Below are 461,373 nucleotides of genomic sequence, written 5' to 3'. Positions count from 1 at the left end.
CGAAAAGTACCGGCAAAATGGATTTCAAAGTCATGCTGGGGCTGGACGCATTAATCCTGCTGCGTGATAAAAACTTCCTCGTCTTTTTCTTCTGTTCGTTCCTGTTTGCTATGTCACTCGCGTTTTATTACATCTTCGCCAACGGCTACCTCACGGAAGTCGGGATGAAAAACGCTACCGGCTGGATGACGCTGGGCCAGTTCTCTGAAATCTTCTTTATGCTGGCGCTGCCGTTCTTCACGAAACGCTTTGGCATCAAAAAGGTATTACTGCTTGGTCTTATTACCGCGGCGATCCGTTACGGATTTTTCGTTTACGGCGGCGCGGAAGAATATTTCACTTACGCACTGCTGTTTCTCGGCATTCTGCTGCACGGGGTCAGTTACGACTTCTACTACGTGACGGCCTATATCTATGTCGATAAAAAAGCGCCAGTACACATGCGGACTGCCGCCCAGGGGTTGATCACTCTCTGTTGTCAGGGATTCGGCAGCCTGCTTGGGTACCGTCTGGGCGGGGTGATGATGGAAAAAATGTTTGCCTATAAAGAACCGGTAAATGGTCTCACTTTCAACTGGGCAGGTATGTGGGGATTTGGCGCGATTATGATCGCCGTCATTGCCGTACTGTTTATGATTTTCTTTCGCGAATCAGACAAAGAAATCACCGCAATTAAGGTGGACGATCGCGATACTGCGTTGACACAAGGGGAAGTAAAATGAAAGCAGAACGTATTCTCGGTGCTCTTTATGGGCAGGCGTTAGGGGATGCGATGGGTATGCCGTCGGAACTATGGCCAAGAAGCCGTGTTAAAGCACACTTTGGGTGGATCGACCGCTTTTTGCCTGGCCCTGCGGAAAATAACGCTGCCTGTTATTTTAACCAGGCAGAATTCACTGATGACACATCAATGGCATTGTGCCTGGCTGACGCCCTGCTTGAATGCAACGGGGAAATCGTACCAGACGTGATTGGACGCAATATTCTGGCCTGGGCCCAACGCTTTGATGCCTTCAATAAAAACGTACTCGGCCCCACGTCTAAGATTGCGCTAAACGCTATTCGCGATGGTAAGCCGGTCGCCGATCTTGAAAATAACGGCGTAACCAACGGCGCAGCGATGCGCGTTTCTCCGCTGGGTTGTCTGCTGCCAACACGCGATCTCGATGCTTTTATCGATGATGTGGCGCTGGCATCCAGCCCGACGCATAAATCAGACCTGGCGGTGGCCGGTGCAGTGGTGATCGCATGGGCGGTTTCGCGTGCGATCGACGGAGCGAAATGGGCGGATATTGTCGAGGCTCTCCCAGCCATTGCCCTGCATGCACAACAAAAACGGATCACTACCTTTAGTGCATCGCTCTGCGCACGTCTGGAGCTGGCGCTTAAAATCGTCCGCAACGCAGACGGTGCAGAATCGGCCAGCGAGCAGTTGTATCAGGTCGTTGGAGCCGGTACCAGTACCATTGAATCCGTCCCCTGCGCAATCGCCATGGTTGAACTGGCGGGGACCGACCCCAACCGCTGCGCCATTCTGTGCGCTAACCTCGGCGGCGATACGGACACTATCGGCGCAATGGCGACAGCTATTTGCGGCGCGTTGCACGGCCCTGACGCTATTGATTCGATGTTGAAACTGGAGCTGGATACCGTTAATCAACTGGACTTTACACGCTACGCCACGGAATTGACGCGCCTGCGCGAACAACGGGAGGCATTATGAGCATCACGCGTCTGCGAGATCTTCTTCCGCAATTACACACTCAGCGGCCGGTAACGGTGGTGGGCGCGGCGGTAATTGATGTGATTGCCGATGCGTATGCCCTTCCCTGGCGCGGTTGTGACATTGAGCTGAAACAACAGGGCGTTAACGTTGGCGGCTGTGCGCTGAATATTGCTGTAGCGCTCAAGCGTTTAGGTATCAACGCCAGTAATGCTCTACCGCTAGGCCAGGGCGTGTGGGCCGATATTATCCGCAACCGGATGGCAAAAGAGGGATTACACAGTCTGATCGATAATGCTGAAGGCGATAATGGCTGGTGTCTGGCACTGGTGGAGCCGGATGGTGAACGCACCTTTATGTCCTTCAGCGGCGTAGAAAATCAGTGGAATGCTGACTGGCTGGCACAATTGAACATTCCGCGCCAGAGCCTGGTTTACCTGTCAGGCTACCAGCTGGCCTCACCGTGCGGCGAGCTGCTTGTGCAATGGCTGGAGGGTCTGGAAGAGGTGACGCCGTTTATCGATTTTGGTCCACGGATCAGCGATATTTCTGATGCCCTGATGGCACGAATTATGGCCTGTCATCCGCTGGTGTCACTGAATCGCCAGGAGGCAGAAATCGCCGCCGGGCGGTTCAGGTTAAGCCCCGATGTTGAAGGTTTCGGCGCCGAATGGGTGAAAAAATTTACCACACCGGTTGTGGTCCGCCACGATAAAGAGGGTGCATGGTATTTCAGCGAGCAAACGTCCGGTTGCGTTGCCGCATTCCCCACGACGGTCGTGGATACTATTGGCGCGGGTGACAGCCACGCAGGAGGAATGCTGGCTGGACTGGCCTCGGGCTGGTCGCTGGCCGATGCCGTACTCCTTGGCAACGCAGTGGGATCGTGGGTGGTCGGTCATCGCGGCGGCGATTGTGCCCCCTCACGTGACGCGTTACTCCTCGCACACAAAGACGTATAGATCGCTTCGACAATAGCTAATACTGTACTCAATGGGCCGTTGCTGCTGGTCGAGCGCTACCTGCTTGATCACCAGTACCGGCACTCTGCTGTCCATCTGAATATGCGACTGAAATTCCGCATCTGGCATCCGCGCGCTGACGCGTGAGCGCGCACGCTGCGGGAAAATATGCTGGCTGCGGAAATAGTCATAAAGAGAAACACCGATGGAATCCACATCATGAATAAGATGCGCGGGAACCCACGATTCTTCAATTGAAACGGCATCTTCATCCACGTAGCGAATACGTTTGAGCAGGAAAACTTCACTTCCGACGGCAATTGCCAGTTGCTGCGCCACCTCTTCCGGGCATGCCACCACACGTTTGTTAACCCACAGCGTATCCGGCTTTTTACCGCGTAAAACCACCTGCTGCGAAAAACCGCGTGCTTCTTTTAGCGAATACTCGAAGATATTATTAATCTGCGTCCCGTAACCACGGGCGCGGGTTACCACACCTTCTTCTTCCAGCGCCTGCATCGCTTTGCGCACCGTAATTCGTGAAACACCAGTCAACTGGCTGAGATCGCGTTCACCAGGCAGAATATTGCCATGTTCCAGGATCCCGCTGCGCACAGCGTCCTTAACCGTTTGAGCGAATTTCATATATAGCGGCGTGTTATCTGCCGCTGAAATACGTTCATTCAGTTGCGCGATAAGCTGGGTATGCGCTTGTTCCATTTATCTTTTTCCTGGCTGCCAGTACTGCAGTCAGTATATACAAAAAATCATTCAAGATGCATCGTGGTGGCGAATGTGAAATCGACCGGGAGCAATATTGAAAGATAATCTGTGTTACCACCACGCATGGAAATGATGCACCGGACCAATCCCCTCCCCCACCTCAAGCGTATCCGCCTGAGCCAGTGCTGCAGAGAGCCACAACTTAGCCTCCTGTACCGTGTCGGCCCAACTGGAATGACGCGGACGCAGTGCCGCCAGCGCCGCCGATAGCGTACAACCAGTACCGTGGGTATTTTTGGTCATCACCCTTGGGGCGGTAAAACGCTGTTCACCATCGCGGGTAAAAAGCCAGTCCGGGCTTTGTTCGTCATCCAGATGACCACCTTTCATTAATACTGCATCACAGCCTAACGCACGAAGTGCACGCCCTTGTTCGAGCATTTCCAGTTCCGTTCGTGCGTGCGATGCCCCTAGTAACGCCGCAGCTTCTGGCAAATTCGGCGTGATAATCGACACCTGCGGCAACAACCGGGTACGTAGTGTTTCAACCGCAGAAGACGAAAGTAATGGATCGCCGCTTTTCGCCAGCATGACCGTGTCCAGCACCACGTTCTGCACCTGATGACGGCGCAGGCGTTCAGCGACCGCCTCAACAATGTCCGTTTCAGCCAGCATGCCAATTTTGGTGGTATCGATACGCACATCATTGAATACGGAGTCCAGCTGCGCGGCGACAAAATCAGGTTCGATCCGATAAACCGACTGCACCCCGCGCGTATTTTGCGCCACTAACGCCGTAATTACAGAGCAACCATATGCCCCGAGCGCTGAGAAGGTCTTCAAGTCAGCCTGAATACCTGCGCCGCCGCTAGGGTCGGTTCCGGCTATCGTTAATGCGTTAATGCGTTTCATGCTTGCTCCTGCATTTCCAGGTTATAGAGGGCATCGAGAAATGCCGGGATAAAACTTCCCGGTCCGGTTGCTTGTTCAGAGGCTATTTTTCCAGCCTGCTTCATCCAGCTACAGGCGGAAGCCACGTTATCAAGCCGATCACCATGCAGTGCGCAACTGGCTGCTACCACCGCCGACAGAGCACATCCAGTACCAACCACACGCGTCATCAGCGGATCACCTCCGCTCACGCTGACGGTGCGCTGGCCATCGGTGACGTAATCCACTTCCCCGGTGACCACAACAATAGTTCCAGCCTGGCGCGCCAGCGCCTGTGCCGCCGGAAGTGCTGCGACTGCCGTATCGGTGGTATCCACCCCTCGCCCACCGCTGTTCATCCCCGCGAGGGCAAGTATTTCCGAGGCATTACCGCGAATTGCGGCAGGCCGAAGCGTCAGTAAATCCAGACAAAAATAACGACGATAGTCCAGAACACCCACGGCAACGGGATCGAGAGTCCAGGGGGTTTTAGCAAGATGCGCCCGCTCGGCTGCAGCACGCATTGCTGTGGCGCGACGTTGAGTGAGAGTACCTACATTAATCAGTAACGCACTGGCGATAGTTGCAAACTGGCTCGCTTCTTCCGGTTCAATCACCATTGCAGGCGACGCACCTAAAGCCAGTAATGTATTGGCAGTAAAACTCTGTACGACCTCATTGGTCATACAATGTGTGAGCGGGGAAAGTGTTCTAAATTGGTGAAGGGTATGAGCCGCGAGCGTGCGGCTGTGCAGGTCAGGCTGCATGGTTCAGCTCCTGCCCGCGCGAAGAAGGGACACGAGCAGTGTCAGACTTCCCTACGCTGGCATTATCCAGATCAGGTGGTACGGGTATTTCTCAGCCCATCAGCGATGGGGCACCCCGAGTCATGAAAATTGAATCTCTATACTTTTTGCCAGCTTAGGGGAAGTTGCTTGCTGAAGCAAGCCCGCCCTTCCGGTTATCGCTTCTTCACGCTGTACCCCAGCTTGTACCTCAGTTTGTACCCCACCACAGAAACAAAAAAAGGAGCCGTTAAGCTCCTTTGTGACATAACCCAAGATCTCATGGATTCCGAGATTCAGTTTTGCGTTCTGTTTTTCTACGTCGTTCAAAGGTGCGGATTACACCCCAGATAAACAGGAACAGCACATACCAGTAAAGCGCGGTGATCATACGCGAGTGTCCTGGTTCCAGTAGGTTGCTACCGTCCTCAGAGACACCGCCATTTCTTCCGCAGCCTTTTTCTGAGTTAGTCCTTGCGCCTTGTATTCCAGAACCTTCAAACGCGTTTCATGCTGCTTTCCAGCTTTCTTGATTCCAAGGCATTCGATGGTTGAGCCAGGGAAGTAATGGTTTTTGAGGTATTCCGCTGCCGCCATGTCGGGAACGACAAACACGAGAGGGTGATCGGTATCAGTGTTGCGAATGGATGTTCGGCTAAGAAACTGGTAGCACCGTTCAAAATACATTGCCTGCCGCTTCTTCTCCATCACCGTTTCAAAATCCCAACCGATACGTTCGCAATAGTCTGCCCATCGCTTACGGTCTTTATCGCCCAGATTTGCACATCCGAGGAACACGGCACAATGAATGCTCTGATAGCTGTTTATCCCGTAGCTGGACATTGAAACGTCAACACCACCCATGCGATCACCAAGTTCAGTGAGTCCAATGGTCTTAAAATCGCAGATAGCTTTGTCGTTGTTGGTTGCAAAGATAAAATCCTTTCCGACGATTTGGCGTATTTCCCTCAAGTGGTTGTTAAAGATATTAGCGAGTTCTGACTGCCCCGCTCTTTTGATATCTTCTGAGAGGACAGCAACGATTTTGATAGGCACGTTTTTATGTTTGCGTCTCTCGGGATCAGGCTGAAGGTGTTCACCCGCTTCCTGAACCGCCATCTGAGCGACGTTCTCTGCCATCCAGACAAACCCACTGCGATTCACGCCAGCGCCGAGCACAGTGAAGCTCTTCGCCCATGTTGCGGCCTTCAGTATCGGATTATAGGTGTAGGCAAAGAAGCTGTATGACGAATCACATTCGGTGTGCATCACACCACAACCGTCGAGCGCCACGTAAAGAACCTTCTTCAAGTTATCACTGTTAGCGTGCTTCTCGTGGTAATACTTGTACAGATTGTCGTAGTGCTCTTCGCGCAGGTACAGAAGCCCGTTTCGTTCTTCCAGCCATTCCAGGAATGGGAAGTTTTCTGCCGTCCTGTCAGCATGACGGATCGTTGCTTCTGCTCCAAACCAGCCATCAGGGATCTCGTCAATCACCACATTGTGTTCTGCCAGTAGAGAACGCATCTCAAGATTGAACGTAGCGAGGTGGCAGTAGTTGGTGAAACATTCATGGGTTGTTATCACAACATTTATCTGGAAGCTATCAGCCAAAGTACTTTTCAGGTTGAGAGTCGCCCCTTCAACGAAAATGTGATGGTTTGAGATTCTAAAATGATTCAGATCTTGCTTGAACTGATCGGCTAAAGCGTGGGTTGGTACTACGATTAAGAACTTTTCTGGGACAGCTTCGTTCTTGAAGCTCAGGATGTACTCTTTCAGACGGTGGCTTTTTCCTGAGCCGCAAATCGCATTAACGAAGTTTACTACTGGTTTCTTTTCGGTCATTCGGTTCCTCTCGGTTTAGGACTGCTGTTATTAATTCACTCACCAGCGCAGCGGCTGACTTGTCTTCACGGTTGGCACGTTCAACAAGCGCCTTGTGGGTTTCATCGGTGAATCGGATGTTCATTCGGTTGTTCCTCGTTACGTAAACTCTCTTGAAGCTGCTCAATGCGGTAGCTGATCAAGGCCACCCTGAACATCTTGCGTCGTTCGTCGGAGAGATTTTTGTTGTGGGAGTATTGCTGGCAAATCTTGGGAAGGAGCTTTCCGCTACGCAGAGCTTCGAGCACATCAGTTTTCGTTTGGTACATGTACCTCCTTATTATAACGATTGTTAACTACCTACTATTTATTGTACATCAAATCGGTTGCAAAGTCAACTATTTTATGATCATTTTCAACACGTTAATAAAACAAGCACGATTTGAGATTGCATTTAACATAAATAAATGTTAGTTTTGCCAACCTTTATTTGAACGCTTCTTTTTAAAAAAACAAGCAAATAAAAAATGAACGTTAACAACTCAACTATGAGGATTTATTGACTACAAAACATACAGGAGGATTAATATGACAGATAACCAGGGACTTTCCCCAACCGAAGTTGAAGCACTCTTCACAGAGACATTTACCACCCACTCCAGCACTACCCCAACGCAAGTAACGAACACCATCGAACAGATGTTTGATAGTCTCGTGCCGTATTTCACCGAAGTAACGCATCCACAGAAACGCAGCAGACACCCCAAGGTGCTGACTTTCACCACCGATCATAAACAGATGTGGGCATACCTCAGAAGCCAACAGAGCGAGATAGCCGGATGTGTGATGTTCGACCTAAGTTGTGCGGCCCGTGACCTCGGTATGACGCAAAAACGAGTGATTACCGTCATTGGCGATCTGGAAAATGCGGGCTGGATAATCTGTCGGGACATTGGCAACCCCGGCACTGGAACCTATCAGATCACCATCCAGGACATTGAAACCATCGTTTCATTATGTAGCTCCATTACTTACGCCCAGCCGACTACCCTAACGATGGATGCGTTAAGAGGCGCTCGCCTGCTCCATTAAGTCGCTAACGCGGCGGCAGCTCCGATAATGTTAGCAATGAGATTTCCGGCTTATTATGCAAGTAAGCCGATCTTATGGCTATGCCATTTGCACAAGTAACCTGATACAGAGGGTGCAGAAAAGTCTAAAGTCTCTTTAGAGTTATTTGCATCTTCGGTAAAAGTGAAGGCTTACAATGGAACACTATCGGTGTGGAGTGGTTGCATAAACTCATTTTTTTAAGCGTATCTTGCACAGTTAACGCATGGGCGAGTTGTACGAGCACATAAAATGGAATCAATAACTGTTTATTATTTAAACAGTAGTTAGCGGTTTTGTTGGTTTTAATGTTCATTATGTGAGCAATGCGAGCATAGCAGATTACTTTTACAGGAGAATCACTCCTTAAAATCGCTTCTGGTGCAAAGGTTGCTCTCCTGTAATTGATATCTTTCATGCTCCGCATTACATGCTACTCATGCAGCATACTTTTCATGGTCGCAGTGCTCACCATGAAACAACTCTCCATAGAGCCGGAAAAGTTGACTAAATTACAAGCGATAATCAACTAATAAATGATGATTATTAATAGGTTTAATCTATGCTAATTCTACTCATATTAACCAGTCTATAACACTCTTACAGCGCTTTAACCTAGTGATGAAAATCCCTCCACCCCTTATTCTATAAGGGTTTCAGCACAATCGAAGAAAAAAACATGATTCTTTTGCTAAGCAACTCCACCTAACTTGGAAATTTAAACAAACCTATATTTTAAGCCCCCTTCACTCTGAATCTACAGTATCAAACGTCTTCGCATACGGGCATTTTCCTTTGGTAACGTAGGTGAACAGATAGATGCTGTTTTCGTAGGTGCAAAGCGTCTTACCATTCTCGGTCGTATCCTGCTGGGGATCGGTCATTGTGATCTGTCCTGCTGCTGCCATCTGTGAAACCAGTAACCCAAATATCACTATCAGTGCTCTTCTCACTGCATTTCTCCTGTGCATGCTCTTTCGTCTATCAAGACTCATCCATAGCGAAGAACTGTGCAAGACATTATAGTTTCAACATTGATCAATTTTATCGATCGATAAATGATAAACCGATCGTTTTTATCAATTGATGGTTTTATACTGATTCCCGATGAATGTCTAACACCAATCGAAAAAAGGAACGCTATGAAGGGGATAACTCTTGCTGCACTCTTACTGCTGCCTCTGTCAACTTATGCAAGCTCCTATCAATGTGAAGCTCTTCAGCAAGGGCAACTGGGTAGCAATGGGAAGACAGTCACAGCACAATCCAGCATTGAAATTGATGGTTCTCAGATGCACTTCAGTTTAAATAACGCAAGCTGGGATCTCTCGTACATCGGGGAGAAGCAAATTGCCAAGCTCTATAGCACCGACAACGGCAGTGTCGCCGTGTCTTTCATTGACGGCAACCCGCTCATTTTTGTTCTGCATCTGGTTAATGATGACGGTAGAAAAGGCACTTACAACCTCAGCGAATGCTCTGAGCTATAAGGGGCGGTAATGAAAAAACTATTCGCAGCCGCCATATTTTTGTCAGTGATACCGAACGCTTATGCATTGAGTCATGGAGATACCGCCACCCTAAAAGAAGGAACATTTAACTGTAAGAAGCTGACCGACTTTTACGAGATGATCAGTTACATCCAGGACAAAGACCAACAGGGTATGATGGGCCTCATCACTTCCGGTAAATGCCGTCTCCTAAAAGAATCGATGACAGTTGAGATTCAGAACGTAGACGATAAGGGGTTTGTTTTCTTCATTACCCCAGGTGGTCATGGTGGATGGTCAGCCACACAGTTCTTCAAAGAATAATCATCTCATGCAACGACTGGCGTGTGTGATCACGCCATTTTCATCTTCGCTCGTCAAAACGAATTCAACTCCTCGTTTCAAGTCTCAAAACCATCTCCTTATAAGACCACACCAACACAACAACAGAATGCGGCTTCATCTTGTCTCAAAAGATTGATTCCAATTTTTAAGACTGCTATTGTTTTAATACTACCTTTTAAGACTAAGAGAACGACATGACCACAGTGATCGGATATGTACGAGTGTCCACCAGCGAGCAAACCGTTGAAAACCAGAAACAACAAATCAATGATGCTGGGTACTGTGTTACTCGTTGGTTCAGTGATGAAGCTGTGAGCGGAGCAGTTAAAGCCGCAGAACGTCCAGGATTCGGTGAGCTACTCGATTACGTTCGTGAAGGTGACACGCTGATCGTGATTGCTATAGACCGCCTTGGTCGTAACACGATTGATGTACTGTCCATAGTTGAAATGTTGCAGATGAAGGGCGTGAAAGTTGTCAGCTTGCGAGAGGGATTCGACCTGTCAACGCCAGTTGGTAAAGCGATGCTAACTATGATGGCAGGACTTGCCAGCCTGGAGAAAGACCTGATAGCAGAGCGTAGAACAGCAGGTATCAAACGTGCTCAATCGGAAGGCAAGCATTGCGGCAGACCTAACAAGGCAACCACAGAACAGGTGGATGAATTATTAGCGCAAGGATTGTCACCAGCAGCAGTGCAGGATCAGTTAGGTATTAGCAAAGCTTCCTTTTACCGACTAAAAACACCCTGATATTTGAGACTCTTGCCAGTGCGGAATAGGGGACACCAAAAATCCGGGCTTAACACCGCCTCCATCCGCGCCACTGAGTGCTGGTCGCTACCTGATCATATCCGGTAAAATTGAGGGTACATAAAGCTGAGTGACAGGCAGCTATGAGCGAAGAACAGACATTCCATAACTTAATCAACCAACCTGACGAGTATTCCATTCGTCACGGGTGATTTCCCAGAGTTCGGAATCCAGTAGACCACTGGCATACTCTTTCTTTTCAGTCCTTATGAGCCGCATACCACTGCTGTCTGAAATACGTTTTGAACGACTATTAAGAGGCGCTTTAGGTGCTCGCAACACCGTACTTCTCGTCTGCGCTCCGAGACTTCGTTATCAGTTTACCATCAGGGCGTCGACAAACGAAAAATCGTCTGGTTAGGCGTCATGGAATATTGCTCGGCAGATCCCCGCTTTACGCTCAAGAGGCTTGCGGAGCTGGCTTCTGCCGATTCATAATAGGAATGTTATGGTAAAACAGATTTGTGTGCTGTATTTTTTCGATGGTTGTACCTCTTGAACAAAGTACAAGGAAATGACTATGCATATTCAGCATGAGGTTTTTATTGATGCAATACACACGAAAAAGAAACTGAGAATCCGATTCTACTCCGAGGAAGATGACCGTTATATCGAACGAGTATGTGCTCCAATGGATTATGCTGTTGGGAAACGAATACATGATGGGATCCCTCGCTACTGGGTTTGGGATTTTGATAGTGACAAAGCCAGGCACACTCTGCCATTGAGAGCCGAACGTATCGAATGGATGAACGATGTTGGGGAAGTTTTTGACCCTGCTTCTTTTGTTTCCTGGCGTCCAAACTGGGTAATTGCCAGAAACTGGGGCCAGTACAGTTAAAAGCTTCAGATGAAAATAGAGCCACGTTCTGGCGGGTTTTTTAACCCCACAGTGAAATGCTATGTTCAATTCAATCCCTTAGATCATCGTTACGAATGATATCGATATCTCCTGAAATTGGGGGGGATTACTAGGTGGCTAAGGTAACTTGTTAATGGAGTAGGAATGGCAAACTATGTATCAGGGAATATCATTTCTCAATCGTATGTTCATGTTAATCCTGAGTGGTTAAAAAAAGCGACCCCTCAAGATAAGAAACTAAGAATCAATGAGATTGAGAAGCAAATAACTGCCTTTGCGAAGAGCCGAATACCTTTTTTTATTGGAAGTGAGGTAGAGATAACAGTTGAGTTCTCTGAAGGCTCAATCATCGCGAAAATCACCGCTTACGGTAAAATCATCCCACTACTGGGGGGGCTAGTTATCGGATACCCACACTTTAGTGAGGGTGTTAGAACCATGGTGAAAGATGCACATGATCTAGGTTCGTATATTAACTCCGAGCTGTTATTTCAAACAGGCGCAAAACATAAATCTGAGCGCAAGTCAGTTGAGGCTCGCTTAGGAGTTTTTGGTATTATTGATCGCGTTAACGCGCAGATTAATGATCTAAGCTTGATCTCTCTGAGAAAGAATAATTCGCCATCAATCACATATAAAAAATTGTTACAGTTGCATGGGGATATCCTCTCATCCCTTGATAAGATTTCTGAAAATGCCCTAGATGACTCAGATGAAAAATTAGCCAAGGATATGTGGATTGAAGGCGTATCCGGTATATCTGTGGGACGATCGCATTTCAAATTTAATCTTACAGGTGATGATGATGTGTACAAAATGTTGGTTGCCGAAAAGCAGAGCATTCTTGATGACCTGAAAAAAAGGCAATAGTGCCTAATGCCTCCGTGGTGAGTAAATAAAAATCACGGGGAGCCGAGCTAGCTTCGTCTTGACCTGCTCCCCATAGACATAAAACCGACTGCTTTATCGATTTCTTTTAATGCACTGGTAACCTTTAATCATCCTGTCAGAGTTGCCGTTATGGGCTGGGTTGTAGCAGTGACCCGGCTCAGAAGTGTTTGTTCTCATAGGTTTCTTTCACTCCGGTGAGTTTCTCCGCACAGGCCCGTAGGATGGTAAGGGCGTGCCGGATTAGCTGCTCACTGCGTTCCGGTTCAAACCAATTACCATTGAATTTTCCGCCGTGAAAGAAATTGTTTCTTACTCAACAGACCAGCAGTAAAATCAGTTCAGCCCGGTGCCGGAAACTCGGTAGTTTTTCTAACCACATGCTCCCCTTTTCATCGTAAATCTGTTTTTTAGGGGGATGCTCTTCAAAGTAATGAATCGCTTCGTTAAGTTTAGGGGTAGACGGGTTTTCGATAACGTCACGCTCCTGAACGGAATATCCATTCCAGTCAGCTTTTAAATAGCCTCCATTGATTAAAATCCCACATGCCTTGAAGCAATATTCATATCGTGAAAACTCGATAAAAAACTCACAGGCCAGTTATTGTAACATCAAAAACTCCCATACCCTGTAGGAAGTTAACTTAACTTAAAACAACTATGTTAATCACCGCTGCTAAACATTATAGAACTTATCATGTAACTTTTAGGAATGGTAATTTACAAGCCCAAAGCGTGGAGCAATGAGGATTGTTCAGCTCCTATATAGCTTGTTGAAAGGTCTGCTCCTAGCACAAAAAGGTCCTTCTGTTCGGTTCGTTCCAGTACTTGGACGACACGCGAGAATCGTAACTTTTTGCTGGAGTTTATCAAGTAGCTTTGGGCAGTATGAAAATCAGTTATAGCTGGTCACCTCACTTCAAATGGGATACACGATGGGATACATTGTGGGCTACAACCCGCATTCCACCGCTTCCGGTGCCTAATGAAATGGGATACAAAGCTGGCTTATCGGTCAGCTTTGTGCTTAAAAACAACTCTCTGAACAGAGTTCACAAATTTGTGAGATTCAATCGTAAATAGTCAAAAACTACTGCTCAATGCGATGCGATAGCATATAATCTTTAATTAGGAATTCATCATATTTAGCGGGTAATAGAGCAACTTCCCCCCATCCAAGCTGAGGAGTCATATATCCCATCCCAACCTCATCAACCTGGCTGTAAAAAAGGACTATCCGACCAAGGTTTTTTTCATTGAAAAATCCTCTTCCATCAGCAGTATCGTTAGTTATTCTTATTCTGAAATCTTTAAATGATGCTCCTTGTTTGATCTTCAGCCAGACATTACTGTGACCTGAAAACCTTTGAATCTTCCAAAACTCACCAAAGTAGAATGATGACTCTGTGCAACCCTCTTCTATATCGTTGATTTCTTTTAACGAGTCACACAACCTATAACGCTTAGCTCTACTGTCCTCACCAACAAGGTAGATCTCTCGATAATAATTGTGATCAAAATTAACGCACAGGGACTGCACACTTGTTACCTGACTGGGAACCTTGAAAGATTCGCCATTATGGCGTGAAATGGGCAATGAAACCTCTTTCCCATTTTTTCTCTCGAAATGCGAATCAATAGGTATTTCGTCATTTTCAGAATCTATTCTGGGGTTATTGTCTGGACGGGATTCAAGAAAACCGCTTATGACGATAAGCTCCTCGTCTTCAACTGCTTTTTTTGCATCTTCCTGAGATGAATATTGTTTGTACTGAATGGGCCCACATCTTAAGCTACAGAAAGGCGCATTATCATCTTTAAGATGTTTATAATAAGCAGGAACTTCGTTCGTAGTCATCCCCTTATCGGGATCAGCAGGTACTCGGGTTATATGTTCATAGCAAGATGGGCAGAAAAGATATCCTTTCATATATAGCGAGTAAGCCAAAGGCTCAACGGTATTTCTTTTGAGAGCAAGGAGCGTATGCTCACCTTTAATCCAATCGGAATCATAATATGCGTAAGCGATTCTTCGAATTGCCATCCCATCTCCTTGATAAATATCACATTAATAGTTACTTATTCCAATATGACGATGAGATACCGTCAAGATAGCCTTGGGCATAGGCAGCATGGGGACTCTTGTGCCGAACATTCCCTGCTTGGCTTTCTGGAAGGGAATCTAAATCAATATGAAGGGTTTCATCTCTTCTTGTTCCCGCTTGGTATCCTCTTTCATAAGCACAACCACAGCACTTATGTCTTCCAATTCCCCCTTGATCATCAGGCAGTTGTTCAAAGAAATCCCAGTAACGATGTTCATCTTCACACTTAGCCATAACCCCTCTTTCCTTCAGCAAAGTAAGTATTAAAACTATATGAATACCATCACTACACTTTTCAAGACAAATCCTAAAGACTTTTTGATCGCCATCACAAATAGATGAAAATTAATCCGTATTACGTCCAACACAGTCCGTCAATAACGTAACAAACTGAATTTAGTGGGAATGTGTGCAGATAGCGCTGTGTGATCCCTGCTCCGCTTTTCTCGTGACCGACCACTTGTTGCAAGTGCGCTAAGTTATCAACCCAGCCAGATAAACAGGTTGAAATCATGGTATGCCGGAAACTATGCACCAAACGGCGCTGCCCGTAGTCATCCTGATACGGAATTCCAAGCTGATCACGAACATCAGCTAAAACTTTGCCGATCTTCGTCATGTTCGTACCTGCCACTTCTGAAAAAATCCGCTCTTTCCACTGGCGATCAACGTAATCCATGAAACCCCATTCGATTAACTTAGGATGGATGACTACCTGTCTCGTAGCGTTCTCAGTTTTCCCCTGCCCTCCTTCAGCAATCAGAAAATAGTAACGCTGGCTATCTTCGTCAAATTTAATCTGTGACTTCTCCAGCTTTCCTATCTCGCCTCTTCTCGCTCCCGTGTATGCCAATAACAACGTGATCCATTTTTGCCAGTTATCGGGCTGCTTAAGCGCCCACCCTACAAACTTTTTCATCTCAGCTGTACTGTATGCGCCAAATCTTGCTTTCGATGGTGCAGCCACTACACCATCAGTTGGCGACTTCAGCAAAACGTCTTTACTTTCAGTAAGAAAAGTTTTGAACAGTGATTTGTAGAGCTTTAGATGTTTATGGATGGCTTCAACCCCGACCAGTTCATCAGCCGGGACATCGTCACATTCGATCAATTGCTGAATGGTCATTGAGCGATAAGGCTGTACAACTCGCTTAGGGAGGTTCTCAACAACTTCCATCACCTGTTTAATGTCTTGCTTGGTGATAGCCGCGACATTAGTTTCTCCGCCCAAGACAGTTAGCAACACTTCCATGTAGCGCTTATTTGCCATTGAGATCGATTTCGTCCAGTTTCGCCCCTTTTCGTCTTTGTACATCGCCCACGCATCCGAGAGGGTTAGCACTTTTTCCGGTTCGGCTGGCGGTTGAGATTCCACGATTTCAACAGGAGGAGCTATCTGCTGGTGGGGCAAAAGTGGATTTCTCACAGCCTTGCGTTCTGACGCAATCAGATTAGACAAAAATGATTCGAACACGAGGAGCGGCGTAGAAAATGATTTAACAAAAGGAATGTGTGGCGTAACGCCAATCATCAAAGCAGATGCTTCACGATAGCTGTCAGTGAGGAGGGATTTCTTATACATCCTGCCATTTGAAAGCCGGATTTGAAGGTAGTAGTTGCCGTTTCGCTGAAACGTGTATGGAAGAGTTTTGTACCCCATGAATACACCCTTTTTGTACCTCAAGTACATTACGCACCGACAAAAAGAGAGTCAATCTCATGATAAGTAGGCCGAATTTCGGCCCCCTACGCTGGCATTATCCAGATCAGGTGGTACGGGTATTTCTCAGCCTTCACAAGGAAGGGCACCCCGAGTCGTTGTCACATGAAATTTTGTAACACTGGCAGCGTAGAGGAAGTCGTTTGCTGATGCAAGTCCTTGCCAGATATCCCATCTTTATATCTGATACAAGCCAACAGCAGAAACATCAACACCTAATAATCACTTATTGTTAGCATTCCTGTTTCTGTGAAAATCGAGACGCGCCAGAAAAATTTCTTTTTGTTCATCGGTCATATTCCCGGCGACTTCCTCGGGACTCAATTGAGTCCCGTTTGATTCCATCATAACCAGGCTACGCGCGATGAAATCCAGCCCGGTAAAAGTTTTGGCACTGTCGAATTTTTCAGCGGTGAGCGTTTTTGACATTTTGGCAGTTTCCTTACATTTTATGATGCGTCTTAGTCTGATAGTACATCGTCAGGCTTAGAAAAATGCTCAGTGGCTCTCAGTTCTGTTCTACCGAACTCACTTTGATACTTAGTAAAGAAGCGAAATACCTAAATTTATCGCCCTGAACGTCAAAAATAACATTCGCAACGTCTCACATCTCCATTCATTCATTTGAGATTAAAAACAACTCGCTTTTAAGTTTCCCACTGGTTCTGTCGTTTTACTTCCAGAGATAAATTGGAAATTTAAATCATGATGACACCACTTCGTCCAGCCAGGGCCATTGCTCAGCGTTTATTTGTTGGCTCACTGCGCTCGGCCTTTTCATCAGAAAATGCAAATGGCAATAAAACCGTACAAACTGACAGTGCCATCGTCACATCAGTTGTTGAGATAGCGGAATCTTCGCTACAACCGCCTCAACCGGAAACGATAAAAAGAGAGGTATTGCTGGCAGCGACAAAATATCTTCTGGATGAGGATATTCAGCCTGAACCTGAACCTGAACCTGAACAGCATTATTCAGCATCTCCATCGCTGATAAAATCCACTCGTTTGCAATTAGCACCGCCGCCAACAGCTCCAACATTACCAAACCGGTCCCCTGCTCCTTCAGATAAAATATCGCCACAACCCGCAACGCCAGACCGCAGCCAACCCGCTGGCACTGAAAAACCTGGCATAGAGGGGGGCAAGCGGGAACAAACTGCGGCCCCCATTGTGTTAACGGGTAAAATCAGTACGTTGAGGTTACCAGATGAAACTCTTGCCGCTTCTCGCCGCTCGCCCGAACTCGTCACCACACAAGCACCGATGACTCGTATAGCCACTGACAGTTTGTCGGTGACAACAGAAAGTACTCAGAAGCTCCCCCCGAATGAGGAAAACCAGCAACCCATTCAATTTCCGGCACTATTTTCCAGAATAAAGGTTCACTCCACTCAGGAGGCATCCCCTTCAGCCAATCCTGAAAAAGCAGGAACGGCGGAATTTCCAGAGATAAAAGAACAAACGGTGCTGGTCAAAGAACGACGCGAAAGTACGCCATCTCAGCGCCCTAAAGAGTGGCTCGATATATTGGATAAGATGCAACAGGAAGAGACAAAAATGTACGAATCTCGCAATAGTGCCAAAAAAACGCGCAAAGAAGAGAACGCTCATAACGGTGAAATGCCCAAAGGCGAGTATTACCCTTATCCACCAGCAACGCAGCAGGAAAACACACTATCCCCTTCCAGTATGTTGCATCTTCCCATTATAGCCGGGTTCACTTTTTTAGTCGTGACGGTACTGTTTCTTATTCTGAATTAACATAAACCCCTGGTTATGCTTTCTCTGAGAATAAAATCGGCGTTACTTTCACTGAGAAATGAGGCCACAATTGTAGCCTCTTAAGTATATTAGTGGGTTGCCGGGATCTTCACAAACCAGCAAGCATGGCAAACAGTGTGGCACCAGTAAGAATGCAATTCTCATTAACAATAAAGGGATTAGAATGCAGCGGGTTGCTAATTCCTTTGCTGTGATCGCCACTGCCAAGAAAGAAAAAGGCACCTGGCTTTTCTTCCAGGAAAAACGAGAAATCCTCAGATCCCACCATTGGCGGATGCCCGGTCAGGACATTTTCACTCCCAAGGAACTGACGGGCAATATCTATCAATTTCTGGGCCTCTGCTGGATGATTACTGATAGCCGGGTAACCCTTCATTTCAAGTTCTGCTGTATACCCTCTCCGACGAGTCTCCTGAATTTCTTCCATAAAATGCCGAATCATTGTTTTTTGGACATCTTTATCAAATGAACGAATAGAACCCTGCAACTCTGCCGTTCGGGCTAAAATATTGGGCGCTTCACCAGCTTTAAGCATACATGTGGAAATCAGTGCGGCTTTGTTGGGATCAACGTGATCAGTAATAATTGCTCTGAACTCATTCAGCAGACGGACGGCTTCCGACAACGCATCCAATCCCAGATGCGGGGCAGAAGCATGAGCACTCTTGCCTTCAATCATCAACCTGAACTGATCGCCGTTAGAGGACATGATGCCCGGACTAATGGCTATCTGACCGCAATCTATCTGCGGGTCATTATGCAAACCGTAAACCTGATCAACTCCGTCCAGGCAACCTTTCTCGATCATTCCTTTTGCCCCTCCACGGAACATTTCTTCCGAAGGTTGGAACAAAAAGCGTATGTTAGCCTTAAGGTTCATCCGCTGATCGCTCATGATCTTCGCGGCAGTCAGTGCGATAGCCATATGCAGATCATGTCCGCACAGATGCGCAGCCCCAGGATACTGAGAGATAACCACCTCACCGGGTTTTTCTGTTGCCGGTAAAGCATCCATATCAGCGCGGAATGCAATCACTGGAAAAGCCGTATCGACATATAGGTCGGCATAAAAACCCGTATGAAAACAATCAGTAACTGTATACCCCATATCTTTGAGCTGATGAATACAAAAACTCCGGGTTTCACATTCCTCTCGGCCCAGTTCCGGGTACTGGTGAAAATGTCGACGCATGCTGATGCCGTAATCAAGGTAGGTTTGATATTCCATAATTTACTCGCTTGTTAATCAGATAATGCCCTGGATGTTCAGGATGAACTGGGCCACAAAAGCAGCACCGAAGAAGGCGGTGGTAAAGACCAGTAATGAAATGATGACAATGCGCCAGCTGAGAGATTTCAGTTTGTCGAGACTGTTTCCAACAGACAGTCCTGCGAACGCCAACAAGGGTGTAGTCGTGGCCAGAAAATCAATCCTGTTGGTGTAACGCATGAATATTTCACTCACCGGTGAGTATGGAATGCTGAGTAAGAGTGCAATCAGTGTGGCCCATGCAAATGCAGGAAGCGGCAGTCTCGGCAGCCAGGCTTTGATTTGCAGTGATACCAGAATAATGGCCAACATCATCAACGCACCGGGGATTGCAGCCAGTGGGGACATCCCTTTTCCAACCCACTGAGCGACCAGAACCAGGGCAATGCACGGAATAATGATGCGGGTACTCGCAAGGTGTTCTTTAAGTGTCATGGTTATTTCTCCGCTGGGATCTGGGTATTTTTATGAGGTAACACGCGATACATCAGGTTACTCAGGGGAAGAGCTAGAAAGATCAGTGCATACATACCCGTGAATGCGGCCAGCATGTTACTTGTTGCAGCGAATGCCAGAATTTGCGAGGACATTGCAGGTACGGCGGCGGCAAGTGAGGCGGAAGCTGCGGCCATCATACTTCCGGAGCCCAGTCCACAAGCGACAGCCAGAGATAAGGGGTTCAGTCCAATTTGCAGCCCTAATGGACTAATGATCCCGAAATAGACTGTTCCGATAACCGAGCCGACGAGGTAAGTACCAAGAACACCAGTGCCTTCCGGACTCTCGATACCATATTTTTCGCCAATAACGCCCAGTGAAGGTTCACGAGAAATACTTGAGCAAGCACCAATAGATTCCCGGCGCATCCCTAGCATCAGGGCAACTGGCATGGCGATTAACACTGAACCAAGGTTGCCAATTTCCTGGAGGATAAGAGCAGGCCCGCATTAATCACCGCCCTAATGTTTGGTCCCACCAGAGTGCCATATTTAACGCCCAGGGGAAGCAATGCCAGCATCACCACATTGCCGGTGATGCTTATTTCTTTACGAGAAATAAATCTCCCGAGTGGTTTTATATAGTTGCCCAACAAATCAGGGGTTATTATAACGCCAAGGATAACGGCGTAGAGCATCGGTAAAAAATTAATAGTTGTTTTACCGATGTGTATTGAAGTCACTCCAATCCATTCAGATACAACCACGATAATTAACACTGCCATTATTATTTTAACCAATGAACGTTCATTTTCACTTTTATCGTATGAACTCATGATCAGACTCCATGATAGAGAACTAAGGGGTACGGGTTTATCATGAAGTCAAATAATCCAGAGCATAAGACTGTGAAAAACTATAGTGATAAAAAAAAGTTATCACTGTTTCCGTTATTTTGATTTAAGTCAAAAATGAAGAAAAAATAGATATTATTTTACGAGTAAAATCAATACTATAAAGCAAATCGTTATCTGTATCACAAAATAAAAAAAGCCATTTTTGCTTAGTCTGCGCATTTGTTTTATGGGAATATAAGTATAATTACTTTGTATGAGATCTTATTTATGCATGCCCTGCCAAAGACACAATATTTTATCGTGTTTCAGGAAGTCGTTCGCTGTGGGAGTATCCGGGCTGCAGCAAGATCGCTGGGACTCACACAGCCCTCGGTCACTAAAACCATTCATGATATTGAAGACTATTTTGGTACAGAGCTAATAATCCGAAATAACACCGGCATTGAATTAAGTGATGCTGGCAAAATATTACTTCCGCATGCCAGAACGGTTCTTAAAGATTTATCGCTGGCCGTCAATGATATGCGCAGGATCCTCGATGAACCGGTTATGGAACTCGCTTTTGGATTTTCATCTCTGATCGGTTTTACCGCAATGCCGGATATTATTACGCAGTTTACCCGGCGCTATCCGATTGCTCAGATATCAATGAAGGAAGCCCAACTCTCATCCCTGCTACCGGATTTGCGGGAAGGCAGACTTGATTTCGCTATTGGAACAGTGACACCAGATATGCCAGTTCAGAATTTGTATGTCTGGCCACTCTTTAGTGCAGAGTTTGCATTCATTTCCCGGCAAGATCACCCTCTTGCAGCATGTGAAACATTGAACGCTCTGCGACAAGCTCGCTGGGTATTGCCCCAGACAGATATGGGATACTACCAGGCGTTGTCCGAGTTGTTAGAGCATAACGTCGTCAACACTGACCGGGTAATACATACTGACTCAGTGATCACTATTTTTAATCTGGTGATGCATGCTGGGTATATCACGGTACTGGCGCGAGCAATGTCATCCCCTTTCGAAGGATTTCAGTTGCGGGAGCTACCTGTCAGGGAAATTCTTCCTCAGGCCCGTTACGCCCTGGTTTGTCCCCGGAATAAAAGAATGAGTCCAGGTGTTGAGGCACTGGTTTCCGTTATCCGAAATTATGACTGGTCGCGGTTTGCTGGACTCAATGTTACGGAGAATTCTCCCTCATCCTGATTAGCCCGATTCAACGCCTTGCCGACCTACATCATGAGTGGCGTATCTCTACGTTTTTATTTACACTTTTTACGAAATTCTGGGAGTCATAACAAAATAGTGCTTGTCAGAAGCCCTGTACGATGAGAATGATACACGACTGATTTTGACGACCCGAATAAGTAGAGAGGATGGGTATGAAGAACAAAACGTTGTTGGGTGCATTATTACTCACGACCAGCGTTGTTTGGGCCGCGCCAGCCGCAACAGCTGCCCCCAAGGGGATTGATAAGTATGAGCTAAGTGGTTTTATTGCCGACTTTACCCATTTCAAGCCAGGAGACACAGTCCCTCAGCTGTACCGTACTGATGAGTACGCCATTAAGCAGTGGAATCAGCGCAACCTGCCAGCACCAGCCGCAGGCACACACTGGACCTATATGGGTGGCGCATATGTACTGATTAATGATGCCGACGGGAAGATCATTAAAGCCTATGACGGCGAGATTTTTTATCACCGGTGATAAAATACATACACGTACTTTCGGAATGAAAGTACGTGAGTTCACCAGACTGTCATAATAATATTAATTAATCATAGGATACAGCAAATATCACTTTGCTCTGCATTTCACCTGGTTGCAATGGTTCCTCTGCGACTCGCACGTACTTTGCGATAATCGGAAACGTGTACTGATTACTGACTGCTGCCATTTTAACAATCCTGTTCATTAATATATCTCCGCGTCTTAATGGCGTAGTCGCAGTGCCATTATATATCTGGAAGCCAACGCCTTTTGCACCATTAATGAAGGTATTTTTCAATATTGTACCACTCTCGTTCCAGTCACCACGTGAAACGATAAAACTTACCGGATTAGTAGTAACGTTGTACACACTATCGCAGTTCAATACCAGATTTGCAGTACCTGATTTGGTATTAGTCGTGCCTACTATGTCATTTAATGTGGTCTCTGGCATTTGGATTTTGTATGTAGATTCTGAAAACCGGCAGGTTGTAGGTTTGTGTGTCACAGTAAAATTAATATTCTGAGTAAAGGCTGAAGAGTTTGACAATCGTCCTGTAATCCAACAATAGAGATAACTTAACCAGTTGGATGTACAGGTGTTTTCTGAGGTAATGCTCACAGCGGGATCGCTCAGATTAAATGCATTGCCAGATACCGTCTGCTTTGCAGTTCCTGAATTTACATAAGATGCCGTCACTGTAAAAACTTTATCATTCAGTATTTCTCCGGCACTAACCGTTCTATTTCCTATGCTTACAGGAAAACCATCTCCGGTTAAGTTAATCTTAATTAAAACTCTATTACCACTACTACCCTGAAAAGCAACAATATAGTCCTGCAATGGCGTGGCGTAATATAAATTATCACTATTGGCATTGCATTTTATATTACCAGTAGCGTTGATATTTAGTTTCACTACCGCAACTCCTGTGGTCATATCCAGATTAACTACTGGCGTTGCCGAGTTTGAATTATCAAAAGTACACTTCGCCTGTAACCCAAAGGATGACAACAGCAAAAATATTAGACATATATACTCTTTCATATTTATCATCCTTACTGGCAAATATAGACTTTGCTCTCATCAATCATCTTCTCAAAGATAATTGTGCAGAATTGTCCCTGTTGTTTATTAACCGCAACACGTACAGAAGCAGGAATGTCGTCGGTGCGAATAAATAACCGACTGCCCTGGCCGACCAAACCAACGTTATTGCCGGTATTATCCTCCACTTCATAGCCAAACGATAATGGAGAACCGTCCGTCCGTTGAGCACGGAAGTTCCAGGATTTACGCCGGTCAGTTTCAAACTCCGCCATCACAACCGCGCCACGATAAGGCACTGTGCCTTTGTGATTTCCCAGTAATGTCACATCGCTGTTGCTGTCGGAAAGATCCAGCATCAGCATATTTTCGCGGTATGGAGTCAGACTGTCATAAACAGCATAGCCTTTGCTGTCCGTCGTTAAATAACGCTGTCCCTGCACCGCCGCACCCTGCAGGCCAGGGGCTTTTATAATGGCGAAAGTATCTGAAAGTCGGGGAGTTAGGGCGACACCATCAGACCACGCCACAATCCCTCCCTGAATATTGCCGCTGACCTGTTGATATTGATTCGATTGACTGTAACTGCCGCCGAGCGTCGCCACTGGCATGCGCCATACTAAACTGCCGCTCGCCGCGGTCTCACTTCCCTGCTGCTGATGACTGAAATTAGCACCGTAGCTGAATTGATCACGGTTACCCGCCACCCCACTTAAACTGGTGTTATTCGACTGATAGCCGTCATCATCGAACGTCGTTGAATTGGAAACAAACAGATCGCGCCGCCGAGTGGCAATCCCATCGCCCCAGGAGAATGGAATAGAGATATACAGGTTAAAACGTTTATCCTGACGGTTTTCTTCATCATACGTCTGGCTGGCAGATAAGGTATAACTGATACGTTGCCAAGTGTTCGAGTAGCTCAACTGATAATCTTTACCGGTTCCGCTACGGCCCCAGTAATCGCGCCACAGGCCGCTAACGGCCAGAAATCCCCAGCTATCAGGTAATGCCTGGTTGATGTTGAGGGAAAAGCTATTCTTACGACCAAAGTCATATTGGTAGTAGTCTGCAATGTCATACGCATCATTTTCGTCTCGATCATAACTATTTTTGTTATTCGCCCACACATGATCGTTGAAAGTACGGTAATCCCGCGAAGAGTAGCGATAGGCCGCCAGCGCAAACTGAGTTCCGGTCTGCGCGACATATTTGTTCCACGCGACCTGATAACTCTGCCCGTCAAAAACGCCGTTATCCTGTTCACTGTGTGAGCGAGTTCCATCTACCGAGATCGCACCAATCGGCGTATTCCATCCAGTACCGAGCACAAATGAATAGTAGTTCTCCGACAACATTGAACCACCATATGCAGTTAGCAGATTATTCAATCCATACTGATAACTACCCTGGATAAAATCAGACTGATTGCTCGCACCTTCAATATTGCTACGTCCGGCAGCGAAATCATATTTCGCTACCCCAGCCTGCAACATATTGGGTACCGATGAATAAGGCACCAGATAATGTCTTATCGAACCATCGGCCTCTTTCACACTAACATCCAGATCCGCGCCACCACCGGCAAGCTGCAAATCATCAATAGCGAAAGGCCCCGGAGAGACCTCTTTCTGATAAATAACAAAACCGTTTTGTTCAATAGACACCAGCGCGTTGCTCTGCGCTATGCCACGTACCACCGGTGTAAAGCGCTGTTTCGAGTTTGGCAACATTTGCATATCACGCCAGATACGTACGCCGCGAAACCGTACAGCGTCAAAAATATCCGAACTGGTATACATGTCTCCAGCGCGCAACGTGCTAAGGATCGACGGAATACCACGTTCCACATATAAGGTATTACTTTTCCACTCACCTCTGCCCTCGTTGCCTTTCGTATAGTTAGCATTCGAATGCAGCTGCCAGTCCAGTACGTTCAATCCGCTGTTCAGACTCACATAACTGCTTTTATCATCGCCACCATGTTTATAATTACTGTAATACTGGCTGGCATAATAAGAAGTGTAAAATGCGTTAATCCCTCGTTCCCAGGTTTCGGGAGGCATATAACCCGACTCATATTCATTCACATATGCCTGAGGCACGTTCAAATTCAGTACAAATTGCCCGATATCATACCCAATGCTACCACCCTGTACTGCCGCACGTAGCGGTACGCAATCTTCATTTTTATCAGCTTTAATACCTTCAGTACGAATACCAATTTGCTGCAACTGCTCCCATGATAAGCATGTCATCTCCGGGTCAGCTTTAATATTGATATCGTAATGCCCGCGCCACTGCTTATTTAGATAGACATCCATTTCATACATGCCGGGCATCGGCTTATCGCCATCAATCTGATAGTGAGAAATTTTCTCACCATTTAAACCACCGATCATAAAATGAGTATCAAACGATTCCTCTTCAGCCCATACGGCTGGATTCGTTAGCACTGACAAAATGGCCAGTGTAATAGAATTTATCTTTGACATAGCCAGTCCTTGAGCTATTTATCGACTTTTATATTTTCACTCAAGTAATTGCCGTGATCATCAATAAGAGTAACTTTGTAATGATTAACAATAGTGGTGGTATTCAGCGTTTTATCCGACCATGGCGCCAGCATCAACGTTTCTGTATTGATTTTTTTATTTCCCATTAACTCTGGAATAGTTATCCAGTTAGCCGAATCATTTTTTATATTTAAACCACCACCGATATACCTGATCTTCAGATGGGCAAAACTATCTTTAGTTACACCAGCAACACTTTGTGGACGGTAAATAAATTTAATACGATTTTGCATAGCAAATTTAATTATATTCTTATTTTCGGAGCCTGATGAATTAGGAGGAATATCTAATACATTAAGGAAAAATAAGCTTTCTCGATCTTTCGGTAGAGTATTTGCCAGTTGTTTAATTTTCAGTTGCTGACCGGAACCGCCACTGACACGAACTACCGGCGGAGTCATCACAAACGGCACCTGAATTTTCTCTGGTGGCAGACTGGTATCACCATCGTCAATCCACGACTGGACAAGTGCGCTGCGATTACCTTCATTCATTAACTGTACAATAATCTCTTTTTTTTGCGCCGGATAAATAACACGGGTGCCGTAAATATAGATGCCCCCCCACGCTGGCAATACTGTGCCAAGCAACAATAAGACTAATATTTTTTTCATTATAATTATCCTTGCTACAGAAATAACCGGCGGCCATAGCCGCCGACAAAAAGGATATTAATCAATTAATCAGTAACAACGGTCATTGTCAGTGAAGAAGCAACATCACCAGCAGTAACAGCATTGCCAGCTTTCGCATAACGAGCTTTAAAGTTCAGAATATATTTGTTATCACTTGTCTTGGTTAAATTAATACCCGTGCCAGGGTTAACCTGTTGAATAAAATCATTACCATAGTAAACTGCAAAACCAGCACCATTACTCGATGCCGTATTCCGTGTAATGTACTTATTTGCGCTGTCGAATTGAGAACTGGAGAAAGTAATTCTTGGCGCTTCAGTACCCGTACATTCAACTGTCAGAGGTGTTGTTGTCTGATTAGAATATCCATCATAAACTCCCCCCGGAGTCAGAGCATTCAACCGGTCAGCACCAATCTGGTTCATGTCGATTGTCGCAGTAGTATCTCCCACAAATTTACATGTCGTTCCTGTTACCTTACCGGTAATAACCAACTCGCCCTGGTCAGAATCAACAGCAAAAGCCCCAGCGCTCATAAATACAGCAGTCAGCACAGCAGCAGAAATAACTGAACGTTTCATAGTATCTTCCTTAATGAATTAATTTCTATTTGTAAGAACTGTTAACTCCGGGAATTAAATTCTCATAGGAAGATCGTTAACGCAATGTAAACGCATTGTTTTATTGATTTAAAACAAATGAAATCCAGCAATATAATTGCAACAAATAAATTTCATTTAACAATATATTAAGAATTAATAAATCGATGCAATTAACTGTTCGTGATTATCCATTAAGCAAATAAAGAATACACACATCATTCATTGAAATAATATATGCTGAATAAAATAGATATTAGTCATAACGATTTAGCACAATCTGTCGCGTTGCATCACCCTGGACGGCAACGACTTCGGTCATCACGCCTCTGGCTGGCGCTGAAACCACATCGGATGTACTGGAAAGGTGGGTGGTATTACCACATCGCTGTTGGAGTTGATTTTCCACAACATCGGTACTGCAGGTGGGAGCGGTGACCGTTCCGCTAATGGTTAATGTCGCAGTATCAGAAGCAAAGGCAGGTGAGCCTATTCCATAACCCAGAACTATTATCCCCATCAGCAAACGGTTTTTCATTTTTAACGTTATTCCTGTAGTTAACGTAAAACGGCATAAACACAGTTTGTTCAGTGTCCTGTGAGCGAAAGTATCCGCCCCGACCAATAGAAATTGTAGATTAAGGGAATAGATTTGATCAATTTAAATGATGGGTTACAGATTTATTTTTGGATAAAATTGAGGTTTATTAACTCAGGGTAAACAATAAAGCGCGACTATTTATTTAAAATATTCACCGCATCAATAACTCATTAATGCGGTGAATATGTGCAGCGTAAATTACACGGCGCGGAAAGCAATCTCACCCGGGATCACTTCTCCCTGCCAGTAAAGCTGTGCTGCCACACGTCCCGCCAGGTCGCGGTAAATCGCCGTGAATTCGCTGTCAGGGCGGCTGATAACCGTCGGCGTGCCACGATCGAGATCTTCGCGCAGGGTAATATGCAGCGGCATTTGTCCCAGTAGTTGGGTATGGTACTGTTCTGCCAGTTTCTGCGCACCACCAGTGCCAAAAATCGGCTCGTGGTGGCCACAGTTACTGCAGATATGCATACTCATGTTCTCAACAATGCCTAATACCGGCACTTCCACTTTTTCAAACATGACGATGCCTTTTTTAGCATCGATTAGCGCGATATCCTGCGGCGTAGTCACAACAACTGCCCCTGTCACCGGAATGTTCTGCGCCAGCGTCAACTGAATGTCACCAGTACCCGGCGGCATATCCAGTACCAGATAATCAAGATCCGGCCATAAGGTCTCCTGCAGCATCTGCAGCAACGCCTTGCTGGCCATTGGGCCTCGCCACACCATCGCGTTGTCGTCCGTTACCAGATAACCAATGGAGTTGGTTGCCAGGCCATGAGACATAATCGGCGCCATATGGGTGCCATCTGGCGAGGTCGGACGCTGATTTTCTGCACCGAGCATGGTCGGAATAGAGGGACCATAAATATCGGCATCAAGAATACCGACTTTCGCCCCTTCTGCCGCGAGCGCCAGTGCAAGGTTAACGGCAGTAGATGATTTACCTACCCCACCTTTACCTGAACTAACGGCGATGATGTTCTTCACACCATTAATACCCGGCTGGTTTTTCACGCGCTTCAGCGTCGCAATGTTATGCGACAGCTTCCAGTCAATCGCTTTCGCACCAGTGATACGCAGTAAATCGGCACTGCACTGCTCTTTTAATACCTCAAACGCACTGTGCCAGACGAATGGCATGACCAGCTCTACGTGCAACGTGTCATCCATCCAGGCGACATGATGCAACGCTTTAAGCGTCGTCAGATTATGCTTCAGGGTTGAATGCTGAAAATTCGCCAGCGTCCCGGCGACCATGGCGCGCAGGGTTTCTGGTGATTTGGCCTGGGATTGTGGGTTCATCCCGACTCCTTTTTGTTGTTCTGAAAATACGATTGTCATCGGGTAGTTTACTCCAACCGTCGCAATTATTCATTTGTGGATAAATGTCCTTATCGCTTGGCGCAGTAATTACCATTTTGGTACTATCAAAGCCCTTTTCACTACAAAAGAAGTAATTGCCCACTATGACTCAAGTCGCGAAGAAAATTCTGGTAACGTGCGCGCTGCCGTACGCCAACGGCTCTATCCACCTCGGCCATATGCTGGAGCACATCCAGGCTGATGTCTGGGTCCGTTACCAGCGAATGCGCGGCCACCAGGTTAACTTCATCTGCGCGGACGACGCACACGGTACGCCAATCATGCTGAAAGCACAGCAACTTGGTATCACACCTGAGCAGATGATCGGTGAAATGAGTCAGGAGCATCAGACTGATTTTGCAGGTTTTGACATCAGCTACGACAACTACCACTCAACGCATAGCGAAGAGAACCGCGAGTTGTCCGAGCTGATTTACACACGCCTGAAGGAAAACGGTTTTATTAAGAACCGTACCATCTCCCAGCTTTACGATCCGGAAAAAGGTATGTTCCTGCCGGACCGTTTTGTAAAAGGCACCTGCCCGAAATGTAAGGCTGCGGATCAGTACGGCGATAACTGTGAAGTATGTGGCGCGACCTACAGCCCAACCGAACTTATCGAACCGAAATCCGTCGTTTCCGGCGCGACGCCGGTAATGCGTGACTCCGAACACTTCTTCTTCGACCTGCCGTCGTTCAGCGAAATGCTGCAGGCATGGACGCGCAGCGGCGCGCTGCAGGAACAAGTGGCAAATAAAATGCAGGAATGGTTTGAATCCGGCCTGCAGCAGTGGGATATCTCCCGCGACTCGCCGTACTTTGGTTTTGAAATACCGAACGCTCCAGGCAAATATTTCTACGTCTGGCTGGACGCGCCGATTGGCTACATGGGCTCCTTCAAGAACCTGTGCGACAAGCGCGGCGATACCACCAGCTTTGACGAATACTGGAAGAAAGATTCCGACGCCGAGCTGTATCATTTCATCGGTAAAGATATCGTCTATTTCCACAGCCTGTTCTGGCCTGCCATGCTGGAAGGCAGCAACTTCCGTAAGCCGACCAACCTGTTCGTACACGGTTATGTCACGGTAAACGGTGCGAAGATGTCCAAGTCTCGTGGTACGTTCATTAAGGCCAGCACCTGGCTGAAGCATTTTGATGCCGACAGCCTGCGCTACTACTACACAGCGAAGCTCTCTTCGCGTATTGATGACATCGACCTGAACCTGGAAGACTTTGTTCAGCGTGTTAATGCCGATATCGTCAATAAAGTGGTGAACCTGGCTTCTCGTAACGCAGGTTTTATCAGTAAGCGTTTTGATGGCGTACTGGCGGCAGAACTGGCCGATCCGGCTCTGTACAAAACCTTTACCGACGCCGCAGCAGTTATTGGTGAAGCATGGGACAGCCGTGAATTTGGTAAAGCCATTCGTGAAATCATGGCGCTGGCAGACGTAGCAAACCGCTACGTCGACGAACAGGCTCCGTGGGTTGTCGCGAAACAGGAAGGCCGTGACGCCGACCTGCAGGCGATTTGCTCTATGGGGATCAACCTGTTCCGTGTACTGATGACGTACCTGAAACCGGTTCTGCCAACGCTGAGCGAGCGTGTCGAAGCGTTCCTGAACACAGAGCTGAGCTGGGATGCCATTCAGCAGCCTCTGCTCGGCCACAAGGTCAACACCTTTAAGGCGCTCTACAACCGCATCGACATGAAACAAGTTGAAGCGCTGGTTGAGGCGTCCAAAGAAGAGGTGAAAGCCGCAGTTGCACCGGTTACCGGTCCGCTGGCGGATGACCCGATTCAGGAAACCATCACCTTTGACGATTTTGCCAAAGTTGACCTGCGCGTAGCGCTGATTGAAAACGCTGAGTTCGTTGAAGGTTCCGACAAGCTGCTGCGCCTGTCGCTGGACCTGGGCGGTGAAAAACGTAATGTCTTCTCTGGTATTCGTTCTGCTTATCCGGAGCCACAGGTGCTGATTGGTCGTCTGACCGTGATGGTTGCTAACCTGGCGCCGCGTAAAATGCGCTTCGGTATTTCGGAAGGGATGGTAATGGCCGCAGGCCCTGGCGGGAAAGATATCTTCCTGTTAAGTCCTGACGAAGGTGCAAAACCTGGTCAGCAGGTGAAATAATCCGCATAAAAAAACGCTGCTTCGGCAGCGTTTTTTATATCGCGGTTCAGTACAGATAAATACGCGCTACGCTTTCTTTGCGTGTTCGCGAATCACCAAACCACGCAGGAAATAACGCAGGAACTGATCCCCACACTCACGATAGTTTTTGTGGTCCGGCGCGCGCATCATCGCGGTGATCTCCGGCATCGACACGCGAAACTTCTGCTGGGTCATAATGGCCAGAATGTCATCGGTTTTCAGTGAAAAGGCGATACGCAGTTTTTTCAACACCGTGTTGTTATTAACGCGGCGCTCAAGTGCCAGTTCAGGCGCAGAATCATCTTTACCGCGCTTATGGTAGATAAGGCCATTTAAAAAACCGGAGAGGATGATATCAGGGCAGCGAACAAAACCCTCTTCATCTTCTTTCGTCATCCAGGTGTCGAAACCTGCGGAGGTGGATTCCATGTCGGCGAGCGCAAGAATACGCACCATGTCATTATTATTCGCTTTCAGGGTGTAGCGCAGGCTACGAAGAATGTCGTTACTTAGCATAGAGTCTTCAACTGTCGGTGATGCAATGGCGCGCAGTGTATCAGTTTTACAGTCCAATCGCCTCTTTTAGACTTTTAAGATAACGACGACTTACCGGGACCGTCAGTCCGTTGCGTAAAATCAATTCTGCCTGGCCGTTATCTTCCAGGCGGATCTCCTGTAATTGCGCCATGTTAACCAGGTATTGTCGATGGCAGCGCAACAGCGGAGTACGGCTTTCCAGTGTTCTCAATGTAAGTTCAGTAAAGCCTTCTTTACCATCGCTGCTGGTGACATAGACACCGCTCATACGACTGCTGATAAACGCCACATCATCCATTTGCAGCAGATAGATACGGCTATGGCCAGTACACGGAATAAACTTAAGCATCTGCTGGTTTTCCGGCAGCAGCGACACATCCTGCTTGGTACGTTCCTGACGTAAACGGATCAGCGTTTTCTCCAGCCGCGTTTCCTCTATCGGCTTGAGCAAATAATCAAAGGCGTGTTCTTCAAAAGCTTTAACCGCATATTCATCGAAAGCGGTCAGAAAAACGATATACGGACGATGCTCCGGATCAAGCATACCGACCATTTCCAGGCCACTAATCCGCGGCATCTGAATATCGAGGAACAATACATCCGGGCGCAATTTATGTACTGCACCGATGGCCTCAACCGCGTTCGAACACTCCCCCACAATCTCAATGTCACTTTGCTCCTGCAACAGGATCCGCAGATTCTCCCGCGCTAACGGTTCATCATCCACAATCAACACCTTGATCATGCCAGTTCCTCCAGAGGAAGTCGTAAAGTGATTCGGGTAAAATGGTCGGGTTCGCAGGCTACGCTGATGCCAAAATCATCACCAAACCGCTCCCGCAGTCGTTTATCTACCAGATTCATACCCAGTCCGCTGGCTTCTGTTGTGGGCTGATACAATCCGGCATTATCTTCGATATCCAGCATCAGATACTGCCCTTCTCGTCGGGCAGTAATCGACACCTCACCGGTATCAAGTAGCTGTGAAGTACCGTGCTTAATGGCATTCTCCACTATCGGCTGCAAAGTAAAAGCCGGTAATTGCTGGTGAGAAAGCTCTTCCGGAACCGTTAGGGTCACCTGCAAGCGTGACTGGAATCGCGCCTTTTCAATTTGTAGATAAGCATTAACGTGCTCAATTTCATCGGCCAACGTCACAATCTCTGATGGCCGTTTTAAGTTTTTGCGAAAGAAGGTCGAGAGATACTGCACCAGTTGGCTGGCCTGTTCGCTGTCGCGTCGAATCACGGCTTTAATGGTATTGAGCGCATTAAACAGAAAATGTGGATTTACCTGAGCATGCAAGAGCTTAATTTCTGACTGCGTGAGCATCGCTTTTTGACGCTCGTACTGGCCGGCCAGAATCTGCGCCGACAGCAGTTGGGCGATCCCTTCTCCCAGCGTGCGGTTAATTGAGCTAAAAAGACGATTTTTGGCTTCATACAGTTTAATGGTCCCCATCACCCGCTGATTTTCACCACGTAGCGGGATCACCAGCGTAGAGCCTAATTTGCATTGCGGATGCAGCGAGCAGCGGTACGGCACTTCGTTACCATCGGCATAAACCACCTCTCCGGTATCAATCGCCCGTTGCGTATACGAGGATGAAATGGGCCGGCCTGGCAGGTGATGATCGTCGCCAATGCCGGTAAACGCCAGGAGCTTTTCGCGATCGGTAATCGCCACTGCGCCGATATCCAGCTCTTCGTACAACACCTGGGCGACCTTCATGCTGTTAACCTCGTTGAACCCCTGACGCAAAATACCTTCCGTCGAGGCAGCAACTTTTAACGCAGTGGCAGAAAACGCTGAAGTGTATTTTTCAAACATGGCTCGTTTGTCGAGCAAAATACGCATAAACAACGCCGCACCCACAGTATTGGTGACCATCATCGGTGCGGCAATGTTACTGACAAGGTGCAACGCATTTTCAAAAGGACGCGCAATCAATAAAATGATCAGCATCTGTACCAGTTCAGCAACAAAGGTAATCGCACCTGCCGTCAGCGGGCTAAATACTTTATCAGTGCGACCGCGGCGGGTAAGCACACTGTGTACCAGCCCTCCGAGCAGGCCTTCCACGATGGTCGAAATCATACAGCTGAGGGCCGTCATTCCGCCCATCGAGTAACGATGAAGGCCACCGGTCAGCCCAACTAAACCTCCGACAACCGGGCCACCCAATAAGCCGCCCATCACCGCACCGATAGCTCGGGTATTCGCAATCGAGTCTTCAATATGCAGACCAAAGTAGGTGCCCATAATGCAGAAGATGGAGAAGGTAACATAACAGAGGAGTTTGTGAGGCAGCCGGATGGTGACCTGCATCAGCGGGATAAACAGGCGTGTTTTGCTCATCAGCCACGCGATAACGAGAAACACACACATCTGCTGAAGCAGCAGCAACACCAGATTAAACTCGTACATACCCGCCAACCACACTTCACTTAAAAGGGCGTAACATACATGGGCTACGCTTAACTTTCTTTGAACTGTTGCAAAAAAAAAAGAATTTGTGAGAACGATCACTCAAAAGCGCCCGTCCGGACACAATATCACCCACATTGTGATCAAAAAACAATCAAAACTACCTGGTTCGCAAAAGAGCGTCTAAAGTAAAACTGGGACCTCGCGAGCATGAGTGAGACAACGATGGCGCTTTACACAATAGGTGAAGTGGCTTTGCTTTGTGATATCAATCCTGTCACTTTACGCGCATGGCAGAGACGTTATGGATTACTAAAACCGCAACGGACAGACGGCGGTCATCGCCTGTTTAACGATGCTGACATCGACCGGATCCGCGAAATCAAACGCTGGATAAATAATGGGGTACAGGTCAGCAAAGTAAAAATGTTGCTCAGTAATGAAAATATTGATGTGCATAACGGCTGGCGTGAACAACAAGAAACCTTATTGAGCTATTTGCAAAGTAATAATTTGCATAGCCTCAGAGTATGGATAAAGGAGCGTGGCCAGGATTATCCCGCGCAGACGCTTAACACACATTTATTCATTCCTCTGCGGCGGCGTCTGCAATGTCAGCAGCCTGTACTCCAGGCGTTACTGGGTATCCTTGATGGCGTCCTCATCAACTACATTGCTATTTGCCTTGCGTCGGCGCGTAAAAAACAGGGGAAAGATGCACTGGTCGTCGGCTGGAATATTCACGATACCACCCGATTATGGCTGGAGGGTTGGGTTGCCAGTCAGCAGGGATGGCGGGTTGATGTGCTGGCACATTCGCTAAACCAGCTACGACCGGAACTGTTTGAAGGTCGGACTTTACTCATCTGGTGTGGAGAAAGTCAAACCCCCGCTCAGCAACAGCAACTGGATAAATGGCGGGCGCTGGGCCACGATATTTATCCACTTGGCATTTAATATTCTATTAACAAACGTGTACAATCCTTTAATCAACATAAGGAGTGCATAATGAGCGCAGCTAAAATCGGTGTAATAACCCTCTTCCTGCTGATGGCCATCGGCGGTATCGGCGGTGTAATGCTGGCAGGCTATACCTTTATTTTACGTGCCGGGTAAGGTAGTGCGATAAGCGCTCAAACCCGCGATCGACAATGACTGCGGCCAACGCGACCAACAGCGCTCCCTGAATTACATAAGCAGTATTGAATCCGCTTAGTCCGATGATAATCGGCGTTCCCAGCGTGTTTGCCCCAACGGTCGAAGCAATTGTCGCGGTGCCAATGTTAATAATCACCGACGTGCGAATTCCCGCCAGAATGACCGGAGCCGCCAGCGGAAGCTCCACTTTACGCAGTCTCTGCCCATCGCTCATCCCCATTCCGCGGGCGATATCCATCACGCTGCCAGAAATTCCCCCCAACCCCGCCAGCGTTGCCTGTAAAACTGGGAGCACACCATACAAGGTCAGCGCAATAATGGCAGGTTCCGGACCAAAACCCATTACGGGTACGGCGATCGCCAGTACAGCTACCGGTGGAAAAGTTTGCCCCACGGCGGCGATTGTTTCCACCAGGGGGCGAAACTCAGTCCCCCACGAACGGGTTACCGCTATCCCCGCACCTGTACCGATGATCACGGCAACCAGGCTTGAGCTCCCCACCAGCGCAAAATGGGCCAGCGCCAGCGCTATAAAACTTTCCTGCTGATAAACAGGACGAGGTAACTGTGGAAACAGCGCGCCAAACAGTGCCTGGCTGTGCGGTAAGCCTGCCAGCAGGAGCAGAAAAAGCGCAATCAGCCAGAGCAGCGGGTCAGACAGACGTTTCACGGTACGGTATCTCCGTAAGCAAATCGTGAAAATGAAGCGTACCGCAGGCAACGCCCTGTGAATTAACCACCGGTAAGACTTCACAACCGCGAGCCACGAAAATGGAGAGCGCATCACGTAACGTCATCTCATCGACCAGTGGTTCCCCGCACAGTTGCGTATCATGTCGCATAAAATCGCCCACAGTTCGCAGCGACAGGAGCCGCACGCCAAGTTCGCTGCGACCAAAAAATGTTTGAACGAAATCATTAGCCGGAGCGGTCAACATCGACAGCGGTGTTCCTTGCTGCACGACCTCACCCGCATCCATCAATACCAGATGTTCCGCCAGCCTCAACGCCTCGTCGATATCGTGAGTCACCAGCACAATAGTGCGACCAAGCAAGCGATGAATACGGGTCATCTCTTGCTGCAAGGCACCGCGCGTCACCGGATCCAGCGCGCCAAAAGGCTCATCCATCAAAAGAACCTGAGGATCCGCCGCCAGAGCACGTGCCACCCCCACCCGCTGCTGCTGCCCACCGGAAAGCTGATGCGGATATCGGTGACGCAACTCTGCTTCCAGTCCCAGTAAAGCCATCAGTTCTTCTGTTCGTTCATCAATACGCGAACGCGACCATTTTTGCAGTTGTGGTACGGTGGCAATATTCTGCGCGACAGTCCAGTGTGGAAACAATCCGATAGATTGAATGGCGTACCCCATACGCCGTCTTAACTCCAGCACCGGCAGACTGCGGATCTCCTCCCCGGCAAAGCGGATCTGACCGCTGTCATGTTCCACCAGTCGATTTATCATTTTCAACGTGGTGGATTTCCCCGAACCTGACGTGCCAATTAATACTGAAAAGCTGCCTTCGCGAAAATGCAGGTTAAGATCGTTGACCGCCGTTTGTTGACCATAGGTTTTACTGACATGGCTAAATTCAATCATCGTTTGTCACCTTCAGCAGAGCTAAGCCTAAATCAAACAACGCATCAATCAACACCGCCAGCACAACTACCGGAATCACGCCCAACAGCACCAAATCTACAGCGCTACTGAGTAGTCCCTGAAAAACCAGCGCGCCAAATCCCCCCGCGCCAATCAGTGCGGCAATGACGGCCATCCCCACCGTCTGCACCATCACCACGCGCAAACTGCGCAAGAAAACGGGCAGCGCCAGCGGGAGCTGTACCGCGCTAAAACGTTGACGCGAACTCATCCCCATTGCCCTGGCGCTTTCCAGTACATCACGAGGAACCTGGTTCAGTCCTGCCACGACGCCGCGCACCAGCGGTAATAATGCGTACAACACCAGAGCAATGAGTGCCGGTGTCAGACCGGTTCCCGCAATCCCAAGCCTGCCTAGCCAGGGAAAATGATTAACCAGACCGGCGAGCGGTGCGAGCAGCAGGCCGAACAACGCCACAGAAGGAATGGTTTGAATGATGTTCAGTACGGCAAATACCGGCCCCTGCCGCGATGCAGATAAAGCGCACCAAATCCCCAGCGGCACGCCAATCAACAGCGCAGGAACAACGGTTCCAACCAGGATAGTCAGATGCTGCGCCAGTGCATCATCGAAGACGTCCTGGCGATTGGTATACTCTTTGAGCAGAGAAAGATCGTTGAATGTGCCGAAGAACAGCAGCGCCAGCGGTACGACAGCAATTTGTGTATGCAGAATCCAACGCCAGAGTGGCTGAGATGTGATACGGCGAATGGCGTCACTGCATGCCAGCAGCATTAAACCCAGTCCAAGCCAGAACCCACTACCGAGGCTGGTTCTGGCCAGCGGGCTTCCCGTCTGAGCAAGCAAGGTTGCTATTTTCCCGGCGGTCATCAGTGCTGCAATCACCAGCAGTTGCATGACGACAAGCGTGAATACGCTGCCGGACTTACCGGGTTGCAAGCACAAAAAAAGCAGCAGTAAAAATAGAACCACCAGCCCCCACGCACTTGCGGGCCAGATATCCCAGAGCTGGCGACCTTCGCCGGAGACGAGGCGATTAGGGGCATAGCTGATGAAAGGAAGCGCTGCGGCAGCCATCATAAGAAGAACCAGCAGCAACAGCACCCGGTTGACTGATATCTTTGACACCACACTCACCTGCTGCAAAATCCGTTACTTCACCCATCCTTTTTGCTTCAGGTAGTCTGCTGCAACTTTTTTCGCATCCAGCCCTTCAACGGCGATACTGGCATTAAGTTGTTGCAGCGTTTTTTCATCCAGGCTGGCGAATACCGGTCGCAGCCATTCCTCTATTTGCGGATAAGTCTTCAATACCGATTCACGCACGACCGGCGCAGGAGCATAAATTGGCTGAACACCTTGCGGATCACTTAAAGTTTGTAATCCCAGCGCGGCAACGGGACCATCGGTTCCATAAGCCATTGCTGCATTAACGCCCGATGTCTGCTGCGCAGCGGCTTTAATTGTCACCGCCGTATCTCCCCCAGCCAGCGATAAAAGCTGGTTCTGATTAAGCTTGAAGTCATACGCTTTTTCAAAGGCGGGAAGTGCGTCAGTCCGTTCAATAAATTCCGCGGAGGCAGCCAGTTTGAATGTTCCGCCCTCTTTCAGGTAGCGCCCCAGATCGGCCAGTGAAACGAGTTTGTTCTTTTCAGCAACGTCCTGACGTACCGCGATGGTCCAGGTATTGTTAGCAGGCGCTGGTGTTAACCAGACCAGTTTATTCTGTTCTGCATCCAGCTTTTTGACCTTTTCAAATCCAGCCTGAGCATTTTTCCAGGCCGGATCATTTTCATCTTTAAAGAAGAAGGCACCATTTCCGGTATATTCCGGGTAAATATCCAGCTCACCAGACGTTATTGCCCCACGCACCACTGGTGTGGTACCCAGTTGCACTTTATTGACAGTTTTCACGCCGTGGCTTTCAAGTACCTGCAAAATAATATTGCCGAGCAGCGCCCCTTCGGTATCAATTTTTGAACCGACCGTTACGGGTGACGCGGCCTGCAAGGGTAAGCTCACCGCAGCTAACAACACCAGCGATCCCGCCCATACCTTTGAGATTGTCATGCTGCTCTCCTCATCCTTTTATTGCCCTTTTCAGAGACTTGAGGAAAAAGCATAGACGAAAAATCTGGCGTTAACCTGCCAGCTAAGAGGTCACGAAGGAAATTATTCGCACTAACCCGGTGATTAATCCCCCCTGACGCAATATCTGCGCCCATAAAAAAGGCCGGTTTCCCGGCCCTTTATTCATCTCTAATCCTTACAGTAGCTCAAACTCACCCTGTTTCACCCGGGCGGAATCAACGCCGATGAAGAAGTTAAATTTGCCCGGTTCAGCATCATATTTCATGCGCTGGTTCCAGTATTTCAGTGCCTCAATATCAATCGGGAAACTGACGGTCTGAGTTTCGCCAGGTTTAAGGTTCACTTTCTCAAACCCTTTCAGTTGTTTTACCGGACGGCTCATTGACGCGGTAACATCCTGTAAATACATCTGGATCACCGTCGCACCTTCGCGCTTACCTGTGTTGGTCACCTGCACGCTGGCCGTTACTGTTCCGTCACGTTTCATCGTCGGCGAAGAGAGCTTCACATCAGAAACCGTAAACGTGGTGTAGCTCAAACCATAGCCAAATGGATACAACGGGCCATTCGCTTCATCAAAATAGCGCGAGGTATATTTATTTGGCTTATCAGCGTTATATGGACGCCCGGTATTCAGGTGGCTGTAATAGACCGGGATCTGCCCGACAGAACGCGGGAAGGACATCGGCAATTTTCCAGACGGGTTGTAATCGCCAAACAGCACGTCAGCTATGGCGTTACCGCCTTCCGTTCCGGCAAACCAGGTTTCCAGAATCGCATCGGCCTGCTGATCTTCCTTCACCAGCGCCAATGGACGACCGTTCATCAGCACCAGTACCAGCGGTTTACCGGTTGCTTTCAGCGCGGTAATCAGATCGCGCTGACTCTGCGGGATAGTGATATCGGTACGACTGGATGCCTCATGCGCCATACCCTGCGCCTCGCCGACCACTGCGACAACCACATCGGACTGCTTCGCCACATTGACTGCTTCATCAATCATCGCCTGCGGCGAGCGCGGGTCAATTTTCACCGCCTCTTCATACAGATTGAGGAAGTCGACAATACCTTTATCGTTGGTGATATTCGCCCCTTTGGCATACACCACTTTGCCCTTCTCACCCAGTGCATTTTTAATACCTGTCAGCACCGTCACGGACTGATCGGCAACACCGGCAGCGGACCAGCTTCCCATCACGTCACGTTTGCTGTCCGCCAGCGGCCCGATAACAGCAACGGTACCTGATTTTTTCAGCGGCAACGTTTCCAGACGATTTTTCAGCAGCACCAGGCTTTCACGCGCCACGTCACGCGCTTCTTTACGGTGTAAACGACTTTCGGCGTTTGTGTCCTGCGGGTCTGACTCTTTTGCCCCCAGATGGCTGTAAGGATCGTTAAACAACCCCATATCGTATTTCACATTCAGCACGTGACGCGCAGCATCATCCAGTTCTGCCATAGTGACTTTGCCTGATTTAATCAGGCCTGGCAGATACTTACTGTAATACTCATCGCTCATGCTCATGTTAATGCCGGACTTGATCGCCACGCGCACAGCATCTTCAGGATCGGACGCGGTGCCGTGCTTTATCAGCTCTTTAATTGCACCGTGGTCGGAAACGGTGATGCCTTTAAAGCCCCAATCGTCACGCAGTACGTCTTTTAGCAGCCAGGCATCGGAAGTCGCAGGCGTGCCGTTAAGTGAATTAAGTCCCACCATCACTGCACCGCTCCCGGCGTCAAGTCCGGCTTTGTACGGCGGCATATAGTCGTTAAACAAACGCTGCGGACTCATATCCACGGTGTTGTATTCTTTGCCGCCCTCTACTGCACCATAGGCGGCAAAGTGCTTGACGCTGGTCATCACGGAATAGCGATCGGCCGGGCTTTTACCCTGCATCGCTTCCACCATGGTTTTCCCCATCGTGGCGGTTAAATAGGTATCTTCCCCAAAACCTTCAGAAGCGCGTCCCCAACGTGGATCGCGCGAAACATCGACCATCGGCGCCCAGGTCATATTCAGGCCATCGTCTGCGGCTTCATAGGCGGAAATACGCCCCACCGTTCTGACGGCATCCAGATTAAAAGACGATGCCAGGCCGAGGCTTATCGGGAATACGGTACGTTGGCCATGCAATACGTCATAGGCGAAAAAGAGAGGGATTTTCAGGCGACTGAGTTCCATCACCTGATCCTGCATTTTGCGGATATCCTGGCGCGTAACGGTGTTAAAAATCGCCCCTACCTGCCCGTCTTTGATCATCTCGCGGATGGCTTCTTTCGGGTTATCAGGCCCGACGCTTATTAAACGTAATTGCCCGATCTTCTCATCCACGGTCATCTGTTTGAGCAAATCGGTAACAAAGGCATCCCGCGCGTCAGGCGTCAGTGGATGGTTACCAAACAGGGAGCTCGCCAGCGCTGGCTGCAACGCCAGGCTCACCGCGACACCTACAGAACATAGCCATTTCATGTTGATTCTCTCTTTATTTTTTCCCGATGAGGCAGCGAAAATATAACAAAAACCGCAGTTTGCCGTAAGCCTAAACGTGAGAGGCAAAGAAAGCTAAGGTTATTCTCTGAATTTTCAAAACCGTGGTGAATGAACACAGCCAACCCAGAGACAAGCTGAATGAGAAAGCGTATTGTCATACAAAGCGCTATGCTTGTTCCTGATATTGAGTCCCACCACAAGGAGTGGAGAATGTCTTCCATTACAACAACTGAAAATAAAGCTTTTCTGAATGAACTAACCCGCCTGGTGGGTCATTCTCACCTGCTCACCGAACCTGCTAAAACCGCCCGCTATCGCAAGGGCTTTCGCTCCGGTCAGGGCGACGCATTAGCCGTTGTCTTTCCGGGTACGTTATTAGAACTGTGGCGTGTCCTGAACGCCTGCGTCAACGCCGACAAAATTATTCTGATGCAGGCCGCCAATACCGGTCTGACAGAAGGCTCTACGCCGAGTGGTAATGACTACGATCGCGACATTGTCATTATCAGTACCCTGCGCCTCGACAAGCTACACGTCATTGGCAAAGGCGAGCAGGTGCTGGCCTATCCGGGCACCACGCTTTACTCGCTGGAAAAAGCGCTTAAGCCTTTTGGTCGTGAACCGCATTCGGTTATCGGTTCTTCGTGCATTGGCGCATCTGTTATTGGCGGCATCTGCAACAATTCCGGCGGCTCGCTGGTGCAACGTGGTCCGGCATACACTGAAATGTCGCTGTTTGCACGCATTGATGAGCAGGGAAAATTACAGCTGGTAAACCATCTGGGTATCGAACTGGGCCAGACACCGGAACAGATCCTCAGCAACCTTGATGATGAACGCATCAAAGATAACGATGTACGTCATGATGGCCGTCATGCACACGATCATGATTACGTCACTCGCGTCAGAGATATTGAGGCCGATACCCCGGCACGTTATAACGCAGATCCGGATCGTCTGTTTGAATCATCCGGCTGTGCGGGAAAACTGGCGGTATTCGCCGTGCGTCTGGATACGTTCGAGGCCGAGAAAAATCAGCAGGTCTTTTATATCGGCACCAATCAGCCAGAAGTGCTGACAGAAATCCGCCGCCATATTCTGGCAAAGTTTGAGCATCTGCCGGTCGCGGGTGAATATATGCACCGCGATATTTACGACATCGCAGAGAAGTACGGCAAAGATACGTTCCTGATGATCGACAAGCTCGGCACCGATAAAATGCCGTTCTTCTTTACTCTGAAGGGCCGTACCGATGCGATGCTGGAAAAAGTGAAAATTTTCCGCCCGCACTTCACCGACCGGGCGATGCAGAAGTTTGGCCATTTATTCCCCAGCCATTTACCGGCAAGAATGAAAAGCTGGCGCGATAAGTACGAACACCACCTGTTGCTTAAAATGGCAGGTGGCGGTGTAGCAGAAGCGCAAAACTGGTTGACCGAGTTTTTCAAAACCGCCGAAGGTGACTTCTTTGCCTGTACACCGGAAGAAGGCAGCAAAGCCTTTCTGCATCGCTTCGCGGCGGCTGGCGCGGCAATCCGCTACCAGGCCGTTCATGCGGATGAGGTGGAAGATATTCTGGCGCTGGATATTGCATTGCGCCGTAATGACACCGAATGGTACGAACATCTGCCAGCAGAAATTGACAGTAAGCTGGTACACAAACTCTATTATGGTCACTTTATGTGCTACGTCTTCCACCAGGATTACATTGTGAAGAAAGGCGTGGATGCTCATGCGTTGAAAGAGCAAATGCTTGAATTACTGCATGCGCGCGGGGCGCAGTACCCGGCAGAGCATAATGTGGGACATTTGTACAAAGCACCGGAAACACTGGCTCGTTTTTACCGCGAAAACGACCCTACCAACAGCATGAATCCGGGTATCGGTAAGACAAGTAAGCAGAAGTTCTGGAAAGAAAACGTTTCGGACGAAACAAAACTTTCTGATTGATTTTTCTGTAAAAAGGCCTGACAGCGTTATGCTATCAGGCCTCTTTTTATTACCATCCCACGCTATTTAATCGTTCTGCGCAGTTTGCTCGCCCGTTGCCGAACCAGTTGCCGCCATCTGTGCGGCTTTCTGTTTTTTATAGCTCAGCGCCGCCGCCGGAACCGGCATCACTTTACCGGTCTCGATCCAGGTACGTAAGCGGCTGGCATCGGCAAAGTGGGTATATTTACCGAAGGCATCCATCACCACCAGCGCAACCGGTTTGTTATTAATAACCGTACGCATCACCAGACAGTGGCCTGCCGCATTGGTAAAACCTGTTTTGGTTAACTGAATATTCCAGTTATCGCGATAAACCAGATGGTTAGTGTTGCGGAACGGCAACGTATAAGCCGGATTAGCAAAGGTCGCCATGTCTTCACGCGTCGTACTTAGCTGACCAATCAGCGGATATTGTTTGCTGGCAATCAGTAGTTTAGTTAAGTCACGGGCGGTCGAAACGTTGTGAATGGATAACCCTGTAGGCTCCACAAAACGTGTCTGGGTCATACCCAGCGCTTTTGCTTTAGCGTTCATCGCTTTGATAAATGCGTTATACCCGCCAGGGTAATGATGCGCCAGGCTTGCCGCCGCACGGTTTTCTGATGACATCAGCGCCAGCAGCAGCATATTTTTACGGCTGATTTCACTGTTCAAGCGCACGCGGGAATAGATGCCTTTCATTTCCGGCGTCTGGCTGATATCAACTTTTAGCTTTTCATCCAGCGGCAGTCGTGCATCAAGCACCACCATCGCCGTCATTAATTTGGTAATCGACGCAATCGGACGCACAAGATCCGGGTGGTTCGAATAGATCACTTTGTTGGTATTCAGATCGACAATCATCGCACTACCAGACGCAATCTCAGGTTGAGAGGCGCTCGCGGTAGTCGCCGTTTTCGCCACGGCTTGAGGTGCAAAAGGAACGGCCAGCACCAGGGCAAGACTTAATAATGAAACTCGGAATTTCAGCATGATGAGATTTCTGATAATGGTTCACGCACGTCACAACGCACACCGCCAGAAGTAAGGGTTACCTCTGGCTAGCTCAGGCATCATAACGACCCGACAGCGTCACCGCTACTGGATAATCATCTCGAAATGCTGCGTTGCTGGCTTTTACAGCAGCAACGCAGCGTAGACAGGTTTGAACGTCAGAATAACCGATAGCCGTAACCCCACAGGACCACCGTAATCGCCAGCAGAACTTCCAGCACCAGCACACCAATCGCCAGTGTCGAACTGGAAAAACTTAGTCCTTCCTCTTTGCTGATATTCAGGAATGTTGGAATGCCGAGATACAGTAAATATCCGGTGTAAAACAGCGCGATAGTCCCAATTAAGGCACACAGCCAGACCAATGGATAAAGCGCTACAAGCCCGCTTAAAAACAGCGGCGTGGCAACATATCCGGCAAAGACCATACAGTGCGCCAGCGATGGACGCTGCGGATAATTGCGCGCCATCCACCAGATCACCCGCCCCATAACGGCCACGCCCGCCAGCATCACACCGTAGAACAGAATTGCCATCGCAAATCCGGTAAACAGGGATAGTTGCAGTATGTTTCCGTCGCCAAAATTCCAGCCGATCTGTGTCGTACCAATAAAGGCACAAATAACCGGGATTGCCGCCATCAGCAGTACATGGTGAGTATAGTGATGCGAAACACTTTCGTTTTCGCTGTTGATCACGTGCATTTCACGATCGGGATGGGAAAACAGCCCCCAGACATGGTTCATACCGCCCCCTTCTTGTCAGCTCCGGACCTCAACACTTCAAGTATAATTCACCTTTTGATTATTTTATGTACACAACAAAAATACCGATGCGCTACGCTGAGGCTTTTCCGGCATCAACAATTTATAGGGTGTATGCTAAGAGTTGTGGAGGTCATACAGACGTATGGATATAAACAGTCTTATTGCGCAGTACGGCTATGCGGCGCTAACTATTGGCAGCCTGGCCGAAGGTGAAACAATTACCCTGTTAGGTGGCGTTGCAGCGCATCAGGGATTACTCAAATTTCCACTGGTTGTCATCTCCGTCGCGCTGGGTGGGATGATAGGCGATCAGTTACTTTATTTACTTGGACGGCGTTATGGCGGCAAAATTTTACGTCGTTTCTCGCGTCATCAGGCAAAAATTCATTACGCACAGAAAATGATCCAACGACGTCCCTACCTCTTTGTGGTCGGGACACGTTTTATGTACGGATTCCGCGTCATTGGTCCCCTGCTGATTGGCGCCAGCCACCTGCCACCAAAAATCTTTTTACCGTTGAATATTCTGGGAGCGCTCGTCTGGGCACTGCTGTTCACTTCGCTCGGTTACGTGGGTGGTGAAGTGATTGCCCCGTGGCTGCACAGCCTCGACCAGCATATTAAACACGGAATATGGCTGGTTCTGGTTGTCGGCCTGGTGGTGGCTGCCCGTTGGTGGATGAAGCAGCGAAATAAACAAAAAACGCAATGAAACTGGCCCGACAACAAATATCTGCCGGGCCGGAAAGTCAGGAGGCGTGGTATCCGCCACCCAGGGCGCTGGTTAACTGAATAGAAGCATCCAGCCACTGACCTTGTAAAATCAGAGCGTTACACTGCTCACGTAATGCCGGAATTTTTGCCTCGCTGACGCGGGACCCCGCAATGATACCGGCATTAAACCGTGCCTGGGCGAGTCCCACTATACGCTGCGCGTCATGTTCAATCTTTTGCTGTTGCTGATTCTTCTGCGCCAATGTTTCCACCTGCGTTGCCGCACGTGCCACATCATTCACCGCGTCCACTACGGCTTTGTTGTAACTGGCAACCGTCAGATTGCTTTGCGCGGTGGTCATATCGAGATTTGCATTCAGTCTGCCACTATCAAAGACAGGCAACGTCAGCCCGGCAGACACCCCCATTTGTTGCGCGGAATGACGGAACAGATCGCTCAGATGTAACGCGTCCTGCTGTAAAAATGCCATCAGGTTAACGTCGGGATAAAACGCAGCTTTCGCCGCATCAATACTGCTCATCGACGATTCAATATACCAGTGTGCAGCCTGTAAATCAGGGCGGCGAGCCAGTAGTGAGTAACCTAACCGGGACGGCAACTGGCTTTCCACCACCGGCATAGTCGCGGCATTAAGCTTCAGGGAGGTGGATTGTGTATTGGTCAGGGCGAGCAGTCGCGCCTCGATCACCTTCATTTTTCCACTGACATCGTTCAGTTGCTGCTCTGTTTTGCTGGAATCGATATCGGTTTCTACCCCCTCCACCGAAGAGGTAATACCGTTTTGATACAGTTGGCGATCCGCTGTGATGACATTCTGCTGCTCATTTTTAATCTGCATTAGCACGGTTTTCAGCGCCGCCTGTGTCTGCCACTCCCAGTACAGACGAGACACACTGCTTGCCAGCAGTTGTCGGGTTTGCTCACGCTCGGCCTCACGCGCTTTAACCTCACCAATGCGCGCCGCGACTTCTGCCCGGTTTTTGCCCCATAGATCCAGGTCCCAGCCTGCGGTTAAACCAAATGTTCCATTGGTGTACCACGGCCCCGTAGTACCAGCCGCGGGATCGGTAATGGCAAACGGTCCCATCACACCTTCGGCAGACATTTTCTGACGCTCAACGCCTGCGGAAAAATCAATCTGCGGTCCATCCTGCGCTTCTATGGCCTGAGCCTGCGCTTCCGCCAGCTGAATACGCTGCTCCGCCACTTGCATATCAGGAGAGTTCTGTAACGTACTGTCAATCAACGCATTAAGCTGTGGATCGTGATACGCCTTCCACCACTGGCTATCTGGCCAACCGTTTTTCAATGCCGCTGGTAATGTGGAATCAACGTTTGCAGAGGGGGTCTGCTGTGACAGTAGCTGGCGGTTATCGTGCATAGGGGCGCAGCCCGCCATCAGAATAAAAAGCGGCAAACATGCCGTAGCGACAAGAACAGAATTACGATTCATGGAGGTACGCAGATAAGAAAAGAGGTGCAGAGATTACGACTTGTCGCACTCGCTTTTTTAGTTACGCGTGGCAATACATCTTTGGAAATTAAAATATATAATCAGAAAAATATATACCAGTTAAATATTATGGATAATATTATTCTAATAATTTATGAATGGAGCCGATATGTCACAAAATATCTATGATGATCCTGAGTTCTTTGCCGGATATGCCACACTGGATCGTTCAGTAAAGGGGCTCGACGGTGCACCAGAATGGCCAACAATACAAACGCTGCTTCCTCCGCTACAGGGTAAAAATATTCTTGATTTAGGCTGCGGATATGGCTGGTTTTGCCGCTACGCGAGAAATAACCACGCTGCAAGCGTTGTGGGTCTGGATATTTCAGAGAAGATGTTAGCCAAGGCGCGCAGTATGACCCATGGCGATGGGATCGTGTACCAGCGCGAAGATCTTGAAACACTCACGCTCTCGCCGGGTTCATTTGATCTGGTCTATAGCTCACTCGCCCTGCACTATTTGCAGAATATTGAACGATTACTGACAACGATTTATCAGTCACTAACACCGGGCGGAATGCTGGTATTTTCTGCCGAGCACCCTATTTATACCGCACCACTGACCCAGGGCTGGATCAAAGATAAAACCGGTCAACAATCCTGGCCGGTTAATCACTATCAGCAGGAAGGCGAACGCATCAGCAACTGGTTCGCCGAAGGCGTCAAAAAACAACACCGTAAACTGGCCACGTGGATTAATGCGCTGATTGCCGCCGGGTTTCAGATCATAAGCCTTAATGAATGGGGTCCGTCTGCTGAACAGATTGCCGCTAACCCGGCGCTGGATGAAGAGAAAGAGCGTCCAATGATATTTCTTCTCAGCGCACGTAAGCCGGAGTAATGAAACCGCCAGGCAGAATTGCTGATGCTTTCCTATACTCAACCTGAACTTACCAAAAATAAGGAAAGTTAATGAAAATTCTGCTGTGGGTTATTTTAATTATTTTTCTGATTGGGCTGTTGGTGGTGACGGGTGTGTTTAAGATGATTTTCTGATGTCGATTCCGGATCCAACACGCCTGATAAGCGAATTGCCATCAGGCAATATCTCAACTCTGATGCCGGATGGTGGCATAACCGCCATATCCGGCTTACTAAACAGAGGTATCAGCGCTCAGTTAACACTCAATGGCCTGAATCGCACGCGCGATATCCGGTGAATTATTTAATGCGCGAATTTCCTGAAACAGCGTTGTCGCCTCTGAATACTCTTTACGTAAATATCCCAGCCACTGTTTGATACGCGCCACGTGGTATAGACCGGTATCGCCCTGTTTTTCCAGCCGGGTATATTTTTTCAGCAACGTCACCACATCAGGCCACGGCATACGCGGTTCGTTGTATTTCACCACACGACTAAGATTAGGGATGTTGAGTGCACCACGTCCTATCATCACGGCGTCACATCCGGTAATAGCCATGCAATCCTGGGCACTCTGCCAGTCCCAGATTTCTCCATTAGCGATAACCGGGATAGTGAGACGTTTGCGAATTTCACCAATAGCCTGCCAGTTAATGTGCTCAGCCTTGTAGCCCTGCTCTTTGGTTCGGCCATGAACCGCCAGCTCGCTGGCACCTGCCTGCTGAACGGCATCGGCAATTTCAAACTGTCTGTCGCTGCTGTCCCAGCCGAGGCGTACTTTTACCGTCACCGGCAAATGGTCCGGAACGGCCTCGCGCATCGCTTTTGCCCCCCGGTAGATAAGCTCCGGATCCTTTAATAACGTTGCGCCGCCGCCACTGCCGTTAACCAGTTTCGACGGGCAGCCACAATTCAGATCGACACCAAACGAGCCCAGTTCAACCGCGCGGGCCGCATTCTCCGCCAGCCACTGCGGATACTGCCCCAGCAGTTGTATGCGCACCCGTGTGCCGGATGTCGTACGGCTGGCGTTGAGCAACTCAGGACAAATGCGATGGAACACTTTTACCGGCAGGAGTTGATCCACCACCCGGACAAATTCGGTGATACAGAGATCATAGTCATTGACTTCAGTCAGCAGCTCGCGAACCAGTGAGTCGAGCACACCTTCCATCGGCGCCAGTAAAACACGCATATTGTTACCCGCAAAAAAGAGAGGCGCTATGGTAACTTCTCTGAGATAGGGTTTAAAGCACAGAGAAGCGGTTACTTACCGCTATTCTGTATTCAGCGCAGAGTTTAGCCGATGTTCCCGTTATCTATTTCCACTATGCTTAGAATTCATGATGTGATCGGTAGCACGTTTTAAAGTTTAATTGTATGATGAATCAGTCTCGTCAAGGGTTTCTACTATGAGCAAGTCACTGAATATTATCTGGCAATATATACGCGCTTTCGTACTGATTTATGCCTGCCTCTATGCAGGTATTTTTCTTGCTTCCCTGCTCCCCATAACTATTCCGGGCAGCATTATCGGCATGCTAATCCTGTTTGTCCTGCTGGCGCTGCAAATCTTGCCTGCGAAATGGGTTAATCCAGGTTGCTATGTCCTGATTCGCTATATGGCCCTTCTGTTTGTCCCAATTGGTGTAGGGATCATGCAGTACTTTGACTTGCTCCGTGCGCAATTTGGTCCGGTGGTGGTGTCCTGCACCATTAGTACACTGGTCGTTTTCCTGGTAGTGAGCTGGAGCTCGCATCTTGTGCACGGTGAACGAAAAATCGTTGGGCAGAAAGGATCTAAAGAATGATGTCGTATATCTGGTGGTCGTTACCCCTCACGCTGGCGGTATTTTTTGCCGCTCGTAAGCTGGCTATGCGGATCAAAATGCCGCTGCTGAATCCACTGCTCGTCGCCATGGTGGTCATTATTCCCTTTCTGATCCTGACCGGTATTCCCTACGATCACTATTTTAAAGGCAGCGAGGTTCTCAACGATTTACTGCAGCCTGCGGTGGTCGCGCTGGCCTATCCGCTGTATGAGCAATTGCACCAAATCCGCGCCCGCTGGAAGTCCATTATTGCTATCTGTTTCGCAGGCAGCGTAGTGGCGATGGTTACCGGCACATCTATTGCTTTGCTACTGGGGGCTTCACCGGAAATTGCCGCGTCTATCATGCCTAAATCAGTGACAACACCTATCGCCATGGCGGTAGGTGGAAGTATCGGCGGCATCCCGGCAATCAGCGCTGTCTGTGTTATTTTTGTCGGCATCCTCGGTGCCGTATTTGGCCATACTCTGCTGAATGCAATGCGGATTCGCACCAAGGCTGCACGTGGGCTGGCAATGGGTACTGCCTCGCACGCCCTGGGCACCGCACGCTGTGCTGAGCTTGACTACCAGGAAGGCGCATTTAGTTCTCTGGCGCTGGTCATTTGCGGGATAATCACTTCACTGGTGGCTCCGTTCCTGTTCCCGGTTATTCTGGCACTGTTCGGCTAATCCTGATTTTTAGGTCATTTATTTGCGATGCGTTGCACATTTTTAATTTAAGTTTCATAAGTTGCATACATAATGAGATATGAATCACATATAAAGGCGTAACAGGCCCGTAAACTACGATTCCATTACATTGTTATGAGGCATCGCCATGCATCCACGTTTTCAAACTTCTTTTGCCCAACTCGCGGATAACTTGCAATCAGCCCTGGCTCCCCTTCTGGCGGATGTTCATTTCCCCGCCATGTTAACTGCTGAGCAGGTCTCTGTGCTTAAACGCGAATCGGGACTGGACGAAGACGCGCTGGCATTCGCTCTGCTGCCGCTGGCTGCTGCCTGCGCTCGTACCGATCTCTCCCATTTTAACGTTGGCGCAATTGCGCGTGGTATCAGTGGTACCTGGTATTTCGGTGGGAATATGGAGTTCCTTGGCGCGACGATGCAGCAAACTGTTCATGCCGAGCAAAGCGCCATCAGTCACGCCTGGTTACGCGGTGAAAAGGGACTCGCCGCCATCACCGTAAACTACACCCCTTGCGGTCACTGCCGTCAGTTTATGAATGAACTGAACAGCGGGCTGGATTTACGCATTCACCTGCCAGGACGTGAGCCGCACGCCCTGCGCGACTATCTGCCGGATGCTTTCGGCCCGAAAGATTTAGACATCAAAACCTTGTTGATGGATGAGCAGGATCACGGCTTCGCGCTGGAAGGCGATACGCTGACCCAGGCGGCGATTACCGCCGCTAATCATTGTCATATGCCATACAGTCACTCCCCGAGCGGTGTTGCGCTGGAGTGCAAAGATGGTCAAATCTTCAGTGGCAGCTATGCTGAAAACGCCGCCTTCAACCCAACTCTGCCTCCGCTGCAGGGCGCATTAAACCTGTTGAACCTCAACGGCTATGATTACCCGGACATTCAACGCGCGGTGCTGGCAGAAAAAGCCGATGCGCCATTAATCCAGTGGGATGCCACTTCCGCTACCCTGAAAGCATTGGGATGCAATAACATCAGTCGCGTACTGCTGGGTTAATTTCCTGATGGCTCGACGCTTATCACGGCTGGATTGTTGAAAATCCCCTCAATCAGGTTGCTGTTTCTTGCGCTACGCCGTCGGGTACAGTAGCCTGATTGAAATTCCATCCAATTATCGAGTTTTCCGCATGTTAAAGCGCGTGTTTTACAGCTTGTTAGTCCTGATCGGCTTGCTGCTGTTAACTGTGCTTGGTCTCGACAGATGGATGAGCTGGAAGACAGCACCTTACATCTACGACGAATTGCAGGATTTACCCTATCGCCAGGTCGGCGTGGTATTAGGCACAGCGAAATACTACCGTACCGGCGTCATTAACCAGTATTACCGCTACCGCATTCAGGGCGCATTAAACGCTTATAACAGCGGTAAGGTGAATTACCTGCTACTCAGTGGCGATAACGCACAGCAAAGCTATAACGAACCGATGACGATGCGTAAAGATCTGATTGCCGCAGGCGTCGATCCTGCCGACATCGTGCTCGATTATGCCGGATTCCGCACGCTCGACTCCATTGTGCGGACCCGCAAAGTGTTTGATACCAATGATTTCATCATCATTACCCAGCGATTCCACTGTGAACGCGCCTTGTTTATTGCACTTCATATGGGCATTCAAGCCCAGTGCTACGCGGTGCCTTCACCTAAAGATATGCTGACCGTACGGGTACGTGAATTCGGCGCCCGTTTTGGGGCGCTGGCCGATCTCTATCTCTTTAAGCGCGAGCCTCGTTTTTTAGGCCCGCTGGTGCCGATCCCGACAATGCATCAGGTACCGGATGATGCTCAGGGTTATCCGGCGGTAACGCCAGAACAGTTACTTGAATTACAAAAGAAACAAGGAAAATAAGCATGGATGTGCAAACACTCTTCGTCGTTTTGGCCTTTCTTCTCATCCCTGTGTTTTGCTTTCGTGAAGCATGGAAAGGCTGGCGCTCTGGGGCCGTTGATAAAATAAAGAAGAACGCACGTGAACCGGTATATGCCTACCGCAATGAAGATCCACTGCAATTTTGGTGTTACGTTCTTGTTTATGCCGGGTGCGGATGCTTATCTTTTGGGATGGTTATTTATTTAGTCTTTTATCGATAAGGACATTTATGTAATATTAGTGTTTGAGAATAACTAATATTATGAGAACAATTGTTATTTCAACATAAGGGATAAATGCTGTCCACCAGCATTTCCCTGACACTGTCCTCTATTTGTGAATCCTTTCACAGAATACTCTTCCTGCAGTGCTAGCCTTGAGAATAGCCTTAGAAATTATTTTTTCTAATTTTATATTTTGTTATTAACGGTTCGCCTTAATTTACTCAAGCATTAAGGAAGAAAATATGCCACAACAAAATTATCTGGATGAGCTGACGCCTGCTTTTACGCCATTATTAGCAATAAAAGAGGCCTCCCGCTGTTTATTATGTCACGATGCCCCCTGTAGCCAGGATTGTCCGGCGCAAACCGATCCCGGGAAATTTATTCGCTCTATTTATTTTCGCAATTTTAAAGGCGCAGCCGAAACGATCCGTGAAAATAATGCGCTCGGAGCCGTATGCGCCCGGGTATGTCCAACCGAAAAATTATGTCAACGCGGGTGTACGCGTTCAGGAATTGATAAACCTATCGATATCGCACGTCTGCAACGTTTTATTACCGATTTTGAACAGCAGACGGCAATGAAAATTTATCAACCCGGAACGAAAACGCTGGGCAAGATTGCCATTATCGGCGCAGGCCCGGCAGGGTTGCAGGCCAGTGTAACCTTGAGCAATCTGGGTTACGACGTGACAATTTACGAAAAACAGCCTCAGCCAGGCGGCTGGCTACGCTATGGCATTCCTGAGTTTCGGCTGCCGCAATCTGTTCTGGATGTCGAGATTGCTCGTATCGTTGAAATGGGCGTCACCATTAAATGCCATTGTGAAGTCGGCAACGCCCTCTCCGTTGAGCAACTTAAAGCGGAAAATCGCGCTGTACTGCTTACCGTAGGCATGTCCTACGGCTCGACCCTGCCATTGTTTAACAATGCAAATAATGTCGAGATTGCCGTCGATTTCCTGCAACGTGCCCGCCAGTCCGGCGGCGATATTGGCGTACCGCAAAGTGCGTTGATCATCGGTGGCGGCGATGTGGCAATGGATGTCGCCAGTACGTTAAAACTCCTTGGCTGTCCGTCAGTCACCTGTGTCGCACGTGAAGAACTCGCTGAACTCCCCGCCAGCGACAAAGAGTTCACCAGTACGCAAGCGTTAGACGTATCGATCATTGACGGCTTCACACCCGTAGAGGTTACCGGGAATAGAGTCACCTTTAAGCATGTTCGTCAGCCAGGAGAACTCACGTTTGAAGCCGAAAAGATTATTCTCGCCGTTGGCCAACACGCTCAACTTGATGGTTTCGCGGCATTAAAGCCAGAGCGTAATCTTATCGATACGCAAAATTATCAAACCGCCGATCCGGTTCTGTTTGCCGCGGGCGATATCGTTAAAGGCGATAAAACCGTCGTCTATGCCGTGAAAACCGGGAAAGAAGCCGCTCAGGCTATTCATCACTATTTAGAGGGAGCTTGCTCATGTTAACAAAAGATCTTTCTATTACTTTTTGCGGCGTAAAATTTCCCAACCCGTTTTGCCTCTCTTCTTCTCCGGTGGGTAACTGTTATGAGATGTGCGCCAAAGCCTACGATACCGGCTGGGGCGGAATTGTTTTTAAAACAATTGGTTTCTTTATCGCCAATGAAGTCTCCCCACGCTTTGACCATCTGACCAAAGAAGATACTGGCTTCATTGGCTTCAAAAATATGGAGCAAATTGCTGAACACCCACTGGAAGAGAATCTGGCCGCCATTCGTAGGCTGAAGCAAAATTACCCGGATAAAGTGCTAATCGCATCGATCATGGGGGAAAATGAGCAGCAATGGCAGGAGCTGGCACACCTGGTCGAAGAAGCGGGTGCGGATATGATCGAGTGCAACTTCTCGTGTCCGCAGATGACATCTCATGCGATGGGCAGCGATGTGGGACAAAGCCCGGAGCTGGTCGAGAAATATTGTCGGGCAGTTAAACGCGGTTCTTCACTGCCAATTTTAGCCAAAATGACACCCAATATTGGCGATATGTGTGAAGTGGCTCTGGCGGCTAAACGCGGAGGTGCCGACGGTATTGCCACCATCAATACCGTAAAATCTATCACCAATATCGACCTGAACCGGAAAATCGGCATGCCAGTAGTCAACGGCAAATCCAGTATTTCCGGCTACTCCGGCAAGGCAGTAAAACCCATCGCCCTACGTTTTATACAACAACTGCGTACCCACCCTGAACTACAAGATTTTCCGATTAGCGGCATTGGTGGCATTGAAACCTGGGAAGATGCTGCTGAATTCTTGCTCCTGGGTGCCGCTACGCTGCAGGTCACTACCGGGATCATGCAGTATGGCTATCGGATTGTGGAGGATATGACCAGCGGGCTGTCGCACTATCTTGCCGATCAGGGCTTTGATTCGCTGGAGGATATGGTTGGCCTTGCCAATACCAATATCATTCCCGCCGAGGATCTTGACCGCAGTTATATTGTCTACCCACATATCAACCTCGATAAATGCGTTGGCTGCGGGCGCTGCTACATCTCCTGCTATGACGGTGGACATCAGGCGATGGAATGGAATGAAGAAACCCGTACACCACACTGCAACACCGAAAAATGCGTGGGTTGTCTGCTGTGCGGTCACGTCTGCCCGGTAGCCTGTATCGATTTAGGGGAGGTAAAATTTAAAGCCGGTGAGAAAGAACATGCGCTAACGCTGTAACACGAAGAACAGAAAAGCCCGGGGCAGATTTCTCTGCACCGGGCTTTTGCATAGTTACGTTACTTCTTACGTGCGTATTTCAGTGAGTCCAGCGCCACCGCGAAGATGATAATGCCGCCCTTAATAATGTACTGCCAGTAAGGGTTCACGCCGATATAGGTCAGACCGTAGTTGATAACGGTGAAGATAATAACACCGGTCACAACACCAAATACGGTACCGACACCACCACTGAACGACACGCCGCCGACCACGCACGCCGCAATCGCATCCAGCTCATACATAAAGCCGAGGTTGTTGGTCGCAGAGCCGATACGTCCGGCTTCCAGTAAGCCACCGAAAGCATAGAACACGCCAGACAGCGCATAGATAATCAGCAGGTTCAGCGCGACGTTAACGCCAGATACTTTCGCCGCTTCGGGGTTACCGCCGATAGCGAAAATGTTTTTACCAAAGCGGGTCTTGTTCCAGAGTACCCAAACAAAGGCCACTGCAATCAATGCGTAGAAAGTGATATAGGAGAGTCGGAAACTACCCAGCGCAATAAAGCCCTGCGCAAAGGTGGAGAATCCGCTGTCAAAGCCAGAAATTGGCGAGGCCCCGACAAAGTCGTAATACAGTGAGTTGATACCGTAAACGATGATCATCGTACCGAGAGTGGTAATAAACGGGGTCACATTCAGGTACGCAATGATGATACCGTTCACCAGACCAATAATGGCACCGATAACACAGACAATCAGCACCACCACGATGATCGGCATGGTGGCCATTTCCGGGAACACCTTATTGGCATTCTCCATCGACTGCAGCAAGGTAGCCGCGACCACCGCAGCCAGACCAACCTGACGACCTGCAGACAGGTCTGTCCCCTGGGTGACAATCAGTCCGGCAACGCCCAGTGCGATAATAATACGCACCGAGGATTGCGTCAGAATATTACTCAAGTTCAGCAAACTTAAGAAAGTAGGGTCCTGGAAAATAATAATCGCCAGCAAAACTAAAAGAACAACGTAAATTCCGCCTTCTTTCAGGTAAGTAAGAAAACTTTTCTTATTTAACGCACTCATGAGGAGCCCCTAATCTTAAAGGTGCAAAGACGCAAGACGGAGAATTTCGTTTTGCGTTGTCGTTTTAGTTTCAACAATTCCAGCCACAAGACCATTGCTCATAACCAGAATACGATCGGTAATACCTAACAGCTCCGGCATTTCGGAGGAAATAATGATAATCCCCTTCCCTTTTTTCGCCAGCTCCGCAATTAACTGATAAATTTCAAATTTTGCACCAACATCGATCCCACGTGTTGGCTCATCCAGCATCAGTATTTCTGGCTGTGTTAACAACCAACGGCCAATAACAACCTTTTGCTGGTTGCCACCGGACAGTGAACCAATTTGTGTACGGTGACCTGGTGTTTTCACCCTCATGGAGTCAATTACCCATTGGGTATCGCTTTTCATACGGGTATTATCCAACAGGCCAACTTTATTTTTATAGTTTTGGATATTGGATATTAACGAGTTAAAACCGATATCCAAATAAGCATAAATGCCCGTTGAGCGACGTTCTTCCGTCACCAGCGCAAAACCATGGTTAATGGCTTCATTCGCGCTGTGGTTATTAATTTTTTTACCGTGTAGCGTAATCGTACCTGATGATTTCTCACGAATACCAAAAAGTGTTTCAACAATATCTGTGCGTTTTGCACCAACCAGACCGGCAATGCCAAGGATCTCCCCTTTATGCAGGTCAAAAGAGATATCACGAATCGACGGCTGACGCAGAGATGTCAGGTTACGCACTTCCAGAATCACTTCGCCAGGCTTGTTCTCTTTATCCGGGAAACGTTGGTTCAGCGAACGTCCCACCATCATGGCGATGATCTTATCCATATCCAGCCCTTCCAGTGGCTGGGTCGCAATCCACTGACCATCACGTAGCACGGTAATTTCATCGCACAACTGGAAGATTTCTTCCATTTTGTGAGAAATATAAACGATACCGCATCCACGATCTTTCAGTTTACGAATAATCGTGAACAGATGATTAACCTCTTTCTCCGTCAAAGACGAGGTAGGTTCATCCATGATGACGATTTTGGCATCGTACGAAAACGCTTTAGCAATTTCTATCATCTGCATTTGCGAAACTGACAATGTACCGACGCGCGCACGCGGATCGATATCAATATCCAGTTCATCAAATATCGCTTTGGTATCCCGGTACATTTTATCCTGGTCGACAAACATGCCTTTGGTGGGATAACGCCCTAGCCACATGTTGTCCATTACGGAACGTTGTAATACCAGGTTCAATTCCTGGTGTACCATCGAGATACCATTTTCAAGCGCTTCTTTAGCAGAATGAAAATCGATTTCTTTACCCTGAAATAAAATACTACCGGAATCTTTTTGATAGATTCCAAAAAGACATTTTAATAATGTTGACTTTCCAGCTCCATTCTCCCCCATTAAGGCGTGAATAGAATGTGGGCGGACTTTTAAATTGACATTATCAAGAGCCTTAACGCCGGGAAAGGACTTGTTGATGCCGCTCATTTCCAACAAGTATTCGCCTGACGACTGAGTATTAGTGCTGACCATAATTATACCTTGTTGGCCTTGCTGAGTGCGTAATTGAGGGCGCAACAGAATTGCGCCCACAGACATATACACTAAAAAATTCGAGTTGCAGGAAGGCGGTGAGTGAGTGAATCCCCAGCCACATAGATAACTATGTAACTGGGGTGAACGAGCACAGCCAACGCACAGGCAACTTGAAGTATGGTGTGTATAGACTTATTTATTGGTGAACTCAGCCAGATTGTCTTTATCGACACCTACATACGGAACGCGAACAATTTTGTTCTCAATTTTCCAGGTTGTGCCGTCTGCCGCACCTTTGCCTTCAGCCAGGTTTTTCGCCAGATCGAAGGTTGCTTTCGCCTGGTTATTGGCGTCGTTCAGCACGGTACCGGCCATTGCACCAGATTTCACCAGAGCCAGAGCTTCAGGCAACGCATCCACGCCAAATACCGGAACGCTGGTTTTGTTGTGTGCTTTCAGCGCTTCAACTGCACCCATTGCCATTGCGTCATTATTCGCAATCACAACTTCAATTTTGTTGGCGTTTGGACCGGACATCCACGCATCCATTTTATCTTTCGCCTGAGCGGTATCCCACATGGCGGTATCTAACTGCAGCTGCTCAGTTTTAATGCCTTTGTCGTTCAGCTCTTTAATCACGTAGGTAGTACGTGCTTCAGCATCCGGATGTCCCGGCTCGCCTTTCAGCAGAACAAACTGAATTTTACCGTCTTTGTTCAGATCCCAGTTCGGGTTTGCTGCCCAGTGTTTAGCAATCAAATCACCCTGGATGATGCCAGATTCTTTAGAGTCGGTACCGACATAGAAGGCCTTGTCATAGCTGTCCAGCGCTTTACGTGAAGGTTCTTTGTTGAAGAACACAATCGGTACGTTCTGGCCACGAGCTTTCTCAATTACCGTGCCTGCTGCAGCCGGGTCAACCAGGTTGATAGCCAGTGCTTTAACGCCTTTTGCCAGCAATACATCAATCTGATCGTTTTGCTTGGATTGATCGTTCTGGGAGTCGTTCATCAGCAACTGGACATCTGGCGCCGCTTTGGCATCTTTCTCAATAGCTTTACGCACCACAGACATAAAGTTATCGTCATACTTATAAATCGTCACACCAATGCGGGTATCAGCAGCGTGCGCAGCCGCGCCGAATAACATGCTTGCCATTACAGCAGACAGGGTCAACACCTTCTTATTCATGGTATCTCCGGTTTTATTATGCAGGGTAGTACTTGAGATAAATGCTCGGCAGGGCAGAACGTTACTAAACTGTTACTGAACGCCGAAGCTCACTTTTAAAAATATTTCTTCCGTGTCTGGCAACGCTCCAAAAACAGGCTTTAATTTTTGTTTAAGACGCCTATACCTCGATGAAAGTGATTATTCACCGTTACATAGTAGTTACAGCGCAACAAACAGTGTCATCATAGCTATGGCATTGTTAAGATACTGTGAATTTACTCACATATTGAAAACGGTTACATCGAGTGACATTATTAGTTAGTGATCGGTGCCGCATTCTGCCGCAACGCCACAGAATGACGACGCACCAGCGTTGGCATAAAGCAATGGGTCGCCGCAGGATCCAACGTACCCGCAGCGCCTTGTAGTGCGAGCTCTGTCGCCATTTTTGCCATTGATGCAATAGGATAGCGCACGGTCGTCAGCTGCGGATCGGTGTAACGCGCAATAGGGATATCATCGAAACCAATGATAGACAGATGTAACGGAATGGCGATACCGTTGTCTTTTAGCGCAGTAAGCGCCCCGGCGGCCATATTGTCGTTGTAAGCGAAGACCGCCGTCAGTTGCAAATTACGTCCCAGCAGTTCCACCATCGCTGATTCTCCGCCCTGCATATCGGGCGAACCGGTGCCAACCCAGCTTTCTGCCGGAGTAATTCCGTTTTCTTTCAACGCGCTTAGCCACCCTTCTCTACGCATCGCGTCATCTTCAATACGATGACTTGACGCCAGATACCCTATGCGTTGGTGCCCGTTATTGAGCAGCATGCGGGTCGCCATTTTGGCCCCGCTGATATTGTCCAGGCAGACACAACGGTGGGCGTAGCCCGGCACAATACGGTTGATCAATACCATTCCGGGGATCTGATCCATAAACTCCCCCAGTTCCTGGTCACTCAACGCTTTTGAGTGAACAATCAGCGCGTTACAACGCTGACGGATCAGGACTTCGATGACATGACGTTCTTTTTCTGCTTCATGATAACTGTTACCAATCAGCACATACTTCTGATGCTGCTGGGCAACCATATCTACGGCTTTCACCAGCGCACCAAAGAACGCATCTGAAACATCCATCACCACTACACCAATAGTGTCACTCACCTGCGTGGCCAGCGCTTGCGCATTAGCATTGGGCCGATAGCCTAGCTGAGTCACTGCCTTCATTACCGCTTCGCGAGTATCTGGACTCACCAACGCGCTGTTATTCAGTACGCGGGAAACGGTCGCCACAGAAACGCCAGACTGACGTGCCACATCACGTATGGTGATCATATTCACTACCCTGTTTGAGATTGCGGTTGCCCACAGACACCCTGGATTGTGTATTTTGTCAGCACGATGAATAGCACTGCGTGAGTCATGTCACAGGAATGAAAACGCTTACATCCGTTTTGTTAATGAATGTGATCCAGATCGTTATCTGGATGTTCCCGGCAATGACGCCCCTGAGGCACGCAGGGTTAGTTGACGCCACAGCCACTCCACCGGACCTTGCCGATAAAAACGTAGCCAAATGACGGAGAAAAGAAGGTTTATAGTCCAAACAGGGATAACGAAATACAGCAGTTCCAGCCGGTCAAACTTCATAAACAGACCAAACTGATAGAACAGTGTGGTGCAGATGAGCGTTTGCAGAAGATAATTGGTCAATGCCATGCGTCCTACGCAGGCAATGGCAATAACAAATTTAAAGCGGTTAAGTTGCGGCCAGAAACCAAACATCAATGCGGCGTAACCGATAGTCTGAAACGGTGCGCTCAGTTCTCGCGGGGCTTGTAACAGAAAAGCACACCAGCGATATGCCCACTCCAGATGCCATTGGGCGACGATAGCCGGTAGGTTAATCGCCATTCCGATGATGACCAACAACGCGCCGGTACGACGATAATGCGACAAACTGTATTGTCCTTTCAGCCAGCCGCTGCGCATCAATGCCGCGCCGAGCAGCATCATTCCCGCAAGCTGCCAGCCGTACTGCGCCCCCAGTGCCAGCAGGCTGTTCGACAGCATATCCACGCGGTTACTGACCGCTTCCATACCGCCGTTAATCTTCCAGAACTTTTCATACAGCAGTGCAGAGGCATCCGGCGTCCAGGCCCGGCTGGTTTCGCCCCCGGAAATAACGCCAAGCAGCAGCAATACGCCGATACCTACGAGGTAGAGCAGCACACCGGTATTAAACAGGCTTTTGACCGAAGGAGCGTCGCGGATCAGCCGCCAGCAGATAAGACCAATTAAGCCGTATGCCAGCAGGATATCGCCATCCCATAATAATAAGCCGTGAATAAAACCCAGCAAAACTAGCAGAGTGAGTCGCGACTGGATCCAGCGTTTGCCGCGCGGCAACAGCATTTGCAGGCCTGCGCCGAACAACAGCGCAAAAAGAGTAAGGAACTTCACCTGCGCGAAGAGATCAAGCACCGCCCAGGTCCAGGCATCCGACAGGGTAATGTTGCCATACCAGGCAGGGTTCAGGTATGCCGCCTTCGGCAAACCAAAGGCGCTAATATTGAGAAGCAGGATACCAAGGATGGCAACGCCACGAATAAAATCCAGCGTGACATTACGCTCCATGGTTCCCTGCCCTAATCAGTTGTGGTGACGCACGGCGCGCAGGAATTCCTGACGCGTATTCTGGCTGGACTTAAACAGCCCGCCAAGCGAGGTGGTAGTGGTCGCACTGGTCGCATCACGGATACCGCGCGCTTTCACGCAGTAATGCACCGCATCAATTGAAACCGCCACATTATTAGTACCGAGCAGCGTTTGCAGCGCGGTCAAAATTTGCTGAGTCAGACGTTCTTGTACCTGTGGACGCTGCGCAAAGAATTGCACAATGCGATTAATCTTCGACAGGCCAATCACAGACTCTTTCGGGATGTACGCCACCGTCGCTTTGCCATCAATTGTGACAAAGTGATGCTCACAGGTGCTGGTCAGCGTGATATCACGAACCGTGACCATCTCATCAACCTTCATTTTATTTTCAATGACGGTAATTTTCGGGAAGTTCGCGTAATCGAGACCGGAGAAAATCTCATCAACATACATTTTAGCGATGCGATGTGGGGTTTCCATCAGACTGTCATCGCTCAAATCAAGATTGAGCAATTGCATAATCTCGGTCATATGGCCGGAGATAAGACGTTTGCGCGTTTCGTTATCCATCTCATGCACGGGCGGGCGCAACGGGGTTTCGAGACCACGTGCGACCAGCGCTTCATGAACCAGGGCCGCTTCTTTACTGAGTGATGACATTTCTTCTTCTCCTGCAGGTGTGGCGCCTCTGCCCTGCGTGGGGCAAAGTTTTTAGGCTGTGTCACAGCCAGAACATTGTGCGTGAGGCGGCGCACATAATCCAGTATTCACCGCGATAATTATTGAAATTGGCGCAGCCTGTTAATGCACAGATCCTACTTGCCGTTCAACCCGGTGAGTATGAGTGTTAATGTAAAGTTATATAGATGATGAAGTATGTTTGCCCAATGCGGAAGTGAAAGTTACTCACAGTGCAATGAATAATCTGTATTATGATGGGTTCGCAAACACATTCAGATTCGACACAACAAGGAGCCACGCATGGAAATGCTTGAAGAGCACCGCTGTTTTGAAGGCTGGCAGCAACGCTGGCGTCACGACTCCGCTACGTTAAATTGCACCATGACTTTCAGCATTTTTCTCCCTCCGCCGCGCGATAACACCCCGCCTCCGGTACTGTATTGGTTGTCGGGTCTGACCTGCAATGATGAGAATTTTACTACCAAAGCAGGCGCGCAGCGTATTGCAGCTGAGTTGGGGATTGTTCTGGTGATGCCAGATACCAGCCCGCGCGGTGAACTGGTGGCCAATGATGACGGGTACGATTTAGGTCAAGGTGCCGGATTTTATCTCAATGCCACACAGCAGCCATGGGCTTCGCATTTCCGCATGTATGACTACTTGCGCGATGAGCTTCCGGCACTGGTTCAGTCACAGTTTAACGTCGGCGATCGCTGCGCCATCAGCGGACACTCCATGGGCGGTCACGGTGCACTGATTATGGCGCTGAAAAACCCCGGTAAATACACCAGTGTTTCCGCGTTTGCGCCAATCGTAAACCCATGCCGTGTTCCGTGGGGAGAAAAGGCATTTAGTGCCTATCTGGGCGATGATAAGACGACCTGGGCCGCATGGGATAGCTGCGCGTTAATGTTAGCCAGTAAGCCAGAAGATGCCATTCCAACACTCATCGATCAGGGTGACAGCGATCAGTTCCTTGCCGATCAACTTCAACCTGCGGTGCTGGCAGAAACGGCTCGTCAGACGGCGTGGCCGATGACGTTACGCATTCAGCCCGGATACGATCATAGCTATTATTTTATTGCGTCGTTCATTGAAGATCATCTGCGCTTCCACGCACAATATCTGTTGAAGTAACGCACTGAGGGCGTCCGCCCTCTTTGTTTCTCCATCATTTCCTCATTTTTTCTCCATTTTTATTTTGCCGCTATCTCATTGACTGAAAAAGCTTTTCCTTGCCAATCATATCAAACACAAATGATTCCAATTATCATTTGTGTTTACAAACATTCACACTTTTGTACAATCTCCTAGCTTCTTTACTTAAAAGAGTCCTTAAAAGACAAATACATATAATTGTCATGGCCTTTGTCATGACGAGTTGATCGTTACCCTAAGAATTCGAGTTGTAGGACAAAATGCAATTGCATTTTGAACAGTGCTGGCCCCGAAGGGGTGAGGCTCTCTTGCCGGATCATGCGGCAGGGGAGTAAATCCCAGGAACGCACATAAGTACGTTCCTGGGGTGAACGAGCTTAGTCAGCACACCTGCAACTTGAAGTATTACGGGTAAATTCATTTAAATGGAATGATACAAATGACTATACCTCACGTTAAGGCTGTTGCTGCCGCAGTATGCGTCGCCAGTCTCCCATCACTCGTCTATGCTGCTGACCAGGATACCGTCGTTGTTACAGCCACCGGGTTTGAGCAAAAAATCCAGGACGCCCCCGCCTCTATTTCTGTGATCACCAAGCAGCAGATAGAGGATAAAGCTTACCGTGATGTCACCGATGCGCTAAAAGATGTACCTGGCGTCGTCGTAACAGGTGGGGGTAGCAGCAGCGATATCAGCATTCGCGGGATGGCTTCGCAATACACGCTTTTCCTGGTAAACGGTAAACGTATCAGCACGCGTGGTACACGTCCCAACAGCGATAACTCTGGCATTGAGCAAGGCTGGCTCCCGCCGCTGGAATCCATCGAACGTATCGAAGTGATCCGTGGCCCTATGTCTTCGCTCTACGGCTCTGATGCAATGGGCGGCGTCATCAACGTAATTACCAAAAAAGTCTCGAATACCAAAGCCTGGACCGGCTCCTTGCATGGCGATGCCACTTTCCAGGAAGACCGGGATTCTGGCGATATTTACCAGACTAACGCCTATGCTTCCGGGCCGCTGATTGACGGGTTACTCGGCGCAAAAGTCACCGGTTTATTCTCTCACCGTGCAGAAGATGAAATCGTCAATGGTTACAATGAGCAGCGTATGCGTAGCGGGGGATTAACCCTGAACTTTACGCCGGATGATAAAAACGATATTGACTTCGATTACGCACGTGAACTGCAGGATCGCGACAGCACGCCAGGCAAGTCAATGGCCGCAGAGAGCTGCCGCAACGGCACCTGTAAGCCAAACAGCAAAAGCGAAAGCAAGTATGTGCACACCACCTATTCATTAACCCACAGCGGTTACTATGACGACTTCAATACCACCAGCTATGTTCAGCAGGAAGAGAGCGAGAATCCCGGTCGCCAGATGAAGTCCTACAACACCATCTTCAATAACCAGAACCAGATCTTCCTCGGGGCACATACCCTGACGGCGGGTGGACAGTACCGTTATGAAAAACTGCGCGATAACGGTAACCAGTTGCAAGCGGCAGATGGTCTGAACAAGCTAACTCGCTGGAGCTGGGCGCTGTTTGCCGAAGATGAATGGGCCGTTACCGATACCTTTACGCTGACCGGTGGTCTGCGTATGGACAAAGATGAAAACTACGGTGATAACTGGACGCCGCGTGGCTATGGCGTATGGCATCTTAGCGATCAATGGACCTTAAAAGGCGGTGTTTCAGCAGGCTATCGTGCACCAGACCTGCGTCAGTCATCTGCCAGTTGGGGACAGGTCACCGGCGGTGGTCGCCTGAACGGTATCATTGTAGGTAACCCGGATCTGAAACCGGAGAAAAGCCTGAGTGAAGAAATCGGGTTGCTGTGGGACAACGGTAACGACCTCAACGCAGGCGTCACTCTGTTCAACACTGACTTCAAAAACAAAATTACCGAAGTTCGCCGCTGTAACAGCAGTTCCGATCCTGCCTGCACCATCGGCACAACCAGTTACGATTTTGTCAGCGATCGGGTTAACGTTGATAAAGCCAACATGCGCGGCGTAGAGTCCACCTTCGGCTGGAAGATTACCTCTGACCTCAACTGGACAGCTAACTACACCTACACCGAGTCTGAGCAGAAAAGCGGTCAGTTCTCTGGTCAGCCGCTGAATAAAATGCCAAAACATATGTTTAACACTACGCTGGACTGGCAGGCTACGCAGGATATCGGCTTCTGGAGCCGTCTGAACTTGCGCGGTAAAACATCCGAGTACCTGAGCCGTACCTCAATGGCACAAGGAACCCCTTCCTATACTCAGGTTGACGTCGGCTTGCGTTACTACGCCAACAAAGATCTGTTGCTGACTGCTGGCGTGTATAACGTTCTGGATAAGCAAATCAATTACGATACCTACGACACCGTTCTCGATGGTCGTCGCTATACCGTTGGCCTGACTTACAACTTCTAAGTACAGTGCAATAAAAAACCCCGGCACGAATAATGCCGGGGTTTTTGTTATTTTGTCTGCCGGATGACGGCATAAATGCTTGATCCGGACAGGTCTGTCTAACAGGTTATTTCTTCACTCGCCCCGGGAAGTGCATTTCGCTGTAGCGAACAAAATGGGTTCCTTTTGTCAGCTTGTAGCCAAACCAGATAATCAGGAACAGCGGGATACCGATATAGGTTGCCATCACACCGCCCCAGTCAATGGTATCTTTCAGGAATGCTTCGTAGTTTTGTCCCAGCGTAATAATCAGGCACAACACGAAAGCAAAGATCGGACCCAGCGGGAAGAAACCTGAACGATACGGCAGATCCTTCACATCATGCCCCTGCAGCACATAGCCACGACGGAAACGATAGTGGCTAATGGCAATCCCCAGCCAGGCGATAAAGCCCGTCATCCCGGAGGTATTCAGCAGCCACAGGTACACGGTCTGGTTGCCAAACATTGAAGTCAGGAAGCACAACCCTGCCACCACCGTGGTCGCATATAACGCATTACGCGGTACACCGCCACGAGACAGCTTAGCGAAAATACGCGGCGCTTTACCATCACATGCCAGGGTATAAAGCATACGCGTTGACGCATACATCCCGGAGTTACCCGCCGACAATACCGCTGTCAGGATAACGGCGTTCATCACCGCCGCCGCAGAAAGCAGGCCGGCGTGCTGGAATACCAGCGTGAACGGACTGACGCTGATGTCTTTAACATCATTGCGCAGCAGGCTTGGGTCAGTGTATGGAATAATCAGGCTGATGATCAAAATAGCGAACACATAGAACAACAGGATTCGCCAGAACACCTGACGCACAGCGCGAGGAATGTTCTTCTCAGGATCTTCAGATTCGCCTGCAGCGATACCAATCAACTCGGTGCCCTGGAAAGAGAAACCGACGATCATCGCCACGCCAATCATCGCCGCAAAACCACCGGCAAAAGGAGCCTCACCTGTCGTCCAGTTGCTCCAGCCCACCGGTTGAGCGCCTTTAAAGATACCGACGATCATCATCACACCAACCACAATGAAGATAATAACGGTGGTAACTTTGATCAGCGAGAACCAGTACTCCGCTTCACCAAAACCCCTGACCGAGATGTAGTTCAGCAGGAAGATGACGCACAGGAACAACGCACTCCAGATCCAGCCGGGCGTATCCGGGAACCACCAGCTCATCACCAGTTGTGCAGCCACAAGGTCAACGGCAATGGTTACCGCCCAGTTGTACCAGTAGTTCCAGCCCAGCGCGAAGCCAAAGCCTTCTTCTACATAGTTCTGACCGTAGGTGGAGAACGAACCGGAAACCGGCATATACGCGGCTAATTCACCAAGACTGGTCATCAGGAAGTACACCATCAGACCAATCAGAATATAGGAAAACAGCGCGCCGCCAGGACCCGCCGCAGAAATGGTTGCACCAGATGCAACGAAAAGACCCGTACCGATGGAGCCACCAATGGCAATCATCGTCAGGTGACGCGCTTTCAGTTCACGACGTAGCGTGGGCGCTTCTGTGGTTTTAGTTTCGGAAACCATGTGAAAATGCTATCCATCCAAAAAATGAGGCGCGATTGTAGCAGACGAAACGGCATTCTTCCGGCACAAATGCGCTGTTATAAGAGACCTTCATGACTGGCCGCGGATTATAAGTAAAGCAGAGATTTGAAAGCGTGCAGACCAGATAAACATAGCGCCATCAGGTAAGAGCGTGTCGGCACTACCTGCTTCCGACACACCTGCGTCTTACCCGGCCTGTTCCACCTGATCGCTATAACGTAAAAAACGCAGCAGCGCATTGGAGAGGTGTTTTTGACGATGATGGACACGCCAGAGGGTGCGAACTAACCGCGGTAGTGGCACGGGAACTTCGCTCAGCGTTCCGGCCCGCAACTGTTCCTCAATGACACGACGCGACAGACAGCTAATCCCTAATCCATGACGCACAGCATGTTTAATCGCTTCTGAATTACCCAGCTCCATGGCCATTTGAAACCTCGGCAAATGCGACAACAGCAGGTAATCAACAAGCTCACGCGTACCGGAACCACGCTCGCGGAGGATCCAGGGCGACGCTGCCAGTTGTTCCAGCGTAACGGGCCCCTTCGTTAATGGCGAAGACGGCGCAGCAAAGACCACCAGCTCATCTTCCAGCCACGGTTCAGAGATAATTTCCGTGCTGTGGCAAGGGCCTTCGATAAGCCCAATGTCTACCCGAAAATCCAGTACCGCGTTGATAACATCCTGACTGTTGCCCACGCTCAGCTCCAGTGGCAAATCAGGAAAATCCTGCCGGTAACGGGCGATCATGGCAGGAAGAATGTAATTACCAATGGTGCTGCTGGCATATACGCGAATAGCGCCATTATCTTCACGAAAAAGCTGTTCAATTTCAGTTGTTTGCTCAAGCAGCGCCAGCGCGCGAGGATAGAGTAATCGCCCGTGCTCATTAACGACCAGGCGCTTACCCACGCGGTCAAATAGCTGGACACCAAGTTGCCCCTCTAAATCGGTAAGCGCGGCGCTAACCGCCGACTGCGACAATGACAACATCACAGATGCCTGAGTCGTCGAGCCGCTTTTCAGTACCTCAGCAAACACTTCAAGTTGTCGTAGGGTGATATGCATAGTCGTTTTCCACCAGGTAGCCGTGCTTACCACTTATAAAGATTAATTATAAATATATAATCAATTTTATTTTTAAGCCACTTCACCTTACTATTTTGTCAAAGATTTCATTCCAATTCACAGGAGGGGTCATGACAGAACTCGCCCTACAGAATCATCGACGTACAGTGTGGCATTTTATTCCGGGGCTTGCCCTGAGTGCAGTTATCACCGGGGCCGCTTTGTGGGGTGGTTCCATTCCCGCCGTAGCGGGTGCCGGGTTCAGCGCCCTCACCTTAGCCATTTTATTGGGGATGGTTCTCGGTAATACCGTCTATCCACACATCTGGAAAAGCTGTGACGGTGGCGTACTGTTTGCCAAACAACATTTATTACGCCTGGGGATAATCCTCTACGGCTTTCGCCTTACATTCGCGCAGATTGCTGACGTTGGCGTCAGCGGTATCGTGATCGATGTGTTGACGCTGACCAGTACCTTTATGCTTGCCTGTTTCCTTGGGCAGAAAGTGTTTGGCCTGGATCGGCACACCAGCTGGCTCATTGGTGCCGGGAGCAGCATTTGCGGTGCAGCCGCGGTGCTGGCAACAGAACCGGTAGTCAAAGCAGAAGCCAGTAAAGTGACGGTCGCTGTCGCAACTGTGGTTATCTTCGGTACGATTGCAATCTTCCTGTACCCGGCAATGTATCCACTGCTGGCGCACTGGTTTAGCCCGGAAACCTATGGGATTTACATTGGCTCTACCATGCATGAAGTAGCACAGGTTGTCGCCGCCGGACATGCAATTACTCCGGATGCAGAAAACGCGGCAGTGATTGCAAAAATGTTGCGCGTTATGATGCTGGCTCCATTCCTCATCATCCTGGCTGCCCGTGTGAAACAGCTGTCTCCGGCGACCGGAGGGGAAAAAAGTAAAATCACTATTCCGTGGTTTGCCATCCTGTTTATTGTGGTTGCGATTTTCAACTCGTTCCACCTGCTACCGAAGTCCGTAGTGGACATGCTGGTTACGCTGGATACAGTTCTGCTGGCGATGGCGATGGCCGCACTTGGGCTTACCACTCACGTCAGTGCACTGAAGAAAGCAGGTGCTAAACCCTTACTGATGGCGCTTGTTCTGTTTGTATGGCTGATTGTGGGCGGCGGTGCGATTAACGTTGCCATCCACGCGCTGATGGCATGATCGATCACGACTAACCCTTGTTAACCCGCTATACTCTCCCCTTTTGAGTATGGCGGGTTTAACTTATGAAATATATTGGAGCGCACGTAAGCGCCGCTGGCGGTCTGGCTAACGCCGCTATTCGAGCCGCGGAAATCGAAGCGACCGCATTCGCCCTGTTCACCAAAAATCAGCGCCAGTGGCGCGCCGCGCCGTTGACGACCGAAGTCATAGATGACTTTAAGTCAGCCTGCGAGAAGTACCATTTTTCTCCGGCACAAATCCTGCCTCACGACAGCTACCTGATTAACCTCGGACACCCGGTGAGCGACGCGCTGGAAAAATCACGCGATGCCTTTATTGATGAAATGCAGCGCTGTGAGCAGCTTGGCTTATCTCTGCTTAACTTTCACCCTGGTAGCCATTTGATGCAGATCCCGGAAGATGAGTGCCTGGCGCGGATCGCGGAGTCGATCAATATTGCCCTCGCTCAGACTCAGGGCGTGACGGCAGTCATTGAAAATACCGCCGGACAGGGCAGTAATCTTGGGTTTAAGTTTGAGCATCTGGCGGCCATTATTGATGGCGTAGAAGATAAAACCCGTGTCGGTGTCTGCATCGATACCTGCCACGCCTTCGCTGCCGGATACGATCTACGCACTACTGCCGAGTGCGAAAAGACCTTTGCGGAATTTGAACGCATCGTCGGCTTTAATTATTTACGCGGGATGCATCTCAACGATGCCAAGAGCACATTTGGCAGCCGTGTTGACCGCCACCACAGCTTAGGTGAAGGCAACATCGGTCACGATGCCTTCCGCTGGATCATGCAGGACAAGCGTTTTGACGGTATTCCACTGGTACTTGAGACCATCAACCCTGATATCTGGGCAGAAGAGATAGCCTGGCTGAAAGCCCAGCAAACAGAAAAAGCAGTCGCGTAACATCGTTCCCGCGCGCCAGACAAACTGGCGCGCCTCAGAAGTGAAAATCAAAGCTCTGGCATATGGTTACGCAAGATGCCCCAGAAATTTTCAGCTGTTTTATTCAACCGGGTATCCATCCTGTAAATATAGGCCTGAATTGGCACCATTAGCTCCGGTACCGCCAGTGAAACCAACCGTTTTGTGCGCAGTTCGTTAACAATCGACCATGCGGGCAACCAGGCGATACCATGTCCATCAAGCGCCATATTTTTCAGCAACTCACTCATCGAAGACATAAATAACGTGCGTCCCGTAATACCGCCCACTTCCGCCAGATGGCGGTTAACCAACCGCCCCATATAAGATGTACTGGTGTAGTTCAATATCGGCACCTGCGGCTGCCAGATATCAAACAACGGTTTACCCTGCTCATCAGCAGCACAAACAGGGTACAGCTCTGATTCAAAAACTTTCAGACCACAAAAAGGTGACTGCATCAGGTCTTCATCGCGAAATGAGATAATAAAATCACTTTTCCCTTCTCGCAGGGTGTTAACCGCCTGCACAACATCAATGGCCTCAACGTGATAAACAAATTCTTCGCCGTAGGCTGCCATCGAGTGAACTAATCTGGGTAGCATGGTAAGCGACAGCGAATGTGCCGCCGCAACTTTAATATTCGGCACTCCTAGCAAGTTATGACCGCTTAGCTCATCCAGATTACATTCCAGCTGTTGTAATAAGCTTCGTGTCTGCGAGTGAAACAACTTCCCCTCTTCCGTGAGTTGCAACGGCGAAGTGGTGCGATCAAATAACATGACTCCTACTGCCGACTCGAGCGCTTTGATCCGTCGGCTAAATGCTGGTTGAGATATATTACGTTGCTCAGCAGCCTGGGAAAAATGACGACAGGCTTCCAGTGTCAAAAAATCATATAACCATTTTGTCTCGATGTTTTTCATATCGGTCACACAGGTATTTAAATATGTCCATGAGCATATAACATCATGCCTGAGAATTTCAGGACATATCATTGACTCTCAGCAATTAGTGATTCGTTTTTTGCATGACACCTTCGTTTTTGACATTAACCTCCTGATGGTTTCTCCCATATGTTCGCGCTCGATTCTGACCAGAACCCATACTCTTTGCCGGGCGCTGGCATTCTGCCCCTGACTCAACACTCACAATCATGCGGTTTTTGCATTACAGCAAACATTATTGCATTTCTCATCGCCGTCATCAGCTGTTAAACATTAGCGAAAGAAAAAATACAGATTATTTATTAACGGTTAAATGAGGTATAAATCGTGAAAGGTTTAATTGGCGTACTTGGCGGAATGGGTCCTGCTGCAACCGTCGATCTTTTTAATAAATTTGTCACTTATACAGCAGCACAGTGCGATCAGGAACATATTCCATTAATTATTTCATCTATTCCTGATATTCCCGACCGGACCGATGCTCTGATGCATCATGGTCGCTCCCCTCTTCCCGCTATGCGTGATTATCTGCATAAACTGGAAGATGCCGGGGCGGAGTGTATTGTGATTCCCTGTAATACCGCCCATTTTTGGTTCAACGAATTAAAAGATTCCTGCCATATAGACCTGCTAAGCATTGTTGATACAACGATGAATGAGGTTGAAAAATGCAGAAAAACCCGTATTGGGCTGCTGGCAACCAACGCCACACTCTACATGGGACTTTATCAAAAAGGTATAGAATCTCTTGGCTTAAGCTGCATCAGTCCTGATACGTCCAGTCAGGAAAAAGTGATGGAAAGTATTTATTGCTTAAAAGCAGGTGATCTTAAGCACGCGCAAAAAATGATGCTTGAACAAGCCGAAATACTTTTCTCACGCGGTGCTGAAGTTATCGTTCTGGGCTGTACGGAAGTTCCTGTGATCCTTGCCGAAGCGGTTAAAAAGTCACCGGATAAATATATTGATTCAACCGGATCATTAGTTCGTGCAGGTATTAAGTGGTACGAAAAAAGAGTAGGAAAGCACCATCTCCTGGCGCAATAAAAAACAAACCTAACTAAATAAACATATTAACTAAACACTCACCTTTAACGACAAATTATTGTCTGGCGGAGATCATTATGATTTGGCTAGAAATTATCGTGGTATTAGGATCAATATTTTTTGGTATTCGTCTCGGCGGGATTGGCATTGGTTTATGCGGTGGACTGGGACTGGCAATTCTGACGCTGGGATTTGGTCTTTCCATCGGTTCCCCGCCCGTAGATGTTATTCTTATTATTATGACGGTTGTTGTAGCAGCATCTGCACTACAGGCCGCAGGAGGTATGGATTATCTGGTACGCATCGCCGGCAATTTTATGCGACGAAATCCAAAATATATTAATATTATTGCGCCAATTATTACCTGGTCGATGACCATTATGGCGGGAACCGGGTTTATCGTCTTTTCTACCTTGCCGGTAATTGCAGAAGTGGCAAAAGAATCCGGCATACGTCCCTCTCGCACGCTAGCTGGCTCCGTAGTCGCCTCCCAAATTGCGATATCTGGCTCGCCGATTAGCGCCGCCATGGCCGCGATGCTGACGATCATGGAAGGTAATGGCGTCAGCTTTATTCAGGTCATGGCGGTTTGTCTTCCGGCCTCATTCGTTGCCGCGATGGTTGCCGCATTAATCGCTTCACGCCAGGGATGCGAGCTGGAAGATGACGAAGTATATCTGGAGCGTCTGCAAAAAGGTCTGGTCCGTAAATATGAAGGGCAGCACAGCACTACACCGGGAGCCAGGCTTTCTGTCGGCCTGTTTATGCTGGCAACAGTCGTCATCGTTATTCTTGCCGCATGTCCTCAGCTACGCCCCGGCTTCGACATCGGTAGCCCAATGAATACGCGGGATATCATTATTATCTGCATGCTGTCCGCCGCTTGCCTGATGGTAGTGTTGTGTAAAACATCCACAGATTCCATTGTGCTGACATCCACTTTTCGCGCGGGCATGAGCTCACTGGCAGTAATTCTCGGGATCGTAACGCTGGGCACAACATTTATTGATGCGCATCTGGCGGAGATTAAAAGTATCGCGGGCGATATTCTGCAGGCCTATCCGATGCTGTTGGCACTGGTACTCTTTGGTACCTGCGCGCTCCTCTATTCACAAGGAGCAACCACGCCACTGATTATCCCTCTTGCCGTCGCCCTCGGTGTACCAACCTGGGCCATACTGGCTTCGTACGTCGCGGTAACCGGGGTGTTTGTTCTGCCAACTTATCCCACGTCGCTGGCAGCAATGGAATTCGACACCACAGGGACAACGCGGGTTGGCAAGTATGTCTTAAACCATCCGTTTATGTTGCCAGGGTTAGGCGGCATTATTGCTGGTGTTGCCTTCGGCTTTATCATTGCCCCCATGATTGCCTAAATCGCATAGCAAAAGGATTCGTTATGCCTCGCCCCATAGAATTTCAATGGATAACGCTTTAAGCATAAAAAAGGGCAGAGAAATCTCTGCCCTTTGATGAGAGGAGGGTTATGCCGCTTTAGCGACAGCGTCCTCTTCCGGACGTTTCAGGAACGCATAGGCCAGACCCGCAACCAGCGTACCTGCGATAATTGCCAGCAGATATCCAAGAACCGGTGTAATTGCGCCAGGGATCAGCAGTACGAACAGACCACCGTGCGGAGCCATCAGCTTAGCACCCACCGCCATGGAGATGGCACCGGTCAACGCACCACCGACGATACAGCACGGCAGAACACGCATCGGGTCACGGGCTGCGAACGGAATCGCCCCTTCGGTAATGAAGCACAGACCCAGAACCAGAGCGGCTTTCCCCCCTTCCTGTTGTGCTTTGTCGAATTTACGACGCGCAACAAGGGTAGACAGACCCAGTGCCAGCGGTGGCACCATACCCGCAGCCATGATTGCAGCCATTGGCGCATACGTTTGTGTACTCAGCAGACCCACACCGAAAGCATATGCGGCTTTGTTTACCGGTCCCCCCATGTCAGTACACATCATACCGCCAAGAATTGCACCGAGTAGTACCGCATTCGCCGTCCCCATGGTTTGCAGCCAGTGAGTCAGACCTTCCAGGATGCCAGCAACCGGTTTGCCAATGAGGTAAATCATCGCCAGACCCACCACCAGGCTCGAGAGCAGTGGAATGATCAGGATCGGTTTCAGCGCTTCCATACTTTGCGGCAGTTTCAGCTTAGTGCTGATTAACTTCGCCAGGTAACCCGCAAGGAAACCGGCAATGATCCCGCCGATAAAACCGGAACCGGTGCTTACCGCCAACATACCGCCGATAAGACCCGGCGTCAGGCCAGGACGGTCGGCGATAGAGAACGCAATGTAACCCGCCAGAACCGGAACCATCAGCGCAAAGGCTGAGCCACCGCCAATCTGCATCAACGCCGCTGCCAGCGTGTTAGGCTCTTTAAATGCTTCAATACCAAACGCGAAAGACAGCGCAATACACAAGCCACCCGCAACCACCATTGGCAGCATGTAAGAAACGCCCGTCAGCAGGTGACGGTATGCGCCAGCACTCTCTTTCTTACCCTGTGTCGCTGTAGACTGTCCTTTCCCCGCAGGCTGGTAGAGGGTCGCTTCGTCGACGGCTTTATCCAGCTCTTGCTTCGTTTTCTTCAGTGCCAGACCGGTCGAGGTACGGTACATCGGTTTTCCGGCAAATTTCGCCAGATCCACTTCAATATCAGCAGCCACGATCACCAGATCAGCTTCGGCAACTTCTTCCGGGGTTATGGCATTACCCGCCCCAACAGAGCCACGGGTTTCAACCTTCACCCACCAGCCGCGTTTTTTGGCCTCGGTTTCAATGGCTTCAGCAGCCATAAAAGTATGCGCTACGCCCGTTGGGCAGGCCGTTACCGCAACCACACGTTTCGGACCACTGCTTGCCACAGGTGCGGCAGCAGCTGGCGCGCTGTAGGGTTTTGCATGACTTTTCGCTTCGCTAAGGAATAACTCAGGATGAGCAACCGCACGACCAATATCACCCAACCAGACATTTTTTCCGTTCAGCGAAGTGTCATTCGGGAGTTTGTCGCCCAGAACAATCGCCAGCTCAGCATCATTAGGATTATCAATAATATCCAGATGCGCTTTATGCGCCGCCGCTCCAAGCAGGGTTTTCGCCATGTAAGCACGAGCCTGGCCGAGATTAGCGTCAATAATCAGCAGCGTTTTCATTATGCCTCTCCTGCTGTCAGTTAAACGGTTTTAAGTCGACACGCGTCATCATTGCGGCCAACTGAGGACGATCGGTAATACCCACATTACTTTGACTTACGGCCAGTGCAGCCACAGCGGTCGCCAGACGTAAGGTGTGTTCACTGGACTCACGCATCAGCAGGCCGTAAATCAGGCCGCCGACCATTGAGTCTCCCGCACCTACGGTGCTGACCACCTCAACGGATGGCGGTTTCGCAATCCATTCGCCTGAAGCGTTAACCCACAGCGCACCTTCCGCACCGAGTGAAATCACCACATGAGCGATACCCTGCTCGCGCAGTGCATGTGCAGCATCAATAACATCTTTCATTTCCGGCAGTTTACGGCCAGCCCAGATCTCCAGCTCGCGGCGGTTAGGTTTTACCAGCCACGGCGCCGCTTTCAGACCCGCGACCAGTGCTTCACGGCTACTATCAAAGATAATGCATGGACACTGGCTGCGCAGGCGCGTCATCCAGTCGGTGAATGCTTCCGGACTAACACCGGTTGGCAAGCTGCCGCTGACACACACCATGTCGAACTGCCCCAACCAGCTCAAGGAGTCATTCACAAAGCGTTCCCAGTCGGCTGGGGTGACTTCAAAACCAGAGAAATTGAAGTCTGAAACTTCGCCGTCTTTTTCAGTCAGTTTGACGTTAATACGGGTACGCCCCTGCACCACCTGAAAACGGTTAGCAATACCCAATTCGCTGAACAGTTGCTGAAAGCCATCCTGGTTGTCTTTACCCAGGAAACCGCCAACCGTAACGTCGATACCCAGATCTTTCAGAACTTTCGCGACGTTGATGCCTTTTCCAGCCGCGTGCAGACCGGTCGTTTTAACCAGGTTTACTTCACCGCGTTCAATTTCCGGGCAAAAACCGACAAGGTCGTAAGCCGGGTTCAGGGTGATAGTTGCAACACGTCTGCTCATTACGCGCCCTCCCCAAGACCTGCCGCGATAGCATCGCCAATCGCTTTCAGCGCCTGTTCAGCATCATCACCCTGTGCGGTAAAGCGCAGGTGATGTCCTTTCTTCACGCCTAAGGCCACGACTTTCATCAGACTACGTCCATTTGCCGGCTTTCCGGTTCCATCAAGATTTGTCACGGTAATTTCACTGTTAAATTGTTTAATCGTATTCACCAGCATGGTGCCCGGACGGGCGTGTAAACCATGCTCATTGCGCACCACAAACTCAGCGCTCAATACATCGTCAGTTAATGCGTCATCGCTGGTCAGCAGCGCCAGCACGGTAGCTGCGTCAGCTTTCAGTAAACGGTCAGCTTTATTGTTCAACAACAGATCGCCAAGGCGCTTCAGCACCGCAACGGGCTGCTCATCATTCATAGCAACGGTAATCAACGCCGCCGCCGTTTCACCTTGAACCTCAAATGCGTTGGCCGCACGACTGACCGCGATAGCGCTGCGCACATTGCCTTCAGCACAGTCATTCAGCCAAATCCCTTGACCGAGATTCATCGGTTGTTCGTTAATCGCTCTGGTGACGAATGTCGCATCGACCGCTCCAGCTTCTTTCAGCCGTGCAGCATTCAGCGCCTGCAGCGTCATCAGAGAGTTGGCGGCAACGTCCAGCGTCAGCATGTCATTATCAAGCTTCAGCTGTTCACTTTGCTTTTCGCCCATCAGTAAGGCGCGCAGTTCTTCTGCTGTAGTGGCTGATTTCAGTTGCTCAGCCACCGAATCATCACTCAGCACGTGCGTCAGTTGGCGCAGTAAACCGAGGTGTTCATCCGAGCTGGCTGCAATACCGATAGCCACATACGCGACCTGGTCTTCACCCCAGGTCACACCTTGCGGGAACTGAAATACCTGCACACCGGTTTTCAGCACGCGGTCGCGCGTATCCGTTGTACCGTGAGGTATAGCAATACCGTTGCCAAGGAAAGTGGATGTCTGTTGTTCGCGTGCCAGCATGCCATCGACGTAGCCCTCCGCGACGTTGCCCGCTTGTACTAACGCGGCTGCAACCTGACGAATGGCCTCTTCTTTGTTTCCGGCCTGCTCGCCCGGGTGTATATCCTGAACAGATAACTGGAACATGGTTCTCCTCTCCTGCCGAATTGAAACGATTCAGCTAACATGAGAAAAAAGGCGCCACCCGACTCCATCATTTAAAATCTGATAGCGCTGAAACGTTTCAAGAAGTTTTGATCTTTCTGCTTCAGCACGCAAGTAAAGTTGTAGATTTGCTTGCTGAATTTAGATGTAACGCACATTTTTTCTTCTATGTGTGAAAATTGCTGACGCAGAAATCAGGGTTACCCTATCAGGTTCAGCATCGTCAGCATGCTGTTTTCTCAGACTGAAATGCGATTTTGATTTTTCATGCTGATTTTGATTTAGCTCCTTGTTTGTTTTCTGACAAGCAGCGTAAACTCCGCCTCTCTTCACACCACTGATATCGAAACATGCATAACACCCCCGTAGCCGCCACACCAAAGGCGTTTGATTTAACGTCTTCGGCGTTTTTGCTTGTCGCTTTTCTGACGGGTATTGCTGGCGCATTGCAGACTCCTACACTCAGCCTTTTTCTGACCGATGAAGTCCATGCCCGCCCAGGGATGGTGGGTTTCTTTTTTACCGGCAGTGCCGTCATCGGCATCCTGGTAAGTCAGTTTCTGGCCGGGCGCTCTGATAAAAAAGGCGATCGCAAGAACCTGATTGTTTTTTGCTGTGTGCTGGGGATGCTGGCCTGCGTGTTGTTTGCCTGGAACCGTAACTATTTTATTTTGCTGTTTGTCGGTGTTTTTCTCAGTAGCTTTGGCTCTACCGCTAACCCACAAATGTTTGCCCTCGCCCGCGAGCATGCCGACCGCACAGGCCGGGAAGCCGTGATGTTCAGCTCAATTTTACGCGCACAGGTTTCACTGGCATGGGTGATCGGTCCCCCTCTGGCCTACGCACTGGCGATGGGGTTCAGCTTTACGGTGATGTATCTCAGCGCTGCGGTCGCATTTATTATCTGCGGCGTCATGGTCTGGCTGTTCTTACCGTCCATGAACAAAAACGTCCCACTGGCAACCGGCGTAGTCGAGGCTCCAAGGCGTAATCGTCGTGATACGCTTCTGCTTTTTGCAATCTGCACATTAATGTGGGGCACCAACAGCCTCTATATTATTAATATGCCGCTGTTCATCATCAACGAACTGCACCTGCCGGAAAAACTCGCAGGCATCATGATGGGTACCGCCGCCGGGCTGGAAATACCGACAATGCTGATCGCCGGATACTTTGCTAAACGGCTGGGCAAACGCCTGTTAATGAGGATTGCTGTAGTCGCCGGTTTTTTATTTTATGCCGGTATGCTGCTGGCACACTCACCGGTTATTTTGCTCGGTTTGCAACTATTGAACGCGATTTACATCGGCATTCTCGGCGGAATTGGGATGCTCTATTTTCAGGATTTAATGCCGGGACAGGCTGGTTCAGCTACCACCCTGTATACGAACACCATCCGCGTGGGGTGGATTATTGCAGGTTCGCTGGCGGGCATTGCCGCTGAAATCTGGAATTATCATGCCGTGTTCTGGTTCGCGCTGGTGATGATTATCGCCACCGTTTTTTGCCTCGCGCGCATCAAAGACGTTTAAGAGCCTGATGGGACTGGCTCTAGGGTGCGGTCAGCGCTTCAAGTTCAATAAGATACAGCATTGCCTGGTGCGTTGTTTGCCCGCACATTTCCGCGCAGGGCTGCAAACCTGCACACACTTTTGGGCGCAACTCAGAACCAAAGAGTTTACAGCGCAGTGATTCATCAAGCTGAACGCACGGTGTATTGGCAGGCTTGCCATCAGGCATGCCAGGGATAGGGCTGGAGATAGAAGGCGCAGTGCAACATGCACCACAATCCGGACGGCATTCCATACAGTATTCTCTTTAACGTAAACCATCGGATGGTGCAGGTAGTGAACAGTATACACACAATCACTCAATAAGCATCGGGGCAGCAAGTGAATGAGTCCCGGAAGCGTACACGTAACACGCCCCTGGAGTTATAAGCGCAGCCAACAAAGAGGCAACGTCAAGGATGATGTGTGTATCCCCTTTTTTGCACCAGCAAAAGTGACAATTCCGCTTGCCTGAATGGCCCGGCGCGAGTAGTTTGACGCGATATTTTAGACACTCCCCACTACAGGATTTTTTCGATGCCAAGAGCGAACGAAATTAAAAAAGGTATGGTACTGAACTACAACGGCAAACTGCTGATTGTAAAAGATATTGATATTCAATCACCAACCGCACGCGGTGCAGCTACGCTGTACAAAATGCGTTTTTCTGATGTCCGTACAGGTCTGAAAGTTGAAGAGCGCTTCAAAGGCGACGATATCGTAGATACCGTTACGCTGAGCCGCCGTGGCGTTGATTTTTCCTACGTTGATGGCAACGAATATGTCTTTATGGATAAAGAAGACTATACCCCGTATACCTTCACCAAAGACCAGATTGAAGAAGAGCTGCTGTTCATTCCGGAAGGCGGGATGCCGGACATGCAGGTTCTGACCTGGGACGGCCAACTGCTGGCGCTTGAACTGCCACAGACCGTAGATCTGGAGATCGTTGAAACGGCACCGGGCATCAAAGGCGCTTCAGCAAGTGCGCGTAACAAACCCGCCACTCTGAGCACTGGTCTGGTGATCCTGGTTCCTGAATATCTGAGTGCGGGTGAAAAAATCCGTATTCACATTGAAGAACGCCGCTATATGGGCCGTGCAGACTAACTTTTCGCAGCGACACAAGCTAAAAGGGACAGCATCTGCTGTCCCTTTGTTATTTTCAGCTCTGGCTGCTGAGGTAAAAATCGTCCATCAAAAGAGATTCCAGATACAACTCATCTTCACGCATAAAATGCGTTATGACATTAACCGCCTGAGGATAAAATCCCTCTTCGTCCCGGTGCAAGCAGCTTTCCCGTAACAGCGGTGCCCAGCACATGATGTGATGATGCAAAAAGTAATATTGCGCGGACAGCTTCTCTTTATTGGCAACCATTCTCGCCATCAATGACAACTGTACAGCAATATGGTCGGCAGTCTCATTTTCATGCGGTGTCAGCCCATACTCAACTAACAGCACATTCATTTCCCTGCGTTCTTCGGCCGCCGTCGTATGTGGATAATGTCCCGCATAGGGAGAAACACCGCCGGGAGGCGCCAGCAAAAACAACGAGGCAAAATCCGCCGCCAGCTCCAGTTGTCGGTCTTCACGGCGCAGCACCCGGGCAAGGCTGCGTTCCAGATTTTTGATATCAAAAGACAACCCAGGGATCGCCGTTAGCGACGCCAGCCACTTTCGGTTTTCCCCACTTTCCAGACTGGTGAGTTGCTCCTCGTTCAGCTCACGGAACAGCAGTTGCGAAAACCACTGGTATACCGCTGCACGCTGCTGATAAATGTGATTATGCTGCACTAACCTTCTCCTCTTTCACGACCTCCGGACCACCGAAACCCGTGACCTGTGGGGCACTCCCCTGGTATCGTTCCACCTCGACCAGTACCGTATGCGCTGAAGGTCCCTGCGCCAGTTGCGATGTACCGACATCCGCACTCAGCACATTCGGATCGCCATAGGTGCATAACGTGCCCGATTTCCCACCTTCTTGCGGCGAATACCACGCTCCCTCATGAATTCGGATAACGCCAGGCGCGTAGTCAGGGCTGATTACCACGCCCGCCAGCACCTGACCACGGGCATTAAATACGCGCGCAATATCCCCGGCTTTTAAGCCACGCGCACGGGCATCCGCCTCGCTCATGTACAACGGCTCTCTTCCAGCAACCGCATAGGTATTACGAAACGCATCGCTGGAACAGAGCTGGGAATGAAGGCGTTTATCCGGGTGGCAGGATTGCAAATGCAGCGGATATTTATCTTTCTTACCAGAATGGCTGCGCTCAAATGGCTCCATCCACACCGGATGTCCAGGACAATCCTGATACTGGAAACCAGCGATGGTTTTACTGTAGATTTCAATCAGACCGGAAGGCGTTCCTAACGGATTGATATCCGGCTGTTCGCGAAATTCTCCATGTCGCACCCACGGCTTCCCGACAGGATATTCAATGTATCCTTCGCCCTGCCAGAAGGTTTCAAAGTCCGGCATACTGACGCCAAGTGATGACCCGGTTTTCACGCCCTCTTCATAAATGGATTTTATCCACTGCATTTCATCGCGCTTTTCGCGATATGTCTCTTCCTGACCAAAGCGTTTGCACAGACCGGCAAAGACATCAAAGTCGTGTCGCGCTTCAAACTGGGGTTTGACAACCTGGCGGACGGCCATCAGCCCTTTATTCGAATGTGTACCAAACTGCTCAATGTCGTTACGCTCAAAGCGCGTTGTCACGGGCAGGACGATATCTGCAAAACGACAAGATGCCGTCCACTGATGATCGAGAACTACCACGGTTTCCAGCTTCTTCCAGGCATCGATCATCCGGTTGCGATCCTGCTGGGCATGGAACGGATTGGCCGCGCTGAAAATCGCCATTTTGATGTCAGGAAAAGTTAATGTTTCACCATTGAAAGCGATCTTCTTGCCCGGCTCCAGCAGACAATCGATCATTCGTGAGGTAGGAATATGCTCCGAAGCGCCGCGAAAGTCCGCTTTGTATTTCGCAGCAGGCGGGTTGTTGATACTGCCGAGGCCACTCAGTACGGGGCCCGCAGAGGTGACTGTACCGCCACCGTTGTAATGCCAGCCAAAGCCCACACCGCCACCAGGCAGCCCAATTTGTCCGACCATGCTGGCCAGCACCACCAGCATCCAGGGATATTGTTCGCCATGGTGCATACGCTGCACGCACCATCCACCCATAAATTGTGTGCGCCCCTTCACCAGCAAACGGGCAAAATCGCGAATTTGCTCCGCAGTCAGGCCGCAAATTTCCGCCGCCCACTCAGCGCTTTTCGGCTGTTTGTCGCTCTCTCCCGTCAGGTACGGCAAAAACTGCTCGAACCCAACGGTGTAATCGCTGATAAACGCGGCGTCGTATAATTTTTCTTCGTACAAGGTATGTGCGAGCGCCAGTAGCAAAGCAACATCAGTTTGCGGTCTTATCGCCAGTTGTTCACAGCCAAGATAGTTTTGCGATTTGCTGCGTACGGGATCAACGCTGATAACCCGCATTTTACCCTGCGCGACGGCCTCTTTAATCTGCTGCCAGTACCCAAATGCGTCGTGATCGGGAACGAGGAATTCGATCTGTAAGTTCTTGATAGGATCGCAACCCCATAGCACGATTGTATTGGTATTTTCGATAACCAACGGGAGCGAAGTTTGCTGTTCATAGACTTCAAGCGAGCCAATCACGTGAGGCAAAATCACCTGCGCCGCTGCAGCTGAATAGTCGCCAACGGTAGTGACATAGCTTCCATGCAAGCCAAGTCCCCGGTCCATCGCGCCGCCGGCCTTATGGTATTTTCCAACCATTTGCCAGTCCGCCAGTCCGGTAAATACGCCAGAAGAACCAGAGATCTTTTGTACCCGCTCCAGCTCCTCATAGAACAGATCCAACGCCTGATCCCAGCTCACACGGACAAAACGGTTATCGCCACGTTGGTTGCGATCTGACTTTTCACGCTTGCGTAACCAGTCCAACCGCACCATCGGATAGCGCACGCGCGATGGGTTATAGACCACTTCCCGAACGGCATTGAGCATATCGCAGGGATATTTATCATGTTTGAATGGACGGGTATCTATCCATTCACCGTTCACGACTTTGGCTTCAAAAGCGCCAAAGTGCGAACCAGACTGGATCCATTGCTCAGGATTTTCACCTGCAGCCCAGACCTTTGAGATCAGGGGATTCGGCCCTAATGCGCTGACGGCGCCAACGGCTAACATTCCGGTCAAAAACCGTCGACGTGACGGGTTAAAATCATGAATATCCATAAATTATCCTTTTGTATTGTTAGATTCAGGTACATCGCTGGCGTGAGTCTGGAGATATTTCAACAGCGTGCGATCTTCCACCGGATTAAGCCGGTAGTAGGTGGACATGGATTTCAAGCCGGCGATCCAGCCATTAGCGGTATAACGACTCGTTGGCGGTGTGCTATGACAGGCGCTACAGGTGGACTGCAACATCTGATCGGCGTATTGCCAGATGGAGTCAACATTGTCGGTAAAACCATCCGCAGAACTCCAGGCAATCACGCTCACCAGTTGCCATTCCTGATGTGACTCAGGATCAACCTGAGTTTGCTGAATCTTCACATTATTCATCAGCGAAGCATCTAATACGGCAGCGAAAGCGCGTTTGCCCATATACTGAGTTATCACCCGACCACGTCCTTTGCTTTCCCGCCAGCCGGTCAGTTCTATATGAACGTTTTTCCCCTCTCTTTTCAGCACACGCACTTCCGTTGCCGGGTACAGCATGGCTTTACCTGCAGCACTCTCTGCTGTGGCAGCCAGTGATTTTTCACCTAACGAATACAGCGTCGTCGCCGTGGGTAATTGTTCACCCTGACTCTGCAATTGCTTGTAACGATCGCGAAAACCGCTGCTCATATCGGGTTTGTGATGTGCAATGCCTTTGTGGCAGTCAATGCAGTTACTGTTCTTTGCCGCAGCCGCCGTCATTTGTGCCACCGCATTAGCAGACTGTTTAGCGTGATCCATCGCCTCATAGCTATGACACGATTTACAGGCCGCGGAATTGTTAGCGCTCATGCGCGCCCATTCCCGTTGCGCCAGTTCCGCACGCTTTAGATTGAATTTCTCAGGCGTATCGATCGAAGGAGAGATAATGGTGTGGTATAGATCGTTTAACGCTTCCGTCTTACGTATCAGGGTTGGAACAATACCCGGTGGAATGTGGCAATCCTTACATTCCGCGCGAACGCCAGAGGCATTTCGAAAATGCACGCTGGTTTTATATTCCTCCCCTGCAGTACCCATCGCGTGGCACGATAAACAAAACTCAGTGGTGCTGGTGTAATGTACGCCCTGCCACGTTCCCCAAATGACGAAAGACATTGCTACTGCTCCGCCGAATACGCACCAAAGCGCGTTTTTTCTTATCCACGACATACTTGCCTCCATTATTTTAATAGCGACACGCTAAGGGATAATAAAAATCAAAAATAGAGACACTGAAGGTGGGGCGTAGGAACAGCACCGACTCTATGAGGCGCGTCAAAATAGTGGAAAGCCGAAAGTCGTAATATGCCAATAATGTTTTAATAAGGAATTTCTCATGCTGACACTGTCTCTCAACAGAGAAAGCCGTACTCCACTGCAATTGCAGATCTTTCAATTTTATTTCCAGGCTATTCAGCAGGGAGATTTGCTTTGCGGTGACAAACTGCCCTCTATCCGTGAGCAAGCCCAGACGTTAAATGTTGCCAAGATTACGATAGTTATGGCGTATGAAAAGCTCATGACGGCGGGCTTTATTAAGAGCCGGCAGGGTATTGGTTATGAAGTGATCTTTACGGCTCCTGTGCGTAGCCCCCCAACACACGTGACCTCTGCAGAAGGCTCTCCGCCAGTAAAGCCCAAGCCTGCGGGGGCTTCCACCGATGTCTACGGTGAGATGGGCAGAGAGTTCTATTGCCGGATGGGCGTTCCCGATCCCAATGCCTTTCCCTGGGCAAGTTGGCGAAAATGGAATAATGCTCCCAGTGTACTTAAGGAACAATTGCTTACTCGTTATCATTCACCAAATGGATTATTTCCATTACGTGATCAAATGGTCAGATACCTTAATTTATCCCGAGGTATTAATACTCGTGCAGAGAACATCATTATTACCAATGGGATTCAGGAAGGATTGTCTCTGCTTAGCCAAATATTTATTATTCATCATGCTGTATCACAGAAAAAAAAGTGTCATGTTGTGACCGAATCCCCTTGTTATTCTGGCGCATGGTACCTGTTTAATTATTACGGCGCGGATATTACCCCTGTTGCAGTCGATAGCCATGGCCTACGCACTGATAATTTACCCGAAGTTGAAACCCAGCTTTGTTATGTGACACCAGCTCATCAATACCCGATGGGAAATGTTCTGTCGTTAGAACGACGAAAGTCATTACTGACCTGGGCACAGCGCGTTGGAGCCTACATCATTGAAGATGACTATGATGCCGTTTTTACCTACGGAGAGAATCCTCTTCCGGCACTGAAAGCCATGGACTATCACGATCGGGTTATCTATATGGGGACATTCTCAAAAACGCTGGGGCCGGGGGTGCGTCTCGGCTATCTCGTTTGTCCTGATGAGCTTCTACCGGCTGTACAGAATATGAAAGCGCTAAATAACAACGGCAGCCAGTGGTTATTGCAGCAGTTTTTAGCTGAGCTCATGCAAAATCAGGTGTTTTATACCCATCTTGGCAAACTTGCCTGCAGCTATGCAGCACGTCTTACCCTATTGCGTGACGGCCTTTCAGTTTTGTTTCCTGAAGGGAAAATCGATGGTGCGACGGCAGGCCTGCACCTCTCTTTGCGCATAGCCAGATCACCCGAGGTTATCGCAAAACTGCAAGCGCGCTGTCTGCAGGCAGGTATCCGTTTTGATACGCTGGAGAACATTGAAAATGGTTCGGAAGATGCCTGGCGTAAAGAGAACAGCGACGCTGTCATGTTTTTCGGTTTTGGTGGGTTGCAAATACAACAGATAAACAAGGTACTGACGGTGCTGGAGCAGGCATTATTGCAGCCCTGGTGATGAACAGGGATCGAGCCTGACGCTCAATCCCTGTTAGCGACATTACAACAGATCGCGGAACTGTGTTTGTTTCAGTGCCAGTTCAACACCACGAACTTCAGCCAGCCCTTTCAGACGACCAATAGCAGAGTAGCCTGGGTTGGTTTTTTTGTGCAGATCGTCAAGCATCTGGTGTCCATGATCCGGACGCATCGGGATTGGACGCAGATCGCCCGCCTTCTTACGACGCTGTTCTTCGGTCAGAATGGCAGCCACTACCGATACCATATCCACATCACCTTGTAAGTGTGCGCCTTCGTGGAAAGTTTTCGGGTTTTCTTCACGGCAGGTTGAGCGCAAATGCGTAAAGTGGATACGATCGCCAAAGGTTTCAATCATTTTCACCAGATCGTTATCCGCACGCACACCGTATGATCCGGTACACATGGTGAAACCGTTATAGATGCTGTCTACCGTTTCTTTCAGCCACTGCATATCTTCAATCGTAGAAACGATACGCGGCAGGCCGAGGATCGGGCGTGGCGGATCGTCAGGATGTACGGCCAGGCGCACGCCAACTTCTTCTGCTACCGGTACGATCGCACGCAGAAAAACAGCCATATTATTACGCAGATCATCTTTGCTGATGCCGTCGTATTCCGCCAGACGCGCGCGGAATTGATCCAGGGTATAACCTTCTTCAGCACCTGGCAGACCAGCGATAATATTGCGGGTCAGCTTTTCAATATCAGCGGCGCTCATGGAATTGAAATAGTCCCGGGCCTGGCGCTGCTCTTCCACGGTGTAATCCGCCTCAGCACCTGGACGTTGCAGGATGTGCAACTCAAAGGCTGCAAACGCTATCTGATCAAAACGCAACGCTTTAGAGCCGTCCGGCAACTGATATTCAAGGTCAGTACGCGTCCAGTCGAGAATCGGCATGAAGTTATAACACACGGTATCAATGCCGCAGGTCGCCAGATTACGGATACTTTGCTGATAATTCGCAATCCACGTTTGATATTGCCCGGAGAGCGTTTTGATATCTTCGTGAACCGGAATACTTTCCACCACCGACCAGGTCAGCCCCTTTTCAGCCAGAATGGCCTGGCGTTTTTGAATCTCTTCGACGGGCCACACTTCACCGTTGGGAATATGGTGCAAGGCGGTCACAACACCAGTTGCGCCAGCCTGACGCACATCATCAAGCGATACCGGATCGTTAGGTCCGTACCAACGCCAGGTTTGTTCCATTGGTTCACCTCATAAGTTGTTATACCAAATTAAGTTGCGCGAATGACGACTACCATACAGGCATCCGTTGAATGATCAACAGAACGCCGATGATTGATTGATCAAGCTCACATTCCCCGGATAAATAAGGCACACCAATTTAATTTGCTGTCATATAACTTTATACTGGCATTGTTAATTAATGGTTAATCAGGTGTATTTAATGAAAACTATTGCCTCCGCCCAACTCCCGGAAAATGTACTGATGCCTCAGTACGATCGACAACAATTAAAAACGCGGATCGTACATTTTGGTTTCGGGGCATTTCACCGTGCTCATCAGGCCTTATTGACCGATCGGGTACTGAATGCACAGGGTGGCGATTGGGGAATTTGTGAGATCAGTCTGTTCAGTGGCGATCGACTGATGAGTCAACTTCGTGAGCAGGATCATTTATATACCGTGTTAGAAAAAGGCGCGCATGGCAATCAGTCAATTGTTATTGGCGCCGTCAAAGAGTGTCTGAACGCTAAGCTGGATTCACTGGCAGCCATTATTGAAAAATTCTGCGAGCCACAGGTGGCTATTGTTTCCTTAACCATCACCGAAAAAGGTTACTGTATTGACCCGGCGACAGGGACGCTTGATATCTCCAACCCGCGCATTGTTCACGATTTACAGACGCCGGATGAACCGCACTCAGCACCAGGTATCATTGTTGAAGCCCTGCACCGCCGACGCGAACGAGGAGTGCCTCCTTTTACCGTACTCTCCTGCGATAACATCCCGGACAATGGCCATGTGGTAAAAAATGCCGTACTGGGAATGGCAGAAAAGCGATCGCCTGAACTGGCGCTGTGGATACAAGAGCATGTCAGTTTTCCTGGCACCATGGTAGACCGCATTGTCCCGGCCGCGACCGAAGAGTCACTGGATGAAATTGCCCATGAATTGGGCGTTGCCGACCCTTGCGCAATCAGCTGCGAGCCTTTTATCCAGTGGGTCGTCGAAGATAACTTTGTCTCTGGTCGCCCCCAGTGGGAGCGCGCGGGCGTACAGATGGTCGATGACGTTCTGCCGTGGGAACAAATGAAACTGCGAATGCTCAACGGCAGCCATTCGTTTCTGGCCTATCTCGGTTATCTGGCCGGATTTCAACACATCAGCGACTGTATGCAAGACAGTGCGTTTCGTAAAGCCGCTTACTGCCTGATGCTCAATGAACAGGCCCCCACGCTGCAAATCACCGACGTTGATTTAGACCTGTACGCCACCAGCCTGCTGGAACGCTTTGCCAACCCGGCGCTAAAGCACAAAACCTGGCAAATCGCGATGGACGGGAGCCAGAAATTACCGCAGCGCATGCTGGAAAGCATCCGCGTACATTTAGCGCGCCAAAGCGAATGGCCCTTGCTGGCACTCGGTATTGCGGGCTGGATGCGTTACGTTAGTGGGGTGGACGATGCAGGCTCAGCCATAGATATACGCGACCCGATGAGTGAAAAAATCCGCACAATTGTCGAGCGCAGTACGGAATCAGAACGTGTCACCGCATTACTTTCCTTGCACGAAATTTTTGCCACCGATCTGGTGCAAAATTCGCAATTTGTCAGCGCCATTGAGCAGGCATGGCAACGTATTGCCCAGCACGGTGCGCACCAGGCAGTAATTGATACGTTAAAAAATTAACGATCTCTGCCATTAAGAGCCTATCCCATTAGGCGTAGATTGTTGCAGTCAGTTTGGATACGAACAGCGCGGAACAACCGAAGCGTGCATGCAGTACGTGAGGATTATGGGCACTGCCAGGATACAAAATGACAAATAAAATAGCCTAATGGGATAGGCTCCAAACAGGACGAAGCATTCCTTCGTCCTCTCTCCCCTTCTCTTTTTCATTTTTTTTCGCCAGGATTATTGAACGCTATCACGGCATTTTATAATTCTGGAGCAAACGTGACTAAAACCAACCTCATTACCGGTTTTCTCGGCAGTGGCAAAACCACCTCGATTCTTCATTTACTGGCGAACAAAGATCCCGCAGAGAAGTGGGCCGTGCTGGTCAATGAATTTGGTGAAGTCGGCATTGACGGTGCTTTGTTGGCTGACAGCGGAGCGCTGCTAAAGGAGATCCCCGGTGGCTGCATGTGCTGCGTTAACGGTTTACCGATGCAGGTTGGTCTCAATACGCTGTTGCGCCAGGGAAAACCTGACCGGCTGCTGATCGAACCTACCGGTCTTGGGCACCCAAAACAGATTCTGGACTTACTCACCGCTCCGGTTTACGAACCATGGATCGATCTGCGCGCCACGCTCTGCATCCTTGACCCACGCCTGTTACTGGACGAAAAAAGCGTCGCTAATGATAACTTCCGCGATCAGCTAGCCGCCGCAGATGTCATTGTCGCCAACAAATCAGATCGCGCCACAACGGAAAGCAAGAATGCCCTGCAAACCTGGTGGCAGCATTACGGCGGAAATCGCCAGTTGATTCATACCGAGCACGGAAAAATTGACGGGCAGTTACTGGATTTACCGCGACTGAATCTGGCTGAACTTCCCTCCAGCGCAGCGCACACCCACCAACATGCTGACAAAAAGGGGTTGGCGGCGCTGAGTCTGCCTGCACAACAACGCTGGCGTCGTAGCCTGAACAGTGGGCAGGGTCATCAGGCCTGCGGCTGGATTTTTGATGCTGATACCGTGTTCGATACCATCGGCCTGCTGGAATGGTCACGTCTTGCCCCGGTCGGGCGCGTAAAGGGCGTTATGCGTATTAAAGAAGGACTGGTGCGGATTAATCGTCAGGGCGACGACTGGCATATTGAGACACAAAATGTCGCACCGCCGGACAGCCGTATTGAACTCATCTCAGACACTGAGACCGACTGGAATGCGTTACAGAGCGCATTGTTGAGGCTTCGTTTAGACGGTTGCGCGTAAGGTTGCCTGCGTTTTTAGCAATGGAAAACGACGATGAAAACTCGATACCCTCTTATCCTTATGCTCAACATCGCTGGCCTGGCGCTGTTTCTGTCATGGTACATTCCGACCGGGCATGGTTTCTGGTTTTCTATTGATTATGGCGTCTTCCACTTCTTTAATCAGAAACTGGTTGAAAGCCCGCTCTTCCTGTGGATTGTTGCAATCACCAACAATCGGGCATTTGACGGCTGCTCATTGTTGGCGATGGGCGCACTAATGCTGAGTTTCTGGTTAAAAGAAACACCAACCGGGCGCCGGCGTATTGTCGCTATTGGCCTGGTGATGCTGCTCACTGCGGTGGTATTAAACCAGTTGGGCCAGGCGCTTATTCCGGTTAAACGCGCCAGCCCCACCCTGATGCTGGATAATATTAATCGCGTCAGTGAACTGCTGCATATTCCAACCAAAGATGCGTCAAGAGACAGTTTCCCTGGCGATCACGGTATGATGCTGCTTATTTTTTCCGCATTTATGCTGCGTTATTTCGGAAAAGTCGCAGGATTAATCGGCCTTATTATCGCTGTGGTTTTTGCATTTCCGCGTGTAATGATCGGCGCTCACTGGCTCACTGATATCGTGGTCGGTTCAATGACGGTAGTATTGATTGGACTGCCCTGGTGTCTAATGACGCCATTAAGCGACCGGATGGTGACTCTTTTTGCTAATTATCTTCCGGGTAAAAACAAACATTTTTTAAACAAATAACGCAAAGTAATTAACATCATCAGGGATACTTCTGATTCCCTGATGATGTTGAACAATAATTCATCATTTTAACTGTCATTCTCCTGTCATCTTATTCCTGTTGAAAATGAATGGATTGCATGTTTCCCACCCTGATTGTTCTTATTTTGACCAATGCCGTTTATTCACTTTCTGTATCACTTTTTCTTATAAAAAATCACATAAAATGACTCGCAATGACCGTAGCGATCGGGTAATCTCGAACTCGTTTTGCCTCGCGGGATAATTATTCTCTTTATGAATAAATTTGTGCGTTCTGCCACAGATTTGACCTTAAAGAATTGTCTCATCGTGCGTGGGTAATTAGTCTCGTCACGTTTGGCATTTTTTATAACGATATTTATCGTTAAGGACTTCAAGGGAAAACAAACAAAATGGTCAAATCTCAACCGATTTTGAGATATATCTTGCGGGGTATACCCGCGATAGCAGTTGCGGTTCTGCTTTCTGCATGTAGCACAACGAACACCGCCAAGAATATGCATTCTGAGACGCATGCTGTGGGCAATGGAGATAACTCTTCACTGCAAGCCTCTCAGGATGAATTTGAAAATATGGTCCGTAATATCGATGTTAAATCACGAATCATGGATCAATATGCTGACTGGAAAGGTGTGCGTTACCGCCTTGGCGGCAGCACTAAAAAAGGCATCGATTGTTCGAGTTTTGTACAGCGTACATTCCGTGAACAATTTGGTTTAGAGCTTCCTCGCTCAACTTACGAACAACAAGAAACGGGTAAATCCGTTTCGCGCACCAATCTGCGCACAGGCGATCTGGTTCTGTTCCGTGCTGGCTCCACTGGCCGTCACGTCGGTATTTATATCGGTAACAATCAGTTTGTCCACGCCTCGACCAGTAGTGGCGTTGTTATCTCCAGTATGAATGAGCCTTACTGGAAAAAACGCTACAACGAAGCTCGCCGGGTCCTGAGCCGCAGTTAATTTTCGTTTGGCAGCTATCCCTTGGCTATCCTGATGAGACTTTTAAAAAGCACTGCTTAGGCAGTGCTTTTTGCTTTACGCCTTCACTTAAGAAAAATCTCACTATGTGAGTCATTCCAGGTTATAGTCATACAGATTAAGCGGTTTAATAATAAGCGGTTACTTCGGGTAAACATCAGGAACTATGTTCAAACGCGCCTCTTCTTCCGGTCGGAAAATCCTGCTCACCTGTGTTTTAACGGGGTTAATCGTTGCATTATTCGTCAGCATTCTGCAATTTTTCATGTCATGGCATAATCGAGAAGTTAAGTACGATACGCTGGCGTCCGATATACAGCATCATGTGGAAAAATACTTCGCAGAACTTAGCTTTACTGCCCAGGCACTACAGCCTCTGATCCCCAAAAGCTGTCAGCAAGTTTCATCTAAGCTCACTTCCAGCGCGGCTTTTAGCCTGAATGTTCGCGCTTTTTTGCTGGTAAAAGACGGCATCGCGTTCTGCTCGTCAGCAACCGGAGCGATGGACTCCCCTATTCAGTCATTGATACCCGGCCTGGATATCAGTAAAAAAATCGATATGGAGATCCAGTCTGGTACACCGATGATGCCGACCAAACCAGCCATAATGATTTGGTACCCTCATCCATCACTGGATAATAGTGGCGTATTTGCTTCTCTGAATATCAACCTGGCCCCTTACCTTCTCTATACTGCCCGGCAGGATGATTTTAAAGGTTTTGCCCTGCTCATCGGCAACACCGCAATCTCGACATTTTCTGCTCGATTAATGACGCTTGCCGATCTCCCCGATACCCCCTCACGTGAGGTGGCAATAGGTGACCTGCCGCTAAAGATACGGTTGTATACCGATGAGTGGACATACAACGACGTATGGTATGCCGTAATGTTGGGCTGCATGGGCGGGGTCATTGCCGCTTTACTCTGCTATTACATTTACTCAGTCCGTTTACGACCGGGTAAAGAGATCCTGGCAGCTATCAAGCACAATCAGTTTTATGTGGTCTACCAGCCCGTTATGGATATGCAGACGCTGGAAGTTAAAGGTGTCGAAATATTATTGCGCTGGCGCGATCCTACCGCAGGGGAAATTCCCCCCGATGCGTTTATTCACTATGCCGAATCACAGCAGATGATTGTGCCGTTGACCCAGCACCTGTTCGAACTGGTGTCCCGGGATGCGCCTGTGCTGCAAAAAGTGTTACCTGTTGGGGCCAAATTAGGGATCAATATTGCACCGACTCATCTGCACGACGAAAGTTTTAAAGACGATATTCAGCAACTGAAATCCTCGATGCCTGCGCAGCATTTTCAAATAGTCCTGGAAATTACCGAACGCGATATGCTTGATCAGCATGGAGCGACTCAAATATTTGAGTGGTTGCATTCCGCCGGGTTCGAAATTGCCATTGATGATTTTGGCACCGGCCATAGCGCACTCATCTATCTGGAACGTTTCACCGTCGATTACCTGAAAATCGATCGCGGTTTCGTCAAAGCTATTGGTACAGAAACCGTAACATCCCCGGTACTGGATGCCGTATTGACTCTCTCGAGACGCCTCAATATGCTGACGGTTGCTGAAGGGGTGGAAACCCTGGAGCAAGCCCGTTGGTTACGCGCCCATGGGGTTAATTTTTTTCAGGGATATTGGGTCAGCCGTCCGCTGACTCTTGATAATTTCGTACGCTGGATGGCTAAACCCGATATGCCAAAATGGTGATGGCGTCATGTAATGTGTACAAACACGATACAATAGCCGACGAATCCCTTATTGTTCAGGCATGATATCTGTTGGATAGCGACAGGTGACTGGAAAAGGAAACCATCTTCATATGATCCGACGCGTATTATTACTTTTCATCGCCCTGATTGGTTTTAGCGTACAGGCCCAAACCATCAAAGAAAGCTATGCGTTTGCTGTGCTGGGCGAACCAAAATACGCGTTCAATTTTAATCACTTCGATTATGTTAATCCTGCAGCCCCCAAAGGGGGACAGATCACCCTCTCAGCCATTGGTACATTCGACAACTTTAACCGCTATTCAGTGCGTGGCAATCCCGGTGCGCGCACCGAAACGCTCTATGACACCTTATTTACCACGTCTGACGATGAACCAGGCAGTTACTACCCGCTCATCGCCGATAGCGCACGCTATGCTGACAACTACTCATGGGTAGAAATCACGATTAATCCACGCGCGCGATTTCACGATGGTTCACCCATCACCGCCGCAGACGTCGCATTCACCTTCCAGAAATTTATGACCGAAGGCGTGCCGCAGTTTCGTCTGGTCTACAAAGGCACGACCGTCAAAGCAATCGCCCTGTTAACCGTACGGATTGAATTAGCCAAGCCAGGCAAAGAAGACATGCTCAGCCTGTTTTCATTACCCGTTATGCCAGAGAAGTACTGGAAAGATCACAAGCTCAGCGACCCTTTGCCCTCCCCTCCACTCGCCAGCGGCCCTTACCGCATCACCCAGTGGAAAATGGGACAGTATATAGTCTATTCGCGCGTCAAAGATTATTGGGCCGCTGACCTGCCGGTCAATCGCGGGCGCTGGAACTTTAATACCATTCGATACGATTACTATCTTGATGACAACGTCGCCTTTGAGGCGTTTAAAGCCGGGGCTTTTGACCTGCGCCTTGAGAGCGATGCTAAAAACTGGGCAACACGCTATACCGGTAAAAATTTTGCTAATCACCACATCGTCAAAGATGAACAAAAAAACGAATCCGCACAGGATACTCGCTGGTTAGCCTTTAATATCAAACGTCCGGTATTCAATGACCGGCGTGTACGTGAAGCCATTACGCTGGCTTTTGATTTTGAATGGATGAATAAAGCTCTGTTTTATAATGCCTGGAGCCGAACAAACAGCTATTTTCAGAATACGGAGTATGCCGCGAGAAATTACCCTGACGCGGATGAACTGGTCATACTCGCACCAATGAAGAAAGATCTGCCAACCGAGGTTTTCAATCAAATCTATCAGCCCCCGGTATCTCAAGGCGATGGTTACGATCGTGAGAATTTGTTGAAAGCTAGTGCGTTACTGGATCAGGCTGGATGGGTGTTGAAGGGCCAGCGGAGGATTAACAGCACCAACGGCAAACCACTGGCATTCGAACTGTTACTCCCGGCAGGCAGTAACAGTCAGTGGGTATTACCGTTTCAACACAACCTGCAACGGCTAGGCATTACCATGAATATCCGCCAGGTTGATAACTCGCAAATCACTAACCGCTTGCGCAGTCGCGACTATGACATGATGCCGAGGTTATATCGCGCGACGCCATGGCCAAGTTCTGATCTGCAAATCCTTTGGGCCTCAGAATATATCGATTCCAGCTATAACGCCCCTGGCGTGCAAAGCCCGGTCATTGATAAGTTGATTAACCAAATCATTGCGGCACAGGGTGATAAAGCAAAGCTGATCCCTTTGGGACGCGCGCTGGACAGGGTATTAACCTGGAACTATTACATGCTGCCGATGTGGTTTATGGCAGAGGATCGCCTGGCCTGGTGGGACAAATTTTCACATCCGGCCATCCGCCCCATTTATACCATTGGTCTGGATACCTGGTGGTATGACGTTAACAAAGCGGCAAAACTTCCCGCAGCCAGACGACAGGGAGAATAAATGGGCGCTTATCTGATACGACGTCTGCTGCTGGTGATCCCGACACTTTGGGCCATCATTACTATCAACTTTTTTATCGTGCAGATTGCACCTGGCGGCCCAGTCGAGCAGGCCGTTGCCGCCATTGAATTCGGTCAGTCCGGGGCATTGCCAGGCGCGGGTAGTGAAGGAGTTCGCGCCAGTCATGCGCAAACTGGCGTCGGGAATATCAGTGACAGTAATTATCGAGGCGGACGCGGCCTTGATCCGGAAGTGATCGCCGAAATTACCCGCCGTTACGGATTCGATAAGCCCATTCACGAGCGTTATTTCAAAATGCTCTGGGACTATGTTCGTTTCGACTTTGGCGATAGCCTGTTTCGTAGTGCCTCGGTAATCACGTTGATTAAAGACAGCCTGCCTGTTTCAGTTACTCTGGGGTTATGGAGTACGCTCATCATCTACCTGGTGTCGATTCCACTCGGGATCCGTAAAGCGGTGTATAACGGTAGCCGCTTTGACGTGTGGAGCAGCGCATTCATTATTATCGGCTATGCGATCCCCGCCTTCCTGTTTGCTATTGTATTGATCGTTTTCTTTGCTGGCGGCAGTTACTACGACCTCTTTCCCTTACGGGGCCTGGTTTCCGCTAATTTTGACACACTGCCCTGGTATCAGAAGGTAACCGACTATCTCTGGCACATCACCTTACCGGTGCTGGCAACAGTGGTTGGCGGATTTGCCGCGCTGACCATGCTGACCAAAAACTCATTTCTGGATGAGGTTCGTAAGCAGTATGTTGTCACCGCACGAGCCAAAGGCGTTAGCGAAAAGAATATTCTGTGGAAACACGTTTTCCGTAACGCCATGCTGTTAGTGATAGCAGGCTTCCCAGCTACCTTTATCAGCATGTTTTTCACCGGTTCGCTGCTTATTGAAGTGATGTTTTCGCTTAATGGCCTGGGATTACTAGGTTATGAATCTACCGTGTCACGCGACTACCCGGTGATGTTTGGCACACTCTACATCTTCACCCTGATCGGCCTGCTGCTCAATATCCTGAGTGATATCAGCTATACACTGGTCGATCCTCGTATAGATTTTGAGGGACGCTAATGCCGCGATTAAGCCCCGTCAATCAGGCCCGCTGGGCACGTTTTCGCCATAATCGTCGCGGTTACTGGTCGCTATGGATTTTTCTGGTGCTGTTCGGGCTCAGCTTGTGCTCCGAACTGATTGCGAACGATAAGCCATTGCTGGTGCGCTATGAAGGCGGCTGGTATTTCCCTCTCGTCAAAAACTACAGCGAAAGCGACTTCGGCGGACCGTTGGCAACCAAAGCCGATTATCAGGATCCGTGGCTACAGCAGCGTCTGGAAAGTCAGGGATGGATCCTGTGGGCGCCCGTACGCTTTGGAGCCACCAGCATTAACTTTGCCACCGACAAGCCCTACCCTTCTCCACCGTCGGTACAAAACTGGCTGGGTACGGATGCAAATGGTGGCGATGTGCTGGCGCGGATCCTCTATGGCACACGTATTTCGATTCTTTTTGGTTTGATGTTAACCCTGTGCTCCAGCGTCATGGGCGTTATGGCGGGTGCGCTACAGGGCTACTACGGCGGAAAAGTGGATCTGTGGGGGCAACGATTCATTGAAGTGTGGTCAGGTATGCCGACGCTGTTTCTGATTATTTTGCTATCAAGCGTCGTACAACCGAACTTCTGGTGGCTGCTGGCCATCACGGTACTGTTTGGCTGGATGAGTCTGGTTGGTGTGGTACGCGCCGAATTTTTACGCACGCGAAACTTTGATTACATTCGCGCCGCTCAGGCTCTAGGCGTGAGCGATCGCAACATTATCCTGCGCCATATGTTGCCGAATGCAATGGTCGCCGCCCTGACCTTTTTACCGTTTATATTATGCGCCTCAATCACTACGCTCACATCACTGGATTTTCTGGGATTCGGCTTACCGCTCGGCTCACCATCGCTGGGAGAACTCCTTTTACAGGGTAAAAACAATTTGCAGGCACCGTGGCTTGGGATCACAGCCTTTGTGTCCGTAGCCCTCTTACTCTCGCTACTGATTTTTATTGGTGAAGCGGTGCGTGACGCGTTTGACCCCAACAAGGCGATATAAGATGACACAACCTCTGTTAGCCATTGAGAATTTGTCGGTTGGTTTTCGCCAGCAGGAAACCGTGCGTACCGTGGTCAATAATGTCTCGTTGCATGTTGAAGCAGGTCAAACCCTGGCACTGGTGGGTGAATCTGGCTCGGGTAAGAGCGTCACCGCGCTGTCGATTTTACGTTTATTGCCCTCCCCTCCGGCGGTATACCTCTCCGGCGATATCCGTTTTCACGGTGAACCATTACTCCATGCTAACGAGCAGACGCTACGCGGCGTACGGGGAAATAAAATCGCAATGATTTTTCAGGAGCCGATGGTGTCGCTGAACCCGCTCCATAGTCTGGAGAAACAACTCTATGAGGTGCTGTCACTTCACCGGGGAATGCGTCGGGAGGCTGCACGGGCAGAAATCCTGAATTGTCTGGATCGCGTAGGGATACGTCAGGCGGCAAAACGTCTGGCGGACTATCCGCACCAGCTTTCCGGCGGCGAACGCCAGCGCGTCATGATCGCGATGGCGCTACTAACACGTCCGGAGCTGTTAATTGCCGATGAGCCCACTACCGCGCTGGATGTGTCCGTGCAGGCACAGATCCTGCAACTGCTACGGGAATTGCAGCGCGAATTGAACATGGGTCTGCTGTTTATCACCCATAATCTCAGCATTGTGAAAAAACTGGCAGATTCCGTTGCAGTTATGCAAAACGGTCAGTGTGTTGAGAAAAATCAGGCCGGGATACTGCTTTCATCCCCTTCCCATCCCTACACGCAAAAATTATTACACAGCGAACCTTCCGGCGAGCCGGTACCGTTACCGGCCGGACAATCTCCCTTGCTGGAAGTTGAGCGTCTCTGTGTCGGTTTTCCCGTTCGCAAAGGCATCCTTAAACGCGTCGTGGACCATAATGTGGTGGTTAATAACGTCAGCTTTTCTTTGAAAGCTGGGGAAACGTTAGGGCTGGTAGGTGAATCAGGCTCAGGCAAAAGCACCACTGGCCTGGCTCTACTGAGGCTAATCGCATCACAAGGGAGTATTGTATTTGATGGTCACGCGCTGCATACGTTAAATCGTCGTCAGCTGTTGCCGGTGCGCCATCGCATTCAGGTTGTCTTTCAGGACCCAAATTCTTCACTGAATCCGCGTTTGAGTGTTTTACAGATCATTGAAGAAGGATTGCGGGTTCACCAGCCAACCCTTTCGGCAGAACAACGCGAAGTACAAGTGAAAGCGGTCATGGCAGAAGTGGGGCTGGATTCTGAAACGCGACATCGCTATCCTGCGGAATTTTCCGGTGGTCAACGCCAACGCATCGCAATTGCCAGAGCCTTAATTTTAAAACCATCACTTATCATTCTGGATGAGCCAACATCCTCACTCGACAGAACCGTACAGGCGCAAATCCTGACGCTGCTGAAGTTATTACAGGAAAAGCATCGCCTGGCTTATATCTTCATCAGCCACGATTTGCATGTTGTACGTGCGTTGTGCCATCAGGTGATTGTGCTAAGGCAGGGAGAGGTCGTGGAACAGGGGCAATGCGAGCACGTATTTAACGCACCACAACAGGAATATACGCGTCAGCTGCTCGCGCTAAGCTGACGCTCAAAATGGATTGTTGTTTGAAAAAGGTTCCGCTATCGCCACACCGAAATTTTTCAGCCTGCAGGTTGCGGCAAATTCATCCTGGCGATTTACAAACAGGCACGGTTCCCCTTCACATTCCAGAACGGAACAAGGAACCTCAATGTCGCTGAGCGCCTGACTGAGTTTATGCATTACCGACCACGCGCTGTCACCGTCGGGACTGAGCAATTTGAGCGCCACCAGGCTGTTCTCCGTGCTCTGACCGTTTTGCGGAATCGGTTCAACCTTTGAACCTGCGAAACCCACCGACCAACGATAGCACTGCGGCAGACGATGAACGATTGAGAGTTGTAATGTAGTCACTTTTATTCCCCGGAAGCACAATTACTTCACAATTATTTTACACCAATATTAACACATCATTGACATCACGTCTTTAGAGAGTTAGTAAACGTTTACATCCAGTCCGTATGCGGCTTACTTAGCCAGGTATTTAAATTTATTTATCAATTCGGACATCTTTGCGGGCTATATGTACTCGTTTCTGCGATCTAACTCAACCTTTTTAACTACAATGGTGTGACTTTTTACATAAATTGATTTTACATAAAATAAACATAAGCTGGGGAAATGATAGATTTGCTGTTGATGTACATCACCTCTGAAGGCCTTGTGGCCTCCAGGTTGTGTATTAGATCACCGTTTTTTTTGCACGGCTGGCATAGAGATAGAAAAGAATTGAACTGGTAGCACAAAATGCTATCGACCAGATCATCGGCCAGGCTGAATTAAAGGTCGCCAGTGACAACAGCGCACCAACAATAGCGCCAATGCCAAAGCGGAAAGTCCCGGCCAGCGATGACGCCGTACCTGCCATATGCGGGAACTCATCCAGAATGACTGCCATCGCGTTTGATGACACCATCGACACGCAACCGACAAACGCAGCAACACCAACCACCAGCGCCCAGAACCCTAGCCCGAACAACGCGCTGAATACCATCCAGCCAGCCATAACGAACTGGATCCATAGCCCGGTGCGGAACATATTTAATGCCCCAACCCGACGGACAAATCGGCTGTTGATAATTGTCATCACAAACAGGAAGACGATGTTCAGCGCAAAGTAATAGCCGAAATTCTGTGGCGAAACATGGTTGATCTCAATGTAGACAAAGGGTCCGGCGCTAAGGAATGAGAACATCCCAGCAAAACTAAACCCACTGGCCAGCATGTAGCTCAAGACCCGCTTGTGTCGAAACAACGAGGCGAAGTTCCCCATTGTCGTGCGCAGGCGAAAAGGCTGACGGCGCTCGACGGGCAGAGTCTCTTTGATAAGGGTAAAAATCATCACCGAGGCCAGAATTGCTGCTAAGGCCAGGATCCAAAAGATGTAGTGCCAGCTTAACCATACTAACACCCAGCCCCCCACAATCGGGGCCATCAACGGAGCAATTGTCGTGACCAGCATGACGAATGACATCATGCGCGAAAATTCTTCTTTCGGATAAATATCGCGCATCAGAGCATTGATAACCACGCTCGCTGCCGCAGCCGCCAGGCCGTGGAAGAAACGCATAATGATCAATTGATCGATAGTTTGCGCCAGCGCACAAGCAACGGCCGCCGCGGCGAAAACCAGCGTTCCCCCCAAAATCACCGGCTTGCGCCCAATGCTGTCTGCCATTGGGCCATAGAGCAGCTGCCCTACCGCGAATCCCAGAATATAGGTACTGAGAGTCATTTGCGCACTGCCCGCAGGCACGCCAAACTGAGCTGAAATCACCGGCAGAGCCGGAAGATACATATCGATCGACAACGGCATCAACATGGCCAACAAGCCAAGGATAAAAACAATGGCAATTGAAGAGTTCTGCCGGGTGGTCACATTTAGCTCCTGAAATTAACGAGGGGTTAAGTTAACGCTGGCAATTTCTTCTTCGGTCAATGGACGGTACTCACCAGGCGCAAGATCGTCATCAAGCTTGATGGCACCGATTCGCTCACGATGCAGTGCCACAACGTGGTTCCCCACGGCAGCAAACATACGTTTAACCTGATGATAGCGCCCTTCACTGATGGTCAAACGGACCTGCGTAGGCGTAATGACTTCCAGCACCGCCGGTTTAGTGAGATCTTTCTCATTATGCAGTTGAACACCCCGGGTAAACTGTTCGGCGGTATCTTCTGCCACCGGCGACTCCAGCGTCACCAGATAGGTTTTCTCACAATGGTGACGCGGAGAAGTGATGCGATGTGACCACTGTCCATCATCGGTCATCAGTACCAGCCCGGTGGTATCAATGTCCAGACGCCCTGCCGCATGCAGTTTGTAGGCAACAGGCTCATCAAGGAAATAGAGCACCGTCGGATGATCCGGGTCATCCGTTGAGCAAACATAGCCCTGAGGTTTATTAAGCATAAAATAGCGCGGGCCATTTTGTTGAACCAGGGAATTGCCGTCATATTCAACGTCATGTTCTGGCAGCAGTTTAAACGCGCTATTTCTGACGATTTCACCATCAACGGTAACACGGTTACCACGGATTTCACGCCCGGCAATAGCGCGGCTGACGCCGAGTTGCTGAGCGATAAATTTATCAAGTCGCATGAGTGTGATTTTGCCTGTAACAATACGGAAATCGAGCGTTATGCCCGAAAAGTGGAGCCGTTTTCCGCCCAGTATAACGAGCTAACAACTTCCCTCAAGGGAAAAAGATTCGTGGCATACTATTCATCGTTACCATTTATCACAGTGAGACCATGACTTTTACACTTCGTCCCTACCAAAAAGAAGCCGTGGATGCCACGCTCAACCACTTTCGCCACCACCGCACACCTGCGGTAATCGTCCTGCCAACCGGAGCCGGTAAAAGCCTGGTGATTGCCGAACTGGCTCGCGTGGCGCGTGGGCGCGTGTTAGTGCTGGCACATGTAAAAGAACTGGTCGCGCAAAACCACGCAAAGTACTGCGCACTAGGGCTGGAAGCTGATATTTTTGCCGCGGGTCTGAAGCGTAAAGAGAGTCATGGAAAAGTGGTTTTCGGTAGCGTGCAATCAGTCGCACGCAATCTTGAGGCGTTTCAGGCTGAGTTTTCCCTGTTAATCGTCGATGAGTGCCATCGCATCGGTGATGATGAAGAAAGTCAGTATCAGCAAATCCTTACTCACCTGACCAAAGTAAACCCTCACTTGCGCCTGCTCGGTCTTACCGCCACACCTTTTCGTCTCGGTAAAGGCTGGATTTACCATTTTCATTATCATGGCATGGTGCGCGGAGATGAAAAGGCGCTGTTTCGCGACTGCATTTACGAATTACCGCTGCGCTACATGATTAAACATGGCTATCTGACGCCACCAGAACGCCTTGATATGCCAGTAGTCCAGTATGACTTTAGTCGCCTGCAGGCGCAGAGTAATGGCTTGTTTAGCGAAGCTGACCTTAACCGGGAGCTGAAAAAGCAGCAGCGAATAACGCCGCATATCATCAGCCAGATTATTGAGTTTGCCCAGACGCGCAAAGGGGTAATGATTTTCGCCGCCACCGTTGAGCACGCTAAAGAGATTCTCGGGCTGTTACCTGCTGACGATGCTGCTCTCATTACTGGCGATACACCAGGAAGCGAGCGCGACGTACTTATTGAAAACTTTAAAGCACAACGCTTTCGCTACCTGGTCAACGTGGCGGTATTAACCACCGGATTTGATGCCCCGCACGTCGACCTCATTGCGATCCTGCGCCCTACCGAGTCAGTTAGTCTTTACCAACAGATTGTCGGGCGCGGGTTACGACTGGCACCAGGCAAGACCGATTGTCTGATCCTCGACTACGCAGGTAATCCACACGATTTGTACGCCCCGGAAGTCGGCGCGCCGAAAGGGAAAAGCGACAATGTCCCGGTACAGGTTTTCTGTCCAGCCTGCGGGTTTGCAAACACCTTCTGGGGAAAGATGACCGCCGATGGCACGCTAATTGAACATTTTGGCCGACGCTGTCAGGGCTGGTTTGAAGATGATGATGGCCATCGTGAACAGTGCGATTTTCGTTTCCGCTTTAAAAATTGTCCGCAATGCAATGCTGAAAATGACATCGCCGCCCGGCGCTGTCGTGCGTGCGATACCGTCCTGGTCGACCCGGATGATATGCTAAAGGCGGCGTTGAGGCTCAAAGATGCGCTGGTCCTGCGTTGTAGCGGAATGGTGCTACAGAATGGTCAGGATGACAAAGGCGAATGGCTGAAAATCACCTATTACGATGAAGATGGCGCAGATGTCAGCGAGCGCTTTCGCTTGCACACTCCCGCTCAACGCACTGCGTTTGAGCAGCTATTTATTCGCCCTCACACCCGAACACCGGGTATTCCATTACGCTGGATAACCGCCGCAGATATTCTTGCGCAACAGGCCCTGTTACGGTATCCCGATTTTGTGGTCGCACGCATGAAAGGTCAGTACTGGCAAGTCCGAGAAAAGGTCTTCGATTATGAAGGCCGCTTCCGGCGAGCACATGAATTACGTGGTTAATTGTACTTTTGATTGATGTACCAGCCGTTTGAGTATAGAATCTCGCCCGCTTTTGCATACGCAAAGCAGATCACTTACCTGTTGCTGGGTCGCCTGTAACAGGACTTAATTAAGAGAGATTTAAATGTTTACTATCAATGCAGAAGTACGTAAAGAGCAGGGTAAGGGTGCGAGCCGCCGCCTGCGTACCGCTAACAAGTTCCCGGCAATCATCTACGGTGGCGCAGAAGCCCCGATTGCTATCGAACTGGATCACGATTCAATCATGAACATGCAAGCTAAAGCTGAATTTTACAGCGAAGTTCTGACCATCGTTGTTGACGGTAAAGAAGTTAAAGTTAAAGCTCAGGCAGTACAGCGTCATCCGTTCAAGCCAAAACTGGCTCACATCGACTTCGTTCGCGCGTAATCGCCAACAAGTTGAAGAAAAACCCCGCCTCGGCGGGGTTTTTTTATGGCATCTTGTGAACGATGATGACACAGGCCGGGGAGATGTTTACATCACAGCCCGGCATCCACTTATTTTCCGCCCGAAGTCCGACGCTGTAGCTGATCGCGCAGATTCGGTGGAGTACCTTTGATGGTTAAGGTATCCGTTGCCGGATCCCAGAAGATACGCTCACCCAACAGCATGGCATCAAAGTTAATCGTCAACCCACCGCCGCTCCCGGCAAACTTGGTTAACTGGCGCAGTGTACTGCGATCCGCCGGGAAGCTCTCTTCCAGCTCATACCCTTTATCAGCAGTAAACTCACTGAAACTGACTTCACTGACGCCGGAAAGCTCTTTCGACAGTGACTCCAGCTCAATCTCTTCACCCGCCTGGAGCTGCTCGTTACAGTAGCTGTAAACCTGCTGACGCACATTCTGGCGCTCGGCTTTGTCCAGTTGAGCTTCGGCGGTAAAGTCATCCACAGCTTGCAGTAAGCCTCGGTTTTGCGCTTTGGCGTTCAGCCCTTCGCTGGCACCAAGAAAATCCATAAAGAAATCAGCAACTTTACGCCCTACCCGACCTTTCAGGAAAGTCAGGTAGCGTGTGGACTCGGGATTAGTCTCCCACTCGGTTAAATCAATGCGTGCCACGATGTCTGCATGATTGATATCCAGATAGTGCGTCGGGTTGATATCCAGGTTTTCATTGACGCGCATGCTGCTCAAATTGTTCAGCACTGCGACCAGCAGGTACTCTACCGCCAGATAGCGATAATGGCAGAACAGTACGATCCCACCGTCGGCAAACGGATATTTCGCCAGTTCGTCACGCAAACGCCCCGTCGCAGCACGACTAAACGCCAGAAAATCCTCTTCTCCCTGGCGCTGCAAACGCAAGGTTTGCGCCAGTTCGCTCTCTTCGCTAAAGAGGCCATACGCTTTGTTCTTAGCGCTGTACACCCGATGCAGTTCAGCCATCATCTCGACAACGGTCGCTGTCGGTTCCAGTAATGAATCGCGCAAGACCAGCTCAAGGTTCTGCTCATCACGCTTGATAAGCTGGTGCAGGGCAATCTGGTTGATATCCAGACTCATGATAAACTCTCCTTTAAGACCGGGCGGTATTCAACCACCTGCCGGGCAGTGACGCAATAGAAGATAAAAAAGCAGAAAAAAAACTGTCGCTACGGTAATATGTTGCCCTTTCATGAACAGACTGATTTCGATTTATGCCACAAATTTCCCGCTATAGTGATGAACACGTTGAACAATTGTTGAATGAGATGCTCAACGTACTGGAAAAACATAAGGCGCCGACCGATCTTTCCCTGATGGTGCTGGGAAACATGGTCACTAACCTTATCAATACAAGCATCGCTCCGGCCCAGCGCCAGGCGATTGCAAACTCTTTTGCCCGCGCATTACAGTCTTCGGTAAACGACGACCAAGCGCATTGAGAGCCTGCTCCGGGGAAACGAACAACAGTTTATGCTAACTCATCGTCAGCGCTACCGTGAGAAAGTCTCCCAGATGGTTAGCTGGGGACACTGGTTTGCCCTGTTCAACATTCTGTTGGCCATGGTGCTCGGTAGTCGGTACCTGTTTGTCGCCGACTGGCCGACTACGCTTGCAGGTCGTGTCTATTCTTACCTGAGCATTGTCGGGCATTTTAGCTTCCTGGTGTTTGCCACCTACCTGCTGATACTGTTTCCCCTGACGTTTATCGTCATGTCCCAGAGGCTGATGCGATTCTTATCAGCCATCCTGGCAACGGTAGGTATGACGTTGCTGTTAATTGACAGCGAAGTTTTCACTCGTTTCCACCTGCACCTCAATCCCATTGTCTGGGAACTGGTCATTAACCCTGACCAGAACGAAGCTGCACGCGACTGGCAGCTGATGTTTATCAGCGTGCCGATAATTCTGCTAATAGAAATGCTGTTTGCGACCTGGAGCTGGCAGAAGCTGCGCAGTCTGACGCGTCGCCGTCATTTCGCTAAGCCGTTAGCAGCATTCTTTTTCGTTTCATTTATCGCCTCCCATGTGGTGTATATCTGGGCAGATGCTAACTTCTATCGCCCAATTACCATGCAGCGCGCTAACCTGCCACTTTCCTATCCGATGACAGCGCGTAAGTTTCTGGAAAAACATGGTCTGCTGGACGCGCAAGAGTATCAGCGCCGTCTGATCGAGCAAGGAAACCCGGAAGCTGTTTCTGTGCAGTATCCACTTAGCGAACTACGTTATCGTGATATGGGAACCGGCCAGAATGTCCTGCTGATCACTGTCGACGGCCTGAACTACTCACGCTTTGAAAAGCAGATGCCAGCACTGGCTGAATTCGCCGGACAGAATATCTCTTTCACGCGCCACATGAGTTCAGGGAACACCTCGGATAACGGTATCTTTGGCCTGTTTTATGGCGTTTCGCCAAGCTATATGGATGGCATTTTGGCGACCAGAACGCCTGCTGCTCTGATCTCCGCGCTGAATCAACAAGGTTATCAGTTGGGGTTATTCTCTTCTGATGGCTTCACCAGCCCGCTTTATCGTCAGGCGCTACTGTCGGATTTCTCCATGCCGAGCGTGCAAACACAATCTGACGAACAAACGGCAAACCAATGGATCAACTGGCTGGGCCGCTACGCGCAGGAAGATAACCGCTGGTTCTCATGGGTCTCCTTTAACGGTACCAACATTGACGACAGCAACCAGAAGAATTTTGTTAAACGGTACGCCAACGCGGCTCAGGACGTAGACGCGAACATTAACCGTATCCTTAGCGCCCTGCGTGAATCAGGTAAGCTGGACAATACGGTTGTCATCATTACCGCGGGTCGCGGTGTACCGCTGTCTCAGGAAGAGAACAACTTCGACTGGTCTCGTGGTCATCTACAGGTTCCGCTGGTGATTCACTGGCCTGGTACACCCGCACAGCGTATTAATAGCCTGACCGATCATACCGACCTGATGACCACGCTCATGCAACGCCTGCTGCACGTCAGTACGCCTGCGAACGAATATTCTCAGGGGCAGGATCTGTTCAATGCCACGCGCCGCCATTATTGGGTAACAGCAGCCGACGGCAATACGCTGGCGATTACCACACCGGAGATGACGCTGGTGCTCAACAGCAACGGTAATTACCAGACGTATAATTTGCACGGCGAGAAAATCAAAGATCAGAAGCCGCAGCTAAGCCTGCTGCTGCAGGTATTGACGGATGAGAAACGATTTATTGCTAACTGATTAATTATAAATCAGTTAGCAAGGTCTCCCCTTGCATTCGTGGTGGAAAGCAGTAGTATTAGCAGCCATAGCGTCGGCACGTAGCGCAGCCTGGTAGCGCACCGTCATGGGGTGTCGGGGGTCGGAGGTTCAAATCCTCTCGTGCCGACCAATCAAATTTTATGAACAAGTCATCAAAACTCGTTCATAGCCCCCCTAAAGCAGCGAGTTGCAAAACTCGCTGCTTTTTGTTGCCTATAGCCATATCAAACGCTCATTATTTCCAGTTGATGTAAGAGCATCCCTCAACTGTTGGGGTGTACCTGAGAAAAATTTTGGAAGAGCCTTTCTTAAGAGAGTTTTTTGATGTCTGCATCATCGTCCTCCCTCGTGCATACGAGAAAAATGAAGGGTGATACTGCGTTACATACCTGACAAATAAATTAGTGTCTGCACTCCCTTAAATTCGCTAAACAAGAGTCAACATAAAGCAATCGTCCACGTTTTATCATAACGCGTCCCTCTTTAGCTAGTCTTGCTAATATACTCATCACCAACGAACGAGATAATGTTGTTCGCGTAATAATATATTTGCTGAGCACGACTCTTTTTTTTATTTCTGAAGGTAATTTTTCATACTCTAAAATTGATAAGCAAACACGCTGATAGGTGGTCTTATTGAGCGTCTTGCTATCACGATGAATCGCTAAAGCGAGCATGTGGACAAGATTAATGGCTACTGCTTTCCACAACTTTTTCTCCTCCACTTTTTCACGCACAACATCAACATCAACTAAAACTATTTCTGCATCCGTCTCAGCCTTCAGATAGATACTGTCAACATCCGTAACTAACCCCAACAAACCGAAAATGGACTGCGGGGACTGATAAGCTATAAACAGATTGTCCTGCATATGATAGATTGAAAAAAATCCAGATATTAATAATACAACGGAACGTCCCGGCTGAGAAAACCTGATAATCTCTTCTCGTTTAATCTTTTTTGTTACCCCAAACAAAGATAACTCACCTATAAGAGAACTGACTTGAGATGCATACAGCAAATGAAATTCATCAGTGAAATGTGGCATAACCACCTCCAGATAATGGAAATAATAACGCTAGTACATTAGTCATTTAGATAAAGAGTCGATATAACAGTGGCTATAAATGATATTCTGTAGAGAGCAAAGCCTGATTCCAGCAATCCGTCAGGGTTATTATATTGCTGGTTGGGTCATAAGCCCGAATAGCATTCATAGCACAATGGCGAAAAAAATCGGCTCGATGAAAAAAAAGCCACCCGTCATCCCCTGCAACTAATCCAGACAATGATATCTCTGCAGGAAAGAAACCCGGAAGGCGTTCACTTGTTGTTATCAGTACAGGCACATGGTCTGGAATATCGGCTGCAGCATACAGCGCCTGACATAGCGGTGTCATATTATTTGATGGTAGATAACATATGTTATCTATATTCTTATGGTGTACTCCAGTTTGAAACACGCAGTTAATAATCGAAGAAAATATATCTTCACTATTCATAGCGACGGTGTTAATACATAATAAAATAGGCTTCATTATCTTATAGACTCACATTGATTAATAAAGTTACGTACCAGATCTCGAGTAACATCTTTTGGTTCTTTAACGCTTAAAACGTGCGCCCCCGAAGCTTTCGCAGCCATAATACCGTGTGGATTATCCTCGACAATGACACACTCCGCCGGTGTAATCCCTAAAATCTGAAAGGCTTTGTTGTAAATTTCCGGATCAGGCTTTCCGCAGGTAACATCTTCATTTGACAGAAAAAAACTCAGATAGGGTAAAAGCTGGGCTCTCCTCATCATTGTTTCAATACTGTCGCGAATAGAATTAGACGCAACAGCCACCTGATAACCCTGACGCCTAAGCCAGGCTAACGTGAGCTGGTGTTCAAACACTGGCCAGCAATGTTGATGAATCAATTGCATGGTATAACGCTGTTTCATCTCATTAATAAAAGGATGCAATGACTCAGGTAACCCATAACGTTTTGTCAGCAAAGTCAGTTTATCTTTAGTCGGTAAACCATCAAATTCAAGCAGATGATCCTGATGGTTAATCGCCACCCCAAACATCGCTAAAATCTGGTTCAATGCCTGGTAATGCCAATCCCTGGCATCAATTAGCACCCCATCCATGTCAAACACTACGGCGCGAATCTGTGTCATTTTAATAATGCCTCTGCTTGCTCAGGGAAATCGGTACACAACATCATGTTAGGGTGACTGAGCAATTCTTCAGGCAATGATCTCAGACTTTGCCAAAAATATTCATGATCACGTTGATGTAGTTCTGGTGAAACAAAACTCACGCTCTTTCCTGACGCCAGCCATCTTTTAATAAGAACAATTTCGACTTTATTAGAGCTAAAACCATCCACCCATAAAACCGACGCACGCTGGCTCAGTTCTCCTTCAGGTTCATATTCACTAAGACGCGCAGCGGTGATCATATTTGCTGAAAAATAGTCCATAGAGTCCGGCACAGACATATCAAAACAGAAATAACGTGTGATCTGATACCGGGCCAGCAAAAATTTCAATTCATTCGCCAGGCCATCAGCCTTCATATTTAAAGCCAGTGTGCCTGAACAGCTATTATTCACATAATCTTTAAATAACGTTTCCAGAGGCAATACCCCTCGTCGGGGCATATCATGGCTGATCACCAGCTCTCCGTCTAAGTCACGAATATCTGTCTCAATTCCCCATCCTGACTTAAGCGCATACACTAACGCTCCGCGGGAGTTTTTTTCTGTGGATGTGAGCCAGGCCCCTCGATGAGCCAAAATTTGCATGTGAATATCCTTAATCTCTTTATAACGTTGAGTAATATTTCAAAGCGTCAGATAAGGAGCCATCATGTAGCAGATATCCCTTCTCAAGGACCAGACCCCGCTGACATACTGCACGTAATTGCTCAACATCATGACTGACTAACACTAAGGTTCCCCCTTCCTGCTGGAAGCTTTTTACCTTCTCAAGACAACGTTTTTGGAACTGCATATCCCCTACGGCCAGCGCTTCATCAATAACTAAAATATCGCAGTCCAAATGGATACCAACCGAAAATGCGAGACGTAAAAACATCCCCGAAGAATATGTTCTCACTGGTTGATAAAGTGCATCATTAATATCTGCGAATTCGACAATCTCTTTGATTTTTTTTTGCGTTTCCGATTTACGCATACCTAAAATTGCCCCTGCCAAGAAAATGTTCTCCTGGCCACTCAGGTCATGATGAAATCCAGCACCAACCTCCAAAAGAGAGGCCAGACGTCCGCGAACAAAAATGCGTCCTGACGAAGGGCGAGTCACTCGCGTCAGGAGTTTTAACAAGGTTGATTTACCTGAACCATTTCGCCCCAGGACACCTAAAGACTCACCCTGCACCAGATTAAAGCTGACGCTGGTTAACGCATTACAATACTCATGCTCGTTATTGCGCTGGAACGCCAGTGCCGTACGCAGCGAGTTTCCTTGTAGCTGATGTCGGAGATAACATTTACTGACATTTTCGAATCTGATCATTCTCTGTCCACAATTAATGCTTCATAGTGATTAAAACAAAAATAACCCGCCAGAATGATTAATCCGCACCCCGAAAAACTGATAATCAACAAGATAAAGGAAGGACAAGCCCCGCCAAGTAAGACATAACGAAAAAGAGAAATAATACCGCTCAGTGGGTTCAATACTGTCAGAAAGTAAAAACGTTCAGGCAATAAACCAGGCGTCCAGACAACAGGTGTTGCGTAAAACAAACACTGAGTTAACAGGGGGATAATATGGCGAAAATCGCGAAAACGAGTTCTCAGTATCGCCATCAAACACCCTACTCCCCACCCGGTTAGCACCATCACCCCACTACAAATAAACAATAATGGCAATTGATAGACAGACCAGTCAGTCCCTAAAAAAGGGAGCATACAAATTAACCAGAACATAGTAATGAGAAAATCAATACTGTTAACACCTATGCAAGAAAATGTCAGTGCAACCCGCGGGAAATACACTTTCTTAACCAATTGTATATTATTAATAAGAGATTCGGATACGGCATTAAGCGTGGAGGCAAACAGCATCCATAAAATCAACCCACATAACAGCACCCAGCTATAAGATACTTGATATTCTGGTGGTGAAAACCGTACCATCACCCCAAAAATAGCGTAATACATTGCCATATTCATGGCTGGATTTAAAAAAGCCCATAGCCATCCCAACAGAGTCTGGCTATAGCGAACGGATAAATCACGTATTATTAGTTGTACAATCAGGTGCCTCGACTGCCAGACCTCATATATCGTCGCTCTCCTGTTTACATCAGAAATAAAGCCATTAACGATACTCATCTATTCGCTCCGATGAATAAAGACAGATAAGACTACGCGACGTATTGCTTCGCAGCAAAGCAACCTTGCACGTATAATATATCCCCAACGCCATACCCGTGTTATAAGATAACTGACAAGCGCTCGAGGAGTAAATGCCTTCACTCCATTATAGCGTTTATATAAACGTAACCATCGTGAATAAGAATAAACACTGAAGGCACCTCGCCATTTATATTTTCTCTGAAACTTAGGCCAACGCAACCCAAGGTGTTCAGGATTATAAGCGATAAAATTTGCCAGAAAATATTGTTCCGAAAGAGATATTAATTGTTCCGAGCGCTGGGAATTGCCATCAAAAACAGATTTACCCGTAACTTTTTTAATGGCATGAACCCACAGCCATTGCTCAGGTACATAACGCCATGCGCACCACAGGCCCCCAGGAAATATAGTGGGCATGAAGAGATCTTGAGTGGCTAGTGGTGAATTAAAAAATACTTTAATATCTTCCGTGCGTCCTGCAAGAAAAATATCACCCGGATGAAACAGAAAAGGTAGGCTCCCTCTGGCATCACGAGCGATCCAACTGGCAGTAATAACGCGCTGAGAAAATACACTAAACGTATTATCACGAATGAAGCCATCATCCGCAGCAACATGCTGTTCCAGTAACCTCACAATAGATCGATCGGTGAGATAACAGTCAGTACGTAGCTTAATTACCAGTTCCCGGGTTGCAGCATTCAACCCCGCGCGAGTAGAAACTAGCTGGCGATTAACATTTGTCAAATGCTTACCTGCTGACTCCCAGCCGATAATGGGACCAGGATCGTCACTGAGAACCAACGTAATATCCATATGTGATAACAAGTCGGCGAGAAACTCGTTCCCGGCATCAGCCATATCCCAGGATGAAACAATAATTTCAGCTAAAGGAAATGTATCCCGCACTCGTTGCAGCTGCCATAAAAACTGCTCAAGAGTTTGTTCTTTAGTTTGCACAGGCCCCTGAATGACGAGGCTTAGTTGTTTCATTACATTTTCCTGAATAAGCGGGATACAAATTGTACGGCTCTATTTTGAATAAAAAACCCATTGCCATAGGCTATTATTTTCAAAACGCTTAAGAGGAGCAGCCGACGCAATGGTAATGGTGTATCAGAAACAAAATTCAACCAGTTTACCCACGCAGCATACCGATGAGAGATCATTTCGCCTGTGAGAATGAGATCCACTTGCTGTGTATTGCGCGCGACCGCATTGATATAATGGAGACACATTGGCCAAATCTTTTCTGGTGCTTCCTGCATCCCATTCTGATAAATAATGAAAACCAGCGGATATGTAGGCCCGGCTTCCGTCATTTCTCTGGTTTCAACTATCCGGTCATCACACAGTGTAATCCAGACAGTACAAGTATCATTAATGCCAGATAATGATGACAGCGCTTCGCTATTTCCTTCTGCCCATGAATGTACGGTGGTAAGCGGTGCATTCAGTACATTAATTTGTGTCATACAACACCTCTGTGATTGCGTAAGATACGCCAGAGTTGCAGTAACGATATAGGGAAAGCCGTATGTCGACTAAAGAACTTCAACCAGACTGCGGCAATGAATGTTCCTATAAATTTATTGATCCCTGTTTTTTCTTGAGTTTTATCGGGCATAATGAAAGGTGAAGAGAAAAAATTATTAAATAACTGGCGCGTCAGGCTAATATGCTTAAGGAAAAAAAGTTTTTTATCCGCGACACTTGCTGCACTATTCAGTACAAACTGAAATGATTCTCTCGAGACCGGATCATAAGATTCACATAAAACCTCCTTGAACCAATCTTCTACCAGATGTTTGGTATTACCTTGCGTTTGCCACAATAATTTTGCTATCAGACAAAAGCGACGCACTCCAGTTAAGGGGCGATGTTGTATCTGACGAACCAGAATATCGCTTCCCGTATAGCGTTGAGCAAAAGCCGCGAGACGCTTTATCCCTTCCTGATGAGTAATATCCAGTGCAGGTTTGCGTGTAAACCCCCACCATTCCATTGGAGATCGTTCTTGTCTGATACAACCATTTTTCACCACTCCAGATAGCACGCCATATCCATGCATTATGCTGCGATAGCGCTGCGATTCTGTCAGTGAATAAGGATTTACACGAGAAGGTATACCAGCTACTGCCGCTTGAATTCCCTGCTCTACGTCCTCAAACTCCCCCCAGAACAGGTTCTCATTCTGTGGCAAGCAATGCCAAACGCTTCGCTTACACAAATAGAGGCTGCCAGTCAGATAATCATGACCAAAATGAGAGCGAACGGGATGTTGCGCAGCCATTTTCATCGGGTTAAATTCTTTAATTTCTGTGCGACGTAAACGCTCAGCTTTTATTAAAGCCTCAGGTACTGACGATATCGTACCAAAGTCGGAATAACGACGCGGTGTAGCCTGCCACTGATCAGCAAACCAGAATGACTGAAAACCAACGAAGGGATAATTATCACCAAAACGCTTGATTGCGTCTTTGAAGTTAACGGGCAACAGAACACGATCGTGAAGAATACATAAATTAGGTAAAGTAGCCGCTTTTACCAGCATATTTTTCTTTTTGGTAATATGTATTGGATATTCGGGTAATGCTTCACCAATAATTTTCACTTCACTAAAATAGCTAAAGTCTTCAGGTACCTGACCACAAAGAATGATCTCTTGTTGCTCCACCCCCAAAGAGAGAATCCGTTCCACACAAGCATTTAACATGTCTGCATCAGTGCCACCAACCGGAATACAGAAACTCCAGGCATCCAGACCACGATCATTTTCGGCTGGTAATAGACTCTTTTTTTGGAAACAACGAATACCCGGGATTGCTGATGTGATCTCAACGAATCTATTTTTATAATAGGACCTGGAGAGTAATTCCCCTACTCCTTCCGATTCAAGTAAATAGAGACAACCACCCACAGGAATAAGATGTGCAGTATCCCATAGTAACTGAGCCGCCAATGGGGAAAAATCCCAGTGTGAACAAACAACATTAGCGGTAGTAATGTCTAAAAAGCGCTCTACTGCTGTCAGTTTATGTACTGGAGCACTCTTAACCCGCGCAAATGTAATGACGGTTGTATTCTCAGGAAGTCGGGAAAAACAGCGTTCAGGATCCTGCAATACCCGGCATACAGGCCAACGTAATCCTCTCCGGTGTACGCAGGCAATAAGTCTCATACCGTTGCCTCACATTTCTCCAGGGCATTTTTCAGGGCCTTACTCTTCATAAATTGCGCAAGATCTTCAGGTGTACCCAGACCATGCATCCCTTTCCCATTGCAGCCAATATTATAAGTACCGATACGAAATAACCCTTCACGATACATATGGGTATACACAGGGGCGACATAAAATTCCCCCTGGCTGCGTTCGTTGCGTGCAACCATCGATCGCGCCAGACGGCAGAAATCACGACCAGAGCGAAAATTATAGATGCCAACAGTCGCCTCACTGGAAACAACTTCTTTTTCGACGACCTGAGATACCCACCCTTCTTCATCATAATTAACATACGACCAACGAGAATCAGTTGCCGACATTGTCATAATAAAGCCATCGAGGTCGCGGCGTTCGATTTCTGCTAAATAGTCGTCAATATTGATATTTACCCACTGATCGGAATTGGCAATCATCAGAGGGGAACTGTTATCAATTAACGCTGCGGCACTCAAAACAGAGCAAAGTGCGCCATCAGTAATATCAGCGACGCTGATAACCAGAGAGTCTGGAGCCAGACTTTCCAGACGCGCAGCAAAATCATAGCGTTCCAGATGTGCTTGCTGACAAATGAAAATAAACCGGTGCGGGCAGCTCGGGCGTAAATTATTAATAACCAGTTCAATCATCGGCACACCGGCAATGGAGATGAAGGGTTTTGGATCGGTAAAACCCACCTGCGCAAACCGGCTTCCACGACCAGCCATTGGAATCACAATATTCAGCATCACATTAACTCTCAAAATATTTGTCATTAAGCGCACCGGGATGTTTTATTACCACGGTAATACACGCTTCCAGAGCCTCGAATGCACTGGCGGTTCCAGGTGCCAGAGTGATAATATCGCCTGCGTTCAGTTCCCTGTCAGCCATCCGTGCTCGTCCCTGTAGCAGCAATGTTATTTCTGTAGCAATCCGGTGGACATGCGCCTTTTCAACCACTCCAGCAGGAAAATGTTTTACAGCAACTTCAACATCATTCGTCGAATAAGCAGCAGGTGTAAATGCACCAATAAACCAGCCGCCAACCATTTCATCCAGATGAGTAATTTGCACCGCTGATACGGGTTGTAGCGCTTTGGACTCATTCATTATTGTGGTTTCCCTTGCATTACAGCTGTTGTACATGAAAAGCGAGTATCCTGTGGAAAACTCAAACAACCACGATAATTCCAGTATTGCGCTTGTGGTGAATTATTAAAATACAAGGCAATTTTTCTCATTGAGTCCATCATGTTTGAATCGTTATGCCACTTCAGCCACTCTCCGGCCTGAGACTGAAACTGTATAAGTAACGAGACATCAGAATTAATATTGAAAAGCGCCAGGTCGCTAGCTGCCCGATCAAACAACAAATGGTCTGCCTGTGCATAATCATTACCAGAAACGGCCAATAATGAAGGATCGCTTAACCAAAAATCCTCTGCCTGACGCAGTTGTTTAGCAGACTGCAGTGCGGTCACCATAAATAGGGTGCCTGACAGACAGAGAACATAACTTGCTGCCTGTATTCCCAGGCGTAATGGAAATGAAGGTTGCCAGCGTTTCTCACTGTTTTTGATCGTCACTGGAAGTGCCAGCCACAGCAATATAACCAATAACACGCAATGTACAGCAGATAAATACAAGGGATACTCCGTCATAATATGTAGCAACAGAGGTAATAGTAATGCCCCACGCGAGCAGACATTACGTGCTTTAATTGCCCGAAACGGCGCAATCACAAGAGACAACCAAAGTAAGATCCCTGTTAATGCCAGTATTCCGCCTTCGCACCAGACATAAATTAATTCGTTATGTGGGTAACGAACCGTCACAGTAAAAGGATTGGTTATTCCCTCACTGGCCAAAGCCTTGGGGAAAGCAGTTTCAAAAGAAGAAAGTCCGCTCCCCTTAAAAATATGCGAATAAATCAGCGCCATCCCGCCTTTGAGTAAAGTGAAACGTTCAGCATCAGAATGCTGGCGATTCCAGTCTGTTCTCAAGTCGATATCACGAGGACGCTCGTCGTGGTTTGTCCCCGTTAAATTCCCCATAGCGGTATCTAGTGTTTGCGGTAACAGCTTGACGCGTTGATTGAGAGTTGCCTCACCCACGAATGACCCCAGCAAAGTCACCACCAAAACCGCAAGGATAAAAGGCTTCTTGCGATTAAAAATGCACATCAAAACACCACCTGCTATGGCACTGAGCAGCGCTGAACGGGACTGCGTAATAATGACACCGGCACACAACAGCACAGAACACAGCATGGATGCTTTACGCAAACCTGGCATCAGTCCTGAAGACATAAGCCACAGTGCACACAGGAAAGCGGTTGCTAAAAAAGAACCTAACAGATTGATTTGCAGAAAGGTGCCTGCAGGACGGCCATTTTGACCGGCAAAGGAATACTCCGTCCAGGCAGCAGCATTTTCCGGTGCCAGAATTTGCCAACAGGAAATCCCTGTTTGAATAATCCCTGCTGCAATAATAATCATATAAATACACTGACGTTCGCGTCCCCGCAGGGGAAACTGTAAAAGTAGCCCCATTAGCAGAGCCATTGCCCAGATCCCCCCCAGACGGGTAAGTGATTCTCCCCATGAACTCATTGGTGTCCATGCCAGTGGTACACTCATCAGGATCGCGCCCGCGAGCAGAAGTACCAAAGGCAGACTCCCCTTAATATTCTTACGCCATAGCAGAATTGAAAGAGCAGCTCCCCACAGAGCTACCCAGATCCAGACCAGAATATTGAGCGTGATATCCATTCCGTATCCAGAGAGCGTTTTCCATGGCCATGATAAAATTCCGACAAAAAGAATAAATAGCATCAGTAGGGAAAATTTTACAATCGTGCGAGAGTTCATACTGGCTCACAGTAATAAAAAACAATATTAATAAATAATAAAGATGCGATAGCCCTATATGCTACAGGATATCCGCACCCGCAAACAGAATCTATATAATCATCAGGCCATGATATAAAAAGATAATTATTAACACTTCAGAAACAAATAGAGTTAATATGGTTCCATTATCAACACACTGCTTCCATAATAAACGCCAGTGGCGTTAATATCAGATATTCGGCTAATTACTGGCAGGTCATTATTCCCAGCCTTTAGAGAAATAGGAATATTACGAGTGCTATTAAGCGCCTTATTATCAACAGAAATAAATGCTCTGCCAGATGGAGTTAAATTAATCGACTCAGATTCATAGCCACCAGTATCCGTATTCATCAGGTTAAAAGTCACCTGCATATCGGCAGTACAACTCACTCGAAGATTTGCCGTTTTATCAGCTATGTTGTTATCTTCAGCATCTTCCAACGTAGCTACCCCGTGATCGAATACCAGTTCTGGCGTTACTATCTTACACCACTCTTGTGCAGGCGGTACGCCCACACACCCTGCAGGCGCTTTAATCGCAGACGAGCCCATATTCGGGTCTAAAGACGGAGTAAAGAAATAGCCTATACAATCCTGGCCCGGTTTTAACGGTTCGGATACCGACGGTGAAATAAACGTAGTGATACCTTGTTGACTATTGTATGCTTCCAACGCTGATTCGCTGTAACTTTTGCTACTCGATGTTCTTACATAACCCGGCATCACTAATGTCTGAGGGTTACCATCATAGATATATTTTGGATGCTTCATTGCCAAAGTTGCATACATATAGCCCGCAGGCGGTATCGCATCAATCGCAGGGTCCGGGTAATTAATTAAATGCTGAGTAATATGGTAAACTATATGCTCAGCGTCCTGTGTATCAGTAGTGATAGAACTTATCACCGGGTATTGGCTTGCCGTCGCTGAAGAGATAATTAACAACAGGCTGGATAATAAATAGCGCATTTAAACCTCGACGATAATATTTATTGGTAACCCAGAACAAAGGTGGCTGTCGCCGAAAACTCACCGACAACAAGGGCTTTATTAGCCATCGCTGTCGGCGTGGCCTGGACAAACGCCTGAAAATTTAAATCGTTATTTCCCGGTATCAAGTTAGCGTAGGGACTCGCCGTACTCAAAGGCAGTAATGTCCCATTATCGCCTTCAATACCAATCGCAATACCCTTTGCCGTACTGGCGGGATCTATCGCCAGCAAACCCGGTAACTCTGTTTCTTCTGTTCCCTGAAACGTAACGCTGACCGTCGACAATACAGACGGATCGCAATCTGCCAAATGAATCGTAAACGCACTGCTATCAGTACGCTCGTGCGCGTAGAGATCTTTATCCACCACGGTCCCGAAATTAAGCGGAATATTGTCACTACCGTCAGGCAGCGTACATGGTTCCGAAACCAGCGCCCCCGAAAGATGGACATTGCCATCAGCATAGAGCGGATTGTATTTCAACAGTAAAAGCACACTGAACAGAAGAATATTGAGCTTCATGGCTTACCTATATGTAATCCGTGCGTAGAGTCATGAAAGCTTCGAAGGCGCCCTCCTCCAGCGTAATAGCGGGATCTTTAACCGGAGCGACACTGATAACCGGCGGGGATGTGGGATCGTCGACAGCAATTGGTTGGGCAAAAGTAACTGGTTGCGTGCCGATCATCACCTTGATGCCAAGCCCGTTTTTGTCAGTTGCAACTGCCGACGGATCAAAAATGGTTGGACTCGTCGTCTCGATAACGATCGCCAACTGGTTAGCCACATAATCCTCGTCACAGTCCACCGTATAATCAACAGTCTTGGTATAATTCACGCCATCAATTTTATTGACCCCCAGATCCTCACCAAAATCAACTTCTACCTTTGCGCCCTTACTGATGGTACAAGGGGGCATCACCAGGGTCCCGCTGAAAAACATATTAGGGCCATCGGCCTGAGCCATTCCCCAGGGTTGGAGAACAAAGAATAATAAGAGTAACAGAGAAGATTTCATGGGTAGTCTACCGTCATTGTTGCTGATGCGCTAAATTGGCCTGTAGGCAGGTGAGAACCAGGTTCCTGAATCAACAATGCTGACAGAACAGGCTGGCTACCTGCAGTAAAAGGCAGACTCTTGTTAAGCGGAAAATCTGCACCATCATGTTTTAGCTTAATCGCCAGTTCTGGAATTGATGTTTCGAGGCTTCCGCCATACTGATCGAAATCAACAATTGTCCCTGATATTTCCATGCTTAAATTGCTCGTGGAGCCAGCATTACTGCAGTCCAAGGTGTAAGTAATATCTTTCGTTACCAGACCAGCAGAGACATCTGTTGTAATAACATTATCACCGAAATCAACATTAATCTGCTGGTTGCCATTAATTTCACAAGGTTCTGATATTAATGCACCAGTAAAGTGTACATTATTATCAGCATTCACCACACCGCCCCTTGCACAAAGCGCTATACCGAACAGCCAAATATTTATTTTCACTTATCGCCTACATTTATTGGTGACACAAATAAAGGATTCTGATCCTCAGTTAAATATCAGAAACTGGTACCTGCTTTTACTTACCAACATGGTGAATCGTGTTATGGATAATATACTACCATCGTTGCTTCGGCAGTGAACGATCCCGTCGGCAACTCACGATTCGGTGCCTTAATTAAGGTGGCCGTCAACTTAGGATAAGGCCCACCCGAATTAATAACCAAATCTGTATTCAATGGAAAATCCACACCATCAGCTTTTATCCTTATAGCGAGAGAGTCCAATGATGTCTGCACGCTACCCTTATCAAATCCTTGCCCGTAACCATTAATATACATATTAACAGGCACCGACGACGGATTTGCATCATAACACTGCAGCGTGTACTCAATGTCTTCTACGGCCAAACCTGCCGCGACATCTGTCACAGCAACATGATCGCTAAAATCCACGTTGATCGGTTTGTTTTCATTCACCACACATGCCGGTTCTACAACTTTAACCGAAACCGTTATCATTGTGGTATATCGATCCGCATACGCCGAGTTCATTATTAAAAAGACAATAAAAATTACAACGAGTCGAATTTTCTCCATAACTCCCTTCTGTGGCATTTATTTCAATAATTTTGCCGGGCATGTATTGCCACTGCAGGTATACTGAATTTGCGGACGTCCACCGTAATCATTAATATAGGTCAATACCGGATGGTTTCCCAACTCACTGGCCGATGCTTCCAGCGTTGCCTGTCCATGTGGATCAATCATTGTTGGTTTAAATTTAACCGTTTTCCCTTTTACACTAGGTTGAGCAATAACCACTGTCAAAAAATAAGGACTGGGGTTATTCAAAATAAATTTGTCCCCCTGACGCTGCAGAGTTGTGCTCTCTACCCAATCACCATCCGCTGCCTGGGTTTTATCCATGGCGATCGCTTTTGGTCGGTAAAAAAGCTTAATTCTGGTTTGCAACGCAATTTGCAATGTATTCGGTGTTTTACTGCGCGGCGGTATTTCACGCAGATTAAAATAGAACAGCGATTCCCGATCCTGGGGTAATTGTGCCAATGCAGGAGAGGCTTGAATTTTTACCTGACTTTTCGCACCAGGTTCCACACGCTGAACAGGAGGTAACACAATTAAAGGAGAAGAAATCTTTTTCCCTTGCCGATCTTCAATCCATGCCTGAGCCAGGTAAGGTTGGTTTTTATTTTCATTGCTAATACTCAGGCTGATGGATTTATCATCACCATTAATAATCGCCCGGGTTCGATCCAGTGAAATAGCCGCATTTACATATGATGACAGCATTGAACAGGCGATACCCGTTAACGTAACGGCAAAATACATTCTACATCTTGATCTCTTCATCTTCTCAACCCAATTTAAATTAACGAAATTTATTTATCTCTAATGGATACACGGTAGAAGCAATGTATCGGTAAGATCCAATTGCCCCAGTTTTTCCGGAATCACTACTTTACAACTGTCGTCCTCACTCCATACTACCTGCAGGCTGGCTCCTGGGTTTAAACCACTCAGATAAACCTGACCATCTCCGCCAACAATACCAACTTCCTGATTCCCGTCATTGTGTACGCTGGCACCAAAGGGTGGAAAACTACCATCGACAAGGCGTATAACAGCCAATGCTTTCATACCCGATATCACGTTAAATTTGCGATACCCAATTGCCCCTTCAGTCAATGTTGCCGATGCAACAGAATACGTCGCTTCCGCATCATCCGGCATATTGTCGATATCGATACTTAAATTATTTTTGATATATTGTGTAACATCTGTAATAACCGCTTTCCCAAAATGGTTCGTTAATACCGTATCGCCATAACCATGAACGGGGACATTTGCAGCATCGACGGTATCGACCAGTACACGGGTAGCACCAAGTGAATTCACTCTGTGCAACGCAGCGCCTTTGGCTGTGGCAGTAACGCCTCCCCGCAACGTTAAGCCAGCTGAACGATACTGATTTTGCTCATAATCCAGGTTTGCAGTGACATCTGATAAATCTCCAGAATGATCATAATAGCCACTCACATTCATCCCTTCGTTACCACTCCCGGTAGCAATCTGGTAATTATCGCCATTTTCCAGACGGTCATAATAGCCAATGCGATGCGAGTTACTCGAATCACTAAACGTTGAGTTATAACTTACGGTTGCGGTGTCGCCCCACGGTATTGACGCCGATATATAAGCGCCATCGTCATTATTGCCTTCAAATTTATTCCGATATGCCGTCAATGAAATATTAATATTCTTCCACTTATCCATATCAAAAAAACGCGACAACGAGAGATTATAGCGATCTTCTTCCGGGCTATTCCAGTAAGTCTGGTGTGAATAGTTCACATACAGACTCGTTCCTGAATCAACAAACTGCTGGCTAAACGTCACCGTATACATCTCTTTATCTTCCTGAAATGCATCCGTTGTTGATACATAATTAAGAAAATCGCTAAAACTCATGAAATCTTTTTCTGCAAAACGATATCCCGCAAAGGTGATCTCGCTCCCTGTGTCGTCAAATCGTTTCGAATAACTCAGGCGATAGGAACGCCCTATTTTATCTTCGCTTTGATAGTTATTTAGCCTGGCATCTGCACGTGTAACATCAAATGAGAGCGCCCCCAGCATCATAAGATCTCGCCCGACGCCAACAGCCAGTGAACGATAGCTATCACTAACTGTGGATCCTCCATAAAGCGACCACCCGTTATTAATCCCCCATGACATTTCACCAGAACTGAAAGTTTCACCTGCTGCCTGGTGACTTTCATTGGTCGGTCGACCTGAAAAAACCTTGAAACGGATACTTCCAGGGCGTGTCAAATAGGGTATTGATGCGGTACTGACTTTATATTGCTGCACCGATCCATCCTGTTCCTGAACGCGCACATCCAGCGTTCCTGATACAGCGCTGTTTAAATCTTGTATTGAAAAAGGGCCGGCAGCGACCTGCGTTTCATAAATAATTCGCCCCTGTTGTGAAATAGTCACCTTGGCGTTCGTTTTTGCCACACCAGAGACTTCTGGCGCATAGCCACGTAAATTGGGTGGCAGCATATTGTCATCAGATATCATACTGGCGCCAACAAAGCGAAAACTGTCAAACAGATCAGAATTCATATAGTCCTCACCTAATGTTAGCTTAGCGCCTAATTTAGGCATAGCACGATAGACATAGCTGCGATCCCATGCCCATTTTTTTCTTCCGCTATTTCCGCTTGAACCGCTAGCGTAATTCGTCTGCCAGTCTGCGCGTGCTCGCCATGCCCCAATATTTAATCCACTCGTTCCGTTACCCGACAACGTACGATCGGTGCGACCGTCACTCTCCTGTGTATTGCTCTGAAAGTTGAGGTTGTAATCTGTTAGCAACCCAGGAATTCCTTCATCCCACATACTGATTGGCACCCAGTCGTTGGAAACATACTCCAGATAGACCTGGGGAATACTGATATTCAACACCCCAGCCCCCATATCAGGGCTGACAATTACGCCTTCCAGCGAAGTAATATCAGCACATTGCCCCTGGTGCCACATGCTAATTTTTTGTAAGAACTCTTCTTTTAGTCCGAATTGCTTCACCAGCTCACTACTGAAACAAGCTTCTGTCTCTTTTTTATCATCATCTTTGTTATAAACAGATATAGGCTGTTCATCTATTTCATTCTGATTGATTTTTAACTTAAAGCTGTAATCTCCCGGCATAATATACCCGCTGCTTTCAAAACGACTGAAGTCAATGTTTTTTTATCATTAACGTCCAGAATATCAGTATTGAAATCAACATAATCAGCCGCGTATACACCGCACTGTAAAAAAACAAAAGACAAGCACACGCCAAAAATTATGCGCCTGGTTAACGGCAACATTATAGAGCTATACATTCCAGTTCCATCGTTGTCAGTTATTCTTGCGAATGATTTATAAAAAACTAAAAGTAACTCACCTTATATTCAACGATAAATGAAGAAGGTATCAATGGCAGGTTATCCGCAGGGCCAAAGACATTTCTCTCTTTAAACGATAAGGCATAGTCAAGACGCATATCTGTATTGCTTACTTTTGTGTAATTACCAACCTTCTCACCCTTATTACTTGCTCGCATACCTTTATTTAATAATTGCAAGACAATGTTCCCCGCGTTGGCATCCGGTTCAGAAAAATTGTCTGCATCAACGCTATCTACCGTAACGCGGAAATACTGCCATGGCGTATCATTTTTTGAGTTAACATCAAATACGCAATGATCAAGATGAATAGAGAATCGCTCTGAAAGAGTTTTCTTATTATATTCAAGCTGTTTTTCAATTAACTCCCCCATATCAATCTGCTGTTCCCCTCCTGCCATGAAAATATTACATGCCCGTGCTTTAATAACCCCATAAAAATGCATTCTGTTATACCGGACACTGCCCGCAGTAGCGATAAAGCAATATGCTAAAAGAAAAATAAAAATACAGGTATAACGTATTATTCGGATCATGAACTCACTTCAGCAAATTGACCACCATACGCCCGCACAGGCGGGCGTACAGTAACAGGCACTATATCAGGTAGTGATTAATTGTAATCCAGGGTGAAGTCTGCAATCGCAGTGAATTCCCCAGGGACTATAACGGCAGAGGCGCCATCACCCTGCAGGTATGCAGAAAACAACAGTGTATTGTTACCTTCCTGCAAATCTTGAGGAGCTGTCGCAGCACCTAAGGTAATAGGTTTGCCCGCACCGTCAGTTAATACAATACCCGCACCGGAACCTGTACCTGTAATACCCAGGTGAGTCTTGGTGGTATCGTTAGCATCAACAGCGCCACTAAATGTAGTTGATACGTGGCCTGCAGATGCATCACAGTTTTGCAGGTCAATGGTGAAATTCACTGGCGTTGAGTTCCCCGTATTGCTATTGGCAGCCAGAGCCGCATTGGAGATCTCCCCCAAGTAAACATCTTGCTTACCATTGGCAATAGAACACGCGGCATCAATGATGGAACCCGTAAAGGTGACAGAACCATGCCCCTGATCCTGCGCCTGTGCGAATGAAGACAGAGTGCCAGCCAGAATAACCACCGCTGCAATTTTTGTTAATTTCATTTATTCCGTTCCTAAAATAAAATGACTTAATATTGAATATATAAGCGCAACGGCAGGTGTCTTGAGAAACATCGACATATATAGAGAGTATCTACTCATGACATTTTTTATAGCACCAGCGCGTTACCGTAAGATTATCAGCTCAACGAACTTTAGAGCGCAATTCAAATAAACAATCATGAGAATAAATAAACAAAAACAACAAAAACATAACAAATAAAATTTAATTAAATTATTTATTTGTATAAAGCAATCAATAATCATTCATCAGCGTTATCATGGTGCCAGTAAACTCACGGCGAGTATAATACCAGACGTTATTATTTGCACAGCGTTTTCCAGTAATTTTACGCTCAGCAACGCCATCTGCGTTAATTAATTGTAACGAGTTATCTTTATTACTCTTTTTTTGGATTATTACCACCAAATAATATCACTCTGTGATTATGCTATTGATTATCTGAATGTAATATTCTAAAACAGGATCTTATACTTGATTCGCTATAACCAGATGTAAGTGAGGACCTTTGAGCGATGAATTTATAACGCAACTGCTCAGGCTTATCGATGAAGGCCAGGATGAGAATATCAGCATCCCCTCCATTATATCTCGCTCAGGCTACAGCAGTGCTCAACTCCACAGGATATTTAGATCCAGGATGGGGTGTTCTATCAAAAACTATATTATGGGGATCAAGATGTACCGGTGTTCACTCGCCCTAAAATTCTCCGGTCTCTCCGTGAAAAAAATATCAGAGCTTTGCTTTTACTCAAGCCAACAAGCTTTCACTCGATACTTCAAAGAGTGCTTTGGTACAACGCCTGTTGAATTCAGAAGCAACAGTGAAGTTATATTTGGAAAAATTCCGGCCTGGGGTCATAAAGTAAACGGCGCACTCATGGATTTGGACGTGAGTTATATTTACATTCCGCACCTTGAACTCTATGGCGTCTCTGGAAAGTATGAATGTGATTTTTATCACATCGGTAAAGCCCATACCATGCAGAGAGCAGAACTTGAAAAAACATTCTCCAGTTTGCTCCTCACTATTCCCGACAAGGTTTATACATTGTGCAAACCCGTAAATTTGAAATGTGATAAAATTAGTTTCGACTACCACATTGGTGTCACTGCGGAGTTTAGCAAGGAGAAAGAACTACCCGCTTTACCGGTTATCTCCGGGGATTATCTGCGTTTTACATTTACTAAAAAAGTGGGTTCGACATCAGACAGAATACTCTACGTCTACAAGCAATACATGGCCCAACACTGCATCACCCGACGCGACGGCCATGATATTGAGCTTTTTGAATACACACATCCTCCTGATGCTTTAGAATATACTCACACTGTCTATGTCCCTGTTCTGTTCGATGAAAAGTTGATTGATATGCTGTTAACTCGTACGTCGGAACCCTCCTAGCTCGATGAGGGATGTCCAGCAAGGGAGCTGCTTACATAGCCACTGGCCAGTGGTATGTTCATTTTGCCATGCAGTTGGTCTTTATAGCAGCGCCCTGGCAGTAGACCTCATCTCTCTCCCACCCCTGCCCGTTTTAAACTTTGACGGTTTTGCTACTTACCCATGCACAAATTAGGGTAAAATTTATTCTCTCATCAGCTCGATGAATCTGGACGATTTACGTGCTGAAAACAATAATGATACTAATAAATACTCAGGAGAATAGTATGCCTGAAGCAATGCCTTTTCAGGTGCTTATTGTCGATGACCACCCACTGATGCGACGAGGAATTAGTCAGTTGCTACAGTTGGATAGCGCATTTGAAGTCGTCGCCGAAGCGGGTGATGGTGCAAGTGCAATCGATCTGGCAAACCGTCTTGACCTTGATGTGATCCTGCTGGATCTCAATATGAAGGGAATGAGCGGACTTGATACCCTGAATGCGCTGCGCCGGGATGGCATCACTGCGCAAATCATCATTCTTACCGTGTCAGATTCCGCAAGCGATGTATACGCATTGATTGATGCCGGCGCTGATGGCTATTTGTTGAAAGACAGCGACCCAGAAGTTCTGCTTGAAGCCATTCGCAGTGGTGCTAAAGGCGGTAAAGCCTTCAGCGCACGCGTCAGCGAATACCTGCGAGAGCGTGAACTGTTTGGTGCGGAAGAAGATCCGTTCAGTATACTTACCGAACGCGAGCTGGATGTTTTACATGAACTGGCTCAGGGCTTGTCAAACAAGCAGATTGCGTCCGTACTGAATATTTCGGAACAAACGGTGAAGGTGCATATTCGCAACCTGCTGCGCAAGCTCAACGTGCGCTCTCGTGTTGCCGCCACCATCCTGTTTCTGCAAACGCGTGGAATACAGTAATACGCAGAATGCCCGGTAGCGCTATGCTATCGGGCTTATGTCCAGGCCGGATAAGACTCTTAGGGTCGCTATCCGGCATCTTCCGCTCTTATTTCTCCTGCGGCGACAACTGCTCCATCGCCTGTTTAATGCTGCGTTCAATCACCGCCCGGCGAGTGTCGTTGGCGGGTAATAACTTCAGCATCATCTCCCAGGCCGCAACCGCCTCGCCGAAGCGCTGCTGCTCAAAGGCGTTAAAAGCATACATGCTCAGTACACGCACGTTAGCATGATCGCCCCTGACCAACTGACTCAATAACTCCCCTCCCCGACGGTTATCATTTGGATCGGAGGAACGGGTCAACGCTTCCGCATAACCAAGCGCCGCATCGCTATTTTTAGGATCCAGTCGGTAGGCGTTGGCATAGGCTTCTGTCGCCGTGCTGGCATTACCTAATACCATTCCAATGCGTCCGAGCATAATCCAGCCTTCAACGTTTCCAGGATCGGCCTGCAGTCGCGTACGCAGTCCCAGCGCAAGGCGTGTCATATCCTCTTCATTCAGAGGTTCAGCCTTCGGATCCAGTGCCCGTTCCAGCAACGCCGGAGCTTGTGCTGTAGCCTGTTGCCAGATTTTAACCTGCTTGTAATTACCCGTTTGATAATAGCTCACCGCGCCAACCACCAATGCGACTACAACGCCTGGCACATACAGCCACCATCCACCACGTTTTCCATCCGGAGTGATATCGTCTGGAAATTCTTCCTGTTTCAATCGTATACGACGGCGTGAGCGGGCAAAAATAATCCAGCCTCCCAAGCCGATCGCCACGACGGGCATCACCCATAACAGAACCGTCAGCGGCGTCAGCGGCGGATCGTAAGTGACGAAGTTGCCGTAGCGCGCCACCATATAATCGACGATCTCTTTCTGGCTTTTCCCTTCCTGCATCAGCTCATAGACTTTCTGACGCAGGTCGGTAGCAATCATCGAGTTAGAGTCGGCAATGCTGTTGTTCTGACACTTAGGGCAGCGCAATTGCTCGGTAAGCTGGCGGAACTGTTGCTCTTGCGCTTCGTCTTTGAACTGCATTACGTCGATGGTGGCAAGCGCCGAACCAGAGATCACCAGCATCAATACGCCCAGTAAAAATCTCATTGCGCAGCCTCCTTACTGTACTTATCCCACAACGGTTTGATCTCGCTTGCCCACACTCTGGCATTCAAATCGCCAGCGTGGCGGTAGCGAATAATTCCCTTACCGTCGATCAGGAAAGTTTCCGGCGCGCCATATACGCCCAGATCCAATCCAAGCATGCCATCGCCATCAAACAGGCTAAGCGCATATGGATTACCCAGTTCTTTCAGCCAGACAATCGCTTTCTGACGATCGTCTTTATAGTTCAGGCCGACTACCCGCACGCCCTCTGCAGACAGCTGATTCAGATACTGGTGTTCAGCACGGCAGGTTGGACACCATGTCGCCCATACGTTGAGCAACACCGGTTTACCCTGCGTCAGTACATCGGCCTGATAATGCTGCCCCGGATTCTCCAGCGACTCAAGGCGGAACGTCGGTACCGGTTTACCGATCAATGCCGATTCAAGATTGGTGGGATCATCTCCCTGGGCGTTACGCGCCAGTTGCCACAGCAGCGCTGCCGCAATAACGAGAAAAATAATAAAAGGGATTAAGAGTGCGTTGCGCTTCATACAGCCTCCGGCGCGTTTTTTTGCTCAGCTGTGCGTGGACGCACGCGCTGGCGATAGCGTGGATCAAACAGGCAGAACAATCCGCCCAGCGCCATCAGCAACCCTCCGGCCCAAATCCAGCGAATAAACGGTTTGTAATACAGACGCACAGCCCATGCGCCATTGTCCAGCTCTTCGCCTAACGCAGCATAGAGGTCACGCGTAAAACCACCGTCAATTGCCGCTTCGGTCATCATGGAACTGGTGCTGTTATAAAAACGTTTCTCCGCATGCAGCGTCGCTTCCGGTTTACCGTCACGTGTTACACCAATAATCGCCACGCCACCACGGTAGTTAGGCCCGGTGATATCTTTAACTTCACGGAATGTAAACTGATAATTATGAATGCTCACGCTATCGCCAGCCTTCATACGCACATCACGCTCAACGCTGTAGTTCTGACTAAAGGCAATCCCCACGATAGTAATCGCCAGCCCCACATGGCCTGACACCATACCCCAGTAACTTGGCGTCAACTTCGTTCCGCGTGAAATACGCAGGAATGCTTCAGACATCGCCAGCACGAATATCCAGCATGCCATTGCCAGACCTACTACCGTCATCGCGGCAATGCGGTCTTCAAGCAGCCACGGCAGCAGCAGTGACAGTACAAATGTGGTGACAAACGCGATAATCAGCAATGTTTTTAGTTTACGCGGTCTGTCACGACCCCAGCGAACCAACGGTCCAATCCCCAACAGCAGTGCGAACGGTGCCATCAGCCACGTGAACATGGTATTGAAGAACGGTTCACCAATCGAAATACTGCCTAGCCCCAGCTGTTTATGCACCAGCGGCAACAATGTGCCCAGCAGCACCACCAGCATGGCGGCAATCAACAGAACGTTGTTCCCCAATAGCAGCGATTCACGTGACCAGAGGGCGTTATTCACCCTGGAGCGAACTTTATGACCACGCACGGCAAAGAGCAGCAGAGATCCACCGATCACCATGACCATAAAGGCAAGAATGAACATCCCGCGCGACGGATCGGAGGCGAATGCATGTACCGACACCAGTACGCCTGAACGCACGAGGAAAGTGCCCAACAGACATAGCGAGAAAGCGCAGATCGAGAGCAGCAGCGTCCAGGCTTTGAAACTGGCACGTTGTTCGGTAACCGACAGGGAGTGCATCAGCGCTGTGCCTACCAGCCACGGCATAAACGAAGCATTCTCGACCGGATCCCAGAACCACCAACCGCCCCAGCCAAGCTCGTAGTACGCCCAGGCGGAGCCGAGCACAATCCCCAACGTCAAAAACACCCACGCCGCCAGCGTCCAGGGGCGCGAAAAACGGGCAAACGTGCTGTCCAGACGCCCGCTCATCAACGCGGCAATCGCGAATGCAAAAGCGACTGAGAAACCGACATAGCCCATATACAACAACGGGGGATGGAAAATAAGCCCCGGATCCTGCAACAGCGGGTTCAGGTCGCGCCCTTCGACTGGGAAATCAGGCAAGGTGCGAGAAAACGGGTTAGAGGTAAACAAGATAAACAACAGGAAACCAACACTGACCATGCCCATCACAGCCAGTACACGAGCGACGATATCCAGCGGCATCCGCTGACTGAACAGCGCCACGGCAAACGTCCAGCCGCTCATCAGCAGCACCCACAGCAACAGTGAGCCTTCATGCGCGCCCCACGTTGCCGCTACCCGATACCAAACCGGGAGCTGAGTATTAGAGTTACTGGCCACATAGGTCACGGTAAAGTCATTGACCACGAATGCGTTTACCAACACCAGAAACGCACCCATCACGCAGATAAACAACACCCAGGCAAATGGCCGTGCAGAGGCCATCATCCGTACATCACCGCGCGCTACGCCCCACAGAGGATAGACCGAGAGCAGCAATGCAACGCCAAGTGCAAGACACAGAAGCCCATTGCCAATTTCAGGCATCATGACGTTTTATCCTTATAAACACTTTCCGGGCGACGGTGATTTTCCTGCATCGCTTTTTCGACTTCCGGTGGGGTGTAATTCTCATCATGTTTGGCGAGGACCTCTTTTGCCTGCACATGATTCCCCTCTTCCAGTTCACCCTGCACAACGACCCCCTGCCCTTCACGGAACAGATCCGGCAGGATACCTTCATACGTCACATCGACTACGCCCTCGGCGTCATAGATGCTGAAATTCACCTTCAGGGATTGCGGGTCGCGTTTAACGCTGCCAGGCATAACCATGCCCCCCACACGCAGACGTTGACCGACTTCAGGCATCTTCTGGGTTTCACGCTTACCGTAGAGTATTTCGCCCGGCGTATAGAACAGGTCGATATTGGAACGCAGCGCGTAGAGCACCAGCGTGATGGTTAATGCCAGACCCGCAAGCACCGCACAGGCAATCCAGAGTCGATTTTTACGTCGAATATTCACGCCGCCTCCCGTTGCGTTTGTGCCGCGCGCATACGGGCTTCTCTTGCCCGTTGCTGTGCTACACCGCGTAATATCGTCCGATGCTGTAACGCAGAGTGCAGCACCAGTACAATCATAGGGACAACGCTCATAGCCACAGCCAACCAGACATACAAGGCGTAACCGCCCATCGCGAAAAAATCACTCCATGATGCAAATGCAGGGGTCATTGGCGGCCTCTTTTTAAGATCAGTTCGCTCACCCACGGGCGGCGTTTTTCCATCAACAAAATCAGATTACGCATGCGCATCAGCGTCAGCGTGATAAACAGCAACAGATAGCCGACGATTGCCAGACGCAACGGCGTGCGCATCGCCGGATCAATACTTTGCTGCATACGGGTCGATCCCTGATGCAACGTATTCCACCACTCTACCGAGTAGTGAATAATCGGTAAGTTAACAACGCCAATCAGCACCAGAATACCGGCAGCACGCCCCGCCACGCGACGGTCATCAAATGCGTGCCACAGTGCGATAGCGCCTACGTAGAGAAACAGCAACACCAGTTCAGAAGTGAGTCGGGCATCCCATACCCACCAGGTTCCCCACATTGGTTTACCCCATGCCGACCCGGTCACCAGTGCGATAAAGGTAAACACTGCGCCAACAGGGGCCATCGCGGCTAAAGCCAGATTGGCCATTTTCATCTGCCAGACCAGGCCGATAAACGCCGCAACCGCCATCGAGGCATAAATCCCCATCGACCAGATTGCCGCCGGGACGTGCAGGTAGATAATGCGATAGCTCTGCCCCTGCTGATAATCCGAAGGTGCAAAACCAAATCCCCAGATCCAACCCGTTGCCAGTATCACTACACTGGCAATCGCCAGCCACGGGATAAACCAGCCACAGATCTGATAGAGCCGTGGGGGCATCGCCAGTTGATGAAGTATTTTCCACATAGTTCAGTCACCAGACTCAAGCAAAACAAATGAAACTGCCGTTGTCCCTGATGGCGGAAAATCGCCTGATCAGGCACGCTAAAATAAAAATCGTGCTACTGCACACTGATGCGTAACGCAGCCGCCGTCGCAAAAGGACTTAACGTCGCGCTCCCCACCAACAGTGCGCCCAGAATCGCCATGTACCCTTCAACGGGTAAGTGCATAGAGGCCGCATCCATCGCAGCGGTCGCAAAAATCAGCAGCGGGATGGTTAGCGGCAGTACCAACACGCTTAACAACACACCGCCACGCTTCAGACCAACCGTTAATCCAACGCCTGGCGCCCCGAGAAAACCCAGCGTCGGCGTACCGAGCAACAGCGTCAGTGCCATAATCTGCCAACCGTACATATCCATTCCCAACAGCAACGCCACCAGCGGCGAGAGGATAAGCAACGGCAGGCCGGTCACGACCCAGTGTGCCATTACCTTCGCCAGCACCACCGCCGGTAGTGGCAATGGCAGTAACATCAGCTGTTCGAGGCTGCCGTCCTGAAGGTCATCGCGAAACAGGCGCTCCAGCGCCAGTAATGATGCCAGCAGTGCTGCAACCCAGATAATACCCGGCGCAATTCGCGCCAGCAGTTGTGGTTCCGGGCCAATGCTTAGCGGGAATAACGTAATCACAATCAGGAAGAACCATAACGGATTGGCAATCTCCGCACTATGACGGAACGCAACCCGCAGTTCTAAACGGAAAATTCGCCACATCATTGCGCAGCCCTCTCGCTGGTCAGCGCAATACGCCGCACTTTATTGGTCTCTACATTCAGAGGCTGATGAGTCGTGAGAATAACAATACCGCCCTGCTCCGTATGTTGTGCCATACGCTGAGTCAGGCGTTCAACGCCATTGACATCAATCGCAGTGAACGGTTCGTCCAGGATCCAGAGCCGGGCGCGGGTCAGCCACAGACGAGCCAATGCCACACGGCGTTGTTGTCCGGCAGAGAGTTGATTAACTGGAATGTCTTCATATCCGGCGAGCCCGGCCTGTGCCAGAGCGGCCAGGCACTGAGCAGTATCGCCATCATGGTGGAAGAAACGCAGATTCTCCAATGCCGAAAGCCGGGTTTTAATTCCCGGCTGATGTCCGATCCAAAGCAGTTCCTGATGGTAACTGTCCCGCACTTGATGCAGTGGTTGCCCTTGCCAGCAAACCTCTCCGGCATCAGGGCGAGCCAGACCAGTAAGTAAGCGCAGCAAAGTGGTTTTCCCTGCGCCGTTACTCCCGGTAATTTGCACCCATTCACCCGCGGTTACGCGAAATGACAGCTCACTAAACAGTATTCTGTCATCCCGCTCACAGAGCAGTTCCCTGGCTTCAAGCATTTGCACGCATCAACATCCTGTTAGAATCCCGGTTTAACTTCACGCATATCGGGGAGTTTGTGCGCTATCCCTTTATGGCAGTCGATACAGGTTTGTCCTTCTTTCACGGCCTGGTCATGCATTTTAGCCGCAACACCTTTCTGGGCGGTTAAATCCATAAACTCGAAGTTATGACAGTTACGACACTCCTGCGAGTTATTGTCTTTCATACGCCGCCACTCATTTTGCGCCATTATCAGACGGTGGTCTTCAAATTTTTGCGGTGTGTCTATCAACCCCAACGCTTTCGCATACAGCTCTTTGCTGGCTTTAATCTTACGAATCATTTTCGGGCCCCACTCATGCGGGACGTGGCAATCAGGGCAGGTCGCACGTACACCACTACGGTTGTTGTAGTGTACGGTTTCCATGTATTCCTGATAGACAGTGTTGCGCATTTCGTGACAGCTGATACAGAATTCTTCAGTGTTGGCCTTTTCCATACCGGTGTTAAAACCGCCCCAGAAAATAATGCCGCCCACAAAGCCGATTAACAACAGCGTGCCGAGCGCCAGACGGCTGGGGCGACGCCACCATTGCCAGACGCGCTTAATCCAGCCTGGTTTACGGTTAGAATTTTCCATAATGACCTCTTATTTCCCGTAACCTTTCGAGGGGGTGAAGGTATTTTCGACAATCGGAGCAGCATCAGCCTGCGGGACATGACACTGCAGGCAGAAATAGCGACGCGGCGCCACTTCCGCCAGCACTTTGCCGTTGCTGTCCATAAAGTGCGTCGGGCTGATGCGCGGCGCGCCGGTTGTCCGATAGCTTTCCACGCCATGGCACTGCAGGCAGCGGTTGGTGTTAGTTGTAACCTGGTAACCATCAACGCTGTGCGGAACCATCGGTGGTTGGTTAACGTAGTTCAGCGGCATACGCTCCTGCTCTTTCGGCATGCGAATCGCCCCTTCCTGCGTCCCCGAGACTTCCGGTGACTGGCTCAGATCCACTCCGTTTGCAGCCCAAACTGCCCCACTGACTACCAGGGCCAGCGCTGCCGTCATTTGACTCAGCGCTTTAATCAGGTCATGGCTTTTCATGATTTCGCTCCCGAACTCCATCGTGTTGTTATTGTAAAAACATCCTCAGAACAGACATCCACACAGCGACCGCAGGCCATGCAATCGCGACTGGTCACCTGCACCGGGCTTTGCTCATCCAGCACCGGGGCACGTAGCACATGCGGTTCCGGGCAAACATGAAAACAATCCATACAGCGGTTACATCTCTCGCGTTCTTTCGCCGAAACGGTTAACGCCCCTTTACTTCCCAGCACGCTATACAGTGCGCCAAGTGGGCAAAGGTGCCCGCACCAGCCATGTTCAACGACCAGTAAATCAAATAAAAACAGTGCAATAATCAGCAGTATTCCGCTACCGAACCCCATCACCAGGCCACGTCCCAGCAGAGAAACCGGGTTTATCCATTCCCACAGCAACGTGCCTGTTACAGCAGAGCCCAGCAAAATGACAACCAGCAGGACGTAGCGTATATAGCGCGGAATTGTCGCTGACTGATTCAACTCAAACCTTCTGCGTAACCAGCTCGCAAAGTCGGTTACAGGATTCATCGGACAGACCCAACTACAAAACAATCGCTTGCCCGCAAGGGCATACAGCACCGTAATGATGGCCGCGCCCGTTAACGCCACCGTCGCAGGCAAATGCCCACTGGCCAGACTTTGCAGCGTAATGAGTGGATCGGTTAACGGAATGGTATCCAGCAACAGGCTGCTGCTGTAATTACCATGCAGGATCCACACACCGAGCCACGGGCCGCTGAGAAACATCGCCAACACCAGAAACTGGCTTAAACGACGCAACACCAGCCAACGATGACTCTGCCACCAGCCTTTTTTCGCCCGCGCTTCACGGCCTGCATCACGTTTACGATTTGCCATTTTGCCCCTCCAGCCAACCGAAGCGGTAATGGTGTCCCAACTCCCCTTTTGCCAGCGACAAAGGCAGCACTTTTATGGCCGGTTGCTCCAGCACACAGACCTTTTCGCATTTACCGCATCCGGTACAGGCATCGCTATGAACGGTAGGAATAAACCGCGCATGTTTACCGGTACGCATATTGCGATCGAGCTCCAGGGTGATGGCCTCGTCAATTTTCGGGCACTCGCGATAGCAGACGTCGCAGCGCAATCCCTGATAATTGAGGCAGTTCTCGTGATCCAGCAGCACCGCCAACCCCATGCGTGAATCGTCGATCGATTCAATTTCCCGATCCAACGCTCCGCTTGGACAAACTTTGGCGCACGGGATGTCCTCACACATTTCGCAGGGAATATCGCGGGCAATAAAATACGGCGTCCCCGCCGCCAGCCCGGAGGCCAGAGTCGCCAGTTTCAGCGTGTCATAAGGGCAAGCCTGAACGCACTGCCCGCAGCGTACGCAAGCGCTGGCAAATGCGTCCTCACTCAATGCCCCAGGCGGGCGTAACCGCACGCCGGTTGCACGTGCGGTTTGTTGTTGCAACCCCAGCGCCACGCCAACAACTGCCAGTCCGCCAGCTGCGCGAACCATATCGCGCAGAAAGCGGCGACGGCCATTTTGGGGTTTTGCTGACCGGGACATAGCGACTTACACCTTCGCCAGTTTCACAGCGCACTTCTTGAAATCCGTTTCTTTAGAAAGCGGATCCGTCGCATCCAGCGTCAGGTTGTTCACCAGCTGTGCGGCGTCGAAGAACGGCATATACACCAGCCCCTGCGGTGGACGGTTACGCCCACGTGTTTCCACAATCGAAATGACTTCACCACGGCGGGAGACCACTTTGACTTTATCGCCACGACGCAAATCGCGTGCTTTCGCGTCCAGCGGATGGATAAACAGCACGGCTTCCGGGAAGGCACGGTGCAGTTCAGGCACGCGACGCGTCATACTGCCGGTGTGCCAGTGCTCCAGTACACGTCCGGTGGAGAGCCACAGGTCATACTCTTTATCCGGCGCTTCTGCCGCCGGTTCAAATGGCAGTGCGAAAATCACCGCTTTACCGTCCGGCTTGCCGTAGAACTTGTAACTTTCTCCAGCCTTCACGTACGGATCGTTACCTTCGCTGTAGCGCCACTGGGTCTCTTTACCTTCAACTACCGGCCAGCGTAACCCGCGCGCTTTGTGGTAATCATCGAACGGTGCAAGATCGTGTCCATGACCGCGACCAAACCATGCATACTCTTCGAACAGCCCTTTTTGCAGGTAGAAACCCAGCTCGCGGGACTCATCGTTAAGCTGATCTTCAGCCAGTTCGCTAACCGGGTATTTCGTCACCGCAGGCGTTGCAAACAGCACGTCATACAGAGTTTTGCCACGCAGTTCTGGTTTCTGCGCCAACAGTTCTTCCGGCCAGACCTCTTCCGTTTTGAAACGACGGGCAAACTGCACCAGTTGCCACAAATCCGATTTTGCTTCGCCCGGCGCTTTAATCTGCTGACGCCAGAATTGAGTACGACGCTCAGCGTTACCGTAGGCCCCTTCTTTTTCCACCCACATCGCTGTCGGCAGGATCAGGTCGGCCGCCAGGGCGCTGACCGTCGGGTACGGATCGGAAACGATGATAAAGTTGCGCGGATCGCGCCAGCCAGGCATACGCTCTTCGTTAATATTCGGTCCGGCCTGCATGTTGTTGTTACACATCACCCAGTAAACGTTGAGCTTGCCATCCTTCAGCGCACGATCCTGCGCTACCGCATGTAAACCCACTTTCGCCGGAATAGTACCGGTTGGGATCTGCCAGTGTTTTTCGCAGATATCACGGTGTTTTTCGTTAGTCACCACCATGTCCGCAGGCAGGCGATGGGAGAACGTCCCTACTTCACGCGCGGTACCACAAGCGGAAGGCTGGCCAGTCAGAGAGAACGGACCACAGCCAGGCTGGGAGATCTTGCCGGTCAACAGGTGCAGGTTGTAGACCAGGTTGTTGGCCCACACGCCGCGCGTGTGTTGGTTAAAGCCCATCGTCCAGTAGGAGATGACTTTCTTATTCGGATCGGCATACAGCTGCGCTAGTTGTTCCAGTTGATCTTTCGGAACGCCGGTCATTTCTGCGGTTTTATCCAGCGTATATTCCGCAACAAACGCTTTGTATTCTTCAAAGCTGATCGGTTCGGATGCATCAGAACCTGGGTTTTTCGCCGCTTTCTCCAACGGATGCGTCGGACGTAAACCGTAGCCGATATCCGTCGCACCTTTGCGCAGGTTAACGTGCTTGCTGAAGAAATCCTGGTTTATCGCATTGTTTTGAATGATGTAATTTGCGATGTAGTTGAGGATCACCAGGTCGCTTTGCGGCGTAAAGACGATGCCGTTATCGGCCAGTTCAAAGCTACGATGCTGGAAGGTAGAGAGAACCGCCACATTGACATTAGGATCGGACAGGCGACGGTTGGTGATGCGTGACCACAGAATTGGGTGCATCTCCGCCATATTGGCGCCCCACAGAACAAAAGCATCCGCATGCTCAATATCGTCATAGCAACCCATCGGTTCATCCATACCAAAGGTACGCATAAAACCGACTACCGCTGATGCCATGCAGTGACGTGCGTTCGGGTCAATGTTGTTTGAACGGAAACCCGCTTTGAACAGCTTCGCCGCCGCATAACCTTCCCAGATGGTCCACTGACCGGAGCCAAACATGCCGATGGCATCTGGCCCTTTTTCTTTCAGGGACGTTTTGAATTTCTCTTCCATCACATCGAAGGCCTGGTCCCAGCTAATTGGGGTGAATTCGCCTTCTTTGTGATATTTGCCATCCTTCATGCGTAGCATCGGCTGCGTTAAACGGTCTTTGCCGTACATGATTTTAGGCAGGAAGTAACCTTTAATGCAGTTAAGTCCACGGTTAACCGGCGCATCCGGATCGCCCTGACATGCCACAACACGCCCTTGCTGAGTCCCTACCAATACGCCACAACCTGTACCGCAAAATCGGCACGGGGCTTTGTCCCATTTGATAGCTTCTTGCTGACCGACTACCGCGCGGGCTACGCCCGGCACGCTTAACCCGGCAGCCGCCGCAGCGGCCGCAACGGCGTTAGCTTTCATAAAGCTACGACGACTGAGTTTCATGGTGTTTCCTCACCTTGCTCATCCTGCTGGTGATAAACCAGCGACACCGCCAGTACGCCCGCAACGTTGCGTACCGACTCAATTGTTTTCATTAGCGTTTCACTTTGTTCAGCTTCTACCACCGCGATCAGTTGGCCGCTTTCCACATCACTGAGTGCAACTTCACAACCTGGAAATGTACTCAACTGCGTGGCGATATCGCTGATATGCTGACTTTTTGCCTGAACGACCAGGCTGCAGACCTGCCAGTTAGTGTCCATGGTTGTACTCCGCGTTAATGGCTGAAACCGGACAGGTAGCGACGCACGCTCCACATCCGTTACAGCCCTGATTGTCGAGCTGTGGCTGGTAAATACCAGACAGCGTGGGGCGAAAGGTAATGGCCATGGGTTCACAACTATCCTGACAGCGATGGCACTCAACAGACTGATTTGCGAGGCAGTTTTCACCGATCGTAAAGTTCAGTTCCCATGCCCTGGTGTGGCGCGGAAGAAAAAGTGATTCGGGACAGGCTTGTGCGCAGGCGTAACAAAAGCTGCATTCGCCGTGTTTGAAATTTACGCTCGGATACCCACCCTGGCCTCGCTGCAGGATGTCGGTTTCACACGCCTGGATGCAGGCGTCACAATGGAGGCAATGGGCCAGAAAGTGAGATTCTTCCTTGCTCCACGGCGGACGGATCCCAATGCCAGCGTTACGCCAGTTGCCTGTCAACATGCCTCGACGGGATAAATCAACCATGACATTGTCCTTCCATAATGACGCTCTCCCTGAGCGGGTTGAACGACAATAAAAACCGCACTATTTATGAGTAGTTATTTTTAACAGTAAGATATTTCAGGATGTGTTAGAGGTGCATACCCCAATCGGGGTAAATGCTGTTGCCGGATCAAAAGAGTGTGGGGTTGGTGGAAAAAAACGCGCTTTTGCTCACATTTCAATTAGTTATATACTAAATTATATAACGAACACCGCAAAAAGAGAATTATCTTATTTATGAGATAATTCTTAGGATATATCACCATATTAATAACAAACACTCAGCCAATACACGTAAAATATAAGTAAATTTAGATTAATAGATGATGTGAATATGCTAACCTGCCATAGATACGTTCAGAAGACAGAAGAAAGGAAAAACTGTGAACAATAAGATGAAGACTATTGTCCCTGTCGTCCTGTTAGCTGCCGTTGCCAGCACCTCTGTGTGGGCTGCAAACAACGATGCCAACACTCAACCACTGGAAAAAACAGCGCCTTATCCTAAAGCCGACAAAGGTATGAAGCGCCAGGTTATCCAGCTCGCTCCTGAGAAAGATGAATCTACTCTAAAAGTGGAACTGCTGATCGGACAAACGCTGGAAGTTGACTGCAACAGGCATCGCCTTGGTGGAGAGCTGGAAAGCAAAACTCTGGAAGGTTGGGGATACGACTACTATGTTTTTGACAAAGTCAGCTCCCCGGTCTCGACCATGATGGCCTGCCCGGACGGCAAAAAAGAGAAAAAATTCATCACAGCTTATCTGGGTGATGACGGTATGGTGCGTTACAACAGCAAATTGCCGATTGTGGTCTACACTCCGGAAAACGTAGAAGTGAAATACCGAATCTGGAAAGCGGAAGAGAAGATTCAGGACGCAGTCGCGCGATAAGTGAGAATGTGCCGGATAGCGGCGTACCGCCTTATCCGGCCTACAAACGCACGAAGTAGGCCGGATAAGCGCAGTGCCATCCGGCATTTTCTTTACAGTGCGATATCTGCGACAGCTTTCTGCTCAGGTTGCGGTTGTGCCTGAGGTTTAAGCTGCGGTTTCGGTGCTTCATCAGCGACCTGCGGTTTATCGTACTTCAGACCCAAAACTTCACTGGTATATTGCAGCTCTTGTTCCGTGGCCTCAACGTTACCGTTCAGCTTCGTGCCATAGGACGGGATGATTGTTTTCAGTTTCGCCTGCCATTCCGGGCTGGCAACTTTATCTTTAAACACTTTTTCCATCAGATGCAGCATGATCGGTGCAGCGGTTGACGCCCCTGGCGATGCGCCCAGCAGTGCAGCAATTGTTCCTTCTTTGTCACTGACCACTTCAGTTCCCAGACGCAGAACGCCGCCCTTTTCTTCATCACTTTTGATGATCTGCACACGCTGACCTGCCTGCCACAAACGCCAGTCTTCTTTTTTCGCCTGCGGATAGTACTCCTGCAGTGCAGCAAAACGGTCGTCGTCGCTGAGCATGACCTGGCTTACCAGATATTTCACCAGATCGAAGTTATCCAGCCCTACATTCACCATCGGCATAAAGTTTGACGTGGTGGTAGAGCTGAGCAGATCCCATAAGGAACCATTTTTCAGGAACTTGGTAGAGAACGTCGCAAATGGTCCAAACAGTACCACGCGCTTGCCATCCAGAATGCGGGTATCAATATGCGGTACGGACATCGGCGGTGCACCAACGGACGCCTGACCGTAGACTTTCGCCAGGTGACGATTGACCACGTCCGGGTTTTCCGCCACCAGGAACTGACCACCAACCGGGAATCCGGCATAGCCTTTCGCTTCCGGGATATCGGTTTCCTGCAGCAGTTTCAACGCAGCGCCACCAGCACCAATAAAGACAAACTTCGCCTTGATGTCGTGTTCCGCTTCGCTGTTTTTCAGATCGGCAACCGTGACGGTCCAGCTATTATCCGCGTTACGCTTAAACCCACGCACTTCGGTGCTCAGCTGCAAAGCAAAATTAGGTTTTTTCTGCAACGATGCAATCAGCTGGCGCGTAATTTCGCCGTAGTTTACGTCAGTACCAATCTCAGTACGCGTTGCCGCAACTTTCTGTTTTGGATCGCGACCTTCCATGACCAGCGGCGCCCACTCTTTAATTTGCGCGTGATCTTCGGAGTAACGCATGCCACGGAACAACGTACTCTGCTGCAGTGCGGTATAACGGGCACGCAGGAAATTCACGTTCTCGTCGCCCCAGACAAAGCTCATATGTGGCACGGTGGTGATAAACGAGCGGGGTTCATGCATCACGCCATTGTTGACCTGATACGCCCAGAACTGGCGGGAAATCTGGAAGGCTTCGTTAATTTCGACTGCCTTTTCAATGCTGACACTACCGTCGGCTTTTTTAGGCGTGTAATTCAGTTCCATGAGTGCAGAGTGTCCCGTTCCGGCATTGTTCCAGCCGTTCGAACTCTCCTGAGCAACGCCATCCAGTCGCTCAACCATGGTCATTGACCATTGTGGCTCCAGCTCCTGTAAATAGGTTCCCAGTGTGGCGCTCATAATGCCGCCGCCAATCAACAGCACATCCGTTTCCTGCTCTTCAGTCGCTTTCGCTTTTGCCGCCATAGAGACAACGTTCAGTCCTACGGCCAGGGTGAAGAGCATGGCAGTCACTTTTTTCATAATGTTAATGCCTTACTTTTAGTATCGCTTTTTAGCTTTTATTGCAGGTGAAAATCGAGCGGTACCAACGGTAACACTTAAGTAAAAATAATTAAATAATGTTTATAAATTATATTTAAATTTTAAAAATGTTATTAATAAGTTGATTCTTTATAGGGTTATTGACAATCATTTCTGGAAACCCGCCCACCAGACGGGTACTATGCTGCGCTTTGCTATTCACCGCACGGATGCTTGTCGGTCTGCTGTATCAGGCCATTTCCGACCTGAGAGTAAATATGTCTGCGCTCCACCCCTCCCCTGCCGCGACGGCAGATCATTCCGTTGGAACCGTATTGCGTAAGCCCCATTTACTGGTGCGCGAAATGTTGGCGGGCGTGGTTACCGCCCTTGCACTGATCCCGGAAGTAATCTCCTTTTCCGTTATCGCTGGCGTTGATCCGAAAGTCAGTCTGATTGCCTCCGTTGTACTGTGCCTGGCAATGTCCTTTCTGGGGGGGCGCCCGGCAATGGTTACCGCCGCTGCGGGGTCTGTAGCTCTGGTTATTGGCCCAATGGTGCACCTACACGGCGTGCAGTACATTCTGCCAGCGGTCGTGCTGGCCGGACTTATCCAGATCCTGTTTGGCGTATTAGGCATGGCACGCCTGATGCGTTTTATCCCCGCGGCCGTCATGACGGGCTTTGTCAACGCGCTGGGCATTTTGATTTTCTTTGCTCAGGTCCCGCACTTCTGGGGAAAAAGCCCGTTAATCTGGGGATTGTTTATCCTGACGCTGCTGATCGTACTGTGGCTACCGCGATTCATTAAAAATATTCCCGCACCATTGGTTGCCATTGTCTTGTTGACTGTATTCACCGTGACCAGTGGACAACTGTTGCCTACCGTCGGTGACGAAGGTTCAATGCGCGGTGGACTACCTGGTTTAACCCAATTGCTGGTACCACTTAACGGGCAAACTTTTGCCATTATCTGGCCCTGCGCGCTAAGCATCGCCTTTGTCGGTTTGATGGAGTCGTTGTTAACCGCAAGACTGGTTGACGATCTGACGGTCACGCCATCGAATAAAAACCGTGAAAGTGCGGGACTGGGGATCGCTAATATTCTGGCCGGGTTTTATGGCGGCATTGCCGGATGCGCGATGATTGGCCAAACGATCGTCAACGTTGAGATGGGCAAAGGACGCAGTCGACTCTCAACGTTGGCCGCCGGATTAGTATTACTGCTGCTGGTCACCGCATTAAGTGAAGTAATGGCGAAAATACCCATGTCGGTACTGGCCGGCATTATGGTGATTGTGGCGGTGAAAACGTTCAGTTGGCACAGTATCACTCCCGCCGCGCTGGTGAAAATGCCAGTCACCGAAACGCTGGTAATGTTGATTACCGTTGCCGTGACGGTTTCTACCGGCAACCTGGCGATTGGCGTGGTTGCCGGAGTGATGATGATGCTGGTTCTGCCGCGTATCGTCAGATGCAAACAAGTGGTTACATCAGAAACAGCGTCGCCAGACCAAGAAAAATAAAGAATCCGCCGGTGTCGGTAATAGCGGTGATCATAACGCTCGAGCCGACAGCCGGGTCGCGCCCGAGTTTCACCATCGTCATCGGAATGATTACCCCCATCAATGCCGCCATCAGCAGGTTAAGCATCATCGCCAGGGTCATAACGCCACCAAGCGCCATATCATCATACAGCCACCAGGTAATCCCCCCCATAATCCCGCCCCAGACGAGGCCGTTGATCAACGCCACGCCCATCTCACGCAGGATCAGGAACGTCAGGTTACCGGGCTGAATATTTTGCAGCGCCAGCGCGCGGACGATCATGGTGATGGTTTGATTGCCGGTATTACCGCCGATTCCCGCCACGATAGGCATCAACGAAGCCAGCGCCACCAGTTGTGAAATCGTGTGCTCAAAACCGTCGATGACTCGTGAGGCGATGAATGCCGTGCAGAGGTTAATCGCCAGCCATGCCCAACGGGTTTTTACTGCTTTAGTGACCGGGGCGAACACATCCTCTTCGGCGCTTAACCCCCCCATCCGGCGCAGATCGGTGTCGGTTTCTTCATATACCACATCGACGATCTCATCGATGGTCAAACGGCCCATCAGCTTACCTGATGGATCCACCACCGCCGCACTGACCAGGTTGTCACGTTCAAACGTTCGTGCCGCGTTTTCTGCGATATCCTCCGGAGCGAAGGTGAGCGGATCGTCTTCCATCACCTCGCTGACTTTGCGCTGCACATCATTAAGCAAAATACAGGTCAACGTCAGTTCGCCTACGAGGACTTTATTGCGATCGGTCACGAAGAGTTTATCGGTGTTTTCCGGCATTTTCCCCAACCGTCGCAGATAGCGCTGTACCACTTCCAGCGTCACGTCCGGGCGCACGGTGATGACTTCGAACTCCATAATCGCGCCGACGCGATTCTTCTCGTAGTGCATCACCTGGCGCACACGCGCCCGCTCCTCTGCCGGCAGCGATGCCAGCAGTCGGCCTGTCAGGTTGCGTGGCAAATGCTGCACCAGATAAATCTGTTCATCGATATCGAGATATTGCAACGCGTCCAGCAACTCGCGGTCGGTCATCTCATCGATCAGATCGTCCCAGACGTTTTCTGACGCCTCAAGCAGCACATTTCCACGTTTTTCACTTTCGACCAGTCGCCACAGGGCATGACGTTCTTCAGAGGGTAACGCTTCGAGGGTATCGGCCAAATCGGGCGGTGGCAGGTGGGCCACCAGTGCCCCTACCTCAGCAATATCGTCGGCTAATGTACCGACGTCATATTGCTCAGCCAGGGTAAGCTTGCCCAACAGTGTAGAAATAATGGCTTTATCAGTGGTCAGCAGCCAGATCAGACGCGCACGTTCTTCATCACGCAGCCTGGCGCTGTTTTTATTTATTACAGACATTAATCATAAATCCATGATTTGAAATATCGTTAATCATGATGCTGAATTATGTAAATAACAATAAACTGAGCCGCCGATTGGATAAAAAAACGGCGGATGAGAGTGTTAACCGTAGGCCGGTAGCTCCTTATCCGGCCTATGGGATCAGGCTGTACGGGCTACTGCATCACGCGATGCGGCGTCGCGTTCATCACCCATTAACTCGGTAAGCTGCCCGTTGCGCATCTCCAGCAGACGATCGGCATGAATAAAGTAATGATCGTCATGGCTGATGGCGAAAATGGTTTTGCCCATTTCCTGCATTAATGGCAACAGCACCTGATAAAATTCACGGCGGAAGTGCGGGTCCTGATCGGCAGCCCATTCATCGAGCAGAATAATGTCGCGCTCCTCCGCTAATGCCAGTAGCAGCGCCACACGTTTTTTCTGCCCTTTAGACAGCTTCAGATTGAGGATGCGACCATCATTCAATTCCAGCTTGTGCGCCATCTTCAGATGATCCAACCACTTCGCCACCAGTTGCGGATTTGCGTCTCTCCCTTCAGGGCCCAACAGTTTGTCGAACAACCAGACGTCGGTGAACACCGCCGAGAATAGCTTGCGATAATCTTCTGGTTTTTCAATCGCTACCGCCTTGCCATCCAGTAAAATCTCACCAGACTGCGGCTGGTACAATCCGGTAAGCAGCATCGCCAGAGTAGATTTTCCACTGCCGTTGCCGCCAATCAGGAAGATCAGTTCGCCACGATGGATGGTCAGATTAATCGGCCCAACGGAGAACGCATTATCCTGATAGTGAAATACCACATTGCGCATTTCCAGCGTTTGCCAGTTCGGAAACGCGGTTGGTCGCGGAAACTCTGCCTTGAATGGTGCCAGTGAGAACTTATTCAGTTTGTTGAAAGCCACCTGCGCGGTGAGCAATGTGGGCAGCGCGCCGACGGCAGAGAGTAACGGCGTACGCAGGAACAGCAGCGTCAGCGAATAGGTCGCCGCCACTGCGGTATCTGCCCAGCCCAGACTATTAGCCATCCAGAACACCAGGCCAATTGCGCCCAGCATCATAATGTTGGACCAGTTGACTGCGCTCAGGTGGAAGGTATCGGCACGGATAATATGATGGCGATACTCTTTGGCATCCGGGACGTACAACTGGTTAAAGATATGCTCGGCACGTTCACGGTTGAGCGTCAGTTCTTTGCGCCCTTCCAGCACCGTCTGATAATCGTTATACAACTTGTCTTCTGTTTCACGCAGGGTAGCCATATGTTTGTACACCCGCGCCACCAGTACAAACCCGCCCCAGATAGTGATCGCCATCCAGATTGCCGTTACCAGCAGCATTTTGGTCGACAGCATCGCCAGATACGCCGCCGATCCTACGGTCAAAATAATTCCCTGTACCAGCTCAGGCAGACGGACGAAAGCGATGGTAATGTTGCGGATATCACTGGTTAAACCGGCCAGTAACGAGGCGCTACCAAGCTGCTCGATGCGCTCGACGTGGGTATCCAGTATACGTTTGATAAATTCGCTACGCAGGCGGTAGACAAAGTGGTGGCCCAGCGTGGTCAGCGCCAGCTGTGAGCCAAGCGTGACGACCATAAGTAACAGCAGCAGGCCGAGAAACTCCGGCAGCACCATCAGCGTGGTGTCGACCGTCTCAATCAGGCGCTGATTTATAAACGCAATCAGCCCAATTCCCAGCGCAGCGCTGGCAAGGCTGAGCGCCATTACGCTGATAAATGGCCAGCGATACTGCCGCCAGACAAGAAGTAAAAGTTCCATGTGTACAACCCGGACAAGTATTAACAGCCCGCAGTTTAAACATCTCAACGCTTACAGCAATAATAATTCTTATTTTTATTCCGCTTTACCCGCCTGGCGAAATGTCAGATTGTAACGACAGTCGGCCGTCAACGGATGATACCCCGTCTTAAGCGGCTGGATACCATGGTAAAACAGACGCGATTTCCCTCCCCATACCACCACATCACCATGTTCCAGCAGCAAACGTTTTAACGGATCATTACGCTGCAAACCACCAAACTGAAAGATCGCCGGTAAACCCAGCGACACAGATACAATAGGCGCTCGCAGATCGGGTTCGTCTTTATCCTGATGTAACGACAGTTTTGCGCCGGGGTTATAGCGGTTAATCAAGCACGCATCCGGGTGAAAGTCAGGATAGCCTGCGGCAATTGCTGCCTGTTGACACAGGTCGACAAAAACGTCCGGTAATGGCGGCCAGCCTGCGCCAGTCAGCGGATCAACCGGAGAATAAAGGTAACCGTGCTGATCCGTCGTCCAGCCCAGATGACCACAGTTGGTCATCGCCACCGACATCGTATAACCGCCGGGCGTAACCATCTGGCGAAAAGGCGACAAGGTGGCGACAGATGAGATCGCCTGTAGTAAGGAAGGTGCGGCGTCAAACGCAAAACGTCGCAAAATTACCGCACCGGATGCCAGTGGCTCTTGCCAGGGTTTCGCATCTGCAAAGAGATCGAGCATTATGTTTCCTCGCCGGTAGTTTCACGTTGCAGGAGTTGTGCCTTACGCGCAACGCCCCAACGATATCCCGAAAGCGCACCATCACCGCGGATCACCCGATGACACGGGATCACAATCGCCAGCTTATTCGCCCCGCAGGCGCTGGCCACCGCGCGAACAGCCTTCGGTTTGCCGATTGCGCTGGCCAGTTGCTGATAGCTAACCGTCTCACCACAGGGAATAGCGCGTAGCGCCTGCCACACCTGCTGCTGGAATGCGGTTCCCCGGATATCCAGTGGTAAGGACAGTGGCCTGTTGCGCGTGTTAATCACGGCAATCACCTCACGCACATGCAGTTGGAATTGCGCATCTGCAGGTTCGTCAAACGCGGTGGGAAACAGTTCACGGAGCTCCGCTATCAACGTGGCATCGTCATCGCCAAGTAAAATCGCACAGATACCGCGTTCACTTTCCGCCACCAGGCAGCGACCCAGAGCGCAGTCCGTAAGCGCGTAGCGCACAGATACGCTGTCGCCGCCTTTACGAAATTGTTTCGCCGTCATGCCCAGCGCCGCATCCGCTTTACGATAGTAGCTGCTGCTGTCGGGGAACCCGGCGTTAAGGATCGCCTGCGTTATCGGCTCCCCTTTCGCCAGCGCATCGCGCAGACGGCGAGCGCGCCAGGACTGCTGCCACGCTTTCGGGGTCATTCCTGTTGTCGCTTTGAACAGACGATGTAAATGGAACGGGCTCATCGCCACCTGTTGCGCTAATTCATCCAGCGTGAGGGGGGACTCTTGCTCTAAAAGCTGACAGGCGAGGGTAATCTTATCCAACCGATGTTGTTGCGCATTGTCTTTGTCCGGCTGACAGCGTTTACACGGCCTATACCCGGCAGCCAGTGCCTGCTGTGCATCCGCAAAGAAGCTGACGTTTTTGCGCAGCGCATGTTTCGCCCGGCAGGAGGGACGACAAAAAATACCGGTAGTTTGAACGGCAAAGACAAACTGACCGTCGGCGTCTGTGTCGCGATCCAACACAGACTGCCAGCGGTCATCATCAGTCAGGCGTAAGATATTTTTCATTTTGGACTCCTTGGTTAAGCATAGCGCTTAGGCTCAGTGTGTCCGCATTGCATGATACAAAAACCCGTATTCTTGCTTTTTAATTTTTGTCGCTGACCAGAAAGCTTTTAAACTGTGGCGACATCCAGGTTTTAAACTCATCGCCCTCTTTCACGATCATATAAACTGCCAGCCCTTCACGACGCACGACCTCTTTGGCTTTATCCGTTCCGAGAACCATCAGTCCGGTATCCCAGCCGTCGGCTTCAAGCGCCGTCGGAGCAATTACCGTCACGGACACCAGATTGTGTTCGATCGGTCGACCGGATTGCGGATCGATAACATGTGACAGACGCTTGCCATCCAGTTCGTAATAATTACGGTAACTACCGGAAGTACTGATCCCGTGCCCGTTAATATCCACAATCGCCTGCACCGCGTTTTCGCGATCGGTTGGTTTCTGAATCGCCACACGCCACGGATGCCCCTCGGCGTTCATTCCCCGGCTGTTCAGCGCACCGCCCACGGAGACCAGATAACGAGCGATCCCCTCTTGTTCCATCAGGCGGGCCAGATGATCAGCGGCATAACCTTCTCCCACGGTGGAGAGATCAACGTACAATTCCGGCAAATCTTTTTGCAGGTAGTTCTGATGGGCCTCATTAACGACCTTCAGATGCGAAAGGCCAGTCTTCGCTTTTGCTGCATCAATTTGCGCCTGAGCAGGAATATGTACAGGTTGCTGATCCGGACCAAACCCCCACAGATTGACCAGCGGCCCAACGGTGATGTCCATAGCCCCATCCGTTTTTGCGCCGATACGTAACGCAGACGTTACAATATCCGCCAACGCGTCATTTACCGGCCATGGTGAAAGGCTTTTCGACAGGTTAAAGCGCATCAATGCAGAATCGTTTTTATAGGTAGAGAGAAGCTGATCGTCAGCATCAAGCTGAGTCTGGATCTTCGCCTGCAATTCCCCGGCGCGTTTGGCATCTATTCCCACCACACTGACCCGCCAGAAGGTTCCCATTGTTTTACCTTCCAGTACCGTGGCGGTCGGTGACGGGAGCTGAGCCGATTTCGGGGCCTCATCGCACCCGACAAAAAAGATCGTTGCAGCCAACAGGGCTACACGACAAAAATTCATATCCATACGTGATTATCCTCATGCAAACGGGCGCAAGAGTACACCAAAAATAGTTGTTTGTACGTCAGAAAAACGGCATTAAAAAAGGGCCCGCAGGCCCTTTGACAGAGATAAATGCAGATTAGAACTGGTAAACCAGACCCAGTGCTACGATATCATCGGTAGCAATGCCTGCAGCCTGGGTGAACGCATTGTCATCCAGCAGGTTGATTTTGTAATCAACATAGGTAGACATGTTTTTGTTGAAGTAGTAAGTCGCGCCAACATCAACATATTTCACGATGTCCTGGTCACCGAAGTTAGTGAAGCCATTGCTGATGTCTTTACCTTTTGACTGCAGGTAAGCAACGGACGGACGCAGACCGAAATCAAACTGGTACTGAGCCACAACTTCAAAGTTTTGTGCTTTGTCTGCGAAGCCATAAGCAGCAGTCTGGTTGCTGCCATTAGAGGTACCGAAACGGGTAGCGTTGTAAGACTGGGAGTACTGTGCTGCCAGGTATACGTTGTTCGCATCGTATTTCAGGCCACCGGTATAAACCGTTGCACGATCGCCGTTGCCGTATACGCCAACAGCATTTTGGTCAGCAGTACGTTTAGAGGTAGTAATCGCACCACCGATACCGAAGCCAGCACCCAGATCATAAGTCAGTGATCCGCCGTAACCGTCACCATTCTGAGTCAGCAGGCTACGACCACTTACGTTTTCACCGCTTACGCTACCATTTTTACCCTGGTACTGCAGAGCAAAGTTCAGACCATCAACCAGGCCGAAGAAATCAGTGTTACGGTAAGTCGCATAACCGTTACCACGCTGCTGCATGAAGTTATCAGCACCGTAGGTGTCGCCGCCAAATTCTGGCAGGACGTCAGTCCAGGACGTAACATCATAAGTCACGCCATAGTTACGACCATAATCGAAAGAACCTGCATCAGCGAATTTCAGACCTGCGAATGCCACACGCGTCCAGGCGTCGTTGCTGGCTTCACTCTGGTTACCCTGAATCTGGTATTCCCACTGGCCGTAACCGGTCAGTTGATCGTTAACCTGGGTTTCGCCTTTGAAGCCGATACGCATGTAAGTTTTATCACCATCATCACCTTTGTTATCGGAGAAATAGTGCAGACCATCGACTTTGCCGTACAGGTCTAATTTGTTGCCGTCTTTGTTGTAAATTTCAGCCGCATTTGCTGCGCCTGCCACCAGCAGAGCTGGTACCAGGAGGGACAGTACTTTAACTTTCATGTTATTAACCCTCTGTTATATGCCTTTATTGCTTTTTTATGCCACTGCATACTGATTAACGTTCATTAACCAGTCGGCAACTTCATTCTCCGCAAAAACACAGAATAATCCAACACGAATATGATACTAAAACTTTTAAGGTGTTTCATTTATCACCATAGATGTTTCAAAATATTAATATAAGGGAACTTTTTTAAATGTAAAAAACAGCCAAAATAAGCACGAATAATCAAGATTCATTACAAAATGCTTAAAAATCAAATAATTGTGTTGGATTTTCTCATAGCACTGAATGACAAAACAAAATCTTCACTCGCAACTAAAATAGTTCCGCTATCATCATTAACTTTATTTATTACCGTCATTCATTCATGAATGTCTGTTTACCCCTATTTCAACCGAATGCTCTGCGTTCGGTTTTTTTTTACCCTTCTTTACACAAAACTTACCATCCTGTGCTAACTCTCCTAAACTATAACGATTATTAACCCTCTCATCTCACATTCATCACATATAAATTCATTAAATAATTTCTTGTTATTTAATGCTAAATTCTTAGGTCTTGCATTTATATTTGTACTTCACCCTGTACGCTGTACACCTTTACAGCACTATGGCAGCAGCGAAATGCGCGGTAAAAAATGCTGTACTACGGGCGTTGCGTTAGTATGGCAATTCATACATTACCCTTTATACTGCCCCATCATCTTTAGCGTCGTTTTAACAGGTCATAAACACGAATGAGTCAGTCAGACACAACGGTTTCTACCCGATTCTCCCTGTTGCCGGGAAGTATTACCCGTTTCTTCTTATTACTGATCGTTGTGCTGTTGGTGATGATGGGCGTGATGGTCCAGAGTGCGGTCAACACCTGGTTAAAAGATAAAAGCTATCAGATAGTTGATATCACTCATGCTATCCATAAAAGGGTCGATACCTGGCGGTACGTAACCTGGCAGATCTATGACAACATTGCCGCCACAACCACCTCCTCTACCGCCGACGGGCTACAAGAGACTCGCCTTAAACAAGATGTTTACTATCTTGAAAAACCCCGCAGAAAGACCGAAGCGCTTATTTTCGGTTCACACGACAGCTCGACGCTGGAGATGACCCAGCGCATTTCGACCTATCTGGATACGCTGTGGGGAGCGGAGAATATTCCGTGGTCAATGTATTATCTGAATGGTCAGGACAATAGCCTGATCCTTATTTCAACGCTGCCGCTAAAAGATCTCTCTTCCGGCTTTAAAGAGTCAACGATAGGTAATATCGTCGATTCACGCCGTGCTGAAATGCTGCAGCAGGCCAACGCGCTGGACGAACGTGAAAGCTTCTCCTCCCTGCGCCGCCTGGCCTGGCAAAACGGACATTACTTCACGCTACGTACTACGTTTAATCAGCCGGGGCATCTGGCAACCGTCGTCGCTTTTGATTTGCCAATTAATGATCTTATCCCACCAGGAATGCCGCTGGACAGCTTCCATCTGGAACCGGATGCCACCTCAACGGCCGAACATCTTAATGAAAAAGAATCACCTGACAGCGTCAGTATCAGCTTTAACAACAGTAAAATTGAGATCTCCTCTGCGCTGAACTCAACGGATATGCGACTTGTCTGGCAGGTACCGTTTGGTTCATTGCTCCTTGAATCTTTGCAAAGCATCCTGCTACCGCTATTACTGAATATCGCCCTGCTTGCCCTGGCGCTGTTTGGCTATACCACCTTTCGCCACCTCCCTGCCCGCTCGACCGACGTGGCGCCAAACCTTGCCGCCAATAATGAATTACGCGTTCTGCGGGCCATTAATGAAGAGATTGTTTCCCTGCTGCCTCTGGGTTTACTGGTACATGACCAGGAGGCGAACCGTACGGTCATCAGTAATAAAATTGCCGACCACCTGCTGCCGCATTTAAATCTGCAAAACATTACCAGCATGGCGGAACAGCATCAGGGCATGATTCAAGCCACTATTAATAATGAACTGTATGAAATCAGGCTGTTCCGCAGTCAGATTTCACCGCGTACACAGATCTTTATCATTCGTGACCAGGACAGAGAAATTCTGGTTAATAAAAAGCTGAAACAAGCACAGCGTCTGTATGAGAAAAACCAACAGGCCCGCGCTGCCTTTATGCAGAATATAGGCAGTGCTCTGAAAGAACCCGCCAGAATACTTGCCGTCAACGCTGCCGCGCTAAATACGCCTGACAGTCAGAAACTGGCAAATCAGGCTGATATTCTGGTTCGTATGGTGGATGAAATCCAGTTGGCTAATATTCTGGAGAGCGACACCTGGAAAAGCGACCCAACGCTGTTTTCCATTCAGACGTTAATTGATGAAGTGGTCCCTGAAGTTCTGCCGGTGATTAAACGTAAAGGGCTACAGTTGCTAATCAAAAATCACCTCAGCGCCAGTGACGAGCGCCGTGGCGACCGCGATGCTTTGCGCCGCATTCTGATGCTGCTGATTCAGTATGCGGTAACCACTACCCAAATTGGTAAAATTACCCTCGAGGTTGACCAGGACGAGTCGGAAGCAGAACGTCTGACCTTCCGTATTCTGGATACTGGTGAAGGGATCACGTTAAATGAAATTGATAATCTGCATTTCCCGTTCATTAATGAAACGCAGAGCGATCGCTACGGTAAAGCAAATCCACTAACATTTTGGCTGTGCGATCAATTAGCCCGTAAACTGGGCGGACACCTGAATATTAAAGCACGGGAAGAACTTGGAACACGCTATATAGTCCATGTTAAAATGCCACTGCATGACCAGCATGCTGACATTGAAGAACGCCTGTTGGATGACGTCTGCGTGATGGTTGATGTCACCTCTAATGACGTACGTAGCATTGTGTTACGTCAGTTAGAAAACTGGGGAGCAACCTGCATCACGCCCGATGAACGGTTAAATAGTCAAGAATATGATCTCTTTTTAACTGATAATCCGTCTAATCTTACTGCCTCGGGCTTGCTTTTAAGCGATGATGAGTCTGGCGTGAGGAAAATTGGCCCTGGTCAGTTGCGCGTCAACTTTAATATGAGCAATGCGATGCAGGAAGCTGTCCTGGCGCTAATTGAAGAACAACTGGCGCAGGAAGAGATCCAACAACTCCCTCTCGGCGGAGATGAAAACGCCGAACTTCATGCCAGCGGTTACTATGCGCTCTTTGTGGACACAGTACCGGATGATGTTAAGAGGTTGTATACTGACGCAGCAACCAGTGATTTCGCTGCGTTAGCTCAAACCGCCCATCGCCTGAAAGGCGTGTTTGCCATGCTTAATTTGGTACCCGGCAAGCAGTTATGTGAAGCGCTGGAACATCTTATTCAAGAGAAGGATGCTCCAGGTATAGAAAAGTATATCAGCGACATTGACAATTACGTCAAGAGCTTGCTGTAGCAAGGTAGCCCAATACATGAACACTATGAACGTAATTATTGCCGATGACCATCCGATTGTGCTGTTCGGCATTCGTAAATCACTTGAGCAAATCGAGTGGGTGAATGTTGTCGGCGAATTTGAAGACTCCACTGCACTAATCAACAATTTGCCAAAATTAGATGCCCATGTGTTGATTACCGACCTCTCCATGCCTGGAGATAAATACGGTGACGGGATCACGTTAATTAAATACATCAAGCGTCATTTCCCGAGCCTGTCGATTATCGTTCTTACCATGAACAACAACCCGGCTATCCTGAGCGCAGTACTGGATCTCGATATTGAAGGGATCGTCCTTAAACAAGGTGCGCCAACTGACCTGCCGAAAGCGCTGGCTGCGCTGCAAAAGGGCAAGAAATTTACCCCGGAAAGCGTCTCTCGCCTGCTGGAGAAAATCAGTGCCAGCGGTTATGGTGACAAACGTTTGTCACCAAAAGAGAGCGAAGTCCTGCGCCTGTTTGCCGAAGGTTTCCTGGTCACTGAAATCGCTAAAAAACTCAACCGCAGCATTAAAACCATCAGTAGCCAGAAAAAGTCTGCGATGATGAAGCTCGGTGTGGAAAACGATATTGCATTGCTGAATTACCTGTCGTCCGTGACGTTGAGTCCGTCAGACAAAGACTAATTCACATAGAGCCTGGCTCTAAGCTCAGAAATGCCTGATAGCGCGTTACGCTTATCAGGCATTTTTTATACCCGCGTTTTTCTGACCCGCTCTGCGTAGACCGCCAGCGTTTGCTTCAGCACATCTAACGTCACAGGCTTGGACAGACAACTATCCATACCTGACTCCAGGCATCGCTGCTTCTCTTCTGCTAACGCATTAGCCGTCACACCGACAACCGGCAACGTTAAGCCCAACTGGCGAATGCGCTGCGTCAGACGATAACCGTCCATATTCGGCATATTGACGTCACTCAGCACAATGTCGATATGGTTTTTGCTCAATACATTTAGCGCATCCACACCGTCATTAGCAGTTTTACACTGATATCCCAGCGATCCCAGTTGATCGGCCAACAAACGGCGGTTTATCGGATGATCGTCGACCACCAGAATCATCATGTCATCGTTCGTGCTACCGATCTTATCCGGGGCTGGTAGCGCGCTGGAAAGTTCTTCATTGCCCAGTTCAACGCTGTAAATATGCGCCAATAGCACAGGCAACTCGTGCGGTGATGCCACACTGTGCACCCACTCACCCGGCGCTCTTTCCAGCGGAATACCAATATGGCGACGGCAGAAAATAACCGCTGCTCGCCCCTTCCAGGCCTGTTCCTGCGCATCATCAGCAATCAGTACATCATCCGCCTCAGGCTGCTGACCTTCATAGCGCAGTACTGTCATCCCCGCACTCGCCAGGCTGGTTTCGATAAAGTGATACAGCGAGGCGTTACGCACCGCCAGCCAGCAACGCGTACCCGCAAGGCCTTCAGCCCCTTTTTTCAGCGGGTATTGCGCACCATAAAGTGGAATACGCAACGTAAACTGGCTACCCATTCCCGGTTCAGAATCAACGGAGATATCTCCGTCCATCATGCTGATCAGTTTTTCACAAATTGCCAGCCCCAGCCCGGTTCCCTGGAAATTGCGCTGCACCCCTGTCCCCACCTGGAAGAAAGGATCAAACAGGCGCACGACCTCTTTGGCCGGAATGCCCACGCCGGTATCGCGCACGCGAATACTGAGGTAGTCACCGCTGCACTGCACATGCAGCACAATACAGCCGGTATCGGTGAATTTAATCGCATTGCTCAACAGGTTAGAAATCACCTGCTGCAGGCGCATCGGATCACCATTTAACGCCACCGGCACATCCGGTTCGATAAAACAGTACAACCCAAGTTGCTTGCGAACCACCAGCGGCAGGTAGTTGGCAGTAATATGGTTCATCACTTCTCGCGGTGAAAACTCACGCGGCTCAATCTTCAGCTGTTCAGATTCGATTTTCGAGAAGTCGAGAATATCGCTAATAATTTTCAGCAACAGACTGGAGGAGTTATTCATCGCCGTCACCAGGCGATCCACCCCATCAGGAAGTTCCTTCGTTTGCAGCAGGTCGAGATTACCGATAATGCCATACAGCGGGGTACGCAGCTCATGGCTCACCGTCGCCAGGAACATCGATTTAGACTGGCTTGCCTGTTCCGCCGCCTGAGCCATCTCCTGCAACGACTCTTCCATTTTGACGCGAGCGCTGACATCCACCAGTACACAAATCGCTACGTTTTCATTGCGATAACGTGAGTGCACAAAGCTGATTTGCAGATTGGTATTGTTGCTGGTTAGCACATCAACAAAATTAACCTGCTGGCCGCAGATAATTTGCGTTAGCCGTTGCCGGTCCTCATGCGTCAGCATGTTCAGGTAGGTATGAGCCAGCTCATTGCTCAGGATGTTAATGCCGTCTATGGTGCGCAGAATACAAATGCCGACCGGCGCGGAAGCAACAATTTTACGGTTAAACTGCTCATGTTCTTCCAGTCGCTGCGCGTCACTTTCCGCAGGAATGAAGATACGTCGCTCATACATACGCATGAGCATAAATAGTGCCGCACCCACCAGCACATTCAGCAGAATCGCGTTCAGGATCAGCATGCGGATCCGCTCCAGTACCATATCGACCGGAACGGAATAGACAATGCTGAGTGATGATGGCGGCAGATTTTTCTTCAACACCAGCTCACGAAAACCCGGCGTATAACCAAACCAGGAGCGTTCCTGCATCCAGCGCGGTTCAGCTTTGATATTGCCTTCTGGACCGGTCAGCGAAATCAGCGCATGACCATTTTCATCGAGGATTGTCACACCCATCGGCAAGTTGCCTGGTGTGAAGAAATTCTCCATACGAATCGGCTGCTCCACACCCAGCATCGCCTGCAGGCGATTCGCCAGATAAACTGGTGTAAGCGCATAAAAATACCCTACACCGGGACGCGGCCCCTGGCTTATCCAGAACAGGTTATTGCCGTTTTCTTCCTGTGGCGCGTTACGGTATTTGATGATGCGCTCATGCAGCGCTTTCAGAGCGACGTCACGTTCGACAGGCATATCGCGCAGGCCGAAATTGGCCATGCAGAGGTTATCACTGCCGATCAGGAACACACGATTCAAATCGTAAGCGGCAGAAAAATTGTCTCGCCAGTAGCGCATAAACCACGCCAGCGATTCCAGCGATCCGCGCCAGGTATTCCCCATTACCGTACAGTCGGAATCGGCAAACAACGGCTCAAAATTAGGCACGACGGTTTTATCGTCCCGTGCCCGTTGGGACATCACACCGTTTTCCGCCGTTAAGCGATTTTCAGCAATATATTTCAGCTCTTTTATCACGTCAGAAGTGCGCTGAATGTAGCGTTGGGCCTGATCGGAGCTGAGGTTAAACTCCTGACGAATCTCAGACTCTCTCTGATGCAACGCATTCACAATGTAGAACACTGAAGCAAAAGCAATCAGAAGCCAAACCAGTAGCGCCAGCGCCCTGAACAGATAGCGTGAAACTTTTAGGGTTGCATGAACGGAAGCAAGGTATTTCAAAAGGGCGAAGCTCCGCCTCAGGGAATCAATAAAGTGTGGTTAAGGTAGCGGGAAATGCCCCGCATCGCAATGCCATCTCTTTGCGGGAGTATGATAGACCGCTGAGAAACCGTTGCCTCAACCCGTGATAATCGTGTTTGACCAAACACACTACATGGATGTCATGATGCGCAATCTGAAAGGGCTCATATGCCGCTTATATCCGCGACGTTTACGCAATCAGATGATCATGATGGCCATTCTGATGGTTATTGTACCAACAATATCTATTGGTTATATCGTAGAAACCGAAGGCCGTTCAGCAGTCTTATCTGAAAAAGAGAAAAAATTATCATCGGTAGTAACCCTGCTGAACGATGAGTTGGGCGATCGCTTTAGCCACTTCGATAATCTGCCGCGTGAAGCGCGTATTCGTGCGCTTAATGAAGAGCTGAGCTCCATTACAGAACGGATCACACAGGCGTTTCCCGGCGTGGGTGCAGGGTATTACCACAAAGCGCTGGATGCGATTATCACCTATGCACCCTCTGCGCTTTATCAAAGCAATGTTGGTATCACCATCGCGCCAGACCATCCCGGACATGAGGTGATGGACAACAACACCCCCGTGGTCTATTCAGGGCGACAAGTTCGCGGTGACATTCTCAACTCAATGATCCCAATAGAACGGCATGGCGAAGTCATTGGTTATATCTGGGCTAACGAACTGACGGAAGATATCCGCCAGCAGGCCTGGCGAATGGACGTCAGGATCATTGCCGTTCTGGCAGGCGGATTAGTCAGCAGCCTGCTACTTATCGTTCTCTTTTCACGCCGATTCGGCGCCAATATCGACATCATCACTGACGGGCTCTCGACGCTGGCGCAAAAAACACCAGCTCGTCTTCCCAACCTGCCCGGCGAGTTGGGACAAATTAGCCGCAGCGTCAATGCGCTGGCACAAACATTACGCGAAACCAAAACGCTTAACGATCTGATTATTGAGAACGCCGCAGATGGCGTCATTGCAATCGACAGACAGGGTGACGTCACCACCATGAACCCGGCAGCGGAGCAGATAACAGGCTATAAGCTACATGAGCTGGTTGGGCAATCCTATGCAAAGCTGTTTGCTAACACCGGGTTCTACAGCCCGGTGCTGGATACCCTGGAGTACGGTACCGAGCATGTCGCGCTGGAGGTCAGCTTTCCTGGGCGTGAACGAACTATTGAGATAAGCGTCACCACCAGCCGAATCCATAACGCTCATGGCGAGTTGATCGGCGCACTGGTGATCTTCTCAGATTTAACAGCCCGCAAAGAGACACAACGCCGGCTGGCACAAACGGAAAGGCTCGCCACACTCGGTGAACTAATGGCCGGGGTGGCCCATGAAGTACGTAATCCTCTGACGGCAATACGCGGTTATGTCCAGATCATCCGCCAGCAAACTTCTCAGCCGGAGCATCAGGAGTATTTATCCGTTGTGCTAAATGAAATTGATTCAATTAATAAAGTTATCCAGCAACTGTTGGACTTCTCACGCCCGCGGCAAAGCCAGTGGCAACAGGTTCGACTCAATGCGCTGATTGAAGAGACGCTGATCCTCGTGCAAACCTCCGGTATTCAGGCCCGTATCAGCTTTACAACAGAATTAGATGCCAGCCTGACAGCGATCGTCGCCGATCGAGAACTGCTCAAACAGGTGATCCTGAATATTTTAATCAATGCAGTACAGGCGATAGGCGCACGAGGTGAAATTCGGATCCGTACCTGGCAATACACCGCTTCGCAGCAGGCAGTAATGATTGAGGATAATGGCAGTGGGATTGATATCGCCTTACAGAAGAAAATATTCGATCCATTCTTTACCACAAAAGCGTCAGGCACAGGTCTGGGACTGGCACTGAGCCAGCGCATAATCAATGCGCATCAAGGGGATATCCATGTAGTCAGCATGCCTGGCTGCGGCGCAACTTTCACTCTTATTTTACCGATCAATCCTCAGGGAACCTCGTCAGAATGAAAACCACATACCGTATTCTCATCGTTGATGACGAAGAAAATGTCCGCCGTATGCTTACCACAGCCTTTTCGCTGCAAGGACATGAGACACACTGTGCCAGCGACGGCAAAGCAGCGCTTAGCCTGTTTGCTGACACACAGCCCGATGTGGTGCTGATGGACATTCGTATGCCAGAAATGGATGGAATCGACGCACTGAAAATCATGCGAACCCAGCAGCCACGGATCCCCGTCATTCTGATGACGGCCTACGCCGAAGTAGAAACGGCAGTAGAGGCATTACGTAGTGGCGCATTTGACTACGTGATTAAGCCGTTTGACCTGGACGAACTTAACCTGGTGATTCAACGCGCATTGCAGTTACAGGCGATGAAGCAGGAGATCCGCAGTCTTCATCAGGCCCTCAGCACCAGCTGGCAATGGGGGCATATCCTTACGACCAGCCCGCTGATGATGGATATTTGCAAAGATACGGCAAAAATCGCGCTCTCACAGGCAAATGTACTGGTTAGCGGTGAAAGCGGCACGGGGAAAGAACTGATAGCCCGCGCAATCCATTACAACAGCCGACGTTCCAGCGGTCCGTTTATAAAAATAAACTGTGCCGCGTTACCAGAATCATTGCTGGAGAGCGAGCTGTTTGGTCATGAAAAAGGCGCATTTACCGGCGCGCAGACATTACGGCAAGGATTGTTCGAACGCGCTCATCAGGGGACGCTGTTGCTTGATGAAATTGGTGAGATGCCGCTGGTTCTACAGGCGAAACTACTACGAATTTTGCAGGAACGAGAATTCGAACGCATCGGTGGGCATCAAACCATTCGCGTTGATATTCGTATTATTGCCGCCACCAATCGCTGCCTGTACACAATGGTAAAAGAAGGAACCTTCCGCGAAGACTTGTTTTATCGGCTAAACGTGATTCATCTGGCCCTGCCCCCATTACGTGAACGCCGTGAAGACATCGCTCTGTTAGCTAACCATTTTTTACAAAAATTCAGTTCGGAAAATCAGCGAGATATCATTGAAATTGATCCGACAGCCATGTCAATCCTCACGGCCTGGCCATGGCCGGGAAATATTCGCGAACTGTCCAACGTGATCGAACGCGCGGTGGTCATGAATACCGGTGCGGTAATTTTTGCTGAAGACCTGCCCGCCCAGTTCCGCTCTCCCGTAAGCGCAATAACGGAAGTAAAACCCGCCCAGACCGGAGAGCGGAACCTGAAAGAAGAGATTAAACGCGAAGAAAAACGGATCATTGTTGAAGTCCTCGAACAGCAGGACGGAAACCGAACCCGCACCGCGCTAATGTTGGGGATCAGCCGACGCGCCCTGATGTATAAATTACAAGAATATGGTATCGACCCGTCAGGTTCCTGAGACAAAATTTGCTATGCAGAATTTTGCACACTGCGCAAAACTCTGCATAGTTCATTGACTTCCCGCTCACATCCCGCTTAAAAATAATCAATATAGCTCAATGAGTTAGAAATTTTCACATCTGTATTATCATTCTGGCACCCTGCTTGCAATTCCCTGAGCGTACCCAAAATGGAGTATGTCAAAGGGAAACATAATGAAAACAAAACTGATTACCTTACAAGACGCCGCAGGCTTCTTTCGTGACGGCATGACCATCATGGTCGGTGGCTTTATGGGTGTTGGCACACCGCCTCGCCTTGTCGAAGCCTTACTTGAATCTGGCGTCAGGGATCTGACGCTAATTGCCAACGATACCGCATTTGTCGATACCGGGATCGGACCATTGATCGTCAATGGTCGGGTAAGCAAAGTGATTGCTTCACACATTGGCACCAATCCTGAAACCGGACGCCGCATGATTGCAGGCGAGATGGACGTCCAACTGGTTCCGCAGGGCACTCTCATTGAGCAAATCCGTTGCGGCGGCGCGGGTCTCGGCGGTTTTCTGACGCCAACCGGCGTTGGTACCGTAGTTGAAGACGGCAAGCAAACCATGACGCTTGATGGCAGAACCTGGCTGCTCGAACGCCCGTTACGTGCAGACCTGGCGCTTATTCGCGCTCACCGCTCAGACATGCTGGGCAATCTTACCTACCAACTTAGCGCCCGCAATTTCAACCCACTGATTGCCCTCGCCGCCGACATCACGCTGGTTGAGCCAGATGAAATGGTCGAAACAGGTGAGCTTCTTCCTGACCAGATAGTCACCCCTGGCGCCGTTATCGACCATATCGTTATTCCACAGGAGAGCTAATCATGGATGCTAAACAACGTATTGCGCGCCGCGTGGCGCAAGAGCTTCGCGATGGCGATGTTGTAAATTTAGGCATTGGCCTGCCGACGATGGTCGCCAACTACCTGCCAGATGATATTCATATCACGCTACAGTCTGAAAACGGTTTTCTGGGACTTGGTCCGGTAACGACCGCGCATCCTGATCTGGTTAACGCGGGTGGGCAGCCGTGTGGAATTTTGCCGGGTGCTGCCATGTTTGACAGCGCCATGTCATTTGCGCTTATTCGCGGTGGCCACGTCGATGCCTGTGTACTCGGTGGGTTACAGGTCGATGAACAGGCTAACCTCGCCAACTGGGTCGTCCCCGGCAAAATGGTACCAGGCATGGGCGGCGCGATGGATCTGGTGACGGGTGCTCGTAAAGTGATTATCGCCATGGAACATTGTGCGAAAGATGGCTCGGCGAAAATCCTCCGTCACTGCACGATGCCGCTCACGGCTCAGCATGCAGTGCACATGCTGGTGACCGAGCTTGCTGTCTTCCGTTTCCTTGATGGCAAAATGTGGCTCACGGAAATTGTCGAAGGCTGCGATATCGCTACTCTGCGTGAGAAAACTGAAGCGCAGTTCGACGTCGTCAGCGATCTGGTCATCCAGCGAGGTGACGAATGATTGGCCGTATATCTCGCTTTATGACGCGCGTGGTCAGCCGCTGGCTTCCTGACCCACTGATTTTTGCAATGTTGCTCACGCTGCTGACCTTTGGGATCGCGCTATGGCTGACGCCGCAAACCCCGATAAGCATGGTGAAATTCTGGGGGGATGGGTTCTGGAACCTGCTGGCGTTTGGTATGCAGATGGCGCTGATCATCGTAACCGGTCATGCGTTAGCGAGTTCAGGGCCGGTTAAAAGCCTGCTGCGCACGGCGGCCTCAGCAGCAAAAACCCCCGCTCAGGGTGTGATGCTGGTGACTTTTTTTGGTTCGGTTGCCTGTGTGATCAACTGGGGTTTCGGTCTGGTTGTTGGGGCGATGTTTGCCCGTGAAGTCGCCCGACGGGTCCCTGGTTCCGATTATCCGCTGCTGATTGCCTGCGCCTACATCGGTTTTCTCACCTGGGGTGGCGGTTTCTCCGGCTCAATGCCGTTGCTGGCAGCAACGCCGGGCAACCCGGTTGAGCATGTCGCGGGGTTGATCCCCGTCGGCGATACCCTGTTCACCGGTTTTAATATCTTCATCACGCTGGCGCTGATTGTAGTGATGCCGTTCATCACGCGCATGATGACGCCTAAGCCGTCTGATGTCGTCAGTATCGACCCTAAGTTACTGCTTGAAGAGGCGGATTTTCAGAAGAAATTACCCGCGGATGCCCCGCCGTCAGAAAAACTGGAAGAGAGCCGTATTCTGGCCCTGATCATCGGTGCATTAGGAATTGCTTATCTGGCCATCTATTTCGCCGAGAAAGGCTTCAACATCACCATTAACACCGTCAATCTGATGTTTATGATTGCTGGTCTGCTGCTGCACAAAACGCCAATGGCCTATATGCGCGCCGTCAGCGCCGCAGCACGCAGTACCGCCGGGATCCTGGTGCAATTCCCCTTCTACGCCGGTATTCAGTTGATGATGGAGCACTCAGGTCTCGGCGGACTGATTACCGAGTTCTTCATCAACGTCGCCAATAAAGACACTTTCCCGCTGATGACCTTTTTTAGCTCTGCGCTAATTAACTTTGCCGTGCCATCAGGCGGCGGACACTGGGTTATTCAGGGGCCATTCGTTATGCCAGCTGCGCAGGCACTTGGCGCTGACCTCGGCAAGTCAGTCATGGCTATCGCCTATGGCGAGCAGTGGATGAACATGGCGCAACCGTTCTGGGCGCTGCCTGCACTGGCTATCGCCGGGCTGGGTGTGCGCGACATCATGGGGTACTGCATCACCGCCCTGCTCTTTTCCGGGGTCATTTTTGTTATCGGTCTGACCTTGTTCTGACGGCAACCACTCACTTTAAAGGAACAGAAGATGAAAAATTGTGTCATCGTCAGCGCGGCACGTACCGCTATTGGCAGCTTCAACGGCGCCCTGGCGACCACCAGCGCCATCGAACTTGGGGCTACCGTAATTAAATCCGCACTTGAGCGCGCCCACCTTGACCCGCAGCAGGTTGATGAGGTCATCATGGGTAACGTGTTGCAGGCAGGTCTCGGACAAAACCCGGCACGCCAGGCATTGTTAAGAAGTGGTCTCTCCGACACCATTTGCGGTTTTACCGTCAACAAAGTGTGCGGCTCAGGTCTCAAAAGCGTCGCACTTGCCGCGCAGGCAATTCAGGCCGGGCAGGCACAGGCAATTGTCGCCGGAGGTATGGAAAACATGAGCCAGGCCCCCTACCTGTTAGACGCCAAAGCCCGCTGGGGGTATCGCCTCGGAGATGGACAGCTATCCGATGTCATCCTGCGTGACGGTCTGATTTGCGCCACCCACGGTTACCATATGGGGATCACGGCTGAAAATGTTGCCCGTGAATACGATATCAGCCGGGAGATGCAGGATGAACTGGCGCTGATTTCGCAGCATAAAGCAGTGGCTGCGATAAATTCCGGCGTGTTTCAGGCGGAAATAGTGCCCGTCAGCGTGACATCCCGAAAAAAAACCATTGTCTTTGAGCGTGATGAATTTCCAAAAGCTGACTCTACGGCTGAAGGTCTTGCCGCGCTGCGTCCGGCCTTCGACAAAGCAGGCACCGTCACTGCAGGTAATGCTTCGGGGATCAACGATGGTGCTGCAGCCCTGGTAATAATGGAGGAATCTGCGGCGGTGGCTGCGGGACTGAAACCTTTGGCACGTATTAAAGCGTACGCCAGCGGCGGCGTCGCACCAGCGATGATGGGAATGGGGCCGGTACCGGCGACGCAAAAAGCGCTGCAACTGAGCGGGCTGCAACTGTCCGATATCGATCTTATCGAAGCCAACGAGGCGTTTGCCGCGCAGTTCCTGGCAGTGGGTAAAACGCTGGGCTTTGATACGCAAAAAGTTAACGTCAACGGCGGGGCTATCGCGCTTGGTCATCCTATCGGTGCCAGCGGAGCACGTATTCTGGTCACGCTGCTTCATGCCCTACAGGCGCGGGATAAAACGCTCGGACTGGCAACGCTGTGTATTGGCGGCGGTCAGGGAATTGCGATGATAGTGGAAAGGATGAACTAAAAAAAGGGCCGGATTTCTCCGGCCCTTCTCATAACAGCTTAATTACTCTTCTGCGTCATCCGCAGCATCGTCATCGCTTTCCGCTTCAGGCGCGATATCATCGTCCCCTTCTGCGGCGCTACCGTCGATAGAATCAAGCTCTTCATCATCAACCGGTTCAGCAACACGTTGCAGACCCACAACGTTTTCATCTTCCGCAGTACGGATGAGGATAACGCCCTGGGTGTTACGCCCTACCACGCTGATTTCCGACACGCGAGTACGCACCAGCGTACCGGCATCGGTAATCATCATGATCTGGTCGCTATCTTCAACCTGCACCGCGCCAACAACAGAACCGTTTCGCTCGGTGACTTTAATTGAGATAACGCCCTGCGTCGCACGAGACTTGGTCGGATACTCTTCTGCTGCGGTACGTTTACCGTAGCCGTTCTGCGTTACGGTCAGGATGGCACCTTCACCGCGCGGAACAATCAGAGAAACGACTTTATCTTCTCCTGCCAGTTTGATACCGCGTACGCCGGTCGCAGTACGACCCATCGCACGGACGGCGTCTTCTTTAAAGCGCACCACTTTACCGGCGGCAGAGAACAGCATAACTTCATCGTTACCTGCTGTCAGATCCACGCCAATCAGCTCGTCGCCTTCGTTAAGGTTAACCGCAATGATACCGGCAGAACGCGGACGGCTGAACTCGGTCAGCGCCGTTTTCTTCACGGTGCCGCTGGCGGTTGCCATAAAGACGTTCACGCCCTCTTCGTACTCGCGTACTGGCAGAATAGCGGTAATACGTTCGTTAGCTTCCAGCGGCAGCAGGTTGACGATTGGACGTCCACGCGCGCCACGGCTCGCTTCCGGCAGCTGGTACACCTTCATCCAGTACAGACGGCCACGGCTGGAGAAGCAGAGGATCGTGTCATGGGTGTTGGCCACCAGCAGGCGGTCGATAAAGTCTTCTTCTTTAATACGTGCTGCTGACTTACCTTTCCCGCCACGACGCTGTGCTTCGTAGTCAGTTAACGGCTGATATTTAACGTAGCCCTGATGAGACAAGGTCACGACAACATCTTCCTGGCTAATCAGATCTTCGATATTGATGTCAGCGCTGTTGGCAGTGATTTCAGTACGACGCTCGTCGCCGAACTGTTCACGGATCAGCTCCATCTCTTCACGGATAACTTCCATCAGACGATCGGCGCTGCCCAGAATGTGCAGCAGTTCAGCGATCTGCTCCAGCAGCTCTTTGTATTCGTCGAGCAGTTTCTCATGCTCAAGGCCAGTCAGTTTCTGCAAACGCAGATCCAGAATCGCCTGGGCCTGCTGTTCTGTCAGATAGTACTGACCGTCACGCACGCCGAACTCAGGTTCCAGCCATTCAGGACGCGCGGCGTCGTCACCAGCACGTTCCAGCATGGCGGATACGTTACCCAGTTCCCAGGAACGGGCAACCAGCGCAGCTTTCGCTTCAGCCGGGGTTGGCGCACGGCGGATCAGTTCGATGATCGGGTCGATGTTTGCCAGCGCAATCGCCAGCGCTTCAAGGATGTGTGCGCGATCGCGAGCTTTACGCAGTTCAAAAATAGTACGGCGTGTAACCACTTCACGACGGTGACGCACGAAGGCTGCGATAATGTCTTTCAGGTTCATGATCTTCGGCTGGCCATGGTGCAGTGCAACCATGTTGATACCGAAGGAAACCTGCAGTTGGGTCTGAGAGTAGAGGTTGTTCAGAACCACTTCCCCGACCGCGTCGCGTTTTACTTCAATCACGATGCGCATACCGTCTTTGTCAGACTCGTCACGCAGCGCGCTGATGCCTTCAACGCGTTTGTCTTTCACCAGCTCAGCGATTTTCTCGATCAGGCGTGCTTTGTTCACCTGATACGGAATTTCATGCACGATGATGGTTTCACGACCGGTTTTCGCGTCAGCTTCGACTTCCGCACGCGCACGAATGTACACTTTGCCGCGACCGGTACGGTAGGCTTCTTCGATACCACGACGACCGTTGATGATCGCGGCGGTCGGGAAGTCCGGGCCAGGAATGTGTTCCATCAGCCCTTCAATGCTGATGTCTTCATCGTCAATGTATGCCAGACAGCCGTTGATCACTTCCGTCAGGTTGTGCGGCGGAATGTTGGTCGCCATACCTACCGCGATACCGGACGAGCCGTTCACCAGCAGGTTAGGAATTTTGGTCGGCATCACGTCAGGAATACGTTCGGTACCGTCGTAGTTATCGACGAAATCAACCGTTTCTTTTTCCAGGTCAGCCATCAGCTCGTGGGCGATTTTCGACATACGGATTTCCGTATAACGCATCGCTGCTGCGGAGTCGCCATCGACAGAACCAAAGTTACCCTGACCATCCACCAGCATATAACGCAAGGAGAATGGCTGCGCCATACGAACAATGGTGTCGTAAACGGCGGTATCACCATGAGGGTGGTATTTACCGATTACGTCACCAACGACACGGGCAGATTTTTTATAGGCTTTATTCCAGTCGTTGCCCAATACGTTCATGGCGTAAAGTACGCGACGGTGTACCGGCTTCAGGCCATCTCGGACGTCCGGCAGCGCACGGCCAACAATGACCGACATCGCATAATCCAGATACGAGCTCTTCAGCTCTTCCTCAATGTTGACCGGTGTAATTTCTCTCGCAAGGTCGCTCATCTAACCGCTATCCCTCTACTGTATCCCGGATTCAAAGGTCGCAAATTATAACACACCCGTGCAGATTCAGGTAAATGGATTCCCCCAGAGAGAGGCTTTATTCATCCCGTCAGGCTGATATACTCGTTTGTATTGCTAATTCAGGAGTAGAAGCCCCAATGAATGCCGAAAAACCCCCGGTAACTCACAACGTTGACCATGAAGAAATTGCCAAATTTGAAGCAGTCGCGTCGCGCTGGTGGGATCTTGAGGGCGAATTTAAGCCTCTGCATCGCATTAACCCACTGCGCCTGGGCTACATTACCGAGCGCTCAGGTGGACTGTTTGGTAAAAAAGTTCTCGATGTCGGTTGCGGCGGCGGCATTCTGGCGGAGAGTATGGCGCGCGAAGGTGCTACGGTCACCGGTCTGGATATGGGCTTTGAACCGTTACAGGTAGCCAGACTTCACGCGCTGGAAAGCGGTATTCAGGTTGAATATGTGCAAGAAACCGTAGAAGAGCACGCCGCAAAACATGCGCATCAATATGACGTTGTAACCTGCATGGAAATGCTGGAACACGTTCCGGATCCGCAGTCAGTGGTCAGATCCTGCGCCAGGCTGGTAAAACCGGGTGGCGAAGTCTTTTTCTCCACGCTTAACCGCAATGGCAAATCCTGGCTGATGGCGGTGGTCGGGGCGGAATATATTCTGCGTATGGTGCCAAAAGGCACACATGACGTGAAAAAATTTATTAAGCCTGCTGAGTTGTTAGATTGGGTTGACCAGACTGTACTGAAGGAACGTCATATGACGGGTCTGCATTACAACCCGATCACTAACACCTTCAAACTGGGCCCAGGCGTCGACGTTAACTATATGGTACATACCACCGCACAAGCCGAGTAACACGCTCCATTACAAAGGCCGGATAAAGGGTTCTCCCCGCCATCCGGCATTTAGTTTGTTTGACCACGCTTTACTGCCATACCTACCAATCATTGGTAGCATCGCTAACGCAATTTTTGCGCCAAATCATAAGAACCTTCTGCACCTTCGACGAAGAAATCAGCACTCGATCAAATTTTCTATTTTTTTTCTCAATTATTGACATCCTCGCCAGGCCTTATAAGACGCGCACTTAGCGATTCTCACCCTTTTGCAACCTCAATTTAACCTCAAAATCAACTCTTGTGCTGAAAAGAATCCCTACTAGAATACTCACCATATAGCGTCTATTTTATCAAACAACCCCTATATATAGTATTTATCCACAGACTTAGTCACAACATGGCTCTGTGGATAATATGGGGGATATTTTTTCTTTCACGGACAGGTAAAAAACCACATGAATCAGAGTCTGCTGGTGACAAAGCGTGATGGTAGTACAGAGCGCATCAATCTCGACAAAATCCACCGAGTTCTGGATTGGGCGGCAGAAGGACTGAATAACGTATCGATTTCTCAGGTCGAGCTGCGCTCCCACATTCAGTTTTATGACGGTATCAAAACCTCCGATATCCATGAAACTATCATCAAAGCTGCCGCAGACCTGATCTCCCGCGATGCGCCGGATTATCAGTATCTGGCTGCCCGCCTGGCAATTTTCCACCTGCGTAAAAAAGCCTATGGTGAATTTGAACCGCCAAAACTGTTCGACCATGTAGTGAAAATGGTTGAAATGGGCAAATACGACAATCATCTGCTGGAAGACTACACGGAAGAAGAGTTCAAGCAGATGGACTCGTTCATCGTACATGACCGCGATATGACCTTCTCCTATGCTGCTGTTAAGCAGTTAGAAGGCAAATACCTGGTGCAAAACCGTGTTACCGGTGAGATTTATGAAAGTGCGCAGTTCCTCTACATTCTGGTAGCAGCCTGCCTGTTCTCTAACTATCCACGTGAAACCCGCCTGGAATACGTTAAACGTTTCTACGATGCCGTTTCTACGTTCAAAATTTCGCTGCCGACGCCAATCATGTCTGGTGTGCGTACTCCGACCCGTCAGTTCAGCTCCTGCGTACTGATCGAGTGTGGTGACAGCCTGGACTCTATCAACGCCACTTCCAGCGCGATTGTGAAATACGTTTCCCAGCGAGCAGGGATCGGTATCAACGCCGGCCGCATTCGTGCGCTGGGTAGCCCGATCCGCGGCGGTGAAGCGTTCCACACCGGCTGTATCCCGTTCTACAAGCACTTCCAGACCGCAGTCAAATCCTGCTCTCAGGGTGGCGTACGCGGCGGTGCTGCTACGCTGTTCTATCCAATGTGGCATCTGGAAGTTGAAAGTCTGCTGGTGCTGAAAAATAACCGTGGCGTTGAAGGTAACCGCGTTCGTCACATGGACTACGGTGTGCAAATCAACAAGCTGATGTACACCCGTCTGCTGAAAGGCGGCGACATCACCCTGTTTAGCCCATCCGATGTCCCGGGTCTGTACGATGCGTTCTTCGCCGATCAGGATGAGTTCGAGCGTCTGTACACCCAATATGAAAACGATGACAGCATCCGTAAGCAACGCGTAAAAGCGGTCGAACTGTTCTCACTGATGATGCAGGAACGCGCTTCTACTGGCCGTATCTACATTCAGAACGTTGACCATTGCAACACCCACAGCCCGTTTGACCCGGCCATCGCACCGGTGCGCCAGTCCAACCTGTGCCTGGAAATCGCCCTGCCAACCAAACCGCTGACCGACGTTAACGACGAAAACGGTGAGATTGCGCTGTGTACGCTGTCAGCATTTAACCTCGGCGCAATTGAGAGTCTGGACGAACTGGAAGAGCTGGCTGTACTGGCTGTTCGCGCACTGGATGCACTTCTGGATTACCAGGATTATCCAATTCCGGCGGCAAAACGTGGCGCAATGGGCCGTCGTACGCTGGGTATTGGCGTGATCAACTATGCCTACTGGCTGGCAAAAAATGGCAAGCGTTACTCTGACGGCAGCGCAAATAACCTGACTCACAAAACCTTTGAAGCCATTCAGTATTATCTGCTGAAAGCCTCTAACGAACTGGCAAAAGAGCAAGGCGCGTGCCCGTGGTTTAATGAAACCACCTATGCCAAAGGTATTCTGCCGATCGATACCTACAAAAAAGATCTGGATGCAATCGTCAGCGAAGCACTGCATTACGACTGGGAACAACTTCGTGAATCGATCAAGACTCACGGCCTGCGTAACTCCACGTTGTCTGCCCTGATGCCGTCCGAAACCTCTTCGCAGATCTCCAACGCCACCAACGGCATTGAACCCCCACGCGGCCACGTGAGTATTAAAGCCTCTAAGGATGGGATCCTGCGCCAGGTTGTGCCGGACTATGAGCACCTGAAAAATGCCTATGAATTGCTGTGGGAAATGCCGAACAACGACGGCTACCTGCAACTGGTCGGCATTATGCAGAAGTTTATTGACCAGTCTATTTCAGCGAATACTAACTACGATCCGTCACGCTTCCCGTCCGGAAAAGTGCCGATGCAGCAGTTACTGAAAGATCTGCTCACCGCCTACAAATTTGGTGTGAAAACGCTGTACTATCAGAACACCCGTGACGGTGCAGAAGATGCGCAGGATGATCTGGTGCCGTCCATTCAGGACGATGGCTGCGAAAGCGGCGCATGTAAGATCTGATGAATGATGCCGGGTGGCGCTACGCTTACCCGGCCTACGATTGCACGGTTTGTAGGCCGGACGCGGTGCCTGCACCGCCATCCGGCGCTCATACCACAAAGGATTCACATCAATGGCATACACCACATTTTCACAGACGAAAAATGACCAGCTACTGGAACCGATGTTCTTCGGCCAGCCGGTGAACGTTGCACGCTACGATCAGCAAAAATATGACATCTTCGAAAAATTGATCGAAAAGCAACTCTCTTTCTTCTGGCGCCCAGAAGAGGTCGATGTCTCTCGCGATCGCATCGACTACCAGGCACTGCCAGAACATGAAAAACACATTTTTATCAGCAACCTGAAGTATCAGACGCTGCTGGACTCCATTCAGGGACGTAGCCCAAACGTGGCGCTGTTGCCGCTGATATCTATCCCTGAGCTGGAAACCTGGGTTGAAACGTGGGCGTTTTCTGAAACAATCCACTCACGCTCCTACACCCATATCATCCGTAACATCGTTAACGATCCGGCGATAGTGTTTGACGATATTGTCACCAACGAACAGATCCAGAAACGTGCGGAAGGGATTTCCAGCTACTACGACGAATTAATCGAGATGACCAGCTACTGGCATCTGCTGGGCGAAGGTACGCACACGGTAAATGGCAAAACGATTGTCGTGAACCTGCGTGAGCTGAAGAAAAAACTGTACCTGTGCCTGATGAGTGTTAACGCACTCGAAGCGATCCGTTTCTACGTCAGCTTCGCCTGCTCTTTCGCCTTTGCCGAACGTGAATTGATGGAAGGCAATGCCAAAATCATTCGCCTGATCGCCCGCGATGAAGCGCTGCACCTGACAGGTACGCAGCATATGCTGAATCTGTTACGCAGCGGCGTGGACGACCCGGAAATGGCAGAGATTGCCGAAGAGTGCAAACAGGAGTGCTACGACCTGTTTGTACATGCTGCACTGCAGGAAAAAGAGTGGGCAGACTATCTGTTCCGCGACGGTTCGATGATCGGTCTGAACAAAGATATTCTGTGTCAGTACGTCGAGTACATCACCAATATTCGTATGCAAGCGGTGGGACTTGATCTGCCGTTCCAGACACGCTCTAACCCGATCCCGTGGATCAACACCTGGCTGGTGTCTGATAACGTTCAGGTTGCGCCACAGGAAGTGGAAGTGAGCTCATATCTGGTCGGCCAAATCGACTCCGAAGTGAACACCGACGATCTGAGTGATTTCCAGCTCTGATGGGCCGCATTACCCTGCGCATTTCTGGCACACAGTTGTTGTGCCAGGATGAACATCCTTCCCTGCTCGCTGTGCTCGAATCGCACAATGTTGAGGTCGAATATCAGTGTCGTGAGGGCTATTGTGGTTCCTGCCGTACGCGTCTGGTAGCAGGACAGGTGGACTGGATTGCAGAGCCTTTAGCCTTTATTCAGCCAGGTGAGATCTTGCCCTGCTGTTGTCGGGCAAAAGGGGATATTGAGATAGAAATGTAGTTTTGTCGGGTGACGGCGAAGCCGCCACCCGGCACATTTAGCGCTTCTCTTTCAAAATGCTCACCGCTTTATCCGGGAAATCAGTAAACAGCCCGTCAACACCCGCCTTGTTATACAGAATGTCATACAGCTGATTCACGTCAGTCGCGTAATCCGGCAGTTGATCGGCACGAACGGTATAAGGATGCACAACCATCTTGTTCTGATGAGCGTCCTGAACCATTGCGGTTAATGAGATATTGCCTTGCTTAGATTTCTCATCAACCAGCATGTGGTAATCCGGCCCAATGCCGTCCGCATACTCTGCCACCTGCTTCATCGCACCCGGTTTAAACATCCAGTCGTAGTTGTAATTAACCCAACTACCGTCTGGTTTTTTCTCCTGGGTTTCATTCCAGTCAGTGTACGCAATCAACTGCACCAGATTGAGATCCATCCCCATCTTCGGTTCCAGTTCATTTTTAATGCGTTTTAGCTCTGCGACGTCAAAACACTGCAGATAGACATTGTCTTCCTTGCCGGTATACCCATACTTTTTGAGTACCTCCAGCGTCTTAGCCGCAATATCCTTCCCTTCCTGGTGATGGAACCACGGTGCTTTCATTTCCGGGTAAATACCGATGTTCTTACCGGTGGAATGATTTAATCCCTGAACGAACTCAATCTCTTCTTCGAAAGTGTGCACGCGGAAATCAGATTTACCCATCGGGAAACGCCCTGGATATGTCTGCACCTTTTTGCCGTTTTCGATATCGAAGCCTTCAGTAAATTTCAGCGATTTGATCTCATCCAACGTAAAGTCGATAGCGTAGTAACGTCCATCTTTACGGGCACGATCCGGAAAGCGTTCGGCAACGTCGGTTACACGGTCAAGATAGTGGTCATGCAGGACGACCAGATGGTCGTCCTTAGTCATCACCAAATCCTGCTCCAGATAATCCGCACCCTGCGCATAGGCCATCGCTTTTGCGGGCAGCGTATGCTCCGGTAAATAGCCGCTTGCTCCACGGTGTGCAATCACAATCTTGTCTGCAGCGATGGCCGCACTGCTGACCACCATACCGGTCAACATCAGCGCTACGCTGAGACTTTTCAATGTCGTTTTCATCTATTAGCCCCCGTTACGCTTCAGTTCCATCTCTTTGTGATGACGTTTTTCACCAATCATGACGACCACCAGCAGAATAACCGCCAGCACGCTGCCGCCAATCATCACCATAAAGCCGCCATCCCAGCCGAAGAAGTCAACGGTGTAACCGACAATGGCGCTTGCCGCCACAGAACCGCCCAGGTAACCGAACAGTCCGGTAAAGCCTGCCGCCGTACCCGCCGCTTTTTTCGGTGCCAGTTCCAGCGCATGCAGACCGATCAACATTACCGGGCCGTAGATCAGGAAGCCGATGATAATCATACAAGCCATATCAACGTTCGGGTTTCCTGCCGGGTTCATCCAGTAGACGATCGTCGCAATAGTCACCAGCGTCATAAAGAACACGCCGGTTGCGCCACGGTTACCACGGAAGACTTTATCCGACATCCAGCCACATAACAGGGTGCCCGGGATACCTGCGTATTCATATAAGAAGTAAGCCCAGGAAGATTTATCCAGTGCGAAATGCTTCACTTCTTTCAGATAGGTCGGCGACCAGTCAAGGATGCCGTAACGCAGTAAATAGACGAACACGTTGGCGATGGCGATGTACCACAACAGTTTGTTCGGCAGAACGTACTGCATGAAGATCTGCTTCGCAGTCAGCTCTTCTTCTGCTTTTTCGTTGTAATCATCCGGATAGTCGTTCTTGTACTCTTCAATCGGCGGCAGACCGCAGGACTGCGGGGTATCGCGCATCAGAGCAAAGGCAAACAGGGCAACAACAATCGCGCCAAATGCCGGCATGTACAGCGCCGCTTTCCAGTCGTTAAACCAGGCCATCCCCAGCAGGAACAGCAGCGGTGGCAGACCACCACCAACGTTATGCGCGCAGTTCCAGACGGAAACGATGCCACCACGCTCTTTCTGTGACCACCAGTGCACCATGGTACGGCCACACGGCGGCCAGCCCATCCCCTGGAACCAACCGCAGAGGAACAACAGCACAAACATCACGGCAATGCTCGATGTCGCCCACGGTACAAAGCCCATAAACAACATCACTGCCGCAGCCAGAATCAAACCAGCGGGCAGGAAAACGCGCGGATTCGAGCGGTCCGAAACGGACCCCATGATGAATTTCGAAAAACCATAAGCGATGGAGATACCAGACAACGCAAAGCCCAGATCGCCACGAGAGAAACCCTGCTCAACCAGATAAGGCATAGCCAGGGCAAAGTTCTTACGTACCAGGTAGTACGCAGCGTAACCAAAAAAGATCCCCAAGAAAATCTGCCAGCGCAATCGACGATAGGTCGGATCGATCTCCGCTGCAGGCAAACGCGCTTTGTGTGGCGCCGGTTTAAAAATGCTCAACATATTGTAGCCTCCGTGGCCGTCTTTCGTTCGAAGGAAACACTGCAGTTTGTCGTAACAACCCTACCGCTCCCAGTGTGGCCGCGATGTTAAGGAATCATTCGGTGCAATAATGTGAATTACAGCACATATTGTTACAGTTTTATGACAAATGTTCATAAAGACGCACGGAATCACGTTTCATTTTCGAATTATGAGCGATTATGCGCGAAATCAAACAATCCATGTTTTTTATGTGGCTAAATGATAAAAAACGAACTGTGAGGAAAAACAATGAAAACTCGCGACTCGCAAACAAGTGACGTGATTATCATTGGTGGAGGAGCAACAGGTGCAGGGATCGCACGCGACTGTGCCCTGCGCGGCTTGCGCGTCATCTTAGTAGAGCGCCACGATATCGCTACGGGCGCAACGGGGCGTAACCATGGTCTGCTGCACAGCGGTGCGCGCTACGCCGTCACCGACGCTGAATCTGCTCGCGAATGCATCAGCGAAAACCAAATTCTGAAACGTATCGCCCGCCATTGCGTCGAGCCGACGGACGGTCTGTTTATTACGCTGCCGGAGGATGAACTCTCCTTCCAGGCCACCTTTATTCGCGCCTGTGAAGAAGCGGGCATCCGCGCAGAAGCGATAGACCCGCAGCAGGCGCGCATTATCGAACCGGCGGTAAACCCGCAACTGATTGGCGCAGTAAAAGTCCCGGACGGTACCGTGGATCCCTTCCGTTTAACCGCAGCCAATATGCTGGACGCACGCGAGCACGGAGCCGTTATCTTAACGGCCCATGAAGTGACCGGACTGATTCGTGAAGGAGCGACCGTCTGCGGCGTGAACGTACGTAACCATCTTACGGGTGAGATGCAATCCCTGCATGCACCGGTAGTGGTGAATGCCGCCGGGATCTGGGGTCAGCGTATTGCGGAATATGCCGATCTGAGCATTCGCATGTTCCCGGCGAAAGGTTCGCTGCTGATCATGGATCATCGCATTAACCAGCATGTCATCAACCGCTGTCGTAAGCCGTCCGACGCCGATATTCTGGTGCCTGGCGATACCATCTCGCTGATCGGTACGACCTCACAACACATTGATTACGACGATATCGACAGCAACCGTGTCACCGCAGAAGAGGTGGATATTCTGTTGCGTGAAGGCGAGAAGCTGGCACCGATTATGGCGAAAACGCGCATTTTACGCGCTTACTCCGGCGTGCGTCCTCTGGTTGCCAGTGATGATGACCCTAGCGGTCGCAACGTCAGCCGCGGCATTGTGCTGTTCGATCACGCCGAACGCGACGGGTTGGATGGGTTTATCACTATCACAGGCGGGAAGCTTATGACCTACCGCCTGATGGCGGAATGGGCGACCGACGCAGTATGTCGCAAACTGGGTAATTCCCGCCCTTGTACCACGGCGGATACCGCACTGCCTGGGTCGCAGGAATCTACCGAGCACACGCTAAAACGCGTCATCTCTTTGCCAGCACCACTTCGTGGCTCAGCGGTATACCGTCACGGCGATCGCACTCCAGCCTGGCTTAGCGAAGGTCGTCAGCACCGCAGTCTGGTCTGTGAATGCGAAGCGGTCACGGCGGGAGAAGTGCAATATGCCGTCGAGAATTTAACCGTTAACAGCCTGCTGGATTTACGTCGCCGCACCCGCGTCGGCATGGGGACATGCCAGGGTGAGCTGTGTGCCTGCCGTGCCGCAGGTTTGCTGCAACGTTTTAATGTCACCACCGCGGCGCAATCCATCACTCAGCTATCCGAGTTCCTCAATGAGCGCTGGAAAGGCGTGCAACCTATCGCCTGGGGGGATGCGTTACGCGAAAGCGAATTCACGCGCTGGGTTTATCAGGGATTGTGCGGTCTGGAAAAGGAGCACCAGGATGAAATTTGATACCGTCATTATCGGCGGCGGCCTCGCCGGACTGCTGTGCGGCCTGCAACTGCAAAAAAGCGGTTTGCGCTGCACGATTGTCACTCGCGGCCAAAGCGCGCTGCATTTTTCCTCCGGTTCACTGGATTTGCTCAGCACTCTGCCGGATGGTCAACCGGTCACTAACATTGAGACAGGGCTGGACGCGTTGTGCGCTCAGGCTCCTGCGCATCCTTATAGCGTTATCGGAACACAAAATGTGCTGGAACTGGCACAACAGGCACAGACTTTGCTGGAAGGATCCGGAGCACGTTTGCAGGGGGACGTTCACCAGGCGCATCAGCGTGTAACACCGCTGGGGACCCTACGTTCAACCTGGTTAAGCTCGCCGGAAGTCCCGGTCTGGCCACTGTCAGCTCAGCGCATCTGCGTGGTGGGCATTAGCGGTCTGCTGGATTTTCAGGCACATCTCGCTGCCGCCTCATTACAACAGCGCAACCTCAGCGTCGAAACGGCTGAAATCGATCTGCCGGAACTGGATGTTCTGCGCGACAACCCAACCGAGTTTCGCGCCGTTAACATCGCACGCCTGCTGGATAACGAAGACAAATGGCCGCTGCTTTACGACGCGCTGCTGCCGCTAGCAAAAACCTGCGACATGATCATTATGCCAGCCTGCTTCGGACTGGCTGACTCCCGGCTCTGGCAATGGCTCAACGATCGTCTCCCCTGTTCGCTTAATTTACTGCCAACCCTGCCGCCTTCAGTCCTGGGCATGCGTCTGCATAATCAGTTGCAGCGCCAGTTTGTACGCCAGGGTGGGATCTGGATGCCTGGCGATGAAGTGAAAAAAATCACCTGCCAGGACGGGTTGGTGAGCGAAATATGGACCCGCAACCATGCTGATATTCCATTGCGTCCACGCTTCGCTGTACTCGCCAGCGGCAGTTTCTTTAGCAGCGGGCTGGTCGCCACTCGCGAGGCCATTCACGAACCGATTATGGGGCTGGATGTCCAGCAAACCGCGACCCGAGCAGAGTGGTATCAGCGTGATGTATTCGATCCACAACCGTGGCAACAGTTCGGCGTGACAACGGATGACGCACTGCGCCCTGCTCTTGCGGGAAAAACAGTAGAGAACATGTTTGCCATCGGTTCTGTACTTGGCGGATTTGACCCTATCGCACAGGGTTGTGGAGGCGGCGTATGCGCAGTTAGCGCCTTGCATGCCGCACATCATATTGCGAAACGTGCAGGAGGCCTGCAATGAGCGACACACGTTTTGAAAGCTGTATCAAATGCACAGTGTGCACCACCGCCTGCCCGGTCAGTCGTGTAAACCCGAGCTATCCTGGCCCCAAACAGGCTGGTCCGGACGGTGAACGTCTGCGTCTGAAAGATGGTGCGTTATATGACGATGCACTGAAATATTGCATCAACTGCAAACGCTGCGAAGTCGCCTGCCCCTCAGATGTGAAAATTGGCGATATTATCCAGCGCGCGCGCGCCAAATACGACACGACGCGCCCGTCACTCCGTAACTTTGTCTTAAGCCATACCGATTTGATGGGCAGTGTTTCCACGCCGTTTGCGCCGATAGTCAACACCGCCACGTCGTTGAAACCGGTACGCCAGCTTCTTGATTACGCACTAAAAATCGATCACCGTCGTACGCTGCCGAAGTACTCCTTTGGTACATTCCGCCGCTGGTATCGCAGCGTTGCTGCCCAGCAGGCACAGTATCAGGATCAGGTCGCCTTTTTCCACGGCTGCTTTGTGAACTACAACCATCCCCAGCTCGGCAAAGATCTGATTAAAGTGCTGAACGCGATGGGTACCGGCGTACAACTGCTGAGTAAAGAGAAGTGCTGCGGTGTTCCGCTGATCGCCAATGGTTTTACCGATAAAGCACGTAAACAAGCGGTAAGTAATGTGGCCTCACTCAGAGAAGCCATTGACGGGAAAGGCATTCCGGTGATCGCCACCTCTTCAACCTGTACCTTTGCGCTGCGCGATGAATACCCGGAAGTGCTGGATGTCGACAACTCAGGCCTGCGCGAACATATTGAGCTGGCCACCCGTTGGCTGTGGCGCAAACTGGATGAAGGCAAAACGCTGCCGTTGAAAACGCTGCCGCTGAAAGTGGTCTATCACACACCCTGCCATATGGAGAAAATGGGCTGGACGCTCTACACGCTGGAGCTGCTACGACAAATTCCGGGGCTTGAATTGACAGTGCTGGATTCTCAGTGCTGCGGGATCGCCGGAACTTATGGCTTCAAAAAAGAAAACTATCCGACATCACAGTCTATTGGCGCCCCCCTGTTCCGCCAGATCGAAGAAAGCGGTGCGGATATCGTCGTTACCGACTGCGAAACCTGTAAATGGCAGATTGAGATGTCTACAAGCAAGCGCTGTGAACATCCGATCACTCTGCTTGCCAAAGCATTGGGTTAACGCTGCTCGCTGCTGCCCGATGGTATTCCACCATCGGGCAAGCAAGTATCAATAACTGCTTTTGAGCTTTTGCACAGCCTTGTCAGATTTAAACATCGCCAACCTGCGATCCAGCGCTTCACTATAGAGCATCGTGTCCACGCCTACGGCAACAAAGTTCGCCCCCCACTGCAGACATTTTTGCGCCATCGCCGGATCGACAGCGAGAAATCCCGCTGCTTTTCCGGCTACACGAATGCGACGGATGCTCTCTTCAATAATTCGCTGTACCTCAGGGTGCCCGGCGTTATCCGGATAGCCTAAAGACGCAGAGAGATCTGCCGGACCGATGAAAACACCATCGATACCTTCCACATCCAGGATCGCGTCCAGATTATCCAGCGCCGTTTTACTTTCGACCTGCACCAACAGACAGAGCGACTCATTAGCCTGCGCCATGTAATTATCAATACGTCCCCAACGCGCTGCACGGGCCACGCTGGCCCCAACTCCACGCTCTCCCACCGGAGGATAACGCGTCGCGGAAACCACCTGACGAGCCTGTTCTGCGCTGTCCACCATCGGGATCAGCAGCGTCTGTGCACCGATATCCAGTACCTGCTTAATCAACGCCTTGCTGCCTTCAATCGGACGAATCACTGGCTGACTGGCATAGGGCGCAATAGCCTGAAGCTGGTGATAGAGGTCCTGTACCGTGTTCGGCGCATGCTCACCATCAATGAGCAACCAGTCATAACCCGATGTTGCTGCAATTTCCGCCATATAGGAGGTGGTCGAACTGAGCCACAAACCAATCTGGACTTCCCCTTTGCGCAGCGCTTCTTTAAAAGGGTTTGATAACAATGCGTTCATAACGATCCTTACAACGTAGATAAGATTAATGATGCACCGCGCCCATTTGCGAAGCAGGACGGCTGACTTTCAGGGTGAAGATAATGACTGAACCAATAACTGCGACACATGCCAGGGTCAGAAGCCCTGCTGCATCACTGGCAAAAACGGTTTCAGCTTTAACCCGCAAGATGGGAGCCAGAAATCCCCCCACCGCGCCAAACAGGTTTACAAAGCCAATACCCGCAGCCAGCGCGGTACCAGAGAGCAATTGAGTCGGCATTGTCCAGAACACCGGCTGGACGGCAATAAAGCCCGCGGCCGCCACACATAAAGCCAGAATAGCCAGCACCGGAGACACCAGACCGGAAACGCCAATCCCGATCCCGGCGGCTAACAACGTCAGGGCCGCCACATTGCGCCGGTCACCGGTACGATCAGAGTAGCGCGGGATGAGCCAGGTACCGAACAGGGCAACCACCCACGGAATGGCCGTCACCACGGACGCAGTAAAGCCAACTTTGGTTCCCAATAGTGCCGCAACCTGGGTGGGCAGGAAGAAGATCAATCCATAGACCGCTACCTGAATCGTCAGATAAATAATTGCCAGTTGCCAGACACGCCCATTGCGCAAAGCATCTGACAGTTTTGAGGTGACCTTTTTCTCTTCTTCGCTCGCCAGTTGACTGATGAGAACGGCTTTCTCTTCCGCATTAAGAAAGCGCGCCTCCTGTGGTGTGTCGTCCAGCCAGAAGAAGGTGAAAACGCCTGCACCAACTGCCAGCAAACCTTCGATAACGAACATCCAGAACCACCCCGGATGCCCCATAAAACCGTGCATTTCTAACAGCGCGCCGGAAAGCGGCGATCCCAGAGTTAACGCCAGCGGTGCCCCCATGTAAAACAGCCCCATAATGCTGGCGCGGTTACGCTGCGGAAACCATTGCGACGTCAGGTAGATCATGCCGGGGAAGAAACCGGCTTCCGCCGCCCCCAACAGAGTACGGATAATCAGGAACTTTGCTTCGGTATCCGCCCACGCCATCGCCGCAGAGAGAAATCCCCACAGCAGCGTGGTGGTGCCAATCCAGCTTCTGGCGCCAAATTTACGCATCAGCAGGTTGGCTGGTACGCCCAGGAACGCGTATACCACAAAGAAAATTCCCGCCCCTAGTGCATAGGCTTCATTACTCAGCCCGGTATCAATCTGATACGTCTCTTTGGCAAAACCAATGTTCGAGCGATCCAGAAATGCCAGCACATACAGCGCCAACATAAAGGGAATCAAACGCGCACGGTTTTTCTTCACTACACCGTCAAGTAAAGTGGTTGTCATCACAAGATCCTCAAAGAAATGAGGGCGTTGCCGTGGATAAGGCAACGCACTGGTCATTAGTGGCTGTAGGGGCGCTTCAGATTGCAGTCACGGTTAAGCTCGACGCCAAAGCCAGGCTTATCAAGTACCGACTTATGGATCCGTCCGTTCACCGGCACTGGCTCATCCAGCAGGATAGGGTCGAACTGCGGACGCATCGTTGAACAATCCGGGCTGGTCATCAGGAACTCACTAAACGGGGTATTCGTGAAAGTGATAACCGCATGGTGCGAATAGACCGATGAGCCGTGCGGCACCACCAGTTGTCCACGCGATTTGGCAATTGCGGCAATTTCCACCAGCGTGGTTAATCCACCACACCAGCCGACATCAGGCTGCATGATATCAATGCCGGTTTCAGACAGCGTACGGAAGGACTGCAGCGTGCCGTGGTGTTCACCGCTGGTCACCATCATGCCTGCCGGTGCATTGCGCTTCAGCTCACGATAACCTTCATATTGCTGTGGCGGCAGACACTCTTCGATCCATTTCAGGTTATGCGGCGCACAGGCATGCGCCAGTTTGGTGGCATAGTTCACGTCCTGGCTCATCCAGCAGTCGAGCATCAGCCAGAAATCCGGGCCACATTTCTCACGCATATCGGCCACCATCGCGGCATCTTTGCGAACACCCGCGTCCCCATCGTGCGGCCCCCAATGGGTCGGCATTTTTCCACCGATAAAGCCCAACTCTTTTGCCAGATCTGGACGTGCCCCAGTGGCATAGAACTGAATTTCATCACGAACCGCGCCACCCAGCAGTTTGTAGACCGGTAATCCCACGACCTTGCCAAACAGATCCCAAAGCGCGAGATCCACGCAAGAGATGGTGTTCATCACCAGACCGCCAGAGCCAGAATAATACATTGTGGCACCAATCATCTGATCGTGAATGAGTTTAATATCACTGACGCATTTGCCTTCGATAAAGCGGTTAAGATGCTTTTCGACAATAAAGCAGCCCATCTCTCCAGCCGTCGAGACTGCAAACCCCGTCTGACCGTTTTCTGCCTCCACTTCGACAATCAACGTCCCCAGCACGTTTATGCCGAAAGACTGGCGCGACTGTTCATACTCACGGTATTTGCTCATTGGCGTAGCAATGTGATCGTCAATCCAGTGATGAGCGCCCTGGTCATGATAATCACCACCGCCCGCCCCTTTCTCCGCCGTAGCACCGCCGGTAAACCAGGCACGAACATGTTTAATTTTTGGTAGGGTCATGATGTTCTCCATTATTATGATGCGAGTGAATCGAAGGGACTTTTCCAGCCCAACAGACGTGAAATATCTTTGGCGCAGGCAATTGCCTTCCCGGCCAGGTAATCACGATTCTCTTCGTTGATTTGTAAACGAGTGCCAACCACTGAAATCGCGGCAGTCAGCGTATTACTGGCATTAAAAACGGGAGCGGCAACACAGCGAACATCCGGGTAATCCTCGCCATTATCAAAACTCCATCCACGCTGGCGAATGCGCTCCAGTTCATCATTCAGTTGCTGAGGATCAGCAATTGTGGTCGGCGTCGCCTTCTCCCATACCAACTGGTCAATAATGGTTTTGCGTACTGCAGCAGGCTGCCAGGCCAGCAAACATTTGCCGATGCCAGAGCGATACAGAGAAAGACTTTTTCCCTCATGAGAACGCACGCTGATGGTGGACGAGGATTCCACTTTCAGAATGTAATACGCGCTTTCGTGGTCGATGAGCCCCAGATGACAAAGCAGATCGGTTTCATCCATAAGCTGTGTCAAGCGCGGACGCGCCAGCTCACGCAGATCCATTTTGCTCAACGCATGCCCCGAGAGTTCAACCAGTTTGGTCCACAGGCAGTAGTTCTCCTGATGATCAATACTGAGAAAGCGCTGACGCTTCAGTTCGTTTAACAACAAATAAGCGGTGCTTTTCGGAATACCCAACGTATCCACAATCGTTGCGGCGCTGCACGGGCCGATACGCGCAATAAGATTGAGAATTTCTATCGCTCTGGTAAGCGCGGGGACTTTGCTTGATTCCAACATACTGGACTCCGGTCTGAGATACTGGAATCAGTGTGTTCGGTCAACAGGGTTAAAATTGTGAAGCACATCAAATCCCGCCTTTCTTCCAGCAGGCTGGAAAGATTACGTATAAAAATGTGAACCACAGCACGGATTTTTCCACAGGGAGTACAACAGGTTGGACAATAATGCAGGAGAAATTGCCGAATGGCGGGGGAACGTCTACTCACACACATAAGCAGACGTTCACTTAAAGCCCGATAAGCGCAGCGCTATCGGGCAATTTACAGGCTAGATCGTCAGCGACTCAACCACTTCAATCCAGCCGTGTTCGCTGGCAAGATCCTGCCCGTTTAGCCAGCGACGCAGCATATTTAGCGCCATCATCGCGCAGACTTCCTGACGAACCGGCAAGCTATAGCGATTCGCATTCAGTCGCACGCGCAAGGCATATGTACCATCGGGCGTTGCCAGGGCAAAGTTAATATGTTCGTTTTCGAAACCCGATACCGCCAACGCCAGCTCAGCATAATGGTTGCCGCGTCGTTCAGTTATCCAGTGCGCCGTTTGCGCCAGCGTTTCTTCCTGAGAAGGGACCACCTCGCTGGCCAGCAGTGGGGCGTTAGCACGGGAAAGTTGCAGAGCAACCAGACCACCGGTGAACTGTTCGCTCAACGTCAGGCTGTACTGGCGATCCTGTAACTTACGGGCGATTTGCGCGGGTAATCCTTCCGTCCCCTCAAAAATCATGTTCTGTCCGGCGACCCGTTTAACTTCCGGCCACAGCGCCATCATCGCTTCACGTTGGGAATCCGGCCCGGTGAGTTTCAACTCGATAATCGGCATGGATGAGCGATACCCCATTGTCACTCCCGCCGGTAGTGACAGAGAATCCAGGCTCTGTGCCAGATCGCTTTCAGAGCGGCCAAAGGTGGTTAATCGCAGACATAGAGGGGGCTGAGAGAGCGAGAAACGCTCACGCAAGCGCGGCAGGATCTCATGCTCGATCATGACTTTAAATTCTGACGGCACGCCCGGCGTAAAGAACATCAGGCAGCGGTTTAGCTTAACGGCAAAGCCACATGCAGTGCCCACCGGATTATTAATAAACTCCGCGCTGGCAGGAAGCTCGGCCTGTTTGCGATTGCTCGGCGCCATCACGCGGCCGCGCTCGCGGAAAAAGCTCTCCATCTGGGCCAGCCATGGCTCATGCAGCACCAGTCCCTCACCTTTTGCCGTTGCCGCTGCCAGTGCACTCAAATCATCGCTGGTTGGCCCTAAGCCGCCATTGACGATCAACACATCGGCGTGTTCACTACGCTCACGCAAGATAGCGACCAAATCGTCAAGATTGTCGCCTACCGTGTTACGGCGCGTTAACGGTAATCCCTGATTAAAGAAAAAATCGGCCAGCCAGGCAGCGTTGGTGTCGACGATCTGCCCGTGCAACACTTCATCCCCGGTGGATAGCATCTCCACATTTAACATTGTGTTCTCCTGCTTTTGTAATAGAAACACTATAACGCAATGCAGGGGGAACATGGAGAAGGAAGAGGAGTAAAACAGGCGCAGCAGAACGCCGCGCCAGGAAGATTAGAAGCTGGCGCTAACCCCAACGTACGGGCCGTCAGCAATCGCGTTATCACGGTTGCCATCTTTACCGGCCAGATTCAGGTAGCGATAACCCGCTTCAATGCTCAGTGGACGCATAATCGTCAGGCGCGCACCGGCATTCGCTTCTTCAAAGCTGTCGATACCGCTGGAGAGCGAGTCCGGAGAGTAATAGTATTCGCCAAACAGACGGAGGCTGTCGCCAATCGGCCACTGCAGACCACCACCAACAGCCGCCGCATAACCTTCATCACCATCCTTCGGATTGGTGTAAATACCTTTGCCGCCAACAGTAGCCAACAGCGGTCCAAGCGGGATATTCAGACCAAGACCCAGACCAGCCGCGTCGCCATCGTCATCGTTGTGCATCCAGTTGCCGCTTACCGCTAATCCGGTTGACTCGGTGCCAAAGCCGACGCCAATGTTGGTGTAATCTTCACCAGCCTGACCATTGATGCTGATGGCATTAGCCGATGCGGAAACAAACAGCATTCCGGCAAGTCCTAACAGTACGCTTTTTTTCATTTTTACCCTTTCCAGCAAGCAAGTAATTAATGTGCCCCAAAACCGCAGGATTGTACTGCCAACAGCAAAGGAATCAATGAGCTAAAAAAGCGATCTAATAACATATTGTAACGAAATACTACCCGAAACCGTTTCAATAAGTGACGATGGAATTGACAATAATCACTTTAACCAACGCGTCAGCTCCCGTATTCTTTTGCCTCATCTCTGTACATAAGGAACATAACCGTGCGTCAAAGGACAATTGTTTGCCCATTAATTCAAAATGAAGGCTGTTATTTACTGTGTAAAATGGCCAACGATCGCGGTGTTTTTCCCGGTCAGTGGGCGTTATCGGGCGGTGGCGTGGAACCTGGCGAACGTATCGAAGAAGCCCTGCGACGGGAAGTAAGGGAAGAGTTAGGCGAGCAGCTTGTGTTGACCGATATCACCCCCTGGACCTTCAGCGATGATATCCGCACCAAAACGTATGCTGACGGCAGGCAGGAAGAGATTTACATGATTTATCTGATCTTCGACTGCATTTCTGCCAATCGCGAAGTGAACATTAATGAAGAGTTTCAGGATTTCGCCTGGGTAAAACCAGAAGATCTTGGACATTACGACTTAAACATCGCCACCCGAAAGACATTAACATTAAAAGGATTACTGTAAGTACAACGCTGCTTCTTAGAATCACCTCGCTGACTTAATATCTTTATGCACCAGCCCTTCGGGGCTGAGCAAACAAAATGTTTAATATCAATTAAATAACCATTAATCTCTTCTGCATCGCTCTCTTTTCTCCACCTTAAATCCTTAAGGATAAATTAACCTTCGATCATTAACCTTTGTAGCCTGATGAAATAATTAACGCGCGCTTGTTTGTCATAAAAATAAACCTACGACTGCGTTTAATGGCTTGAAGGAATAATGATGTCTGACTTTTTGCCCTTCTCTCGCCCGGCAATGGGTACTGAAGAACTTACCGCAGTTAAGGCGGTTCTGGATTCAGGATGGATAACCACCGGCCCTAAAAACCATGAGCTGGAGGAAGCGTTCTGTCGGCTTACGGGGAACCAACATGCCGTTGCCGTCTGCTCTGCCACCGCAGGTATGCACGTCACGCTGATGGCGTTGGGTGTGGGTGAAGGCGATGAAGTCATCACGCCGTCAATGACGTGGGTTTCTACGCTCAACATGATTGTCCTGCTGGGAGCCACGCCGGTCATGATCGATGTCGACCGCGATACGCTGATGGTAACACCGGAGCAAATTGAAGCCGCTATTACGCCACGAACCAAAGCTATTATACCGGTGCATTACGCAGGTGCTCCCGCCGATCTTGACGCGATTTACGCTATCGGCGAGCGCTATGGGATCCCGGTGATAGAAGACGCAGCCCATGCCGTGGGAACGTTATATAAAGGTCGTCATGTTGGTGCTCGCGGCACGGCAATCTTCTCCTTTCACGCCATCAAAAATATTACCTGTGCGGAAGGCGGGCTGGTTGTTACTGACGACAAACAGCTGGCTCAACGGTTACGCAGCCTGAAATTTCACGGCCTGGGAGTGGATGCGTATGACCGACAAACCTACGGCCGAGCCCCGCAGGCAGAAGTTCTCACGCCGGGATACAAATACAACCTCACCGACATCAATGCGGCTATCGCCCTGGCGCAACTGGGCAAACTGGCGCAACTGAACGCGCGCCGCGCGGAAATTGCCCAACAGTACCAGCAAGCGCTGGCTGATTCGCCTTTTCAGCCGCTGAACCTGCCGCAGTGGTCGCATGTACACGCCTGGCACCTGTTTATTATTCGTGTCGATGAAGCACGCTGCGGTATAAGCAGAGATGCGTTAATGGAAGCGCTTAAAGCCAGAGGTATTGGTACCGGCCTGCATTTTCGCGCCGCACACACGCAAAAATATTATCGCGAACGTTTCACTACCCTTTCGCTTCCTGATACGGAATGGAATAGCGCGCGCATCTGTTCGCTGCCGTTATTCCCTGACATGACCGCCGATGATACCCGGCGCGTGATTACAGCACTTCGCCAGATAGCAGGACAATAATCATGTTTGAATCCACGCCGATTAAGAAAGTCTCGGTGGTTATTCCCGTGTTTAACGAACAGGAAAGCCTGCCAGAGTTAATTAAACGTACCTGCGCCGCCTGCGAAAAGCTGGGAAAAGAATACGAAATACTGCTGATCGATGACGGCAGCAGCGATAATTCCGCTCAACTGATGATGGAGGCTTCTCAGGCGCAGAACAGCCATATTGTCTCTATTCTGCTCAACCGAAACTACGGGCAGCACTCGGCAATTATGGCCGGTTTTAGCCACGTTACCGGCGACTTGATTATCACGCTGGATGCCGATTTACAAAACCCTCCGGAGGAGATCCCCCGGCTGGTTGCCACAGCTGATGAAGGTTTCGATGTCGTCGGAACGGTGCGCCAGAACAGGCAAGACAGTGTGTTTCGTAAGACCGCCTCACGGATGATCAACCATCTGATTCAGCGAACCACCGGAAAAGCGATGGGAGATTACGGCTGCATGCTGCGTGCTTATCGCCGTCACATCGTTGATGCCATGCTGCATTGCCAGGAACGCAGCACCTTCATTCCGATTCTGGCCAACATTTTTGCCCGGCGTGCGACGGAAATCCCGGTGCACCACGCGGAACGTGAATTTGGCGATTCTAAGTACAGCTTCATGCGCCTGATTAACCTGATGTATGACCTGGTGACCTGCCTGACAACCACACCACTGCGTATGTTGAGTCTGCTGGGCAGCGTGATTGCCGCCACGGGTTTCACTCTGTCCGTCCTGCTGGTCATTCTTCGCCTGACGCTAGGCCCACAGTGGGCTGCGGAAGGGGTATTCATGCTGTTTGCCGTACTGTTCACGTTTATCGGCGCACAGTTTATAGGCATGGGATTACTCGGCGAATATATCGGTCGCATCTATAACGATGTCCGTGCCCGCCCCCGTTATTTTGTTCAACACGTTATTCGTCCACAAACCACGCACTCAACCGAGGAACACCACGCATGAAAGCCGTCGTATTTGCTTATCACGATATGGGATGTCAGGGAATTCAAGCCTTGTTGGATGCAGGTTATGAAATCGCAGCTATTTTTACCCACGCCGATAACCCTGCTGAGAAAGCATTTTTCGGTTCGGTTTCCCGGCTGGCGGCCAGCGCAGGCATACCGGTTTACGCCCCTGACGAGGTCAATCATCCGCTATGGATTGAACGAATTAGCCAGCTCGCGCCAGATGTTATCTTCTCGTTCTACTATCGTCATTTACTGAGCGATGACATTCTGAATCTTGCGCCTGTGGGTGCCTTTAACCTGCACGGCTCGCTGTTGCCCAAGTATCGTGGCCGCGCACCGCTGAACTGGGTTTTGGTCAACGGAGAAACAGAAACGGGCGTGACGCTTCATCGCATGGTAAAACGCGCGGATGCGGGCGCTATTATTGCTCAACAACGTGTTGCCATTTCCCCCGACGACGTAGCCTTAACGCTGCATCATAAACTGTGCCAGACTGCCCGGCAGGTTCTCGAACAGGTGCTGCCGGCTATCAAAACGGGTGACTTTCAGGAACGCCCTCAGCAGAAAACAGAAGCCACCTGCTTTGGTCGACGGACACCGGACGACAGCTTCCTCGACTGGCGTAAACCTGCAGCGCAGTTACATAACATGGTACGTGCCGTATCCGATCCCTGGCCGGGCGCATTCAGCTACGTGGGAACACAAAAATTCACTGTCTGGTCATCACGACTGTCTGCTCATCGCGCTGCAGCCCAGCCAGGGACCGTGCTTTCAGTGTCACCATTACTGATTGCCTGTGCTGATGGGGCGCTCGAAATCATCACCGGGCAAGCTGGCGATGGTATCACTATGCAGGGATCGCAGTTGGCGCAAGTGCTGGGTCTGGTTGCGGGGTCTCATCTGAACAGCCAGCCGCTTTCCACCCGCAAACGTCGTACTCGTGTTTTGATCCTCGGCGTTAATGGTTTCATTGGTAATCATCTGACAGAACGCCTGCTGCGCGAAGATAACTATGAAGTCTATGGGCTCGATATTGGCAGCGATGCGATTGGGCGTTTTCTGCAACACCCGCGGTTCCATTTTGTGGAAGGCGATATCAGTATTCATTCCGAATGGATTGAATATCATGTGAAAAAATGCGACGTCGTGCTGCCGCTGGTGGCGATTGCCACGCCGATTGAATACACCCGTAATCCGCTGCGCGTCTTTGAACTTGATTTTGAAGAGAACCTGAGGATCATTCGCTACTGCGTGAAATATCAAAAGCGCATCATTTTCCCCTCCACCTCAGAAGTTTACGGGATGTGTAGCGATAAGGTCTTTGATGAAGACAGCTCAAACCTTACCGTTGGCCCGGTCAATAAACCACGCTGGATCTACTCAGTGTCCAAACAGCTTCTGGATCGCGTCATTTGGGCGTATGGCGAAAAAGAGGGATTACGCTTCACGCTGTTCCGTCCGTTTAACTGGATGGGACCACGTCTGGACAGCCTCAACGCTGCACGTATCGGTAGCTCACGCGCCATTACTCAGCTGATCCTGAATCTGGTGGAAGGGTCACCGATTAAGCTGATTGAAGGCGGTAAACAGAAGCGCTGCTTTACTGATATTCGCGATGGTATCGAAGCTCTGTTCCGTATCATTGAAAACGACGGCGGACGCTGCGACGGCGAGATTATCAATATTGGTAATCCGGATAATGAAGCCAGTATTCAGGAACTGGCGGAAATGCTGCTGGCCTGCTTCGAAAGACATCCGTTGCGCCAACACTTTCCACCATTTGCCGGTTTTCGTGACGTCGAAAGCAGCAGCTACTATGGTAAAGGTTATCAGGACGTTGAACACCGGAAACCCAATATTCGCAATGCCAAGCGCTGCCTGAACTGGGAGCCCTCCATCGAAATGCTGGAGACTGTGGAAGAAACCCTGGATTTCTTCTTGCGCAGTGTGGATATCACGGAACAGAGATCATGAAACAGGTAGGCTTGCGTATTGATGTCGATACCTTCAGGGGGACGCGCGAAGGCGTACCCCGCCTGCTGGAGACATTGAACCGACATAACGTTCGGGCAAGTTTTTTCTTCAGCGTTGGGCCTGACAACATGGGACGCCATCTCTGGCGTATGGTAAAGCCGCAGTTTCTATGGAAGATGCTGCGCTCAAACGCTGCCTCCCTCTACGGATGGGATATTTTGCTGGCAGGTACCGCGTGGCCTGGAAAAGAGATCGGCCAGGCCAATGCGGCAATTATTCAGCAAACGGCTCTGGTTCACGAAACCGGGTTACATGCCTGGGATCACCACGCCTGGCAGGCTCGCAGCGGGAACTGGAATGACAAACAGCTGATCGATGATATTTCCCAGGGTATCACCGCTCTCGAAGCCATTACCGGACAGCCTGTCACCTGTTCTGCCGTTGCCGGCTGGCGTGCCGATGCACGCGTTGTCCACGCAAAAGAAGCGTTCAAGCTGCGTTATAACAGCGACTGTCGGGGAACATCGTTATTCCGCCCGGTGCTTGAGACAGGCAAAACAGGCACGCCGCAAATTCCCGTTACCTTACCGACATGGGATGAAGTGGTTGGCGGGGAAGTGCAAGCTGTCGATTTCAATTCCTGGATCCTCTCCCACATGCTGATGAACAGAGGAACATCTGTGTACACAATTCATGCGGAAGTCGAAGGTATCGCATTTCATCAGGATTTTAACACTCTACTGATTCGCGCAATTGATGCGGGGATTACGTTTTGTCCACTTGGCGATCTGCTGCCGGACGACATTAACACGTTGCCATCAGGACAAATCATACGTGGCAAAATACCCGGCAGAGAGGGATGGCTCGGCTGCCAGCAACCAGTGAGCGCGACATGATGAGATCCATACGCAACATAATGGCATTTATCGCCTTTATTGCGCTGTATTACGTTTTACCCATCAATAGCCGCATGCTCTGGCAGCCTGACGAGACGCGCTATGCTGAAATCAGTCGGGAAATGCTGAACGCGGGCGACTGGATAGTCCCGCACTTTTTAGGGCTACGCTATTTTGAAAAACCCATTGCCGGATACTGGCTAAACAGCATCGGGCAATGGCTCTTTGGTGCCACCAACTTTGGCGTCAGGGCAGGTGCAATTTTTGCTACACTGCTGACCGCACTGCTGGTAGCCGGATTTGCAATGCGGTTATGGCAGGATAAACGCACAGCCTTACTCTCTTCAGTCATTTTCTTAACGTTTTTCTCCGTTTACAGCATCGGAACCTACGCGGTTCTTGATCCTATCATCGCACTCTGGCTCATGGCGGGCATGTTCTGTTTTTGGGAAGGCATGCAGGCCACCAGTAAAAAACGCAAAATCATCGCTTTTTTACTGCTAGGGTTAACCTGCGGTATGGGAGTAATGACCAAAGGTTTTCTCGCGCTGGCCGTCCCGGTGCTCAGCGTACTGCCATGGGTCTGGGTGCAAAAACGCTGGAAAACGTTTTTTATCTACGGCTGGCTGGCAATTTTAGGCTGTATAGCGATTGTTCTACCGTGGGCGATGGCCATTGCACAACGCGAACCTGACTTCTGGCATTACTTTTTCTGGGTCGAACATATTCAACGGTTTGCGCAGGCGGATGCCCAGCATAAAGCGCCGTTCTGGTATTACCTGCCTGTGTTTATCGCAGGCTGCCTGCCCTGGCTTGGCCTGCTGCCTGGCGCACTGCGTACGGGCTGGCGTGAACGTGATTTTCCGTGCAGTGCCTTGTACCTGCTGAGCTGGATAATCATGCCGATACTGTTTTTCAGTATCGCCAAAGGAAAATTGCCGACCTATATTCTTTCCTGCTTCGCACCGCTTGCGATCCTCACTGCGCGTTTCGGCCTGCAGGCAGCACAAAAGGGTTCCATTGCCTTACGCGTTAATGGCTGGATTAACATCCTGTTTGGCGTGCTCGGCATTGTCGCAACTTTTATCGCTTCCACGTTGGGGCCGTTAAAGTCGCCTGTCTGGACGCATATTGAAACCTATAAGGTTTTTTGTGTGTGGGGCATTTTTATGAGCTGGACTTTTTTTGGCTGGTATACGCTGAACAGTACCGAGAAAAACTGGAAATTCGCAGCGCTTTGTCCACTGGGACTGGAGCTGTTGTTTGGCTTTTCAATACCCGATCGGGTCATGGAATCTAAGCAGCCTCAGTTTTTTGTTGAGATGACCAAAGAGTCGCTGGAGTCGAGTCGTTATATTCTCTCCGATAACGTAGGCGTCGCTGCGGGCCTGGCCTGGAGTCTGAAACGCGACGACATCATCATGTACGGACAAGCGGGCGAGTTAAAATACGGACTCAACTATCCGGATGCCAGAGGCCGCTTTGTCAGCCGGGATGACTTTGCAAACTGGTTAGCACAACATCGTCAGGAAGGAAACATTACCCTCGTGTTGTCAATTTCGAAAGGTGAAGATATTAATCAACTTGCCATTCCGCCTGCTGACTATATCGATAATCAGGGACGCCTGGTTTTGATTCAGTATCGACCAAAATGATCTGGATAATCCTGGTTCTTACCAGCCTGCTCAGCGTCTGCGGACAACTATGCCAGAAGCAGGCCACTCGCCCGGTACCCGTCCACGCGCGAAAACGTCATATTACGCGGTGGGTTGTCCTGGCTCTGGCCTGTCTGGGTCTGGCTATGCTGCTCTGGATGGCAGTATTGCAGAACATTCCCGTCGGCATCGCCTATCCGATGCTGAGTCTCAACTTTGTATGGGTCACACTGGCTGCATGGAAAATCTGGCGCGAACCTGTCACAAGGCGTCACTGGCTGGGGGTTGGGCTGCTCATCACCGGCATCTTTATTCTTGGGAGCGCGGTGTAATGGGCATATTTTGGGGTTTGTGCAGCGTTTTCATTACTTCTGCCGCTCAACTAAGTCTGGGTTATGCGATGGATAGTCTGCCGCCGATACAATATCCGCAGGCGTTTATATCCGCTTTATTGTCCACCAGCATCGGGGCGCTAGCCCTGTATGCCGGTCTGTTGGGGTATTTACTGTCAGTTATCTGCTGGCATAAAGCCCTGCACCAGCTGGCTCTGAGCAAAGCATATGCCCTGCTCAGCCTCAGCTATGTGCTGGTATGGGTAGCATCGATGATTTTACCCGGCTGGCAGGGGACTTTCTCATTGAAGGCGTTTGCTGGAGTGTTGTGCATCATGGCAGGGCTGATGATGATTTTTCTGCCTTCTCCCGGACAGGCTTCCTGAGGTTATTTGCCCTCAGACAGATGCAACAGACGCTGCCAGTCGTCACAGTGGTATTGTCTGGCATCTATTATTTTAATCACCCGTGATGTATCAAGATTAATACAATACAAAGCATCTTTCAGCGGTGAAAGAAGATCGCCGACATTAACCCGCTCAGAGGTTTGCGCCTCAGCCAGCATCTTCAGTGAGCCGCCGCTATCGCAAATTACGATATAAATTTTCCCTGTCTTTTTGAGACAGCAAGACTTCTTCACATGCCATTCCATAGCGCACCTGTTTGTTAATAAATATCATAACAAGTTACGCTTTAGCAGATAAACAAAACAACAATGGGTATGGAATGGCAAAATGAGATGTAAAATGAATGCGGCCTTAATCTTTATCGTTGGCACGAACCCAGTCAAGCAACGCACGGCGAGAAACTTTAATACCACCGGTTTTCAGCTCTGGCGGTAATGTCAGCCAACGCACCGGCTGCTGAAAACGCGCCAACTTATCGTTAATCCATTCGGCAAGGTCAATTTTTCCAGCGTCAGCGTCATATTCAACGACTGCTACCGGGCGATGCCCAAACTCTCTGTCTTCTACCGGAACAATAAAGGCTTGCAGAACCTGCGGATGCGACGTAATCACGCGCTCCACCTCTTCTGGCTGGATACCTTCCCCACCGCTAAAGAACAGATTATCCAGGCGGCCGACAATGGTTAACTTACCGTCATTAAATACCCCACGGTCGCGGGTGGCAAACCAGCCTTCAGCATTAACCAGTGGGTTAAGTTTCCCGTTACGCCAGTACCCTTGTGCCATACTGGCGGCTCGCAGCCAGACTTCATCATTAACAATTCTGACTTCTCTGCCCGGCAAAGGGGAGCCTACATCGCCCAGACCATCCGCTTCTTTTGCGCAAACCGTAGAGGCAAATTCCGTCAGCCCGTAACCGCACCAACAACGAATCCCGTGCTCGCGCGCCTGTTCAGTCAGTTCAACGGGGATTGCCGCACCTCCCAGCAATACGGCTTTCAGCGTTACCGGTGTTTTATTCACCAGCAAACGCCAGAGCTGTGTGGGCACGAGCGAGGCATGGGTACAGCCAATCAACATCTGTTCCAGCGGCTGCTTGTCACGCACGGTTATTCGCGCGCCCGCAAACAGCCAGCGCCAAAGAATACCCTGACCAGATACATGAAATAACGGCAGTGAGAGCAGCCAGTCATCTTTTGTACCAAACGGGATAAGCGACAGCACGCCCTGTGCGCTAGCCAGATGAGCCTCGCAGGTATGGACAGCCGCCTTAGGTAACCCGGTTGAACCGGAGGTTAACGTCATCGAGCTCAAACGCTGGGGCAGCCAGGCGACAGCATACTCGCCAGACTGTTCGCGCATTCGCAGTGGCGTCAGCGCTGAAAATGTATCGTCGCCTTCCAGATTCAGCGCAAAATACAGCGTTAAATCAGGTACCAATGTCTCCAGCAATGACCGAGGCAGTTGTGGATTCACAGGTAAAACCCGGGCTCCGCACTGCAACAATGCCAGCCAGGCCATCAGAGACCGGGGATGATTCCAGGCTCGCAACAGTACGCCATCGCCCTCTTCCACACCCTGAGCGGCAAACCCTGTAGCCAGAGCGTCCACCCGGGTGCAGAGATCTCGCCAGCTTAGCACCTCATCATTGAGGCGTAAGGCTGGCGCATCTCCCCGAACCTGCCGCCAGTGACGCCACGGCCAGTCAGGGAAGATCATAACAACCGTTCCAAAGAATCAACGTCGACACACGGCAACATGCTGCCCGGCCAGCTGCGTACCTGCTGGCATTGCATCAGACTAAGCGTATCCAGACCAGGAATGGTCTGTGGCGTCAGCCAGGCGGCAATCCGGGCCAGTTGAGTTAAGCCCAGACTCGACTCAATAGACGAACTGATTACTGCAGTAAGCCCCAGCGCGTGCGCCGCCTCAACCTGTTCGCGAACCTTATCCAGACTGCCGGTGAGCGTTGGTTTGATGACGACCGCACTCACACCCTCTTCAGCTATAAAGGTAAAGTCTGCTTCACGCAGGCTTTCATCCCAGGCGATGCTAATCCCGGTTTCGCGAGCAAACGCGCGCGAATCGTCGCGGGTTTTACACGGCTCTTCGAGAAAAGCAATGCGCGCGCGATACTCCGGATTAACATATTTCGCGAACTGCTGCGCTTTAAGCGGCGTCCAGGCACGGTTAGCATCAAGACGCAGATGTAACGTGGGGATCGCCTCAAGCAACAGGTTGACGACCATGCCGTCGCGTACCGCTTCATACAGACCGACTTTCACCTTCGCGACCTTCTCGCCCGGCATGTCTGCCAGCTGCAAAACCAGATCGTCAGGATCGCCCGTACACAACGGCGCAGCGCGATAGTCCGCCGCATCAGGCAATGCCCCCTCAAGTTCAGCCAGCGCACAGCTTGCACCAAAGGCCACCGAAGGCATCGACGGTAAGGTTGAATCCCCCTGTAACCAGCCGTTTACCCAGCTCAGCAGCGCAGTTTGCGCCTCTTCCCAGGTTTCCTGGCTGAAGCCCGGCAGTGGGGAGATCTCTCCCCACCCTTCGTGCTCGCCGTCACGAAGACAAACGTACAGCCCGTCACGCGTTTTTAACCGCCTGTCGCGCAGAATCACCCCCGCGTCCATGGGGATCTTCCAGCGGTATACCTGCGCGCTACGCATTACGGATTCCGTTTGAATTTGCTGAAGTCAGGCTGACGTTTCTGGTTAAAGGCGTTACGGCCTTCCTGTCCTTCTTCCGTCATGTAGAACAGCATGGTGGCGTTACCAGCCAGTTCTTGCAGACCCGCCTGACCATCACAATCAGCGTTCAGCGCAGCTTTCAGGCAACGCAGCGCCATCGGGCTGTTTTGCAGCATTTCGCGACACCAGCGTACGGTCTCTTTTTCCAGATCCGCCAGCGGAACCACGGTATTGACCAGGCCCATATCCAGCGCCTGTTTTGCATCGTACTGACGGCACAGGAACCAGATTTCACGCGCTTTTTTCTGGCCGACAATGCGCGCCATGTAAGAGGCACCCCAACCACCGTCGAATGAACCGACTTTTGGTCCAGTCTGACCGAAGATGGCGTTTTCTGCTGCAATAGTCAGGTCACACATCATGTGCAGCACGTGGCCACCGCCAATGGAATAACCCGCAACCATCGCCACAACAGGCTTCGGACAGGTACGAATCTGACGCTGGAAGTCCAGCACGTTCAGGTGATGCACACCGGAGTCATCCTGGTATCCGCCGTAGTCACCGCGCACTTTCTGATCGCCGCCCGCGCAGAACGCTTTGTCGCCAGCACCCGTCAGGATAATCACGCCAATGTTATCGTCATAACGTGCATCCGCCAGCGCCTGAATCATCTCTTTAACGGTAACAGGGCGAAATGCGTTGCGTACCTGCGGACGATTAATGGTGATTTTTGCGATACCGTCGGTGGATTTTTCGTAGCGAATGTCGGTGTAGCCTTCAGAGCAATCGAGCCATTCTACCGGTGCGTAAAGCATTGTTTCATCAGGATAGATCATAAAATGTCCTTTAGTCAGCGACGCAGAATCTGAGCCAGACAGTCCACCACGCCTGCGGGATTATCCCGATGCGCGTTGTGTCCGGCGTTACGAATCACATGGTTCGGTACAGACATTTCCGTCGCCAAAGCGCGGAATTTATCGTCACGTTCACCACATAAATAATAAAACGGAAATGTGCACGTAGTGAGTTGCGCACGTAAATCAGGTTGGACGGCAAGCGAGGTAGCCTCCAGCATTGCAGCCAACGTAACACCATTATTATGGCTGCGCAGCGCCACGAGCGCCTGTCGTTGTACAGGGCTTAACGAGGCGAAAACTGGCTGTTGATACCAGTCATTAAACACATCACGCAACGGTTCCCGGCGAAAACGTGCGGCCCAGCGGCCATCTGAGAGACGACGCTGAATCCGCTCATCTTCGCGTTGTAGCCCAGGATGTCCACCTTCAACAACCAATCCGCAAAGCCCCGGCATCCCCTGGCAGGCCGCCATCATCGCGACTCTGCCGCCAAGAGAATATCCCACCAACCAGTAGTTAAGTATGTTGTAACTAAATAAAGTATTACGCAGCAATTCACTGACGTCATCAAAGCCCCTCACGCGAATGTCAGCAGAACCGCCGTGTCCTGGCAGATCGATGTACAATCGCGAGTAGTTTTGAAACGTCTCGCCGACCGTTTGCCATTCCTGACAATCACCTGAGAATCCGTGCAGGAAAACCAGCCAGGGATAACCCGTCTGGCCCTCATTCGCCTGCGCGTGCAGGATCATAGATGGCTCACCTGTGCCAGCAGTTGCTGCAGAGTTTGCGCCCCGTCAGTTTCATTCACTACCAGCTCAATCACCGTTGCTGCAGGGGTTCGCCAGGCATTCGCCAGCGCGCTTTCCAGCTGCTCCCAGCTTTCCGGTCGGTGATATTTCAGGTTGAACATGGCTGCCGCGTGATCAAAGTGGACGTTCTGCGGCATCAGATAGAATCGTTCGCGTTCGCTTTGTGGCGTTGGCAGTAGTGAGAAAATCTGACCGCCGTTATTATTCACCACAATCAATACGAACGGAGCAGAGACCTTGCGTAATAACGCCAGTGCATTCAGGTCATACAGCGCGGATAAATCGCCGACAATAGCCAGCGTCGATTTCGCGCTGGCGCGTTGTACGCCCGCGGCTGTAGACAACAAACCGTCGATACCGCTCGCCCCACGATTGCTGTAAACCGGATAACCGACAGGAAGCTGCGACAGTGCGTCTATCAGACGCACCACCAGACTATTACCCACAAACAGCTGTCCCTGTTCAGGTAGATAATCCCGAATGCGGTGCGCCAGTTGTGCTTCTCCGAAGGTATCACGACGTGCCACCACCGCTTGCCAGGATTGTTCTGCGAGACGTGGAATCTCCACGCACCAGGGCTGACGCTTCTCAGCCGGATGCAGTTCCAGCCAGTCACTTATCTTCGCGACTAACCGGCGTCCACGATGATGAGCCGGATCCAGACGTCCTTCGATATTATCGACAATCCAGTATTCCTGCGGATCGCAACTGGCCTGCCACTGCAGCAGACGTTTCCCGGTCAGGCTACTGCCGAGCTGCACCACAATCTGCGCCTGCTGTAACTCAGCCACCGCTTTTGCATTACCCAGCCACAGATCGGCACATGGCAACGGTTGCCCGGTTTGCGACAATACATCGCCAATCAGCGGCCAGCCTAACGTCTGCGCCCAGAGTGCAACTTTCTTGCCCTCTTCCGCACTCATGCGACCGGCAATCACCACGCCACGTTTTTGTCGCCAGAAAAACCAGTCACGCTGCTTATCACTTTCCAGCCGACGTGATTCGCTCAGCCACGGTTTGTCATCCTGCCACCAGTCACCAAGGCGCTGTTGCCACTCAACGCCAGTTTCGTCCATATCGCCATACAGCGGTTCTGCAAACGGGCAATTTATGTGTACTGCGCCGCTATGCAGTGAGGCTAATGCGTTATCAATGGTGGAAACCAGCCAGCTTGCCGGAATATCCTGCGTTGGACGTGGTAAAGAGAGCGTATGCGATGGATGTGAGGCAAACATACCCGCCTGGCGAATCGCCTGATTCGCCCCGCAATCAATCAGTTCTGGCGGCCTGTCCGCCGTAAGTAAAATCAGTTTTTCACCGGTCAGACCCGCTTCGATCAGCGCCGGATACAAATTCGCCACTGCCGTGCCGGAGGTCACAATCACTGCAACAGGTTGTCTGCTGACCTTTGCCAGCCCTAAAGCCAGATGCCCAAGCCCACGCTCGTCAAAATGCGTATGGTGTATAAAAGCAGAGTTTTCCGCTGCAGCCAGAGTCAACGGCGTCGAACGTGAGCCAGGCGCAATGCAAACATGCCTGACGCCGTGGCGAGTGAGTGCTTCCAGAATGACCGCCGCCCAGCGTCGGTTAAATGCGCTTACTGACATGAGATTGTCCGGTATCAATATTGCGACACAGTATAAAGAATCGAATAAATGGATTTTTGATATGAGTCGGGAATATACACGAAATCATTATCCTTCCATCTGTAATAAAGTACGTAACCCTGCCGCTTTATTGTCTATTTCCTGCCATTCCTGCTCTGGATCTGAGCCACGCACGATCCCCGCCCCGGCATACAGGCGTACCACGTTTGCATTAATTTTCGCAGAACGTAACGATACGCAAAACTCGCTTTGGCTCAGAGAGAGATATCCCGCAGATCCGGCATACCATTCGCGTTCAAAAGGTTCATGATGCTGGATAAACTCGCGCGCCAGCTCGCGCGGAATACCTGCCACGGCGGCCGTCGGCTGTAGCTGCATCAGGCAAAGCGCGTCATCTGGCTGATTCAATGCCGTCCAGATACAACGCCGCAAATGCTGCACTTTGCGTAATCTAAGCACCTGCGGGGGAAGCACGTCGAGCGTTTGCGTGCAGTTCTGTAACCGCTGGCAGATATCTTCCACCACCAGCATATTCTCACGCTGGTTTTTATCATCTTTCATTAGCCATTCGCCAAGCTGCCAGGCCCGGTGATCGTCAGGATGATTAGCGACAGTTCCGGCCAGCGCTTCGGTGCGCAAAGCGGTGTCACGCCGCCGCCACAGGCGTTCGGGAGACGAACCAAGAAAAGCGCATTCGGCGGAGAATGCCATAAAGAAATGGTAGCAGTTGAGGTTTAAACGACGGCTTGAAGCCATTACCGCTGCGGCATGCACCGGATGAGAGAACTGTAAATCGGTGGCCCTCGCCAGCACCACTTTATCGAGATCTTCTCTGGCGATGGTTTGCGTGGCAAGTTCAATCAGGCGTGTCCAGCCAGCTTTATCAGGCCAGTGCTGTTCACCGATCAAATTCAGGCGCAATGTGGGAAGTGGCTTAACACTGGCAAGTGCTGAGAGAAATGCGCCAGCACGCGCAGCATCTTCGCGCAGAGAAACATCACTATAAAGATGTAACCGTAAAGTCGCCATTCCTGCGCAGCGTCGCCACTCCAGACGGGGTAACAGTAGATTACCGCGTTGAGGCTCGAACGCATTCAATCCCCAGATCCGTAGTTCTGGATTATCTTCATGCTGGCGTAAAAACTGCTGGGCAGATTCGAGAGAAGAGAATGTGGCGGTAGCTCCCAGCACAGCAGCTTCTTCATCGCCGTTACGCTGCTGCCAGTAAAACTGCGGCCAGACGGGTTGGCTGGCCAGCCATCCTAAAGCGTCAAATGCATCGTTCAGCGGGAAAGGTATATCGTAAATACGAATTCCAGGTGCTGCTGGTATCTCTTGCGACAAATGGCGCATCAGACTTTCCAGCGCAGTAGTGATTGAATGCACGCGGACCTCTCCCTGTTAAAAACCTCTCATTATACGGGGTACTGAACAGAAAAAGCAGTACCCCCGTTTAGGGAGTACTTACTATTGCGAAGAGGGTGCTGAATTTATCGCCGTGCCAACAATAAACCCATCACTAAACCGACCGTTGCGCCGACGCCAATCCCACGCCAGGGCTTTTCATGTACATAGTCATCAGCCCGGCAAACTGCCTGCTTCGCGCGATAATAATAGCTGTCAGAGGCATGGCTTACGCGATTTCTCACATCCTCCAGCGCCTGCTCAGCGCGCGCTTTTAGCTCAAGATACTTCTGGTCAGCAGGATCACCCGATGAACGCAGCACTTCTTCCAGCGTTTCACTGAGTAGTTCCAGGTCGTCGTCAATACGTGATTCATCAGAACGAAAAGACATTATATTCTCCCTTTCTATTTACGTATCCACTAACTATAGACAACAGTGGCTATTTACGCCTCACGCGCCATGCCTATGTGTGGGATACCATCTTCGTCATAGATATCCGTTACCGGCATAAAACCAAAGCGTGCGTAAAAGGATTGCAGATGTGCCTGTGCGCCGAGATATAACGCCTTGTGCGGCCAGTGCTGCGAGCACGATGCCAACGTCTGCGCCATCAGCTGTTGACCCAGTTTTTCACCACGTAACGCTTCGCTTACGATCACTCGACCAATCACTACCGGCTCCAGATCCTCGTCACTTTTCAGAATCCTCGCATACGCTACCAGTTGACCGTTATACCACCCCAGAATATGACGGTTTTCACCCACCAGATCATCGCCGTCCACATCCTGATACGGACACTGTTGCTCAACGACAAACACCGCGCAGCGAAGCTGAAGAATGGCATACAGTTGCTGGACGTTCAGTTCTGTATGGTGGAGATCTTGCCAGTGAATCATTGTCTGCCCCTTTGTTGTGATAACCTGAACACCCTGCCTCAATGATGGCGAAAAGTGTAACGCAAAAGATGGAATTACTATTTTTAGGCACGTCTGCGGGTGTTCCCACTCGCTCACGCAATGTAACGGCAATACTACTGAATCTGCAACATCCCACGCAGGCGGGGCTATGGCTTTTCGATTGCGGCGAAGGGACGCAGCACCAGATGCTTAGTACACCGTTTAATCCGGGAAAGCTCGAGCGAATTTTTATCAGCCATCTGCATGGCGATCACCTCTTTGGCTTACCCGGGCTATTGTGTAGCCGTTCGATGGCCGGAAACGTTCAGCCACTGACACTCTACGGTCCGAAAGGATTACGGGAGTTTACCGAGACCGCATTACACCTTAGCGGCTCCTGGACCGATTATCCGCTGGAGATTGTGGAAGTTACTGCGGGTGAAATTCTGGATGATGGCTTGCGGAAAGTTACTGCGTTCGCACTGGAACACCCTGTGGAGTGTTACGGCTATCGGGTCGAAGAACATGACAAACCCGGCGCGCTTGACGCTAAAGCACTAAAGGCTGCGGGTGTGAAACCGGGTCCCTGGTTTCAGGAACTGAAAGCCGGAAAGAGCATCGTGCTGGAAGATGGCCGCTCGATTAACGGTGCAGATTTTCTCGCGCCGGCAATACCGGGCAAATCTGTTGCTATTTTCGGCGATACCGCACCGTGTGCTACCGCCATCGAGCTGGCAAAAGGTGTGGATGTCATGATTCATGAAACCACGCTGGATTCGTCGATGGAGGAAAAAGCCAACAGCCGTGGACACAGCTCTACCCGACAAGCCGCTCAGTTGGCTCTGGAGGCCGGAGTGAGCCGTTTGATAATAACCCACGTCAGCTCACGCTACGATGAAAAAGGCTGCCAGCGTTTGCTCGAAGAGTGCAGGACCCTGTTTCCGGCGACCGAACTGGCTCACGATTTCGCCATTTTCACGGTTTAGTGCTCTATTTTTTCGCCTCAGTGCCGATAACAGAGAAAAGCTGGCTTTCACACTGAGGACAGGATGAACAATTTTCAAAAAGACATCGACGACAGGACAAACCTAACCCTGTCTAACCGCTTTGAACTGTTGCTGTTTCGTCTGGGCACATCACTGGATGAGCAGAAATCGGAGCTGTTTGGCATCAACGTATTCAAGCTGCGTGAAATCGTCCCGATGCCCACGTTTACGCGTCCGGCTGGCATGAAAGCCCCGCTGTTAGGTATGGTGAATATCCGTGATCAGGTGATCCCGGTAATTGACCTGCCAGCCGTTGCCGGATGTAAACCAGAAACCGGTCTTAATATCCTGTTGATTACTGAATACGCCCGCAGCGTGCAGGCATTTGCGGTGGAATCCGTGGAAAACATTATGCGCCTGGACTGGCAGCAGGTGCATACTGCGGAGAAAGCTGTTAACGGTCGCTATATCACCAGTATCGCCTGTCTGGACGACAATAAAGAGACCAACAACCTGGCGCTGGTACTCGACGTTGAACAAATCCTGTATGACATCGTGCCGTCAAATCACGATCTGCGTGCCACCAATCTTAAAACCAGTAAGTTCAATATCACACCGGGTGCGGTAGCGATTGTTGCAGAAGACTCAAAAGTCGCCCGCGCGATGCTTGAGAAAGGGCTTAATGCCATGGAAATCCCCCATCTGATGCATGTGACGGGCAAAGACGCGTGGGAAAAAATACAGCAACTGTCTCAGGAGGCCCTGGCGGAAGGTAAACCCATCAGCGAGAAAATCGCCCTGGTGCTCACCGATCTGGAAATGCCGGAGATGGACGGTTTTACACTCACCCGCAAGATTAAAACCGATGAGCGTCTGAAAAAGATCCCGGTAGTGATCCACTCTTCACTCTCCGGTAGTGCAAATGAAGATCACGTTCGCAGAGTAAAGGCAGATGGCTACGTGGCAAAATTTGAGATTAACGAGCTGTCTTCTGTGATTCAGGAAGTGATGGAGCGCGCGGCGAAAGACGTCAGCGGACCGCTGGTAAGTCGTCAGCTTTCAGCCTGATATTTGCTGCATAAAAAAACCCGCCGAGGCGGGTTTTTTCGTTTCAACTTTTCGCTTACATCAGCGGTGCTGCCAACTGCACGATGCTGATCAACGGTTGCGGGTAGACACCGAGGATCAGAACCAGCAGAGCAGAGATCAGTACCACGATACCACCAGCACTGTACTGCCAGTTAGACGGTGCATCACGGTTAAGCTGCTGCGGTGCGCTCAGGTACAGGCTCACGGCAACGCGCAAGTAGTAGTACAAACCAATCGCGGACCCGACGACTACTGCGGCAACCAACCACCACAGGTTGGCCTGCACACCAACTGCCAGTACGTAGAATTTACCGATAAAGCCCAGCGTCATCGGGATCCCCGCCAGAGACAACATCATCACCGTCATCACTGCCGCAAGGATCGGACGATGCCAGAACAACCCACGGTAGGAGAACAGAGAATCGGCATCCGGGCCGCGGTACGGGCTGGACATCAGGCTGACCACACCAAACGCACCCAGGCTGCTGAACAGATAACCAGCCAGGTAAACGCCGACCGCTTCCATCGACATCTCACCGCTTTGCAGAGCAATCAGCGCAACCAGCAGATAACCGAGGTGAGAGATAGAAGAATAACCCAGCAGACGTTTGATGTTGGTCTGGCTCAGCGCCATCAGGTTACCGAAGATAATGGAAGCAAAGGCGATGACACCCAGCACGATACGTACCGCTTCGCTGTCACCCACCGGCGCGTACAGGAACAAACGCATTACCACGCCGAAGATAGCGATTTTGCTCGCCGTCGCCAGGAAGGTGGATACCGGAGCAGGAGCGCCCTGGTATACGTCTGGCGTCCACAGATGGAATGGCACCAGCGAGAGTTTAAAGCCCAGACCAACGATCATCAGTCCGAAACCGGCCAACAGCAGCGGTTCGTTCAGCATACCATCGCCGAGACTCTTACCGAGCGCAACAAACGACAGGTTGCCTGACTGCGCGTACACCAACGCCATACCAAACAGCAGGAATGAAGAGGCTGCGGCAGACAGGATGGTGTATTTGATACTGGCTTCCAGCGAACGCTTCTGACGGAACGCATAGCCAACCAGACCAAACAGCGGCAGAGAGATCAGTTCGATACCGAGGAACAGCGCCGCCAGATGGTTGGCGTTCGCCAGCAGAATGCCACCCAGCGCGGCGATCAACACCAGCAGGTAGAACTCTTCCCGGTTATCGTCATAGCCTTCCAGCCACGGGTAGGCAAAGGTACAGGTGGCAAGGCTCGCCAGCAGCACCAGCCCGGTGTAGAGCATAGCGAAACCGTCAACCCGCATCAGCGGGGTGACATCCATTGCGCCCGCCTGGCCAACAAACCAGAGCGAAACCAGCGCGGCGTTAAGCCCAATGACCGACAGCGTGGCATTGAGGAAGTGATTGCGTCGCCACGCAATGGAGAGCATCACAACCACCACCGTCAAGCCGACGATCAGCAGCGGTAGCAGCGCAATCAGGTGTTGTGGAGTTATTGTCATGGCGATTTACGGCCTTGTAGTAGTAACGGAATTAACAAACCACTGCTGGATGTTGCTCATCGCAGAATGCGAGGTATCCAGAATCGGCTGCGGATAGAAGCCAAGCAGTACCAGAAGCACGACCAGCAACAGGATGATAAACAGCTCACGCAGCGACATCCCTGGCAGTTCAACACTGGCAATCTGGCTTTTCGCCTTACCAAAGTAAGCGCGATGCAGCATCGCCAGCGAGTAAACAGAGGCAAATACCAGACCAAAGGTCGAGATCACCGTAATGACCGGAACCACCTGGTAACTGCCGAACAGAATCATGAATTCGCCAACGAAGTTACCGGTGCCTGGCATACCCAGCGTACATACCGCGAAGAACATCGACAGCGCTGGCAGCCATTTCATTTTGCCCCACAGACCGCCCATCATACGCATATCACGCGTATGCAGACGTTCGTACAACTGACCACACAGAATGAACAGACCGGCTGCGGACAGGCCGTGAGCGATCATCTGGATCACCGCGCCCTGGTAAGCCAGTTGGCTGCCGGTGTAGATAGCAATCAGCACGAAGCCCATGTGCGATACAGAGGTGTAGGCAATCAGACGTTTGATGTCGTACTGGTTAAAGGCCATCCACGCGCCGTAGAAAATACCGATAACGCCCAGCCACATGGCGATAGGTGCGAACTCCGCCGACGCGTTCGGGAACAGCGGCAGGGAGAAACGCAGCAGACCGTATGCCGCTGTTTTCAGCAAAATCCCCGCCAGGTCAACGGAACCTGCGGTCGGTGCCTGGGAGTGTGCGTCCGGCAACCAGCCGTGCAGCGGAACCACCGGCATTTTCACCGCGAAGGCGATGAAGAAGCCCAGCATCAGCAGATATTCCACGCCGTGGGACATCGGGGTATTCAGCAACTCTTCATAGTTGAAGGTCCAGACACCGGTTGCTTTGTAGTGCACAAATACCAGAGCCAGGATGGCGATCAACATGACCAGGCCACTCGCCTGGGTATAGATGAAGAACTTAGTGGCCGCCGTGATACGCGTTTTACCGTCAGAAGCTTTATGCCCCCACAGCGCGATCAGGAAGTACATCGGCACCAGCATCATTTCCCAGAAGAAGAAGAACAGGAACATGTCGATGGCAAGGAACACGCCAATTACGCCGCCGAGGATCCACATCAGGTTCAGGTGGAAGAAGCCCTGGTATTTTTCGATTTCATTCCAGGAACACAGTACCGCCAGAACGCCGAGCAGACCGGTCAGCACTACCATCAGCAGCGACAGACCGTCGATAGCCAGATGAATAGAGATGCCAAAGCGCGGGATCCACGGCACGACGAACTCAGACTGCCACTGCGGAATGCCAGCAGATTGCGTCAGTGAATAGCCGCCCTGCAGCCACAGTTGCAGGCCAAGCGCCAGCGTCAGTCCCATGGTTACCAGCGCGATCCAGCGCGGCACCTTCACGCCAAAGCGTTCGGTCTGCCAGCACAGGAAGCCACCGATAAAGGGAATTAATATTAGCCAGGGTAGTAACATGGCGATCTTTATTCCTTGTTAAAGTCCCAACAGGACCTGATTTTCAACGAATTCTCACGACAGAAAATTCACTTCGGATTGCGGTTTTAACGCCACCGGGCAAAACAACCGCAATCCTCAAACTCAACGCAGTACCATCAACAGTGCCAGCACGACAACCGCGCCAATGCTCATGGATGCAACATACCAGCGCAAATAGCCATTTTCGCTCAACAGCAGGCCTTTACCTGCGAAGCGAGACAGGATCGCCGGAATGTTCATCATCGAGTTCATTGGATCGCGTTTCAGCAACCAGGCTATGCCCAGGAACGGCTTGACGAATACTTTGTCATACAGCCAGTCAAAGCCCCAGGCGTTATACCACCAGGTTCCCAGCAGGCGACCCGGCGCACTGTTGGCAATTGAGGTCACCAGAGTACGTTTACCCAACCACAGCCAGGCTGCAATCAGGATGCCCGCAATCGCTACGATGCCGGAGGTAATTTCCAGCGTCATCACGCGACCATGCTCAAGCTCAGTTGTTGCCGGGAGCACGCCATGCAGCGGAGGCACAATCAACGCACCAACGAAGGTGGACAGGATCATAAGTACAATCAGCGGCAGGTGGTGGGTAATCCCCTTCCCTGCGTGAGCGTGAATTTGTTCTTTCCCGTGGAACACGATGAAAATCATACGGAAGGTGTACAGAGAGGTCATAAACGCGCCGACCAGACCTGCAACCATCAGATTGATATGACCGTTCGCCATCGCACCGGCAAGAATCTCATCCTTACTGAAGAAGCCCGCGGTAATCAGCGGCAGAGCCGACAGCGCTGCGCCACCGACCAGGAAGCAGAGATACACCAGCGGAATAGACTTACGCAGGCCGCCCATCTTGAAGATGTTCTGTTCGTGGTGGCAGGCAAGGATAACCGAGCCGGATGCCAGGAACAGCAGTGCTTTAAAGAAGGCGTGCGTCATCAGATGGAAAATCGCCGCATCCCACGCCTGAACACCAAGCGCCAGGAACATGTAGCCAATCTGGCTCATGGTGGAATAGGCGAGAACGCGTTTGATGTCGGTCTGCACCAGCGCCGCGAAACCTGCCAGCACCAGCGTGATAGCTCCGATAATCCCAACCAGATGCAGGATTTCCGGCGTCATCAGGAACAGGCCGTGGGTACGCGCAATCAGGTAAACACCCGCGGTAACCATCGTTGCGGCGTGGATCAACGCGGAAACAGGCGTCGGGCCAGCCATCGCGTCAGCAAGCCAGGTCTGCAACGGCAACTGCGCCGATTTACCGACCGCACCGCCCAGCAGCATCAGCGTTGCCCACATCAGCATGTTATTGCCATCTGCAAAGTGCGCAGGCGCCAGTTCAACCATTTCGCGGAAGTTCAGCGTGCCCAGCTCGTTGTAGAGGATGAACAGCGCGAACGCCAGGAACACGTCACCGACACGGGTCACCACGAAGGCTTTCATTGCCGCAGCGCCATTCTTCGGATCGGTGTAGTAGAAACCGATCAGCAGATAGGAGCACAGGCCCACGCCTTCCCAACCGAGGTACATCAACAACAGGTTATCAGCCAGTACCAAAACAACCATACTGGCGATAAACAGGTTGGTGTAGGCGAAGAAACGAGAGTATCCCTCTTCACCGCGCATGTACCAGGAAGCAAACATGTGGATCAGGAAACCCACGCCGGTCACAACAGAAAGCATGGTCAGTGACAGGCCGTCCAGCACCAGGTTGAAACCGATGTTAAAGTTGCCAACAGACATCCACGTCCACAGCGGAACGCTAAATGCCTGTTTACCGTTGGCGAAGAAATCCACGCCAACAAACGCGGTCACCAGCGCTGCCAGGCCAATCGACCCAACCCCTACGGTAGCGGACAGATTTTCTGACCAACGACCACGAGAAAACGCCAGTAATACAAAGCCAATAAATGGCAGAAGAATGGTTAAGGCAAGCATGTTCATCCACGCATCTCACTTACTGAATCGATGTTCAGGTTCTGGCGACGGCGATGAAGTTGCAGTAACAGCGCAAGTCCGATGCTCGCTTCAGCAGCCGCGAGACTGATGGCGAGGATATACATCACCTGACCATCGGTCTGGCCCCAGTAGCTACCCGCGACCACAAAGGCCAGCGCAGAAGCGTTAATCATGATTTCCAACCCGATCAGCATAAACAGCAGATTGCGGCGGATAACCAGACCGGTTAAGCCCAGCACGAATAAAATCGCAGCGAGGATCAATCCATGTTGTAAGGGGATCATGCGTGCTCCTCCGTTTTTCTTTTCGCGCGATCGTCGGTGCGGTTGCTCAGCACTTCACCCATACGCTCTTCGCGACCGACGTGGAAGGCCACAACCAGACCAGCCAACAGCAGCATCGAAGCCAACTCAACCGCCAGAACATAAGGTCCGAACAGGGAAATACCGACTGCTTTCGCGCTGATTGGCGTACCGTCGATGCCCTGATCATTAACACCCAGAATGGCGTAAACGATGACCACCAGCATAATGGCCGACAGAATTGCCGGACCAATCCATACTTGTGGTTTCAGCCACTGACGTTCCTGTTCAATTTCAGAACCGCCGAGGTTCAGCATCATTACAACGAACACGAACAGCACCATGATGGCGCCCGCATAAACGATAATTTCCAGCGCACCCGCAAAGTAAGCACCTAACGAGAAGAACACCCCAGAAATCGCCAGCAGCGAAATAATCAGATACAGCAGTGCGTGTACCGGATTGGTATGGGTGATCACCCGCAAGGTTGCGAGAATGGCTATCAGGCCACAGATATAAAAAGCGAACTCCATTGCCCCTCTCCTTACGGTAACAGGCTCTTGACGTCGATAGGCTTGGCTTCGTTCTCAGCTTCGCCTTTATCTTTGCCGTCGATTGCCATACCTGCCATCCGGTAGAAGTTATATTCCGGGTATTTGCCCGGACCGGAGATCAGCAGATCCTCTTTCTCGTAAACCAGGTCCTGGCGCTTGTACTCACCCAGTTCAAAGTCTGGGGTAAGCTGAATTGCCGTTGTCGGACAGGCTTCTTCGCACAGGCCACAGAAAATGCAGCGTGAGAAGTTAATGCGGAAAAACTCCGGATACCAGCGGCCATCTTTGGTCTCCGCTTTTTGCAGAGAGATACAACCTACCGGACAGGCTACCGCACACAGGTTACAGGCAACGCAACGTTCTTCACCGTCAGGATCGCGCGTCAGCACGATACGTCCGCGAAAACGGGGTGGTAGATAGACCGGCTCTTCCGGGTACATCTGCGTTTCGCGTTTCGCGAACGCATGCAGGCCGATCATCCAGATACTGCGTACCTGGGTGCCGAAGCCTACTAACAATTCTTTTAAGGTCATGGTCTTTGTGTCCCTTATTGCGCCTGCCAGAGAATGACAGCCGCCGTTACCAGCAAGTTGACGAGCGTCAGCGGCAGGCAGACTTTCCAGCCGAAGGACATTACCTGGTCATAACGAGGACGCGGTAACGACGCACGAATCAAAATGAACATCATCATGAAGAACGCGGTTTTCAGCGCGAACCAGACGAATGGCGGTAAGAACGGGCCATGCCAGCCACCGAAGAACAAGGTAACCATCAGCGCAGAAATGGTGACGATACCAATGTACTCACCCACAAAGAACAGACCGAATTTCATACCGGAGTATTCAATGTGGTAACCATCGGCCAGTTCCTGCTCGGCTTCCGGCTGGTCAAACGGATGACGGTGACACACCGCCACACCCGCGATGGCAAAGGTGACAAAACCAAAGAACTGCGGAATAACGTTCCAGATATCAGCCTGGTTATTGACGATGTCGGTCATATTGAATGAACCGGCTTGCGCCACCACGCCCATCAGGGAAAGTCCGAGAAACACTTCGTAACTGAGCGTCTGCGCAGAAGCACGCATCGCACCCAGCAGCGAGTATTTGTTGTTGCTTGACCAACCGGCGAACAGTACCGCGTAAACGGCCAGACCCGCCATCATCAGGAAGAACAGGATCCCGATGTTCAGATCAGCAACCACCCAGTTCGGGCTGACTGGCACAATTGCAAAAGCCAGCAACAGAGAGGTGAAGGCGATCATCGGTGCCAGAGTAAAGATGACGCGATCCGAGAATTTCGGGATCCAGTCTTCTTTAAAGAACATTTTGATCATGTCCGCGACCAGCTGGAGCGAACCGCCCCAGCCAACACGGTTCGGTCCGTAACGATTCTGGAACAGACCCAGCAGACGACGTTCACCAAAGCTCATGAATGCCCCGCAGGTGACCACCACCAGCAGGATCACTACCGCTTTGAGAATGCTCAGCAGGATCTCAATCAGATCGGGTGTAATCCAACTCATTGTTGTGCCTCCTGCAGATCCTCAAGACGCGCGCCTGCCAGTACCGGTGCGATGCCAGGCATACCCATCGGCAAACCAACCTGCCCTGCCGATAATCCTTCAGAGATTTCAACCGGCAGTGTCACCGTATTGCCATCGTAGCTAAAGGAAACTCGCGTACCGACATTTACGCCCAACTTCGCGGCATCCGCCGGGTTGAGTTTGATGTACGGCTGCGGCATGCGCGTCTGGAAGACCGGTGCGCGCTGGGACATTTCGTCGCTGCCAAACAGATGATAGTAAGGTGCAATACGCCACTGACCATCCTGCGCCTGGAAGCTCGCAGGAACGGTAGTGAAGTAGTCCAGACCGCCTTCTGACGCTTCAATCAGACGCACACCCGGATCGCCATGACGCAGTTTACCGCCCACTTCATCCTGGAACTTGTTCCACGCTTGCGGGGAGTTCCAGCCTGGAGCCCAGGCAAACGGAATCTGTGAACGCGGCGCATCCGGCTGGTTGTTCCCTTCCATTGAGAAAGCGAACATGGTGTCTTTATCCTGCGGCTGACGCGGTTCGTGTACGCTGATGTTGGCGCGCATTGCGGTACGACCGCTGTAACGGTGCGGCTCACGTGCCAGTTTCTGTCCACGGATGCGGAAGCTCGCGTCCGGCGCAGCATCTTTAATGCCTGCCAGCTGCGGCAATGCGGCAACGGCAGCGTCAATAACGTGATCGAGTTGCGTCCAGTCCACTTCGCGGTTTTGCACAGTGCTGTGCAACGAATGCAGCCAACGCCAGCTCTCCAGCATAATCGTTTTGCTGTCGTAGTAGGACGGGTCATACACCTGGAAGAAGCGCTGTGCGCGACCTTCGTTGTTGATGACCGTACCATCGCTCTCAGCAAAGCTTGCGGCAGAAAGCACCAGGTGAGCATTTTCCATGATCGCCGTACGTTGATGGTCAACAACCATCACCAGAGGCGCTTTCGCCAGTGCGGCGTTAACGCGAGTCGCACTTGCATGACGATGCAGGTCGTTTTCCAGCACCACCACCGCGTCAGCACGACCGGTTTCCAGCTCAGTCAGCGCATCCTCAAGAGATCCGCCGCCAATCATGCCCAGACCCATACTGTTCACTGAGCGAGCAATCATGGTAATGCCTACGTCAGCGCCGCGACCTTTCAGCGCCTTCGCCACGTTAGCCGCCGCCTGAATCACTTCTGCGCTACCGGCGTTAGTACCGGAGATAATCAGCGGTTTCTTAGCACCAGCCAGAGCCTGAACGATGACGTCGATTTTGTTCTGCAGGTCACGGTCGATGCCCTCAACCGCTGGCGCGTTGTTATCCAACGCATGAGCGATAGCAAAACCTAACCGCGCCTGATCTTCAACCGGCGCACGGTAAGTCCATGCTGCGATATCATCCAGACGAGTGCTGTCAACGTTGGTCACGAACAGCGGATGCTTGGCTCGCTGACCGATATTAAGGATTGCCGCAATCTGCCAGTCAGCGACTTTTTGCGCCGCAGCCATCTCACGGGCTTTGCCTTTCACAGCCTGACGAACCGCCAGCGCAACACGCGCGCCGGTCTGGGTAACATCTTCGCCCAGTACCAGTACCGCATCATACGATTCGATATCGCGCAGTGCAGGCGTATGAATACCACCGTCACGCAGCACGCTCAGTGCCAGTTGCAGACGTTCCAGTTCGCCCTGAGCAATACCGGTATAAAAGTTTTCCGCACCCACCAGTTCACGCAGCGCGAAGTTGCTCTCGACGCTGGCTCGTGGGGAACCGATGCCGATGACTTTCTTCGACTGACGCAGAATATCTGCCGCGCCCTGCATCGCCTGCTCGGCATTAAGGGTAATCAGATCATCGCCGCGACGCTGTACCGGCTGACGCGGACGGTCTTTCAGGTTCACGTAACCATAGCCAAAACGACCACGGTCGCAGAGGAAGTAGTGGTTAACGGTACCGTTGTAGCGGTTTTCGATTCTACGCAGTTCACCGTAGCGCTCACCCGGGCTGGTGTTACAGCCAATGGAGCATTGCTGGCAGATGCTTGGCGCAAACTGCATGTCCCATTTACGGTTATAACGCTCGGAGTGCGTTTTATCAGTAAATACGCCGGTCGGGCAGATCTCTACCAAGTTGCCGGAGAATTCGCTTTCAAGCGTACCGTCTTCCGGGCGACCGAAGTAGACGTTGTCATGTGCGCCATATACGCCCAGATCCGCGCCATCTGCATAATCTTTGTAGTAGCGTACGCAGCGGTAGCAGGCAATGCAGCGGTTCATTTCGTGAGAGATGAATGGCCCCAGATCCTGGTTGCGGTGAGTACGCTTAGTGAAGCGGTAGCGACGGAAGCTATGACCTGTCATTACGGTCATATCCTGAAGGTGGCAGTTCCCCCCCTCTTCGCAGACCGGACAGTCATGTGGGTGGTTAGTCATCAACCATTCCACCACGCTCTCACGGAACTGTTTCGCTTCTTCGTCGTCAATAGAAATAAAGGTGCCTTCGGTGGCCGGTGTCATACAAGACATCACCAGGCGACCACGCGTGTCTTCCGCGTTTTGGTATTGCTTCACCGCACACTGGCGGCAAGCACCGACGCTTCCCAGCGCCGGGTGCCAGCAAAAGTACGGAATATCAAGGCCGAGAGACAGACAAGCTTCCAGCAGGTTGTCCGCTCCGTTGACCTCATATTCTTTGCCGTCTACATGAATCGTAGCCATAGTCAGCATGCTTCCAGTTGGCCTAAATAACCTTCATCCTTCACACTCTGGCTGTATTGGCTGCCATCGCTCCCCCAGTCATTTAGTTCACTAAACTCCTGGGACTCGCTCTGTTGCTGCCTTGCCACAGCGCGAAGGTCTCGGTTATTTTTTAGGCATTAATCGAAATTTTTTCTCAGGTATCGCAAAACGCCAATACCGCTATTACCAGCGCTCTTTAAGCAGGTTCGGCTGAATACCACCAATTGCATGGGTATTGCTGAAGGTCTGCTTGATGCCAGCTTCGAATTCTTCGCGGAAATATTTAATGGCGCTCTGCAGCGGTTCGACCGCACCCGGTGCGTGTGCACAGAAGGTTTTACCCGGACCGAGGAAACGACACAGTTGCTCAAGTGTCTCGATATCCCCAGGCTGGCCTTCACCACGCTCCAGCGCACGCAGAATTTTCACACTCCACGGCAGACCGTCACGACACGGCGTACACCAGCCGCAGGATTCACGGGCAAAGAACTCTTCCAGGTTACGCACCAGCGGTACCATGCCAATCTCGTGATCGACAGCCATTGCCAGCGCGGTACCCAGACGACTCCCCGCTTTACCGATACTTTCGAATTCCATCGGCAGGTCAAGGTGTGCTTCGGTCAGGAAGTCGGTTCCCGCGCCGCCCGGCTGCCAGGCTTTAAACTTCAGGCCATCACGCATGCCGCCAGCGTAGTCTTCAAGAATTTCACGCGCGGTGGTGCCGAAGGGCAGTTCCCACAATCCCGGGTTTTTCACGCGACCGGAGAAACCCATCAGCTTGGTGCCAGCGTCTTTGCTCTTCGAAATGTTCTGGTACCACTCCACGCCGTTGGCGAGAATTGCCGGCACGTTACATAAGGTTTCGACGTTGTTAACGCAGGTCGGCTTACCCCATGCGCCAGAGCTTGCCGGGAACGGCGGCTTCGAGCGCGGATTAGCACGGCGACCTTCGAGGGAGTTAATCAGTGCGGTTTCTTCACCACAGATGTAACGCCCTGCCCCGGTGTGCACGAACAGTTCGAAGTCGAAACCGGTGCCCATGATGTTCTTGCCAAGCAGACCCGCTTCGGTTGCTTCGGCAATCGCACGGCGCAGATGCACAGCCGCTTCAATATATTCACCGCGCAGGAAGATGTAACCACGGTACGCTTTCAGCGCAAACGCAGAGATCAACATACCTTCCACCAACAGGTGCGGCAGTTGTTCCATCAGCAAACGGTCTTTATAGGTACCCGGCTCCATTTCATCCGCGTTACACAGCAGGTAACGGATGTTCATGGATTCGTCTTTCGGCATCAGACTCCACTTAAGACCTGTGGAAAAGCCCGCGCCGCCGCGCCCTTTCAGGCCAGCGTCTTTTACCTGGTTGACGATTTCATCCGGTGACAGCCCGGTCAGGGCTTTACGCGCACCTTCGTAGCCGTTTTTGCTACGGTATTCGTCCAGCCATACTGGCTGTTTGTCATCACGCAGACGCCAGGTCAGCGGATGTGTTTCGGGAGTACGGATAATGTCTTTCATTTATACCGCTCCAGCAGTTCGGGGATGCCTTCCGGGGTCAAGTGAGCGTGAGTGTCCTCATCGATCATCATGTTTGGCCCTTTATCGCAGTTCCCCAGGCAACAGGTTGGCAGCAGCGTAAAGCGACCGTCAAAAGTCGTCTGCCCCGGCTTGATGTTGAGTTTTTTCTCAAGCGCGGCCTGGATCCCCTGATAGCCGTTGATATGGCACACCACGCTGTCGCAATAGCGGATCACATGGCGGCCAACTGGCTGGCGGAAGATCTGGCTGTAGAATGTCGCAACACCTTCAACGTCGCTTGCCGGGATACCCAGCACGTCAGCGATCGCATAGATCGCCCCATCCGGCACCCAGCCACGCTGCTTCTGAACAATTTTCAGCGCTTCAATGGACGCCGCACGCGGGTCTTCGTAGTGGTGCTTCTCGTGCTCAATAGCTTCACGCTCAGCCGCACTCAGCTCAAAAGCCTCGGTTTGTGGTTGTTGATTCTCGTGCATAATTAGCGGTCCACATCTGACATAACAAAATCGATACTACCCAGATGGACGATCAGGTCGGACACCAGGCTGCCACGTACCGCTACCGGGATCTGCTGCAGATGCGCAAAGCTCGGCGTACGGATACGAGTACGGTAACTCATGGTGCTGCCATCGCTGGTCAGGTAGTAACTGTTGATACCCTTGGTCGCTTCAACCATCTGGAAGGACTCGTTCGCCGGCATGACCGGACCCCACGATACTTGCAGGAAGTGGGTGATCAGGGTTTCGATATGTTGAAGCGTGCGCTCTTTCGGTGGCGGCGTGGTCAGCGGGTGATCCGCTTTGAACGGGCCTTCCGGCATGTTGTTGAGGCACTGCTCAAGGATGCGCAGACTCTGACGCAGTTCTTCAACTTTCAGCATTACGCGGGTATAGCAGTCGGATACACCACCACCAACCGGCACTTCAAAGTCAAAGTTTTCGTAGCCAGAGTACGGACGTGATTTACGCACGTCGAAATCAACACCTGTCGCACGCAACGCGGCACCGGTACAACCCCAGTCCAGCGCTTCTTTCTTGCCGTAAGCGGCAACGCCCTGCGAACGACCTTTCAGGATGGTGTTACGCAGCGCCGCTTTCTCGTAAGAATCCAGACGCTTCGGCATCCAGTCCAGGAAATCACGCAGCAGTTTGTCCCAACCGCGCGGCAGATCGTGCGCAACACCGCCAATACGGAACCAGGCCGGGTGCATACGGAAACCCGTGATCGCTTCCACCACGTCATAGATTTTTTGACGGTCGGTAAAGGCGAAGAATACCGGAGTCATTGCGCCGACGTCCTGAATAAACGTCGAGATATACAACAGGTGGCTATTGATACGGAACAGTTCGGAAAGCATTACGCGGATCACGTTGACACGATCCGGTACGGTAATGCCCGCCAGTTTTTCTACCGCCAGCACATAAGGCATTTCGTTGACGCAGCCGCCGAGATATTCGATACGGTCAGTGTACGGAATGTAGCTGTGCCAGGACTGACGTTCACCCATCTTTTCAGCACCACGATGGTGGTAACCGATGTCAGGCACACAGTCGACAATTTCTTCGCCATCAAGCTGCAGAACAATACGGAATGCACCGTGAGAAGACGGGTGGTTAGGACCGAGGTTGAGGAACATAAAGTCCTCATTTTCGGTACTACGCTTCATGCCCCACTCTTCAGGTTTGAAGGTCAGTGATTCCATTTCCAGATCCTGCTTGGCTTTGGTCAGCTCAAACGGATCGAATTCAGTGGCACGCGCCGGGTAATCTTTACGCAGCGGATGTCCCTGCCAGGTATGAGGCATCAGCAGGCGCGTCAGGTGCGGGTGGCCTTCGATATCGATGCCAAACATTTCCCAGGTTTCGCGCTCATACCAGTTAGCGTTCGGGAACAGTTTGGTGAAAGTCGGTACGCGTAGATCGTTTTCAGACAATGCCACCTTGAGCATGATATCGCGATTGCGTTCAATGGAGATCAGGTGATAGAAAACGGAAAAATCCGCGGCAGGTAACCCTTCGCGGTGCGTACGCAGACGTTCGTCCATGCCGTGTAAGTCAAACAGCATGACGTAAGGTTTCGGCAGTCTCTTTAAGAAATCGCCAACTTCCAGTAATTGTTCACGCTTGACCCAAACAACGGGTACCCCGGTGCGAGTCGCCTGAACGGTAAAGGCATCCGGCCCAAAACGGTTGCGCAGTTCGCCAATGACCGGGTCATCGAGATGATCCCGTGTCTGCCATGCAGCTTCTTGCGCGGTTAAGTCGGTCATATTGTTCACCATTGCAAATGGTCCGTGGTGGTCGGCAGTGCTTCGCGCTATTTATGTAGTAATAAGCGAAGGAAGTGCTGCTGCCGACAGGCGCATATTAAATCTCGTCTGGTGTACGAAGATTCGTTACAGCAATACGTTCGCCGCGCTTACGCTCGCGCTCTGACTGCATATTGGCGCGATAAACGCCCTGATCGCCAACCACCCAGGAGAGCGGACGGCGTTCTTTGCCAATGGAGTCTTGCAGCAGCATTAGCGCCTGCATATACGCTTCCGGGCGCGGCGGACATCCCGGGATGTACACATCTACCGGAATAAATTTATCAACACCCTGCACGACAGAGTAGATATCGTACATACCGCCGGAGTTAGCGCATGCGCCCATGGAAATAACCCATTTTGGTTCCAGCATCTGATCGTAGAGGCGCTGAATAACCGGGGCCATTTTGGTAAAGCAAGTTCCGGCCACAACCATCAGGTCAGCCTGACGCGGAGAGGCACGCAGTACTTCCGCACCAAAGCGGGCCACATCATGCACGGCGGTAAACGAGGTCACCATCTCAACGTAGCAGCAGGAAAGGCCAAAGTTGTATGGCCAAATTGAGTTTTTACGGCCCCAGTTAACCATGTCATGCAGTTTGCCCATGAACACGTTTTTGTTAACTTCTTGCTCCAGGGGGTCGGTTACGATCTCCTGTTTTTGCAGGGGGTAACGGTCGTTCTCACCGTTAGGATCTATGCGGGTGAGCGTATAATCCATCTTAATGCCTCGCGGTTAGCGTTGACGATTAGCGATACTGTTCGTTTCCGGGTTCATACGCTCGCGGCGTGAACGCGCGGGCGTCCAGTCCAGCGCGCCAATACGCACCAGATAAACCAGACCTGCCAGTAACACAAAAATAAAAATTGCAGCTTCCACAAAGCCAATCCAGCCGCTTTCACGGATAGAAGTTGACCATGCGAACAGATACAGCGCTTCAACGTCGAAGATAACGAAGAACATGGCTACCAGATAAAACTTGGCAGACAGGCGCAGGCGGGCGGTGCCGACCGAGTCGATACCTGATTCAAACGGCACGTTTTTAGATCTCGCGCGCGCGCGACCACCTAAAAACCAGCCGCCAACAAGCATCAGGCAGCACAGGCCAATGGCAACAATAAGAAAGATAGCGAATGCCCAGTGATGAGCGATGATTTCAGTGGATGTTGACATACTCATTGCTTACTCATCAAAAGTAGCGCCAAATTCTCTGCTCTTTTCGGCAGATGAACGCCACATCGATTCATGGGGAGGAATAAAAAAAACCTTACAATCACTGTAGAAAATCATTTAAACAGCCAATTGATGGGGTTTTTTACTCCTTTCTATAACCTTTTGTCAACTTTAACAAAAGTTCCCTCACATTATTTTACACCAATCCAATTTCATTAACATAAAGTGCTGTTTAGACTAATTTCGATCGTTTCATTAGTCATTTTCAATGTTGTTGAATCGTGTCCGTAGTGAAGTAAAAAAGATAATACTGCTCTATTTTGACAGGATTTCACTCAGATGCCTCCCCCTAAATGGGAGTATTTTCTTGATCTGTGACACGCTTTTGTTAATTCACCATAAAAAACAGCAACAATTTCTCTAGTTTTTTAACATAGAAACAGATGACACTCCTGTTGTTTGTTTTTCATTCAATTTTAAGGCGAGTTTTTTACCGGCTGATTTTGTTAAGTTTTAGTATACAAAATGGTATCAAGCGCCATTATTTGTATAAAAAAAGAGCCGCTGGATGTTTTTTCACCATTAGCGGCTCTTTTTTACACTTACATTTTATAACGATTATTTGTGACACATTACTCAAAGTCACCTTCAACGATCAGCGAATCATCTCCCCCTTCGGGAGTAAACTGGTTGTATTGCCAGGGGTTTTGATATGTCTGCATCGACTTAAAGATAACCTGAGCCAATTCATTTTTCGTGGTGGGATCGCAGCACAACAGGTATTCCGTTTCAGGTAACGGCGGTAGCCCGTCCACAGCCCCGAGAACGCGCAGGTCCGGACTCATCATTTCTACCGGACGAGCAGTGACGCCCAGTCCCGCTTTCACCGCAGCACGAACCGCTGGTAATGTTGATGCTACATAGGCCAGACGCCACGGGATCTGTGCGGCATTCAGTGTCTCCAGTACGATATCCCGAAACGGACTAGGATCGTCGAGCAGAACCAGAGGAACTGGTTCGCCTTTTTGCAGGATATACTCAGCCGCGCAATACCAGTGTGTCGGTGAGGTGCGCAGATTCAGGCACTCAAAATCACCTGGACGGTTGGTGGTGACCACCAGATCCACTTCCTGCGACTTCAACATATCCACCATGTAAGCGTTACGCTTCACTCTCACATCAAGAGCAAGCTTCGGATATACCGAGCTTATTCGATTGAGCAGGAAAGGCAGTATTGTATCGGCCGATTCATCGGAAGCGCCGATAGTTAACACTCCCTGAAGATTGTTAAACATTAATGATGAGCAGGCCTCATCATTAAAACGCAGTATTTTTCTGGCGTAACCCAAAAGCTGAATACCATGTTCAGTCAGCAGTTTGTTGCGACCATGGCGCGCGAACAACTCTTTCCCCACTAGTTGTTCAAGGCGTTGCATTTGCTGACTCACCGCAGACTGTGTGCGACATACCGCAGCAGCCGCAGCCGCGAAGGTATTCAGGTCGGCAACAGCAACGAAGGTTCTCAGCAGATCGAGGTCGAGGTTAATTATCGGACGATTTGCATTTATCATAATTTTTCACTTACTCGCGGGTCATACCGGGTTAATGCTGTGCATTCAGAAACAAACAATTCCATTTGTAATGTGCTTCCCTCGCAGTTTCACTTAGTGTAACCAAGTGAAAATAAGGATGTATTTGGTGTACAAACGAAACAATTCTCTTTCTGCGCTTTATAATATCCGGGACTCTAATCGGAATATAGTAACGAGAAACAGTCAATTTTTTAGCTTTTGAATGATTCTGACTAATGGGGAAACATGTAAATTTTGTAAATATTGAAAATAGTTAGCAAACATTAATTTACACATTAAAAGCCAAATTTTCAGTATGTTAGAAACAATCAACCAACATGAGAATTATCGCAAAACACGTACCGCACACCATTTCATGAGACTTATCTTAACCTAAAACCACTATATTTATAAGTGTTATCGTGAATAATTCGAAGCAAAATGGTGTTATCTTGAACTTGCGCTTTTACTATTATTAACGCATTCAATAAATGCTGTTTAAATATTAAATAATAATTAATTAAGACTGACACTATTCATTAATTATACTTAACAATAGATTCACACCCTGCCGTTGGCGGATCATACCGATAACAGTCGGACAGCATCAGGACTCAGTATTTTCGAATTACGCCATTTGAGTGATGAGACGATTGCAGACCGCCTTGGCCCATCTAACTATTTTTAACCAGACAAATCACCACCACCAAAGGATAACTACAAAATAAAAACCCATTAAATACATTATTAATAGAATTAAGCACTATAATTAATATATTAATTAGTCGTTAACAGTGAATTATAACTTCATGCCGGATCGAAATCTTCTACTAAAGACCCTTCAAAACTCACCGTCGTGGGAGTACATTGTTCTGTGCTGACTTCCACGGCAGGGAGTGGCATTCACAGCTAAAAAGGTCAAGATTCATGTCCCCCATTGAAAAATCCAGCAAATTAGAAAATGTCTGTTATGACATTCGTGGCCCGGTTCTGAAGGAAGCAAAGCGCCTGGAAGAAGAAGGCAATAAAGTTCTGAAACTGAATATCGGCAACCCCGCGCCATTCGGATTTGAAGCGCCAGATGAGATTCTGGTTGATGTGATCCGCAATTTACCAACAGCGCAGGGATATTGCGACTCCAAAGGCCTTTATTCCGCCCGTAAAGCGATCATGCAACATTACCAGGCTCGTGGGATGCGCGATGTTACCGTCGAAGACATCTATATTGGTAATGGCGTTTCCGAGTTGATAGTCCAGGCGATGCAGGCGTTGTTGAACAGTGGGGACGAAATGCTGGTACCTGCGCCCGATTATCCGCTGTGGACAGCTGCGGTATCGCTCTCCGGCGGTAACGCCGTGCACTACCTGTGCGATGAGTCTTCAGACTGGTTCCCGGATCTGGATGATATTCGCGCCAAAATCACCCCACGCACGCGTGGGATCGTCATCATCAACCCGAACAACCCCACCGGTGCCGTTTATTCCAAAGAACTGCTGATGGAGATTGTTGAGATTGCTCGCCAGAACAATCTTATTATCTTTGCCGACGAAATTTACGACAAGATCCTCTATGATGACGCCGAGCACCATTCGATCGCCGCAATGGCTCCGGACCTGCTGACCATCACCTTTAACGGCCTGTCAAAAACCTACCGTGTTGCTGGTTTCCGCCAGGGCTGGATGGTGCTGAATGGACCGAAGAAACATGCCAAAGGGTATATCGAAGGTCTTGAAATGCTGGCATCTATGCGTTTGTGCGCCAACGTTCCTGCACAGCATGCCATCCAGACCGCACTGGGAGGCTACCAAAGCATTAGCGAATTCATCATGCCGGGCGGACGCTTGTACGAACAGCGCAATCGTGCCTGGGAATTGCTGAACGATATTCCCGGCGTCTCCTGCGTCAAACCGCGCGGCGCACTGTATATGTTCCCAAAAATTGATGCGAAGCGGTTCAATATTCATGACGACCAGAAGATGGTGCTCGATTTCCTGCTCCAGGAAAAAGTCCTGCTGGTACAGGGAACCGCATTCAACTGGCCGTGGCCGGACCACTTCCGTATCGTAACGCTGCCGCGTATTGACGATATCGAAATGTCGCTGAGTAAATTCGAACGTTTCCTGTCAGGCTATCGTCAATTGTAATAACGTTGAGCGCCGCCGGGATTTGCATCCGGCGGCACTCTCTGCGCACAATACCTTTACTGAAGTCACTGAGTAAGGGTCGTTATGAAGCAGAGCCATTTTTTTGCCCACCTCTCCCGTCTGAAGCTCATTAATCGCTGGCCATTGATGCGCAACGTGCGCACCGAAAATGTGTCTGAGCATAGCCTGCAGGTTGCGATGGTTGCTCATGCGCTGGCCGCTATCAAGAATCGTAAATTTGGTGGTCAGGTTAATGCCGAACGCATTGCCCTGCTGGCGATGTACCACGATGCTTCCGAAGTGCTGACCGGTGATCTCCCTACCCCGGTTAAATATTTCAACTCGCAAATCGCTCAGGAATATAAAGCCATTGAGAAAATTGCCCAGCAGAAGCTGGTCGATATGGTCCCAGATGAGCTGCGTGATATTTTTGCGCCATTAATTGATGAACACGCTTACAGCGATGAAGAGAAATCTATTGTTAAACAGGCCGATGCCCTTTGCGCTTATCTGAAGTGTCTGGAGGAACTCTCGGCCGGTAACAACGAATTTTTGCTGGCGAAAACACGACTGGAAAAAACACTGAAGTCACGTCGTAGCGAAGAGATGGATTATTTTATGGATATGTTCGTGCCAAGTTTCCACTTATCTCTTGACGAGATTAGTCAGGATTCTCCGCTATAAGACGCGTTACCAGATAGAGTAAGGCCTGACCGGCTTACAGGAAGGCGTTGTTGGCCCGGTAGCGCAACGCCACCGGGCCATACCATCCGTCAAAACGGGAACAGCATCGGGATCATTACTACGCACACCGCCATGACAATAACCGTAAATGGCACACCAATCTTCACGAAGTCGCTGAAAGTGTAGTTTCCCGGTCCCAGCACCAGCGTGTTGACCGGTGAGGAGACCGGCGTCATAAAGGCCGCGGATGCCGCCATCGCAACCCCCATCGCAAAAGGATACGGCGAAACCCCCATAGACTTCGCTGCCGCCAGCGCAATTGGTGCCATCAGAACTGCCGTCGCGGTATTTGAGATAAATAATCCAATGGTTGCACACAGTACGAACAGGCAACCCAGCATCATGTACGGGCCATACCCTCCACCGACATCCATCAACCCTTTCACCACCAGATCGACACCGCCTGTTTTTTGCAGGGCAAGCGCAAAAGGCATCATCCCGACAATCAAGATAATACTCGGCCAGTGAATCGCTTTATACGCGCTCTCAGCATCAATACAACGGAATTTGCCCATCAGCAAGCACGCGATGAGAGCGGCAACCGTGTTAGGTATTTCATCGGTCAGCATCAGAGCGACCATAAGAACCAGGCAGAAAATCGCATGCGGTGCCTGACTGTGTGCCGGGGAAGCTTCACTCACTTCCACTGGCATATTCAGCACCACAAAGTCACGCCCCTTTTTCCCCATCAAGGCAATGACCTTCCAGTTTCCCACTACCAGAATAATATCCCCCATCAGCAGCGGCTCATCCACAACCGCCCCGGCAAGCGCAGTACCATCACGCTTTAATCCAACAACATTCAGCCCATAACGGGTACGAAATCCTATTTCCCGTACCGTTTTACCAATTAACTCCGATTCCGGGATCAGTGAAATCTCAGCCATGCCAACATCAAGCGCCTGTTCGGAGAAATATTCACCACGCAGCACCATTGGCTCCAGCAGTTGTTCGCTACAAAATTCACGCAAATCCACATCGGCAGCGGACATGTCTATCAACAAAACATCACGCGCCCGAAACTCAGAAACTCCGTTAACGTCCACGATAACGCGACGAAAGCGACGCCAGCGTTCAACGCCAATCACATTCGCCCCGTAACGTTCACGTAATTTAAGGTCATCCAGGCGCTGGCCAATCATCGGCGATCCAGGACGAATAGCCAGCCGACGGGCACGCCCGGTGAGGCGATATTCTTTAATGAGATCGCGAAAGGTACGGCGTTTCCATCCGTCACCCTGCTGCCCCGCAACGTCCCCTTTGAGCATAAAACGCATCAACAGCATATAAATAATGCCGAGTACGAGAACAACCAGCCCCAGAGGCGTAACGCTGAAGAAACTGAAGCCGTTAAGCCCTTCACGCAGCAACTCACTGTTAACGACCAGGTTAGGTGGTGTTGCCACCAACGTCATCATCCCGCTGATCAATCCGGCAAAGCTCAGCGGCATCATCAGGCGTGAGGGGGATATTTGCATGCGCATGGATACGCTTAAGACAACCGGAATAAAAATGGCGACCACGCCGGTAGAGCTCATAAATGCCCCGAGACCGGCAACGGTTATCATCAACAGCACCAGCATTTTGACTTCGCTACTGCCGGCGACCTTAACCAACCAGGCCCCCATCACCGTCGCCACCCCGGTACGCACCAGGCCGTCGCCAATAATAAATAAGGCCGCTATCAAAATAACGTTAGGATCGCTGAAACCGGAAAAAGCTTCTGTGATGCTCAGTGTTCCACTCAGAACAAAGGCAATAATAACCAGCAAAGCGACCGCGTCCATACGCACTCTGCCAGTTGCAAACAAAACGACGGCGATAGCCAACAATGAGAGAACCCATACCAATTCACCGTTCACAACATATCCTTGTTAAATGAGAGGGATAGACCGATTCTGCCATAAAAAAGCCCCAACAATCTGGGGCTAAATCACGATCAGGTATTTCTTACAACGCTCACATTTCCGTTAGGTTGTTTGGTCACGGAAATATGTTCCAGACTGGTCAGCGAAAAGTCGACCTCATCCAGACGCGGTGTGTCTGCGGGGGCATTCACGGCAATAACATGACACCCTGCCGCCAGACCAGAGAGCACACCAGCTGGCGCATCCTCTACAACAGCACACTCTCGCGGTGCAAGGCCGAGCAGTTGCGCTCCCAAAAGATATGCATCTGGCTCCGGCTTACCTCTTTTTACCCGTTCGGCAGTGACAAACACTTCAGGGGCCGGCAGACCCGCGACACGATGACGTGCCCGCGCCACCGGCATTGATCCGGAGGTCACTATCGCCCACGGGATCCCCGCTTTATTGAGGTGATTCAGTAAATCAACCGCCCCGGGTAGTGCGATGATCCCGTCAGTCTCAGTCGCCTCTATTTGCTCCAGGCGCGTAAACTCCGCTGCGATCTCCGCTTCGGATTTCCCGACCATAAAGTGCCGCAGAGAGGTTATCGCCTGCTTGCCATGAATAAAGCCCAGCACTTCGTCGTGATCAAGGCCAAAACGATCGGCCCAGTTACACCATGCACGTTCTACTGCTGGTAAGGAATCGACAAGCGTTCCATCCAGATCAAACAGAAAGCCTTTGCACTGCACGCTCGCCCCCTCAGGCATTAATGATTTGGTTAATTTCGTTCGCGCTCAGGTGATACTGACGTGGGCAAGAGTGCCAGACATTCAGCATGCGCTGATATTTTTCCCACATTGGCGTCTGGGCGTTGAAGCCATGCGTACCCGCATCAAAATGGGTATAACGCCCTTCTACATTGACCATAAAACGAACGTATCCCAGGAAGCGCGCTTCCGTTGCGGCATCAAAGCCGAGGAACGTGACGCGACGTTCGTCAATAGTCTGCGCGTCTTTAAGGTTAGTCCAGGAGACGTGTAATGCATGATACATCTCCATAATATCGATAATTGTGCGACAGGTTTCTTCCGTCAGCTCGCCAAACTCACGATCAAGCTCGCGCATCTGCAAACCGTAACCGCGTTCAATAATCGTCTGCAAACGACGATAGCGTTCGGCATTACCAGGATCGAGCATAGTCATCATTTTGTACTGGTTGGACAAAATAAGACGTTGAGCGTTGGTCATTTCCATTTGGGACTCCTGTATCACTACTGCTGCAATGAAAAAAAGAAGGCATCTTGTGCCTTCTTTTATATGCGTAATCCGGGGTCAATTACAAATCATCAAGAAAAGTTTTATCCAGTTGTTTGAAGGCGCGCTTAAGCGTGTCAGCTAGCGCCTGATAATCCGGCTTTCCTTCCACCGGTGCCAGCGCTTGTCCGGCCTCTTGTAATTTTCCCCGAACCTCATAGAACCAGTTGAGTATGGATGGTGGCAACGGCGTGACAGAACGTTTACCTAACCACCACATACCCTGCATCGGCAGGCTAAGCGCAAACAATGCGGTCGCCACAGCCGGTCCCAACTGCCCCCCCAGCGCAATTTGCCAGCATAAGGTAAATACGGCGATAGGCGGCATAAAACGGGTAGCATAACGCGTCATGCGAATCACGCGGTTCTCAACAAATACTGGCGCAAGGCGCTTTTCCATCGGCCACGTCTTTGCGTAGTGCTGCCCCCGGCGAAACAAACTGAAAAAATTTACGGAGCGATTATCCGGTGTCGACATGGCGGTTACCTCAACTTCACATATAAAATTTAAAAAATTTGTGCAAAACAACAACTACAGAGGACATCGTTCAAAACATTTTGTCTTCGATACCCACAATCAGGTATCCTGTGTCGGCCTGTAAGGCCTTTAGTCCAAAATCATTGAGTCGTCAAACTGGCATACAGTATGCCATTGGCTGAAAATTACGCAAAATGACATAGACTCAAAGGTATTTATTCCATCGTGCCCAAAAAGACAATGGCGCATGATGTTAATCATAAACGTCGGTGTCATCATGCGCTACGCTCTATGACTCCCTGACGTTTTTTTAGCCACGTATCATAAATAGGTACTTCCATGTCGAGTAAGTTAGTACTGGTTCTGAACTGCGGTAGCTCCTCACTGAAATTTGCCATCATCGATGCAGTAAACGGTGAAGAATACCTTTCTGGTTTAGCCGAATGTTTCCATCTCCCAGAAGCACGTATCAAGTGGAAAATGGACGGCGGTAAACAAGAAGCGGCTTTAGGTGCAGGCGCCGCTCACAGTGAAGCGCTGAACTTCATCGTTAACACTATTCTGGCACAAAAACCGGAATTGTCTGCGCAACTGACCGCAATTGGTCACCGTATCGTACACGGCGGCGAGAAGTATACCAGCTCCGTGGTTATCGACGATTCCGTTATCCAGGGCATCAAAGATTCTGCCTCTTTCGCACCGCTGCATAACCCGGCTCACCTGATCGGTATTGCTGAAGCGCTGAAATCCTTCCCGAATCTGAAAGATAAAAACGTGGCTGTGTTTGACACTGCGTTCCATCAGACTATGCCGGAAGAATCTTACCTCTACGCCCTGCCGTACAGCCTGTACAAAGAACACGGCGTTCGTCGTTACGGCGCGCACGGTACCAGCCACTTCTTCGTAACTCAGGAAGCGGCAAAAATGCTGAACAAACCGGTTGATGAACTGAACATCATCACTTGCCACCTGGGCAACGGCGGTTCTGTTTCTGCTATCCGTAACGGTAAATGTGTTGATACCTCCATGGGTCTGACCCCGCTGGAAGGTCTGGTGATGGGTACACGTTCCGGTGACATCGACCCGGCGATCATCTTCCACCTGCACGACACGCTGGGCATGAGCGTTGACGCTATCAACAAAATGCTGACTAAAGAGTCCGGCCTGCTGGGCCTGACCGAAGTCACCAGCGACTGCCGTTATGTTGAAGACAACTACACCACCAAAGAAGACGCTAAACGTGCAATGGACGTTTACTGCCACCGTCTGGCGAAATACATCGGTTCTTACACTGCGCTGATGGATGGTCGTCTGGATGCAGTTGTCTTCACCGGTGGTATCGGTGAGAACGCAGCGATGGTTCGCGAACTGTCTCTGGGCAAACTGGGCGTTCTGGGCTTTGAAGTTGACCACGAACGTAACCTGGCCGCACGTTTCGGCAAATCTGGTTTCATCAACAAAGAAGGTACCCGTCCTGCGGTGGTTATCCCAACCAACGAAGAACTGGTTATCGCGCAAGACGCGAGCCGTCTGACTGCCTGATTTCACACCGCCAGCCTAGCTGGCGGTGCTGTTTTGTAACCCGCCACATGTCGGCGGTAACGAAAGAGGATAAACCGTGTCCCGTATTATTATGCTGATCCCTACCGGAACCAGCGTCGGCCTGACCAGCGTCAGCCTTGGCGTTATCCGCGCAATGGAACGCAAAGGCGTTCGTCTGAGCGTCTTTAAGCCGATTGCTCAACCGCGTGCCGGTGGCGATGCGCCAGACCAGACCACCGCTATCGTACGTGCTAACTCTTCTTTGCCAGCTGCTGAGCCGCTGAAGATGAGCCACGTTGAATCTCTGCTCTCCAGCAATCAGAAAGATGTGCTGATGGAAGAGATCATCGCGAATTACCACGCGAACACCAAAGATGCAGAAGTCGTACTGGTTGAAGGCCTGGTCCCAACCCGTAAACATCAGTTCGCACAATCTCTGAACTACGAAATCGCGAAAACGCTGAATGCGGAAATCGTATTCGTTATGTCTCAGGGTACTGACACCCCGGAACAGCTGAACGAGCGTATTGAACTGACTCGCAGCAGCTTCGGCGGCGCAAAAAATACCAACATCACCGGCGTTATCGTTAACAAACTGAACGCACCGGTTGATGAGCAAGGCCGTACTCGCCCGGATCTGTCCGAGATTTTCGACGACTCTTCCAGAGCGAAAGTGATCAAAGTTGATCCGGCTAAACTGCAAGAGTCCAGCCCGCTGCCGGTTCTGGGCGCGGTGCCATGGAGCTTTGACCTGATCGCTACTCGTGCAATCGATATGGCGCGTCACCTGAACGCTACCATCGTTAACGAAGGCGATATCAACACCCGTCGCGTGAAGTCAGTGACTTTCTGCGCACGCAGCATTCCACACATGCTTGAGCACTTCCGTGCTGGTTCTCTGCTGGTGACTTCTGCCGATCGCCCTGATGTGCTGGTTGCAGCATGCCTGGCGGCAATGAACGGCGTTGAAATCGGTGCCCTGCTGCTGACTGGCGGTTACGAGATGGACGCGCGCATCACCAAACTTTGCGAACGTGCATTCGAAACCGGCTTGCCGGTATTTATGGTGAACACCAACACCTGGCAGACCTCTCTGAGCCTGCAGAGCTTCAACCTGGAAGTTCCGGTTGACGATCACGAGCGCATTGAGAAAGTCCAGGAATACGTTGCTAACTATATCAACGCTGACTGGGTTGAATCCCTGACCGCGACCTCTGAGCGCAGCCGTCGTCTGTCTCCGCCAGCGTTCCGCTATCAGTTAACCGAACTGGCTCGTAAAGCCGGTAAACGCGTTGTTCTGCCGGAAGGCGACGAACCGCGTACCGTTAAAGCGGCAGCCATCTGTGCTGAACGTGGTATCGCAACTTGCGTACTGTTGGGTAACCCGGATGAAATCACCCGTGTTGCAGCCTCTCAGGGCGTTGAGCTGGGTGCTGGCGTAGAAATCGTTGACCCGGATGTGGTTCGCGAAAGCTACGTTGCTCGTCTGGTCGAACTGCGTAAAAACAAAGGGATGACCGAAACCGTTGCCCGCGAACAGCTGGAAGACAACGTGGTTCTCGGTACCCTGATGCTGGAACAGGACGATGTTGACGGTCTGGTTTCTGGTGCTGTTCACACCACAGCGAACACCATTCGCCCACCGCTGCAGCTGATCAAAACTGCACCAGGTAGCTCTCTGGTATCTTCTGTGTTCTTCATGCTGCTGCCGGATCAGGTATACGTTTACGGCGACTGCGCGATCAACCCGGATCCGACTGCAGAGCAGCTGGCAGAAATCGCAATTCAGTCTGCAGATTCCGCAGCTGCTTTCGGTATCGAACCGCGCGTAGCGATGCTTTCCTACTCCACCGGTACTTCTGGTGCAGGTAGCGATGTTGAGAAGGTACGTGAAGCAACTCGTCTGGCGCAGGAAAAACGTCCAGACCTGATGATCGATGGCCCGCTGCAGTACGATGCCGCTGTTATGGCTGACGTTGCGAAATCCAAAGCGCCGAACTCTCCGGTTGCGGGTCGCGCTACCGTGTTCATCTTCCCGGATCTGAACACCGGTAACACCACCTACAAAGCGGTACAGCGTTCTGCCGACCTGATCTCCATCGGGCCGATGCTGCAGGGTATGCGCAAGCCGGTGAACGACCTGTCTCGTGGCGCGCTGGTAGACGATATCGTCTACACCATCGCACTGACCGCGATCCAGTCTTCTCAGCAGCGGCAGTAATCTGCTTTGTACGCCAGATGGTGACGTGAACGCGTCCAGTCTGGCCTACAGATAGTGGTTCTTTAAACCGGAAATAGCTGATATTTCCGGTTTTTTTATGCCTGTTATTCCAATTAGTAATTTCTGAAATATTTGCTTAACTGCGCTGCATCAATGAATAACTATTCTCCTGTTTGCATACTTAGCCTCTTTGCTTTGCAACAGGGATAGCTCTTCATGTCTGCAGTAACAGAATCACAACCCGCTAAGAAATGGGCAATGCCCGATACGCTGGTGATCATATTTTTCGTTGCCATTTTAACCAGCCTGGCGACCTGGGTTGTACCCGTCGGCATGTTCGACAGCCAGGAGGTGCAGTACCAGGTTGATGGGCAGACCAAAACCCGGAAAGTGGTCGATCCCCACTCGTTTCGTATACTGACCAACGATGCGGGTGAAGAGCAGTACCATCGGGTTAAGTTTTTCACCACCGGCGATGAAAGTCCCGGACTGATGAACTTTCCGTTTGAAGGTTTAACCTCCGGCTCAAAATTTGGCACTGCCGTTGGCATCATTATGTTTATGCTGGTAATTGGCGGCGCATTTGGCATTGTTATGCGTACAGGAACCATTGATAACGGCATCCTGGCGCTTATCCGTCATACGCGGGGTAACGAGGTCTTGTTTATCCCGGTGCTGTTTATTCTCTTCTCATTAGGTGGTGCTGTATTTGGCATGGGAGAAGAGGCTGTCGCTTTTGCCATTATCATTGCACCGCTCATGGTACGCCTGGGTTACGACAGTATCACCACTGTGCTCGTTACCTACATCGCCACCCAAATTGGCTTTGCCAGCTCGTGGATGAATCCGTTCTGTGTGGTTGTCGCGCAAGGCATTGCGGGTGTACCTGTGCTCTCCGGCTCTGGCCTGCGTATCGTGGTATGGGTCGTTGCGACCCTGATTGGTCTCACTTTCACCCTCGCCTACGCATCACGCATCAAAAAGAATCCTCTACTTTCACGCGTTCATGAATCCGATCGTTTCTTCCGCGAGCAGCAGGATGACGTCGTGGAGCGGCGTTTCACTCTGGGCGACTGGCTGGTATTGTTAGTACTTACCGGCGTGATGATTTGGGTTGTCTGGGGCGTGATTGTCAACGCATGGTTCATTCCTGAAATCGCCAGCCAGTTCTTCACCATGGGTCTGGTGATAGGCATTATTGGCGTTATCTTCCGGCTCAATGGTATGACGGTCAACATTATGGCCTCGTCGTTTACCGAAGGTGCGCGGATGATGATTGCCCCTGCCCTGCTGGTTGGTTTTGCCAAGGGTATTTTACTGCTTGTGGGCAATGGAGAGGCGGGGGATGCGAGTGTGTTAAATACTCTCCTGCACAGTATTGCCAACGGTATCAGCGGTCTGGACAATGCTATCGCTGCATGGTTTATGCTGCTATTTCAGGCAGCATTTAACTTCTTTGTCACCTCCGGTTCAGGCCAGGCGGCGCTGACTATGCCGTTATTGGCGCCTCTCGGTGATTTAGTCGGTGTAAACCGCCAGGTTACCGTTCTCGCTTTCCAGTTTGGTGATGGTTTCAGCCATATTATCTATCCAACATCCGCGTCACTTATGGCGACATTGGGCGTTTGCCGGGTGGACTTCCGCAACTGGTTGAAGGTGGGAGCAACGCTGCTGGGGCTGCTGTTTATTATGTCCAGCGTGGTGGTGATAGGCGCGCAGATAATGGGATATCATTAAAAATAAGCCCCTTGTCACCTATGACAAGGGGCGTTCCTTCACATTAATGATTTCGCTGCCTCAACAATCGCCGCGGCGGTGAGTCCATATTCTTCCTGTAAAAAATCCTGTGTCCCAACCTGACCATAACGTTCTTTGACACCAACCCGACGCATCGGTACCGGGCACGTTTCCACCAGCACTTCAGCCACTGCTGACCCCAGTCCATTATGAATACTGTGGTTTTCACAGGTCACAATTCGTCCCGTTTTCTCGGCATAGTTCTTCACCAACATCCTATCAATAGGCTTCAGAGTAAACATATCGATGACTGCCGCATTTACCCCTATGTGTTCCAGTTGTCGTGCGGCTTCCAGCGCTTCTGCAACCATAATCCCGTTGGCTATTAGCGTGACATCTTCGCCTTCGCGCAGAACATTCCCTTTGCCGATCGTAAATGTCGATCCTGGCGCGTAGATACTCGACGCCTGCTTACGGATTGTGCGTACCCAGTAGAAGCCCTCAAGCTCCAGAAGCTGGCGTAAGATATCGTCGAACATCACAGCATCCGTCACTTCCAGTACCACCGAATGCGCCAGGCCGCGCACAATCCCCATATCTTCAAAGGACATGTGCGTACCTCCGTTGTGACAAGCGGTAACCCCGGCATCTGAAGCGATCACCTTCACGTTATTACGCTGATAGTCCAGTGACATAAACAGCTGATCGAAACAACGACGGCTGGCAAATGCAGTGAAAGTGTGCACAAACGGTTTACGTCCCGTTAATGCCAGTCCAGCGGCAGTACCAATCACATTGGCTTCCATGATGCCGCAGTTAATAACGTGCTGTGGGTAATCCCGCGCCACACTGTCCATTGCCATCGAACTCATCAGATCGGCTTCAAGAGCAATAATCGGGCTTCCTGCTGCCACTTCTTTCGCCACGAATCCGGCATATACCTTACGCATCTCTACGTTATCTTTTTGCCCTGCGGGCGCGAGCTTAATCATGCGTGGCCTCCAGATGATGAACGGTTTCATTCAACGCCTGTCTCATTTCTTCCGTCAGACGCAGGTGATGGGAATTGCTGAGATGTTCCAGATATGGCACACCCTGTCCTTTGATACTGTCGAGAATAACAATCCGAGGTCGAGTCTCTTCATTCAGACGCGACTGCACTGCAGTCAGCAGGCCTGCAATATCATCCCCTTTCACCGTGATCGCCTCAAAACCAAAGGCCGTGAATTTGTCCTCCAGGCTAAACGGGCGAATGATGTCATCCAGTTCGCCATCTAACTGTTGTTTATTCCAGTCAACAAACACCGTCAGGTTATTCAGCTTATGGTGCGCAATAAACTGAAACGCCTCCCAGCACTGACCTTCGTTCAGTTCGCCATCGCCAACAATGCAAAATACCCGATTCGGACGCTTTGCCAGCTTATGGGATAACGCCATCCCAGCGGCGATAGATATGCCCTGTCCTAACGAGCCAGTGGTAGCGTCTACACCACGCGTTTTAAGCCTGTCCGGATGGCTGGGCAAACGAGTACCGTTTTGGTTCAGCGTGCTCAATTCTTCAATCGGGAAATACCCCTTGATCGCAAGAGTACTGTACAGTGCCGGCCCCGCATGACCTTTGGATAAGACGAAATAGTCACGTTCCGGCCAGTCCGGATCGGCGGGGTCGATTTTCATCACTGCACCATACAGGACGGCCAACGCTTCCACGACCGACATACTGCCGCCAAAATGGCCAAACCCCAGATGCGTCAGCGATTTCAGCGTGGCGATGCGGATCTCTTTCGCCAGTTGTGTAACTTCATTCACATTCATGATTTGGCTCCATTATTTTCCGGCGCATTACCCGCTGCCGTTCTGTTTTTAGCGAACACGTTCCAGGCAACCAGTAACGCAAAGAGCGCGACAACCAGACCAGTGATAGCGAGAGGGGACAAATAGCGAGCAAGGTTGCCAAGGACAATGCCTACCACACCAAAGTCAGCATCTGAAAAGGTCGTGTTGGCAAAGCCGATTGCACCCAGTACAGGTAGAAGAAGTACGGGCAGGAAAGTGATTAGCAGGCCATTAGCAAAAGCGCCAATCATTGCCCCACGACGCCCACCGGTGGCGTTACCAAATACCCCCGCAGTTGCCCCAGTGAAAAAGTGTGGCACCACGCCCGGCAAAATTAACACCAGCTTCATCTGCCCAAGCAAGAACAGCCCCACCAGACCACCGAGAAAGCTGAACAGAAAACCAATTAATACAGCGTTAGGGGCGTAGGGATAGACTACCGGACAGTCAAGTGCAGGGCGGGCATTAGGCACCAGTTTTTCAGAAAAACCGGTAAAGGCCGGCACGATCTCCGCCAGAATCAGGCGCACCCCTTGCAGAATGATAAACACCCCTGCAGCAAAGGTAATTGCCATGATGATGGCGTAAACCAAATAGTTCTGCCCACCACTGAAGGTACTTTCAACGTATTCCCGCCCGGCGCTAATTGCCATAATCAGGTAGATGATCATCATGGTCAGAGAAATAGAGATAGAGCTGTCACGCAGGAAGCTTAAATTCTTCGGCAGATTCATCTCTTCTGTTGAGCGAGAGCCTTTACCGCACACGCTTCCAATCCAGCCTGAGAGCACATATCCCAACGTGCCGAAGTGACCGAAAGCAATCTCATCGTTGCCTGTGATACGGCGCATATAACGCTGCGCCAGTGCAGGGAAAAAGGCCATGACCAGCCCGAGAATCAGTGACCCCGTAAAGACCAGCCCCGCCCCGTCAAATCCTGCCACAGTCAGGATTACGCCGATCATACAGGCCATATAAAAAGTGTGATGCCCGGTCAAAAAGATATATTTCAATCGAGTAAAACGGGCGACAATAATATTGGCCACCATCCCAAATGCCATAATAAGCGCCGTCGAGGCACCGTATTTTTCTAGTGCAATAGAGACAATCGCTTCATTATTGGGAATAATACCCTGGATATTAAAAGCGTGCTCAAACATCCCGCCCAATGGATTTAATGAACCAACCAATACGGTAGCCCCACCACCAAGCACAATAAATCCAAGAATAGTTTTAATAGTACCTTTAACAACATCAGAAAAAGCCTTTTTCTGCGCAACCAGGCCAATTAAGGCAATTAATCCTACCAGCACAGAGGGTACTTTCAGTATATCAACAACAAAATTTAGCGTTTCAAGGATAAACATATCCACCTCGCTTTATGCACATGGGCAGTCAAACTGCCGAAATGCAGTCTGAGTGATTACGCACATATACAGTTATTGTTTATCGAACCATGCGCATAGCTGCGCTTCGAGTTCATTGATATCGATAATATTATTAATCACTACCAGTTGTGCTTCTGGTACGCTGGCGCTGGCAGCAATATCTTTAGCCATGACGAACAGGTCGGCGGCCCCTGGCGTGGCGGAGGAGAGATCGGAGTGTTCGACTTCCGCCTCAATATTGAGTTTTTTGAGGACTTTTTTAATATTCATTTCAACCATAAAACTGCTGCCCAGGCCAGAGCCACAAATAGCCATGATTTTCATTGTTATCACCTTTTTAGTAGAGTACACCCGCATCACGCTCACGCGTAATGTTTCATAACATTCAATCTGGACTTAAATCAGAAGCGTGAAATAATTTTTTTAATTTCCTCCCGTGTTGTAGCACTATGTAATTGCGCAAGTTCTTTATCACTTGAAAATAACTCAGCAAGGGCAGAAATCATGGCAATATGGCTGTGTTTATCTGGAGCGGCCAGCATAATAATAATATCAACTGGATCAAACTCTCCTGCACCAAATGAAACACCTTGCTTTAATTTCAGCAGCGACAAACCTAAGTCTTTCGCTCCTTCTTCTGGCCTGGCATGGGGCATCGCAAGACCCGGAGCCAGCACATAATAAGGGCCTAACTTATGGTGCTGCGCGACAATGGCAGTGAGGTAATCAGACGTAATGACTCCCGCATTCAGCAAGGGTCTGGCACAAAGCTCCAGAGCCTGCGGCCAATCCTCTACGCTTTCGCACAGCATAATGGTTCTATCCGTTAACCAGGTACTCAGCACTTTTCCTCCTTAGCATTCGCTCAATATGGACAAACTTTATTCAACCACTGAAACCATATCTGCGATCGTAGTCACAAAGATAGCGCTATCAAAAGATATCGTTCGGTTATGTGATAGCGCTATCAAAATACGATTACTGAGTGAAATCACAGCAAAAAAAATGATTTAAGGCGTATACTGCCCTTTACGCGAAGCAAAGAATGACAATAAAAAAACAGCTCAACTGGTTGTAATTAAGCAGGAATTTGTATGTCTCTAACTCGAAAACGGCGTAGTACAGGAAAAGTGACCATCGCCGATGTTGCTCAGCTTGCTGGTGTTGGCACTATGACCGTCTCCCGTGCATTACGCACCCCTGAACAGGTATCCGATAAACTCAGAGAAAAAATTGAAGCGGCGGTGCATGAGCTCGGGTATATGCCTAATCTTGCGGCAAGTGCGCTGGCATCAGCTTCATCACGCACAATTGCCATGGTGGTGCCTAATCTGGCTGAGGCAGGTTGTTCAGAAATGTTCGCGGGGTTGCAGGAAATTTTACAGCCAGCCGGATACCAGATAATGCTGGCAGAGTCCCGCAATCGTCTTGAGCAGGAAGAAAAACTACTGGAAACACTGCTTGCCTCAAATATTGCAGCCGCAATATTGCTTAGCGTCGAACACAACGACACCGTGCGGCACTGGCTGAAAAATGCGTCTATTCCGGTTATGGAAATCGGTGCCATTCGTAGCGACCCCATCGATATGAATATCGGCATTGATAACGTCGCGGCTATGTTTGAACTGACTGAGATGCTGATTCAGCGTGGCTACCAGAACATTGGCCTGTTATGTGCCAATCAGGAGCAGTGGATTTTTCAGCAACATTTACAAGGCTGGTATAAAGCGATGTTGCGTCATCATATGTCACCAAATCGGGTGATTAATGCCGCATTACCCCCGGTTTTTTCTACCGGAACGTCACAACTTCCCGAATTTATTCTCGCCTGGCCGGAACTGGACGCGCTGGTCTGTGTGTCAGATGAACTGGCCTGCGGCGTATTGTACGAATGTCAGCGGCGACGTATTAAAGTTCCTGATGATCTTGCTGTCGTGGGGTTCGGCAATAGCGATGTGAGCAAAGTCTGCCAACCGCCACTGACAACAATGGCTGTACCACATCGTAAGATTGGTCTTGAGGCCGGGCGCGCATTGCTGGCGAGAATTCAGGATGGAAACTGGAGCGATCAAAAACAGATCGCCTCCAGTTTATGCATGCGAGATAGCTGTTGAGGTTCTACTCCGCCTCTTCCTGCTTTTCTTGTTGGGTCTCTGACGACTTAGTCGCGGACTCATTCTTGGCGTTGCGGGTCATCCACAACGCCAGCGCCTTCAGTGAATCCGGCGTGAATTCGTCGCAGCGCGCCGTAATTTCTTCCGGTGTCAGCCAGCAAACCTCGCTAACCTCTTCTTCCTGCAACGCGAACGGCCCATGAGATACACAACTAAACAACGCCCCCCAAACCCGACAATTTTTATCTTCAAAATAAAACTGCCCGTGGTCGGCAAACGGTACGCCCGCGATGCCTAACTCTTCTTCTGCCTCGCGACGGGCCGATTCGAGAAGTTGCTCATCTGCCTGAACGACGCCACCTGCTGTGGCATCCAACATGCCAGGCAAAAAGTCTTTTGTCTCGGTGCGGCGCTGAACCAAAATTTTACCCATACCATCATGCACAACGATATACGTTGCACGATGACGTAAGCGTTCCGCCCGCATCTGTTCCCGGCTGGATTGTGCGATGACTTCGTTGTCTTCATTCACAATATCCACCCATTCCGTACTTGCCAAACGACGCTGTTCCACCATCAGGAAACCTTCTTTTTTCTAGCGCTCTTACGGCGCGTTTACGTTTGTGGGGTAAATTACGGATTAATCTCGACCTGCGCAATGATACTTTGATCATTGAGTGCCATTACTCTGAGAACATTATCATCCAGAATCCCGTAGCTTGCCGTAAAACCCCCTTTCGGGATGCTGACCGAACCAGGGTTAAAGTGATAAATCTCCCCACGCTGTTCTGCAACCGGCAAATGAGTATGCCCATAAACCAGCACATCTCCGGCACTCAGGGGCGGAAGATTTTCCGGGCCAAAAAGATGTCCGTGCGTCAAAAAGAGGCGCTGATTATCTGTCAGAATTTGCTGCCACGGTGCAGTTATCGGAAATTGCAGGAGCATCTGATCCACTTCGCTGTCACAGTTGCCACGCACCGCAATAATACGCGATGCCTGCTCATTCAAACGCTCGGCAACCTGCGCCGGCGCGTAGCCTTCCGGCAACGCATTACGCGGCCCGTGGTTTAAAACATCACCCAATATCACCAGCCATTGCGCACCGCTTTGGGTAAACCTCTCGAGTACGCGCTCCGTGGCTGGCAACGAACCATGAATGTCCGATGCGAACATCAGTTTCATCACTCACTCCTCGTTGAAAATTACCTTTCAATGATACTGGATTACGCCCCGATGATCAGCAGGAACGCTTCGCGGAAAGCGCGATAAAACGTTGTACCGATGCACGCTGCCACTGGAACGCTGCATATTCCGCTAACTGCTCAGGAACATCATCTCCGTTAAGGACCAGACGATTAAGCATGAGTGCTAAATCGCAATCTGCAATACACCATTCACCAAATAAATTCTGTTTCCCATGGGCCAGTAAGTTGCCCGCTGTGGCAAACAATTTTTCCGCACTCGCCTTCCCCGCTTCACTCAACGGCGGTTTTTTTACACCGGCAAAGACCACGTCCGTTGAACGCTCTTCACGAATCGGCATGAGATCGCTACGGATCCAGGCCTGAACCTGGCGGGCGCGAGCGCGTTTCTGGATATCGTGAGGGTAAATCCGCTCCCATTGCGGCGGCGCGAAGCTCTCTTCAAGAAACTCGGCAATTGCCGATGATTCACTCAGTTCAAAACCGTCGATCTCGAGAACCGGTACACGGCGCGTGAGGGCATACCCTTGCCATGAAGGCTGTAAGTGTTCGCCATGGTTGAGATCTACTGTTTTCAGCGTAAAAGGCAGCCCTTTCTCTTGTAGAGCAACATATACGGACAACACGTACGGGGAGAAAAAGTTTGCATCTGACCACAGCGTAATTGCAGGTTTGCTCATAATATCCTCAGAGATGTATTGGCTTACTTTCAAAATATAGAGTCTTTCTCACTCTGTCACTTGATGAAAACTCACGCTCGTCAGCAGGTTCTATACTTGTAGTGACCAGGTGACAAAACGGACGCAGAAAATGATCGACCTCTACTACACACCAACGCCCAACGGACATAAAATCACGCTGTTTCTGGAAGAGGCGCAGTTGAAGTACCGTTTAATTCATGTGGATATCAGCAAAGGTAATCAGTTTCATCCCGATTTTCTGGCTATTTCGCCAAATAATAAAATTCCTGCAATTGTCGATCATGCCCCGGAAGATGGCGGAAGACCGATCAGTCTGTTTGAATCTGGTGAAATTTTGCTCTACCTGGCGGAGAAGAGCGGAAAGCTGCTAAGTGGTGAATTGCGAGAACGCCATACCACGCTACAGTGGCTCTTCTGGCAGGTCAGCGGATTAGGTCCTATGCTTGGCCAAAATCACCACTTTAATCACTTCGCACCGCAGACGATCCCTTACGCCATTGAACGATATCAGGTTGAGACCCACCGATTGTATAACGTGATGAATAAGCGTCTGGAAACTTCACCCTGGCTGGGTGGCGATCATTATAGTATTGCGGATATTGCTTGCTGGCCCTGGATTAACGCCCACCAGCGTCAACGTATCGATCTCGATACTTATCCGGCAGTCAATAACTGGTACGAGCGTATCCGTACGCGTCCCGCCACGGAACGCGCGATGCAGCAAACTGCTCAGTGAGAAGAAGTAACGCGATTAGGTTCTCGTGTATCATGCAGAGGTTCATACATGGAGGAAACCTGCAATGTCACAACCTGACGCTATTATTCGTATAAAAAACCTTCGTCTGCGCACCTTTATTGGCATCAAAGAAGAGGAGATCCTCAACCGGCAGGATATCGTCATCAACATAGCCATCCACTATCCGGCAGACATAGCCCGTACCAGTGAAGATATCAACGATGCGTTGAATTACCGCACGATCACCAAGAGCATAATTCAACATGTGGAAAGTAACCGCTTCTCATTATTAGAAAAATTAACTCAAGATGTGCTCGATATCGCACGCGAACATCACTGGGTCACTTATGCTGAAGTAGAGATCGATAAACTTCACGCATTGCGTTATGCCGACTCCGTTTCCATGACGCTGAGCTGGCAGCGCTAATCGTTACCCGGGAGGCGACATGCAGATTCTGATTACTGGCGGTACTGGCCTGATTGGACGCCATCTGATCCCCCGTCTGCTGGAATTGGGGCATCAGATAACCGTAGTGACACGTACCCCCGATAAGGCCCGCCAGATCCTGGATTCACGGGTCACGATTTGGAAAGGACTTGAGGACCAACACAACCTCAATGGAATTGAAGCAGTCATTAACCTTGCCGGTGAACCTATCGCGGATAAGCGCTGGACTGCTGAGCAAAAAGAGCGACTGTGCCAGAGCCGCTGGGGTATTACGCAGAAACTGGTCGATCTAATCAGGGCCAGCGACACACCACCAGCGGTATTGATATCGGGTTCCGCGGCAGGATATTACGGTGACCTTGGCGAGGTAGTCGTCACAGAAGAAGAGCCACCGCATAACGAGTTTACCCATAAGTTGTGCGCTCAATGGGAAAACATTGCCAGCAGTGCGCAAAGCGACAGAACGCGCGTGTGTTTGCTACGTACAGGGGTTGTGCTGGCTCCTGCTGGCGGGATCCTGGCAAAAATGGTTCCACCATTTCGTCTTGGCCTGGGCGGTCCTATCGGTAACGGACGCCAATATCTTGCCTGGATCCATATTGACGATATGGTGAACGGTATTATCTGGCTGCTGGATAACGATCTGCACGGCCCCTTCAATATGGTTTCACCATACCCGGTACGTAACGAGCAGTTCGCCCACGCGCTGGGTCATGCCCTGAACCGACCTGCTATCGTGCGCGTCCCTGCGACGGCCATGCGGTTACTGATGGGGGAATCATCGGTGCTGGTCCTCGGCGGGCAGCGAGCGTTACCCAAACGCCTGGAAGCCGCTGGTTTTGCATTTCGCTGGTATGATTTGGAAGAAGCGCTGGCGGATGTCCTGCGATAATCTCTGCTGACTGTTCACTGTCGCTATTGTGGTGGTAAGGTTATAAAACTGACTACCTCAATGGCGACATTTAATAGCGACTTTATGGCGATAATAACGACTCCCCGACTTATCCTCTCTGCATATCAACTCTCTGACTGGTCATTTTTCCTCAGGCTGCGTGAAAGCCCGGAAATAATGCGTTATATGGCTGACATCTCCACGGCAAAAGAAACGCGCTTACTGTTTGCCAGACGCCTTTCCGCTAAGCATTCCTTCGTTATCCGTGAACATAATAACAATACGCCGTTGGGCGATATTGGCTTACAAATTAGTCATCTTTATCCTCAGGAAGCAGATATCGGCTACGCCGTCGTCCCACAGGCACAGGGAAAAGGTATCGCCAGCGAGGCAGTCCGTGCTGTGTGCGATTACGCCTTTCAGCAGGCAGGAGTCACCGCGATAAACGCATATGTGTTAGCCGAGAATACGGGGTCAATACGCATTTTGGAAAAGACAGGTTTTGTACTCACCCAGGTACTCGAGCAAGCATACGAAGTGAATGGCATACGGTATGACGACTGTGTCTATCGTCTGGAGTGTCCAGCACGGGGTTTATAAGCCCGGAAGTGAGGTGCCCCCGGGCATTTTGGACGGTACAGCAGTACTACTTCAATGACCCTTTCAGGAACTGCTGCAAACGTGGACTCTGCGGGTTGCCGAATACCTGCTCCGGATCGCCTTCTTCTTCGATTTTCCCCTGATGCAGGAAAATAACGTGCGTGGAGACATGCCGGGCAAATCCCATTTCATGGGTGACGACCACCATGGTTTTTCCCTCTTCGGCCAGTTGCTGCATAATGCGCAGTACTTCACCGACCAACTCCGGATCAAGGGCTGAAGTCGGCTCATCAAATAGCAGCACTTCCGGCTCCATTGCCAGCGCGCGAGCAATAGATACACGCTGCTGTTGCCCACCGGACAGATGTACCGGATATTTACCCTGGGCGCGTTCATCAATACCGACTTTGGCCAGATACTTCACCGCGCGATCGCGAGCTTCCTGTTTGCTTAAACCTAACACCTGAATCGGCGCTTCCATGACGTTTTCCAGCACCGTCATATGGCTCCACAGGTTGAAGTGCTGGAAGACCATAGTCAGTCGCGTACGTAACAGACGAAGTTGGTTTTTATCCGCCACCTTGAGCTGACCGTCTTTGTCGCGTACCAGGCCAATATTCTGACCACTGACCACAATCGACCCGGCGCTCGGTTTTTCGAGAAAGTTAATGCAGCGCAGGAACGTACTTTTACCGGAACCTGACGAGCCAATAATACTGATAACATCACCCGCGTTGGCCTGCAGCGATACCCCTTTCAGCACTTCATGTTCGCCGTAGTGCTTATGTAAATCGATAACGTTTAATTTATTTTCAGACATCGTGTTACTCGAATCATTTAGAGGAGACATGCTGCAACCAGCGTTTTTCCGCTTTGCGGAACAGACTGATCAGGACATACGAAATCATCAAATACAGTACGGCGGCAATACCGAATGCGGTAAACGGCTGGTAAGTTGCCGAGTTGATATCGCGGGCGATTTTCAACAAATCCGGCACCGTCGCCGTAAATGCCAGCGCCGTTGAGTGCAACATTAAAATAACTTCATTGCTGTATGCTGGCAGCGCAATACGCAATGCTGAAGGCAAAATAATACAGCGATACATTTTAAATGAAGAGAAGCCATAGGCACGCGCGGCTTCAATCTCGCCATGAGGTACCGAACGGATTGCCCCGGCAAAAATCTCTGTGGTATAGGCACAGGTGTTTAGCGTTAGCGCCAGCACGGTACAATTAAGGCCACTGCGGAAAAAAGCGTTGAGGAAGTCTGTCCCTTTAACGATTTCCAGCGTGTACATTCCGGAATAAAACACCAGCAACTGAACGTAAAGCGGTGTTCCACGAAAAATATAGGTAAATAGCCAGATGGGAAACTGGATAAACTTATTGCTGGAAACACGACCAATCGCCAAAAACAGCGCCAGGATGCCCCCCATTACCACAGATGAGATCAGCAACCACAGCGTTATTGCCACGCCGGTGAAGCGATAGCCGTCGGTCCATAGCAGGGATTTCCAGTACTCCTGAATAATCTCAATCACAGGTCAGCCCTCTTCACACCCACGGAGTAGCGGCGCTCAAGGTACAGCAGCACACCGTTAGAAACAGTGGTAAACACCAGATAGATAGCGCCGCACACCACGGCAAAGTAGAACGGCTCCCAGGTGCTCTTACCCGCAAGCTGAGTGGCTTTCACCACGTCTTCAAGTCCGAGCAGAGAAACCAGCGCCGTGGCTTTAAGAATAACCTGCCAGTTATTACCAATTCCCGGCAATGCATAGCGCATCATCGCCGGAAACATAATGCGGCGGAATATCTGTGAACTGGTAAAACCGAATGCAGTTGCCGCTTCAATATGGCCTCTGGGCACAGCCATAAACGCACCGCGAAAGGTTTCGGTAAAATAGGCCCCGTAGATAAAACCGAGCGTGATAATACCCGCCACCATCGGATCGATATCAATCTGGCTGATACCAATTGCGTCGGTTATGGTGTTAAGCGCAATCTGCAACCCGTAGAATATGAGCAGCATTAAGACAAGATCGGGTACTCCACGTATTAACGTCGTGTACCCTTCGAAAATTAGCCCCATTGCCCGACTTTGCGAAAGCTTAGCTCCCGCGCCGACAAGACCTATCAGGACCGCCAGCACTACTGAGCTGAGAGCCAGCTCGAGCGTAACAATCGCGCCCTGTAAAATAACACCTGAAAAGCCATACAACATGCTGCCTGTCCTGTTGTGTGTGGTGAAGTAATGAGCCTCTTTTGATATGTTGTCTCGACACGTTTTATGCCTGATGTCGCTTCGCTTATCAGGCCTACATGCTTTCGTCGTAGGTCTGATAAGGCGCAGTCGCCATCAGGCAATAAGTCGATCAACAATCTACGGGCTTTATCAGCACCTGCGGTGATTAACCGCCGTAAACATCAAAATCAAAGTACTTTTTCGCCAGTTTCTCGTAAGTACCGTCAGCACGCATTTCTGCAAATGCTTTATTCAGTGCTTCGCGCAGTTCGTTATCGTCTTTGCGCAGCCCCATTCCGGTACCCACGCCGAACAGTTTCTCATCTTTCACAGACGGGCCACCGAATTTGTAATCTTTACCTACAGGTTGCTTCAGGAAGCCTTCACTGGCAGCGACTTCATCCTGGAACGCGGCGTCGATTCGTCCGGCAGTCAGGTCAGAATAGATATTGTCCTGCCCCTGATAGGAGACAATTTCAATGCCTTTTGGCGCCCAGTGCTCGTTACCGAATGTTTCCTGGGTAGTGCCCTGCAGAACACCGACACGCTTGCCTTTCAGCGACTCGATTGTCGGCTGGATATCAGAATCTTTAGCAACTACCAGACGAGAATCCGCTGCATAAAGTTTGTCGGTAAAAGCAATTTCCTGCTGACGTTTTTCAGTAATGGAAAGCGAAGACATGATAGCGTCGATTTTCTTCGCTTTTAACGAAGGGATCAGCGCATCCAACGGGTTTTCCACGAAGGTACATTGTGTATTAATGCGTTTGCAGAGTTCTTTTGCCAAATCAATATCAAAACCAACCAGTTCACCCTGCGCATTTTTCGATTCAAACGGGGCATAAGTAGGATCGGTACCGATACGGACTTTTTGCGGAATGGCTGCAAATGCTGCGGTGGCACTGGAGAAAGCCAGGACCAGAGAAAGAGACAACACCAGTTTTTTCATAACTATCCTCAACAGACTGTCTTTTATAGGGGATCTTTACAGGACCAGGTGCAGTTATCGTGCCATTAATCAGGCCGACAAGGCAAAGCATTCTACCTTGCCGGCAATATTTTTTTGCATGAAAAGCGCTTAAGTATGCAATCATGCTCATTAAGACAGCGATAAAAGCACCAAAACAGTGCACTGGATTTATTATGCACCGTAATGGTTAGCCTCTATGGTGCAATCAATTCCCGTTTCAGCGTATCAGTCGCCGTAGACATTAAAGTTAAAATACTTTTTCGCCATTTTGTCGTAGGTGCCATCCTGACGCAGCTCACCCAACGCTTTATCAAAAGCAGCTTTCAGTTCCACATCATCTTTGCGTAAACCAATTCCGGTTCCGTCACCGAAATACTTTTTATCTTTTACCGAAGGACCAGCAAACACATAGTCTTTACCTGCTGGCTGTTTCAGGAAGCCTTCGCTGGCAGCAACTTCATCCTGCAATGCCGCATCGAGGCGCCCTGCTGTCAGGTCAGAATAGATAAGGTCCTGGTTCGCGTATGCCACTACATCCACGCCTTTGCTGCGCCAGGTGTCATTGGCATAGGCTTCCTGTGTGGAGCCTTGCAGTACCCCAACGTGTTTACCTTTCAGAGAATCCAGAGTCGGCTGGATTGGGGAACCTTTCGCCGCGATCAGACGTGAGTCTGCTGCGTAGAGTTTGTCTGAGAAAGCAATCTCTTGCTGGCGTTTCTCGGTGATAGAAAGCGAGGAGATGATGGCATCAATTTTTTTCGCTTTCAGCGATGGGATCAGCGCATCAAAGTCACTGGCAACCCAGGTACATTTGATTTGCATACGCTTACACATCTCATTTCCGAGATCGATATCAAACCCGACAAAATCCCCTTTCGCATCTTTAGAGGAAAAAGGGGCGTAGGTTGTATCTGTACCAATACGAACTGTCTGCGGAAGTGCTGCGTAGCTGGCCGCGGTTGCGGAAAGTCCTACCAGCAAAGACAAAGCAAGAACCGTCTTCTTCATACATAACCCTCAAGTGGCGTAATTTTATTATGTTTTACGTTGTGTTGTGTGTTTGCAGACTTTTTCATGCAGGTCTTATGCCATTTTCGCGTCGATGAGGATATTCGACGTTAAATATGTTAATAAAACGTTGCAATATTGTCCTGATTTTGAAGATAGCAGGTATGACGGTTGAACCGCAGCGTTTCGTTGAGTTTTAACGAATTAAATGTTGAGGATATGATCGCGGTTACAAAATTGCCCTGAAACAGGGCAACGAATACAGAGTTGCACGCTGACAGAGCAGCTTATGCCCCCTGCCAGCGGGTAAACAGGTCCTGAGGGAGAGAGATATCAAACTGGTCTAACACACGGTTAACTGTTTGATTAATCACGTCATCAAGCGTCTGAGGGCGATGGTAAAACGCCGGTACGGGCGGCATAATCACAGCACCAATTTCCGCCGCCTGCGTCATGAGACGCAGATGTCCCAGATGCAGAGGTGTTTCACGCACGCACAGCACCAGAGGGCGGCGCTCTTTTAGCACAACATCAGCTGCACGGGTGAGCAGCCCATCGGTGTAGCTGTGGACAATGCCAGATAGCGTTTTAATTGAACATGGCAGGATAACCATTCCAGCCGTCTGGTACGAGCCGGATGAAATACTGGCGGCGATATCACGCGCATCATGATTTACATTCGCTAATGCCTGCACGTCGCGTACAGAGAGGTCCGTTTCAAGTGCCAGCGTCTGTCGCGCCGCCTGGCTCATCACCAGATGGGTTTCCACATCAGCAACGTCACGCAACACCTGCAACAAGCGCACGCCATAAATTGCGCCGCTAGCGCCGCTGATCCCTATGATGAGTCGTTTCATGTTTAACCGCCCTTTCTTGTTTCAGGGCTGACTTTGCAGGATTTTACGGGGAGTTGCAAGCAAGGGGACTTCTCCCCCTTGCTTGCTGTAGAGCATTAACCTTCGTTGTGCATCTCGAGGTTTTCAGCTTCGTTCTGACGCAGTACTGCTTTGGCGTCGTCATTACGCAGGGAATCAAGAAAATCGAGGTACTTCTGGTCGACGTCTTTAGTGACATACACACCGTTAAACACCGAGCATTCAAACTGCTGAATATCCGGGTTCTCAGCGCGCACGGCTTCAATCAGATCGTTCAGATCCTGGAAGATAAGACCGTCAGCACCAATTATCTGGCGGATCTCGTCCACTTCGCGCCCGTGAGCAATTAGCTCCGTCGCCGTTGGCATGTCAATACCGTAGACGTTCGGAAAGCGGATTTCCGGTGCGGCAGAGGCCAGGTACACCTTCTTCGCCCCGGCTTCACGCGCCATCTCGATAATCTGTTCTGAGGTGGTGCCGCGCACGATAGAATCATCCACCAGCAACACGTTCTTATCACGGAATTCAGCACGGTTAGCATTCAGCTTGCGGCGTACAGATTTACGGCGCAACTGCTGACCCGGCATGATAAAAGTGCGCCCCACATAGCGGTTTTTCACAAAACCCTGGCGATACGGTTTGCCAAGAATACGGGCTATTTCCAGCGCGATGTCACAAGAGGTTTCCGGAATCGGGATGACGACGTCAATATCCAGATCTTCCCACTCGCGGGCAATTTTTTCGCCAAGCTTAGTCCCCATATTCACACGGGCGCTGTAGACGGAAATTTTGTCGATGAAAGAATCAGGACGCGCAAAGTAGACGTATTCGAACAGACACGGATTACTGACCGGATTATCCGCACACTGACGGGTAAACAACTGGCCTTTTTCAGTGATATACACCGCTTCGCCAGGTGCAACGTCACGCAGGAATTCAAAACCAAGCGTATCCAGTGCCACGCTTTCGGAGGCAACCATGTATTCGGTACGACCATCGCCAATATCGCGTTTGCCAAGCACCAGTGGGCGAATACCGTTAGGATCGCGGAAAGCGACCATCCCGTGACCGATAATCATCGCCACGCAGGCATATGCGCCGCGGATCTGGCGGTTAGTTGCGGCGATAGCCGCAAAAATATTATCGGCTTCCAGCGGATAGTGACGGAAGTTATCCAGCTCGCTGGCGAAAATATTCAGCAGAATTTCAGAATCTGAAGTGGTGTTGATGTGGCGACGCTTTTCTTCAAACAGCTTTTTACGCAGCTCATGCGCATTGGTCAGGTTGCCATTGTGGGCAAGCGTAATGCCATATGGTGAGTTGACGTAAAAAGGTTGAGCTTCGGAGGCGCTGGAGCTGCCAGCCGTTGGGTAACGCACATGGCCAATGCCCATATTGCCCTGCAAACGCTGCATATGGCGAGCTTCAAAAATGTCGCTCACCATTCCGTTTGCCTTTCGCAAACGGAAGCAGTTGTTGGCATCAATGGTGATGATGCCAGCGGCATCCTGACCACGATGCTGGAGCACCGTTAACGCGTCATAAATCGACTGGTTTACCGGCATAACACCGGCGATACCGACAATACCGCACATACGTCTTTTCCTCGTTAAGCCACATCTCAGAACCGTTAGGGTCTGGGCAAGAAACTTGACGAGCTTTGCAGATAGTCAAAAAACCATCTGATGATGAAACTGAACTGCGGGATCAACTGTGACTTGCTCCAGTCTTCACTTTTCGACACACCGGTAAACGTATCGAGAAAAAACAGAATGGCGGCGACGATCAACGCTCCTCGCAGAGCACCAAAGCAGATCCCCAACACCCTGTCGGTACCCGACAGGCCTGTTTTCTCCACCAGTTGGCCTATCACAAAATTAACGATAGCGCCGACGATAAGTGTCGCGATAAACAGTATCGCGATAGCAATCCCATTTCGAACCAGTTCGTCTTCAAAGCCCGTAAACCAGACAGACAGGTAAGTGTAGTAATGGCTGGCGACAAAGAAAGCACAACCCCAAGTCACCAACGATAATGCTTCACGAACAAAGCCACGGATCAGGCTAACCAGACAGGAAAAACCAATCACCGCGATAATGGCGTAATCAATCCAGACCATAAGTGTCCCACGATTTTACGCCCTGTCGTCCTGTTCGGGGCGCATTCTAACAGAAAAAGAAAACGTTTGCGTAGGGATTTCCTTTCCACGCGTAAATAAAAATGGCGCTGAAAAAATCTTCAACGCCATCGAACTTTTTGCCTCTTCGGGCACTGCCGGATGGCGGTGCAAGCACCTTATCCGGCTCACAACACAGCAACACTGTAAGCCTGCCTGCACACCGCCATCAGGCACAATCCCGTGCAGGATAGCGACGCTGGCGCCACGATTTAGTTCGGGGTGTAACCCATCACAACCCCACTCAAACCGGAGATCTTTTGCAGTTCGCCGAGCGAGTTTTTCAGCTTATCTCTGGAGGCGTCAGGCCCGACAAGAATGCGGGTTATTTTACCCTGTACTGGCGTTGACGGGGAAGTATATACCCGGAAGCCAGCTCCCCGAAGTTTACCAACGATCTCATTGACCTTATCGGCGTTTTTCAGCGCACCGAGTTGCACGACGTACGCTTTCCCGGTTGGGGCCGGAGCCTCCGCAACTGCCGGTTTAGGCGTTGGCGCAGGTGCAGGTACGGGTGCAACAGGCTGTGGTTGCGGCTTCGGTTTTGGTTTCGGCTGTTCGACAGGCGCAGGTATGGGATCAAACTCCGCACTGTTTGCTGCAGTCAGGCGTGACGGATCCAGTGACGGCGCAGCAGCATCACCTGCACGCACCTCTTCTGCCGCGCCTTCTGGCGGTTGCGTCGGCAGCGCCTGCGTTGCCGCAGGCATCATGTCTGGCTCATCGCGATCGCCAGGTTTAGGCACCAGAGGGATCGCCGCAAACTCATCCTGATAATGTTTTTTTTGCCCGTCAAGCAACCCGGGAAGCACAATCACCCCAAGCGCCACCAGCACAATTGTGCCAACTAATCGATTCTGAAACTTACTCGCCACCGCTTCTCCCCACGTCTATCACTTCCATGACATGTGCGACAGTGTGAAACGATCCACACACCAACACGGTATCTTCTGGTTTTGCATCTGCCAGCGCAGCATGCCATGCCTGAGCAACGCTGCCATAGGCTTCGCCTTTGCCCAAATGCTCCAGCAGTTGTTCTGCTGTCGCGCCCCGCGGACCTTCCAGGGGAGCACAATACCAGGCGTCAACCACGCTTTTCAACCAGGCCAGCGTACCTGCAATATCTTTATCATGTAGCATACCGATAACCGCCAGTACGCGCCCGTTTTTCACTAACTTTTTCAGACGCCCGGTCAGATATTCCGCCGCATGAGGATTATGGGCGACATCAAAAATAACACGTGGCGACTCGCTCACAATCTGGAAGCGTCCCGGCAAAATAGCCAACTCGATACCTTCACGAATCGCCTGCTCGCTCACATTAAGTCCACTTGTCCGCAGGGCAGCCAGTGCAGTTGCGGCATTTGGTTGTGGAACCTGTGGTAACGGCAGGTGCGCCAGCGTACCGTGACAGTCCGTAAAGGACCAGTCATTGTCCGTTACAGCATAGCGCCAGTCCACGCCATATCGTTGCAAATTCGCTCCGGTCTCTTGCGCGACATCTGCAATGGTGTAAGGCATTTCAGGTTCGCCAACAATAGCCGGTTTTTCGGCACGGAAAATGCCGGCCTTCTCACGACCAATACTTTCACGATCAGGTCCCAGCCAGTCAGTATGGTCGAGCGCAATACTGGTAACCACCGCGACATCAGCATCGACAATATTCGTGGCATCCAGACGCCCACCCAGGCCAACCTCCAGAATCACCACATCAAGCTGTGCCTGTTTGAACAGCCACAGCGCCGACAGCGTGCCATATTCAAAATAGGTCAGGGAAATGTCACCGCGTGCGGCTTCAATCTCAGCAAATGAGGCTGTGTGGGCCGCTTCCGGTAACTCATTTCCCTGCACACGAACACGTTCTGTGTAGCGCACCAGATGGGGAGAGCTGTACACACCGACTTTATATCCGGCTGCCGTCAGTACGGACTCCAGCGTGCGGCAGGTTGTACCCTTACCGTTGGTTCCCGCCACCGTGAAGATGAATGGAGCCGGTTTAAGAATACCCAGCCGCGCCGCAACCTGGCTGACACGCTCAAGGCCCAAATCGATGGTTTTACTGTGCAGGTTTTCCAGATAAGAAAGCCACGACGCCAGGGGCGACGTGGCTTGAGGGATACGTTTATTGTCCATGATTTATGTAATTCGCTACGGTGAGAAAAGAAAAAGGCAGCGCCGACCGGCCCTGCCCTTTTATACTCGTCGCCTTTCAAGTTGCAGGGATATTGGCTGCACTCGCTCACCCGAATCACTTACCAGTGTAAGTTCATCGGGATTCACTCTCTTGCCGCCTTCCTGCAACTCGAAATCCATAGAGTAAACTATCAGGCCTCTGATTCCTGATCGGGTACCGGAGGTACCACCACGCCTTCACGTGGCTCATCCGGATTCGGCGCAGGAAGATTCATTAGCTTCGCCAGGATGCTCGCCAGTTTCAGGCGCATTTCCGGGCGGCGAACGATCATATCGATAGCGCCTTTTTCAATCAGGAACTCACTGCGCTGGAATCCCGGCGGCAATTTCTCACGTACGGTTTGCTCGATAACACGCGGACCAGCAAAGCCGATCAGTGCTTTCGGTTCAGCAACGTTGAGATCGCCCAACATCGCGAAGCTTGCTGAAACCCCACCCATGGTTGGGTCGGTCAGTACAGAGATGTACGGTAAACCACGTTCCTGCATTTTCGCCAGTGCAGCAGAGGTTTTTGCCATCTGCATCAGTGACATCAGCGCTTCCTGCATACGCGCACCGCCGGAAGCGGAGAAGCAGATCAGCGGGCAGTTGTCTTCCAGCGCCTGTTCAACGGCACGGACAAAACGGGCACCAACCACAGACCCCATGGAACCGCCCATAAAAGCGAATTCGAATGCTGCAGCAACGACCGGCATACCGTGAAGTGTACCTTTCATTACCACCAGCGCATCTTTCTCGCCGGTTTCTTTCTGCGCAGAAGCCAGTCTGTCTTTGTATTTCTTGGAATCACGAAACTTCAGCACGTCTTTCGGCTCAAGCTCGCTACCCAGTTCCACAAGAGAACCTTCATCTAACAGGCTATGCAGGCGATTGCGCGCCGACATGCGCATATGATGGTCACACTTCGGACAGACCTCAAGATTACGTTCCAGCTCAGCACGGTATAAAACCTGACCGCAGCTATCACACTTGGTCCACACCCCTTCAGGAATGCTTGCCTTGCGGGTGGGAGTAATGTTGCTTTTAATTCGTTCAATCCAGCTCATTGGTGACCTTTCTGCCTGAACCTTAGTCAGCTTTGTTATAAGGGGCGCATAATGCCATTTTTGCCCCCAACAGACCATGAATGTTGCACATTAAAACATAACAGCCCGAAACTTTGGATAAAAAAGTGGTCGAACCGCTGAGTTACTTTCTATTTTGCAGCACGTGACGCAGCACGCTTGTGACGAATCACTTCAATAACGCCGGGCAATACGGAGAGGACGATAATCGCCACAATCAATAATTTCAGGTTCTCCTGTACCACCGGCAGATCGCCAAACAGATAGCCTGCATAGGTAAACAGCAATACCCACAGCAGCGCGCCTGCGACGTTATACATTGCAAAATGGCGGTAGGACATATGCCCCATACCTGCCACAAACGGCGCAAATGTACGCACGATAGGGACAAAACGCGCCAAAATAATCGTTTTGCCACCATGACGTGCATAAAACGCATGGGTTTTATCCAGGTAGCTGCGGCGAAAAATTTTGGAATTCGGATTGCTAAAAAGTTTTTCGCCGAACAGTCGACCGATAGTGTAGTTCACCGCATCGCCAACAATCGCCGCCACAATCATTAACGCCACCATCAGATGAACATTCAAATCATTGGTTGGCAACGCAGAGAGCGCTCCGGCGACAAACAGCAGAGAATCGCCCGGCAGGAACGGCGTCACTACCAGTCCTGTTTCACAAAACAGAATCAGAAACAGAATGGCGTAAACCCAAACACCGTATTCCGCTACCAGTTCAGCCAAATGCACATCTATGTGCAGGATAAAATCGATCAGAAAGTAAATCAGGTCCATATTTATGCCTTTTACGACTCGAATTAGTCCGCCAGGAACAGCGGGCCCATTGGCGGTTTAGGCAGGTCAAACCGATCTGGATAATCTACCGCAACCAGATACAGTCCTTCCGCCTTCGCCGTTGCCGCTGCCAGCGTTCTGTCCTTCGCCGCTAACAACTCTGCTATCCAGCTCTCCGGCTGGTTGTGGGCACCTACTTCCATCAGGCTACCGACAATATTCCTGACCATATGATGTACAAAGGCATTTGCTTTGATATCGACCACCACATATGGGCCGTGACGCGTGACGTTGATGTGCATCACGTTGCGCCACGGTGTGCGCGACTGGCACTGCACTGCCCGAAACGAAGTGAAATCATTCTCACCAATCAGACACTGAGCCGCACGATGCATACGTTCAGCATCCAGCGGTTCATAGTAATGCGTCACACCGTTCCCCAGAACCGCCGGGCGTAACCGATGATTGTAGATGATGTAGCGATAACGGCGAGCCGTGGCGCTAAATCGTGCATGAAAATCATCCGGCACAGCCTTCACCCAGCGCACGGCAATGTCACCAGGTAAATTCGCATTTACACCCAGTGTCCATGCCGCATCTTTACGTTGCGCGGTGGTTTCAAAATGCACCACCTGCCCCGTTCCATGAACGCCTGCATCCGTTCGCCCCGCACAAAATACATTAATGCGTTCATTGGCGACTTGTGAGAGCGCTTTTTCCAGTTTTTCCTGAACGCTACGCACTTCGTTCTGGCGCTGCCAGCCATAATATTTGCTGCCATCATACTCTATACCCAGCGCAATTTTATGTGTTGGCAGTTGTTGCAGGTCAGACATTAGTACAGATACTCCTGCACCAGTTTTTCAGCAATTTTTACCGACATTAACGCGCCACCAAAGCGCACATTATCGGCTACAGACCAGAACTGAATCTGCTCCGGCATACCATAATCGTTATGTACGCAGCCGACCGAAAGATGGGGAGTACCAGAAGCATCGCCAACCTGAGTAGGATAATCCGTCTCTTCCGACAGAACGATGTCTTCGCCGCGGGTAAACGCATCACGAGCCTCTTCTGCCGCCAGCGGCCGCAGGGCTTCAAAGTTCACCATTTGTGCATGGCCGTAAAACACTGGCGACTGCACTATGCTTGCGGAGACCTGCAGACCATCGTCCTGCATAATTTTCCGCACTTCATCGACGATCCGACGTTCTTCACGCACGCTGCCTTCGCGATCCGGCAGTAACGGCAACATATTGAACGCCAGCTGACGCCCGAAGAAATCATCGTCATCGACAGGGATCCCGTTGAGCAGTTTCGCACTCTGCCCTGCCAGCGCATCCACCGCCTTTTTACCGCGTGCAGAAGCTGAAATAATATTGGTGACCGTTATACGAGAAAGCCCACCGTCATCAATCAGTGGTTTCAGCGCAGTCAGCAACTGGCTGGTCAGACTATCCGGGACGGCAATCACATTGCGGTTGCGATAATCCGCCAGTACGAACGGGTTAACATCCGGTACGACCAGCGGGACATCCGGCTCAAGAGCAAACAGTCCGCTACTGTCAATAACCAGGCAACCTGAGTTAGTTGCTTCTTCCACCCACGCGGCTGTTGCCTCCACTCCAGCAACAAAAAATGCCAGTTGCGCTTGTGTCCAGTCAAAATCAGCAACATCCTGAACAACGATCGATTTACCATTAAAACGCAGGTGCTCACCGGCGCTTTCGTTACGTGCCAGCGCATAAATCTCACCGACCGGGAACTGGCGTTCAGCCAGTGTATCGAGCAGGGCTTCGCCGACGGCGCCCGTTGCGCCCAGAATGGCAATATTCCAGCCTTCAGACATGGTGATTTACTCCAGAAATACATAAGCGTCCCTGTCGTATTATTCGACAGGGAGCATTAAGAAGACATTAATGTGCCGGGTGATGAACAGCGTTAAAACCCAGCTTACACAACAAGGTAGCTGCAGCAGCGTCATCACACATTACGTATAAAGACGACCATTCACGGCGCTCAAGGTAATTCTTACGCAGTTTATCAAACTCACCCGGAATTCCAGCGACTTTACGCAGCGGCGCATCATCGCGGCGCACATCATACACTAAATGCACCAGCCTTTTCAGCGTTGGCTGATCTAACGGACCATGCAATGTGATACGACCAAATTCCGGCGCGGGTAACAGGGTGTTCAGCGCTACGTGCTGTTCGCGACCAATAAACTTGCTGTAGGCCTCAAAGACCTGCGTGGTCCCACGCGCTTTTCCTTCAAGGGTATAACCGGCAATGTGCGCCGTGCCGATGTCGGCTTTCTCCAGCAACGCCACATTCAGATCCGGCTCACCTTCCCAGACGTCCAGCACAACGCTCAACGACTGCCCGGCATTCAGACGATTCAGTAATGCGCCATTATCAATGACCGGCCCACGGCAGGCATTAATCAGGATGGTTCCCGGCTTAAGTCGGCTTATGAGCGCCTCATCAGCCAGATGCAGCGTTTTGTACGGACCGTCTTTAAACAGCGGCGTATGGAAAGTCAGTACATCAGCTTGCTCAACCAGTTCCTCCAGTGAACGAAAGTCGCCCTCATCCCCCCGGTCAGCTCGCGGTGGATCGCAAAGCAAAGTACGAATTCCCAATGCTTCCAGTCGCGCTTGCAAACGCGCCCCCACATTACCGACGCCCACGATACCTACGGTCCTATCGCGTAATGCAAAACTGTCGCGTTCCGCCAGCATCAACAGCGCAGAAAAGACATATTCAACCACTGCAATGGCATTGCACCCAGGCGCTGCGGAAAAGCCGATCCCCGACTGCGCAAGCCAGGCTTCATCCACATGATCAGTACCTGCAGTTGCCGTCCCGACAAATTTTACGGGTTTTCCGCTGAGCAGTGATTCGTTTACTTTCGTCACCGAGCGCACCATTAAGGCATCCGCATCTTCGAGTTCTGAGACGGGAATCGGGCGACCGGGAACCGCTTTGACCTCCCCCAAACGACTGAACAGTTCGCGGGCATAGGGCATATTTTCATCAACGAGGATTTTCACGTCTTTCGCACCTGTTTGAGAACGAGAGTTAACCGGGCAAGTGTGCCATAATCTCGCCGCCAGGCATACTGCGAGACCTGGTTAGCTCAGATTTAAGGAATAGAGATGATGCAGCCCATTTCTGGTACTCCCGCGCGCCCTCCCGGTGAAGGCCCAAATGCCCCTGCCGTTGCGGGTGAGCAACCGTTATCCACGCAGCAACGTACTGTGCTGGAACGACTTATCACGCGTTTAATTTCACTCACTCAGCAGCAAAGTGCCGAGGTATGGGCTGGAATGAAGCACGATCTGGGGGTCAAAAGTGATACACCGTTGCAGTCGCGTCACTTTCCTGCCGCTGAGCAAAACCTGAACCAACGGCTTGGCATTGCTCAGCAGAATCATGCTAACCGTCAGGTACTGTCACAGCTCACAGAATTGCTGAGTCAGGGGAATAATCGCCAGGCTGTGAGTGATTTTATTCGCCAGCAGTACGGACAAACAGCGCTCAGTCAACTCACACCAGAACAGTTAAAAAATGTGCTGACACTGTTACAGCAGGGGCAACTTTCGATCCCGCAGCCACAACAGCGCCCGGCAACCGATCGCCCTTTGCTCCCGGCAGAGCACAACACGTTGAATCAACTGGTGACAAAACTGGCTGCGGCCACCGGAGAATCCGGCAAGCTAATATGGCAATCCATGCTGGAATTGTCCGGCGTAAAAAGCGGAGAACTGATCCCCGCGAAGCAGTTCACCCATCTGGTGACCTGGCTGCAAGCGCGTCAGACGCTAAGCCTGCAAAATGCACCAACGTTGCAAACGCTTCAGGCAGCGTTGAAACAACCGCTGGAACCGAATGAGTTCGCGGCGATAAAAGACTACGCGCAGCAGACCTGGCAGATCCAACCGCAAACGATTTTGACCACTGTGCAGGTACAGGATTTACTCAATCAGATCTTCTTGCGGCGCGTAGAGCGGGACAAAGAATTAAACGATCCTCGACATCTTCAGCCGATTTACAGCCCGTTCGCACCGGTGATTGAAAACATTAAATCACTGTCGGCGCGACCGGGACTGATGTTTGTGGCGTTGATGATTGCATTAGCCATTTTCTGGCTCGTCACTTAACCTTTTCGCAAGGTAAGCAGCGTAACGACAATTCCGACCACCGCGGAAATCGCCCCGGCAAGAAATACCGAGGGATAGCCATAAGCGGTGGCCAGAACCCCAGCTAAAGGACCGCTTACGCCGTAGGAGATATCCTGGAATGCGGCGTAACCACCCAGCGCCGTACCACGAACCTGTGCAGGAACACGCTTCACGACCTCCACACCCAGTGCCGGGAAAATGAGCGAACACCCTGCCCCGGTTAATGCCGCCCCCAACAAAGCAAACCAGGCCGTTGGTGCCAGCCACAGCAGTACCAGACCCGCTGTTTCAACTAGCAAAGAGACAACCGCGACCTTAACCCCGCCAAACCTGTCCGGCATCCAGCCAAACAGAATACGCATCAGCACAAAAGCACCACCAAACGCGGTCAGGGTGAATCCTGCCATGGTCCAGCCGTTGCTGACAAAATAGAGGGAGATAAAGGTGCCAATCACCGCAAAACCAACGCCTTGTAGCGCCAGACCCACACCAGGTTTCCAGATAAGCCCCACAACGCTCCACAAAGAAGGCCGTTCTCCAGCGTGAGCAGGCACTTTACGGACGGTACCATTGAATGCCCATGCCAGCAGCGGTAATGCCATCGTGGTTCCCGCCAGCGCGGCGAAACCAAAGTGGCTGTGGATCAGCAGCCCCAACGGTGCACCGGCGGCCAGTGCGCCGTAAATCGCCATCCCGTTCCACGACATCACCTTACCAGAACGCGTTGGCCCAACCAGCCCCAGCCCCCAGGTCAGGGTTCCGGTAAGTAACTGGCTTTCACCAAAACCGAGGATCAGACGTCCCACAATTAACAACGCGAACTTAACGGGAACAGAGACTGGTAATAGCGCAGCCAATAGCCACGCCGCGCCCGCCAGCGCACAGGCAAACATCCCCTGTAACGCAGAACGTTTGGCACCATACTGATCGGCTAACCGTCCCGCGTAACCACGCGTTAATACCGTCGCCAGAAACTGAACGCCCACAGCAATGCCAACCATGGTGTTGCCATAGCCCAACTCATGGTGGACAAACAGCGGGATGACAGGCAAAGGCAGGCCGACCGTCATATAGGTCAGGAAAACTGCAAAAGCGATACGAAATAGCGAAACATTCGCCGAAGATGTTTTTTCTTGTTGGGTTACTGCTGTCATGCGTTACTCCAGAATGCAGAGTAAGGCGAGGAAATGCCACGCCCCCTCTACCTGACTATCAGGATTAAGGTGCGTTGGATAACGTTAAACGCTTACGCATTATCATGAGGATAATGTTGAGCGGGGAGTCTGCCTGTAAATTGCCCCCATTGTCAACGCCATAAAAAAGGGAGCCTGTTGGCTCCCTTTTAACCCGATCAGCGAAACGCCATCAGGCAATGACTGGTATTAGTACCAGACTTACGCTTTCAGCTTACGCATCACCAGCGTGGCGTTAGTCCCGCCAAAGCCGAAGCTGTTGGACATAACGGTAGTCAGTTCTTGCTCAGTCGGCTTGGTCACGATGTTCAGACCAGCAGCTTGTTCGTCCAGCTCTTCAATGTTGATGCTTGGCGCGATAAAGCCATGTTCCAGCATCAGCAGAGAGTAAATAGCTTCCTGCACACCCGCAGCACCCAGAGAGTGACCGGTCATTGCTTTGGTTGCAGAGATTGCCGGGCTGTGATCGCCGAACACTTCACGGATTGCACCCAGCTCTTTCACGTCGCCTACCGGTGTAGAAGTACCGTGTGAGTTCAGGTAGTCGATTGGTGTATCAACGCCGTGCATCGCCATCTGCATGCAGCGCACTGCGCCTTCACCTGACGGAGCAACCATGTCTGCGCCATCAGAAGTTGCGCCGTAACCGACGATTTCCGCGTAGATGTGTGCGCCACGAGCCAGAGCGTGTTCCAGCTCTTCGACAACAACCATACCGCCGCCGCCTGCGATAACGAAACCATCGCGGCTTGCATCATAAGTACGGGACGCTTTGTCCGGAGAGTCGTTGTATTTGGTAGACAGCGCGCCCATTGCGTCGAATTCGCACGCCATTTCCCAGCACAGCTCTTCGCCGCCGCCAGCAAAAACGATGTCCTGCTTGCCCAATTGAATTTGTTCAACAGCGTTGCCGATACAATGTGCAGACGTCGCACAGGCAGAGCTGATGGAGTAGTTTACGCCGTGGATTTTGAACGGTGTTGCGAGGCAGGCAGAAACGCCGGATGCCATCGCTTTAGTCACCACATACGGACCAACGGCTTTCAGACCACGCGGGCTACGCATTGCGTCAGCGCCGAAGACCTGAAAACGCGGGGAGCCGCCGCCAGAACCTGCAATCAGGCCAACGCGCGGGTTGTTCTGGTAAACTTCTGCAGAGAGGCCAGCATCAGCAACTGCCTGCTCCATAGAAAGGAATGCATAGATGGATGCGTCGCTCATAAAGCGCACAACTTTGCGGTCAATGAGGCCAGTGGTATCCAGTTTTACGTTGCCCCAAACGTGGCTACGCATGCCGGAGTCCTTCAGCTCCTGAGAGAAAGTGATCCCTGAACGTCCTTCACGCAGAGATGCCAGGACTTCCTGCTGGTTATTACCGATGCTGGAAACGATGCCCAAGCCAGTAATCACTGCACGTTTCATTCAATACCTCTGTAGTTCGCACTATTTTAAAGTTTCGAGTGGCACAATAGCGTACACTTGTACGCCGAACAAGTCCGATCAGCCATTTAATGTGGAAATTTGCGCAGTCAGGCACTCATCGTTAAGATCGGGACACAGCCTGCCAGACGAGTAACTTACGTGAAACAATACGCTATACAACCTGCCGACCTCGAATTCAACGCTGAGGGTACACCTGTTTCCCGAGATTTTGACGATGTCTATTTTTCTAACGATAACGGGCTGGAAGAAACTCGTTATGTTTTTCTCGGCGGTAATCATCTCGCAGAACGATTTCCCACTCATTCACGGCAATTATTTGTAGTAGCAGAAAGTGGTTTTGGTACCGGACTTAACTTCCTGACGCTATGGCAGGCATTCGCCACTTTTCGCGACGCACATCCTGACGCTATCCTGGAAAGGTTACATTTCATCAGTTTTGAAAAATTTCCTCTGACGCGTGAAGATCTGGCCTTAGCCCATCAACACTGGCCTGAACTCGCACCATGGGCAACAGCGTTACAGGAGCAGTGGCCACTACCACTGGCGGGTTGCCATCGGCTGCTTCTTGATGAGGGGCGAATTACGTTGGATCTCTGGTTTGGCGATATTAACGAACTCATCAATACACTGGATGAATCTTTGAATCAGCAGGTCGATGCCTGGTTTCTGGATGGGTTCGCGCCGGCAAAAAACCCTGATATGTGGACGCCAACGCTGTTTAACGCAATGGCCAGACTGGCTCGCCCTGGCGGCACGCTGGCGACCTTTACCTCCGCTGGTTTTGTACGTCGTGGGTTGCAGGAAGCAGGTTTCAGCATGCGTAAATGCAAAGGTTTCGGTCGCAAACGCGAAATGTTATGTGGGGTTATGGAGCAAAATATCGCCCCCCTTTCCCCGGCGCCGTGGTTTGCACGCGCAGGTACGAAAAAACGTGAAACGGCTATTATTGGCGGAGGTATTGCCAGCGCCTTGCTGTCGCTGGCCCTGTTGCGTCGCGGCTGGCAAGTGACGCTCTATTGTGCTGACGACAAACCAGCACAAGGCGCTTCTGGCAATCGTCAGGGGGCGCTCTATCCTTTGCTCAATAAACATGATGCGGCTATTAATCTTTTTTTCCCTGCTGCCTTTACCTTCGCACGACGTCTGTATGACGCGCTACCCGTAGATTTCGCACACGACTGGTGCGGGGTGACTCAGTTAGCCTGGGATGAGAAAAGCCAACAGAAAATCACCCAAATGCTGTCACTTGACTTACCCGACGCACTCGCGGTCGCGGTTGATGCAAAACAGATCCTGCAAACGGTGGGCGTGGATACCGAATGTGATGGCATTCAGTATCCTGCCGGAGGATGGCTGTGTCCTGCGCAGTTAACTGCTGCTGTGCTGGACTATGCCACAACGCTGGGATTACGCACGCACTACCAGCACGATCTGGTTTCACTGTCGCATCAGGCTGATAGCTGGCAGTTGCAGTTCGCTACTGGCGAAACCGCTACGCACGAAGCGGTGGTGCTGGCAAATGGCCACCGCATTAACCGCTTTAATCAGACGCAGCCGTTACCGGTTTATTCCGTTGGCGGTCAGGTGAGCCATATTCCTACCTCGCCTTCACTCTCTGCTCTGCGTCAGGTGCTGTGCTACGACGGCTATCTCACACCGCAAAATCCGGTGAATCAGCATCATTGTATCGGGGCGAGCTATCATCGCGGTTGTGAAGAGACGGTTTATCGCGAGGACGATCAGCAACAAAATCGCCAGCGTTTAATCAACTGTTTGCCAAATGCCGGATGGGTGCAAGAGGTGGATATCAGTGACAATGCCGCCCGCTGTGGCGTTCGCTGCGCCACACGCGATCACTTACCGATGGTCGGCAATGTACCGGACTATCACGCTACGCTCAGTCAGTACGCACATCTTGCAGAAGACAAAGAGACTGCTGCGAGTGCGCCAGTTTACCCTGACTTATTTATGCTGGGCGCACTGGGTTCGCGAGGACTGTGTACCGCCCCGCTGTGCGCAGAAATCCTTGCGGCGCAAATGAGTCATGAACCTATCCCGATGGATGCAGGAACTCTGGCTGCGTTAAATCCGAATCGTTTATGGGTGAGAAAATTATTGAAGGGAAAAGCAATAAAGTCATGAGGTAATGATTGTGCCGGATAAGACACTCCTGCGTCAGCATCCGGCACAATCCACCGTAAATTATTTTACTGTGGCCTTCTGGAACAGAGCATCCCACATCTCTTTCACTAGCGCCTGGTCACGAGGCGAGAGTTCGCCAGCACCGATAGCTTTTTCCAGGCTGCTGGTGACATTGGCGTACAATGCCTCAGCGGAATGGTCCTCGCCACCGTCCAGTTCAGCAACGGCCAGCGTCAGGTGCCCACGCAAATACCCACTGGCAAAAAGCTCATCATCGCTGGCGTGCTCTACCATATCGTCGATTAATGCCAGAATGCGTGATTCAAACTCCGCGATCATCTTCTTTCCTCATTGTAAACGTGGCATCGGCTTCAGTTGAGCGCTTCGGGCCACGGGAATTGTTCCGCCTTAAGTTCAGGCGTGTGATAATAATTTTGTAACGCTTTAATGAAGCGCGCCGGACGTTCGGGGATCCCCTTTTCCAGATACTCCATCACCTGGGCATGAACACGACGCTGGAATACCACGCGATCCGGCTCAAAGTCCCCTTCCAGGTTGTCGCAACTGACGTTAAACGGATACCCCGCCGCCATGCAAAACAACCAGTCAAATGCCTGTGGCTTCACTTCTACATCTTCAAACTGACACTGTGTTTTCGCATCCCGCCCGTCCGGGCAGTACCAGTAACCAAAATCAACCAGCTCACGACGCGCTTTTCCAGCAATACACCAGTGTGAAATTTCGTGTAACGCGCTGGCGTAAAAACCATGGGCGAAAACAATACGGTGATACGGTAATTCCGCATCAGCTGGAAGATAGATGGGTTCATCGTCGCCTTTAATCAGACGGGTATTAAATTCATCGGCAAAGCAGCCGTTAAAAATATCAATTAACTGTTGGTAGTGATGGGTATTGTTCATTAGTTCATCCCCAGCCAGTGGAGAATCTCCTGTCCATGATTATCGTAAATTAGCTTGGCACTCATCACTGCAGAGACAATGACGATCATTGGTCGAATGAGCTTCTGTCCCTTACTAAGCACCAGTCGAGATCCCATCCGCGCACCAAGAAACTGGCCGATAAGCATCACAAAACCGGTCGCCCAAATCACTTTGCCGCCAAGGGCGAACAGTAACAGCCCACCGAGATTAGAGGTGGCATTGAGTACTTTGGCATGCGCCGTTGACTTCGCCAGGTTGTAGCCACACAGCATGACGAAGGACAGTGCGTAAAACGACCCGGCTGCCGGCCCAAAGAAGCCATCATAAAAACCGACACAGCCCCCGGCAACCAGTGCAAACGGCAAGCCATAAAGCCGACGCTGCCGGTCTTCTTCGCCCAGTTTAGGCATCATGAGAAAGTAGAGGCCAATACAGAGCACCAGAACCGGCAGGATTTGGCGCAAGATGTCCGACTGCATATGCTGAACCAGTAACGCGCCGCTCATTGAACCGATAAAGGTCATGGCGATATTGAGCTTCTGCTCCGCCAGATTGACCACGCCACGACGAATAAAATAGAGAGATGCGGAGATCGATCCCCCACAGGCCTGAAGCTTATTAGTTGCCAGCGCTTGTGCCGGCGGCATGCCTGCCGCCATTAACGCAGGGATAGTGAGTAAGCCACCGCCCCCCGCCAGCGAGTCAATAAATCCAGCCAGAATTGCCACAAAAAACAGTACGCCCAACAGCAGCGGAGACACCATAAACAGATCGGCGAAAATATCCATTAGAGTACATGCTCGTCCAATAGCGCCTGGCAGGAAGGCGGCAACGGAGGCGGTGTCTTCTTCTCAGGCTTTGTTGTTCCAGGTTTAGGAGGTTCGAACCAGCTTTGCAGCTCCGCGCCACAGCCATCACCTGGTGGAGGTAAAGGTTGGTCTTCGCACTCAAGACTGTCGGCAGGGCAACGTAACCGCACATGCATATGAGCACGATGCTGGAACCACGGTCGCACTTTACGCAACCAGTCCCGGTCAGTTCCCGCATCCAGACAAAGTTGCTGTTTAATCGCCGGATTCACGAAAATACGCGTTACATCATTATCTTTTGCAGCCAGCCTGATCAGGCTGAAAATCTCCGGCTTCCACAGTGACGATACAACACGTTTACCGTCCTGAGAGACCAGATCCAGCGCCTGTGGTCGCAGCAGTTGCGACTGCGTCCAGCGCGTTTTTGGCAGTTGCAGGAAAATATCGACATCCAGTCCTGTCTGGTGACTGGCGTGCCCACCATTGAAACGTCCGCCAGCAGGCATTCCCATATCACCAATTAACACCGTGCCCAGCTCCAGATTATTGGCCTGGGTACTCAGACGCTGAATAAACCTCACCAGATCAGGATGACCGAAATAGCGCCGTTGATCGGTGCGCATCACCTGATAATGTTCTGATTGCACGGGCAGTGTATCTGCCCCGACAATGCAACCATTCGAGAAAGCACCGATCGACTGTGCGCTACCCGCAACCGGGTGGGTAATTTTCTGCCAGGGCATCGCCGCCAGACAGGCGGAGCTGGCGAACAGAGCCAGTGCCGCAAGTGCCGTTTTTTTCATGTCTTACCAGCGTGGAATGTCAGTCTTCACATCCGCATTTTGCGCCCGCTGACGCAGCAGGTGATCCATCAGTACAATCGCCAACATCGCTTCTGCGATCGGCACTGCGCGGATCCCAACGCACGGATCGTGACGTCCTTTGGTTACCATTTCGACTTCTTCGCCAAATCGGTTAATAGTGCGCCCAGGAACGGTAATACTGGAAGTCGGTTTCAGCGCCATATGTGCAACAATTTGTTGCCCGCTGCTGATCCCCCCCAGGATGCCACCAGCATGGTTGCTCTGGAAACCTTCTTTGGTGATTTCATCACGGTTCTGACTACCACGCAGTGCGACAACGTCAAAACCATCGCCAATCTCCACGCCTTTTACCGCGTTAATGCTCATCAGCGCATGAGCGATGTCTGCATCCAGGCGGTCAAAAACAGGTTCACCGAGGCCCGCTGGCACACCACTGGCGACAACAGTCACTTTTGCCCCGATGGAATCACCCTCTTTTTTAAGCGCGCGCATCAGTTCATCCAGCGCTTCAATTTTATCCGGATCGGGGCAAAAGAACGGGTTAAGTTCCACCTGAGACCAGTCTTTAATCTCCAGGGGAATATCGCCCATCTGGGTCAGACAGCCGCGAATTTCGACACCAAATTTTTCCGCCAGGTATTTTTTGGCTATAGCCCCGGCCGCCACGCGCATCGCCGTTTCGCGAGCGGATGAACGCCCGCCGCCACGGTAATCACGCAAACCGTATTTCTGCTCGTAGGTATAGTCAGCATGACCCGGACGGAAAACATCTTTAATCGCGCCGTAGTCCTGCGAACGCTGATCGGTATTTTCAATCAACAAACCGATGCTGGTCCCGGTGGTTACGCCTTCGAACACGCCAGAGAGGATTTTCACCTGATCCGGCTCACGGCGCTGGGTCGTGTAACGCGAAGTTCCTGGACGGCGTCTGTCGAGATCGTGCTGCAGATCGGCTTCGGTCAGAGAAATACCAGGCGGAACACCATCAACAATACAACCGAGCGCCAGCCCGTGTGATTCGCCGAAGGTCGTTACGCGAAAGAGTTGTCCAATTGTGTTTCCTGCCATCACGGCTCCGTTATGAATGTTGTGTTTGTGCGCGTGTATTAATCTTTATAGATGCTGAAGTGTTCGCGAGCGGCAATCAGCTGCTCTTTAGTCAGCATAAATACGCCGTCACCACCGTTGTCGAATTCCAGCCAGGTAAACGGTACATCCGGGTATTGTTCCATCAGATGTACCATGCTGTTTCCGACTTCACAAATCAGAATACCGTTATCCGACAGGTAGTCTTGGGCGTTACCCAGAATGCGACGGGTAAGTTTCAGCCCATCACTACCGGATGCCAGACCCAGCTCCGGCTCGTGACGATATTCGTTAGGCAGATCGGACATATCTTCTGCGTCGACATACGGTGGGTTGGTCACAATCAGGTCATACTGGACTTTCAACAGGTCGCGGAACAGATCGGAACGGATCGGCGTGACGTGATGGATCAAGCCATGCTCTTCAATATTGTGTTCAGTGACTGCCAGCGCATCAGTGGAAATGTCCACCGCATCCACTTCAGCTTCCGGGAAGGCATACGCACAGGCGATAGCAATACAACCACTGCCGGTACACATATCCAGAATATGCTGCGGCTGTTCGCTGATAAGACCGGCAAAGCGATTGTTGATAAGCTCGCCAATCGGTGAGCGAGGGACCAACACGCGTTCATCGACATAGAATTCATGTCCACAGAACCAGGCTTTGTTGGTCAGGTAAGCAACCGGGATACGTTCGTTGACGCGACGAATAACACGCTCAACAATACGGTGGCGCTCGCTGGAAGTCAGACGCGCAGTACGCATATCTTCAGGAATATCCAGCGGCAGGTAAAGAGACGGCAGCACCAGCTGTACCGCCTCATCCCATGGATTATCCGTGCCATGGCCATACCAGATATTCGCCGCGCTAAAACGGCTGACCGCCCAGCGCAACATGTCCTGAATGGTATGCAGTTCACTCACTGCTTCATCAACGAAAATTTTATCCACGTATTCCTCCAGGGCATGCTCGCATTAAATTCGGCGGCTAGTTTGCCACGAAGACGGCGATAAATCAGCATTCACACAGAGCCTGAGCGTTAAAATTGCGTTTTAAGCGATCGGATGCCTGTCGAGTCGGGTTAAACTAACGAAAAATAAAAGATGAGACTCTCGAATGAAAAAGAAAACATCGCTTAGCGAGGAGGATCAGGCGCTGTTTCGCCAGCTGATGACCGGCACTCGCCAAATAAAGCAGGACACTATAGTCCATCGGCCACAACGTAAAAAAAATACCGAAGTTCCGGTCAAGAGACTGCTGCAGGAACAGGCTGATGCCAGCCACTATTTCTCTGATGAGTTTCAACCGCTGCTGAATACGGACGGTCCGGTGAGGTACCTGCGTGCCGATGTCAGCCATTTTGAGCTGAAGAAAATGCGCCGTGGCGATTACTCCCCGGAGCTGTTTTTAGATTTACACGGACTGACGCAGCAGCAGGCTAAGCAGGAGTTAGGCGCGCTTATTGCCGCCTGTCGTCGTGAACATGTGTTTTGCGCCTGCGTAATGCACGGTCACGGCAAGCACATTCTTAAGCAGCAAACGCCACTATGGCTGGCGCAACACCCGCATGTAATGGCCTTCCATCAGGCGCCAAAAGAGTATGGCGGTGATGCCGCACTACTGGTACTGATTGAAGTGGAAGAGTGGTTGCCGCCAGAACTTCCCTGACCAACAGAAACAGAAAGAGCCGCATCTGCGGCTCTTTTTATTTTTCCAGATGGCGACTTCGCCTTATGCGGCTTACGACACCTGACACGACTTCGGTTAAATCGCTTTTGCCATTTTCAAATTACACGGGCTCATTTGCCAGTTGAAAATGCCTTTACCGCTCTCATCAAGCGTTACGCTGGCAATCGCAGATGTGGTAAACATCGGCGGTGTTTCACCAGGGCAAAGCTCAGACACGAGGTATCCCACTAAAGGCAAGTGAGAGATCACCAGCGCCGTTGCGATACCTTCGTTGGCCAGTGCCTGCAAATAGGCGCTGACCAGACCGACATCGCCACAGGGAGTCAGCTCCGGCAAAACATCCACACTAGCTGGCAGGTTCATACACTCCCCTACCACATCCAGCGTCTGTTCGGCTCGTAGAAACGGGCTCACCAGAACACGTTCGATATCCACTTTTTGACCTTTCAGCCAGTTCGCCATCAGGCGAGATTCGTCACAACCACAGGAGGTTAAGGGACGAACCGAATCACTGGCGGCATCGAGGGCCGCGTCGCCGTGACGCATGATAAAAACTTGCATATTGCACCGCTTTTGTTAACCAGAATCACCAACACGTTGACGCAAAGCCCCTATTGGCCGTCGCAACTATGTGGTGGCCGGCATTGTGCCTTATCCATTCACTGAATGAAACGCTGTTTTTTACCTCAACGGCGTAAGTATAGTCAATCTTTGTTTACATTTTGAGCACGACCCATACATTCAGTGCGGATTCATCCTACCTTTGACCTCAAGTATTCAGGTCAGTTTCCCCATACTTCCAGAAACCTTCACCACGTTCCGACATCTGCAATAACTGCTCACACGGTGTAAACCGGGAGCCATATTGCGTAGCCAACCGTTGCAGAGTTGCAACCACTTCACCCGCCCCGAGAGAGTCCATATACCGGAACGGGCCGCCGAGGAATGGCGGGAATCCAATACCAAATACAGCGCCGATGTCACCATCACGCGCACTGCGGATAATCCCCTCACCGAAACAGCGCGCTGCCTCATTGAGCATTAACATGACGCATCGCTCTGCAATTTGCGAGGCGGTATGTCGACTCTGCCCCTGCGCACCAATAAGCTCATAAATGGCAGGGTCAACCTGTTTTTTGCTTTTACGCCCTTTCGCACCATAAAGATAGAAACCTCTACCATTTTTTCTACCTTTGCGATCGTCATTCAAAATTGAAGCGACAACATTTGCAGGTGCGCTAAAACGTTCACCGTAAGCGGCTTCCAGCACTGGTATAATTTTAGTGCCTGTATCTATTCCGACCTCATCCAAAAGTTGGATTGGTCCTACCGGGAAACCAAATTTCACCAGCGCGGCGTCAATATTATCGACACGCTCACCTTCGGTCAGCATACGAATCGCTTCGTTGATATAAGGCGCTAAAATACGGTTAACGTAAAACCCGGCCTTGTCTTGAACCACAATCGGCGTTTTGCCCTGTTTTTTCGCTAATTTAACGGTCGTGGCAATCGTCTGCTCAGAGGTCGTGGCATGCGGAATGACCTCCACCAGCGGCATTTTTTCCACCGGGCTGAAGAAGTGCAAGCCAATAACCTGCTCCGGCCTGGCGGCATTTGCAGCAATGTCGCCAATCGGTAAAGATGAAGTGTTAGAGGCAAAAATAGTATGAGGGGCACAATTCTTCTCAACTTCTTCCACCATCTGTTGTTTTAACAACAGATCTTCAAACACGGCCTCAATAACAACATCGCGATGAGCAAAACCGTGAAAATCGGTTGAACCCGAAATCAGCGCCAACTGTTTGTCACGTTCACCCGCTTTGATATGCCGGCGGCGAACTTTTGTATCAAGTTGATCCCAGCTGTACTTCAGGGCGTGATTGATTCCTTTAGTATTGATATCTTTAATGCGCACTGGCAAACCGCCCTTACAGGCTGTCACGTACGCAATACCACCGCCCATCAGACCGCCTCCCAGGATCCCAACACTGTTCAACGAGCCGGGCCGGGCATCGCTACCAGGATCTTTTTTCACTTCAGTGTTAGCAAAAAAGATATTACGCAATGCCTGTGACTGCGACGTCATCGCCAGCTCACCAAACGCACGGGCTTCAGCGTCGTACCCACTACTGCTCCCCTGAGCCAAGCCAATTTCTATTACCTCGAGGATTCGATCCGTCGCGGGGTAGTTGCCTGACGTTTTTTGCGCCGTTTTTTTACTTACCATACGAAACAGCAGCGTCCGACCCAACGGCCCAGCTAAAATTCGTTCGCGCACAGGCAAGTTTCGGTGCGCCAGACTGTCCTTTTTAGCCCGTTCAACGGCCGCTTCAAGCAGAATAGTTTGCGGCACGACTTCATCCACTAACCCAACTTTCAACGCCTGTTTTGCACGTAACTGTTTACCCGTCAGGATCATGTCCAGCGCGGTGCTTACGCCAATCAGACGTGGTAATCGCTGCGTACCGCCAGAACCCGGCAGCAAACCCAGTTGAACTTCTGGCAGCCCCAGTACAGTTTTTGCGTCATCAGTACAGATGCGACTGTGGCACGCCAGAGCCATCTCGAGGCCGCCCCCAAGACACGCACCGTGAATGGCGGCGATAACCGGGATCGGCAACGCATTAATTTCCGCCATAATCTGCTGTCCCTGACGGGCCAGTGTTTCAGCTTCCTGCGCACTGCGGCAGTTACCAATCATGTTGATATCCGCCCCGGCGATAAAATTATCGGGTTTCGCTGAAATGAACACGACACCGCGCAGATCTTTGTTTTCGCGAATTTGTTTCAGGATGGCCCTAACCTGAGTAGCAAACTCAGCTTTCAGGGTATTCATTTTTTCTTCGGGCACATCAATGGAGACAACCGCCACGTTATCCAGACGTACATGTAGCGTAAAAGCCGATGTCATTTCCATTATTCTGCCTCCAGAACCATTGCTGCACCCAGACCACCTGCCGCACACGCGGTCACTAAACCAAATCCACCGCCACGACGTCGTAACTCATGGAGGGTTTGGGTGATCATCCGTGCACCGGTGGCTGCAAAGGGGTGCCCGTAAGCAATAGAGCCGCCCAGTACATTAAATTTGCTGTCATCCACTTCACCTGTCGCATGCGATCGACCCAGTACTTCCCGGGCAAAACGTTCACTACCCAGAAGCTGGATATTCGCCAGTGTTTGAGCGGCAAAAGCTTCGTGCATGTCGATAAGCGTCAGGTCGGCCATTGTCAGACCCGCCCGCTCCAGAGCCAGTGGCGTTGACCATGCCGGACCAAGCAGCATGTCCTGCCAGACATCGATGGCAGTGAAGGCAAAACTGCGCAAATAGCCCAGTGGCACCAGACCCAGCTCTTTTGCCCTGGATTCCGTCATCAAAATCACGGCGGCCGCACCGTCAGTCAGCGGCGTACTGTTTGCTGCCGTTACGCTGCCATGTTTTCTGTCAAACGCGGGGCGCAATTTCGCGTAATCCGCCAGTGTAGAGTTACCACGAACGTTGTTATCTTCTGAAATGGGATCTTTAAACGGTGGGACATAGACGGTCATCACTTCCTCCGCCAGCTTACCTTCCGCCCAGGCCTGAGCCGCTCGCTGATGGGAACGATGCGCCAATGCATCCTGCTGCTCACGCGTAATGCCATAGGTCTTTGCCATTTGTTCAGCCGTGTCCCCCATGCGTAAGCCAGTGGAATACTCAGCGACAGCTGGTGGAACCGGCATCAGATCACGCAAACGCAGTCGGGAAAAGAGTTTAAGGCGCTGACCGGTGGTTCGGGCTTTATTGACATCCACCAGCACCCGCGCCAGCTTTTTACTCACACCAACAGGCAAGACTGACGAGGAGTCCGCACCGCCGGCAATTCCCGCACGAATCGTGCCCGCCATCAGACTTTCCGCGACATTCGCCACCGCCTGGAAACTGGTAGCACAAGCTCTGCTTACGCTATAAGCATCCGTATGAACATTCATTCCGGTGCCCAGCACGATTTCCCTGGCAATATTGGGCGCTTCAGGCATTTGTACTACCTGACCAAAAACCAGTTGCTCAATGACATCTGCAGGTATTTCGCTACGTGCCAGCAGCTCACCTACGACCATTTTCCCCAAATCAACGGCGGGAATGCCATGAAACGCAGTCGCCTGACGGGCAAATGGCGTGCGCAGCCCGCTTACAATGGCGATGCGATCGCCCTGACGGGTAACCAGCGGTAAAGCCTGACTCATAACACTCCCCTGTAAAAAATAAAAATAAGTGGTCTGACCTGATCACAGTCTTAACCAATTTTTTACATTTAGCCAAGCGGAGAGAAAAGAAAGTGGGAGCTATGACACAGTGAATAATCACTGGTTGTTACGAAAATGCCCTTGTCTGGAGGTGACAAGGGCATTTGAAGAAGGGATTAACGCAGACCCAGCTGGAAGATCAGGGTTTCGGCCTCACAGGCGAAGACAAAATCGATATCCAGACGTACACCTTCAGCCTCTTCAGTAAAAGTAGAGGTGATTTGGCAAGGTTCAGATTCTACACCACGGGCCTTCTCGGTCAGAGCGGCCAGCGTTTCTTCTGCCTGAGCGCGATTCGCGAAAACACGGCTGTATGACGCGGTGCAATCGGAGTTGTCCATGATGGTGCCAACATCCATACAGCAGCAAACCGGGGTTTCATCAGCACTGCATTTACTCATTGTAGATTTCCTCTGTATTCGCACCTGAGGTGCCAGATAAACGATGGGGATATTTTACGCTCCCATTATTCACCTCTCCAGTCGTTAATTGTGCGAAATGAGATAAGTGACCGAAATCACACTTAAAAATGATCTAAAACAAAAATCGCCCAAACAGGTGAGTGCGCATCTCCGCATTTTTGCCAGCTGGATCGCGTTTTTAAGATCATAATTGAAAAATTTTATAAACATACTTGCAACATTCTATCTGGTCAGACCTATACTCACGCCACTGGTCTGATTTCTAAGTAGTACCTCAGACCCTACACTTCGCGCTCCTGTTACGGCATGTAACATTGTTTGTATAAAAATAAATCGATGAGGTTATGGTCATGAGCCAGAAAACCCTGTTTACAAAGTCTGCTCTCGCAGTCGCAGTGGCAATTATCTCCACACAGGCCTGGTCTGCAGGCTTTCAGTTAAACGAATTTTCTTCCTCTGGCCTTGGCCGGGCATATTCGGGTGAAGGCGCTATCGCAGATGATGCAGGCAACGCCAGTCGTAACCCGGCACTGATTATGATGTTCGATCGCCCCACTTTCTCAGCGGGTGCGGTGTATATCGATCCTGACGTTAATATTTCAGGTAAATCACCGTACACCGGTCGTAGTACCGACGCGGATAATATCGCCCCTACGGCTTGGGTCCCCAATGCTCACTTTGTGATGCCTATTAACGAACAGTTTGGTTGGGGGGCTTCTGTTACATCAAACTACGGCCTGGCGACTGAATTTAACGACAGCTATATCGTTGGTGAATATGGTGGGAAGACCGACCTGAAAACGGTCAACCTTAACCTGAGTGGTGCCTACCGTCTGAATGATAGCTGGAGTTTCGGTGTCGGCTTTAATGCCGTGTATGCCGACGCAAAAATTGAACGTTATTCCGGTGAGCAGACCGCCGCATTGCCGAAGGTCAGCAACAAAATTGCCAGCCTGAAAGGGGACGAATGGGGTTATGGCTGGAACGCCGGCATCTTGTATGAGCTGGATAAAAATAACCGCTACGGTTTAACGTATCGCTCTGAAGTCAAAATTGATTTCGATGGCGATTACAAAAGCGGCATCCGCACCCAGGCAAATGCTTTACCTGGTGCAGGCACCGCGTTCCCATGGGGAACAACCAATGCTACCGTCCCAGGCTCTCTGACACTTAACCTGCCGGAAATGTGGGAACTGTCTGGCTACAACCGTGTTGCACCACAGTGGGCTATCCACTACAGCATGGCTTATACCAGCTGGAGTCAGTTCCAGGAACTGAAAGCGACAGGTTCAAATGGACAGACCCTGTTCTATAAAGAAGAAGGCTTTAAAGATTCTTACCGCATCGCGCTGGGTACCACATACTATATGGATAAAAGCTGGACCTTCCGTACCGGTATTGCCTATGACGATAGCCCGGTTCCTGCGAGCAAGCGTTCCATCTCCATTCCAGACCAGGATCGCCTGTGGCTGAGTGCGGGAACGACTTATGCATTCAATGACGATGCCTCTATCGACGTCGGCGTTTCTTATATGCACGGACAGAAAGTGACCGTCAAAGAAGGCCCGTATACTTTCGACTCTGAAGGTAAAGCCTGGCTGTTTGGTACCAACTTCAACTACGCATTCTGATTCTCTTCAGACGTAAAAAAGGTGAGCTTTTTAGCTCACCTTTTTATTTGTCTCATTCCTACTCGGAATCAATGTCTTTTAAGTCATCCTGAATGTCTTTCGCGTTCGGGTTTTCTTCTGGTTTGAGTTTCCCACCGTTAGCGATAAAGTCATGACGCTGGAAGTAAGCTTCACGCACCATGATGTAAGGATCAGAAGACTGGCGCAGCAGGCCGTCGGAATCGAGCAGTTGCGCACGGGTTTCAATCCCTTCGATTGTCCATTTACCCACCGACAGCGGCCAGGTCAGCCAGGACAGTACCGGATACAGGGTATCGACCATATCACCACCATCATCACGAACTGTGAAACTTCCGTAGAACGGAAGCTGCATATACGGTCCGTAACCGACGTCATAGTGGCCTAATGTACTACCGAAACGATGTGGTTCAACGCGCTGCAGTTTTGGATTCGCCATACCCGCAACATCAATAAACCCACCCATACCTAACAAGGTATTCAGGAAGAAACGGGTAAAATGCACCATTCCCTGATAGGGGTCGCCTTGCAGGAAATAGTTGACCATTACGGCTGGTTCTTCAAGGTTGCCAGTAAAGTTGCTTAAACCATTTCGTGCCGGCTGAGGAACATAATCACGCCAGGCGACTGCCACCGGTCTAACAACATACGGATCCAACACATTAAAGTTGAAGTTGTACATGGTGCGGTTGAACCCTTCAAACGGATCCGAGCGCCCTTGCTGTTCTGTACCGGAGCTCGCACACCCCACCAAAAGTGTGGTTCCCAGCGCAAGCGCCGACAGGCGAAGCTTCATAAGTGTCTCCCTGTATATTATGGCTATCGCTGATTGCCATCCGTGACGGAACGATAACGTATCCGCCTGTATAGATGTGAGCGATTGTAACAGCACGTCAAACGATGTCTATATACCCTATCTTACTGATTTGATCATAGCCTGGTAACACAGACACCGGGCCTTCTATTCTATCGAACCCGATAAAAACAAACGTTACCATTTTTGCGATTTCAGATTTTCTCCCGCGAATAACAGGATAAAACCGCTACGCTTTAGCTATACGTGCTTTTTCAGGATCCTGGTATGAATGACATCGAAAAAGAAAAAATCGATCGACACAGTGACGAACTCGAAGTTGAAAGCGAAGAAAAAATGAGTGGTAAGAAAATCGAACTCGATGAGGATCGACTTCCCTCCCGCGCAATGGCAATTCACGAGCATATCCGCCAGGACGGAGAAAAAGAGATGGAACGTGACGCGATGGCGCTGCTGTGGTCAGCTATTGCGGCCGGGTTGTCGATGGGCGCCTCATTACTGGCAAAGGGTATTTTTCACGTACAGCTTGAGGGCGTTCCCGGTGGATTTTTACTGGAGAACCTGGGCTATACCTTCGGGTTTATCATCGTAATTATGGCTCGCCAGCAGCTCTTTACCGAGAATACCGTTACTGCCGTATTACCGGTAATGCAAAATCCCACCATCGGTAATTTTGGCCTGTTGATGCGCCTGTGGAGCGTAGTGCTACTAGGTAATATTCTCGGCACAGGGATTGCGGCGTGGGCGTTTGAATATATGCCAATTTTTGATGAAACCACCCGCGATGCTTTCGTCAAAATTGGTATGGATGTGATGAAAAACAGCCCCGGAGAGATGTTTGCTAACGCAATTATTTCCGGCTGGCTAATTGCAACGATGGTCTGGATGTTCCCCGCAGCAGGAGCGGCAAAGATTGTGGTCATTATCCTGATGACCTGGCTTATTGCACTGGGTGATACCACGCACATCGTCGTTGGCTCAGTTGAAATCCTTTATCTGGTCTTTAACGGTACGCTGCACTGGGGAGACTTCGTCTGGCCCTTCGCCTTACCGACGCTTGCCGGAAATATCTGTGGCGGGACATTTATCTTCGCACTAATGAGCCACGCACAGATTCGCAATGACATGAGCAATAAGCGAAAGGAAGAGGCCCGAATGCAGGCCAAACAGCGAGAGCAACAACAGAAAAACCAGAAAAAACAGTCTTAATGGCGACTGTTTGAGCAGTCGGGCGGCCTGAGACTTACCGTTGGAAGTAAAAAACGCTATACTCGTGCCGCTTCGTCCCCTTAGTTAAATGGATATAACGAGCCCCTCCTAAGGGCTAGTTGCAGGTTCGATTCCTGCAGGGGACACCACTTCGACCAGAACCAGCCTCCACCCTCACGAACGAAATCGACCAAAACCCACATCATACAAACAATACATACACAACCGACCAGAACGAACCGGAATTGACTACCACATTATTTTGCGGGCATATTGTGGGCACACTGGAAAATGACCACGGAATTATGCCCGCATGCTTACCGTTAAGCAGATCGACGCCGCCAAACCCACCGACAAGTCGTACCGTCTTGCTGACTCCGGCGGCCTGTTTTTGTTCGTGCCGCCGTCTGGTAAAAAGGTCTGGCGTATGCGGTACCGGTTCGACGGAAAAGAAAAGACGCTGGTAATCGGCCCTTATCAGGAGATCACCCTCACTGAAGCCAGGGCAAAACAGTCTGAAGCAAAAATGAAGCTGCTTAACGGGGTTGACCCTGCCGAGCAGAAGCAGGCTATAAAGAAGAAAGAGAAAGAGGCTGTAGCTGATTCGTTCGGTGACATTTTCCACGAATGGCATGCTCACAAATCAAAGGTGTGGTCGAAAGGATATGCTGACGAGATGATGAGTATGTTCACGGATGACATACTTCCGATCATCGGCCATTTACGCATGGAGGAAGTCGAGCCAATGATTCTGTTGAAGGTCATCAGGCTGTTCGAGGACAGGGGCGCAATGGAACGCGCTGATAAAGCGAGGCGAAGATGCGGTGAGGTTTTCAGTTATGCGATCGTAACCGGAAGAGCAAAATACAATCCATCCCCAGACCTTTCTGGGGCCATGAAAGGATATCGCAAGAACAACTACCCTTTCCTTCCTATGCATCGTATACATGAATTCCAGCGGTCTATTAATGCGTACGGTGGTTGGATAGTAATGAAGATTGCCGCGCAGGTATTGCACTATACAGCCATGCGAACCGTCGAGATGAGATCGCTGGTATGGTCAGGAATAGATTACGAGAACAGGATAATCAGCATCGATCCATCGGTAATGAAAGGAAGAAAGCTCCACATCGTTCCTATGTCAGATCAGGTCGTTGAGCTATTCAAAGTATTGCAGCATATAACCGGTCAGTATTCGCTTTGCTTCCCCGGCAGAAACGACAGGAAGAAGCCAATCAGCGAGAACGCTGTTCTTGGCGTAATTCGTAGCATTGGCTATGAAGGACAGACAAGCGGTCACGGGTTCAGGCACCAGTTCAGTACAGTTCTGAATGAAAAGCACTGGAACAGTGATGCTATAGAAATGCAGCTGGCCCACGTCAGCGGTGGTACCAGATCTGTTTATAACCATGCCGCCTATCTCGACACGCGCCGCGAGATGATGCAGTGGTGGGCTGACTGGCTTGATGAGAAGGTGTCATAGGGAAGCAGCACAAAGCCTTGCAAACCGATGCAAAGCTTTGTGTGTCCCGTTTTTGTCTCAAAACACCGGACACTAATCATCTTATGGGATCGCGTATTGTTGATGGCGTAATGCTATCTTTTTTCGCATATGTCATTGTTTATATGGAAATTTGTCACTATAGTTCGCTTTTTATAAAGATCTTCACCTTACCGATACCAGTGATTTATACTTTTGCTGATCATTCAATAAAATTGTATGCGGAAAATTTTTATGCATTTATTTCAGTAAGATTGCCCTTGAATCAATTGTATCTATATTTTACAATAAATTGGTTAACTGTAATATGTGCAACTTCTGTAGTTATCATAAAGGGATATTGTATTGTGAAAGATTTCAACAGTGAAATGCCAGATGCCGTGTATTTAGCTCGTAAGTTAAGCACATCAAAATTAATACTCATAAGTATATTTATTTTTGTATTGTTAATACTTGGAGTGTTTTTTTAATGGTGGCATTCACATTTGTTGCTATGTCTATTTTATTTGTTATTTTTATATACTTCCTGTGTTTAAGGAAGGAAAGGAAAGTAATAAACATAATGACACCATACTTGCTTATTACATTTCCAATATTATATGTTTTTGAGATTGTGTATTTATCAATAACAAAAGACTCGATAAACACAGTGGGATATATATTCTTCTATACATGCTATCTGATAAGCATATTATTCTTTACTGTATTTTACCTTTATAGTCAAGACATAAAAATACCACCATATAAAAAAGATTGCGTAGTTAACATAAAAATTGGAAGGTATTCTTTTTTTGCGTTCCTGTTTACAATTATGTCTATTGTGTTTTACTTGCCAGTTATTTTGGAATTTAAAGATCTATTGCTTCAGCCTAGGAGAATTTATGAACAAACACGAACTGGGTATGGTGTATATTTTTACACATCAATTGTTTTGTCTCAGATAGCTCTACTCTTTTCATTTTACTTATTAAACAAAAAAACATTATACTCATCAATAATTATTATATCGAATGTTTTACTCATACTGATACACGGAAATAAAGGTCCATTAATTATAGCATTTGTATCATACTTGATGTTTCAGTCTTATGTATTGAGGAAAGAAATAAAAATCAAATATCTTTTGATTGCGTGTGGGTTTCTTGCTGCGCTTGTTTCACTATTTTTCATTTACACTTATGATAACAACAATAATGTGTTTATTAATATGGCTTATTATTCAGATTACACAAGAAACGCAGTTCTTTTGATGACTAAAGACTGGAGTTTTGAGTACGGTAGGCTTATGTTAGAATCTGAGATCTACTCAAGAATTCCACGTGCATTGCTACCGTCAAAACCAGAAGATTTTGGCTATCTTTACATAGCAAAGGTACTATATCCGATAGAATTCTACAGGAACCAGGGCGCCCCTGCATTTGGCTATGGGGAATACTATGCTGACTTTGGGTTATATACACCACTTTACCTTGCTATTTCTGGAGCCGTTAAAGGAGTAATTGCAAAATACTTCCACAACATGTTATTAAAAGACAATAACATTTATGTTTTTATCCCATTTATTTTTTCTTGCGGCGTCGGAATAATACCAGTCAGCATGGGTTACTTGTTGCCCGAACATCTATTTATTGCGTTTTCTTTATATATTTTAATTAATATTGTGGCGTTTGTGTCTCGTGGCAGGAGAAAGTCATTTACTGAAAGATGATTGGTTATGCGCGCCATTGTGGTGGTGATCCATTGCATATACAATGGCGCGGCTTTGCCTAGTGGGTGATTAATTATTCAAAGTGAACGCCGTTCCGGAAAAGTTTGTTGGGCTTGTTGAGTCATCATTACCAATGTAGGTAACGGCAGTAGCGTTACTTATGATGACACTGTTTCCACCTGTTGAAGATAGACTGTTGTTTTCAATGATATGCTTGCTTCCTGTATTAATCCTAAGTCCAGAGCTTGTTCCTCCTGAAATTTTGTTTCCTCTCGCACTTATCCTGTTAAATCCGTCATTAACCCACAGCCCGGCATCAGTTCCTGTAATTTCAGAGTTATCAATTGAAATTCCACTGCCATATACAACCCCTCCATGCCCAGCATTTGATACAAAACGACACCCATTTACGGATGAATAAATACCAGCTGCATTTGTTCCAGAACAAACTATGTTGCATTTTCTGAATGGGAAAAGAACATTAACGGTAGTTGGAGATATAAAAACTGCATTTTCTGCATTGCAGTTTATATACGTAGAATCTGTTCCTATGACTGCTCTGCCTGTGTATCTACCTCTGAATGTACCATTTTCAATTACCCCATACGTTCTAATGCTGTACATGCCGGTATTTGATGAATCTACAATAACATCAATATCCACATCGAAGTTGTTTGAGTTTTCAATATAGAAACCGTGATTTTCGCTATTTGAAGTTTGCTGTTTATTAACAAAGCTATTATCAACGCGAAAATTTTCGCAAGAACTAATAAACAAACCAGCTCTGGCAGGTGAAGTCGCACTGCATCCTGTCACGCCCCAGTGGGAAACATTTATAAATGTTCCTAGTCCTGACCCATCAGCAGTAACTGTTCCGTCCGTGTTATAACCATTATTGCTATGCGTTATGTTATTTACTGACAGATCAATCCTAACGATACCACTAGCCATGGTGTTGTTAATATCAATACCATCAGCTCTGTTGCCAGAAATCACTCCATTTGAAATGCTACCTCGTTGCGGGAAGGTGCCAAAACTAGACCACGCCAACTGAATCCCAGACATTGCATTTTTATTCGTCTGAAAACCGTCAATATAATAATCCGTCACGTTACTACCGATGTAGATGCCATTCCCTGCATTCTCATTGGATATGATGTTAGTGATACCGAAAAAATGACAATCCCACAACAACAAAGCTTGAACCCATGAATAATAACCCGTTATGGGAATTGCTCCAGACTTATAGATTGTGGCGTTTTCAATTTTAAAATTACTACAATATCTTAAATAGTTTCCATTTAGATTGTCGTTAATTCCACTTCCTTTTACATCACAGGACCATACAAACCCGTTGCATGTTTCTATGTAGAAAGCCTCTCGATACCGGTTATCAATATAACCACCAGTTAATTTCCAGTTATCTGAGTTTGTTATTTTAAAGGTTGGAAAGACACCTCCATCTTGTGACCTTCTGTCTACGGCAGATGAAGATGGCTTAGCCGAGATATTGAACACACTTCCCTCTATGTGTCCCTTCCATCCGTTCCTTCCATTAATTACTACAGAGCTAACTCCAACATTATTCAGGTCTATAACCCAACGATAAGAAGTTCCTGCCGCAGCAATGAGTCTTTCAATTGCTGCCTTATTATCAGTTCCTGTCGTGCCGTTCCAGTCACCGATTGCCCCTGCCCAGGACGCATACAGGTCGCCATTTGTTTCTCTAATCAGTCTTGTTCCATCATTGGTTACAAAAACCCTTACACCATCATCTGATAATGATGTATCAGAAGAAGCGTAAAGAAGCCCTCCACCAACTCCTGGCTTTGACGAATAGTAGCCCAGCAACATTACCTTTTTGCCTGCCGGAACGGATAAAGTTCTCAAGGTAGAAACATCTGGACACACGCCGACCAGTGCCAAACCTTTAGCGCCAGACAGGTCTATCTGATTAACTTTACTTTGGACATCTTCTGCGACGTCAGTAAGAGTTCCGTAAGGCGAGCCAATCAGATCTGAGCCAGTTGGCTGAGCCAGTTCTGCCAAAACGTCATCGTTAAGTCTTACCCAGTTACCTAAAGTGCTGGCTGGCGTCTGACTCAACATTAATGAAAAGCCAAGATCAGTCCTTTTCGCCACATCCCCAGTATAAGCATCAAGAGCTAGCATTTCGGATTCTCTTGATACAACAAATATATGTGATATCGCAATAGATGGAATTTGAGATGCAGGTATTTTTCCATCGCTATCAAGCAAAGCAAATCCAGAGAGGGGTTTAATGGAAGAATTTCCATCAGCATCAAAAACTAGCGCAGATTGTTTCCTGTCAGCGGCTACAGGTAATGGACTTGTTAACTCCCCGGTTGGAACACGGATGCACTGCCCTACAGCAGCCGCAGCTGCATTTCCAGCTGTTTGTGCTGATTCAAAGGCACTAAGAGCCGAAGAGGATGCAGAACTGGCATACTCTTGTGCATTAGATGAGCTCGCTGCAGACGAAGATGCTGACTGTTCAGCAGCAGAGGCAGAGGCGGCAGCCTCTGCTGCATAGTTTGGTGCACCTTTTAGTACGTTCGCATATATGGCGCATTCGGCTGCTGATACTTCTGCGATTGCCGCATATTTTTGCGCTTTAATAGTTTCAGAGATACTCATAGTTCACCAGTTAGTATTCAATAATGACAATCCCAGTCCCACCCGTACCGCCAGGAGCATTCACATATCCACCAGCTCCTCCACCGCCATTAATTCCAGCGATTCCAGCAGCTGCGCGACGACTACCGCCAGGTCCCATAAGACAAGAACCACCAGAACCAGGAACAGAACCAATTGCATCCTCGCCAGCTATTCCACCATTCCCTCCTGGTAGGCCTGCTGATTTTCCACCTTCAGATGCCGCACCTGGATTACCTCCTCCACCTCCATTTAGAGTGGCCAGCGCTCCAATTACTGTGTTCCCACCCTGACCACCTGCCGCCCCAACTCCGCCAGCAGAACCAGTCGATCCTATTGTTATCGCAATCACATCGCCAGGGCTGACCTGATAAGGCTGTTTCATTATTGACTGTCCAGCCCCACCACCCTGCCCACTATTAGATGATGAATACCCACCTCCACCGCCACCACCTCCTGCGCTACCAGAGACGTAAATAGTGGTAACCCCATCAGGAACAGTAAATGACCCATTGGTGGTGAATGTTTGACAGCCTCTCTGAATGGATACGTCACTTAAAATATTTGAACCATCACCGCGAATAAGAGTCGTCTTTTTCTGAGGGCATTGAATTCCACTTCCGGTAAGTGTTTTCAGTGTGACCTGGAAATTACCAGAGCAATTATTAATAACCCTCCATATTTTAACCCACGAAGGAAGAATTATATTAATGTTGGCTGTTAATGATCCTGCAAGGACAAGTATGTCCCTAGCTGCCTGAAGTGATGTAAGGGTAATGCTTACTCCAGATAGTCCTGATATGCTTGTTGAGCCATAGAAACTTAATGGAACCCATCCAGTTGTTGAGGAATCTGTTGCTTCTGGATTAGTAGCGTTACCATCTAAAAGATTGAGCCATTGTCCAGACATATTTGTTGCAGGAATTACAGACCCCTGAGGATAACCACCAATCGATGTAGAAAATGATTGGTTGAATGGATAAGCCCCACCTGAGTCTGCCCATTGCTGTTTAAGTGTGATTGTATATAAAATGCCATTCATATCTTTCCCTGATGGCGGTATACCTCCTGCACTTAATGGTTGCATTGTTATTGGAGGGAACCCTTTATCAAAGGTGGCTGTTCCTGAATTATCTGTTGTAGTGCTTGAATCAACGGCTATAGCGTTTTTGAGACCGTTAATGGCAAATGCTTTAATCTGGCGAGAAGGAATATCAGAAGAGTTCATGTCATACCTGCTGAACGATATTAACTGTTACCCCAATCGGGGCAGGAAGCGCACCTGAGCTTTGAACAATGGCTAACTCCGCCGTTGACAGAGGGAACTCAAACACGTAACTCATGACCATCTCACCATCATTTCTGACATAGCATTTACCACTTGTTCCGAACATAAACATCAGCAACTTATTCAGATTTGGAATGGTGCAATCAGAGATATTGGCCGCAGCCTTCATCATGATCAATTTGCGGTAAACGTCATTCGTGAGGGTTACGGTTGAGGTTAAAAGCTCGCCTGAATAGAAAGGCGCATGATTAAATGGCTGCGGGTCATCAACGAGTGCTGGGTCTGACGATGCCTCGTTGAAGCCGAAGTAAATCTTGTTCTCTGTTACCGTCAGCTGCCTGCCGACAACCACGATCTTCCCCCACACGTCCAGTCCGTAGGTATCTGCCGTCTCGATATTCCAGATCACGTCATAGAAATCATCGAGAAAACCTTCTATACCTACGGCTTCATTGAGCGAGTAAATCAGGGATTTAAGTTTCGGGCTGTCGGCATACTGCGTCAGGATGGTATCCGCGACGTTTATCATGCCAGTGTCACCGAGATGTTGGTTGCATCAAGCGTTGGCACCTCATCGATGCCAAAGGACGCAGAGGTCTGGTAAGTGGTGCCGTCTCTGCTGATAGTGATGCTGAAGATGTCCACGTTATCGCTGTCGATAGCCTGAACACCGGCATAGTAGCGACCGGCGTAGATAGTCGATCCAATCCTTGCCCGAGTGCCGCCGTCCTCGCCATTGAATGCGCTGAGAACGGCGGTGCGAACTCTGTTTACGATATCGCCTGGCAGCGCGTTGTTATTGGCAAGCTCTACTTTGAAGTAAACGCTGACCGCCGACGGCGTTTGCCATTTGATTTCGTACTCTGGATAGGGTTGGACGTAGTTAACGTCATCGACAACGGTATAGCTCGTGTTGCCGACCATTGACGGGCCCGGAGGGAGCTTCTGCCAGATCGCCTTTGCGATGTCTGCCGATGCTCCTCCGTACACGCTGACGTAGAGTGAATGAGGTTCAAGCTCAAAGTCTGTGAAGCCCTTCTCCACTGTCAGGCCGGTGTTGTTCTGCGTCACGTATGCATCAGTCACTCCAGGTACCGCGAGGACGTTCGCATAAACTGCGCCGAGCTGATTATTCGCGTTACCGGCGACCGACTGCTTACGACGGTATTCAAAGTTAGCCCGGCTCTCCACCTCGTTGCCGAGCACGCCAGCGGTAACATTGGTGATGCCAGACCAGCCTGAGATGGCGCGGTAGATGGTATTAAGTGCGCCAATAGGACAGGCGATCGGCCCTGCTGCTTGATTCTGGAAAACGATATCAACAGCACCGGATGCCGGGATAACCGCATCAGCTAGTGAGTAATAGAGATAGCCGCTGGCGTCCTGAGCGATGCTGTTAGCCGGGATTACCGTACCCACCAGACCGGTAGCCGTGGCCGTTACCGTTGTCCCTATCGCCGCAATCCGGTCAATGAAGTAAATCTGTCCGATCGCATCCTGCATACGGCCTTCAGCAAAGTCAGGGTTAATCTGATTAACCAGCCATGCCAGATTGTCGTTCTTGTCGCCGATGATAGCCGTGTCGCTCATGGCGATCTGGCCCTGAGGCGTGGTAAGGCTCTTACTCATCCCGCCGCCCATAGCGGTGTCAAGGTCAGTTAAACGCCCATTGAGAATGTCTATCTCATCAGGAACGGCAATGCCGGTATCGGAAAACGTGACAGAGGGGACGGCTGTGCTAACTGTTACTTCAGCCATTTGTTACCTCAGAATTGGATTGTGGTCTGGATGTTGTTCGTATCGGTGATTGTCATGACGCCTGATGCCAGGCGGTCAACTTTCCCTACGGTGGTTGTGCAGAACGCTGACTGGACGTATGGAAGCTTTTTGGCTTCGGTAGCCATCTTCGTATTGATTAACTGAGTACCTGGCCAGTGACCGAGAATGCGCTCGTAATATGGGATTCCCAGAGTGGTGTCGTACCATGCCTCACCGAGAAAAGTTGAGCACGCGCAGGCTACGTCCTGAGCCACTGCGTAGGGATTTGAGGTGATAGCGATGCTGCCGGTGTCGTCCAGTGAGATGTCCCACTTTTCAGTCACCAGCTGGAATGATTTAGTGAGCATGTAAACTCCGGGCAATAAAAAACCCGCTGCGGCGGGTTTCTTTGGATTAGCGGATGCTAATTTGAGATATATTTCTCTGGGTTCTGCTTGCAGTCGTTTATATATCCACTTCTGTAAGCATTCGCGAATGAGTCATCTCCCTGATAACGAATCGCGAATTGCATTGAAGATTGGTTGTTTTCTGCCATCCGTATCATCCTTTCCGTCTCTTCATGGCTGATTCCTTGCCATTTACCAGAATCAAAGGCCTCATCTTCGTAATGCGATCTGACTTGCCCAGAAAGAGAATTGGCTGCCATCTGGACAGAAACGTTGTATCTCATGCTTTGGTAACAAATATCTTCCAATTTATCACCTTGGGCCAGGGCCAGAGGTGAGGACATAAGAGCAACCCATGACAATACAAATATTATGCTTTTCATCACTGCGGTCCCTGTGTGGTTGAACTCCCAGATTCTACACCACCATGTCGGTGAGAGGAGAGGTGAATGCCGTTGCCAGTGACCTCTCCAGTTGCAGTAATTGATCCACCGAACGTTGCATCTCCGGCATAGCTTCCTGAGCCCTGCGTAAGCTGTCCGTTCGCCTCAATGATTGGAGCATTGAGAGATATTTTCTCATCGGCATTAACGACGACTGCATTCCCGTTCACCTGAACGACCAGAGGGGAAACTATGTCGATCCCATCATTGGCGAACTTCACATACTGGCTTGGCTCTGCATTCAGCACTCCGCCGAGATAAATGGCATCAGAATAACTGTGTGTCCTGTTTGAGCCAGGTAGCGCGGCGTCTTTTGTTGCTTTTACTGCCGTGATGTCTCGGTCGCAGATTGCGATCAGGCCAATATCACCCTCTACAGGTGGCATAATTACGGCGCTTGCCCCACGCTGTAGCCTCCATACCGGAACACCGCTAATCACGCCGGAAGGAATGCGATCGCCGCCACCGGTGAAACCGTCGACCATTGGCTTAACTGATACCACCTCTCCGCTGTCATTGACGGCAGTCACCAGGGCGAGAGTGATGAACGCTTTGCCCATGAGAAACTGATGCATCAGGAACTGCTGCGCGTTTGCTTCTGACGATGTGTCCTGCGGGCGGTTAGTGAATAAATTCATCATTGCCTCACAGTAAGCTGACCAATAGACGCCCAGACGATGGTTGACCAAGGACCGCCCTCGGTCCAGGTCGACAGGTGGTGTACCGCTGACTGTACCGTGTAAACACCGCTGCCATTTGGCAATGACGTTTCCAGTTGAATCTTGCGCCCTCTCAATATCAGATCGCTGTACTGGCACTGTAAGTTAATGCCGTAGTTGCTGAACACTGGATACCCTATGAGCCCGTGCTGAGGAGAAATAAGGGGGATGGTGTCGTCAATACTTCCGCCCTGCGGCCAGATGTAGATAGCGCCAAGCCGGAAGTCTATCTCGATCCCTGCAGCGTGGGCGCACTGTTGAATCTGGGAGATTGGATTCCCTTCAAAGTACGGATTTTCAAGCTTCGCCAGTACACCATTGTTAACGACGGTATAGCCGATGCTCGCGGCGATCGTGGTGATGATTTCGTTGACGCTGGCAACACCCTCTTTTGAGAATGGCGCGGCGGTAATCGACTGGTCAAAACCGGTTGAAAACGCGCTGATAATCAGCGGCGCATCCGGCATCTGGTTAAGATCCGCGAAACAGTTTGTTATCGACCCAAAGAACACCGGGCGGTCATCGGCCCATACCTTCATCATGTTCTGCTTGGCACCATTCAACTGGATGCCCTTATAACTGAGCAGAGCCATGTTATCGATACTCAGTCCATACACGCGAGCCTCAAGCGTGGTGCCGGTGATTCCGCCATACGCCCCGATCTCAATTTCCGCCTTAATGTTGTCTATGGTGAGGATGTTGTTGCCAGATTCGTCAAACTCTCCGTCTTTTAGCGTGAACTCAAATTTAAGCGCTCTCTTTTTGTACGTCATGTCGCCATCTCTTCTGCTGTGGCGTAGAAGAGCTTGAATCGCGTTCCTAGCTCATCGTAAACCGGGTCAAGGCTTCCTTTTGTGTCGGCAAAGAAAAGCTCACCACTGAACTTCAGGTAGGGGTATCGGACAATCTTGTTGCAGTTCAGGCAGAGAACGCCCTGCGCTATCCAGAGATTATCAACTCCAATGTCCATGAACAGGCCGGTGGACCGCTGCACGATACGCAGCGTTACTGACTGCCCTGCGAGGTTTACGCTCACTTCCTGCGCCTTTAAAGGCTTGAGGGATATGTTCTGCATCAGGATAACCCCGCAACCAGCTCATCAACCGTCGTAGCGAGGTTGTTTATTGCAGATGTAGCCGCCCCATTAATGGCGCTCGTAGCACCTGATGTTGCGCTGCTCACCGCATTACTTACCGATGTCGCTACAGTGGTAGATGCGCTTGATACCGACTCTTTCAGGCCGGTTAGCGCGCCCTTCACGTCTTCAAGCGTGGAGTTTGTCGCGGTTGAGTTCGCCTTTTCCGTCACTGTACTGGCAGCCTTGCTCGTGGCATTGGCCGTTGTGTTGCTATTGGCGGTAGTGCTGGTCAGTGTGACCTCCGCCTCTTCCAGCACGGACTGGAAAATAGCCTCAACGGTGAGAAGGGTCACATCGCGATCTGATGTCCGGTAGTTATAACGGACAAGGTCATAATCCTCATACGTCGTATCCGGCGTCTCAATGTCGTAAACCTGCGCATCCGCAACCATCGCATCCAGCGCCGCCAGCATGTCCGATCGGCTGGTAAGGGTGAAGTTGGTAAGGTTTGGGATGCTTCCACTAAACCCGGTCCACCCTTCAAGCGTGAAAAGAACGCGAATAACCGGCGGCCGCTTTACCTTGTTGAATGAGCTGTACGAACCCTTCTCGATCGGCGCGGACACAACTGAGGCATCCGCACCGTACTCAATACCCAGAAATGAAGAAGGTGACAGCGCTCTCAATCCCGACTTGAGATAAATTCCGTAACCGGGTGAGAGAGTGCTGTTGATGATCGAGAAGATATTGCCGCTGTTTATCGCGCTGAGTAGCGTTGTTTCGTTCAGTGAAAAAGCCATGTTAACCCTGCCCTGTCATTGCCGGTGTCACCAGGCGGTTTCTCTGAAGGTTTCTCTGGATGTCCATGCCAAGCGCATTGGCGTTACCCGCAGATGTCTGCATGTCGATTTTGCCAATACTGATGGTTGTCTGGCTGCCTGATTGAGCAGGAGCGTTACGCGCGGCTGATGAGCCGGCACCTAACTGAATGCCGCCCATGATATCGGACGAGCTGATGTAGCCTTTCCCGTTCTCATGGTCGACGATCCCCTTCATCAGTTTTGCGATGGTGGTGGTGTCTCCGGCATCAATAGCCTCATTAGCCCCCTTTCCGGTTGCCTTTGAGAGGGCTGACACGTACGCATCGACGTTGTTCCCATCGGATGCTGGGGCGTATGTTTTGACGATGGATGAAAGGGTATTCACCCCTTTCTTGAAGTAAATCTGTAGCTGCTTATAGAGAGCCGCTACTCCATGCTCCATCGACTCGAACACAGCAAACCGGCCGCCTTGACCTCCTTCCTTCGTGGCCCCTGCCTGATTTGCAAAGTTGAGGTTGCCAGGGTTGTTATTCCTGATTCCTCGCGGGGCAGATTTGGGAGAAATCCAGCCGCCTTTGCTGTCATCGTAGCTCCATCCGGCCTGAAGCTTTTCCATGTCAGTTTTCGGGACGTTGCTACCAACTCCACCAATCGAGGAAAGCTCCTCTGTGGTGTTAGGGGTGTTGTTCGCGGGGACTAGCATCAGTAGCCAGGGGTTTTTAGCAACAATGCCAACGAGGTTTGCCGCAAGACCACCGAGAGAGCCACCAACGCTAGCTATCGCGCCAACCATCCCAAGCGCCCACTTGCCCACAACAAAGGCCAGCAGAATCTCTAACGCGTTCTCCAGGCCGCCGACTGCATCGACAACCTTGTTGATTTCATCCGCGGAATCAGAGAAGAACTTTTCGATTTCTGGGCCATGACTGGCAATCCAGTCTCCGAACTTGGCGATGAGCGGTATGATCCTTTCGACATAGGGGATCATGGCCTCGTAAAGCACCTGAGATGCAGCGGCAAAGTTTTGCTTCATCTCCTCAAGGCGGCGGTTGAACTCCAGCGCCTTTTTGGTGGCTTCGTCAGTCGCTTTGGAAATCTTGGCGAACCGGTCGGCGTCCTGAACCAGACTACCATTAGCCAGGCCTTGCTGGGTCGCATTGTCGAATCCGAACATACCGCCGAATCTTCGCTGCGCATCTTTGCTTAATTTGCCCCAGTTGGCGGCAATCTTACGCATGATCGCTTCGGAGTTATCGTTCTGATAATCGAAGTTCGCGCCGGTAGCACCACCGAAAGCAGCAAGCGCACCGAAAAGCGGATCATCCTGTCCGCCGCCGGTCCTGATTTGAGTGAGCACTTTCTGAAATGAACCCAGAGTGCCAGCCATTTTCTCAGCACTGGAACCAGCAGCGGTCGCCGCTCTTTCCCATCCATCAAGAGACTTGGCAGAGATGTCCAGCGCACGGGACTCAATGCCGAGCCGCATCAGATCCGATGTCATGGATGTGATGAATGTCTTGATACCCTGCGCTGACAGGGTTACGCCTACAAGCGCCAGCAACTCAGTGCGAATTGACCCAAAGAAAGAGGCCGCCCTTTTACCGGCAGCCTCCATATCTTTTGCGGTCTGGTCCGCGTTCTTTCTGGTATCGTTCAGGCCCTTCTTAACCTCATCCTGACCTTTTTTAAATCCGGATGGGTCGAGGCCGAGGGTAACGACCAGTGAATCAATAATCGTCGCCATCAGCCACTCTCCTGCGCCCTGTTGATGACCATCTGGTTGTAATTATCCACGGTGTTAATTTCCAGCAAACGCCACAAATCCTCTGTTCCGTAGACAGTGTCCAGTTCATAGAGGGTCGCAAGCTTTGAGGAGACGATGGTTGCGATCGTGCTTGGCACGTTTTCATAATTTACCAACCCGGCAACATCACTCCCCATTACTGGCGGGATGTCTAACCTGCGACGGTGGCGAAAAAATCAACGTGAAGCTTGAACACCTCGCTACGTAGCTTCAGTCGAGTCACCACTTCTTCGGTGTCGTCATCGATTAATCCGCGCTTAATGCTCTGGTTGGTTGGGTCTGGCACAAACTGGATGCACTTCATCAGCTCATCCAGTAAAGGCCGTGCCTCGTCTGGAGAAATCTGAGCCACCATTTCGAGGCCGACTTTTGCCATGCCTGCCATGCCCATATCTGAAAAGTTATCCGGAAGATTAACGCCGTTCTTAGCCATCGCCAGTCCTGCGCGGATAGCCCACCATTCAGCCTGTGAAGCAGCCATTTCGCGAATGAAGAACACCTTGCCCTGGTCACGGCCTTTATCCTCGACGGTGTAGTAAATTTCTTTACGTGCCATATGATCCCTTATGCGTTGTAGTCTTCTGGAGTAATGCTTTCCCAGTTGATCTGGAAGGTCATCGCCTGAAGTACGCGCTGCGCGTCAGGAATAGCCTTAACGCGCTGCAGGATGCCGTTAGTGAGCGTGAATTTTCGGCTGATTGCCGGGAGGATGATTGTCGCGTTGCAGCGGAAGATAGCCTTCGACGTCAGCGAGGTTAGCTGCCAGGTCTCAAACATATCCCGCGATGGGCTGTCAGGCATGATGGTAATCGTCTGGAGATACTCACCAAACACGAACCCGCCGGAAAGCTTACCGTCGGCACCACGAACCCCTACGGCCATCTCTGTATCGCCCAGCGCAAACATCGCGTCAGCAGCGTAGCCCTCAAGAGTCTGCGCACTGGGAAACAGGTTGGTAACGGTGAGGGCAAAGATTGCATCAGCGCTTGTAATAGTGTTCGACATTTATTGCACCTCAATGCTGGCGAGAGTTATTTTCTGCACGCAACCGCCGTCGCAGTACCAGAGGGTCATACTTGGGCTTGTGCGCTCCTGACGCTGGGTAGGCGTCGCGTCTGCGATATACAGGTAGTAGCCTTTCGCGATCAGAGATGAAGAGATATCCGCTCCGACTGCATTCTGAATCTCAGAAATCTGAGAGCTTGAAAGGTTAACGCCTGTACGGATGCCGCCAAACGTAATGCCCTGATTCAGGGTGTCAGCGAATGAAGCCTCGATGATTGCCTTGCCGCGCGCGTTATATGGAATGCTGCGGTTGGACTGGAACAGCTCTATCGCATCCTGCATCAGGTTGGCGTTCAGCCAAATCTGGAAGCAGAAGGAGTCGAACCATTTGAAGTCGCCGGTTACGGTGCCATCGGCCCAGTAGCGCGTGTCATAGTTGTTAGCCGTGTACGCGCCGTAGAAGTTGTACCCATTGGCGATCAGAGCATCGTAGTTCGCTGACGTGGTAACTTCCGGCAGCAGTCCGCCAAGAGAGCGGAATTTAAACGGCACACGCCCTTCCTGACGGTCAAAGTCGAGAGAGGCAGCATAGCCGAGAGCGTTAGCCGCATGACTTTGGTTGCCGTATGCCGGAATAGCGTTCGAGTAGTCGTACGTTGTAATGATTTTGTATGCCAGGGTATCCGTTGAACCAGATACCAGCGCCGACTCTTCCAGGGTGAATGGCACGTAGCCGAATCGATAATTCTGCCCGTTAACCCATGCAGAGAACGCCAGCGCCTGTTCTTCATCCGGCGTGAAAGAGGTAGTGAAGATGGCCCAGTTCTGCGAGGCATCCAGCACAGCCTGCATTGCTTCGGTAACTACCGCAGCATCCGCACCTTGTGACAGTGATGCGCCGGTAGCAACAGTCAGCTTCAGACCTGCCGACAAAGTGCCGGTGGCGTATGTGATGGTGCTGGCATCGCCTGCTGTTGCAGAGGTGATGATGAAACGCTTCTGCGTGGTGTCGAACTCAACGGTTACGCTGGATCCGATGCCGGTTTCAATCAGGTCTGCAGCCTGCGCAAAGCTAGTTGCGGTGCTCAGATCGATACTGGCTGAAGTGTGCGATGTCCCATCAACTGACAGGGTCAGAACACCACTCAGCAGCTTGAGCTGGTCAAGCGTAACAGCAGCCATTGAACCTGAGCGAAGCCATGCCGCCGCCGGATCAGGGTTGAACCGGGCAAACAACAGTGCGCCAGGTGTTTTGGTAGAATTGTCATAGCCCTGGAAATAAATCTCGGACATGCTGAACTCAGGAGACGCGCTGCCAAAGTAGGCTGCTACATCTTCTTTGGTGGTAAACGAAATTACCGTACCTACCGGAGCATAACCGCTGTCGGTAAGGATAAGGCCATTCAGATCAAGCGCTGAACCGCCCGCAGGCAAAACGCCAGGGTTAATCTGGATATCTTTGCGTAATGGGATTGCCATTTATGCACTCTCCGGTGGGTATTTTAAATCTGCGGCAATTACGCCGACTGTGATACTGTCCATAAAGTCCTGTCGCGTTGACACGGTCGGGTTGTACTGACCGATAAATTCCAGCGTCCAGCGGCTTTCGTATTGTTGCTCGCCGTTAATCATCGTCGTCTGATGAGGGTCTGAGCAGTAAAGAGGGGATAGCTTTCCGCCACTTTGGCGAAACCATTCACAGGCAAAGTCTGAGCGGATCAGCGTACCGATGATTGCAGCGTTATCAGCCGCGCTCTCTCCGTAGCAGTCAATCTGACAAGGCCATTGAGTACTGCGCTGGTTATGCTGGATGCCGTCGCCATACACGCCGTTATCGACATAATTTACGCGGTTTGTTGATAGCCCAATCTGCTTCATCGGCGTCATGATGACAAAGTCACCGAGTGGCATTGCGGTCAGGTTTTGCTGACCATCAAGCACGTTATCGATGCTCAGACCGGTTATCTCCATCAGAAACGCCTGGAGCGGAATTAGCAGGTCCAGTTCTTTGATATCGAGGGTCGGCGTCATGATGACCTCTGGAGATTTATGATCACCCGACACCAGTCAGGCCAAAGCTCTGGGACTTTCACAACCAGCCACTTCTCAGTGCCAATCATCAGAATGTCACCACCCTTTTGCTCGGGCCGGTTCACGCCGTTGAAATTTCCGTTCAGATAAGCGCTGCGCAGGATTCCCTGAATGTTGACGGAATCCACTTGCCGCAGGTCTGTAGATGAAAGCTCCTGCAACTGCACCGTCACATCAACGCTGTTAAATGACGGAACTCTCTTCCCGCCGGGGAGCGTGGTGAAGCCGGTGTTAACCTGGAATACTCCAGTAACATTCGGGTTGATGGTGCTTGTAAGGCTGTTTGCAATGCCGCGCAGGTTCATACGCCATCCTTAATGTCGTAGTCGACGCTGTTTAGCATGTGTGATGTCTCGATAAGAGGCTTTGAGAATCCCTTTTTGGCGATGGTAACCGGGGATAAAGCTGGCTCCATAAGGTCACGAATAGAGCCCTGCAACTGCCCTTTGATGTGCTCCCCCATCATTCCAAGCATCGTGTCGGCATCATACCCAGTGGCTTGTGCAATCTTTGCCATATCTCTGGGCCATGCTGGCGAGTTATCGGCGATCATGTTTCTGAAAAATGGGCGCGCCGGTCGGTTCATAGCAGGGTCACCGAACTCGTTAGCAGCGGCCACCATCGGAACGGATGTACCATCAGGATATGTTGCCCCTTCAAGAAACCCGACCCTCAGTGTTTTTCCATCGCCAATTTTCTCGGCAAGCTCAGCTAATTTCGCCTCTAGCGCAGATCCCCCACTGAAAGTTGTCATGGTTATCTCCGCCAGTTAGCGCGCCGGTAATAATGGCCAGGGTAATTGGATGGCGAAGCGCCGGGAACGTAGCTAGCGGTTCTGTATGCTGCTGTTGCCTGCCAGTAAGCAGCCCCATAAGGAGTTTGCAGGTACCACCACGAAGCGCCGCTTGATGGAACTTCGCCAAGTGATACGGATACAGAACCTTCTGATGCGCTCGCTACGCGCCCAACCAACCCGGATGGTGCTTTCCCATTCACACCTGAATTCAGTGCGGCAAGGTGAGCAACCAGCATGTTGAGGTAGACGGCCCTGATAACAGGATCCGTCACAACACTGCAATCCGTGTTATCAAGGTAAACCGTTGCCTCAACAAAATACGCATTCAGCAACGAGTCACTTACGGTGTCGAACTCCGGGTAACGTTCGCGGAATGCGGCAATATCAAAGACAACGATAGCCATGATTAACCCTTAGCCTTCATGGCCTCTTTGTCTTTCTCGATTCCCGGTGCTGGTTTATCCTGAGGCAAACCTTCGAGGCCAGATTTAACATCCTCGTTTTCTGCTGCCTTAGCCTGGGCGCTTGCTGCTTTGGCCTGAGCAAAGACCAGTTCTTTCTTCACGTATGGCTGGTCTTTATGCACCTCCAACCATTTGTCAAAAGCGTCTTTATCGACGCCTTCGGTCAGTCCATAACCACCAACAACGATTGCTGAATTTGAACCGTTAAGGGTGACTGCATAGCCATCCACTTCAACAACCAGACCATTAGGGAGTTTGCACCCCACGACGATTTTCTCTGACATCAATTACACTCCTAGCATTGAAGCAATGCCCAGCGGCTGGCGAATGATCGCGCCCCAGGTACCGCCAGATTTTTTCTGTTTCCATGAAGACTCTTCGACCACAACAGCGTGGGCGCGCATCTTCTCGGTGAATGCTGCGTACGCCGTGTCCTGCTCACCAAGACGGTCGGCGATCAGCTGAACCATCTCACCTGCATCAGTGGAGTATTCAACAGCTGTTTCTACGCGCAGGTTAGGGAAGTTCTTCTTCAGCAGATCGGACACGTTCACGTTGTACATGTTGGTCTTGGTCAGGTTGACTTCCGCAGTTGGCGACATTGCCAGTGTCATTGAGTCAGTGCGTTCAATCAGGCCTTTGGTCTGAGAAACCAGCTGAGCATACAGCTTGCCAGCGATATCGTCGTAAACAGCCTGGCCGTCTTTGCTGTCCCAGGTGATTGCCCCGCCAGTGCCAGTTGCGCCCGGAGTAACTGGTGCAGACAGAGACGGATCATTCAGCAGCCCGTAGTTAGCCAGGCCATCGATGCCGAAGAAGTAGGATTTGTTCTGGAACTTGTTCAGAACCAGAGCAGACGCTACGTTCAGTTCTGCGGCGTAACCGATACGCGCTGCGCCGTACATATCCAGTTCACGCTCACCCCAGCGGGTGTGGGTCTGGTAGTGGTAGGACTGACGCGCAACCCAGTTCACGTTTGCTGAGGTCATGCCGTTGTTGTTGAAGTCACCGTAAGAGCTGGTCTCACCGGTTGATTCGACGATCGGGAACTGAGAGCTCAGGGTGGTCCAGTCGCCTTTTTTGGTTTCACCGATGATTTCTGCTGCCTTCATCGGAGTGACCAGTACGCGGATCAGCTCAGGGTCAACGTAGTTTGTGAAGTATGCCGGGATACCTGCGTTGTTTTCGGTAACCATTGTTGGTTGCGCATCCATCGCCAGTTGGTAGTTCTGGGCGAAGTCAGGATTCAGGTATTCACGTGCGCCCGGCAGGATGATGCCGTATTTGCCGCTTGCGGCTGAGTAGTGCTTCTGAAATTCGCTCATTACTTGCTCCAGGTGCTGATTTTGACAAGCTCGTTAGCGTCGCAAGCGCTACCAGCAGAGAATACGGTCTCGACGTAACCGGAAATGGTTGCGCCAGCTGCACCGGTTTGTACTTGCCCGGTTGTCAGCGATGCGAAGATTTTCTGGCCGCGAGTTGCTGCGGTAGAAGTTCGAGCCCAGAAATCACCAGCAGTCACCAGGGTGACTTCGCGACCAGGCTGAATCAGCATGGACGCTTCACCCAGCCATACGGTGATTGACGCTTGACCATCGTTAAGCACAAACCCTGATGGTGCGCCGGTGCCTGCGTTAGTTGCTTTGCCGTTTACGTCCCATGCGAAACGACCTACAGTCAGGCCGCCAGTGCCAGCTACCAGGGCCGCCTCGCCAGCGAGGTATGTTGCGTGTGGGTTAGTGCTCGCAAAGCCACCTTCGACACCAGGGGCTGGGTACTGATTAATTACCTTCTGAAAACCTGCCATGTTAGAAACCTCGTTTCAGTTTGCCAGCGGTCGGGAATGCGCTCTCGAACTCGCTAATTGATGCGGAATCCTGAGCTAAAGCGGCAGGACGTGAGCTTTCTTTCTGGCTGATCGCCATTTTCACCAGTGACGGGAACGCGGACGGGTGGACGCCTTTGATGTCGACGCCGGACTGCTCAAGGGCGGTACGGTAGACATCAGCCGCTGAGTCCATCGCCACCACATCGCCAATCAGAGGGCGCACAGCCAGTTCAGCTTCACGGATTTCGCGGAAGTTCTGCGCGGCCTTTTTGGTTGCGCTGTCAGCTGCCAAGCGGATCGCAGAGTCCATAGCCGTTTTGGAGACTTTGTCGTCTTTCTTGTCATCGTCTTCGTCATTGGCTGCCTTTTCTTTGGCCTCGCGCTCCTTTTTCTCTTCCTCGGTCTCTTCGTCCTGCGCGGCTTTCTCTTTGGCCTCGCGCTCTTCCTTTTCTTCTTCGGTTTCTTCGTCTTCGGCCGGCTTGTCTTTCTTGTCTTCTTTGTCGGCTTCATCGAGAGCCAGAAGTGCTTTGCGAACTTCTGCTTCCAGATCCGCGTCTGCTGCCAGTAATGGCTTCAGCGTGGCGCGAATAGCCGCAGCTTTGCGTTTGCTCATGTGCTTTAACTCCGGTGGTAAAGAATCTGCGACCAATACGTCGCTTCCTGCGCGGCCTGTTTCGACCAGCGCTACGTGGTTCCCGATAATTTCCCGCATGATGCCGTCATAGACTTCACCATTTGGTGTCGTGCCGGGGGTCATGTCAGCGACGTATTGGTACGACGAAGACAATTCTTCCTGCTCTTCCGTCTCGATACCGGCGATAGCGGAGTTGTCCCAAACGGACAGGCCGTTAGTGAGATACGTTCCGTCAAAGTCAGCGTTCGAGTGAGTAACCCCTACGCGATATTCGCGAGGTGGGTCACCGGGGAAGTCAGGGGTATGGATTGAAAGGAGTGGGATGTTGTTGAATGTTGCTACGGCTTTCTTCAGTTCGTCAGGGTGTCGCCAGAGGTAGTAAATCTTCTCGGGGTCCAGCCCTAACTTATCAGCGCCTGGAATCTCTCGCCCGAAATAGGGGCAAACATTCGCCTTGCTGATATTGCTGACCTTTACCTGAAGCCTGCCGTTGCCATCAAACGTGCGCACGGATGCGCGGTCAAATGCCAACCGTTCAGTTGTTTTCATTGTTTATTCCGTCTAGCTAAGACCGGGTATGACTGGTGACCATGTACATCTGCAATTGATTTCCTCACCTGGCATTAACCACTTGCCATCCAGATACATTCCCTTGTCGATATCGAACTTCTTACCGTCCGCTTTCACGTGCGATGGACGAGGTTCTTTACCAGCGTGAGAGTGTCGCCAGATACCTTGCGTGATACCGAGTGACTTCTGCCGAGCCGCCTGCATGACGGAGGTGGCCTTGTTGTTCTGATCGCGAGCAATCAGCGCCGCCCGTCTCCGGGTGATGCCGTAACGCTTCTGCAATTCATCGGTGAGATATGACAGATCGCGACCGCGAGCCACAGAGCGCATCACCAGACCTTCGACTTCGGTGAAATACTTCTCCGGGATGGAGCGTATCAGTCCGACGTTTTCGGCAATGGTCGCCTGTAGTGCATTATTCATCGGCGCGGTCATTTTGAACTCAACCGTGAAGCCAGCAGTCTCCAGCGCGTTATGCAACGACACGTCAGAGTTCTTCATGGCATCGCCAGCGAACCTGTCGGCAAGCTTCTGCGCAATGTTGTCGAATGATTTCGTCCAGCGATTAGCCAGTTTTTTCATCGCTTCACGCATAAACACAGCCGGAGATGCGTCCATTGCCACCGCCGCTCCACTCGCTTTGTAGTTTGCGGTTAGCCAGTACACAACGGACTTCTGCATCTCTCGTATCTGCTTATCGAGCTGGCGTCGATACCATGCCTCAACACCTGCGTTAGGTCTGACTGGCGGTATCGTCCTCTGGGTCGATGTCTTCGCCGTCTTCTTCTTCGAGGTCGATGTCATCGCTTAGGTCCAGTGAGTGATAGGGTGATTCAGGGTCTTCGGCGATCTTCTCGCGCACCTCGTTGTTAGACAGCGCGCCAGCAGTGACATAAACAAGGTCAGTGTCGGCATCGATTTTCCGAATCTCCGCTTTCTCTTTCGCGCTCATCTCGTAGAGAGGCTCGAACTCGAAGTAGATTTCAGGGTCGATGTCGCCAAACTCGGATAGCTGAATGATGTCCAGAACGCGCTTCAGGTTGTCCTTGAACATCGACTGCTGCAGAGCGTGGATGTAGTCGTAGAAGACGCGAATCTCACCGTCTGAGGAAGCATTAAGCCCGGCAGGTGATATGCCAAGGAGCTTAACCAGAGGGATGCTTGATACTGCAGCCATCTGCTCCTGCGCCTGAGCCTGTAGCGCGTCCAACGTGCCGAGAGGTGCGTTGACGAACTCCACCGTCTCCGCCTGTGTTGCGTCGTTATCCTTCGCAAACACCCCACGGTTATCACGGCACTGGTTGAACATCTGCAATCGTGCCAGAAGCGACTCAGCACCTCCCCCTTGCAGGATGGTGCTCATGTTCGTTCCGATGACCGGGATGCTGAACGAGTGGATCATGTCGCTGACGCTGTCTCGGGTGCGCAACCAGTTGTTCACGTACGGCTCGGCAATCTGTGTCAGGCTCAACCCACGGAAGTTGTAGGCCGCCTTGAGCAGGTCAGGAACCTCGCGAGAAACAAAGTCCAGCATACGGCTTGAGTTCACCGTCTTTGCCATCACAAACCATTCTGTTGGTTTGTAGAAGTCAGGACTCATCGGGTTGGCTGTGTTGTACACGCCGGGATAGGTCCAGACTGGCTCAATTACAGTGAAGCCCTTCAGGCTTCCCTGCTTAATCTTCTTGTCAGACAGGAACAGTTTGGACTGCAACTCAACATCATCAGTCCAGGCAGATACTCCGCGTGTTGACTGCACATCGATGTAAATCTGCCCTCCACCGAAATAGCCGTCATGCTCAGCTGCTTCTCTGAACTTATCGCGAACATGGAACCGGTCGAGCGCGTCGTAGAGTTGCTTAACGCGATCTGATTTATCCTCATCGCCAACAGTTTTGAGCTTGATCCACTTGCGTGTCATCTCTTCGGCGATGGTCCCGACCATTTTCCTGTATTCCGGTTTCTGCGCCAGCGTTGCAAGGTATGGATAGCCGGGGAAGCTATCAGGGTAGCCGTAGGTGTATCCTGTGTAAGCTTCGTTCAGCGTTGCGTATGGGGTTGAGTCCATAGCCAGTACGCCTTTCTCGATACTATCCGGGATAACTCCTTTTGGTGGCTTGTACTGCTTAAACTCTCTCGGCGGCTTAGCCTGAATCTCAGCGACAGCCATCGGGTTAATTTTCATCTGAACCTTTTCAGGTTCTTTCACCGGCTCAGGCGCGGCGATTTCTTTCTTCCACCATTTCCACCGCACTTAAATTCTCCTGAGTTGACTTGGGTCGATCACCATTGGCTGGCGACCGGAAATAAGGTTGTCATCAATGGCGTCCATCCATGTATCAAGGATGTCGTCATTGTCGTGGCTGTCATCAGCAGAGAACGCTGCGCACTCGGTCATTGCCGTAAGCACCCAAGATGTCGTCCCAGCGATTGTTCCGTCCTCGTAATAGGTGTGCATAATCGCCGCACCATCTTGCGTGTGCGTTGCGGGAACGTAGACCTTGCCGGTCTTTATCTGAGGGATGACGTTGAGGCATCGAACCAGTTTGTTCTGGCCTGCACCTCGGGGTATTTCTTTAACCGGTATGCTGAGTTGCCCAGGGGTTGCGCTGCGTTTCTTCAGCGTGGTAATCAACCCTTGTCCGGCCTGCTTCTCTTCGATAGCCATATGCCGCATTGGCATGATTCGCATTGAACCTTGCATGCGCCATTTCTCCCAGACCTCTTCAGCTTTCTTCAGCAGGTCTTCCGGGTCCCAGCGTCCACGCACCACATCGATGATGTAGAGATTGCCATCCACGCCCATGCCAACCAGCGTGAACACGGTGTAGTCCAGCCAGTCCTCAACCTTGCCGCTGTTGGTATCAACGTAAACGGCGCGGTGAGTCAACTTAGGAAGCGTGGTATAGGTCTGGAACCAACCGGTGTCGATAATGCCGCCGGTGAGTGCCATTGGGTTTTGCTGGTACTGAGACAGAAAGGTGTAACGGTCTTTCTCCCACAATTGCAGGAGGTCGTTCACGTCTTCCATCTGAGGCCAGTATGACCAGTATCGTGTGCCGGACACTTCTACATAATCGGTGTCTTTAACCGTCTCCCAGCACAACGAGCGCCACGGCTCAGCGAGAGACTGGATGTATTTCTCATCAATCATCGCCGGGATGGCTACGTGATGGAATTTAACGCCCATGCCGCCACCCAGCATGAAGCCGGTAGCGTCATCAGTGTGTAAGCGCTGCTGAATGCTTACAAACGGCGTTGGATGTTCTTTTGACTTATCACCACGACGTGAGCGGATGGTGTTCACCAGGAGCGTGTTAGCGCTGTTTCTGCGTGACTCGCTCAGCATATCGACTGGCTTGTTGTAGTCGTCCAGCATAACCATGCCGGAAAACTCAGGCCCGAAGTATCCGCCACGACCGCCGGTTATCTGCCCGTTACTGGAACGGGATACAGTCTGTCCGATTGAGCGACCTCGGTCGTCCTTTATCTCCCACTCTTCAGCCTGGTTGACACCAAATGAAGAAGGCCAGAATTCCTGATATTCCTTGCTGGCGATAATGTCCCTGGTTCGGCGTGAGTTACGCTTAACCAGTGTGTCAGCAAACGAGATATTCAGGTTACGGAAGCGCTTGAGCTTGCCTTCCTGTACCAGTGCATTGACATACGACGGAAGGTGGATGGAGAAGAATTCTGTTTTTGTTCCACCGGGAGGAACGTTGATAATCAAGTTACCTGGCTCTAAGCGGCGGTAAATTAGATCATCAATTTTCGAGGCCATCAGCCGATGGTGCCAGTTAACTAGTAGACGGTCACCCTGGATAATTTCGAACCATATTCTCGTATGGTTCAGGAATGACTTTGTGGATTTTGACTTAAGCACAACGCGCTCAGGAAATGTCAAATCTTCCCATTCGATTATTTCGCTCATATCAATCCAGCCCGGTTAGTTTGCCCTCTATTGCTTTATTCGCAGCAGCGTAATGTTCTGGCGTGTAATTCATCACCTCCATAGCGCCGCCGTTGGGGCCAGAGTGCTCAAATTTGTGCTTATTGGAATAGGCGTCGCCGCACTCTTTCGCTGCCTGCTCGATAATTTCCGCAGCAAGCGCGATGTTCCTCATTTTTTCGGCATTACCCATCATCCGATCAAGGACACGGAGCCTGTAAGCCTTGTTGGCAATGGGGATGTTTGAGATTTCACTCTGGAATCTCTCGCGAGTTGAATGGAATAGCTCCACCCACTTCTTACTGAGGTTGGCCGCCATGGCATTTCCGGGACTGTACTGAGAGACTTGCTGGCGCGACACTTCAACTCCAAACTCCTGCTTTACAAGCTCAATCACTTTTGTCGGTGGCTCAAAGCATGCCAAAGATTGAACGATGAAGGCTTTTACCTCTGTCGATAGTGCTGCCATTGGTTACCTCCATGACAATCTGAATAAAGCGTCAAGCTAGCTTCATTAAACAAGTCCCGCATGCCCTTGCTACATCAAGATGAGCAACTTCAGCAGGGTGATTGGCTGCATTAACCAGTATCTGAACATCATGGCTTGCGCCATATCTGCGCACTACGCCCACGAACTCTTCAACGTCATGCCCACGTATGCAAAGCTTTGGCAATCCACTTTCTCGATAAAACTTTGGCGATCCGAATTCGTCAGCTTCGTGTGCAATATGATAAAGCTCGTGCTCAATGAGAGCGCAGAAATCAAGGTCACTGCATTGCGAGCAGTAATCGGCAGCAAGGGTAATTACATAATCAGGCTGACGACCAAACCACTCATGCATTTGTTGCTCCATCCTTGCTTTCTGCCATCCTCCTGCGCGAAACATTACCTCTTCACATTGCCCGAGGACTGTTCGCCCTTTCTTGGTGAAGCCATGCGCCGCCCACAGGAAAGCAATATCAGCACATTCCAAATGAATGTGGTCAGGATTATGAATTTTTCCAGTTTCTGAAATGATGTTTTCGTAAACCCAGTCGTGAACACCTTCGGCTGGAATAAGGCGATTGTAAGGATGAAACTCTGCTAGAAAGCCATCGCCCGGTGTTGGCCTATTCTCACGGGCAAACAGCTCTTGCTTGTCAGTGAGCTTTGCCATTTGACTATCCGTTTAACATTTGATGAATGAATTTTGCTTGTGACTTTGCGAACCGAACATTCCCGCGACCTTTCGTCGTGATGCCGACAAGTTCGCCCTCCTTCTGCATGGTCACCAGGACTCCCGCATGCCTGACTTGCACAAATGACAAATCGCCATGTCGAACAGCTTCGATTATTTTCATCACATCATCCCGGCTGCTTTAAGCTTGGCTAGCAATGCGTTGAAGTCCGTTACCAGACCCGCTACATCGGTTGCCGCTGTATCAGCCTGATTGGCCATTTTCTTCACCCCGCCGATTGCGGATGTTGTTGCTGCTGGAAGCGTATAAGACTCTCCATTCACATCTTCTGGTGTAGCTACTTCTACTGGGTACCCGCCAACTGACATACATTTAGTAGGCATATGGAATAATCCTCTACAAATTTAAATACATCACCGGGGAAGCCCGAGACATGAGGGTTGTTATATCTATATAAAACTCTGTCAATGACACTTTACTGACACCATTTGCAGAACTTTATATTCGCAGCATTGCCACGCTTCCCAGAGTTGCGCCGCCACTTGCTGTAATCACAGCCATTAAGATAATGACCACCTTCCTTTCAGGTTGACCAAATCTCTGCTTCTTGTCGGGTAAGCATTATCAAGCCCACCCGCAGATGAGCTTTGTAATGAAGAACCGTTGTGAAAGTGGCTCTCTATTTTTGTTTCGACTTCTGCTTACCAGCCCATTGCTTGGCGTAGTAAAGACAATCGTCGAAGATTTTCCCCTTCCTGCTGGCCTGTGAGCAGCGCCGGTAGTGATCTAATGCCATGTCAGCGCCAGTCATTGCCGCATTCTGGTCATAACCGAGCCTTATCAGCTCGGCGGTCACGTTTTTATGGATAAATTCCTGTGGCGTCATGCTGGTTCACCATCAGGGAAATCCCCATGTCACACAACTTGAACTGAATCAGATCCTTCACAAGTTGCTCGGCTCTTTTGATTACTTTCTTTTCTTTCTTGCGGCGCGTCATCAGGGCGCTACCGGTCTGCCCATGTTCTTCGAAGGAGAATTTCTCAGCAGAAGCGACACGATTTTGCATTTCGCTGATAGCCATGTCAGCCAGCCCAGAGAAATCGAGAAGGTTGATATCCTTCCCTCCTTCAAGCTCGGTCATATGGTCAAACACCTGGGCCTGAAGTTCGTAGCTGTAGCTCATAGCTATCAAACAAGCTTCACGCTTCGGATAGTGATAAACCTGACGCGATGCCTGAGCGCCATTGCCTGCGGTATAGGTATCATCGGCTAAAAACTTAGCTGATGTTTCTCCCAGTACTTTTGGCGTTTTTGCCATGAGGTTTTTATGTGAAAGTTTGCGGTATTTCCGGCAGGGAAAAGATAACCCTTCAGCCTTTGCTTTTGATTCTCGGTCAGCATTAATGTAATCGACCATTTCAAGACTGCTCATGGTCGGAGCTTCACCAGAAGAAAGCACAGTTAACGATTTTTTCATGTCGGTATTTCCTTTGAGTGATGAACCTTGTTCGCACAGGAATACGGCCCTCAGAAGGCTCCGACAGCCAGCCGGTTCCTCAAGGGTCATCCTGAAAGGTTCTGAGTTTGTGATGCGCTGCGATGCGCGTTTTACTGCGGGCAAAAAAAGCCCCGCATTTCGCGAGGCTGATATTGCCGTTTACTGCTCTTCTATTCTTAGTGCGGGTTGTCCATCATTTCAGGCACTGCGTGTTGATGTATTCCTGCAGATAGCCGACCTGCTTCGTCACTGTGGCGATTCGCTCTCTGAGGGTGAAATAATCCCGTTGAGCGGCGTCTGTAAGTCGGGGGCCGGAAGCATCGCCCAGGCTGCCGGTGCTGGCCGTTCCGTTCGCGGGACATTTTGCGTTGATGCGCAACCCACACTTGCCATCACGAACGCAACGCTGCAAATCTTCAAGCTGCTTTTTAGCATCAGCTAAGTCCTTCGTGTATTTGGCGTCCAGAGCAGCAACATCGCGCTGCCGGGTTGTCATGTCGGTTATGGTGGCGTTAGCCAGATTCAGCGCCTGAGCTTTCTCATCGCGCTGCTTCTTGTATTCGGCGGCGTTGTCGCGGTAGTGATTAACAGCCCAGCCAAGCGACACGATGATGCAGACGACAACAGCAATGATGATTGCGGTTAACCTGCTCATGATTTTGGCTCGTTTACCGTGCCGCCAGCTTCTTTGAATTTGGCGATAAGGTTATCCGCTTTGTGCTCAAACTGACCGTATCCTGCCCCGGGTAGTGATGCCCAGATATTGCTGCAGCGATCGATGGCCTGACGGATGTCACCAGAGTCGATTAACTCAAGTGCTCGGCGTTCTTTAATCTGCTGCAATGCAACAGCATCCTGACTGGCAGGAGAGAAATCTTTCAGACCGAGTTGTTTCCGGTAGGCATCCCAGTAACGCGCCAGCAACTGATAACGACCGGCGGCGGTGGATTTAATCTTCAGACGTGGTAGGTCGACTAACTGGCGAGGATGGTCTGAGTAGTCGGAGAATAGCGCACCTCCAACAATCACATCGTAGCCGTGGTTCTTTGTCGGTTGTCGGCCATTGTCAGTGCCTTCTGACCACGCCAGCATGTCGAGGAATGCTTTCCGCTGAGGGTTAATTGCTTGCATCATCCACTCCTACCTTCTTGGCGGTGAATTTCTTGATAAGCGATCCAATTGAAGCGGTGCCGAGATAACCAATAAACACACTGCCGATATAGGCAAGGTTTGTACTCAGCCCAATGAATACGAGAATGTCTCTTACGAACCAGGCAAACATCGCGCACATCAACCCATCAATAAGCGTCTTTGATAGCGTGTCTCCGTTATAGCGGCCACGCAGATACGCCATGATGAATGCCAGAATCGCGCCAATGCCCTGCTCTTTGGCAGCTAGCAAAGCAGCGATGAAGTCTTGTTTGTAGGGCATCTTCATAGTCTCTCTCCTCGCAAGTGAAGCGGGAGCTGTGTGTTTGTAGAGAAGCGCCTCACCCATTGCGTTCAAGGAGTAAGTGGTTAGCTGTATGGATGGGCGCGAATAAAAAAGCCAGCGGCGATGCTGGCAAGATGAGGGTAGTGCGTTGAGCTTTCGCTCTTATGGTCCTGGTAGGTATTTGGCGGGACAGGAAGGATTCGAACCTTCGACCAATCGGTTAACAGCCGAACGCACAACCTCTGTGCTTCTGACCCTGAATGCAAAAAGCCCCGCATTTCTGCGAGGCTCTTAATTTTTGGTGGCTTCATCTCAAGGCATCTATCGACCCGGTGTGCGATGTTTACTTATTTCCTCACCACCGCGCTCTTTCGCCTTTGACGTCCGAGCATATACTGAATTATGCACTTCTATTTCGCGAAATCAATATATTTGGCAAATATTTTTTCATTAGGCTGCTATGAGAGCATTCTCATTCTCCATTTCACGCTTCATGGCATAAAACATTTCCGCTTCGAATACTTTCTCGCACCAGACTACCCGGCGGCGGCATTGCTGGATGTCGGCACCAGTCATGCGGCTAATTGCTGATGCGATATGTTGAGTGCAGTTGCTTTCGCAATATCGTTTAATGGCGTAATCGCGAACCGGGCTTTCCCGATGGAACAGCTTAACGATTACCTTTTCCACGAAAGCAGCATCATCTGATTCTTTGGCGAGAGCGATGATGTTGCTGGCTGATGACTGAGGAATGACCAGTTCGCGAGCTTTCTTATAGAGCTCCTCACCTCTAAGCGCCCCTCCCTCGTCGCTATAAAGCCAGTTGACCATTCTCTCTATATGCCCACCCATGTCAGGGCTCCAGGAGGTGCGAATCATCAGTCGACCAATTACATTAATAGCTCCAGCAGGAGAATCGTCGCCGCGGTTAATTCGTCCCCATACAGACATCATGTATTGCACCCATGCACGTTGCTTAGTGGTGATGGTCATCTTAGGGTGCTTCCAAACGCGGCGGAAATGCGCGTCATCGACAAAATTAACCATGGAGTAGATTGGTGTTAGCTTTCTCATGCTGCGGCTCCTAATGGCTGATTAGTTTTCTGGCTGTGTCTGGCGATAGGCGGTAGCTCAGCTCGCTTGATGCTTTCATACTGGTAACGCAGGAAGTCGGAGAAGGTCATTCCTCTACCCTCTCGTTCTGCCATAGAGGGAGCGGTGATTTTTCACCAGCGCGACGAATACGTGACTTGGCGTTCTTCTCAATCTGGATTAGCTTTTCAATGTTCTGGCGACGCTGCTTTTCTTCCCTGCGAAGGTACTTAACGCTTTCCATGTAACGAGACTCCTGGTCGCAAAGAGTCATCAGGAAGTCAAAAGGCTCAATCAGTGATTCACACCTCCGGCATCGTAGCGTCCTGTCTTTTTCGTTAACCCACACATTCGAATGCAGGCACATCACCTTCTGCCCCTCGCGCTGAATCACCAGCCCATCCTGAAGGTCATCTTTCTTTGTCGGGAACGCGACAACCTTGCCCAGCTCGATTTCAGTTTCTGTGCTCATGCGACCTCCAGTTCGGTGATGGTCAATTCTAGTCGTCCGCCTTTTACGATCGGCATTTTCACGACCCGGTAATCGACAACCTGACAGTCATCGGCCCAGAACCCGGCTTTAGTCAGCGCGTCGAATGCGGCCTTTTGCAGGTTGTCCAGGTCACGTCGGCGGAGATCTGGCATATGACATTCGATGCGAACTTTCAGCGGTGAGGTGATCCCGATATCAAGCATCTCTTCCTTAATGATTTCTGCCACTAAATCGCGGTACTTCTTCCCTTCCTCGCTGATGTGAGTACGTCCACGGTTATGCCGGTAGTAGCGGTTATTGCTTGGAGGCCATGCCAGGCTGATCCGATAAGTATTCATACTTTTACTAGCCCCTCTTTCAGCCACATAACCTGAGTACGTGCCATACCTTCCAGAGCACACTCTTTCGCGTATTCCGCATCAACCAAATGAGTGCGGCGATCAATCTCATCGTGGCACCGGCTACATGCGATAGTTGCGATCAGGTCTGGCGGCTTAATTCCGGTACCGCACAGGCCAGCAAGACGGATATGCGCAAGGATTGTTGTTTCAGAGTTGCCGTTGCATACGCCGGGAATCCGCACCTGGCATTCACGCCCACGTGCTGCTTTACGTAAATCAGCCATTACGCCTCCTGCTTATCGCGCAATTGTTGGAATTCACAACCTGATGGAATTGTCAGCGCCAGACCAAACTGGGCGCACCACGCTTCGACTTTGCACAGGAAGATGTGCATCTCTCCGGTATCGAGTTGAGACGTGTGTCGAGGTTCCCAGGTGGTTTCTTTGGTGCCGGTGATGAAGTCGGTATAGGTGACTTCCTCGCAGCCGAGGTAGGTCTTTTTGAGGTTGCGCTTAACCCACTCAGGGGTAGCGTCAGTGCGGCCGGATTTAATCAGGTATGCGCTGATTTCCTGGTACCACATGTGGGAAAGTGAGTTCTGCGACAGACTACGCTTCTCTCGCCACGCTTTGACCTGCAGGCGCAGAGGTTGGCCGAAAGCGAGTTGCTCATGAAGCATCTTGCCGATAGCTTCGAAGTTGCCGGAGTGCAGCTTGATGCCGCATTGAGGGATGTTCATACGGCCTCCCCACAGGAAACCGCAGAATGCAGAAAACCCTCAGCATTTGATAACGCTGACGGGATAAGGTAGGTCGTACTCTTTGTGTTTCGCATCTAATTTCCCAATCAGATGCAGAGGTCACAGCCGGGTGCTCAATCCGACTGTGACATAATTATAACACTAATTTTGAGAGTGGGTAATGTTGCTTGACGTTGCGTTAGCCATCACTTATCCCCTTCTGACAGCTTTTGCATAGCACCAGCGTAACGCTGCATTCCATGTTCAAGAGCTGATTTCACCTCCTGTTGCGGTGCTGCTTGGTACGCGCTACCTTCCTGTCCTGGTTCATTGCTTCCGGTGCATGCATGTCTGTGGTCATTGGCGTGCGGGCAGCGCTTATTTCCGCATTCTGGGCAGACGACAAAGCGCATATCATTCATCGTCACTGGTCGGCAAGTTCGACACCAACCATCCGGAGTTACCGGAGAGTTGCCCGCCTGAAGCATGGCGGCGCGGCACTGGTTGAACCCATGCGCCCATGCCAGAGCAACCTCCATGTTGTCTTCTGTTATTTCCTCCGGAACATCTTCCCAGCTAACTTCTTCAGGCACTGCTGGCGCTGACTGGAACGGTTTTCTTTCTTTCACCCAGGTAACTAACGCCTGGATTAACTTTTCACTCTTAGCTGATAGCATTTCATCCGATTCGGGAGCAGCTATACCAGCATTACTAAGTGCCAGTCGAAGACCGTCAGGAACTACTACCGGCGCTGGCTGCGGGACGCGATATTTATCAACGATACGCGCCAGCGAGTTGTAATTCATGAATGGAACTTCCTGGTGTCCCTTGTAAATATTGGCATTCCAGGCATGTTGATTGCCGCCAGTGACCTCTGCCACCGCTGCATTCAGTTCGTCGAACGAAACAGGATCAGCGCTATCAGCCTTGCGGCGTTCCTGTAGCTCACGCAACCAGGTTGCTAATTGAGCGTGTTGTGCCGCGCACGGGCCAAACAATGCTTCTGCGCGTTCGTCAGCATGGGCTATAGCGTCATTAAGGCTCAGGCGATCGAGTGATACAGGACCGTGCGCAGGGTGGTTAGTTGTCATGGGTTAGTCCTCACGGTTCTAAACAAGACTGATTGCTGAAAGCCGGTAAGAAACCATAGCCCATCGACTCGCTGGCTCATCTCGTACCAGTCTTCCGGGTTAAGGTCGGACACGAGGTTGTCACCACAAATACAAATATCAGGTCCGCGTTTCTCAGAATCATAAATATCACCTGGTGAAAACCACTCAGGATTAGTGGAATGAACGCACTCCATTTTGGTTACGTCAGCCATATCAATCCCCCTTCACGCCACTGCCTGCGTTGGCAATTCGCGCATAGACAATTACGCCATCATCAGGACGCTTGCGCGGTAAATAGATTTCAGGGCGGGGCCATAATGCAATAAATCGTGATTCTCTATTTTCCAGCCGGTGATATGCTTTCTGGCTCATCACGCCCACCGGGCGAAGTGACGACTCCATACGCTCCAGCTCGCCGATGCGCTTCTCCGCTTCTCTCAATCTGTCATGTAGTCCATTGCTCTCTTTGCAGAGCCGGGCTTTGATTTCAAAGTCGCTTTCTTTTTGCTGCTGCGCCTTCTCCAGCGCCTCTACCAGCGCCAGAACTTCCACAGTATGCATCGCCATATTGAACTCTCCGTGTTCGTTGGCTTTCTCTGCCGTCGCCCGAAGTTGCTGCGCCAGTGCTGTGATATCGTTCATTGGGCTGCCTCCAGTTCGGTTGCTGCTTTTTCCACGGCATTTCTGACCCAAGAATTTAGTATGTAGTGGTCTTCTGCGGTCAGCACACCAACTTCATTCTCAACAGAGTCGATAACCTCAAATACGTAATTTTCAATGCTGCTGAGCATTGCTTTTACAACTAATTCACGCGTTAACTTGCTCATAGCGCGGCTCCTTTGCGAAGCTGGGCGGCTGACTTGCGTATGCATTCAGCGGAATACCATGCCTGTCCTGCAGCGTACTGGCATTCGTTTTGGCCTGAGCATCCTGGTGAAAGCTCATAATATTTTTTGGCTTGCTCATCCTGAGCTATGGCAAATTCGTCGAGTGCTCTGGCCCGCACTTCAGCCAGGAAAGCGTCGGTGGTCGGCATAAATAATGCTGATTTAGCATCAAACATTAGTGATTTAGCTGGATTGATTGACTTCTCCTCTGGAGAAATACCGCTCATTGCAAATTGGTTAACCATGCGCTCAACCACTTCACGCAATGCTGCATTGTCTACCGCCAGAGCTTCACTATGCATATTCCGCTTTTCATTCTCCGCCGCCAGCTCCCTGCACTTGCTCTCGGCGTTAGCGAGCTGTACTGCTATGTCAGTGAGCTTTTGTTGTGATGCTAACTCAGATGCTTGCCATGCCCCGTGAGCCATACGAACGCCAAGACGGTAATATTCTTCATCGCTGTCAGGGTCGCGCTCAAACATGGTTTCATGGTCATCTTCGGTGTGGCCCCAATTTTCCAGATACCAAGCTTCAAATTTTTCTCTGCTAGTCATAATCCTACCCTCATAAAAAAGGCCCGCTAAGCAGGCCTGTTAATTTTTTAATTCGTCTGGTAAATCGACTTCATCACCGAGTTTTGAGAACACAGCGGCTCGGCATATTGCCACCCTGGGGTTATCTGCAATTAGCCCTCGCCTTTTCCCTGGATGACCAGACTCATTGACACCTACCCAGTGAAAGAATTTTCCTGTAGATGGGTCTTTGGACTGGTAGCAACTTACCGGAAGGCTTTCCATTAACTCTCCGCATTGCTGCCAATCTGTAGATGGAGAAAAAACATATCGGCTATGCCTCTTGGCGCTTTCTCCGCAAAGTTGGTGCATTTCATTCAGGTAAACCTGCGCGTCTTGTGGTCGAGTAATTACGCCGCCAAGAGCTAATGCCACGGCAACGTCTAATTGCGTTCCGACCAAATCGGATGTTTTAACTTTCACCATTTCCTCCGGGCATAAAAAAGGCCGACTATCACGGCCACGCTTGCAGATAGCTCTGCTATGTAAGGTTCAGTCATGTCAGATTTACCTGATGTAGCTCCATCCGAATTTGATGATTGCTATCGGTGCAACGGCAACCAGCAGCCACATGAATACGCTTGCTACGAAATAGCCAAAAGCATCTTTCCCTTCGGTTACTCCGCGCATGAAAGCCTGTAGAACAATAACGAACCACAGTAGCATCAAGAGAACGCCAATTATTTTTGCGATAGTCATCATGCCCTCCCGTAAACCATCATCAGTCTCTTTCTCGCATCACTCTGCATGAACTCAGCCACGACTCCATTCTTCGCCGGGTCGTATGGTGCGAACATCTTCGGGTCGTCACTGTTACGCGGTTTCTTCATTCCCTTCGCTTCCTGGCTACTCAGGTTTGCATCGACAGCGCGTCGTCTGATTTCTTCGTATCCACCACTTTTAAGCCAGCGCTGATAGGCATCTTCTCCGGGGAACACACCGATGCCAGGTACGCTGCGCAGCTTGCCCATGAACCGGAGTTGTTTGGCCTCTTCGTAGTACCGGTTACGGCAGATGCCGACTTCCTTGTAAATCAGATCAACCTTGGCTGGCTGGTTAGCTGATACGTAGTCAAGAATGCGTTGCTTTACGCTGTCCATCATGCGGCCCCCTTCGAGCGGTATGAATCCCAGGTGAATGACAGAGTGCATCCGCCGCCGTCGCTCATGCGGTCTATGACGCGTTCACCGATGAATGCCGAAAGTTCTTCTTTGGTCTGGTTGCTAATCAGGATGGTTGGCTTCATGCGCTCGTAGCGGGTGTTAATGATTTCGAACATGATCAGCTTCTCAGCGTCACTACCGAACTGGACCCCTACCTCGTCGATAATCAGCAGATCTGGTTTGGTGAAGTAGCGGATCACATCGTCTTCAGTACGTGTTGAGCCCTTCGACCAGGTTGATTTGTACTCTCTGGCAATTTTCAGAGCGGTGGTGAATACAGCCGAGCTTTGATGCTCAGTGATTGCATGCCGAGCTATAGCCAGCGCTAGGTGGTTCTTGCCGGTCCCTGGCTTTCCGCACATAACCAGACCCCCTCCCTTCTGCAAACGCTCAGGCCATCTGCTTGCATATGCCTGGCAAACCTTCAATGCTCGCTTAGCGTCATCGTTCACCGGTTCGTAGTTCTGCAGGGTGCAGGACAGGAATCGGTTTGGGATGTCTAGGCTATCCAGTAGCCGCTCAACGTTTCGCTTGCGAGAATCCTCATCTATGCGGATCTTCTCAGCTTGCAGCTTGATAAGCTCATCGCGCATGCAGCCCGGGCAAATGCTTGGCCTTGGCGGAATTTTGATGATGCTTCCCGTGTAAATTCTCGTCCTGCACTCAAAATCACCATGCTTTTCGCAACTCTCCGTGCTGATAACGATGTCAGTATCTTCAATCGGCGCGGGAGGCTCGCTCAGCTCGGCAATGCGCTTTTCGAGGCTCGATATTTTTTCTTCCAGTGTCATGATCACTCCTGAGCCCATGCAGGCATTTCAGTTTTTCCGTAGTCCTTCGTTGCGAAACCTTCAGACTGAAGCCCGTTTGCAACTTTCCTGACAGGGCGTTGTGCCGCCTGCTTGTTTTGGTAGCTAAGTTTCTGGCTAGCAGTGATAAACCAGTTCTTTGGCTTCTCATGGCTAAATTCGATATCCAGCTTTTCCAGTTCGTACTTCAGGTCAATGTTCGGATACAGGCGTTTCCAGGCTTCGTAGTCCTTGTGGTTTAACCGAACGATATTTCCTTCGAATGCATAGCGACTTGAAATTTTATGGACATCAGCCTCAGCCCCCTCACAAGTCGCGTCAGCGGCTTGGGTGTTAGAAAGGGAATCAGTATGAGGGATGAGGGAATCAGGAATCAGGTTAAGGGAATCAGCAGGATTTAAATTGTTCTCTACTGGTTCTTGTACTGTGCTTGCATGGTGCTTTTCTTGTGCTTCATTATTTTCAATGACTTGAGGTGAGTCAGTATCCTTCTTGTCTTCATCTTTGTCGTCCTTGCACTGTTCTTGTCCGGTGCTGTCATTGTTCTCTACTGGTTCTGGTATCTCACTAGCAGCTTCTTTGCAGTGAGGGTTCTGGTGCTTCTTCCAGTTATTTATTTGGATGTATGAATCGCCATTTACCTGATATCGGTTGATGAATTTGTGGCTGTGAAGCTGCTGAAGCAGATCATTGCAGTCCACATCATCGAAAGGCAGTACCATTGCTTTAACCTTTTTAGGGCGATCATCCAGCCGCCCTTCTTTGTCTGCAATTGTCCACAGCCCGGCGAAAAGTAGGCGTGCATATGGAGAGCATTCGGCCAGCTCATCGTTTGTGAAAAAGCCTGGTTTGATATTTCTTGAACGGGCCATCAATCATCCTCCAGTCCGTAATCTGTGAAGTAACCAGATGTCATCTTGAGGAATCTGGCCTCTGTTACCGTGTATGCTTTCCTGCCCTTCCTCTCTCGCCCATCGGGGTCAATCAGATGGCAGGCATAAATGATTCGTCTCTGCCATTGGCCTGGCATATCGGCAACGGAAAGAACCTCTAGGATTCTCTTTCCTTCTTTGTCGGCCGTATAAACTGTCTGTTCGCCATATCCACAATCAGCTGGTTCTGACGTCTTCCTGCATCCGCCAATCCACCTCTCGTCCGTGTGAACATCGCCGTTGTAGAGTTGGTAATCCGTACAAACAAAAATGAATGGGTAGACTGTTTCGAATCGGTCACCGGCTCGAATGTCATGGTTTACTTGTGCATTTAGTCCAGGCATAATTACTCCTGTGAATTGATCCAGTTATTCGACTCAGAATTGCATGGTGATTTGATCTGAATCCTCGACCTCGACCGTCGGGGATTTTTTCTTTGTGAGAACTGCGGCGACTTCTCTTGCCAATCGCGCCATATCGTCATCAACGAAACCCCATTCCAGAACAGCCAGCAGCATTGCCATCTTCGGCAGCCACGTTTCTTTCCAGCGGGTTATCTGCGCTTTATCAACGCCGATCTCTTTAGCTACGTTGTTGCCACCTTTCATGGCGATTTGGTTAAGCAACCAGGACAAAATGCGCTGGGCATTGACCTTGTTGCGGTTAATTGAGTTTTCCATCTGTGATAATTCCTTTGGTGTAAAAAATGGTTAATGCGCATCCTGTGATGCGTAGTTGTTATCTCCACAAGGGCGGAGAGGATGAGCAGCGATGTTAAAGAGCGGTGTTTCTATTAGTGCTGAGCTTGGCGACTGTCGCCGAAGAGCAGCCATTCCGGATCGCACTTAAGCGCACGAGCCAACTCAACCAAATAACGTGGACGCTTCGTTGTCCCTGCCTCGATGGCCTGAAGGGACTGCTGTTTCATTCCTGCCAGTGTTGCCAGCTGGGATTGAGACAGATTCATCTCTTCACGTTTTTGCTTGAGGCGCTGAGAAATTGTTTCCATATCACCTCCACAGTTTTATCTGTATTCTGTGACAGTTATTTCTGTTTGTCAATTACAGTTTTAGCTGTGACTATCAAGGCACACAGAAAGAGGTATTTATGAGCCTTGCAGAACGAGTAAAACAAAAAAGAATTGAGCTCGGATTGACGCAGACAGAAGCGGCTGAGAAGGCCGGAATCCGTCAGCAGTCATGGCAGAGCATTGAAGACGGGAAAACTCTCAAGCCACGGAATATAATTGGTATAGCCAAGGCGTTGCGTTGTGATGCTGACTGGTTGATGAATGGCGGCGCATTTATGCCAATAGCTGAAGTGAACAGCAGGAGAGTTCCTTTGATTAGTTATGTGCAAGCTGGGGCCTTAGCTGAGAAGAACCCTATAGAGGCCTTCGATGGTAGCTTAGAATACATCCTTACCGATCTTGATTTGTCAGAGCATAGCTTTGCCCTGCGTATTGAAGGTGACTCAATGGAGCCAGACTTCAAAGCCGGAGATGTGATTATCGTCGATCCTGAAGTTGAGCCGGTTCCTGGCGAATTCGTAGTAGCTAAAAATGGTGGCGATCAGGCCACATTCAAAAAGTATCGACCTACTTTTACTGATATGAACGGGTGTCAGCACTTTGAACTTGTGCCATTGAACGATGATTACCCTGTAATAAACAGCAGCATCCAGCCCCTAACAATCATCGGCGTTATGATTGAGCACAGAATTTATCGACGCAAGCGCTAGCGCCAACCCGCCATCTCTGAAAGAACCGGCTTAGGCCGGTTTTTTTACGCCTATACAAAAATAAATATCAATAAATTACAGGTACATATGTTACCAACAAAAAATAATACAGTTTTATCTGTTGACGATAATACAGTTTTATCTGTATCTTTAACCCATCAGCAGGACGCACCACCGAGACAAGGAATTGAGTCTCAGCTCTTTAACATGATGGGGTTGCTTCTCCCGCCCTTGTGGGAGACCAAAGGAAGTTGCTTTGGAGTGTGACGAAATGCAGCTGCATAGAAAGCAACTCAGAAGATAAACATCTGAGCGTCACACCCTAAAGCAACCATTGGAGGACATATGACCAAATTTATCGCAAGCAACAGCGTTACACGGCGTTATCTGAAACGTGGTGAGCTGATGGCTAAACGACGCGCTGAGGCTGCTCAGAACGCGTTACATGGAGTTAAGCATGATATGTCACGAGTAGACCGCGCCACTTCGCTCGGTAGTCTGCGTGACAGCAATACAGGCGGATCTGCATGTTTGCCGGATGTTGCGCTATACGCCGCAGGACATCGCAGCAGCAAATCGGTTACGGCGCGTTAATTAACTTATGAGGTGAGGGTATGTCTTCAACACGATTAACAAATGCTTTCCGGGAGCGCATTGCAAAGAACGCGCTAATCAAATCAGGTGTCATTGCAGAGCTTGAGGCGCTACAGGTTAAGCGTCAAGAAATAGCCCGTGACGCCAGGGTCTTTGCTCTCGGCGGGAAAGAGAAATCTGAAAAGCTTGATCGTCTGTACGAGAAATTTGAGCAAATTGAAAAGGAGTTAACTGATTCAGGAGTTTCTATCTACAGTCCAGACGGAAAGGACCAGACAATTTGCATCTCAATAGGCGGAAGGCGACTTGGATGGTGCTCATATGGCGAAGATAACGAAGGTAAAACCTTCGAGCTTCTTACCCCAGAAAGAGACCGATGCCTGTTTGCAGCAGATCATGAAATAACCACCCGTTTCGATGAGGTTTTTGCAGCGGCAGCAAAACTGGAAGCTAGAAAAAAAGATATCGAAACCACTGTCTGGGCGGCGCTGAATTCAGTGACAACCATCAAACGCCTGATTGAAGTGTGGCCTGAAAGCAAAGAGCTGATCCCCGACGGTGTGGATACCGCTAAGCAAACACTTCCGGCATTAAAGGTTGAAGACCTAAATCGGCTTATTGGACTTCCAACAGAACAGGCTGCCTAACTGGCGGCCTTTTTATTAGCTCACGATACAAACAGAGGGTAAGGCGATGGAAGAGAGTCAAAGTTTCGAAGAAGCAGTGAAGCCGCTTATCAAATGGCTAAACGATAACGCTAATCCACAAGCAGTTATCGTCGTTGAAGTTGTCGGCGCTGTCCTGTATTCGGGGGAACAATCGGTTGTAACGGATGAGTTCATAAAAGACTGACTGAAATTTAAGACCCGCTCCGGCGGGTTTTTTATTGCTGATACCACAGCGCCTTCACGAGGGTGCTCTGTTATCACGGCGGCTATCCACCGCTTAACAATGTGCAGCGATGAAAATTGCATGCAGAGGTCTTTAGCTCAGCGGCGCGGCTTAAGCGCGGAGATGATTATGAGCAATCCAATCATGGTGAATCGCAGCGGACTTACCAACCGCATATACGCTGGAAGAGCAAAGCCAGCAAAGAACTTTGCTTTTGGCGCAATGAAATTTATTGGCGAGAAGTTTGATGTTACTGACCAGGTTCTTCATGCCACAGCTCATTACCTCGCGAAGACCGACGACATAAAAGTATTTTCACTTCCCGATGGTCGTGAAATTCACCTCCGCGCTGACATCAAAGAAAAGCAGGAGGCTAAGTCATGACAGTCACCCACAACGGCAAGCAGTACCACGCATCAAAACTCAACGACAACGAGTGGCAACTCTCATCAGTCGATAAACCTCGCGAGAAAATCACAATGAACCGCTGGCAGATGCACATTGCCGGGATATTGCAGCAGGTGGAGGGTAAATCATGAGCCTACATCATTACGGAACGCAGGAAGTTAACCGCGGTGCTGTTCAGCCTGGAATGCTGGTAAAGCACAAAGATGCGACATGGACGGCATCAGCACATAAACGTGGGAAGTTGTATCTCCATCGCGGCATCGAACGCACATTTACTCGTGACCTTCTGGTTGAGGTTTATCTCAATGGTGTTGGTGGCGGATTAAGTCATTAAGGAAAAATCATGGAAACTAAATTTCTGTCTGATGGCCGTAAGGTCGTTGTCGTTGGTGCATTGAACAATCAGGAAACGATTGTTCAGGAAGTGTTTGTCACGCAACAGGGTGACGAAATCCCTGGTGGCGAGCGGTTTGTGGTGAAGAGCCTACATGACCAGCCAGTTGAAACATGGTCGTCTCGTGAAAAAGCAAAACAAGAAAAAGCCCTTGCTGATGCGAAGTTGAAAATTGAAAAGATCAACTCGGAAATTAGCAACCTACAGAACACATTAAGCTTCTGGAGAGAAATGGTTAAGCAGGTCAAGGCGCTCTCTGATCATATCAATGAGGCTGACTTAAACCATTTCGCTGATGTAATAACCGGACAGGTTAAATTTGCCATTCGTCGTGATTACAGTGTGCCTTCCATTGAAAGATTTGAAGATTTCATGTCTTCAATTGACAACTATTACGGACGCAAAAATTTTGAAGGCATCAAGTGCCTATCTCTTTTAGGAAGCACTAACGGAGATATCGCTTTACGAGTGAATCGTTATTCAGATGGCAGTGGTGGTGCCGATACGGTTGAGTTCTATAAGAGCATTGAAGAAGCTAGACAGTGCGTCAAGCGCATTGCTCTGGACAGGCTTAATGGAAACGGTTTGAGCATTGATGATGTCAGAAAGTGCAGCAAGATGGGTATCGTTTTCAGCAGGGATGAGTTACAGAAAATCAAAGACCGCCTCTTCTCTGCATCTGAAAAGAATCTCGCCCATTACCAAGAGAATTTCGATAAGCAGGTTGCTCAAATAAATGATGGCAAGCAGGCCATAGAGAAAATGCTTAACGAAGCAATTAGCTAGCCAAATACGCCATATCCCCCACCCATTTCCCTACTCGTCCGGCTATCGCAGACGGGAAGCGCACAACCAAATTTCAGGAGCCGATTATGGCTGCATATCTCGCTCAAGACCGTATCGAGGCGCAGAACTGGACGCGCCATTATCAGAAAATAGCCAGAGAAGAGCGTGAATCTGAACTGGCTAATGACCTTGAGAAAGGATTGCCACAGAGCAAGCTGGAGTCGTTGTGCGTTGACGAACTGCAACGACGCGGAGCCAGTAAGAAGGCAATTTCAAAGGCGTTCGATGATGACGTCGAGTTTCAGGAAAAGGCCGCCGAATTTATTCGCTACATGGCAGAGACAATCGCCAATCACCAAACAGATATTGATGAGGGATAGTAACAATGAGCCTCAGCATTGTTGAGTTCGTTAAACAACAGGAGCCGCTCTTTGTTGGGGCGGTTACAGACCAGTCAGTCACATGGGCTAAGGAAAGCCAGTTCGCTATTCAGTACTTCCAGCGCAACGACTACTTAGCCAATACGGCACTATCAAACCCTACCAGCGCACAGAACGCCATCATCAACGTAGCGGCAATCGGCATCACTCTTAACCCGGCTAGCAAGCTGGCTTATCTGGTCCCACGCGACGGCATGGTGTGTCTTGATATCAGCTATATGGGACTTCTCCATCTTGCGCAGTCTACCGGATCCATTAAGTGGGGCCAGTGCAAACTGGTTTATTCAAACGACACGTACGAATCAAACGGACTTGATACCGCACCCACGCACAAATACAACGCATTCGGCGATCGCGGTGACGTAGTCGGCGGTTACTGCACGGTTAAAACTGCTGACGGCGATTACCTGACAGAAGAAATGAGCCTGGCAGAAATCAAAGCAACTGAAGCTACCAGTAAGGCCAAGAATGGACCATGGAAGAACTTCTGGGAAGAAATGGCGCGTAAGACCATCGTTAAGCGGGCTAGCAAGTATTGGCCTCGTGCTGAGCGCCTGGATAACGCGATCCACGTCATCAACGAAGATGAAGGTGTTTTCCAAGAGCCGGTAATGCAGCACAAGTCAGAGGAAGATATTCGCGAGGACGCCAGAAAGCAGCAGCAAGAAATCATGGATAAGGCGCAATCGCTGTGTGAAGAAATGGCTCAGGCCGAAACCATGGCAGATCTGAAGCGTCATTTTGCTGATGCGTACCGACTCACTGCCGGGATGAAGTTACAGCAAAACATTCAAGCCATTTATTCAGAATGCAAAATCAAATTTGAGGAGGCCGCATAATGACCGCTCTTTACCAGATCGCCAACGACTTCGCCAAACTTACCGACTCAGATATTCCGCCTGAAATGATTGCCGACACTCTTGATGGAATTGAGTGGGAGCTAGAGGCGAAGGTCGAGCAAATTCTTGCTGTTTGCAAAAACGAATTGGCTGATGCCGAGGCTCTCAAGGAAGAGGCTCGTAGACTTATCGATCGCGCAAAAACATCTGAGAACCGCGTGGTTAGCCTTAAAGAATATGTCGCCAGATCACTTGAGACTGCCGGGAAGAAATCCATGAAAGCCGGATTGCATCAGGTAACTGTTCGCGCCCCGTCAAAGTCCGTTGAAATCACCGACGTCAACGCTATCCCGCCTGACTTTGTCGAGTATGAAACGACAATCAAGCCTGACAAACTGGCGATAAAGCATCAAATTGAGGCCGGAATTGATATCCCCGGCGCTCAGTTAAAAGTCGGTAAGCCATCACTAATCATCAAATAACAGGTGCTTTCAATGAGCGAACTTTGGCAACCATTTGAAAACCTGTTTCTGCACGAGGTTGGGATGAAGATGTCCCGCTCAGAAATAGCAGAAAAACTAGAGCGTTCCGAATCGGCAATCACTCGCCAGGCATCACGTATCGGCGCACAACTTATCAGCAAGATGACAGGCAGACCATGGACGGCAGCCGAGCTTCATCTCTTTGGCCGGTTCTCAGAGGAAGAGATAGCCACGGCAACCGGTCGCTCCATTTACTCAGTCAGAAGCAAGCGTGACGCACTGGCCCGCTCTGGAGGATTAACTATGCGTGAATGGTCAACGGGAGAGTTAGCAATACTCATGCGCTACACCAACGCAGAAGTTGCCGAGATTACAGGTAGGAGTATCGAAGAGGTCGGTGATAAGCGCCTGCAGGTGAATATTGAGCGCAACGGGTGGGACGTGAGAAATCCTGAACGGGAGGAATTATGACCGATTATACCGGCAGCAACACGCCGGCGGATCAGCGTGATTTATGGCGCACTCCACCGGCACTGTTTGCAGCTTTGGATGCTGAATTCTGCTTTCAACTGGACGCAGCCGCCGCGCCGCATAACGCGCTGTGCCGCAAGTTTATTACCGCCGATCAGAACACGCTGGAAACGCCGTGGGCCGGTTACCTCGCCATCCCTGGTTACGTCTGGATCAACCCACCTTATAGCGACATCACGCCATTCGTGAAGAAAGCTGCAACGGAGAGCAAGAACCAGATCGGCACCGTCATGCTGGTTCCGGCTGATACGTCCGTCGGCTGGTTCCGGGAAGCTATTCAGTCTGCCAGCGAAGTGCGATTCATCACCGCCGGTCGGCTGGCATTTATCAACCCGGTCACCTGTAAGCCGGTATCGGGAAATAATAAAGGTTCGATGCTCATCATCTGGCGACCGTACCCGCGTACACACTGCCACTTCGCAACTGTGGAACGGGACGAACTAATGACTTTCGGAGCGAAACTTCTCAATCGCCTGGAGACAGCATGACGCCAGCAAATGAAAACGCCATCCGCGCAGCCTGCCGTCGCTGCACCGAGGAAATCCAGCAGGCCATGCGCAAGAAGCCAAAGCCTAACTGGAACGAAACGGTGCCTCCCATCATCAACAAGCATCACAAGAAAATAGAAGCTCTGGGAGTTAGCCTCCTGGAGTTCGTCGTCAAAACTGGCCGCCTTAACGGGCGGTTTGGAGCCGAACAATGAGCAAATACAGAAAAGGCGCGGTATACCTCCGAAAAATGAAAGCCGGCGATAAATCGAATGACTTTCGCACTTATATGCGCATGGCGATGTTCAGTGACAAAAAAGCGTGGAAACACCCTGAGAAGATTAAGCCTGTCGTGCTCGTTCAGTATGGGATGAAGAATATCGTAAGTGTCTTCATGAATATGGATGACGCTACCGGTTGCCTGTTCAGTGGGGCAATTGAAAAGCGTGCGCGTAACTCCCGGCACAATCCGCGCCGCGGCATGCGTTACACAAAAGGCGACCTGAAGAAAGCTTTCCGAAAGTGGGCATTCAAACACAACGCGGAGCGCGCAGCATGAAACCACTAATTACCAGGTCGCTTAGGCGGCCTTTTTATTTTCTCGCGTTCACCTTCAACCGAATTAACCGACAGTTCATGGAGCACTGATTATGAGCAAGGTAACTATCGATTTACTCGTAATGGATGATGCTTGCGAGCCATATATCTGTGGAGTTCGTGGCGCTTGCACCATTAGTGATTTACAGGCTATTGAGAAGGAAATCATCGAAAACCGCGATGACCATCTACCAACTGATGGAACCTACGCCATTGAATGTAGTTGGTTCAAAGGGCAGTACGACGAATATGGTCGTTCTGAGATTGCGCCTGGATGGGAGTGGGAGATTGTTGAATTTTCTCCATTTGAATTCCCTGAGGAGCAATCATGACTGAAATCATCGATCAGGCCAGCGCTCTCGAAGAGATGATGCGCGACCATGCTATTCAGGCTCACAGACTCAACCACTCAGCAGTATCAGCAACGCACTGTGAGGAATGCGGTGACAAGTTACTTGATGCGCGACGGAAAGCTTATCCGGGATGCACGATGTGCGTGGATTGCCAGAGCAATATGGAATTACGTAAGAAGATTGGGAGGATGTGATGGATTACAGCAAGCTGAGTGACTTTGAGATTAACAGCGCAGTGTCGATGGCCTTGCTGGACAAGTCGGCAAATCCATCGGCAAGATATGTTGCCATTGGTGACTACTGCAACAACCCTACAGACGCATGGCCGATCATTGAAAAATACAGAATTTCTTTCTTAGACCAATTAACCGAATGGTGTGTTGACGCTAAAGGTGTGAGTCCAGTATTTGAGGCCAATCCTTTGCGAGGAGCAATGATTGTATTCCTCATGATGCAGGAGTCAGCCAATGTTCAGGATAATCCAGCCTAATACCTGGTACGCAGATCCCCACGGGGCGCCCTGCAAAATCCTCCGCGCTACCCACGAAGTCATCCACTACATCAGAAACGGTCGCACCTGCATCGCCAGCATGGGCCGCTTTCAGCAAGAATTCGAGCCGCTTACCAAAGCACAGGCAGAGCGGATCGCCGAAGAAATCGAAACAGCAGAACACTTAAAACGCCTCCGCGCTATGCGGGCGGCATGAGGAGAGATTATGAGTTATTCGTTTTGGGCAATCGTTGACGATGATGATGCGGTTGTCTCAGTCATGCACGAGAAATACGGTGAAGTAAAAGCAATCTTCAAAGCAAAAAAAGATGCGGAAAACGTTCTTACATTGCAAGACGACGCCTCTCAACTACGCATCGAAAAAGTTGAAATTCACTCAGCATGAATAACGCAACTGATATCCAGTTATGAGCTGGCTATTGGGTGCGAATGCACTGCCACGTTATCCCCCATTTGCCCGGTTCGCCCGGGCTTCTTTTTTCCTGGCTTCCAGGTTCGATTTCCAAACGCGAGACCAAACCTATGCGAGAACTCCGAGACGACTCACTCATTGACATGAAGTTCATGATGGGAGATGCTGGTTTCACTGACCGGTACTTCTATAAACAAATCCAGAAGGGTAACCTCCCTCCTCCGATCAAGTACGGCAGATCCTCTCGCTGGCTTTATGCCGATTATCTCAAGTGGAAAAACCACGCTCTTCCCCCAGTTGAAAATGCATCGTGAACACCCTTTGCGGGCATAACAGCGGGCACAATTTTCTTCACATCAAAAATTCTCCATAAATCCCCTGCACTTATCGAATCCATTAGATGTCTGCAGGGGACACCAGAGACTCCTCTTCACTATCTCCCCCAGTCCCATTACCCAGCGTAATAAACTCTTGCAGTAGCGCGGTAAGTTGTCGCATTTTTTCGACAGTAAATTCAGCTTCGATCAGGCGATAGGCCTCTTCCACCTCGGACCTCGCCCTTTCATACAGCGTCGAACCCGCAGGCGTGAGCGAAATGTACAGCTTACGCTGATCGTTCACCGGCTTTAAGCGCAACACCAGACCATCGCGTTCCATGCGGGTCAGAATACCGGTCAGGCTCGGGCGTAAAATACAAGCGCGAAAGGCCAGATCGTGAAAATCCATCGACGGGTTTTCGGCAAGGATACGCACGATACGCCACTGCTGCTCGGTAAGATTATGGCGTTTAACGATGGGGCGAAAATGTGTCATCGCCGCTTCCCGCGCCTGCAGCAGCGCGATAGTTAATGAATCATGCATCACTTACCTCTGAACCTCATACCTGTTTGTTAATAAGTTAATAAATAGCGTTAATTGCACCAGATCGCAACCAGCTTCTGTCCCTGAAAAGTACAACACAGCACACAAAATAATTTATCCATTGATTTATATGGAATAAATTTTATTTGTGTAAATTTATTGTTAATCCGCTCACAAAACATTCACTTCTGTTTGCCAAACCTTTCCACAAAGCATAAAAGATAATCGTTAACATATTAATGAATTTTCTTTGATTCCTGAATCCATACCAGAGGAGTGGTAAATGAAAGGTACCATCTTCGCCGTAGCCCTTAACCATCGCAGCCAGCTTGATGCCTGGCGCAATGCGTTTCAGCAGGCTCCCTACAAAACGCTGCCGAAGACCCCGGTCTGGTTTATCAAACCGCGCAACACCGTTATCGGTAACGGCGAGACCATCCCCTACCCGAAGGATGAAACAGTACAGAGCGGTGCGACCGTGGCGCTGATTGTCGACAAAACCGCCCACAAAGTAGCCGCAGAAGAAGCTGCTGCTTATATTGCAGGATACGCGCTGGCTAATGACGTCAGCCTGCCGGAAGAGAGCTTCTATCGCCCGGCAATTAAAGCCAAATGCCGCGATGGTTTCTGTCCGATTGGCGCTCTCGCTACGCCGAGTAACGTCGATGAACTGATCATCATCACTGAAATCAACGGTCGCGAAGCAGATAGCTGGAACACCGCAGACCTCCAGCGCTCCTCCGCCGAGCTACTGAGCGCCCTGAGCGAATTCGCCACCCTTAAACCCGGCGACGCTATTCTGATCGGGACCCCGCACAACCGCGTACCGCTGAGACCCGGCGATCGCGTACGCATTCTCGCCGAAGGCTTCCCGACGCTGGAAAACCCGGTGGTTGCTGAAGGAGAGCTGGCATGAAACAAGCACGTATTGAGTGGCAGGGACAACATCACGACGTTCAGGTTGATGAACGCGGCCAGGTACAGTTAGAGAACGGCAAGCTGCTAAATGAGGGCGAATTCCGCTGGCTCCCCCCCGCCGACGGCACGCTGTTCGCGCTGGGTCTGAACTACGCCGATCACGCCAGCGAGCTGGAGTTTAAGCCACCAACCGAACCATTGGTGTTTATCAAAGCGCCAAATACCTTTATCGGCCACCAGCAGGAGTCGGTGCGCCCGGACAACGTCGAGTACATGCACTACGAGGCTGAACTGGTCGTGGTGATCAGCAAAACCGCGCGTAAAGTCAGTGAAGCCGACGCCATGGAGTACGTCGCCGGATACACCGTATGCAATGACTACGCCATCCGCGACTATCTGGAAAACTACTATCGCCCCAATTTACGGGTAAAAAGCCGCGATACCCTGACGCCGATAGGTCCCTGGATCGTCGATAAAGCGGATATTCCAGACCCACATAATCTGGCACTGCGCACCTGGGTCAACGGTGAACTGCGCCAGCAAGGCACCACCGCCGATCTGATCTTCAGCATTCCATTTCTGATCGCTTACCTGAGCGAGTTTATGACCCTGCAACCTGGCGACATGATCGCTACCGGCACCCCGAAAGGGCTGTCGGACGTGGTACCAGGTGATGAAGTGATCGTCGAAGTGGAGGGCGTCGGCCACCTGGTCAACCACATCATCAGCCAGCAGACATATGAGGAGAAGCTGTCATGAAAAAGATTAACCACTGGATCAACGGCAAAAATGTCGCGGCCACCGAGTATTTCCACACCACTAACCCGGCGACCGGCGAGGTGCTGGCGGAAGTGGCCTCCGGCGGTGCAGACGAGGTGAATCAGGCAGTTGCGGCGGCAAAAGAGGCATTTCCGAAATGGGCCAACCTGCCGATGAAAGAGCGTGCGCGTCTGATGCGTCGTCTGGGCGATCTGATCGACCAGAACGTGCCGGAGATCGCTGCCATGGAAACCGCCGATACCGGTTTGCCTATCCACCAGACCAAAAACGTACTGATCCCGCGGGCGTCGCATAACTTCGAGTTCTTCGCCGAAGTATGCCAGCAGATGAACGGCAAGACCTATCCGGTCGACGACAAGATGCTGAACTACACGCTCGTGCAACCGGTCGGCGTCTGCGCGCTGGTGTCACCCTGGAACGTGCCGTTTATGACCGCCACCTGGAAGGTCGCGCCGTGCCTGGCGCTGGGCAATACCGCAGTGCTGAAGATGTCTGAGTTATCACCGCTGACCGCTGACCGCCTGGGCGAGTTGGCGCTGGAAGCCGGTATTCCGGCGGGCGTACTGAACGTGGTTCAGGGCTATGGTGCGACGGCGGGCGATGCGCTGGTTCGCCACCACGACGTACGCGCGGTGTCGTTTACCGGCGGAACCGCCACCGGTCGCAATATCATGAAAAATGCCGGGCTGAAAAAATATTCCATGGAATTGGGTGGGAAATCGCCGGTGCTGATTTTTGAAGATGCTGATATTGAGCGTGCACTCGACGCCGCACTGTTCACTATCTTCTCGATCAACGGTGAACGCTGCACCGCCGGCTCGCGTATCTTCATTCAGCAGAGCATCTACTCCGAGTTCGTTAAACGCTTTGCCGAACGCGCAAAACGTCTGCGCGTCGGCGACCCGAACGATCCGAACACCCAGGTGGGCGCACTGATTAGCCAGCAGCACTGGGAGAAAGTCTCCGGCTATATCCGCCTTGGTATTGAAGAAGGGGCGACCCTGCTGGCAGGAGGCCCGGATAAACCCACTGACCTGCCTGCACATCTGAAAAACGGCAACTTCCTGCGACCAACTGTGCTGGCGGACGTCGACAACCGCATGCGCGTGGCACAGGAAGAGATTTTTGGCCCGGTAGCCTGTCTGCTGCCGTTTAAAGACGAGGCGGACGGTCTGCGCCTGGCCAACGATGTGGAGTACGGCCTCGCCTCTTATATCTGGACCCAGGACGTCAGCAAAGTGCTGCGTCTGGCACGCGGCATCGAAGCCGGAATGGTGTTCGTCAACACCCAGAACGTCCGCGACCTGCGTCAGCCGTTTGGCGGCGTGAAGGCTTCCGGCACCGGCCGCGAAGGCGGCGAATATAGCTTTGAAGTGTTCGCTGAAATGAAAAACGTCTGCATCTCGATGGGCGACCATCCGATCCCAAAATGGGGAGTCTGATATGGGAAAGTTAGCATTAGCAGCAAAAATCACTCACGTGCCGTTAATGTATCTCTCTGAACTGCCGGGTAAAAACCACGGCTGCCGTCAGGGAGCTATCGATGGGCACAAGGAAATCGGCAAGCGGTGTCGTGAGCTGGGCGTCGATACAATCATCGTTTTTGATACCCACTGGCTGGTCAACAGCGCCTACCACATTAACTGTGCTGACCATTTTCAGGGCGTCTACACCAGTAACGAACTGCCGCATTTTATCCGCGACATGACTTACGATTACGACGGCAACCCGGCGTTGGGCCACCTTATCGCCGACGAAGCGGTCAAGCTCGGCGTGCGTGCCAAAGCGCACAACATCCCAAGCCTTAAGCTGGAGTACGGCACGCTGGTTCCGATGCGCTACATGAACAGTGATAAACATTTCAAAGTAGTGTCGATCTCCGCGTTCTGCACCGTCCACGATTTCGCCGACAGCCGCAAACTGGGCGAAGCCATTCTGAAAGCGATTGAGAAATATGACGGCACCGTGGCAGTTCTGGCCAGCGGCTCACTGTCACACCGCTTTATCGATGACCAGCGCGCCGAAGAAGGGATGAACAGCTATACCCGTGAGTTCGACCACCAGATGGACGAGCGCGTAATCAAGCTGTGGCGCGAGGGCAAATTCAAAGAGTTCTGCGACATGCTGCCGGAGTACGCCGACTACTGCTACGGCGAAGGCAATATGCACGACACGGTGATGCTGCTCGGTCTGCTGGGCTGGGACAGCTATGACGGCAAAGTAGAGTTTATTACCGAGTTATTCGCCAGCTCCGGTACCGGCCAGGTCAACGCCGTATTCCCACTGCCCGAACAGGCATAAGGAGGATTCAGAATGCCGCATTTTATCGCCGAATGTACCGATAACATCCGCGAACAGGCCAACTTACCGGGACTGTTCGGCAAAGTGAACGAAGCGCTGGCGGCGACCGGCATCTTTCCCATCGGCGGCATTCGCAGCCGCGCCATCTGGCTGGATACCTGGCAAATGGCAGACGGTCTGCATGATTACGCCTTTGTACACATGACGCTAAAAATCGGCTCCGGACGCAGCCTGGAAAGCCGTCAGGACGTGGGCGATATGTTGTTTACGCTGATTAAGGCCCATTTCGCCACGCTGATGGAGAGCCGCTACCTGGCGCTGTCGTTTGAAATCAGCGAGCTGCACCCGACACTGAATTACAAACAAAATAACGTACACGCATTGTTTAAATAGTACGCCTTTTCGCCCGGTGGGGCTGCGCTTACCGGGCCTGCAAAAGGCAAAAAAATACGAAGCAATATCAAACCGTAAGCCGGATAAGACACACCTGCGTCTTATCCGGCGCAGCAGCACCGAATGACGTAACAGGAAGCAATTATGCTTGATAAACATACCCATACTCTAATCGCCCAACGGCTAAACCAGGCGGAAAAACAGCGCGAACAGATCCGTGCTATCTCGCTGGATCACCCGACGATCACCATTGAAGACGCCTACGCTGTGCAGCGCGAATGGGTAAACATGAAAATCGCCGAAGGTCGCGTGCTGAAAGGGCATAAAATCGGCCTGACTTCAAAAGCGATGCAGGCCAGCTCACAGATTAGCGAACCGGACTACGGCGCACTGCTGGATGATATGTTTTTCCACGACGGCAGCGATATTCCTACTGACCGCTTTATCGTCCCACGCATCGAAGTCGAACTGGCCTTCGTGCTGGCAAAACCATTGCGCGGGCCAAACTGCACCCTGTTCGACGTCTACAACGCTACCGACTATGTGATCCCTGCGCTGGAGCTGATCGACGCCCGCTGCCACAACATCGACCCGGAAACCCAGCGTCCACGCAAAGTCTTTGACACGATTTCCGATAACGCTGCCAACGCCGGGGTGATCCTCGGTGGTCGCCCCATTAAACCCGACGAGCTGGATCTGCGTTGGATCTCCGCCCTGCTCTATCGCAACGGCGTGATCGAAGAGACCGGCGTCGCTGCTGGAGTGTTGAATCACCCGGCCAACGGCGTGGCCTGGCTGGCGAATAAGCTGGCACCGTACGACGTCCAGTTGGAAGCCGGGCAGGTTATTCTCGGCGGCTCCTTCACTCGTCCGGTACCCGCGCGCAAGGGCGATACCTTCCACGTCGACTACGGCAACATGGGCGCGATTAGCTGCCGCTTTGTTTAAGGGGAACATAATGAATAACGCTTTTAAAGAAGCCTTAAAAGCGGGCCGTCCGCAGATTGGCCTGTGGCTGGGGCTAACCAGCAGCTACAGCGCTGAACTACTGGCCGGGGCCGGATTCGATTGGCTGTTGATCGATGGCGAACATGCACCGAATAACGTGCAAACGGTATTGAGCCAGCTTCAGGCGATCGCTCCCTACCCCAGCCAACCGGTGGTGCGACCATCGTGGAACGACCCGGTACAGATTAAACAACTCTTGGATATCGGTGCGCAAACCCTGCTGATACCGATGGTACAGAACGCCGACGAAGCCCGGCTGGCGGTGAAAGCCACCCGCTATCCGCCCGCTGGCATTCGCGGCGTCGGCAGCGCGCTCGCCCGCGCTTCGCGCTGGAACCGCATCCCGGATTACATCCATCAGGCCAACGACGCGATGTGCGTACTGGTGCAAATCGAAACCCGCGAAGCGCTGAAAAACCTGCCGCAGATTCTCGACGTTGACGATGTCGATGGCGTGTTTATCGGCCCGGCAGATCTTAGCGCCGATATGGGTTTCAGCGGCAATCCGCAGCATCCGGAAGTACAGGCAGCCATTGAACACGCTATCGCACAAATTCGCGCTGCGGGTAAAGCACCAGGGATCCTGATGGCCAATGAACAGCTGGCTAAGCGCTATCTGGAGCTTGGCGCACTGTTTGTAGCCATCGGTGTCGATACCACCCTGCTGGCACGTGGCGCAGAAGCCCTCGCCATGCGATTCGGATTGGAAATAAACGCGCCAGGTTCATCAGGCGTCTACTAATGCCAGGTGGCACAGCGCCCCCCGGCAACCCGCAGTACCCTACAAAATTCCCATTAGAGGAAAATGATAATGAGCGACACATCATCTGCCATCCCGGAAAAGTTTGATCCGGCAAATCAGCACAAGCAGCTGACTGCGCAACAGCAGTCGGTTATTAACAAATTGTTTCGCCGCCTGATCGTATTTTGTTCGTGCTGTTTATCTTTTCATTTTTAGATCGCATCAATATTGGATTTGCCGGATTAACCATGGGGCAGGATTTGGGCCTTAACGCCACCATGTTTGGCCTTGCTACCACCCTGTTTTATGTCACCTACGTGATTTTCGGCATCCCCAGCAACGTGATGCTTAGCATCGTCGGCGCTCGCCGCTGGATTGCCACTATTATGGTGCTGTGGGGCATCGCCTCCACCGCCACCATGTTTGCCACCGGCCCGAACAGTCTCTATCTCCTGCGTATGCTGGTGGGGATAACCGAGGCCGGTTTCCTTCCCGGTATTCTGCTGTACCTGACTTTCTGGTTCCCGGCCTTCTTCCGCGCTCGCGCCAACGCGCTGTTTATGATTGCCATGCCGGTCACCACCGCACTGGGGTCAATCGTCTCCGGTTATATTCTGTCGATGGACGGTATGCTTGATCTGCGCGGCTGGCAGTGGCTGTTCCTGTTGGAAGGCTTCCCGTCAGTGCTGCTCGGTATTATGGTCTGGTTCTGGCTTGATGATTCACCGTCGAAGGCAAAATGGCTGACGGCAGAGGACAAAAAGTGCCTGCAGGAGATGATGGATAACGATCGACTCACGTTGGTACAACCGGAAGGGGCGATCAGTCATCACGCCATGCAACAGCGCAGCCTGTGGCGGGAGGTGTTTACGCCAATCGTGTTGATGTATACGTTAGCCTACTTCTGTCTGACCAATACGCTCAGCGCCATCAGTATCTGGACACCTCAGATCCTGAAAAGCTTTAACGAAAGCAGCAGCAATATCACCATCGGCCTGCTGGCGGCGATCCCGCAGATTTGTACTATCCTCGGGATGATCTACTGGAGCCGCCACTCCGATAAACATCGAGAACGTAAGCATCATACCGCCCTGCCGTTTCTGTTTGCCGCTGCGGGCTGGCTGTTAGCTTCTGCCACCGATCACAACCTGATCCAATTGCTGGGGATCGTGATGGCTTCTACCGGATCGTTTAGCGCAATGGCCATTTTTTGGACCACTCCGGATCAGTCGATCAGCCTGCGCGCCAGAGCTATCGGTATCGCGGTAATCAACGCTACCGGCAATATCGGATCGGCAATCAGCCCGTTGATGATCGGCTGGCTGAAGGATGTTACCGGCAGCTTCAGCAGCGGCTTGTGGTTCGTTGCCGCCCTGCTGGTCATTGGCTCGGTGATTATCTGGCTTATTCCGATGAAAGAATCGCGTCCTCGCGCGACGCCGTAAGGAGCCACTATGTGCCAGAGCCCTGTCGCCAATATCGATATCAACAAAGAGTACGATGAGAGTCTGGGGACGGAAGATGTGCATTATCAGTCGTTTGCCCGCATGGCCGAGTTCTTCGGCCGCGATATGCAAGCGCACCGTCATGACCAGTATTTTCAGATGCACTTCCTCGATACCGGGCAGATTGAACTGCAGCTCGACGATCATCGCTACTCGGTTCAGGCACCGCTGTTTGTCCTGACGCCGCCCTCGGTGCCGCACGCCTTTATCACCGAGCCTGATAGCGACGGTCACGTGCTGACAATGCGGGAGGATCTGGTCTGGCCGCTTCTGGAAGTACTTTACCCCGGCACGCGGGAAGCTTTCGGCCTGCCGGGTATCTGCCTGTCGCTGGCCGATAAGCCCGACGAGCTGGCGGCACTGGCGCACTACTGGCGGTTGATTGAACGCGAATCAACCTCGCAACTGCCGGGACGTGAACACACTCTGACGCTGCTGGCGCAGGCGGTGTTCACCCTGCTATTACGTAATGCGAAACTTGACGATCATGCCGCCAGCGGGATGCGCGGCGAGCTAAAACTATTCCAGCGTTTTAACCAGCTTATCGATATCCACTATCACCAGCACTGGACGGTTCCAGCCTACGCCTGTGAGCTGCATCTTACCGAATCAAGGCTGACTGATATCTGCCGACGCTTCGCTAATCGCCCGCCCAAGCGACTGATTTTCGACAGGCAGCTGCGCGAGGCCAAGCGGCTGCTGCTGTTTTCCGATAGCGCGGTAAACGAGATAGCCTGGCAGTTGGGTTTTAAAGACCCGGCTTATTTCGCCCGTTTTTTCAACCGTCTTGTCGGCTGTTCACCAAGCGCGTTCAGAACAAAAAAAATACCGGTGTCGTGATTCCCCTCGCCCTAACAAACTAAACGACACCCGGATCACAGAACGCTATCTCACCTGAAAAGTACCCACTGTTGACTTAAAAGTCTCTTCACGAAAACCTCGTTAACCGCCTTAATTGAGCAACAAAAATAAAACATAAATTTAACACTCCGATTAATACTGAAGAGGTCCCCTATGAAACCTGAAAATTTCCGTGCAGACGTTAAACGCCCGTTAACCGGTGAAGAGTATTTGAAGAGCTTGCAGGACGGTCGCGAAATCTATATCTACGGCGAACGCGTTAAAGATGTGACCACACATCCAGCTTTCCGCAACGCCGCCGCTTCCGTTGCCCAGATGTACGATGCGCTGCATAAACCCGAGTTACAGGACACCCTGTGCTGGGGTACCGATACAGGCAGCGGCGGCTACACCCACAAGTTCTTCCGCGTCGCGAAAAGCGCCGACGATCTGCGCCAGCAGCGCGACGCCATCGCCGAATGGTCACGTCTGAGCTACGGCTGGATGGGCCGCACCCCGGACTACAAAGCCGCATTTGGCTGTGCGCTAGGCGCGAACCCAGGATTTTATGGGCAGTTTGAACAGAACGCCCGCAACTGGTACACCCGTATTCAGGAAACCGGCCTGTACTTTAACCATGCCATCGTCAACCCGCCTATCGACCGCCATAAGCCAGCCGACGAAGTGAAAGACGTCTACATCAAGCTGGAGAAAGAGACCGACGCCGGAATCATCGTCAGCGGCGCGAAAGTCGTGGCCACCAACTCAGCGCTGACTCACTACAACATGATTGGCTTCGGATCTGCACAGGTGATGGGCGAAAACCCGGACTTCGCGCTGATGTTCGTCGCGCCAATGGATGCTGAAGGGGTCAAGCTTATCTCCCGCGCCTCCTATGAGCTGGTGGCCGGAGCAACCGGATCGCCATACGATTATCCCCTCTCCAGCCGCTTCGACGAAAACGATGCGATCCTGGTGATGGATAACGTGCTTATCCCATGGGAAAACGTACTTATTTATCGCGATTTTGACCGCTGCCGTCGCTGGACGATGGAAGGTGGCTTCGCGCGTATGTATCCGTTACAGGCCTGCGTACGCCTGGCGGTGAAACTTGATTTTATCACCGCCCTGCTGAAGCGCTCGCTGGAGTGCACCGGTACCCTGGAGTTCCGTGGCGTACAAGCCGAGCTTGGCGAAGTGGTAGCCTGGCGCAATATGTTCTGGGCGCTGAGCGATTCGATGTGCGCCGAAGCAACGCCGTGGGTCAATGGCGCGTATCTGCCGGATCATGCTGCGCTGCAAACCTATCGGGTGATGGCGCCGATGGCCTACGCCAAAATCAAAAACATTATTGAACGCAGCGTAACCAGCGGTCTGATCTACCTGCCGTCCAGCGTACGTGATCTCAACAACCCACAGATAAACGAATACCTGGCAAAATACGTGCGCGGTTCGAACGGCATGGATCACGTCGAGCGCATTAAGATCCTCAAACTGATGTGGGACGCTATTGGCAGCGAATTTGGCGGTCGGCATGAGCTGTATGAAATCAACTACTCCGGCAGCCAGGATGAAATTCGTCTGCAGTGCCTGCGTCAGGCCCAAAGCTCCGGCAACATGGACAAAATGATGGCGATGGTGGACCGCTGCCTGTCTGAATACGACCAGAACGGCTGGACAGTACCACACCTGCACAACAATACCGATATCAACATGCTGGATAAACTGCTGAAGTAACCAGCAGCGGGAGGTCACAATGCAATTAGATGAACAACGTCTGCGTTTTCGCGATGCCATGGCCAGTCTGTCGGCCGCCGTTAACGTCATCACCACCGAAGGCGAGGCGGGCCGTTGCGGTATCACCGCCACAGCGGTCTGTTCGGTGACCGATACGCCACCATCACTAATGGTCTGTATCAACGGCAATAGCGCGATGAACCCGGTGTTTCAGGGCAACGGTAAGCTGTGTATCAACGTGCTGAACCACGAACAGGAAGTGATGGCCCGCCACTTCGCCGGGATGACCGGTATGGCAATGGAAGACCGTTTCAACCTTTCATGCTGGCAGAAAGGCACACTGGGCCAGCCGGTTCTGAAAGGCTCGCTGGCGAGCCTCGAGGGTGAGATTAGCCAGGTGCAGACCATCGGCAGCCATCTGGTCTATCTGGTGGAAATCAGGAACATTACCCTGGGCCAGCAAGGACACGGTCTGATTTACTTTAAACGCCGTTTCCATCCGGTGAAGATGGAAATGGAAATGGTGGTGTAGTTTCCGCCTTAGCCCTCTCCCACCGGGAGAGGGTACTGTATGGCATCCTTCACAAATCCCACGCCTTATTTATCACTCAGTTTCCAGTCATCTCAATCACATAATTACGCCTACTCGCCCTCATACCTGACAGCGTACTCCGGAAAATGGGATTGAGGTGAGAAGATCCGCAGGTTACCTGGCTCTGGCCTCCGCTTCAGAAGCGGACTGGCGAAGCTACCGCATCTGGCATCCCGTCGAACGTTGAGGTTATAATCCTGACAACGATTTTATTGGATTCAGAAACGAACATGACAAAACTCACCCTACAAGAGCAGATGCTGAAAGCTGGCTTAGTCACCAGCAAAAAAATGGCGAAAGTGCAAAGAACGGCTAAAAAATCGCGTGTTCAGGCTCGCGAAGCCAGAGAAGCGGTAGAAGAAAATAAAAAAGCGCAAATTGAGCGTGATAAACAGCTTAGTGAACAGCAAAAACAAGCTGCCTTATCTAAAGAATATAAAGCGCAGATTAAGCAGCTAATTGAGATGAACAGAATTACCATTTCTCATGGCGATATTGGCTATAACTTTACCGATAATAATCTTATTAAAAAAATATATGTTGACAAGGTTACCCAAACCCAGTTGATCAAAGGACGTCTTGCCATTGCACGTCTGGTTGCTGAAAGTGACCGCGATAGCGAATACGCGATTATACCAGCAGTTGTGGCTGATAAGATTGCGCAGCGCGATGCAAGCTACATTGTATTAAATTGCGAATTGAGCCAGGAAGCGAAAGACGAGGACGATCCGTACGCTGATTTTGTCGTGCCTGATGATTTGATGTGGTAAACCCAATACTCAGATATTAATTCGCAAATCTGGCATATTTTGGTGATCATTAAAACGATCACCAAAATATGCCAGAAGATAGAACCAGAGACCGGCAGGTCAAACCAACAATACGTTAAAACTTATAGTGTTCTTTGCTAAGTCCATATTTCCTCATCCGCAAATACAGTTTCTTACGCGGTATTTGCAGATACTCTGCCACCTCATTAATTCGCCCCTGATGAATATTTAACGCTTCGGTTATTATTTGCCGTTCGTACTCTTCGATCCGACGGTCCAGGGGTGTCGGTTCAGACATGTGCATCTGCGGATTGGCGGTTTCTGCCAGTGGGAGCAATCCAACGGCAAAAAGCTCCGCGGCATTCGCCAGTTCCCGGACATTACTTAGCCATGCTCGACGCCGCATAGTTTTCAATAGCTCGGTGTCTACCTGTGGAACAGGATGGTTCAGCCGCAGGCAGGCTTTATGCAGGTAGTGGCGAAACAATGGCTCGATATCGTCCGGGCGCAATGACAGTGGCTGGCAACCAATTTGCGTCATGGCAAAACAATAATAGAGCTCCGCGACAATTTGGTTTGTTGCTGCCAGTTCTACCAGCGATGTCGCCCCAATGCCAATTAAGCGAAAAGGACGCTGATCCTGACTTTGCAGGTGAACCAGATGGTGTTGTTGTTCGCGCGTCAGACACTCAAGATGGCTCAATACCAGCGTCCCTCCCTGCGCCCTGGCGATGAGTTCATTAAGTTGATCCGCTTTCCCGGATGTCAGCTCTTCCCGAATAAATGGTCCCTGGGCGTTACGCCCCAGTTGATGCAAATACCGTGCACCCGTCATGCGACCCGTACCAGGCTCACCATAAAACCAAACGGCAATATCTGTTTCTGCCAGTTGTTGTAAACGCTGCCGATACTGATTTGCCCAGTCACTGTACCCGACCAGTTCAACCTGTAGCTTTTGCTGGCAATAGTGACGACGGGCAATCACCGATTGCCGGTGCCGCAAGGCCTCCTCGACCTGCACCAGCAGTTTGCCGGGATCGATCGGTTTTTGCAGGAAATCCCATGCGCCTTTTTTCACTGCATCCACCGCCATCGGCACATCTCCATGTCCGGTGATCAACAGAATTGGCAGTTGATTATCATCCTGATGAAATAAGGTCATCAGATCGATCCCGGAACACCCCGGCATACACACATCACTTAATACGACCCCAGGCCAGTCAGCCGGTACCCAATTTCTTGCGTCAAAGGGATTATTACAGGCTTGTACGCGGTAACCCGCCTGTTCAAGCAACAGCGTGTAAGCGTCAAGTACATCGGCATCATCATCAATTAGCAGAACAGAATATTCATCACTCAACATCTTTTATATCCGTCAGGTTGAATTGCAGTACTACGCAGGCATTGCGCCTCAACGTCGACGCCAGGCGCAACTCGCCTTTCATCTGCGTCATCAACGATACACAAATCGATAAGCCAATCCCGAGTCCAACATCCTTACTGGTGGTGAACGGCTTCAAAAGAGACGGCAGCAACGCCGCAGGCCAGCCGGGACCATTATCACTGATAATTACGCTCAGCGTGTCGCCCTGCACTTGCCAGGACACCTCAATTTCGGCGGCTATCGGGCAGGCATCCAGCGCATTTGCCAGCACGTTAACCAGCACTTGCTGAATTCTCACTTCATCACCCAGTACCCATATGGTTTCTTCAGGCAGTGTAAGCGTGCCCTGCTGTGGCTTATGCCGCATAGCTAACAGCTCCCAGGCTGCACTGAGATTTTGGCGCAAATCGACCGGATGTAGCGGCGCTCCCGGTTCAGCCCGCCGCGCAAACTGCCGCAGTGAGCGGATAATGGCATCAATACGGGTAATCAGCCCTTCTGCTTTGGTTAAGGTGCTCCTTGCCTGGGCTAACTGACCTTGTTCGATAGCCCTTCCCGCGGTAAACAGATACATCGACAGCGCGTTCAGTGGTTGGTTAATCTCATGCGCCAGTGTGGTCATAGTCTGGCCGACCACCGCCAGTTTTGCCGTCTGAATAAGCTCGTCCTGCGTCGCGCGTAAATCGGACTCAATCTCCTTACGCTCCGCGACTTCCTGCTCAAGCTGCCTTTTTTGCGTCCCAAGCTGACCTAGCGTGTGACGCAGTAAACGCGCGATGCGTCCTAACTCATCACGCCCATAAACCGGGATGGTCGCATCGGTTCTACCCAGACCTATTTGCACCACAGCCTGATTGAGCGCAGTAAAACGCTTCACCAGTCGCGAGCGGATAAAATAGTGGTTTAATCCCCAGGCCAGCAGCAGCGCCAGAAGAGTCGCCAGCAGAATAATTCCACCGCTGACGCGAACAATCTGCTCCAGCCGCTGGTTAAACATCTGCATTTGCTGATGGCTGCTACCCAGTTGTGCTTCAAGCAGCGTTCTGAAGCGTCCGAGCGTAGCTTCTCTGGCGTGACTGGCATCCACGAGTGCTTTCTGCGCGGCGACATAGTCGCGCATGGTATCGGGCATTTTATTTTTCATCATCCCGATCTCCAGCAATTCATCGATAGTTTGCCGCAACGTTATCGTACTGGGCCAGTCATCAAGGGTTCGAATATTTTCATCTGCCGTTTTCTTCAGATTCTCCAGATAGCGAATGTGAGTCTCCACCAGCATTCCATCATCGCTACCTGACTTCAGCTCATTCAGCCTGTCGCGCAAATCATCAACGATTTGATTCTCAATTCTCGCCAGTGTGTAAACCTGCTGTTGTTCATTTTGCACTTCCCTGGCGCGTTTCAGATATTGAGCCTCATCACCGTTCTTCGCTTCAATCTGATCCAGCAGTGTTCCTTGCTGCCAGGTAAAATCCTGCACCAAGGAATTCAGCTCCGTCGTAAAATCATCATGCAGCCAGTCAATGCGCGCGGAAAGTTCGCTAACTTTTTCGCGAACCAGGAACATGTTGTAGAGCACCCTGTCCAGCTCCGCCATCAAAGCACGGCTGTCCTGCAAAATAACGACCAGTTGCTGTTGCTCCTCTGACTGTAACCCCTGGCTCAACGCCTCAATCTTATCCAGATGCTGAATTATCTGGTTGCGCAGTTGTAGTCTTACCGTTGTGTTGGGTGCCAGCAGGAACTCATTAAGCTGATCAACCACCAGATTGAGATTCCCTTCAATCAAAAAAGCGGAATGGACACGCGGAAAATAGTCATTAAGCGAATAACGGATCTGCGAACTCTGCTCGTGCCAGGAATACAAACTGACACAGCTCACGCTTAACGTCAGCAGCGCTCCTGTCAGGAAAGCGCCTCGCAGACTGCTGCTGATGCTGAGCTGGCGAAGGCGTTGTAATATCGAGCCGGTTTTCATTTTAATTCTTCCAGTTTCGATATGGCCTGACGCTGATTTTTAAGAAACCAGAGTTGCCACTCCATCATCTGCTGTTCCGCAAAGCTTTTATTATCAAACCGGGCAAGCCATGCTTCATCTTCGCTACTCTGCGGATCGATCGGAACACTGGTCAACAACGCTCTAATTTCAGGTAGCGGGTGTTTCAGGCGCGCTTCCGCACTGTATAACGCCCGCCAGGCATCCTTCAGTTGCGCGAGACGGAAACTAATAGCGGTATCAAACATCCGCTGTACCAGCTGTTGTCGTTTCAGGATAAGACGATAATTTAACGGTGACTGATTCAACAGGAACGCCTGCTGACTCGCGCGCGGGTTATCAGCAGCCAGCTGCGTTACCGGATATTTCCCCGTATTGGCATCCGCGAGGATCCTTTGTCCTTCCGGACTCAATAGATAGCGAATGAAGCGGCGTGCTTCATTCGCGTGCTGACTGTTCTTCAGCACGGCCACGTAAGTAGGCGAAACCGCAGAATGCGGGAAATAGGTAAAGGCCAGATGCGGATCGTTAAGCAGCAAATTAGCGTAGTTATCAATGACCGGCCCAGCGACGCCCAGTCCGCTCTTAATTTTGTCTGCGACACCAAAACTCCGTGACGAAATTGTCACCAGATTTCCGGCACTTGCCAGCAACGTCGCCCACCCCTGCTCCCACCCTTTTTGCTGAAGCAGTGATTCTATCATCAGGTGATTGGTATCGGAGCGCGACGGGCTACTCATCAGCAATGCCCCCTGATATCTGGGGTGCGTTAAGTCTCCCCAGTCAGTCGGGGGCGGCAGGTGTCGCGCAGCCAGCGCAGAACGGTTAATCAGCAGACCAAAGCCCGATATTGCCACCGCCACGGACGTTGAGCGGATCGACTCTGGTACCAGCCGCTGGCTTTCTGGTAGCGCATTATCAAAAGGTGCAAGCTTTTGATGTTCCTGAAGATGCTGCAAAAGCATGGGAGATGAAGTCAAAATAAGATCGACATTTTCCGCATTCGCGGTATCAAGCAGTTGCTCAAGAGAGGAACTGGTCCGGTTGAGCGTACGAATCATCACCGACCCAGGCTCCGTTTGCCAGCGCTGGATAATCCAGGCCGTGGCCCCTGGCGAGAACGTTGTCGCCATTACCAGCTCTTTCCCCTGCGCAAGGCTGGCCGCCAACAACGGTATAAAAAAGAGCGAGATGGCAAAAATCCATCCCCGACAGAAAAACCTGTTTGTGATCCCGTTCATAAATACCAACATATTCGAAAAATAATATTGAGACAAAAGTTACCCGTTTGATAGCACCGCGAAGGGAGGATAAGATTGTTATCAAAATAACCAATCAGTAAGCTAAAACATGAGCAAAGAATACCTTAAAACACCTGTCAATTTTGTTAATACCCGCACACGCTGATAATAAAAACCAACTGAAAATAATAAAAATAAAGACCACTTAATTTAAATGGGTCAAATCCAGTCGCACTCCCAACAAAATGAGTCAATATTGACACATTTCATCAACTTGAGTTTCTTCATCATCTATTTCACTCTTCTTGCCGAACCTCCCTGATATTCACATCAATATAAATTTAGGTGATGATATGTTTTCAATATTCAAGACAGGGCCATCGGCAAATAAAGTCCCGACGGAAAAAATCCACGAGACATATAGTCGATACCGAATGCAAGCTCTACTTAGCGTATTTCTCGGTTATCTTGCGTACTATATTGTACGTAATAACTTCACGCTCTCCACTCCATATCTGAAAGAGCATCTGGATCTCAGCGCAACGCAGATTGGTTTACTCAGTAGTTGCATGCTTATTGCTTACGGGATCAGTAAAGGCATTATGAGTAGCCTGGCTGATAAGGCCAGTCCTAAGGTCTTCATGGCATGCGGCCTGATACTGTGCGCGATTGTGAATGTAGGGTTGGGATTCAGCACCGGATTCTGGATTTTTGCCGCGCTGGTTGTCTTCAACGGATTATTCCAGGGGATGGGTGTTGGCCCATCGTTTATTACCATCGCAAACTGGTTCCCGCGTAAAGAACGTGGACGCGTTGGCGCATTCTGGAATATCTCTCATAACGTTGGCGGTGGTATTGTCGCGCCTATTGTTGGCGCAGCCTTTGCCATTCTGGGCAGCGAACACTGGCAAAGCGCCAGTTATATCGTCCCTGCCTGCATTGCTGTACTGTTTGCCTTTATTGTTCTGATGCTGGGAAAAGGTTCACCGCGCGAAGAAGGTTTGCCAACGCTGGAACAAATGATGCCGGAAGAAAAAGTGGTGCTCAATACCCGGCACGTTACCCAGGCTCCGGAAAATATGAGCGCCTTCCAGATTTTCTGTACCTATGTTCTGCGTAATAAGAATGCCTGGTATGTTTCACTGGTTGACGTGTTTGTCTACATGGTGCGCTTTGGCATGATCAGTTGGCTGCCTATTTATCTGTTAACCGAAAAACATTTTTCGAAAGAACAAATGAGCGTTGCTTTTCTGTTTTTCGAATGGGCAGCAATTCCTTCCACGCTACTGGCAGGCTGGCTCACCGATAAACTGTTTAAAGGTCGTCGTATGCCGTTGGCAATGATTTGTATGGCGCTGATATTCGTCTGTCTGATCGGCTACTGGAAAAGCGAATCCCTGCTGATGGTAACCATTTTTGCCGCAATTGTTGGTTGCCTGATTTATGTTCCACAGTTCCTGGCATCCGTGCAAACCATGGAAATCGTCCCCAGCTTCGCAGTTGGCTCTGCCGTAGGATTACGCGGATTTATGAGCTACATTTTTGGCGCTTCACTGGGAACCAGCCTGTTTGGTGTGATGGTTGACAAAATGGGCTGGCATGGTGGTTTTTATCTGCTGATGGGCGGGATAGTGTGCTGCATCCTGTTCTGCTATCTGTCTCACCGCGGTGCGCTAGAGCTGGAGCAACAGCGAAAAAATGCCCAGCAAGAAGAAGCGTCATTACAGCTTGCTGATGCCCGCTAATCCACTTTAGATCGGCAAAAAAGTGCCAGCAATGCTGGCACTTAAGAATCATCGCATGAAAGATCAGAAAAACCATCAACGTGATACTAATTTTATTTTCAATCGTGTCGCATCAAGCTAATGCTTACTGTCTCCCACCATAAAGCGAATGATCAGACCACATGTTGGGGCAAGAAAAAGAAATAACCCAGTGACCATTTCATCACCGGTAGTCAACCACATGGTAACGAAATATATTAATGCCGAAAGGATGGCCATACCGATAAAAGAACTGATTGACGCCCAAACGCCCATAACCTGCCAGATGTAGCAGCTGACGCTCAGAATACACAATACGAGAAAGGTCCAGAAATAGAGCATAGCGGTACCTCCTGTCTGCCGTAAAACTTCACGTAAGTCCTTACGCTCCTTGTATTTATATTCTAAGACAATTCCTATCGGCACGCAATTCAGGCAACAATTATGTAACAATGATTGCATCATCCCTTGTTGAATGGAGTTTTATCGTATTTTATTTAACCATCATAAAAACAACGCATTATATCTGGCTTCATTGTTCTTCTTGTCCACCTGAAAACATTTACTCTTCTTGATTATTTATCTCTGGCTGACATTAATCTCCAGGTGGTACATTATACGTCCGATCATTAATGCTCCCCGTGGTTTTGTCCTGACTCAGTTTTACACTCTTTACAGGAACCATCGTCGCTCATGGTGGCCTAACGATCAGTATCAGAGTGTACCGCTGTAGATAAAGAATCTTCGCGATACAACATTTTCGTATCAACAGCAGGTGCTTATGTTCCCCCAATGTAAATTTTCACGCGCGTTTTTGCATCCGCGTTACTGGCTCACATGGTTTGGTGTCGGTGTGCTCTGGTTACTGGTGCAACTCCCCTATCCGGTTTTGTGCTTTCTGGGCACTCGCACCGGTACGCTTGCACGCCCGTTTTTAAAACGTCGTGAATCTATTGCACGTAAAAATCTCGAACTCTGTTTCCCGAATTTATCCCAGCAAGAGAGAGATAAACTGGTCGAAGAAAACTTTCGCTCACTCGGGATGGCTTTGCTTGAAACAGGTATGGCCTGGTTTTGGCCTGACAGCCGGGTACGTAAATGGTTTGACGTTGAAGGGCTGGATAACCTGAAACGTGCTCAAACTCAAAACCGTGGCGTGATGGTAGTAGGCGTACACTTTATGTCGCTGGAGCTGGGTGGTCGCGTAATGGGACTTTGCCAACCGATGATGGCAACCTATCGCCCACACAACAATAAGTTAATGGAGTGGATACAAACTCGTGGACGTATGCGCTCAAACAAAGCCATGATCGGCAGAAATAATCTGCGAGGCATTGTCGGTGCACTGAAAAAAGGAGAGGCCGTATGGTTTGCTCCCGATCAGGATTACGGTCGCAAAGGAAGTTCGTTCGCCCCATTCTTCGCGGTGAAAGATGTAGCAACGACCAATGGTACCTATGTACTGTCACGGTTGTCCGGTGCCGCAATGCTGACTGTCACGATGGTGAGAAAAAAGGATAACTCCGGTTACCGTCTGTTTATTACGCCAGAGATGGAAGGCTACCCGGCTGATGAGAACCTGGCGGCGGCTTATATGAACAAGATTATCGAAAAAGAGATCATGCGAGCACCCGAGCAGTATCTCTGGATCCACCGTCGTTTCAAAACAAGGCCCATGGGCGAAGCTTCGTTATATATCTAAAAAGAAAGGCCATTCGGCCTTTCTTTTTTTCTGCGACGGAATTACCTGACACCCCATTTGTTCTGTAATTCAGACATCCGCTGGCTATATTCGCGGGAGAGACAGGCAGGCTTATCCTGCTCTTTCCAGCACTCGTTGCGTCCTTTTATCCAACCGCGCTGCTCCGCTTTCAACATCGGATCATTCTTCGATTTAACCAGCGCCTGCTGGTATACAGCATTCAACTTCACATCCATCGCGGAAAGTGACGGGCTGTGGCAAATAATCTCTTCCATGCTTCCCTTGTCGACTGCAGAACATGAAAAGGTCGGGCCAGCATTAGATGATTTTTTTACCGGAGCATAACTCTTATTATCTTCCGGCAGACAGACCCCGTGTTTACGATTAGGACCAGTCCAGGAAACATCCGGGTTCCCGTCATCTTTACGGGAAATGGAGACGGTATTTTTACCGCTTTTTGCCTCCCAGTAATTTTCATTGAATGTTTTAACGATCGCTTTTTCGCCGTTAATCCAAACATTACCTGTACCGTCACTATTCACGCCACCAATACTTGCACAGCTGAAATTCAGTGCCAGCGGAGCCGCTGCCATCGACGTCAGTGGCGTAATAATGAGTGCTAACATCATTAGTCTGGTCATATCTAACCTTTCTTATCGAAATTTTCGCAAAAAATATCCGCATTTATATCATGGGGATATGAGAATTATCTGAGTAAACATTGCGTCGCCCAATAGCAATTCATTACAGATAGAAATCAAACTGTCGCCGAATCACGACACTCGTAAGTTACTAAAATTAAATAAAAAAATGCCTCTTGTCTCACCTCATTTTTAGGCGTACATTAGCGCCGTCTGGAGCATTAAAGCTCAGAATTCTGAGGTGATGCAGCGTAGAAAACGAGGGGTATTCTCTGGTTTGCTCACAGTGGCATCAGCTCTCTGTCAGGTAAGTGTATGTTCATTTAGGCGTGCTTTTGGTACGCGGAGAGATGAAAAGTGAAATATTTCTTTATGGGCATTTCATTTATGGTCATCGTTTGGGCCGGTACTTTTGCCCTGATGATCTAAATAAAAAGATGCAGCAAAAAAACAGGAGCCATCAGGCTCCTGTTTGCTTTTGTATCTGAACGATCTTTAGTCAGCGTTTTCAGTTGCTGATTTCGTACCGGCAGGCAGTAAGCCATCCGCACGGAACATCGCTTTAATTCCTCTGATCGCCTGGCGAATACGATCTCGGTTTTCAATCAATGCAAAACGCACGTGAGTATCGCCATAGTCGCCAAAGCCAATCCCCGGCGAAACACATACTTTTGCTTCGTTCAGTAGTTTCTTGGCAAATTCCAGTGACCCCATAGCGGCATATTGCTCCGGGATTTTCGCCCAGACGTACATCGACGCTTTTGGCATTTCTACCATCCAGCCAGCTTCGTGCAGCCCTTTGACCAGTACGTCACGGCGCCGCTTATACTGCTCAGCGATATCCCGCACACACTGCTGGTCGCCTTCCAGCGCAGCAATCGCCGCAACCTGTAATGGCGTGAACGTGCCGTAATCGTGATAGCTCTTAATGCGTGCCAGCGCGTTAACCAGCGTTTTGTTGCCAACCATAAAACCAATGCGCCAGCCCGCCATGTTATAGCTTTTCGACAAAGTGAAAAACTCAACCGCTACGTCACGCGCCCCCGGAACCTGCATGATAGACGGCGCTTTCCAGCCATCATAAACAATATCAGCATAGGCCAGGTCGTGAACCACCAGCACGTCGTAACGTTTAGCCAGTGCAACCACTTTTTCGAAGAACTCCAGCTCCACGCACTGCGCAGTCGGGTTGGACGGGAAACCCAGAATCATCATCTTCGGTTTCGGGTAGCTTTCGCGGATCGCACGCTCCAGCTCATTAAAGAAGTCGACCCCTTCCACCAACGGCACAGAACGCACCTGTGCTCCGGCAATCACAGCACCATAAATATGGATTGGGTAACTTGGGTTTGGTACCAGAACTGTATCACCGTGATCCAGTGTCGCCAGCATAAGATGCGCCAGCCCTTCTTTGGAGCCAATGGTCACAATGGCTTCGGACTCAGGATCGATATCAACGTCATAGCGTTCCTGATACCAGCGGGAAATCGCCCGACGCAGCCGTGGAATACCGCGAGAAGTTGAATAACCGTGCGTATCCGGGCGCTGAGCCACGGTGCACAATTTTTCGACAATGTGAGGAGGCGTAGCCCCATCCGGATTCCCCATGCTGAAATCGATAATATCTTCGCCACGCCGACGCGCAGCCATCTTCAGTTCAGCAGTGATGTTGAAAACGTAAGGGGGAAGGCGATCAATACGCGTAAAGCGACGTTCAGGGCGGGAGTCAGCCATAATATCCTCAGGATTAACGTTAGCGCCCGGACCGTCCGAGCGACGCTGCCACGATGGTGGCACGTTTAGAAAATAGCCTGAATAAATTCCATCTGTCGAGAGGCAAACAAAAATATTTTTTACTGACGTAAAAGAGGAACTGAAAAAATAAAAAGGGAAATGGACAGTTTTGACTGATTGACAAAATCACCATCCATTAACATTTTGATGTTATAAATTTTACCTCGTAAATCAACCAATCCTCGATATGTATTGTAAACTCACCTCTTCTTTACAATCCCCTTTTAATATTATGGTTTTTCCTCATTAGACGGGTCTTACGGGTATGCTGGTCATCCAGCCTCAGGTTACCTATCATAGAGGTTTAATCCTTTCGCAAGAGTCACCCGTGCACGAAATATTCAATATGCTGCTGGCGGTCTTTGATCGGGCAGCGCTGATGCTGTTTTGTCTGTTTTTCCTGATTCGTATCCGCCTGTTCCGCGAACTGTTGCACAAGTCTGCACACTCCCCGAAAGAGCTACTCGCCGTTACCGCGATTTTCTCCATGTTTGCTCTGTTCAGTACCTGGTCCGGCGTACCGGTAGAAGGTTCTCTGGTTAACGTACGTATTATCGCTGTAATGTCAGGGGGGATTCTGTTCGGTCCGTGGGTCGGCATCATTACAGGTGTTATCGCGGGTATTCATCGCTACCTGATCGATATTGGCGGCGTAACCGCCCTTCCGTGCTTTATTACCAGTATTCTGGCGGGCTGTATTGCTGGCTGGATCAACCGTAAGATCCCCAAAGCGCAGCACTGGCGCGCAGGTATTTTAGGCGGGATGCTGTGCGAAACGCTGACTATGATCCTGGTCGTCGCATGGGCCCCCACCACCGAACTGGGGCTGGATATTGTCTCAAAAATCGGTATCCCAATGATCCTTGGCAGCGTCTGCATTGGCTTTATTGTCATGCTGGTACAAAGCGTTGAAGGAGAGAAAGAGGCCAGCGCCGCAAAGCAGGCCAAGCTGGCACTGGATATCGCTAACAAAACCCTGCCACTCTTTCGTCATGTGAACAGCGAATCGTTACGTCAGGTGTGCGAAATTATTCGCCATGACATTCATGCAGATGCGGTCGCAATTACCAATACCCAGCACGTTCTGGCCTACGTTGGTGTTGGGGAACTAAACTATCGCGACAATGATGATTTCGTCAGCCCCACCACTCAACAGGCGATAAATTACGGAAAAATTATCATAAAAAACAATGATGAAGCACATCGTACACCAGAAATACACTCCATGCTGGTGATCCCTTTATGGGAAAAAGGTGTTGTGACCGGCACGCTGAAGATCTACTACTGTCACGCTCACCAGATCACCTCCTCGTTACAGGAGATGGCAATCGGTCTGTCGCAAATCATCTCCACTCAACTCGAAGTATCCCGTGCAGAGCAACTGCGCGAAATGGCAAATAAGGCAGAGCTACGGGCGTTGCAAAGTAAAATCAATCCCCATTTCCTGTTTAATGCGCTAAACGCTATTTCCTCATCCGTGCGGTTAAATCCGGACACCGCACGCCAGCTCATTTTTAATTTGTCACGTTATCTTCGCTATAATATTGAATTAAAAGACGATGAGCAGATTGATATCAAAAAAGAGCTGTATCAAATCAAAGATTACATCGCCATCGAACAGGCCCGTTTTGGCGACAAGCTGACTGTTATTTATGATATTGATGAAGAGGTCAGCTGCTATATCCCCAGCCTGCTGATTCAGCCGTTGGTAGAAAACGCCATCGTCCATGGCATTCAACCCTGCAAGGGGAAAGGCGTGGTTACTATCAGCGTCGCGGAGTGCGGTAATCGGGTCCGGATCGCCGTCAGGGATACAGGCCATGGTATTGATCCGAAAGTTATTGAACGGGTCGAATCCAACGAAATGCCGGGCAATAAAATTGGTCTGTTGAATGTACATCACCGCGTGAAGCTGCTCTACGGCGAAGGATTACATATCCGCCGCCTGGAACCAGGCACAGAAATAGCATTCTATGTGCCCAATCAACACTCGCCCGCCGCAGCACCGGCTACCTTATTGCTTTAACCAGGAGTGAAGTTGTGAAAGTCATCATTGTTGAAGATGAATTCCTGGCCCAACAGGAACTTAGCTGGCTGATAAAAGAGCACAGCCAGATGGAGATTGTCGGGACGTTTGACGATGGTCTGGACGTGCTGAAATATCTGCAGCATAACCGCGTCGACGCTATTTTTCTGGATATCAATATTCCCTCGCTGGATGGCGTACTACTTGCGCAAAATATCAGCCAGTTCGCGCATAAACCCTTTATTGTGTTTATTACCGCCTGGAAAGAGCATGCCGTTGAAGCGTTTGAGCTTGAAGCGTTTGACTACATTCTGAAACCATACCAGGAATCGCGGATCGTTGGCATGCTACAAAAGCTGGAGGCGGCCTGGCAGCAACAGCAAGCAGGTACGACGCTCACCAGTCCCGTAACACGTGAAAATGACACGATCAACCTGATCAAAGATGAGCGGATCATCGTGACTCCAATCAACGACATTTATTACGCTGAAGCCCATGAAAAGATGACCTTTGTCTATACACGGCGCGAATCGTATGTCATGCCGATGAACATCACCGAATTTTGCAGCAAACTGCCCGCTTCACATTTTTTCCGCTGTCACCGTTCCTTCTGCGTAAACCTCAACAAAATTCGCGAGATCGAACCGTGGTTCAATAACACCTACATTCTGCGGTTAAAAGATCTGGAATTTGAAATCCCGGTCAGTCGGAGTAAAGTGAAAGAGTTCAGACAGTTAATGCATTTATAGCGCTTATCCTACAGAGATAGAGTGATGAAAGAACCAGGCTTGCCCGCAGACCAACAGTTTTTTGCCGATCTGTTCAGCGGCCTGGTGTTAAACCCACAGCGGTTGGGTCGCGTGTGGTTTGCCACTCAGCCAGCCAATTTACCGACCAGCAGTTTGTGCATTGACCTCCCGCGCCTCGATATCGTGCTACGTGGGGAGTACAGCAATCAACTGGAAAAAAAACAGCACAGTCTGCCGGAAGGCGACATGTTGTTTATCCCTGCCAGAGCGGCCAATTTACCCGGAAGCGATAAACCGGTTATGTTGTTGAGTCTGGTGTTTTCTCCGGCGTGGCTGGGGTTGTCTTTTTACGACAACCGCACCGCCTCACATTTGCGTCCGATTCGCCGCATTGAGTTGCCACATCCACAGCGTGGTGAAGGTGATGCAATGCTTACTGCATTAACCCATTTGAGCCGCTCTCCTCAGGCACAGGATATCATTCAGCCCCTGGTGCTCAGCTTGCTGCATCTGTGCCGAAGCGTGGTCAATACCCGGCCGGACACACAGCGACCGCGCTCAGAATTTCTCTATCACAGCATGTGTAACTGGGTACAGGACAACTATACTCAACAGTTGACCCGGGAAAGCGTGGCACAATTTTTCAACATCACTCCGAATCACTTATCCAAGCTGTTTACCCAGCACGGCACGATGGGATTTGTCGAGTATCTCCGCTGGGTCAGAATGGCGAAGGCACGCATCATCTTACAGAAGTATCATCTGCCAATTAGCGAAGTGGCACAGAGGTGCGGATATCATGACAGTGACTATTTTTGCCGCCTGTTCCGGCGTCAGTTTGGCATAACTCCAGGAGAATACAGCGCGCGTTTTCAGTAGTTCGGGTACGAATTAAATGTTGAAAGAAGTTCACTGTACAATTCTGCTGATAAAATCAGCAACCAGATCGCTGGCAATTTCCGCGTTCCTGCAGTCAAAGTTTTCCCCGTAAGGATCACTAAAGCCATGGTGGCTGTTGAGTATATGACATGTGACGGATGCTTTGTCGCTCAGTTGACGTTGCACTAAAACAGGATCAAAAGACTGTTCAAACTCAGCAAAAATAACCAAACAAGGACAAGGTGGAATAATATCAGCATAGTCCCTGATGCGAGAGCCATAGTAACAAACAACACCATCACACAATTTACTTTCAGCAGATAACCAGGCAATTGTGGCCCCCACGCTGAAGCCTATTACTATGATTTTCCTGTAGCATGGGCGAATCGTACTGAGCAAAGAAACGACTCCTGAAGGATTAAACCCAGAATGGTTTATAAAGTATCTGTAAGCTTCATCTTGTTGTGAGTATAAAAAAGGTGCTTTATTTTCCAGTAGAGAGGGGCAATAAACATCAAATCCTTTGTTATGATACTCATTACATACCTTTTTTATATGATCGTTAACACCATATATCTCATGCAAAACAACGATGGCATTTTTTTGTTTTTTAATGAATTTTAACATTACCCCTCACTACCTATTCTTAGCTAAAGATTCTCAACTGCAGTTTAAAGTCGGGTATTGGGTGAGATTTCAGCATGACTTGTCAGATGTAAATACATTTTCCCAGTCATAATCACCTGATTCTTCATATGAGTGTGGCCAGTGACGACACCACTCTGGGACGTTTGGAATTTCGACTCTATCAATACCCGGTATATAAGGTTTGATATCCAGTATCGGAGAACCATTAAAAGCATCCAGCCATGCTAAACCAATGACTCCTTTATCATGATCTATATATGTCACTTGTGAACAATCGAGTGCGACAGGGTTTGGACGATAAGGAGACCGTGTTGCAAATGTTCCTAATACATCAGGACCATTTTTATAGGGCTGATGCTCTGTCATTTTACTTCGGTCCATAGGATTGTCACAGGAGGATAGCCACCATAGGACCTGTATGTGACTAAACCCATCAAGGCCAACGAGGGCAGGAATATACTTATGTTCCAGTACCAACTCCACTGTGCCATTTTCAATGCTGATGACTCCAATTGTATCCAATCTAAGGTTTGCCATATCAAGCTCCATTTTTAGCATTGGTTTACGAAAACATCACAACATCCATACCCATAGTGGCAGTACTTTTTTTATACTTAAAGGACTTTTTTCGAGATCGTTTAGCTTTTGATCCATATCTTTTTACCCAGGTTATGTAAGCACAATCATTCAACTTTATTTTGACGAATTTCAGGAATTTATTGGAAGATGCCATCAATAATGATGGCAAAAAGAAGAATTAGATGCATAGCTAACATCAGCATGTCATGCTTTCATAAAAATAATCAGTTGAGGATGTCGTCAGTAACTTTTCTTTAGAGTAGCTTTGTAAGTCATTGCTTGTTATAACCACTACGACCAGTTGAGGAAATGGAAGATAAGAATGAATAATATCAATTGTGTTTTGGAAAATTATCTCAATACATACAGCTCATTGCTTACAAAAATATTTCTTGTACTCCTTCTGATACTTTGGTTCCGCACTCTTCTATTAAGACGAAGAAAAAAACAAAGTTCTGTAGCTGCAATCGCGGCAGCCGACGCCAGAGAGCGTTACCAGTGGCGTTATTTTCGATGGTCATTACAATCAATACAGATCGCATTCTATCTGTATCTTACTTGGTCAATAATCAAGTATCTATTGACATGATTAATCCATCTATTAATGGATATGATGAGAATCAGACACTGCAATGCTTGCAGTGTTGTTAACCAATACCGTAAACAGCCAATGTAATTTTGGCTGTTTACGGTTTGTTCATAAACGATACTGATGAAAAAACCACTAAAAATAGTGACTGGCTCTATTTTGTATCTTCACTTTGGTTCTCTGAACGCTCTATCTCACGATACCAGCGTGGATGGTGCTTCTTCGCCCAACGTCGGCTGACTTTTCCTTCAATCATGCCTTCTATAGATCCTTTCACCCAAAATGCCATATACATGTGGATTAGAATAGCGTGGATCAGAACGATAGCTGCCGTAGCGTGAATAAGTAAGCTCCAGCGAACAATGTTAATCGGGAAATAGTGGGCAAAGTAGGGCCGCCAGATAATGACCCCAGTGGCCAACAGCACAAAGATCAGACTCATTATGCTCCAGAACATCATTTTCTGACCGGCATTATATTTGCCGACATCAGCGACTTTATGTTCATTCCCCTTCAGTACTTCAACAATACCTTTAATCCAGGGAAGATCCTGTTTATCGGGGATGTTGTGATGTACAAAGCGAACGAACATAAACATCAGCACGATAAAAATCACCACTCCAAAGAATGGATGTAGGATCCTGCCCATTTGCGGCGTACCAAAGGTTTCGGTGAGCCATTGCAACGTCGGGAAAAACAGCGCAACACCAGAGAGTGATACCAGGAAGAAGCTAATTACTACCGTCCAGTGGCAGGCACGGTCGATAAATTTAGTACGAAGTATCATTTTGCTTTTACTCATGACCGCTATCCTCCTCATCATCAGTCTCTTTGTTCGGTCCGACACCTATGTAGTGGTAAATCAGTCCAGCAAAAGTGGCGATAAATCCAGCAGCGGAGAGTGGTTTGAGAATACCTTTCCAAAGGTTCACCGGCGCGGCAATTTTCGGGTCATCCGGCAGATTGTGGTAGAGCGAAGGATGGTCTGCATGGTGCAGAACGTACATCACATGAGTGCCGCCCACGGATTGTGGGTTGTATACCCCCGCCTGGGCATAACCACGTTTTTTAAGCTGCATCACGCGGGTTTCTGCCACATTGAGCATCTCTTTTTTGGTACCAAACTGGATAGCGCCGGTTGGACAGGTTTTCACGCAGGCTGGCTCCTGACCGACACTAACCCTGTCGACACACAGTGTGCATTTGTAGACGCGATTATCCTCTGGATTGAGTCGCGGAATGTTGAACGGGCAGCCGGCAATGCAGTAGCCGCAACCAATACAGTGCTCAGACTGAAAGTCGACAATTCCGTTAGCATACTGAATGATAGCTCCGGCAGACGGACATGCTTTAAGGCATCCTGGATCCTCGCAATGCATACAACCATCTTTGCGAATCAACCATTCCAGCTTGTCGTTATGAGTGGTTTCGCTAAAGCGCATCACCGTCCATGACTTGGCGCTGAGATCAGTTGGATTGTCATAGACGCCGTTGCAATAGCCCACTTCATCGCGGATATCGTTCCATTCTGAGCAGGCTACCTGACAGCCTTTGCAGCCAATGCAGGTGGTGACATCAATTAATTTTGCTACTTCTGCACGGTAATCGCGTGCGTGCGGCGGCGGCGTGATGCGATTTGTCGCCGAGCGTTTGATAATATCTTGTGATTGCATAGCCATGAGTTCTTTCCCTTATGCCCTCTCGATGTTGACCAGAAACGCTTTATATTCCGGCGTTTGCGAGTTGGCATCACCAACAGATGGCGTTAACGTGTTGGCGAGGAAACCCTTGCGCGTTGCACCTTCAAATCCCCAGTGGCAAGGGATACCAACGGTATCGACCTGCTTACCATCTATCGTCAGCGTTTGCAGGCGTTTAGTTACCACCGCCTTCGCTTTGATAAAGCCTCGTTTTGACATCACTTTCACAGTATCACCCGCTGCAATGCCTTTTTTGCTCGCCAGCGTTTCACCAATTTCGATGAACTGGTCAGGCTGGGCGATAGCATTCAGCAATGCATGCTTGGTCCAGTGGCGGAAAAGTTCAGTAATGGAATAAGTCGTGGCGACATACGGGAAGGCGTCAGCTTTACCCATATTGTCGATATCGCCACGGTAGATACGCGCAACCGGGCTGGAGATAACCTCAGGATGCAGCGGATTGGTGCCAATAGGTGACTCAATGGGTTCGTAATGTTCCGGGAACGGCCCATCGTTCATTTTGTCTATAGAAAACAGACGCGCGACGCCTTCCTGATTCATAATAAACGGCCCGACATTGCTGCCCGGTTCGGCCTGACTGTAATCGGCAACGTCCATACCTGCCCACTTTTTGCCATCCCAGCGCAGCAACGTACGCTTTGCATCCCACGGTTTTCCAGCGGGATCGGCAGACGCACGGTTGTAAAGAATACGGCGGTTCGCTGGCCACGACCATGCCCAGCCAGGGGTACACCCCAAACCATATGGATCGCTGTTATCACGGTTAGCCATCTGGTTGCCCTGCTCCGTCCAGCTTCCGCAGTACACCCAGCAGAAACTACTGGTAGAGCCATCATCGCGAAGCTGCGCAAAGCTGCTGAGCTGCTGGCCTTTTTTAGCGATGAGTTGCCCTTTATCGTCATAGAGATCCTGAAGTGCCATCCCATTTCCCTCGCGGGCAACTTCTTCCGGATGCGGGTCGTACGGATCTTTATAGTCCCAGCTCATGTTCAGCAACGGTTCGGGATTGGCTCCGCCCTCTTGCTGATAAAGTTCACGCAAGCGCATAAACAGGCGCCCGAGGATTTTTGCATCATGCAATGCTTCGCCAGGCGGCTCTGCCGCCGCCCAGTGCCACTGTAGCCAGCGCCCGGAGTTGGCAATAGAACCGTCCTCCTCCGCAAAGCAGGATGATGGCAACCGGAAGACTTCAGTCTGGATATCTTCCGGCTTCACGTCATTCATCTCACCGTGATGCTGCCAGAAGTTCGACGATTCGGTCGCCAGTGGGTCGATAACCACCATATATTTCAGTTTCGCAAGCGCACGGGAGGATTTGTTTTTATCAGGAAACGCTGCCAGCGGGTTGAAACCTTGTACGATGTAGCCGTTAATCTTGCCTTCCAGCATCAGCTCAGCCTGGGTCATCACGTCATATAGACGATCCCATTTCGGTAGCCAGTCATAGCCCCAGTTATTCTCAGCAGTAGCGCGATCGCCCCAGAAACTTTTCATCATGCTGACGAAGAATTTTGGTGTATTTTTCCAGTAATTCACTTCATTCACGCCAAGCGCAGGCGGGGTAACCTGCGAGATATAGGTCTGGTAGTCAGGTTGTTTTTCGGAAGGTAGCGGCATATAGCCAGGAAGGTTAGTCGAGAGCAAACCGAGGTCGGTGTAACCCTGAATATTCGAGTGGCCGCGCAAAGCGTTGACACCGCCGCCCGCCATACCGATATTGCCCAGCAACAACTGAAGCATCGCTGCTGCGCGGATAATTTGCGCTCCGGCGGAATGGTGCGTCCAGCCCAACGCATACAGGATTGTCGCGGTGCGATTCGGAACGCTGGTACTGGCGAGGATTTCACAGATTCGGTTGAAATCTGCCACCGACGTACCGCACAGTCGGTTAACCATTTCAGGTGTGTAGCGGTCGACGTGATTTTTCAGCAAATTCCACACGCTGCGTGGGTGAGTCAGCGTTTCATCGCGCAGGGCATTGCCCTGTTCATCCAGTTGATAGAACCAGCTGGATTTGTCGTACTGCCTTTTTTTCGCATCATAGCCGCTAAAAAGGCCATCGTTGAACTGATAGTCATCGCGGATGAGCAAACTGGCGTTGGTGTAGTGCCGCACATACTCATGTTGCACGCGATCATTTTCCAGCAGATAACGAATCACGCCAAGCAGGAATGCAGTGTCGGACCCTGCACGGATCGGCGCATAAAGATCGGCAATAGCGGCGCTACGGTTAAAGCGCGGGTCAACCACCACGACCGTAGCGTCGTTTTTAGTTTGTGCTTCTATCACCCATTTAAAACCAACCGGATGTGCTTCGGCCGCGTTGCCCCCCATAATCAGCACCACGTTGGCATTTTTAATATCGACCCAGTTATTGGTCATCGCTCCACGACCAAAGGTCGGTGCCAACGCAGACACGGTTGGGCCGTGGCACAGCCGGGCCTGGCAATCGATAGCCACCATTCCCAGGCTACGGGTAAATTTGCCGTCGAGAATTCCGGTTTCATTACTTGCCGCCGAGGAGCACAACATACCGGTTGTGGTCCAGCGGTTAACGGTCACACCCTGGGGGGTTTTCTCAATAAAGTTTGCGTCACGGTCATCTTTCATTAATCGAGCAATTCGATTAATCGCATCTTCCCAGCTGATTCGCTGCCATTTATCAGAGCCCGGTGCACGATATTCAGGATACTGCAGGCGCGTTTCGCTATGAATATAATCCAGAACGCCCGCACCTTTCGGGCACAAGGAGCCGCGACTTACAGGATGATCCGGATCGCCCTCAATATGGTAGATGCTTTCTTTGACATTTTTGGCCGTATCGCCAAGGCTGTACATCAACATGCCGCAGCCCACTGAACAGTATGTACAGTTATTCCGCGTCTCTTTTGCTTTTAAGAGTTTATATTGACGGGTTTCCGCGTGAACGGAAAAAGATGATAAAAATCCGAGGGATGCAACAGTGGTTCCTGCCATACCGCCCGCGCAGATTCGAAAGAACTGCCTCCGGCTTAACTCCATGTGTCCTCCAGCTTAAACTTAAGACATGAAAAGGGATGATTATTATAAGGTTAATATGCCGTATAGACCATTGTTATTATATGGTTATAACAAGCAAGAGAAGCCACTATCGGCGGTAGAATGGAAATGGTTTACTGCGTTTGGGTATCTGAAAGGCGGAAATGTGATCAATGGGTCGTTAAACGCTATTTCATGTGCCACTGCCTGCTGAATCCGGCCTGCAAACGTACCCGTCTGTAGACCGGATTCGACGTCGTTTGCGTCTCTACCCGGCATTTATCACAAACTCAAAACGTCAATTCGGCCTCCAGCAAGGCCAGAATGCTTTCGGCATCTTGCGCTGCAAACAGTGACTGGCGAAACTGCTTATTTACCAGCTTGCGCGCCAGCTGCGAAAAGACCTTCACGTGGTTAATACCCTCATCGGCTCCCAGCGTTAGCATGATCACCAGTTCAACGTCCCCCATCTCCGACTGCCAGTCGACCGGCTGCGCAAGCCGGACAATGCTGATGCTGGAGTGACGGATCCACTGGGATTTTGTATGTGGAATAGCCACGCCAAAACCAACGGCGGTCGTGACAATCTCTTCCCGCTGCCAGACATCCTCTTCAAGCTCAAACGGGTGTTCCGTTCGCCCATTTACGCCGAGATTGCCGCACAGGAACTGAATCGCCTGTTCTTTATTGCTCAGTGGTTCGCCTACAAAAATGTTCTCCAGCGCCAGCAACGGACGGACATCTTTTTGCGGTGCAAACTGATTCAGCAACGCTTCGATCTCCTGCGCGCTGCGACATTCGCAGGCCCGCAGAGCGAGCTCCCGGCACGCCTGGCTGTCCAGTTCACGTAGCTGGCTTTTCACGGCCGGAATACGCGGGCTACTCATACTCAATTCGTCGAGTCCTAAACCCAGCAACAGCGGTAAATAGCGCCCTTCTCCGCCTAGCTCACCACAGATCCCCACCCATTTGCCGCGATCGTGCGCCACGCTGACGATTTGCTGCAGCATCCGCAAAAACGACGGCGTAATCGGGTTATACAACGGCGAAACTCGCGGGTTATTACGATCGACCGCGTACAGATACTGGGTCATGTCGTTTGAGCCGATGCTGAAGAAATCGACTTCGTCACAGAAGTGATCGATGATGTAACACACTGACGGCACTTCAACCATAATCCCCAACGGAATGGCCGGGGCATGGCGTAATCCCTCAAGTTTCAACTCAGCTATCGCTTTTTGCAGTTCACTTTTCACCCACAGGATCTGGTCAAGACTGTGCACCATCGGAATCATCAGTTGCGCGTTACCAAAGGCCGCTGCACGAAAAATGGCGCGTAGTTGAGTACGGAACAATCCGGCAAATTCGGGATAAATTCGCACCGCGCGATAACCAAGGAACGGATTGTCTTCCTGAGGAATATTGAGATAACGGATATTTTTATCGCCACCAATATCCATGGTGCGAAAAATGACCGGTTTGTCGCCAGCGGCCAGTAACACCTGCTGGTAGGCTTCAAACTGCTCCTGCTCGTCAGGCGCGCTGTCTCTGTCCATAAACAGCATTTCAGTACGAAACAGCCCAATACCCTCCGCACCATTAGCAAACGCTCCTGGCGCTTCCAGCGCAGTACCGATATTCGCTGCGACATCAATGCGCTGATTATCTTTGGTGAACGCAGGCTGTGCGGCATCAAGCGCCTGCCTCCGCTGGCATTCATCCGCCAGCTTTTGTGCAATCCCATAATACCCACGCACAGCATCGTTTGGGTTAATCGCCAGTACACCGCAGCGGGCATCCAGTACCGCATGCTGACCCGTATAGCGGCTAATCGCCTCCAGAGGCAGGCCGCTGAGCACAGGGATCGCCGACGCGCGAGCCAGAATCAGTGTATGCGATGTGCGGCCCGTTTTCTCAAGGATCATGCCGGACAGATGCTGCAAATTGAGGCTTAAAAACTGACTGGGGGTCAGGTCTTCGGCAATCAGTATTGTCGGTTGTTCCAAAATCAGTGCATTACGCGGACGTCTTTCGGGCCAGGTGATGTGCAGCAACTGCTCGCTGATATCACGGATATCGCTGACCCGTTCACGCAGGTAGTCATTGCCGGAGGCTGACAGCTTGTCACACACCTGTTCCATATTGGCGATAATCGCCGCACCTAATCCCAGATGCTGCTCAAGCATCAGGCGACGGATATTGCCGGCAAACCCATCATCCTGAATCAAGGACAGGTGTGCACTCAGTATGGTTTTACTCTCACCGTCACGCTCTCGCAGCTGCTGATTAAGCTGTTCAGCCAGCGTCACCAGGCTATGCTCCAGCCGGGTATTATCCTCCGCGCTCGCCGCTATTGCCCGATAGACTTCCAGATTATCGCGCTGCCAAAGTGTTAACGAACCAGCCCCTACGCCACCAGCCAGCACATTGCCATACAGCAAATCCGGGTTAAGGCGAATCAGCGAGCGTGGCAACGGATGAGCTGCCAGCTCTGAGAACGTGGGCTGGACACTGTCACTGTCAATAAACCGGTGCTGGAGATACTCTTCCAGCGCCCGCCTGGCCTGTTCTTCATCGCTACCGGTGATGGTTAAACTGCAACTGTCGTTAAACAGCGTTCCGGTGCCAATCAGTGCCAGCGAACTTTTCGCATCTGCCCGGGTATTCTGGCGATGATTGATAAATATCACCTCACTTTGCCACTGGCTACAGTGCTCTTTTAGCTCCCATGCCGGACGTGCATGCAGGCCATTGGGTAACGGGCAAAGAAATTGAATCGTGAGCATAACAACTCCTGGTTAGCGCAAAATCAGCACCTGAAATCCGTCAGATGAACAACGGTTTCGCGCGTAAGATGTGAAATAAGAGCCGACAGCAATTGTTGCGTTTGGCTGATGTCACGGCAAGCTGCAATCGACGCAGCGCAGTGCCCATGGCGTGTAGCTGGCCCCAGCACAACCGTCGGGATCCCTGTGCCGCTGATATGAACAGCCCCACCGTCGGTGCCACCGTTACTGAACATATCCAGCTGTAGCGGTATACCCGTTTCATAAGCGACGCTTTCAACCCATGCTGTCAGTTTTGGTGGGGCAATAAGTGACTTATCGCTCAGCACCAGCATCGGCCCTTTGCCGAGCTGTCGATGATTCGCCGCACCATAATCAAAGTTTTTTGCCCAGCAGGCCGTGTCCAGCACAATGGCTATGTCCGGTGCAACCGCACTCGCCGCCGTTTGCCCTCCACGTAACCCAACCTCTTCACTGGAGCTGGCCACCAGCCAGACTTCACAAGGCAGTTCAGCGCCATGCCATTCACGTAACAGCGCTATCAGCAGATAACACCCGAGCCGATCATCAAAGGCTTTTCCCATTACCCGCTGGTGTGGCAAAACCTGGAAAGTAGTGTCAAAAGTGACGCGATCGCCCGGACGGACGCCAGCCTGAATGACCTCGTCATATGAGCGCGCGCCAATATCCACCCGCATCGCGCTAACATCATTGCCACTACGTTCTCCGTCAAGCAGCCCAGGGATTTTGCTCTCCTCTCGGGTGGTAATCCGCACCAGTTGCAGTTGCCTGGCCGCCATCCGCACATTTCCTACCGGTAAAACATCAATCGCCCCTTCGCTGGAGATACTGCGTACAATAAATCCCACTTCATCCATATGCGCGCAAATCATCACTTTCGGACCTGTCGATTCATTAAGTCGAATCAGTACCGAGCCAAGGCCATCAAAGCGCACCTCTTTATGCAGACGATCAGCCTCATCAAGTAAGATCTGACGAACCTCTTGTTCTGAAGACGCGATGGCATCCGCCTCACTCAGCGCTTTCAGCAGCGATAAATCCATTACGCCTCTCCCGTATGTAACAATGTTTTCGACATGCTGTAGAGCACCTCACCGCCGTCTGGCGTAACCAGCACAACATCCTCAATACGCACTCCCCCTTGCCCCGGCAGGTAGATACCCGGCTCAACGGTAAGCAACATGCCAACCGCCAGTGAAGTCGTATCTGTCGGGGAGAAGCGAGGGTTTTCATGGACCTCAATACCGATAGCGTGTCCGGTGTTATGCCCAAAGTAATCACCATACCCCGCGTCGGTAATGACCTGGCGAGCGGCGGCATCCACCTCATGGCAGTGCACTCCTGGGCGAATTGCCGCCACCGCTGCACGGTGTGCAGCCAGAACAATTTGATAAACGGGAAACAGAGCGCTTTCTTCTGCCGGTCCCGCACCAGGGACGCGAAACGTTCGCGTCATATCCGAACAATATCCCTGGTACTGTGCGCCAAAATCCAGCGTGATAAATTCGCCCGCTTCGACAAGCTTGTCGCTGGCTTTTCCATGTGGCAACGCGCCGCGCCAACCGCTGGCGACAATGGTGTCAAAAGAGGCCTTTTCCGCACCAAGTGTGCGCATATACCATTCCAGCTCAGCGGCAATGGCTCGTTCACTGAAGCCTGGCTGAATAAATCGACGAATGTGTTCAGCACCGAGATCGGCAATCCGGCAGGCCTCGCGGATACAGGCAATCTCCTGTGTCGTTTTAACCTGCCGAAGAACATCCGGTACCACGCTCACCAGTCGGGCGCGCAATTTACCTGACCACACGTGCGCCGTTTGCCAGCTAACCTGCTCTCCTTCGAAGCCCAGCGTATCCAGGTTTTCGTCATCAATGATTTGATTCACCCGCGAATACAGCGTCTGCGCCCCATCCAGTAAATGGAGCTGGTAGCCACATGTACGCTCCGCGATATCGGTGTAGTAACGGGAATCCACCAGAATATGTGCTTTTTTATGGCTGATAAGCACAAACCCAGAACTGCTGGAGATACCCAGATGCGGCTGTTTATTCTGCCGCGATGAAAGCAGCACGGCGTCCAACCTTTGCGCCGTTAGCCATTCGCGCAATGAGGCAAGTAAACTCATGATGACAATCCTTATATTCAGAGGCTTTCAATCAGCAGTTTGCCTTTGCGATACATCATGTGGCGCAGGAACACGACCATTAGCGCCGTAATAACCGCCCCTAATAAGATCCCCGCCATATAGACGCCGAGATTAGTAACCAGAGGCCATGCCCAGATGGCGGATTCAGGGAACCACTGTACCGCGCCCAGCCAGACAGCAGCCGTCGAGCCGACAATTGCTCCAACCATATATGAAGGGATCGCCGTAACAGGGCTTTCCAGCGCAAAGGGGATCGCGCCTTCGCTAATGCCCATAAACGCAAGGAACATCGCCGTTTTCCCCTGCGGGTAAAGCTGCGCACTAAACAGTCGTTTACCGGTTAAACGGCGGTCGATAAGCGTTGCCAGCCCAAGACCAATAGGTGGAATGACAATCGCAATAGAGCGTGCAGTCACCGGCAGGACGTGATCGGTGGTAAAGCTAAAGGCAACAAATCCTGCGGCCTTATTGATAGGGCCACCGAGGTCAATTGCAGTCGCTGCGGAGATGCCCATCGCATACATCAGCGTACCTTTCTCTCCCGCGGCCGTCAGCAGAGTACGGATACCACCGTTAATCCAACCTCCGAACGGGGTTATCACGTAATACATCGCCAGCATGACGAAAATCGCGGAGAGAATCGGCAGTAAAAAAGTGGTTTTGAATGCCAGCAGAAAATCAGGAAGCTGGATTTTCTGGTTCATCCACTTCACCAGATATCCGGCAACAATCGAGATAATCAGCGCTCCGATAAAGGTCGAAGGTACCGGAGCGGCCGTCGCCCATTGCAGAGTGGTTGGGTCAAAATTCAGCACCTGCGTGGGCTGAGTAGACATCAGCCCGCCGATGAATCCTGCCGGAAACGCCAGCTTACCGCCGATAGAGTTAGCAACGAACGCTGCAAACATGGGTATAGCAAAACCAAACAGCACGCCGCCAAAAGACTGTGACAGCCAGGCAAACTTCAGTAATGAAAGATTAAAACCATCGAACTTCCCGCTATTCAGCGCATCCATGATGCCGGTATCAGCAGGAATTTTTAGCCAGCTATAGGCAATCAGTTGAGAGAAAGCGAGGATCACCCCACCCATGATTAACGTGGGTACCATACGCGAAATACCCGACATTACATGCTGCGGGAGTTCGCCCCAAAAGCTATTGCGGGAGGCCTGAGGATTTTTTATTACCGCTGCCGCACCAGATGCGCCAGGCACAACGGTTGCACTGCGTTTTTTAATGGCCATACGTGTTTCCCTTCGACAATTATTGTTGTTCTGCGGCAACCATTTCTTCGATCTCTTTAATGATGCCAGCAGCGTTTTTTATTGCGTCCTGCAAAGTAATTTCGTACACATCGCGTGTTTCAAACCGCTCGTTATCTTCCGGGGTGACGGCAACGGAGTGGATAATTAACGTCGCTTCGGCAATGTCCTGCGCCGTCAGGCGGTTTTGAATGCCATCTGCGCCCTGCGTTTCAATTTTCACTTCGTATCCCGCTTCAACCGCCGCTTCTTCCAGCGCCTGAGCTGCCATAAAGGTGTGAGCCAGCCCCATCGGGCATGCACAGACTGCAATCAGTTTTTTACTCATAACAGACTCCTCGTAATAGTTAACGAGTGAAATTATGGATGCAGGAAAGCAACGACCGTTACCAGATAAATAATGCTTCTACTGGATAAATAACCCCGCAATTCGGAAATGTGACGAGCGTCGGAATGGCTGGCAACAGACGAAAAAAAACCGCGTGATTAGCGCGGTTTCGCAGGGTATAGCAGTGTAGTTACAGAACATGCCCTAAAGTCTGGCGCAAATGCGCACCTGAGCCAAGCAGTCCTGGATTATCATGTACAATCAGATACACCGGAATGTCCTGAACATAGGATTTAAACCGCCCTTTATCTTCAAAGCCGCCGCGAAAACCAGACGCTTTAAAGAACTCGAGGAAACGCGGCACGATGCCACCGGCAATATAGACACCGCCAAAGGTGCCCAGCGTTAGTGCCAGATCGCCGCCAAATCGCCCCATAATGACGCAAAATAGCGACAGCGCGCGGCGACAGTCGATACAGGAATCCGCCAATGCACGTTCAGTGATATCTTTCGGCTGCAGGTTTTCCGGCAGGCGCCCATCTGACTTCACAATAGCGCGGTACAAATTCACCAGCCCAGGGCCGGACAGCACGCGTTCCGCTGAGACATGACCAATCTCCGCGCGCAGCACTTCCAGAATAATGCCTTCTTCTTCACTATTAGGGGCGAAATCCACATGCCCCCCTTCTCCCGGCAGGCTCACCCAGCGTTTATCCACGTGCACCAGATGCGCAACGCCTAAGCCAGTACCCGCACCATAGACCGCAATAGGTTTCCCTTCGACAGGCTCTGCACCACCAAACTGAATCAAGTGCTCTTTTTTCAACATGGGGATCGCCATCGATACAGCGGTGAAATCGTTGATGATTTCCAGATGACTGAAGCCAAGGTTCTTTTTCATTTCAGCAATAGAAAATGCCCAGGTATGGTTGGTCATTGCCACCCAGTCACCGGTGATCGGGCAGGCAATGGCAATACACCCGTCTTCAACGCTAACGCTATGCTCATCCAGGTACACACGCACAACGGCTTCAAGGCTTGGGTAATCCAGCCCGGAATAGGTCTTTGCCTGCGAAATCTCACCACTGGCAATGTCACACAGAGCAAGACGCGCGTTAGTGCCGCCGACATCACCTACTAAAGCATATTTTGTCATTCTTCTACTGCTCCGCTAAAGTCAGAATAAATCTTTAGCACACTGTAAATTCATGGGGGCATAACAACAACGCCCCAAAGGCTGATGCCCGTGGAAAATCGATCCAGGTCACATAATTACTTTATCGTTTCAGCACCATTTGCAGCAATGCCACAAGGCAGGCTGTGCAAACTACCTCTATGACTCTGTTTGAAGGAATAGAAAATGCTCCATCCGCGTGCCAGAACGATGCTGTTATTATCAACCCCCGCGCTGATTATTGGCATCGCCTCCAGTCTGGTGTTGATCGCAGTAATGAAAGTGGCCTCTGTTTTACAGCAATTTTTATGGGAGCGTCTGCCCGTCAGTATTGGCATTGCCAATGACTCTCCGGTTTGGATCATCGGCATGCTTACGCTTACCGGGATAATGGTCGGCTTAGTGATTCGCTACAGCCAGGGTCATGCAGGCCCGGATCCTGCCTGTGAACCACTGATCGGTATGCCAGTATCAACTTCAGCACTGCCGGGCCTGCTGGCCGCACTGATCCTCGGCCTCGCGGGCGGGGTCAGTCTGGGGCCAGAGCATCCGATTATGACCGTGAATATCGCGCTGGCAGTGGCCATTGGCGTTCGGCTGTTTCCCCGTGTTGATAAGCTGGACTGGACCATTCTCGCTTCTGCTGGCACCATTGGCGCGCTGTTTGGCACCCCTGTCGCCGCAGCGCTGGTGTTCTCGCAAACATTGAACAACTCTAACGATGTTCCCTTGTGGGATCGTCTGTTTGCGCCATTGCTGGCCGCAGCAGCGGGATCACTGACAACCAGCCTGTTCTTTCATCCTCATTTTTCGTTGCCCATTGAACACTACTCACAGATGCATCTGACCGATATTTTTAGCGGTGCCATTGTCGCCGCCATTGCTATTGCGGCAGGTATGGTGGCGGTCTGGTGTTTGCCACGTTTGCACCAGTTGATGCATCAATTGAAACACCCGGTGCTGATCCTCGGTGTTGGGGGATTTATCCTCGGCATATTAGGCGTTATTGGTGGGCCACTTACTTTGTTTAAGGGGCTGGATGAAATGCAGCAAATGGCGTTTAGCCAGACTCTGGGTGCCTCAGACTATTTTATGCTCGCGGTGATTAAACTGGCCGCGCTGGTGGTTGCCGCCGCCAGCGGTTTTCGCGGTGGGCGTATTTTCCCGGCGGTATTCGTGGGTGTGGCGCTGGGACTTATGCTACACGCCCATGTTGAAACCGTACCGGCAGCAATCACCGTCTCCTGTGCCATTCTGGGGCTGGTCTTGGTTGTCACACGCGATGCCTGGCTGAGTCTGTTTATGGCCGCAGTGGTGGTGCCAGACACCACCCTGCTGCCGCTGTTGTGTATCGTTATGCTTCCCGCCTGGTTGCTGTTGGCAGGTAAACCGATGATGATCGCCAATCACCCGGATAAATAGCTATCCGCCGTTACGGGCTTCCAGCGCACGGGTCACCGTGCGCAACAGTTCAGGCAGATCGGCTTTCGGCAACACCACTTCAATCAACGAAAGCCGTTGCGGTGATGCCAGCCGAGCCAGAACTTCCTCCAACTGTACAGCCTGCGCCACGCGCCAGCATTCCGCCTGACATTCCCGACTCAGAGCCTGCGGCACCTGCGTCCAGCTCCAGCCGGCAATATCGTTGTAACGCTGATTCGCCCCGTGAATAGCACGCTCTACGGTATAACCGTCGTTATTGAGCAGTAAAACAACGGGTGACTGACCCTCTCTGAGCATTGACCCCAGTTCCTGAATTGTCAGTTGCGCCGCACCATCACCAATAATCAGGATCACCCGGCGGTCCGGGCAAGCCATTTGTGCACCGAATGCGGCAGGTAAAGCATAGCCAATAGAGCCCCACAACGGTTGTACCAGCACCTCCGCCCCGGAAGGTAACGAGAGCGCCGCAGCACCAAATGCGGCAGTCCCCTGGTCTACGAGGATAATGTCGTCAGGTGCCAGATAATGCTGCACCGTATGCCAGAAGTTTTCCTGTGTCAGCGGCCCCCTTTCAACCGGAATACGATTAACAGGAGGACGTTCAGGTGGGAGAGAGAATGACAATTCCAGGCATAATTCTCGTAGCGTGGTGACCGCCTGTTCCATGGGGACGTTAAACCAGCTTGTTCCTACGCGCGAAGCATGAGGCTGGACCTCAATAGTGCGTTCCTGCGGTAGCCGTTGCGTAAAACCGGCAGTCAACGTGTCAACAAACTGAGTGCCAACACAGATGATCGTGTCGGCATCCTCTATCGCCTGGCGTACATAATCATTGCTGGCCCCAGCGCTGTAAGTGCCAACAAACGCCGGATGACGCTCATCAAAAAGCCCTTTGCCCATCAATAGTGTGGCGTGGGCCATCGGCGTTTCCGCCATCCAGCGCTGTAAAACCGGCTGTAAACCAAAACGCAGCGCGAGAAAATCAGCCAGCAGCGCCACCCGCGGACTGTCGATTAACCGTTCGCGGGCCTGAAAACGAAACGCGGCAGCCACGCTGCTTTCCGGTTCGTTCAGGGGAATAATGAGGATATCTTGCGGGGGCGTGGCGGGGTGTTTGGCAATATCAGCAGGTAGCATCAGATAACCTGGTCTGCGCTCGGACAACATTGCCCGCAGAACCCGGTCAATTTCATAGCAGGCGTTTTGTGCATCCAGCACCGCACTGGCCGAGGTAATCGCCTGGTGCATACGGTAAAAATGCTGAAAATCACCGTCACCAAGGGTGTGATGCATCAGTTCCCCACGCCGCTGAGCACTGCTACACGGAGCCCCCACAATATGCAATACAGGAACATATTCTGCATAGCTTCCGGCTAATCCATTGATTGCGCTTAATTCCCCAACGCCAAAGGTGGTGAGAAGCGCTCCTGCCCCCGCCACCCGGGCATATCCATCCGCAGCATAAGCCGCATTCAATTCGTTCGCGCACCCGACCCAGCGCACGCTGGGATGTTCAATCACATGGTCCAGAAACTGCAAATTATAATCACCCGGCACACCAAAAAGGTGGCCAATTCCACAACCTGCCAGCCTGTCCAGCAGATAATCAGCAACTGAATACGGGGTTTGCATGACAGCTATCCTTCTGACGGTAACCTCATGTTGAGTATCGAAGAACTGTGATACCTGTCCAGAAAACTCGCCGTGAAGGGGGTGGAAAGCTGAATTTACAGTTTCGGCGGTGAAATTTCATTGAGGCCTGACTTGTGTAAACGTATACACTGAAACTCTCACTATCTGGAATGGGGGCTACATGGTTTATCGCGCTGATGAAAATCGCTATCAGACAATGGAGTACCGCCGCTGCGGTCAAAGCGGGTTAAAACTACCGGTTATCTCTCTTGGCCTGTGGCACAATTTTGGTGACACCACGCAAGTCGAGAACAGCCGGAGCCTGTTACAGCGCGCTTTCGATCTGGGGATCACCCATTTTGATCTCGCCAATAACTACGGGCCGCCACCGGGCTCGGCTGAGCGAAATTTCGGACGCATTCTGCAGGAAGATTTTTTACCGTGGCGGGATGAACTCATCATTTCCACCAAAGCAGGCTACACCATGTGGGATGGTCCCTACGGCGACTGGGGTTCGCGTAAATATCTGATAGCCAGCCTCGACCAAAGCCTGAAACGCATGGGTCTGGAATATGTTGATATCTTCTATCACCATCGTCCCGATCCTGAAACACCGCTTACAGAAACCATGAAGGCACTGGATCATATTGTCCGTCAGGGCAAAGCGCTGTATGTCGGGCTGTCTAACTATCCTGCCGACCTTGCCAGACAGGCCATTGAAATCCTCAACGATTTAGGGACTCCATGCCTTATCCACCAGCCCAAATATTCCATGTTTGAACGCTGGGTTGAAGGAGGTTTACTCTCACTGCTGCAGGAGAAAGGAGTTGGCAGTATCGCCTTCTCACCGCTGGCAGGTGGACAATTAACCGATCGCTACCTGAACGGTATTCCTGCGGATTCTCGTGCAGCAAGCGGCAGCCGTTTTCTTAATCCGGACCAAATTACTGCGGAAAAATTAAACAAAGTTCGTTTGTTGAATGAACTGGCTGAGCGGCGAGGACAAAAGCTCTCCCAGATGGCGCTGGCCTGGGTGTTACGGGAAGACAAAGTCACCTCAGTGCTGATTGGTGCCAGCAAACCGGCGCAAATTGAAGACGCTGTCGGCATGCTGGCAAACCGTCATTTCTCACCGGCAGAATGTGCAGAGATTGATGCCATTCTGGGTCGGTTGAAATAAAGACACATTTATTAACAAAAAGTGCTCTCTCTCAGGATTTAAGAGTTAAGGCGATGAAACGGGGCTTTACTGCCCCGTAATATTGCGTTAACAGGCCGGCTACGGCTCGATCGTGAAGGAGAGAAAGAATGTTCAGGTCACTGATTCTGGCGGCAGTCTTAATGGCTTTTGCACCGCTGGCCGCAAACGCTGGCGAAATCACCCTGCTACCGTCGATTAAATTACAAATTGGCGATCGCGACAATTACGGCAACTACTGGGACGGCGGGCGCTGGCGCGACCGGGATTACTGGCACCATAATTATGAGTGGCGCAAAAATCGTTGGTGGCGTCATGACAATGGATACCATCGTGGCTGGGATAAACGCAAAGCTTACGAGCGCGGTTATCGTGAAGGCTGGAACGATCGTGATGACCATCGTGGTCGCGGGCGAGGCCACAAACACCATCATTAATGTAACAAATCCCCCATCATCCGGGGCAGTATTCACACAAACCATCGATATACATAGGGTTCATGTTTGTACATGGACCCTTTTTGCGTAACACTTTCCCAAACGCTGGATTACGTACAGCCACAATAGCCCCCCAGAGCGTCCTCCATCTTTCCGGTTCATTTCACAAATTCACAAAATCGGAAAAAAAAATTCCGATTAATCGTGTTTTTTTTGAACTTTACGCGATAAACGTTAACATTAATTTAATAATATAAAACCTGGGGTGAGCGCCAATGAAAAAACAAGAAAGACAAAAGGCCATTCGGGTTAAGCTGGTAACCGATAAAAAGGTTTATGTTAGCGAATTAGCAAAGGAATTATCAGTTACGACTCGCACGATCCGTAATGACTTAAATGAGTTAAGTCAGAATACTCTTTTTTCATTATTCCATGGCGGCGCGCAATTAAACAACACACCTGATGAATCTTTATTTGAACAATCTTTCACAAATACAATATTGAACGGGTTCAAAAGCCATAAGGAAATCACAACGATTTCTACCCGTACCAAACAAAATAACTATATTGATGAAAGCATTTACATACTGGGTTCATTTAATATAGATATTGTCTCTGAAACTTCAACGTTCCCTCAGATTGGCCAGACCATACGCGCCTCTGCAACCCATTTTTATGCCGGAGGGAAAGGTACAAACCAGGCGGTTGCTGCAGCCAAAATCAATAACAATGTTCATCTTACTGTTAAATTAGGTACAGATGAGTTTTCGAAAAAAGCAAAAAGATACTTAACGAACACTGAAATTTCATCTTTCTCTTTTTTTGAAAATGAAATGTCCTCCACTGGAATTGCAATGGTTTGGGTTTCAGGTGCCACTGGAGACAATATGATCAGTATCGATCTTGGGGCCAATGAAACTTTCACCCAGGAAGATATTTTATTGGATATAGATACCATTCGTAATTGCAAAGTTTTTTTAACCCAACTGGAAAATAATTTTCCTATCACTCGCTTTGCCGTCATGCAGGCAAAACTCGGAAAATCTCTGGTTGTTCTGAATCCCGCTCCCTATGTTTCCGAGATCAAAGAAATATTGCATTTAATCGATATTATCACACCGAATAAAATTGAAGCTGAAGCGTTGTCAGGTATCAACATAGTTGATATTTATTCAGCAAAAAATGCCGCCAAGAGCATTCATATCCAGGGCGCAAAATGCGTCATTATCACGTTAGGTAGCGACGGTTGTCTGATCTTTGATGGCAAAACTTATACTCATATTCCGGCCTATAAATCAGCCGTTGTCGATACCAGTGGAGCAGGCGATGCCTTTACCGGGGCACTGGCTGCATGTATTGCAAACGGTAAAGGACTCATCAATGCAGCGCAATATGCTTCTGCGTTTGCATCGTTGAAAGTTGAACGTAAAGGTGCATCAAACATGCCCAGTAATTCGCTCGTTTATCATCGTATGCAGTAACTGTCTAGAGCATTATTTAGCCCCCTACACCTATAGGATAATTTCATGAAAAATAAAATGTTTTATCGTGTGATCGGTGCAACTGTCGGCTTAGCGCTTTCCGCCACCTTCACCGTACCTGCTTTTGCCGCCGATACGCAGACACATAAACCTAAAGTCGCGCTGGTCATGAAATCACTGGCAAATGAGTTTTTCCTGACAATGGAAACAGGAGCAAAAGATTATCAGAAAAAAAACGCCGACAAGTTTGACTTGATTTCTAACGGCATCAAAAACGAAACGGATACGGCAAATCAAATCCAGATCGTAGAGCAAATGATCGTCTCTAAAGCCGATGCTATCATCATTGCGCCATCAGACTCTAAAGCCCTTGTGCCTGTCATTAAAAAAGCGATTGATGCAGGTATCATTGTCATCAACATTGATAATAAATTTGATGACGGTGTACTCAAAGATAAAAATCTCAACATTCCTTTTGTTGGCCCGGATAACCAAAAAGGCGCAAAAGAAATTGGTGATTATTTAGCGAAGCACCTTAAACCAGGCGATCAGGTCGGTATTATTGAAGGCATCCCAACCTCCAGTAACTCTCAGCAACGTACCCTCGGCTTCCAGAACGCAATGGCACAAGGCGGAATGAAAGTAGTTTCCGTTCAATCTGGTCAATGGGAAATTAACAACGCTAATGCAGTGGCCGCTGCAATGCTGAGTGAATACCCCGATATCAAAGCACTGTTGGCAGATAACGACAATATGGCATTAGGCGCAGTTTCTGCAATTCGCTCTGCCGGGAAAAAAGGCCAGGTTCTGGTGGTTGGTTATGACAATATCGAAGCGATTAAGCCTATGTTAAATGATGGCCGTGTTTTAGCAACCGCAGATCAATTTGCTTCGCAACAAGCCGTATTTGGAATTGATGCCGCACTTGATGCGTTAAAAAATGGCAAAAAACAGAGTGAGCTCTCCAGCAACGTTGAAACGCCAATAAAACTTATCGTTAAACAATAAGTTAATAACCGTAAAACAGTGTGCCGCTGTGGTATTGCAATTATTTGGGTATCAGAGCGGCTTACCGGATAAGGCCAGAATATGAAAAGTGGGCAAGAGATCCTCACAATACAGGGAGTAGGTAAAACCTATAGTGAACCTGTCCTGGTAGATGTGACGCTAGCATTATATCCAGGAAAAGTATTGGCCCTGACGGGAGAAAACGGTGCCGGGAAAAGTACATTATCAAAAATTATTGGCGGACTAACTAGCGCAACTACCGGGCAGATGATTTATCAGGGTCAACCTTACGCCCCCGCTACCCGAAAAGAAGCAGAAAAGTTGGGTGTTCGCATGGTTATGCAAGAACTCAATTTGTTGCCTACATTGTCGGTCGCGGAAAACCTGTTTCTCGAACAACTTCCCCATCGGTTCGGCTGGATCGATCGGAAAAAGTTAACAGAAATGGCTCGCCCGGTGATGGCAATGGTTGGACTTCAATCTGTCGATCCTAATACGCTGGTAGGTGAACTGGGTATTGGTCATCAACAGATGATCGAAATCGCACGAAACTTAATTGGTGAAAGTCGGGTGCTTATTCTGGATGAACCGACGGCCATGCTCAGTAGTCGTGAAGTTGAACTCCTGTTTAAACAGATAGCGCTGTTTAAAGCCCGTGGGGTTTCAATCATTTATATTTCTCACCGTCTCGATGAGTTAGCGATAATTGCTGACGATATTGCCGTACTCCGAGATGGCCATTTGGTTTGCGTGGACGATATCAAACGTTATACCAGCGATCAGCTTGTTTCGCTGATGGTCGGGCGCGACTTAGAAAGTTCATTTGATTTAAGTGGACGTCAGGCAGGTCATCCCATCCTGAAAGTGGAAAATTTTAAGCGTGGGAAAATCATTCGGGATACGTCATTTACATTGTACAGCGGTGAGGTGTTAGGGATCAGCGGTCTGGTCGGCTCCGGCAGAACAGAACTTCTGCGTGCTATTTTCGGCGCTGATAAAATCGACAGTGGCAGCTTGCTGATTGGCTCCCCATTAAAGCCCGTAGCGATCCGTTCTCCTGCTGAGGCTATTCGACACGGTATCGCATTAGTCACGGAAGATCGTAAAGGTGAAGGGCTTTTATTACCCCAGTCGGTTGCAGCAAATATTTCATTGGGCAACAGCGACAAAATAAGTCATCTGTCGGTCGTTAACGCATTGAGTGAAACCACGTTAGCAAATAAACACATCAAAAGTTTAGCTGTTCGTACAACAAACACAGCACAGGCAGTGGAGAGTTTATCGGGCGGCAACCAGCAAAAAGTTTTGATTAGCCGATGGCTGGAACGAGACTGCGAAGTTGTCCTATTTGATGAGCCCACTCGCGGTATTGATGTCGGCGCTAAACAGGATATTTACCAGTTGCTGAATACGTTGACGTCTAAGGGAAAAGGCGTTGTTGTCGTTTCCAGTGATCTGCGCGAACTCATGCTCGTTTGCGATCGTATTGCGGTAATTTCCGATGGCAAGTTAGTGAACACATTTACGCGTGATGACTGGAGCCAGGATCGCATTTTAGCGGCAGCATTTTCGGCATATCAACATGCAGAAGATACCGTCAGCGAGTAGCCGGGGATAAAAAATGAAAAACAACTTTGCGACAAAACAAGCAGCAGCAGAGAAAGGTAAGGCCCAGACGTCATGGAAAGGATTAAGTAGCTACATCGGGCTGCTCGGAGCATTATTGGCGATGATAGTCCTGTTTTCATGCCTCAGTACACATTTTCTGAGTATGAATACCTTTAGTACTATTGCGAATCAGATCCCCGATTTAATCGTCATGTCGGTAGGGATGACGTTTATCTTAATTATTGCCGGTATCGACCTTTCGGTTGGCTCGTTGCTGGCTCTTGCCGCAGCGGTAGTCAGCGTCACCTATTTAAATTTCCAGTGGTCGCCATGGCTGGCCGCGCTTTCTGGCATAGCACTCGCTACATTAGTTGGAGCACTGACGGGACTGATTACCGTTGCCTGGCGTATTCCAGCCTTTATCGTCTCACTGGGCGTACTGGAAATGGCCCGCGGGGCGGCATACCAGTTAACTGACTCCCGAACTGCCTATATCGGTTCTATTTATGATTATTTAGCCGACCCGATTCTCTTTGGCGTCTCCCCTTCTTTTATTATCGCGATCGTCGTCATTATTGTCGGACATTTGGTACTGACCCGAACCGTTTTTGGCCGCCATTTAATTGGTATTGGAACCAATGAAGAAGCTGTCCGGTTATCAGGCATCAATCCCGGGCCCTACAAGATCGCAGTCTTTGCCCTGATGGGTGGATTATCTGGTCTGGCATCACTCTTTCAGGTGGCCCGTCTCGAGGCGGCAGACCCGAATAGTGGCGTGGGGATGGAGCTACAGGTTATTGCTGCTGTCGTGATTGGAGGCACGAGTCTGATGGGGGGACGCGGCTCGATTATCTGTACTTTTCTTGGCGCGTTGATTATTTCCGTACTGGCAGCAGGGCTGGCGCAAGTTGGCGCCAGCGAGCCCACAAAACGTTTTATCACAGGAGCCGTTATTATCGTTGCAGTGGTACTTGATACCTATCGTAGCCATTTAAATAAAAAATAAGCGAGATGGTTACCCGGCGCGACCGGGTAACCGAAGGAAATGATAACCGCTACAATCCGATCGCGGTCCCTATCAGCAGCCAGATATTCAGTGCCACAACCAGCAGCACAATCACCCAGCCAACCTGTTTTACCCAACGGCGGTTAACCAAATCGCCCATCAGTTTACTGTCGCTGGTAAATATCAGCAGCGGCACCAGAGCCAGTGCAATCCCAAAACTGAGCAATACCTGGCTCATCACCAGAATACGGGTAGGATCAAGTCCCATCAGGATAACGATAAACGACGGCATCATGGTGACGGTGCGGCGTACCCAAAGCGGAATGTGAAAGCGAATAAACCCTTGCATCACAACTTGTCCCGCCAGTGTTCCGACAACCGTAGAGGAAAGCCCAGCAGCCACCAGACTCAAACCAAAGACCGTCGCCGCAGCGTGACTCAACAACGGTTCAAGCGTCAGGTAGGCCTGATCGAGGTCAGCAATACCGGTATGCCCGCTAAAGTGAAATGCCGCTGCCGCCGTCGCCATCATCGCCAGATTAACAAATCCGGCAATTGTCATGGCGATAGCCACATCCCATTTGGTTGCCGTGTATCGCTGCTGGCGTGTCCCACCATGCAGATGCTGGGTTAAGGATGAGTGCAGATAAATAACGTGCGGCATAATGGTGGCGCCGAGCACACCGGCCGCCAGAAATACCGCTTCAGAATTGGGCAGGCTGGGGATAATCATTCCCTTACTCAGCTGTGCCAGGTTCGGCTGAGAAAAAACCAGTTCTACAATGTAAGCCGCAGCAACGAACAACAATAATCCGCCAATCACTTTCTCCAGCGGCTTTTGCCCACGACGTTGCAGCATCAGGATCAAAAAAGTCGCAATCCCAGTAAGCACAGCCCCCTGCAACAGAGAAACACCAAGGATCAGCTTGAAGCCAATTGCAGCCCCAATAAATTCGGCAAGGTCTGTCGCCATGGCGATAATTTCAGCCTGCACCCAGTAGAACCAGACCACGGGGCGCGGATAATGATCGCGAATTTGCTCCGCCAGATTTTTGCCAGTGGCAATGCCCAACTTAGCTGATAGCACCTGAATCAACATTGCCATCAGGTTTGCCCAGACAACGACCCACAGCAGTTTATAGCCAAAGCTGGCACCTGCCTGGATATTCGTAGCAAAGTTACCCGGGTCGATATACCCGATAGCCGCGATGAACGCAGGTCCCATTAATGCGAGCTTCAACTTGCGCGCTGCCCGTCCACTGCTACTCTCAACGCGATCGTTCGTCATTTTAGTGCCTCAGAAACATAGCCTTTGCTATGTTTTAAGCTACGCTTATTGAGAATGATTATCAAATTCATTTTGATGGGTTGAATTGATTTCTCTGATAGCGTTGGTCTATGGGTTGATAAGAAATCTGGAAATACCGGCGAGATGTTTAATTATTGTTATGAGATTAGCACAATGACATAACTTTTCACTTCCATACTAAACATAACGGAAGTGTATCGCGGATCACTAATTTTGAATCTCGTCACAGGTCCTTATTATAGTGTGTGTTTGATCTCGTTTTCTTTGGTGTTGTTACATAGAATGTGCACGGAAACTAAACCTGCCTCATATTTGGAGCAAATATGGACCGCGTTCTTCATTTTGTCCTGGCCCTTGCCGTCGTTGCGGTACTCGCACTGCTGGCAAGCAGTGACCGTAAAAAAATCCGCATTCGTTATGTTATTCAATTGCTTGTTATCGAAGTGTTACTGGCATGGTTCTTCCTGAACTCTGATGTCGGCCTGGGCTTCGTGAGAGGCTTCTCCGAAATGTTTGAAAAACTGCTCGGATTCGCTAATGAAGGGACAAACTTTGTCTTTGGCAATATGAACGACAAAGGTCTGGCATTCTTCTTCCTGAAAGTGCTTTGCCCGATCGTCTTCATTTCCGCCTTGATCGGTATTTTGCAGCATATCCGTGTTCTGCCAGTTATCATCCGCGCTATTGGTTTCCTGTTATCCAAAGTGAACGGTATGGGCAAGCTGGAATCCTTCAACGCCGTCAGCTCCCTGATCCTGGGTCAGTCTGAAAACTTTATTGCCTATAAAGATATCCTGGGCAAAATGTCACGCAACCGCATGTACACCATGGCTGCAACGGCGATGTCTACCGTTTCCATGTCTATCGTGGGCGCGTACATGACCATGCTGGAACCGAAATACGTCGTTGCGGCGCTGGTTCTGAACATGTTCAGCACCTTTATCGTACTGTCGCTGATCAACCCTTACCGTGTTGATGCCAGTGAAGAAGATATCCAGATGTCCAACCTGCACGAAGGGCAGAGCTTCTTCGAAATGCTGGGGGAATACATTCTGGCGGGCTTCAAAGTGGCGATTATCGTTGCAGCAATGCTGATTGGTTTCATCGCGCTGATTGCAGCTCTGAACGCCCTGTTCGCCACCGTTACCGGTTGGTTTGGCTACAGCATCTCCTTCCAGGGTATCCTGGGCTACATCTTCTACCCTATCGCATGGGTAATGGGTGTTCCGTCCAGCGAAGCACTGCAGGTAGGTAGTATCATGGCGACTAAACTGGTTTCTAACGAATTCGTTGCGATGATGGACCTGCAGAAAATCGCTTCAACGCTCTCTCCGCGCGCTGAAGGCATCCTCTCTGTGTTCCTGGTATCCTTCGCTAACTTCTCTTCAATCGGTATTATCGCAGGCGCAATCAAAGGCCTGAACGAAGAGCAAGGCAACGTGGTCTCCCGCTTTGGTCTGAAACTGGTATACGGCTCCACGCTGGTGAGCGTACTGTCCGCTTCCATCGCAGCACTGGTGCTGTAAAACAGCCACGCAGTGACAAAGCCGGGGAGATTCTCCCCGGCTTTTTTATGCCTGTTACTCAGCAATCTGAATGGAAAAAAGAGAAATCGGGCTGGAAGTAGAAACAAAAAACCCCCGCTTTTCAGCGAGGGCTTCAATTTTGGTGGAGCTAAGCGGGATCGAACCGCTGACCTCCTGCATGCCATGCAGGCGCTCTCCCAGCTGAGCTATAGCCCCACGATGCTTTTACGTACCAAATTTATTGGGATTAAATTTGGTGGAGCTAAGCGGGATCGAACCGCTGACCTCTTGCATGCCATGCAAGCGCTCTCCCAGCTGAGCTATAGCCCCGTCACGTAAAGCTTGTCGAGTTGACGGGCGGCATCATATGAATTCCCTTCGCATGTGTCAACGGCAAAATCAATTCACAGAATTCAATCGCTGAAAAAGCAGTCAAATGAAGAACATTGCGCAACAACTCGCATTCAGTAGTTAAACGCGTCACGGTTTCGACTAAAATGGTGCTATAAAATGAACCACTAATTAACCCCACGACTATTCAGGGAATCGTTATGTTCAAGGAACGGATGACGCCAGAAGAACTTGCTAATCTGACCGGTTACAGCCGACAAACCATCAATAAATGGGTGCGCAAGGAAGGCTGGGCTACATCACCCAAACCAGGCGTTCAGGGTGGTAAAGCCCGTCTGGTTCACGTTACCGAACAAGTTCGTGAATACATCCGCAGTGCCGAGCGTTCAGCTGAAGGCTTATCAGATAATTTATCTTTATCAGGTGACTCCTCTATCGAAGCGCTGCTGATAAGGCTGGCTAAAGAAATGACGCCATCAGAACAGAAAATGTTTACGTCACTGATCCTGCGTGAAGGCATTACGGGTTTATTACAACGCTTAGGGATCCGCGACAGTAAATAATATGAAAAAATTACGCAGCAAAATGACCACCGAAGAGCTGGCTGAATGTCTCGGGGTCGCCAAACAAACCGTCAATCGCTGGATCAGAGAACAAAACTGGAAAACCGAAAAGTTTCCCGGCGTGAAGGGTGGCCGCGCAAGGCTTATTCATATTGATGGCAGTGTGCGGGAATTTCTTCTCAATATTCCTGCATTTCGCAAAGTCCCTGAGTTTTATCAGGCAGAAGAACCTATTGCGGAATACACACACGTTACTCGCAGCCCTGCATTTCGCCAGATAATTGGTGCAGTAGAAAACATGTCCCCGACGGAACAAGAAAAGCTGGCGCTTTTTCTTTCACGTGAAGGTATCCGCAGTTTTCTCGCCCGTCTCGGCATTGATGAATCGGAATAAGCACAAAAAAAACGGCAGGATATTTTCCTGCCGTTTTTCTATGTATCAACCCGCCTTACTGCTGACTTTCACGCTCAGCAATAAACGCCAGGGCTTTGTTAATACGTTCAATGCTACGAGATTTTCCAATCGCATGCACCGTTACGTCTAACGCCGGAGACTGGCCTGCGCCGGTTACTGCAACGCGCAGTGGCATACCCACTTTACCCATACCCACTTCCAGCTCATCAGCGGTTGCCTGAATCGCGTGGTGGACATTTTCAGCCGTCCATTCGCTAATTTCAGCCAGCTTGTCGCGAACCACTTCCAGTGGCTGACGTGCAACCGGACGCAGGTGTTTCTTCGCCGCATCAGCATCGAACTCGGCAAAGTCTTCGTAGAAATAGCGGCAGCTCTGCGCCATCTCTTTCAGTGTTTTGCAACGCTCACCCAGCAGTTTCACCAGTTCGGAAAGTTGCGGACCAACGCGAGTGTCGATATTTTCCTGCTCAATGTGCCATTGCAGATGCGTTGCCACATATTCCGGAGCCAGGGCGTTAATATAGTGATGGTTCAGCCACTGCAGTTTCTCAGTGTTGAATGCACTCGCAGACTTGCTCACCGCGCCAAGGGAGAACAGCTTGATCATCTCTTCGCGGGTAAAGATTTCCTGATCGCCGCTGGACCAGCCCAGACGCACCAGGTAGTTCAGCAGCGCTTCCGGCAGGTAGCCATCATCGCGATACTGCATTACGCTGACTGCTCCGTGACGTTTGGAGAGCTTTTTACCGTCGTCGCCGTTGATCATCGAAACGTGTGCATAAACCGGCACTGGCGCGTTCAGCGCTTTCAGGATGTTGATCTGACGCGGGGTGTTGTTGATATGGTCTTCACCACGAATAACGTGGGTGATTTCCATATCCCAGTCATCGACCACAACACAGAAGTTATAAGTCGGAGAACCATCGGTACGGCGAATGATCAGATCGTCCAGCTCCTGGTTACTGAATTCGATCGGCCCACGGATCTGGTCGTCAAAAATAACGGAACCGTCCTGCGGGTTAGCAAAACGTACCACGCAAGGCTCATCGTCCGCATGATGTTCGTGACCATGACGGCAGCGACCGTCGTAACGCGGCTTTTCACCTTTCGCCATCTGCTCTTCACGCAGTTGTTCCAGACGCTCTCTGGAGCAGTAGCATTTATAGGCTGTACCCGCTTCCAGCATCTCATCGATAACTGCGTTGTAGCGATCAAAACGTTTGGTCTGGAAGTACGGACCTTCATCCCACTCAAGGTTCAGCCAGTTCATGCCATCCATAATGGCTTCGATAGCTTCCGGTGTGGAGCGTTCGAGATCGGTGTCTTCAATACGCAGCACAAACTCACCGCCATGGTTACGTGCAAAAAGCCAGGAATAAAGAGCAGTACGCGCACCGCCGACGTGCAGGTAACCTGTCGGGCTTGGCGCGAAGCGAGTTTTGATTTTCATGAAATGGCCTTACGTTTATAAAGATGCCGACAACCGGCAAACCTGGGAAGATTATCAGGGTGGTATTCTATCACCGTGGTCTGATTCCTCAATGTTGATCAGGTTGGAACATCACGCTTTACCATTTTCGTATACAAATCATGCCGCACGGCCTGTTTTGCGATCGTTTTGTTTAAATTTACGACGAACGAACAATTTCTTTTGAAAATGCGTTGACTCATTTTCAACTCTCCCTATAATGCGACTCCACACAGCGGGGGTGATTAGCTCAGCTGGGAGAGCACCTCCCTTACAAGGAGGGGGTCGGCGGTTCGAACCCGTCATCACCCACCAACTACTTTATGTAGTCTCCGCCGTGTAATGTAAGAAATTGAGAAGTGGGTGATTAGCTCAGCTGGGAGAGCACCTCCCTTACAAGGAGGGGGTCGGCGGTTCGATCCCGTCATCACCCACCACTTCGGGGCGTTAGCTCAGTTGGTAGAGCAGTTGACTTTTAATCAATTGGTCGCAGGTTCGAATCCTGCACGCCCCACCAATGTAAAAAGGCGCCCTAAAGGCGCCTTTTTGCTATCTGCGATTTATAAGATTCGAACCTGCAGCAGGTTCGGGTCTCACGTAGTGAGAGAACGGTGCCGTTTGCGGCGACGGCCCGGAGGGTGAGCGAAGCGAGTCATCCCTACTAAATGATATGTTTTAAGCCGGATAAGACATTCGTACTACCATCCGGCAGAAATATCACATCGTCAGTGCCCCCACCAGTTTCTCCAGCGCAGGCGTCGCTTGTTGTTGGTCATACACAATATACAAATCTGCCGGAATACGTTCTTCTAACGCCCGAAATACAACACCCGGCCAGTTCATCTGAGCGTAGCTATCTGCAATTAACGTAATACCAATTCCCATGCTAATCATCGCCAGCACCGTTTGCGGTTCCCGCACTTCACGAATTATCATCGGAGAGAATCCAGCGCTCTGGCAAACACGTTGCAGAAATGCCCAGTCAGTATGAACTGAAGGCATAGTGACAAAATATTCGTTACGCAGCGCTTCCAGCGGTACTGCATCATAAGCAGTAAGTGGATGCTCTTCCGGCATAGCCACCAGAAAAGAAGATTCATGCAAACGCAGGCTGGTAAATCCGGGAGAAGGCTCAGTTGCCATCCGCCAAACACCCGCATCCAGTTCACGCCGCTCCAGCATGGTCATTTGCATTGCAGGCATGTTTTCACGAAACAGTACTTCGACGTTAGGGTTATCCTTCAAAAAACACCGCATCACCGGACGCATTTTTCCCCACATTGCGGTGCCAATAACGCCGAGTTCGATCCGCCCTGCCTCGCCACGACCAATCTGTTCAACTCTTGCCAGCGCCTGATTCGCACTGGATAACAGACGACGTGACTCTTCCATCAAAATTTTTCCGGCATGGGTTAACGCCACACTCCGGGAATGGCGGATAAATAAAAGCGTACCAAGTTGCTGTTCCAGCTCTTTAATATGAGTACTGAGCGGAGGTTGTGACATATTCAGGCGAGCAGCAGCACGTCCAAAATGCAGTTCTTCTGCGACAGCAAGAAAATAACGCAGTAACTTCAGATCGATACGGTGCGTGCGTTCCATGTGTAATGCGCTCCTGAAGCGAAGGATAATGCGCAAAGTTACCACATTGCATCGCAGAACATGAAACGGCAGGCATGAGCGCCTGCCGTTATGATGGTCAATGTGCCAGCGATTTCTGCACTGGTTTTTCCGGCTGATGTTTATAGCGGAAGAACAACGCAAAGATAACAGCTAATAGCAGAGAATAAGCAGCAAATACCAGCCAGATAGTCTGCCAATCCTTGATACCATCAACAGAGAAATAATCCACTGCCATACCGCTCAGGATTGAGCCAACCCACGCCCCAACACCGTTCACCATTGTCATAAACAGGCCCTGCGCACTGGCACGAATATTGGAACTCACCTCCTGCTCAACGAACACTGATCCTGAGATGTTGAAGAAATCGAACGCACAGCCGTACACGATCATCGACATCAGCAGTAGAACAAAACCAAACGGTGACGGATCGCCAAAAGCAAAGAAACCAAAGCGCAGCGTCCACGCCAGCATACTCATCAACATCACCGTTTTAATGCCAAAGCGTTTCAGGAAGTACGGGATGGTGAGGATAAAACCCACTTCCGCCATCTGTGAAACCGAAAGCAAAATAGACGGATACTTAACGACAAAGCTGTCAGCAAACTCAGGGCTACGAGCAAAATCATGAAGGAATGGATTGCCAAAAACATTAGTGATTTGCAGCACAGCGCCAAGCATCATCGCAAACAAAAAGAAAATCGCCATTCGCGGATTTTTAAACAGGACGAAAGCATCCAGCCCCAATTTACTGGCGAGCGTCGTGGCGGTTTTCTTCTCTGCAACAGGAATTTTCGGTAACGTAAAAGCGTACATTGCCAGCAACAACGATGCACCAGCCGCGATATACAGTTGCGCACTACTGAGTTCCAGGCCCATCAAACTTACTGTCCACATGGCAACAATAAAACCAATAGTGCCAAATACGCGAATCGGCGGGAAAGCGGTTACTGGATCCTGACCTGACTGTGCAAGGCAGGAGTATGAAACGCTGTTCGATAACGCAATCGTCGGCATATAAGCCATCGCGTTAGCTAACATAACCCAGAACATGGTCTCAGGGTCAGTCACGGTTGTCGCGTATAACAACACACCTGCGCAAACCAGATGGCAAAGCATGTAGGCACGTTCTGCACGAAGCCATTTATCAGCGATAATCCCCATAATGCCTGGCATAATAATCGCAGCCAACCCTTTCGAACTGTAGACCATACCGACATTAGCCCCAGTGAAATCCAGGGTGTTAATCATGTAAGAACCCAGGGTCACCAGCCAGCTTCCCCAGATGAAGTATTGCAAAAACGACATGAGCTTTAAGCGAGATACGATACCCATATTTCCGTTCCTTGCCACTCAAAGTAAGACCCCGCAAGCGGGGTCATTTTTATTATTTATTCAGGCCAGTTTGCGTAAGAAACCGCAGATCAGATTGATGAAGTTCTGCCGGGATAGCTCAGCGGCAGCCAGTGTCTGCGCGTGAGATAATTTCACATCCCCCAGTCCTTCAGCCAGATTCGTAATGGCTGCAACCGCAACCACTTTCAGGCCACAGTGACGCGCAGTGATAACTTCGGGCACGACTGACATCCCGACGACATGACCTCCAATGATTTGCATCATGCGAATTTCTGCTGCTGTTTCAAAGTTTGGTCCCGGATAGGAAACAAATACGCCTTCACTAAGCGGGAAACCCTCTTCTGTCGCGACGGTTTGCAGGATTGCACGATAGTCTGCGTCATATGCATTCGCCAGCGAGAAGAAGCGCTCTCCAAAACGCTCATCGTTAAGCCCAACCATTGGCGTACCCGGCATAGTATTGATGTGATCGCTAAGCGCAACCAGACTACCTGGTCCTACTTCGGGACGCAGAGAACCTGCGGCATTAGTGCAAAACAACAGTTCGCAACCAAGCAGTTTCAGAGTGCGAATGGCATCGGTCATCACCGTCATGCCGCGACCTTCGTAGAAGTGCCCGCGCCCTTTCATACACGCAACGGGAATCCCCGCCAGATTCCCCAGCACCAGCTCACCAGCATGGCCATGTACGGTACTAACCGGGAATCCCGGCAGCTTCTCGTAAGAGATCGCCACCGCGTCCTCAATTTGATCTGCCAGCGCGCCAAGGCCAGAACCGAGGATAAAAGCCACGCGCGGCGTGAAATCAGGTTTGTAACCACGAATGATATCGGCGCTATACCAGGGATTCTGTGAAAAAAGTGAGGCGTTCATGGGATATCCTTAAAACTGAGTAATCGAAAATATCGTAGGGTGCTGTGATGTTATAGCGAGACTACGCAATCGATTACCAATACACTTTTCCCCGACTATCGATAGCAAATCTGTATTGATAACGTGGGCTAAATCGGTGCGAACTCACATTATTTCCCCGCCAGAAATGGCAGACAGCGCTCAAGCACGAGCAACAGCAGCCCTTTTATAAGGTGAGGTTTATATCTGATAGAGCGGATCGCGGACTCGACCCGCGGTTAGTTCACTGGCCTGTGTACGTACCACGTCCCACAAAGCCTGAGCGGCGGTCGATAACGACCGATTTTTGCGTCGAGCCAGCATCAACTGTCGTTCAACCACGGGTGTCAAACGTTTGACCTGCAGATGACTCCCCTGCGGCAAGGGTAACGCCAGCGCGGGCAACACACTAATACCAATCCCCGCTTCGACCATCGGAAAGAGCGTCGCCGGATGGCCAATCTCCTGCACAATATTGGCATCTATGGAAAAATGGGCCAGCGCTGCATCAATCAATGGCCGGCTACCGGACGCATAATCCTGTAATACAAGCTTCGCGCCCTGTAACGCCTGCCAGGGCACATAATCCTGCGCTGCAAATGGATGTTCGCGGTGACACAAGAGAAAGAAGGGCTCGGAGAGGATCGACTCACACTGAAGATCGCTCGCCGCACCAGGATCGATAACGATCCCAAAATCAACATCGCCCTGCCGAATGCTTTCCATCACCCATTGCTGTGGGCGATCGTGCAGAACAAACTGGATATCAGGGTAGCGCCGGTGGCTTTCAGCAATGCACTGTGGAATTAAATGCGCAGAGATGGTCTGGCTGGCGGCAACCCGAACTTTACCACTCAACTGCTGCCCCATACGTCCGGCTTCGCGCAGCGTGCTGTGCAGCTCATCCAGGATGCGCTCCAGTCGTGTCGCCAGCTGTTGCCCGGCTTCCGTCAACACAACCTCTCGTGTTGTGCGATCCAATAGCCTGACACCTGTCTGCCCTTCCAGCTCTTTAACGCTGTGGCTGACCGCCGACTGACTTAAGCCAATAATTTCCCCCGCCCGACTGAAGCTTTTAGCCTGAGCGACGGTGACAAAGATGCGTAGCTGACGTAGTGAGTAATTCATTTATTCAATTCATATATGGATGCAATAAATCAATTTTATTTCTCAAATAGAAAAACGCAAAATGTTGATACCGAATCCCAGGAGCTTTTATGAAACTTTTTCGTATCCTTGATCCGTTCACCCTGACGCTTATTACGGTCGTTTTACTGGCATCCTTTTTTCCAGCCGAAGGCGGTTTTGTGCCCTTCTTTGAAGGTCTAACCACCGCCGCTATTGCCCTGCTGTTTTTTATGCACGGAGCAAAGCTTTCGCGTGAAGCCATTATTGCGGGCGGTAGCCACTGGCGTTTACATCTGTGGGTAATGTGCAGCACCTTTGTGGTCTTCCCTGTGCTGGGTGTCTTGTTCGCCTGGTGGGCACCGGTCAACGTTGATCCGATGCTATACACAGGCTTCCTGTATCTGTGCATTTTGCCGGCCACAGTGCAGTCGGCTATCGCCTTTACATCGCTGGCAGGCGGTAACGTAGCTGCCGCAGTTTGCTCCGCCTCGGCCTCCAGTCTGTTGGGTATTTTCCTCTCTCCGTTACTGGTAGGCCTGGTAATGAATATGCATGGTGCAGAAGGCAGCCTGGAGCAAGTTGGTAAGATCATGCTGCAATTGCTGTTACCTTTCGTACTGGGACATCTCTCGCGTCCATGGATTGGTGCCTGGGTGTCACGCCATAAAAAATGGATCGCTAAAACCGACCAGTCCTCCATTCTGCTGGTGGTTTACTCTGCATTCAGCGAAGCGGTCGTTAACGGTATCTGGCACAAAGTTGGAGTCGGCTCACTGCTGTTTATCGTTGTGGTCAGCATCGTATTGCTGGCAATTGTGATTGGTATCAACGTCTTTGTTGCGCGTAAATGCGGCTTCAACAAAGCCGATGAAATCACCATTGTTTTCTGCGGATCGAAAAAGAGCCTGGCGAACGGGATCCCGATGGCGAATATCCTGTTCCCGACGTCAGTGATAGGAATGATGGTGCTGCCGTTGATGATCTTCCATCAAATTCAGCTCATGGTGTGTGCCGTGCTGGCGCGTCGCTATAAACGACAAACTGACGAATTACAGGCGCAGCGGGAAAGCCGCGCAGCAAAGGCTTAAAGCGGACGTTTCAGGGGCTGCACCAACTGCGTCAGCCCCTCAGTTTTAATCAGCAGCGTGATTTGCATCAGTTCACCCAGTTTGCCCGGTGGAAACTCATCCTTACGGGCAAACCACAACAGATACTCTTCCGGCACATCAATCAATCGCCGCCCTTTGTATTTACCAAAGGGCATCACGGTATTGGCGATGTCAATCAGCTGCTCTTTTTCCATTTCAGGCACCCAGTAAACGAATCATTTCGGCTTCATCAATCACGGCAATGCCCAGTTCCTGGGCCTTCGCCAGCTTCGATCCTGCCGCTTCGCCAGCAATCACCAGGTCGGTTTTCTTCGATACGCTTCCCGCAACTTTCGCACCGAGTTCGCTCAGTCTGGCTTTAGCATCATCACGAGACATCTGGCTCAGACTTCCGGTCAGCACCACCGTCTTACCGGCGAAGGGACTGTCTATCTCCTCTGCATTGATAACAACAGGAGCGGGCCAGTGAATGCCTTGTGCCAGCAGTTGGCCAATGACCTCGCGGTTACTCTCTTCCGCAAAGAAGTTAAACACGTGCGTGGCCACCACGATGCCAACATCCGGTACTTTTTGCAGTTCGTCAATGGACGCTGCTTCCAGCGCATCCAGGGTACCGAAATAAGCAGCCAGTCCCGCAGCAGTCGCTTCACCAACCTCACGAATACCAAGCGCATAGAGGAAACGGGCAAACGTCGTTTCTTTCGCTTTCTCCAGTGCATTCACCACATTTTGCGCCGACTTTGGCCCCATACGATCCAGTCCGGTCAGCTTACCAGCAGTTAACTGGAACAGATCGGCTGGCGTATGGACATACTCTTTCTCAACCAGTTGGTCGATAATTTTATCGCCCATGCCGTCAACATCCAGCGCCCGGCGCGAAACAAAATGTTTGAGAGATTCTTTACGCTGTGCACCACAAATTAAACCACCGGTGCAGCGGGTAACAGCCTCACCTTCAACACGCTCAACGTCAGATCCACATACCGGGCATTGGGTAGGGAATTCTATTTCACGCGTCTCTTCCGGGCGCTCGGAAAGTACCACGTTCACGACCTGCGGGATCACATCACCTGCACGGCGAATCACTACTTTGTCACCGATGCGCAAACCAAGACGCTCGATTTCATCGGCATTATGTAGTGTGGCGTTACTGACCAGCACGCCGGCGACCTGTACTGGCTCAAGACGGGCAACGGGCGTAATCGCACCGGTACGTCCAACCTGGAATTCGACATCGCGCACAAAGGTCATCTGTTCCTGCGCAGGGAATTTAAACGCCACAGCCCAGCGCGGTGCGCGGGCAACGAAGCCCAGTTGCTCCTGCAGCGCCATTGAGTTGACCTTAATGACCACACCGTCAATGTCAAAACCAAGCGACGGACGGTCCTCCTCCACCTTGTGGTAGAACGCCAGAACAGCTTCTGGTGAATCGCATAGCGTCACTCTGTCGCTGACCGGAAGCCCCCATGCTTTAAATTGCAACAAGCGGCCCAGATGGGTATCAGGCAGTTCGCCTCCTTCAAGTACGCCGACGCCATAACAGAAGAAAGTAAGTGGTCGCTTCGCCGTAATACGTGGATCAAGCTGGCGCAACGAACCCGCCGCCGCATTACGCGGGTTAGCAAACACTTTATTGCCAGTACGACGCGCTTCTTCATTGATTTTTTCAAACCCGGCCTGTGGCAGGAACACCTCACCACGCACTTCCAGACGGGCTGGAATATTTTCGCCACGCAATTTTAGCGGGATAGCGCGAATGGTGCGCACATTAGAGGTAATATCTTCGCCAGTCGTACCATCACCGCGTGTCGCAGCACTCACCAGCACACCATTTTCATACAAGATACTTACCGCCAGACCGTCCAGCTTCAGCTCGCAGCACCAGGTCAGTTTGTCGGTACTCTTCAGCCTGTCCTGCACGCGTTTATTGAAGGCCAGAAAACTCTCTTCATCAAAGACGTTATCCAGCGACAGCATTGGGACTTCATGGCGTATCTGGCTAAACGCCGCCAGCGGGGCTGCTCCTACGCGTTGAGTTGGCGAGTCGGGCGTAACCAGCTCCGGATGCTGCGCTTCCAGTTCACGCAGTTCACGCATCAGGCGGTCATATTCCGCATCGGGAATTTCCGGCGCGTCCATCACATGGTAAAGATACTCATGATGGCGAAGCGTGGTTCGCAGTTCTGTCAGTTGTTGTTCGATTGATTCCATATCGCACCATCAATGATAAAAAACCCCCGACAGGCGGGGGTTCAGAAAGGAGATGTCACGCCAGAAGAAGATCAGGCGTGTGATTCTTTAACTTCGCGGATGCGGTCCTGATACTCGCGCAGTTTCTGCGGCGTCATCATTCGACGCTGATCATCAAGCACCACACCGCCGACTTCATCAGCAATGTGCTGTGCGGACTGCAACATCAGCTTAAAGTTTTGCAGCTCGTCCCCATAAGAAGGCACCTGCATAAAGATGGTGACGCCAGGGGTGGTAAAATCGCCGGTCATCTCAGGATCAAACGTTCCGGGGTTCACCATATTCGCAAGGCTGAACAGCGACGGACCGCTGCCGTCCGGGCTCAGATGACGATGGAAAATATTCATATCGCCAAACTTGAAGCCGGCCTGCTGAATGCTGTTGAGCAGCACTTCACCATTAAGCTCGCTGCCATGATGAGCCGCGACGTTCATAATGATGACCGCTTCTTTACGCTGCGGTTTTTCAGCAACAGGCTCTTTTTCAACAACGGGTTCAGGCTGCGGTTGATGCTCCACGGCTGGCTCCACAGGCTGGAAGGTCTGCGGTGCAGGTTGCGGGGCTTGCTGCACGGGTTGCTGAACCTGCGGGGCCACTGGCTGAGGCTGAACCGGCTGGTGTTGTACAGGCTGTTGCTGTTGTACAGGCTGCGGCGGATGCTGAACATGCGGCGGCGGCACCGGCGCTTCAGCGGGCTGCTGCGCGGGTTGACGCGGCTGAGCAGACGCATAAGGCGGCTGGTACTGGTGTTGCGGCGGCTGAGGAGGAACCCCATGTTCCTGAGCGTTGCCGGGAGCATGATTTACACGATGAACGCGAACTTCGCCCACACCTTCGTCTTCCTCGACGTTATCGTCGAACGAATCCTCATCGTCACGTTTAGACTTCATGCGTTTAAGTGGGCGATCGCGGAATATAGAAGACCGCTCTTTACGGCTAGTCCAGAAACCATGTACCAGTAAAGCGATTATGGCGATCGCGCCAACAATGATTAATATCAGACGCAAATCCTGCATCATTATATTCTCTGTTGTTCTAACACCTTGCCACCACGGCAAACATTTACTTACTAAGAGTATTTGTCGATTACGCCAAGTGCAAGTGCGCTCTCAACTTTCACAGCATAAAGATGAACAAAATCGTGCTTTTTGCTGTTTTTTCGAACATTTCCGAACTGGTCTACGCTCAACAACCGAGTAAGATAGGTAAAGTTTACCCAGGGTTTATATAATACGGAGTACGTCCTGACTATGGTTTCATCATCTGCAGTTATATCACGCAGCGGTTTTTATTACTTTTCTCAGGGATGGAAACTCATCACCCAACCGGGGATCCGTCGTTTTGTTCTCCTGCCTTTGCTGGTGAATATTCTGCTGATGGGGGGAGCATTCTGGTGGTTATTTACGCAACTGGATAGCTGGATCCCCGCACTGATGAGCCATGTCCCGCAGTGGCTACAGTGGCTCAGTTATTTACTCTGGCCTATTGTGACCATTTCCGTACTGTTGGTATTTGGCTACTTTTTCTCCACGATTGCTAACTGGATCGCCGCCCCCTTTAACGGATTGCTGGCAGAACAACTGGAAGCGCGCCTGACCGGCGCAACCCCGCCAGACACCGGGGTGCTAGGCATAATGAAAGATGTGCCGCGCATTATGAAACGCGAATGGCAAAAGCTGGCATGGTATCTTCCGCGCGCCGTTGTGCTTCTGCTTCTCTATTTCATTCCTGGGATTGGCCAGACTGTCGCGCCGGTGCTGTGGTTTTTGTTCAGCGCGTGGATGCTGGCTATTCAGTACTGCGACTATCCTTTTGATAACCACAAAGTTCCTTTCAAAGAGATGCGCACCGCCCTGCGCATGCGCAAAGTCACTAATATGCAGTTTGGCGCGCTGACCAGTCTGTTCACACTGATCCCGGTACTGAATCTGGTGATCATGCCAGTCGCGGTTTGTGGAGCCACGGCGATGTGGGTAGATTGCTATCGTGATAAACACGCGTTATGGAAATAATGCAAATATGTGTAAAACACGAGTGGCTTAGATCCACTCTTATTCCATACTGGAACGCATTATTTCTCATCAGCATATAGATATGCGAATTCCTTACTTCCCCATACTTTTTCAACAGGTATGCTGAAGCGGTATCCCAATTTCATACAGTTAAGGACAGGCCATGAGTAAGATTTTTGAAGACAACTCGCTGACTATCGGTCATACGCCGCTGGTTCGACTGAACCGTATCGGTAACGGACGCATTCTGGCGAAGGTGGAATCACGTAACCCAAGCTTTAGTGTCAAATGCCGTATCGGTGCCAATATGATTTGGGATGCCGAAAAACGTGGGGTACTGAAACCGGGCGTTGAGCTGGTCGAACCAACCAGTGGTAATACCGGGATTGCGCTGGCCTATGTCGCCGCCGCTCGCGGTTACAAACTGACTCTGACGATGCCGGAGACCATGAGCATTGAGCGTCGTAAGCTGCTGAAAGCACTGGGTGCGAACCTGGTACTGACCGAAGGCGCAAAAGGTATGAAAGGCGCCATTCAGAAAGCGGAAGAAATTGTCGCCAGCGATCCGGAAAAATTCCTGTTGCTTCAGCAGTTCAGCAACCCGGCAAACCCGGAAATCCATGAAAAAACCACCGGCCCGGAAATCTGGGAAGACACCGATGGTCAGGTTGATGTGTTTATCTCTGGCGTGGGTACCGGCGGTACATTGACCGGGGTAACACGCTACATTAAAGGGACCAAGGGCAAAACGGACCTCATCACCGTTGCTGTTGAACCTACAGATTCTCCAGTTATCGCCCAGGCTCTGGCAGGTGAAGAACTTAAACCTGGTCCGCACAAAATTCAGGGTATTGGCGCAGGCTTCATTCCGGGTAACCTTGACCTGAAGCTAATCGATAAAGTCGTGGCGATCACTAATGAAGAAGCCATCTCTACAGCGCGCCGCCTGATGGAAGAAGAAGGTATTCTGGCAGGTATCTCTTCGGGTGCTGCGGTTGCTGCTGCACTTAAGCTCCAGGAAGATGAAGCCTTTACCAATAAGAATATAGTGGTTATTCTACCGTCATCGGGTGAGCGTTATCTGAGCACTGCACTGTTTGCCGATCTCTTTACTGAGAAAGAACTGCAACAGTAATGCCAGCATGTTAAAAACGCGTAAAAAAGCACCCTTTTGGGTGCTTTTTTGTGGCCTGCTTCAAAGTTTCAACCCACCTGGCATTGATTCAGCCTGCCGGAACTGGTATTTAACCAAACTAATTATTTTGATGCGCGAAATTAATCGTTACAGGAAAAGCGCTAGCTGAATCGATTTTATGATTTGGTTCAACTCTTCCTTTCGCGGCATAATGTTTAATGACGAACGAAACGTCAGCGGCAAGAAGTTGCCAGCAACGGATTGCACCGAACTCCTTTTGTGTCGCGTCCTGTTTACGCCGACGCTAACAATACAGGCTAAAGTTGAACCGCCAGGCTAGACTTTAGTTCCACAACACTAAACCTATAAGTTGGGGAAATATAATGTTCCAGCAAGAAGTTACCATTACCGCTCCGAACGGTCTGCATACTCGCCCTGCTGCTCAGTTTGTTAAAGAAGCAAAAGGCTTTACTTCTGAAATTACTGTGACTTCCAACGGCAAAAGCGCCAGCGCAAAAAGCCTGTTTAAACTGCAGACTCTGGGCCTGACTCAGGGCACCGTTGTTACCCTTTCCGCAGAAGGCGAAGACGAGCAGAAAGCAGTTGAGCATCTGGTTAAACTGATGGCTGAACTCGAGTAAGTTCAACGAGTTCTTTTCAATATCAGTCACAAGTAAGGTAGGGTTATGATTTCAGGCATTTTAGCATCCCCGGGTATCGCTTTTGGCAAGGCACTGCTGCTGAAAGAAGACGAGATCGTCATTGACCGGAAAAAAATTTCTGCCGACAAGGTTGATCAGGAAGTTGAACGTTTTCTGAGCGGTCGTGCCAAGGCATCTGCGCAACTGGAAGCGATCAAAACTAAAGCTGGTGAAACGTTCGGTGAAGAAAAAGAAGCCATCTTTGAAGGGCATATCATGCTGCTCGAAGATGAGGAGCTGGAGCAGGAAATCATAGCCCTGATTAAAGATAAGCACATGACGGCTGACGCAGCTGCGCATGAAATTATCGAAGGTCAGGCCACAGCCCTGGAAGAGCTGGATGATGAATACCTAAAAGAACGTGCGGCTGACGTACGTGATATCGGTAAACGCCTGCTGCGTAACATCCTGGGTCTGGCAATTATCGACCTGAGCGCCATTCAGGAAGAAGTTATCCTGGTTGCCGCCGATCTGACTCCGTCAGAAACCGCACAGCTGAACCTGAACAAGGTGCTGGGTTTCATTACTGACGCAGGTGGCCGTACTTCCCACACCTCAATTATGGCGCGTTCCCTCGAACTACCTGCCATCGTGGGTACCGGTAGTGTTACCTCTCAGGTTAAAAACGACGACTATCTGATTCTGGATGCCGTAAACAACCAGGTTTACGTCAATCCAACTAACGACGTTATCGAGCAACTGCGTGCCGTTCAGGAGCAGGTGGCGACCGAAAAAGCGGAACTCGCTAAGCTGAAAGATCTGCCAGCTATCACGCTGGATGGACATCAGGTGGAAGTTTGCGCCAATATCGGTACCGTTCGTGACGTTGAAGGCGCTGAGCGTAATGGCGCTGAAGGTGTTGGTCTGTATCGTACCGAATTCCTGTTCATGGACCGTGACTCGCTGCCGACTGAAGAAGAACAGTTTGCCGCGTATAAAGCCGTTGCAGAAGCATGTGGCTCTCAGGCTGTCATCGTACGTACCATGGACATTGGCGGTGATAAAGAACTGCCGTACATGAACTTCCCGAAAGAAGAGAACCCATTCCTGGGCTGGCGTGCCGTGCGTATCGCTATGGATCGTAAAGAGATCCTGCGTGACCAGGTTCGCGCTATCCTGCGTGCTTCTGCTTTCGGTAAACTGCGCATCATGTTCCCGATGATCATCTCTGTTGAAGAAGTGCGTGCACTGCGTAAAGAGATTGAAATCTATAAACAGGAACTGCGCGACGAAGGTAAAGCATTTGACGAAAGCATCGAGATTGGCGTAATGGTGGAAACACCAGCTGCGGCAACGATTGCGCGTCATTTAGCCAAAGAAGTTGATTTCTTTAGTATCGGCACCAATGATTTAACGCAGTACACCCTGGCAGTTGACCGTGGTAATGATATGATTTCACACCTTTACCAACCGATGTCGCCATCTGTTCTGACGCTGATCAAGCAAGTTATTGATGCTTCTCATGCTGAAGGCAAATGGACCGGCATGTGTGGTGAGCTTGCAGGCGACGAACGTGCTACACTTCTGTTGCTGGGGATGGGTCTGGACGAATTCTCTATGAGCGCCATTTCTATCCCGCGCATTAAGAAGATTATCCGTAACACGAACTTCGAAGATGCGAAGGTGTTAGCAGAGCAGGCTCTTGCTCAACCGACAACGGACGAGTTAATGGCTTTAGTTAACAAGTTCATTGAAGAAAAAACAATCTGCTAATCCACGAGATGCGGCCCAATTTACTGCTTAGGAGAAGATCATGGGTTTGTTCGATAAACTGAAATCTCTGGTTTCTGATGATAAGAAAGACACCGGAACTATTGAGATTGTTGCTCCGCTCTCTGGCGAGATCGTCAACATCGAAGACGTGCCGGATGTAGTTTTTGCTGAAAAAATCGTTGGTGATGGCATCGCTATCAAACCAACCGGTAATAAAATGGTTGCCCCGGTAGACGGCACCATCGGCAAAATCTTTGAAACCAACCATGCGTTCTCTATCGAATCTGATAGCGGCATTGAGCTGTTCGTTCACTTCGGTATCGATACCGTTGAACTGAAAGGCGAAGGCTTCAAGCGTATCGCTGAAGAAGGTCAACGCGTTAAAGTGGGCGACCCGGTTATTGAATTCGATCTGCCTCTGCTGGAAGAGAAAGCCAAGTCTACCCTGACTCCGGTTGTTATCTCCAACATGGACGAAATCAAAGAACTGATCAAACTGTCCGGTAGCGTAACCGTGGGTGAAACCCCGGTTATCCGCATCAAGAAGTAATTCTTACGGCAGTGAAGAATGGCGCCTGATGGCGCCATTTTTTTATACACTTCATCCGGCATTACAATACAGAGGTCACCGGTCGGTAACACGCCTCGCGCATCAGGATTTTCATCCCTTCCGGACCACTTTCCAGCATGCGTCTTTCTGAATCTGACACCAGCAATTCGCAATCATACCCACCAGCAATACCGAACATTGCACGAGCCACACAAATATTTTCCAGTGCTTCCGTCCCGCTGGTATCAAAATGTCCAATCATACGTCCATGCTGGCGAACCACCAGCCGATAACTCTTCATCGCGCCTCCCCTGCTGGTGGCAGAATTAATTCGTCACAACCGCACCGTTGCGTCCATGTCATCACTTCCAGTACGCGCTGTGCGGCATCGTGTGTCGCAGCGGTGAGGGGTTTCCCTAAAACAATACCGCTCACCAGTTCAGCGCAAAACAAATCGCCAGTTCCCTTTAGATCCGTCTTTACTCTGGGGTGGGTTAACACTTCCACCGTATCAGCCGTTACCACCGCAACATTGATAACCTCCGGGGTTTCGCCCGGTGCGCTGGTGATCACAACCCATTTTAGCGTCTCGGTGAGCAAAGATTTTGCCGCAGTTATCGCTTCATCCAGCGTACGACACGGTTTTCCACTCAACATTTGCAGCTCAAACACATTTGGCGTCAGTCCTTGCGCCAGCGGCATCAAGTGTTTGCGGTAAGCATCTGGGATTTCGGCCTTCACATACATTCCGCTATCCGTATCACCGATCACCGGGTCGACTAAAATACACAGGTCCGGGTGCGTGACGCGAACAATTTCCAGCCACTGTGCCAGCAAGGCGATTTGTTCCGCGCTCCCCATATATCCCGTGGTCACCGCCTTTAGCTCACGCAAAGCATCACGCTCATTTAAGGCCCTGAGATAACCACTAAACCAGTCTGCAGGGATTATCCCACCGTAAAAGGTCTCATAATGTGGAGTATTACTGAACAACACCGTGGGGACCGCCGTCACCCGTAACCCCTGTGCTTTGATGGCTGGCACGGCGATACTGTTACCGACACTGCCATACACCACCTGTGACTGGACGGCGACGATATCGGTCTGTAACGCCCGATGCGTGTCGTCGAAGAGCACTGACTGTATTTCACTCTCCTGCTCCATAAACCTCTCCTCTCGCTGGACAGCGGGCTTTCACCTCACTATTATCGTCATATGCTAAAATTCATTTTGTCATAGGTCAATAATGATCGACGGAAAAACCGCTAACGAAATTTTTGACAGTATTCGTCAACATGTCGCTACAGGCACATTTATGCCTGGCGAAACGCTGCCGCCGGTAAGGGAGCTGGCCGCGGCATTAAACGTCAATCGCAATACTGTCGCAGCGGCATATAAACGGCTGGTCACCTCCGGGCTGGCAATCAGCCAGGGGCGAAATGGTACCGTCATCAAGGGATTATCATCGCCCGTCGCGCTGGAGGGCAGTAATCCGGATACCCCTCTGACCGACCTTTCCGGCGGCAATCCTGCGGCGCATCTCCTGCCCGATCTGAGCCGTTATTTCGCGAAGATAAATAAGACTCCGCGATTGTATGGTGATGCTGCAGTATCGCCGGGTTTGAAGACGTGGGCGACGCAATGGATGCAGGATGCCATACCCTGTACGGGCGAAATTGATATCACCAGTGGCGCAATTGATGCTATCGAACGACTACTGTGCGCCCATTTACTACCGGGCGATAGCGTCGCAGTAGAAGATCCTTGTTTTTTGAGTAGCATCAATATGTTGCGTTATGCTGGTTTTTCCGCCAGTCCAGTCAATGTGGATAGCGAAGGCATGCAACCTGAGATGCTGGAACTGGCGCTACAAAAAGGGGCCCGGGCGGTTATCCTTACCCCGCGCGCGCACAATCCGACGGGGTGTAGTCTGAGCGCAGTTCGCGCTACCGAATTGCAGAATATTCTGGCTCGTTACCCGCAAACACTGGTGATTATTGACGATCACTTTGCCCTGCTTTCCGCTTCCCGCTGGCATCCAGTCATTGCGGAACAGACACATCACTGGGCGGTCGTCAGATCCATGTCTAAAACATTAGGTCCTGACCTGCGACTTGCCATCGTGGCCAGCGATCCGGCTACCTCCGCGAAACTCCGTCTACGGCTCAACTCCGGTAGCCAGTGGGTCAGCCATCTGCTACAGGATTTAGCCTGCGCCTGCCTGAGTGACAATGAGTACCAGCGCACGCTGACACTGACTCAGCAGTTTTACGCCTCTCAGCAACAAAAGCTCGTCCTGGCCCTCAAACAACATGGTATTGAGCTTCATGCTGGTGATGGCCTGAACTTCTGGCTACCGCTGGAAACTCACAGCCAGCCACTCGCCTTTGCGCTAGCTAAGTTTGGCTGGCTGGTACGTGAAGGTGAAGTTTTTGGTGTCAATGCGCCTTCACATGGTCTGCGAATTACGTTGTCAATGCTGAAAGACAGCGACATCAACAAGCTGGCGGCTGATATTCATCAGACGCTGAAGCGCTAACAGGAGAGAAAACGTGCGAGTTCATTTTGTTATTCATGAGTCATTTGAATCTGCTGGCGCTTACCTGCCATGGGCCGAAGAGCGTGGTTATACCATCACCTGGTCGTGCGTTTACGCTGGAGAGTCAATACCAGCCAGTGCTGATAGCTTCGATATGCTGGTCGTGTTTGGTGGCCCGCAGTCTCCACGAACCACGCTCGCAGAATGCCCGTACTTTGACTCTCTGGCCGAACAGCATCTGATTAACCAGGCGATTTCTGCACGTAAGATTGTGGTGGGGATCTGTCTGGGATCACAACTGATTGGCGAGGCGTTGGGCGCAAAAGTGTGTCAGAGCCCGGAAAAAGAGATTGGGCATTCCCCCATTACGCTGACTGAGGCTGGCAAACAGCATCCGTTAATTGCCCACTTTGGATCGCCGCTGATTGTCGGCCACTGGCACAACGATATGCCAGGGTTAACCGACCAGGCAACAGTCCTTGCCACAAGCGTTGGCTGCCCGCGACAAATCGTGCAATACGGTAACTTTGTCTACGGTTTCCAGTGCCATATGGAATTTACCGCCGAAGCGATTGAGGGACTGATTCAACACTCAGAGCAAGAACTTGCTGAGGCAAAAGGAAAACGCTTTATCCGTTCAGTTGCCGAAATGCGCGAGTGGGATTACCAACAGATGAATGAGAAACTCTGGCAGTTCCTCGATCTGCTGGTAGAGAAACACCGCGGATAATATACAGAGAGGCCGGATAGCGCCACGCTTGTCCGGCCTACAAGCTCATTGGCATCCCTACAACAACACCCTTAAATCCCTGCCCCCTGATTAAAGTGTTCTTCGCCAAAGACTCCGGTTGAAAGATAGCGGTCGCCACGATCGCAGATGATTGCTACCACCACCGCACCCGGTGTGGCATGCGCCACGCGTAACGCCCCTGCCACAGCCCCGCCAGAGCTTACTCCGCAGAAAATGCCTTCGCGAATCGCCAGTTCTCGCATCGTGTTTTCGGCGTCGTCCTGATGAATATCTAAGACCTCATCAACCAACGAAGCGTTAAAAATTCCTGGCATATATTCCGCAGGCCAGCGTCGAATACCGGGAATGCTGCTCCCTTCCTCCGGCTGCAGACCAACAATTGTCACCGGCTTTTCCTGCTCACGCAGAAAACGTGACACGCCGGTAATGGTGCCGGTGGTCCCCATGCTGGAGACAAAATGCGTAATGCGACCTGACGTCTGCTGCCAAATTTCCGGCCCGGTCGTTGTGTAATGCGCATACGGGTTATCGGGATTATTAAACTGATCGAGCAGTTTTCCTTCACCGCGTTCGGCCATTTCCAGCGCCAAGTCACGCGCCCCTTCCATCCCCTGTTCTTTGCTGACCAGAATAAGCTCAGCACCGTAGGCACGCATCGCCGCACGCCGCTCCTGGCTCATGTTGTCAGGCATCAGAAGCTTCATGCGATAACCTTTCAGTGCGGCAATCATCGCCAACGCAATTCCGGTATTACCACTGGTTGCCTCAATCAGCACATCACCGGATTTGATTTCCCCACGTTTTTCCGCTTCGACAATCATTGATAGCGCAGCGCGGTCTTTCACCGAACCTGCCGGGTTATTCCCTTCCAGCTTAACCCAAATTTCACTGCCGTTATCCGGCGCAAGGCGTTGCAGTTTGACCAGAGGCGTATTGCCAATCGTTTGTTCTAATGTATTCACGTTTTCTGCTCATAAAAAAGCCGGGTGGCGCTACGCTTACCCGGCCTACAAGTGACGACTAGAGACTGTAGACCCGGCAAGCAGTACGCCACCGGGTGATAAACATATAAATTAAGCTATCAGGCTGATTCTGCCAGAGCAAGCTCCGCTTCGCGTGTTTCAATGCGTTGCTCGCCGTTATACAGACGCGCATTTTGCAACCCAACAAACAGGCGTTCACCACGGACAGGGGAATCATCACCTTGCATCACAACCGTCAGCGGCTCGTTATACCACCCCAGCGGCTGCACAACTAATTGGGTGTAGTGGCCTTTCGGACTGGCCTCCAGCACCTGCACCGGTAGAGGAGAATCCAGGCTGGTACGGCGACTGACATCCACTTCCCACGGACGCAAGAACAGATCAACCGCTCCCTGATACGCAGGCGTATATCCCAGCGGCCAGCGGTGAGCTCCAACGTGGAACTGCCCGCCGCGAATAGTACCCTGCAGACGGTTAACCTCACCCATGAACTCCAGTACAAAGCGGGTTGCTGGTTCGCGCCATACCTGGTCCGGCGCATCTGCCTGCTCAATATGTCCCTGGCTCATCACTACCACGCGATCAGCAACTTCCGTCGCTTCTTCCTGATCGTGGGTGACAAATACGCTGGTGAATTTCAACTCTTCGTGAAGCTGGCGCAACCAGCGACGCAGCTCTTTACGTACCTGAGCATCGAGTGCACCAAACGGTTCATCAAGCAGCAGGATCTGCGGTTCTACCGCCAACGCACGTGCCAGCGCTACACGCTGCTTCTGCCCGCCGGAAAGCTGCGCTGGGAAACGGTCCGCCAGATGGGCAAGTTGCACCATCTCCAGCAGCTTAGTCACTTTCGCTTTGATAGTCGCCGCATTCGGACGCTCACGGCGTGGCAATACCGTCAGACCAAAGGCGATATTGTCGAATACGGTCATATGGCGGAACAGGGCATAATGCTGAAATACGAAACCGACTTTACGGTCGCGGGCGTGCAGACGACTCACATCCGTACCGTGAAAACGAATATGTCCGCTGGACTGATGCTCCAGCCCGGCAATAATGCGTAGCAATGTGGTTTTACCCGAGCCAGAAGGCCCCAACAGCGCGACCATCTGACCTGAAGGAATATCCAGTGAGATATCATTCAGCACCTGGGTGCGACCAAAAGACTTCTTAATATTGGCAATCTCAATGCTCATGATTTTCCTCCTGCTGCGCGCGTTTTTCCTGGTTCTCCAGACGCCATTGCAACATGCTCTTCAAAAACAGGGTAACAATCGCCATCAGCGTCAATAACGCGGCGGCGGTAAAGGAGCCGACGGTGTTGTAGTCCTGCTCCAGTAATTCAATCTGTAACGGCAGCGACAGGGTTTCACCACGAATCGAACCGGAAACTACCGATACTGCTCCGAATTCCCCAATTGCACGGGCGTTGGTCAACACCACGCCGTACAACAGCGCCCAGCGAATATTCGGCAGAGTAACGCGACGGAACATCTGCCAGCCCGATGCGCCCAGCAGAATCGCCGCCTCATCTTCATGACTGCCCTGGCTCAGCATGACCGGAACCAGCTCGCGAACTACAAATGGACAGGTAACGAAAACCGTGACCAGCACCATTCCCGGCCAGGCAAACATAATTTGCAGATTATGTTCATCCAGCCAGCCACCCAATGGGCCGTTAGAACCGTAAAACAGCAGATACACCAGACCAGCCACAACAGGCGACACGGCAAACGGGATATCCAGTAACGTCAGCAGCAACTGGCGTCCAGGAAAGTTAAAACGGGTCACCAGCCAGGCCAGTAGCACGCCAAAGACCAGATTCACCGGCACGGCAATCAGGGCAATCAGCACCGTCAGCCAGATGGCGTGCAGCATGTCCGGATCGGCCAGATTCTGTAATACCGGCATTAATCCCTTGCTGAACGCCTGAACGAAGATATAAATCATCGGTACCAACAAAATAAATGCTGATACCAGCATGCCCGTGCCGATTAGAAACCATTTACCCCAGTTGATGCGGGATGCGCCATAGCGTTTCAATTGAGTAATTTCTGCCATCAGTGACCTACCACGCGTCGACCAAAACGACTTTGCAGGGTGTTAATCGAAAACAGCAGCAACAATGAAGCCCCGAGAATAACCGACGCAATCGCGCTGGCAGCGGGATAGTCAAACTCCTGCAAGCGGACAAAAATCATCAGTGAAGTCACTTCTGTTTTCCACGCGATGTTCCCGGCAATAAAGATAACTGCGCCAAACTCACCCAGGCTGCGGGTGAAAGAGAGTGCCACGCCCGCTATCAGCGCGGGAGATAACTCCGGCAGCACCACTTTACGAAAGCTCTGTAACCGTGTAGCACCGAGTGTTTCAGCGGCTTCTTCATACTCCGGCCCTAACTCTTCCAGCACCGGTTGAACGGTACGCACCACGAACGGAATGCTGGTAAACGCCATAGCGACTGCAATTCCCAGCCAGGTGTAAGTCACTTTAATATCGAACTTCGCCAGCCACTCGCCGTAGAAACCGTTGACCGAAAACAACGACGCCAGCGTCAGGCCCGCCACTGCCGTTGGCAGGGCAAAAGGCAAATCCATTAACGCATCCAGCAACGTGCGGCCTGGAAAGCGATAGCGGGTTAAGATCCACGCCATCAACAGACCAAATACACCGTTAAAAATCGAGGCCACAAACGCTGAAATCAGCGTCACTTTATAGGCCGCCACAACCTGCGGATTAGTAATCACATCCCAGTATTGTGCCCAGCTCATTTGCGCCAGTTGCATCACCAGCGCACTGAGCGGCAGCAGCAATATCAGGCACACAAACAGCAAGCTGGTGCCCAGGCTTAAGGTAAAGCCAGGCAGCACGCGTCGGGAAGAAACAGCAAACATTTACTTACGCCCCGCCGACAACAGTTTGTCCAGCTCACCACCGCTGACAAAGTGCGTTTTCATCACCTCAGGCCAGGAACCAAAGTGGTCTTCCACGCGGAACAGTTCGGTCTGCGGGAATTTATCCTTCAGCTTGTCCATGACCTCAGGATTGTTCACACGATAGTAATAGTCGGTGATGATAGTCTGTGCTTCAGGGCTGTAGAGCCAGTTCAGATAGGCCTTAGCCGCTTTTTCTGTGCCATTGGCTTGCACGTTTTTGTCTACCCACGCCACCGGGAATTCAGCGAGAATATTGGTTTTCGGAATAACAACTTCAAATCCCTGCGTTTCATACTGCTTGCGGATGTTATTCACTTCTGATTCAAAGCTTATCAGCACATCGCCCAAGCCACGTTCAGCAAAAGTGGTGGTGGCGCCACGACCGCCGGTATCAAATACCTCAACGTTTTTCAGGAATTGCGTCATAAACTGCTCGGTTTTGGCTTTGTCGCCACCGTCAGCTTTATCTGCCGCACCCCACGCTGCAAGGTAGGTGTAACGGGCATTACCGGACGTTTTCGGATTCGGGAAAATCAGTTTTACGTCGGAACGAACCAGGTCATTCCAGTCGTGGATATTCTTCGGATTCCCCTTACGTACCAGGAAGCCCATGGTGGAATAGAATGGCGAGCTGTTATTCGGCAGACGGCTTTGCCAGTCGGCCGGGATCAGCTTGCCTTTATCGTGCAGGATCTGCACATCGGTGACCTGGTTATAGGTCACCACGTCAGCTTTCAACCCCTGTAAAATCGCCAACGCTTGTTTTGATGACCCGGCATGGGATTGTTTAATGGTCAGCTTATCCCCGCCGTTATCCTTCGCCCATTGCTGCTCAAACGGTGGATTAAGGGCGGCAAACAGCTCGCGGGAAACATCGTAAGAACTGTTCAGTAGTTCCGTTGCCTGCGCCTGACCTATCAGTAGCAGAGACGCGACCAGCGTCAGAGAGCTTTTTTTCAGGAAATTAACGGCCATTGCGCACCCTTATAAATTTAATGACTTTCTTATGGCCATCATATTTATAACCAGTGCTAAAGGAGTAACGGTTTTATATACCGTTTGATGATTTGAAAGTTGAAAAGAGAATAAGGGGTACCTCCCCTCCATATCGCGGAGAGGAGGATGGCATCGGTCAGACGCCTACGCTGACGCTTTCAGGCAAAGTGCTACCGCCATCAATCACGTTTTGCGTGCCGGTCAGGTAACTGGACTCATCGGACGCCAGGAACGCCGCCAGTTCGCCAACCTCAAGCGGACACGCCAGACGACGCATCGGGATCGCTTTCGCCATTTCAGTTAATACAGACTCAGGATCATCCGGGTTAGACTGACGTGCAATATTTTCTGCCATCGGCGTACGTACATAGCCCGGACAAATAGCATTCACGCGAATACCAGACTGCGCGTATTCCACCGCCAGGGATTTGGTTAAGCCGATAATTGCTGCTTTCGACAGCGCATAGGCCGTTTCGCCCGGATCGGCAACCATATCACCGGTCACAGATGACATCATCACGATACGTCCGTCTTTACGAGCAATCATCTCCGGCAGAACGGCTTTCGTCACGTTCCAGACGCCTTTAATATTGATATCAATATGGAAGTCGCGATCTTCATCGCTCATATCAAGGAAGCTGCCGAGGCGACATACGCCCGCATTGTTGACCAGAATATCGATTTTTCCCTCAATCTTCTTCGCACGTGCTACCGCCGCCGTGACAGAAGCAAAATCTCTGACGTCTGCATGAACTGCCGTGCACCGGTGACCGCGTCCACTCAGCTCATCTGCCAGTTTTTCAATCTCATCGGAGATATCCAGCAAGATTAGGTTCGCGCCATGGCGGGCAAACGTTCTGGCAATACCTTCGCCAATGCCCTGAGATGCGCCCGTAATCAATGCTGTTTTGCCCGTGAGTTTTCCCATTTCAATATTCTCCTTTTGAATATGAAGCATCCGCTTCATTCACGCAGAAGATACAGCAATAACAAATTAGTGCTGAGGAATAGCTCACTAAATCAGGTTAATGTCAGGTAAAAAAAATCCCCGACGACGCGGGGATTAGCTTATTTCTCTGGATTTTGTCGGAAAGCGGCTTCGTCTCAACAAGCCTGCACGATTGCTATCTGTAGTCCAGGCCCCCGGCAATAATCACAGGGCGAGCAGACGATCCAGCGACGGAGCAAAGTAATAGCCGCCGGTCACCGGTTTGGTAAAGCGCAGCATGGCGTCACGTTTACCATCAGTATCGCCAAACATACTCAGCAGTTGCTGCTCAATATTATGCAGACGCGCACAGTAAGCGCAGAAATAGAGACCGTGTGTGCCGCTGGCGGTACCGTACGGCAGGCTCTGGCGAACAATTTTCAGCCCCTTGCCATCTTCTTTCAAATCCACACGGCTCAGGTGAGAAGTCACCGGGCGATCATCACCGTCAATCTCTTCATTGGCTTCTTTGGTGCGACCAATCATCATTTCCTGATCATGAATGCTCATGCGGTTAAGCTGCTTCAGGTTATGTTCCCAACGCTGTACAAATACATAGCTGCCACCGGCATCAACGCCATCTTTGATGACCGCGACTTCACGGCGCGTTTCTTCTCCGGCCGGGTTTTCCGTACCATCCACAAAGCCGCTAAGATCGCGCTCTTCAACCCAACGGAAACCGTGGATCTCTTCTTTCACTTCGATGCAGTCGCCAAAGGCTTCCATCGCTGCCTGCGCAACGGAGAAATTCACGTCATGACGCAACGAGAGGATATGGATCAGCACGTCATACTGGGTCGCCGGTGCCAGACCTTTACCGTAAGGGATAAAGTCTTTCAGCTCTTCAGCGCCCACGCCGCCGCTCAGTGTGCGCCAGGTGTTGTTGCCGAAAGCAACGACCGCGCCAAGGTGCGCATCCGGGAATTTCGCTTCAAAGGTCGCCAGTTTATCCGCAAAGGTTTTACTGGCCGCACGCAAAGCCTCAACGTCGCCCTTAACATTGGCTTCAATCCAAATCGCCGCACGGCAATGTTCTGGCAAAATGCCACTCTGAACCTGAGACATTGTTCCTCCTGAAAAAAAGATGCCACGACATCGTGGCATTGATAGGCGTTATTCTACCTGTTTTTTTAGTCCGTCGATTTGTTCAGACGCAAATTAACGCCGCCAGATAATTTTGCTCACTTTCCAGTCTTTCAGCGTATCGTCAGACGGCATTATGCCTTCAGGCCCGCTCCACTCGCCGGAAAAAATATAGCTAATATGTTGACTTCCTTCAGCTTTACACTCAACACCCGCACTATCATCTCCGGTAGCTTTCTGGCAATTACCGAAAGCTTTAGTGTAAAGGTCGCTAAACGGTGTACCGATTTCTACACCGGATGCTGATGAAATATCGCTGTCCAGCACATCAATACGGCTGATCGTTCCCTGATCACCGTTGATAATCATCGCAACGCTGCTATCTTTCATCACCTCATAAAAACGTACAACATTGCCATTATTGGTTTTCATCCCGCTACGCAGGCGATAGTCCCCATCCAGCGCATCGGCAATTGATTTTTCATTCAGCGGTGTGGCGGCGGTGAGTTTTCCCACACCCTGCTCAGTGACCTCCGTCGAAGAACCAAACCAGTTCCACGGATTTGCAGCAGACCAGTTCACCGACGACAGCGTTGAACAACCAGTCAGTACCAGCGGCATCGCGCATAAAATCAAACGCAGTGATTTCATTTCACCTCCTCCCTTATTTATCAACGTTGCTTGGAGTTCACTTTCGAAAAAAAGTGCCGTTATTCTTTTTCAACATAAAAACAGGCACGCAGACGTTGATTAGTTAATAGCCATACCAGCGCGACGATATCAGCCACCAGCAGCGCCAGCCCGGCACCGTTGACAGGATCTCCTTCCAGCCACAGAACAGGCTGCCAGCATAGCAGCACCAGTTGGGCCAAAATCAGCAATGCGCGCAGCCAGCGCCATAACGAAGGAAACGCAAAACGTCGCCCGCTGAGCAAAAACGCCAGCACTGCCGGAACGCCGGGAAGCAATCCCAGCCAGAAAGAGTCATGATCGGGATAAAACAGATTCAGTAATGTGTTGCCCTGCTCGCGGGAAGATCCCGCAATCACAAACAGCACCCAGGTGCGCGCCTGAAGCAGCAGCACACACCAGAACAAAAAAGGCAGGCGTAAGCGACCATGACCATCATAATCGGCAGGATGGAACTCAGTACTCTTCATCTTCGATCAGACGTTTGCCCAGATTGAGTACATCAGCATGTTCATATCCCAGACGTTCATACATACCCAGCACAACGTCATTATCATCACGCACCATGATTTGAATCTTCGGGCAACCGCGGGCTATGAGTTTTTTCTCCAGACGGTTGAGCAGTGCATTGGCAATGCCGCGCCCCCGAAACTCAGGATGCACGCCAAGGTAATAGGCAGAACCACGATGACCGTCGTAACCTCCCATCACCGTGCCAACCACTTCGCCGTTCACTTCCGCGACCAGAAACAAGCTGACGTCGTGATTTACTTTACGCTCGATGTCCATTTCCGGATCGTTCCATGGACGCAACAAGTCACAGCGCTCCCAGAGGGTGATCACCTCTTCGAAATCTTCCTGGCGAAATACGCGTATTTCCATGGTATTGGTTACCTTTTCAGGACGTTAAAAACCGATTATGGCGCGAACAGCTGATTTAGCCAATATCTGACGCGAAGCAGCGGAAAAAATGGCATAATACTGAACTGTCACGTATTGAAATGAAAAGTAAAACAATTCTTATCCCGATCCGTCGCAACGGACTACGCGATACGATATAACGTCTGGAACCTTTTTTTACAACTCAGGCCGTATGAGCACTTTTAAACCGCTAAAAACTCTCACATCGCGCCGCCAGGTGCTGAAAGCCGGGCTGGCCGCCCTGACGCTGTCAGGCATGTCGCAAGCCATCGCTAAAGAAGAAGCGCTAAAAACCAGCAATGGTCACAGCAAACCGAAAGCTAAAAAAGCAGGTGCTAAGCGTGTTGTGGTACTCGATCCGGGACACGGCGGTATTGATACCGGAGCGATTGGACGCAACGGTTCGAAGGAAAAACACGTCGTGCTGGCGATTGCCAAAAACGTACGATCCATCCTGCGCAGTCAGGGGATTGATGCGCGGCTGACCCGTTCCGGCGATACATTTATACCGCTGTACGATCGCGTCGAGATTGCGCACAAACACGGTGCCGATCTGTTTATGTCCATTCACGCCGACGGCTTTACCAATCCCAGTGCCGCTGGTGCATCGGTCTTTGCCCTGTCAAACCGCGGCGCCAGTAGCGCCATGGCAAAGTACCTTTCCGATCGTGAAAACCGCGCCGATGAAGTTGCCGGGAAAAAAGCCACTGATAAAGACCATTTGCTGCAGCAGGTACTGTTCGATCTGGTACAGACCGACACGATAAAAAACAGTCTGACCCTCGGTTCGCATATTCTTAAGAAGATCAAGCCAGTACACCGTCTGCACAGTCGCAGTACGGAACAGGCCGCCTTCGTGGTGCTAAAATCCCCTTCTATTCCTTCGGTGCTGGTCGAGACTTCGTTCATTACCAACCCGGAAGAAGAACGGCTGCTGGGGACGACGGCATTTCGTCAGAAAATCGCCACCGCTATCGCCAATGGCGTCATCAGCTATTTCCACTGGTTTGATAACCAGAAAGCACATTCGAAGAAGCGTTAATCATGAAGCCCGATACGCAGCGCGTAAAACAGTTCCTGCTCAGCCTGCAGGATGATATTTGCCAGCAGCTATCCGCCGTGGACGGTGCTGATTTTGTTGAAGATAGCTGGCAGCGTGAAGCGGGCGGCGGCGGACGCAGTCGGGTATTGCGCAACGGCGGTATTTTTGAACAAGCGGGAGTAAATTTCTCCCACGTTCACGGTGATGCGATGCCTGCTTCAGCTACCGCACATCGACCGGAGCTTGCCGGACGCAGCTTTGAGGCGATGGGGGTGTCGCTGGTTGTGCATCCGCTTAATCCTTACATTCCTACCAGCCATGCCAATGTGCGGTTTTTTATTGCTGAAAAACCAGGGGCAGACCCGGTCTGGTGGTTTGGCGGTGGTTTTGATTTAACGCCCTACTACGGCTACGAAGAAGATGCCGTTCACTGGCATCGCACGGCCTTTGATCTGTGCCAGCCGTTCGGTGATGACGTCTATCCGCGGTATAAAAAGTGGTGTGATGACTACTTCTTCCTGAAGCATCGTAACGAGCAGCGTGGTATTGGCGGACTGTTCTTCGACGATCTCAATACGCCCAACTTCGACCACTGTTTCGACTTTATGCAGGCGGTTGGCAAAGGCTATACCGACGCGTATCTGCCTATTGTGGCGCGTCGTAAGGCGATGAGTTGGGGCGAGCGTGAACGTAATTTCCAGCTTTATCGTCGCGGTCGCTACGTGGAGTTCAATCTGGTGTGGGATCGCGGCACGCTGTTTGGTTTGCAGACCGGTGGGCGCACCGAATCCATCTTGATGTCAATGCCACCGCTGGTGCGTTGGGAGTACGACTGGCAGCCGGAAGCGAACAGCCCGGAAGCTGCCCTTAGCGAGTTTATCCAGGTCCGCGACTGGGTGTAGTTGCCTGATGGCGTTACGCTTGTCAGACCTACAAAACGGCAAAACCCGTAGGCCGGATAAGGCGCGTTAGCGTCGCATCCGGCACGTCACAGGCTCATACCATCACGCCCACTGGCGCATGCGCTGATGCAGCGTCAGTGACGGCTTCTCCGCAAACAACTGCTGGTAATCAGTAGCGAACTGCCCTAAGTGCCAGAATCCCCACTGCATTGCGGCATCTTTTACCGTCGAGCTCTGCGACCACGGGCTGATAAGCTCCCGACGCACGGCATTCAGACGAATGCGCTTCAACCATGCATTCGGCCCGATACCAAGAATCGCGTGAAACGCGTTTTGCAACGTACGGCGGCTCACATGCAACTGATTACACAAATCGAGCACAGTCAGCGGCTCCGACATGTTTTCCAGCACATATTCGCGCGCGCGCGACAGCAGACGACGATAACTCTGATGGCTGATACTCTCGGCGGTTATTATCGGCTGAGCTTCCTCCAGCATCGTGCCCATCGCCAACAACAGGTTATCGCCTAACACTTTGCGCACCGCGGTCTGGCGAAGATCCTCTGGATTCTCGCTGAACGTTGCCAGCGCCTGCTGCACAAATCCCCACAGTGCCGCTTTATGCTGCTCTTTTACTTCCAGCGCTGACTGGTTACGCAGCATATGCAGCACCCGTTCCGGGTTATGCAGGAAGTTAGCCTGACGAGCAATGGCCTCTTCAGATATAACCACACCAAGAATGGTGTAATCGTCTGGCGTACTCAGTTCAAACTCAGTCCCTCCCGGGCGAGTTGCAATCTCAGCACTGCCAAGGCATTGGGTGCCAATAAATCCCTGCTCACCACGCGTAGCCGGAATGCCAAACCAGAATGAATTCGGCCAGACCAGGCATGACTGGCGCAGCGCCAGACCGGTGTATTCACGGAACACCTGAATGTCATCGAGCAGGATTTCCGTGAACTCGCCATGAAATTTACCCGGATGGAGCTGATCGTATATCTGCTGCCAGGCGGTAATAGTCAGGGCGTGCTCATAGACATCTGTTGTTCGCCGCTGGTGAACGTTATCCACCTCTACTATCGGCGTAAGTTTAACGTCTTCGGGTAATGCTTCATGATAAAGATGGTGCAGGTTTGCAGTACGTTTCTTTTTCATGATCTTTTAAGCCGGAAGCTTCATTGAAGCCCCCGGCCCTCCGACAGGTTAATTTTTTAAGCGATAGCGACTACTGCGTTTACGCAACGCTCCGTCAGAAAAGAGCTGTTCCAGCGCATTTCTGGCTTTTTCAAGTGACCAGCCAAAGTGCGCAGCCACTTCCCCTGCCGTCATTCCCTGACGGACCGATGTTAACAGTGCCAGTAATTCATCAGAGGATTCAGTCGCCACAGGAGTTTCCTGTATCTGCTCTGATTTCACTTCAGATTTCACTTCAGGCTTCTGTTCTGGTTTCTTCGGTGCGCGCTTAAAACCGCCAATCAGCCACTGGGTGTCATCGTCCGGCCGCCCTATCTCCTTGCGGCTAATAACACGGCCTGTACGCTGTGCTGCGGCACTGCCAGCATCCAGCGCCGCACGACACGCCGCCAGATCGCCTTCCACCACCAGCGTCAGCCTGCCAGGATCGAGCACTTCGTGGCTTAGCAGACGCACGTTCGCGGCTTTTAGCATGGCATCTGCCGCGTCCACGGCAGCGACCATGCCATCCACTTCCAGTAATCCCAGTGCATTGATCATCACAACCTCTCTTACGCGCGCTGTACCGGATTACGGGCAATATCCAGAACGGCATCGGCAAAGGCGTTACAGGCAGCTTTACAGGCAGCCTGGCTACCGGTCAAAAACGCCGCCGAGTAGTTGGTTTCTGACGGCGGCGGAACGTAGGTCACCAGTTGTACATCGGCAGATTTCAGCGCAGCATCAATACCAAATGTCGCTTCCAGCGGCGGCGCCACCAGATAGGCCATCGGATCGCCAAGCGCGCATCCTGCCGTGGCTGAAAGATACGAACCGGTACGCGAGACCACATGCGCCAGGAACGCGGTGTTTTCTGCATCATTCGCCCACTGGAACGCTGCGCCACTTTCAATGTTAGCGACCATCGCATCCAGACCCGCGCGAACTTCCGCCGGGTTAGGACCACCCAGCATGATCATCACTTCACCGGCCGTCGGTGACGGTCCATGCGCGGCTCCTGCATACAGCGATCGGCCATATACCACTTCAACCATCGCCTGTTTTGTCGCTTCGTCAGCGGCAATATACGCCACGTCATCAGAGTCTGCCGTGATGAGTCCGAGGCTACGTATATGTGGCGGTAATTTAAGTTCACGTGCAAACTCCGCGTTAACGGAGGCAATCACGCGCATCGCGGTGACTGAAGGTCTAATCAAATCTAATGCTGGCATGCTGCCTCCTTAACGGGTCATATTGATGCCGGACGCTTTTTGCTCCAGCATGCGCTTGGCCAAATCCACAATTACCGCAGCCGCTTCAACCGGTGGCGTGCCGCCCTGGTGAATGTTCGAAATACAGGTTCTGTCGGCCTCAACGGTGGTCGCCACACGTGGCGAATAGACGGCGTAGCAGGAAAGACTCTCCGACTGGCCTAAGCCCGGACGTTCACCCACCAGTAGAATCACCGCCTTCGCCCCCAGAAGTTCGCCAATCTGATCTTCAATTTTCACGCGGCCATAGCGTACAAAGAACGGCGTACCCACCTTCAGTCCGGCCTGTTTTAAACCAGACAACAACGGCGGCAGGATCTCTTCATAGTTCGCAGTAATAGCATCTGTAGACAGGCCATCAGAAACGATCACCTGCACATCCGGGTTGGCCACGCACTGTGATTTCAGTGCTTCTATCGCTTCCGCACTCAGACGACGACCCAGGTCCGGGCGAGTCAGGTACAGATTTTTGTCACTGATTTCTGAACGGACTTCCAGCAGCCCTTGTGCTTTCACCCACTCTTCCGGTACCTCTTTCAGCACGGTGTCTTTCGAACGAGAGTGGTCAGCCAGGAAGCGCAGCAGCGCCTGAGTGCGTGGACGTGGACCGGCACGACCGGTGCATACGCGCGCTGCAGTACTACGACGCAGCTCTGTCAACACTTCAGCACGGTGCGGATTTTCAACGCCAATCCACGCTTTGGCTTCCGGTGAACCCAGGTCCATCGCACAGCTTTCCCCCGTCGGTGCGGCACACTGTGTGGTGCTGCATTTCGCTTCCGGTGACGGCGCTTGAGCCTGCGGCTGTGACTCACCCATTGACGCCATTACGCTGCGTACAATTTCTTCAATCTGTTTTTGATCCATCGTGTGTCATCCCCGCGTCATCAGAAGAACAGTGACGGATCGCCCGCCCGTTTGGTCAGGCGACCGTTTGCCATAATGCCCATGTTTTCCAGCCAACGTTCAAACTCCGGCGACGGACGCAAGTTCAGCAACTGGCGCACGGTCGCGGTGTCGTGGAACGCGGTGGTCTGATAGTTGAGCATGATGTCGTCACCGAGCGGCATGCCCATGATGTAGTTGCAGCCAGCGGTGGCGAGCAGAATCATCAGGTTTTCATTGAGGTTCTGGTCAGCGTCAGCATGGTTGGTGTAACAGCAGTCACAACCCATTGAGATGCCGCTCAGTTTGCCCATGAAGTGGTCTTCCAGACCGGCGCGAATAATCTGACGGTCGTTGTAGAGATACTCCGGCCCGATAAAGCCCACCACGGTGTTCACCAGGAACGGATCATAGTGGCGCGCCAGACCGTAGTTACGCGCTTCCATCGTCACCTGATCGGCACCGAAGTTAGCGCCTGCGGAAAGCGCAGAACCTTGCCCGGTTTCAAAGTACAGGCAGTTTTCACCGGCAATACGGTTGAACTCAGCACCCACTGCGCGTGCCTCATCCAGCATCGCCAACTCGACACCAAACTCTTTCAGCCCTTTTTCGCTACCGCAGATGCTCTGGAAAATCAGCCCGCCCGGCGCGCCGCGACGAATCGCTTCGATCTGGGTAGTGACGTGCGCGAGCACGCAGCCCTGTGTAGGAATATTGAATTTGTCGATCACGCCATACACGGTATCGAGCACGCGGCTTAAGTTCTCCACGTCATCTGTCACCGGGTTAACACCGATAACGGCATCGCCCGCACCGAAGGAAAGCCCTTCGTAGATTTGTGCGGCAATACTCTGCACGTCGTCGCGGGTATCGTTCGGCTGCAAACGGCAACTGAAGGTGCCCGGCAGACCGATAGTCGTGTTAGCCTTTTTGATCACCGGCATTTTTTTGCCGCCGTAGATCAGGTCCGCGTTGGAACAAATTTTTGCAACGCCTGCGACCACTTCGGACGTTAACCCTTTGCGCATAAACGCAATGTCATCGACAGAGGTTTCATCACTCAACACGTACTCGCGCAGCTCACTGATGCTCCAGTTTTTGATGCGGTTATAGGCCGTTTCGTTGACGTCATCCTGAATCAGACGCGTGACGCAGTCCTCTTCATAGGAAATCACCGGGTTGTTGCGGATATCCGCTACCGTCATTTCCGACAACACCTGTTTAGCAGCCACGCGCTCCTGCGAGCTTGTCGCGGCCACACCAGCCAGCACATCCCCCGAACGCAGTTCGTTGGCTTTTGCCAGCACCTCTTTTACATCCTTAAACTGATAAACATTGCCGAACAATGTGGTCTTTAGTTTCATAAGTCGTTCCCTCAGGAAGGAAATGCGAGTGATTTCACCGTCACCGGCACAACCGATCCGCCAAAAAGAGGCGTACCAATGTCGATATAGTCACCCGCCCGAACAATCACCTCATCGATGACCGCCAGCGGGTGTTGCTGTAACTGTGGGCGTAACAGCATGCCCAGTGCTTTACCAAAATCCTGCTCGGCTACCACCAGCAGGGGATGCGGATTCGGATAACGTGCGACAAAGGCCAGTAGCGCGTCGATGACCGTTAACAGCGCGGCGTAGCGCACTGGCAGCGACCCGGGCAGCGCAAGGACATAGGCGTCAGTTTTCGGGTCGAGATCGAGCTGCATCAGCGCCTGCTGCCAGGCCGCGACCAGATCAGCTTCATCAACCGGGATAGCCACTGGCAGGTTGCGCAGCGGAAGCGCAACGCCTTCCAGCCAGATGGTGCTGCCTGAAAGCGATAGCGTATGTGCTCCTGCGCCAATGACCGTGGCACGTACTGTTTGCGCCGGGAACTGCACGTTCATCTCACGCAGACGCGGATGTTCATGTAGCGCCGTTGCCAACAGCGGTCCTATGTCAGAAAAACAGAATGGATCGGCAGGCTGGTTGCGGTAGCACTCACCCACCCCACCCGAAAGCGTAATCACCTCTGGCTTAATGCCCACAGGCAATAAACCGGTTTGCATCAACGCCTGAGCCAGCGGCGAAAGTTTGCCGTCAATAACCTCGACGATAAGCGTAGCCATCCGTCGCGCCACCTGAATCAGTTGCGCCGCATTAAGCGAACGGGCATCTGTACCTGCGCCAAAAACATCATCGACAATCATTTGCCCCGGCTGGTGCGCATGAACCACACGCCCCTGGCTATCGGTCTCCAGCAGTCGCCCACCAACATTCAGGCAGGCTGAACCGCTAACTTTTCCGGCGTCAAACAGAACATAGTTAGACGTACCACCGCCGATATCGATATTCAGTACGCTGCACAGTCGCTGCTCAGACAGGGTTTGCGCACCCGCGCCGTGACCGGCAATGACCGATTCAAGATGTGGACCTGCGCTGGCAACCACGAAGTCACCCAGCGACTGGGAGAGCGCCATCACCGCCGGACGGGCATTGCGGGTTTTCGCACTTTCCCCGGTAATAATGATTGCGCCAGAATCAACGCTCTGTGGCTCAATACCTGCTGCCTGATACTGAGCCAGAATCAGCGCCTTAAGTTCGGCCTCTTTTAACCCGCCTTGCTTATCAACGGGGGTAAAGAAGACCGGGCTTTGCCAGCTAATTTCACGTTTGATGAATTCGTAACGCGGCACCTGCGACACTGCCGCACGGTTAACCAGCTCAAGGCGGGAGAAGATCACCTGAGTGGTGGTGGTGCCGATATCGATACCGACGCTCAATAGCTGGCGAGTATTCACGATTGCGCCTCCGCTTTCGTTTCTGTTTCGGCTTCCACTTCTGCCGGAACGTTTTCGTCTTTTGGTACCAGCAGCATAGCCACACCAATCGCCGTTACACCGCCGATCAGCTTGCCGACAATCATTGGGAAGATCATGGCGTTCATGTTTGCGGCAGCGAAACCTAAGTGGTCACCCAGAGCGAAGGCAGCAGAGACGGCGAACGCACAGTTAATCACTTTGCCGCGGGTATCCATGTGCTTCATCATGCCGAACATCGGAATATTGTTCGCCAACGTTGCGACCATGCCACCAGCTGCCATATTGTTGATTTTCAGAAGATTACCAACTCGCATCAGCGGTTTTTCAAACCAACGGGTCAGTAACAGAACCATTGGATAAGCGCCGAGCAGTACGCAGGAGATAGAACCGATAACTTCGATGGCGCGCATCACTTCACCAGGGTTATCGCCAGGCGCCATGAAGATAGGATCGAGACCCGGGATCAGATCCCAGCCGAGCAGGAATTTGATAACCGCAGCGGCCAGCCCGATTGTGATCAATGCCACCAGGAACTTAGCGAAGATCTGGAAGCCGTTGATCATTTTTTCCGGGATGAATTTCAGCCCCAGCGCCACCAGCACGGCAACGATCAGCACCGGAATCATGTTCATCAGGATCAGCGCGAAGGTAAATTCCACCGGCTGTCCGTTGATTTCAACGCCGGAATACATCGCTACCAAACCACCCGCGATACAGCCAATTGGGATCGTGACAATACCAGCCAGCACGCCCAGTGCCAGATAACGACGGTCAGAGGGTTCAATAATCCCCAGTGCTACCGGGATGGAGAAGACCAGCGTCGGCCCCATCATCGCACCCAGAATCAAGCCAGAGTACAACCATGCCGCAACATCACCGCCCGCCAGTTCTTTCGCCAGGAAGAAGCCGCCCATATCACACGCCAGCAGCGTTCCGGCAAACATCGACGGGTTCGCGCCCAACATTTCATACAGCGGAATAATCACCGGCCCGAGCACTTTTGCTAATACCGGCGCCAGCGCAGTCATACCGACCATTGCCAGACCGAGCGCGCCCATCGCCATAAAACCTTCTTCAAACTGACCACCCGATCCCTCGATGCTTTTACCAAACTTACCGAGGTAGCGCGCTGAACCACCGAACTGCGACAGGATCCTGTCCACGGCGGCAATCAGCATAAAGAACATCATGATGTACATGATGATTTCGTTAATTCCCATACCCTTCACTCCCTGTCATTTGTGTATTTATTGTGCCGCCGCATACAACGCGATAATTTCTGCCTGCGTGGCGGTTCGTGGATTGCTGCGAATACAAATATCGTCCATCGCAGCTTGCGCCCATGTGCTGTATTGCTCAGGCTTCGCCCCCACGTCAGCGAGTCGTTTTGTCTGGCCCACTTCGGTAATCAGCTCGATGACAGCGTTGATTGCGTCACGATCGTCTGATTTCTTGTTGGTTAACGCCCTGCCGATATGGCTAAAGCGTTCACGGCAAACCATGCGGTTAAACCCCATTACTGTCGGTAGCAGCATGGCGTTAGCCTGTCCGTGCGGAATGTGCAGCGCCGCGCCCGGCTGGTGAGCCATCGCATGACACAAGCCCAGCCCCGCGCTGGAGAAAGCCATCCCCGCCATACAGGAAGCCAGCAGCATGCTTTCCCGCGCAGCCAGGTCGTGACCGTAGCCCACCGCTTTCGGTAACGATTTGCCAATCATCGCAATCGCGCCAATCGCCAGGCTGTCGGTAAATGGCGTAGCGTTCAGGGCGCTATAAGCCTCAACGGCGTGGGTCAACGCATCGATTCCGGTCATCGCCGTAACATGCGCAGGCACCCCTTCCGTCAATGCGGCATCAAGAATGGCCACATCCGGCATCAGCGTGGCGTGAGCCAGCACTTTTTTCAGTCCAGTCGCGGCGTCAATAATCACCGTGACGTTGGTAGTTTCCGAACCTGTTCCGGCGGTGGTTGGTACGGCAATCAGCGGCAGACGCGGGCGTAACGTGCTGTGTTCCGTCATATCGGCCAGCGTCTGCGTCGGATTAGTCACCAGCAATGCCACCGCTTTGGCGGCATCCAGTACAGAACCGCCACCAAAGGCCACAACGCCATCACACTTTGATTCACGCAGTTGCGCTACCGCCGCGCAAACGTCCGTGATACACGGCTCACCAACCGGGCACGGCCACAACGTCATCGCCACGCCTTTCATCGCCAGGCTACGTTCAAGTCCGGCGGTCATTCCGGCCTGATGCAGGAAGCTATCGACCATCACGAACATATGCGTCAGTCCGCGTATTTGCGCTTCCTGTCCACAGGTGCTGAGCGCCCCAAGTCCACATAACGTGACTGGTGGAACGCTAAATGTTTTTACGCGTTGCAGATTCAGGGTATCGAATGCCTGAAAGAGCGCCGTTTGCAATTCAGCTTGCATAGATTCCCTCCGCTTTTTCTCTCCCACTGTTCGCGATTGCCAGCGGGGTCATAAACAGACTGTGCTGTGGTAAATGCACCTGCAGTTCCGGGAAACGCTTACGGAACAGCTCATCGACACCCGGTTGCATACAGGAACCACCGGCCAGCCATAAATCTGTTACTCCATGCCCTGCAATATGATGAGCGACGATTTCCGCCATCTTTTCGTAGACCGGCTTGACCACCGGCCAGATTTCTTTTCCATTGCTGCGCTTGTACTGCTCGGCTTCTTCAAGCTGAATACGACGATTCCCCGCAAGGGTCAGAGAAATGTGGTGCCCGCCGGTAGCTTCATCGGCGGAATAGGTCACTAAACCCCGCTTCACAATAGCAATACCGGTCGTGCCCCCGCCGATATCCACTACGCCTGCGTTATCCAGTTTCAGCAGATCTGCCACAGCGGTTGGTTCGTCCAGCACATGGCTCACTTCAAGTCCTGCTGATTCCAGCACATTGATGGAAATACGCGGGTCCGTTCCCGGCGGGAACGAGGTTGCCGCATGGGTAAAGCGGCAACCCAGCTGTTGCTCAAGCGTATCGAGATGGCGACGGACAATGGTCACCGCACCGAAGAAATCCCAGACGATGCCGTCACGCACGACATCGGCCCAGTCCAGGCAGACCGCAACCGGCTGTCCGTCACTGTCGACAACCATCGACACCACATCACACGTCCCCAAATCAACACCCAGCCACAGCGGTGAGTCGCTGGCTGTGGGCGTCTGGTTACATAGCGTTGCCGCTTTTTGCAGTCTGGGTGTGAGCCAAAGTTGTTCGTCGTGCGCCATCTCTTTATCTCCTTAGAGCGCTCTTAAACGATGCGGAACGCATCCACCAACACACAGCGACGCAGACGCACAAACGTGCGCGCACTGGTCACCCCTTCCCCGGTCGGCGTAGTAATGGTCATGGTGGTCCAGCCCTCACCGCCAAGTCCGAGACCCGCAATGCACGGTCCATTTTTGACGAAGATGCTGGTATCAATGGCGTTAGCCATACGGTTCATATTGTCGATATTGCGTGAGTGCATCGCCGCCGTATGGTGACAACCACCTTCAAGCGTTACCGCCAGTTCAATGGCCTCATCGACGTTGGCAACCCGCACCACCGGCAGCACCGGCATCATCATTTCAGTTACGGCAAACGGATGGGTGGCGGAGGTTTCGACGAATAACAAGCGGGTCTGGTCTGGTACATTCAGACCAATTGACGCTGCGATTTTTCCCGCATCACGTCCAACCCAGTCACGGCTAACCGTGCCTTTGCCGCGCTCGTCGACATTTTTCAGCAGCACTGGCTGAAGTTGCTCGGCCTGGGCCGCAGTGAGTTTTACCGCATGCTGGCTTTCCATCAGACGCATCAGTTCGTCGGCAACGCTATCCACCACGATCAGCACTTTTTCGTCGGCGCAGATAATGTTGTTATCAAACGATGCACCTTTGACGATGGACTGCGCGGCGCGTACCAGATCGGCGGTTTCATCAACCACCACCGGCGGGTTACCCGCACCAGCCGCAATCAGGCGTTTATTGGTGTGTTTACGCGCAGCGTCAACCACCGCTTCGCCACCGGTAACGACCAGCAGGCCAATGCCTGGGTACTTGAACAGACGCTGAGCGGTTTCGATATCCGGATTGGCAACGGTAACCAGCAGGTTTGCCGGGCCACCAGCGGCAACAACCGCCTGGTTAAGCAGAGTTATAGCGCGCTGAGAAACGCCTTTTGCCGCCGGATGTGGCGCAAATACCACGCTGTTGCCTGCGGCAATAAGGCTGATGGCATTATTAATTACGGTTGCTGCCGGGTTGGTGGACGGTGTTACCGAAGCCACCACGCCCCACGGCGCGTTTTCAATCAGCGTTAAACCGTTATCGCCGGTCAATACCTGTGGAGAGAGGCATTCCACGCCCGGCGTGCCGCGTGCCTGCGCTACGTTTTTGGCAAATTTATCTTCAACGCGTCCCATGCCGGTTTCAGTGACGGCAAGTTCCGCTAATTCTCTGGCGTGTTTTTCGCCTGCTTCACGAATGGCGTGAATAGCTAACTGGCGCATAGCGACGCTTTTTAACCCCTGCTGGGCCAGTTTTGCTGCCGCCACTGCGTCATCCAGGGAGGCAAAGACGCCCATTTCTTGAACCGCGCTGACGGGCTGACTGCTGTCTTTCATTTTCAGCAGTACCGCTTTCACGACCTGTTCAATATCCTGTTGATTCATGATTTTCTGCCTTATTTATGGAAGATCACCTGACCACCGGCCACCACTTCATCGACAATGCCAATAACACACAGATCGACAGGCGATGATTCGTTGCGGTGCGCCTGACGGGCTGAGCTTCCGCTGACCAACAGCACCCACTCTCCGGTTCCCGCCCCGATGCTGTCGATAGCAACAGCACACTGCCCGTCGGGATTTCCGCAGGCGTCAATCATTTCCACCATCAGCAATTTGTCGTGCGCTAGCCCCTGATGGCGTACGGTACAAACAATTTGTCCTGTGACGATTGCCAGTTTCATACCCGCCTCCGTGGCATATTTCAGGTAAAACCTCCCCCTACCCTCCGCAGAAGGTAATGTGAAAAGGAGAGAGGGTGACGCCAGCTTTTATCAATCATGCAGTGGCGTCACATGGGCTACTTACATGTCGTTGCTGTCACCTTTAAAGCTGATCGGGAACACTTCTTCCAGATCGCCATGCGGACGCGGGATAACATGTACAGAAACCAGTTCACCAATGCGCTGGGCAGCGGCAGCACCGGCATCCGTTGCGGCTTTACAGGCCGCCACATCGCCACGTACCATTGCGGTAACCAGGCCACCGCCAATCTGCTTCACGCCAACCAGTTTCACGCGTGCCGCTTTAACCATTGCGTCAGAAGCCTCAATCAGTGCAACCAGGCCCCGGGTTTCAATCATTCCTAATGCTTCCATTGTGCTTTCCTCTTAGTAGAAGGGGTCCAGAACGGGACCTAAACAACCAGTGTTTGTGAGGCGCGTTCACGACTCACGTCAGTCTGGCGCGGCACTGCTGCCACCAACGCCAGTTCGATAATTTCCTGTACGCTGCAGCCGCGGGAGAGATCATGGAGCGGTGCGGCAAGCCCCTGAATCAGAGGCCCTACTGCTCGATACCCTCCCAGACGCTGGGCGATTTTGTAACCAATATTGCCTGCCTCAAGCGATGGAAAAACCATCACATTGGCATTGCCCTGCAACGGGCTGGCCGGTGCTTTTTGCGCCGCAACATCCGGTACAAAAGCGGCATCAAACTGCAATTCACCATCAACGGTAAGCTCTGGTGCACGTTCACGAACAATGTCCGTAGCCTGCTGCACGTTAGCAACGTTGGGGTGACGGGCACTGCCATTACTTGAAAACGAGAGCATTGCGACGCGCGGCTCTTCGCCGGTAATCGCTTGCCAGGTCTGCGCGCTGGCGATGGCAATATCTGCCAACTGGGCTGCAGTGGGTTGCGGCACGACACTGCAATCAGCAAATCCTAATGACGGTCCGAGATACTGCGGCAGCATCAGGAAAATTGACGACAGCGTTTTACAACCCGGCTGTAATCCGATAATGCGTAACCCCGCACGCAGCACGTTCGCTGTTGACGAGAGGTTGCCCGCAATACAGACGTCGGCTTTACCCGCGCTAACCATTGCGGCAGCGAACATCAGCGGATCGTTGAGTTTCTCAAGCGCATCCGGCGGCGTTTTTTCACCAGCACGCGCCAGCCAGCGCAGCGCAAATTCTTCACGCATTTGCAGGTTGCTTTGCGGGTCGATTACCTGAATGCCATCCATTGCCACGCGGTGGCTGAGAGCAAACTGGCGCAACGCAAACGGACTGGCGACGAGAATGGGATGTGCCAGACCGTGCTGATGCAGGTAATTCGCAGCTTTCAGCACCCGAACATCCAGCGCATCCGGGAACACCACCCGCGCAGGTGAGCGCAAGGCGAGCTGGCGAGCACGTTCAATGATCATTGCTTCTCCCCCAGTCGCTGTTGGATTTGGCTGATACTCAGCGGATGCTTCGCCACGCTCAGGATCATCATCACGTAGACCGTGCTCGACAGGCGGTTCAACGCTTGCAGAATGTCCGGTCGCTGTACTTCAAAACTGCGGGTGATAAATACCTGGGCCGCCACTGTTTCTGTTTCACGGACTTTGGTTCGCAGCAAATTGAGCAGCGCAGCATCACGACCGTGGCTGGCTTCAGGCACCAGATGGTCGTGGTCGAGATAGCGCAGCGGCTGATGCGAAAGCCGGTGCAAATCTTCATCGCTTAAACCAACAATGGCTTGTGCTGCCAGCGGCTCATCCATGGCGTCTGCGCGCATAATGTTGCCCAGACGCGAGCGAATATCCGCCAGCCACGGCTGCCACTGCTCAGGCAGTTCAATCTGTAACCACACCGCCAGGCCGATGGTGCTGTCCAGCGCCGCGCGAAATCCCAGGCGCGGGTCACTTTTGGCGACCATCTTGTCCGCCGTCAGATGCGTCAGCGTGTCAGGTTTCTTCGCCACCGGTTGATGACACAGTTCACAACTCGCCAGTGAGTGCGTATCACTGCTGGTTAAACCATGCACCGGTTGCAGTTGCTGTTCTTCGCCATCAATAAACAGGCTTCCCTGCTCGTCGATAAACTTAATCCGCAGATGTCGGCCTTCCAGCAATTCCCGGGCAGATGGCGTCAGGCGAGCGTCAGCGGGGAGATGAATTTCTGCCCCTTCGCTGAGCGTATGATTTGCTCTGAGCCATGCTTCGGTAATGAAATCCTTCATACATCCGCCTTAGCAGGACTGCCAGTTCGCAGGCCATGCCACATACAGGAATTTCACCGTTGATGGCGTACCGAACTCAATGCTGGAGCCTTTCGGAATAAACATCACATCCCCAGCCCTGGCAATCATGGTTTCGCCTTCATGACGAACGTGCAGTTCGCCTTCCAGAATCATGTCGATTTCGTCGTAGTTCAGCGTCCATGGGAAAAAAGCGTTATCCCACTGCATGAAGCCAGCGGCCATGCTGCTTCCGTCCTTGTCGGTCACTAAGTCGGTTAAGCCGACGCAATGCGGCTGTGCGCCATCAAAACGACCAAACTTCACGCTGCTGCCATCAATGACTTTTACGCCACCTTTGCCAGTAACCGAGGTAAAGCTTGGCTGCATTCCGCCCTGCTCCAGCGACTGTTTTTCCTTCATGACTTTGTCCATCAACTGCGCGACCAGGCTTTCGGTAAACTGCCCTTCCGGCAGTTGCGCAATGATGGTCTCGCGAATGCGCTGGCTTTCCGTTTTGCCATCATCCACCGAAGCGGGTGCAGGCGAGGTTGCCGGAGCGGATTCGTCGCATTCAGTGATTGTGACGCCCAGCAGCTCCGCGACTTCGCGAGCCTCTGGGGTGATGATGCTGGCGCGCAGAACAACCGACATTTCCTGTTCGCCGCGTGCGTGGGCCGCACGAATATCATTAGCTGTGATGAGTTTTTTCACCTGCCCTTTCCTCCTTTTGGCTGAGCTCAGTCAGATAATCCACCAGGTGCTGCACGCTGCGCGGGTCATGGCTATTGAGTTCGAAAATCGGCTCCTGGAACCCTATCCCGCGAAGTAGCTGTCGCGTTGCGGCGACGTCGGCATCCGGCATGTCCGTTTTACTGATAACGGCGATTTGTCGTTTACTGGCGCCGATATCCAACAGCCCGGCAGGTAAGCGACTTTCTTGATCATTTGCCGCGTGTATATAAATCAACGTATCAACATCCTGCAGCGTGGTAATTAAGGCGTGATACCAGCGCGGATGGCTAAAATATTCTCCCGGCGTATCGATATCGCCGTTTTCATTAAACTCAACGGCCTGCGTTTTCCTGGCGAGAGAATAATTTCCCTGTAGCGCATTGAAGAGCGTTGTTTTCCCCGCCCCAACCGTACCGACAAAAGCAATACGTTTCATTGCCGCCTCTGATTAACTTTTTGTCAGGTTGCACAAAGTGAAATTTAATAACCGGCCCAGACCACTCACTGTCTGCAATAATGCCTCTTCCACCGCGCCTACCGAGCCGTAGATCACCAGTGCGCCGCTAAATCTATCGAGAAAACCGATGTGTACATCTGCGGCCTTCATGGCTAAATCACCGGCAATCATTGCCGTTTCGCCTGGCGTTAAGGTCATAATGCCGATAGCGCCCGCTTCGGGAACGCCGATCTTTTTCGCCAGTTCTTCGCCTGGGTGCGCAATCAGATGCGCCAGCGTGACCTGTTTCCCCGGCACAAATTCCTGAATGATGCGTTCTTTTTCCATTGCTCACCGCCTCTGCTGAAACTGTCCTCATCGTGGCAATTTTTCGTCAGAGTAAATAACAAAATTCGGCAAGGTGGTTTAAAAGGTGAAGTAGATCACTAAGAGAAGAGAAATAAAAATACCCGTCACACTTCAAATTACAGGTTCGGTGGCTTTCTTACTCATACCAGCCACTTACTTTAGTAAGTTCATGGTATTCGCTGCATCGTCGCCTTTCTGGAATTCGAATTATTTAGAGTATGAAGGCGCGGGAGAAACCCGCGCCGAAAATAATTAAAGTGAAATTACAACGGTTGTGTTTGAGCTTCGACTACTGCCAGCGCCACCATATTTACAATACGACGAACAGAGGCGATTGGAGTTAAAACATGTACCGGTTTGGCTACACCCATCAGCACCGGTCCTACCGTCACGCCTTCAGAGCTGGAAACACGCAGTAAGTTGTAACTAATACGCGCGGCTTCCATATTCGGCATCACCAGAATATTAGCGGAGCCTTTCAGCGGGCTGTCCGGCATCCGGTCATTACGAATACTTTCCACCAGTGCAGCATCGCCGTGCATTTCACCGTCAATCATCAGATCGGGTGCGCGCGATTTAATAAGCTCGAGCGCTTCACGCATTTTGTTGGCCGACGGACAGTTTGACGAACCAAAGTTGGAGTGCGACAGCAGCGCCACTTTCGGTTCAATGCCAAACCGACGCACTGTTTCTGCCGCCATAACTGCAATTTCTGCCAGTTGCTCCGGCGTCGGGTCATCGTTGACGTACGTATCAGCGATAAAGGTGTTACCGCTTGGCAACAGCAGCGCGTTCATTGCACCTGCCGTATGAACACCATCACGGTGACCAAACACCGCTTTCACCACGCTGAAATGCTCGTGATAGTCGCCGATTGTTCCGCAAATCATCGCATCCGCTTCACCGCGTTGCACCATGATCGCGCCGATCACCGTGGTGTTGGCGATCACCGCACGTTGCGCCTGCTCCTGAGTAATTCCACGACGCTTCATGATCTGGTAATACTCACTCCAGTACTCTTTAAAGCGCGGATCGGATTCATTATTGACGATCTCAAAATCGACACCCGCTTTGATCTGAAGTCCTAACTTCTGGATACGCATTTCGATCACGCTCGGACGACCGATCAGGATCGGCTTCGCCAGACCTAAAGTGATAAGTTCTTGCGTTGCATGCAGAACACGAGCCTCTTCCCCTTCGGTCAGCACAACGCGCTTCGGCGCTTTGCGTGCCAGAGAGAAAATCGGCTTCATAAACAGGTTGGTTTTGTAGACAAACTCGGTCAGCTTATCGATATAAGCGTCAAAGTCGGCAATCGGGCGCGTTGCGACACCAGAATCCATCGCTGCCTTCGCCACCGCCGGTGCGATCTTGACGATCAAACGCGGGTCGAACGGTTTAGGAATAATGTATTCCGGGCCAAAGCTCAAATCCTGATCGCCATAGGCGGAGGCCACCACTTCGCTCTGCTCGGCATGCGCCAGTTCAGCTATGGCATGTACAGCGGCCAACTTCATCTCTTCGTTGATGGCGGTAGCCCCAACGTCCAGCGCACCGCGGAAGATGAACGGGAAGCACAGTACGTTGTTGACCTGGTTCGGGTAGTCGGAGCGACCGGTGCAAATGATGGCGTCGGAACGCACCTCTTTTGCCAGTGGTGGCAGGATTTCCGGTTCCGGGTTTGCCAGCGCAAGGATCATTGGCGCACGCGCCATCTTCTTGACCATCTCCTGCGTCAGCACTTTCGGGCCGGAGCATCCGAGGAAAATGTCTGCGCCGTCGATCACATCATCAAGAGTACGCTTACCGTCATCCACCACCGCGTAAGCTGCTTTGGTTTCCGCCATATTCGGTTCGCGATCTTTATAAATCACACCTTTGGAGTCGCAGACCACGATGTTGTGCTTCTGCATACCCAGCGCAACCAACAGGTTCATACAGGCAATCGCCGCGGCACCTGCGCCAGACACCACCATGCGCACATCAGAGATATTCTTTTCCACCACCCGCAGGCCGTTCAGGATGGCTGCAGTGCTGATGATCGCCGTTCCGTGCTGATCGTCATGGAACACCGGAATATTCATGCGTTCACGCAACTTTTGCTCAATGTAAAAACACTCTGGTGCTTTGATGTCTTCGAGGTTGATGCCGCCAAACGTCGGTTCAAGGGCTGCCACCACGTTGATAAATTTGTCCGGGTCGAGTTCATCGACTTCAATGTCGAACACGTCAATTCCGGCAAATTTCTTAAAGAGAACGCCTTTACCTTCCATCACTGGTTTGCCAGCCAGCGCACCAATATTGCCCAGCCCCAGTACCGCAGTACCGTTGGAGATAACCGCGACCAGGTTGCCGCGCGCGGTATATTTGTAGGCCGCTAGCGGATCCTTTTCAATCTCCAGACACGGAGCTGCAACACCTGGCGAGTAGGCCAGCGCAAGATCACGTTGGGTGGCAAGAGGTTTGGTCGGAGAAACCTGAATTTTACCTGGTACTGGAAATTGGTGGAAATCGAGGGCGCTTTGTTTTAACTGGTCATCCATCTTGTTGTTCCTTTCACGTATCGATCAAAAAAGTGGCGCAGGTAACCCTTCTATACCCTAAATAATTCGAGTTGCATGAAGGCTGCAAGGGAGTGAATCCCCAGGAGCATAGCGAACTATGTGACTGGGGTGAGCGAGCGTAGCCAACGCACATGCAACTTGAAGTATGACGGGTATATTGAGCCGCACATTATCGCCTCAGTCAGCGGCATAAACTTTGAAGGTCGCCAAACTCTCACTACTCAAAGAAAGAATTTGTTATCAATTTATAACAACCATGTTACCTGCTTAAACCAGCAATACCATGCTTGTCTGCTATGCTTTTTGCGTATTCGCCCGCAATTTTCCCAAAAGTGTGAATTAACACACGCATCTAACGCTTTACTTTTCAAGGAGTATTTCCTATGACCCGTAAAGAGCTTGCCAATGCCATTCGTGCGCTGAGTATGGATGCCGTCCAAAAAGCTAACTCTGGCCATCCCGGCGCGCCGATGGGTATGGCCGATATTGCCGAAGTACTGTGGAACGATTTTCTCCGACATAACCCAACCGATCCCACCTGGTACGATCGTGACCGATTTATCCTGTCGAATGGCCACGCCTCAATGCTGCTTTACAGCCTGCTGCATCTTTCCGGCTATGACCTGCCGTTAGAGGAGTTAAAAAACTTCCGACAACTGCACTCAAAGACACCAGGCCACCCGGAAATTGGCTATACGCCGGGCGTGGAAACGACCACCGGACCGTTGGGTCAGGGATTAGCAAACGCGGTCGGGATGGCGATAGCCGAGCGTACGCTGGCGGCACAGTTTAATCAGCCGGATCATGAGATTGTCAGCCACTTCACCTGGGTTTTTATGGGTGATGGTTGCCTGATGGAGGGGATTTCTCATGAGGCGTGTTCACTGGCGGGAACGTTGGGACTTGGCAAGCTGATTGGCTTTTACGATCACAACGGTATTTCTATTGATGGTGAAACCAAAGGTTGGTTTACCGATGATACTGCGAAGCGCTTCGAAGCATATCACTGGCATGTCATACACGAGATAGACGGTCACGATCCTGAGGCGGTGAAGAAAGCCATTCAGGAAGCACAAAGCGTAACCGATAAGCCGTCACTAATAATCTGTCGGACTATCATTGGCTTTGGCTCACCGAATAAGGCCGGAAAAGAAGAAGCACACGGCGCAGCACTGGGGGAAGAAGAAGTTGCGCTGACCCGTCAGAAGCTGGGCTGGCATCATCCTGCTTTTGAGATCCCTAAAGAGATTTACCGGTCCTGGGACGCGCGCGAAAAAGGTGAAAAAGCACAGCAGAGCTGGAACGAGAAATTCGCCGCCTATCAACAAGCCCACCCGGAACTGGCCGCAGAGTTTACCCGCCGGATGAGTGGCGGGCTGCCAAAAGAGTGGGAAAAAACCACTCAGAAATACATCGCGGAATTGCAGGCTAACCCGGCCAAAATCGCAACCCGGAAGGCGTCGCAAAATACCCTGAATACTTACGGCCCGATGTTGCCTGAACTGCTTGGCGGTTCAGCAGATCTGGCCCCCAGCAATTTGACCATCTGGAAAGGTTCGACATCCCTGAAAGACGATCCAGCCGGGAACTACATTCACTACGGCGTGCGCGAATTTGGTATGACCGCCATTGCCAACGGTATTGCCCACCACGGTGGTTTTGTCCCATATACCGCGACCTTCCTGATGTTCGTTGAATATGCCCGTAATGCGGCACGAATGGCTGCGCTGATGAAAGCGCGGCAAATCATGGTCTATACCCATGACTCTATTGGGCTGGGGGAAGATGGTCCCACCCATCAGGCCGTCGAGCAGCTTGCCAGCCTGCGCCTGACGCCTAATTTCAGCACCTGGCGTCCATGCGATCAGGTTGAGGCGGCAGTCGGCTGGAAACTGGCGGTAGAGCGCCATGATGGCCCAACGGCGCTAATCCTCTCCAGGCAGAATCTGGCACAGGTTGAACGTACCCCGGAACAGGTAAAAGAAATTGCCCGCGGTGGCTACATACTGAAAGACAGCGGCGGTAAACCGGATGTGATCCTGATTGCCACCGGTTCAGAAATGGAAATTACGCTACTGGCAGCAGAAAAACTGACGGGAGAAGGCCGTAACGTTCGTGTCGTCTCCCTTCCCTCAACAGATATTTTCGACGCCCAGGATGAGGCGTACCGGGAATCAGTCCTGCCAGCAAGCGTGAGCGCGCGCGTGGCGGTGGAAGCAGGAATTGCGGATTACTGGTACAAGTATGTCGGTCTGAAAGGTGCGATTGTCGGCATGAGCGGCTACGGAGAATCTGCGCCGGCGGACAAGTTATTCCCCTTCTTCGGCTTTACGGTCGATAACATTGTCGAAAAGGCGCACCGCGTACTTAACGTGTGATCCACAGCGTGGGCCAGGCATCAGGTCCATGCCAGTTATCACAGCTGGGCTCCTGCGCATAGCGCACCAGACGAAAACGCTGGCCGTCAAAACGCCAGCGCGTCTGGATCCCACAGTCCGACATTCCACGTCCCTTAGCGAGAGTGACCAGTTCGCGCGATTTTTCATCAAAAACAGCGTTCGTCAGCTCCATATCGTTACTTTCAGCGTCCGTCCTGAAAGGCAAATTCAGACGTACCGCGCGCGAACTCAGCGGCTTTGTACGCGAAACAATCCATGCCAGATCGATAGTGTTATATGCACCCGCTTCACAGCCGATCATCAGCAGAGCTTTGTCATCGGTTAATGCCGAAACCCGCACTTCACGGCGCATAGGGTCGAGCGAACAGCGGATGCCGTTTATCCGCCAGTTCCCGTAATCCAGCAGTTCACTGCGCTCTTGTTGAGAAAGCGGTGTTGGTGTTGGGTTGACGACGGCTACGCCTTTCAGGGCCGGAGCCGGAGGTACGCTAAGCGGCGGCTCGTTACCCTTTTCGATCCAGGCTGTTTCACTTCCAACGCGTTTTTGCTGGGCGTCAATAAACAACAGCGCGGCTTTCAGCCCTGCCAGCGAAATGGTTTGCACGCCTTTTTGCAGAGTAATCGCCTGGGCGTTCTGAACTGTCTGTAAAAAGGCGCTAATGGTGGCAGGATCATCGGTCATGAGTTGCCAGGGGGAAATGCGCCAGTGTTCGCCAGTCAGCGGTAGCGGTTGGCCGTCCATCAGCAGGCGCGGCGCAATATCAGCTTCTTTGGCATCAGGGGTATCCAGACCGCCCAGCTCAATACGCAAAACCGCATCGGTATGCGCTCCGGCACTCCGACTGAGGGTCATCACCAGGCCATGATGTTCACCGGTGTTTCGCGCCACGCAAAAATTCTGGTTATTGCAGGTTACCTGCCAGTCGGAAAATACCTGCTGTGCAGGTGCCGCCCACAGAAAGTGGGCCGGTAGCAGACCAAGCAGAAAGATGAAAATAACGCGATAGCGCATGGACGGTACAACCCCGAAATCAAAACAGACAGCCTAATCGGTATCTTCCTTGCGCTACTGATGAGGCTCAATAAGAATCGTCGGATTGGACTGTTATTTTGTAAAGAAATATAAACCCCGTAACCTAATCCATCAGATGCGACGATTGCAGATAGTTAAGCAATAGCACCGTTTTGCCGTCACGGATCTCCCCGGTTGTGATCATCTCCAGCGCTCGGGTGAATGGTAGTTCCAGGACTTCGATATCCTCGTCTTCAACGCCCCCGCCCGCATTGGCACGCTGGTTGTCACTGTACTGCGCGATAAAAAAGTGGATCAATTCCGTCACGCCGCCTGGCGACATGTAGAGCTCAAAGAGTTTACGCACCTCACCAACTTCATATCCGGTCTCTTCGATCGCTTCTTTGCGAATACAGGCTTCAGGTTCATCGTTATCCAGCAGCCCGGCGCAGGTTTCGATCAGTTGTCCGCTTTCGTTACCGTTCACCCAGGTGGCGACGCGAAACTGACGAATCAGCACGACGGTTTTTTTCTCCGGGTTATACAGCAGAATAGTGGCGCCATTACCGCGATCATAAACCTCGCGTTTGTGACGAATCACCTCGCCATTGCTGCGGGTCAGATCGTAAGTAATATTGCGCAGGATGAAGTAGTTATCAGAAAGGACTTTATCTTTGATGAGGGTAATTTGTTGCGACATACCGGCTCCACGGCGAGAAGTGAGAAATAATACTACGCCGTGAAACCGGGTTTGTCTTGACCCCAGGCTAGTGAGATTTGACTGATTTTATATCCGTCATACTTCAAGCGACGGGTTTGTTGGCTGTACTCAGAAACCCCGGTCACATAGCTCTCTATGCATCTGGGGATTTCTTCTTTTGCCGCCTTCCTGCAACTCGAATTATTTAGGGTATATGCCCAGCCAGTCGACGATCCCCTGCGCTGCATGTCGCCCTTCTGCCATTGCAGTGACCACCAGGTCCGCACCACGTACCGCATCACCACCAGCAAAGATCTTCGGATGAGTCGTTTGATAACGATAAGCGCTCTCGACATCAGCAGCAATCCGGCCCCAGTCATCAACCTTCACACCATGAGCCTCCAGCCACGGCATACCATGCGGATGGAAACCAAACGCCATAATGACTGCATCAGCGGGCATCACAAATTCACTTCCCGCGATCGGTACCGGGCGGCGACGTCCCTGCGCATCAGGCTCGCCGAGCTGTGTGCGTAAGAAACGTACGCCACTGACGCCCCCATCGGCATTCAGCATCAGCTCAACGGGCTGGACGTTAAATTCAAAGTTAGCCCCCTCTTCACGTGCGTTTTTTACCTCTTTTTTCGAGCCAGGCATGTTGGCTTCATCACGACGATAAGCACAAGTCACCTGGCTTGCACCGTGGCGTAGCGCGGTACGTACGCAATCCATCGCCGTATCACCGCCACCCAGCACCACAACGTTCAGCCCGGCGGTATCAATAAACGGCTCCTCCGGTAGTTCATCCAGCCCCATCACCTGCTTGGTATTAGCAATCAGAAACGGCAACGCATCATAAACGCCCGGCGCGTCTTCGTTCGGCAGATCCGCTTTCATAGAACGATAGGTCCCTACGCCCACAAACACGGCGTCATAATCGTCCAGTAGTGATGCCAGCGTTACGTCCTTACCCACTTCACAGTTAAGCTGGAAATTAATCCCCATAGCGCTGAAAATTTCACGACGACGCACCAGTAACGATTTATCCAGTTTGAAGGCCGGAATACCAAACGTCAGTAAGCCACCAATTTCAGGATGGCGATCGTACACGGTGACGCTGACGCCGTTGCGCACTAACACATCCGCACAAGCCAGACCGGCAGGCCCTGCGCCAATAATAGCGACGCGCTTATCCACTTTTTGCACATCGCCTAAATCAGGCCGCCATCCTTTACTCAGCGCCCGGTCAGAGATGTAACGTTCAATATTGCCGATAGTGACCGCACCATGCTCGTTACGCACCGTACATGCCCCTTCACAGAGCCGGTCCTGAGGACATACCCGCCCGGTAATTTCCGGCAGACAGTTGGTCTGGTGAGAAAGCTCCACTGCTGCATCAATATTTCCTGCTTTCACCAGCTCAATCCACTGGGGAATATGATTGTGCAGTGGACATGTCCATTCGCAGATGCTGTGTTCACCACACTTCAGGCAGCGGGAGGCTTCCCGCTCAGCCTGTGCCGTACGAAATGGCAAATAGATTTCATCAAAACTGGTTTTACGTGCCTCAATCGCCAGCTTATCTGGCTCGCCGCGCGGCGGAGTAGCCTGCATCTGCTCGCGTTTGGTGATCATGTGGGAGGTTAAATCGGTCGCCCTGGCATGCCAGGGCTGGCTCTCCAGACTGGCCGTGCGCAGTCGACGTGCTTTTGACAGACCGGTGAGCGAAGTTTGCGTCACCAACTGTAGCGCCTGCGCCGGACAGTTTTCCACGCAGGCCGGTCCCTCTTCACGTCCCTGACACAGATCGCATTTATGCGCTGTCGCTTTCACCTTTCCTTTCGCAACGGGAGTAAGTACGATCTGCATCGTGCCAAAGGGACAGGCAACGACGCAGGATTTACAGCCGATACACTTTTGCGAATTTACCTGAATGCTGTCATTGTCATGGCTGATTGCACCGTTTGGACAGCTTCTGGCGCAAGGTGCATCCTCACAGTGGTGGCAGGTCACCGCGCTGCGTTGATGCTGATGTTTAATGACCGTAATTCGGGGCTGAAAATGCCGTTGGCTCAGGACATGCTGCTCACCATTATGGGCCATGACACAGGCGACTTCGCAGGCATAGCATCCCAGGCACTGTTGGCTATTGACCATAATAAAACGATTCATGGCTTCCTTCTTTTTTGGTTGCAAAAACCTTATTCTTTATATGACTGTTGTTATTAACCGACCCTGAAGAGGGCGGCAATGTTCATTTGCCCAGGAAGCACAACTATTTATCCAGAACCTGTGGCAGATCAATTTATTTCATCGCATATGAAATTGCGTTTCAGTTACCATCCTGTTTCAGGCGATTTTATTAACATTTATCAAATACATTGAATCGTTTTAGCTGTATCAAAGCGCTACATGTATTGTGTGAGGATGCGCAAGTGACGGTAAAACGTCCGGTATCGGCCAGCCTGGCCAAGGCTTTTTTCTACATTGTGCTGCTGTCAATTCTCTCAACGGGCATTGCACTGCTCACACTGACCAGCAGCTTGCGAGATGCGGAAGCCATCAATATTGCCGGTTCATTACGCATGCAAAGCTATCGGCTGGGTTACGATCTACAAAGCAACAGCCCGCAACTCAGTTCACACCGTGAGTTGTTCCAGCAGGCGCTAAACTCTCCAGCATTACAAAATCTGAACGCCTGGTATGTGCCGCAAACGGTAAAAAGCCGCTATGGACATCTGCATGCAAACTGGCTGGAAATGAACTCCCGACTGATAAGTGGCGATTTGAAATGGTATCAAACCAATATCAACAACTATGTTGATCAAATTGACCTCTTCGTGTTGGCGTTACAGCATTATGCCGAGCGTAAAGTGAAACTGGTTTTTGGGATTTCACTGGCAGGCGGGATCGGAATATTTACTCTGGTGTTCTTTACCCTACGGCGTATTCGCCAGCAGGTGGTTCGTCCACTCAATAAGCTGGTGATGGCCAGCCAGCACATTGAACACGGTCAGTTTGATATCCCGTCGCTGGACACTGATTTGCCTAACGAACTGGGATTGCTGGCTAAGACCTTTAGCCAGATGTCGAGTGAGTTGCATAAGCTGTATCGTTCGCTGGAAGCCTCTGTGGCTGAGAAAACGCACGATCTCCACGAAGCAAACCGCCGCCTGGAAGTGTTGTACCAGTGTTCTCAGGCGCTGAATACCAGCCAAATTGATGTGCACTGCTTCCGGCATATTTTACAAATTGTCCGCGAACACGACGCTGCGTATTTCCTGGAACTCACCGTCGGTGATAACTGGCGTATCAGTGAGGGGACGGAAAGCCACGACCTGCCAATGCAGATCCTGCCGGTCATGATGCAGGATACCGTTTATGGTGAACTTCACTGGCAAAGCCCCAATGTGCATGCTTCCACACCGCTGTTGAACAGCGTTTCGACCATGCTGGGGCGCGGGCTGTACTTTAATCAGGCGCAGAAACATTTTCAGCAGTTATTGTTAATGGAAGAGCGAGCGACCATCGCGCGCGAACTCCACGACTCGCTGGCGCAGGTACTCTCCTATTTACGCATTCAGCTCACGCTGCTGAAACGCTCGATCCCGGAAGATAACGCCCCGGCGCAGAGTATCATGGCGGACTTTTCTCAGGCGTTGAACGATGCTTACCGCCAACTGCGCGAGCTGCTCACGACCTTCCGTCTGACCTTGCAGCAGGCGGATCTGCCCTCCGCCCTGCATGAAATGCTGGAAACCCTGCAAAATCAGACTTCGGCTAAACTGACACTCGATTGCCGATTACCAACGCTGGCGCTGGATGCGCAAATGCAGGTGCATCTGTTGCAGATCGTGCGTGAAGCTGTGCTTAACGCCATTAAACATGCCAGTGCGACCGAAATTGCCGTCAGTTGCGTGACTGCACCGGATGATAACCACACTGTTTATATCCGGGATAACGGCATCGGAATTGGTGAGCCTCATGAGCCTACAGGACACTACGGTTTGAATATTATGCGTGAGCGGGCAGAAAGACTTGGCGGCACGTTGACCTTCTCCCAGCCCTCCGGAGGCGGAACGCTGGTGAGCATCAGCTTTCGATCGGCATAAAGGGAAAGACAACTCATGTAAACAACGATAAAACGCCGGATAGTCCAGGTGCAGGCCAGACGGCGTTGGCACAAAAGGTACGCTGTAAACGCGCATGATAATTTACATTATCTTCTTTTTTTCTCCACGTTTGGCCCGTACCTTGCCGCTACAGTGAAGCAAGTCATACCCATTATTATATGCAGAAACACGAGGTCCCCTTTTAATGGCGAATTTTTTTATCGATCGCCCCATTTTTGCCTGGGTGTTAGCTATCCTGTTGTGCCTGACAGGAACCCTGGCTATTTTTTCGCTGCCCGTTGAGCAATATCCCGATCTCGCTCCGCCAAACGTGCGCGTGACTGCGAATTATCCTGGTGCATCAGCACAAACTCTGGAAAACACCGTGACCCAGGTTATCGAGCAGAACATGACCGGCCTCGATAATCTGATGTATATGTCATCACAAAGCAGCGGGACGGGTCAGGCGACGGTAATGCTTAGCTTTGTAGCAGGAACCGATCCTGATGAAGCCGTGCAGCAGGTACAAAACCAGCTGCAATCGGCAATGCGTAAGTTGCCGCAGGCGGTACAGGATCAGGGGGTAACCGTGCGTAAAACCGGGGATACCAATATTCTGACCATCGCTTTTGTCTCTACTGACGGCTCAATGGACAAGCAGGACATTGCAGACTACGTCGCCAGTAATATTCAGGATCCGCTCAGCCGAATTAACGGCGTGGGAGATATTGACGCCTACGGGTCACAATACTCCATGCGTATCTGGCTCGACCCAGCCAAACTTAACAGCTTCCAGATGACCGCCAAAGATGTGACCGATGCTATTGAGTCACAGAATGCTCAAATTGCCGTTGGCCAACTTGGTGGTACACCTTCAGTGGACAAGCAGGCGCTGAATGCGACGATTAATGCTCAGTCATTGCTACAAACGCCACAACAATTCCGCGATATTACGCTGCGCGTCAATCAGAACGGTTCAGAGGTTAAACTGAGTGATGTGGCAACGGTCGAAATGGGGGCCGAGAAGTATGACTACCTCAGCCGGTTTAACGGAAATCCCGCATCTGGTCTTGGTGTTAAACTCGCCTCTGGCGCCAATGAAATGGCAACGGCCGATCTGGTTATCAATCGCCTCAATGAGCTGTCTCAGTACTTCCCTCATGGTCTGGAATACAAGGTGGCATATGAAACCACCTCTTTTGTAAAAGCTTCGATTATTGACGTGGTGAAAACGCTGCTGGAAGCCATTGCGCTGGTATTCCTGGTGATGTACCTGTTTTTACAAAACTTCCGTGCGACGCTTATTCCCACGATTGCTGTCCCCGTCGTCTTAATGGGCACCTTCTCTGTGCTCTATGCCTTTGGCTACAGTGTTAACACATTAACGATGTTTGCAATGGTGCTGGCAATTGGCCTGCTGGTTGATGACGCCATTGTGGTAGTGGAAAACGTCGAGCGAATCATGAGCGAGGAAGGTCTCTCGCCGCGTGAAGCAACACGAAAATCGATGGGGCAGATTCAGGGGGCGTTGGTTGGTATCGCCATGGTGCTGTCGGCAGTGTTTATCCCGATGGCCTTCTTCGGCGGCACGACCGGGGCAATTTACCGTCAGTTCTCGATTACGATTGTCTCAGCGATGGTGCTCTCGGTACTGGTGGCGATGATCCTGACTCCTGCTCTGTGCGCCACGCTACTCAAGCCGCTGCATAAGGGCGAACACCACGGACAAACCGGATTCTTCGGCTGGTTTAACCGCATGTTTAACCACAACGCCGAACGCTACGAGAAAGGTGTCGCCAGAATCTTACATCGCAGCCTGCGCTGGATACTGATCTACGTGTTGCTGCTCGGCGGAATGGTGTTCCTGTTCCTGCGGCTGCCAACCTCTTTCCTGCCGCTGGAAGACAGGGGTATGTTCACCACTTCAGTACAGTTGCCCAGCGGCTCCACCCAGCAGCAGACGTTAAAAGTGGTGGAAGAAGTGGAGAAGTATTACTTCACCCATGAAAAAGACAACATTATGTCAGTCTTCTCCACGGTCGGTTCCGGCCCTGGCGGAAATGGACAAAACGTAGCGCGAATGTTCGTCCGCTTAAAAGACTGGGATGAGCGTGGTACCACTACCGGAACCTCATTTGCCATTATCGAGCGCGCCACCAAAGCCTTTAACCAGATTAAAGAGGCTCGCGTCTTCGCCAGTAGCCCTCCGGCTATTAGCGGCCTCGGTAGCTCTGCCGGTTTCGATATGGAATTACAGGATCATGCCGGTGCGGGTCATGATGCGTTAATGGCGGCGCGTGACAAGCTGATTGAGCTTGCAGCTAAAGACACCTCCCTGACCCGCGTACGCCATAATGGTCTGGACGACAGCCCGCAGTTGCAAATTGATATCGACCAGCGTAAAGCCCAGGCGCTGGGGGTTTCGATTGATGATATCAACGATACATTGCAGACGGCCTGGGGCTCCAGTTACGTCAATGACTTTATGGACAGGGGTCGCGTGAAGAAGGTTTATGTACAGGCGGCAGCAAAATATCGCATGCTTCCTGATGACATCAATCTCTGGTACGTGCGCAATAATAGCGGCGGCATGGTGCCCTTCTCAGCATTTGCCACCTCGCGCTGGGAGACAGGTTCGCCGCGCCTGGAACGCTATAACGGTTACTCTGCCGTCGAGATCGTAGGGGAAGCCGCGCCCGGCGTCAGTACCGGTACAGCAATGGACGTAATGGAATCCCTGGTCCATCAGTTGCCGACTGGATTCGGCCTCGAATGGACGGCAATGTCATATCAGGAACGACTTTCTGGTTCCCAGGCCCCTGCTCTGTATGCCATTTCACTGCTGGTGGTATTCCTGTGCCTCGCCGCGCTGTATGAAAGCTGGTCTGTTCCATTCTCCGTCATGCTGGTCGTACCGTTGGGGGTGATTGGCGCCCTGCTGGCAACCTGGGCGCGGGGTCTGGAAAACGATGTGTATTTCCAGGTCGGGTTATTAACAGTTATCGGGCTTTCGGCCAAAAACGCGATCTTGATTGTTGAATTCGCCAATGAGATGAATGAAAAAGGGCACGATTTGCTCGACGCCACGCTGCATGCGTGTCGCCAGCGCCTGCGTCCGATTTTGATGACCTCTCTGGCGTTTATATTCGGGGTGTTACCGATGACCATCAGCAGCGGTGCAGGCTCCGGCGGTCAACATGCGGTTGGTACCGGCGTGATGGGCGGGATGATTTCAGCCACGATTCTGGCTATTTACTTCGTCCCACTGTTCTTTGTACTGGTGCGCAGGCGCTTCCCTCTGAAGCCAAAACCGGAATAACACACAAAAAAGGCGACTTACAATAAGTCGCCTTTTTTTATCCTTTTCAGGATTGTCTGCCAGAAATTTATTTACGAAGCATCACTTCGATAAAGTCTTTCCAGTTCCCCAGTTCACGTTCAATCATAACAACCTCTCTTATTATTATGGATATTCTACAAAATCATTCTCTTTCAAAGAAGATAATTTAATCGATAGTTGTGATTACATTCTCCAGTGCTGGGGGTCATGTCATCACTATGCGCCATACCCATAAATTTTATGTGACTTACTGCAATATTTTGAAATATTCATACATCATCTACTACTCTGGCAATTCTGATGGAAAAACAGTCTGATGCAAAGAGGTAAAATCTGAATTCCAGTTCAGTGAGAGTTTCGGAACTTTCAGGAATCATTATTCACTGTTGTTCAACAATGTTATATTTTTCTATAACGATTGAATGACAATATGTATTATCTGGGATCACAAAGCACAAGAATAAATATTCAAATTACGTTAATAAGGATTCAAATGATCACCCTCTACGGCATTAAGAATTGCGATACCATTAAAAAAGCCAGGCGCTGGCTGGAAGCTCACGGGATCGACTATCGTTTCCATGATTATCGCGTCGATGGCCTCGACAACGCGCTATTACAATCCTTTATCAGCGAGTTAGGTTGGGAGTCACTGCTCAATACGCGTGGGACCACATGGCGTAAACTCGATGAAGCAACGCGTAATCAAATTACCGATGCGGATGCCGCCGCCTCGTTGATGATTGAAATGCCAGCAATTATCAAACGCCCATTGCTCTGCGCGCCGGGTAAGCCTATGCTGCTGGGTTTCAGTGAATCCAGTTATATGCAGTTTTTTAATGAGGTGTAGTCTATGTCGTGCCCGGTTATTGAGCTGACACAGCAGCTTATTCGCCGTCCTTCCCTGAGCCCGGATGATGCCGGGTGCCAGGCGTTAATGATTGAACGCCTGCGCGCGGTAGGTTTTACCGTTGAGCGTATGGATTTTGGTGACACACAGAATTTTTGGGCATGGCGCGGACAAGGTGAGACGCTGGCATTTGCCGGTCACACCGACGTAGTGCCCGCTGGCGATGTTGATCGCTGGATTAATCCGCCATTTGAACCGACGATCCGCGACGGCCTGCTGTTCGGGCGTGGCGCTGCCGATATGAAAGGCTCGCTGGCGGCGATGGTTGTCGCAGCTGAGCGCTTCGTCGCCCAACACCCTAACCACAAAGGCCGTCTGGCGTTTTTAATCACTTCAGACGAAGAAGCCAGCGCCAAAAATGGCACCGTTAAGGTGGTCGAAGCGCTGATGGCGCGCAACGAGCGGCTGGACTATTGTCTGGTCGGCGAGCCGTCCAGTACGGAAATCGTCGGTGACGTGGTAAAAAATGGGCGTCGGGGTTCACTGACCTGCAACCTGACCATTCACGGCGTGCAGGGTCACGTAGCCTACCCGCATCTGGCCGATAACCCGGTTCACCGCGCAGCGCCAATGCTGAATGAACTGGTGGCGATCGAGTGGGATCAGGGCAATGAATTCTTCCCGGCAACGAGCATGCAAATTGCCAATATTCAGGCAGGAACCGGCAGCAACAATGTTATCCCTGGTGAACTGTTTATCCAGTTCAACTTCCGTTTCAGCACTGAGTTAAATGACGAGATGATCAAATGCCGGGTGCTGGAATTGCTGGATAAGCACCAGTTGCGTTACACCGTTGACTGGTGGCTCTCCGGCCAGCCATTCCTGACCGAGCGCGGCAAACTGGTGGATGCAGTGGTGAACGCCATTGAGCACTATAATGAAATTAAACCGCAGTTACTGACTACAGGCGGAACGTCCGACGGGCGTTTTATTGCCCGCATGGGGGCGCAGGTGGTTGAACTTGGTCCGGTCAATGCCACCATTCATAAAATAAATGAATGCGTTAATGCCGCCGACCTGCAACTGCTTGCCCGAATGTATCAACGTATCATGGAGCAACTCGTCGCCTGATGAGTGGCCCTGTAAGAGGAAATGAGCATGGACTGGCTGGCTAAATATTGGTGGATTTTAGTGCTGGTGTTTCTGGTAGGCGTATTGCTGAATGTAATTAAAGATCTCAAGCGCGTCGACCACAAAAAATTTCTCGCGAATAAACCGGAGCTTCCCCCGCATCGTGACTTTAACGATAAATGGGACGACGACGACGATTGGCCGAACAAAGACCAACCGAAAAAATAACCCGTAGGCCGAATTATACGCGTAGCGTTGCCATCCGGCACCCGCGCCTGATGGCGCTACGCTTATCTGGCCTACAGGGTTACATCATCTCAATGACATCATCATCGTTTGGTTTCCCCCCACTTAACGCTTCATCGAAATAGTGCTTCGGCACAGTAAAGCGCAAATGGTCGAGAGCAAACTGCATGCTGCGATCGTCAATGGCGTGACCCAGGTTTTCAACGATATCCAGCGTCACATCACCGCCCGCGCGAATTAACGCGTCCTGAGCCGCAACGGCGTGAGATAACTCAATCACCCGGTCTTCACCACCGTGAATCAAATGTACTGTCGTGGCCGTCGTTGCCACTTCCGGCAAACTGGCGTAACGACCATTAAAGGCAATCACCCGTGATGCCAGTCCAGGCTCGGCTTTGATGCTTTCAAGCGACATAATAGCCCCCTGCGAAAAGCCTATCAATGCAGTTGCCCCAGGTGCGACGCCGCTCTGTTTTTGCCAGTAGCGAACGGTTTCGATAAATACCGGCATGATAGCGTCAACACGTTCCTGACGGTTCTCTTCCGTTACGCCCTGAACGGAAAACCATTGACGCCCGGAGGTGGCAGCATATGGCTCAGCACCGCCGATACTCACTATCAGCGCATCCGGAAACAAAGGTGCAAACCAGGATCCTATCTCTCCCATGGCAACAGGGTTATCGCCTACACCATGAAACAACAGCAGCAACTGTTGCGCGGGTTTATCGGGGCTTTGAACAACAAAATGGTCATGTTTCATGGCGATCTCCTTAACTGATGAGCGTCATTCTACGCCGCTTAATCGCAATGACCATGCCAGGAAATTGAAGAAGTTAGTGAAAAAATTACCATTGCATAATGCGATTATGTAGCCGTTGTTCGCGTTCATTATCCAGTTGCGCTAACGCCTGCGCCGCCTCTGCACGCTGAAGCAGTAACAATGCTTTACGACCAGAAACGTTCAGTCGCTCGCACAGTTGTGCGTCAGTGCATTGCTCTTGTAAACGTCCTCGCAGCGCCGGGAGAGGAAGCGTACTGTTCTGAAGCAGGCGACTCAGACAACCCAATGAGGTAAGTAGTGGCCGATGTGCAAAGGCAAATCCCGCCAGTTCTTCCCAGTCATCATCATTAAGCGTAGTTTCTTTCAGTGGGGATACCGGAATGGCCTCGTCATTCCACTGAGCCAGAATCACAGCGTCACGACGCAAGCGCAGGTTCTCCCTCTCAGCGAGACGCCTCCCCGCCTCACTGATGGGCAGTAAAGCCATTGCGGTGTAGCACCCGCTGCTGGCTTCCCGGTGGTTCCCCATACGAACCAACACAAAGCCACAACGCTGCCAGAAACGCCATAGCTCTTGCGTATAACCAAAACTGACGGAGAGGTAATCACACTGCGTGGAATAGCGATGGGCCTGCATAATCAGCTGTTGCCCTATACCTTCCCGCTGGCGCGCAGGGTGAACCGCGATACGGCTGACCCGACGTCCAGTGAGCGTCGCCGCCAGCGGATAACATCCGTGGGCAGCCAGAGACTGAGCCACCAGATTCCCTCTTGGTCGACGGTGCCCGGCAAAGACAGCCTGACTTAATTCTGCGGATAATCCTCCTTCGTCCACCAGCCAGACGGCACCAGCCACCGAGTCCGAGGCCGATGCCTGAAGAAAATGCTGACCTGGCGCATCCATCATCCGGCGAAGATCCAGCGGTGAGGTGCGATAATGCGCCCCGGAAAGCAACTGATATACCGCCAGCGGCAGATTCGGCCTGGTGCGCCAGGCATTCGCTTCAAACGTGGAAAAACGGATCTCTCCCCGAGGCGAATGCATAAAAGTTTCGTCATCGAATACCAGTGCATCGCTGACGACTTTTTCCAACGGACACCCCTGCGCCCACCGGACGGGCTGCTGTAACTCATATCGGCGCAGCGCCGGGAAACGGGCGCAGAATTTTAACAAGAACCCTCTGCCGGTTCCCTCATAACCCTGAACCGTAGTCGTTAACAACGTGCGGGGAAAACGCGAAACCAGTTGATGCAGCAACGGTGCGGGAATGGCAGCGGCCTCATCAACAATAATCCAGTCTGCGGTTTCAGTCCCGGCTAACAGCGCATCCGGGGCCATAAAGCGGTAACGCTCACCGGCAAAGCGTGCCAGCACATCGGTTGCCGCTTTAGCGGGCGCAGTAACAATTGCCGTTCCCTTCATGCGTGAAATCAACTGCCCTGCTAAGGCTGATTTACCCCGACCACGTGCTGCAGTCACTGTTACCACACCACAGGGCATAGCCAACAGATGTTGTAAAATCGCCGCCTGCTCAGGTTGAGGCTCCCCATTCGCGGCTTGCCAGTCAGCGCGTTCAGGGAAATGCGGGCATGAAAATAACTGATTCTGCTGCCAGTGCAGAGCTTGTCTGTCGCGAGTGATGACCCGTTTGAAGTGTTCGACAAAGTGTGGCGTTGGGATGGGTTGCGCGCAGTCACTCCAGCGCAGCGAATCTACATCCGGATGTGTCTGCCAGCTGTTCCAGGAGGGCGTCAGCAACACCAGCCAGCTCCCGGCATACAGCGTACCACTTAATGCGGCAAACGCTGCGGCGTCAAACCCAGACCGCGCATCAAAGACTGCATGACGAAATTCACGTCCCAGTAACGTTTGCAACGCCTGTGGCGTACAGCCCGGCTCTGAGGGAGGCTCTGCACCAACCCACAGCCAGTCGCCGGGTAATGTATCGCGCAGCGCTAACGCCTGCTCCTGACACCAGAGTCCCTCGCCACTGATAATCAGCAAACGGCGGATCCCTTCCCGGGTCATTTGTTCAGTTAGCGCACGCAGCGCGATGTAGTCAGACATCCCTGCCTCAATATCTTACATGCCTTTACCAAAGGTATTGCATTGCGCCGGATCGCCGCTATCAAAGCCACGCTTAAACCAGGTAAGACGCTGTTCAGAGCTCCCGTGCGTAAAGCTGTCCGGCACCACCCGTCCTTGCCCCTGCTGCTGCAGGCGATCGTCGCCAATGGCCTGTGCGGCGTTCAACGCTTCTTCCAGATCACCTGATTCCAGCACACCTTGCTGTTGCATACTGTGCCCCCAGACGCCGGCAAAGCAATCCGCCTGCAGTTCCATACGCACGGAAAGTCGATTCACTTCAGCCTGTGAGGCGTTCTGTTGCATCTGGCGAATCTTTGGCTCGATACCCAGCAGTTTCTGCACATGGTGACCCACTTCATGCGCAATGACATAGCCCTGAGCAAAATCACCATCAGCGCCCAGCTTATTTTTCATGTCGTCATAGAATGAGAGGTCGATATAAACAGTACCGTCAGCCGGGCAATAAAACGGTCCCATAATGGACTGACCCACTCCGCAACCGGTACGCATGGAACCACGATACATCACCAGCCTGGGTTGCTGATAGGTACGGCCCATTTTTTCAAACTGCTGCCCCCAGGTATCTTCCGTTGTCGCCAGAATCACCGAGGTAAATTTGGCTGCTTCATCATCGTTGGGACTGATGGAGCGCGTTGATTGTTCTTGTGAAACGGGTTGGCCTGTCATTAATCCGGTGAGATCCACGCCGTAATACCCTGCCACGAGCACCACAATCAGCAGGATGATGCCGCCTTTACCACTTGGCAAACGAAAACCTGGCCCGCCCATAGAAGGACCGCCACCAGAGCTATTACGTCTGTCTTCTACATTGTCACTTTCACGACGCCCTTGCCAGCGCATAATCACCTCAACTTTTTATTCATTATGATGATGATCGTAGGCGGTTCGGAACAGGATTACCATAAGAAACAGTAATCAAATAGGTATGATTGATGAGCCGGTGAGCGATCGCCGGCTCGAAGGAGGGATCAGTCTAACTTCACGCCCAGGCGATGCGCGACGGCTTCATAGGCTTCGATCAGGCCGCCCAGACTCTGGCGGAAGCGATCTTTATCCATTTTATCCAGGGTTTCTTTATCCCACAGGCGGCTACCATCCGGAGAGAATTCATCACCCAGAACGACTTCGCCTTTATACAAGCCAAACTCAAGTTTGAAGTCGACCAGAATCAGGCCTGCGTCATCAAACATTTTCTTCAGCACGTCATTGGCCTTGTAGGTCAGCTCTTTCATACGTGCCAGATTCTCTTTGCTCACCCAACCAAAAGTTTCGCAGTAAGAATCGTTAATCATCGGGTCGTGCATTGCATCATTTTTCAGGAACAGATCAAACAGAGGCGGATTCAGTTCAATACCTTCCTCAACGCCTAAACGCTTCACCAGAGAACCTGCCGCACGGTTACGCACCACGCACTCAACCGGTACCATCTCCAGTTTTTTCACCAGACATTCGGTATCAGAAAGCAGTCGCTCCATTTGGGTAGGAATACCCGCTTCTTCCAGCTTAGTCATAATGAAATGGTTGAATTTATTGTTCACCATACCTTTACGATCAAACTGTTCAATGCGCGCGCCATCCCCTGCTGACGTATCATTGCGGAATTCGAGCACCAACAGGTCCGGGTTTTCCGTGCTGTATACGGTCTTCGCTTTACCACGATACAACTCAGCTTGCTTTTGCATCTTTATTACTCCTGGGTGTGAATTAACGATAAATATTGCGCTTTTCTGCTGACGCACACGTTTGCGTATCATATCAGAAAAAAAGGCTGGATTACTCCAGCCCTTTATTTTTACTTACTGAAAGCTGCCTGGAAGACGGCAACCAGCGCGTCGTTCTGGCTTTGCGTCAGGGTGTGTCCCTTCGGATCGATAAACTGCATACTGCTGCGGTTGTCTAAATCACCGACCTGCAGTTTGTAGTCACCGGATACCAGACCCGGATCGGTTGCGCCCAGTTCCTGCCAACCGCTGTCAGACAGTGGTTTGTAGGTCACGGCGAAACTGCCCTGAGAACGGGTGCTGTCGGTCACTTTCATGCCCACTTTCTCAAGAGCCGCCGGCAGACGTTGCCACACCACGTTGAACGGTCCACGAACGACCAACATCGGTAAACCGGTGTCATCGGCAGCACTCTGAACATCCATAGTTGCTGCAGAGCGGTTCTGCGCGGCATTCGCAGCATCGGTGGCGTTCTTATCCAGACCCGCAGAGATGACGTTCATCATCTCAGCGCTATAGCGCTGCATTGACGCCGCATCTGCGACTGGCTTACCGGCCTGTTCGAGGTTAACCAGTTTCACCGTCACCGCTTGCTGATAGCCCTGCGGTTTAACCGAGATTTGATAACGTCCACGGTACTGTTCGTCTTCATCCAGACGGTTCCAGTCAACCCAATCGGTAGTCAGCGTCTGGCTGGCATCATCGCGTTTGGTGATAGTGTAATTTTTAGACTGAATCACGCTGACAACCTGCGGCCACAGAGTGTTGGCACGGCCATTTTCCACCAGCAATGTTGCCGTATCACCCGCAATCTGGGTACGTGCGCCACTGACTAATGCTAACGGCTGAGCCGGTGGGCGAATATCCAGCGCTTTACCTACGGCACCACTGCCGTTAGTAACCGGGATATTATAGTCACCTGCGGTTATCGGCAGAATCATCCCAGCTGGCGCGTGAAGCTCAGCAAGCGGTGCAGCCTCCAGATAGGATTCGTCACCGCTCACCTGGCGCTTATAGCGCGAATCAGAACTACAGGCCGCGAGCAACATAACAAGCGAAACACCCGCAACCTTGGCCAGGCGCGACTTTTGTACTGAGTAAGCCATCAAATCTCCCTAAACTTTACAGCAAACCGGCATGCTTAAGCGCCGCTTTGACGATATCACGAGCATTGTCCGTGATTGGCGTCATCGGCAGACGCAGTGTATCGGTCGCCACAAGTCCCAACTCCTTACATGCCCATTTCACCGGGATAGGATTGGGTTCGACAAATAGTTTGTTGTGTAACGGCATCAGACGCTGATTGATCACCCGCGCCTCGGCAAAGTGCCCTTCTGCCGCCAGTTTGCACATTTCAGCCATATCACGTGCCGCTACGTTAGACGTAACAGAAATCACGCCATGACCACCAAGCTGAATAAAGTCCAGCCCAGTCGCGTCATCACCGCTGAGCAGAATAAAATCGTCTGAAACCAGCTCTTTGATCTGGTGAACACGACTTAAGTTCCCTGTGGCCTCTTTGATAGCGACAATATTTTTTACTTTCGCCAGACGACCAACGGTTTCCGGCAGCATATCGCAGCCAGTACGGGACGGCACATTATACAGAATTTGCGGCAGGTCAGTATGTTCAGCGATGGCTTTGAAATGCTGGAACAGGCCTTCCTGGGTTGGGCGGTTGTAGTAAGGCGTCACCGTCAGGCAGCCGACAATACCACTGTCGTTGAAACGCTGCGTCAGACTAATGGCTTCTGCGGTCGCATTGGCGCCGGTTCCGGCAATCACCGGAATACGCCCGTCGGCCAGCTCCAGCGTCATCATTACCACGTCGCCATGCTCATCATGACTCAACGTGGCGGACTCACCGGTGGTGCCAACCGAAACGATCGCCGAGGTGCCGCTGGCGACATGATAATCAATCAGTTTTTTCAGGCTCGACCGGCAGACTTTACCTTTCTCATCCATCGGCGTAATAAGCGCGACAATACTTCCCGTGAACATGGGCCATCCTCTGTGCAAACAAGTGTCTCAATGGTACGTTTGGTACGACAATAAAAGCAAGCGACCATAGCCCTTCTGATTGTTGTATGCATGTTTTTTTTATGCTTTCCTTATGATTACCTCACCTCTCAAAGGAAGAACAGGTTTGACACCGTCATCGCAACACTATCTGGTCATTACTGCGCTGGGTGCTGATCGCCCGGGAATTGTGAACACCATCACTCGTCATGTCAGCAGTTGTGGCTGTAATATTGAAGACAGCCGACTGGCCATGCTGGGTGACGAGTTTACTTTTATTATGCTGTTATCCGGTACCTGGAATGCCATAACCCTGATTGAATCAACCTTGCCGTTGAAAGGTGCAGAGCTGGATTTATTGATTGTGATGAAGCGAACGACTGCTCGCCCCCGTCCGGCGATGCCCGCCACGGTATGGGTGCAGGTCGATGTCCCCGACTCTCCCCATCTGATAGAACGCTTTACCGCACTTTTTGACAGTCACCAAATGAATATCGCGGAACTGGTTTCTCGCACACAACCGGCTGAAAACGGAAAGTCTGCACAACTGTTTATCCAAATCACGGCACATAGTCCCGCGTCACACGATTCGGCAAATATTGAGGATGCCTTTAAAGCACTCTGTACAGAACTCAATGCGCAAGGCAGTATTAACGTCGTCAATTACTCACAGCATGATGAACAGGATGGAGTTAAGTAATGAACCCACTGAAAGCCGGTGATATCGCACCGAAATTTAGCTTGCCGGACCAAGACGGAGAACAAGTAAATTTAACCGACTTCCAGGGACAGCGTGTTCTGGTTTATTTCTACCCGAAAGCCATGACGCCGGGCTGTACCGTGCAAGCCTGCGGCTTACGCGATAACATGGATCAGTTAAAAAAAGCAGGTGTTGAAGTCCTGGGGATCAGCACCGATAAACCTGAAAAGCTTTCCCGATTTGCTGAAAAAGAAGTGCTTAACTTCACGCTCCTGTCCGATGAAGATCATCAGGTATGCGAGCAGTTCGGTGTCTGGGGTGAGAAATCGTTTATGGGAAAAACCTACGATGGCATCCATCGCATCAGCTTCCTGATTGATGCCGAGGGTAAAATCGAACACGTGTTTGATGATTTCAAAACCAGCAATCACCACGATGTGGTCATGAACTGGTTGAAAGAAAACGCCTGATGTACATTGTGCCGGATTAGGCTTTTACACCGCCATCCGGCACAACCGCTATCTACTCAAATGTTCCTTTAACGCACGCTTTCTTCTCTCTCACTACCGCAACCCCCTTCGCCCAGAGGTGATAAACTTCCAGCTCGTCGTTTAGTACCAGAATATCCGCATCACATCCGACCGCCAGACGGCCTTTATGCTCAAACCCAAGGAACTCCGCTACTGTGCGTGTCAGCGGACGTAGCGCCAGCTCCAACGGTATGGCATGAACCTTCACCAATTGGCGCACCGTATCAGCAAGTGATTCGAATCCGGCTACACCAATCCCCGTCAGATTACCGTGTTCATCAAATTCCGGCTGGCTGCCATTACCATCTGAACTCAGGGTAATACGCGACAGTGGAACTTCATGGCGCAGCGCGGTAGCAATAGCCATTGCCGGGGAGACAGGCTCATCAATACTGCTGGTGATGTCGATATAACCGCCTTTGCGGGCATACTCTAACGCGGCCTGAAACAGCGGCTCCGCACGGTTAACATGCGTTGGCAACAGCTTGGTGACAGGTACATCACTGCTGTTCAGAATGTCATACAACGGCTCCAGCATGCGCGGACTGTCACCCATATGGAATACGCTGATCCCTGGTTTTTGTCCCAGCAATCCACCTACGCGCGACTGAGCCGCCATATTCGCCAGCACTGCTGTATTCGGGGCAGATGATCGATGGTCGGAAACTGCACATTTAACCCCAATCACTTTATCGATCAATGCCACATCGCGTTCAATACTGCCGGTAATAGTCGGCGAAGGTAAAGAGTAAGCGCCGGTTAGCATCCAGGCACTGATGCCTTCATACTCCAGAGCTCGGGTTTTAGCCAACAGCGACTCCGGGTGGCGGGTGATGCCGTCAGTTCCCAGTAATCCCACAACCGAAGTAATACCTGCTTCAACCAGGCGCGACAGACGCACCTCCGGCGTGCGGGTATGTGGCCCAGCTTCCCCGCCGCCACCGATCAGATGGACGTGCTGATCGATAAACCCCGGACAAACAATAGCACCATCAAGATTGATACACTGGCAGCCAGGAAAATCTTCTGCAGCGATTGTGGGCGCAACAGCAACAATTTTGCCATCAGAAACCAGTATATCCTGTAGTCCCAGATCTTCAGGTGCGTAAACGTGTCCACGTTGGAACAGCGTCAAATTAAGAATTGAACAGTTCATAACCTTCCTTGTCATGCAGCAACCTGCATAATTCAAATAGAGAATATGGATACCCGGCGGCATTGCGCCGCCACAGCATCCTGATTAGGATTCGTCAATCGTCTGACCATCCGGCCAGGCATGAACTACCGCTTTAATTAGCGTCGCCAGCGGAATAGCAAAGAATACGCCCCAAAAGCCCCACAGACCGCCGAAAATAACCACTGACAGAATAATCACCAACGGATGCAGATTTACAGCCTCGGAGAAAAGTACAGGGACCAGCAGATTGCCATCCAGCGCCTGGATTATCAGGTACACGGCAAAACAGCTCCAGAATTCGGTCCCGAGACCAAACTGGAACAGTGCCACACCAACCACCGGAATCGTCACCACAAAGGCGCCGATATACGGGATCAGGACTGAGAACCCGACCAGCACCGCCAATAGCAGAGAATAGTTGAGGCCAAACAGCAGGAAGCCAAGCCAGGTCGCAACCCCCACCACCACCATTTCGAGCACTTTGCCACGAATGTAGTTAGTGATTTGCTGATTCATCTCTTTCCAGACCTGCCCCGCCAGCCCGCGATTACGCGGCAACACCCGACGCACAGCATTCAGCATCTGCCCTTTATCTTTCACCAGGAAGAACACCATCAACGGCACGAGAACCAGATAAACCGCCAGTGTCAGTAATCCGACCAGGGAGGCCACAGAATATTTCACCACCGAGTCGCCCATCGTGAGCATCCGCGAGCGCATATTCTCCGCCATCGCATCAATAATGCCAGCGTCCATCAGCGCCGGATAACGTCGTGGTAAGGTTGCAGCAAAGTCAGAAAGCTTATTCAGCATGCCGGGCATATCACGTATCAGATAAATCCCCTGCTGCCACGCGACAGGCATCACCACGAACGCCATCAGTAGCAAGATACCGACAAACACCACCAGCACAATGGATGTCGCCCAGGGTCGGGAACAGCCGATATTTTCCAGACGCACTGTCGGCCATTCAAGCAGGTAAGCCAGCACAATCGCGACCAGCAGCGGTGCTAACAGACCGCTAAAGAAAAAAAGAATACCAAAACCGGCAACCAGGATAACCAACAAGGCAATAGCCTCTGGGTCGCTAAAGCGGCGGCGATACCATTGCATCAGCATTTCGAGCATAAAACCCTTCCATGAACCTCAATAGCGGGATTGCGATCCCGAATTGTATCGAAATGTCACAAAAAAGACTTCGCTTTTTATGACTCATTCCGCAAAGTGAAAAGACATTCTTCCTGGGTGTTCATCGCAGGATTTCGCAGTTACACTCCGAATGCTGCCGGAGTGTGAACGATACTTCGCAGCACGGGTCAAAATGGCTATCTCCATGAATACAGGACAGAGGTTATGTTCAGGCAGTTGAAAAAAAACCTGGTTGCTACCCTCATTGCTGCACTAACTATCGGTCAGGTCGCGCCCGCATTTGCTGATACTGCGGACACGTTACCCGATATGGGGACCTCAGCAGGGAGCACACTCTCCATCGGTCAGGAAATGCAGATGGGCGACTATTACGTGCGCCAACTGCGCGGCAGTGCGCCGTTAATTAACGACCCGCTGCTGACCCAATATATTAATACTCTGGGGATGCGCCTGGTATCCCACGCAGACTCAGTAAAAACCCCGTTCCATTTCTTTTTGATTAATAACGACGAAATTAACGCCTTTGCTTTTTTTGGCGGCAACGTTGTTCTGCACTCCGCACTCTTTCGCTATTCCGATAACGAAAGCCAACTGGCCTCGGTAATGGCGCACGAAATCTCCCACGTCACGCAGCGCCACCTGGCGCGCGCCATGGAAGATCAAAAACGTACCGCCCCGCTGACATGGGTAGGCGCACTGGGTTCAATTTTATTAGCAATGGCCAGTCCGCAGGCGGGGATGGCAGCCCTTACCGGCACCCTGGCGGGAACGCGTCAGGGGATGATCAGCTTCACCCAACAGAATGAACAGGAAGCGGATCGTATTGGTATTCAGGTACTGCAGCGCTCAGGTTTTGATCCGCAAGCAATGCCAACGTTCCTGGAGAAACTGCTCGACCAGGCTCGTTACTCCACACGTCCACCTGAAATTCTGCTGACTCACCCCCTACCAGAAAGTCGTCTGGCGGATGCACGTAACCGAGCTAACCAGATGCGTCCAGCTGTGGTGCAATCGTCTGAAGACTTTTATCTGGCAAAAGCACGAACCCTGGGGATGTATAATTCTGGCCGCAACCAGCTAACCAGCGACCTGCTGGACAACTGGTCGAAAGGCAATGTCCGTGAACAACGGGCTGCACAATATGGTCGGGCGCTACAGACGATGGAAGCCAGTAAATATGACGAGGCGCGTAAAGCGCTGCAGCCTCTGCTGGCTGCAGACCCTAACAATGCCTGGTATCTCGACCTGGCTACGGATATCGATCTCGGCCAGAAGAAAACCAGCGATGCCATTAATCGTCTGAAAAATGCGCGCGACCTGCGCGTAAATCCGGTATTGCAACTTAATCTGGCGAATGCATATTTACAGGGCGGACAAGCCAAAGAGGCCGCAACCATCCTCAATCGTTATACGTTTAACAATAAAGATGACGCTAACGGCTGGGATTTGTTAGCACAAACGGAAGCCACCCTGAATAACCGCGATCAAGAGCTGGCGGCGCGCGCGGAAGGCTATGCCCTAGCGGGGCGTCTTGACCAGGCCATCTCTATGCTCAGCAGCGCAAGCTCGCAGGTGAAACTGGGAAGCCAGCAACAGGCCAGATACGACGCCCGTATCGACCAGCTACGCCAGTTGCAAGAGCGTTTTAAACCGTATACGAAGATGTAACAGGAAAACACAATGTCAGACGCGATTAAAATCTACCATAACCCACGCTGCTCAAAGAGCCGCGAAACGCTGGAGTTACTGAAGTCCAACGGTGTAGAACCGGAAGTGGTGCTTTATCTGGAGACACCTGCTGACGCAGCAACCCTGCGTGAACTGCTGCAGATGCTGGGAATGTCCAGCGCTCGCAAATTAATGCGCCAGAAAGAAGATCTCTACAAATCACTTAACCTGGCGGACAGTAGTTTGAGTGAAGATGCGTTGATTGAGGCGATGGTGAAAAACCCGAAATTGATGGAGCGCCCGATTGTGGTGGCAAACGGTCAGGCGAGAATTGGTCGTCCGCCGGAGCAGGTACTGGAAATCATCGATTAACATCAAATAACACCGCAGCCTTTCCGGTTGCGGTGCTTACAATTTTAAAATCTCTTTGACGAACGGAATAGTTAGTTTGCGCTGAGCGGTGATCGATGCGTGGTCGAGTTGATCCAGTGTCATAAACAAAGTGCGCATTTCCCGATCCAGTCGTTTTAACAGAAAGCGCCCCACATCTTCCGGAAGTTCGAACCCGCGTAATCTGGCACGTAGTTGCAAAGCCTGAAGCTTGTCTTCATCCGAGAGCGGCTGCAACTTATAGATTTGCCCCCAGTCCAGGCGCGAAGCAAGATCCGGTAGTCCCAGATTCAGCTGTCTTGGCGGGCGATCGCCGGTGATCAGCAGCCGGGTTTTCCCTGACTCAAGAATACGGTTGTAGAGATCAAAAATAGCCATTTCCCACAGGGAATCCCCGGCAACGCATTCGATGTTATCAATACACACCAGTGACAGATGCTCCATACCGTCAAGCACTTCCGGTACGAACCAGGTACGTTTGTCCAGTGGTACATAACCTACCGCATCGCCGCGCTGAGACAACTCGGCGCATGCTGCATGCAGCAAATGGCTACGGCCCGCGCCTTCGCGCGACCAGAGATAGATATACCCGCTATGTTCCTGACGCAGCACGTTTTGCAGTGCAGCCAGTAGAGAGGAGTTATCCCCCGGCCAGAAACTCGCGAAAGTTTCATCGTCAGGAAGATAAAGTGGCAGAGAGAGCTGTGCCGGTGTGTTCAGAGATACCTCAACCCAGGATTTCATAAAATCGCGTTGAGTTTACCACAGAAATACGTCGTGATAGAACCGGGCAGCGTCGCTGCCCGGTCAAAGACTTAGTGTTGCGGGGTGTCTTCTGCATCTTTGGCGTCGAGGACAACTTCCTCCGGACGCAGCAAGCTAATCGCTTTGAAGATCAGGCTCAGGCATACGCCGACAATAGTCGCCAGTGCCATCCCTTTCAGTTCAGCGGCACCAATGTGAACCTTTGCACCACTCACACCGATAATCAAAATAACCGACGTCAGGATCAGGTTTTGCGCTTTGTTGTAATCAACTTTCGATTCGATCAACACGCGAATACCAGATGCGCCGATAACTCCGTACAGCAGCAGCGACACACCGCCCATCACCGGTAGCGGGATAATCTGAATCGCGGCAGCCAGTTTACCGACGCAGGAGAGCAGAATGGCAAAAATAGCCGCACCGCCAATAACCCAGGTACTGTATACACGGGTAATGGCCATCACGCCGATGTTTTCGCCGTAAGTGGTGTTAGGCGTGGATCCAAAGAAGCCAGAGATCACCGTCGACAGACCGTTGGCGAACATCGAGCGATGCAGTCCAGGATCGCGAATCAAATCTTTTTTCACGATATTCGCCGTTACCACCAAATGCCCTACGTGTTCAGCAATAACTACCAGTGCCGCAGGCAGGATGGTCAGAATGGCAACCCATTCAAAGCGTGGTGTGTAGAAGGTCGGCAGAGCAAACCAGTGAGCCTGAGCAATCGGCGTGGTATCCACAACGCCCATCACAAAGGAGAGCGCATAACCCGCCAGTACACCAATCAGAATGGGGATAATGGCCATAAAGCCACGGAACAGTACTGAACCAAAAACCGTTACCGCCAGCGTTACCATAGAGATGATAATTGTTTTGGAATCTGGCATTTGCCCCTCTGCAGGAAGCAAACCAGCCATACCAGCTGCAACGCCAGCCAGTTCCAGACCGATAACGGCAACGATTGCGCCCATGGCCGCAGGCGGGAACATCACATCCAGCCAGCCGGTCCCTGCTTTCTTAACGATGAAAGAAACCAGGCAGAACAGAACGCCGCACATAATAAAACCACCGAGCGCCACTTCATACCCAAGCGGTAGCAACAGCAATACCGGAGAAATAAACGCGAAGCTGGACCCCAGATAGGCAGGAATTTTGCCTTTACAAATGAAGAGATACAGCAGTGTACCAATACCGTTAAACAGCAGGACAGTTGCCGGGTTGATATGAAACAGGACAGGCACCAGTACCGTTGCACCAAACATGGCGAACAGGTGCTGCAAACTAAGCGGGATCGTCTGTAAAAGCGGCGGTCTTTCACTCACCCCGATAGCACGGCGCGTCATAGTGTTTTCCTCTGAGTGTTGTTTGTTATTAGTGATTAGGTTGTTTTATTCAAAAAAAAGCCGACTCTTAAAGTCGGCTTCTTTTTATTTATTCATTTACTTAGTACCAAAAATCTTATCGCCAGCATCGCCGAGTCCCGGAATAATGTATCCTTGCTCGTTCAGCCCCTGGTCGATAGATGCGGTATATAGCTCAACATCCGGGTGCGCTTTTTCCAGTGCCGCGATACCTTCCGGTGCGGCTACCAGCACCAGTACTTTAATGCTGCTGCAGCCCGCATTTTTCAGCAGGTCGATGGTGGCGATAACGGAACCGCCAGTGGCCAGCATCGGGTCGACGATCAGCGCCATACGCTCATCAATATTAGAAACCAGCTTCTGGAAGTACGGTACCGGCTCCAGAGTCTCTTCGTTACGGTACATGCCAACTACGCTGATACGCGCACTCGGAACGTTTTCCAGTACGCCTTCCATCATACCCAGGCCCGCACGCAGGATTGGTACAACAGTGATTTTTTTACCTTTAATTTGGTCTACTTCAACCGGGCCATTCCAGCCTTCGATGGTTACCTTTTCGGTTTCCAGACCAGCGGTTGCTTCATAGGTCAGCAGGCTGCCAACTTCCGAGGCGAGTTCACGAAAGCGTTTAGTGCTGATGTCATTTTCACGCATCAGTCCCAGCTTGTGTTTGACGAGTGGGTGTTTGACTTCCACGATCTTCATACTCTTCTCCTTTCCTCAGACGAGTGGCAACCACAAAAAAAATCGCCGGATTATACCGCTTTTCCTCTCTGGCGCAACACTGCATACGCTTGATATGGATCAACCAAAGTCATTTGCGTTCGGGAGATGAGTATAAAACAAGGCCACAGTCTTGACGGAAAATAGTATCAATGTATTGAATTATATAAGTATTATCTTCTGGTCTGTATGACGTATTGAAGCCACAAAAAAGATTTTCTGAATATTGTTCATCAGACTCACACCCGTTAACACGTATCCAGCATCGTCGGGTTGCGGTTTATTGTGCTATTGAAAAGGTCAAACGCTGAAAAAAACAGCAGAAAAAAGTCGTTGCAGAGCAGGCTCGCAAACGTTTGCTTTCCCTGTTAGAATTGCGCCGAATTTAATTGCTACCGCAAGTTAACGCGTGGGGACCCAAGCAGTGACCGATAAAACCTCTCTTAGCTATAAAGATGCCGGTGTTGATATTGACGCAGGTAATGCTCTGGTTGATCGAATCAAAGGCGTAGTGAAGAAAACTCGTCGCCCGGAAGTTATGGGTGGATTGGGTGGCTTCGGCGCGCTGTGCGCATTGCCGCAAAAATATCGTGAACCTGTACTGGTTTCCGGCACTGATGGCGTAGGTACAAAACTGCGTCTGGCAATGGATCTAAAACGCCATGACACCATTGGTATTGACCTGGTGGCGATGTGCGTTAACGACCTCGTGGTTCAGGGCGCTGAACCGCTGTTTTTCCTCGATTACTACGCTACCGGCAAACTGGATGTGGATACCGCTGCCAGCGTGATTAACGGTATTGCTGAGGGATGTCTGCAGTCTGGTTGTGCGCTGGTCGGCGGGGAAACCGCTGAAATGCCGGGGATGTATCACGGCGAAGATTACGACGTGGCCGGCTTCTGCGTTGGGGTAGTAGAGAAATCAGAAATTATCGACGGTTCAAAAGTAGCTGATGGCGATGTGCTGATTGCACTCGGCTCCAGCGGCCCACACTCCAACGGTTATTCCCTGGTGCGTAAAATCGTGGAAGTCAGCGGTTGTGACCCGGAAACGACCGAACTGGAAGGAAAACCACTGGCCGACCACTTACTGGCGCCGACACGCATCTATGTGAAATCCATTCTGGAACTGATCGAGAAGGTCGATGTGCATGCTATCGCACACCTGACCGGCGGCGGTTTCTGGGAAAATATTCCGCGCGTACTGCCAGATAACACGCAGGCGGTCATCGACGAATCCTCATGGCAATGGCCAGCCGTCTTCAACTGGCTGCAAACCGCAGGTAACGTCAGCCAGCACGAGATGTATCGTACCTTCAACTGCGGCGTAGGTATGGTCATTGCCTTGCCGGAAACTGAAGTGGAAAAAGCACTCGCCCTGCTGAATGAGAAAGGTGAAAACGCTTGGAGAATCGGTATCATCAAAGCTTCTGATTCCGAACAGCGTGTGGTTATTGAATGAAAAACATCGTGGTGCTCATTTCCGGCAACGGAAGCAATTTGCAGGCGATAATTGACGCCTGCAAACAGAAAAAAATCAATGGCACCATACGTGCAGTATTTAGTAACAAGGCCGACGCGTTCGGCCTTGAACGTGCACGAGAGGCAACTATTCCGGCACATTCGCTGGAAGCAGGCCAGTTTGCCAGCCGAGAAGCATTCGATCGGGAACTGATAAAAGAGATAGATGCTTATGCACCGGATGTGGTGGTGCTGGCCGGATATATGCGCATCCTCAGCCCGGCATTTGTCGACCACTATGCCGGACGCTTACTCAATATCCACCCTTCCCTGTTACCTAAATATCCCGGCCTGCATACCCACCGTCAGGTGCTGGAAAACGGGGATGAAGAACATGGAACCTCCGTTCATTTCGTGACCGATGAACTCGACGGTGGCCCGGTTATTCTGCAAGCGAAGGTTCCGGTTTTTGACGGTGACAGCGAAGATGATGTTACTGCCCGCGTTCAGGCGCAGGAACACGCCATTTATCCGCTGGTGGTGAGCTGGTTTACCGACGGTCGCCTGAAAATGCGCGATAACGCGGCCTGGCTGGACGGCAATCGCCTTTCACCACAAGGCTATGCCGCTGACGAATAAAAGTCCCTCACATGGCCGGATAGGACGCAATGATGTCACCATCCGGCCATGAAGCCCCAGCTTGCCCGATGGCGCATCTACTCTTCCCCTTTCTCTTTGCTACCAGACGGTTTATTGTCATACTTTTCTGGCACAGTTGGACATCTGAGAGCAAAGCTCGCCATAATAAATCGGTAGTGTCCCGTGAATGAAACGGAGTAAAAGTGGTAATGGGTCAGGAAAAGCTATACATCGAGAAAGAACTCAGCTGGTTAGCGTTCAATGAACGTGTACTCCAGGAAGCTGCTGATAAATCAAACCCGTTGATTGAACGGATGCGTTTCTTAGGCATCTATTCCAATAATCTTGACGAGTTTTACAAAGTTCGTTTTGCCGAACTGAAGCGCCGTATCATTATTAGCGAAGAACAGGGTTCAAACTCCCACTCCCGCCATCTGTTAGGCAAAATCCAGGCCCGCGTATTGAAAGCCGATCAGGAATTTGACGGCCTGTACAATGAATTACTGCTGGAGATGGCGCGCAACCAGATCTTCTTAATCAATGAACGCCAGTTATCAGTGAATCAACAGAGCTGGTTACGCCATTACTTCAAGCAGTATCTTCGCCAGCACATCACGCCGATCCTGATTAACCGCGAGACAGATTTAGTTCAGTTTTTAAAAGACGACTATACCTATCTGGCCGTGGAGATCATTCGCGGCGATACCATTCGTTATGCTCTGCTGGAAATTCCGTCCGACAAGGTTCCTCGCTTTGTGAATTTGCCGCCGGAAACGCCGCGCCGCCGCAAACCAATGATTTTGCTGGATAACATCTTACGTTATTGCTTGGATGATATTTTCAAAGGGTTCTTTGATTACGATGCGCTGAATGCCTATTCGATGAAAATGACCCGCGATGCCGAATACGATTTGGTGCACGAGATGGAATCCAGCCTGATGGAACTCATGTCATCCAGTCTGAAGCAGCGTCTGACCGCAGAACCCGTGCGCTTTGTGTATCAACGCGATATGCCGAATGCGCTGGTTGAGGTTCTGCGTGAAAAATTGACCATTTCTCGCTATGACTCGATAGTTCCCGGTGGTCGTTACCATAACTTCAAAGACTTTATTAACTTCCCTAACGTTGGCAAAGCCAATCTGGTGAACAAACCGCTGCCCCGGCTGCGCCATATCTGGTTTGATAACGAGAAATTTCGTAACGGCTTTGACGCGATCCGTGAACGCGATGTTCTGCTTTATTATCCGTACCACACTTTTGAGCACGTACTTGAATTACTGCGACAGGCCTCCTTCGACC

The 461,373-nt window shown here is 50.7% G+C and carries 457 protein-coding genes, 8 tRNA genes, 4 pseudogenes and 2 riboswitches (2 of these 471 only partly in view); of the genes and pseudogenes, 170 read left to right on the top strand and 299 right to left on the bottom strand.

What is annotated here, in order from left to right; all coding sequences use genetic code 11:
* The 3 genes in view from SK36_RS06460 to SK36_RS06450 are tightly spaced (each overlapping or abutting the next) and all read left to right on the top strand, a layout consistent with a single transcriptional unit that may run on beyond the window.
* Nucleotides 1-722 carry the 3' portion of a nucleoside permease gene (locus tag SK36_RS06460; protein WP_048221075.1) on the top strand. It extends 556 nt beyond the left edge of the window, so the window shows 722 of its 1,278 coding nt (coding positions 557-1,278); its start codon lies off the left edge, out of view; the stop codon is at nt 720-722.
* Nucleotides 719-1,723: an ADP-ribosylglycohydrolase family protein gene (locus tag SK36_RS06455; RefSeq protein WP_045444846.1), complete on the top strand. Its 1,005-nt coding sequence runs from the start codon at nt 719-721 to the stop codon at nt 1,721-1,723. The genes SK36_RS06460 and SK36_RS06455 overlap by 4 nt, the downstream gene beginning before the upstream one ends.
* Nucleotides 1,720-2,685 carry a PfkB family carbohydrate kinase gene (locus SK36_RS06450; RefSeq protein WP_048221074.1) on the top strand — a complete coding sequence of 322 codons (966 nt, stop codon included), beginning with the start codon at nt 1,720-1,722 and terminating at the stop codon, nt 2,683-2,685. Before SK36_RS06455 ends, SK36_RS06450 begins: the two co-directional genes overlap by 4 nt.
* Here SK36_RS06450 and SK36_RS06445 read toward each other — a convergent pair.
* The 5 genes from SK36_RS06445 to SK36_RS06425 all read right to left on the bottom strand — a co-directional run bounded on the left by SK36_RS06445 (nt 2,659) and on the right by SK36_RS06425 (nt 7,279).
* Complete coding sequence (locus SK36_RS06445; RefSeq protein ID WP_048221073.1) at nt 2,659-3,405, bottom strand: GntR family transcriptional regulator; 747 nt, start codon at nt 3,403-3,405, stop codon at nt 2,659-2,661. The genes SK36_RS06450 and SK36_RS06445 overlap by 27 nt on opposite strands.
* A gap of 114 nt (nt 3,406-3,519) precedes the next feature.
* Nucleotides 3,520-4,320 carry a bifunctional hydroxymethylpyrimidine kinase/phosphomethylpyrimidine kinase gene (gene thiD, locus SK36_RS06440; RefSeq protein WP_045444855.1) on the bottom strand — a complete coding sequence of 267 codons (801 nt, stop codon included), beginning with the start codon at nt 4,318-4,320 and terminating at the stop codon, nt 3,520-3,522.
* Nucleotides 4,317-5,105, bottom strand: coding sequence for a hydroxyethylthiazole kinase (thiM, locus tag SK36_RS06435; RefSeq protein ID WP_048221072.1), 789 nt, complete (start codon nt 5,103-5,105; stop codon nt 4,317-4,319). Before thiM ends, thiD begins: the two co-directional genes overlap by 4 nt.
* 31 nt (nt 5,106-5,136) lie before the next feature.
* A riboswitch (TPP riboswitch) is annotated at nt 5,137-5,233 on the bottom strand.
* A 277-nt stretch (nt 5,234-5,510) separates the two neighbouring features.
* A complete protein-coding gene (locus tag SK36_RS24965) occupies nt 5,511-6,971 on the bottom strand; it encodes a DEAD/DEAH box helicase family protein (RefSeq protein ID WP_048221071.1) in 1,461 nt (486 codons plus the stop codon).
* 101 nt (nt 6,972-7,072) lie between these two features.
* Nucleotides 7,073-7,279: a hypothetical protein gene (locus SK36_RS06425; protein WP_008324553.1), complete on the bottom strand. Its 207-nt coding sequence runs from the start codon at nt 7,277-7,279 to the stop codon at nt 7,073-7,075.
* Nucleotides 7,280-7,538: 259 nt separating this feature from the next.
* Between SK36_RS06425 and SK36_RS06420 the strand changes: the two genes are divergently transcribed.
* Nucleotides 7,539-8,042, top strand: a complete 504-nt coding sequence (locus SK36_RS06420; protein WP_008324552.1) for a hypothetical protein — start codon at nt 7,539-7,541, stop codon at nt 8,040-8,042.
* Between the two features lie 764 nt (nt 8,043-8,806).
* Here SK36_RS06420 and SK36_RS06415 read toward each other — a convergent pair.
* Nucleotides 8,807-9,031, bottom strand: a complete 225-nt coding sequence (locus tag SK36_RS06415) for a hypothetical protein (protein ID WP_046275908.1) — start codon at nt 9,029-9,031, stop codon at nt 8,807-8,809.
* 171 nt (nt 9,032-9,202) lie between these two features.
* Between SK36_RS06415 and SK36_RS06410 the strand changes: the two genes are divergently transcribed.
* From SK36_RS06410 to SK36_RS06400, 3 genes are all read left to right on the top strand, one after another.
* Nucleotides 9,203-9,550 (top strand): hypothetical protein, encoded by a 348-nt coding sequence (locus tag SK36_RS06410; RefSeq protein WP_008324549.1) that lies wholly within the window; start codon nt 9,203-9,205, stop codon nt 9,548-9,550.
* 9 nt (nt 9,551-9,559) lie between these two features.
* Nucleotides 9,560-9,874, top strand: coding sequence for a hypothetical protein (locus SK36_RS06405; protein WP_046275909.1), 315 nt, complete (start codon nt 9,560-9,562; stop codon nt 9,872-9,874).
* 215 nt (nt 9,875-10,089) lie between these two features.
* A complete protein-coding gene (locus tag SK36_RS06400) occupies nt 10,090-10,647 on the top strand; it encodes a recombinase family protein (RefSeq protein ID WP_048221070.1) in 558 nt (185 codons plus the stop codon).
* Nucleotides 10,648-10,821: 174 nt separating this feature from the next.
* Here SK36_RS06400 and SK36_RS23430 read toward each other — a convergent pair.
* A pseudogene (locus SK36_RS23430) lies at nt 10,822-10,989 on the bottom strand (GNAT family N-acetyltransferase); the annotation flags it as partial.
* A gap of 238 nt (nt 10,990-11,227) precedes the next feature.
* Here SK36_RS23430 and SK36_RS06395 point away from each other — a divergent pair.
* Together SK36_RS06395 and SK36_RS06390 are read left to right on the top strand one after the other, a co-directional pair.
* Nucleotides 11,228-11,548, top strand: coding sequence for a hypothetical protein (locus SK36_RS06395; RefSeq protein ID WP_053069227.1), 321 nt, complete (start codon nt 11,228-11,230; stop codon nt 11,546-11,548).
* A gap of 165 nt (nt 11,549-11,713) precedes the next feature.
* Entirely contained in the window at nt 11,714-12,439 is a 726-nt protein-coding gene (locus SK36_RS06390; protein WP_048221068.1) for a hypothetical protein, read from the top strand.
* A gap of 1,108 nt (nt 12,440-13,547) precedes the next feature.
* Here the strand turns inward: SK36_RS06390 and SK36_RS06385 are convergent.
* From SK36_RS06385 to SK36_RS06375, 4 genes are all read right to left on the bottom strand, one after another.
* Nucleotides 13,548-14,501 (bottom strand): hypothetical protein, encoded by a 954-nt coding sequence (locus tag SK36_RS06385; RefSeq protein WP_048221067.1) that lies wholly within the window; start codon nt 14,499-14,501, stop codon nt 13,548-13,550.
* A 31-nt stretch (nt 14,502-14,532) separates the two neighbouring features.
* Complete coding sequence (locus tag SK36_RS23420) at nt 14,533-14,796, bottom strand: hypothetical protein (protein WP_075261764.1); 264 nt, start codon at nt 14,794-14,796, stop codon at nt 14,533-14,535.
* A 121-nt stretch (nt 14,797-14,917) separates the two neighbouring features.
* A complete protein-coding gene (locus tag SK36_RS06380; protein ID WP_048221066.1) occupies nt 14,918-16,222 on the bottom strand; it encodes a site-specific integrase in 1,305 nt (434 codons plus the stop codon).
* Between the two features lie 67 nt (nt 16,223-16,289).
* Nucleotides 16,290-16,385: riboswitch (TPP riboswitch) on the bottom strand.
* A 119-nt stretch (nt 16,386-16,504) separates the two neighbouring features.
* Nucleotides 16,505-16,711 carry a hypothetical protein gene (locus tag SK36_RS06375; protein ID WP_045444908.1) on the bottom strand — a complete coding sequence of 69 codons (207 nt, stop codon included), beginning with the start codon at nt 16,709-16,711 and terminating at the stop codon, nt 16,505-16,507.
* 276 nt (nt 16,712-16,987) lie between these two features.
* Here SK36_RS06375 and SK36_RS24610 point away from each other — a divergent pair, with 276 nt between their 5' ends.
* Nucleotides 16,988-18,046 (top strand): hypothetical protein, encoded by a 1,059-nt coding sequence (locus SK36_RS24610; RefSeq protein WP_156184439.1) that lies wholly within the window; start codon nt 16,988-16,990, stop codon nt 18,044-18,046.
* A 109-nt stretch (nt 18,047-18,155) separates the two neighbouring features.
* On the opposite strand, the gene SK36_RS06360 is transcribed toward SK36_RS24610, so the two are convergent.
* The 3 genes and pseudogenes from SK36_RS06360 to SK36_RS06350 form a co-directional block, all read right to left on the bottom strand.
* Nucleotides 18,156-19,295: a M20 metallopeptidase family protein gene (locus SK36_RS06360; protein ID WP_048221063.1), complete on the bottom strand. Its 1,140-nt coding sequence runs from the start codon at nt 19,293-19,295 to the stop codon at nt 18,156-18,158.
* A gap of 18 nt (nt 19,296-19,313) precedes the next feature.
* Entirely contained in the window at nt 19,314-19,772 is a 459-nt protein-coding gene (locus SK36_RS06355; protein WP_045444921.1) for a hypothetical protein, read from the bottom strand.
* 2 nt (nt 19,773-19,774) lie between these two features.
* Nucleotides 19,775-20,559 (bottom strand): annotated as a pseudogene (locus SK36_RS06350) (DUF3100 domain-containing protein).
* A 339-nt stretch (nt 20,560-20,898) separates the two neighbouring features.
* Between SK36_RS06350 and tdcA the strand changes: the two are divergent.
* Both tdcA and SK36_RS06340 read left to right on the top strand, forming a co-directional pair.
* Nucleotides 20,899-21,837, top strand: a complete 939-nt coding sequence (gene tdcA, locus SK36_RS06345) for a transcriptional regulator TdcA (RefSeq protein WP_045444927.1) — start codon at nt 20,899-20,901, stop codon at nt 21,835-21,837.
* A 170-nt stretch (nt 21,838-22,007) separates the two neighbouring features.
* Nucleotides 22,008-22,340: an RcnB family protein gene (locus tag SK36_RS06340; RefSeq protein WP_136345384.1), complete on the top strand. Its 333-nt coding sequence runs from the start codon at nt 22,008-22,010 to the stop codon at nt 22,338-22,340.
* 67 nt (nt 22,341-22,407) lie between these two features.
* Here the strand turns inward: SK36_RS06340 and SK36_RS06335 are convergent, their stop codons facing one another.
* From SK36_RS06335 to apbC, 6 genes are all read right to left on the bottom strand, one after another.
* Nucleotides 22,408-23,391 carry a fimbrial protein gene (locus SK36_RS06335; protein WP_048221060.1) on the bottom strand — a complete coding sequence of 328 codons (984 nt, stop codon included), beginning with the start codon at nt 23,389-23,391 and terminating at the stop codon, nt 22,408-22,410.
* 11 nt (nt 23,392-23,402) lie between these two features.
* Complete coding sequence (locus tag SK36_RS06330; protein ID WP_048221059.1) at nt 23,403-25,886, bottom strand: fimbrial biogenesis outer membrane usher protein; 2,484 nt, start codon at nt 25,884-25,886, stop codon at nt 23,403-23,405.
* A 14-nt stretch (nt 25,887-25,900) separates the two neighbouring features.
* Nucleotides 25,901-26,581 carry a fimbrial assembly chaperone gene (locus SK36_RS06325; protein WP_048221058.1) on the bottom strand — a complete coding sequence of 227 codons (681 nt, stop codon included), beginning with the start codon at nt 26,579-26,581 and terminating at the stop codon, nt 25,901-25,903.
* A 65-nt stretch (nt 26,582-26,646) separates the two neighbouring features.
* Nucleotides 26,647-27,183 (bottom strand): fimbrial protein YehD, encoded by a 537-nt coding sequence (gene yehD, locus SK36_RS06320; RefSeq protein ID WP_048221057.1) that lies wholly within the window; start codon nt 27,181-27,183, stop codon nt 26,647-26,649.
* Between the two features lie 274 nt (nt 27,184-27,457).
* Nucleotides 27,458-27,739, bottom strand: a complete 282-nt coding sequence (locus tag SK36_RS06315; protein WP_045444945.1) for a DUF2574 family protein — start codon at nt 27,737-27,739, stop codon at nt 27,458-27,460.
* A 261-nt stretch (nt 27,740-28,000) separates the two neighbouring features.
* Nucleotides 28,001-29,110, bottom strand: coding sequence for an iron-sulfur cluster carrier protein ApbC (gene apbC / locus SK36_RS06310; protein WP_048221056.1), 1,110 nt, complete (start codon nt 29,108-29,110; stop codon nt 28,001-28,003).
* Nucleotides 29,111-29,274: 164 nt separating this feature from the next.
* Here apbC and metG point away from each other — a divergent pair, with 164 nt between their 5' ends.
* Nucleotides 29,275-31,308: a methionine--tRNA ligase gene (gene metG, locus SK36_RS06305; protein ID WP_045444951.1), complete on the top strand. Its 2,034-nt coding sequence runs from the start codon at nt 29,275-29,277 to the stop codon at nt 31,306-31,308.
* Nucleotides 31,309-31,374: 66 nt separating this feature from the next.
* Here metG and SK36_RS06300 read toward each other — a convergent pair whose 3' ends face one another.
* Genes SK36_RS06300 through SK36_RS06290 form a run of 3 tightly spaced genes read right to left on the bottom strand, consistent with a single transcriptional unit; the run spans nt 31,375 to nt 34,293 of the window.
* Nucleotides 31,375-31,845: a YehS family protein gene (locus SK36_RS06300; protein ID WP_045449699.1), complete on the bottom strand. Its 471-nt coding sequence runs from the start codon at nt 31,843-31,845 to the stop codon at nt 31,375-31,377.
* 46 nt (nt 31,846-31,891) lie between these two features.
* The gene (gene btsR / locus SK36_RS06295; protein ID WP_045444954.1) at nt 31,892-32,611 is read right to left on the bottom strand and encodes a two-component system response regulator BtsR; all 720 of its coding nucleotides are present in this window, start codon (nt 32,609-32,611) and stop codon (nt 31,892-31,894) included.
* Nucleotides 32,608-34,293, bottom strand: a complete 1,686-nt coding sequence (locus SK36_RS06290) for a sensor histidine kinase (protein WP_045444957.1) — start codon at nt 34,291-34,293, stop codon at nt 32,608-32,610. The genes btsR and SK36_RS06290 overlap by 4 nt, the downstream gene beginning before the upstream one ends.
* Before the next feature lie 225 nt (nt 34,294-34,518).
* On the opposite strand from SK36_RS06290, the gene mlrA reads away from it, so the two are divergent.
* Both mlrA and SK36_RS23415 read left to right on the top strand, forming a co-directional pair.
* A complete protein-coding gene (gene mlrA, locus SK36_RS06285) occupies nt 34,519-35,250 on the top strand; it encodes an HTH-type transcriptional regulator MlrA (RefSeq protein WP_048222607.1) in 732 nt (243 codons plus the stop codon).
* Between the two features lie 51 nt (nt 35,251-35,301).
* Nucleotides 35,302-35,409, top strand: coding sequence for a protein YohO (locus SK36_RS23415; protein ID WP_003027354.1), 108 nt, complete (start codon nt 35,302-35,304; stop codon nt 35,407-35,409).
* Here the strand turns inward: SK36_RS23415 and SK36_RS06280 are convergent.
* From SK36_RS06280 to bglX, 5 genes are all read right to left on the bottom strand, one after another.
* Nucleotides 35,390-36,121, bottom strand: a complete 732-nt coding sequence (locus SK36_RS06280) for an ABC transporter permease (RefSeq protein ID WP_048221054.1) — start codon at nt 36,119-36,121, stop codon at nt 35,390-35,392. The genes SK36_RS23415 and SK36_RS06280 overlap by 20 nt on opposite strands.
* Nucleotides 36,105-37,052, bottom strand: coding sequence for an ABC transporter ATP-binding protein (locus SK36_RS06275; RefSeq protein WP_048221053.1), 948 nt, complete (start codon nt 37,050-37,052; stop codon nt 36,105-36,107). Before SK36_RS06275 ends, SK36_RS06280 begins: the two co-directional genes overlap by 17 nt.
* A complete protein-coding gene (locus SK36_RS06270) occupies nt 37,045-38,154 on the bottom strand; it encodes an ABC transporter permease (RefSeq protein ID WP_048222604.1) in 1,110 nt (369 codons plus the stop codon). Before SK36_RS06270 ends, SK36_RS06275 begins: the two co-directional genes overlap by 8 nt.
* 72 nt (nt 38,155-38,226) lie before the next feature.
* Nucleotides 38,227-39,144, bottom strand: a complete 918-nt coding sequence (gene osmF, locus SK36_RS06265; RefSeq protein ID WP_045444969.1) for a glycine betaine ABC transporter substrate-binding protein OsmF — start codon at nt 39,142-39,144, stop codon at nt 38,227-38,229.
* A gap of 196 nt (nt 39,145-39,340) precedes the next feature.
* Nucleotides 39,341-41,638, bottom strand: coding sequence for a beta-glucosidase BglX (gene bglX, locus SK36_RS06260; protein WP_075261763.1), 2,298 nt, complete (start codon nt 41,636-41,638; stop codon nt 39,341-39,343).
* A gap of 231 nt (nt 41,639-41,869) precedes the next feature.
* Here bglX and dld point away from each other — a divergent pair, with 231 nt between their 5' ends.
* On the top strand, nt 41,870-43,609 hold the full coding sequence (gene dld, locus SK36_RS06255; protein ID WP_045444972.1) for a D-lactate dehydrogenase: 1,740 nt from the start codon (nt 41,870-41,872) through the stop codon (nt 43,607-43,609).
* 66 nt (nt 43,610-43,675) lie between these two features.
* Here the strand turns inward: dld and pbpG are convergent, their stop codons facing one another.
* On the bottom strand, nt 43,676-44,623 hold the full coding sequence (gene pbpG / locus SK36_RS06250; protein ID WP_045444975.1) for a D-alanyl-D-alanine endopeptidase: 948 nt from the start codon (nt 44,621-44,623) through the stop codon (nt 43,676-43,678).
* 179 nt (nt 44,624-44,802) lie between these two features.
* On the bottom strand, nt 44,803-45,390 hold the full coding sequence (locus tag SK36_RS06245) for a Yip1 family protein (protein ID WP_045444978.1): 588 nt from the start codon (nt 45,388-45,390) through the stop codon (nt 44,803-44,805).
* A 163-nt stretch (nt 45,391-45,553) separates the two neighbouring features.
* Between SK36_RS06245 and SK36_RS06240 the strand changes: the two genes are divergently transcribed.
* Nucleotides 45,554-46,123: a DedA family protein gene (locus tag SK36_RS06240; RefSeq protein ID WP_045444981.1), complete on the top strand. Its 570-nt coding sequence runs from the start codon at nt 45,554-45,556 to the stop codon at nt 46,121-46,123.
* Between the two features lie 37 nt (nt 46,124-46,160).
* Here SK36_RS06240 and mdtQ read toward each other — a convergent pair whose 3' ends face one another.
* On the bottom strand, nt 46,161-47,600 hold the full coding sequence (gene mdtQ, locus SK36_RS06235) for a multidrug resistance outer membrane protein MdtQ (RefSeq protein WP_048221052.1): 1,440 nt from the start codon (nt 47,598-47,600) through the stop codon (nt 46,161-46,163).
* Nucleotides 47,601-47,769: 169 nt separating this feature from the next.
* Between mdtQ and SK36_RS06230 the strand changes: the two genes are divergently transcribed.
* Together SK36_RS06230 and yohP are read left to right on the top strand one after the other, a co-directional pair.
* Nucleotides 47,770-48,504, top strand: a complete 735-nt coding sequence (locus SK36_RS06230; RefSeq protein ID WP_048221051.1) for a class I SAM-dependent methyltransferase — start codon at nt 47,770-47,772, stop codon at nt 48,502-48,504.
* Nucleotides 48,505-48,575: 71 nt separating this feature from the next.
* On the top strand, nt 48,576-48,659 hold the full coding sequence (yohP, locus tag SK36_RS24605; protein ID WP_015572324.1) for a small membrane protein YohP: 84 nt from the start codon (nt 48,576-48,578) through the stop codon (nt 48,657-48,659).
* Between the two features lie 122 nt (nt 48,660-48,781).
* On the opposite strand, the gene dusC is transcribed toward yohP, so the two are convergent.
* Complete coding sequence (gene dusC / locus SK36_RS06225) at nt 48,782-49,720, bottom strand: tRNA dihydrouridine(16) synthase DusC (protein WP_045444989.1); 939 nt, start codon at nt 49,718-49,720, stop codon at nt 48,782-48,784.
* Nucleotides 49,721-49,937: 217 nt separating this feature from the next.
* Here dusC and SK36_RS06220 point away from each other — a divergent pair, with 217 nt between their 5' ends.
* The 7 genes from SK36_RS06220 to preA all read left to right on the top strand — a co-directional run bounded on the left by SK36_RS06220 (nt 49,938) and on the right by preA (nt 55,869).
* Nucleotides 49,938-50,336: a CidA/LrgA family protein gene (locus SK36_RS06220; protein ID WP_045444991.1), complete on the top strand. Its 399-nt coding sequence runs from the start codon at nt 49,938-49,940 to the stop codon at nt 50,334-50,336.
* Nucleotides 50,333-51,028 (top strand): CidB/LrgB family autolysis modulator, encoded by a 696-nt coding sequence (locus SK36_RS06215; RefSeq protein WP_045444993.1) that lies wholly within the window; start codon nt 50,333-50,335, stop codon nt 51,026-51,028. Before SK36_RS06220 ends, SK36_RS06215 begins: the two co-directional genes overlap by 4 nt.
* Nucleotides 51,029-51,176: 148 nt before the next feature.
* Nucleotides 51,177-52,061 carry a cytidine deaminase gene (gene cdd, locus SK36_RS06210; RefSeq protein WP_048221050.1) on the top strand — a complete coding sequence of 295 codons (885 nt, stop codon included), beginning with the start codon at nt 51,177-51,179 and terminating at the stop codon, nt 52,059-52,061.
* A 130-nt stretch (nt 52,062-52,191) separates the two neighbouring features.
* The gene (sanA, locus tag SK36_RS06205) at nt 52,192-52,911 is read left to right on the top strand and encodes an outer membrane permeability protein SanA (protein ID WP_045449709.1); all 720 of its coding nucleotides are present in this window, start codon (nt 52,192-52,194) and stop codon (nt 52,909-52,911) included.
* A gap of 2 nt (nt 52,912-52,913) precedes the next feature.
* Nucleotides 52,914-53,153, top strand: coding sequence for a DUF2542 family protein (locus SK36_RS06200; protein WP_048221049.1), 240 nt, complete (start codon nt 52,914-52,916; stop codon nt 53,151-53,153).
* A gap of 245 nt (nt 53,154-53,398) precedes the next feature.
* Nucleotides 53,399-54,640 (top strand): NAD(P)-dependent oxidoreductase, encoded by a 1,242-nt coding sequence (locus SK36_RS06195; RefSeq protein WP_045445002.1) that lies wholly within the window; start codon nt 53,399-53,401, stop codon nt 54,638-54,640.
* On the top strand, nt 54,634-55,869 hold the full coding sequence (gene preA, locus SK36_RS06190) for an NAD-dependent dihydropyrimidine dehydrogenase subunit PreA (protein ID WP_048221048.1): 1,236 nt from the start codon (nt 54,634-54,636) through the stop codon (nt 55,867-55,869). The genes SK36_RS06195 and preA overlap by 7 nt, the downstream gene beginning before the upstream one ends.
* 59 nt (nt 55,870-55,928) lie before the next feature.
* Here the strand turns inward: preA and mglC are convergent, their stop codons facing one another.
* The 6 genes from mglC to folE form a co-directional block, all read right to left on the bottom strand.
* Complete coding sequence (gene mglC, locus SK36_RS06185; protein WP_003027393.1) at nt 55,929-56,939, bottom strand: galactose/methyl galactoside ABC transporter permease MglC; 1,011 nt, start codon at nt 56,937-56,939, stop codon at nt 55,929-55,931.
* 15 nt (nt 56,940-56,954) lie between these two features.
* Nucleotides 56,955-58,475 carry a galactose/methyl galactoside ABC transporter ATP-binding protein MglA gene (mglA, locus tag SK36_RS06180; protein WP_048221047.1) on the bottom strand — a complete coding sequence of 507 codons (1,521 nt, stop codon included), beginning with the start codon at nt 58,473-58,475 and terminating at the stop codon, nt 56,955-56,957.
* Between the two features lie 195 nt (nt 58,476-58,670).
* Nucleotides 58,671-59,669 carry a galactose/glucose ABC transporter substrate-binding protein MglB gene (gene mglB / locus SK36_RS06175; RefSeq protein WP_045445015.1) on the bottom strand — a complete coding sequence of 333 codons (999 nt, stop codon included), beginning with the start codon at nt 59,667-59,669 and terminating at the stop codon, nt 58,671-58,673.
* A 296-nt stretch (nt 59,670-59,965) separates the two neighbouring features.
* Nucleotides 59,966-60,988 (bottom strand): HTH-type transcriptional regulator GalS, encoded by a 1,023-nt coding sequence (galS, locus tag SK36_RS06170; RefSeq protein WP_048221046.1) that lies wholly within the window; start codon nt 60,986-60,988, stop codon nt 59,966-59,968.
* A gap of 144 nt (nt 60,989-61,132) precedes the next feature.
* A complete protein-coding gene (gene yeiB / locus SK36_RS06165) occupies nt 61,133-62,290 on the bottom strand; it encodes a DUF418 domain-containing protein YeiB (protein WP_048221045.1) in 1,158 nt (385 codons plus the stop codon).
* A gap of 15 nt (nt 62,291-62,305) precedes the next feature.
* Nucleotides 62,306-62,974, bottom strand: coding sequence for a GTP cyclohydrolase I FolE (gene folE, locus SK36_RS06160; protein ID WP_043000121.1), 669 nt, complete (start codon nt 62,972-62,974; stop codon nt 62,306-62,308).
* Between the two features lie 321 nt (nt 62,975-63,295).
* Between folE and fghA the strand changes: the two genes are divergently transcribed.
* Entirely contained in the window at nt 63,296-64,132 is an 837-nt protein-coding gene (gene fghA, locus SK36_RS06155; protein ID WP_048221044.1) for an S-formylglutathione hydrolase, read from the top strand.
* Between the two features lie 460 nt (nt 64,133-64,592).
* Nucleotides 64,593-66,578, top strand: coding sequence for a ligand-gated channel protein (locus SK36_RS06150; protein WP_048221043.1), 1,986 nt, complete (start codon nt 64,593-64,595; stop codon nt 66,576-66,578).
* A gap of 106 nt (nt 66,579-66,684) precedes the next feature.
* Here SK36_RS06150 and lysP read toward each other — a convergent pair whose 3' ends face one another.
* Both lysP and yieE read right to left on the bottom strand, forming a co-directional pair.
* Nucleotides 66,685-68,154: a lysine-specific permease gene (gene lysP / locus SK36_RS06145; protein ID WP_045445033.1), complete on the bottom strand. Its 1,470-nt coding sequence runs from the start codon at nt 68,152-68,154 to the stop codon at nt 66,685-66,687.
* A gap of 207 nt (nt 68,155-68,361) precedes the next feature.
* The gene (gene yieE / locus SK36_RS06140) at nt 68,362-69,243 is read right to left on the bottom strand and encodes a DNA-binding transcriptional regulator YeiE (RefSeq protein WP_045445036.1); all 882 of its coding nucleotides are present in this window, start codon (nt 69,241-69,243) and stop codon (nt 68,362-68,364) included.
* Nucleotides 69,244-69,374: 131 nt separating this feature from the next.
* On the opposite strand from yieE, the gene SK36_RS06135 reads away from it, so the two are divergent.
* Both SK36_RS06135 and nfo read left to right on the top strand, forming a co-directional pair.
* Nucleotides 69,375-70,424, top strand: coding sequence for a YeiH family protein (locus SK36_RS06135; RefSeq protein ID WP_048221042.1), 1,050 nt, complete (start codon nt 69,375-69,377; stop codon nt 70,422-70,424).
* 65 nt (nt 70,425-70,489) lie between these two features.
* Nucleotides 70,490-71,347 (top strand): deoxyribonuclease IV, encoded by an 858-nt coding sequence (nfo, locus tag SK36_RS06130; protein WP_048221041.1) that lies wholly within the window; start codon nt 70,490-70,492, stop codon nt 71,345-71,347.
* A 47-nt stretch (nt 71,348-71,394) separates the two neighbouring features.
* On the opposite strand, the gene hypT is transcribed toward nfo, so the two are convergent.
* Nucleotides 71,395-72,300: a hypochlorite stress DNA-binding transcriptional regulator HypT gene (gene hypT / locus SK36_RS06125; protein WP_075261762.1), complete on the bottom strand. Its 906-nt coding sequence runs from the start codon at nt 72,298-72,300 to the stop codon at nt 71,395-71,397.
* A 339-nt stretch (nt 72,301-72,639) separates the two neighbouring features.
* Between hypT and SK36_RS06120 the strand changes: the two genes are divergently transcribed.
* Together SK36_RS06120 and SK36_RS06115 are read left to right on the top strand one after the other, a co-directional pair.
* Nucleotides 72,640-73,359: a cysteate racemase gene (locus SK36_RS06120; RefSeq protein WP_048221040.1), complete on the top strand. Its 720-nt coding sequence runs from the start codon at nt 72,640-72,642 to the stop codon at nt 73,357-73,359.
* Between the two features lie 77 nt (nt 73,360-73,436).
* Nucleotides 73,437-74,735: an anaerobic C4-dicarboxylate transporter gene (locus tag SK36_RS06115; RefSeq protein WP_045445052.1), complete on the top strand. Its 1,299-nt coding sequence runs from the start codon at nt 73,437-73,439 to the stop codon at nt 74,733-74,735.
* A 108-nt stretch (nt 74,736-74,843) separates the two neighbouring features.
* On the opposite strand, the gene fruA is transcribed toward SK36_RS06115, so the two are convergent.
* Genes fruA through fruB form a run of 3 tightly spaced genes read right to left on the bottom strand, consistent with a single transcriptional unit; the run spans nt 74,844 to nt 78,617 of the window.
* Complete coding sequence (gene fruA / locus SK36_RS06110) at nt 74,844-76,532, bottom strand: PTS fructose transporter subunit IIBC (RefSeq protein ID WP_045445055.1); 1,689 nt, start codon at nt 76,530-76,532, stop codon at nt 74,844-74,846.
* 16 nt (nt 76,533-76,548) lie between these two features.
* Nucleotides 76,549-77,487 (bottom strand): 1-phosphofructokinase, encoded by a 939-nt coding sequence (gene fruK, locus SK36_RS06105; RefSeq protein WP_048221039.1) that lies wholly within the window; start codon nt 77,485-77,487, stop codon nt 76,549-76,551.
* A complete protein-coding gene (gene fruB, locus SK36_RS06100; RefSeq protein WP_048221038.1) occupies nt 77,487-78,617 on the bottom strand; it encodes a fused PTS fructose transporter subunit IIA/HPr protein in 1,131 nt (376 codons plus the stop codon). The genes fruK and fruB overlap by 1 nt, the downstream gene beginning before the upstream one ends.
* Before the next feature lie 368 nt (nt 78,618-78,985).
* Here fruB and setB point away from each other — a divergent pair, with 368 nt between their 5' ends.
* Complete coding sequence (setB, locus tag SK36_RS06095) at nt 78,986-80,167, top strand: sugar efflux transporter SetB (RefSeq protein ID WP_048221037.1); 1,182 nt, start codon at nt 78,986-78,988, stop codon at nt 80,165-80,167.
* A 19-nt stretch (nt 80,168-80,186) separates the two neighbouring features.
* On the opposite strand, the gene SK36_RS06090 is transcribed toward setB, so the two are convergent.
* Complete coding sequence (locus tag SK36_RS06090; RefSeq protein WP_048221036.1) at nt 80,187-80,441, bottom strand: YkgJ family cysteine cluster protein; 255 nt, start codon at nt 80,439-80,441, stop codon at nt 80,187-80,189.
* A 281-nt stretch (nt 80,442-80,722) separates the two neighbouring features.
* Here SK36_RS06090 and yeiP point away from each other — a divergent pair, with 281 nt between their 5' ends.
* On the top strand, nt 80,723-81,295 hold the full coding sequence (gene yeiP, locus SK36_RS06085) for an elongation factor P-like protein YeiP (RefSeq protein ID WP_045445067.1): 573 nt from the start codon (nt 80,723-80,725) through the stop codon (nt 81,293-81,295).
* Nucleotides 81,296-81,350: 55 nt separating this feature from the next.
* Here the strand turns inward: yeiP and torD are convergent, their stop codons facing one another.
* Genes torD through torC form a run of 3 tightly spaced genes read right to left on the bottom strand, consistent with a single transcriptional unit; the run spans nt 81,351 to nt 85,614 of the window.
* The gene (gene torD, locus SK36_RS06080) at nt 81,351-81,983 is read right to left on the bottom strand and encodes a molecular chaperone TorD (protein WP_048221034.1); all 633 of its coding nucleotides are present in this window, start codon (nt 81,981-81,983) and stop codon (nt 81,351-81,353) included.
* The gene (gene torA, locus SK36_RS06075; RefSeq protein ID WP_048221033.1) at nt 81,973-84,471 is read right to left on the bottom strand and encodes a trimethylamine-N-oxide reductase TorA; all 2,499 of its coding nucleotides are present in this window, start codon (nt 84,469-84,471) and stop codon (nt 81,973-81,975) included. The genes torD and torA overlap by 11 nt, the downstream gene beginning before the upstream one ends.
* A 3-nt stretch (nt 84,472-84,474) precedes the next feature.
* The gene (gene torC, locus SK36_RS06070; protein ID WP_048221032.1) at nt 84,475-85,614 is read right to left on the bottom strand and encodes a pentaheme c-type cytochrome TorC; all 1,140 of its coding nucleotides are present in this window, start codon (nt 85,612-85,614) and stop codon (nt 84,475-84,477) included.
* A gap of 166 nt (nt 85,615-85,780) precedes the next feature.
* Here torC and pdxR point away from each other — a divergent pair, with 166 nt between their 5' ends.
* Nucleotides 85,781-87,256, top strand: coding sequence for a MocR-like pyridoxine biosynthesis transcription factor PdxR (gene pdxR / locus SK36_RS06065; RefSeq protein WP_048221031.1), 1,476 nt, complete (start codon nt 85,781-85,783; stop codon nt 87,254-87,256).
* A 42-nt stretch (nt 87,257-87,298) separates the two neighbouring features.
* On the opposite strand, the gene uxuA is transcribed toward pdxR, so the two are convergent.
* Nucleotides 87,299-88,489: a mannonate dehydratase gene (uxuA, locus tag SK36_RS06060; RefSeq protein WP_048221030.1), complete on the bottom strand. Its 1,191-nt coding sequence runs from the start codon at nt 88,487-88,489 to the stop codon at nt 87,299-87,301.
* A 202-nt stretch (nt 88,490-88,691) separates the two neighbouring features.
* On the opposite strand from uxuA, the gene SK36_RS06055 reads away from it, so the two are divergent.
* The 9 genes from SK36_RS06055 to yejF all read left to right on the top strand — a co-directional run bounded on the left by SK36_RS06055 (nt 88,692) and on the right by yejF (nt 100,521).
* Nucleotides 88,692-90,158, top strand: a complete 1,467-nt coding sequence (locus SK36_RS06055; RefSeq protein WP_045445093.1) for a mannitol dehydrogenase family protein — start codon at nt 88,692-88,694, stop codon at nt 90,156-90,158.
* A 267-nt stretch (nt 90,159-90,425) separates the two neighbouring features.
* Nucleotides 90,426-91,412: a CobW family GTP-binding protein gene (locus tag SK36_RS06050; RefSeq protein WP_048221028.1), complete on the top strand. Its 987-nt coding sequence runs from the start codon at nt 90,426-90,428 to the stop codon at nt 91,410-91,412.
* Nucleotides 91,413-91,445: 33 nt separating this feature from the next.
* Nucleotides 91,446-92,159: a phosphatase PAP2 family protein gene (locus SK36_RS06045; RefSeq protein ID WP_048221027.1), complete on the top strand. Its 714-nt coding sequence runs from the start codon at nt 91,446-91,448 to the stop codon at nt 92,157-92,159.
* A gap of 413 nt (nt 92,160-92,572) precedes the next feature.
* Complete coding sequence (gene mepS, locus SK36_RS06040) at nt 92,573-93,142, top strand: bifunctional murein DD-endopeptidase/murein LD-carboxypeptidase (RefSeq protein ID WP_045445102.1); 570 nt, start codon at nt 92,573-92,575, stop codon at nt 93,140-93,142.
* Nucleotides 93,143-93,326: 184 nt separating this feature from the next.
* On the top strand, nt 93,327-94,883 hold the full coding sequence (locus tag SK36_RS06035; RefSeq protein ID WP_048221026.1) for a cyclic di-GMP phosphodiesterase: 1,557 nt from the start codon (nt 93,327-93,329) through the stop codon (nt 94,881-94,883).
* 112 nt (nt 94,884-94,995) lie between these two features.
* Nucleotides 94,996-96,810 carry an extracellular solute-binding protein gene (locus tag SK36_RS06030; protein WP_048221025.1) on the top strand — a complete coding sequence of 605 codons (1,815 nt, stop codon included), beginning with the start codon at nt 94,996-94,998 and terminating at the stop codon, nt 96,808-96,810.
* On the top strand, nt 96,811-97,905 hold the full coding sequence (locus tag SK36_RS06025; RefSeq protein ID WP_045445111.1) for a microcin C ABC transporter permease YejB: 1,095 nt from the start codon (nt 96,811-96,813) through the stop codon (nt 97,903-97,905). It abuts the gene before it with no gap.
* On the top strand, nt 97,905-98,930 hold the full coding sequence (locus SK36_RS06020; protein ID WP_048221024.1) for an ABC transporter permease: 1,026 nt from the start codon (nt 97,905-97,907) through the stop codon (nt 98,928-98,930). Before SK36_RS06025 ends, SK36_RS06020 begins: the two co-directional genes overlap by 1 nt.
* A 1-nt stretch (nt 98,931) precedes the next feature.
* Nucleotides 98,932-100,521: a microcin C ABC transporter ATP-binding protein YejF gene (gene yejF / locus SK36_RS06015; protein WP_048221023.1), complete on the top strand. Its 1,590-nt coding sequence runs from the start codon at nt 98,932-98,934 to the stop codon at nt 100,519-100,521.
* 3 nt (nt 100,522-100,524) lie between these two features.
* On the opposite strand, the gene SK36_RS06010 is transcribed toward yejF, so the two are convergent.
* From SK36_RS06010 to rsuA, 3 genes are all read right to left on the bottom strand, one after another.
* Entirely contained in the window at nt 100,525-100,869 is a 345-nt protein-coding gene (locus tag SK36_RS06010; protein ID WP_045445119.1) for a YejG family protein, read from the bottom strand.
* A 328-nt stretch (nt 100,870-101,197) separates the two neighbouring features.
* Nucleotides 101,198-102,394 carry a Bcr/CflA family multidrug efflux MFS transporter gene (locus tag SK36_RS06005; protein ID WP_048221022.1) on the bottom strand — a complete coding sequence of 399 codons (1,197 nt, stop codon included), beginning with the start codon at nt 102,392-102,394 and terminating at the stop codon, nt 101,198-101,200.
* A 15-nt stretch (nt 102,395-102,409) separates the two neighbouring features.
* Nucleotides 102,410-103,117, bottom strand: a complete 708-nt coding sequence (gene rsuA / locus SK36_RS06000) for a 16S rRNA pseudouridine(516) synthase RsuA (RefSeq protein WP_045445126.1) — start codon at nt 103,115-103,117, stop codon at nt 102,410-102,412.
* Between the two features lie 152 nt (nt 103,118-103,269).
* On the opposite strand from rsuA, the gene SK36_RS05995 reads away from it, so the two are divergent.
* Nucleotides 103,270-105,030, top strand: coding sequence for a DNA repair helicase RadD (locus tag SK36_RS05995; RefSeq protein ID WP_048221021.1), 1,761 nt, complete (start codon nt 103,270-103,272; stop codon nt 105,028-105,030).
* 124 nt (nt 105,031-105,154) lie between these two features.
* The gene (gene rplY, locus SK36_RS05990) at nt 105,155-105,439 is read left to right on the top strand and encodes a 50S ribosomal protein L25 (RefSeq protein ID WP_045445132.1); all 285 of its coding nucleotides are present in this window, start codon (nt 105,155-105,157) and stop codon (nt 105,437-105,439) included.
* 110 nt (nt 105,440-105,549) lie between these two features.
* Here the strand turns inward: rplY and yejK are convergent, their stop codons facing one another.
* Entirely contained in the window at nt 105,550-106,557 is a 1,008-nt protein-coding gene (yejK, locus tag SK36_RS05985; protein WP_005129293.1) for a nucleoid-associated protein YejK, read from the bottom strand.
* A 134-nt stretch (nt 106,558-106,691) separates the two neighbouring features.
* Between yejK and SK36_RS05980 the strand changes: the two genes are divergently transcribed.
* From SK36_RS05980 to SK36_RS05970, 3 genes are all read left to right on the top strand, one after another.
* On the top strand, nt 106,692-106,919 hold the full coding sequence (locus SK36_RS05980; RefSeq protein WP_003027506.1) for a YejL family protein: 228 nt from the start codon (nt 106,692-106,694) through the stop codon (nt 106,917-106,919).
* Between the two features lie 31 nt (nt 106,920-106,950).
* Nucleotides 106,951-108,711 (top strand): LPS biosynthesis-modulating metalloenzyme YejM, encoded by a 1,761-nt coding sequence (yejM, locus tag SK36_RS05975; protein ID WP_045445137.1) that lies wholly within the window; start codon nt 106,951-106,953, stop codon nt 108,709-108,711.
* 74 nt (nt 108,712-108,785) lie between these two features.
* Nucleotides 108,786-108,862, top strand: a tRNA-Pro gene (locus tag SK36_RS05970).
* Between the two features lie 271 nt (nt 108,863-109,133).
* Here the strand turns inward: SK36_RS05970 and SK36_RS05965 are convergent.
* From SK36_RS05965 to SK36_RS05870, 21 genes are all read right to left on the bottom strand, one after another.
* On the bottom strand, nt 109,134-109,781 hold the full coding sequence (locus SK36_RS05965) for a helix-turn-helix domain-containing protein (RefSeq protein WP_045445298.1): 648 nt from the start codon (nt 109,779-109,781) through the stop codon (nt 109,134-109,136).
* A 73-nt stretch (nt 109,782-109,854) separates the two neighbouring features.
* Complete coding sequence (locus SK36_RS24600; protein ID WP_136345346.1) at nt 109,855-110,271, bottom strand: hypothetical protein; 417 nt, start codon at nt 110,269-110,271, stop codon at nt 109,855-109,857.
* On the bottom strand, nt 110,271-110,903 hold the full coding sequence (locus SK36_RS05960; protein WP_045445301.1) for an HAD family hydrolase: 633 nt from the start codon (nt 110,901-110,903) through the stop codon (nt 110,271-110,273). Before SK36_RS05960 ends, SK36_RS24600 begins: the two co-directional genes overlap by 1 nt.
* On the bottom strand, nt 110,900-111,532 hold the full coding sequence (locus SK36_RS05955; protein WP_048221020.1) for a PI-PLC domain-containing protein: 633 nt from the start codon (nt 111,530-111,532) through the stop codon (nt 110,900-110,902). The genes SK36_RS05960 and SK36_RS05955 overlap by 4 nt, the downstream gene beginning before the upstream one ends.
* A 19-nt stretch (nt 111,533-111,551) precedes the next feature.
* Nucleotides 111,552-112,265, bottom strand: coding sequence for an ABC transporter ATP-binding protein (locus SK36_RS05950; protein ID WP_045445307.1), 714 nt, complete (start codon nt 112,263-112,265; stop codon nt 111,552-111,554).
* Nucleotides 112,262-113,089: an ABC transporter permease gene (locus SK36_RS05945; RefSeq protein ID WP_075261761.1), complete on the bottom strand. Its 828-nt coding sequence runs from the start codon at nt 113,087-113,089 to the stop codon at nt 112,262-112,264. The genes SK36_RS05950 and SK36_RS05945 overlap by 4 nt, the downstream gene beginning before the upstream one ends.
* Complete coding sequence (locus SK36_RS05940; protein ID WP_071828994.1) at nt 113,090-114,106, bottom strand: WavE lipopolysaccharide synthesis family protein; 1,017 nt, start codon at nt 114,104-114,106, stop codon at nt 113,090-113,092.
* On the bottom strand, nt 114,106-114,588 hold the full coding sequence (locus SK36_RS05935) for a hypothetical protein (protein WP_045445312.1): 483 nt from the start codon (nt 114,586-114,588) through the stop codon (nt 114,106-114,108). The genes SK36_RS05940 and SK36_RS05935 overlap by 1 nt, the downstream gene beginning before the upstream one ends.
* Nucleotides 114,585-116,294 (bottom strand): hypothetical protein, encoded by a 1,710-nt coding sequence (locus tag SK36_RS05930; protein WP_048221019.1) that lies wholly within the window; start codon nt 116,292-116,294, stop codon nt 114,585-114,587. The genes SK36_RS05935 and SK36_RS05930 overlap by 4 nt, the downstream gene beginning before the upstream one ends.
* The gene (locus SK36_RS05925; protein ID WP_223307005.1) at nt 116,291-117,088 is read right to left on the bottom strand and encodes a glycosyltransferase family 2 protein; all 798 of its coding nucleotides are present in this window, start codon (nt 117,086-117,088) and stop codon (nt 116,291-116,293) included. Before SK36_RS05925 ends, SK36_RS05930 begins: the two co-directional genes overlap by 4 nt.
* Nucleotides 117,066-117,425, bottom strand: coding sequence for a cupin domain-containing protein (locus tag SK36_RS05920; RefSeq protein ID WP_136345345.1), 360 nt, complete (start codon nt 117,423-117,425; stop codon nt 117,066-117,068). The genes SK36_RS05925 and SK36_RS05920 overlap by 23 nt, the downstream gene beginning before the upstream one ends.
* Nucleotides 117,425-119,086, bottom strand: a complete 1,662-nt coding sequence (locus SK36_RS23085) for an O-antigen ligase family protein (protein WP_053069225.1) — start codon at nt 119,084-119,086, stop codon at nt 117,425-117,427. The genes SK36_RS05920 and SK36_RS23085 overlap by 1 nt, the downstream gene beginning before the upstream one ends.
* 252 nt (nt 119,087-119,338) lie before the next feature.
* Nucleotides 119,339-120,178, bottom strand: coding sequence for a hypothetical protein (locus SK36_RS05910; protein WP_048221018.1), 840 nt, complete (start codon nt 120,176-120,178; stop codon nt 119,339-119,341).
* Nucleotides 120,179-120,198: 20 nt separating this feature from the next.
* Nucleotides 120,199-120,723 (bottom strand): fimbrial protein, encoded by a 525-nt coding sequence (locus SK36_RS05905; RefSeq protein WP_048221017.1) that lies wholly within the window; start codon nt 120,721-120,723, stop codon nt 120,199-120,201.
* 7 nt (nt 120,724-120,730) lie between these two features.
* Nucleotides 120,731-121,219, bottom strand: a complete 489-nt coding sequence (locus tag SK36_RS05900) for a fimbrial protein (protein WP_048221016.1) — start codon at nt 121,217-121,219, stop codon at nt 120,731-120,733.
* Nucleotides 121,216-121,647: a fimbrial protein gene (locus SK36_RS05895; RefSeq protein ID WP_231593074.1), complete on the bottom strand. Its 432-nt coding sequence runs from the start codon at nt 121,645-121,647 to the stop codon at nt 121,216-121,218. Before SK36_RS05895 ends, SK36_RS05900 begins: the two co-directional genes overlap by 4 nt.
* Before the next feature lie 155 nt (nt 121,648-121,802).
* Nucleotides 121,803-122,297, bottom strand: a complete 495-nt coding sequence (locus SK36_RS05890) for a fimbrial protein (protein ID WP_048221015.1) — start codon at nt 122,295-122,297, stop codon at nt 121,803-121,805.
* An 18-nt stretch (nt 122,298-122,315) separates the two neighbouring features.
* On the bottom strand, nt 122,316-123,050 hold the full coding sequence (locus SK36_RS05885) for a fimbria/pilus periplasmic chaperone (RefSeq protein ID WP_136345343.1): 735 nt from the start codon (nt 123,048-123,050) through the stop codon (nt 122,316-122,318).
* A 60-nt stretch (nt 123,051-123,110) separates the two neighbouring features.
* Nucleotides 123,111-125,435, bottom strand: coding sequence for an outer membrane usher protein (locus SK36_RS05880; RefSeq protein WP_231593073.1), 2,325 nt, complete (start codon nt 125,433-125,435; stop codon nt 123,111-123,113).
* Nucleotides 125,436-125,661: 226 nt separating this feature from the next.
* Nucleotides 125,662-126,213, bottom strand: coding sequence for a fimbrial protein (locus SK36_RS05875; RefSeq protein ID WP_136345342.1), 552 nt, complete (start codon nt 126,211-126,213; stop codon nt 125,662-125,664).
* Nucleotides 126,214-126,290: 77 nt separating this feature from the next.
* A complete protein-coding gene (locus SK36_RS05870) occupies nt 126,291-126,821 on the bottom strand; it encodes a fimbrial protein (RefSeq protein ID WP_048221012.1) in 531 nt (176 codons plus the stop codon).
* Nucleotides 126,822-127,348: 527 nt separating this feature from the next.
* Between SK36_RS05870 and SK36_RS05865 the strand changes: the two genes are divergently transcribed.
* Both SK36_RS05865 and narP read left to right on the top strand, forming a co-directional pair.
* Nucleotides 127,349-128,245 (top strand): helix-turn-helix domain-containing protein, encoded by an 897-nt coding sequence (locus tag SK36_RS05865; protein ID WP_071828996.1) that lies wholly within the window; start codon nt 127,349-127,351, stop codon nt 128,243-128,245.
* 266 nt (nt 128,246-128,511) lie between these two features.
* On the top strand, nt 128,512-129,159 hold the full coding sequence (gene narP, locus SK36_RS05860; RefSeq protein ID WP_045445346.1) for a nitrate/nitrite response regulator protein NarP: 648 nt from the start codon (nt 128,512-128,514) through the stop codon (nt 129,157-129,159).
* Nucleotides 129,160-129,247: 88 nt separating this feature from the next.
* Here the strand turns inward: narP and SK36_RS05855 are convergent, their stop codons facing one another.
* The 15 genes from SK36_RS05855 to napF all read right to left on the bottom strand — a co-directional run bounded on the left by SK36_RS05855 (nt 129,248) and on the right by napF (nt 141,452).
* Nucleotides 129,248-130,297, bottom strand: a complete 1,050-nt coding sequence (locus SK36_RS05855; RefSeq protein ID WP_045445349.1) for a cytochrome c-type biogenesis protein CcmH — start codon at nt 130,295-130,297, stop codon at nt 129,248-129,250.
* On the bottom strand, nt 130,294-130,851 hold the full coding sequence (gene dsbE, locus SK36_RS05850; protein ID WP_045445352.1) for a thiol:disulfide interchange protein DsbE: 558 nt from the start codon (nt 130,849-130,851) through the stop codon (nt 130,294-130,296). Before dsbE ends, SK36_RS05855 begins: the two co-directional genes overlap by 4 nt.
* Nucleotides 130,848-132,803: a heme lyase CcmF/NrfE family subunit gene (locus SK36_RS05845; protein ID WP_048221011.1), complete on the bottom strand. Its 1,956-nt coding sequence runs from the start codon at nt 132,801-132,803 to the stop codon at nt 130,848-130,850. Before SK36_RS05845 ends, dsbE begins: the two co-directional genes overlap by 4 nt.
* Nucleotides 132,800-133,279 carry a cytochrome c maturation protein CcmE gene (ccmE, locus tag SK36_RS05840; protein WP_045445358.1) on the bottom strand — a complete coding sequence of 160 codons (480 nt, stop codon included), beginning with the start codon at nt 133,277-133,279 and terminating at the stop codon, nt 132,800-132,802. The genes SK36_RS05845 and ccmE overlap by 4 nt, the downstream gene beginning before the upstream one ends.
* Nucleotides 133,276-133,488, bottom strand: coding sequence for a heme exporter protein CcmD (ccmD, locus tag SK36_RS05835; protein ID WP_045445361.1), 213 nt, complete (start codon nt 133,486-133,488; stop codon nt 133,276-133,278). The genes ccmE and ccmD overlap by 4 nt, the downstream gene beginning before the upstream one ends.
* Nucleotides 133,485-134,222 carry a heme ABC transporter permease gene (locus SK36_RS05830; protein ID WP_045445364.1) on the bottom strand — a complete coding sequence of 246 codons (738 nt, stop codon included), beginning with the start codon at nt 134,220-134,222 and terminating at the stop codon, nt 133,485-133,487. Before SK36_RS05830 ends, ccmD begins: the two co-directional genes overlap by 4 nt.
* Nucleotides 134,223-134,317: 95 nt before the next feature.
* Nucleotides 134,318-134,977, bottom strand: coding sequence for a heme exporter protein CcmB (gene ccmB / locus SK36_RS05825; protein WP_045445367.1), 660 nt, complete (start codon nt 134,975-134,977; stop codon nt 134,318-134,320).
* Nucleotides 134,974-135,600, bottom strand: a complete 627-nt coding sequence (ccmA, locus tag SK36_RS05820) for a cytochrome c biogenesis heme-transporting ATPase CcmA (RefSeq protein WP_223307006.1) — start codon at nt 135,598-135,600, stop codon at nt 134,974-134,976. The genes ccmB and ccmA overlap by 4 nt, the downstream gene beginning before the upstream one ends.
* A 14-nt stretch (nt 135,601-135,614) precedes the next feature.
* Nucleotides 135,615-136,217 carry a cytochrome c-type protein NapC gene (gene napC, locus SK36_RS05815; RefSeq protein ID WP_045445373.1) on the bottom strand — a complete coding sequence of 201 codons (603 nt, stop codon included), beginning with the start codon at nt 136,215-136,217 and terminating at the stop codon, nt 135,615-135,617.
* A gap of 9 nt (nt 136,218-136,226) precedes the next feature.
* Nucleotides 136,227-136,676 carry a nitrate reductase cytochrome c-type subunit gene (napB, locus tag SK36_RS05810; protein ID WP_045445376.1) on the bottom strand — a complete coding sequence of 150 codons (450 nt, stop codon included), beginning with the start codon at nt 136,674-136,676 and terminating at the stop codon, nt 136,227-136,229.
* Nucleotides 136,673-137,536, bottom strand: coding sequence for a quinol dehydrogenase ferredoxin subunit NapH (gene napH, locus SK36_RS05805; protein ID WP_045445379.1), 864 nt, complete (start codon nt 137,534-137,536; stop codon nt 136,673-136,675). The genes napB and napH overlap by 4 nt, the downstream gene beginning before the upstream one ends.
* On the bottom strand, nt 137,523-138,218 hold the full coding sequence (napG, locus tag SK36_RS05800; RefSeq protein ID WP_045445382.1) for a ferredoxin-type protein NapG: 696 nt from the start codon (nt 138,216-138,218) through the stop codon (nt 137,523-137,525). Before napG ends, napH begins: the two co-directional genes overlap by 14 nt.
* 6 nt (nt 138,219-138,224) lie before the next feature.
* Nucleotides 138,225-140,711 (bottom strand): nitrate reductase catalytic subunit NapA, encoded by a 2,487-nt coding sequence (gene napA, locus SK36_RS05795; RefSeq protein WP_045445385.1) that lies wholly within the window; start codon nt 140,709-140,711, stop codon nt 138,225-138,227.
* Entirely contained in the window at nt 140,708-140,971 is a 264-nt protein-coding gene (napD, locus tag SK36_RS05790) for a chaperone NapD (RefSeq protein ID WP_045445389.1), read from the bottom strand. The genes napA and napD overlap by 4 nt, the downstream gene beginning before the upstream one ends.
* Complete coding sequence (gene napF / locus SK36_RS05785) at nt 140,961-141,452, bottom strand: ferredoxin-type protein NapF (protein WP_048221010.1); 492 nt, start codon at nt 141,450-141,452, stop codon at nt 140,961-140,963. Before napF ends, napD begins: the two co-directional genes overlap by 11 nt.
* A 413-nt stretch (nt 141,453-141,865) precedes the next feature.
* Between napF and eco the strand changes: the two genes are divergently transcribed.
* Nucleotides 141,866-142,363, top strand: coding sequence for a serine protease inhibitor ecotin (gene eco, locus SK36_RS05780; protein WP_048222593.1), 498 nt, complete (start codon nt 141,866-141,868; stop codon nt 142,361-142,363).
* Nucleotides 142,364-142,455: 92 nt separating this feature from the next.
* Here the strand turns inward: eco and mqo are convergent, their stop codons facing one another.
* Nucleotides 142,456-144,117, bottom strand: coding sequence for a malate dehydrogenase (quinone) (gene mqo, locus SK36_RS05775; RefSeq protein ID WP_048221009.1), 1,662 nt, complete (start codon nt 144,115-144,117; stop codon nt 142,456-142,458).
* Between the two features lie 278 nt (nt 144,118-144,395).
* Between mqo and SK36_RS05770 the strand changes: the two genes are divergently transcribed.
* Entirely contained in the window at nt 144,396-145,643 is a 1,248-nt protein-coding gene (locus SK36_RS05770; RefSeq protein WP_048222589.1) for a SulP family inorganic anion transporter, read from the top strand.
* On the opposite strand, the gene mgtE is transcribed toward SK36_RS05770, so the two are convergent.
* The 6 genes from mgtE to SK36_RS05740 all read right to left on the bottom strand — a co-directional run bounded on the left by mgtE (nt 145,606) and on the right by SK36_RS05740 (nt 152,995).
* On the bottom strand, nt 145,606-147,042 hold the full coding sequence (mgtE, locus tag SK36_RS05765) for a magnesium transporter (protein ID WP_045445397.1): 1,437 nt from the start codon (nt 147,040-147,042) through the stop codon (nt 145,606-145,608). The two genes, SK36_RS05770 and mgtE, sit on opposite strands and share 38 nt — an antisense overlap.
* A 144-nt stretch (nt 147,043-147,186) precedes the next feature.
* Entirely contained in the window at nt 147,187-148,830 is a 1,644-nt protein-coding gene (locus SK36_RS05760) for a multidrug ABC transporter permease/ATP-binding protein (protein ID WP_045445400.1), read from the bottom strand.
* A gap of 75 nt (nt 148,831-148,905) precedes the next feature.
* Entirely contained in the window at nt 148,906-149,556 is a 651-nt protein-coding gene (gene alkB, locus SK36_RS05755) for a DNA oxidative demethylase AlkB (protein ID WP_045445403.1), read from the bottom strand.
* The gene (ada, locus tag SK36_RS05750) at nt 149,556-150,620 is read right to left on the bottom strand and encodes a bifunctional DNA-binding transcriptional regulator/O6-methylguanine-DNA methyltransferase Ada (protein ID WP_048221008.1); all 1,065 of its coding nucleotides are present in this window, start codon (nt 150,618-150,620) and stop codon (nt 149,556-149,558) included. Before ada ends, alkB begins: the two co-directional genes overlap by 1 nt.
* A gap of 79 nt (nt 150,621-150,699) precedes the next feature.
* Nucleotides 150,700-151,755 (bottom strand): FAD:protein FMN transferase ApbE, encoded by a 1,056-nt coding sequence (gene apbE / locus SK36_RS05745; protein WP_045445409.1) that lies wholly within the window; start codon nt 151,753-151,755, stop codon nt 150,700-150,702.
* A gap of 115 nt (nt 151,756-151,870) precedes the next feature.
* Entirely contained in the window at nt 151,871-152,995 is a 1,125-nt protein-coding gene (locus tag SK36_RS05740; protein ID WP_045445412.1) for a porin OmpC, read from the bottom strand.
* 740 nt (nt 152,996-153,735) lie between these two features.
* On the opposite strand from SK36_RS05740, the gene rcsD reads away from it, so the two are divergent.
* Nucleotides 153,736-156,405 (top strand): phosphotransferase RcsD, encoded by a 2,670-nt coding sequence (gene rcsD, locus SK36_RS05735; RefSeq protein ID WP_048221007.1) that lies wholly within the window; start codon nt 153,736-153,738, stop codon nt 156,403-156,405.
* A gap of 16 nt (nt 156,406-156,421) precedes the next feature.
* Nucleotides 156,422-157,072 (top strand): response regulator transcription factor RcsB, encoded by a 651-nt coding sequence (gene rcsB, locus SK36_RS05730; RefSeq protein WP_045445418.1) that lies wholly within the window; start codon nt 156,422-156,424, stop codon nt 157,070-157,072.
* A gap of 65 nt (nt 157,073-157,137) precedes the next feature.
* Here rcsB and rcsC read toward each other — a convergent pair whose 3' ends face one another.
* On the bottom strand, nt 157,138-159,984 hold the full coding sequence (rcsC, locus tag SK36_RS05725) for a two-component system sensor histidine kinase RcsC (RefSeq protein ID WP_045445421.1): 2,847 nt from the start codon (nt 159,982-159,984) through the stop codon (nt 157,138-157,140).
* 166 nt (nt 159,985-160,150) lie between these two features.
* Between rcsC and atoS the strand changes: the two genes are divergently transcribed.
* The 6 genes from atoS to SK36_RS05695 all read left to right on the top strand — a co-directional run bounded on the left by atoS (nt 160,151) and on the right by SK36_RS05695 (nt 167,414).
* The gene (atoS, locus tag SK36_RS05720; protein WP_045445424.1) at nt 160,151-161,989 is read left to right on the top strand and encodes a two-component system sensor histidine kinase AtoS; all 1,839 of its coding nucleotides are present in this window, start codon (nt 160,151-160,153) and stop codon (nt 161,987-161,989) included.
* Complete coding sequence (atoC, locus tag SK36_RS05715) at nt 161,986-163,371, top strand: acetoacetate metabolism transcriptional regulator AtoC (RefSeq protein WP_045445434.1); 1,386 nt, start codon at nt 161,986-161,988, stop codon at nt 163,369-163,371. Before atoS ends, atoC begins: the two co-directional genes overlap by 4 nt.
* A gap of 196 nt (nt 163,372-163,567) precedes the next feature.
* On the top strand, nt 163,568-164,227 hold the full coding sequence (gene atoD / locus SK36_RS05710; RefSeq protein WP_048221006.1) for an acetate CoA-transferase subunit alpha: 660 nt from the start codon (nt 163,568-163,570) through the stop codon (nt 164,225-164,227).
* A 2-nt stretch (nt 164,228-164,229) separates the two neighbouring features.
* On the top strand, nt 164,230-164,880 hold the full coding sequence (locus tag SK36_RS05705) for a 3-oxoacid CoA-transferase subunit B (RefSeq protein ID WP_045445441.1): 651 nt from the start codon (nt 164,230-164,232) through the stop codon (nt 164,878-164,880).
* On the top strand, nt 164,877-166,199 hold the full coding sequence (locus tag SK36_RS05700) for a TIGR00366 family protein (RefSeq protein ID WP_045445444.1): 1,323 nt from the start codon (nt 164,877-164,879) through the stop codon (nt 166,197-166,199). The genes SK36_RS05705 and SK36_RS05700 overlap by 4 nt, the downstream gene beginning before the upstream one ends.
* Before the next feature lie 30 nt (nt 166,200-166,229).
* Nucleotides 166,230-167,414, top strand: coding sequence for an acetyl-CoA C-acetyltransferase (locus SK36_RS05695; RefSeq protein ID WP_048221005.1), 1,185 nt, complete (start codon nt 166,230-166,232; stop codon nt 167,412-167,414).
* A 42-nt stretch (nt 167,415-167,456) separates the two neighbouring features.
* Here SK36_RS05695 and gyrA read toward each other — a convergent pair whose 3' ends face one another.
* Nucleotides 167,457-170,093, bottom strand: a complete 2,637-nt coding sequence (gene gyrA / locus SK36_RS05690; RefSeq protein WP_045445460.1) for a DNA topoisomerase (ATP-hydrolyzing) subunit A — start codon at nt 170,091-170,093, stop codon at nt 167,457-167,459.
* A gap of 158 nt (nt 170,094-170,251) precedes the next feature.
* Here gyrA and ubiG point away from each other — a divergent pair, with 158 nt between their 5' ends.
* From ubiG to yfaE, 4 genes are all read left to right on the top strand, one after another.
* Nucleotides 170,252-170,980 carry a bifunctional 2-polyprenyl-6-hydroxyphenol methylase/3-demethylubiquinol 3-O-methyltransferase UbiG gene (gene ubiG, locus SK36_RS05685; RefSeq protein WP_045445462.1) on the top strand — a complete coding sequence of 243 codons (729 nt, stop codon included), beginning with the start codon at nt 170,252-170,254 and terminating at the stop codon, nt 170,978-170,980.
* A gap of 439 nt (nt 170,981-171,419) precedes the next feature.
* Nucleotides 171,420-173,705: a class 1a ribonucleoside-diphosphate reductase subunit alpha gene (gene nrdA, locus SK36_RS05680; RefSeq protein ID WP_045445465.1), complete on the top strand. Its 2,286-nt coding sequence runs from the start codon at nt 171,420-171,422 to the stop codon at nt 173,703-173,705.
* Nucleotides 173,706-173,817: 112 nt separating this feature from the next.
* Nucleotides 173,818-174,948, top strand: coding sequence for a class Ia ribonucleoside-diphosphate reductase subunit beta (gene nrdB / locus SK36_RS05675; RefSeq protein WP_045445468.1), 1,131 nt, complete (start codon nt 173,818-173,820; stop codon nt 174,946-174,948).
* The gene (yfaE, locus tag SK36_RS05670; protein ID WP_045445471.1) at nt 174,948-175,202 is read left to right on the top strand and encodes a ferredoxin-like diferric-tyrosyl radical cofactor maintenance protein YfaE; all 255 of its coding nucleotides are present in this window, start codon (nt 174,948-174,950) and stop codon (nt 175,200-175,202) included. Before nrdB ends, yfaE begins: the two co-directional genes overlap by 1 nt.
* Before the next feature lie 37 nt (nt 175,203-175,239).
* Here yfaE and glpQ read toward each other — a convergent pair whose 3' ends face one another.
* Both glpQ and glpT read right to left on the bottom strand, forming a co-directional pair.
* Nucleotides 175,240-176,310, bottom strand: a complete 1,071-nt coding sequence (gene glpQ, locus SK36_RS05665) for a glycerophosphodiester phosphodiesterase (RefSeq protein ID WP_048221004.1) — start codon at nt 176,308-176,310, stop codon at nt 175,240-175,242.
* 3 nt (nt 176,311-176,313) lie between these two features.
* On the bottom strand, nt 176,314-177,672 hold the full coding sequence (glpT, locus tag SK36_RS05660; protein ID WP_045445476.1) for a glycerol-3-phosphate transporter: 1,359 nt from the start codon (nt 177,670-177,672) through the stop codon (nt 176,314-176,316).
* 270 nt (nt 177,673-177,942) lie between these two features.
* On the opposite strand from glpT, the gene glpA reads away from it, so the two are divergent.
* The 3 genes from glpA to glpC are packed head-to-tail and all read left to right on the top strand — an operon-like array spanning nt 177,943 to nt 182,007.
* Nucleotides 177,943-179,571 (top strand): anaerobic glycerol-3-phosphate dehydrogenase subunit A, encoded by a 1,629-nt coding sequence (glpA, locus tag SK36_RS05655; protein WP_045445479.1) that lies wholly within the window; start codon nt 177,943-177,945, stop codon nt 179,569-179,571.
* Nucleotides 179,561-180,820 carry a glycerol-3-phosphate dehydrogenase subunit GlpB gene (glpB, locus tag SK36_RS05650; protein ID WP_048221003.1) on the top strand — a complete coding sequence of 420 codons (1,260 nt, stop codon included), beginning with the start codon at nt 179,561-179,563 and terminating at the stop codon, nt 180,818-180,820. Before glpA ends, glpB begins: the two co-directional genes overlap by 11 nt.
* On the top strand, nt 180,817-182,007 hold the full coding sequence (gene glpC / locus SK36_RS05645; RefSeq protein WP_003834686.1) for an anaerobic glycerol-3-phosphate dehydrogenase subunit GlpC: 1,191 nt from the start codon (nt 180,817-180,819) through the stop codon (nt 182,005-182,007). Before glpB ends, glpC begins: the two co-directional genes overlap by 4 nt.
* A 48-nt stretch (nt 182,008-182,055) precedes the next feature.
* Here the strand turns inward: glpC and yfaU are convergent, their stop codons facing one another.
* From yfaU to SK36_RS05615, 6 genes are all read right to left on the bottom strand, one after another.
* Complete coding sequence (gene yfaU, locus SK36_RS05640) at nt 182,056-182,859, bottom strand: 2-keto-3-deoxy-L-rhamnonate aldolase (RefSeq protein WP_048221002.1); 804 nt, start codon at nt 182,857-182,859, stop codon at nt 182,056-182,058.
* Nucleotides 182,860-182,884: 25 nt separating this feature from the next.
* Nucleotides 182,885-184,174, bottom strand: a complete 1,290-nt coding sequence (locus SK36_RS05635; RefSeq protein WP_045445490.1) for an MFS transporter — start codon at nt 184,172-184,174, stop codon at nt 182,885-182,887.
* Between the two features lie 56 nt (nt 184,175-184,230).
* A complete protein-coding gene (gene rhmD, locus SK36_RS05630) occupies nt 184,231-185,436 on the bottom strand; it encodes an L-rhamnonate dehydratase (protein ID WP_045449727.1) in 1,206 nt (401 codons plus the stop codon).
* Nucleotides 185,437-185,450: 14 nt separating this feature from the next.
* Nucleotides 185,451-186,233: an IclR family transcriptional regulator gene (locus tag SK36_RS05625; protein ID WP_045445492.1), complete on the bottom strand. Its 783-nt coding sequence runs from the start codon at nt 186,231-186,233 to the stop codon at nt 185,451-185,453.
* Between the two features lie 270 nt (nt 186,234-186,503).
* A complete protein-coding gene (locus SK36_RS05620) occupies nt 186,504-187,700 on the bottom strand; it encodes a nicotinamide mononucleotide deamidase-related protein YfaY (protein WP_048221001.1) in 1,197 nt (398 codons plus the stop codon).
* A gap of 105 nt (nt 187,701-187,805) precedes the next feature.
* On the bottom strand, nt 187,806-188,348 hold the full coding sequence (locus SK36_RS05615) for a YfaZ family outer membrane protein (protein WP_045445497.1): 543 nt from the start codon (nt 188,346-188,348) through the stop codon (nt 187,806-187,808).
* A 228-nt stretch (nt 188,349-188,576) separates the two neighbouring features.
* On the opposite strand from SK36_RS05615, the gene nudI reads away from it, so the two are divergent.
* The 8 genes from nudI to arnF all read left to right on the top strand — a co-directional run bounded on the left by nudI (nt 188,577) and on the right by arnF (nt 196,637).
* Entirely contained in the window at nt 188,577-189,002 is a 426-nt protein-coding gene (gene nudI / locus SK36_RS05610) for a nucleoside triphosphatase NudI (protein ID WP_045445500.1), read from the top strand.
* Between the two features lie 261 nt (nt 189,003-189,263).
* Nucleotides 189,264-190,403, top strand: coding sequence for a UDP-4-amino-4-deoxy-L-arabinose aminotransferase (arnB, locus tag SK36_RS05605; protein WP_048220998.1), 1,140 nt, complete (start codon nt 189,264-189,266; stop codon nt 190,401-190,403).
* A 2-nt stretch (nt 190,404-190,405) separates the two neighbouring features.
* On the top strand, nt 190,406-191,389 hold the full coding sequence (gene arnC / locus SK36_RS05600; RefSeq protein WP_048220997.1) for an undecaprenyl-phosphate 4-deoxy-4-formamido-L-arabinose transferase: 984 nt from the start codon (nt 190,406-190,408) through the stop codon (nt 191,387-191,389).
* Complete coding sequence (gene arnA / locus SK36_RS05595) at nt 191,386-193,368, top strand: bifunctional UDP-4-amino-4-deoxy-L-arabinose formyltransferase/UDP-glucuronic acid oxidase ArnA (protein WP_048220996.1); 1,983 nt, start codon at nt 191,386-191,388, stop codon at nt 193,366-193,368. The genes arnC and arnA overlap by 4 nt, the downstream gene beginning before the upstream one ends.
* Complete coding sequence (arnD, locus tag SK36_RS05590; protein WP_048220995.1) at nt 193,365-194,264, top strand: 4-deoxy-4-formamido-L-arabinose-phosphoundecaprenol deformylase; 900 nt, start codon at nt 193,365-193,367, stop codon at nt 194,262-194,264. The genes arnA and arnD overlap by 4 nt, the downstream gene beginning before the upstream one ends.
* Nucleotides 194,261-195,919 (top strand): lipid IV(A) 4-amino-4-deoxy-L-arabinosyltransferase, encoded by a 1,659-nt coding sequence (gene arnT, locus SK36_RS05585; protein WP_048222586.1) that lies wholly within the window; start codon nt 194,261-194,263, stop codon nt 195,917-195,919. Before arnD ends, arnT begins: the two co-directional genes overlap by 4 nt.
* Nucleotides 195,916-196,251 carry a 4-amino-4-deoxy-L-arabinose-phosphoundecaprenol flippase subunit ArnE gene (gene arnE / locus SK36_RS05580; RefSeq protein WP_048220994.1) on the top strand — a complete coding sequence of 112 codons (336 nt, stop codon included), beginning with the start codon at nt 195,916-195,918 and terminating at the stop codon, nt 196,249-196,251. Before arnT ends, arnE begins: the two co-directional genes overlap by 4 nt.
* Nucleotides 196,251-196,637 (top strand): 4-amino-4-deoxy-L-arabinose-phosphoundecaprenol flippase subunit ArnF, encoded by a 387-nt coding sequence (arnF, locus tag SK36_RS05575; RefSeq protein WP_045445515.1) that lies wholly within the window; start codon nt 196,251-196,253, stop codon nt 196,635-196,637. The genes arnE and arnF overlap by 1 nt, the downstream gene beginning before the upstream one ends.
* Before the next feature lie 2 nt (nt 196,638-196,639).
* On the opposite strand, the gene pmrD is transcribed toward arnF, so the two are convergent.
* The 9 genes from pmrD to SK36_RS05530 all read right to left on the bottom strand — a co-directional run bounded on the left by pmrD (nt 196,640) and on the right by SK36_RS05530 (nt 204,935).
* On the bottom strand, nt 196,640-196,903 hold the full coding sequence (pmrD, locus tag SK36_RS05570; protein ID WP_048220993.1) for a signal transduction protein PmrD: 264 nt from the start codon (nt 196,901-196,903) through the stop codon (nt 196,640-196,642).
* Between the two features lie 106 nt (nt 196,904-197,009).
* Nucleotides 197,010-198,377: an o-succinylbenzoate--CoA ligase gene (gene menE, locus SK36_RS05565; protein ID WP_048220992.1), complete on the bottom strand. Its 1,368-nt coding sequence runs from the start codon at nt 198,375-198,377 to the stop codon at nt 197,010-197,012.
* Nucleotides 198,374-199,336 carry an o-succinylbenzoate synthase gene (menC, locus tag SK36_RS05560; protein WP_048220991.1) on the bottom strand — a complete coding sequence of 321 codons (963 nt, stop codon included), beginning with the start codon at nt 199,334-199,336 and terminating at the stop codon, nt 198,374-198,376. The genes menE and menC overlap by 4 nt, the downstream gene beginning before the upstream one ends.
* A complete protein-coding gene (gene menB, locus SK36_RS05555; RefSeq protein WP_045445537.1) occupies nt 199,336-200,193 on the bottom strand; it encodes a 1,4-dihydroxy-2-naphthoyl-CoA synthase in 858 nt (285 codons plus the stop codon). Before menB ends, menC begins: the two co-directional genes overlap by 1 nt.
* A 14-nt stretch (nt 200,194-200,207) precedes the next feature.
* Nucleotides 200,208-200,966 carry a 2-succinyl-6-hydroxy-2,4-cyclohexadiene-1-carboxylate synthase gene (gene menH / locus SK36_RS05550; protein ID WP_048220990.1) on the bottom strand — a complete coding sequence of 253 codons (759 nt, stop codon included), beginning with the start codon at nt 200,964-200,966 and terminating at the stop codon, nt 200,208-200,210.
* Complete coding sequence (gene menD, locus SK36_RS05545; RefSeq protein WP_048220989.1) at nt 200,963-202,633, bottom strand: 2-succinyl-5-enolpyruvyl-6-hydroxy-3-cyclohexene-1-carboxylic-acid synthase; 1,671 nt, start codon at nt 202,631-202,633, stop codon at nt 200,963-200,965. Before menD ends, menH begins: the two co-directional genes overlap by 4 nt.
* 87 nt (nt 202,634-202,720) lie before the next feature.
* A complete protein-coding gene (gene menF / locus SK36_RS05540; protein WP_048220988.1) occupies nt 202,721-204,019 on the bottom strand; it encodes an isochorismate synthase MenF in 1,299 nt (432 codons plus the stop codon).
* A 104-nt stretch (nt 204,020-204,123) separates the two neighbouring features.
* Nucleotides 204,124-204,429 carry a stress response protein ElaB gene (gene elaB / locus SK36_RS05535; protein WP_045445550.1) on the bottom strand — a complete coding sequence of 102 codons (306 nt, stop codon included), beginning with the start codon at nt 204,427-204,429 and terminating at the stop codon, nt 204,124-204,126.
* Between the two features lie 53 nt (nt 204,430-204,482).
* A complete protein-coding gene (locus SK36_RS05530; RefSeq protein WP_045445553.1) occupies nt 204,483-204,935 on the bottom strand; it encodes a GNAT family N-acetyltransferase in 453 nt (150 codons plus the stop codon).
* A 68-nt stretch (nt 204,936-205,003) separates the two neighbouring features.
* Here SK36_RS05530 and rbn point away from each other — a divergent pair, with 68 nt between their 5' ends.
* Both rbn and SK36_RS05520 read left to right on the top strand, forming a co-directional pair.
* Nucleotides 205,004-205,921 (top strand): ribonuclease BN, encoded by a 918-nt coding sequence (gene rbn, locus SK36_RS05525; RefSeq protein ID WP_048222583.1) that lies wholly within the window; start codon nt 205,004-205,006, stop codon nt 205,919-205,921.
* A gap of 63 nt (nt 205,922-205,984) precedes the next feature.
* On the top strand, nt 205,985-206,989 hold the full coding sequence (locus tag SK36_RS05520; protein WP_045445556.1) for a chemotaxis protein: 1,005 nt from the start codon (nt 205,985-205,987) through the stop codon (nt 206,987-206,989).
* A 55-nt stretch (nt 206,990-207,044) separates the two neighbouring features.
* Here SK36_RS05520 and nuoN read toward each other — a convergent pair whose 3' ends face one another.
* The 14 genes from nuoN to lrhA form a co-directional block, all read right to left on the bottom strand.
* Complete coding sequence (gene nuoN / locus SK36_RS05515; protein ID WP_045445559.1) at nt 207,045-208,502, bottom strand: NADH-quinone oxidoreductase subunit NuoN; 1,458 nt, start codon at nt 208,500-208,502, stop codon at nt 207,045-207,047.
* A gap of 6 nt (nt 208,503-208,508) precedes the next feature.
* Nucleotides 208,509-210,038, bottom strand: coding sequence for an NADH-quinone oxidoreductase subunit M (nuoM, locus tag SK36_RS05510; protein ID WP_045445562.1), 1,530 nt, complete (start codon nt 210,036-210,038; stop codon nt 208,509-208,511).
* A gap of 123 nt (nt 210,039-210,161) precedes the next feature.
* Nucleotides 210,162-212,003: an NADH-quinone oxidoreductase subunit L gene (nuoL, locus tag SK36_RS05505; protein ID WP_045445564.1), complete on the bottom strand. Its 1,842-nt coding sequence runs from the start codon at nt 212,001-212,003 to the stop codon at nt 210,162-210,164.
* Nucleotides 212,000-212,302, bottom strand: coding sequence for an NADH-quinone oxidoreductase subunit NuoK (gene nuoK / locus SK36_RS05500; protein ID WP_000612644.1), 303 nt, complete (start codon nt 212,300-212,302; stop codon nt 212,000-212,002). The genes nuoL and nuoK overlap by 4 nt, the downstream gene beginning before the upstream one ends.
* Nucleotides 212,299-212,853: an NADH-quinone oxidoreductase subunit J gene (gene nuoJ / locus SK36_RS05495; protein WP_045445570.1), complete on the bottom strand. Its 555-nt coding sequence runs from the start codon at nt 212,851-212,853 to the stop codon at nt 212,299-212,301. Before nuoJ ends, nuoK begins: the two co-directional genes overlap by 4 nt.
* Before the next feature lie 11 nt (nt 212,854-212,864).
* The gene (gene nuoI / locus SK36_RS05490) at nt 212,865-213,407 is read right to left on the bottom strand and encodes an NADH-quinone oxidoreductase subunit NuoI (protein ID WP_005129470.1); all 543 of its coding nucleotides are present in this window, start codon (nt 213,405-213,407) and stop codon (nt 212,865-212,867) included.
* Nucleotides 213,408-213,421: 14 nt separating this feature from the next.
* On the bottom strand, nt 213,422-214,399 hold the full coding sequence (gene nuoH / locus SK36_RS05485) for an NADH-quinone oxidoreductase subunit NuoH (RefSeq protein WP_003028063.1): 978 nt from the start codon (nt 214,397-214,399) through the stop codon (nt 213,422-213,424).
* A complete protein-coding gene (gene nuoG / locus SK36_RS05480) occupies nt 214,396-217,122 on the bottom strand; it encodes an NADH-quinone oxidoreductase subunit NuoG (RefSeq protein ID WP_045449731.1) in 2,727 nt (908 codons plus the stop codon). The genes nuoH and nuoG overlap by 4 nt, the downstream gene beginning before the upstream one ends.
* Nucleotides 217,123-217,326: 204 nt before the next feature.
* Nucleotides 217,327-218,664, bottom strand: coding sequence for an NADH-quinone oxidoreductase subunit NuoF (nuoF, locus tag SK36_RS05475; RefSeq protein ID WP_003839356.1), 1,338 nt, complete (start codon nt 218,662-218,664; stop codon nt 217,327-217,329).
* On the bottom strand, nt 218,661-219,161 hold the full coding sequence (gene nuoE, locus SK36_RS05470) for an NADH-quinone oxidoreductase subunit NuoE (RefSeq protein WP_003028069.1): 501 nt from the start codon (nt 219,159-219,161) through the stop codon (nt 218,661-218,663). Before nuoE ends, nuoF begins: the two co-directional genes overlap by 4 nt.
* Nucleotides 219,162-219,163: 2 nt before the next feature.
* Nucleotides 219,164-220,966 carry an NADH-quinone oxidoreductase subunit C/D gene (gene nuoC, locus SK36_RS05465; protein ID WP_075261760.1) on the bottom strand — a complete coding sequence of 601 codons (1,803 nt, stop codon included), beginning with the start codon at nt 220,964-220,966 and terminating at the stop codon, nt 219,164-219,166.
* 85 nt (nt 220,967-221,051) lie between these two features.
* Nucleotides 221,052-221,714 (bottom strand): NADH-quinone oxidoreductase subunit NuoB, encoded by a 663-nt coding sequence (gene nuoB, locus SK36_RS05460; RefSeq protein WP_003028075.1) that lies wholly within the window; start codon nt 221,712-221,714, stop codon nt 221,052-221,054.
* Nucleotides 221,715-221,729: 15 nt separating this feature from the next.
* Complete coding sequence (gene nuoA, locus SK36_RS05455) at nt 221,730-222,173, bottom strand: NADH-quinone oxidoreductase subunit NuoA (protein ID WP_003028077.1); 444 nt, start codon at nt 222,171-222,173, stop codon at nt 221,730-221,732.
* Between the two features lie 626 nt (nt 222,174-222,799).
* The gene (gene lrhA, locus SK36_RS05450; RefSeq protein WP_045445582.1) at nt 222,800-223,738 is read right to left on the bottom strand and encodes a transcriptional regulator LrhA; all 939 of its coding nucleotides are present in this window, start codon (nt 223,736-223,738) and stop codon (nt 222,800-222,802) included.
* A 927-nt stretch (nt 223,739-224,665) separates the two neighbouring features.
* On the opposite strand from lrhA, the gene alaA reads away from it, so the two are divergent.
* Both alaA and yfbR read left to right on the top strand, forming a co-directional pair.
* Nucleotides 224,666-225,883 carry an alanine transaminase AlaA gene (alaA, locus tag SK36_RS05445; RefSeq protein WP_003028082.1) on the top strand — a complete coding sequence of 406 codons (1,218 nt, stop codon included), beginning with the start codon at nt 224,666-224,668 and terminating at the stop codon, nt 225,881-225,883.
* 84 nt (nt 225,884-225,967) lie between these two features.
* A complete protein-coding gene (gene yfbR / locus SK36_RS05440; protein WP_048220987.1) occupies nt 225,968-226,567 on the top strand; it encodes a 5'-deoxynucleotidase in 600 nt (199 codons plus the stop codon).
* 89 nt (nt 226,568-226,656) lie between these two features.
* Here yfbR and SK36_RS05435 read toward each other — a convergent pair whose 3' ends face one another.
* From SK36_RS05435 to yfbV, 4 genes are all read right to left on the bottom strand, one after another.
* Nucleotides 226,657-228,489 carry an SLC13 family permease gene (locus SK36_RS05435; RefSeq protein ID WP_045445588.1) on the bottom strand — a complete coding sequence of 611 codons (1,833 nt, stop codon included), beginning with the start codon at nt 228,487-228,489 and terminating at the stop codon, nt 226,657-226,659.
* 77 nt (nt 228,490-228,566) lie between these two features.
* On the bottom strand, nt 228,567-229,244 hold the full coding sequence (locus SK36_RS05430; protein WP_075261759.1) for a sugar phosphatase: 678 nt from the start codon (nt 229,242-229,244) through the stop codon (nt 228,567-228,569).
* The gene (locus tag SK36_RS05425) at nt 229,237-229,731 is read right to left on the bottom strand and encodes a YfbU family protein (protein WP_045445594.1); all 495 of its coding nucleotides are present in this window, start codon (nt 229,729-229,731) and stop codon (nt 229,237-229,239) included. The genes SK36_RS05430 and SK36_RS05425 overlap by 8 nt, the downstream gene beginning before the upstream one ends.
* An 82-nt stretch (nt 229,732-229,813) precedes the next feature.
* On the bottom strand, nt 229,814-230,269 hold the full coding sequence (gene yfbV / locus SK36_RS05420; protein ID WP_045445597.1) for a terminus macrodomain insulation protein YfbV: 456 nt from the start codon (nt 230,267-230,269) through the stop codon (nt 229,814-229,816).
* Between the two features lie 339 nt (nt 230,270-230,608).
* On the opposite strand from yfbV, the gene ackA reads away from it, so the two are divergent.
* The 3 genes from ackA (at nt 230,609) to yfcC (ending at nt 235,769) form a co-directional block, all read left to right on the top strand.
* The gene (gene ackA, locus SK36_RS05415; protein WP_045445600.1) at nt 230,609-231,811 is read left to right on the top strand and encodes an acetate kinase; all 1,203 of its coding nucleotides are present in this window, start codon (nt 230,609-230,611) and stop codon (nt 231,809-231,811) included.
* A 76-nt stretch (nt 231,812-231,887) separates the two neighbouring features.
* The gene (gene pta, locus SK36_RS05410) at nt 231,888-234,032 is read left to right on the top strand and encodes a phosphate acetyltransferase (RefSeq protein ID WP_048220986.1); all 2,145 of its coding nucleotides are present in this window, start codon (nt 231,888-231,890) and stop codon (nt 234,030-234,032) included.
* A 216-nt stretch (nt 234,033-234,248) separates the two neighbouring features.
* Nucleotides 234,249-235,769, top strand: coding sequence for a putative basic amino acid antiporter YfcC (gene yfcC, locus SK36_RS05405; protein WP_048220985.1), 1,521 nt, complete (start codon nt 234,249-234,251; stop codon nt 235,767-235,769).
* Between the two features lie 38 nt (nt 235,770-235,807).
* Here the strand turns inward: yfcC and SK36_RS05400 are convergent, their stop codons facing one another.
* The 5 genes from SK36_RS05400 to SK36_RS05380 form a co-directional block, all read right to left on the bottom strand.
* Nucleotides 235,808-236,761 carry a transketolase family protein gene (locus SK36_RS05400; RefSeq protein WP_045445608.1) on the bottom strand — a complete coding sequence of 318 codons (954 nt, stop codon included), beginning with the start codon at nt 236,759-236,761 and terminating at the stop codon, nt 235,808-235,810.
* Nucleotides 236,754-237,584, bottom strand: coding sequence for a transketolase (locus SK36_RS05395; protein ID WP_048220984.1), 831 nt, complete (start codon nt 237,582-237,584; stop codon nt 236,754-236,756). The genes SK36_RS05400 and SK36_RS05395 overlap by 8 nt, the downstream gene beginning before the upstream one ends.
* On the bottom strand, nt 237,581-238,972 hold the full coding sequence (locus SK36_RS05390) for a PTS ascorbate transporter subunit IIC (RefSeq protein WP_048220983.1): 1,392 nt from the start codon (nt 238,970-238,972) through the stop codon (nt 237,581-237,583). Before SK36_RS05390 ends, SK36_RS05395 begins: the two co-directional genes overlap by 4 nt.
* Before the next feature lie 72 nt (nt 238,973-239,044).
* Entirely contained in the window at nt 239,045-239,317 is a 273-nt protein-coding gene (locus SK36_RS05385) for a PTS sugar transporter subunit IIB (RefSeq protein WP_045445618.1), read from the bottom strand.
* Nucleotides 239,318-239,394: 77 nt separating this feature from the next.
* Nucleotides 239,395-239,838 (bottom strand): PTS sugar transporter subunit IIA, encoded by a 444-nt coding sequence (locus SK36_RS05380; protein WP_045445621.1) that lies wholly within the window; start codon nt 239,836-239,838, stop codon nt 239,395-239,397.
* Between the two features lie 249 nt (nt 239,839-240,087).
* Here SK36_RS05380 and SK36_RS05375 point away from each other — a divergent pair, with 249 nt between their 5' ends.
* Nucleotides 240,088-241,107 carry a LacI family DNA-binding transcriptional regulator gene (locus SK36_RS05375; protein WP_045445624.1) on the top strand — a complete coding sequence of 340 codons (1,020 nt, stop codon included), beginning with the start codon at nt 240,088-240,090 and terminating at the stop codon, nt 241,105-241,107.
* A gap of 4 nt (nt 241,108-241,111) precedes the next feature.
* On the opposite strand, the gene yfcD is transcribed toward SK36_RS05375, so the two are convergent.
* The 3 genes from yfcD to yfcF are packed head-to-tail and all read right to left on the bottom strand — an operon-like array spanning nt 241,112 to nt 242,992.
* The gene (gene yfcD, locus SK36_RS05370) at nt 241,112-241,684 is read right to left on the bottom strand and encodes an NUDIX hydrolase YfcD (protein ID WP_045445627.1); all 573 of its coding nucleotides are present in this window, start codon (nt 241,682-241,684) and stop codon (nt 241,112-241,114) included.
* A gap of 56 nt (nt 241,685-241,740) precedes the next feature.
* On the bottom strand, nt 241,741-242,292 hold the full coding sequence (yfcE, locus tag SK36_RS05365; RefSeq protein WP_045445630.1) for a phosphodiesterase: 552 nt from the start codon (nt 242,290-242,292) through the stop codon (nt 241,741-241,743).
* Nucleotides 242,293-242,347: 55 nt separating this feature from the next.
* Nucleotides 242,348-242,992 carry a glutathione transferase gene (yfcF, locus tag SK36_RS05360; RefSeq protein ID WP_048220981.1) on the bottom strand — a complete coding sequence of 215 codons (645 nt, stop codon included), beginning with the start codon at nt 242,990-242,992 and terminating at the stop codon, nt 242,348-242,350.
* A 130-nt stretch (nt 242,993-243,122) separates the two neighbouring features.
* Between yfcF and yfcG the strand changes: the two genes are divergently transcribed.
* From yfcG to SK36_RS05340, 4 genes are all read left to right on the top strand, one after another.
* The gene (yfcG, locus tag SK36_RS05355) at nt 243,123-243,749 is read left to right on the top strand and encodes a GSH-dependent disulfide bond oxidoreductase (RefSeq protein WP_045445636.1); all 627 of its coding nucleotides are present in this window, start codon (nt 243,123-243,125) and stop codon (nt 243,747-243,749) included.
* Nucleotides 243,750-243,813: 64 nt separating this feature from the next.
* Nucleotides 243,814-244,176, top strand: a complete 363-nt coding sequence (gene folX / locus SK36_RS05350; RefSeq protein ID WP_045445639.1) for a dihydroneopterin triphosphate 2'-epimerase — start codon at nt 243,814-243,816, stop codon at nt 244,174-244,176.
* 19 nt (nt 244,177-244,195) lie between these two features.
* Nucleotides 244,196-245,089, top strand: a complete 894-nt coding sequence (locus SK36_RS05345; protein ID WP_048220979.1) for a TIGR01777 family oxidoreductase — start codon at nt 244,196-244,198, stop codon at nt 245,087-245,089.
* Nucleotides 245,090-245,173: 84 nt separating this feature from the next.
* Complete coding sequence (locus SK36_RS05340; protein ID WP_075261809.1) at nt 245,174-245,689, top strand: GNAT family N-acetyltransferase; 516 nt, start codon at nt 245,174-245,176, stop codon at nt 245,687-245,689.
* 46 nt (nt 245,690-245,735) lie between these two features.
* Here SK36_RS05340 and hisP read toward each other — a convergent pair whose 3' ends face one another.
* From hisP to pdxB, 15 genes are all read right to left on the bottom strand, one after another.
* Nucleotides 245,736-246,509, bottom strand: a complete 774-nt coding sequence (gene hisP, locus SK36_RS05335; RefSeq protein ID WP_003028114.1) for a histidine ABC transporter ATP-binding protein HisP — start codon at nt 246,507-246,509, stop codon at nt 245,736-245,738.
* 13 nt (nt 246,510-246,522) lie between these two features.
* Nucleotides 246,523-247,230: a histidine ABC transporter permease HisM gene (gene hisM / locus SK36_RS05330; RefSeq protein ID WP_045445661.1), complete on the bottom strand. Its 708-nt coding sequence runs from the start codon at nt 247,228-247,230 to the stop codon at nt 246,523-246,525.
* Entirely contained in the window at nt 247,227-247,913 is a 687-nt protein-coding gene (locus SK36_RS05325; protein ID WP_045445664.1) for a histidine ABC transporter permease HisQ, read from the bottom strand. Before SK36_RS05325 ends, hisM begins: the two co-directional genes overlap by 4 nt.
* Nucleotides 247,914-248,100: 187 nt before the next feature.
* On the bottom strand, nt 248,101-248,883 hold the full coding sequence (gene hisJ, locus SK36_RS05320; protein ID WP_045445667.1) for a histidine ABC transporter substrate-binding protein HisJ: 783 nt from the start codon (nt 248,881-248,883) through the stop codon (nt 248,101-248,103).
* A 246-nt stretch (nt 248,884-249,129) separates the two neighbouring features.
* A complete protein-coding gene (gene argT / locus SK36_RS05315; RefSeq protein ID WP_045445670.1) occupies nt 249,130-249,912 on the bottom strand; it encodes a lysine/arginine/ornithine ABC transporter substrate-binding protein ArgT in 783 nt (260 codons plus the stop codon).
* Nucleotides 249,913-250,199: 287 nt separating this feature from the next.
* Nucleotides 250,200-250,769, bottom strand: a complete 570-nt coding sequence (locus SK36_RS05310; protein WP_045445673.1) for a UbiX family flavin prenyltransferase — start codon at nt 250,767-250,769, stop codon at nt 250,200-250,202.
* A 95-nt stretch (nt 250,770-250,864) separates the two neighbouring features.
* Entirely contained in the window at nt 250,865-252,382 is a 1,518-nt protein-coding gene (gene purF, locus SK36_RS05305; RefSeq protein WP_045445676.1) for an amidophosphoribosyltransferase, read from the bottom strand.
* 35 nt (nt 252,383-252,417) lie between these two features.
* Nucleotides 252,418-252,906, bottom strand: coding sequence for a colicin V production protein (gene cvpA, locus SK36_RS05300; protein ID WP_045445679.1), 489 nt, complete (start codon nt 252,904-252,906; stop codon nt 252,418-252,420).
* Between the two features lie 269 nt (nt 252,907-253,175).
* Nucleotides 253,176-253,838, bottom strand: a complete 663-nt coding sequence (dedD, locus tag SK36_RS05295; protein WP_048220977.1) for a cell division protein DedD — start codon at nt 253,836-253,838, stop codon at nt 253,176-253,178.
* Nucleotides 253,828-255,096 carry a bifunctional tetrahydrofolate synthase/dihydrofolate synthase gene (gene folC / locus SK36_RS05290; RefSeq protein ID WP_048220975.1) on the bottom strand — a complete coding sequence of 423 codons (1,269 nt, stop codon included), beginning with the start codon at nt 255,094-255,096 and terminating at the stop codon, nt 253,828-253,830. The genes dedD and folC overlap by 11 nt, the downstream gene beginning before the upstream one ends.
* A gap of 191 nt (nt 255,097-255,287) precedes the next feature.
* Nucleotides 255,288-256,202, bottom strand: coding sequence for an acetyl-CoA carboxylase, carboxyltransferase subunit beta (accD, locus tag SK36_RS05285; protein WP_045445687.1), 915 nt, complete (start codon nt 256,200-256,202; stop codon nt 255,288-255,290).
* A 149-nt stretch (nt 256,203-256,351) separates the two neighbouring features.
* Nucleotides 256,352-257,011 carry a DedA family protein gene (locus tag SK36_RS05280; RefSeq protein WP_045445690.1) on the bottom strand — a complete coding sequence of 220 codons (660 nt, stop codon included), beginning with the start codon at nt 257,009-257,011 and terminating at the stop codon, nt 256,352-256,354.
* Between the two features lie 23 nt (nt 257,012-257,034).
* The gene (gene truA, locus SK36_RS05275) at nt 257,035-257,847 is read right to left on the bottom strand and encodes a tRNA pseudouridine(38-40) synthase TruA (protein WP_045445694.1); all 813 of its coding nucleotides are present in this window, start codon (nt 257,845-257,847) and stop codon (nt 257,035-257,037) included.
* The gene (locus tag SK36_RS05270; protein ID WP_048220974.1) at nt 257,847-258,860 is read right to left on the bottom strand and encodes an aspartate-semialdehyde dehydrogenase; all 1,014 of its coding nucleotides are present in this window, start codon (nt 258,858-258,860) and stop codon (nt 257,847-257,849) included. The genes truA and SK36_RS05270 overlap by 1 nt, the downstream gene beginning before the upstream one ends.
* Before the next feature lie 67 nt (nt 258,861-258,927).
* Complete coding sequence (gene pdxB / locus SK36_RS05265) at nt 258,928-260,064, bottom strand: 4-phosphoerythronate dehydrogenase PdxB (protein ID WP_048220973.1); 1,137 nt, start codon at nt 260,062-260,064, stop codon at nt 258,928-258,930.
* Between the two features lie 108 nt (nt 260,065-260,172).
* Between pdxB and flk the strand changes: the two genes are divergently transcribed.
* Nucleotides 260,173-261,174: a flagella biosynthesis regulator Flk gene (gene flk / locus SK36_RS05260; RefSeq protein ID WP_048222582.1), complete on the top strand. Its 1,002-nt coding sequence runs from the start codon at nt 260,173-260,175 to the stop codon at nt 261,172-261,174.
* Here the strand turns inward: flk and SK36_RS05255 are convergent.
* Nucleotides 261,171-262,349, bottom strand: coding sequence for an MFS transporter (locus SK36_RS05255; protein WP_045445703.1), 1,179 nt, complete (start codon nt 262,347-262,349; stop codon nt 261,171-261,173). The two genes, flk and SK36_RS05255, sit on opposite strands and share 4 nt — an antisense overlap.
* A 240-nt stretch (nt 262,350-262,589) precedes the next feature.
* Entirely contained in the window at nt 262,590-263,810 is a 1,221-nt protein-coding gene (fabB, locus tag SK36_RS05250; protein WP_045445705.1) for a beta-ketoacyl-ACP synthase I, read from the bottom strand.
* A gap of 159 nt (nt 263,811-263,969) precedes the next feature.
* On the opposite strand from fabB, the gene mnmC reads away from it, so the two are divergent.
* On the top strand, nt 263,970-265,973 hold the full coding sequence (gene mnmC, locus SK36_RS05245; RefSeq protein ID WP_048220972.1) for a bifunctional tRNA (5-methylaminomethyl-2-thiouridine)(34)-methyltransferase MnmC2/FAD-dependent 5-carboxymethylaminomethyl-2-thiouridine(34) oxidoreductase MnmC1: 2,004 nt from the start codon (nt 263,970-263,972) through the stop codon (nt 265,971-265,973).
* A gap of 60 nt (nt 265,974-266,033) precedes the next feature.
* On the opposite strand, the gene SK36_RS05240 is transcribed toward mnmC, so the two are convergent.
* The 6 genes from SK36_RS05240 to prmB are packed head-to-tail and all read right to left on the bottom strand — an operon-like array spanning nt 266,034 to nt 270,586.
* Entirely contained in the window at nt 266,034-266,312 is a 279-nt protein-coding gene (locus SK36_RS05240; protein ID WP_045445709.1) for a YfcL family protein, read from the bottom strand.
* Between the two features lie 32 nt (nt 266,313-266,344).
* On the bottom strand, nt 266,345-266,893 hold the full coding sequence (locus SK36_RS05235; protein WP_045445711.1) for an elongation factor P hydroxylase: 549 nt from the start codon (nt 266,891-266,893) through the stop codon (nt 266,345-266,347).
* A complete protein-coding gene (locus SK36_RS05230; RefSeq protein ID WP_045445713.1) occupies nt 266,893-267,702 on the bottom strand; it encodes a sulfite exporter TauE/SafE family protein in 810 nt (269 codons plus the stop codon). Before SK36_RS05230 ends, SK36_RS05235 begins: the two co-directional genes overlap by 1 nt.
* Nucleotides 267,702-268,526 (bottom strand): penicillin-insensitive murein endopeptidase, encoded by an 825-nt coding sequence (gene mepA / locus SK36_RS05225; RefSeq protein WP_048220971.1) that lies wholly within the window; start codon nt 268,524-268,526, stop codon nt 267,702-267,704. The genes SK36_RS05230 and mepA overlap by 1 nt, the downstream gene beginning before the upstream one ends.
* 3 nt (nt 268,527-268,529) lie before the next feature.
* Nucleotides 268,530-269,615, bottom strand: a complete 1,086-nt coding sequence (aroC, locus tag SK36_RS05220) for a chorismate synthase (protein WP_045445717.1) — start codon at nt 269,613-269,615, stop codon at nt 268,530-268,532.
* Between the two features lie 38 nt (nt 269,616-269,653).
* Complete coding sequence (prmB, locus tag SK36_RS05215) at nt 269,654-270,586, bottom strand: 50S ribosomal protein L3 N(5)-glutamine methyltransferase (protein ID WP_048220969.1); 933 nt, start codon at nt 270,584-270,586, stop codon at nt 269,654-269,656.
* Nucleotides 270,587-270,752: 166 nt separating this feature from the next.
* On the opposite strand from prmB, the gene smrB reads away from it, so the two are divergent.
* Nucleotides 270,753-271,304: an endonuclease SmrB gene (smrB, locus tag SK36_RS05210; RefSeq protein ID WP_045445721.1), complete on the top strand. Its 552-nt coding sequence runs from the start codon at nt 270,753-270,755 to the stop codon at nt 271,302-271,304.
* 96 nt (nt 271,305-271,400) lie between these two features.
* On the opposite strand, the gene sixA is transcribed toward smrB, so the two are convergent.
* The 4 genes from sixA to SK36_RS05190 all read right to left on the bottom strand — a co-directional run bounded on the left by sixA (nt 271,401) and on the right by SK36_RS05190 (nt 276,013).
* On the bottom strand, nt 271,401-271,886 hold the full coding sequence (gene sixA, locus SK36_RS05205) for a phosphohistidine phosphatase SixA (protein ID WP_045445723.1): 486 nt from the start codon (nt 271,884-271,886) through the stop codon (nt 271,401-271,403).
* Between the two features lie 208 nt (nt 271,887-272,094).
* Nucleotides 272,095-274,242 (bottom strand): fatty acid oxidation complex subunit alpha FadJ, encoded by a 2,148-nt coding sequence (gene fadJ / locus SK36_RS05200; protein ID WP_048220968.1) that lies wholly within the window; start codon nt 274,240-274,242, stop codon nt 272,095-272,097.
* A complete protein-coding gene (gene fadI / locus SK36_RS05195; protein WP_048220967.1) occupies nt 274,242-275,552 on the bottom strand; it encodes an acetyl-CoA C-acyltransferase FadI in 1,311 nt (436 codons plus the stop codon). The genes fadJ and fadI overlap by 1 nt, the downstream gene beginning before the upstream one ends.
* A gap of 176 nt (nt 275,553-275,728) precedes the next feature.
* Entirely contained in the window at nt 275,729-276,013 is a 285-nt protein-coding gene (locus tag SK36_RS05190) for a YfcZ/YiiS family protein (protein ID WP_045445733.1), read from the bottom strand.
* Between the two features lie 371 nt (nt 276,014-276,384).
* On the opposite strand from SK36_RS05190, the gene fadL reads away from it, so the two are divergent.
* Nucleotides 276,385-277,665, top strand: coding sequence for a long-chain fatty acid transporter FadL (gene fadL / locus SK36_RS05185; protein ID WP_045445736.1), 1,281 nt, complete (start codon nt 276,385-276,387; stop codon nt 277,663-277,665).
* A gap of 58 nt (nt 277,666-277,723) precedes the next feature.
* On the opposite strand, the gene mlaA is transcribed toward fadL, so the two are convergent.
* The gene (mlaA, locus tag SK36_RS05180; RefSeq protein WP_045445738.1) at nt 277,724-278,479 is read right to left on the bottom strand and encodes a phospholipid-binding lipoprotein MlaA; all 756 of its coding nucleotides are present in this window, start codon (nt 278,477-278,479) and stop codon (nt 277,724-277,726) included.
* A 285-nt stretch (nt 278,480-278,764) separates the two neighbouring features.
* Here mlaA and SK36_RS05175 point away from each other — a divergent pair, with 285 nt between their 5' ends.
* From SK36_RS05175 to SK36_RS24595, 4 genes are all read left to right on the top strand, one after another.
* Nucleotides 278,765-279,706, top strand: a complete 942-nt coding sequence (locus SK36_RS05175) for a formate/nitrite transporter family protein (protein WP_048220966.1) — start codon at nt 278,765-278,767, stop codon at nt 279,704-279,706.
* Nucleotides 279,707-279,780: 74 nt separating this feature from the next.
* Nucleotides 279,781-279,855, top strand: a tRNA-Arg gene (locus SK36_RS05170).
* Nucleotides 279,856-280,019: 164 nt separating this feature from the next.
* Complete coding sequence (locus SK36_RS05165) at nt 280,020-281,189, top strand: tyrosine-type recombinase/integrase (protein WP_048220964.1); 1,170 nt, start codon at nt 280,020-280,022, stop codon at nt 281,187-281,189.
* Between the two features lie 487 nt (nt 281,190-281,676).
* The gene (locus SK36_RS24595; protein WP_048220963.1) at nt 281,677-282,915 is read left to right on the top strand and encodes an oligosaccharide repeat unit polymerase; all 1,239 of its coding nucleotides are present in this window, start codon (nt 281,677-281,679) and stop codon (nt 282,913-282,915) included.
* Between the two features lie 69 nt (nt 282,916-282,984).
* On the opposite strand, the gene SK36_RS05155 is transcribed toward SK36_RS24595, so the two are convergent.
* From SK36_RS05155 to SK36_RS04895, 54 genes are all read right to left on the bottom strand, one after another.
* Nucleotides 282,985-285,573: a right-handed parallel beta-helix repeat-containing protein gene (locus SK36_RS05155; protein WP_156184438.1), complete on the bottom strand. Its 2,589-nt coding sequence runs from the start codon at nt 285,571-285,573 to the stop codon at nt 282,985-282,987.
* 10 nt (nt 285,574-285,583) lie between these two features.
* Nucleotides 285,584-286,819, bottom strand: coding sequence for a glycine-rich domain-containing protein (locus SK36_RS25130; RefSeq protein ID WP_156184437.1), 1,236 nt, complete (start codon nt 286,817-286,819; stop codon nt 285,584-285,586).
* Between the two features lies 1 nt (nt 286,820).
* On the bottom strand, nt 286,821-287,408 hold the full coding sequence (locus SK36_RS05150; RefSeq protein WP_048220961.1) for a DUF2612 domain-containing protein: 588 nt from the start codon (nt 287,406-287,408) through the stop codon (nt 286,821-286,823).
* Nucleotides 287,405-288,637: a baseplate J/gp47 family protein gene (locus tag SK36_RS05145; RefSeq protein WP_048220960.1), complete on the bottom strand. Its 1,233-nt coding sequence runs from the start codon at nt 288,635-288,637 to the stop codon at nt 287,405-287,407. The genes SK36_RS05150 and SK36_RS05145 overlap by 4 nt, the downstream gene beginning before the upstream one ends.
* A gap of 8 nt (nt 288,638-288,645) precedes the next feature.
* Nucleotides 288,646-289,005, bottom strand: coding sequence for a contractile injection system sheath initiator (locus tag SK36_RS05140; protein WP_048220959.1), 360 nt, complete (start codon nt 289,003-289,005; stop codon nt 288,646-288,648).
* A gap of 56 nt (nt 289,006-289,061) precedes the next feature.
* The gene (locus tag SK36_RS05135; protein WP_048220958.1) at nt 289,062-289,427 is read right to left on the bottom strand and encodes a hypothetical protein; all 366 of its coding nucleotides are present in this window, start codon (nt 289,425-289,427) and stop codon (nt 289,062-289,064) included.
* Complete coding sequence (locus SK36_RS05130; protein WP_331456563.1) at nt 289,427-290,128, bottom strand: Gp138 family membrane-puncturing spike protein; 702 nt, start codon at nt 290,126-290,128, stop codon at nt 289,427-289,429. Before SK36_RS05130 ends, SK36_RS05135 begins: the two co-directional genes overlap by 1 nt.
* Nucleotides 290,125-290,979 (bottom strand): hypothetical protein, encoded by an 855-nt coding sequence (locus tag SK36_RS05125; protein ID WP_048220956.1) that lies wholly within the window; start codon nt 290,977-290,979, stop codon nt 290,125-290,127. The genes SK36_RS05130 and SK36_RS05125 overlap by 4 nt, the downstream gene beginning before the upstream one ends.
* Nucleotides 290,976-291,281: a phage baseplate plug family protein gene (locus SK36_RS05120; RefSeq protein WP_048220955.1), complete on the bottom strand. Its 306-nt coding sequence runs from the start codon at nt 291,279-291,281 to the stop codon at nt 290,976-290,978. Before SK36_RS05120 ends, SK36_RS05125 begins: the two co-directional genes overlap by 4 nt.
* Nucleotides 291,281-292,084 carry a hypothetical protein gene (locus SK36_RS05115; RefSeq protein ID WP_048220954.1) on the bottom strand — a complete coding sequence of 268 codons (804 nt, stop codon included), beginning with the start codon at nt 292,082-292,084 and terminating at the stop codon, nt 291,281-291,283. The genes SK36_RS05120 and SK36_RS05115 overlap by 1 nt, the downstream gene beginning before the upstream one ends.
* Nucleotide 292,085: 1 nt before the next feature.
* Nucleotides 292,086-293,849 carry a hypothetical protein gene (locus SK36_RS23080; protein ID WP_053069223.1) on the bottom strand — a complete coding sequence of 588 codons (1,764 nt, stop codon included), beginning with the start codon at nt 293,847-293,849 and terminating at the stop codon, nt 292,086-292,088.
* Complete coding sequence (locus SK36_RS05105) at nt 293,849-294,007, bottom strand: transglycosylase (protein ID WP_390888249.1); 159 nt, start codon at nt 294,005-294,007, stop codon at nt 293,849-293,851. The genes SK36_RS23080 and SK36_RS05105 overlap by 1 nt, the downstream gene beginning before the upstream one ends.
* 53 nt (nt 294,008-294,060) lie before the next feature.
* The gene (locus tag SK36_RS05100) at nt 294,061-294,465 is read right to left on the bottom strand and encodes a hypothetical protein (RefSeq protein WP_048220951.1); all 405 of its coding nucleotides are present in this window, start codon (nt 294,463-294,465) and stop codon (nt 294,061-294,063) included.
* Nucleotides 294,466-294,473: 8 nt separating this feature from the next.
* Nucleotides 294,474-294,914 (bottom strand): phage tail fiber protein, encoded by a 441-nt coding sequence (locus SK36_RS05095; RefSeq protein WP_231593072.1) that lies wholly within the window; start codon nt 294,912-294,914, stop codon nt 294,474-294,476.
* The gene (locus SK36_RS05090) at nt 294,915-296,393 is read right to left on the bottom strand and encodes a DUF3383 domain-containing protein (protein WP_048220950.1); all 1,479 of its coding nucleotides are present in this window, start codon (nt 296,391-296,393) and stop codon (nt 294,915-294,917) included.
* On the bottom strand, nt 296,394-296,945 hold the full coding sequence (locus SK36_RS05085) for a phage neck terminator protein (protein WP_231593071.1): 552 nt from the start codon (nt 296,943-296,945) through the stop codon (nt 296,394-296,396).
* Nucleotides 296,942-297,310, bottom strand: coding sequence for a hypothetical protein (locus SK36_RS05080; protein WP_048220948.1), 369 nt, complete (start codon nt 297,308-297,310; stop codon nt 296,942-296,944). Before SK36_RS05080 ends, SK36_RS05085 begins: the two co-directional genes overlap by 4 nt.
* Nucleotides 297,307-297,759, bottom strand: a complete 453-nt coding sequence (locus tag SK36_RS05075; RefSeq protein WP_048220946.1) for a hypothetical protein — start codon at nt 297,757-297,759, stop codon at nt 297,307-297,309. Before SK36_RS05075 ends, SK36_RS05080 begins: the two co-directional genes overlap by 4 nt.
* Nucleotides 297,760-297,761: 2 nt before the next feature.
* Nucleotides 297,762-298,205: a DUF4054 domain-containing protein gene (locus SK36_RS05070; protein WP_048220943.1), complete on the bottom strand. Its 444-nt coding sequence runs from the start codon at nt 298,203-298,205 to the stop codon at nt 297,762-297,764.
* A gap of 2 nt (nt 298,206-298,207) precedes the next feature.
* Nucleotides 298,208-298,549, bottom strand: a complete 342-nt coding sequence (locus tag SK36_RS05065; RefSeq protein WP_048220941.1) for a hypothetical protein — start codon at nt 298,547-298,549, stop codon at nt 298,208-298,210.
* 3 nt (nt 298,550-298,552) lie between these two features.
* A complete protein-coding gene (locus SK36_RS05060) occupies nt 298,553-299,590 on the bottom strand; it encodes a hypothetical protein (RefSeq protein WP_048220938.1) in 1,038 nt (345 codons plus the stop codon).
* Nucleotides 299,590-300,072: a structural cement protein Gp24 gene (locus SK36_RS05055; protein ID WP_048220936.1), complete on the bottom strand. Its 483-nt coding sequence runs from the start codon at nt 300,070-300,072 to the stop codon at nt 299,590-299,592. The genes SK36_RS05060 and SK36_RS05055 overlap by 1 nt, the downstream gene beginning before the upstream one ends.
* 1 nt (nt 300,073) lies before the next feature.
* The gene (locus SK36_RS05050) at nt 300,074-301,276 is read right to left on the bottom strand and encodes a DUF2213 domain-containing protein (protein ID WP_048220934.1); all 1,203 of its coding nucleotides are present in this window, start codon (nt 301,274-301,276) and stop codon (nt 300,074-300,076) included.
* Nucleotides 301,277-301,288: 12 nt separating this feature from the next.
* Complete coding sequence (locus SK36_RS05045; protein WP_048220932.1) at nt 301,289-301,978, bottom strand: phage head morphogenesis protein; 690 nt, start codon at nt 301,976-301,978, stop codon at nt 301,289-301,291.
* Nucleotides 301,979-302,030: 52 nt separating this feature from the next.
* Nucleotides 302,031-303,482: a DUF1073 domain-containing protein gene (locus tag SK36_RS05040; RefSeq protein ID WP_048222570.1), complete on the bottom strand. Its 1,452-nt coding sequence runs from the start codon at nt 303,480-303,482 to the stop codon at nt 302,031-302,033.
* Nucleotides 303,483-303,551: 69 nt separating this feature from the next.
* The gene (gene terL, locus SK36_RS05035; protein WP_048220929.1) at nt 303,552-305,228 is read right to left on the bottom strand and encodes a phage terminase large subunit; all 1,677 of its coding nucleotides are present in this window, start codon (nt 305,226-305,228) and stop codon (nt 303,552-303,554) included.
* Nucleotide 305,229: 1 nt separating this feature from the next.
* On the bottom strand, nt 305,230-305,715 hold the full coding sequence (locus SK36_RS05030) for a DUF2280 domain-containing protein (RefSeq protein WP_048220927.1): 486 nt from the start codon (nt 305,713-305,715) through the stop codon (nt 305,230-305,232).
* Nucleotides 305,716-305,746: 31 nt separating this feature from the next.
* Nucleotides 305,747-306,403: a putative metallopeptidase gene (locus SK36_RS05025; RefSeq protein WP_048220925.1), complete on the bottom strand. Its 657-nt coding sequence runs from the start codon at nt 306,401-306,403 to the stop codon at nt 305,747-305,749.
* A 183-nt stretch (nt 306,404-306,586) separates the two neighbouring features.
* Nucleotides 306,587-306,808 (bottom strand): head fiber protein, encoded by a 222-nt coding sequence (locus SK36_RS05015; RefSeq protein WP_082138861.1) that lies wholly within the window; start codon nt 306,806-306,808, stop codon nt 306,587-306,589.
* Between the two features lie 296 nt (nt 306,809-307,104).
* Nucleotides 307,105-307,311 (bottom strand): hypothetical protein, encoded by a 207-nt coding sequence (locus tag SK36_RS05010; RefSeq protein ID WP_048220922.1) that lies wholly within the window; start codon nt 307,309-307,311, stop codon nt 307,105-307,107.
* The gene (locus SK36_RS24585; RefSeq protein ID WP_156184453.1) at nt 307,286-307,903 is read right to left on the bottom strand and encodes a Rha family transcriptional regulator; all 618 of its coding nucleotides are present in this window, start codon (nt 307,901-307,903) and stop codon (nt 307,286-307,288) included. The genes SK36_RS05010 and SK36_RS24585 overlap by 26 nt, the downstream gene beginning before the upstream one ends.
* A gap of 214 nt (nt 307,904-308,117) precedes the next feature.
* Complete coding sequence (locus SK36_RS24290; protein WP_048220921.1) at nt 308,118-308,579, bottom strand: lysis protein; 462 nt, start codon at nt 308,577-308,579, stop codon at nt 308,118-308,120.
* Nucleotides 308,576-309,055: a glycoside hydrolase family 24 protein gene (locus SK36_RS04995; protein ID WP_048222565.1), complete on the bottom strand. Its 480-nt coding sequence runs from the start codon at nt 309,053-309,055 to the stop codon at nt 308,576-308,578. Before SK36_RS04995 ends, SK36_RS24290 begins: the two co-directional genes overlap by 4 nt.
* Nucleotides 309,042-309,362, bottom strand: a complete 321-nt coding sequence (locus SK36_RS04990) for a phage holin, lambda family (RefSeq protein WP_048220920.1) — start codon at nt 309,360-309,362, stop codon at nt 309,042-309,044. Before SK36_RS04990 ends, SK36_RS04995 begins: the two co-directional genes overlap by 14 nt.
* Before the next feature lie 179 nt (nt 309,363-309,541).
* Nucleotides 309,542-309,616, bottom strand: a tRNA-Asn gene (locus SK36_RS04985).
* Nucleotides 309,617-309,809: 193 nt separating this feature from the next.
* Complete coding sequence (locus SK36_RS04980) at nt 309,810-310,433, bottom strand: hypothetical protein (protein WP_048220919.1); 624 nt, start codon at nt 310,431-310,433, stop codon at nt 309,810-309,812.
* Nucleotides 310,430-310,543: a hypothetical protein gene (locus SK36_RS24950; RefSeq protein ID WP_231593070.1), complete on the bottom strand. Its 114-nt coding sequence runs from the start codon at nt 310,541-310,543 to the stop codon at nt 310,430-310,432. Before SK36_RS24950 ends, SK36_RS04980 begins: the two co-directional genes overlap by 4 nt.
* A complete protein-coding gene (locus SK36_RS04975) occupies nt 310,540-310,923 on the bottom strand; it encodes a hypothetical protein (RefSeq protein WP_048220918.1) in 384 nt (127 codons plus the stop codon). The genes SK36_RS24950 and SK36_RS04975 overlap by 4 nt, the downstream gene beginning before the upstream one ends.
* Nucleotides 310,920-311,282, bottom strand: a complete 363-nt coding sequence (gene rusA, locus SK36_RS04970; RefSeq protein ID WP_048220917.1) for a crossover junction endodeoxyribonuclease RusA — start codon at nt 311,280-311,282, stop codon at nt 310,920-310,922. Before rusA ends, SK36_RS04975 begins: the two co-directional genes overlap by 4 nt.
* The gene (locus SK36_RS04965; protein ID WP_048220916.1) at nt 311,279-311,569 is read right to left on the bottom strand and encodes a DUF1364 domain-containing protein; all 291 of its coding nucleotides are present in this window, start codon (nt 311,567-311,569) and stop codon (nt 311,279-311,281) included. The genes rusA and SK36_RS04965 overlap by 4 nt, the downstream gene beginning before the upstream one ends.
* A complete protein-coding gene (locus tag SK36_RS04960) occupies nt 311,569-312,024 on the bottom strand; it encodes a YbcN family protein (protein ID WP_048220915.1) in 456 nt (151 codons plus the stop codon). Before SK36_RS04960 ends, SK36_RS04965 begins: the two co-directional genes overlap by 1 nt.
* Before the next feature lie 206 nt (nt 312,025-312,230).
* Nucleotides 312,231-313,115: a hypothetical protein gene (locus SK36_RS24945; protein WP_053069222.1), complete on the bottom strand. Its 885-nt coding sequence runs from the start codon at nt 313,113-313,115 to the stop codon at nt 312,231-312,233.
* Nucleotides 313,112-313,348, bottom strand: a complete 237-nt coding sequence (locus SK36_RS04950) for a hypothetical protein (protein ID WP_044701701.1) — start codon at nt 313,346-313,348, stop codon at nt 313,112-313,114. Before SK36_RS04950 ends, SK36_RS24945 begins: the two co-directional genes overlap by 4 nt.
* Nucleotide 313,349: 1 nt before the next feature.
* Nucleotides 313,350-313,778 carry a hypothetical protein gene (locus SK36_RS24940; protein WP_053069221.1) on the bottom strand — a complete coding sequence of 143 codons (429 nt, stop codon included), beginning with the start codon at nt 313,776-313,778 and terminating at the stop codon, nt 313,350-313,352.
* Complete coding sequence (locus SK36_RS04940; RefSeq protein WP_048220914.1) at nt 313,775-313,963, bottom strand: hypothetical protein; 189 nt, start codon at nt 313,961-313,963, stop codon at nt 313,775-313,777. The genes SK36_RS24940 and SK36_RS04940 overlap by 4 nt, the downstream gene beginning before the upstream one ends.
* Nucleotides 313,960-314,577, bottom strand: coding sequence for a hypothetical protein (locus SK36_RS04935; protein ID WP_048220913.1), 618 nt, complete (start codon nt 314,575-314,577; stop codon nt 313,960-313,962). Before SK36_RS04935 ends, SK36_RS04940 begins: the two co-directional genes overlap by 4 nt.
* Nucleotides 314,578-314,616: 39 nt before the next feature.
* Nucleotides 314,617-315,021, bottom strand: a complete 405-nt coding sequence (locus SK36_RS04930) for a phage protein NinX family protein (RefSeq protein WP_231593069.1) — start codon at nt 315,019-315,021, stop codon at nt 314,617-314,619.
* Nucleotides 315,022-315,102: 81 nt separating this feature from the next.
* Nucleotides 315,103-315,297 carry a hypothetical protein gene (locus tag SK36_RS04925; RefSeq protein ID WP_156184436.1) on the bottom strand — a complete coding sequence of 65 codons (195 nt, stop codon included), beginning with the start codon at nt 315,295-315,297 and terminating at the stop codon, nt 315,103-315,105.
* Entirely contained in the window at nt 315,294-315,698 is a 405-nt protein-coding gene (locus tag SK36_RS04920) for a hypothetical protein (protein ID WP_048220911.1), read from the bottom strand. Before SK36_RS04920 ends, SK36_RS04925 begins: the two co-directional genes overlap by 4 nt.
* Complete coding sequence (locus SK36_RS04915; protein WP_197086123.1) at nt 315,695-316,549, bottom strand: ATP-binding protein; 855 nt, start codon at nt 316,547-316,549, stop codon at nt 315,695-315,697. Before SK36_RS04915 ends, SK36_RS04920 begins: the two co-directional genes overlap by 4 nt.
* Before the next feature lie 2 nt (nt 316,550-316,551).
* Nucleotides 316,552-317,439: a hypothetical protein gene (locus SK36_RS04910; protein WP_048220909.1), complete on the bottom strand. Its 888-nt coding sequence runs from the start codon at nt 317,437-317,439 to the stop codon at nt 316,552-316,554.
* A complete protein-coding gene (locus SK36_RS04905) occupies nt 317,439-317,843 on the bottom strand; it encodes a hypothetical protein (protein WP_048220908.1) in 405 nt (134 codons plus the stop codon). Before SK36_RS04905 ends, SK36_RS04910 begins: the two co-directional genes overlap by 1 nt.
* 33 nt (nt 317,844-317,876) lie before the next feature.
* Nucleotides 317,877-318,179: a CII family transcriptional regulator gene (locus tag SK36_RS04900; protein WP_048220907.1), complete on the bottom strand. Its 303-nt coding sequence runs from the start codon at nt 318,177-318,179 to the stop codon at nt 317,877-317,879.
* A gap of 113 nt (nt 318,180-318,292) precedes the next feature.
* The gene (locus tag SK36_RS04895) at nt 318,293-318,508 is read right to left on the bottom strand and encodes a helix-turn-helix domain-containing protein (RefSeq protein WP_048220906.1); all 216 of its coding nucleotides are present in this window, start codon (nt 318,506-318,508) and stop codon (nt 318,293-318,295) included.
* 98 nt (nt 318,509-318,606) lie between these two features.
* On the opposite strand from SK36_RS04895, the gene SK36_RS04890 reads away from it, so the two are divergent.
* The 20 genes from SK36_RS04890 (at nt 318,607) to SK36_RS04805 (ending at nt 326,938) form a co-directional block, all read left to right on the top strand.
* Nucleotides 318,607-319,239 carry a LexA family protein gene (locus SK36_RS04890; RefSeq protein ID WP_048220905.1) on the top strand — a complete coding sequence of 211 codons (633 nt, stop codon included), beginning with the start codon at nt 318,607-318,609 and terminating at the stop codon, nt 319,237-319,239.
* 345 nt (nt 319,240-319,584) lie between these two features.
* On the top strand, nt 319,585-319,833 hold the full coding sequence (locus tag SK36_RS04885; protein WP_048220904.1) for a transcriptional antitermination N peptide: 249 nt from the start codon (nt 319,585-319,587) through the stop codon (nt 319,831-319,833).
* A 20-nt stretch (nt 319,834-319,853) separates the two neighbouring features.
* On the top strand, nt 319,854-320,480 hold the full coding sequence (locus SK36_RS24840; protein WP_048220902.1) for an Nmad5 family putative nucleotide modification protein: 627 nt from the start codon (nt 319,854-319,856) through the stop codon (nt 320,478-320,480).
* Nucleotides 320,481-320,526: 46 nt separating this feature from the next.
* On the top strand, nt 320,527-320,685 hold the full coding sequence (locus SK36_RS24580; protein ID WP_156184435.1) for a hypothetical protein: 159 nt from the start codon (nt 320,527-320,529) through the stop codon (nt 320,683-320,685).
* 168 nt (nt 320,686-320,853) lie between these two features.
* Complete coding sequence (locus SK36_RS04875) at nt 320,854-321,108, top strand: DUF7446 family protein (protein WP_117343697.1); 255 nt, start codon at nt 320,854-320,856, stop codon at nt 321,106-321,108.
* Nucleotides 321,105-321,263 carry a hypothetical protein gene (locus SK36_RS24835; protein WP_197086122.1) on the top strand — a complete coding sequence of 53 codons (159 nt, stop codon included), beginning with the start codon at nt 321,105-321,107 and terminating at the stop codon, nt 321,261-321,263. The genes SK36_RS04875 and SK36_RS24835 overlap by 4 nt, the downstream gene beginning before the upstream one ends.
* Complete coding sequence (locus SK36_RS04870) at nt 321,260-321,466, top strand: hypothetical protein (RefSeq protein WP_003833696.1); 207 nt, start codon at nt 321,260-321,262, stop codon at nt 321,464-321,466. Before SK36_RS24835 ends, SK36_RS04870 begins: the two co-directional genes overlap by 4 nt.
* A gap of 9 nt (nt 321,467-321,475) precedes the next feature.
* Nucleotides 321,476-322,312: a hypothetical protein gene (locus tag SK36_RS04865; protein ID WP_048220900.1), complete on the top strand. Its 837-nt coding sequence runs from the start codon at nt 321,476-321,478 to the stop codon at nt 322,310-322,312.
* Nucleotides 322,313-322,398: 86 nt separating this feature from the next.
* Nucleotides 322,399-322,692, top strand: coding sequence for a host-nuclease inhibitor Gam family protein (locus SK36_RS04860; RefSeq protein ID WP_048220899.1), 294 nt, complete (start codon nt 322,399-322,401; stop codon nt 322,690-322,692).
* A gap of 5 nt (nt 322,693-322,697) precedes the next feature.
* Nucleotides 322,698-323,591, top strand: coding sequence for a RecT family recombinase (locus tag SK36_RS04855; RefSeq protein WP_048220898.1), 894 nt, complete (start codon nt 322,698-322,700; stop codon nt 323,589-323,591).
* Nucleotides 323,591-324,073 carry a siphovirus Gp157 family protein gene (locus SK36_RS04850; RefSeq protein WP_048220896.1) on the top strand — a complete coding sequence of 161 codons (483 nt, stop codon included), beginning with the start codon at nt 323,591-323,593 and terminating at the stop codon, nt 324,071-324,073. The genes SK36_RS04855 and SK36_RS04850 overlap by 1 nt, the downstream gene beginning before the upstream one ends.
* 12 nt (nt 324,074-324,085) lie before the next feature.
* Nucleotides 324,086-324,544 (top strand): hypothetical protein, encoded by a 459-nt coding sequence (locus SK36_RS24830; RefSeq protein WP_075261757.1) that lies wholly within the window; start codon nt 324,086-324,088, stop codon nt 324,542-324,544.
* Nucleotides 324,541-325,092: a phage N-6-adenine-methyltransferase gene (locus tag SK36_RS04840; RefSeq protein WP_048220895.1), complete on the top strand. Its 552-nt coding sequence runs from the start codon at nt 324,541-324,543 to the stop codon at nt 325,090-325,092. The genes SK36_RS24830 and SK36_RS04840 overlap by 4 nt, the downstream gene beginning before the upstream one ends.
* On the top strand, nt 325,089-325,307 hold the full coding sequence (locus tag SK36_RS04835; protein ID WP_032680689.1) for a hypothetical protein: 219 nt from the start codon (nt 325,089-325,091) through the stop codon (nt 325,305-325,307). The genes SK36_RS04840 and SK36_RS04835 overlap by 4 nt, the downstream gene beginning before the upstream one ends.
* The gene (locus tag SK36_RS04830; RefSeq protein WP_048220894.1) at nt 325,304-325,651 is read left to right on the top strand and encodes a hypothetical protein; all 348 of its coding nucleotides are present in this window, start codon (nt 325,304-325,306) and stop codon (nt 325,649-325,651) included. The genes SK36_RS04835 and SK36_RS04830 overlap by 4 nt, the downstream gene beginning before the upstream one ends.
* Nucleotides 325,652-325,742: 91 nt before the next feature.
* Complete coding sequence (locus SK36_RS04825) at nt 325,743-326,021, top strand: hypothetical protein (RefSeq protein ID WP_048220893.1); 279 nt, start codon at nt 325,743-325,745, stop codon at nt 326,019-326,021.
* A complete protein-coding gene (locus SK36_RS04820; protein ID WP_048220892.1) occupies nt 326,018-326,236 on the top strand; it encodes a TraR/DksA family transcriptional regulator in 219 nt (72 codons plus the stop codon). The genes SK36_RS04825 and SK36_RS04820 overlap by 4 nt, the downstream gene beginning before the upstream one ends.
* A complete protein-coding gene (locus SK36_RS04815) occupies nt 326,236-326,532 on the top strand; it encodes a phage protein NinX family protein (protein WP_048220891.1) in 297 nt (98 codons plus the stop codon). The genes SK36_RS04820 and SK36_RS04815 overlap by 1 nt, the downstream gene beginning before the upstream one ends.
* Nucleotides 326,510-326,749 (top strand): DUF4222 domain-containing protein, encoded by a 240-nt coding sequence (locus SK36_RS04810; protein ID WP_048220889.1) that lies wholly within the window; start codon nt 326,510-326,512, stop codon nt 326,747-326,749. The genes SK36_RS04815 and SK36_RS04810 overlap by 23 nt, the downstream gene beginning before the upstream one ends.
* A 9-nt stretch (nt 326,750-326,758) precedes the next feature.
* Nucleotides 326,759-326,938, top strand: a complete 180-nt coding sequence (locus SK36_RS04805; RefSeq protein WP_048220888.1) for a hypothetical protein — start codon at nt 326,759-326,761, stop codon at nt 326,936-326,938.
* Between the two features lie 423 nt (nt 326,939-327,361).
* On the opposite strand, the gene hpaR is transcribed toward SK36_RS04805, so the two are convergent.
* The gene (gene hpaR, locus SK36_RS04795) at nt 327,362-327,826 is read right to left on the bottom strand and encodes a homoprotocatechuate degradation operon regulator HpaR (RefSeq protein ID WP_048220886.1); all 465 of its coding nucleotides are present in this window, start codon (nt 327,824-327,826) and stop codon (nt 327,362-327,364) included.
* 283 nt (nt 327,827-328,109) lie between these two features.
* Between hpaR and SK36_RS04790 the strand changes: the two genes are divergently transcribed.
* The 12 genes and pseudogenes from SK36_RS04790 (at nt 328,110) to SK36_RS04735 (ending at nt 339,412) form a co-directional block, all read left to right on the top strand.
* Nucleotides 328,110-328,742: a fumarylacetoacetate hydrolase family protein gene (locus SK36_RS04790; RefSeq protein WP_048220885.1), complete on the top strand. Its 633-nt coding sequence runs from the start codon at nt 328,110-328,112 to the stop codon at nt 328,740-328,742.
* Nucleotides 328,739-329,503, top strand: a complete 765-nt coding sequence (locus SK36_RS04785; protein WP_048220884.1) for a fumarylacetoacetate hydrolase family protein — start codon at nt 328,739-328,741, stop codon at nt 329,501-329,503. Before SK36_RS04790 ends, SK36_RS04785 begins: the two co-directional genes overlap by 4 nt.
* Nucleotides 329,500-330,966 (top strand): 5-carboxymethyl-2-hydroxymuconate semialdehyde dehydrogenase, encoded by a 1,467-nt coding sequence (hpaE, locus tag SK36_RS04780; protein WP_045445750.1) that lies wholly within the window; start codon nt 329,500-329,502, stop codon nt 330,964-330,966. The genes SK36_RS04785 and hpaE overlap by 4 nt, the downstream gene beginning before the upstream one ends.
* A 1-nt stretch (nt 330,967) precedes the next feature.
* A complete protein-coding gene (hpaD, locus tag SK36_RS04775; protein WP_048220883.1) occupies nt 330,968-331,825 on the top strand; it encodes a 3,4-dihydroxyphenylacetate 2,3-dioxygenase in 858 nt (285 codons plus the stop codon).
* Between the two features lie 12 nt (nt 331,826-331,837).
* The gene (locus tag SK36_RS04770) at nt 331,838-332,218 is read left to right on the top strand and encodes a 5-carboxymethyl-2-hydroxymuconate Delta-isomerase (protein WP_045445756.1); all 381 of its coding nucleotides are present in this window, start codon (nt 331,838-331,840) and stop codon (nt 332,216-332,218) included.
* 144 nt (nt 332,219-332,362) lie between these two features.
* Nucleotides 332,363-333,166, top strand: coding sequence for a 2-oxo-hept-4-ene-1,7-dioate hydratase (hpaH, locus tag SK36_RS04765; protein ID WP_045445759.1), 804 nt, complete (start codon nt 332,363-332,365; stop codon nt 333,164-333,166).
* Nucleotides 333,167-333,176: 10 nt separating this feature from the next.
* Nucleotides 333,177-333,968 carry a 4-hydroxy-2-oxoheptanedioate aldolase gene (gene hpaI, locus SK36_RS04760; protein ID WP_045445762.1) on the top strand — a complete coding sequence of 264 codons (792 nt, stop codon included), beginning with the start codon at nt 333,177-333,179 and terminating at the stop codon, nt 333,966-333,968.
* A gap of 69 nt (nt 333,969-334,037) precedes the next feature.
* Nucleotides 334,038-335,413 (top strand): annotated as a pseudogene (hpaX, locus tag SK36_RS04755) (4-hydroxyphenylacetate permease).
* Nucleotides 335,414-335,422: 9 nt separating this feature from the next.
* Nucleotides 335,423-336,313 (top strand): 4-hydroxyphenylacetate catabolism regulatory protein HpaA, encoded by an 891-nt coding sequence (hpaA, locus tag SK36_RS04750; protein ID WP_048220881.1) that lies wholly within the window; start codon nt 335,423-335,425, stop codon nt 336,311-336,313.
* Nucleotides 336,314-336,487: 174 nt separating this feature from the next.
* Complete coding sequence (gene hpaB / locus SK36_RS04745; RefSeq protein WP_045445771.1) at nt 336,488-338,050, top strand: 4-hydroxyphenylacetate 3-monooxygenase, oxygenase component; 1,563 nt, start codon at nt 336,488-336,490, stop codon at nt 338,048-338,050.
* Nucleotides 338,051-338,069: 19 nt separating this feature from the next.
* Complete coding sequence (locus SK36_RS04740) at nt 338,070-338,582, top strand: 4-hydroxyphenylacetate 3-monooxygenase reductase subunit (protein ID WP_045445773.1); 513 nt, start codon at nt 338,070-338,072, stop codon at nt 338,580-338,582.
* A 290-nt stretch (nt 338,583-338,872) separates the two neighbouring features.
* Nucleotides 338,873-339,412, top strand: coding sequence for a DUF2058 domain-containing protein (locus SK36_RS04735; RefSeq protein ID WP_048220880.1), 540 nt, complete (start codon nt 338,873-338,875; stop codon nt 339,410-339,412).
* A 115-nt stretch (nt 339,413-339,527) separates the two neighbouring features.
* Here SK36_RS04735 and pgtA read toward each other — a convergent pair whose 3' ends face one another.
* The 3 genes from pgtA to pgtC are packed head-to-tail and all read right to left on the bottom strand — an operon-like array spanning nt 339,528 to nt 343,925.
* Nucleotides 339,528-340,775: a two-component system response regulator PgtA gene (gene pgtA, locus SK36_RS04730; RefSeq protein WP_045445779.1), complete on the bottom strand. Its 1,248-nt coding sequence runs from the start codon at nt 340,773-340,775 to the stop codon at nt 339,528-339,530.
* On the bottom strand, nt 340,765-342,759 hold the full coding sequence (gene pgtB / locus SK36_RS04725; protein ID WP_167493947.1) for a two-component system sensor histidine kinase PgtB: 1,995 nt from the start codon (nt 342,757-342,759) through the stop codon (nt 340,765-340,767). The genes pgtA and pgtB overlap by 11 nt, the downstream gene beginning before the upstream one ends.
* Nucleotides 342,760-342,770: 11 nt before the next feature.
* Nucleotides 342,771-343,925 (bottom strand): phosphoglycerate transport regulator PgtC, encoded by a 1,155-nt coding sequence (gene pgtC / locus SK36_RS04720; RefSeq protein WP_190284579.1) that lies wholly within the window; start codon nt 343,923-343,925, stop codon nt 342,771-342,773.
* Between the two features lie 461 nt (nt 343,926-344,386).
* Between pgtC and pgtP the strand changes: the two genes are divergently transcribed.
* Complete coding sequence (gene pgtP, locus SK36_RS04715) at nt 344,387-345,778, top strand: phosphoglycerate transporter PgtP (RefSeq protein WP_045445785.1); 1,392 nt, start codon at nt 344,387-344,389, stop codon at nt 345,776-345,778.
* Between the two features lie 117 nt (nt 345,779-345,895).
* Here pgtP and SK36_RS04710 read toward each other — a convergent pair whose 3' ends face one another.
* The gene (locus SK36_RS04710; RefSeq protein ID WP_048220878.1) at nt 345,896-346,138 is read right to left on the bottom strand and encodes a YfdY family protein; all 243 of its coding nucleotides are present in this window, start codon (nt 346,136-346,138) and stop codon (nt 345,896-345,898) included.
* 439 nt (nt 346,139-346,577) lie between these two features.
* Between SK36_RS04710 and lpxP the strand changes: the two genes are divergently transcribed.
* The gene (gene lpxP, locus SK36_RS04705; protein WP_045445791.1) at nt 346,578-347,498 is read left to right on the top strand and encodes a kdo(2)-lipid IV(A) palmitoleoyltransferase; all 921 of its coding nucleotides are present in this window, start codon (nt 346,578-346,580) and stop codon (nt 347,496-347,498) included.
* 41 nt (nt 347,499-347,539) lie between these two features.
* Here the strand turns inward: lpxP and SK36_RS04700 are convergent, their stop codons facing one another.
* Nucleotides 347,540-348,139, bottom strand: coding sequence for a lysozyme inhibitor LprI family protein (locus SK36_RS04700; RefSeq protein WP_048220877.1), 600 nt, complete (start codon nt 348,137-348,139; stop codon nt 347,540-347,542).
* Between the two features lie 357 nt (nt 348,140-348,496).
* Between SK36_RS04700 and ypdK the strand changes: the two genes are divergently transcribed.
* Complete coding sequence (ypdK, locus tag SK36_RS24575; RefSeq protein ID WP_010723117.1) at nt 348,497-348,568, top strand: membrane protein YpdK; 72 nt, start codon at nt 348,497-348,499, stop codon at nt 348,566-348,568.
* 66 nt (nt 348,569-348,634) lie between these two features.
* Here ypdK and alaC read toward each other — a convergent pair whose 3' ends face one another.
* Complete coding sequence (gene alaC, locus SK36_RS04695; protein WP_045449736.1) at nt 348,635-349,873, bottom strand: alanine transaminase; 1,239 nt, start codon at nt 349,871-349,873, stop codon at nt 348,635-348,637.
* A 388-nt stretch (nt 349,874-350,261) separates the two neighbouring features.
* On the opposite strand from alaC, the gene SK36_RS04690 reads away from it, so the two are divergent.
* The 3 genes from SK36_RS04690 to SK36_RS04680 are packed head-to-tail and all read left to right on the top strand — an operon-like array spanning nt 350,262 to nt 353,587.
* Nucleotides 350,262-351,959 (top strand): sensor histidine kinase, encoded by a 1,698-nt coding sequence (locus SK36_RS04690; protein WP_136345336.1) that lies wholly within the window; start codon nt 350,262-350,264, stop codon nt 351,957-351,959.
* A 14-nt stretch (nt 351,960-351,973) separates the two neighbouring features.
* On the top strand, nt 351,974-352,708 hold the full coding sequence (gene ypdB, locus SK36_RS04685; protein WP_045445801.1) for a two-component system response regulator YpdB: 735 nt from the start codon (nt 351,974-351,976) through the stop codon (nt 352,706-352,708).
* A 24-nt stretch (nt 352,709-352,732) separates the two neighbouring features.
* Nucleotides 352,733-353,587, top strand: coding sequence for an AraC family transcriptional regulator (locus tag SK36_RS04680; RefSeq protein ID WP_048220876.1), 855 nt, complete (start codon nt 352,733-352,735; stop codon nt 353,585-353,587).
* A 30-nt stretch (nt 353,588-353,617) separates the two neighbouring features.
* Here the strand turns inward: SK36_RS04680 and SK36_RS04675 are convergent, their stop codons facing one another.
* The 11 genes from SK36_RS04675 to glk form a co-directional block, all read right to left on the bottom strand.
* Entirely contained in the window at nt 353,618-354,214 is a 597-nt protein-coding gene (locus SK36_RS04675; protein WP_048220875.1) for a dienelactone hydrolase family protein, read from the bottom strand.
* 69 nt (nt 354,215-354,283) lie between these two features.
* Complete coding sequence (locus tag SK36_RS04670) at nt 354,284-354,772, bottom strand: TrmO family methyltransferase domain-containing protein (protein ID WP_048220874.1); 489 nt, start codon at nt 354,770-354,772, stop codon at nt 354,284-354,286.
* 785 nt (nt 354,773-355,557) lie between these two features.
* A complete protein-coding gene (fdnI, locus tag SK36_RS04665) occupies nt 355,558-356,205 on the bottom strand; it encodes a formate dehydrogenase-N subunit gamma (protein WP_048220873.1) in 648 nt (215 codons plus the stop codon).
* On the bottom strand, nt 356,198-357,082 hold the full coding sequence (fdxH, locus tag SK36_RS04660) for a formate dehydrogenase subunit beta (RefSeq protein WP_048220872.1): 885 nt from the start codon (nt 357,080-357,082) through the stop codon (nt 356,198-356,200). Before fdxH ends, fdnI begins: the two co-directional genes overlap by 8 nt.
* A 12-nt stretch (nt 357,083-357,094) precedes the next feature.
* Nucleotides 357,095-360,145, bottom strand: coding sequence for a formate dehydrogenase-N subunit alpha (gene fdnG, locus SK36_RS04655; protein ID WP_075261755.1), 3,051 nt, complete (start codon nt 360,143-360,145; stop codon nt 357,095-357,097).
* Nucleotides 360,146-360,432: 287 nt separating this feature from the next.
* Nucleotides 360,433-362,928: a phosphoenolpyruvate--protein phosphotransferase gene (gene ptsP / locus SK36_RS04650; protein WP_048220871.1), complete on the bottom strand. Its 2,496-nt coding sequence runs from the start codon at nt 362,926-362,928 to the stop codon at nt 360,433-360,435.
* 23 nt (nt 362,929-362,951) lie between these two features.
* Nucleotides 362,952-363,992 (bottom strand): aminopeptidase, encoded by a 1,041-nt coding sequence (gene ypdE / locus SK36_RS04645; RefSeq protein WP_048220870.1) that lies wholly within the window; start codon nt 363,990-363,992, stop codon nt 362,952-362,954.
* Nucleotides 363,992-365,074 carry an aminopeptidase gene (gene ypdF / locus SK36_RS04640; RefSeq protein WP_048220869.1) on the bottom strand — a complete coding sequence of 361 codons (1,083 nt, stop codon included), beginning with the start codon at nt 365,072-365,074 and terminating at the stop codon, nt 363,992-363,994. Before ypdF ends, ypdE begins: the two co-directional genes overlap by 1 nt.
* Nucleotides 365,075-365,091: 17 nt before the next feature.
* Nucleotides 365,092-366,339: a PTS fructose transporter subunit IIC gene (locus SK36_RS04635; protein WP_045445829.1), complete on the bottom strand. Its 1,248-nt coding sequence runs from the start codon at nt 366,337-366,339 to the stop codon at nt 365,092-365,094.
* Between the two features lie 19 nt (nt 366,340-366,358).
* Complete coding sequence (locus tag SK36_RS04630) at nt 366,359-366,685, bottom strand: PTS fructose transporter subunit IIB (protein ID WP_045445832.1); 327 nt, start codon at nt 366,683-366,685, stop codon at nt 366,359-366,361.
* A 190-nt stretch (nt 366,686-366,875) separates the two neighbouring features.
* On the bottom strand, nt 366,876-367,841 hold the full coding sequence (gene glk, locus SK36_RS04625) for a glucokinase (RefSeq protein WP_045445835.1): 966 nt from the start codon (nt 367,839-367,841) through the stop codon (nt 366,876-366,878).
* Nucleotides 367,842-368,045: 204 nt separating this feature from the next.
* Here glk and SK36_RS04620 point away from each other — a divergent pair, with 204 nt between their 5' ends.
* The gene (locus SK36_RS04620; protein ID WP_048220868.1) at nt 368,046-369,281 is read left to right on the top strand and encodes an ion channel protein; all 1,236 of its coding nucleotides are present in this window, start codon (nt 368,046-368,048) and stop codon (nt 369,279-369,281) included.
* On the opposite strand, the gene SK36_RS04615 is transcribed toward SK36_RS04620, so the two are convergent.
* On the bottom strand, nt 369,282-370,934 hold the full coding sequence (locus SK36_RS04615) for an alpha-keto acid decarboxylase family protein (RefSeq protein ID WP_048220866.1): 1,653 nt from the start codon (nt 370,932-370,934) through the stop codon (nt 369,282-369,284).
* A gap of 181 nt (nt 370,935-371,115) precedes the next feature.
* Between SK36_RS04615 and mgrA the strand changes: the two genes are divergently transcribed.
* From mgrA to SK36_RS04585, 6 genes are all read left to right on the top strand, one after another.
* Nucleotides 371,116-372,114, top strand: coding sequence for an L-glyceraldehyde 3-phosphate reductase (gene mgrA / locus SK36_RS04610; protein ID WP_048220865.1), 999 nt, complete (start codon nt 371,116-371,118; stop codon nt 372,112-372,114).
* A gap of 128 nt (nt 372,115-372,242) precedes the next feature.
* Nucleotides 372,243-372,569 carry a DUF2502 domain-containing protein YpeC gene (gene ypeC / locus SK36_RS04605; RefSeq protein WP_045445847.1) on the top strand — a complete coding sequence of 109 codons (327 nt, stop codon included), beginning with the start codon at nt 372,243-372,245 and terminating at the stop codon, nt 372,567-372,569.
* Nucleotides 372,570-372,844: 275 nt separating this feature from the next.
* The gene (locus SK36_RS04600) at nt 372,845-374,050 is read left to right on the top strand and encodes a PfkB family carbohydrate kinase (protein WP_045445849.1); all 1,206 of its coding nucleotides are present in this window, start codon (nt 372,845-372,847) and stop codon (nt 374,048-374,050) included.
* Nucleotides 374,051-374,095: 45 nt separating this feature from the next.
* Nucleotides 374,096-375,058, top strand: coding sequence for a sugar ABC transporter substrate-binding protein (locus SK36_RS04595; RefSeq protein ID WP_045445852.1), 963 nt, complete (start codon nt 374,096-374,098; stop codon nt 375,056-375,058).
* Nucleotides 375,059-375,139: 81 nt separating this feature from the next.
* Entirely contained in the window at nt 375,140-376,666 is a 1,527-nt protein-coding gene (locus SK36_RS04590; protein ID WP_048220864.1) for a sugar ABC transporter ATP-binding protein, read from the top strand.
* Nucleotides 376,667-376,679: 13 nt separating this feature from the next.
* On the top strand, nt 376,680-377,672 hold the full coding sequence (locus SK36_RS04585; RefSeq protein ID WP_045445858.1) for an ABC transporter permease: 993 nt from the start codon (nt 376,680-376,682) through the stop codon (nt 377,670-377,672).
* 49 nt (nt 377,673-377,721) lie between these two features.
* On the opposite strand, the gene SK36_RS04580 is transcribed toward SK36_RS04585, so the two are convergent.
* Together SK36_RS04580 and SK36_RS25205 are read right to left on the bottom strand one after the other, a co-directional pair.
* Nucleotides 377,722-378,960 (bottom strand): Nramp family divalent metal transporter, encoded by a 1,239-nt coding sequence (locus SK36_RS04580; RefSeq protein WP_048220863.1) that lies wholly within the window; start codon nt 378,958-378,960, stop codon nt 377,722-377,724.
* Nucleotides 378,957-379,031, bottom strand: a complete 75-nt coding sequence (locus SK36_RS25205; RefSeq protein ID WP_420808581.1) for a hypothetical protein — start codon at nt 379,029-379,031, stop codon at nt 378,957-378,959. Before SK36_RS25205 ends, SK36_RS04580 begins: the two co-directional genes overlap by 4 nt.
* Before the next feature lie 273 nt (nt 379,032-379,304).
* Here SK36_RS25205 and nupC point away from each other — a divergent pair, with 273 nt between their 5' ends.
* Nucleotides 379,305-380,507 carry a nucleoside permease NupC gene (gene nupC / locus SK36_RS04575; RefSeq protein ID WP_045445864.1) on the top strand — a complete coding sequence of 401 codons (1,203 nt, stop codon included), beginning with the start codon at nt 379,305-379,307 and terminating at the stop codon, nt 380,505-380,507.
* A 140-nt stretch (nt 380,508-380,647) separates the two neighbouring features.
* Here nupC and SK36_RS04570 read toward each other — a convergent pair.
* Nucleotides 380,648-380,723: transfer RNA gene (locus SK36_RS04570), tRNA-Ala, on the bottom strand.
* Nucleotides 380,724-380,761: 38 nt separating this feature from the next.
* Nucleotides 380,762-380,837 (bottom strand) — tRNA-Ala (locus SK36_RS04565).
* Nucleotides 380,838-381,058: 221 nt separating this feature from the next.
* Between SK36_RS04565 and SK36_RS04560 the strand changes: the two genes are divergently transcribed.
* Both SK36_RS04560 and SK36_RS04555 read left to right on the top strand, forming a co-directional pair.
* Nucleotides 381,059-381,421: a YfeC-like transcriptional regulator gene (locus SK36_RS04560; protein ID WP_048220862.1), complete on the top strand. Its 363-nt coding sequence runs from the start codon at nt 381,059-381,061 to the stop codon at nt 381,419-381,421.
* 1 nt (nt 381,422) lies between these two features.
* Entirely contained in the window at nt 381,423-381,815 is a 393-nt protein-coding gene (locus tag SK36_RS04555) for a MerR family transcriptional regulator (protein WP_048220861.1), read from the top strand.
* A 55-nt stretch (nt 381,816-381,870) separates the two neighbouring features.
* On the opposite strand, the gene gltX is transcribed toward SK36_RS04555, so the two are convergent.
* Nucleotides 381,871-383,286, bottom strand: a complete 1,416-nt coding sequence (gene gltX / locus SK36_RS04550) for a glutamate--tRNA ligase (RefSeq protein WP_045445872.1) — start codon at nt 383,284-383,286, stop codon at nt 381,871-381,873.
* A 257-nt stretch (nt 383,287-383,543) separates the two neighbouring features.
* Here gltX and SK36_RS04545 point away from each other — a divergent pair.
* From SK36_RS04545 to SK36_RS04535, 3 genes are all read left to right on the top strand, one after another.
* Nucleotides 383,544-383,619: transfer RNA gene (locus SK36_RS04545), tRNA-Val, on the top strand.
* A 46-nt stretch (nt 383,620-383,665) separates the two neighbouring features.
* Nucleotides 383,666-383,741, top strand: a tRNA-Val gene (locus tag SK36_RS04540).
* Between the two features lie 4 nt (nt 383,742-383,745).
* Nucleotides 383,746-383,821, top strand: a tRNA-Lys gene (locus tag SK36_RS04535).
* A gap of 200 nt (nt 383,822-384,021) precedes the next feature.
* Here SK36_RS04535 and SK36_RS04530 read toward each other — a convergent pair.
* The 4 genes from SK36_RS04530 to SK36_RS04515 form a co-directional block, all read right to left on the bottom strand.
* Complete coding sequence (locus SK36_RS04530; protein WP_045445875.1) at nt 384,022-384,906, bottom strand: LysR family transcriptional regulator; 885 nt, start codon at nt 384,904-384,906, stop codon at nt 384,022-384,024.
* A gap of 97 nt (nt 384,907-385,003) precedes the next feature.
* Entirely contained in the window at nt 385,004-386,260 is a 1,257-nt protein-coding gene (locus SK36_RS04525) for a nucleoside permease (protein WP_045445879.1), read from the bottom strand.
* Between the two features lie 60 nt (nt 386,261-386,320).
* Nucleotides 386,321-387,154: a xanthosine phosphorylase gene (xapA, locus tag SK36_RS04520; RefSeq protein WP_045445882.1), complete on the bottom strand. Its 834-nt coding sequence runs from the start codon at nt 387,152-387,154 to the stop codon at nt 386,321-386,323.
* Nucleotides 387,155-387,373: 219 nt separating this feature from the next.
* A complete protein-coding gene (locus SK36_RS04515; RefSeq protein ID WP_048220860.1) occupies nt 387,374-388,300 on the bottom strand; it encodes a LysR family transcriptional regulator in 927 nt (308 codons plus the stop codon).
* 89 nt (nt 388,301-388,389) lie between these two features.
* Between SK36_RS04515 and SK36_RS04510 the strand changes: the two genes are divergently transcribed.
* A complete protein-coding gene (locus SK36_RS04510; protein ID WP_045445888.1) occupies nt 388,390-389,388 on the top strand; it encodes a bile acid:sodium symporter family protein in 999 nt (332 codons plus the stop codon).
* Here SK36_RS04510 and SK36_RS04505 read toward each other — a convergent pair.
* The 3 genes from SK36_RS04505 to zipA all read right to left on the bottom strand — a co-directional run bounded on the left by SK36_RS04505 (nt 389,385) and on the right by zipA (nt 392,678).
* A complete protein-coding gene (locus SK36_RS04505; RefSeq protein ID WP_045445890.1) occupies nt 389,385-389,603 on the bottom strand; it encodes a DUF3820 family protein in 219 nt (72 codons plus the stop codon). The two genes, SK36_RS04510 and SK36_RS04505, sit on opposite strands and share 4 nt — an antisense overlap.
* Nucleotide 389,604: 1 nt before the next feature.
* Nucleotides 389,605-391,620, bottom strand: coding sequence for an NAD-dependent DNA ligase LigA (gene ligA, locus SK36_RS04500; protein WP_048220859.1), 2,016 nt, complete (start codon nt 391,618-391,620; stop codon nt 389,605-389,607).
* Nucleotides 391,621-391,691: 71 nt separating this feature from the next.
* Complete coding sequence (zipA, locus tag SK36_RS04495) at nt 391,692-392,678, bottom strand: cell division protein ZipA (protein ID WP_048220858.1); 987 nt, start codon at nt 392,676-392,678, stop codon at nt 391,692-391,694.
* 231 nt (nt 392,679-392,909) lie between these two features.
* Between zipA and cysZ the strand changes: the two genes are divergently transcribed.
* The 5 genes from cysZ to crr all read left to right on the top strand — a co-directional run bounded on the left by cysZ (nt 392,910) and on the right by crr (nt 397,770).
* Entirely contained in the window at nt 392,910-393,671 is a 762-nt protein-coding gene (gene cysZ / locus SK36_RS04490; protein ID WP_048220857.1) for a sulfate transporter CysZ, read from the top strand.
* 163 nt (nt 393,672-393,834) lie between these two features.
* Nucleotides 393,835-394,806 (top strand): cysteine synthase A, encoded by a 972-nt coding sequence (cysK, locus tag SK36_RS04485; RefSeq protein WP_045445901.1) that lies wholly within the window; start codon nt 393,835-393,837, stop codon nt 394,804-394,806.
* Between the two features lie 383 nt (nt 394,807-395,189).
* Nucleotides 395,190-395,447, top strand: coding sequence for a phosphocarrier protein Hpr (gene ptsH, locus SK36_RS04480; RefSeq protein ID WP_002913505.1), 258 nt, complete (start codon nt 395,190-395,192; stop codon nt 395,445-395,447).
* 45 nt (nt 395,448-395,492) lie between these two features.
* A complete protein-coding gene (ptsI, locus tag SK36_RS04475; protein ID WP_045445911.1) occupies nt 395,493-397,220 on the top strand; it encodes a phosphoenolpyruvate-protein phosphotransferase PtsI in 1,728 nt (575 codons plus the stop codon).
* Between the two features lie 40 nt (nt 397,221-397,260).
* Nucleotides 397,261-397,770, top strand: coding sequence for a PTS glucose transporter subunit IIA (gene crr, locus SK36_RS04470; protein ID WP_000522253.1), 510 nt, complete (start codon nt 397,261-397,263; stop codon nt 397,768-397,770).
* 61 nt (nt 397,771-397,831) lie between these two features.
* On the opposite strand, the gene SK36_RS04465 is transcribed toward crr, so the two are convergent.
* Both SK36_RS04465 and pdxK read right to left on the bottom strand, forming a co-directional pair.
* Nucleotides 397,832-398,071: a hypothetical protein gene (locus tag SK36_RS04465; protein WP_048220856.1), complete on the bottom strand. Its 240-nt coding sequence runs from the start codon at nt 398,069-398,071 to the stop codon at nt 397,832-397,834.
* Nucleotides 398,068-398,934 carry a pyridoxine/pyridoxal/pyridoxamine kinase gene (gene pdxK / locus SK36_RS04460; RefSeq protein ID WP_048220855.1) on the bottom strand — a complete coding sequence of 289 codons (867 nt, stop codon included), beginning with the start codon at nt 398,932-398,934 and terminating at the stop codon, nt 398,068-398,070. Before pdxK ends, SK36_RS04465 begins: the two co-directional genes overlap by 4 nt.
* An 82-nt stretch (nt 398,935-399,016) precedes the next feature.
* Between pdxK and ptsJ the strand changes: the two genes are divergently transcribed.
* A complete protein-coding gene (gene ptsJ, locus SK36_RS04455; protein WP_045445924.1) occupies nt 399,017-400,309 on the top strand; it encodes a MocR-like B6 salvage transcription factor PtsJ in 1,293 nt (430 codons plus the stop codon).
* A gap of 13 nt (nt 400,310-400,322) precedes the next feature.
* Nucleotides 400,323-401,039, top strand: a complete 717-nt coding sequence (locus SK36_RS04450) for a type 1 glutamine amidotransferase (RefSeq protein WP_048220854.1) — start codon at nt 400,323-400,325, stop codon at nt 401,037-401,039.
* A gap of 71 nt (nt 401,040-401,110) precedes the next feature.
* Here the strand turns inward: SK36_RS04450 and cysM are convergent, their stop codons facing one another.
* The 10 genes from cysM to SK36_RS04400 form a co-directional block, all read right to left on the bottom strand.
* On the bottom strand, nt 401,111-402,022 hold the full coding sequence (gene cysM / locus SK36_RS04445) for a cysteine synthase CysM (RefSeq protein WP_045445927.1): 912 nt from the start codon (nt 402,020-402,022) through the stop codon (nt 401,111-401,113).
* A gap of 119 nt (nt 402,023-402,141) precedes the next feature.
* Nucleotides 402,142-403,239, bottom strand: a complete 1,098-nt coding sequence (cysA, locus tag SK36_RS04440; RefSeq protein WP_045445930.1) for a sulfate/thiosulfate ABC transporter ATP-binding protein CysA — start codon at nt 403,237-403,239, stop codon at nt 402,142-402,144.
* Nucleotides 403,229-404,104 carry a sulfate/thiosulfate ABC transporter permease CysW gene (cysW, locus tag SK36_RS04435; protein ID WP_045445933.1) on the bottom strand — a complete coding sequence of 292 codons (876 nt, stop codon included), beginning with the start codon at nt 404,102-404,104 and terminating at the stop codon, nt 403,229-403,231. The genes cysA and cysW overlap by 11 nt, the downstream gene beginning before the upstream one ends.
* Nucleotides 404,104-404,937: a sulfate/thiosulfate ABC transporter permease CysT gene (gene cysT, locus SK36_RS04430; protein ID WP_045445935.1), complete on the bottom strand. Its 834-nt coding sequence runs from the start codon at nt 404,935-404,937 to the stop codon at nt 404,104-404,106. Before cysT ends, cysW begins: the two co-directional genes overlap by 1 nt.
* A complete protein-coding gene (cysP, locus tag SK36_RS04425; RefSeq protein WP_048220853.1) occupies nt 404,938-405,954 on the bottom strand; it encodes a thiosulfate/sulfate ABC transporter substrate-binding protein CysP in 1,017 nt (338 codons plus the stop codon).
* A gap of 157 nt (nt 405,955-406,111) precedes the next feature.
* Complete coding sequence (gene ucpA, locus SK36_RS04420) at nt 406,112-406,903, bottom strand: SDR family oxidoreductase UcpA (protein ID WP_045445939.1); 792 nt, start codon at nt 406,901-406,903, stop codon at nt 406,112-406,114.
* 225 nt (nt 406,904-407,128) lie between these two features.
* Nucleotides 407,129-408,028 carry a porphyrinogen peroxidase gene (gene yfeX, locus SK36_RS04415; protein ID WP_045445941.1) on the bottom strand — a complete coding sequence of 300 codons (900 nt, stop codon included), beginning with the start codon at nt 408,026-408,028 and terminating at the stop codon, nt 407,129-407,131.
* A gap of 93 nt (nt 408,029-408,121) precedes the next feature.
* On the bottom strand, nt 408,122-408,697 hold the full coding sequence (locus SK36_RS04410; RefSeq protein WP_048220852.1) for an RpoE-regulated lipoprotein: 576 nt from the start codon (nt 408,695-408,697) through the stop codon (nt 408,122-408,124).
* Nucleotides 408,698-408,756: 59 nt separating this feature from the next.
* Nucleotides 408,757-409,206 (bottom strand): DUF2919 domain-containing protein, encoded by a 450-nt coding sequence (locus SK36_RS04405; RefSeq protein ID WP_045445948.1) that lies wholly within the window; start codon nt 409,204-409,206, stop codon nt 408,757-408,759.
* Nucleotides 409,193-409,618 (bottom strand): GNAT family acetyltransferase, encoded by a 426-nt coding sequence (locus tag SK36_RS04400; protein WP_045445951.1) that lies wholly within the window; start codon nt 409,616-409,618, stop codon nt 409,193-409,195. The genes SK36_RS04405 and SK36_RS04400 overlap by 14 nt, the downstream gene beginning before the upstream one ends.
* Nucleotides 409,619-409,829: 211 nt before the next feature.
* Between SK36_RS04400 and amiA the strand changes: the two genes are divergently transcribed.
* Nucleotides 409,830-410,699, top strand: a complete 870-nt coding sequence (amiA, locus tag SK36_RS04395) for an N-acetylmuramoyl-L-alanine amidase AmiA (RefSeq protein ID WP_045445954.1) — start codon at nt 409,830-409,832, stop codon at nt 410,697-410,699.
* A 2-nt stretch (nt 410,700-410,701) separates the two neighbouring features.
* Complete coding sequence (gene hemF / locus SK36_RS04390; protein WP_045445957.1) at nt 410,702-411,601, top strand: oxygen-dependent coproporphyrinogen oxidase; 900 nt, start codon at nt 410,702-410,704, stop codon at nt 411,599-411,601.
* Nucleotides 411,602-411,703: 102 nt separating this feature from the next.
* Here the strand turns inward: hemF and eutR are convergent, their stop codons facing one another.
* The 18 genes from eutR to maeB all read right to left on the bottom strand — a co-directional run bounded on the left by eutR (nt 411,704) and on the right by maeB (nt 429,069).
* Nucleotides 411,704-412,756 carry an HTH-type transcriptional regulator EutR gene (gene eutR, locus SK36_RS04385; RefSeq protein WP_045445960.1) on the bottom strand — a complete coding sequence of 351 codons (1,053 nt, stop codon included), beginning with the start codon at nt 412,754-412,756 and terminating at the stop codon, nt 411,704-411,706.
* A 48-nt stretch (nt 412,757-412,804) separates the two neighbouring features.
* Nucleotides 412,805-413,335: an ethanolamine utilization microcompartment protein EutK gene (gene eutK / locus SK36_RS04380; protein WP_045445965.1), complete on the bottom strand. Its 531-nt coding sequence runs from the start codon at nt 413,333-413,335 to the stop codon at nt 412,805-412,807.
* Nucleotides 413,336-413,346: 11 nt separating this feature from the next.
* Entirely contained in the window at nt 413,347-414,006 is a 660-nt protein-coding gene (eutL, locus tag SK36_RS04375; protein WP_045445968.1) for an ethanolamine utilization microcompartment protein EutL, read from the bottom strand.
* A gap of 9 nt (nt 414,007-414,015) precedes the next feature.
* Entirely contained in the window at nt 414,016-414,912 is an 897-nt protein-coding gene (gene eutC, locus SK36_RS04370) for an ethanolamine ammonia-lyase subunit EutC (RefSeq protein ID WP_045445972.1), read from the bottom strand.
* A gap of 20 nt (nt 414,913-414,932) precedes the next feature.
* On the bottom strand, nt 414,933-416,294 hold the full coding sequence (eutB, locus tag SK36_RS04365; protein ID WP_045445975.1) for an ethanolamine ammonia-lyase subunit alpha: 1,362 nt from the start codon (nt 416,292-416,294) through the stop codon (nt 414,933-414,935).
* 11 nt (nt 416,295-416,305) lie between these two features.
* Nucleotides 416,306-417,709, bottom strand: a complete 1,404-nt coding sequence (eutA, locus tag SK36_RS04360) for an ethanolamine ammonia-lyase reactivating factor EutA (protein ID WP_045445978.1) — start codon at nt 417,707-417,709, stop codon at nt 416,306-416,308.
* On the bottom strand, nt 417,706-418,950 hold the full coding sequence (gene eutH, locus SK36_RS04355) for an ethanolamine utilization protein EutH (RefSeq protein WP_045445981.1): 1,245 nt from the start codon (nt 418,948-418,950) through the stop codon (nt 417,706-417,708). Before eutH ends, eutA begins: the two co-directional genes overlap by 4 nt.
* 27 nt (nt 418,951-418,977) lie before the next feature.
* On the bottom strand, nt 418,978-420,165 hold the full coding sequence (gene eutG, locus SK36_RS04350; RefSeq protein WP_045445984.1) for an ethanolamine utilization ethanol dehydrogenase EutG: 1,188 nt from the start codon (nt 420,163-420,165) through the stop codon (nt 418,978-418,980).
* Complete coding sequence (gene eutJ, locus SK36_RS04345; RefSeq protein WP_045445987.1) at nt 420,155-420,994, bottom strand: ethanolamine utilization protein EutJ; 840 nt, start codon at nt 420,992-420,994, stop codon at nt 420,155-420,157. The genes eutG and eutJ overlap by 11 nt, the downstream gene beginning before the upstream one ends.
* A gap of 23 nt (nt 420,995-421,017) precedes the next feature.
* Nucleotides 421,018-422,421, bottom strand: a complete 1,404-nt coding sequence (locus tag SK36_RS04340; RefSeq protein ID WP_048220851.1) for an aldehyde dehydrogenase family protein — start codon at nt 422,419-422,421, stop codon at nt 421,018-421,020.
* A gap of 11 nt (nt 422,422-422,432) precedes the next feature.
* Complete coding sequence (gene eutN / locus SK36_RS04335) at nt 422,433-422,720, bottom strand: ethanolamine utilization microcompartment protein EutN (RefSeq protein ID WP_016153954.1); 288 nt, start codon at nt 422,718-422,720, stop codon at nt 422,433-422,435.
* 120 nt (nt 422,721-422,840) lie between these two features.
* Complete coding sequence (eutM, locus tag SK36_RS04330; RefSeq protein WP_003835054.1) at nt 422,841-423,134, bottom strand: ethanolamine utilization microcompartment protein EutM; 294 nt, start codon at nt 423,132-423,134, stop codon at nt 422,841-422,843.
* 38 nt (nt 423,135-423,172) lie between these two features.
* The gene (gene pta / locus SK36_RS04325) at nt 423,173-424,189 is read right to left on the bottom strand and encodes a phosphate acetyltransferase (RefSeq protein WP_045445998.1); all 1,017 of its coding nucleotides are present in this window, start codon (nt 424,187-424,189) and stop codon (nt 423,173-423,175) included.
* Nucleotides 424,186-424,989: an ethanolamine utilization cob(I)yrinic acid a,c-diamide adenosyltransferase EutT gene (gene eutT / locus SK36_RS04320; RefSeq protein ID WP_048220850.1), complete on the bottom strand. Its 804-nt coding sequence runs from the start codon at nt 424,987-424,989 to the stop codon at nt 424,186-424,188. The genes pta (SK36_RS04325) and eutT overlap by 4 nt, the downstream gene beginning before the upstream one ends.
* Nucleotides 424,990-424,998: 9 nt before the next feature.
* A complete protein-coding gene (eutQ, locus tag SK36_RS04315) occupies nt 424,999-425,700 on the bottom strand; it encodes an ethanolamine utilization acetate kinase EutQ (protein WP_048220848.1) in 702 nt (233 codons plus the stop codon).
* Nucleotides 425,678-426,157, bottom strand: coding sequence for an ethanolamine utilization acetate kinase EutP (gene eutP / locus SK36_RS04310; protein WP_045446006.1), 480 nt, complete (start codon nt 426,155-426,157; stop codon nt 425,678-425,680). The genes eutQ and eutP overlap by 23 nt, the downstream gene beginning before the upstream one ends.
* A gap of 12 nt (nt 426,158-426,169) precedes the next feature.
* On the bottom strand, nt 426,170-426,505 hold the full coding sequence (eutS, locus tag SK36_RS04305; RefSeq protein ID WP_003037995.1) for an ethanolamine utilization microcompartment protein EutS: 336 nt from the start codon (nt 426,503-426,505) through the stop codon (nt 426,170-426,172).
* Nucleotides 426,506-426,789: 284 nt separating this feature from the next.
* On the bottom strand, nt 426,790-429,069 hold the full coding sequence (maeB, locus tag SK36_RS04300; RefSeq protein WP_048220847.1) for an NADP-dependent oxaloacetate-decarboxylating malate dehydrogenase: 2,280 nt from the start codon (nt 429,067-429,069) through the stop codon (nt 426,790-426,792).
* A gap of 404 nt (nt 429,070-429,473) precedes the next feature.
* Here maeB and tkt point away from each other — a divergent pair, with 404 nt between their 5' ends.
* A complete protein-coding gene (tkt, locus tag SK36_RS04295; protein ID WP_048220846.1) occupies nt 429,474-431,468 on the top strand; it encodes a transketolase in 1,995 nt (664 codons plus the stop codon).
* Here the strand turns inward: tkt and SK36_RS04290 are convergent.
* From SK36_RS04290 to aegA, 3 genes are all read right to left on the bottom strand, one after another.
* Nucleotides 431,458-432,501: a DUF1176 domain-containing protein gene (locus SK36_RS04290; RefSeq protein WP_045446013.1), complete on the bottom strand. Its 1,044-nt coding sequence runs from the start codon at nt 432,499-432,501 to the stop codon at nt 431,458-431,460. The two genes, tkt and SK36_RS04290, sit on opposite strands and share 11 nt — an antisense overlap.
* 124 nt (nt 432,502-432,625) lie before the next feature.
* A complete protein-coding gene (nudK, locus tag SK36_RS04285; RefSeq protein WP_048220845.1) occupies nt 432,626-433,201 on the bottom strand; it encodes a GDP-mannose pyrophosphatase NudK in 576 nt (191 codons plus the stop codon).
* A 201-nt stretch (nt 433,202-433,402) separates the two neighbouring features.
* A complete protein-coding gene (aegA, locus tag SK36_RS04280) occupies nt 433,403-435,373 on the bottom strand; it encodes a formate-dependent uric acid utilization protein AegA (protein ID WP_048220844.1) in 1,971 nt (656 codons plus the stop codon).
* Between the two features lie 263 nt (nt 435,374-435,636).
* Here aegA and narQ point away from each other — a divergent pair, with 263 nt between their 5' ends.
* Nucleotides 435,637-437,313 carry a nitrate/nitrite two-component system sensor histidine kinase NarQ gene (gene narQ / locus SK36_RS04275; RefSeq protein ID WP_045446024.1) on the top strand — a complete coding sequence of 559 codons (1,677 nt, stop codon included), beginning with the start codon at nt 435,637-435,639 and terminating at the stop codon, nt 437,311-437,313.
* A 205-nt stretch (nt 437,314-437,518) separates the two neighbouring features.
* Nucleotides 437,519-440,632, top strand: coding sequence for a multidrug efflux RND transporter permease AcrD (gene acrD / locus SK36_RS04270; RefSeq protein ID WP_045446027.1), 3,114 nt, complete (start codon nt 437,519-437,521; stop codon nt 440,630-440,632).
* 67 nt (nt 440,633-440,699) lie between these two features.
* On the opposite strand, the gene ypfM is transcribed toward acrD, so the two are convergent.
* The gene (gene ypfM, locus SK36_RS24570) at nt 440,700-440,759 is read right to left on the bottom strand and encodes a protein YpfM (RefSeq protein ID WP_001386977.1); all 60 of its coding nucleotides are present in this window, start codon (nt 440,757-440,759) and stop codon (nt 440,700-440,702) included.
* 387 nt (nt 440,760-441,146) lie between these two features.
* On the opposite strand from ypfM, the gene SK36_RS04265 reads away from it, so the two are divergent.
* Genes SK36_RS04265 through SK36_RS04255 form a run of 3 tightly spaced genes read left to right on the top strand, consistent with a single transcriptional unit; the run spans nt 441,147 to nt 442,862 of the window.
* Nucleotides 441,147-441,503 (top strand): ArsC family reductase, encoded by a 357-nt coding sequence (locus tag SK36_RS04265; RefSeq protein ID WP_045446030.1) that lies wholly within the window; start codon nt 441,147-441,149, stop codon nt 441,501-441,503.
* Between the two features lie 3 nt (nt 441,504-441,506).
* The gene (gene dapE / locus SK36_RS04260) at nt 441,507-442,634 is read left to right on the top strand and encodes a succinyl-diaminopimelate desuccinylase (protein WP_048220843.1); all 1,128 of its coding nucleotides are present in this window, start codon (nt 441,507-441,509) and stop codon (nt 442,632-442,634) included.
* A gap of 27 nt (nt 442,635-442,661) precedes the next feature.
* Complete coding sequence (locus SK36_RS04255) at nt 442,662-442,862, top strand: YpfN family protein (protein ID WP_003835080.1); 201 nt, start codon at nt 442,662-442,664, stop codon at nt 442,860-442,862.
* Between the two features lie 79 nt (nt 442,863-442,941).
* Here the strand turns inward: SK36_RS04255 and ypfH are convergent, their stop codons facing one another.
* From ypfH to dapA, 6 genes are all read right to left on the bottom strand, one after another.
* Nucleotides 442,942-443,640, bottom strand: coding sequence for an esterase (gene ypfH / locus SK36_RS04250; RefSeq protein ID WP_048220842.1), 699 nt, complete (start codon nt 443,638-443,640; stop codon nt 442,942-442,944).
* An 85-nt stretch (nt 443,641-443,725) separates the two neighbouring features.
* A complete protein-coding gene (locus SK36_RS04245; RefSeq protein WP_048220841.1) occupies nt 443,726-445,729 on the bottom strand; it encodes a tRNA(Met) cytidine acetyltransferase TmcA in 2,004 nt (667 codons plus the stop codon).
* A gap of 15 nt (nt 445,730-445,744) precedes the next feature.
* Entirely contained in the window at nt 445,745-446,611 is an 867-nt protein-coding gene (ypfJ, locus tag SK36_RS04240; protein WP_045446047.1) for a KPN_02809 family neutral zinc metallopeptidase, read from the bottom strand.
* 128 nt (nt 446,612-446,739) lie between these two features.
* The gene (gene purC / locus SK36_RS04235; protein ID WP_045446050.1) at nt 446,740-447,453 is read right to left on the bottom strand and encodes a phosphoribosylaminoimidazolesuccinocarboxamide synthase; all 714 of its coding nucleotides are present in this window, start codon (nt 447,451-447,453) and stop codon (nt 446,740-446,742) included.
* 110 nt (nt 447,454-447,563) lie between these two features.
* Entirely contained in the window at nt 447,564-448,598 is a 1,035-nt protein-coding gene (gene bamC / locus SK36_RS04230) for an outer membrane protein assembly factor BamC (RefSeq protein ID WP_045446053.1), read from the bottom strand.
* A 16-nt stretch (nt 448,599-448,614) separates the two neighbouring features.
* On the bottom strand, nt 448,615-449,493 hold the full coding sequence (gene dapA, locus SK36_RS04225; protein WP_045446056.1) for a 4-hydroxy-tetrahydrodipicolinate synthase: 879 nt from the start codon (nt 449,491-449,493) through the stop codon (nt 448,615-448,617).
* A gap of 145 nt (nt 449,494-449,638) precedes the next feature.
* Here dapA and SK36_RS04220 point away from each other — a divergent pair, with 145 nt between their 5' ends.
* Both SK36_RS04220 and bcp read left to right on the top strand, forming a co-directional pair.
* Complete coding sequence (locus SK36_RS04220; RefSeq protein WP_197086121.1) at nt 449,639-450,211, top strand: glycine cleavage system transcriptional repressor; 573 nt, start codon at nt 449,639-449,641, stop codon at nt 450,209-450,211.
* The gene (gene bcp, locus SK36_RS04215) at nt 450,211-450,681 is read left to right on the top strand and encodes a thioredoxin-dependent thiol peroxidase (RefSeq protein WP_006683508.1); all 471 of its coding nucleotides are present in this window, start codon (nt 450,211-450,213) and stop codon (nt 450,679-450,681) included. The genes SK36_RS04220 and bcp overlap by 1 nt, the downstream gene beginning before the upstream one ends.
* A 52-nt stretch (nt 450,682-450,733) precedes the next feature.
* On the opposite strand, the gene iadA is transcribed toward bcp, so the two are convergent.
* A complete protein-coding gene (iadA, locus tag SK36_RS04210; protein WP_048220839.1) occupies nt 450,734-451,897 on the bottom strand; it encodes a beta-aspartyl-peptidase in 1,164 nt (387 codons plus the stop codon).
* 84 nt (nt 451,898-451,981) lie between these two features.
* Nucleotides 451,982-453,046, bottom strand: coding sequence for an AI-2E family transporter (locus SK36_RS04205; RefSeq protein ID WP_045446065.1), 1,065 nt, complete (start codon nt 453,044-453,046; stop codon nt 451,982-451,984).
* Nucleotides 453,047-453,271: 225 nt separating this feature from the next.
* Here SK36_RS04205 and bepA point away from each other — a divergent pair, with 225 nt between their 5' ends.
* Nucleotides 453,272-454,735: a beta-barrel assembly-enhancing protease gene (gene bepA / locus SK36_RS04200; RefSeq protein WP_048220838.1), complete on the top strand. Its 1,464-nt coding sequence runs from the start codon at nt 453,272-453,274 to the stop codon at nt 454,733-454,735.
* A 12-nt stretch (nt 454,736-454,747) separates the two neighbouring features.
* The gene (gene arsC, locus SK36_RS04195; RefSeq protein WP_048220837.1) at nt 454,748-455,107 is read left to right on the top strand and encodes an arsenate reductase (glutaredoxin); all 360 of its coding nucleotides are present in this window, start codon (nt 454,748-454,750) and stop codon (nt 455,105-455,107) included.
* A 36-nt stretch (nt 455,108-455,143) separates the two neighbouring features.
* Here the strand turns inward: arsC and SK36_RS04190 are convergent, their stop codons facing one another.
* The 3 genes from SK36_RS04190 to upp form a co-directional block, all read right to left on the bottom strand.
* A complete protein-coding gene (locus SK36_RS04190) occupies nt 455,144-455,845 on the bottom strand; it encodes a DnaA inactivator Hda (protein ID WP_223307030.1) in 702 nt (233 codons plus the stop codon).
* Nucleotides 455,846-455,940: 95 nt separating this feature from the next.
* Complete coding sequence (uraA, locus tag SK36_RS04185; protein WP_045446077.1) at nt 455,941-457,233, bottom strand: uracil permease; 1,293 nt, start codon at nt 457,231-457,233, stop codon at nt 455,941-455,943.
* Between the two features lie 96 nt (nt 457,234-457,329).
* Entirely contained in the window at nt 457,330-457,956 is a 627-nt protein-coding gene (gene upp, locus SK36_RS04180) for a uracil phosphoribosyltransferase (protein WP_045446080.1), read from the bottom strand.
* A gap of 442 nt (nt 457,957-458,398) precedes the next feature.
* Here upp and purM point away from each other — a divergent pair, with 442 nt between their 5' ends.
* The 3 genes and pseudogenes from purM to ppk1 form a co-directional block, all read left to right on the top strand.
* Nucleotides 458,399-459,436: a phosphoribosylformylglycinamidine cyclo-ligase gene (gene purM / locus SK36_RS04175; protein ID WP_045446083.1), complete on the top strand. Its 1,038-nt coding sequence runs from the start codon at nt 458,399-458,401 to the stop codon at nt 459,434-459,436.
* Complete coding sequence (purN, locus tag SK36_RS04170; protein ID WP_045446086.1) at nt 459,433-460,074, top strand: phosphoribosylglycinamide formyltransferase; 642 nt, start codon at nt 459,433-459,435, stop codon at nt 460,072-460,074. The genes purM and purN overlap by 4 nt, the downstream gene beginning before the upstream one ends.
* A 209-nt stretch (nt 460,075-460,283) precedes the next feature.
* Nucleotides 460,284-461,373, top strand: a pseudogene (ppk1, locus tag SK36_RS04165) (polyphosphate kinase 1); its annotated part runs 974 nt beyond the window's last position; the annotation flags it as partial.

This window comes from Citrobacter sp. MGH106 (assembly GCF_001037495.1).
GTDB classification, from domain to species: domain Bacteria; phylum Pseudomonadota; class Gammaproteobacteria; order Enterobacterales; family Enterobacteriaceae; genus Citrobacter; species Citrobacter murliniae.
This window is presented reverse-complemented; position numbering and strand designations above follow the sequence as displayed.

Excerpts from the sequence above, each read along its gene's own strand:
- SK36_RS06455 (WP_045444846.1), top strand. The coding sequence starts at position 719 with ATGAAAGCAGAACGTATTCTCGGTGCTCTTTATGGGCAGGCGTTAGGG.
- SK36_RS06450 (WP_048221074.1), top strand. The coding sequence starts at position 1,720 with ATGAGCATCACGCGTCTGCGAGATCTTCTTCCGCAATTACACACTCAG.
- SK36_RS06445 (WP_048221073.1), bottom strand. The coding sequence starts at position 3,405 with ATGGAACAAGCGCATACCCAGCTTATCGCGCAACTGAATGAACGTATT.
- thiD (WP_045444855.1), bottom strand. The coding sequence starts at position 4,320 with ATGAAACGCATTAACGCATTAACGATAGCCGGAACCGACCCTAGCGGC.
- thiM (WP_048221072.1), bottom strand. The coding sequence starts at position 5,105 with ATGCAGCCTGACCTGCACAGCCGCACGCTCGCGGCTCATACCCTTCAC.
- SK36_RS24965 (WP_048221071.1), bottom strand. The coding sequence starts at position 6,971 with ATGACCGAAAAGAAACCAGTAGTAAACTTCGTTAATGCGATTTGCGGC.
- SK36_RS06425 (WP_008324553.1), bottom strand. The coding sequence starts at position 7,279 with ATGTACCAAACGAAAACTGATGTGCTCGAAGCTCTGCGTAGCGGAAAG.
- SK36_RS06420 (WP_008324552.1), top strand. The coding sequence starts at position 7,539 with ATGACAGATAACCAGGGACTTTCCCCAACCGAAGTTGAAGCACTCTTC.
- SK36_RS06415 (WP_046275908.1), bottom strand. The coding sequence starts at position 9,031 with ATGCACAGGAGAAATGCAGTGAGAAGAGCACTGATAGTGATATTTGGG.
- SK36_RS06410 (WP_008324549.1), top strand. The coding sequence starts at position 9,203 with ATGAAGGGGATAACTCTTGCTGCACTCTTACTGCTGCCTCTGTCAACT.
- SK36_RS06405 (WP_046275909.1), top strand. The coding sequence starts at position 9,560 with ATGAAAAAACTATTCGCAGCCGCCATATTTTTGTCAGTGATACCGAAC.
- SK36_RS06400 (WP_048221070.1), top strand. The coding sequence starts at position 10,090 with ATGACCACAGTGATCGGATATGTACGAGTGTCCACCAGCGAGCAAACC.
- SK36_RS06395 (WP_053069227.1), top strand. The coding sequence starts at position 11,228 with ATGCATATTCAGCATGAGGTTTTTATTGATGCAATACACACGAAAAAG.
- SK36_RS06390 (WP_048221068.1), top strand. The coding sequence starts at position 11,714 with ATGGCAAACTATGTATCAGGGAATATCATTTCTCAATCGTATGTTCAT.
- SK36_RS06385 (WP_048221067.1), bottom strand. The coding sequence starts at position 14,501 with ATGGCAATTCGAAGAATCGCTTACGCATATTATGATTCCGATTGGATT.
- SK36_RS23420 (WP_075261764.1), bottom strand. The coding sequence starts at position 14,796 with ATGGCTAAGTGTGAAGATGAACATCGTTACTGGGATTTCTTTGAACAA.
- SK36_RS06380 (WP_048221066.1), bottom strand. The coding sequence starts at position 16,222 with ATGGGGTACAAAACTCTTCCATACACGTTTCAGCGAAACGGCAACTAC.
- SK36_RS06375 (WP_045444908.1), bottom strand. The coding sequence starts at position 16,711 with ATGTCAAAAACGCTCACCGCTGAAAAATTCGACAGTGCCAAAACTTTT.
- SK36_RS24610 (WP_156184439.1), top strand. The coding sequence starts at position 16,988 with ATGATGACACCACTTCGTCCAGCCAGGGCCATTGCTCAGCGTTTATTT.
- SK36_RS06360 (WP_048221063.1), bottom strand. The coding sequence starts at position 19,295 with ATGGAATATCAAACCTACCTTGATTACGGCATCAGCATGCGTCGACAT.
- SK36_RS06355 (WP_045444921.1), bottom strand. The coding sequence starts at position 19,772 with ATGACACTTAAAGAACACCTTGCGAGTACCCGCATCATTATTCCGTGC.
- tdcA (WP_045444927.1), top strand. The coding sequence starts at position 20,899 with ATGCATGCCCTGCCAAAGACACAATATTTTATCGTGTTTCAGGAAGTC.
- SK36_RS06340 (WP_136345384.1), top strand. The coding sequence starts at position 22,008 with ATGGGTATGAAGAACAAAACGTTGTTGGGTGCATTATTACTCACGACC.
- SK36_RS06335 (WP_048221060.1), bottom strand. The coding sequence starts at position 23,391 with ATGAAAGAGTATATATGTCTAATATTTTTGCTGTTGTCATCCTTTGGG.
- SK36_RS06330 (WP_048221059.1), bottom strand. The coding sequence starts at position 25,886 with ATGTCAAAGATAAATTCTATTACACTGGCCATTTTGTCAGTGCTAACG.
- SK36_RS06325 (WP_048221058.1), bottom strand. The coding sequence starts at position 26,581 with ATGAAAAAAATATTAGTCTTATTGTTGCTTGGCACAGTATTGCCAGCG.
- yehD (WP_048221057.1), bottom strand. The coding sequence starts at position 27,183 with ATGAAACGTTCAGTTATTTCTGCTGCTGTGCTGACTGCTGTATTTATG.
- SK36_RS06315 (WP_045444945.1), bottom strand. The coding sequence starts at position 27,739 with ATGAAAAACCGTTTGCTGATGGGGATAATAGTTCTGGGTTATGGAATA.
- apbC (WP_048221056.1), bottom strand. The coding sequence starts at position 29,110 with ATGAACCCACAATCCCAGGCCAAATCACCAGAAACCCTGCGCGCCATG.
- metG (WP_045444951.1), top strand. The coding sequence starts at position 29,275 with ATGACTCAAGTCGCGAAGAAAATTCTGGTAACGTGCGCGCTGCCGTAC.
- SK36_RS06300 (WP_045449699.1), bottom strand. The coding sequence starts at position 31,845 with ATGCTAAGTAACGACATTCTTCGTAGCCTGCGCTACACCCTGAAAGCG.
- btsR (WP_045444954.1), bottom strand. The coding sequence starts at position 32,611 with ATGATCAAGGTGTTGATTGTGGATGATGAACCGTTAGCGCGGGAGAAT.
- SK36_RS06290 (WP_045444957.1), bottom strand. The coding sequence starts at position 34,293 with ATGTACGAGTTTAATCTGGTGTTGCTGCTGCTTCAGCAGATGTGTGTG.
- mlrA (WP_048222607.1), top strand. The coding sequence starts at position 34,519 with ATGGCGCTTTACACAATAGGTGAAGTGGCTTTGCTTTGTGATATCAAT.
- SK36_RS23415 (WP_003027354.1), top strand. The coding sequence starts at position 35,302 with ATGAGCGCAGCTAAAATCGGTGTAATAACCCTCTTCCTGCTGATGGCC.
- SK36_RS06275 (WP_048221053.1), bottom strand. The coding sequence starts at position 37,052 with ATGATTGAATTTAGCCATGTCAGTAAAACCTATGGTCAACAAACGGCG.
- SK36_RS06270 (WP_048222604.1), bottom strand. The coding sequence starts at position 38,154 with ATGATGGCTGCCGCAGCGCTTCCTTTCATCAGCTATGCCCCTAATCGC.
- osmF (WP_045444969.1), bottom strand. The coding sequence starts at position 39,144 with ATGACAATCTCAAAGGTATGGGCGGGATCGCTGGTGTTGTTAGCTGCG.
- bglX (WP_075261763.1), bottom strand. The coding sequence starts at position 41,638 with ATGAAATGGCTATGTTCTGTAGGTGTCGCGGTGAGCCTGGCGTTGCAG.
- dld (WP_045444972.1), top strand. The coding sequence starts at position 41,870 with ATGTCTTCCATTACAACAACTGAAAATAAAGCTTTTCTGAATGAACTA.
- pbpG (WP_045444975.1), bottom strand. The coding sequence starts at position 44,623 with ATGCTGAAATTCCGAGTTTCATTATTAAGTCTTGCCCTGGTGCTGGCC.
- SK36_RS06245 (WP_045444978.1), bottom strand. The coding sequence starts at position 45,390 with ATGAACCATGTCTGGGGGCTGTTTTCCCATCCCGATCGTGAAATGCAC.
- SK36_RS06240 (WP_045444981.1), top strand. The coding sequence starts at position 45,554 with ATGGATATAAACAGTCTTATTGCGCAGTACGGCTATGCGGCGCTAACT.
- mdtQ (WP_048221052.1), bottom strand. The coding sequence starts at position 47,600 with ATGAATCGTAATTCTGTTCTTGTCGCTACGGCATGTTTGCCGCTTTTT.
- SK36_RS06230 (WP_048221051.1), top strand. The coding sequence starts at position 47,770 with ATGTCACAAAATATCTATGATGATCCTGAGTTCTTTGCCGGATATGCC.
- yohP (WP_015572324.1), top strand. The coding sequence starts at position 48,576 with ATGAAAATTCTGCTGTGGGTTATTTTAATTATTTTTCTGATTGGGCTG.
- dusC (WP_045444989.1), bottom strand. The coding sequence starts at position 49,720 with ATGCGTGTTTTACTGGCGCCGATGGAAGGTGTGCTCGACTCACTGGTT.
- SK36_RS06220 (WP_045444991.1), top strand. The coding sequence starts at position 49,938 with ATGAGCAAGTCACTGAATATTATCTGGCAATATATACGCGCTTTCGTA.
- SK36_RS06215 (WP_045444993.1), top strand. The coding sequence starts at position 50,333 with ATGATGTCGTATATCTGGTGGTCGTTACCCCTCACGCTGGCGGTATTT.
- cdd (WP_048221050.1), top strand. The coding sequence starts at position 51,177 with ATGCATCCACGTTTTCAAACTTCTTTTGCCCAACTCGCGGATAACTTG.
- sanA (WP_045449709.1), top strand. The coding sequence starts at position 52,192 with ATGTTAAAGCGCGTGTTTTACAGCTTGTTAGTCCTGATCGGCTTGCTG.
- SK36_RS06200 (WP_048221049.1), top strand. The coding sequence starts at position 52,914 with ATGGATGTGCAAACACTCTTCGTCGTTTTGGCCTTTCTTCTCATCCCT.
- SK36_RS06195 (WP_045445002.1), top strand. The coding sequence starts at position 53,399 with ATGCCACAACAAAATTATCTGGATGAGCTGACGCCTGCTTTTACGCCA.
- preA (WP_048221048.1), top strand. The coding sequence starts at position 54,634 with ATGTTAACAAAAGATCTTTCTATTACTTTTTGCGGCGTAAAATTTCCC.
- mglC (WP_003027393.1), bottom strand. The coding sequence starts at position 56,939 with ATGAGTGCGTTAAATAAGAAAAGTTTTCTTACTTACCTGAAAGAAGGC.
- mglA (WP_048221047.1), bottom strand. The coding sequence starts at position 58,475 with ATGGTCAGCACTAATACTCAGTCGTCAGGCGAATACTTGTTGGAAATG.
- mglB (WP_045445015.1), bottom strand. The coding sequence starts at position 59,669 with ATGAATAAGAAGGTGTTGACCCTGTCTGCTGTAATGGCAAGCATGTTA.
- galS (WP_048221046.1), bottom strand. The coding sequence starts at position 60,988 with ATGATCACCATACGTGATGTGGCACGTCAGTCTGGCGTTTCTGTGGCG.
- yeiB (WP_048221045.1), bottom strand. The coding sequence starts at position 62,290 with ATGGAGCGTAATGTCACGCTGGATTTTATTCGTGGCGTTGCCATCCTT.
- folE (WP_043000121.1), bottom strand. The coding sequence starts at position 62,974 with ATGTCATCACTCAGTAAAGAAGCGGCCCTGGTTCATGAAGCGCTGGTC.
- fghA (WP_048221044.1), top strand. The coding sequence starts at position 63,296 with ATGGAAATGCTTGAAGAGCACCGCTGTTTTGAAGGCTGGCAGCAACGC.
- SK36_RS06150 (WP_048221043.1), top strand. The coding sequence starts at position 64,593 with ATGACTATACCTCACGTTAAGGCTGTTGCTGCCGCAGTATGCGTCGCC.
- lysP (WP_045445033.1), bottom strand. The coding sequence starts at position 68,154 with ATGGTTTCCGAAACTAAAACCACAGAAGCGCCCACGCTACGTCGTGAA.
- yieE (WP_045445036.1), bottom strand. The coding sequence starts at position 69,243 with ATGCATATCACCCTACGACAACTTGAAGTGTTTGCTGAGGTACTGAAA.
- SK36_RS06135 (WP_048221042.1), top strand. The coding sequence starts at position 69,375 with ATGACAGAACTCGCCCTACAGAATCATCGACGTACAGTGTGGCATTTT.
- nfo (WP_048221041.1), top strand. The coding sequence starts at position 70,490 with ATGAAATATATTGGAGCGCACGTAAGCGCCGCTGGCGGTCTGGCTAAC.
- SK36_RS06115 (WP_045445052.1), top strand. The coding sequence starts at position 73,437 with ATGATTTGGCTAGAAATTATCGTGGTATTAGGATCAATATTTTTTGGT.
- fruA (WP_045445055.1), bottom strand. The coding sequence starts at position 76,532 with ATGAAAACGCTGCTGATTATTGACGCTAATCTCGGCCAGGCTCGTGCT.
- fruK (WP_048221039.1), bottom strand. The coding sequence starts at position 77,487 with ATGAGCAGACGTGTTGCAACTATCACCCTGAACCCGGCTTACGACCTT.
- fruB (WP_048221038.1), bottom strand. The coding sequence starts at position 78,617 with ATGTTCCAGTTATCTGTTCAGGATATACACCCGGGCGAGCAGGCCGGA.
- setB (WP_048221037.1), top strand. The coding sequence starts at position 78,986 with ATGCATAACACCCCCGTAGCCGCCACACCAAAGGCGTTTGATTTAACG.
- SK36_RS06090 (WP_048221036.1), bottom strand. The coding sequence starts at position 80,441 with ATGGAATGCCGTCCGGATTGTGGTGCATGTTGCACTGCGCCTTCTATC.
- yeiP (WP_045445067.1), top strand. The coding sequence starts at position 80,723 with ATGCCAAGAGCGAACGAAATTAAAAAAGGTATGGTACTGAACTACAAC.
- torA (WP_048221033.1), bottom strand. The coding sequence starts at position 84,471 with ATGGATATTCATGATTTTAACCCGTCACGTCGACGGTTTTTGACCGGA.
- torC (WP_048221032.1), bottom strand. The coding sequence starts at position 85,614 with ATGTCGTGGATAAGAAAAAACGCGCTTTGGTGCGTATTCGGCGGAGCA.
- pdxR (WP_048221031.1), top strand. The coding sequence starts at position 85,781 with ATGCTGACACTGTCTCTCAACAGAGAAAGCCGTACTCCACTGCAATTG.
- uxuA (WP_048221030.1), bottom strand. The coding sequence starts at position 88,489 with ATGGAACAAACCTGGCGTTGGTACGGACCTAACGATCCGGTATCGCTT.
- SK36_RS06055 (WP_045445093.1), top strand. The coding sequence starts at position 88,692 with ATGAAAACTATTGCCTCCGCCCAACTCCCGGAAAATGTACTGATGCCT.
- SK36_RS06045 (WP_048221027.1), top strand. The coding sequence starts at position 91,446 with ATGAAAACTCGATACCCTCTTATCCTTATGCTCAACATCGCTGGCCTG.
- mepS (WP_045445102.1), top strand. The coding sequence starts at position 92,573 with ATGGTCAAATCTCAACCGATTTTGAGATATATCTTGCGGGGTATACCC.
- SK36_RS06035 (WP_048221026.1), top strand. The coding sequence starts at position 93,327 with ATGTTCAAACGCGCCTCTTCTTCCGGTCGGAAAATCCTGCTCACCTGT.
- SK36_RS06030 (WP_048221025.1), top strand. The coding sequence starts at position 94,996 with ATGATCCGACGCGTATTATTACTTTTCATCGCCCTGATTGGTTTTAGC.
- SK36_RS06025 (WP_045445111.1), top strand. The coding sequence starts at position 96,811 with ATGGGCGCTTATCTGATACGACGTCTGCTGCTGGTGATCCCGACACTT.
- SK36_RS06020 (WP_048221024.1), top strand. The coding sequence starts at position 97,905 with ATGCCGCGATTAAGCCCCGTCAATCAGGCCCGCTGGGCACGTTTTCGC.
- yejF (WP_048221023.1), top strand. The coding sequence starts at position 98,932 with ATGACACAACCTCTGTTAGCCATTGAGAATTTGTCGGTTGGTTTTCGC.
- rsuA (WP_045445126.1), bottom strand. The coding sequence starts at position 103,117 with ATGCGACTTGATAAATTTATCGCTCAGCAACTCGGCGTCAGCCGCGCT.
- SK36_RS05995 (WP_048221021.1), top strand. The coding sequence starts at position 103,270 with ATGACTTTTACACTTCGTCCCTACCAAAAAGAAGCCGTGGATGCCACG.
- rplY (WP_045445132.1), top strand. The coding sequence starts at position 105,155 with ATGTTTACTATCAATGCAGAAGTACGTAAAGAGCAGGGTAAGGGTGCG.
- yejK (WP_005129293.1), bottom strand. The coding sequence starts at position 106,557 with ATGAGTCTGGATATCAACCAGATTGCCCTGCACCAGCTTATCAAGCGT.
- SK36_RS05980 (WP_003027506.1), top strand. The coding sequence starts at position 106,692 with ATGCCACAAATTTCCCGCTATAGTGATGAACACGTTGAACAATTGTTG.
- yejM (WP_045445137.1), top strand. The coding sequence starts at position 106,951 with ATGCTAACTCATCGTCAGCGCTACCGTGAGAAAGTCTCCCAGATGGTT.
- SK36_RS05965 (WP_045445298.1), bottom strand. The coding sequence starts at position 109,781 with ATGCCACATTTCACTGATGAATTTCATTTGCTGTATGCATCTCAAGTC.
- SK36_RS24600 (WP_136345346.1), bottom strand. The coding sequence starts at position 110,271 with ATGAAGCCTATTTTATTATGTATTAACACCGTCGCTATGAATAGTGAA.
- SK36_RS05960 (WP_045445301.1), bottom strand. The coding sequence starts at position 110,903 with ATGACACAGATTCGCGCCGTAGTGTTTGACATGGATGGGGTGCTAATT.
- SK36_RS05955 (WP_048221020.1), bottom strand. The coding sequence starts at position 111,532 with ATGCAAATTTTGGCTCATCGAGGGGCCTGGCTCACATCCACAGAAAAA.
- SK36_RS05950 (WP_045445307.1), bottom strand. The coding sequence starts at position 112,265 with ATGATCAGATTCGAAAATGTCAGTAAATGTTATCTCCGACATCAGCTA.
- SK36_RS05945 (WP_075261761.1), bottom strand. The coding sequence starts at position 113,089 with ATGAGTATCGTTAATGGCTTTATTTCTGATGTAAACAGGAGAGCGACG.
- SK36_RS05940 (WP_071828994.1), bottom strand. The coding sequence starts at position 114,106 with ATGAAACAACTAAGCCTCGTCATTCAGGGGCCTGTGCAAACTAAAGAA.
- SK36_RS05935 (WP_045445312.1), bottom strand. The coding sequence starts at position 114,588 with ATGACACAAATTAATGTACTGAATGCACCGCTTACCACCGTACATTCA.
- SK36_RS05930 (WP_048221019.1), bottom strand. The coding sequence starts at position 116,294 with ATGAGACTTATTGCCTGCGTACACCGGAGAGGATTACGTTGGCCTGTA.
- SK36_RS05925 (WP_223307005.1), bottom strand. The coding sequence starts at position 117,088 with ATGACAAATATTTTGAGAGTTAATGTGATGCTGAATATTGTGATTCCA.
- SK36_RS05920 (WP_136345345.1), bottom strand. The coding sequence starts at position 117,425 with ATGAATGAGTCCAAAGCGCTACAACCCGTATCAGCGGTGCAAATTACT.
- SK36_RS23085 (WP_053069225.1), bottom strand. The coding sequence starts at position 119,086 with ATGGATATCACGCTCAATATTCTGGTCTGGATCTGGGTAGCTCTGTGG.
- SK36_RS05910 (WP_048221018.1), bottom strand. The coding sequence starts at position 120,178 with ATGCGCTATTTATTATCCAGCCTGTTGTTAATTATCTCTTCAGCGACG.
- SK36_RS05905 (WP_048221017.1), bottom strand. The coding sequence starts at position 120,723 with ATGAAGCTCAATATTCTTCTGTTCAGTGTGCTTTTACTGTTGAAATAC.
- SK36_RS05900 (WP_048221016.1), bottom strand. The coding sequence starts at position 121,219 with ATGAAATCTTCTCTGTTACTCTTATTATTCTTTGTTCTCCAACCCTGG.
- SK36_RS05890 (WP_048221015.1), bottom strand. The coding sequence starts at position 122,297 with ATGGAGAAAATTCGACTCGTTGTAATTTTTATTGTCTTTTTAATAATG.
- SK36_RS05885 (WP_136345343.1), bottom strand. The coding sequence starts at position 123,050 with ATGTATTTTGCCGTTACGTTAACGGGTATCGCCTGTTCAATGCTGTCA.
- SK36_RS05880 (WP_231593073.1), bottom strand. The coding sequence starts at position 125,435 with ATGCCGGGAGATTACAGCTTTAAGTTAAAAATCAATCAGAATGAAATA.
- SK36_RS05875 (WP_136345342.1), bottom strand. The coding sequence starts at position 126,213 with ATGATCCGAATAATACGTTATACCTGTATTTTTATTTTTCTTTTAGCA.
- SK36_RS05870 (WP_048221012.1), bottom strand. The coding sequence starts at position 126,821 with ATGAAATTAACAAAAATTGCAGCGGTGGTTATTCTGGCTGGCACTCTG.
- narP (WP_045445346.1), top strand. The coding sequence starts at position 128,512 with ATGCCTGAAGCAATGCCTTTTCAGGTGCTTATTGTCGATGACCACCCA.
- SK36_RS05855 (WP_045445349.1), bottom strand. The coding sequence starts at position 130,297 with ATGAGATTTTTACTGGGCGTATTGATGCTGGTGATCTCTGGTTCGGCG.
- dsbE (WP_045445352.1), bottom strand. The coding sequence starts at position 130,851 with ATGAAGCGCAACGCACTCTTAATCCCTTTTATTATTTTTCTCGTTATT.
- SK36_RS05845 (WP_048221011.1), bottom strand. The coding sequence starts at position 132,803 with ATGATGCCTGAAATTGGCAATGGGCTTCTGTGTCTTGCACTTGGCGTT.
- ccmD (WP_045445361.1), bottom strand. The coding sequence starts at position 133,488 with ATGACCCCTGCATTTGCATCATGGAGTGATTTTTTCGCGATGGGCGGT.
- SK36_RS05830 (WP_045445364.1), bottom strand. The coding sequence starts at position 134,222 with ATGTGGAAAATACTTCATCAACTGGCGATGCCCCCACGGCTCTATCAG.
- ccmB (WP_045445367.1), bottom strand. The coding sequence starts at position 134,977 with ATGATGTGGCGAATTTTCCGTTTAGAACTGCGGGTTGCGTTCCGTCAT.
- napC (WP_045445373.1), bottom strand. The coding sequence starts at position 136,217 with ATGGAAAATTCTAACCGTAAACCAGGCTGGATTAAGCGCGTCTGGCAA.
- napB (WP_045445376.1), bottom strand. The coding sequence starts at position 136,676 with ATGAAAAGCCATGACCTGATTAAAGCGCTGAGTCAAATGACGGCAGCG.
- napH (WP_045445379.1), bottom strand. The coding sequence starts at position 137,536 with ATGGCAAATCGTAAACGTGATGCAGGCCGTGAAGCGCGGGCGAAAAAA.
- napG (WP_045445382.1), bottom strand. The coding sequence starts at position 138,218 with ATGTCCCGGTCAGCAAAACCCCAAAATGGCCGTCGCCGCTTTCTGCGC.
- napA (WP_045445385.1), bottom strand. The coding sequence starts at position 140,711 with ATGAAACTCAGTCGTCGTAGCTTTATGAAAGCTAACGCCGTTGCGGCC.
- napD (WP_045445389.1), bottom strand. The coding sequence starts at position 140,971 with ATGGACACTAACTGGCAGGTCTGCAGCCTGGTCGTTCAGGCAAAAAGT.
- napF (WP_048221010.1), bottom strand. The coding sequence starts at position 141,452 with ATGGTTGATTTATCCCGTCGAGGCATGTTGACAGGCAACTGGCGTAAC.
- eco (WP_048222593.1), top strand. The coding sequence starts at position 141,866 with ATGAAGACTATTGTCCCTGTCGTCCTGTTAGCTGCCGTTGCCAGCACC.
- mqo (WP_048221009.1), bottom strand. The coding sequence starts at position 144,117 with ATGAAAAAAGTGACTGCCATGCTCTTCACCCTGGCCGTAGGACTGAAC.
- SK36_RS05770 (WP_048222589.1), top strand. The coding sequence starts at position 144,396 with ATGTCTGCGCTCCACCCCTCCCCTGCCGCGACGGCAGATCATTCCGTT.
- mgtE (WP_045445397.1), bottom strand. The coding sequence starts at position 147,042 with ATGTCTGTAATAAATAAAAACAGCGCCAGGCTGCGTGATGAAGAACGT.
- SK36_RS05760 (WP_045445400.1), bottom strand. The coding sequence starts at position 148,830 with ATGGAACTTTTACTTCTTGTCTGGCGGCAGTATCGCTGGCCATTTATC.
- alkB (WP_045445403.1), bottom strand. The coding sequence starts at position 149,556 with ATGCTCGATCTCTTTGCAGATGCGAAACCCTGGCAAGAGCCACTGGCA.
- ada (WP_048221008.1), bottom strand. The coding sequence starts at position 150,620 with ATGAAAAATATCTTACGCCTGACTGATGATGACCGCTGGCAGTCTGTG.
- apbE (WP_045445409.1), bottom strand. The coding sequence starts at position 151,755 with ATGGATATGAATTTTTGTCGTGTAGCCCTGTTGGCTGCAACGATCTTT.
- SK36_RS05740 (WP_045445412.1), bottom strand. The coding sequence starts at position 152,995 with ATGAAAGTTAAAGTACTGTCCCTCCTGGTACCAGCTCTGCTGGTGGCA.
- rcsD (WP_048221007.1), top strand. The coding sequence starts at position 153,736 with ATGAGTCAGTCAGACACAACGGTTTCTACCCGATTCTCCCTGTTGCCG.
- rcsB (WP_045445418.1), top strand. The coding sequence starts at position 156,422 with ATGAACACTATGAACGTAATTATTGCCGATGACCATCCGATTGTGCTG.
- atoS (WP_045445424.1), top strand. The coding sequence starts at position 160,151 with ATGCGCAATCTGAAAGGGCTCATATGCCGCTTATATCCGCGACGTTTA.
- atoC (WP_045445434.1), top strand. The coding sequence starts at position 161,986 with ATGAAAACCACATACCGTATTCTCATCGTTGATGACGAAGAAAATGTC.
- atoD (WP_048221006.1), top strand. The coding sequence starts at position 163,568 with ATGAAAACAAAACTGATTACCTTACAAGACGCCGCAGGCTTCTTTCGT.
- SK36_RS05705 (WP_045445441.1), top strand. The coding sequence starts at position 164,230 with ATGGATGCTAAACAACGTATTGCGCGCCGCGTGGCGCAAGAGCTTCGC.
- SK36_RS05700 (WP_045445444.1), top strand. The coding sequence starts at position 164,877 with ATGATTGGCCGTATATCTCGCTTTATGACGCGCGTGGTCAGCCGCTGG.
- SK36_RS05695 (WP_048221005.1), top strand. The coding sequence starts at position 166,230 with ATGAAAAATTGTGTCATCGTCAGCGCGGCACGTACCGCTATTGGCAGC.
- gyrA (WP_045445460.1), bottom strand. The coding sequence starts at position 170,093 with ATGAGCGACCTTGCGAGAGAAATTACACCGGTCAACATTGAGGAAGAG.
- ubiG (WP_045445462.1), top strand. The coding sequence starts at position 170,252 with ATGAATGCCGAAAAACCCCCGGTAACTCACAACGTTGACCATGAAGAA.
- nrdA (WP_045445465.1), top strand. The coding sequence starts at position 171,420 with ATGAATCAGAGTCTGCTGGTGACAAAGCGTGATGGTAGTACAGAGCGC.
- nrdB (WP_045445468.1), top strand. The coding sequence starts at position 173,818 with ATGGCATACACCACATTTTCACAGACGAAAAATGACCAGCTACTGGAA.
- yfaE (WP_045445471.1), top strand. The coding sequence starts at position 174,948 with ATGGGCCGCATTACCCTGCGCATTTCTGGCACACAGTTGTTGTGCCAG.
- glpQ (WP_048221004.1), bottom strand. The coding sequence starts at position 176,310 with ATGAAAACGACATTGAAAAGTCTCAGCGTAGCGCTGATGTTGACCGGT.
- glpT (WP_045445476.1), bottom strand. The coding sequence starts at position 177,672 with ATGTTGAGCATTTTTAAACCGGCGCCACACAAAGCGCGTTTGCCTGCA.
- glpA (WP_045445479.1), top strand. The coding sequence starts at position 177,943 with ATGAAAACTCGCGACTCGCAAACAAGTGACGTGATTATCATTGGTGGA.
- glpB (WP_048221003.1), top strand. The coding sequence starts at position 179,561 with ATGAAATTTGATACCGTCATTATCGGCGGCGGCCTCGCCGGACTGCTG.
- glpC (WP_003834686.1), top strand. The coding sequence starts at position 180,817 with ATGAGCGACACACGTTTTGAAAGCTGTATCAAATGCACAGTGTGCACC.
- yfaU (WP_048221002.1), bottom strand. The coding sequence starts at position 182,859 with ATGAACGCATTGTTATCAAACCCTTTTAAAGAAGCGCTGCGCAAAGGG.
- SK36_RS05635 (WP_045445490.1), bottom strand. The coding sequence starts at position 184,174 with ATGACAACCACTTTACTTGACGGTGTAGTGAAGAAAAACCGTGCGCGT.
- rhmD (WP_045449727.1), bottom strand. The coding sequence starts at position 185,436 with ATGACCCTACCAAAAATTAAACATGTTCGTGCCTGGTTTACCGGCGGT.
- SK36_RS05625 (WP_045445492.1), bottom strand. The coding sequence starts at position 186,233 with ATGTTGGAATCAAGCAAAGTCCCCGCGCTTACCAGAGCGATAGAAATT.
- SK36_RS05620 (WP_048221001.1), bottom strand. The coding sequence starts at position 187,700 with ATGTTAAATGTGGAGATGCTATCCACCGGGGATGAAGTGTTGCACGGG.
- SK36_RS05615 (WP_045445497.1), bottom strand. The coding sequence starts at position 188,348 with ATGAAAAAAAGCGTACTGTTAGGACTTGCCGGAATGCTGTTTGTTTCC.
- arnB (WP_048220998.1), top strand. The coding sequence starts at position 189,264 with ATGTCTGACTTTTTGCCCTTCTCTCGCCCGGCAATGGGTACTGAAGAA.
- arnC (WP_048220997.1), top strand. The coding sequence starts at position 190,406 with ATGTTTGAATCCACGCCGATTAAGAAAGTCTCGGTGGTTATTCCCGTG.
- arnA (WP_048220996.1), top strand. The coding sequence starts at position 191,386 with ATGAAAGCCGTCGTATTTGCTTATCACGATATGGGATGTCAGGGAATT.
- arnD (WP_048220995.1), top strand. The coding sequence starts at position 193,365 with ATGAAACAGGTAGGCTTGCGTATTGATGTCGATACCTTCAGGGGGACG.
- arnT (WP_048222586.1), top strand. The coding sequence starts at position 194,261 with ATGATGAGATCCATACGCAACATAATGGCATTTATCGCCTTTATTGCG.
- arnE (WP_048220994.1), top strand. The coding sequence starts at position 195,916 with ATGATCTGGATAATCCTGGTTCTTACCAGCCTGCTCAGCGTCTGCGGA.
- arnF (WP_045445515.1), top strand. The coding sequence starts at position 196,251 with ATGGGCATATTTTGGGGTTTGTGCAGCGTTTTCATTACTTCTGCCGCT.
- pmrD (WP_048220993.1), bottom strand. The coding sequence starts at position 196,903 with ATGGAATGGCATGTGAAGAAGTCTTGCTGTCTCAAAAAGACAGGGAAA.
- menE (WP_048220992.1), bottom strand. The coding sequence starts at position 198,377 with ATGATCTTCCCTGACTGGCCGTGGCGTCACTGGCGGCAGGTTCGGGGA.
- menC (WP_048220991.1), bottom strand. The coding sequence starts at position 199,336 with ATGCGTAGCGCGCAGGTATACCGCTGGAAGATCCCCATGGACGCGGGG.
- menB (WP_045445537.1), bottom strand. The coding sequence starts at position 200,193 with ATGATCTATCCTGATGAAACAATGCTTTACGCACCGGTAGAATGGCTC.
- menH (WP_048220990.1), bottom strand. The coding sequence starts at position 200,966 with ATGATCCTGCACGCGCAGGCGAATGAGGGCCAGACGGGTTATCCCTGG.
- menD (WP_048220989.1), bottom strand. The coding sequence starts at position 202,633 with ATGTCAGTAAGCGCATTTAACCGACGCTGGGCGGCGGTCATTCTGGAA.
- elaB (WP_045445550.1), bottom strand. The coding sequence starts at position 204,429 with ATGTCTTTTCGTTCTGATGAATCACGTATTGACGACGACCTGGAACTA.
- SK36_RS05530 (WP_045445553.1), bottom strand. The coding sequence starts at position 204,935 with ATGATTCACTGGCAAGATCTCCACCATACAGAACTGAACGTCCAGCAA.
- rbn (WP_048222583.1), top strand. The coding sequence starts at position 205,004 with ATGGAATTACTATTTTTAGGCACGTCTGCGGGTGTTCCCACTCGCTCA.
- SK36_RS05520 (WP_045445556.1), top strand. The coding sequence starts at position 205,985 with ATGAACAATTTTCAAAAAGACATCGACGACAGGACAAACCTAACCCTG.
- nuoN (WP_045445559.1), bottom strand. The coding sequence starts at position 208,502 with ATGACAATAACTCCACAACACCTGATTGCGCTGCTACCGCTGCTGATC.
- nuoM (WP_045445562.1), bottom strand. The coding sequence starts at position 210,038 with ATGTTACTACCCTGGCTAATATTAATTCCCTTTATCGGTGGCTTCCTG.
- nuoL (WP_045445564.1), bottom strand. The coding sequence starts at position 212,003 with ATGAACATGCTTGCCTTAACCATTCTTCTGCCATTTATTGGCTTTGTA.
- nuoK (WP_000612644.1), bottom strand. The coding sequence starts at position 212,302 with ATGATCCCCTTACAACATGGATTGATCCTCGCTGCGATTTTATTCGTG.
- nuoJ (WP_045445570.1), bottom strand. The coding sequence starts at position 212,853 with ATGGAGTTCGCTTTTTATATCTGTGGCCTGATAGCCATTCTCGCAACC.
- nuoI (WP_005129470.1), bottom strand. The coding sequence starts at position 213,407 with ATGACCTTAAAAGAATTGTTAGTAGGCTTCGGCACCCAGGTACGCAGT.
- nuoH (WP_003028063.1), bottom strand. The coding sequence starts at position 214,399 with ATGAGTTGGATTACACCCGATCTGATTGAGATCCTGCTGAGCATTCTC.
- nuoG (WP_045449731.1), bottom strand. The coding sequence starts at position 217,122 with ATGGCTACGATTCATGTAGACGGCAAAGAATATGAGGTCAACGGAGCG.
- nuoF (WP_003839356.1), bottom strand. The coding sequence starts at position 218,664 with ATGAAAGACATTATCCGTACTCCCGAAACACATCCGCTGACCTGGCGT.
- nuoE (WP_003028069.1), bottom strand. The coding sequence starts at position 219,161 with ATGCACGAGAATCAACAACCACAAACCGAGGCTTTTGAGCTGAGTGCG.
- nuoC (WP_075261760.1), bottom strand. The coding sequence starts at position 220,966 with ATGGTGAACAATATGACCGACTTAACCGCGCAAGAAGCTGCATGGCAG.
- nuoB (WP_003028075.1), bottom strand. The coding sequence starts at position 221,714 with ATGGATTATACGCTCACCCGCATAGATCCTAACGGTGAGAACGACCGT.
- nuoA (WP_003028077.1), bottom strand. The coding sequence starts at position 222,173 with ATGAGTATGTCAACATCCACTGAAATCATCGCTCATCACTGGGCATTC.
- lrhA (WP_045445582.1), bottom strand. The coding sequence starts at position 223,738 with ATGATAAATGCAAATCGTCCGATAATTAACCTCGACCTCGATCTGCTG.
- alaA (WP_003028082.1), top strand. The coding sequence starts at position 224,666 with ATGTCCCCCATTGAAAAATCCAGCAAATTAGAAAATGTCTGTTATGAC.
- yfbR (WP_048220987.1), top strand. The coding sequence starts at position 225,968 with ATGAAGCAGAGCCATTTTTTTGCCCACCTCTCCCGTCTGAAGCTCATT.
- SK36_RS05430 (WP_075261759.1), bottom strand. The coding sequence starts at position 229,244 with ATGCCTGAGGGGGCGAGCGTGCAGTGCAAAGGCTTTCTGTTTGATCTG.
- SK36_RS05425 (WP_045445594.1), bottom strand. The coding sequence starts at position 229,731 with ATGGAAATGACCAACGCTCAACGTCTTATTTTGTCCAACCAGTACAAA.
- yfbV (WP_045445597.1), bottom strand. The coding sequence starts at position 230,269 with ATGTCGACACCGGATAATCGCTCCGTAAATTTTTTCAGTTTGTTTCGC.
- ackA (WP_045445600.1), top strand. The coding sequence starts at position 230,609 with ATGTCGAGTAAGTTAGTACTGGTTCTGAACTGCGGTAGCTCCTCACTG.
- yfcC (WP_048220985.1), top strand. The coding sequence starts at position 234,249 with ATGTCTGCAGTAACAGAATCACAACCCGCTAAGAAATGGGCAATGCCC.
- SK36_RS05400 (WP_045445608.1), bottom strand. The coding sequence starts at position 236,761 with ATGATTAAGCTCGCGCCCGCAGGGCAAAAAGATAACGTAGAGATGCGT.
- SK36_RS05395 (WP_048220984.1), bottom strand. The coding sequence starts at position 237,584 with ATGAATGTGAATGAAGTTACACAACTGGCGAAAGAGATCCGCATCGCC.
- SK36_RS05390 (WP_048220983.1), bottom strand. The coding sequence starts at position 238,972 with ATGTTTATCCTTGAAACGCTAAATTTTGTTGTTGATATACTGAAAGTA.
- SK36_RS05385 (WP_045445618.1), bottom strand. The coding sequence starts at position 239,317 with ATGAAAATCATGGCTATTTGTGGCTCTGGCCTGGGCAGCAGTTTTATG.
- SK36_RS05375 (WP_045445624.1), top strand. The coding sequence starts at position 240,088 with ATGTCTCTAACTCGAAAACGGCGTAGTACAGGAAAAGTGACCATCGCC.
- yfcD (WP_045445627.1), bottom strand. The coding sequence starts at position 241,684 with ATGGTGGAACAGCGTCGTTTGGCAAGTACGGAATGGGTGGATATTGTG.
- yfcE (WP_045445630.1), bottom strand. The coding sequence starts at position 242,292 with ATGAAACTGATGTTCGCATCGGACATTCATGGTTCGTTGCCAGCCACG.
- yfcF (WP_048220981.1), bottom strand. The coding sequence starts at position 242,992 with ATGAGCAAACCTGCAATTACGCTGTGGTCAGATGCAAACTTTTTCTCC.
- yfcG (WP_045445636.1), top strand. The coding sequence starts at position 243,123 with ATGATCGACCTCTACTACACACCAACGCCCAACGGACATAAAATCACG.
- folX (WP_045445639.1), top strand. The coding sequence starts at position 243,814 with ATGTCACAACCTGACGCTATTATTCGTATAAAAAACCTTCGTCTGCGC.
- SK36_RS05345 (WP_048220979.1), top strand. The coding sequence starts at position 244,196 with ATGCAGATTCTGATTACTGGCGGTACTGGCCTGATTGGACGCCATCTG.
- SK36_RS05340 (WP_075261809.1), top strand. The coding sequence starts at position 245,174 with ATGGCGATAATAACGACTCCCCGACTTATCCTCTCTGCATATCAACTC.
- hisP (WP_003028114.1), bottom strand. The coding sequence starts at position 246,509 with ATGTCTGAAAATAAATTAAACGTTATCGATTTACATAAGCACTACGGC.
- SK36_RS05325 (WP_045445664.1), bottom strand. The coding sequence starts at position 247,913 with ATGTTGTATGGCTTTTCAGGTGTTATTTTACAGGGCGCGATTGTTACG.
- hisJ (WP_045445667.1), bottom strand. The coding sequence starts at position 248,883 with ATGAAAAAACTGGTGTTGTCTCTTTCTCTGGTCCTGGCTTTCTCCAGT.
- argT (WP_045445670.1), bottom strand. The coding sequence starts at position 249,912 with ATGAAGAAGACGGTTCTTGCTTTGTCTTTGCTGGTAGGACTTTCCGCA.
- SK36_RS05310 (WP_045445673.1), bottom strand. The coding sequence starts at position 250,769 with ATGAAACGACTCATCATAGGGATCAGCGGCGCTAGCGGCGCAATTTAT.
- purF (WP_045445676.1), bottom strand. The coding sequence starts at position 252,382 with ATGTGCGGTATTGTCGGTATCGCCGGTGTTATGCCGGTAAACCAGTCG.
- cvpA (WP_045445679.1), bottom strand. The coding sequence starts at position 252,906 with ATGGTCTGGATTGATTACGCCATTATCGCGGTGATTGGTTTTTCCTGT.
- folC (WP_048220975.1), bottom strand. The coding sequence starts at position 255,096 with ATGGACAATAAACGTATCCCTCAAGCCACGTCGCCCCTGGCGTCGTGG.
- accD (WP_045445687.1), bottom strand. The coding sequence starts at position 256,202 with ATGAGCTGGATTGAACGAATTAAAAGCAACATTACTCCCACCCGCAAG.
- SK36_RS05280 (WP_045445690.1), bottom strand. The coding sequence starts at position 257,011 with ATGGACCTGATTTACTTTCTGATCGATTTTATCCTGCACATAGATGTG.
- truA (WP_045445694.1), bottom strand. The coding sequence starts at position 257,847 with ATGTCTGACCTGCAACAACTGCCAACACATAAAATTGCGCTGGGTATA.
- SK36_RS05270 (WP_048220974.1), bottom strand. The coding sequence starts at position 258,860 with ATGTCTGAAGGCTGGAATATTGCCATTCTGGGCGCAACGGGCGCCGTC.
- flk (WP_048222582.1), top strand. The coding sequence starts at position 260,173 with ATGCAGCCCATTTCTGGTACTCCCGCGCGCCCTCCCGGTGAAGGCCCA.
- SK36_RS05255 (WP_045445703.1), bottom strand. The coding sequence starts at position 262,349 with ATGACAGCAGTAACCCAACAAGAAAAAACATCTTCGGCGAATGTTTCG.
- fabB (WP_045445705.1), bottom strand. The coding sequence starts at position 263,810 with ATGAAACGTGCAGTGATTACTGGCTTGGGCATCGTTTCCAGCATCGGT.
- SK36_RS05240 (WP_045445709.1), bottom strand. The coding sequence starts at position 266,312 with ATGATCGCGGAGTTTGAATCACGCATTCTGGCATTAATCGACGATATG.
- SK36_RS05235 (WP_045445711.1), bottom strand. The coding sequence starts at position 266,893 with ATGAACAATACCCATCACTACCAACAGTTAATTGATATTTTTAACGGC.
- SK36_RS05230 (WP_045445713.1), bottom strand. The coding sequence starts at position 267,702 with ATGGATATTTTCGCCGATCTGTTTATGGTGTCTCCGCTGCTGTTGGGC.
- mepA (WP_048220971.1), bottom strand. The coding sequence starts at position 268,526 with ATGAAAAAAACGGCACTTGCGGCACTGGCTCTGTTCGCCAGCTCCGCC.
- aroC (WP_045445717.1), bottom strand. The coding sequence starts at position 269,615 with ATGGCAGGAAACACAATTGGACAACTCTTTCGCGTAACGACCTTCGGC.
- smrB (WP_045445721.1), top strand. The coding sequence starts at position 270,753 with ATGAAAAAGAAAACATCGCTTAGCGAGGAGGATCAGGCGCTGTTTCGC.
- sixA (WP_045445723.1), bottom strand. The coding sequence starts at position 271,886 with ATGCAAGTTTTTATCATGCGTCACGGCGACGCGGCCCTCGATGCCGCC.
- fadJ (WP_048220968.1), bottom strand. The coding sequence starts at position 274,242 with ATGGAAATGACATCGGCTTTTACGCTACATGTACGTCTGGATAACGTG.
- fadI (WP_048220967.1), bottom strand. The coding sequence starts at position 275,552 with ATGAGTCAGGCTTTACCGCTGGTTACCCGTCAGGGCGATCGCATCGCC.
- SK36_RS05190 (WP_045445733.1), bottom strand. The coding sequence starts at position 276,013 with ATGAGTAAATGCAGTGCTGATGAAACCCCGGTTTGCTGCTGTATGGAT.
- fadL (WP_045445736.1), top strand. The coding sequence starts at position 276,385 with ATGAGCCAGAAAACCCTGTTTACAAAGTCTGCTCTCGCAGTCGCAGTG.
- mlaA (WP_045445738.1), bottom strand. The coding sequence starts at position 278,479 with ATGAAGCTTCGCCTGTCGGCGCTTGCGCTGGGAACCACACTTTTGGTG.
- SK36_RS05175 (WP_048220966.1), top strand. The coding sequence starts at position 278,765 with ATGAATGACATCGAAAAAGAAAAAATCGATCGACACAGTGACGAACTC.
- SK36_RS05165 (WP_048220964.1), top strand. The coding sequence starts at position 280,020 with ATGCTTACCGTTAAGCAGATCGACGCCGCCAAACCCACCGACAAGTCG.
- SK36_RS24595 (WP_048220963.1), top strand. The coding sequence starts at position 281,677 with ATGGTGGCATTCACATTTGTTGCTATGTCTATTTTATTTGTTATTTTT.
- SK36_RS05155 (WP_156184438.1), bottom strand. The coding sequence starts at position 285,573 with ATGAGTATCTCTGAAACTATTAAAGCGCAAAAATATGCGGCAATCGCA.
- SK36_RS25130 (WP_156184437.1), bottom strand. The coding sequence starts at position 286,819 with ATGAACTCTTCTGATATTCCTTCTCGCCAGATTAAAGCATTTGCCATT.
- SK36_RS05150 (WP_048220961.1), bottom strand. The coding sequence starts at position 287,408 with ATGATAAACGTCGCGGATACCATCCTGACGCAGTATGCCGACAGCCCG.
- SK36_RS05145 (WP_048220960.1), bottom strand. The coding sequence starts at position 288,637 with ATGGCTGAAGTAACAGTTAGCACAGCCGTCCCCTCTGTCACGTTTTCC.
- SK36_RS05140 (WP_048220959.1), bottom strand. The coding sequence starts at position 289,005 with ATGCTCACTAAATCATTCCAGCTGGTGACTGAAAAGTGGGACATCTCA.
- SK36_RS05135 (WP_048220958.1), bottom strand. The coding sequence starts at position 289,427 with ATGAAAAGCATAATATTTGTATTGTCATGGGTTGCTCTTATGTCCTCA.
- SK36_RS05130 (WP_331456563.1), bottom strand. The coding sequence starts at position 290,128 with ATGATGAATTTATTCACTAACCGCCCGCAGGACACATCGTCAGAAGCA.
- SK36_RS05125 (WP_048220956.1), bottom strand. The coding sequence starts at position 290,979 with ATGACGTACAAAAAGAGAGCGCTTAAATTTGAGTTCACGCTAAAAGAC.
- SK36_RS05120 (WP_048220955.1), bottom strand. The coding sequence starts at position 291,281 with ATGCAGAACATATCCCTCAAGCCTTTAAAGGCGCAGGAAGTGAGCGTA.
- SK36_RS05115 (WP_048220954.1), bottom strand. The coding sequence starts at position 292,084 with ATGGCTTTTTCACTGAACGAAACAACGCTACTCAGCGCGATAAACAGC.
- SK36_RS23080 (WP_053069223.1), bottom strand. The coding sequence starts at position 293,849 with ATGGCGACGATTATTGATTCACTGGTCGTTACCCTCGGCCTCGACCCA.
- SK36_RS05100 (WP_048220951.1), bottom strand. The coding sequence starts at position 294,465 with ATGGCACGTAAAGAAATTTACTACACCGTCGAGGATAAAGGCCGTGAC.
- SK36_RS05095 (WP_231593072.1), bottom strand. The coding sequence starts at position 294,914 with ATGTCGAACACTATTACAAGCGCTGATGCAATCTTTGCCCTCACCGTT.
- SK36_RS05090 (WP_048220950.1), bottom strand. The coding sequence starts at position 296,393 with ATGGCAATCCCATTACGCAAAGATATCCAGATTAACCCTGGCGTTTTG.
- SK36_RS05085 (WP_231593071.1), bottom strand. The coding sequence starts at position 296,945 with ATGACGCCGACCCTCGATATCAAAGAACTGGACCTGCTAATTCCGCTC.
- SK36_RS05080 (WP_048220948.1), bottom strand. The coding sequence starts at position 297,310 with ATGAACCTGCGCGGCATTGCAAACAGCCTTACAAGCACCATCAACCCG.
- SK36_RS05075 (WP_048220946.1), bottom strand. The coding sequence starts at position 297,759 with ATGACAACTTTCAGTGGGGGATCTGCGCTAGAGGCGAAATTAGCTGAG.
- SK36_RS05070 (WP_048220943.1), bottom strand. The coding sequence starts at position 298,205 with ATGGCTATCGTTGTCTTTGATATTGCCGCATTCCGCGAACGTTACCCG.
- SK36_RS05065 (WP_048220941.1), bottom strand. The coding sequence starts at position 298,549 with ATGTCAGAGAAAATCGTCGTGGGGTGCAAACTCCCTAATGGTCTGGTT.
- SK36_RS05060 (WP_048220938.1), bottom strand. The coding sequence starts at position 299,590 with ATGAGCGAATTTCAGAAGCACTACTCAGCCGCAAGCGGCAAATACGGC.
- SK36_RS05055 (WP_048220936.1), bottom strand. The coding sequence starts at position 300,072 with ATGGCAGGTTTTCAGAAGGTAATTAATCAGTACCCAGCCCCTGGTGTC.
- SK36_RS05050 (WP_048220934.1), bottom strand. The coding sequence starts at position 301,276 with ATGAAAACAACTGAACGGTTGGCATTTGACCGCGCATCCGTGCGCACG.
- SK36_RS05045 (WP_048220932.1), bottom strand. The coding sequence starts at position 301,978 with ATGCAGAAGTCCGTTGTGTACTGGCTAACCGCAAACTACAAAGCGAGT.
- SK36_RS05040 (WP_048222570.1), bottom strand. The coding sequence starts at position 303,482 with ATGAAAATTAACCCGATGGCTGTCGCTGAGATTCAGGCTAAGCCGCCG.
- terL (WP_048220929.1), bottom strand. The coding sequence starts at position 305,228 with ATGAGCGAAATAATCGAATGGGAAGATTTGACATTTCCTGAGCGCGTT.
- SK36_RS05030 (WP_048220927.1), bottom strand. The coding sequence starts at position 305,715 with ATGGCAGCACTATCGACAGAGGTAAAAGCCTTCATCGTTCAATCTTTG.
- SK36_RS05025 (WP_048220925.1), bottom strand. The coding sequence starts at position 306,403 with ATGGCAAAGCTCACTGACAAGCAAGAGCTGTTTGCCCGTGAGAATAGG.
- SK36_RS05015 (WP_082138861.1), bottom strand. The coding sequence starts at position 306,808 with ATGCCTACTAAATGTATGTCAGTTGGCGGGTACCCAGTAGAAGTAGCT.
- SK36_RS05010 (WP_048220922.1), bottom strand. The coding sequence starts at position 307,311 with ATGACGCCACAGGAATTTATCCATAAAAACGTGACCGCCGAGCTGATA.
- SK36_RS24585 (WP_156184453.1), bottom strand. The coding sequence starts at position 307,903 with ATGAAAAAATCGTTAACTGTGCTTTCTTCTGGTGAAGCTCCGACCATG.
- SK36_RS24290 (WP_048220921.1), bottom strand. The coding sequence starts at position 308,579 with ATGAGCAGGTTAACCGCAATCATCATTGCTGTTGTCGTCTGCATCATC.
- SK36_RS04995 (WP_048222565.1), bottom strand. The coding sequence starts at position 309,055 with ATGCAAGCAATTAACCCTCAGCGGAAAGCATTCCTCGACATGCTGGCG.
- SK36_RS04990 (WP_048220920.1), bottom strand. The coding sequence starts at position 309,362 with ATGAAGATGCCCTACAAACAAGACTTCATCGCTGCTTTGCTAGCTGCC.
- SK36_RS04980 (WP_048220919.1), bottom strand. The coding sequence starts at position 310,433 with ATGAGAAAGCTAACACCAATCTACTCCATGGTTAATTTTGTCGATGAC.
- SK36_RS24950 (WP_231593070.1), bottom strand. The coding sequence starts at position 310,543 with ATGACCTTCTCCGACTTCCTGCGTTACCAGTATGAAAGCATCAAGCGA.
- SK36_RS04975 (WP_048220918.1), bottom strand. The coding sequence starts at position 310,923 with ATGAGCACAGAAACTGAAATCGAGCTGGGCAAGGTTGTCGCGTTCCCG.
- rusA (WP_048220917.1), bottom strand. The coding sequence starts at position 311,282 with ATGAATACTTATCGGATCAGCCTGGCATGGCCTCCAAGCAATAACCGC.
- SK36_RS04965 (WP_048220916.1), bottom strand. The coding sequence starts at position 311,569 with ATGGCTGATTTACGTAAAGCAGCACGTGGGCGTGAATGCCAGGTGCGG.
- SK36_RS04960 (WP_048220915.1), bottom strand. The coding sequence starts at position 312,024 with ATGAACATCCCTCAATGCGGCATCAAGCTGCACTCCGGCAACTTCGAA.
- SK36_RS24945 (WP_053069222.1), bottom strand. The coding sequence starts at position 313,115 with ATGACAACTAACCACCCTGCGCACGGTCCTGTATCACTCGATCGCCTG.
- SK36_RS04950 (WP_044701701.1), bottom strand. The coding sequence starts at position 313,348 with ATGGCTGACGTAACCAAAATGGAGTGCGTTCATTCCACTAATCCTGAG.
- SK36_RS24940 (WP_053069221.1), bottom strand. The coding sequence starts at position 313,778 with ATGAACGATATCACAGCACTGGCGCAGCAACTTCGGGCGACGGCAGAG.
- SK36_RS04940 (WP_048220914.1), bottom strand. The coding sequence starts at position 313,963 with ATGAGCAAGTTAACGCGTGAATTAGTTGTAAAAGCAATGCTCAGCAGC.
- SK36_RS04935 (WP_048220913.1), bottom strand. The coding sequence starts at position 314,577 with ATGACTAGCAGAGAAAAATTTGAAGCTTGGTATCTGGAAAATTGGGGC.
- SK36_RS04930 (WP_231593069.1), bottom strand. The coding sequence starts at position 315,021 with ATGGTGAAAGTTAAAACATCCGATTTGGTCGGAACGCAATTAGACGTT.
- SK36_RS04925 (WP_156184436.1), bottom strand. The coding sequence starts at position 315,297 with ATGATGACTATCGCAAAAATAATTGGCGTTCTCTTGATGCTACTGTGG.
- SK36_RS04920 (WP_048220911.1), bottom strand. The coding sequence starts at position 315,698 with ATGATGGACAGCGTAAAGCAACGCATTCTTGACTACGTATCAGCTAAC.
- SK36_RS04915 (WP_197086123.1), bottom strand. The coding sequence starts at position 316,549 with ATGACACTGGAAGAAAAAATATCGAGCCTCGAAAAGCGCATTGCCGAG.
- SK36_RS04910 (WP_048220909.1), bottom strand. The coding sequence starts at position 317,439 with ATGGCCCGTTCAAGAAATATCAAACCAGGCTTTTTCACAAACGATGAG.
- SK36_RS04905 (WP_048220908.1), bottom strand. The coding sequence starts at position 317,843 with ATGCCTGGACTAAATGCACAAGTAAACCATGACATTCGAGCCGGTGAC.
- SK36_RS04900 (WP_048220907.1), bottom strand. The coding sequence starts at position 318,179 with ATGGAAAACTCAATTAACCGCAACAAGGTCAATGCCCAGCGCATTTTG.
- SK36_RS04895 (WP_048220906.1), bottom strand. The coding sequence starts at position 318,508 with ATGGAAACAATTTCTCAGCGCCTCAAGCAAAAACGTGAAGAGATGAAT.
- SK36_RS04890 (WP_048220905.1), top strand. The coding sequence starts at position 318,607 with ATGAGCCTTGCAGAACGAGTAAAACAAAAAAGAATTGAGCTCGGATTG.
- SK36_RS04885 (WP_048220904.1), top strand. The coding sequence starts at position 319,585 with ATGACCAAATTTATCGCAAGCAACAGCGTTACACGGCGTTATCTGAAA.
- SK36_RS24840 (WP_048220902.1), top strand. The coding sequence starts at position 319,854 with ATGTCTTCAACACGATTAACAAATGCTTTCCGGGAGCGCATTGCAAAG.
- SK36_RS24580 (WP_156184435.1), top strand. The coding sequence starts at position 320,527 with ATGGAAGAGAGTCAAAGTTTCGAAGAAGCAGTGAAGCCGCTTATCAAA.
- SK36_RS04875 (WP_117343697.1), top strand. The coding sequence starts at position 320,854 with ATGAGCAATCCAATCATGGTGAATCGCAGCGGACTTACCAACCGCATA.
- SK36_RS24835 (WP_197086122.1), top strand. The coding sequence starts at position 321,105 with ATGACAGTCACCCACAACGGCAAGCAGTACCACGCATCAAAACTCAAC.
- SK36_RS04870 (WP_003833696.1), top strand. The coding sequence starts at position 321,260 with ATGAGCCTACATCATTACGGAACGCAGGAAGTTAACCGCGGTGCTGTT.
- SK36_RS04865 (WP_048220900.1), top strand. The coding sequence starts at position 321,476 with ATGGAAACTAAATTTCTGTCTGATGGCCGTAAGGTCGTTGTCGTTGGT.
- SK36_RS04860 (WP_048220899.1), top strand. The coding sequence starts at position 322,399 with ATGGCTGCATATCTCGCTCAAGACCGTATCGAGGCGCAGAACTGGACG.
- SK36_RS04855 (WP_048220898.1), top strand. The coding sequence starts at position 322,698 with ATGAGCCTCAGCATTGTTGAGTTCGTTAAACAACAGGAGCCGCTCTTT.
- SK36_RS04850 (WP_048220896.1), top strand. The coding sequence starts at position 323,591 with ATGACCGCTCTTTACCAGATCGCCAACGACTTCGCCAAACTTACCGAC.
- SK36_RS24830 (WP_075261757.1), top strand. The coding sequence starts at position 324,086 with ATGAGCGAACTTTGGCAACCATTTGAAAACCTGTTTCTGCACGAGGTT.
- SK36_RS04840 (WP_048220895.1), top strand. The coding sequence starts at position 324,541 with ATGACCGATTATACCGGCAGCAACACGCCGGCGGATCAGCGTGATTTA.
- SK36_RS04835 (WP_032680689.1), top strand. The coding sequence starts at position 325,089 with ATGACGCCAGCAAATGAAAACGCCATCCGCGCAGCCTGCCGTCGCTGC.
- SK36_RS04830 (WP_048220894.1), top strand. The coding sequence starts at position 325,304 with ATGAGCAAATACAGAAAAGGCGCGGTATACCTCCGAAAAATGAAAGCC.
- SK36_RS04825 (WP_048220893.1), top strand. The coding sequence starts at position 325,743 with ATGAGCAAGGTAACTATCGATTTACTCGTAATGGATGATGCTTGCGAG.
- SK36_RS04820 (WP_048220892.1), top strand. The coding sequence starts at position 326,018 with ATGACTGAAATCATCGATCAGGCCAGCGCTCTCGAAGAGATGATGCGC.
- SK36_RS04815 (WP_048220891.1), top strand. The coding sequence starts at position 326,236 with ATGGATTACAGCAAGCTGAGTGACTTTGAGATTAACAGCGCAGTGTCG.
- SK36_RS04810 (WP_048220889.1), top strand. The coding sequence starts at position 326,510 with ATGTTCAGGATAATCCAGCCTAATACCTGGTACGCAGATCCCCACGGG.
- SK36_RS04805 (WP_048220888.1), top strand. The coding sequence starts at position 326,759 with ATGAGTTATTCGTTTTGGGCAATCGTTGACGATGATGATGCGGTTGTC.
- hpaR (WP_048220886.1), bottom strand. The coding sequence starts at position 327,826 with ATGCATGATTCATTAACTATCGCGCTGCTGCAGGCGCGGGAAGCGGCG.
- SK36_RS04790 (WP_048220885.1), top strand. The coding sequence starts at position 328,110 with ATGAAAGGTACCATCTTCGCCGTAGCCCTTAACCATCGCAGCCAGCTT.
- SK36_RS04785 (WP_048220884.1), top strand. The coding sequence starts at position 328,739 with ATGAAACAAGCACGTATTGAGTGGCAGGGACAACATCACGACGTTCAG.
- hpaE (WP_045445750.1), top strand. The coding sequence starts at position 329,500 with ATGAAAAAGATTAACCACTGGATCAACGGCAAAAATGTCGCGGCCACC.
- hpaD (WP_048220883.1), top strand. The coding sequence starts at position 330,968 with ATGGGAAAGTTAGCATTAGCAGCAAAAATCACTCACGTGCCGTTAATG.
- SK36_RS04770 (WP_045445756.1), top strand. The coding sequence starts at position 331,838 with ATGCCGCATTTTATCGCCGAATGTACCGATAACATCCGCGAACAGGCC.
- hpaH (WP_045445759.1), top strand. The coding sequence starts at position 332,363 with ATGCTTGATAAACATACCCATACTCTAATCGCCCAACGGCTAAACCAG.
- hpaI (WP_045445762.1), top strand. The coding sequence starts at position 333,177 with ATGAATAACGCTTTTAAAGAAGCCTTAAAAGCGGGCCGTCCGCAGATT.
- hpaA (WP_048220881.1), top strand. The coding sequence starts at position 335,423 with ATGTGCCAGAGCCCTGTCGCCAATATCGATATCAACAAAGAGTACGAT.
- hpaB (WP_045445771.1), top strand. The coding sequence starts at position 336,488 with ATGAAACCTGAAAATTTCCGTGCAGACGTTAAACGCCCGTTAACCGGT.
- SK36_RS04740 (WP_045445773.1), top strand. The coding sequence starts at position 338,070 with ATGCAATTAGATGAACAACGTCTGCGTTTTCGCGATGCCATGGCCAGT.
- SK36_RS04735 (WP_048220880.1), top strand. The coding sequence starts at position 338,873 with ATGACAAAACTCACCCTACAAGAGCAGATGCTGAAAGCTGGCTTAGTC.
- pgtA (WP_045445779.1), bottom strand. The coding sequence starts at position 340,775 with ATGTTGAGTGATGAATATTCTGTTCTGCTAATTGATGATGATGCCGAT.
- pgtC (WP_190284579.1), bottom strand. The coding sequence starts at position 343,925 with ATGGCGACAACGTTCTCGCCAGGGGCCACGGCCTGGATTATCCAGCGC.
- pgtP (WP_045445785.1), top strand. The coding sequence starts at position 344,387 with ATGTTTTCAATATTCAAGACAGGGCCATCGGCAAATAAAGTCCCGACG.
- SK36_RS04710 (WP_048220878.1), bottom strand. The coding sequence starts at position 346,138 with ATGCTCTATTTCTGGACCTTTCTCGTATTGTGTATTCTGAGCGTCAGC.
- lpxP (WP_045445791.1), top strand. The coding sequence starts at position 346,578 with ATGTTCCCCCAATGTAAATTTTCACGCGCGTTTTTGCATCCGCGTTAC.
- SK36_RS04700 (WP_048220877.1), bottom strand. The coding sequence starts at position 348,139 with ATGACCAGACTAATGATGTTAGCACTCATTATTACGCCACTGACGTCG.
- alaC (WP_045449736.1), bottom strand. The coding sequence starts at position 349,873 with ATGGCTGACTCCCGCCCTGAACGTCGCTTTACGCGTATTGATCGCCTT.
- SK36_RS04680 (WP_048220876.1), top strand. The coding sequence starts at position 352,733 with ATGAAAGAACCAGGCTTGCCCGCAGACCAACAGTTTTTTGCCGATCTG.
- SK36_RS04675 (WP_048220875.1), bottom strand. The coding sequence starts at position 354,214 with ATGTTAAAATTCATTAAAAAACAAAAAAATGCCATCGTTGTTTTGCAT.
- SK36_RS04670 (WP_048220874.1), bottom strand. The coding sequence starts at position 354,772 with ATGGCAAACCTTAGATTGGATACAATTGGAGTCATCAGCATTGAAAAT.
- fdnI (WP_048220873.1), bottom strand. The coding sequence starts at position 356,205 with ATGAGTAAAAGCAAAATGATACTTCGTACTAAATTTATCGACCGTGCC.
- fdxH (WP_048220872.1), bottom strand. The coding sequence starts at position 357,082 with ATGGCTATGCAATCACAAGATATTATCAAACGCTCGGCGACAAATCGC.
- fdnG (WP_075261755.1), bottom strand. The coding sequence starts at position 360,145 with ATGGAGTTAAGCCGGAGGCAGTTCTTTCGAATCTGCGCGGGCGGTATG.
- ptsP (WP_048220871.1), bottom strand. The coding sequence starts at position 362,928 with ATGCTCACGATTCAATTTCTTTGCCCGTTACCCAATGGCCTGCATGCA.
- ypdE (WP_048220870.1), bottom strand. The coding sequence starts at position 363,992 with ATGGATTTATCGCTGCTGAAAGCGCTGAGTGAGGCGGATGCCATCGCG.
- ypdF (WP_048220869.1), bottom strand. The coding sequence starts at position 365,074 with ATGAGTTTACTTGCCTCATTGCGCGAATGGCTAACGGCGCAAAGGTTG.
- SK36_RS04635 (WP_045445829.1), bottom strand. The coding sequence starts at position 366,339 with ATGGCCATTAAAAAACGCAGTGCAACCGTTGTGCCTGGCGCATCTGGT.
- SK36_RS04630 (WP_045445832.1), bottom strand. The coding sequence starts at position 366,685 with ATGAGTAAAAAACTGATTGCAGTCTGTGCATGCCCGATGGGGCTGGCT.
- glk (WP_045445835.1), bottom strand. The coding sequence starts at position 367,841 with ATGACAAAATATGCTTTAGTAGGTGATGTCGGCGGCACTAACGCGCGT.
- SK36_RS04620 (WP_048220868.1), top strand. The coding sequence starts at position 368,046 with ATGCTCCATCCGCGTGCCAGAACGATGCTGTTATTATCAACCCCCGCG.
- SK36_RS04615 (WP_048220866.1), bottom strand. The coding sequence starts at position 370,934 with ATGCAAACCCCGTATTCAGTTGCTGATTATCTGCTGGACAGGCTGGCA.
- mgrA (WP_048220865.1), top strand. The coding sequence starts at position 371,116 with ATGGTTTATCGCGCTGATGAAAATCGCTATCAGACAATGGAGTACCGC.
- ypeC (WP_045445847.1), top strand. The coding sequence starts at position 372,243 with ATGTTCAGGTCACTGATTCTGGCGGCAGTCTTAATGGCTTTTGCACCG.
- SK36_RS04600 (WP_045445849.1), top strand. The coding sequence starts at position 372,845 with ATGAAAAAACAAGAAAGACAAAAGGCCATTCGGGTTAAGCTGGTAACC.
- SK36_RS04595 (WP_045445852.1), top strand. The coding sequence starts at position 374,096 with ATGAAAAATAAAATGTTTTATCGTGTGATCGGTGCAACTGTCGGCTTA.
- SK36_RS04590 (WP_048220864.1), top strand. The coding sequence starts at position 375,140 with ATGAAAAGTGGGCAAGAGATCCTCACAATACAGGGAGTAGGTAAAACC.
- SK36_RS04585 (WP_045445858.1), top strand. The coding sequence starts at position 376,680 with ATGAAAAACAACTTTGCGACAAAACAAGCAGCAGCAGAGAAAGGTAAG.
- SK36_RS04580 (WP_048220863.1), bottom strand. The coding sequence starts at position 378,960 with ATGACGAACGATCGCGTTGAGAGTAGCAGTGGACGGGCAGCGCGCAAG.
- nupC (WP_045445864.1), top strand. The coding sequence starts at position 379,305 with ATGGACCGCGTTCTTCATTTTGTCCTGGCCCTTGCCGTCGTTGCGGTA.
- SK36_RS04560 (WP_048220862.1), top strand. The coding sequence starts at position 381,059 with ATGTTCAAGGAACGGATGACGCCAGAAGAACTTGCTAATCTGACCGGT.
- SK36_RS04555 (WP_048220861.1), top strand. The coding sequence starts at position 381,423 with ATGAAAAAATTACGCAGCAAAATGACCACCGAAGAGCTGGCTGAATGT.
- gltX (WP_045445872.1), bottom strand. The coding sequence starts at position 383,286 with ATGAAAATCAAAACTCGCTTCGCGCCAAGCCCGACAGGTTACCTGCAC.
- SK36_RS04530 (WP_045445875.1), bottom strand. The coding sequence starts at position 384,906 with ATGGAACGCACGCACCGTATCGATCTGAAGTTACTGCGTTATTTTCTT.
- SK36_RS04525 (WP_045445879.1), bottom strand. The coding sequence starts at position 386,260 with ATGGGTATCGTATCTCGCTTAAAGCTCATGTCGTTTTTGCAATACTTC.
- xapA (WP_045445882.1), bottom strand. The coding sequence starts at position 387,154 with ATGAACGCCTCACTTTTTTCACAGAATCCCTGGTATAGCGCCGATATC.
- SK36_RS04515 (WP_048220860.1), bottom strand. The coding sequence starts at position 388,300 with ATGAATTACTCACTACGTCAGCTACGCATCTTTGTCACCGTCGCTCAG.
- SK36_RS04510 (WP_045445888.1), top strand. The coding sequence starts at position 388,390 with ATGAAACTTTTTCGTATCCTTGATCCGTTCACCCTGACGCTTATTACG.
- SK36_RS04505 (WP_045445890.1), bottom strand. The coding sequence starts at position 389,603 with ATGGAAAAAGAGCAGCTGATTGACATCGCCAATACCGTGATGCCCTTT.
- ligA (WP_048220859.1), bottom strand. The coding sequence starts at position 391,620 with ATGGAATCAATCGAACAACAACTGACAGAACTGCGAACCACGCTTCGC.
- zipA (WP_048220858.1), bottom strand. The coding sequence starts at position 392,678 with ATGATGCAGGATTTGCGTCTGATATTAATCATTGTTGGCGCGATCGCC.
- cysZ (WP_048220857.1), top strand. The coding sequence starts at position 392,910 with ATGGTTTCATCATCTGCAGTTATATCACGCAGCGGTTTTTATTACTTT.
- cysK (WP_045445901.1), top strand. The coding sequence starts at position 393,835 with ATGAGTAAGATTTTTGAAGACAACTCGCTGACTATCGGTCATACGCCG.
- ptsH (WP_002913505.1), top strand. The coding sequence starts at position 395,190 with ATGTTCCAGCAAGAAGTTACCATTACCGCTCCGAACGGTCTGCATACT.
- ptsI (WP_045445911.1), top strand. The coding sequence starts at position 395,493 with ATGATTTCAGGCATTTTAGCATCCCCGGGTATCGCTTTTGGCAAGGCA.
- crr (WP_000522253.1), top strand. The coding sequence starts at position 397,261 with ATGGGTTTGTTCGATAAACTGAAATCTCTGGTTTCTGATGATAAGAAA.
- SK36_RS04465 (WP_048220856.1), bottom strand. The coding sequence starts at position 398,071 with ATGAAGAGTTATCGGCTGGTGGTTCGCCAGCATGGACGTATGATTGGA.
- pdxK (WP_048220855.1), bottom strand. The coding sequence starts at position 398,934 with ATGGAGCAGGAGAGTGAAATACAGTCAGTGCTCTTCGACGACACGCAT.
- ptsJ (WP_045445924.1), top strand. The coding sequence starts at position 399,017 with ATGATCGACGGAAAAACCGCTAACGAAATTTTTGACAGTATTCGTCAA.
- cysA (WP_045445930.1), bottom strand. The coding sequence starts at position 403,239 with ATGAGCATTGAGATTGCCAATATTAAGAAGTCTTTTGGTCGCACCCAG.
- cysW (WP_045445933.1), bottom strand. The coding sequence starts at position 404,104 with ATGGCAGAAATTACTCAATTGAAACGCTATGGCGCATCCCGCATCAAC.
- cysT (WP_045445935.1), bottom strand. The coding sequence starts at position 404,937 with ATGTTTGCTGTTTCTTCCCGACGCGTGCTGCCTGGCTTTACCTTAAGC.
- cysP (WP_048220853.1), bottom strand. The coding sequence starts at position 405,954 with ATGGCCGTTAATTTCCTGAAAAAAAGCTCTCTGACGCTGGTCGCGTCT.
- ucpA (WP_045445939.1), bottom strand. The coding sequence starts at position 406,903 with ATGGGAAAACTCACGGGCAAAACAGCATTGATTACGGGCGCATCTCAG.
- yfeX (WP_045445941.1), bottom strand. The coding sequence starts at position 408,028 with ATGTCTCAGGTTCAGAGTGGCATTTTGCCAGAACATTGCCGTGCGGCG.
- SK36_RS04410 (WP_048220852.1), bottom strand. The coding sequence starts at position 408,697 with ATGAAATCACTGCGTTTGATTTTATGCGCGATGCCGCTGGTACTGACT.
- SK36_RS04405 (WP_045445948.1), bottom strand. The coding sequence starts at position 409,206 with ATGAAGAGTACTGAGTTCCATCCTGCCGATTATGATGGTCATGGTCGC.
- SK36_RS04400 (WP_045445951.1), bottom strand. The coding sequence starts at position 409,618 with ATGGAAATACGCGTATTTCGCCAGGAAGATTTCGAAGAGGTGATCACC.
- amiA (WP_045445954.1), top strand. The coding sequence starts at position 409,830 with ATGAGCACTTTTAAACCGCTAAAAACTCTCACATCGCGCCGCCAGGTG.
- hemF (WP_045445957.1), top strand. The coding sequence starts at position 410,702 with ATGAAGCCCGATACGCAGCGCGTAAAACAGTTCCTGCTCAGCCTGCAG.
- eutR (WP_045445960.1), bottom strand. The coding sequence starts at position 412,756 with ATGAAAAAGAAACGTACTGCAAACCTGCACCATCTTTATCATGAAGCA.
- eutK (WP_045445965.1), bottom strand. The coding sequence starts at position 413,335 with ATGATCAATGCACTGGGATTACTGGAAGTGGATGGCATGGTCGCTGCC.
- eutL (WP_045445968.1), bottom strand. The coding sequence starts at position 414,006 with ATGCCAGCATTAGATTTGATTAGACCTTCAGTCACCGCGATGCGCGTG.
- eutC (WP_045445972.1), bottom strand. The coding sequence starts at position 414,912 with ATGGATCAAAAACAGATTGAAGAAATTGTACGCAGCGTAATGGCGTCA.
- eutB (WP_045445975.1), bottom strand. The coding sequence starts at position 416,294 with ATGAAACTAAAGACCACATTGTTCGGCAATGTTTATCAGTTTAAGGAT.
- eutH (WP_045445981.1), bottom strand. The coding sequence starts at position 418,950 with ATGGGAATTAACGAAATCATCATGTACATCATGATGTTCTTTATGCTG.
- eutG (WP_045445984.1), bottom strand. The coding sequence starts at position 420,165 with ATGCAAGCTGAATTGCAAACGGCGCTCTTTCAGGCATTCGATACCCTG.
- eutJ (WP_045445987.1), bottom strand. The coding sequence starts at position 420,994 with ATGGCGCACGACGAACAACTTTGGCTCACACCCAGACTGCAAAAAGCG.
- SK36_RS04340 (WP_048220851.1), bottom strand. The coding sequence starts at position 422,421 with ATGAATCAACAGGATATTGAACAGGTCGTGAAAGCGGTACTGCTGAAA.
- eutN (WP_016153954.1), bottom strand. The coding sequence starts at position 422,720 with ATGAAACTGGCAATCGTCACAGGACAAATTGTTTGTACCGTACGCCAT.
- eutM (WP_003835054.1), bottom strand. The coding sequence starts at position 423,134 with ATGGAAGCATTAGGAATGATTGAAACCCGGGGCCTGGTTGCACTGATT.
- pta (WP_045445998.1), bottom strand. The coding sequence starts at position 424,189 with ATGATCATTGAACGTGCTCGCCAGCTCGCCTTGCGCTCACCTGCGCGG.
- eutT (WP_048220850.1), bottom strand. The coding sequence starts at position 424,989 with ATGAAGGATTTCATTACCGAAGCATGGCTCAGAGCAAATCATACGCTC.
- eutP (WP_045446006.1), bottom strand. The coding sequence starts at position 426,157 with ATGAAACGTATTGCTTTTGTCGGTACGGTTGGGGCGGGGAAAACAACG.
- eutS (WP_003037995.1), bottom strand. The coding sequence starts at position 426,505 with ATGGAAAAAGAACGCATCATTCAGGAATTTGTGCCGGGGAAACAGGTC.
- maeB (WP_048220847.1), bottom strand. The coding sequence starts at position 429,069 with ATGGATGACCAGTTAAAACAAAGCGCCCTCGATTTCCACCAATTTCCA.
- tkt (WP_048220846.1), top strand. The coding sequence starts at position 429,474 with ATGACCCGTAAAGAGCTTGCCAATGCCATTCGTGCGCTGAGTATGGAT.
- SK36_RS04290 (WP_045446013.1), bottom strand. The coding sequence starts at position 432,501 with ATGCGCTATCGCGTTATTTTCATCTTTCTGCTTGGTCTGCTACCGGCC.
- nudK (WP_048220845.1), bottom strand. The coding sequence starts at position 433,201 with ATGTCGCAACAAATTACCCTCATCAAAGATAAAGTCCTTTCTGATAAC.
- aegA (WP_048220844.1), bottom strand. The coding sequence starts at position 435,373 with ATGAATCGTTTTATTATGGTCAATAGCCAACAGTGCCTGGGATGCTAT.
- acrD (WP_045446027.1), top strand. The coding sequence starts at position 437,519 with ATGGCGAATTTTTTTATCGATCGCCCCATTTTTGCCTGGGTGTTAGCT.
- SK36_RS04265 (WP_045446030.1), top strand. The coding sequence starts at position 441,147 with ATGATCACCCTCTACGGCATTAAGAATTGCGATACCATTAAAAAAGCC.
- dapE (WP_048220843.1), top strand. The coding sequence starts at position 441,507 with ATGTCGTGCCCGGTTATTGAGCTGACACAGCAGCTTATTCGCCGTCCT.
- SK36_RS04255 (WP_003835080.1), top strand. The coding sequence starts at position 442,662 with ATGGACTGGCTGGCTAAATATTGGTGGATTTTAGTGCTGGTGTTTCTG.
- ypfH (WP_048220842.1), bottom strand. The coding sequence starts at position 443,640 with ATGAAACATGACCATTTTGTTGTTCAAAGCCCCGATAAACCCGCGCAA.
- SK36_RS04245 (WP_048220841.1), bottom strand. The coding sequence starts at position 445,729 with ATGTCTGACTACATCGCGCTGCGTGCGCTAACTGAACAAATGACCCGG.
- ypfJ (WP_045446047.1), bottom strand. The coding sequence starts at position 446,611 with ATGCGCTGGCAAGGGCGTCGTGAAAGTGACAATGTAGAAGACAGACGT.
- purC (WP_045446050.1), bottom strand. The coding sequence starts at position 447,453 with ATGCAAAAGCAAGCTGAGTTGTATCGTGGTAAAGCGAAGACCGTATAC.
- bamC (WP_045446053.1), bottom strand. The coding sequence starts at position 448,598 with ATGGCTTACTCAGTACAAAAGTCGCGCCTGGCCAAGGTTGCGGGTGTT.
- dapA (WP_045446056.1), bottom strand. The coding sequence starts at position 449,493 with ATGTTCACGGGAAGTATTGTCGCGCTTATTACGCCGATGGATGAGAAA.
- bcp (WP_006683508.1), top strand. The coding sequence starts at position 450,211 with ATGAACCCACTGAAAGCCGGTGATATCGCACCGAAATTTAGCTTGCCG.
- iadA (WP_048220839.1), bottom strand. The coding sequence starts at position 451,897 with ATGAACTGTTCAATTCTTAATTTGACGCTGTTCCAACGTGGACACGTT.
- SK36_RS04205 (WP_045446065.1), bottom strand. The coding sequence starts at position 453,046 with ATGCTCGAAATGCTGATGCAATGGTATCGCCGCCGCTTTAGCGACCCA.
- bepA (WP_048220838.1), top strand. The coding sequence starts at position 453,272 with ATGTTCAGGCAGTTGAAAAAAAACCTGGTTGCTACCCTCATTGCTGCA.
- arsC (WP_048220837.1), top strand. The coding sequence starts at position 454,748 with ATGTCAGACGCGATTAAAATCTACCATAACCCACGCTGCTCAAAGAGC.
- uraA (WP_045446077.1), bottom strand. The coding sequence starts at position 457,233 with ATGACGCGCCGTGCTATCGGGGTGAGTGAAAGACCGCCGCTTTTACAG.
- upp (WP_045446080.1), bottom strand. The coding sequence starts at position 457,956 with ATGAAGATCGTGGAAGTCAAACACCCACTCGTCAAACACAAGCTGGGA.
- purN (WP_045446086.1), top strand. The coding sequence starts at position 459,433 with ATGAAAAACATCGTGGTGCTCATTTCCGGCAACGGAAGCAATTTGCAG.